This window comes from Streptomyces sp. SJL17-4 (assembly GCF_036826855.1).
Classification (GTDB): Bacteria; Actinomycetota; Actinomycetes; order Streptomycetales; family Streptomycetaceae; genus Streptomyces.
Genome location: NZ_CP104578.1, coordinates 3,385,654 through 3,838,895, shown reverse-complemented (window position 1 = coordinate 3,838,895; position 453,242 = coordinate 3,385,654). Strand labels below are relative to the sequence as shown.

426 protein-coding genes, 4 tRNA genes, 18 pseudogenes and 1 riboswitch (1 of these 449 running past the window's edge) are annotated in these 453,242 nt (G+C 71.5%); of the genes and pseudogenes, 273 read left to right on the top strand and 175 right to left on the bottom strand.

Annotation, left to right across the window (positions count from 1 at the left end; all coding sequences use genetic code 11):
• Positions 1–2: 2 nt before the first annotated feature.
• On the bottom strand, positions 3–992 hold the full coding sequence (locus N5875_RS17005) for an aldo/keto reductase (protein WP_338494580.1): 990 nt from the start codon (positions 990–992) through the stop codon (positions 3–5).
• A 169-nt stretch (positions 993–1,161) separates the two neighbouring features.
• Between N5875_RS17005 and N5875_RS17000 the strand changes: the two genes are divergently transcribed.
• The 7 genes and pseudogenes from N5875_RS17000 to N5875_RS16970 all read left to right on the top strand — a co-directional run.
• A complete protein-coding gene (locus tag N5875_RS17000; RefSeq protein ID WP_318212531.1) occupies positions 1,162–1,368 on the top strand; it encodes a hypothetical protein in 207 nt (68 codons plus the stop codon).
• The gene (locus N5875_RS16995) at positions 1,352–1,876 is read left to right on the top strand and encodes a DUF6879 family protein (RefSeq protein ID WP_338494578.1); all 525 of its coding nucleotides are present in this window, start codon (positions 1,352–1,354) and stop codon (positions 1,874–1,876) included. The genes N5875_RS17000 and N5875_RS16995 overlap by 17 nt, the downstream gene beginning before the upstream one ends.
• Positions 1,810–2,704: pseudogene (locus N5875_RS16990) on the top strand (helix-turn-helix transcriptional regulator). The gene N5875_RS16995 and the pseudogene N5875_RS16990 overlap by 67 nt, the downstream one beginning before the upstream one ends.
• A gap of 88 nt (positions 2,705–2,792) precedes the next feature.
• The gene (locus N5875_RS16985) at positions 2,793–2,996 is read left to right on the top strand and encodes a hypothetical protein (protein WP_318212528.1); all 204 of its coding nucleotides are present in this window, start codon (positions 2,793–2,795) and stop codon (positions 2,994–2,996) included.
• 23 nt (positions 2,997–3,019) lie between these two features.
• Complete coding sequence (locus N5875_RS16980) at positions 3,020–3,217, top strand: hypothetical protein (RefSeq protein ID WP_318212527.1); 198 nt, start codon at positions 3,020–3,022, stop codon at positions 3,215–3,217.
• 126 nt (positions 3,218–3,343) lie between these two features.
• The gene (locus N5875_RS16975; protein WP_318212526.1) at positions 3,344–3,652 is read left to right on the top strand and encodes a transposase; all 309 of its coding nucleotides are present in this window, start codon (positions 3,344–3,346) and stop codon (positions 3,650–3,652) included.
• Between the two features lie 76 nt (positions 3,653–3,728).
• Positions 3,729–3,839: pseudogene (locus N5875_RS16970) on the top strand (aldo/keto reductase); the annotation flags it as partial.
• Positions 3,840–3,862: 23 nt separating this feature from the next.
• Here the strand turns inward: N5875_RS16970 and N5875_RS16965 are convergent.
• On the bottom strand, positions 3,863–4,402 hold the full coding sequence (locus N5875_RS16965) for a MarR family winged helix-turn-helix transcriptional regulator (protein ID WP_318212525.1): 540 nt from the start codon (positions 4,400–4,402) through the stop codon (positions 3,863–3,865).
• A 47-nt stretch (positions 4,403–4,449) separates the two neighbouring features.
• Here N5875_RS16965 and N5875_RS16960 point away from each other — a divergent pair, with 47 nt between their 5' ends.
• The gene (locus N5875_RS16960) at positions 4,450–4,851 is read left to right on the top strand and encodes a carboxymuconolactone decarboxylase (RefSeq protein ID WP_318212607.1); all 402 of its coding nucleotides are present in this window, start codon (positions 4,450–4,452) and stop codon (positions 4,849–4,851) included.
• A 94-nt stretch (positions 4,852–4,945) separates the two neighbouring features.
• Here N5875_RS16960 and N5875_RS16955 read toward each other — a convergent pair whose 3' ends face one another.
• Positions 4,946–5,632, bottom strand: coding sequence for a GDSL-type esterase/lipase family protein (locus N5875_RS16955; protein ID WP_338494577.1), 687 nt, complete (start codon positions 5,630–5,632; stop codon positions 4,946–4,948).
• A 75-nt stretch (positions 5,633–5,707) separates the two neighbouring features.
• A complete protein-coding gene (locus N5875_RS16950; RefSeq protein WP_338494575.1) occupies positions 5,708–6,556 on the bottom strand; it encodes an alpha/beta hydrolase in 849 nt (282 codons plus the stop codon).
• Positions 6,557–6,651: 95 nt separating this feature from the next.
• On the opposite strand from N5875_RS16950, the gene N5875_RS16945 reads away from it, so the two are divergent.
• A complete protein-coding gene (locus N5875_RS16945; RefSeq protein WP_318212522.1) occupies positions 6,652–7,647 on the top strand; it encodes a WD40 repeat domain-containing protein in 996 nt (331 codons plus the stop codon).
• Positions 7,648–7,730: 83 nt separating this feature from the next.
• Positions 7,731–8,096, top strand: coding sequence for a hypothetical protein (locus tag N5875_RS16940; protein WP_318212521.1), 366 nt, complete (start codon positions 7,731–7,733; stop codon positions 8,094–8,096).
• Positions 8,097–8,177: 81 nt separating this feature from the next.
• Here N5875_RS16940 and serC read toward each other — a convergent pair whose 3' ends face one another.
• Positions 8,178–9,296 (bottom strand): phosphoserine transaminase, encoded by a 1,119-nt coding sequence (gene serC, locus N5875_RS16935; RefSeq protein WP_318212520.1) that lies wholly within the window; start codon positions 9,294–9,296, stop codon positions 8,178–8,180.
• Between the two features lie 51 nt (positions 9,297–9,347).
• Here serC and N5875_RS16930 point away from each other — a divergent pair, with 51 nt between their 5' ends.
• Entirely contained in the window at positions 9,348–12,146 is a 2,799-nt protein-coding gene (locus tag N5875_RS16930; RefSeq protein ID WP_338494573.1) for an FAD-binding and (Fe-S)-binding domain-containing protein, read from the top strand.
• A 56-nt stretch (positions 12,147–12,202) separates the two neighbouring features.
• On the opposite strand, the gene N5875_RS16925 is transcribed toward N5875_RS16930, so the two are convergent.
• Complete coding sequence (locus N5875_RS16925) at positions 12,203–13,060, bottom strand: LysR family transcriptional regulator (RefSeq protein ID WP_338494571.1); 858 nt, start codon at positions 13,058–13,060, stop codon at positions 12,203–12,205.
• Between the two features lie 148 nt (positions 13,061–13,208).
• Between N5875_RS16925 and N5875_RS16920 the strand changes: the two genes are divergently transcribed.
• The 11 genes from N5875_RS16920 to N5875_RS16870 all read left to right on the top strand — a co-directional run bounded on the left by N5875_RS16920 (position 13,209) and on the right by N5875_RS16870 (position 26,474).
• On the top strand, positions 13,209–14,210 hold the full coding sequence (locus N5875_RS16920) for an EamA family transporter (protein WP_318212517.1): 1,002 nt from the start codon (positions 13,209–13,211) through the stop codon (positions 14,208–14,210).
• Between the two features lie 50 nt (positions 14,211–14,260).
• Positions 14,261–14,638 carry a VOC family protein gene (locus N5875_RS16915; RefSeq protein ID WP_338494569.1) on the top strand — a complete coding sequence of 126 codons (378 nt, stop codon included), beginning with the start codon at positions 14,261–14,263 and terminating at the stop codon, positions 14,636–14,638.
• Between the two features lie 1,080 nt (positions 14,639–15,718).
• Complete coding sequence (locus tag N5875_RS16910; RefSeq protein WP_318212305.1) at positions 15,719–15,901, top strand: DUF1272 domain-containing protein; 183 nt, start codon at positions 15,719–15,721, stop codon at positions 15,899–15,901.
• 148 nt (positions 15,902–16,049) lie between these two features.
• Entirely contained in the window at positions 16,050–16,841 is a 792-nt protein-coding gene (locus N5875_RS16905) for a TIGR03084 family metal-binding protein (protein ID WP_318212306.1), read from the top strand.
• A complete protein-coding gene (locus N5875_RS16900) occupies positions 16,841–18,535 on the top strand; it encodes an acyclic terpene utilization AtuA family protein (RefSeq protein WP_318212307.1) in 1,695 nt (564 codons plus the stop codon). The genes N5875_RS16905 and N5875_RS16900 overlap by 1 nt, the downstream gene beginning before the upstream one ends.
• Positions 18,532–20,133: a carboxyl transferase domain-containing protein gene (locus tag N5875_RS16895; protein WP_318212308.1), complete on the top strand. Its 1,602-nt coding sequence runs from the start codon at positions 18,532–18,534 to the stop codon at positions 20,131–20,133. The genes N5875_RS16900 and N5875_RS16895 overlap by 4 nt, the downstream gene beginning before the upstream one ends.
• A gap of 56 nt (positions 20,134–20,189) precedes the next feature.
• Positions 20,190–22,184 (top strand): biotin carboxylase N-terminal domain-containing protein, encoded by a 1,995-nt coding sequence (locus N5875_RS16890; protein WP_338499180.1) that lies wholly within the window; start codon positions 20,190–20,192, stop codon positions 22,182–22,184.
• Complete coding sequence (locus N5875_RS16885) at positions 22,181–23,314, top strand: acyl-CoA dehydrogenase (protein WP_318212309.1); 1,134 nt, start codon at positions 22,181–22,183, stop codon at positions 23,312–23,314. Before N5875_RS16890 ends, N5875_RS16885 begins: the two co-directional genes overlap by 4 nt.
• A 216-nt stretch (positions 23,315–23,530) precedes the next feature.
• Complete coding sequence (locus N5875_RS16880) at positions 23,531–25,168, top strand: AMP-binding protein (RefSeq protein WP_338494567.1); 1,638 nt, start codon at positions 23,531–23,533, stop codon at positions 25,166–25,168.
• Positions 25,165–25,887, top strand: a complete 723-nt coding sequence (locus N5875_RS16875) for an enoyl-CoA hydratase family protein (RefSeq protein ID WP_338494565.1) — start codon at positions 25,165–25,167, stop codon at positions 25,885–25,887. The genes N5875_RS16880 and N5875_RS16875 overlap by 4 nt, the downstream gene beginning before the upstream one ends.
• Positions 25,875–26,474 (top strand): TetR/AcrR family transcriptional regulator, encoded by a 600-nt coding sequence (locus N5875_RS16870; protein ID WP_318212312.1) that lies wholly within the window; start codon positions 25,875–25,877, stop codon positions 26,472–26,474. Before N5875_RS16875 ends, N5875_RS16870 begins: the two co-directional genes overlap by 13 nt.
• A 40-nt stretch (positions 26,475–26,514) precedes the next feature.
• On the opposite strand, the gene N5875_RS16865 is transcribed toward N5875_RS16870, so the two are convergent.
• Positions 26,515–27,570: a M4 family metallopeptidase gene (locus N5875_RS16865; protein ID WP_338494563.1), complete on the bottom strand. Its 1,056-nt coding sequence runs from the start codon at positions 27,568–27,570 to the stop codon at positions 26,515–26,517.
• A 369-nt stretch (positions 27,571–27,939) separates the two neighbouring features.
• On the opposite strand from N5875_RS16865, the gene N5875_RS16860 reads away from it, so the two are divergent.
• Positions 27,940–28,983 (top strand): 2-oxoglutarate and iron-dependent oxygenase domain-containing protein, encoded by a 1,044-nt coding sequence (locus tag N5875_RS16860; RefSeq protein WP_338494562.1) that lies wholly within the window; start codon positions 27,940–27,942, stop codon positions 28,981–28,983.
• Positions 28,984–29,112: 129 nt separating this feature from the next.
• Here the strand turns inward: N5875_RS16860 and N5875_RS16855 are convergent, their stop codons facing one another.
• Positions 29,113–30,213 (bottom strand): citrate synthase 2, encoded by a 1,101-nt coding sequence (locus N5875_RS16855; RefSeq protein WP_318212315.1) that lies wholly within the window; start codon positions 30,211–30,213, stop codon positions 29,113–29,115.
• A gap of 236 nt (positions 30,214–30,449) precedes the next feature.
• On the opposite strand from N5875_RS16855, the gene pdxH reads away from it, so the two are divergent.
• Both pdxH and N5875_RS16845 read left to right on the top strand, forming a co-directional pair.
• Complete coding sequence (gene pdxH, locus N5875_RS16850) at positions 30,450–31,097, top strand: pyridoxamine 5'-phosphate oxidase (RefSeq protein ID WP_318212411.1); 648 nt, start codon at positions 30,450–30,452, stop codon at positions 31,095–31,097.
• 156 nt (positions 31,098–31,253) lie between these two features.
• Positions 31,254–32,588, top strand: coding sequence for a PAS domain-containing protein (locus N5875_RS16845; RefSeq protein ID WP_338494560.1), 1,335 nt, complete (start codon positions 31,254–31,256; stop codon positions 32,586–32,588).
• A 31-nt stretch (positions 32,589–32,619) separates the two neighbouring features.
• On the opposite strand, the gene N5875_RS16840 is transcribed toward N5875_RS16845, so the two are convergent.
• Positions 32,620–33,387, bottom strand: coding sequence for an SIS domain-containing protein (locus tag N5875_RS16840; protein ID WP_150161489.1), 768 nt, complete (start codon positions 33,385–33,387; stop codon positions 32,620–32,622).
• Positions 33,388–33,583: 196 nt separating this feature from the next.
• Here N5875_RS16840 and N5875_RS16835 point away from each other — a divergent pair, with 196 nt between their 5' ends.
• The 4 genes from N5875_RS16835 to N5875_RS16820 all read left to right on the top strand — a co-directional run bounded on the left by N5875_RS16835 (position 33,584) and on the right by N5875_RS16820 (position 37,705).
• The gene (locus tag N5875_RS16835; RefSeq protein WP_015035406.1) at positions 33,584–34,273 is read left to right on the top strand and encodes a metal-dependent transcriptional regulator; all 690 of its coding nucleotides are present in this window, start codon (positions 33,584–33,586) and stop codon (positions 34,271–34,273) included.
• Between the two features lie 669 nt (positions 34,274–34,942).
• The gene (locus tag N5875_RS16830) at positions 34,943–35,839 is read left to right on the top strand and encodes an alpha/beta hydrolase (protein WP_318212318.1); all 897 of its coding nucleotides are present in this window, start codon (positions 34,943–34,945) and stop codon (positions 35,837–35,839) included.
• Positions 35,840–35,965: 126 nt separating this feature from the next.
• Positions 35,966–37,186: an FG-GAP-like repeat-containing protein gene (locus N5875_RS16825; protein ID WP_338494553.1), complete on the top strand. Its 1,221-nt coding sequence runs from the start codon at positions 35,966–35,968 to the stop codon at positions 37,184–37,186.
• 198 nt (positions 37,187–37,384) lie between these two features.
• Positions 37,385–37,705, top strand: a complete 321-nt coding sequence (locus tag N5875_RS16820; protein ID WP_338494551.1) for a hypothetical protein — start codon at positions 37,385–37,387, stop codon at positions 37,703–37,705.
• A gap of 100 nt (positions 37,706–37,805) precedes the next feature.
• Here N5875_RS16820 and N5875_RS16815 read toward each other — a convergent pair whose 3' ends face one another.
• Both N5875_RS16815 and N5875_RS16810 read right to left on the bottom strand, forming a co-directional pair.
• Positions 37,806–38,948, bottom strand: coding sequence for a hypothetical protein (locus N5875_RS16815; RefSeq protein WP_338494549.1), 1,143 nt, complete (start codon positions 38,946–38,948; stop codon positions 37,806–37,808).
• Between the two features lie 167 nt (positions 38,949–39,115).
• Positions 39,116–39,580, bottom strand: a complete 465-nt coding sequence (locus N5875_RS16810) for a carboxymuconolactone decarboxylase family protein (protein WP_338499178.1) — start codon at positions 39,578–39,580, stop codon at positions 39,116–39,118.
• A gap of 164 nt (positions 39,581–39,744) precedes the next feature.
• On the opposite strand from N5875_RS16810, the gene N5875_RS16805 reads away from it, so the two are divergent.
• Positions 39,745–40,482 carry a class I SAM-dependent methyltransferase gene (locus N5875_RS16805; RefSeq protein ID WP_338494548.1) on the top strand — a complete coding sequence of 246 codons (738 nt, stop codon included), beginning with the start codon at positions 39,745–39,747 and terminating at the stop codon, positions 40,480–40,482.
• On the opposite strand, the gene N5875_RS16800 is transcribed toward N5875_RS16805, so the two are convergent.
• Positions 40,479–40,901: a MarR family transcriptional regulator gene (locus tag N5875_RS16800; protein ID WP_338494547.1), complete on the bottom strand. Its 423-nt coding sequence runs from the start codon at positions 40,899–40,901 to the stop codon at positions 40,479–40,481. The genes N5875_RS16805 and N5875_RS16800 overlap by 4 nt on opposite strands.
• Positions 40,902–41,070: 169 nt before the next feature.
• Between N5875_RS16800 and eno the strand changes: the two genes are divergently transcribed.
• Positions 41,071–42,375, top strand: coding sequence for a phosphopyruvate hydratase (eno, locus tag N5875_RS16795; protein WP_338494545.1), 1,305 nt, complete (start codon positions 41,071–41,073; stop codon positions 42,373–42,375).
• 71 nt (positions 42,376–42,446) lie between these two features.
• Here eno and N5875_RS16790 read toward each other — a convergent pair whose 3' ends face one another.
• Complete coding sequence (locus tag N5875_RS16790; protein ID WP_318212325.1) at positions 42,447–42,944, bottom strand: GNAT family N-acetyltransferase; 498 nt, start codon at positions 42,942–42,944, stop codon at positions 42,447–42,449.
• Between the two features lie 69 nt (positions 42,945–43,013).
• Positions 43,014–43,910, bottom strand: coding sequence for an NAD(P)-binding domain-containing protein (locus N5875_RS16785; RefSeq protein ID WP_318212326.1), 897 nt, complete (start codon positions 43,908–43,910; stop codon positions 43,014–43,016).
• Between the two features lie 94 nt (positions 43,911–44,004).
• Here N5875_RS16785 and N5875_RS16780 point away from each other — a divergent pair, with 94 nt between their 5' ends.
• A complete protein-coding gene (locus tag N5875_RS16780) occupies positions 44,005–44,601 on the top strand; it encodes a TetR/AcrR family transcriptional regulator (protein ID WP_338494543.1) in 597 nt (198 codons plus the stop codon).
• Between the two features lie 68 nt (positions 44,602–44,669).
• Here N5875_RS16780 and N5875_RS16775 read toward each other — a convergent pair whose 3' ends face one another.
• Positions 44,670–45,575, bottom strand: coding sequence for an NAD(P)-binding domain-containing protein (locus tag N5875_RS16775; protein ID WP_338494541.1), 906 nt, complete (start codon positions 45,573–45,575; stop codon positions 44,670–44,672).
• 122 nt (positions 45,576–45,697) lie between these two features.
• On the opposite strand from N5875_RS16775, the gene N5875_RS16770 reads away from it, so the two are divergent.
• From N5875_RS16770 to N5875_RS16760, 3 genes are all read left to right on the top strand, one after another.
• Positions 45,698–46,039: a helix-turn-helix domain-containing protein gene (locus N5875_RS16770; protein WP_338494540.1), complete on the top strand. Its 342-nt coding sequence runs from the start codon at positions 45,698–45,700 to the stop codon at positions 46,037–46,039.
• Between the two features lie 105 nt (positions 46,040–46,144).
• A complete protein-coding gene (locus N5875_RS16765; protein ID WP_318212330.1) occupies positions 46,145–46,618 on the top strand; it encodes a carboxymuconolactone decarboxylase family protein in 474 nt (157 codons plus the stop codon).
• A 133-nt stretch (positions 46,619–46,751) separates the two neighbouring features.
• Positions 46,752–47,435, top strand: a complete 684-nt coding sequence (locus tag N5875_RS16760) for a class I SAM-dependent methyltransferase (RefSeq protein ID WP_338494538.1) — start codon at positions 46,752–46,754, stop codon at positions 47,433–47,435.
• Between the two features lie 80 nt (positions 47,436–47,515).
• Here N5875_RS16760 and N5875_RS16755 read toward each other — a convergent pair whose 3' ends face one another.
• The 3 genes from N5875_RS16755 to N5875_RS16745 all read right to left on the bottom strand — a co-directional run bounded on the left by N5875_RS16755 (position 47,516) and on the right by N5875_RS16745 (position 50,875).
• Positions 47,516–49,180, bottom strand: coding sequence for a transporter (locus tag N5875_RS16755; RefSeq protein WP_338494537.1), 1,665 nt, complete (start codon positions 49,178–49,180; stop codon positions 47,516–47,518).
• Positions 49,180–50,079 carry an ABC transporter ATP-binding protein gene (locus N5875_RS16750; protein WP_338499176.1) on the bottom strand — a complete coding sequence of 300 codons (900 nt, stop codon included), beginning with the start codon at positions 50,077–50,079 and terminating at the stop codon, positions 49,180–49,182. The genes N5875_RS16755 and N5875_RS16750 overlap by 1 nt, the downstream gene beginning before the upstream one ends.
• A gap of 109 nt (positions 50,080–50,188) precedes the next feature.
• Positions 50,189–50,875, bottom strand: a complete 687-nt coding sequence (locus N5875_RS16745; RefSeq protein ID WP_318212333.1) for a bifunctional DNA primase/polymerase — start codon at positions 50,873–50,875, stop codon at positions 50,189–50,191.
• Positions 50,876–51,133: 258 nt separating this feature from the next.
• Between N5875_RS16745 and N5875_RS16740 the strand changes: the two genes are divergently transcribed.
• Both N5875_RS16740 and N5875_RS16735 read left to right on the top strand, forming a co-directional pair.
• Positions 51,134–52,516, top strand: a complete 1,383-nt coding sequence (locus tag N5875_RS16740; RefSeq protein WP_318212334.1) for a transcriptional regulator — start codon at positions 51,134–51,136, stop codon at positions 52,514–52,516.
• Between the two features lie 123 nt (positions 52,517–52,639).
• Positions 52,640–54,190, top strand: coding sequence for a hypothetical protein (locus N5875_RS16735; protein WP_338494535.1), 1,551 nt, complete (start codon positions 52,640–52,642; stop codon positions 54,188–54,190).
• A 54-nt stretch (positions 54,191–54,244) separates the two neighbouring features.
• Here the strand turns inward: N5875_RS16735 and N5875_RS16730 are convergent, their stop codons facing one another.
• On the bottom strand, positions 54,245–55,552 hold the full coding sequence (locus tag N5875_RS16730) for an ABC transporter substrate-binding protein (protein WP_318212336.1): 1,308 nt from the start codon (positions 55,550–55,552) through the stop codon (positions 54,245–54,247).
• A gap of 180 nt (positions 55,553–55,732) precedes the next feature.
• Here N5875_RS16730 and N5875_RS16725 point away from each other — a divergent pair, with 180 nt between their 5' ends.
• Together N5875_RS16725 and purU are read left to right on the top strand one after the other, a co-directional pair.
• On the top strand, positions 55,733–56,179 hold the full coding sequence (locus N5875_RS16725; RefSeq protein WP_318212337.1) for a hypothetical protein: 447 nt from the start codon (positions 55,733–55,735) through the stop codon (positions 56,177–56,179).
• Positions 56,180–56,225: 46 nt separating this feature from the next.
• The gene (gene purU / locus N5875_RS16720) at positions 56,226–57,077 is read left to right on the top strand and encodes a formyltetrahydrofolate deformylase (RefSeq protein WP_338494533.1); all 852 of its coding nucleotides are present in this window, start codon (positions 56,226–56,228) and stop codon (positions 57,075–57,077) included.
• Positions 57,078–57,126: 49 nt separating this feature from the next.
• Here the strand turns inward: purU and N5875_RS16715 are convergent, their stop codons facing one another.
• The 3 genes from N5875_RS16715 to N5875_RS16705 form a co-directional block, all read right to left on the bottom strand.
• Entirely contained in the window at positions 57,127–57,951 is an 825-nt protein-coding gene (locus N5875_RS16715; RefSeq protein WP_318212339.1) for a hypothetical protein, read from the bottom strand.
• A 259-nt stretch (positions 57,952–58,210) separates the two neighbouring features.
• Entirely contained in the window at positions 58,211–59,545 is a 1,335-nt protein-coding gene (locus tag N5875_RS16710; protein WP_338494532.1) for a maleylpyruvate isomerase N-terminal domain-containing protein, read from the bottom strand.
• Complete coding sequence (locus N5875_RS16705) at positions 59,542–60,123, bottom strand: sigma-70 family RNA polymerase sigma factor (RefSeq protein WP_318212341.1); 582 nt, start codon at positions 60,121–60,123, stop codon at positions 59,542–59,544. The genes N5875_RS16710 and N5875_RS16705 overlap by 4 nt, the downstream gene beginning before the upstream one ends.
• A 179-nt stretch (positions 60,124–60,302) precedes the next feature.
• On the opposite strand from N5875_RS16705, the gene N5875_RS16700 reads away from it, so the two are divergent.
• Positions 60,303–60,710 carry an STAS domain-containing protein gene (locus N5875_RS16700; RefSeq protein WP_318212342.1) on the top strand — a complete coding sequence of 136 codons (408 nt, stop codon included), beginning with the start codon at positions 60,303–60,305 and terminating at the stop codon, positions 60,708–60,710.
• Here N5875_RS16700 and N5875_RS16695 read toward each other — a convergent pair.
• Positions 60,688–62,196, bottom strand: a complete 1,509-nt coding sequence (locus N5875_RS16695) for an AMP-binding protein (protein WP_338494530.1) — start codon at positions 62,194–62,196, stop codon at positions 60,688–60,690. The genes N5875_RS16700 and N5875_RS16695 overlap by 23 nt on opposite strands.
• A gap of 133 nt (positions 62,197–62,329) precedes the next feature.
• Between N5875_RS16695 and N5875_RS16690 the strand changes: the two genes are divergently transcribed.
• The 4 genes from N5875_RS16690 (at position 62,330) to N5875_RS16675 (ending at position 66,405) form a co-directional block, all read left to right on the top strand.
• The gene (locus N5875_RS16690; protein WP_318212344.1) at positions 62,330–63,532 is read left to right on the top strand and encodes an amidohydrolase family protein; all 1,203 of its coding nucleotides are present in this window, start codon (positions 62,330–62,332) and stop codon (positions 63,530–63,532) included.
• Positions 63,532–64,665, top strand: a complete 1,134-nt coding sequence (locus N5875_RS16685) for an acyl-CoA dehydrogenase family protein (RefSeq protein WP_338494527.1) — start codon at positions 63,532–63,534, stop codon at positions 64,663–64,665. The genes N5875_RS16690 and N5875_RS16685 overlap by 1 nt, the downstream gene beginning before the upstream one ends.
• Before the next feature lie 8 nt (positions 64,666–64,673).
• Positions 64,674–65,546 carry an acyl-CoA dehydrogenase family protein gene (locus N5875_RS16680; protein WP_318212346.1) on the top strand — a complete coding sequence of 291 codons (873 nt, stop codon included), beginning with the start codon at positions 64,674–64,676 and terminating at the stop codon, positions 65,544–65,546.
• A gap of 412 nt (positions 65,547–65,958) precedes the next feature.
• Complete coding sequence (locus tag N5875_RS16675) at positions 65,959–66,405, top strand: ATP-binding protein (protein ID WP_318212347.1); 447 nt, start codon at positions 65,959–65,961, stop codon at positions 66,403–66,405.
• A gap of 78 nt (positions 66,406–66,483) precedes the next feature.
• On the opposite strand, the gene N5875_RS16670 is transcribed toward N5875_RS16675, so the two are convergent.
• Positions 66,484–67,410 carry a cyclase family protein gene (locus N5875_RS16670; protein WP_318212348.1) on the bottom strand — a complete coding sequence of 309 codons (927 nt, stop codon included), beginning with the start codon at positions 67,408–67,410 and terminating at the stop codon, positions 66,484–66,486.
• A 100-nt stretch (positions 67,411–67,510) separates the two neighbouring features.
• Here N5875_RS16670 and N5875_RS16665 point away from each other — a divergent pair, with 100 nt between their 5' ends.
• Together N5875_RS16665 and N5875_RS16660 are read left to right on the top strand one after the other, a co-directional pair.
• Positions 67,511–68,569 carry an SDR family NAD(P)-dependent oxidoreductase gene (locus tag N5875_RS16665; protein WP_338494525.1) on the top strand — a complete coding sequence of 353 codons (1,059 nt, stop codon included), beginning with the start codon at positions 67,511–67,513 and terminating at the stop codon, positions 68,567–68,569.
• Positions 68,566–69,615, top strand: coding sequence for a Zn-dependent alcohol dehydrogenase (locus N5875_RS16660; RefSeq protein ID WP_338494524.1), 1,050 nt, complete (start codon positions 68,566–68,568; stop codon positions 69,613–69,615). Before N5875_RS16665 ends, N5875_RS16660 begins: the two co-directional genes overlap by 4 nt.
• On the opposite strand, the gene N5875_RS16655 is transcribed toward N5875_RS16660, so the two are convergent.
• Positions 69,605–70,648, bottom strand: coding sequence for a helix-turn-helix domain-containing protein (locus tag N5875_RS16655; protein ID WP_318212350.1), 1,044 nt, complete (start codon positions 70,646–70,648; stop codon positions 69,605–69,607). The genes N5875_RS16660 and N5875_RS16655 overlap by 11 nt on opposite strands.
• A 190-nt stretch (positions 70,649–70,838) precedes the next feature.
• Here N5875_RS16655 and N5875_RS16650 point away from each other — a divergent pair, with 190 nt between their 5' ends.
• The 3 genes from N5875_RS16650 to N5875_RS16640 all read left to right on the top strand — a co-directional run bounded on the left by N5875_RS16650 (position 70,839) and on the right by N5875_RS16640 (position 74,024).
• Positions 70,839–72,047: an MFS transporter gene (locus N5875_RS16650; RefSeq protein ID WP_318212414.1), complete on the top strand. Its 1,209-nt coding sequence runs from the start codon at positions 70,839–70,841 to the stop codon at positions 72,045–72,047.
• 85 nt (positions 72,048–72,132) lie between these two features.
• Entirely contained in the window at positions 72,133–73,464 is a 1,332-nt protein-coding gene (locus N5875_RS16645; protein ID WP_318212351.1) for an MFS transporter, read from the top strand.
• A gap of 23 nt (positions 73,465–73,487) precedes the next feature.
• Positions 73,488–74,024, top strand: coding sequence for a hypothetical protein (locus N5875_RS16640; RefSeq protein WP_338494523.1), 537 nt, complete (start codon positions 73,488–73,490; stop codon positions 74,022–74,024).
• Positions 74,025–74,075: 51 nt separating this feature from the next.
• Here N5875_RS16640 and N5875_RS16635 read toward each other — a convergent pair whose 3' ends face one another.
• From N5875_RS16635 to N5875_RS16620, 4 genes are all read right to left on the bottom strand, one after another.
• Positions 74,076–74,693 (bottom strand): flavin reductase family protein, encoded by a 618-nt coding sequence (locus N5875_RS16635; protein WP_338494522.1) that lies wholly within the window; start codon positions 74,691–74,693, stop codon positions 74,076–74,078.
• A gap of 213 nt (positions 74,694–74,906) precedes the next feature.
• Positions 74,907–78,491, bottom strand: coding sequence for a hypothetical protein (locus N5875_RS16630; RefSeq protein WP_338494520.1), 3,585 nt, complete (start codon positions 78,489–78,491; stop codon positions 74,907–74,909).
• A gap of 270 nt (positions 78,492–78,761) precedes the next feature.
• Positions 78,762–79,547 carry an enoyl-CoA hydratase-related protein gene (locus N5875_RS16625; RefSeq protein WP_338494518.1) on the bottom strand — a complete coding sequence of 262 codons (786 nt, stop codon included), beginning with the start codon at positions 79,545–79,547 and terminating at the stop codon, positions 78,762–78,764.
• A 14-nt stretch (positions 79,548–79,561) separates the two neighbouring features.
• Positions 79,562–81,784 carry an acetate--CoA ligase family protein gene (locus N5875_RS16620; protein WP_318212356.1) on the bottom strand — a complete coding sequence of 741 codons (2,223 nt, stop codon included), beginning with the start codon at positions 81,782–81,784 and terminating at the stop codon, positions 79,562–79,564.
• Between the two features lie 245 nt (positions 81,785–82,029).
• Here N5875_RS16620 and N5875_RS16615 point away from each other — a divergent pair, with 245 nt between their 5' ends.
• Complete coding sequence (locus tag N5875_RS16615; RefSeq protein ID WP_338494515.1) at positions 82,030–83,718, top strand: FG-GAP-like repeat-containing protein; 1,689 nt, start codon at positions 82,030–82,032, stop codon at positions 83,716–83,718.
• 188 nt (positions 83,719–83,906) lie between these two features.
• Here N5875_RS16615 and N5875_RS16610 read toward each other — a convergent pair whose 3' ends face one another.
• Positions 83,907–85,070 (bottom strand): NAD(P)/FAD-dependent oxidoreductase, encoded by a 1,164-nt coding sequence (locus N5875_RS16610; protein WP_338494513.1) that lies wholly within the window; start codon positions 85,068–85,070, stop codon positions 83,907–83,909.
• Positions 85,071–85,252: 182 nt separating this feature from the next.
• Here N5875_RS16610 and N5875_RS16605 point away from each other — a divergent pair, with 182 nt between their 5' ends.
• Together N5875_RS16605 and N5875_RS16600 are read left to right on the top strand one after the other, a co-directional pair.
• The gene (locus tag N5875_RS16605; RefSeq protein WP_318212359.1) at positions 85,253–85,705 is read left to right on the top strand and encodes a DoxX family membrane protein; all 453 of its coding nucleotides are present in this window, start codon (positions 85,253–85,255) and stop codon (positions 85,703–85,705) included.
• Positions 85,702–86,133 carry a Zn-ribbon domain-containing OB-fold protein gene (locus tag N5875_RS16600; RefSeq protein WP_318212360.1) on the top strand — a complete coding sequence of 144 codons (432 nt, stop codon included), beginning with the start codon at positions 85,702–85,704 and terminating at the stop codon, positions 86,131–86,133. Before N5875_RS16605 ends, N5875_RS16600 begins: the two co-directional genes overlap by 4 nt.
• On the opposite strand, the gene N5875_RS16595 is transcribed toward N5875_RS16600, so the two are convergent.
• The 5 genes from N5875_RS16595 to N5875_RS16575 form a co-directional block, all read right to left on the bottom strand.
• The gene (locus tag N5875_RS16595; RefSeq protein WP_318212361.1) at positions 86,122–88,209 is read right to left on the bottom strand and encodes a protein kinase; all 2,088 of its coding nucleotides are present in this window, start codon (positions 88,207–88,209) and stop codon (positions 86,122–86,124) included. The two genes, N5875_RS16600 and N5875_RS16595, sit on opposite strands and share 12 nt — an antisense overlap.
• A 165-nt stretch (positions 88,210–88,374) precedes the next feature.
• Positions 88,375–88,779 carry a hypothetical protein gene (locus tag N5875_RS16590; protein ID WP_318212362.1) on the bottom strand — a complete coding sequence of 135 codons (405 nt, stop codon included), beginning with the start codon at positions 88,777–88,779 and terminating at the stop codon, positions 88,375–88,377.
• A gap of 203 nt (positions 88,780–88,982) precedes the next feature.
• On the bottom strand, positions 88,983–89,588 hold the full coding sequence (locus N5875_RS16585; RefSeq protein WP_338494508.1) for a DinB family protein: 606 nt from the start codon (positions 89,586–89,588) through the stop codon (positions 88,983–88,985).
• On the bottom strand, positions 89,585–90,235 hold the full coding sequence (locus N5875_RS16580) for an HAD-IA family hydrolase (RefSeq protein WP_338494506.1): 651 nt from the start codon (positions 90,233–90,235) through the stop codon (positions 89,585–89,587). Before N5875_RS16580 ends, N5875_RS16585 begins: the two co-directional genes overlap by 4 nt.
• Positions 90,236–90,762: 527 nt before the next feature.
• Positions 90,763–91,230, bottom strand: a complete 468-nt coding sequence (locus N5875_RS16575) for a hydrolase (protein WP_338494504.1) — start codon at positions 91,228–91,230, stop codon at positions 90,763–90,765.
• 69 nt (positions 91,231–91,299) lie between these two features.
• Here N5875_RS16575 and N5875_RS16570 point away from each other — a divergent pair, with 69 nt between their 5' ends.
• Entirely contained in the window at positions 91,300–91,698 is a 399-nt protein-coding gene (locus tag N5875_RS16570) for a hypothetical protein (protein WP_318212366.1), read from the top strand.
• 14 nt (positions 91,699–91,712) lie between these two features.
• Here N5875_RS16570 and N5875_RS16565 read toward each other — a convergent pair whose 3' ends face one another.
• From N5875_RS16565 to N5875_RS16555, 3 genes are all read right to left on the bottom strand, one after another.
• Positions 91,713–92,600 carry a PhzF family phenazine biosynthesis isomerase gene (locus N5875_RS16565; RefSeq protein ID WP_338494502.1) on the bottom strand — a complete coding sequence of 296 codons (888 nt, stop codon included), beginning with the start codon at positions 92,598–92,600 and terminating at the stop codon, positions 91,713–91,715.
• A 73-nt stretch (positions 92,601–92,673) separates the two neighbouring features.
• A complete protein-coding gene (locus tag N5875_RS16560) occupies positions 92,674–92,919 on the bottom strand; it encodes a DUF397 domain-containing protein (RefSeq protein WP_318212368.1) in 246 nt (81 codons plus the stop codon).
• Positions 92,916–93,779 carry a helix-turn-helix transcriptional regulator gene (locus N5875_RS16555; RefSeq protein WP_338494499.1) on the bottom strand — a complete coding sequence of 288 codons (864 nt, stop codon included), beginning with the start codon at positions 93,777–93,779 and terminating at the stop codon, positions 92,916–92,918. The genes N5875_RS16560 and N5875_RS16555 overlap by 4 nt, the downstream gene beginning before the upstream one ends.
• 91 nt (positions 93,780–93,870) lie before the next feature.
• On the opposite strand from N5875_RS16555, the gene N5875_RS16550 reads away from it, so the two are divergent.
• A complete protein-coding gene (locus N5875_RS16550) occupies positions 93,871–94,296 on the top strand; it encodes an ATP-binding protein (RefSeq protein ID WP_338494498.1) in 426 nt (141 codons plus the stop codon).
• A gap of 5 nt (positions 94,297–94,301) precedes the next feature.
• Here the strand turns inward: N5875_RS16550 and N5875_RS16545 are convergent, their stop codons facing one another.
• The 4 genes from N5875_RS16545 to N5875_RS16530 all read right to left on the bottom strand — a co-directional run bounded on the left by N5875_RS16545 (position 94,302) and on the right by N5875_RS16530 (position 99,951).
• Positions 94,302–96,551, bottom strand: coding sequence for a VCBS repeat-containing protein (locus N5875_RS16545; protein WP_338494496.1), 2,250 nt, complete (start codon positions 96,549–96,551; stop codon positions 94,302–94,304).
• A 129-nt stretch (positions 96,552–96,680) separates the two neighbouring features.
• The gene (locus N5875_RS16540) at positions 96,681–98,900 is read right to left on the bottom strand and encodes a VCBS repeat-containing protein (protein ID WP_338494495.1); all 2,220 of its coding nucleotides are present in this window, start codon (positions 98,898–98,900) and stop codon (positions 96,681–96,683) included.
• Positions 98,901–98,997: 97 nt separating this feature from the next.
• Positions 98,998–99,504 carry a DUF664 domain-containing protein gene (locus tag N5875_RS16535; protein WP_318212415.1) on the bottom strand — a complete coding sequence of 169 codons (507 nt, stop codon included), beginning with the start codon at positions 99,502–99,504 and terminating at the stop codon, positions 98,998–99,000.
• 48 nt (positions 99,505–99,552) lie between these two features.
• Complete coding sequence (locus N5875_RS16530; RefSeq protein ID WP_318212375.1) at positions 99,553–99,951, bottom strand: DUF1992 domain-containing protein; 399 nt, start codon at positions 99,949–99,951, stop codon at positions 99,553–99,555.
• Between the two features lie 152 nt (positions 99,952–100,103).
• Here N5875_RS16530 and N5875_RS16525 point away from each other — a divergent pair, with 152 nt between their 5' ends.
• The gene (locus N5875_RS16525; RefSeq protein ID WP_338494493.1) at positions 100,104–100,940 is read left to right on the top strand and encodes a M23 family metallopeptidase; all 837 of its coding nucleotides are present in this window, start codon (positions 100,104–100,106) and stop codon (positions 100,938–100,940) included.
• Positions 100,941–101,052: 112 nt separating this feature from the next.
• Here the strand turns inward: N5875_RS16525 and N5875_RS16520 are convergent, their stop codons facing one another.
• The gene (locus tag N5875_RS16520) at positions 101,053–101,259 is read right to left on the bottom strand and encodes a cold-shock protein (protein ID WP_318212377.1); all 207 of its coding nucleotides are present in this window, start codon (positions 101,257–101,259) and stop codon (positions 101,053–101,055) included.
• A 261-nt stretch (positions 101,260–101,520) separates the two neighbouring features.
• Here N5875_RS16520 and N5875_RS16515 point away from each other — a divergent pair, with 261 nt between their 5' ends.
• The 3 genes from N5875_RS16515 (at position 101,521) to N5875_RS16505 (ending at position 104,470) form a co-directional block, all read left to right on the top strand.
• On the top strand, positions 101,521–102,393 hold the full coding sequence (locus tag N5875_RS16515) for a menaquinone biosynthesis protein (protein ID WP_318212378.1): 873 nt from the start codon (positions 101,521–101,523) through the stop codon (positions 102,391–102,393).
• A 270-nt stretch (positions 102,394–102,663) separates the two neighbouring features.
• Positions 102,664–103,863: a cyclic dehypoxanthinyl futalosine synthase gene (gene mqnC / locus N5875_RS16510; RefSeq protein ID WP_318212379.1), complete on the top strand. Its 1,200-nt coding sequence runs from the start codon at positions 102,664–102,666 to the stop codon at positions 103,861–103,863.
• A 7-nt stretch (positions 103,864–103,870) separates the two neighbouring features.
• Positions 103,871–104,470: a hypothetical protein gene (locus N5875_RS16505; protein ID WP_318212380.1), complete on the top strand. Its 600-nt coding sequence runs from the start codon at positions 103,871–103,873 to the stop codon at positions 104,468–104,470.
• Here N5875_RS16505 and N5875_RS16500 read toward each other — a convergent pair.
• Together N5875_RS16500 and N5875_RS16495 are read right to left on the bottom strand one after the other, a co-directional pair.
• On the bottom strand, positions 104,455–105,288 hold the full coding sequence (locus N5875_RS16500) for a hypothetical protein (protein ID WP_318212381.1): 834 nt from the start codon (positions 105,286–105,288) through the stop codon (positions 104,455–104,457). The genes N5875_RS16505 and N5875_RS16500 overlap by 16 nt on opposite strands.
• Before the next feature lie 14 nt (positions 105,289–105,302).
• Positions 105,303–105,797 (bottom strand): SigE family RNA polymerase sigma factor, encoded by a 495-nt coding sequence (locus N5875_RS16495; protein WP_318212416.1) that lies wholly within the window; start codon positions 105,795–105,797, stop codon positions 105,303–105,305.
• 164 nt (positions 105,798–105,961) lie between these two features.
• Here N5875_RS16495 and N5875_RS16490 point away from each other — a divergent pair, with 164 nt between their 5' ends.
• Entirely contained in the window at positions 105,962–106,657 is a 696-nt protein-coding gene (locus tag N5875_RS16490; RefSeq protein ID WP_318212382.1) for a demethylmenaquinone methyltransferase, read from the top strand.
• Positions 106,658–106,668: 11 nt separating this feature from the next.
• Here the strand turns inward: N5875_RS16490 and N5875_RS16485 are convergent, their stop codons facing one another.
• Positions 106,669–107,640, bottom strand: coding sequence for a phosphodiester glycosidase family protein (locus N5875_RS16485; protein WP_338494491.1), 972 nt, complete (start codon positions 107,638–107,640; stop codon positions 106,669–106,671).
• A gap of 405 nt (positions 107,641–108,045) precedes the next feature.
• On the bottom strand, positions 108,046–108,783 hold the full coding sequence (locus N5875_RS16480) for a peptidase inhibitor family I36 protein (protein WP_338494489.1): 738 nt from the start codon (positions 108,781–108,783) through the stop codon (positions 108,046–108,048).
• On the opposite strand from N5875_RS16480, the gene N5875_RS16475 reads away from it, so the two are divergent.
• A complete protein-coding gene (locus N5875_RS16475; protein ID WP_338494488.1) occupies positions 108,761–110,248 on the top strand; it encodes a geranylgeranyl reductase family protein in 1,488 nt (495 codons plus the stop codon). The two genes, N5875_RS16480 and N5875_RS16475, sit on opposite strands and share 23 nt — an antisense overlap.
• On the opposite strand, the gene N5875_RS16470 is transcribed toward N5875_RS16475, so the two are convergent.
• Positions 110,214–111,209 (bottom strand): helix-turn-helix domain-containing protein, encoded by a 996-nt coding sequence (locus N5875_RS16470; protein ID WP_318212386.1) that lies wholly within the window; start codon positions 111,207–111,209, stop codon positions 110,214–110,216. The two genes, N5875_RS16475 and N5875_RS16470, sit on opposite strands and share 35 nt — an antisense overlap.
• A 96-nt stretch (positions 111,210–111,305) precedes the next feature.
• Between N5875_RS16470 and N5875_RS16465 the strand changes: the two genes are divergently transcribed.
• Positions 111,306–112,190 (top strand): NAD(P)-binding domain-containing protein, encoded by an 885-nt coding sequence (locus N5875_RS16465; RefSeq protein ID WP_318212387.1) that lies wholly within the window; start codon positions 111,306–111,308, stop codon positions 112,188–112,190.
• A gap of 129 nt (positions 112,191–112,319) precedes the next feature.
• Here N5875_RS16465 and N5875_RS16460 read toward each other — a convergent pair whose 3' ends face one another.
• Positions 112,320–113,207: a C40 family peptidase gene (locus N5875_RS16460; protein ID WP_318212388.1), complete on the bottom strand. Its 888-nt coding sequence runs from the start codon at positions 113,205–113,207 to the stop codon at positions 112,320–112,322.
• Between the two features lie 670 nt (positions 113,208–113,877).
• Between N5875_RS16460 and N5875_RS16455 the strand changes: the two genes are divergently transcribed.
• From N5875_RS16455 to nuoN, 14 genes are read left to right on the top strand one after another with little or no spacing between them, the layout of a single operon-like run.
• Entirely contained in the window at positions 113,878–114,237 is a 360-nt protein-coding gene (locus tag N5875_RS16455; RefSeq protein ID WP_019888619.1) for an NADH-quinone oxidoreductase subunit A, read from the top strand.
• A gap of 17 nt (positions 114,238–114,254) precedes the next feature.
• Positions 114,255–114,809, top strand: coding sequence for an NADH-quinone oxidoreductase subunit B (locus tag N5875_RS16450; RefSeq protein WP_024756031.1), 555 nt, complete (start codon positions 114,255–114,257; stop codon positions 114,807–114,809).
• On the top strand, positions 114,806–115,537 hold the full coding sequence (locus N5875_RS16445; protein WP_338494481.1) for an NADH-quinone oxidoreductase subunit C: 732 nt from the start codon (positions 114,806–114,808) through the stop codon (positions 115,535–115,537). The genes N5875_RS16450 and N5875_RS16445 overlap by 4 nt, the downstream gene beginning before the upstream one ends.
• Positions 115,534–116,856: an NADH-quinone oxidoreductase subunit D gene (locus N5875_RS16440; protein ID WP_318212390.1), complete on the top strand. Its 1,323-nt coding sequence runs from the start codon at positions 115,534–115,536 to the stop codon at positions 116,854–116,856. The genes N5875_RS16445 and N5875_RS16440 overlap by 4 nt, the downstream gene beginning before the upstream one ends.
• Positions 116,853–117,593 (top strand): NADH-quinone oxidoreductase subunit NuoE, encoded by a 741-nt coding sequence (gene nuoE / locus N5875_RS16435; RefSeq protein WP_338494479.1) that lies wholly within the window; start codon positions 116,853–116,855, stop codon positions 117,591–117,593. The genes N5875_RS16440 and nuoE overlap by 4 nt, the downstream gene beginning before the upstream one ends.
• Complete coding sequence (gene nuoF / locus N5875_RS16430) at positions 117,590–118,942, top strand: NADH-quinone oxidoreductase subunit NuoF (RefSeq protein WP_338494477.1); 1,353 nt, start codon at positions 117,590–117,592, stop codon at positions 118,940–118,942. The genes nuoE and nuoF overlap by 4 nt, the downstream gene beginning before the upstream one ends.
• The gene (locus tag N5875_RS16425) at positions 118,939–121,422 is read left to right on the top strand and encodes an NADH-quinone oxidoreductase subunit G (protein ID WP_338494475.1); all 2,484 of its coding nucleotides are present in this window, start codon (positions 118,939–118,941) and stop codon (positions 121,420–121,422) included. Before nuoF ends, N5875_RS16425 begins: the two co-directional genes overlap by 4 nt.
• Positions 121,419–122,783 (top strand): NADH-quinone oxidoreductase subunit NuoH, encoded by a 1,365-nt coding sequence (gene nuoH / locus N5875_RS16420; protein WP_318212394.1) that lies wholly within the window; start codon positions 121,419–121,421, stop codon positions 122,781–122,783. The genes N5875_RS16425 and nuoH overlap by 4 nt, the downstream gene beginning before the upstream one ends.
• The gene (nuoI, locus tag N5875_RS16415) at positions 122,758–123,354 is read left to right on the top strand and encodes an NADH-quinone oxidoreductase subunit NuoI (RefSeq protein WP_338494473.1); all 597 of its coding nucleotides are present in this window, start codon (positions 122,758–122,760) and stop codon (positions 123,352–123,354) included. Before nuoH ends, nuoI begins: the two co-directional genes overlap by 26 nt.
• On the top strand, positions 123,351–124,178 hold the full coding sequence (locus tag N5875_RS16410) for an NADH-quinone oxidoreductase subunit J (protein ID WP_318212396.1): 828 nt from the start codon (positions 123,351–123,353) through the stop codon (positions 124,176–124,178). Before nuoI ends, N5875_RS16410 begins: the two co-directional genes overlap by 4 nt.
• Positions 124,175–124,474, top strand: a complete 300-nt coding sequence (nuoK, locus tag N5875_RS16405) for an NADH-quinone oxidoreductase subunit NuoK (RefSeq protein WP_030693539.1) — start codon at positions 124,175–124,177, stop codon at positions 124,472–124,474. The genes N5875_RS16410 and nuoK (N5875_RS16405) overlap by 4 nt, the downstream gene beginning before the upstream one ends.
• 12 nt (positions 124,475–124,486) lie before the next feature.
• Entirely contained in the window at positions 124,487–126,379 is a 1,893-nt protein-coding gene (gene nuoL / locus N5875_RS16400) for an NADH-quinone oxidoreductase subunit L (RefSeq protein WP_318212397.1), read from the top strand.
• A gap of 5 nt (positions 126,380–126,384) precedes the next feature.
• On the top strand, positions 126,385–127,956 hold the full coding sequence (locus tag N5875_RS16395; RefSeq protein ID WP_318212398.1) for an NADH-quinone oxidoreductase subunit M: 1,572 nt from the start codon (positions 126,385–126,387) through the stop codon (positions 127,954–127,956).
• The gene (gene nuoN / locus N5875_RS16390; RefSeq protein ID WP_338494469.1) at positions 127,953–129,614 is read left to right on the top strand and encodes an NADH-quinone oxidoreductase subunit NuoN; all 1,662 of its coding nucleotides are present in this window, start codon (positions 127,953–127,955) and stop codon (positions 129,612–129,614) included. The genes N5875_RS16395 and nuoN overlap by 4 nt, the downstream gene beginning before the upstream one ends.
• An 81-nt stretch (positions 129,615–129,695) precedes the next feature.
• Here nuoN and N5875_RS16385 read toward each other — a convergent pair whose 3' ends face one another.
• Entirely contained in the window at positions 129,696–130,256 is a 561-nt protein-coding gene (locus N5875_RS16385; protein WP_318212400.1) for a hypothetical protein, read from the bottom strand.
• A gap of 196 nt (positions 130,257–130,452) precedes the next feature.
• On the opposite strand from N5875_RS16385, the gene N5875_RS16380 reads away from it, so the two are divergent.
• Both N5875_RS16380 and N5875_RS16375 read left to right on the top strand, forming a co-directional pair.
• Positions 130,453–131,382 carry an AraC family transcriptional regulator gene (locus tag N5875_RS16380; RefSeq protein ID WP_318212401.1) on the top strand — a complete coding sequence of 310 codons (930 nt, stop codon included), beginning with the start codon at positions 130,453–130,455 and terminating at the stop codon, positions 131,380–131,382.
• A 46-nt stretch (positions 131,383–131,428) separates the two neighbouring features.
• Positions 131,429–132,259 (top strand): carbohydrate-binding protein, encoded by an 831-nt coding sequence (locus N5875_RS16375; protein ID WP_338494467.1) that lies wholly within the window; start codon positions 131,429–131,431, stop codon positions 132,257–132,259.
• A gap of 15 nt (positions 132,260–132,274) precedes the next feature.
• Here N5875_RS16375 and fahA read toward each other — a convergent pair whose 3' ends face one another.
• Positions 132,275–133,501 carry a fumarylacetoacetase gene (gene fahA, locus N5875_RS16370; protein WP_318212403.1) on the bottom strand — a complete coding sequence of 409 codons (1,227 nt, stop codon included), beginning with the start codon at positions 133,499–133,501 and terminating at the stop codon, positions 132,275–132,277.
• A gap of 289 nt (positions 133,502–133,790) precedes the next feature.
• Between fahA and N5875_RS16365 the strand changes: the two genes are divergently transcribed.
• Positions 133,791–135,137 (top strand): hypothetical protein, encoded by a 1,347-nt coding sequence (locus N5875_RS16365; RefSeq protein WP_318212404.1) that lies wholly within the window; start codon positions 133,791–133,793, stop codon positions 135,135–135,137.
• Positions 135,138–135,193: 56 nt separating this feature from the next.
• Here the strand turns inward: N5875_RS16365 and N5875_RS16360 are convergent, their stop codons facing one another.
• On the bottom strand, positions 135,194–137,191 hold the full coding sequence (locus N5875_RS16360) for a CocE/NonD family hydrolase (RefSeq protein ID WP_338494465.1): 1,998 nt from the start codon (positions 137,189–137,191) through the stop codon (positions 135,194–135,196).
• A gap of 194 nt (positions 137,192–137,385) precedes the next feature.
• A pseudogene (locus N5875_RS16355) lies at positions 137,386–137,826 on the bottom strand (MFS transporter); the annotation flags it as partial.
• A 225-nt stretch (positions 137,827–138,051) separates the two neighbouring features.
• Here N5875_RS16355 and N5875_RS16350 point away from each other — a divergent pair.
• Together N5875_RS16350 and N5875_RS16345 are read left to right on the top strand one after the other, a co-directional pair.
• Positions 138,052–139,062: a polyprenyl synthetase family protein gene (locus tag N5875_RS16350; RefSeq protein WP_318212406.1), complete on the top strand. Its 1,011-nt coding sequence runs from the start codon at positions 138,052–138,054 to the stop codon at positions 139,060–139,062.
• 162 nt (positions 139,063–139,224) lie between these two features.
• Positions 139,225–140,421, top strand: coding sequence for a sigma-E factor regulatory protein RseB domain-containing protein (locus tag N5875_RS16345; protein WP_318212407.1), 1,197 nt, complete (start codon positions 139,225–139,227; stop codon positions 140,419–140,421).
• Between the two features lie 125 nt (positions 140,422–140,546).
• Here the strand turns inward: N5875_RS16345 and N5875_RS16340 are convergent, their stop codons facing one another.
• Positions 140,547–141,872 (bottom strand): M28 family metallopeptidase, encoded by a 1,326-nt coding sequence (locus N5875_RS16340; protein ID WP_338494464.1) that lies wholly within the window; start codon positions 141,870–141,872, stop codon positions 140,547–140,549.
• Positions 141,873–142,074: 202 nt separating this feature from the next.
• On the bottom strand, positions 142,075–142,767 hold the full coding sequence (locus N5875_RS16335) for a HEAT repeat domain-containing protein (protein ID WP_338494462.1): 693 nt from the start codon (positions 142,765–142,767) through the stop codon (positions 142,075–142,077).
• A 1,145-nt stretch (positions 142,768–143,912) separates the two neighbouring features.
• Between N5875_RS16335 and N5875_RS16330 the strand changes: the two genes are divergently transcribed.
• Positions 143,913–144,518, top strand: a complete 606-nt coding sequence (locus N5875_RS16330; RefSeq protein ID WP_318208626.1) for a GNAT family N-acetyltransferase — start codon at positions 143,913–143,915, stop codon at positions 144,516–144,518.
• A 94-nt stretch (positions 144,519–144,612) separates the two neighbouring features.
• Positions 144,613–144,969 carry an NAD(P)-binding domain-containing protein gene (locus N5875_RS16325; RefSeq protein WP_338494461.1) on the top strand — a complete coding sequence of 119 codons (357 nt, stop codon included), beginning with the start codon at positions 144,613–144,615 and terminating at the stop codon, positions 144,967–144,969.
• Here N5875_RS16325 and N5875_RS16320 read toward each other — a convergent pair.
• The 4 genes from N5875_RS16320 to N5875_RS16305 form a co-directional block, all read right to left on the bottom strand.
• The gene (locus tag N5875_RS16320; RefSeq protein ID WP_338494459.1) at positions 144,938–145,597 is read right to left on the bottom strand and encodes a DUF4291 domain-containing protein; all 660 of its coding nucleotides are present in this window, start codon (positions 145,595–145,597) and stop codon (positions 144,938–144,940) included. The genes N5875_RS16325 and N5875_RS16320 overlap by 32 nt on opposite strands.
• 85 nt (positions 145,598–145,682) lie before the next feature.
• A complete protein-coding gene (locus N5875_RS16315; RefSeq protein WP_318208628.1) occupies positions 145,683–146,123 on the bottom strand; it encodes a helix-turn-helix domain-containing protein in 441 nt (146 codons plus the stop codon).
• A gap of 271 nt (positions 146,124–146,394) precedes the next feature.
• Positions 146,395–147,429 (bottom strand): EamA family transporter RarD, encoded by a 1,035-nt coding sequence (gene rarD, locus N5875_RS16310; protein ID WP_318208629.1) that lies wholly within the window; start codon positions 147,427–147,429, stop codon positions 146,395–146,397.
• 116 nt (positions 147,430–147,545) lie between these two features.
• A complete protein-coding gene (locus N5875_RS16305; protein WP_318208630.1) occupies positions 147,546–148,412 on the bottom strand; it encodes an SDR family oxidoreductase in 867 nt (288 codons plus the stop codon).
• Between the two features lie 98 nt (positions 148,413–148,510).
• On the opposite strand from N5875_RS16305, the gene N5875_RS16300 reads away from it, so the two are divergent.
• From N5875_RS16300 to N5875_RS16285, 4 genes are all read left to right on the top strand, one after another.
• Positions 148,511–148,927 carry a helix-turn-helix domain-containing protein gene (locus N5875_RS16300; RefSeq protein ID WP_318208631.1) on the top strand — a complete coding sequence of 139 codons (417 nt, stop codon included), beginning with the start codon at positions 148,511–148,513 and terminating at the stop codon, positions 148,925–148,927.
• A gap of 92 nt (positions 148,928–149,019) precedes the next feature.
• Positions 149,020–149,874: a hypothetical protein gene (locus N5875_RS16295; RefSeq protein WP_338494457.1), complete on the top strand. Its 855-nt coding sequence runs from the start codon at positions 149,020–149,022 to the stop codon at positions 149,872–149,874.
• On the top strand, positions 149,871–152,204 hold the full coding sequence (locus N5875_RS16290) for a bifunctional serine/threonine-protein kinase/ABC transporter substrate-binding protein (protein ID WP_338494456.1): 2,334 nt from the start codon (positions 149,871–149,873) through the stop codon (positions 152,202–152,204). Before N5875_RS16295 ends, N5875_RS16290 begins: the two co-directional genes overlap by 4 nt.
• Position 152,205: 1 nt before the next feature.
• Positions 152,206–154,395, top strand: coding sequence for a bifunctional serine/threonine-protein kinase/ABC transporter substrate-binding protein (locus N5875_RS16285; protein WP_318208634.1), 2,190 nt, complete (start codon positions 152,206–152,208; stop codon positions 154,393–154,395).
• 56 nt (positions 154,396–154,451) lie between these two features.
• Here N5875_RS16285 and N5875_RS16280 read toward each other — a convergent pair whose 3' ends face one another.
• The 5 genes from N5875_RS16280 to N5875_RS16260 form a co-directional block, all read right to left on the bottom strand.
• Positions 154,452–155,504 (bottom strand): 2-oxoacid:ferredoxin oxidoreductase subunit beta, encoded by a 1,053-nt coding sequence (locus N5875_RS16280; protein ID WP_318208635.1) that lies wholly within the window; start codon positions 155,502–155,504, stop codon positions 154,452–154,454.
• Positions 155,497–157,434: a 2-oxoacid:acceptor oxidoreductase subunit alpha gene (locus N5875_RS16275; RefSeq protein ID WP_318208636.1), complete on the bottom strand. Its 1,938-nt coding sequence runs from the start codon at positions 157,432–157,434 to the stop codon at positions 155,497–155,499. Before N5875_RS16275 ends, N5875_RS16280 begins: the two co-directional genes overlap by 8 nt.
• Positions 157,435–157,756: 322 nt before the next feature.
• On the bottom strand, positions 157,757–158,416 hold the full coding sequence (locus N5875_RS16270) for a response regulator transcription factor (protein ID WP_318209215.1): 660 nt from the start codon (positions 158,414–158,416) through the stop codon (positions 157,757–157,759).
• Between the two features lie 203 nt (positions 158,417–158,619).
• On the bottom strand, positions 158,620–159,903 hold the full coding sequence (locus N5875_RS16265) for a sensor domain-containing protein (protein WP_338494454.1): 1,284 nt from the start codon (positions 159,901–159,903) through the stop codon (positions 158,620–158,622).
• Between the two features lie 334 nt (positions 159,904–160,237).
• Positions 160,238–161,464 carry a sensor domain-containing protein gene (locus N5875_RS16260; protein ID WP_338494452.1) on the bottom strand — a complete coding sequence of 409 codons (1,227 nt, stop codon included), beginning with the start codon at positions 161,462–161,464 and terminating at the stop codon, positions 160,238–160,240.
• A 393-nt stretch (positions 161,465–161,857) separates the two neighbouring features.
• On the opposite strand from N5875_RS16260, the gene N5875_RS16255 reads away from it, so the two are divergent.
• The 14 genes from N5875_RS16255 to N5875_RS16190 all read left to right on the top strand — a co-directional run bounded on the left by N5875_RS16255 (position 161,858) and on the right by N5875_RS16190 (position 174,823).
• Entirely contained in the window at positions 161,858–162,268 is a 411-nt protein-coding gene (locus N5875_RS16255) for an NADH-quinone oxidoreductase subunit A (protein WP_318208639.1), read from the top strand.
• Positions 162,259–162,855, top strand: coding sequence for an NADH-quinone oxidoreductase subunit B family protein (locus N5875_RS16250; protein WP_318208640.1), 597 nt, complete (start codon positions 162,259–162,261; stop codon positions 162,853–162,855). Before N5875_RS16255 ends, N5875_RS16250 begins: the two co-directional genes overlap by 10 nt.
• Positions 162,852–164,312, top strand: a complete 1,461-nt coding sequence (locus tag N5875_RS16245; protein ID WP_338494450.1) for an NADH-quinone oxidoreductase subunit C — start codon at positions 162,852–162,854, stop codon at positions 164,310–164,312. The genes N5875_RS16250 and N5875_RS16245 overlap by 4 nt, the downstream gene beginning before the upstream one ends.
• Positions 164,309–165,277, top strand: a complete 969-nt coding sequence (locus N5875_RS16240) for a complex I subunit 1 family protein (protein ID WP_318208642.1) — start codon at positions 164,309–164,311, stop codon at positions 165,275–165,277. Before N5875_RS16245 ends, N5875_RS16240 begins: the two co-directional genes overlap by 4 nt.
• The gene (locus tag N5875_RS16235) at positions 165,277–165,831 is read left to right on the top strand and encodes an NADH-quinone oxidoreductase subunit I (RefSeq protein ID WP_318208643.1); all 555 of its coding nucleotides are present in this window, start codon (positions 165,277–165,279) and stop codon (positions 165,829–165,831) included. Before N5875_RS16240 ends, N5875_RS16235 begins: the two co-directional genes overlap by 1 nt.
• Entirely contained in the window at positions 165,828–166,376 is a 549-nt protein-coding gene (locus tag N5875_RS16230; RefSeq protein WP_318208644.1) for an NADH-quinone oxidoreductase subunit J, read from the top strand. The genes N5875_RS16235 and N5875_RS16230 overlap by 4 nt, the downstream gene beginning before the upstream one ends.
• The gene (nuoK, locus tag N5875_RS16225) at positions 166,376–166,765 is read left to right on the top strand and encodes an NADH-quinone oxidoreductase subunit NuoK (RefSeq protein WP_318208645.1); all 390 of its coding nucleotides are present in this window, start codon (positions 166,376–166,378) and stop codon (positions 166,763–166,765) included. Before N5875_RS16230 ends, nuoK (N5875_RS16225) begins: the two co-directional genes overlap by 1 nt.
• Complete coding sequence (locus N5875_RS16220) at positions 166,762–168,741, top strand: NADH-quinone oxidoreductase subunit L (protein WP_338494447.1); 1,980 nt, start codon at positions 166,762–166,764, stop codon at positions 168,739–168,741. The genes nuoK (N5875_RS16225) and N5875_RS16220 overlap by 4 nt, the downstream gene beginning before the upstream one ends.
• 27 nt (positions 168,742–168,768) lie before the next feature.
• Positions 168,769–170,322 carry an NADH-quinone oxidoreductase subunit M gene (locus tag N5875_RS16215; RefSeq protein ID WP_318209216.1) on the top strand — a complete coding sequence of 518 codons (1,554 nt, stop codon included), beginning with the start codon at positions 168,769–168,771 and terminating at the stop codon, positions 170,320–170,322.
• Positions 170,319–171,842 (top strand): NADH-quinone oxidoreductase subunit N, encoded by a 1,524-nt coding sequence (locus N5875_RS16210; protein ID WP_338494446.1) that lies wholly within the window; start codon positions 170,319–170,321, stop codon positions 171,840–171,842. The genes N5875_RS16215 and N5875_RS16210 overlap by 4 nt, the downstream gene beginning before the upstream one ends.
• 37 nt (positions 171,843–171,879) lie before the next feature.
• Positions 171,880–172,335: a large conductance mechanosensitive channel protein MscL gene (mscL, locus tag N5875_RS16205; RefSeq protein WP_318208648.1), complete on the top strand. Its 456-nt coding sequence runs from the start codon at positions 171,880–171,882 to the stop codon at positions 172,333–172,335.
• Positions 172,336–172,546: 211 nt separating this feature from the next.
• Positions 172,547–173,410: a zinc metalloprotease HtpX gene (htpX, locus tag N5875_RS16200; protein WP_318208649.1), complete on the top strand. Its 864-nt coding sequence runs from the start codon at positions 172,547–172,549 to the stop codon at positions 173,408–173,410.
• Entirely contained in the window at positions 173,407–173,805 is a 399-nt protein-coding gene (locus N5875_RS16195) for a YccF domain-containing protein (protein WP_318208650.1), read from the top strand. Before htpX ends, N5875_RS16195 begins: the two co-directional genes overlap by 4 nt.
• 82 nt (positions 173,806–173,887) lie before the next feature.
• Positions 173,888–174,823, top strand: coding sequence for a hypothetical protein (locus N5875_RS16190; RefSeq protein WP_338494444.1), 936 nt, complete (start codon positions 173,888–173,890; stop codon positions 174,821–174,823).
• Here N5875_RS16190 and N5875_RS16185 read toward each other — a convergent pair.
• The 4 genes from N5875_RS16185 to N5875_RS16170 form a co-directional block, all read right to left on the bottom strand.
• Complete coding sequence (locus N5875_RS16185; protein WP_318208652.1) at positions 174,789–176,027, bottom strand: APC family permease; 1,239 nt, start codon at positions 176,025–176,027, stop codon at positions 174,789–174,791. The genes N5875_RS16190 and N5875_RS16185 overlap by 35 nt on opposite strands.
• A 10-nt stretch (positions 176,028–176,037) precedes the next feature.
• Positions 176,038–176,673, bottom strand: coding sequence for an alpha-ketoglutarate-dependent dioxygenase AlkB (locus N5875_RS16180; protein WP_318208653.1), 636 nt, complete (start codon positions 176,671–176,673; stop codon positions 176,038–176,040).
• The gene (locus N5875_RS16175; protein WP_318208654.1) at positions 176,670–177,176 is read right to left on the bottom strand and encodes a methylated-DNA--[protein]-cysteine S-methyltransferase; all 507 of its coding nucleotides are present in this window, start codon (positions 177,174–177,176) and stop codon (positions 176,670–176,672) included. Before N5875_RS16175 ends, N5875_RS16180 begins: the two co-directional genes overlap by 4 nt.
• A gap of 74 nt (positions 177,177–177,250) precedes the next feature.
• Positions 177,251–177,742: a YajQ family cyclic di-GMP-binding protein gene (locus tag N5875_RS16170; protein WP_015035522.1), complete on the bottom strand. Its 492-nt coding sequence runs from the start codon at positions 177,740–177,742 to the stop codon at positions 177,251–177,253.
• 170 nt (positions 177,743–177,912) lie between these two features.
• On the opposite strand from N5875_RS16170, the gene N5875_RS16165 reads away from it, so the two are divergent.
• Positions 177,913–177,994, top strand: a tRNA-Tyr gene (locus N5875_RS16165).
• Positions 177,995–178,076: 82 nt separating this feature from the next.
• On the opposite strand, the gene N5875_RS16160 is transcribed toward N5875_RS16165, so the two are convergent.
• Together N5875_RS16160 and N5875_RS16155 are read right to left on the bottom strand one after the other, a co-directional pair.
• Positions 178,077–178,733, bottom strand: coding sequence for an NAD(P)H-binding protein (locus N5875_RS16160; RefSeq protein ID WP_318208655.1), 657 nt, complete (start codon positions 178,731–178,733; stop codon positions 178,077–178,079).
• A 2-nt stretch (positions 178,734–178,735) separates the two neighbouring features.
• Positions 178,736–180,025 carry an amidohydrolase family protein gene (locus N5875_RS16155; RefSeq protein ID WP_338494441.1) on the bottom strand — a complete coding sequence of 430 codons (1,290 nt, stop codon included), beginning with the start codon at positions 180,023–180,025 and terminating at the stop codon, positions 178,736–178,738.
• A gap of 206 nt (positions 180,026–180,231) precedes the next feature.
• Here N5875_RS16155 and N5875_RS16150 point away from each other — a divergent pair.
• From N5875_RS16150 to N5875_RS16110, 9 genes are all read left to right on the top strand, one after another.
• Positions 180,232–180,304: transfer RNA gene (locus N5875_RS16150), tRNA-Thr, on the top strand.
• Positions 180,305–180,349: 45 nt separating this feature from the next.
• Positions 180,350–180,422 (top strand) — tRNA-Met (locus N5875_RS16145).
• An 86-nt stretch (positions 180,423–180,508) separates the two neighbouring features.
• Positions 180,509–180,673, top strand: a complete 165-nt coding sequence (rpmG, locus tag N5875_RS16140; protein WP_003956487.1) for a 50S ribosomal protein L33 — start codon at positions 180,509–180,511, stop codon at positions 180,671–180,673.
• An 82-nt stretch (positions 180,674–180,755) separates the two neighbouring features.
• Positions 180,756–181,208, top strand: a complete 453-nt coding sequence (locus tag N5875_RS16135) for a MaoC family dehydratase N-terminal domain-containing protein (RefSeq protein ID WP_318208657.1) — start codon at positions 180,756–180,758, stop codon at positions 181,206–181,208.
• Positions 181,209–181,210: 2 nt separating this feature from the next.
• Complete coding sequence (locus N5875_RS16130; protein WP_318208658.1) at positions 181,211–181,639, top strand: MaoC family dehydratase; 429 nt, start codon at positions 181,211–181,213, stop codon at positions 181,637–181,639.
• 98 nt (positions 181,640–181,737) lie between these two features.
• Positions 181,738–182,307 (top strand): TetR/AcrR family transcriptional regulator, encoded by a 570-nt coding sequence (locus tag N5875_RS16125; protein WP_318208659.1) that lies wholly within the window; start codon positions 181,738–181,740, stop codon positions 182,305–182,307.
• A gap of 111 nt (positions 182,308–182,418) precedes the next feature.
• Complete coding sequence (locus N5875_RS16120) at positions 182,419–183,867, top strand: MFS transporter (protein WP_318208660.1); 1,449 nt, start codon at positions 182,419–182,421, stop codon at positions 183,865–183,867.
• Positions 183,864–184,997: a UDP-N-acetylmuramate dehydrogenase gene (locus N5875_RS16115; protein WP_318208661.1), complete on the top strand. Its 1,134-nt coding sequence runs from the start codon at positions 183,864–183,866 to the stop codon at positions 184,995–184,997. The genes N5875_RS16120 and N5875_RS16115 overlap by 4 nt, the downstream gene beginning before the upstream one ends.
• A 41-nt stretch (positions 184,998–185,038) precedes the next feature.
• Positions 185,039–185,752 (top strand): hypothetical protein, encoded by a 714-nt coding sequence (locus N5875_RS16110; protein WP_338494437.1) that lies wholly within the window; start codon positions 185,039–185,041, stop codon positions 185,750–185,752.
• Here the strand turns inward: N5875_RS16110 and N5875_RS16105 are convergent.
• A complete protein-coding gene (locus N5875_RS16105; protein WP_338494436.1) occupies positions 185,697–186,728 on the bottom strand; it encodes an adenosine deaminase in 1,032 nt (343 codons plus the stop codon). The two genes, N5875_RS16110 and N5875_RS16105, sit on opposite strands and share 56 nt — an antisense overlap.
• 136 nt (positions 186,729–186,864) lie before the next feature.
• Positions 186,865–188,091, bottom strand: coding sequence for a pyridoxal phosphate-dependent aminotransferase (locus tag N5875_RS16100; RefSeq protein WP_318208664.1), 1,227 nt, complete (start codon positions 188,089–188,091; stop codon positions 186,865–186,867).
• A 207-nt stretch (positions 188,092–188,298) separates the two neighbouring features.
• On the opposite strand from N5875_RS16100, the gene N5875_RS16095 reads away from it, so the two are divergent.
• The 10 genes from N5875_RS16095 (at position 188,299) to N5875_RS16050 (ending at position 201,516) form a co-directional block, all read left to right on the top strand.
• Positions 188,299–188,371 (top strand) — tRNA-Trp (locus N5875_RS16095).
• A 103-nt stretch (positions 188,372–188,474) separates the two neighbouring features.
• Positions 188,475–188,762 carry a preprotein translocase subunit SecE gene (gene secE, locus N5875_RS16090; protein ID WP_030318724.1) on the top strand — a complete coding sequence of 96 codons (288 nt, stop codon included), beginning with the start codon at positions 188,475–188,477 and terminating at the stop codon, positions 188,760–188,762.
• Between the two features lie 44 nt (positions 188,763–188,806).
• Positions 188,807–189,724: a transcription termination/antitermination protein NusG gene (nusG, locus tag N5875_RS16085; protein WP_318208665.1), complete on the top strand. Its 918-nt coding sequence runs from the start codon at positions 188,807–188,809 to the stop codon at positions 189,722–189,724.
• Between the two features lie 158 nt (positions 189,725–189,882).
• Complete coding sequence (gene rplK / locus N5875_RS16080) at positions 189,883–190,317, top strand: 50S ribosomal protein L11 (protein WP_030318720.1); 435 nt, start codon at positions 189,883–189,885, stop codon at positions 190,315–190,317.
• A 78-nt stretch (positions 190,318–190,395) separates the two neighbouring features.
• Positions 190,396–191,124, top strand: coding sequence for a 50S ribosomal protein L1 (gene rplA / locus N5875_RS16075; RefSeq protein WP_189831654.1), 729 nt, complete (start codon positions 190,396–190,398; stop codon positions 191,122–191,124).
• Positions 191,125–191,238: 114 nt separating this feature from the next.
• Positions 191,239–192,159 carry a hypothetical protein gene (locus tag N5875_RS16070; RefSeq protein WP_338494432.1) on the top strand — a complete coding sequence of 307 codons (921 nt, stop codon included), beginning with the start codon at positions 191,239–191,241 and terminating at the stop codon, positions 192,157–192,159.
• Between the two features lie 283 nt (positions 192,160–192,442).
• Positions 192,443–192,973: a 50S ribosomal protein L10 gene (rplJ, locus tag N5875_RS16065; protein ID WP_030318714.1), complete on the top strand. Its 531-nt coding sequence runs from the start codon at positions 192,443–192,445 to the stop codon at positions 192,971–192,973.
• Between the two features lie 109 nt (positions 192,974–193,082).
• The gene (rplL, locus tag N5875_RS16060) at positions 193,083–193,463 is read left to right on the top strand and encodes a 50S ribosomal protein L7/L12 (protein WP_318208667.1); all 381 of its coding nucleotides are present in this window, start codon (positions 193,083–193,085) and stop codon (positions 193,461–193,463) included.
• A gap of 548 nt (positions 193,464–194,011) precedes the next feature.
• Positions 194,012–197,494: a DNA-directed RNA polymerase subunit beta gene (rpoB, locus tag N5875_RS16055; RefSeq protein ID WP_030318711.1), complete on the top strand. Its 3,483-nt coding sequence runs from the start codon at positions 194,012–194,014 to the stop codon at positions 197,492–197,494.
• Positions 197,495–197,601: 107 nt separating this feature from the next.
• Entirely contained in the window at positions 197,602–201,516 is a 3,915-nt protein-coding gene (locus tag N5875_RS16050) for a DNA-directed RNA polymerase subunit beta' (RefSeq protein WP_318208668.1), read from the top strand.
• A gap of 76 nt (positions 201,517–201,592) precedes the next feature.
• On the opposite strand, the gene N5875_RS16045 is transcribed toward N5875_RS16050, so the two are convergent.
• The 14 genes from N5875_RS16045 to N5875_RS15980 form a co-directional block, all read right to left on the bottom strand.
• Positions 201,593–201,856, bottom strand: coding sequence for a hypothetical protein (locus N5875_RS16045; RefSeq protein WP_073810241.1), 264 nt, complete (start codon positions 201,854–201,856; stop codon positions 201,593–201,595).
• Positions 201,843–202,082: a hypothetical protein gene (locus N5875_RS16040; protein WP_338494429.1), complete on the bottom strand. Its 240-nt coding sequence runs from the start codon at positions 202,080–202,082 to the stop codon at positions 201,843–201,845. The genes N5875_RS16045 and N5875_RS16040 overlap by 14 nt, the downstream gene beginning before the upstream one ends.
• Positions 202,083–202,122: 40 nt before the next feature.
• Positions 202,123–203,034 (bottom strand): peptidoglycan-binding protein, encoded by a 912-nt coding sequence (locus N5875_RS16035; protein WP_318208670.1) that lies wholly within the window; start codon positions 203,032–203,034, stop codon positions 202,123–202,125.
• Positions 203,035–203,170: 136 nt separating this feature from the next.
• The gene (locus N5875_RS16030) at positions 203,171–203,635 is read right to left on the bottom strand and encodes an ATP-binding protein (protein ID WP_318208671.1); all 465 of its coding nucleotides are present in this window, start codon (positions 203,633–203,635) and stop codon (positions 203,171–203,173) included.
• 33 nt (positions 203,636–203,668) lie between these two features.
• On the bottom strand, positions 203,669–204,310 hold the full coding sequence (locus N5875_RS16025; protein WP_338494428.1) for a hypothetical protein: 642 nt from the start codon (positions 204,308–204,310) through the stop codon (positions 203,669–203,671).
• A complete protein-coding gene (locus N5875_RS16020; protein WP_318208673.1) occupies positions 204,310–205,404 on the bottom strand; it encodes a hypothetical protein in 1,095 nt (364 codons plus the stop codon). The genes N5875_RS16025 and N5875_RS16020 overlap by 1 nt, the downstream gene beginning before the upstream one ends.
• 10 nt (positions 205,405–205,414) lie before the next feature.
• Positions 205,415–206,554, bottom strand: a complete 1,140-nt coding sequence (locus N5875_RS16015; protein WP_318208674.1) for a hypothetical protein — start codon at positions 206,552–206,554, stop codon at positions 205,415–205,417.
• A gap of 32 nt (positions 206,555–206,586) precedes the next feature.
• Complete coding sequence (locus tag N5875_RS16010; RefSeq protein WP_318208675.1) at positions 206,587–207,777, bottom strand: hypothetical protein; 1,191 nt, start codon at positions 207,775–207,777, stop codon at positions 206,587–206,589.
• Between the two features lie 34 nt (positions 207,778–207,811).
• Entirely contained in the window at positions 207,812–209,002 is a 1,191-nt protein-coding gene (locus tag N5875_RS16005; RefSeq protein WP_318208676.1) for a hypothetical protein, read from the bottom strand.
• Between the two features lie 103 nt (positions 209,003–209,105).
• Positions 209,106–210,029 (bottom strand): phage tail domain-containing protein, encoded by a 924-nt coding sequence (locus N5875_RS16000; protein WP_318208677.1) that lies wholly within the window; start codon positions 210,027–210,029, stop codon positions 209,106–209,108.
• A gap of 95 nt (positions 210,030–210,124) precedes the next feature.
• Positions 210,125–211,378 carry a tape-measure protein gene (locus N5875_RS15995; protein WP_338494427.1) on the bottom strand — a complete coding sequence of 418 codons (1,254 nt, stop codon included), beginning with the start codon at positions 211,376–211,378 and terminating at the stop codon, positions 210,125–210,127.
• Complete coding sequence (locus N5875_RS15990) at positions 211,375–212,589, bottom strand: phage tail protein (protein WP_338494426.1); 1,215 nt, start codon at positions 212,587–212,589, stop codon at positions 211,375–211,377. The genes N5875_RS15995 and N5875_RS15990 overlap by 4 nt, the downstream gene beginning before the upstream one ends.
• 50 nt (positions 212,590–212,639) lie before the next feature.
• Positions 212,640–213,407 (bottom strand): hypothetical protein, encoded by a 768-nt coding sequence (locus N5875_RS15985; RefSeq protein WP_318208680.1) that lies wholly within the window; start codon positions 213,405–213,407, stop codon positions 212,640–212,642.
• A 123-nt stretch (positions 213,408–213,530) separates the two neighbouring features.
• Complete coding sequence (locus tag N5875_RS15980; protein WP_318208681.1) at positions 213,531–213,725, bottom strand: hypothetical protein; 195 nt, start codon at positions 213,723–213,725, stop codon at positions 213,531–213,533.
• Positions 213,726–214,025: 300 nt separating this feature from the next.
• Here N5875_RS15980 and N5875_RS15975 point away from each other — a divergent pair, with 300 nt between their 5' ends.
• Positions 214,026–214,790 carry a hypothetical protein gene (locus N5875_RS15975; RefSeq protein ID WP_318208682.1) on the top strand — a complete coding sequence of 255 codons (765 nt, stop codon included), beginning with the start codon at positions 214,026–214,028 and terminating at the stop codon, positions 214,788–214,790.
• 27 nt (positions 214,791–214,817) lie between these two features.
• On the opposite strand, the gene N5875_RS15970 is transcribed toward N5875_RS15975, so the two are convergent.
• From N5875_RS15970 to N5875_RS15955, 4 genes are all read right to left on the bottom strand, one after another.
• On the bottom strand, positions 214,818–215,168 hold the full coding sequence (locus tag N5875_RS15970) for a hypothetical protein (RefSeq protein ID WP_318209217.1): 351 nt from the start codon (positions 215,166–215,168) through the stop codon (positions 214,818–214,820).
• A 113-nt stretch (positions 215,169–215,281) separates the two neighbouring features.
• Positions 215,282–215,572 carry a hypothetical protein gene (locus tag N5875_RS15965; RefSeq protein WP_318208683.1) on the bottom strand — a complete coding sequence of 97 codons (291 nt, stop codon included), beginning with the start codon at positions 215,570–215,572 and terminating at the stop codon, positions 215,282–215,284.
• A gap of 97 nt (positions 215,573–215,669) precedes the next feature.
• Positions 215,670–216,275 (bottom strand): phage tail protein, encoded by a 606-nt coding sequence (locus N5875_RS15960; RefSeq protein WP_318208684.1) that lies wholly within the window; start codon positions 216,273–216,275, stop codon positions 215,670–215,672.
• Positions 216,276–216,457: 182 nt separating this feature from the next.
• Positions 216,458–216,868, bottom strand: a complete 411-nt coding sequence (locus N5875_RS15955) for a hypothetical protein (protein WP_318208685.1) — start codon at positions 216,866–216,868, stop codon at positions 216,458–216,460.
• A 283-nt stretch (positions 216,869–217,151) separates the two neighbouring features.
• On the opposite strand from N5875_RS15955, the gene N5875_RS15950 reads away from it, so the two are divergent.
• Entirely contained in the window at positions 217,152–217,979 is an 828-nt protein-coding gene (locus tag N5875_RS15950) for a hypothetical protein (protein ID WP_318208686.1), read from the top strand.
• 107 nt (positions 217,980–218,086) lie between these two features.
• On the opposite strand, the gene N5875_RS15945 is transcribed toward N5875_RS15950, so the two are convergent.
• The 3 genes from N5875_RS15945 to N5875_RS15935 are packed head-to-tail and all read right to left on the bottom strand — an operon-like array spanning position 218,087 to position 219,319.
• Positions 218,087–218,290, bottom strand: a complete 204-nt coding sequence (locus N5875_RS15945; protein WP_318208687.1) for a hypothetical protein — start codon at positions 218,288–218,290, stop codon at positions 218,087–218,089.
• The gene (locus N5875_RS15940; protein WP_318208688.1) at positions 218,284–219,027 is read right to left on the bottom strand and encodes a hypothetical protein; all 744 of its coding nucleotides are present in this window, start codon (positions 219,025–219,027) and stop codon (positions 218,284–218,286) included. Before N5875_RS15940 ends, N5875_RS15945 begins: the two co-directional genes overlap by 7 nt.
• Complete coding sequence (locus tag N5875_RS15935; RefSeq protein WP_318208689.1) at positions 219,020–219,319, bottom strand: WhiB family transcriptional regulator; 300 nt, start codon at positions 219,317–219,319, stop codon at positions 219,020–219,022. The genes N5875_RS15940 and N5875_RS15935 overlap by 8 nt, the downstream gene beginning before the upstream one ends.
• A 234-nt stretch (positions 219,320–219,553) precedes the next feature.
• Here N5875_RS15935 and N5875_RS15930 point away from each other — a divergent pair, with 234 nt between their 5' ends.
• The 5 genes from N5875_RS15930 to tuf all read left to right on the top strand — a co-directional run bounded on the left by N5875_RS15930 (position 219,554) and on the right by tuf (position 224,679).
• Positions 219,554–220,006 carry a helix-turn-helix transcriptional regulator gene (locus tag N5875_RS15930; protein ID WP_318208690.1) on the top strand — a complete coding sequence of 151 codons (453 nt, stop codon included), beginning with the start codon at positions 219,554–219,556 and terminating at the stop codon, positions 220,004–220,006.
• A gap of 314 nt (positions 220,007–220,320) precedes the next feature.
• Positions 220,321–220,692 carry a 30S ribosomal protein S12 gene (gene rpsL, locus N5875_RS15925; protein ID WP_003948652.1) on the top strand — a complete coding sequence of 124 codons (372 nt, stop codon included), beginning with the start codon at positions 220,321–220,323 and terminating at the stop codon, positions 220,690–220,692.
• 2 nt (positions 220,693–220,694) lie between these two features.
• Positions 220,695–221,165, top strand: coding sequence for a 30S ribosomal protein S7 (gene rpsG / locus N5875_RS15920; protein ID WP_015035567.1), 471 nt, complete (start codon positions 220,695–220,697; stop codon positions 221,163–221,165).
• Between the two features lie 39 nt (positions 221,166–221,204).
• Entirely contained in the window at positions 221,205–223,334 is a 2,130-nt protein-coding gene (gene fusA, locus N5875_RS15915; RefSeq protein ID WP_189831628.1) for an elongation factor G, read from the top strand.
• Positions 223,335–223,485: 151 nt separating this feature from the next.
• The gene (gene tuf, locus N5875_RS15910; RefSeq protein ID WP_026058274.1) at positions 223,486–224,679 is read left to right on the top strand and encodes an elongation factor Tu; all 1,194 of its coding nucleotides are present in this window, start codon (positions 223,486–223,488) and stop codon (positions 224,677–224,679) included.
• A gap of 86 nt (positions 224,680–224,765) precedes the next feature.
• On the opposite strand, the gene N5875_RS15905 is transcribed toward tuf, so the two are convergent.
• The gene (locus N5875_RS15905; RefSeq protein ID WP_338494420.1) at positions 224,766–226,769 is read right to left on the bottom strand and encodes a PIG-L family deacetylase; all 2,004 of its coding nucleotides are present in this window, start codon (positions 226,767–226,769) and stop codon (positions 224,766–224,768) included.
• A 188-nt stretch (positions 226,770–226,957) separates the two neighbouring features.
• Between N5875_RS15905 and N5875_RS15900 the strand changes: the two genes are divergently transcribed.
• From N5875_RS15900 to truA, 33 genes are all read left to right on the top strand, one after another.
• Positions 226,958–227,320, top strand: a complete 363-nt coding sequence (locus N5875_RS15900) for a YciI family protein (RefSeq protein WP_266968361.1) — start codon at positions 226,958–226,960, stop codon at positions 227,318–227,320.
• A complete protein-coding gene (locus tag N5875_RS15895) occupies positions 227,317–228,558 on the top strand; it encodes a DUF6596 domain-containing protein (protein WP_338494417.1) in 1,242 nt (413 codons plus the stop codon). The genes N5875_RS15900 and N5875_RS15895 overlap by 4 nt, the downstream gene beginning before the upstream one ends.
• A gap of 445 nt (positions 228,559–229,003) precedes the next feature.
• Positions 229,004–229,312 carry a 30S ribosomal protein S10 gene (gene rpsJ, locus N5875_RS15890; RefSeq protein WP_003948644.1) on the top strand — a complete coding sequence of 103 codons (309 nt, stop codon included), beginning with the start codon at positions 229,004–229,006 and terminating at the stop codon, positions 229,310–229,312.
• An 11-nt stretch (positions 229,313–229,323) separates the two neighbouring features.
• A complete protein-coding gene (gene rplC, locus N5875_RS15885) occupies positions 229,324–229,968 on the top strand; it encodes a 50S ribosomal protein L3 (RefSeq protein ID WP_041664123.1) in 645 nt (214 codons plus the stop codon).
• Positions 229,969–229,975: 7 nt separating this feature from the next.
• Entirely contained in the window at positions 229,976–230,626 is a 651-nt protein-coding gene (rplD, locus tag N5875_RS15880) for a 50S ribosomal protein L4 (protein ID WP_318208693.1), read from the top strand.
• A complete protein-coding gene (rplW, locus tag N5875_RS15875) occupies positions 230,626–230,949 on the top strand; it encodes a 50S ribosomal protein L23 (protein WP_024755407.1) in 324 nt (107 codons plus the stop codon). The genes rplD and rplW overlap by 1 nt, the downstream gene beginning before the upstream one ends.
• Positions 230,950–230,989: 40 nt before the next feature.
• Positions 230,990–231,826, top strand: coding sequence for a 50S ribosomal protein L2 (rplB, locus tag N5875_RS15870; protein ID WP_030214008.1), 837 nt, complete (start codon positions 230,990–230,992; stop codon positions 231,824–231,826).
• Positions 231,827–231,838: 12 nt separating this feature from the next.
• Positions 231,839–232,120: a 30S ribosomal protein S19 gene (gene rpsS / locus N5875_RS15865; RefSeq protein ID WP_024755409.1), complete on the top strand. Its 282-nt coding sequence runs from the start codon at positions 231,839–231,841 to the stop codon at positions 232,118–232,120.
• 43 nt (positions 232,121–232,163) lie between these two features.
• Entirely contained in the window at positions 232,164–232,511 is a 348-nt protein-coding gene (rplV, locus tag N5875_RS15860; protein ID WP_004571827.1) for a 50S ribosomal protein L22, read from the top strand.
• Positions 232,511–233,359, top strand: coding sequence for a 30S ribosomal protein S3 (gene rpsC, locus N5875_RS15855; RefSeq protein WP_017239578.1), 849 nt, complete (start codon positions 232,511–232,513; stop codon positions 233,357–233,359). Before rplV ends, rpsC begins: the two co-directional genes overlap by 1 nt.
• Positions 233,360–233,364: 5 nt before the next feature.
• On the top strand, positions 233,365–233,784 hold the full coding sequence (gene rplP, locus N5875_RS15850; RefSeq protein WP_015035580.1) for a 50S ribosomal protein L16: 420 nt from the start codon (positions 233,365–233,367) through the stop codon (positions 233,782–233,784).
• On the top strand, positions 233,784–234,008 hold the full coding sequence (gene rpmC, locus N5875_RS15845; RefSeq protein WP_015035581.1) for a 50S ribosomal protein L29: 225 nt from the start codon (positions 233,784–233,786) through the stop codon (positions 234,006–234,008). The genes rplP and rpmC overlap by 1 nt, the downstream gene beginning before the upstream one ends.
• Positions 234,008–234,289 carry a 30S ribosomal protein S17 gene (gene rpsQ / locus N5875_RS15840; RefSeq protein WP_015035582.1) on the top strand — a complete coding sequence of 94 codons (282 nt, stop codon included), beginning with the start codon at positions 234,008–234,010 and terminating at the stop codon, positions 234,287–234,289. Before rpmC ends, rpsQ begins: the two co-directional genes overlap by 1 nt.
• Positions 234,290–234,389: 100 nt before the next feature.
• Positions 234,390–234,758, top strand: coding sequence for a 50S ribosomal protein L14 (gene rplN / locus N5875_RS15835; protein WP_003956455.1), 369 nt, complete (start codon positions 234,390–234,392; stop codon positions 234,756–234,758).
• A gap of 2 nt (positions 234,759–234,760) precedes the next feature.
• Complete coding sequence (gene rplX, locus N5875_RS15830) at positions 234,761–235,072, top strand: 50S ribosomal protein L24 (RefSeq protein ID WP_015035583.1); 312 nt, start codon at positions 234,761–234,763, stop codon at positions 235,070–235,072.
• The gene (gene rplE / locus N5875_RS15825; protein WP_106975815.1) at positions 235,069–235,626 is read left to right on the top strand and encodes a 50S ribosomal protein L5; all 558 of its coding nucleotides are present in this window, start codon (positions 235,069–235,071) and stop codon (positions 235,624–235,626) included. The genes rplX and rplE overlap by 4 nt, the downstream gene beginning before the upstream one ends.
• A 5-nt stretch (positions 235,627–235,631) precedes the next feature.
• The gene (locus N5875_RS15820) at positions 235,632–235,817 is read left to right on the top strand and encodes a type Z 30S ribosomal protein S14 (RefSeq protein WP_003948630.1); all 186 of its coding nucleotides are present in this window, start codon (positions 235,632–235,634) and stop codon (positions 235,815–235,817) included.
• 206 nt (positions 235,818–236,023) lie between these two features.
• Positions 236,024–236,422 carry a 30S ribosomal protein S8 gene (gene rpsH, locus N5875_RS15815; protein WP_015035585.1) on the top strand — a complete coding sequence of 133 codons (399 nt, stop codon included), beginning with the start codon at positions 236,024–236,026 and terminating at the stop codon, positions 236,420–236,422.
• Positions 236,423–236,443: 21 nt separating this feature from the next.
• Positions 236,444–236,983, top strand: a complete 540-nt coding sequence (rplF, locus tag N5875_RS15810) for a 50S ribosomal protein L6 (RefSeq protein ID WP_015035586.1) — start codon at positions 236,444–236,446, stop codon at positions 236,981–236,983.
• Between the two features lie 3 nt (positions 236,984–236,986).
• Positions 236,987–237,370 (top strand): 50S ribosomal protein L18, encoded by a 384-nt coding sequence (gene rplR, locus N5875_RS15805; protein WP_015035587.1) that lies wholly within the window; start codon positions 236,987–236,989, stop codon positions 237,368–237,370.
• Between the two features lie 46 nt (positions 237,371–237,416).
• Positions 237,417–238,019, top strand: coding sequence for a 30S ribosomal protein S5 (gene rpsE, locus N5875_RS15800; RefSeq protein WP_017239585.1), 603 nt, complete (start codon positions 237,417–237,419; stop codon positions 238,017–238,019).
• Positions 238,019–238,201: a 50S ribosomal protein L30 gene (gene rpmD / locus N5875_RS15795; RefSeq protein WP_015035589.1), complete on the top strand. Its 183-nt coding sequence runs from the start codon at positions 238,019–238,021 to the stop codon at positions 238,199–238,201. Before rpsE ends, rpmD begins: the two co-directional genes overlap by 1 nt.
• Before the next feature lies 1 nt (position 238,202).
• On the top strand, positions 238,203–238,658 hold the full coding sequence (gene rplO / locus N5875_RS15790; protein ID WP_030318646.1) for a 50S ribosomal protein L15: 456 nt from the start codon (positions 238,203–238,205) through the stop codon (positions 238,656–238,658).
• A 213-nt stretch (positions 238,659–238,871) separates the two neighbouring features.
• Positions 238,872–240,191, top strand: coding sequence for a preprotein translocase subunit SecY (gene secY / locus N5875_RS15785; protein ID WP_318208694.1), 1,320 nt, complete (start codon positions 238,872–238,874; stop codon positions 240,189–240,191).
• The gene (locus N5875_RS15780; protein ID WP_318208695.1) at positions 240,191–240,838 is read left to right on the top strand and encodes an adenylate kinase; all 648 of its coding nucleotides are present in this window, start codon (positions 240,191–240,193) and stop codon (positions 240,836–240,838) included. Before secY ends, N5875_RS15780 begins: the two co-directional genes overlap by 1 nt.
• Before the next feature lie 96 nt (positions 240,839–240,934).
• Positions 240,935–241,786 (top strand): type I methionyl aminopeptidase, encoded by an 852-nt coding sequence (map, locus tag N5875_RS15775; RefSeq protein ID WP_148005768.1) that lies wholly within the window; start codon positions 240,935–240,937, stop codon positions 241,784–241,786.
• A 320-nt stretch (positions 241,787–242,106) separates the two neighbouring features.
• A complete protein-coding gene (gene infA / locus N5875_RS15770; RefSeq protein WP_003956442.1) occupies positions 242,107–242,328 on the top strand; it encodes a translation initiation factor IF-1 in 222 nt (73 codons plus the stop codon).
• 62 nt (positions 242,329–242,390) lie between these two features.
• Positions 242,391–242,504, top strand: coding sequence for a 50S ribosomal protein L36 (gene rpmJ, locus N5875_RS15765; protein WP_003956441.1), 114 nt, complete (start codon positions 242,391–242,393; stop codon positions 242,502–242,504).
• Positions 242,505–242,695: 191 nt separating this feature from the next.
• Complete coding sequence (gene rpsM / locus N5875_RS15760) at positions 242,696–243,076, top strand: 30S ribosomal protein S13 (RefSeq protein ID WP_015035595.1); 381 nt, start codon at positions 242,696–242,698, stop codon at positions 243,074–243,076.
• A 66-nt stretch (positions 243,077–243,142) separates the two neighbouring features.
• Positions 243,143–243,547, top strand: a complete 405-nt coding sequence (rpsK, locus tag N5875_RS15755) for a 30S ribosomal protein S11 (RefSeq protein ID WP_006376016.1) — start codon at positions 243,143–243,145, stop codon at positions 243,545–243,547.
• A 126-nt stretch (positions 243,548–243,673) separates the two neighbouring features.
• Positions 243,674–244,696: a DNA-directed RNA polymerase subunit alpha gene (locus N5875_RS15750; protein ID WP_024755423.1), complete on the top strand. Its 1,023-nt coding sequence runs from the start codon at positions 243,674–243,676 to the stop codon at positions 244,694–244,696.
• Between the two features lie 163 nt (positions 244,697–244,859).
• Entirely contained in the window at positions 244,860–245,324 is a 465-nt protein-coding gene (gene rplQ, locus N5875_RS15745; RefSeq protein WP_015035596.1) for a 50S ribosomal protein L17, read from the top strand.
• A gap of 90 nt (positions 245,325–245,414) precedes the next feature.
• Positions 245,415–246,272, top strand: coding sequence for a tRNA pseudouridine(38-40) synthase TruA (truA, locus tag N5875_RS15740; RefSeq protein WP_231072447.1), 858 nt, complete (start codon positions 245,415–245,417; stop codon positions 246,270–246,272).
• Here truA and N5875_RS15735 read toward each other — a convergent pair.
• Positions 246,243–247,235: a hypothetical protein gene (locus tag N5875_RS15735; protein ID WP_318208696.1), complete on the bottom strand. Its 993-nt coding sequence runs from the start codon at positions 247,233–247,235 to the stop codon at positions 246,243–246,245. The two genes, truA and N5875_RS15735, sit on opposite strands and share 30 nt — an antisense overlap.
• A gap of 56 nt (positions 247,236–247,291) precedes the next feature.
• On the opposite strand from N5875_RS15735, the gene N5875_RS15730 reads away from it, so the two are divergent.
• From N5875_RS15730 to glmM, 4 genes are all read left to right on the top strand, one after another.
• The gene (locus N5875_RS15730) at positions 247,292–248,914 is read left to right on the top strand and encodes an ATP-binding cassette domain-containing protein (protein ID WP_318208697.1); all 1,623 of its coding nucleotides are present in this window, start codon (positions 247,292–247,294) and stop codon (positions 248,912–248,914) included.
• A gap of 261 nt (positions 248,915–249,175) precedes the next feature.
• Positions 249,176–249,619 carry a 50S ribosomal protein L13 gene (gene rplM, locus N5875_RS15725; protein ID WP_015035600.1) on the top strand — a complete coding sequence of 148 codons (444 nt, stop codon included), beginning with the start codon at positions 249,176–249,178 and terminating at the stop codon, positions 249,617–249,619.
• A gap of 44 nt (positions 249,620–249,663) precedes the next feature.
• The gene (gene rpsI / locus N5875_RS15720) at positions 249,664–250,176 is read left to right on the top strand and encodes a 30S ribosomal protein S9 (RefSeq protein WP_015035601.1); all 513 of its coding nucleotides are present in this window, start codon (positions 249,664–249,666) and stop codon (positions 250,174–250,176) included.
• Positions 250,177–250,297: 121 nt separating this feature from the next.
• On the top strand, positions 250,298–251,656 hold the full coding sequence (glmM, locus tag N5875_RS15715; RefSeq protein WP_318208698.1) for a phosphoglucosamine mutase: 1,359 nt from the start codon (positions 250,298–250,300) through the stop codon (positions 251,654–251,656).
• A 65-nt stretch (positions 251,657–251,721) separates the two neighbouring features.
• On the opposite strand, the gene N5875_RS15710 is transcribed toward glmM, so the two are convergent.
• Both N5875_RS15710 and coaA read right to left on the bottom strand, forming a co-directional pair.
• Entirely contained in the window at positions 251,722–252,669 is a 948-nt protein-coding gene (locus N5875_RS15710) for a DUF389 domain-containing protein (protein WP_318208699.1), read from the bottom strand.
• Between the two features lie 18 nt (positions 252,670–252,687).
• On the bottom strand, positions 252,688–253,656 hold the full coding sequence (gene coaA / locus N5875_RS15705) for a type I pantothenate kinase (protein ID WP_318208700.1): 969 nt from the start codon (positions 253,654–253,656) through the stop codon (positions 252,688–252,690).
• Positions 253,657–253,951: 295 nt separating this feature from the next.
• Between coaA and N5875_RS15700 the strand changes: the two genes are divergently transcribed.
• From N5875_RS15700 to N5875_RS15690, 3 genes are read left to right on the top strand one after another with little or no spacing between them, the layout of a single operon-like run.
• Positions 253,952–254,701: a hypothetical protein gene (locus tag N5875_RS15700; protein ID WP_318208701.1), complete on the top strand. Its 750-nt coding sequence runs from the start codon at positions 253,952–253,954 to the stop codon at positions 254,699–254,701.
• 39 nt (positions 254,702–254,740) lie between these two features.
• Positions 254,741–256,588, top strand: coding sequence for a glutamine--fructose-6-phosphate transaminase (isomerizing) (gene glmS / locus N5875_RS15695; protein WP_318208702.1), 1,848 nt, complete (start codon positions 254,741–254,743; stop codon positions 256,586–256,588).
• Positions 256,589–256,595: 7 nt separating this feature from the next.
• Complete coding sequence (locus N5875_RS15690; RefSeq protein ID WP_266895479.1) at positions 256,596–256,964, top strand: holo-ACP synthase; 369 nt, start codon at positions 256,596–256,598, stop codon at positions 256,962–256,964.
• 128 nt (positions 256,965–257,092) lie between these two features.
• Here the strand turns inward: N5875_RS15690 and N5875_RS15685 are convergent, their stop codons facing one another.
• Positions 257,093–258,613 carry a YncE family protein gene (locus N5875_RS15685; protein ID WP_338494394.1) on the bottom strand — a complete coding sequence of 507 codons (1,521 nt, stop codon included), beginning with the start codon at positions 258,611–258,613 and terminating at the stop codon, positions 257,093–257,095.
• The gene (locus N5875_RS15680; RefSeq protein ID WP_318208704.1) at positions 258,610–259,173 is read right to left on the bottom strand and encodes a hypothetical protein; all 564 of its coding nucleotides are present in this window, start codon (positions 259,171–259,173) and stop codon (positions 258,610–258,612) included. The genes N5875_RS15685 and N5875_RS15680 overlap by 4 nt, the downstream gene beginning before the upstream one ends.
• A 118-nt stretch (positions 259,174–259,291) precedes the next feature.
• Here N5875_RS15680 and N5875_RS15675 point away from each other — a divergent pair, with 118 nt between their 5' ends.
• The 6 genes from N5875_RS15675 to N5875_RS15650 all read left to right on the top strand — a co-directional run bounded on the left by N5875_RS15675 (position 259,292) and on the right by N5875_RS15650 (position 264,977).
• A complete protein-coding gene (locus tag N5875_RS15675) occupies positions 259,292–260,755 on the top strand; it encodes an NAD(P)H-hydrate dehydratase (protein ID WP_338494393.1) in 1,464 nt (487 codons plus the stop codon).
• Positions 260,756–260,930: 175 nt separating this feature from the next.
• Positions 260,931–261,770, top strand: coding sequence for a L,D-transpeptidase (locus tag N5875_RS15670; protein WP_338494392.1), 840 nt, complete (start codon positions 260,931–260,933; stop codon positions 261,768–261,770).
• Positions 261,771–261,790: 20 nt separating this feature from the next.
• Positions 261,791–262,939: an alanine racemase gene (gene alr / locus N5875_RS15665; RefSeq protein ID WP_318208707.1), complete on the top strand. Its 1,149-nt coding sequence runs from the start codon at positions 261,791–261,793 to the stop codon at positions 262,937–262,939.
• A 10-nt stretch (positions 262,940–262,949) separates the two neighbouring features.
• Positions 262,950–264,140 (top strand): alpha/beta hydrolase, encoded by a 1,191-nt coding sequence (locus tag N5875_RS15660; RefSeq protein WP_318208708.1) that lies wholly within the window; start codon positions 262,950–262,952, stop codon positions 264,138–264,140.
• Positions 264,141–264,150: 10 nt separating this feature from the next.
• Positions 264,151–264,651 (top strand): tRNA (adenosine(37)-N6)-threonylcarbamoyltransferase complex ATPase subunit type 1 TsaE, encoded by a 501-nt coding sequence (gene tsaE, locus N5875_RS15655; RefSeq protein WP_318208709.1) that lies wholly within the window; start codon positions 264,151–264,153, stop codon positions 264,649–264,651.
• A 134-nt stretch (positions 264,652–264,785) separates the two neighbouring features.
• Complete coding sequence (locus tag N5875_RS15650) at positions 264,786–264,977, top strand: hypothetical protein (protein ID WP_318208710.1); 192 nt, start codon at positions 264,786–264,788, stop codon at positions 264,975–264,977.
• A gap of 47 nt (positions 264,978–265,024) precedes the next feature.
• Here N5875_RS15650 and N5875_RS15645 read toward each other — a convergent pair whose 3' ends face one another.
• Positions 265,025–265,567, bottom strand: coding sequence for a L,D-transpeptidase (locus N5875_RS15645; RefSeq protein ID WP_318209218.1), 543 nt, complete (start codon positions 265,565–265,567; stop codon positions 265,025–265,027).
• A 120-nt stretch (positions 265,568–265,687) separates the two neighbouring features.
• On the opposite strand from N5875_RS15645, the gene tsaB reads away from it, so the two are divergent.
• From tsaB to N5875_RS15605, 8 genes are all read left to right on the top strand, one after another.
• The gene (gene tsaB / locus N5875_RS15640) at positions 265,688–266,344 is read left to right on the top strand and encodes a tRNA (adenosine(37)-N6)-threonylcarbamoyltransferase complex dimerization subunit type 1 TsaB (RefSeq protein ID WP_338494389.1); all 657 of its coding nucleotides are present in this window, start codon (positions 265,688–265,690) and stop codon (positions 266,342–266,344) included.
• Between the two features lie 23 nt (positions 266,345–266,367).
• Entirely contained in the window at positions 266,368–266,838 is a 471-nt protein-coding gene (gene rimI / locus N5875_RS15635) for a ribosomal protein S18-alanine N-acetyltransferase (protein WP_318209219.1), read from the top strand.
• Positions 266,828–267,943 (top strand): tRNA (adenosine(37)-N6)-threonylcarbamoyltransferase complex transferase subunit TsaD, encoded by a 1,116-nt coding sequence (tsaD, locus tag N5875_RS15630; RefSeq protein WP_318208712.1) that lies wholly within the window; start codon positions 266,828–266,830, stop codon positions 267,941–267,943. Before rimI ends, tsaD begins: the two co-directional genes overlap by 11 nt.
• Positions 267,940–268,194: a hypothetical protein gene (locus tag N5875_RS15625; protein ID WP_318208713.1), complete on the top strand. Its 255-nt coding sequence runs from the start codon at positions 267,940–267,942 to the stop codon at positions 268,192–268,194. The genes tsaD and N5875_RS15625 overlap by 4 nt, the downstream gene beginning before the upstream one ends.
• Positions 268,195–268,251: 57 nt before the next feature.
• Positions 268,252–269,097, top strand: a complete 846-nt coding sequence (locus N5875_RS15620) for a polysaccharide deacetylase family protein (RefSeq protein ID WP_318208714.1) — start codon at positions 268,252–268,254, stop codon at positions 269,095–269,097.
• Between the two features lie 126 nt (positions 269,098–269,223).
• Positions 269,224–269,589 (top strand): YciI family protein, encoded by a 366-nt coding sequence (locus N5875_RS15615; protein ID WP_318208715.1) that lies wholly within the window; start codon positions 269,224–269,226, stop codon positions 269,587–269,589.
• 99 nt (positions 269,590–269,688) lie between these two features.
• Positions 269,689–270,894 (top strand): RNA polymerase sigma factor, encoded by a 1,206-nt coding sequence (locus tag N5875_RS15610; protein WP_318209220.1) that lies wholly within the window; start codon positions 269,689–269,691, stop codon positions 270,892–270,894.
• Between the two features lie 21 nt (positions 270,895–270,915).
• Positions 270,916–271,575, top strand: coding sequence for a hypothetical protein (locus N5875_RS15605; RefSeq protein ID WP_318208716.1), 660 nt, complete (start codon positions 270,916–270,918; stop codon positions 271,573–271,575).
• A gap of 106 nt (positions 271,576–271,681) precedes the next feature.
• On the opposite strand, the gene N5875_RS15600 is transcribed toward N5875_RS15605, so the two are convergent.
• Positions 271,682–272,872: a methyltransferase domain-containing protein gene (locus N5875_RS15600; RefSeq protein ID WP_318208717.1), complete on the bottom strand. Its 1,191-nt coding sequence runs from the start codon at positions 272,870–272,872 to the stop codon at positions 271,682–271,684.
• Between the two features lie 129 nt (positions 272,873–273,001).
• Between N5875_RS15600 and N5875_RS15595 the strand changes: the two genes are divergently transcribed.
• The 4 genes from N5875_RS15595 to groL all read left to right on the top strand — a co-directional run bounded on the left by N5875_RS15595 (position 273,002) and on the right by groL (position 276,384).
• On the top strand, positions 273,002–273,928 hold the full coding sequence (locus N5875_RS15595; protein ID WP_318209221.1) for a polysaccharide deacetylase family protein: 927 nt from the start codon (positions 273,002–273,004) through the stop codon (positions 273,926–273,928).
• Positions 273,925–274,143: a hypothetical protein gene (locus N5875_RS15590; RefSeq protein ID WP_338494388.1), complete on the top strand. Its 219-nt coding sequence runs from the start codon at positions 273,925–273,927 to the stop codon at positions 274,141–274,143. The genes N5875_RS15595 and N5875_RS15590 overlap by 4 nt, the downstream gene beginning before the upstream one ends.
• A 193-nt stretch (positions 274,144–274,336) precedes the next feature.
• Positions 274,337–274,645, top strand: a complete 309-nt coding sequence (gene groES, locus N5875_RS15585; protein WP_017239619.1) for a co-chaperone GroES — start codon at positions 274,337–274,339, stop codon at positions 274,643–274,645.
• Between the two features lie 110 nt (positions 274,646–274,755).
• Positions 274,756–276,384, top strand: a complete 1,629-nt coding sequence (groL, locus tag N5875_RS15580) for a chaperonin GroEL (protein WP_338494386.1) — start codon at positions 274,756–274,758, stop codon at positions 276,382–276,384.
• A gap of 134 nt (positions 276,385–276,518) precedes the next feature.
• Here the strand turns inward: groL and N5875_RS15575 are convergent, their stop codons facing one another.
• Positions 276,519–277,217, bottom strand: coding sequence for an ester cyclase (locus N5875_RS15575; protein ID WP_318208720.1), 699 nt, complete (start codon positions 277,215–277,217; stop codon positions 276,519–276,521).
• 52 nt (positions 277,218–277,269) lie between these two features.
• Between N5875_RS15575 and N5875_RS15570 the strand changes: the two genes are divergently transcribed.
• Positions 277,270–280,734, top strand: coding sequence for a hypothetical protein (locus N5875_RS15570; RefSeq protein ID WP_338494385.1), 3,465 nt, complete (start codon positions 277,270–277,272; stop codon positions 280,732–280,734).
• Here N5875_RS15570 and N5875_RS15565 read toward each other — a convergent pair.
• From N5875_RS15565 to N5875_RS15545, 5 genes are all read right to left on the bottom strand, one after another.
• Positions 280,711–281,733, bottom strand: a complete 1,023-nt coding sequence (locus N5875_RS15565; RefSeq protein ID WP_338494384.1) for a hydroxyacid dehydrogenase — start codon at positions 281,731–281,733, stop codon at positions 280,711–280,713. The two genes, N5875_RS15570 and N5875_RS15565, sit on opposite strands and share 24 nt — an antisense overlap.
• Before the next feature lie 17 nt (positions 281,734–281,750).
• Positions 281,751–282,608 (bottom strand): carbohydrate ABC transporter permease, encoded by an 858-nt coding sequence (locus N5875_RS15560; RefSeq protein ID WP_318208723.1) that lies wholly within the window; start codon positions 282,606–282,608, stop codon positions 281,751–281,753.
• Positions 282,605–283,504 carry a sugar ABC transporter permease gene (locus tag N5875_RS15555; RefSeq protein WP_266968427.1) on the bottom strand — a complete coding sequence of 300 codons (900 nt, stop codon included), beginning with the start codon at positions 283,502–283,504 and terminating at the stop codon, positions 282,605–282,607. The genes N5875_RS15560 and N5875_RS15555 overlap by 4 nt, the downstream gene beginning before the upstream one ends.
• Positions 283,505–283,508: 4 nt before the next feature.
• Positions 283,509–284,837: a sugar ABC transporter substrate-binding protein gene (locus tag N5875_RS15550; protein WP_318208724.1), complete on the bottom strand. Its 1,329-nt coding sequence runs from the start codon at positions 284,835–284,837 to the stop codon at positions 283,509–283,511.
• Positions 284,838–284,982: 145 nt separating this feature from the next.
• Complete coding sequence (locus tag N5875_RS15545; protein WP_338494381.1) at positions 284,983–286,080, bottom strand: substrate-binding domain-containing protein; 1,098 nt, start codon at positions 286,078–286,080, stop codon at positions 284,983–284,985.
• A 216-nt stretch (positions 286,081–286,296) separates the two neighbouring features.
• Between N5875_RS15545 and N5875_RS15540 the strand changes: the two genes are divergently transcribed.
• Complete coding sequence (locus tag N5875_RS15540; RefSeq protein WP_318208726.1) at positions 286,297–288,111, top strand: DUF2264 domain-containing protein; 1,815 nt, start codon at positions 286,297–286,299, stop codon at positions 288,109–288,111.
• Positions 288,112–288,130: 19 nt separating this feature from the next.
• Here N5875_RS15540 and N5875_RS15535 read toward each other — a convergent pair whose 3' ends face one another.
• Entirely contained in the window at positions 288,131–288,904 is a 774-nt protein-coding gene (locus N5875_RS15535) for an SDR family oxidoreductase (RefSeq protein WP_187623396.1), read from the bottom strand.
• 107 nt (positions 288,905–289,011) lie between these two features.
• Positions 289,012–289,686, bottom strand: coding sequence for an MOSC domain-containing protein (locus tag N5875_RS15530; RefSeq protein WP_338494378.1), 675 nt, complete (start codon positions 289,684–289,686; stop codon positions 289,012–289,014).
• Between the two features lie 90 nt (positions 289,687–289,776).
• On the opposite strand from N5875_RS15530, the gene N5875_RS15525 reads away from it, so the two are divergent.
• Positions 289,777–290,694 (top strand): LysR family transcriptional regulator, encoded by a 918-nt coding sequence (locus N5875_RS15525; protein ID WP_318208728.1) that lies wholly within the window; start codon positions 289,777–289,779, stop codon positions 290,692–290,694.
• A 131-nt stretch (positions 290,695–290,825) separates the two neighbouring features.
• Here the strand turns inward: N5875_RS15525 and N5875_RS15520 are convergent, their stop codons facing one another.
• Positions 290,826–291,215: a WhiB family transcriptional regulator gene (locus tag N5875_RS15520; RefSeq protein WP_318208729.1), complete on the bottom strand. Its 390-nt coding sequence runs from the start codon at positions 291,213–291,215 to the stop codon at positions 290,826–290,828.
• A gap of 433 nt (positions 291,216–291,648) precedes the next feature.
• Here N5875_RS15520 and N5875_RS15515 point away from each other — a divergent pair, with 433 nt between their 5' ends.
• The 4 genes from N5875_RS15515 (at position 291,649) to N5875_RS15500 (ending at position 296,055) form a co-directional block, all read left to right on the top strand.
• Positions 291,649–292,260, top strand: a complete 612-nt coding sequence (locus N5875_RS15515; protein WP_003948568.1) for a response regulator transcription factor — start codon at positions 291,649–291,651, stop codon at positions 292,258–292,260.
• Between the two features lie 243 nt (positions 292,261–292,503).
• Positions 292,504–293,106 (top strand): sigma-70 family RNA polymerase sigma factor, encoded by a 603-nt coding sequence (locus N5875_RS15510; protein ID WP_318208730.1) that lies wholly within the window; start codon positions 292,504–292,506, stop codon positions 293,104–293,106.
• A 215-nt stretch (positions 293,107–293,321) separates the two neighbouring features.
• Entirely contained in the window at positions 293,322–294,824 is a 1,503-nt protein-coding gene (gene guaB, locus N5875_RS15505; RefSeq protein ID WP_318208731.1) for an IMP dehydrogenase, read from the top strand.
• A gap of 106 nt (positions 294,825–294,930) precedes the next feature.
• A complete protein-coding gene (locus N5875_RS15500; protein WP_318208732.1) occupies positions 294,931–296,055 on the top strand; it encodes a GuaB3 family IMP dehydrogenase-related protein in 1,125 nt (374 codons plus the stop codon).
• Positions 296,056–296,135: 80 nt separating this feature from the next.
• On the opposite strand, the gene N5875_RS15495 is transcribed toward N5875_RS15500, so the two are convergent.
• From N5875_RS15495 to N5875_RS15485, 3 genes and pseudogenes are all read right to left on the bottom strand, one after another.
• Complete coding sequence (locus N5875_RS15495; protein WP_318208733.1) at positions 296,136–296,453, bottom strand: type II toxin-antitoxin system PemK/MazF family toxin; 318 nt, start codon at positions 296,451–296,453, stop codon at positions 296,136–296,138.
• Positions 296,450–296,650: a hypothetical protein gene (locus N5875_RS15490; protein ID WP_318208734.1), complete on the bottom strand. Its 201-nt coding sequence runs from the start codon at positions 296,648–296,650 to the stop codon at positions 296,450–296,452. The genes N5875_RS15495 and N5875_RS15490 overlap by 4 nt, the downstream gene beginning before the upstream one ends.
• A gap of 68 nt (positions 296,651–296,718) precedes the next feature.
• A pseudogene (locus tag N5875_RS15485) lies at positions 296,719–297,958 on the bottom strand (nucleotide sugar dehydrogenase).
• Positions 297,959–298,228: 270 nt separating this feature from the next.
• Here N5875_RS15485 and N5875_RS15480 point away from each other — a divergent pair.
• The 6 genes and pseudogenes from N5875_RS15480 (at position 298,229) to N5875_RS15455 (ending at position 311,548) form a co-directional block, all read left to right on the top strand.
• A pseudogene (locus N5875_RS15480) lies at positions 298,229–299,931 on the top strand (glycerol-3-phosphate dehydrogenase/oxidase).
• A 220-nt stretch (positions 299,932–300,151) separates the two neighbouring features.
• Positions 300,152–302,614, top strand: a pseudogene (locus tag N5875_RS15475) (serine/threonine-protein kinase).
• Between the two features lie 158 nt (positions 302,615–302,772).
• On the top strand, positions 302,773–305,958 hold the full coding sequence (locus N5875_RS15470) for a protein kinase (protein ID WP_338494376.1): 3,186 nt from the start codon (positions 302,773–302,775) through the stop codon (positions 305,956–305,958).
• A gap of 135 nt (positions 305,959–306,093) precedes the next feature.
• A complete protein-coding gene (locus N5875_RS15465; protein WP_338494374.1) occupies positions 306,094–307,857 on the top strand; it encodes a serine/threonine-protein kinase in 1,764 nt (587 codons plus the stop codon).
• Between the two features lie 152 nt (positions 307,858–308,009).
• Positions 308,010–309,671, top strand: coding sequence for a succinic semialdehyde dehydrogenase (locus N5875_RS15460; RefSeq protein WP_318208740.1), 1,662 nt, complete (start codon positions 308,010–308,012; stop codon positions 309,669–309,671).
• A gap of 65 nt (positions 309,672–309,736) precedes the next feature.
• On the top strand, positions 309,737–311,548 hold the full coding sequence (locus N5875_RS15455) for a GMC family oxidoreductase (protein WP_318208741.1): 1,812 nt from the start codon (positions 309,737–309,739) through the stop codon (positions 311,546–311,548).
• A gap of 690 nt (positions 311,549–312,238) precedes the next feature.
• Here the strand turns inward: N5875_RS15455 and N5875_RS15450 are convergent.
• A complete protein-coding gene (locus N5875_RS15450) occupies positions 312,239–312,532 on the bottom strand; it encodes a chorismate mutase (protein ID WP_318208742.1) in 294 nt (97 codons plus the stop codon).
• Positions 312,533–312,853: 321 nt separating this feature from the next.
• On the opposite strand from N5875_RS15450, the gene guaA reads away from it, so the two are divergent.
• From guaA to N5875_RS15430, 4 genes and pseudogenes are all read left to right on the top strand, one after another.
• Positions 312,854–314,446: a glutamine-hydrolyzing GMP synthase gene (gene guaA, locus N5875_RS15445; RefSeq protein ID WP_318208743.1), complete on the top strand. Its 1,593-nt coding sequence runs from the start codon at positions 312,854–312,856 to the stop codon at positions 314,444–314,446.
• 133 nt (positions 314,447–314,579) lie between these two features.
• Positions 314,580–315,368: a class II aldolase/adducin family protein gene (locus N5875_RS15440; RefSeq protein WP_318208744.1), complete on the top strand. Its 789-nt coding sequence runs from the start codon at positions 314,580–314,582 to the stop codon at positions 315,366–315,368.
• A gap of 168 nt (positions 315,369–315,536) precedes the next feature.
• The gene (locus N5875_RS15435; protein ID WP_338494372.1) at positions 315,537–316,778 is read left to right on the top strand and encodes a hypothetical protein; all 1,242 of its coding nucleotides are present in this window, start codon (positions 315,537–315,539) and stop codon (positions 316,776–316,778) included.
• A 93-nt stretch (positions 316,779–316,871) separates the two neighbouring features.
• Positions 316,872–317,470: pseudogene (locus tag N5875_RS15430) on the top strand (DoxX family protein).
• A 156-nt stretch (positions 317,471–317,626) separates the two neighbouring features.
• Here N5875_RS15430 and N5875_RS15425 read toward each other — a convergent pair.
• Positions 317,627–318,972 (bottom strand): annotated as a pseudogene (locus N5875_RS15425) (PspC domain-containing protein).
• A gap of 156 nt (positions 318,973–319,128) precedes the next feature.
• Here N5875_RS15425 and N5875_RS15420 point away from each other — a divergent pair.
• A complete protein-coding gene (locus tag N5875_RS15420) occupies positions 319,129–320,391 on the top strand; it encodes a PspC domain-containing protein (RefSeq protein ID WP_318208748.1) in 1,263 nt (420 codons plus the stop codon).
• Positions 320,388–321,104, top strand: coding sequence for a response regulator transcription factor (locus N5875_RS15415; RefSeq protein WP_318208749.1), 717 nt, complete (start codon positions 320,388–320,390; stop codon positions 321,102–321,104). The genes N5875_RS15420 and N5875_RS15415 overlap by 4 nt, the downstream gene beginning before the upstream one ends.
• Positions 321,105–321,169: 65 nt before the next feature.
• On the opposite strand, the gene N5875_RS15410 is transcribed toward N5875_RS15415, so the two are convergent.
• Complete coding sequence (locus N5875_RS15410; RefSeq protein ID WP_338494369.1) at positions 321,170–322,288, bottom strand: NlpC/P60 family protein; 1,119 nt, start codon at positions 322,286–322,288, stop codon at positions 321,170–321,172.
• A gap of 341 nt (positions 322,289–322,629) precedes the next feature.
• Between N5875_RS15410 and N5875_RS15405 the strand changes: the two genes are divergently transcribed.
• Both N5875_RS15405 and pcrA read left to right on the top strand, forming a co-directional pair.
• Positions 322,630–322,983 (top strand): hypothetical protein, encoded by a 354-nt coding sequence (locus N5875_RS15405; RefSeq protein WP_338494367.1) that lies wholly within the window; start codon positions 322,630–322,632, stop codon positions 322,981–322,983.
• A gap of 113 nt (positions 322,984–323,096) precedes the next feature.
• Positions 323,097–325,547: a DNA helicase PcrA gene (pcrA, locus tag N5875_RS15400; protein WP_318208752.1), complete on the top strand. Its 2,451-nt coding sequence runs from the start codon at positions 323,097–323,099 to the stop codon at positions 325,545–325,547.
• 75 nt (positions 325,548–325,622) lie between these two features.
• Here pcrA and N5875_RS15395 read toward each other — a convergent pair.
• Positions 325,623–327,360: pseudogene (locus N5875_RS15395) on the bottom strand (M23 family metallopeptidase).
• Between the two features lie 220 nt (positions 327,361–327,580).
• Positions 327,581–328,378: an alpha/beta fold hydrolase gene (locus N5875_RS15390; protein WP_338494366.1), complete on the bottom strand. Its 798-nt coding sequence runs from the start codon at positions 328,376–328,378 to the stop codon at positions 327,581–327,583.
• A gap of 303 nt (positions 328,379–328,681) precedes the next feature.
• Between N5875_RS15390 and N5875_RS15385 the strand changes: the two genes are divergently transcribed.
• The gene (locus N5875_RS15385; protein WP_073910412.1) at positions 328,682–329,089 is read left to right on the top strand and encodes a cobalamin B12-binding domain-containing protein; all 408 of its coding nucleotides are present in this window, start codon (positions 328,682–328,684) and stop codon (positions 329,087–329,089) included.
• A gap of 104 nt (positions 329,090–329,193) precedes the next feature.
• Here the strand turns inward: N5875_RS15385 and N5875_RS15380 are convergent.
• Together N5875_RS15380 and N5875_RS15375 are read right to left on the bottom strand one after the other, a co-directional pair.
• Positions 329,194–330,910 (bottom strand): annotated as a pseudogene (locus tag N5875_RS15380) (DUF5691 domain-containing protein).
• A pseudogene (locus N5875_RS15375) lies at positions 330,907–332,253 on the bottom strand (SWIM zinc finger family protein). Before N5875_RS15375 ends, N5875_RS15380 begins: the two co-directional pseudogenes overlap by 4 nt.
• Before the next feature lie 151 nt (positions 332,254–332,404).
• Between N5875_RS15375 and N5875_RS15370 the strand changes: the two are divergent.
• The 6 genes and pseudogenes from N5875_RS15370 to sucD all read left to right on the top strand — a co-directional run bounded on the left by N5875_RS15370 (position 332,405) and on the right by sucD (position 340,261).
• Entirely contained in the window at positions 332,405–332,818 is a 414-nt protein-coding gene (locus tag N5875_RS15370) for a hypothetical protein (RefSeq protein ID WP_318208757.1), read from the top strand.
• Between the two features lie 159 nt (positions 332,819–332,977).
• Positions 332,978–334,135, top strand: a complete 1,158-nt coding sequence (locus N5875_RS15365; protein ID WP_338494362.1) for an AAA family ATPase — start codon at positions 332,978–332,980, stop codon at positions 334,133–334,135.
• 143 nt (positions 334,136–334,278) lie between these two features.
• Positions 334,279–336,512 (top strand): annotated as a pseudogene (locus N5875_RS15360) (DUF5682 family protein).
• Positions 336,509–337,722: pseudogene (locus N5875_RS15355) on the top strand (VWA domain-containing protein). Before N5875_RS15360 ends, N5875_RS15355 begins: the two co-directional pseudogenes overlap by 4 nt.
• A gap of 460 nt (positions 337,723–338,182) precedes the next feature.
• Positions 338,183–339,360, top strand: a pseudogene (gene sucC, locus N5875_RS15350) (ADP-forming succinate--CoA ligase subunit beta).
• A gap of 19 nt (positions 339,361–339,379) precedes the next feature.
• The gene (gene sucD / locus N5875_RS15345; protein WP_338494361.1) at positions 339,380–340,261 is read left to right on the top strand and encodes a succinate--CoA ligase subunit alpha; all 882 of its coding nucleotides are present in this window, start codon (positions 339,380–339,382) and stop codon (positions 340,259–340,261) included.
• A 181-nt stretch (positions 340,262–340,442) separates the two neighbouring features.
• Here the strand turns inward: sucD and N5875_RS15340 are convergent, their stop codons facing one another.
• On the bottom strand, positions 340,443–341,804 hold the full coding sequence (locus tag N5875_RS15340) for a helix-turn-helix domain-containing protein (protein WP_338494359.1): 1,362 nt from the start codon (positions 341,802–341,804) through the stop codon (positions 340,443–340,445).
• 119 nt (positions 341,805–341,923) lie between these two features.
• On the opposite strand from N5875_RS15340, the gene N5875_RS15335 reads away from it, so the two are divergent.
• The gene (locus N5875_RS15335; protein ID WP_338494357.1) at positions 341,924–343,510 is read left to right on the top strand and encodes a DUF6350 family protein; all 1,587 of its coding nucleotides are present in this window, start codon (positions 341,924–341,926) and stop codon (positions 343,508–343,510) included.
• Positions 343,511–343,554: 44 nt separating this feature from the next.
• Here the strand turns inward: N5875_RS15335 and N5875_RS15330 are convergent, their stop codons facing one another.
• Entirely contained in the window at positions 343,555–344,337 is a 783-nt protein-coding gene (locus tag N5875_RS15330) for a hypothetical protein (protein WP_318208766.1), read from the bottom strand.
• Between the two features lie 275 nt (positions 344,338–344,612).
• Here N5875_RS15330 and purN point away from each other — a divergent pair, with 275 nt between their 5' ends.
• Positions 344,613–345,242, top strand: a complete 630-nt coding sequence (gene purN / locus N5875_RS15325) for a phosphoribosylglycinamide formyltransferase (RefSeq protein WP_318208767.1) — start codon at positions 344,613–344,615, stop codon at positions 345,240–345,242.
• Positions 345,217–346,782 carry a bifunctional phosphoribosylaminoimidazolecarboxamide formyltransferase/IMP cyclohydrolase gene (purH, locus tag N5875_RS15320; protein WP_338494354.1) on the top strand — a complete coding sequence of 522 codons (1,566 nt, stop codon included), beginning with the start codon at positions 345,217–345,219 and terminating at the stop codon, positions 346,780–346,782. The genes purN and purH overlap by 26 nt, the downstream gene beginning before the upstream one ends.
• A 73-nt stretch (positions 346,783–346,855) precedes the next feature.
• On the opposite strand, the gene N5875_RS15315 is transcribed toward purH, so the two are convergent.
• The 5 genes from N5875_RS15315 to N5875_RS15295 form a co-directional block, all read right to left on the bottom strand.
• Entirely contained in the window at positions 346,856–347,326 is a 471-nt protein-coding gene (locus N5875_RS15315) for a hypothetical protein (protein WP_338494352.1), read from the bottom strand.
• A 44-nt stretch (positions 347,327–347,370) separates the two neighbouring features.
• Positions 347,371–348,261 carry a hypothetical protein gene (locus tag N5875_RS15310; protein ID WP_338494350.1) on the bottom strand — a complete coding sequence of 297 codons (891 nt, stop codon included), beginning with the start codon at positions 348,259–348,261 and terminating at the stop codon, positions 347,371–347,373.
• A gap of 110 nt (positions 348,262–348,371) precedes the next feature.
• Complete coding sequence (locus tag N5875_RS15305; RefSeq protein ID WP_338494349.1) at positions 348,372–349,331, bottom strand: peptidoglycan DD-metalloendopeptidase family protein; 960 nt, start codon at positions 349,329–349,331, stop codon at positions 348,372–348,374.
• A 112-nt stretch (positions 349,332–349,443) separates the two neighbouring features.
• Complete coding sequence (locus N5875_RS15300; RefSeq protein ID WP_338494348.1) at positions 349,444–350,886, bottom strand: protein kinase; 1,443 nt, start codon at positions 350,884–350,886, stop codon at positions 349,444–349,446.
• Positions 350,883–351,683, bottom strand: a complete 801-nt coding sequence (locus N5875_RS15295; protein WP_338494346.1) for an FHA domain-containing protein — start codon at positions 351,681–351,683, stop codon at positions 350,883–350,885. The genes N5875_RS15300 and N5875_RS15295 overlap by 4 nt, the downstream gene beginning before the upstream one ends.
• Before the next feature lie 197 nt (positions 351,684–351,880).
• Here N5875_RS15295 and N5875_RS15290 point away from each other — a divergent pair, with 197 nt between their 5' ends.
• The gene (locus tag N5875_RS15290) at positions 351,881–353,335 is read left to right on the top strand and encodes a DUF2079 domain-containing protein (RefSeq protein ID WP_318209222.1); all 1,455 of its coding nucleotides are present in this window, start codon (positions 351,881–351,883) and stop codon (positions 353,333–353,335) included.
• Positions 353,336–353,394: 59 nt separating this feature from the next.
• Here the strand turns inward: N5875_RS15290 and N5875_RS15285 are convergent, their stop codons facing one another.
• On the bottom strand, positions 353,395–353,994 hold the full coding sequence (locus N5875_RS15285) for a hypothetical protein (RefSeq protein WP_318208774.1): 600 nt from the start codon (positions 353,992–353,994) through the stop codon (positions 353,395–353,397).
• Between the two features lie 249 nt (positions 353,995–354,243).
• On the opposite strand from N5875_RS15285, the gene N5875_RS15280 reads away from it, so the two are divergent.
• From N5875_RS15280 to N5875_RS15260, 5 genes are all read left to right on the top strand, one after another.
• Positions 354,244–355,104 (top strand): bifunctional methylenetetrahydrofolate dehydrogenase/methenyltetrahydrofolate cyclohydrolase, encoded by an 861-nt coding sequence (locus N5875_RS15280; RefSeq protein ID WP_318208775.1) that lies wholly within the window; start codon positions 354,244–354,246, stop codon positions 355,102–355,104.
• 1 nt (position 355,105) lies between these two features.
• Entirely contained in the window at positions 355,106–355,723 is a 618-nt protein-coding gene (locus N5875_RS15275; protein WP_338494344.1) for a DUF3017 domain-containing protein, read from the top strand.
• 255 nt (positions 355,724–355,978) lie between these two features.
• Complete coding sequence (locus tag N5875_RS15270; RefSeq protein ID WP_338494342.1) at positions 355,979–357,091, top strand: DUF2690 domain-containing protein; 1,113 nt, start codon at positions 355,979–355,981, stop codon at positions 357,089–357,091.
• 300 nt (positions 357,092–357,391) lie between these two features.
• Positions 357,392–358,381: a malate dehydrogenase gene (locus N5875_RS15265; protein WP_318208778.1), complete on the top strand. Its 990-nt coding sequence runs from the start codon at positions 357,392–357,394 to the stop codon at positions 358,379–358,381.
• 185 nt (positions 358,382–358,566) lie between these two features.
• Positions 358,567–358,941 carry a hypothetical protein gene (locus tag N5875_RS15260; RefSeq protein ID WP_318209223.1) on the top strand — a complete coding sequence of 125 codons (375 nt, stop codon included), beginning with the start codon at positions 358,567–358,569 and terminating at the stop codon, positions 358,939–358,941.
• 112 nt (positions 358,942–359,053) lie between these two features.
• On the opposite strand, the gene N5875_RS15255 is transcribed toward N5875_RS15260, so the two are convergent.
• Positions 359,054–359,809, bottom strand: coding sequence for an isocitrate lyase/phosphoenolpyruvate mutase family protein (locus N5875_RS15255; protein ID WP_338494340.1), 756 nt, complete (start codon positions 359,807–359,809; stop codon positions 359,054–359,056).
• Positions 359,806–360,375 (bottom strand): carboxymuconolactone decarboxylase family protein, encoded by a 570-nt coding sequence (locus N5875_RS15250; protein WP_338494338.1) that lies wholly within the window; start codon positions 360,373–360,375, stop codon positions 359,806–359,808. The genes N5875_RS15255 and N5875_RS15250 overlap by 4 nt, the downstream gene beginning before the upstream one ends.
• Before the next feature lie 46 nt (positions 360,376–360,421).
• Between N5875_RS15250 and N5875_RS15245 the strand changes: the two genes are divergently transcribed.
• Entirely contained in the window at positions 360,422–361,927 is a 1,506-nt protein-coding gene (locus N5875_RS15245; RefSeq protein ID WP_318208781.1) for a PLP-dependent aminotransferase family protein, read from the top strand.
• Between the two features lie 200 nt (positions 361,928–362,127).
• Here the strand turns inward: N5875_RS15245 and N5875_RS15240 are convergent.
• Positions 362,128–362,931: pseudogene (locus N5875_RS15240) on the bottom strand (hypothetical protein); the annotation flags it as partial.
• A 90-nt stretch (positions 362,932–363,021) separates the two neighbouring features.
• On the opposite strand from N5875_RS15240, the gene N5875_RS15235 reads away from it, so the two are divergent.
• On the top strand, positions 363,022–363,312 hold the full coding sequence (locus N5875_RS15235) for a hypothetical protein (RefSeq protein WP_318208782.1): 291 nt from the start codon (positions 363,022–363,024) through the stop codon (positions 363,310–363,312).
• A gap of 14 nt (positions 363,313–363,326) precedes the next feature.
• Entirely contained in the window at positions 363,327–364,511 is a 1,185-nt protein-coding gene (locus tag N5875_RS15230; RefSeq protein ID WP_318208783.1) for a glutathionylspermidine synthase family protein, read from the top strand.
• Between the two features lie 23 nt (positions 364,512–364,534).
• Here the strand turns inward: N5875_RS15230 and N5875_RS15225 are convergent, their stop codons facing one another.
• From N5875_RS15225 to rocD, 3 genes are all read right to left on the bottom strand, one after another.
• Positions 364,535–364,927 (bottom strand): DNA-binding protein, encoded by a 393-nt coding sequence (locus N5875_RS15225; RefSeq protein WP_338494336.1) that lies wholly within the window; start codon positions 364,925–364,927, stop codon positions 364,535–364,537.
• Positions 364,927–365,187 (bottom strand): hypothetical protein, encoded by a 261-nt coding sequence (locus N5875_RS15220; RefSeq protein WP_318208785.1) that lies wholly within the window; start codon positions 365,185–365,187, stop codon positions 364,927–364,929. Before N5875_RS15220 ends, N5875_RS15225 begins: the two co-directional genes overlap by 1 nt.
• Before the next feature lie 78 nt (positions 365,188–365,265).
• A complete protein-coding gene (rocD, locus tag N5875_RS15215; RefSeq protein ID WP_338494335.1) occupies positions 365,266–366,471 on the bottom strand; it encodes an ornithine--oxo-acid transaminase in 1,206 nt (401 codons plus the stop codon).
• 174 nt (positions 366,472–366,645) lie between these two features.
• Positions 366,646–366,736: riboswitch (ZMP/ZTP riboswitch) on the top strand.
• Between the two features lie 73 nt (positions 366,737–366,809).
• Between rocD and glyA the strand changes: the two genes are divergently transcribed.
• Positions 366,810–368,087 (top strand): serine hydroxymethyltransferase, encoded by a 1,278-nt coding sequence (gene glyA, locus N5875_RS15210; RefSeq protein WP_318208787.1) that lies wholly within the window; start codon positions 366,810–366,812, stop codon positions 368,085–368,087.
• A gap of 172 nt (positions 368,088–368,259) precedes the next feature.
• Here the strand turns inward: glyA and N5875_RS15205 are convergent, their stop codons facing one another.
• Together N5875_RS15205 and N5875_RS15200 are read right to left on the bottom strand one after the other, a co-directional pair.
• On the bottom strand, positions 368,260–369,072 hold the full coding sequence (locus tag N5875_RS15205) for a hypothetical protein (RefSeq protein ID WP_338494333.1): 813 nt from the start codon (positions 369,070–369,072) through the stop codon (positions 368,260–368,262).
• Positions 369,065–369,682, bottom strand: coding sequence for an RNA polymerase sigma factor (locus tag N5875_RS15200; RefSeq protein WP_338494332.1), 618 nt, complete (start codon positions 369,680–369,682; stop codon positions 369,065–369,067). The genes N5875_RS15205 and N5875_RS15200 overlap by 8 nt, the downstream gene beginning before the upstream one ends.
• A 56-nt stretch (positions 369,683–369,738) precedes the next feature.
• On the opposite strand from N5875_RS15200, the gene trpS reads away from it, so the two are divergent.
• Both trpS and N5875_RS15190 read left to right on the top strand, forming a co-directional pair.
• Positions 369,739–370,752: a tryptophan--tRNA ligase gene (gene trpS / locus N5875_RS15195; RefSeq protein WP_318208790.1), complete on the top strand. Its 1,014-nt coding sequence runs from the start codon at positions 369,739–369,741 to the stop codon at positions 370,750–370,752.
• Between the two features lie 91 nt (positions 370,753–370,843).
• The gene (locus N5875_RS15190; RefSeq protein WP_266968540.1) at positions 370,844–371,434 is read left to right on the top strand and encodes a 2'-5' RNA ligase family protein; all 591 of its coding nucleotides are present in this window, start codon (positions 370,844–370,846) and stop codon (positions 371,432–371,434) included.
• A 73-nt stretch (positions 371,435–371,507) separates the two neighbouring features.
• Here the strand turns inward: N5875_RS15190 and N5875_RS15185 are convergent, their stop codons facing one another.
• Both N5875_RS15185 and N5875_RS15180 read right to left on the bottom strand, forming a co-directional pair.
• Complete coding sequence (locus tag N5875_RS15185) at positions 371,508–372,275, bottom strand: decaprenylphospho-beta-D-erythro-pentofuranosid-2-ulose 2-reductase (protein WP_338494329.1); 768 nt, start codon at positions 372,273–372,275, stop codon at positions 371,508–371,510.
• A gap of 8 nt (positions 372,276–372,283) precedes the next feature.
• Positions 372,284–373,660, bottom strand: coding sequence for an FAD-binding oxidoreductase (locus N5875_RS15180; protein WP_338494327.1), 1,377 nt, complete (start codon positions 373,658–373,660; stop codon positions 372,284–372,286).
• 312 nt (positions 373,661–373,972) lie between these two features.
• Here N5875_RS15180 and N5875_RS15175 point away from each other — a divergent pair, with 312 nt between their 5' ends.
• Positions 373,973–374,983: a YihY/virulence factor BrkB family protein gene (locus N5875_RS15175; protein WP_338494325.1), complete on the top strand. Its 1,011-nt coding sequence runs from the start codon at positions 373,973–373,975 to the stop codon at positions 374,981–374,983.
• On the opposite strand, the gene N5875_RS15170 is transcribed toward N5875_RS15175, so the two are convergent.
• Positions 374,871–376,175: a D-alanyl-D-alanine carboxypeptidase gene (locus tag N5875_RS15170; protein WP_338494324.1), complete on the bottom strand. Its 1,305-nt coding sequence runs from the start codon at positions 376,173–376,175 to the stop codon at positions 374,871–374,873. The two genes, N5875_RS15175 and N5875_RS15170, sit on opposite strands and share 113 nt — an antisense overlap.
• Before the next feature lie 228 nt (positions 376,176–376,403).
• Here N5875_RS15170 and N5875_RS15165 point away from each other — a divergent pair.
• From N5875_RS15165 to N5875_RS15155, 3 genes and pseudogenes are all read left to right on the top strand, one after another.
• Positions 376,404–376,652: pseudogene (locus tag N5875_RS15165) on the top strand (recombinase family protein); the annotation flags it as partial.
• A gap of 145 nt (positions 376,653–376,797) precedes the next feature.
• Positions 376,798–377,577, top strand: a complete 780-nt coding sequence (locus N5875_RS15160) for a recombinase family protein (RefSeq protein ID WP_338494322.1) — start codon at positions 376,798–376,800, stop codon at positions 377,575–377,577.
• Positions 377,574–377,885 (top strand): hypothetical protein, encoded by a 312-nt coding sequence (locus tag N5875_RS15155; protein WP_318209243.1) that lies wholly within the window; start codon positions 377,574–377,576, stop codon positions 377,883–377,885. The genes N5875_RS15160 and N5875_RS15155 overlap by 4 nt, the downstream gene beginning before the upstream one ends.
• 108 nt (positions 377,886–377,993) lie before the next feature.
• Here N5875_RS15155 and N5875_RS15150 read toward each other — a convergent pair.
• Together N5875_RS15150 and N5875_RS15145 are read right to left on the bottom strand one after the other, a co-directional pair.
• Positions 377,994–378,122: pseudogene (locus N5875_RS15150) on the bottom strand (XRE family transcriptional regulator); the annotation flags it as partial.
• 345 nt (positions 378,123–378,467) lie between these two features.
• Complete coding sequence (locus tag N5875_RS15145) at positions 378,468–378,707, bottom strand: hypothetical protein (protein WP_318208795.1); 240 nt, start codon at positions 378,705–378,707, stop codon at positions 378,468–378,470.
• A gap of 49 nt (positions 378,708–378,756) precedes the next feature.
• Here N5875_RS15145 and N5875_RS15140 point away from each other — a divergent pair.
• The 3 genes and pseudogenes from N5875_RS15140 to N5875_RS15130 all read left to right on the top strand — a co-directional run.
• Positions 378,757–378,945: pseudogene (locus N5875_RS15140) on the top strand (hypothetical protein); the annotation flags it as partial.
• Positions 378,921–380,198, top strand: coding sequence for a metallophosphoesterase (locus N5875_RS15135; protein WP_338494320.1), 1,278 nt, complete (start codon positions 378,921–378,923; stop codon positions 380,196–380,198). The pseudogene N5875_RS15140 and the gene N5875_RS15135, both read left to right, overlap by 25 nt.
• Positions 380,199–380,390: 192 nt before the next feature.
• The gene (locus tag N5875_RS15130) at positions 380,391–381,944 is read left to right on the top strand and encodes an ABC transporter substrate-binding protein (protein ID WP_338494318.1); all 1,554 of its coding nucleotides are present in this window, start codon (positions 380,391–380,393) and stop codon (positions 381,942–381,944) included.
• A gap of 18 nt (positions 381,945–381,962) precedes the next feature.
• Here the strand turns inward: N5875_RS15130 and N5875_RS15125 are convergent, their stop codons facing one another.
• The 3 genes from N5875_RS15125 to N5875_RS15115 are packed head-to-tail and all read right to left on the bottom strand — an operon-like array spanning position 381,963 to position 383,638.
• On the bottom strand, positions 381,963–382,730 hold the full coding sequence (locus N5875_RS15125) for a TetR family transcriptional regulator (protein ID WP_318208798.1): 768 nt from the start codon (positions 382,728–382,730) through the stop codon (positions 381,963–381,965).
• A 10-nt stretch (positions 382,731–382,740) separates the two neighbouring features.
• Positions 382,741–383,190, bottom strand: coding sequence for a DCC1-like thiol-disulfide oxidoreductase family protein (locus N5875_RS15120; RefSeq protein ID WP_338494316.1), 450 nt, complete (start codon positions 383,188–383,190; stop codon positions 382,741–382,743).
• A 13-nt stretch (positions 383,191–383,203) separates the two neighbouring features.
• Positions 383,204–383,638 carry a hypothetical protein gene (locus N5875_RS15115; RefSeq protein ID WP_318208800.1) on the bottom strand — a complete coding sequence of 145 codons (435 nt, stop codon included), beginning with the start codon at positions 383,636–383,638 and terminating at the stop codon, positions 383,204–383,206.
• 171 nt (positions 383,639–383,809) lie between these two features.
• On the opposite strand from N5875_RS15115, the gene N5875_RS15110 reads away from it, so the two are divergent.
• The gene (locus N5875_RS15110) at positions 383,810–384,577 is read left to right on the top strand and encodes an alpha/beta hydrolase (RefSeq protein WP_318208801.1); all 768 of its coding nucleotides are present in this window, start codon (positions 383,810–383,812) and stop codon (positions 384,575–384,577) included.
• Between the two features lie 83 nt (positions 384,578–384,660).
• Here the strand turns inward: N5875_RS15110 and N5875_RS15105 are convergent, their stop codons facing one another.
• A complete protein-coding gene (locus N5875_RS15105) occupies positions 384,661–385,878 on the bottom strand; it encodes an MFS transporter (protein WP_318208802.1) in 1,218 nt (405 codons plus the stop codon).
• Between the two features lie 85 nt (positions 385,879–385,963).
• Here N5875_RS15105 and N5875_RS15100 point away from each other — a divergent pair, with 85 nt between their 5' ends.
• Entirely contained in the window at positions 385,964–386,602 is a 639-nt protein-coding gene (locus N5875_RS15100) for a MarR family transcriptional regulator (RefSeq protein WP_338494313.1), read from the top strand.
• Between the two features lie 64 nt (positions 386,603–386,666).
• Here the strand turns inward: N5875_RS15100 and N5875_RS15095 are convergent, their stop codons facing one another.
• From N5875_RS15095 to N5875_RS15070, 6 genes are all read right to left on the bottom strand, one after another.
• On the bottom strand, positions 386,667–387,179 hold the full coding sequence (locus N5875_RS15095; RefSeq protein WP_318208803.1) for a hypothetical protein: 513 nt from the start codon (positions 387,177–387,179) through the stop codon (positions 386,667–386,669).
• Between the two features lie 111 nt (positions 387,180–387,290).
• The gene (locus N5875_RS15090; RefSeq protein WP_148005859.1) at positions 387,291–388,049 is read right to left on the bottom strand and encodes a succinate dehydrogenase iron-sulfur subunit; all 759 of its coding nucleotides are present in this window, start codon (positions 388,047–388,049) and stop codon (positions 387,291–387,293) included.
• Positions 388,049–389,803, bottom strand: a complete 1,755-nt coding sequence (sdhA, locus tag N5875_RS15085) for a succinate dehydrogenase flavoprotein subunit (protein ID WP_030318425.1) — start codon at positions 389,801–389,803, stop codon at positions 388,049–388,051. Before sdhA ends, N5875_RS15090 begins: the two co-directional genes overlap by 1 nt.
• A 25-nt stretch (positions 389,804–389,828) precedes the next feature.
• A complete protein-coding gene (locus N5875_RS15080; protein ID WP_073910267.1) occupies positions 389,829–390,308 on the bottom strand; it encodes a succinate dehydrogenase hydrophobic membrane anchor subunit in 480 nt (159 codons plus the stop codon).
• 8 nt (positions 390,309–390,316) lie between these two features.
• Positions 390,317–390,697: a succinate dehydrogenase, cytochrome b556 subunit gene (gene sdhC / locus N5875_RS15075; RefSeq protein WP_015035721.1), complete on the bottom strand. Its 381-nt coding sequence runs from the start codon at positions 390,695–390,697 to the stop codon at positions 390,317–390,319.
• Between the two features lie 192 nt (positions 390,698–390,889).
• The gene (locus tag N5875_RS15070) at positions 390,890–391,402 is read right to left on the bottom strand and encodes a 2-oxo-4-hydroxy-4-carboxy-5-ureidoimidazoline decarboxylase (protein WP_338499171.1); all 513 of its coding nucleotides are present in this window, start codon (positions 391,400–391,402) and stop codon (positions 390,890–390,892) included.
• A 285-nt stretch (positions 391,403–391,687) separates the two neighbouring features.
• On the opposite strand from N5875_RS15070, the gene N5875_RS15065 reads away from it, so the two are divergent.
• From N5875_RS15065 to N5875_RS15050, 4 genes are all read left to right on the top strand, one after another.
• Positions 391,688–393,316: a glycoside hydrolase family 20 protein gene (locus N5875_RS15065; protein ID WP_338494305.1), complete on the top strand. Its 1,629-nt coding sequence runs from the start codon at positions 391,688–391,690 to the stop codon at positions 393,314–393,316.
• 46 nt (positions 393,317–393,362) lie between these two features.
• The gene (locus tag N5875_RS15060; protein ID WP_318208805.1) at positions 393,363–393,593 is read left to right on the top strand and encodes an antitoxin; all 231 of its coding nucleotides are present in this window, start codon (positions 393,363–393,365) and stop codon (positions 393,591–393,593) included.
• A complete protein-coding gene (locus N5875_RS15055; protein ID WP_318208806.1) occupies positions 393,590–394,012 on the top strand; it encodes a type II toxin-antitoxin system VapC family toxin in 423 nt (140 codons plus the stop codon). The genes N5875_RS15060 and N5875_RS15055 overlap by 4 nt, the downstream gene beginning before the upstream one ends.
• Before the next feature lie 128 nt (positions 394,013–394,140).
• Positions 394,141–394,710, top strand: a complete 570-nt coding sequence (locus N5875_RS15050; RefSeq protein WP_318208807.1) for a hypothetical protein — start codon at positions 394,141–394,143, stop codon at positions 394,708–394,710.
• 4 nt (positions 394,711–394,714) lie between these two features.
• Here the strand turns inward: N5875_RS15050 and N5875_RS15045 are convergent, their stop codons facing one another.
• Positions 394,715–395,464, bottom strand: a complete 750-nt coding sequence (locus N5875_RS15045; protein WP_338494302.1) for a Clp protease N-terminal domain-containing protein — start codon at positions 395,462–395,464, stop codon at positions 394,715–394,717.
• A gap of 395 nt (positions 395,465–395,859) precedes the next feature.
• On the opposite strand from N5875_RS15045, the gene N5875_RS15040 reads away from it, so the two are divergent.
• Together N5875_RS15040 and N5875_RS15035 are read left to right on the top strand one after the other, a co-directional pair.
• Positions 395,860–396,549 carry an RNA polymerase sigma factor gene (locus N5875_RS15040; RefSeq protein ID WP_318208809.1) on the top strand — a complete coding sequence of 230 codons (690 nt, stop codon included), beginning with the start codon at positions 395,860–395,862 and terminating at the stop codon, positions 396,547–396,549.
• Positions 396,549–397,712 carry a hypothetical protein gene (locus N5875_RS15035; protein ID WP_318208810.1) on the top strand — a complete coding sequence of 388 codons (1,164 nt, stop codon included), beginning with the start codon at positions 396,549–396,551 and terminating at the stop codon, positions 397,710–397,712. Before N5875_RS15040 ends, N5875_RS15035 begins: the two co-directional genes overlap by 1 nt.
• A 156-nt stretch (positions 397,713–397,868) precedes the next feature.
• Here the strand turns inward: N5875_RS15035 and N5875_RS15030 are convergent, their stop codons facing one another.
• Positions 397,869–398,759, bottom strand: coding sequence for a peptidoglycan-binding protein (locus N5875_RS15030; protein WP_318208811.1), 891 nt, complete (start codon positions 398,757–398,759; stop codon positions 397,869–397,871).
• Between the two features lie 123 nt (positions 398,760–398,882).
• Here N5875_RS15030 and N5875_RS15025 point away from each other — a divergent pair, with 123 nt between their 5' ends.
• The 3 genes from N5875_RS15025 to N5875_RS15015 are packed head-to-tail and all read left to right on the top strand — an operon-like array spanning position 398,883 to position 402,038.
• Complete coding sequence (locus tag N5875_RS15025) at positions 398,883–400,463, top strand: methylmalonyl-CoA mutase family protein (protein ID WP_318208812.1); 1,581 nt, start codon at positions 398,883–398,885, stop codon at positions 400,461–400,463.
• A gap of 59 nt (positions 400,464–400,522) precedes the next feature.
• Positions 400,523–401,179, top strand: coding sequence for a leucine efflux protein LeuE (leuE, locus tag N5875_RS15020; RefSeq protein WP_318208813.1), 657 nt, complete (start codon positions 400,523–400,525; stop codon positions 401,177–401,179).
• Between the two features lie 37 nt (positions 401,180–401,216).
• Positions 401,217–402,038, top strand: coding sequence for a MerR family transcriptional regulator (locus N5875_RS15015; RefSeq protein ID WP_338494298.1), 822 nt, complete (start codon positions 401,217–401,219; stop codon positions 402,036–402,038).
• A 71-nt stretch (positions 402,039–402,109) separates the two neighbouring features.
• On the opposite strand, the gene N5875_RS15010 is transcribed toward N5875_RS15015, so the two are convergent.
• Positions 402,110–403,456 (bottom strand): alpha-2,8-polysialyltransferase family protein, encoded by a 1,347-nt coding sequence (locus tag N5875_RS15010; RefSeq protein WP_318208815.1) that lies wholly within the window; start codon positions 403,454–403,456, stop codon positions 402,110–402,112.
• The gene (locus N5875_RS15005; protein WP_338494296.1) at positions 403,453–404,511 is read right to left on the bottom strand and encodes a glycosyltransferase family 2 protein; all 1,059 of its coding nucleotides are present in this window, start codon (positions 404,509–404,511) and stop codon (positions 403,453–403,455) included. The genes N5875_RS15010 and N5875_RS15005 overlap by 4 nt, the downstream gene beginning before the upstream one ends.
• Before the next feature lie 219 nt (positions 404,512–404,730).
• Between N5875_RS15005 and N5875_RS15000 the strand changes: the two genes are divergently transcribed.
• The 12 genes from N5875_RS15000 (at position 404,731) to N5875_RS14945 (ending at position 418,695) form a co-directional block, all read left to right on the top strand.
• Positions 404,731–406,050, top strand: coding sequence for a DUF6716 putative glycosyltransferase (locus tag N5875_RS15000; RefSeq protein ID WP_338494294.1), 1,320 nt, complete (start codon positions 404,731–404,733; stop codon positions 406,048–406,050).
• Complete coding sequence (locus N5875_RS14995; RefSeq protein WP_338494292.1) at positions 406,050–407,234, top strand: acylneuraminate cytidylyltransferase; 1,185 nt, start codon at positions 406,050–406,052, stop codon at positions 407,232–407,234. The genes N5875_RS15000 and N5875_RS14995 overlap by 1 nt, the downstream gene beginning before the upstream one ends.
• An 11-nt stretch (positions 407,235–407,245) precedes the next feature.
• Entirely contained in the window at positions 407,246–408,139 is an 894-nt protein-coding gene (locus N5875_RS14990; protein WP_318208819.1) for an N-acetylneuraminate synthase family protein, read from the top strand.
• Positions 408,136–409,356 carry a hypothetical protein gene (locus N5875_RS14985; protein ID WP_338494290.1) on the top strand — a complete coding sequence of 407 codons (1,221 nt, stop codon included), beginning with the start codon at positions 408,136–408,138 and terminating at the stop codon, positions 409,354–409,356. Before N5875_RS14990 ends, N5875_RS14985 begins: the two co-directional genes overlap by 4 nt.
• Before the next feature lie 116 nt (positions 409,357–409,472).
• Positions 409,473–410,693 (top strand): amidohydrolase, encoded by a 1,221-nt coding sequence (locus N5875_RS14980; protein ID WP_318208821.1) that lies wholly within the window; start codon positions 409,473–409,475, stop codon positions 410,691–410,693.
• A 304-nt stretch (positions 410,694–410,997) separates the two neighbouring features.
• Positions 410,998–412,053, top strand: coding sequence for a BMP family ABC transporter substrate-binding protein (locus N5875_RS14975; RefSeq protein ID WP_318208822.1), 1,056 nt, complete (start codon positions 410,998–411,000; stop codon positions 412,051–412,053).
• Between the two features lie 105 nt (positions 412,054–412,158).
• Positions 412,159–413,871 carry an ABC transporter ATP-binding protein gene (locus tag N5875_RS14970; protein WP_338494287.1) on the top strand — a complete coding sequence of 571 codons (1,713 nt, stop codon included), beginning with the start codon at positions 412,159–412,161 and terminating at the stop codon, positions 413,869–413,871.
• Positions 413,868–414,986 (top strand): ABC transporter permease, encoded by a 1,119-nt coding sequence (locus N5875_RS14965; protein ID WP_318208824.1) that lies wholly within the window; start codon positions 413,868–413,870, stop codon positions 414,984–414,986. The genes N5875_RS14970 and N5875_RS14965 overlap by 4 nt, the downstream gene beginning before the upstream one ends.
• A complete protein-coding gene (locus tag N5875_RS14960; protein WP_318208825.1) occupies positions 414,983–416,245 on the top strand; it encodes an ABC transporter permease in 1,263 nt (420 codons plus the stop codon). The genes N5875_RS14965 and N5875_RS14960 overlap by 4 nt, the downstream gene beginning before the upstream one ends.
• The gene (locus tag N5875_RS14955) at positions 416,242–416,646 is read left to right on the top strand and encodes a cytidine deaminase (RefSeq protein WP_338494285.1); all 405 of its coding nucleotides are present in this window, start codon (positions 416,242–416,244) and stop codon (positions 416,644–416,646) included. The genes N5875_RS14960 and N5875_RS14955 overlap by 4 nt, the downstream gene beginning before the upstream one ends.
• Positions 416,647–416,726: 80 nt before the next feature.
• Complete coding sequence (locus tag N5875_RS14950; RefSeq protein WP_318208827.1) at positions 416,727–418,004, top strand: thymidine phosphorylase; 1,278 nt, start codon at positions 416,727–416,729, stop codon at positions 418,002–418,004.
• A gap of 100 nt (positions 418,005–418,104) precedes the next feature.
• Entirely contained in the window at positions 418,105–418,695 is a 591-nt protein-coding gene (locus tag N5875_RS14945; protein ID WP_338494282.1) for a Uma2 family endonuclease, read from the top strand.
• On the opposite strand, the gene N5875_RS14940 is transcribed toward N5875_RS14945, so the two are convergent.
• Positions 418,692–419,345: an HAD family hydrolase gene (locus tag N5875_RS14940; RefSeq protein ID WP_338494280.1), complete on the bottom strand. Its 654-nt coding sequence runs from the start codon at positions 419,343–419,345 to the stop codon at positions 418,692–418,694. The genes N5875_RS14945 and N5875_RS14940 overlap by 4 nt on opposite strands.
• A gap of 65 nt (positions 419,346–419,410) precedes the next feature.
• Here N5875_RS14940 and N5875_RS14935 point away from each other — a divergent pair, with 65 nt between their 5' ends.
• Positions 419,411–419,686: an STAS domain-containing protein gene (locus N5875_RS14935; protein ID WP_338494278.1), complete on the top strand. Its 276-nt coding sequence runs from the start codon at positions 419,411–419,413 to the stop codon at positions 419,684–419,686.
• A gap of 6 nt (positions 419,687–419,692) precedes the next feature.
• Here the strand turns inward: N5875_RS14935 and N5875_RS14930 are convergent, their stop codons facing one another.
• The 3 genes from N5875_RS14930 to N5875_RS14920 all read right to left on the bottom strand — a co-directional run bounded on the left by N5875_RS14930 (position 419,693) and on the right by N5875_RS14920 (position 422,817).
• Entirely contained in the window at positions 419,693–420,664 is a 972-nt protein-coding gene (locus tag N5875_RS14930; RefSeq protein ID WP_338494277.1) for a sigma-70 family RNA polymerase sigma factor, read from the bottom strand.
• Between the two features lie 84 nt (positions 420,665–420,748).
• Complete coding sequence (locus N5875_RS14925) at positions 420,749–421,456, bottom strand: L,D-transpeptidase family protein (protein ID WP_318208831.1); 708 nt, start codon at positions 421,454–421,456, stop codon at positions 420,749–420,751.
• A gap of 77 nt (positions 421,457–421,533) precedes the next feature.
• A complete protein-coding gene (locus tag N5875_RS14920) occupies positions 421,534–422,817 on the bottom strand; it encodes an MFS transporter (protein ID WP_318208832.1) in 1,284 nt (427 codons plus the stop codon).
• Positions 422,818–422,879: 62 nt separating this feature from the next.
• Here N5875_RS14920 and N5875_RS14915 point away from each other — a divergent pair, with 62 nt between their 5' ends.
• Positions 422,880–423,893, top strand: a complete 1,014-nt coding sequence (locus N5875_RS14915) for a LysR family transcriptional regulator (RefSeq protein WP_318208833.1) — start codon at positions 422,880–422,882, stop codon at positions 423,891–423,893.
• Positions 423,894–423,935: 42 nt separating this feature from the next.
• On the opposite strand, the gene N5875_RS14910 is transcribed toward N5875_RS14915, so the two are convergent.
• The 6 genes from N5875_RS14910 to N5875_RS14885 form a co-directional block, all read right to left on the bottom strand.
• Positions 423,936–424,712 (bottom strand): alpha/beta hydrolase, encoded by a 777-nt coding sequence (locus tag N5875_RS14910; RefSeq protein WP_318208834.1) that lies wholly within the window; start codon positions 424,710–424,712, stop codon positions 423,936–423,938.
• 93 nt (positions 424,713–424,805) lie between these two features.
• Positions 424,806–425,849, bottom strand: coding sequence for an LD-carboxypeptidase (locus N5875_RS14905; RefSeq protein ID WP_318208835.1), 1,044 nt, complete (start codon positions 425,847–425,849; stop codon positions 424,806–424,808).
• Between the two features lie 4 nt (positions 425,850–425,853).
• Positions 425,854–426,627: a GNAT family N-acetyltransferase gene (locus tag N5875_RS14900; protein WP_338494273.1), complete on the bottom strand. Its 774-nt coding sequence runs from the start codon at positions 426,625–426,627 to the stop codon at positions 425,854–425,856.
• A 16-nt stretch (positions 426,628–426,643) separates the two neighbouring features.
• Positions 426,644–427,804, bottom strand: coding sequence for an HTTM domain-containing protein (locus N5875_RS14895; RefSeq protein WP_338494271.1), 1,161 nt, complete (start codon positions 427,802–427,804; stop codon positions 426,644–426,646).
• A gap of 1 nt (position 427,805) precedes the next feature.
• A complete protein-coding gene (locus N5875_RS14890; protein ID WP_318208838.1) occupies positions 427,806–428,546 on the bottom strand; it encodes a DUF5819 family protein in 741 nt (246 codons plus the stop codon).
• A 49-nt stretch (positions 428,547–428,595) separates the two neighbouring features.
• The gene (locus tag N5875_RS14885) at positions 428,596–429,288 is read right to left on the bottom strand and encodes a hypothetical protein (protein ID WP_338494268.1); all 693 of its coding nucleotides are present in this window, start codon (positions 429,286–429,288) and stop codon (positions 428,596–428,598) included.
• 276 nt (positions 429,289–429,564) lie between these two features.
• On the opposite strand from N5875_RS14885, the gene N5875_RS14880 reads away from it, so the two are divergent.
• Positions 429,565–430,719 (top strand): adenosine deaminase, encoded by a 1,155-nt coding sequence (locus tag N5875_RS14880; RefSeq protein ID WP_338494266.1) that lies wholly within the window; start codon positions 429,565–429,567, stop codon positions 430,717–430,719.
• Between the two features lie 172 nt (positions 430,720–430,891).
• A complete protein-coding gene (locus tag N5875_RS14875) occupies positions 430,892–431,257 on the top strand; it encodes a hypothetical protein (RefSeq protein WP_338494264.1) in 366 nt (121 codons plus the stop codon).
• Between the two features lie 99 nt (positions 431,258–431,356).
• Here the strand turns inward: N5875_RS14875 and N5875_RS14870 are convergent, their stop codons facing one another.
• The 5 genes from N5875_RS14870 to afsQ1 all read right to left on the bottom strand — a co-directional run bounded on the left by N5875_RS14870 (position 431,357) and on the right by afsQ1 (position 435,211).
• Entirely contained in the window at positions 431,357–431,557 is a 201-nt protein-coding gene (locus tag N5875_RS14870) for a PspC domain-containing protein (protein ID WP_266968634.1), read from the bottom strand.
• 90 nt (positions 431,558–431,647) lie between these two features.
• Positions 431,648–432,229 carry a VanZ family protein gene (locus N5875_RS14865; protein ID WP_318208842.1) on the bottom strand — a complete coding sequence of 194 codons (582 nt, stop codon included), beginning with the start codon at positions 432,227–432,229 and terminating at the stop codon, positions 431,648–431,650.
• Between the two features lie 170 nt (positions 432,230–432,399).
• Positions 432,400–433,011: a hypothetical protein gene (locus N5875_RS14860; RefSeq protein WP_338494260.1), complete on the bottom strand. Its 612-nt coding sequence runs from the start codon at positions 433,009–433,011 to the stop codon at positions 432,400–432,402.
• On the bottom strand, positions 433,008–434,537 hold the full coding sequence (locus tag N5875_RS14855; RefSeq protein ID WP_318208844.1) for a HAMP domain-containing sensor histidine kinase: 1,530 nt from the start codon (positions 434,535–434,537) through the stop codon (positions 433,008–433,010). Before N5875_RS14855 ends, N5875_RS14860 begins: the two co-directional genes overlap by 4 nt.
• Complete coding sequence (gene afsQ1 / locus N5875_RS14850; RefSeq protein WP_017239746.1) at positions 434,534–435,211, bottom strand: two-component system response regulator AfsQ1; 678 nt, start codon at positions 435,209–435,211, stop codon at positions 434,534–434,536. Before afsQ1 ends, N5875_RS14855 begins: the two co-directional genes overlap by 4 nt.
• A gap of 170 nt (positions 435,212–435,381) precedes the next feature.
• On the opposite strand from afsQ1, the gene N5875_RS14845 reads away from it, so the two are divergent.
• Positions 435,382–436,101, top strand: a complete 720-nt coding sequence (locus N5875_RS14845; RefSeq protein ID WP_318208845.1) for a SigE family RNA polymerase sigma factor — start codon at positions 435,382–435,384, stop codon at positions 436,099–436,101.
• A gap of 143 nt (positions 436,102–436,244) precedes the next feature.
• Here N5875_RS14845 and N5875_RS14840 read toward each other — a convergent pair whose 3' ends face one another.
• Positions 436,245–436,940 carry an ATP-binding protein gene (locus N5875_RS14840; protein ID WP_318208846.1) on the bottom strand — a complete coding sequence of 232 codons (696 nt, stop codon included), beginning with the start codon at positions 436,938–436,940 and terminating at the stop codon, positions 436,245–436,247.
• 52 nt (positions 436,941–436,992) lie between these two features.
• Between N5875_RS14840 and N5875_RS14835 the strand changes: the two genes are divergently transcribed.
• Positions 436,993–437,394 (top strand): hypothetical protein, encoded by a 402-nt coding sequence (locus N5875_RS14835; protein WP_338494251.1) that lies wholly within the window; start codon positions 436,993–436,995, stop codon positions 437,392–437,394.
• Between the two features lie 14 nt (positions 437,395–437,408).
• Here the strand turns inward: N5875_RS14835 and N5875_RS14830 are convergent, their stop codons facing one another.
• The 4 genes from N5875_RS14830 to deoC all read right to left on the bottom strand — a co-directional run bounded on the left by N5875_RS14830 (position 437,409) and on the right by deoC (position 442,250).
• A complete protein-coding gene (locus N5875_RS14830) occupies positions 437,409–438,893 on the bottom strand; it encodes a TerD family protein (protein WP_338494250.1) in 1,485 nt (494 codons plus the stop codon).
• Between the two features lie 63 nt (positions 438,894–438,956).
• The gene (locus tag N5875_RS14825; protein WP_318208849.1) at positions 438,957–439,856 is read right to left on the bottom strand and encodes an aldehyde dehydrogenase family protein; all 900 of its coding nucleotides are present in this window, start codon (positions 439,854–439,856) and stop codon (positions 438,957–438,959) included.
• Positions 439,849–441,285 carry an aldehyde dehydrogenase family protein gene (locus tag N5875_RS14820; RefSeq protein ID WP_318208850.1) on the bottom strand — a complete coding sequence of 479 codons (1,437 nt, stop codon included), beginning with the start codon at positions 441,283–441,285 and terminating at the stop codon, positions 439,849–439,851. The genes N5875_RS14825 and N5875_RS14820 overlap by 8 nt, the downstream gene beginning before the upstream one ends.
• Before the next feature lie 5 nt (positions 441,286–441,290).
• Positions 441,291–442,250 (bottom strand): deoxyribose-phosphate aldolase, encoded by a 960-nt coding sequence (deoC, locus tag N5875_RS14815; protein ID WP_338494247.1) that lies wholly within the window; start codon positions 442,248–442,250, stop codon positions 441,291–441,293.
• 286 nt (positions 442,251–442,536) lie between these two features.
• Between deoC and N5875_RS14810 the strand changes: the two genes are divergently transcribed.
• From N5875_RS14810 to N5875_RS14770, 9 genes are all read left to right on the top strand, one after another.
• Positions 442,537–443,859, top strand: coding sequence for a hypothetical protein (locus N5875_RS14810; RefSeq protein WP_338494245.1), 1,323 nt, complete (start codon positions 442,537–442,539; stop codon positions 443,857–443,859).
• 186 nt (positions 443,860–444,045) lie between these two features.
• Positions 444,046–444,702 carry a class F sortase gene (locus N5875_RS14805; protein WP_338494243.1) on the top strand — a complete coding sequence of 219 codons (657 nt, stop codon included), beginning with the start codon at positions 444,046–444,048 and terminating at the stop codon, positions 444,700–444,702.
• Between the two features lie 33 nt (positions 444,703–444,735).
• Complete coding sequence (locus N5875_RS14800; RefSeq protein WP_318208853.1) at positions 444,736–445,437, top strand: PH domain-containing protein; 702 nt, start codon at positions 444,736–444,738, stop codon at positions 445,435–445,437.
• 261 nt (positions 445,438–445,698) lie between these two features.
• A complete protein-coding gene (locus N5875_RS14795) occupies positions 445,699–446,070 on the top strand; it encodes a hypothetical protein (protein WP_338494241.1) in 372 nt (123 codons plus the stop codon).
• Positions 446,071–446,148: 78 nt separating this feature from the next.
• Positions 446,149–447,204 (top strand): phosphate ABC transporter permease subunit PstC, encoded by a 1,056-nt coding sequence (pstC, locus tag N5875_RS14790; protein WP_338494239.1) that lies wholly within the window; start codon positions 446,149–446,151, stop codon positions 447,202–447,204.
• A gap of 50 nt (positions 447,205–447,254) precedes the next feature.
• Positions 447,255–448,541 carry a phosphate ABC transporter permease PstA gene (pstA, locus tag N5875_RS14785; protein WP_338494238.1) on the top strand — a complete coding sequence of 429 codons (1,287 nt, stop codon included), beginning with the start codon at positions 447,255–447,257 and terminating at the stop codon, positions 448,539–448,541.
• Positions 448,538–450,376, top strand: coding sequence for a phosphate ABC transporter substrate-binding protein PstS (pstS, locus tag N5875_RS14780; protein WP_338494236.1), 1,839 nt, complete (start codon positions 448,538–448,540; stop codon positions 450,374–450,376). Before pstA ends, pstS begins: the two co-directional genes overlap by 4 nt.
• Positions 450,373–452,943, top strand: coding sequence for a hypothetical protein (locus N5875_RS14775; RefSeq protein ID WP_338494234.1), 2,571 nt, complete (start codon positions 450,373–450,375; stop codon positions 452,941–452,943). Before pstS ends, N5875_RS14775 begins: the two co-directional genes overlap by 4 nt.
• A 131-nt stretch (positions 452,944–453,074) precedes the next feature.
• A protein-coding gene (locus N5875_RS14770) for a substrate-binding domain-containing protein (protein WP_318208859.1) crosses the window boundary here: on the top strand, positions 453,075–453,242 show its start. It continues 807 nt past the right edge of the window; only the first 168 of its 975 coding nucleotides appear in the window; it begins with the start codon at positions 453,075–453,077; the stop codon falls past the right edge of the window.

The following is a 453,242-nucleotide window of genomic DNA, read 5'->3' as shown; positions in this document are numbered from 1 at the left end:
GATCACCAGGCGAAGGCCTCCGGCGACGGGCCCGGGCCCGGGAAGATCTCGTCGAGTCCGGCGAGAACCTCCTCGCTCAGCTCCACTTCCAGGGCGCGGAGCGCGCTCGTCAGCTGCTCGGGCGTGCGGGGGCCGACGATCGGTCCGGTGACCCCGGGCCGGGTCAGCAGCCACGCGAGGGCCGCCTCGCCCGGCTCCAGGCCGTGCTTGTCGAGCAGGTCCTCGTAGGCCTGGAGCTGCGCGCGGGACGCCGGGTCGGCGAGGGTGGCCGCCGCGCGGCCCTCCGTACGCCGCTTGCCCTCGGTCTCCTTCTTCAGGACGCCGCCGAGCAGACCGCCGTGCAGCGGCGACCAGGGGATGACCCCGAGGCCGTACTCCTGCGCGGCCGGGATGACCTCCATCTCCGCGCGCCGCTCGAAGAGGTTGTAGAGGCACTGCTCGCTGACGAGACCGACCGAGCCCCGCCGGGCGGCGGTCTCGTTGGCCTGGGCGATCTTGTACCCGGGGAAGTTCGAGGAGCCCGCGTACAGCACCTTGCCCTGCTGGATCAGCACGTCGACGGCCTGCCAGATCTCCTCGAAGGGAGTCGCGCGGTCGACGTGATGGAACTGATAGACATCGATGTAGTCGGTCCCCAGCCGCTTGAGGCTGGCCTCCACGGCCCGGCGGATGTTGAGCGCCGAGAGCTTGTCGTGGTTGGGCCAGGCCTCACCGTCGGGGCCCATGTTCCCGTACACCTTCGTGGCGAGGACCGTACGGTCACGGCGGCCGTCGCCCTTGGCGAACCAGGAGCCGATGATCGACTCCGTCCGCCCCTTGTTCTCCGCCCACCCATAGACGTTGGCCGTGTCTACGAAGTTCAGACCTGCATCGAGGGCGGCATCCAGGATGCCGTGACTTGTCGGTTCGTCTGTCTGTGGACCGAAGTTCATCGTGCCGAGGACGAGTCGGCTGACCTTGAGTCCGGTGCGTCCGAGCTGCGTGTACTTCATGAGGCACAAGCCAACTGCTTCGAGCCCACTCGAAGCAAGAGCCGACCACTCAGGCGCCCTTTTATGCGACAACGCGCATGAGTCACGTCCGTGCATGGACGGCCGCGAGCGACCTCCGTACGGTCGTCCCAGGTGGCCCGAACGGGTCGACAAGTCAAGGGGGTTCCGCATGGCACGCGAAGAACTGACTCGGCTCACCGGCAACGGCAACGGCACATGTGGAGAGGACGACTGCCCGAACGTCTACCGCACCGCTTCCGGCGCCATCGTGGTTCAGGGCGACGTGTCCGACGCCTTCACGCCCCCGCAGGGGGAAGGGCTCGTGGAGATCCCCGAGAGCGTTCTTCGGGAGGCCGTTCGTGCTCTTGGATGGTGACGAGTGGCGGGCGATGCTCCGGGGCTTCCAGTCGGAAGCGTGGCGGTTGGAGACCCTGCCCCAGTACCTCGTGCCGCAGGAGGCGGAAGAGCTCGAAGCCTTCCGGGCAGGCAAGCGCGTCGACCCGCACGCCTACTCGTCCGCGTACACGGAAGACCTGAAGCGACTGCGCGGCGAGGGGAGGAGCAAGGGTCGCGTGCACGTCCTGACTCGACCGCTCTCCGAGTACCTGCGCTTCGAGTTCTCCCGGTACTACGCCCCGCACGTGCTCGCCGGGGAGGACATCCGCATCCTGGACGTGACCGAGCGAGAGAACCCGTTGCCGGATGTCGGGGACTTCTGGATGTTCGACCGCTCGACGGTCGTCCTGATGCACTACGCGGGCGACGGTACGCAGATCAGCCGGGAGCTGTACGAGGGCGACCCTGCGCCTTTCATCGAGTGGCAGCGCATCGCCGTTGCCGAGTCGGTTCCCTTCCTGGAGTACGCGGAGCGCGTGACGGAGTGACGTTCGAAGCTGAGCAGCTTGGTGGGTCTGGTATCGAACTCGCCTCCCTGCTCCGGGACCTGCGCAAGCGAGCCGGCCTCTCAGGGGACCGGCTCGCAGCGCGCTGCAACATGTCCCAGTCGAAGGTCTCTCGGATCGAGAACGGCCGGACACGGCCGTCCCTGGTCGACGTCGAGCAGATCTTGCGAGCGCTGGACGCTCCGCCGAGTCTGGTCGCCGAGGTCTCCGCCCTCGCCAGGATGGCGAACACCGAGTGGCGGAACCTCCGAGAACTTCGGCGCAAGGGGCTTGGTACGAGACAGGCCGAGCTGAAGGCACTCGAAGTGTCCTCCACGCAGATGCGTTACTTCCTGCTCTCGATGGTCACCGGGCTTCTCGCAACACCGGAGTACGTACGGGCGAGCCTGGCCCACTCAACGGCCGACACCAGCAAGGCGGTGGCGGGGAAGCTGGGACGGCAAGCCGTCCTCTAACGCCTCGAAGCGATTCACGTTCGTTCTGACCGAGCAGGCGGTTCGCTGGCCGGTCGTCTCCCCGCTGGCACTGGCCGAGCAGATGGACCGGCTGGGGTCCCTGTCCTACCTCCCGAACGTTCAGATCGGGGTCATCCCCGTAGGGGCGTCGACGCCCCGAATCCCTCTGAGCACGTTCACCATCTACGACGCCGCGTTGGTCACTATCGAGACGACGGCGGGAAGTCTCGTACTCCGCGACGGCCGAGACGTTCAGGCGTATCTGAACGAGTTCGCCGGGTACGAGGAACACGCCCTCTTCGGCGAAGACCTCCGGGCACGGCTCGCCGAGTGGTCCGCCGCTTGCCGAGCATGACTTCAGTCGACTACGCGACTGAAGCGCCATCTCGTGCGCACCCCGGGGGATCATCCTTCGGCAGGCGAACAGTCGGGAGGTCGCACGGATGAGCAAACCCAAGACGACGATGGCAGGGCCGGTGAACCTGACCCTTCCGGAGGGAGACCCGGCCCCCGTCGCGGGCTGTCGGCAGTGCCTCGGCGTCGCCGTGACCCGAGCCAACGCCCGATCGGTCGGCGACTACTCGAAGGCGACGGACGCGAACGTCGTGCTCCGCACGCACCTCCGGGAAGACCACGGGGCCGAGTGATGGCTCGCACGGTCCTACGGTTCGTGACGCACCGGATCACACGGCATCCGGATACGGACGTGACCTTCGAAGCGGAGTGCCTGCACTGCAAGTGGAAGGCGGAGCCTTCGCCGGACAGTGCGGCGGTCGATGTCGAGTGCATGAGCCATACCGGCCTGAGCAACCATCGCGGCTTCCGGCGGATCTGTACGTCGTTCGCCATGGTGGTGCGGGCTGAGTAAGGCAGTGTTGTACGTCCGCGTACGCCAACGGCCCCCGACGTAGCCGGGGCCTGCCTCAAACGTTTCCCCGAGATGCGGGGATGGGTGACAGAGGGGCAGATGGGTCTCATGAGAGGAGCTCAGACGATGCCTGCCCCGAGGAAGTATCCGCTGGAGTTGCGTGAGCGTGCGGTACGGATGTACCGGACCGCCGAGTCGAATCCCGTGATCCGTCGCATGGCCGAGGAACTCGGCGTGCATCACGAGGCCCTGCGCAACTGGATTCGGCAGGCCGAGGCTGACGCCGGCGAGCGAGGCGACATGCTCACCACCGCCGAGCGGGAGGAGCTTGCGGCCCTGCGCAAGGGGAACGTGCAGCTCAAGCGTGCGAATGAGGTCCTGCGGACGGCCTCGGCTTTTTTCGCGGCCCAGCTCGACCCGACCCGGCCCAGGTGACCGCGCTCCTCGCCGAGCACCCGCACCTGGGGGTCGAGCCCGTACTCCGGGAACTGAACATCCCCTCCTCCACCTGTTGACGAGCGCGCTGCGCGCCCTGGAGCTGGAGCTGAGCGAGGAGGTCCTGGCGGGTCTCGACGAGATCTTCCCGGGCCCGGGTCCGTCGCCGGAGGCCTTCGCCTGGTGACTCTTCCTGGCCGGTCGTACCGGTCAGGGAGCGCCCAGCCAGCTCGTGGCGTCCAGGCGGAACGCCGTCTCCGCGGGGACGACGTTCCGCAGGGCCGCCTCCAGTTCCCGTACGCGGTCCGAGCCGAGGGTCGCCGCCCACTCCGCCCGCAGGTCGTCGAAGATCGCGGCGGAGCGGGCGAGGGCCTCGTACCCCCGTGGGGTGAGGTGGACGAGTTTGCGGCGGGCGTCGGTGGGGTCGTCGGCGCGCTCGGCGTAGCCGAGGGCGAGGAGCCGGTCGACGGTCTTGCCGGCGGCCTGCTTGGAGACGCCGAGGCGCCGTCCGATCTCGCTGGCGGTGGCGCCCCGCGCGCCGATGGCCTGCATGGCGAAGCCGTGGGAGGGGCGCATGTCGGGGTGGCCCTCGGTGGCGAGGCGGGCGTGCAGGCGGTCGATGAGGGTGCGGAAGCCGCCGAAGAGGAGCAGGGGGAGTTCATAGCCCCGGCCCCCGCCCTCGGGTTCGCTTTCTCCCTTGCCATTATCGACAACCTGGTTTACGTTTTCCCTCGTCACATGGTCAACCATGTTGTCGATTCTACTCGCTCAAGCCTGGAGACGCTTTGTCCGTGGACATGTCCGCTCGTACCGCCAACGCCATCGCCCTCCTCAAGGAGTCGCCCGAGACCCTCGACGGCTTCCTGAAGCTCAGTCAGACCTTCGAGTCCACCACCCTCGACCCGCACTCCCGCGAGACGGTCATCCTGACCGTCGCCGAACGCAACCAGTGCCACCTCTGCGTCGACATGCACGAGGCCAAGATGGCCGCCCTCGGCCCCGCCCCCGACGCCGAACGCCTCGCCGCCGTCCGCCTGTTCACCCTCCGTGTCCTCGCCTGCTCGGGCGCGGTGAGCGACGAGGACCTGGCCGCCTTCGAGGCCGCGGGCTACACCCGCCGCAACGCCCTGGAGGTCGTCCTCGGCATCGGCGCGTACACGCTCTCGACCTTCGCGAACCGCCTCACCAGGGCCGCCTGAGCCGGACCGCCTGAGCCGGTCCGCCTGAGCCGGTCCGCCTGAGCCGGTCCGCCTGAGCCGGGCCGCCCGAGCAGGGCCGCCCGAGCCCCGGCCGCTATCCGGCGTACGGGCCGCCGAGCCCCCACGCCTGGTGCATCGCGTCCGCGAAGGCCGCCGCCAGCTTGTGCTCGCCCGAGGGGCCCGGGTGGGTGCCGTCGTAGGTGTCCGCGTCGAGGTCGTACGACTCCGATATCGCCGCCAGGAGGAGGGGGGAGGCCGCCGTGTCCAGGTCGGCGACCGCCTTCGCGAGCAGCTCGTTGAAGCGGGCGCATTCGAGGGCGAAGGGCGCGTCGTACCCGGCGCGCACGTTGGGGATGACCGGCAGGAGGACGGCCCGGACGCGCGGGTTCGCGGCGCGGGCCGCCGCGACGAACGCCCGGACGTTCTCCTCGGTCTGCTCGCTGTTGGTGTAGAAGCCGAGGTCGATCAGGCCGAGCGAGATCAGCAGCACGTCGGCGTCGGTCGCCCTGACCGTCTCGCCGATGACGGGCGCCATGTGCAGCCAGCCCTCGCCCCAGCCGGCCAGATGGCGCCGGGCGGGGACGGGGAAGGCGGGGTCGGCGTACGCCTCCGAGGCCGGGGCGTCGGCGGCTGGGTCGTACAGCGCGGTGCGGGGCCCGACGATCTCGTACGCGCCGGGGCCGGGCAGCGTGGACTCCAGATGCCGCCACATGCGGTATCGCCAGGTCCAGTCGCCGGCGCGCCCGATGGTCATGCTGTCGCCGACGAACAGAAAACGCATGGTCATATCATCGCGGACGGCGTCCCGGACCTGCGACGTGATCCGGGACACGGGCCCGAGGGGGCAACCCCACCCCTACCCCAGGAAGTCGCCGACCGCCCCCGCGAACCGCACCGCGTCGTCGTGCCACGGGAAGTGCCCCGCCCCGTCCAGGACGACGAACTCCGACTTCGGGAACAGCTCCGCGTACGCGGCCGCCGTCGGGACCGGGGTGTTCACGTCCCCCTCCCCGGCCACCACGAGCACCGGCCGCGCGAACTCCGCGAACACCGCGCGGGTCGCCTCCGGGTCGAAGGCCCCCTCGCTCGCGAAGACACCCGCGCCCTCACCGTTCCGCTGCTCCTCCCCGGCGGCGTGCCGCTCCCGCGCCGCCTCGTCCCAGGTCCCGTGGAAGAACGGCGCAACGGCCCGGAAGCTCTCGCCCGTCCCGCGCCCCGCCGTGACCTCCTCAAGTGCCGCGTACGCCGGAGCGAACCACGGCTCGTCCCGCCGCAGCCGCGCCGCCGCGAGCCGCTCCTCCGGCGCCGTGTCGAGCCCGACGGCCGCCGTGCCCGGGGTGACGAGCACGAGCCGGCCGACCCGCTCGGGGTACCGGGTCACGTACAGGGCGGCCAGGTTCGCGCCCGCCGAGTGCCCGAGGACGTCGACGGTGTCGAGCCCGAGGTGCGCGCGCAGCGCCTCCACATCGTCGACGAGCCGGTCGCAGCGGTACGAGGCCGGGTCCTCCGGCACGGCCGACGCGCCCGTACCCCTGAGGTCGAGCCGGATCAGCTGCCGGTGCGCGGCCAGGCCGCCGAGGTCGCCGAGATAGGCGGAGTCCTGGAGCGGACCGCCGGGGAGACAGAGAAGGGGGGCGCCGGTGCCGGACACATGGAAGGCGAGTGTCGTGCCGTCGGGCGCGGAGAAGGTCTGCGGGGTGGGCATGAGCGCGACCCTGACAGCAGCTCCGGGGCAGGTCAAGGAGGTTTCAGGGACATCGGTCGAAGCCCCCGCCGCCGCGTCGTGGCAGGCTGGGGGACATGCGATCTGCTCTGTGCGCCCTCGGCGCGGCGGCGGCCCTGGTGCTGCTCCCGGCCGGTCATGCCCGTGCCGAAGGGCAGGAGCCGGACCGGGACTTCACCATCGAGGACTCCCGCGTGACGGAGTCCAGCGGTCTCGCCGCGAGCCGGGCCCACCCCGGGATCTACTGGACGCACAACGACCAGGACGCACCCCTGATCTACGGCATCGACTCCCGTACGGGGAAGACGGTCGCGACCCTGACCATGCAGGGCGTCGGCACGCCCCGTGACATGGAGGCCATCGCGGTCGGGCCGGACGGCGACATCTACGTCGGCGACATCGGCGACAACCTCGACGGCTCCTGGGACCACGTCTGGGTCTACCGCTTCCCCGAGCCGAAGGTGCTCGAGGACCAGAAGGTGGCGGCGAAGCAGTACGTCGTGAAGTACGCCGACGGGGCGCGCAACGCCGAGGCGCTGATGGTTCATCCGAAGACCGGCCGGGTGTACATCGCGAGCAAGAACGAGGACGGCGGCGGCCTGTACGCGGGCCCCGAGCGGCTCTCCTCGTCCGGGACGAACGTCTTCCGGCGCATCGGCGACGTTCCGTGGGTCACCGACGGCGCCTTCTCGCCGGCCGGTGACCGCCTGGTCCTGCGCGGCTACCTGATGGCGCGCGAGTACGCGTGGCAGGACGGCCGGCTCGGCGACGAGGGCACCTCGATCGGGGCGCCGTTCCAGGGCCAGGCGGAATCCGTGACGTACACGAGGGACGGCTCGGCGTTCATGCTCGGCTCGGAGGGGCAGGACAGCCGGGTGGTGCGGCTGGACCGGCAGGACGCCGGACGCGCCCCGGAGAAGCCGGGCGGCTCCCCGGACGCCCCGGGCGCACCGCAGGCCCCGCAGTCCCCGGCGGCCGACGGCGAGAAGGGGAACGTCACCGTCGGCTTCCTGGTCCTTGCGGGCGCGTTCGTCCTCGTCTTCGGCGTCAAGCGCGTGCTGCGCCGGGGCTGACCTGCGACGTCGTCTCCGCCTCGACCCGGTGCGGCAGGGGGTCGAGACTGGAAGGAGACCGACCGAGGAGGCGTGGAGGAACCATGACGGGATTCACTCGTGAGGACACCCCGGTCGCCATGGAAGGCGGCGGTCTGGACTTCCGTACGCAGGAGGCCGGCGGCGACATGTCCGTCGCGTTCATCCACCTGCCTCAGGGCACCGACATGGCGCCGGCGCTGAAGGGACTTGAGGACGACCTGTGCCAGTGCCCCCACTGGGGCTATCTGCTCAAGGGCCGGATCAGGATGCGTACCTCCTCGGGCGAGGAGATCTACGAGGCCGGACAGGCCTACTACTGGGGGCCGGGCCACGCCCCGGAGGCCCTGGAGGATGTCGACGTCGTGGAGTTCTCGCCGACGGCCGAGTTCAACGCCGTCATCGACCATGTGAAGTCGCAGGCGGGCTGAACGGAGAAGCCCCGGCGGCGGAGATGTCCGCTGCCGGGGCTTCCGTGCCGTGCGACGAGCCGTTACAGCTGCTGTCTGCCGTTACAGCTTCTCGATCACGTAGTCGATGCAGGCCGTCAGGGCGCGCACGTCCGACGGGTCGATCGCCGGGAACATCGCGACCCGCAGCTGGTTGCGGCCCAGCTTGCGGTACGGCTCCGTGTCGACGATGCCGTTCGCGCGCAGCGCCTTCGCGACCGCCGCCGCGTCGATGTCGTCCGCGAAGTCGATCGTGCCGATGACCTGCGAGCGCTTCGCCGCGTCCGCGACGAACGGCGTGGCGTACTTGGACTCCTCGGCCCAGCCGTACAGCGCGTCCGAGGACTCCTTCGTCCGGGACACGGCCCAGTCGAGACCGCCCTGGCCGTTGATCCACTTCAGCTGCTCGTTGAGCAGGAAGAGGGTCGAGAGCGCCGGGGTGTTGTACGTCTGGTTCTTCAGCGAGTTGTCGATCGCCGTCGTCAGCGAGAAGAACTCCGGGATGTGCCGGCCGGAGTCGTGGATCGTCTGCGCCCGCTCCAGGGCGGCCGGGGAGAAGGCCGCCAGCCACAGGCCGCCCTCGGCGGCGAAGGACTTCTGCGGGGCGAAGTAGTAGACGTCCGTCTCGGTGATGTCGACCGGGAGGCCGCCCGCGCCGGAGGTCGCGTCCACGAGGACGAGCGCGCCCGGGTCGGCGCCGTCGACGCGCCGGATCGGGGCGGCGACACCGGTGGAGGTCTCGTTGTGCGTGTACGCGTAGACGTCGACGCCCGCCTCGGCCACCGGCTCCGGGTGGGTGCCCGGGTCGGAGGAGATCACGGTCGGCTCGGCAAGCCACGGGGCCAGCTTGGCGGCCTTCGCGAACTTGGAGGAGAACTCGCCGAAGGTGAGGTGCTGCGACTTGTGCTCGATGAGACCGTGGGTCGCGACGTCCCAGAAGGCGGTGGAGCCGCCGTTGCCCAGGATCACCTCGTAGCCCTCGGGGAGCGAGAAGAGGTCACGGATGCCGGTACGTACCTCGCCGACCAGGTTCTTGACCGGAGCCTGGCGGTGGGACGTGCCGAGGAGAGAGGTGCCGGTGGCGGCCAGGGCGTCCAGCGCCTCCGTACGCACCTTGGAGGGGCCCGCGCCGAAACGGCCGTCGGCGGGCTTGATGTCAGCGGGAATCTGGATATCAGCCACGAGGCGGAGAGTATCGGGTCGGGAAGGGGCCGGTCGCCGGATGTCCGCCCGATGAGACGAGCTCTGAGACATCCTGGGCTTGTGGGAACACACCAGGAACACGGGTCCGGACTCGCCGCCGACCTGCGCGCGGCGGTGCGCGGAGACGTCGACTTCTCCGTCACCGCCAGGGCGTTGGCGACCATGGACGCCTCCAACTACCGCCGCGTTCCGGCCGGTACGGTCGCGCCGCGCGACGCCGCCGACATCGCGGCCGTCCTGGAGGTGTGCCGGGCCCACGGCACCACCCCGGTCGTCGCGCGGGGCGCCGGGACCTCGATCGGCGGCCAGGCGACCGGCACCGGCGTCGTGCTCGACCTCACACGGCACATGGGCGGGATCGTCTCCCTGGACCCGGAGGCGCGGACGGCCGTGGTCGGGCCGGGGCTCGTCCTCGACCGGCTGCGGGAGGCGGCCCGCCCGTACGGCCTGACCTTCGGCCCCGATCCGTCGACGCACAGCCGCTGCACCCTCGGCGGCATGATCGGCAACAACGCGTGCGGGGCGCACTCGGTCGCGTGGGGGACCACGGCGGACAACGTGCGCTCGCTGGATGTGATGACGTACGGAGGTGCGTCGTTGACGCTGGGGCAGGACGGGCAGGGTGCGCCCGCCGGACTCCTCGATCTCGTCGACCGCCGGCTCGCCCTCCTGCGGACCGGCTACCCGGCCGGTCTGCCGCGCCGCATCTCCGGGTACGCACTGGACGCGCTGCTCCCCGAGCGGGGCGTGGACGTGGCCCGCTCCTTCTGCGGCAGCGAGGGGACGCTCGGGGTGGTGACGGAGGCGACGGTACGACTCGTCCCGCTGCCGGCCGAGCCCGTGCTCGTGGTGTTGGGGTACGTGGACGAGAGCGCGGCGGCGGACGCTGCGGCGGGGCTCCTGGCGTACGAGCCGCTGACCGTGGAGGGGATGGCGGCCGATCTCGTACGGGGTGCTTCGGGGCTGCCTCGCGGTGGGGCGTGGCTGTTCTGCGAGGTCGACGGGGAGGGCGCCGCCCGGGCGCTGGTCCGGGCGGCCGACGCGCTGGACGCGACGGTGGTGCGGGACCCGGCAGGGCAGCGGGCGCTGTGGCGGATCAGGGAGGACGCGGCGGGGACGGCGACACGGGCCCCCGGGGGCACCTCCCGGACGGGGTCCGGGGGAGGCGGAGAGGCCTGGCCGGGGTGGGAGGACTGCGCGGTGCCGCCGGCGAGGCTCGGCGCGTACCTCCGCGAATTCCGTTCGCTCCTTGCCGACTTCGGCCTCCGGGGAGTTCCGTACGGGCACTTCGGTGACGGCTGCGTCCACGTCCGGATCGACTTCGATCTGTGGACGGAGAAGGGAGTACGGGACTTCCGCCGGTTCTCGGAGGCGGTGGCCGACCTCGTGGTCGCGCACGGCGGCTCGCTCTCCGGGGAGCACGGCGACGGGCAGGCGCGGGCCGAGCTGCTGCCGAAGATGTACGGGGAGGAGCTCGTCGCCCTGTTCGGGGAGGTCAAGGACGTGTGGGACCCGGACGGCGGCCTCAACCCGGGGATGCTGGTGCGACCGCGCCCGCTCGACGAGGGGCTGCGGTTCGCGGGACTGCCGGTGGTGGGGGTGGGAAGGGCCGCCGCACGGTGCGTCGGGGTGGCCAAGTGCCGGGTGGAGGGGCCGAGTTCGGGTCCGGGGGTGATGTGTCCCTCGTACCGGGCGACGGGGGAGGAGAAGCACTCGACGCGGGGGCGGGCGCGGCTGCTCCACGAGATGGCGCTCGGCGAGGTGATCACGGACGGCTGGCGCTCGGAGGAGGTCCGGGAGGCGCTGGACCTGTGCCTGTCGTGCAAGGGGTGTCGCAGTGACTGCCCGGTGGGCGTCGACATGGCCGCGTACAAGGCGGAGTTCCTGGACCGGCATTACGCGGGACCGCTCGGCTTCCTGCGCAGGCCGCGCTCGCACTGGACGATGGGCAGGCTGCCGCACTGGCTGGACCTGTTCGGGCGGGGTCTGAACGCCGGGATGAGGCTGCCGTTCGCGGCGCGCCTCGCGGGGGTGACGCCGGAGCGGACGATGCCGAGGGTGGCGGGGAGGTCGTTCACGTCGTGGTTCGCCGAGCGGAGCTCGACCCGCACGGCGGCCCTCACACTGTGGCCGGACACCTTCATGAACCACCTGGCGCCGGAGGTGGGACAGGCGGCGGTCCGGGTCCTGGAGGACGCGGGCCTGGGGGTGGACCTGCCGCCCGGCCGGGTCTGCTGCGGCCTCACGTACGTGTCGACGGGGCAGTTGGGGGCGGCGCGGAGGGTGATGCGGAGGACGCTGGACGCGATGGAGGGGCGGGACGCCGGGGCCGGTGCGCCCGTCGTGGTCCTGGAACCCTCCTGCGCGGCGACCCTCCGCACCGACCTGCCGGAGCTGCTGCCGGACGACCCGAGGGCGGCCCGCCTGGCGGCGTCGGTACGGACGTTCGCGGAGGCGGTGGAGACGCTGGCGCCGGACTGGGAGCCGCCGCGCCTGGACGGCCCGGTCGTGGGCCAGACGCACTGCCACCAGCACGCGGTGCTGGGCGACGCGGCGGACCGCCGCCTGCGTGAACGCGCGGGGCTGACGGGGGCTCTGTCGGGCGGCTGCTGCGGCCTCGCGGGCAACTTCGGCTTCGAGCCGGGCCACTACGAGGTCTCGGTGACGTGCGCGGAGGACCAGCTGCTGCCGGCGCTGCGGGGCGCGGCCCCGGGGGCCGCGGTCCTGGCGGACGGCTTCTCGTGCAGGACACAGATCGCCGACCTGACGGGCACGAGGGCGAGACACCTGGCGGAGGTACTGGCGGAGGCGCTGGACGCGGGCCTCTGAGGCGCCCGTTCGCCCTTCGGGCGGCCACGATCCGAGGTCCGTCTCCCCCGTCACTCTCAGTCCCCGCTGACGATCTCCCGTGCCATCGCCAACAGCGCCTCCGTCGCCGGGTGCGGGAACGCGTCCCGCCAGGCCAGGACCACCGCGAGCGGCGGGGCGTCCGGCAGCGGGCGGTACGTGACTCCCGGGTGCGGGTGCAGCGCCGCCGTCGACGCGGACGAGACGCCGACGCCCCTGCCCGCTGCGATCGCCGTCAGCCAGTCGTCGGTGTTGGCCACCGTGACCGTCGCCGCCGGGCGCGCCGCCGTCGGCCAGAGCGTGAGGGTCGTCGTACCGGAGACCGTGTTGAGCACGACGGTTCCGCCCGCCAGGTCGTCCAGGCCGAGTCGCGGCTGTTCCGCGAGCGGGCTGTCGGCCGGTACGGCCGCGACGCGTTCCTCCGTCGTGAGCTCCTCCGTGGCGAGGCCCGGCGCGTCGACCGGCCCCCGCAGCAGCGCCGCGTCCACCTCCCCCCTGGTCAGGCCGGCCGTGCGGTCGTCGATGCGGAGGAGTTCGAGCGGGGTCTCGGGGTGTTCGCGCTGCCAGCGGCGGAGCAGGGGCGTGGTGTACGGGCCGAAGGCCGACCAGGCGTGTCCGAGCCGCAGCGGCCGGTGGCGGAGCCTCGCCGGGTCGACGGCCGCCTCGAACGCGGCGAGGGCGGCGGCGGCCCGGTCCTGGAAGGCGCGGCCCTCGGCCGTGAGGGCGAGGTGGTGCGTGGAGCGGTCGACGAGGCGGGCCCCGAGGTGCTGTTCCAGGGCGGCGAGCGTGCGGGAGACGGCGGGTTGGGTGAGGTGGAGCCGGGCGGCCGCCCTGGTGAGGCTGGATTCCTCGGCGATGGCGAGGAAGCAGCGGAGGTGGCGTAGCTCGATGCTCATGCGTCCGGAGCATAACCGCAGCGCAATCGGCATTTCCGGCGCCGCGCGGGGGCTCGTAGCGTGAGAGGGGAACTCCGGTGACAGCGGAACCGGTGGTGCATTATTCTGGACTGGAAGTTCAATGCAGTGAACACTTGAGGAGTGGTCGGTGGACATCAGTCCGGTCAAGGAGGCGGGCCCGGCGGGGACCGCGGTCGGCCCCGGCTCGCCGGCTGCCCCTGTCGACGGGGCGCGGGGCGGGGTTTCTCCGGGCCGGGACGGGCGCGGGCCGAAGGGGCTCGCGGGCCACCGTTTCGGGCCGGTCGCGCTCGTCGTCACGGGTGGACTCTCCGTGCAGTTCGGCTCGGCGCTCGCCGTCCTTCTCATGCCCCGGGCCGGCGCCCTCGGCGTCGTCACCCTCAGGCTCGTACTCGCCGCCGCAGTCCTGCTGATCGTCTGCCGCCCGAAGGTCCGCGGCTACGGCCGGGCGGACTGGGGCACGATCGTCGCCTTCGGCGCGGCGATGGCGGGGATGAACATCCTCTTCTACCAGGCGGCCGACCGGATCCCGCTGGGCGCCGCGGTGACCCTGGAGGTCCTCGGCCCGCTGATCCTCTCGGTGGTCGCCTCCCGCCGGCTGATGAACCTGCTCTGGGCGGGACTCGCCCTCGGGGGTGTCGTCCTGCTCAGCGGTGGCGGCTTCGACCGCCTCGACCCGTTGGGCGCGGCCTTCGCGCTCGCGGCGGGCGCGATGTGGGCCACGTACATCGTGTTCAGCGCCCGTACGGGCCGCCGCTTCCCGCAGGCGGACGGGCTCGCGCTCGCGATGGCCTTCGGTGCCGTGCTCAGCCTGCCGCTGGGCATCGCGGAGGCGGGGGAGAAGCTGCTCGTACCGTCGACGATCGGCCTGGGGCTCGCGGTCGCGCTGATGTCGTCCGTCCTGCCGTACACGCTGGAACTGCTCGCTCTGCGCCGCCTGCCCGCGCCCACGTTCGCGATCCTGATGAGCCTGGAACCGGCGATCGCGGCGACGGCAGGATTCCTCATCCTCAGCCAGGCGTTGTCGCTGACGGACGCGCTCGCGATCGCTCTGGTGATCGCGGCGAGCATGGGAGCGGTACGGACGCAGGTACGGGCGGCGGCGAGGGAGCGGGGTAGGGCGGAGGGGTAGGTCGGAGGGGCAGGTCGGAGGGGCAGGTCGGGCGTGCCTAGGATCCGCGCATGATCGCTGAACTGCAGTGCCTGGTCATCGACTGCCCGGCTCCCGCGGAACTCGCCGAGTTCTACCGCGCGGTGCTGGGTGGGGAGGTGGACCGGCCGGACGGCCGATGGTCGCTGGACGAGGACTGGTCCACCCTGCACACCCCGGGAGGGCTGGTCGTCTGCTTCCAGGGGGTCGCGGACTACCGCCCACCGACGTGGCCGACCGCCGAGCGGCCGCAGCAGTCGCACCTCGACTTCGAGGTACGGGACTTGGATGAGGCCGAGGCAGAGGTCCTGGCGCGGGGCGCGAGGCTCCTGGACGCGGGAGAGGGCGACCGAGGCTGGCGCGTCTATGCGGATCCGGCGGGGCATCCGTTTTGCTTGGTGCGGCACTGAGGGGGGTCTTGGGGTCCTTGGGGTGGGCCGACTTCCTTGGTGCGGGTGGGACCGCCCTCTTTCCGAGAGTCGCTCCTTCCGGCGGCGCGTCAAGGGCGCTCCTTCGTCGCGTCGCTGCGCGATGGCCTTCGGCCACCCTTGACCCACCACCTCCAGGAGCGAAAACACTCTCGGAGGGCGGTCCAGGGGGCGGGGTCACCGCCGGGCTTCGGGCAGCGGCCGCTCGCCGCGTGCGTGTGCCGGCCGGTGGGTGGGGGCTGGGTTCGTGACGGGGGTCCGGTGGGCGCGTTCCCGTCGGTCGGGGTGCGCGGTTGTTGAATGGGGCGGTTGGGCTCCGGCCTAGCGGCGGAATGCCGATCGGAGCGGGGCTTCAGGCCCCGCTGGTCACTCCTGGTGGGTGGGGCGTGAGTAACTCTGCATTTCTCGAAGTAACAGGCCCCGCCATACTCCCCAAAGGGTACGAATCGCCCCAATCGGACTGTGAAACTGCAAGAAACTCACGCCGACCGCTCCCACCACCCACGAACACGGACCAGCGGGGCCTGAATCCCAACCAACCGCCGGCCGCAACCCGCCAAGCCAAGCCGGGCCGCCCCATTCAACAACCGCGCACGCCGAACCGGCCGGACTTCACCCACCGGCCCGAGCTACGAACCAAGCCCCCACCCACCCAGGCACACAGCCAAATCACGCCCCACCGATGCCCGGCCTCGCCCCGCCCACCGGCCCGACCGGCGCCCTCGGCGCGCAACCACCCCCGTGGCCCCTGCGTGGCCCCGGCCCTCGGCCGCCCTCCGAGTGTGAAAAGGCGGCCTCCGCCGCCGGGTCAAGGGTGGGCGCAGCCCATCGCGCAGCGACGCGACCGAAGGGAGCGCCCTTGACGCGGTGGTGGAGGCCGCCACACTCGGAAAGAGGGCGGCCGCACCCGCACCCCCACAGTCGGCCCACCCCGGAGACCTCACCCCCTCCCCGTGACCCGATCCTGTTGATCATTGACCCCCGGGCTGTTTCCGGGGCTCTGGGATCGCCCTGACGATGGGGGCGTTGTGTTGTTCGACGTACGAGGAGGGGGAGTCGATCGTGGCTCTGGAGATGCGTGAGCTGTGTGAGCGGTGCGAGGTGGCCGTGCTGGTGGTGGACGGGCCCGCGCGGATCTGTTCGTACGAGTGCAGTTTCTGCGTGCCGTGCGCCGACGCGATGAGCGACGTCTGTCCGAACTGCGGGGGCGAACTCGTGCCCCGGCCCCGGCGGGTCGCCGCCTAGTCCCGCCGGCCGGCGGGCGGGGGTCGGCATCCAGACTTCCGACCCCCCGGCCTTCCCGAACTAAAGCAAGCACGCTTGATTGTTTCTTTCTCCGCTGCCATGCTCCTCGCGAAGGCCCGTGAACGCCCGTCCCCGAGGGGAGCGCACCGTGTCCGACCCCGTCGTCGTCCTCGACGACCTGCGCGACGAGAGTGACGAACTCGACCGCCTCGTCGGCGAGTTGACCGAGGCGCAGTGGGCCACCCCCACCCCCGCCCCCGGCTGGACCATCGCCCATCAGGTCGCGCACCTCGCCTGGACCGACCGTGCCGCGCTCCTCGCCGCCACCGACCCCGACGGCTTCGCCGCCGAGACCGCCAAGGCCCTCGCCGCCCCCGAGCGTTTCGTCGACGACGGTGCCGAGGAAGGGGCGAAACTGCCGCCCGCCGAGCTGCTCGCCCACTGGCGCGCGGGGCGCGAGCTGCTCCAGGCGGCCCTTCGGGCCGTTCCCGCCGGTGCGCGGTTCCCCTGGTACGGGCCGCCCATGAGCGCCCCCGCCATGGCCACCGCCCGGCTCATGGAGACCTGGGCGCACGGTCAGGACGTCGCCGATGCCCTCGGAGTCGTCCGCGCGCCGACCGACCGCATCCGGCACGTCGCCTGGATCGGTCACCGCGCCCGCGACTACGCCTACCTGGTCCGGGGCCTGCCCGTTCCCGCCGCGCCCATCCGCGTGGAACTCGTATCCCCGAGTGGTGAGTTGTGGGTCTACGGGCCCGAGGACGCCGACCAGACCGTGACCGGGTCCGCCCTCGAGTTCTGTCTCCTCGTCACCCAGCGCGTCCACCGGGACGACACCTCCCTCGTCGCCGTCGGCCCCGACGCCGCGCACTGGCTCACCATCGCCCAGGCCTTCGCCGGCCCGGCGGGTCCGGGCCGGCCCGCCGAAGGGGCCCGGTGATGGTGCTCCGTATCGGCAACGCCTCCGGTTTCTACGGCGACCGTTTCGACGCCGTCCGCGAGATGCTCACCGGCGGCGGGCCCGAGGGCCCCGTCGACGTCCTCACCGGCGACTACCTCGCCGAGCTCACCATGCTCATCCTCGGCCGCGACCAGCTCAAGGACCCGGCCTCCGGATACGCCAAGACCTTCCTGCGCCAGATGGAGGAGGGCCTCGGGCTCGCCCATGACCGGGGGGTCCGGATCGTCACCAACGCCGGCGGTCTCAACCCCGCCGGTCTCGCCGACGCCCTGCGCGTCCTCGCCGCCAAGCTCGGTCTGCCCACGCGTGTCGCGCACGTGGAGGGTGACCGGCTCCCGGCCGTCGACGGCGCGCTGGCCGCCAACGCCTATCTCGGCGGTGCGGGGATCGCCGCCTGCCTCGCCGCCGGCGCGGACGTCGTCGTCACCGGCCGGGTCACCGACGCCGCCCTCGTCACCGGGCCCGCGCAGTGGCACTTCGGCTGGGGGCCCGAGGAGTACGACAGGCTCGCGGGCGCGGTCGTCGCCGGGCACGTCCTCGAGTGCGGCACCCAGGCCACCGGCGGCAACTACGCCTTCTTCCGTGAGCACGACCCGGCGCTCTTCCGCCGCCCCGGCTTCCCGCTCGCCGAGCTCCACGAGGACGGCAGCGCCGTCATCACCAAGCACCCCGGCACCGGCGGCCTCGTCGACGTCGGTACGGTCACGGCCCAGCTGCTGTACGAGACGGCCGGCGCCCGCTACCCCGGGCCCGACGTCACCGCCCGCCTCGACACCGTCCGGCTCACCCAGGAGGGCCCCGACCGGGTCCGGATCGACGGTGTACGGGGCGAGGCGCCGCCCCCGACGCTCAAGGTCGGGCTCAGCCGGCTCGGTGGCTTCCGCAACGAGGTCGTGTTCGTCCTGACCGGCCTCGACATCGAGGAGAAGGCCGCACTGGTGCGGGGGCAGGTCGAGGACGCTCTCGCCGACAGCCGCCCCCGCGAGGTCCGTTGGGAGCTCGTCCGTACCGACCGGCCCGACGCCGACACCGAGGAGACCGCCAGCGCCCTCCTCCGGCTCGTCGTCCGCGATCCGGCCCCCGAGGCCGTCGGCCGCGCCCTCACCGGCGCCGCCATCGAACTCGCCCTCGCCAGCTACCCCGGCTTCCATGTCACCGCGCCGCCCGGGAAGGGCGCCCCCTACGGGGTCTTCGAGAGCGCCTACGTACCGGCCGCCGACGTTCCCCACACGGCCGTGCTCCCGGACGGGACCCGCGTCCCCGTCCCCGTACCGGCGGAGACCAGGGAACTGGAGCCGGTCCCCGAGCCGTCGCTCCCCGAGCCGCCGGCCGCGCGTGGCCGGGTCTTGAGGGCACCGCTCGGCCGTCTCGCCGGCGCCCGCAGCGGCGACAAGGGCGGCGACGCGAACATCGGCGTCTGGGTCCGGACGGACGAGGAGTGGCGGTGGCTCGCCCACACCCTCACCGTCGCCCGGCTCAAGGAACTCCTCCCGGAGACCGCCGGCCTGGACGTCACCCGGCACGTCCTGCCGAACCTCCGTGCCCTGAACTTCACCGTCGCCGGGATCCTCGGCGAGGGCGTCGCCTCCCAGGCCCGATTCGACCCCCAGGCCAAGGCCCTCGGCGAGTGGCTCCGCTCCCGCGCGACAGACATCCCGGAGGTACTCCTGTGACCGTCCTCGCCTCCGCCCTCGACACCGGCGGATCCGACTACCGGGCCCACCGCGCCGCCATGCTCGACAAGCTCACCGCCCTCGACGCCGAGCACGCCAAGGCCCTCGCGGGCGGCGGCGAGAAGTACGTCGCACGGCATCGCAAGCGGGGCAAGATGCTCGCCCGAGAGCGGATCGAGCTGCTCGTGGACCCGGACTCGCCCTTCCTGGAGCTGTCGCCGCTCGCCGCCTGGGGCAGCGACTACGCGGTCGGCGCCTCCCTGATCACCGGCATCGGGGTCGTCGAGGGCGTCGAGTGTCTGATCACCGCCAACGACCCGACCGTGCGCGGCGGCGCCTCCAACCCCTGGACGCTGAAGAAGGCCCTGCGGGCCAACGAGATCGCGTTCGCCAACCGTCTGCCCGTGATCTCGCTCGTCGAGTCCGGCGGTGCCGACCTCCCCTCGCAGAAGGAGATCTTCATCCCCGGCGGGGCGCTCTTCCGCGATCTCACCCGGCTCTCCGCCGCCGGCATCCCCACGGTCGCGGTCGTCTTCGGCAACTCGACGGCCGGTGGCGCGTACGTCCCCGGCATGTCCGACCACGCCGTGATGATCAAGGAGCGGTCGAAGGTGTTCCTCGGCGGTCCGCCGCTGGTGAAGATGGCGACGGGGGAGGAGAGCGACGACGAGTCCCTCGGCGGTGCCGAGATGCACGCGCGGACGTCCGGGCTCGCCGACCACTACGCCGTCGACGAGGCCGACGCGCTCCGTCAGGCCCGCCGGATCGTGGCCCGTCTGAACCACCGCAAGGCCCAGCCCGATCCGGTCACCGTCGCCGAGCCCCCGAAGTACGACGAGGACGAGCTGCTCGGGATCGTGCCCGGGGACCTCAAGACGCCGTTCGATCCGCGCGAGGTGATCGCCCGGATCGTCGACGGCTCGGACTTCGACGAGTTCAAGCCGCTGTACGGGCCGAGTCTGGTCACCGGCTGGGCGAGCCTGCACGGGTACCCGGTCGGCGTCCTCGCCAACGCGCAGGGTGTCCTCTTCGGCCCGGAGTCGCAGAAGGCGGCGCAGTTCATCCAGCTCGCCAACCAGCGCGACATCCCGCTTGTCTTCCTCCACAACACCACCGGCTACATGGTCGGCAAGGAGTACGAGCAGGGCGGCATCATCAAGCACGGCGCGATGATGATCAACGCCGTGTCGAACTCCCGAGTCCCCCATCTGTCCGTCCTCATGGGGGCGAGTTACGGCGCCGGGCACTACGGCATGTGCGGCCGGGCGTACGACCCGCGCTTCCTCTTCGCCTGGCCGAGCGCCAAGTCCGCGGTCATGGGTCCGCAGCAGCTCGCCGGTGTCCTCTCCATCGTGGCCCGGGCGAGCGCTGTCGCGAAGGGGCAGCCGTACGACGAGGAGGCCGACGCCGGTCTCCGGGCGCTCGTCGAGGCGCAGATCGAGTCCGAGTCGCTGCCGATGTTCCTCTCCGGCCGGCTCTACGACGACGGGGTCATCGACCCCCGCGACACCCGCACGGTCCTCGGGCTGTGCCTCTCCGCGATCCACACGGCACCGGTCGAGGGCGCGCGCGGCGGCTTCGGCGTCTTCCGAATGTGAGGCCCCTCCCGATGACCTCGACGACCCCGATGACCTCGACGACCCCGACGACCTCGTTGATCACCTCCGTGCTCGTCGCGAACCGGGGCGAGATCGCCTGCCGGGTCTTCCGCACCTGCCGTGAGCTGGGCATGTCCACCGTCGCCGTGTACTCCGACGCGGACGCCGACGCCCTGCACGTACGGGAGGCGGACACGGCGGTACGGCTGCCGGGGGCGGCGCCCTCGGAGACGTACCTGCGCGGCGACCTGGTGGTGAGGGCGGCGCTCGCCGCGGGCGCGGACGCCGTCCACCCCGGCTACGGCTTCCTCTCCGAGAACGCCGACTTCGCCCGGCAGGTGATCGACGCAGGGCTGGTCTGGATCGGTCCGCCGCCGGAGGCGATCGAGGCGATGGCCTCGAAGACCCGGGCGAAGGAACTCCTCGGCATCGCGCCCCTGACGGATGTGACCGAGGCCGACCTGCCCGTCCTGGTGAAGGCGGCGGCGGGCGGCGGCGGCCGGGGCATGCGGATCGTACGTGAACTCGACCAGCTTGCGGGGGAGTTGGCCGCCGCTTCGGCAGAGGCGCTCAGCTCCTTCGGCGACGGCGAGGTGTTCGTCGAGCCGTACGTCGAGAACGGGCGGCACGTCGAGGTCCAGCTCCTCTGCGACACCCACGGCACGGCCTGGGCGCTCGGCACCCGTGACTGTTCCCTCCAGCGGCGCCACCAGAAGGTCGTCGAGGAGGCGCCGGCGCCCGGTCTGCCCGCCGCGCTCGAAGCATCCCTCCTGGACACGGCCGTCCGGGCGGCGAAGGCCGTCGGCTACGTCGGCGCGGGCACGGTCGAGTTCCTGGTGGCGGACGTCCCCCAAGCTCTCGGCCTCGCTCGAGCAGGGGGGACCCCCAGGGCGCACTTCCTGGAGATGAACACCCGCCTCCAGGTCGAACACCCGGTGACGGAGGAGGTGTTCGGGGTCGATCTCGTCGCCCTCCAGCTCGCCGTCGCCGAGGGCCGCGCCCTGCCGCCGGAGCCCCCGGCCCCGCGCGGCCACGCGATCGAGGCGCGCCTGTACGCGGAGGAACCGGCGCGCGCGTGGGCTCCCCAGACGGGCGTCCTGCACCTCTTCGAGCTGCCCGGGGAGAGCCGGAGGGCCGGGGAGGGCCGGAGGGGCGGGCAGAGCCGGAGGCCCGGGGAGGGCCGGACCGTCCGCCTCGACACCGGGTACGTCTCCGGGGACGCGATCGGAGTCCACTACGACCCGATGCTCGCCAAGGTGATCGTCCACGCCCCCACCCGCGCGGAGGCGGTCCGCAAGCTCGCCCATGCCCTGGACCGGGCCCGGATCCACGGTCCGGTCACCAACCGGGACCTCCTGGTCGCCTCCCTCCGCCACCCGGAGTTCGGGGACCCGGGGCTGCTGGACACCGGCTTCTACGACCGGAACCTCGCCGCGCTGACGGGGCCCCGGGCCGGTGAGGCGTATGCGGCCGTCGCCGCCGCCCTCGCCGAGGCGGCCGCCAACAGGGGTCGTTTTGGGGGTGGTTGGCGGAACCTGCGCTCGCAGGACGAGACGCGGACGTACGGGGATCACGAGGTCCGGTACCGGCCGACGCGGGACGGCGGGTACGAGGTCACGGCCCCGGAGGGCGTCCGGGTCGTGTCGGCGGCAGCCGATCGCGTCAGGCTCGAAGTCGCCGGTGTCGTACGGGACTTCGACGTGGCGGCGTACGGGGACGGCTTCGTGCACGCCGGTCCGTACCGGCTCACCGTCCGCCCCCGCTTCACCGACCCCCGCGAGCAGACGGCCCCCGGCTCCCTGCTCGCGCCCATGCCCGGCACCGTCGTCCGGGTCGCCGACGGTCTCGCCGTCGGCGACCGCGTCACCGCCGGGCAGCCGCTCCTCTGGCTGGAGGCCATGAAGATGGAGCACCGCGTCATCGCCCCCGCCTCCGGCACGCTCACCGCGCTCCACGCCGCCCCCGGCCGCCAGGTCGAGGTAGGTGCCCTGCTCGCCGTCGTCTCCGACGACGCCACGACCGAAGCAGCACAGGAGGACCAGACCGCATGAGCACCATGATCGAAAGCGAAGAGCTCACCGCGCTCCGCGCCGCCGTCTCCGCGCTCGGCCACCGGCACGGTCCCGGCTTCGACCGGGCCGCCCTGTGGGCGGAGGCCGGCAAGCTCGGCTATCTGGGGGTGAACCTGCCCGAGGAGTACGGCGGCGGGGGCGGCGGCATGGCCGAGCTGTCCGTCGTCCTGGAGGAGGCCGGTGCGGCCGGTGCGCCGCTCCTGATGATGGTCGTCTCGCCCGCGATCTGCGGCACGGTCATCGCCCGCTTCGGTACGGAGGAGCAGAAGCGGGCCTGGCTGCCGGGTCTGGCGGACGGCTCGCGGACGATGGCGTTCGGCATCACGGAGCCCGACGCGGGCTCGAACTCGCACCGCATCACGACGACCGCGACCCGTACGGAGGAGGGCTGGGTCCTCAACGGGCGGAAGGTGTTCGTGTCGGGTGTCGACATCGCCGACGCGACCCTGATCGTGGGCCGTACGTCGGACGCCCGCACGGGCAGTCTCAAGCCTTGTCTCTTCATCGTCCCGCGCGACGCCCCCGGCTTCCAGCGGCGGCACATCGAGATGGAACTCGACGCGAACGAGAAGCAGTTCGAGCTGACGCTCGATGAGGTGCACCTGCCGGCCGACGCGCTCGTCGGTGACGAGGACGCGGGGCTGCTCCAGCTCTTCGCGGGGCTCAACCCGGAGCGGATCATGACGGCCGCGTTCGCGATCGGCATGGGCCGGTACGCGCTCGCGCAGGCCGTGAAGTACGCGAAGGAGCGGCAGGTCTGGAAGGCCCCGATCGGCGCCCACCAGGCCATCGCGCATCCGCTCGCCCAGGCGCACATCGAGCTGGAACTGGCCCGGCTGATGATGGCGAAGGCCGCGCACCTCTACGACGCGGGTGACGACATGGGTGCGGGCGAGGCCGCCAACATGGCGAAGTACGCGGCGGCGGAGGCCTGTGTGAAGGCCGTCGACCAGGCGGTCCACACCCTCGGCGGCAACGGCCTCACCAGGGAGTTCGGCCTGGCCCGGCTGATCACGGCGGCGCGGGTGGCGCGGATCGCCCCGGTCAGCCGGGAGATGATCCTCAACTACGTGTCGCACCAGACGCTGGGGCTGCCCAAGTCGTACTGACCGGCGCGGCGCGGTAGCCCGGCGGCGCGGTGAAGCGCCGGGCCCGCGGCTTGTTCTTCCTGGAGTCGTCCGGTGGGGCGTCGTCCTTCCCGAGAATCATGCATGCGTGCTTGATTGTTTCGCCGGAGTGCTGACAAGGTCTCCCCAAGTCGTACCCCCACGCGCGATCCTGGCGACCACCTTCCACCTCTTCTCCCACCTCTCCAGGGGGCTTGCATGGTGTTCCACAGCGAGTACGAGGCCGTTCCGACCGTCTCCCTGCCGATCCACGACGCGGTGCTCGGCCACGCGGCAGAGCGGGGCGACACCCCCGCACTGGTCGACGGGGCAGGGGAGTTCACCCTCACGTACGGGCAGATCGACGCCTTCCACCGGCGGGTGGCCGCCGGGCTCGCCGAGGCCGGGGTACGGAAGGGGGACGTGCTCGCCCTGCACAGCCCCAACACCGTGCTCTTCCCCGTCGCCTTCTACGCCGCCACGCGCGCGGGTGCCTCCGTCACCACCGTGCATCCGCTGTCCACCCCCGAGGAGTTCGCCAAGCAGCTCCGCGACTCCTCCGCCCGCTGGATCGTCACCGTCTCCCCGCTGCTCCCCTCCGCCCGCGCGGCGGCCGAACTCGCGGGCGGGGTGCGGGAGATATTCGTCTGCGACCAGGCGCCGCAAGGCCCCGAGGGGGAGGGTGTCCGGTCGCTGCAGGCCTTCCTCGGGTCCACCGGCGCCGTGCCCGAGATCGACATCGACCCCGACGAGGACGTCGCCGCGCTCCCGTACTCCTCCGGCACCACCGGCGTCCCCAAGGGCGTGATGCTCACCCACGCCTCGATCGCGACGAACCTCGCCCAGCTGGAGCCGGTCATGCCGATGGGCCCGGGTGACCGGATCCTGGCCATCCTGCCGTTCTTTCACATCTACGGCCTCACGGCTCTCATGAACGCGCCCCTCCGGCAGGGCGCCACCGTCGTCGTGCTGCCCCGCTTCGAGCTCGACACCTTCCTCGGCGCCATCCAGAAGCACCGCATCAACGGCCTCTACGTCGCCCCGCCGATCGTGCTCGCCCTCGCCAAGCACCCGGCCGTCGCCGACTACGACCTGTCCTCCCTGGAGTACATCGTCAGCGCCGCCGCCCCGCTCGACGCGGCCCTCGCCCAGGCCTGTTCGGCGCGGCTCGGGCTGCCGCCGGTCCTCCAGGCGTACGGCATGACGGAGCTGTCCCCGGGCACCCACGTCGTCCCGCTCGCCGCCGAGAACCCGCCGCCCGGCACCGTCGGCAGGCTGCTGCCCTCCACCGAGATGCGGATCCTGTCCCTCGACGACCCGTCGAAGGACGCGGCGCCCGGCGAGGAGGGTGAGGTCGCCATCCGGGGGCCGCAGGTCATGAAGGGCTACCTCGGGCGGCCCGACGCCACCGCCGCCATGATCGACGCCGAGGGCTGGGTGCACACCGGCGACATCGGCCGGGTCGACGACGACGGCTGGCTGTACGTCGTCGACCGCGTCAAGGAACTCATCAAGTACAAGGGCTTCCAGGTCGCCCCCGCCGAACTCGAGGCCCTGCTCCTCACCCACGAGGGCATCGCCGACGCCGCCGTCATCGGCGTCACCGACGCCGACGGCACCGAGATACCCAAGGCCTACGTCGTACGCCAGGCCGCCGCGCCCGACCTCACCGCCGAGGACGTCATGGCGCACGTCGCCGCCCGGGTCTCCCCGTACAAGAAGGTCCGTGACGTCGAGTTCATCGAGGCCGTGCCGCGGGCAGCGTCCGGGAAGATCCTCCGCCGAGAGCTCCGGGACCGGGACCGCGAGGTCCGGGAACGGGAGCTCCGTGAACGAGAGTCGAGGGACCGCACATGACCCTGGTCGCCGTCACCGAGGAGCGGGGGATCACCACCCTCGCCCTCGACTCCCCGGCCACCCGCAACGCGCTCTCCGCCGCGCTCGTCACCGAGCTCGCCGACGCGCTCACCGCCTGCGGCAAGGACCCCGCGGTCCGGGCGGTGGTGCTCACCCACACCGGCGGCACGTTCAGCGCGGGCGCCGACCTGAAGGCGCCGCCGAGCCCGTACGCCTTCGTGGACCTGCTCCGGCAGATCGTCGAGCTGCCGAAACCGGTCGTCGCGCACGCCACCGGGCACGTACGGGCCGGCGGCCTCGGGCTGCTCGGCGCCGGTGACATCGTGGTGGCCGGGGAGGCGGCGGACTTCGCGCTCACGGAGGTACGGATCGGGGTCGCGCCCGCCGTCATCTCCCTCACCCTCCTTCCGAAGCTGGAGCCGCGCGCGGCGGCCCGCCACTACCTGACGGGCGAGCGGTTCGGGGTGCCGGAGGCGATCGCGATGGGCCTCGTGACGGACCGGGACGACGCTCTGCCCGGCATCCTCGACTCCCTCCGCGCGGCCTCCCCGCAGGGCCTGCGCGAGGCGAAGCGGCTGGTCACCGCTAGAGTCCTGGAGACCTTCGAACGTGACGCGGAGGACCTGGTGCAGAGGTCGGCCACGCTCTTCGCCTCCGCCGAGGCGCGCGAGGGGATGACGGCCTTCCTCGAACGACGGGACCCCGCATGGCGGCTTTGACCGCACCCAAGCCGGACCGGAACCCCAAGCAGGACAGGAGCCGCGCCACCCGGCAGCGGCTCCTGGAGGCGGCCGTGTCCTGCCTGGCCGAACACGGCTGGGCGGGCTCCACGGTCGCCGTCGTCGCGGAACGGGCAGGCGTCTCCCGGGGCGCCGCCCAGCACCACTTCCCCACCCGCGAGGACCTGTTCACGGCCGCCGTCGAGTACGTGGCGGAGGAGCGGTCCCAGGCGCTGCGGACCCTCCCGTCCCGCGACCGCCACGAGGCCGTCGCCGCCCTCGTCGACCTGTTCACCGGGCCGCTCTTCCGGGCCGCGCTCCACCTGTGGGTCGCCGCGTCGGGCGAGGAGCAGCTCCGCACGCGCGTGACGGAGCTGGAGGCCCGGGTCGGCCGCGAGTCGCACCGCATCGCCGTCGAGGTGCTCGGCGCGGACGAGTCCCGCCCCGGCGTCCGCGAGACCGTCCAGGGCCTCCTGGACATGGCCCGCGGCCTGGGCCTGGCGACCCTCCTGACGGACGACCGCGCCCGCAGGGACCGTGTGGTCGCCCAGTGGGCCCGCCTGATCGACGAGGCACTGGACGCCTGACACGGCCCCCACCCGGCCAGGGGGCCGGGCCGGCACCCGGTCAGACGCCCGGGATCTCGCGGGCGCGGAAGGCGTCCCGTACGGCCGTCGCCGCGCCCGTCCCGTACATCTTCTCCGCGGTCGCGATCGTCGTCAGGGCGGCGTCCTGGAAGCTGGTGTCGGGGTCGAAGCCGAACTGGGCGTTCACGATGATCCGGTCGGCGGTCCGGGCGCCGAGCGAGGTGCGGATGTCGAGGAGCGCCCGGGACCAGATCTCGCCGTCGGCGTGGACCTCGCCCTCCCGGTCCGCGTACGTCTTCGTGCCGTCGATCCGGCGGAGGCAGTGCGGCGCCTCGCTGTAGCCGGTCGCGTCCCAGTCGGCGACGCAGGCCGCGTCGGCCTTGACCGGCCAGCCGTACTTCCCGGCCGCGTGCGTGCCGACCGCCACGGCCAGGTAGTCGCCGAAGGCCTCGCCGATCGCGCCGGACTCCGGAGTCGTGCCGAAGCCGGGCACCTGGGCGTGGTGCACGGCGTGCCCGTACTCGTGCACGATCACCTCGGCGTCCTCGGCGTCGTCCACCCCGCCCTTGCCGAAGCGGATCTCGGCCTTCTTGTCGGTGAAGTAGGAGTTGTCGGCGCCCCACTGGTTGAGCCGGACCGGCTGCACCCGGTCGTTGGCGCCGGGCAGTTCGGTGCCGAAGCCGAGCCCCTGGAGGTACTCCTGTGACTCGTTGACCCAGAAGTACGCCATGACCTGCTCGAACTCGTCGTCGGAGCGGTCGTACGCGGTGGCGCCCGCGACCGTGGCGGGCTTGCCGGTCTCGGACCGCACCGTGGCCCAGCGGCCGGACAGGCCGCCGCTCGTGTCGAGGTTCCGCAGCGCGACGGTGGCGTACGCGGAGGCGGGGACGTCGCTCGCCGCGTCCTTGTGGTCGGTGAGGGACTGGTCGCCCGTGGCCTGGACCGGGTTCACCATGAAGACGCGGGCCTGGGGGAGCGGGGCGGCGGCGGGCAGCGGGGAGGCCGTGGCGCCGGCGGCGGGGAGCAGCGCGGCGGTGGCGAGGGCCACGGCGGCGGTGGCCGTGGCGATCGGGCCGCGGGACGGGCGGCGACTCATGGACATCCTCCTGCGATGGGATGCTGCGACGGGAGCATTGGCATGCGCTTGACATGCGTGGCGGCGATCTTCGCGTACGGCCGCCCCTTTGAACACCCCCGCGTCACGGACACCGGAACGTGACGCGGGCCACAGTCGTTCCCCCCGCCCCGCAGTACTCTGGTCGCATGCCTACGCTCGTACGCCGTCGCCACGTGGACCTCCTCCGCGTCACGACCATGAGCTGTCGCCGCTCCGCCTGACCCTCACGGGGCACCACCAGCGCCCCCACCGGGTCCCTCGTTCAGAGCCCAAGCCGACCGGCACCCGTGGCCCCCGCCCCACCCTCGGCGGCCGCCCCGGGCACCCGTAGACCCCGCGGACGCATCCATGACTCGCAGCTCGTACTCCTCGCAGCTCCCCATCGTCGACCTCTCCGCCGCAGACCGTGACCCCCAGGCCCGGCGGCTGCTCCACGCCCAGCTCCACTCGGCCGCGCACGACGTCGGGTTCTTCCAGCTGATCGGGCACGGGGTGACCGAGGCCGAGACGCGGGCCCTGACCTCCGCGATGCACGCCTTCTTCGCGCTGCCCGAGGCCGACCGGCTCGCCCTCGACAACATCAACTCCCCGCACTTCCGCGGCTATACGCGCATCGGCGACGAGCGCACCGCCGGCGCGCGCGACTGGCGCGACCAGCTCGACATCGGCGCCGAGCGCCCCGCGCGGATCCCCGGCCCCTGGGAAGCCCCGTACTGGTGGCTCGAAGGCCCCAACCAGTGGCCCGAGGCCCTCCCCGAGCTGCGGACCGCCGCCCTGACCTGGGTCGAGCGGCTCAGCGGGGTCGCCGAACGGCTGCTGCACGAACTGCTCGCCTCGATCGGCGCGCCCGAGGACTTCTACGACGACATCTTCGGGCCGCGCGCCCACCCGCACCTCAAGCTGGTGCGCTACCCGGGCAGCAGCGGCGAGGGCGACGACCAGGGCGTCGGCGCGCACAAGGACTACGGCTTCCTCACCCTGCTCCTCCAGGACCAGGTGGGCGGGCTCCAAGTGCAGCGCGAGGACGGGAACTTCCACGATGTGCCGCCGCTGCCGGGTGCGTTCGTCGTGAACCTCGGCGAGCTGCTCGAAGTGGCGACCAACGGCTATCTGATCGCCACCAACCACCGGGTCGTCTCACCGCCCGGGGCGACGGAGCGCTACTCGGTGCCGTTCTTCTACAACCCGCGGCTCGACGCCCGGATCACCCCGCTGGCCTTCCCCTACGCGGAGCGCGCGCCGGGCGTCACGGCCGACCCGGAGAACCCGCTGTTCGCCGAGTACGGCCGCAACGAGCTGAAGGGCAAGCTGCGGGCCCACCCGCTGACGACGGCCCGCCACCACGCGGATCTGCTGCTGCACCCGGAGGCGCAGCCCGCTCTGTCGTCCTAGCCGGTACGAGGCCGTCGGCGAGACTCCGGCGACGGCCTGCGAGGTCCACAGCGGCGGCCTGGCGACGGCCACAGCGACGGCCCCGACTGTGCGGGTCGGGCCGTCGCCGTGGCGTCGCGGCAAGCGGGCTCAGCCCGCGATGTCCCCGTACCCCTCGATCTCGCGCGGGTCCCGCTGCCCCGGGCCCGTGTAGCGGGCGGACGGGCGGACCAGGCGGCCGGTGCGCTTCTGCTCCAGGATGTGCGCCGACCAGCCGGCCGTACGCGCGCACGTGAACATCGACGTGAACATGTGCGCCGGGACCTCGGCGAAGTCCAGGACGATGGCCGCCCAGAACTCGACGTTCGTCGCCAGGACGCGGTCGGGACGCCGGCTGTGCAGCTCCTCCAGGGCGGCCTTCTCCAGGGCGGCGGCCACCTCGTAACGCGGGGCGTCCAGCTCCTTGGCCGTACGGCGCAGCACGCGCGCGCGGGGGTCCTCGGCGCGGTAGACGCGGTGGCCGAAGCCCATGAGGCGCTCGCCCTTGTCGAGTGCCTGCTTCACGTAGGCGGTGGCGTCGCCGGTCCGCTCGATCTCCTCGATCATGCCGAGGACGCGGGAGGGCGCGCCGCCGTGCAGCGGGCCCGACATGGCGCCGACGGCGCCGGAGAGCGAGGCGGCCACGTCGGCGCCGGTGGAGGCGATGACACGCGCGGTGAACGTGGAGGCGTTCATGCCGTGCTCGGCGGCGGAGGTCCAGTAGGCGTCGACGGCCTTGACGTGCTTCGGGTCGGGCTCGCCGCGCCAGCGGATCATGAAGCGCTCGACGACGGACTCGGCCTTGTCGATCTCGCTCTGCGGGACCATGGGGAGGCCCTGGCCGCGGGCGGACTGGGCGACGTACGAGAGCGCCATGACGGCGGCGCGGGCGAGGTCGTCGCGGGCCTGCTCGGCGGAGATGTCGAGGAGCGGTTTGAGGCCCCACACGGGCGCGAGCATCGCGAGGGCGGACTGCACGTCGACGCGGATGTCGCCGGAGTGCACGGGGATGGGGAACGGCTCGGCGGCCGGCAGACCGGGGTTGAAGGCGCCGTCGACGAGCAGCCCCCAGACGTTGCCGAACGACACGTGACCGACCAGGTCCTCGATGTCGACGCCGCGGTAGCGGAGCGCGCCGCCTTCCTTGTCGGGTTCGGCGATCTCCGTCTCGAACGCGACGACTCCCTCGAGCCCGGGTACGAAGTCGGACATCAGGCGGCTCCTCTATCGATGATCGATCAATTGAGTGGTGGTCGATGGTGGGGATTCAACAGTCGTCCAGCCCAAGAGTCTGTACGGTTCCGATGATGCGGGGAAGCGTGACATCCGGCACACTGCGCCGATCCGGCGAGTAAGGATTGGCGGCACGCGGTGCCGGGCAAACTGAGGCGCTGCGGCAGGATGGCCCCGTGACCGATCCTGTGAACGACGCCCTGGATCCCGCGGACATGCGCGAGCAGTACCGCACCACCGAACTGTCGGCCGCCGACCTCGCGCCCGAACCGATCGCGCAGTTCACCCGCTGGTTCAAGGAGACCGCCGCGAATCCGGCGATCCACGAGCCGAACGCGATGATCGTCTCCACGGCGACCCCCGACGGCCGCCCGTCCTCGCGCACGGTGCTCCTGAAGCACTACGACCGGACCGGCTTCGTCTTCTTCACCAACTACGACTCCCGCAAGGGCAGGGAGCTGGCGGCCAACCCGTACGCCTCGCTGCTCTTCCCCTGGCACCCGCTGGCCCGCCAGGTGATCGTCACGGGCCGCGCGGAGCGCATCGGCCGCGACGAGACGGTCGCCTACTTCCGGACCCGCCCGCACGGATCCCAACTGGGCGCCTGGGCGAGCCCGCAGTCCTCGGTGATCGGCTCGCGCGCGGAACTCCTCGCCCGGTACGCGGAGCTCGCCGCCCGCCACCCCGCCGACGCGCAGGTGCCGGTCCCGCCGGAGTGGGGCGGCGTCCGGGTCGTCCCGGACGCGGTCGAGTTCTGGCAGGGACACGAGAACCGGCTCCACGACCGGCTGCGGTACGTCCGCGAGAGCGGCCCCGACGGCGCCGAGGGCGAGACCTGGCGCGTGGAGCGGCTGGCGCCCTGACCGGCGTGCCCGGTGCGCTGACCGGCGCACATGCCTGTGGCGTACCCACTCCCCGCACCCGTATCGGAATGCGTTCCGCGATGCAACGATTTCGGTGAAGGTGATGTGCTCTGCGTCACGTTCCAGTTGAATGGCGGCAGCATGGGGGGTGCCGGGATGAGTGCTTTCACGGGGTCCGCGAGCGCGACCGCTTCCGTTCCCGGGGCGGGGGCCGATCTGCTGGCCGCGCTGCTCGACGGGATGGACGCGGCGCTCTGCGCGTTCGACGCCGACGGGATGGTCACGCACTGGAACCGCGAGGCCGAGCGGATCCTCGGCTGGTCCGCCGCCGAGGCGGTCGGGCGGCGCGGGTTCGAGGGCTGGGCGGCGCGCAGCGCCGACGCCGAGGAGACCCTGCGGCGGCTGATGGGGGCCATGAAGGGCCCCGGCCGGCAGGTCCACGAGCTGGCGCTGCTCCGCAAGGACGGCGGCCGGGTGCTCGTACGCAGCCAGGCCGCCGGCGTACGGGGGGCGGACGGCAGCCCCGCGGGGGTGTACTGCGCGTTCAGCGAGGTCCACGTCCAGCTCGACCTGGAGCGGTCGGTGGCCCTCAGCGAGGCGCTGTTCGAGGACGCGTCCTGGGGTGTCGTCCTCGTGGACGCCGACCTGCGCCCCGCCATGGTCAACGGCCACGCCGCCCGCGCCTTCGGAACCGGACGTACGGCCCTGCTCGGGCGCCCGCTGGGCGATGTCGTCGTGCACGGCGCGGAGGAACTGGAGGCCGCGCTCCAGCACGTCCTGGCGGAGGGCACGCCGTCGGCGCCCGCCGAGGTGTGGGTGACGCTGCGGACGTCCACCGGGGAGCGGCGCCGGTGCTGGCGCAGCGGCTTCCTGTTGCTGTCCTCGCCGATGGCGGAGGAGCCGGTGCCGCTGGGTGTGGCCTGGCTGTTCCAGGACGTGACGGAGGAGCGGCTCGCGGCGCGCGAGGCGGACCGGCTGCGGTTCCGGTGGAGCCAGCTGCACCGGGCGGGCGCGGCGGCGGCGGAGTGCGAGGACCCGGCGGAGGCGGCGGCGGCGCTGCTCGACTTCGCGCTCGCCGGCTTCGCGGACCACGCCCTGGTCGACCGGGTGGCGGGCGAGCGGCGTCTGACCCGGGCCCTGGCGACCCCGGCGGGCGCCCCCGGCCCGGCGTCGCCGGTGGTGGGCGGCGGCATCCCGCTGCGGTACGGGCCGAGGCACCCGGCGCTGCAGGCCTGGGACCGGGTGGGCACGGTCCGCGCGAGCGCGGGCCGCACGGCCGAGGTGTGGGCGGAGGCCCACCAGTGGCCCGCCGACGCGGCCCACGCGGTCTGCGTGACGCTGCGCTCCCGGGGCCGCACGCTGGGCGTGGTGACGTTCCTGCGGGCCGCGTGCCGCCGGCCGTTCGAGCGCGAGGACGTGGTCTTCGCGGAGGCGGTGGCGTCGAGGGTGGCGATGGCGCTGGACCTGGGGGAGCGGACGAACACCCCATAGCCGCGGACGAACACCCCCTGGCCACCCCTGGCTAGTGCTTGTAGAAGATCCGGTCGCCGTACTCCGTCATCACGCGGCCGTTCCACTCGTGGCCGCCGTCGACGTTCCCGGAGCGCAGCAGCGGCGGCTCGATGCCGCGGCGGACCAGGTCCTCGGCGGCGGCGGCGAGCGTGGCCTGCATGAGGGCGCTGGTGACGACGGTGGAGGCGGGCGCGAAGGGGGCCTCGATGCCCTCGTGGGTGAGCTCGGCGTCGCCGACGGCGATCCGGGAGTCGAGGACGATGTCGCAGTGGTCCTTGAGGTACGTCCCCGACACGTGCCGGGACCTGGTCTCCGTCGCGTACGCCACCGAGGTGACGCCGATGACGGTGAGGCCGAGCGCGCGGGCGTTCATGGCCATCTCGACGGGCAGGGCGTTGCGCCCGGAGAGGGAGATGATGATCAGGACGTCCCCGGCGGTGGCGGGGGAGGAGTCCAGCACGGCTCCGGCGAGGCCGTCGACGCGTTCGAGGGCGGAGCCGAGGGTGGCCGGCATGACGTCGACGCCGACGACACCGGGGACGACGAGCAGGTTCATCAGGGCGAGGCCACCCGCCCGGTAGACGACGTCCTGGGCGGCGAGCGAGGAGTGGCCCGCGCCGAAGGCGAAGAGGCGGTTGCCGTTGGCGACGGCCTCGGCGATCGCGGCGCCGGCCGCGGCGATCTCGGCCGAGTCGCCGTCGCGCACCTGCTGGAGCAGGCCGATCGCGGCGTCGAAGAACTGTCCGGCCAGCTTGCTCTCGCCCGCGCTGTCGCCCATTCCAGAAGCTCCTTCTCGTCGCCGTCGCGTCGTCGCGTCATGTCGTGGTCGTGCCCTGGTCCTGCCCCGGTCGCCGATCACGGTGCGGTCTGGACCATTGCTCTGTCAATACCGCCTTGGGCCGGTGCGGCCCGGTTGTCGGCGCGATGCGTCAGAATTGGTGCAGGGCCAGCGCACGACTCATCGAGGGGCACGTATGTCCGGACTGATCGACACAACGGAGATGTATCTCCGCACCATCCTCGAGCTTGAGGAGGAAGGTGTGGTCCCCATGCGTGCCCGGATCGCCGAGCGGCTCGACCAGAGCGGCCCAACGGTGAGCCAGACGGTGGCCCGGATGGAGCGCGACGGCCTGGTGGCCGTCGCCAGCGACCGGCACCTGGAGCTGACCGACGAGGGCCGCCGCCTCGCCACCCGCGTCATGCGCAAGCACCGCCTCGCCGAGTGCCTGCTCGTCGACGTGATCGGCCTGGAGTGGGAGCAGGTGCACGCCGAGGCCTGCCGCTGGGAGCACGTGATGAGCGAGGCCGTGGAGCGGCGCGTCCTGGAGCTGCTGCGGCACCCGACGGAGTCGCCGTACGGGAACCCGATCCCGGGCCTCGAGGAGCTCGGCGAGAAGGCGGAGGCCGAGGCCTTCCTCGACGACTCGATGGTGTCGCTGGCGGAGCTGGACGCGAGCGAGGGCAAGACGGTGGTCGTCCGCCGGATCGGCGAGCCGATCCAGACGGACGCCCAGCTGATGTACACGCTGCGGCGCGCGGGCGTGCAGCCCGGCTCCGTGGTGTCGGTGACGGAGTCCGCGGGCGGCATCCTGGTCGGCAGCAGCGGCGAGGCGGCCGAGCTGGACGCGGAGGTCGCCTCCCATGTGTTCGTCGCGAAGCGCTGACGCGCTGACAGCGCCCCTCGGCTGACACCGCCTCTTCGCGGGAAGGGTGCCCCGCCGGTCGTCGTACTCGACGTCCGGCGGGGCACCCTTCGGCGTCTCCGCCGGTTCTGATCGCGCCGGAACAGGAACAGGAACAGGACACGTTCGGGTGTCGTTTCCGGGCCAACGGCCCTTGTGCGCCCCGGTTTACGCCGGAATGGCTACGCCCGCGCCCTCGCCGTGCCACGCTGGGGCGAAGTGGTGCGGTACCGGGGAGGGGTGGGGGTTGTGCAGCAAGCGGAAGCCGTACGTCGGATGCCGTCCGCCCCGGTGGCCCGCGCGCCCCGGGGCGAGGAGGACGCCCGCGCACCACGGATGGCAGTGGGCTCCCGCTCGGTCGGGACGGCAGCGGGCTCCCGCGCGCCCCGGACAGCAGAGGGCCCCGGCGCCTCGCGGCGCCGGGGCCTGTCCTCCCCTGTGCTGACCTGGAGCCCCGAGCTCTCAAGGTCAATCCCCTCGGACCGTTTTCCCCGAGCGGTCCGCCTCCCGTTCAAGATCTCCCCTCGGCAGCGGCCGTCAATCCTTGAGCCCTGTCACTCGAACGAGGGGTGTTGCGCGGCAGGAGCGCATTTTCGAATGCGAGTTCGATAGTCTGGCGTGGTTCGACGGCAAGAAGAGGGGGTGCCAGGGATGGCGCGACGACTCGACGTCATGGGGGCCGACGGCGTACGGCTGGCGGCCTGGGACTTCACGCCCGGGACCGCCCCGCGGTCCGGCCCCGGCGTCTTACTCCTCCACGGCCTGATGGGCCACGCGGCCCACTGGTCCCCGGCGATCAGCCGCCTCGCGGCAGCGGCGACCCGCCCCGACGCGGCTCCCCACGACCACCCCCACCATCACCCCCGCACCGTCGCCCTCGACCAGCGAGGCCACGGGCACAGCGACAAGCCCCCCGCCGCCTCCTTCACCCGCGAGGCGTACGTGGCGGACGCGGCCGCCGCCGTCGAGCAGCTCGGCCTCGGCCCGGTCACCCTCATCGGCCACTCCATGGGCGCCCTCACCGCCTGGCAGCTCGCCGCCGAGCGCCCCGACCTCGTCCACGCCCTCGTCATCTGCGACATGCGCGCCTCGGCGCTCGGCGCGGCCTCGCAGCGTGAGTGGCGGGACTGGTTCCGCCGCTGGCCGACCCCGTTCCCCTCGCTCGACGCCGCCCGCCGCTGGTTCGGCGAGGAGGACCCGTGGGTCGAGCGCCCCCACCCCGCCCGGGGCGCCTTCTTCGCCGAGGTGATGGCCGAGCACCCGGACGGCTGGCGTCCGGTCTTCGACCCGGAGCAGATGCTGACCTCCCGCGAGACCTGGGTGCACGACGCCCACTGGGAGTCGCTGGCCCAGGTCCGCTGCCCCACGCTGGTCGTCCGAGGACTGGACGGCGAGCTGGGCCGGGCCGAGGCGCAGGAGATGGTCCGGGTGCTGCCGCACGGCGCGTACGCGGAGATCCCCGACGCCGGCCACCTCCTCCACTACGAGCACCCGGACGCCTGGCGCGAGGCGGTCGGCCCCTTCCTGAACGGCGTCCTGACCTCGTAGGACAGGGGCTCGGCGGACCCCCGCGGCGAGAGGCCACCCTCCTGTCGGACGCGCGAGCACGACAAGGTACGTTCCCTGTCGCGGCGCGTCCGAGGCCTTCTCCGCGCCGTCTCAGGGAGGAAATGCATGCGCACTTCAATGCTGCGGCGCCTGGCCACGGTGGCCACGGCGCTGGGGCTCAGCTCGGCCGGGCTGCTCGGCGCGGGCGCGGCGCCCGCGCAGGCCGCGCTCAGCGACTGTCCGTCGGGCTACTTCTGTGCCTGGAAGACCGACGACGGCTCCGGCACGATGTACAAGACGAACGTGAACGTGACGACGCTCGGGACCTGGGACAACACGTTCCGGTCGGTCATGAACCGCACGAACAAGTTCGCCTGCCTGTACGACGACGCCAACCACGGCCTCGACGGCAACGTCGGCGTCATGGACCCGAACCCCTCGGGCAGCGAGTGGGGCGGTCCCGGCAGCAACTCCGTCAGCTCCGTGAAGCTCGTCCCCACCGAGCGCGAGTGCGCCATGGACGCGTACCCGGAGTGGTACGCGGCCCAGGCCCCCAAGGCCGGCGGCTTCGGCGACCTGAACGGCGACCGGAAGTCGGACGTCCTCGTCCGCGACAAGGCCGGCCGCCTCTGGTTCCTGGCCGGTGACGGTTCCGGCAAGCTGGTCGGTGCCGGCGGCTGGAACGTCATGAACGCCCTCACCCGGCACGGCGACTTCACCGGCGACGGTCGCGAGGACGTCATCGCCCGCGAGGCCTCCAGCGGCAAGCTGTGGCTGTACCCCGGCACCGGCACCGGCGCGCTCGGCGCCCGCAAGCTGATCGGCTCGGGCGGCTGGAACGTCATGAACGGCATCACCGCGTTCGGTGACCTGTCCGGTGACGGCCGCTCGGACCTGCTCGCGGTCGAGAAGTCCACGGGCAAGCTGTGGCTGTACCCGGGCACGTCGACGGGCACCCTCGGCGCGCGGAAGCTCATCGGCGCGGGCGGCTGGAACGTCATGAACACCCTGACGGCGCCGGGCGACATGAACGGCGACGGCAAGGCCGACCTGCTCGCCCGCGAGGCGTCCACGGGCAAGCTGTGGCTCTACCCGGGCAAGACGGGTGCCCTCGGCGCCCGCACGCTGGTGGGCAGCGGCTGGAACGTGATGGCCTCGTTCCTGGCCGTCGGTGACCACAACGGTGACGGCCACAACGACATGGCCGCGATCACGAACGCCGGCTACGTCTCTCCCGAGTTCCGTGGAGACGGCACGCTGGTCCTCTACTCGGGCACGGGTACGGGCAAGTTCGGAGCGGGCTCTCCGGAGACCGACACCTGGTGGAACCTGAACGGCGCGTTCTGATCCGCCGGTCCTGACGATCGACGAAGGCCCCCTCCCGGATAGCCCGGGGCGGGGGCCTTCTCCGTATGCGCGTACGGAGTGCGGAGGGGAGGTGAGGGCCACGTACAGGGCCGGGGAGAGGGATCCGTGCCGGTTGCCGCCGGCAAGCGATCCCTGGCACGGTGAGGAACGGGTGCGGCGGTGAGAGGAGTGGGACCAATGGCACGCAGGGCATGGGCCTGGAGCGTGGGTGGTGCGGCGCTGGTGCTGGTGGCGGGCGGGGCGTTCGCGCTGGGCGCGGCGTCGGAGGAGCTGCCGCCGGTGACGGTGCAGCCCGAGTCCGCCGCGCGGGACATGCCGCAGACGCGGGCCGAGGCGATCACCGCGTGGACGGCGGAGCTGAAGGAGGCCGGGAAGGTGAAGCCCGCGGGGTGGGAGAAGCTGACGACGGACGAGATCAAGGACCGCTATCTGTCGCAGCACTACATCAACGCCCCGGACGCGGCGGACATCGATCCGGGCATGGTCAAGCGGGACTGACGTCCACGGCGACCGCCTCGGTGACCGCCTCGGTGACGGCGAGAGGCCCGCAGCCTGGTGGCTGCGGGCCTCTCGTGCGCGGGATGTCTGACGCTCGTGGTCAGCTGTTGATCTCGTTGATCACGGCCACTGCCTGGTCACCGTGCTCGGAGCCGAAGAGGTCGTCGTTCTTGCGTGTGACGCCGTCTTCCTCGGCCTCGTAGTGGGAGTTCGCGCTGACGAGCTGCCCGTCGGTGGTGAGGATCGGGCCGCCGCTCGCGCCCTTGCCCATGTCGCAGTCGACCTTGACCCGGTCGTCCAGCGGGTTGAGGTCGAACGCGTCCTCGGCGTTCCCCGTGCAGTAGAAGTGCGTGAAGGCGTCCATGTCCGTGCGGTGGTAGCCCTCGCCCGGGAAGCCGGAGTCGATGACGTCGGAGAAGTCCGACCCGGCGCCGAACCGGTAGCCGACCGCGCCGACCGCAGCCGACAGCGACGTGTACCCGGCGGGTACGGTCACCTCGAACGCGGCCATGTCGGCGTCCTCGACGTCGCCGTCGGCGGTCCACTGCGTGGGCGCGACCTTCTTGGTGGCGACCCACTTGCCCCACGGCGCGTCGTACCCGTCCGGCACGGAGTCGTTCTTCCGGAACCCGGGCATGAACGTGATCTTGTCGTAGAACCCGTCCGCCCCGGTGCCGTCACCGGGGTGGATGCAGTGCCCCGCGGTCCACACCGTGTTGCCGGAGTTCGACACGATCGACGCACCGGAACAGCCGTGTTCCTCACCGGCCTTGTCGGTGAAAATGATCTTCCCGGAGACGACGAACGGAGCGTTCTGCGGGAACGGGACCTTCTGTGCCACCGGCATCTCCGGCACGTCCTCCGCCTCGGCCGCCGCCGTCGACATGGTCGACCTGCTGCCGGCGGGGAGGACCCGCGGGGCCTCGGCCGTCAGACCGAGATCGGCTGCCTGGGGCGCGGCTCCGGTCGCCGCCCCGGCCGCCCCGGCAGCTCTCGCGGCCCGGGTGGCCTTGGCCGCGAACGCGGCGTCGTCCTTCTCCGAGTTGGCCAGGGCGCGCTTGATGCGAGCGGGGGTCCAGAAGTCGCGTACGGACTTCGCGTCCTCGGACTGGACGCCGACCGTCACCGCCGGTGCGTCCGGGGCGGGGATGTCGGCCGCCGTGGCGGTCGTGAGGGTGGCGGGTATGAGCGCCATCGCCAGCAGAGCGGCCGTGGCCGCCCTGCGGGGTGTACGTATACGCACGGGTGTCGTGCCTTCCAGTTGATGACCTTGGGCCTGTCGCGCCGGAGCAGTAGACCACAGCTCACCTGCGGGTTTCTGTGAACTTCCTGTGCCCGTGCGGTGCTTGAGGCAGATTCCGGTCATCCTGGAGGGCGGGCGGGGCGGACGCGGCCCCGCTCAGCGCCGGGTCAGTCCCACTGCTCGTCCGCGAGGGAGTAGACCGGCTTCGGCTTGCCGATGACGGCCAGGGCGATGAAGAAGTTGATCTGGCCGATCGCGATGGTCAGCGTGGCCAGCGCCTTCTCGTCGTAGTGCTTCGCCACCTCGGCGTACAGCTCGTCCGTGACGCGCTCCCGGCCGTGCGGGGCGGGCTGGAGGGTGGCCTCCACCAGGGCGAGGGCGGCGCGCTCGGCGTCGGTGAAGTAGGGGGCGTCCTGCCAGGAGGAGACGGCGGTGATGCGCTCGTCGGACTCGCCGGCCTTGCGGAGGAAAGCGGTGTTCAGGATCGTCAGATAGGTGTTGCCGACGATCTGCCCGGCCCGGAGGTGGACGAGGCTCATCGTGGCACGCGGCACCGAGCGGTTGCCGGTGGCGCGGAAGAGGGCGGCGCTGATCTCGCTCAACTCGGGTACGAACTCACCCGGGTTGGGCATCCGGGAGATGGAGGCCGTGGGGGTGGTCGTGGAGTTGGTCGTGGTAGTGGTGGAGTTCGTGTTCGTCATGGCTGCTCTCCTTCGCTGCGCCCTGGTCGGCGTCTTCACAGCACTGACGGAGCGGCCCACGAAGTTGTGACAGGAGCCCGGAATCGATGTGCGGGATGAACGACTACGACAGCTTCGCCGAGGCGTACGCGGCGGAGAACGAGAACAATCTCGTGAACGCCCACTACGAGCGGCCCGCGATGCTGGCCCTCGCCGGAGACGTGGACGGGCGGCGGATCCTTGACGCCGGCTGTGGTTCGGGCTCCCTCTCCGCCGCGCTGCGCGAGCGCGGCGCGGCCGTCACCGGCGTCGACGCCAGCGCCGCGATGCTGGCGCTGGCCAGACGGCGGCTCGGGGACGACACGCCCCTGCACGTGGTCGACCTGCGGGACCCCCTGCCGTTCGCCGAGGGGGCGTTCGACGACGTGACCGCGTCGCTGGTGCTGCACTACCTGGAGGACTGGGGGCCGACGCTCGCCGAGCTGCGACGCGTGCTCAGGCCCGGCGGCCGGCTGATCGCCTCGGTGGACCACCCTTCCGTGGCCTACGCCTTCCAGGACCCCCGGCCCGACTATTTCGCGACCACCAGCTATGCCTTCGACTGGACGTTCAACGGGCGGTCCGTGCCCATGAGGTTCTGGCGCAGGTCGTTGCACGCGATGATCGACGCCTTCACCGGCGCCGGCTTCCGTCTCTCCGCCATCAGCGAGCCGCAGCCCGACCCGGCCGCCCGTGAGCTGTTCCCGGACGGCTTCCGCGCGCTCTCGACCACGCCGACGTTCATGTTCTTCGTCGTCGAGGTACCGCCGTCGGCCACCGGCTCGGACGGCCGGCAGTCGCGGACGTCGTCCTAGCGCGCGGCGAGCCGCTCCATCAGGGCGGCGCTGCGCGCCAGCACCTCGCGTTCCTCCCCCGTGAGCTCCAGCTCGATCGCCTGGGCGAGCCAGCCCACCCTGCGCCCGCGCTCCGCGTCGAGGGCGGCCCGGCCTGCGGGGGAGAGCTCCACCAGGGACTTGCGGCCGTCCGTGGGGTGCGCCCGGCGGACGACGAGCCCCTGTTCCATGAGCAGCCCGACCGAGCGGGCCATGGACTGGGGCCGTACGCGCTGGTCCGACGCCAGATCGCTGGTCGTCATGGCGCCGTCGCGATCCAGCGTGCCGAGCACGGAGACGTGGCCGAGCGGGATCTGGTCCTCGTGCTTCACGCGCCGCGTGAGCTTGCCCATCGCGGTACGCAGTTCGGTGGCGACGGTGGCGGGTTCCGGGGTGGGCATAGGCCACTTTAACCGGTGGTACGCCGCCGCGGTACGGCTCCGCAGCCGAACTGTACAGCTCAACTGAACAGCCAAACTGCACAGTATTGCTGTAGAGTCAGTGCTGCCGCGGCACGCGCCAGCGTTGTCGCAGCAGGGCCGCGGCGCGCATCCACACGAAGGACCTCCCATGGCTTCCACGGCAGTTGAGACCACCGTCATCACGTCCGTCACCGCCCGCAGGGTCATCGACAGCCGGGGCAACCCCACCGTCGAGGCCGATGTCCTCCTCGCCGACGGATCCCTCGGCCGCGCCGCCGTCCCCTCCGGCGCCTCCACCGGCGCACGGGAAGCCGTCGAACTGCGTGACGGGGACCCCGGGCGCTGGCACGGCAAGGGCGTCGACCGAGCCGTCGCCCACGTCAACGGCGACATCGCGGCGGCGGTGATCGGACGCGACGCCGCCGACCAGGCGGGCCTCGACGCCGCGCTCGTCGCGCTCGACGGCACCGCCGACAAGTCCCGGCTCGGCGCCAACGCCCTCCTCGGCGTCTCCCTCGCCGTCGCGAAGGCCGCCGCCGCTGCCCACCGCCGGCCGCTCTACCGCTACCTCGGCGGCGACGACGCCCACCTTCTCCCGCTTCCGATGATGAACATCGTCAACGGCGGTGCCCACGCCGACAACCCGCTGGACTTCCAGGAGTTCATGATCGCTCCGATCGGCGCGGAGACCTTCGCGGAAGCCGTACGCATGGGCTCCGAGGTCTTCCACACCCTCCGCCGCGACCTGCTGTCCGCCGGGCACGCCACCGGCGTCGGCGACGAGGGCGGCTTCGCGCCGGCGCTCCGTACGGCCGAGGAGGCGCTCGACTTCGTCATGGCGGCCGTCGAGCGCACCGGATACCGGCCCGGCACGGACATCGGCCTGGTCATGGACCCGGCCTCGTCCGAGTTCTTCCGGGACGGCGCGTACGTGTACGAGGGCGAGGGCGTGCGCCGTACGCCCACCGAGCACGCCGACTACCTGGCCAAGCTGATCGACGCGTACCCGATCGTCTCCATCGAGGACCCGATGGCCGAGAACGACCTGGACGGCTGGCGGGAGCTCACCGCCCGCGTCGGCGACCGCTGCCAGCTCACCGGCGACGACGTGTTCTGCACCGACGAGAACCTGCTGCGCGAGGGCATCCGCACCGGTGTCGGCAACTCGGTCCTGGTCAAGGTCAACCAGATCGGCACCCTGACCGAGGCCCTCGCCACGGTCGCCACCGCGCACCGCGCGGGCTGGACCGTCGTCATGTCGCACCGCTCCGGCGAGACGGAGGACACCACCATCGCGGACCTGGCGGTGGCGACCGGCTGCGGCCAGATCAAGACCGGCTCGCTGTCCCGGTCCGACCGCACGGCGAAGTACAACCAGCTCATCAGGATCGAGGAGGAGCTGGGCGCCGCCGCGCGGTACGCGGGCGGTGCGGTACTGAACCGCCGCTCCTGACGCGGCATCCGGCGGCCGGGGGCCCGGAGGCCGGCGCCCCGGACCCCGGGGCCGGTCACCGGATCACCGCCTCACCGGATCACCGCGTCACCGGTCACCGGCTGCCACACATAGCGGATGTCCGGCTCGCCCTCCTCGTTGCGCTGTCCGTCGGTTCGTTCCGCCTCGACGAAGCCGTGCCGCTCGTAGAACCTCCGGGCCGGAGCGTTGACCTGGAACGTCCACAGCTCCAGGCCCTCCGGCCGCCGCCGCTTGGCCAGTTCCACGAAGCGGTCGCCCAGGCCCCGGCCGCGCCACGACGGGTCGAGGTAGAGCTGCTCCAGGCCCCCGTCGTCGAGCACGAGCAGCCCCACCACACCGGCCTCCCGGGCGACCGCCACCCAGGTCTCGTACCGCGGCACGACGACATGGGCGAACCAGCCCCGTACCGCGTCGTCGTCGTGCGCGCGGCGTACGGTCGGCAGCGCGGCGGCGAAGGAGCGCAGCCACACATCGGCTGCCGCGGTCGCGTCGGAGTCGCCGGCGCGCCGAATGTCGAGGCCGTCAAGGTCTACGTCAGCAAGGTCCACGTCATCAAGGTCCACAAGGCGTGAGGGTCGCAGACGACGGGGTTCCGCGCACCCGAGAAATGAGGGCGGTCAGCGGCCGAACACCTCGAACAGCCGGGTCAGGCTGTCGTCCTGGTAGCCCTCCGCCGCCGCCCGCCGGAACGCTTCGAGGACGGCGCTCGGCAGCGCCGGATCCACACCCGAGTCCCGCGTCGTGTGGACGACATGGTCGAGGCTCGCCACGGCCATCGAGATCCGGTCGACGTCGCCGCCGTGGTCCCCCGCCTCGATCCGCGGCGTGTAGAAGTCGAGGAACTGGCCCATCCCCGTCAGCGTCGCGGTCGCGAGCGGCTTGAGCTCGGAGAGGCTGATGCCGTTCGCGTCCGCCAGCGCGGCGGTGTGCAGCCAGGCGGTCAGGGTGGTCCAGAAGAGGTCCATCTGGAGCTGGTAGTAGAGCGCGGCGAGCCCCGGGTCCTCGCCGCGGTAGTCCGTGTCCGTCAGTACCTTCAGGAGGCCCTCGTACTCCTCGAAGAGGTCGCGGGGGCCGCTGTAGAAGGTGCCGAACTCCTGCGTGCCGATGCCGGACGGCGGTGTCTGGACCCCGCCGGTGAGGTGCCGCGCCCCGTGCTTCTCCGCCCAGGCGGCGCCCTTGCGGGCCTGCTCGGGGGTGTCGGAGCTGAGGTTGACCAGGACGCGGCCGTCGAGCGCGGAGACGGCGGGATCGAGGATCGCGTACATGGCGGAGTAGTCGGTGAGGCTCAGCACCACCGCCTCGTTGGCCCGCAGCGCCTCTTCGACGGTGGCGGCGAGGACGGCGCCCCTGGCGACCAGGTCGTCGGCGCGGCTCGCGGTGCGGTTCCAGACGGTGACGCGGTAGCCGGCGTCGAGGTAGGCGCCGGCCATGGCGCGACCCATGGGACCGAGCCCGATGACGGTCACGGAGGACGGGTTGTTCACAGCAGACGTGCTCACAGCAGAGGTACTCACGGAGTTCTCCCCGAATCACTAGAACGAACGCTCTATCTAGAGAAGAACGTAGCACAGGGCTAGAGCGATCGCTCTAGTTCGGTATTCTGGAGGTGTGAAGACCAAGGCCCCGCAGGATCCCGAGACCGCCGGAACCCGTGAGCGGATCGTCCGTACGACCTCACGCCTCATGCAACGCCAGGGCTACGAAGGCACCGGCATCAAGCAGATCTCCGTAGAGGCCGGGGCCACCCTCGGCTCCGTGTACCACTTCTTCCCCGGCGGCAAGCAGGAGCTCGGCACGGCCGCGGTGCGGCTCGGCGACGAGGAGTTCGCCGAGTTCCTCGCCGAGGCGCTGGACGCGGAGCCGGACCCCGGGAAGGCCCTCGTCGCGCTCACCGTCTCCCTCGCCGAAGGGCTGCGCGACTCCGACTGGCTCGACGGCTGCCCGGTCACGTCCACGGTCGTCGGTACGGCGAAAAGCGCGCCCGGCGTCCAGGCGGCGGCGGCGGACGCGTTCGCCCGGTGGCGGGCGGTGGTCGCCCGGAAGCTGGCCGCGGCGGGCTTCACGGAGACGGACGCGGAGGAGCTGGCGCACACGGTGATCGCCACGCTGGAAGGCGCCGAACTGGCGGCCCAGGTCGCCCGCAGCACCACACCCCTGGAGGCCGCGGGCCGACATCTGGCCCGGCTGGTCACCTCGTACCGGTGAGGGGGCGACGCGGGCGACGGGGGTGACGCGTCCGACGGGGGTGACGCGTCCGACGGGGTGACGCGGCCTCACGACGAGCGCCCGGCTCCCCGGGAGGCCGTTCCCCTGAGCACTTCGGTCAGGGCCGAGATGCTGTGGTCGCCGTGGCCCGCCGCGACCGCACGCCGCAGCAGGTCGTTCAGCGGGTCGATCCAGGTCGTGTCGACGTTCGTCTCCTCGCCCAGGGCCTTGTCGTGGGCCGCACCCGCGAGGAACAGGTCCACGGAGGAGGCCGCGTCCGAGTAGTCGCCGGTGTCGATCTCCTGGGCGTAGACCGGCAGCAGGGACTTGATCATGTCCAGCCACTTGCCGGCGAACCGCACCATGCTGTCCGCCGCGAGGCCCCGGGCCTGGATCGCGGCGGCGCCCTGGAAGAACCCGACGAGCGCGGGCAGCAGCATCGCGCCCACCGCCATCTCGTACAGGGCGGCGAGGTCGGCCTCGGTTCCGAGGTGGACGGTGTCGCCGCCCAGCACCCTCAGTGTCGCCTCGTACTCGTCGAAGACCGACCTGTCGCCGCTGTAGTACAGCAGCGTGTCCGGCGCTCCCACGGCCGCCGGTACGTTCTTGACCGCCCCCGCCAGGAACCTGGCTCCATGGCCGGCGGCCCAGGCCGCCGTCGCGCGGGCGTCGGCGGGCGAGCCGCTGTTCAGCGTGACCAGGGCCCGCCCGGACAGCGCCGTCCCGGCCGGTTCCAGTGCGGAACGGGTGTCGTCGAAGGTGGTCAGGCAGGTCACGACCAGCGGACTCGCCGCCACCGCGGCCCGCACCGACTCGGCGTGGACGGCGCCCTTGGCGACGAGCGGGGCGGCCTTGGCGGGCGTACGGTTCCACACCGTCGTCGGGTGCCCGGCGCCGAGGAACGCCTCGGCCAGCGCCCGGCCCATCGAGCCGAGTCCGATCACGGTCACAGGTGTGGCCTGGTCATCAGTCATGAGTCACTCCAGTCAACAGGCGTATCTGTCGCGGCACTTCACTCATCCTGGGGTGGCACACACATTCCGACAAGTACCTACAATTCTGTTCGGTACCCACACTTCTGTAAGGGTGATTGCTGATGGCCAAGCGGACGTACAGCTGCGGACTCGACGCTGCCATCGCCGTCATGGGCGGCAAATGGAAGGGCCTGATCCTCTTCTCGCTCGGTGAGGGACCGCTGCGCTTCGGGGAGTTGAGGAGGGCGGTGGCCGGCATCAGCGAGCGGATGCTGATCCTCCAGCTGCGGGAGATGGAAGCCAGTGGCCTGGTGCACCGCGAGGTCCACCAGCAGGTCCCGCCCAAGGTGGAGTACTCCCTCACCGAGTTCGGCGGCTCCCTCAACACGGCGATGGGGCCGCTCGGCGCATGGGGCGAGGAGCACCTGGAGCGCATCGAGGCGATCCCGCGGGACCCGGCCTAGCGGAAGCGCGTCGGGGAGACGTACGTCACCGTCCGCGATGTCACGTCCCGCCGCGCTCGTTACGTCCAGGAGGTGTAGCCACCGACCACGACGGAGGAGCTCGTCATGAGCGCACGCCTGAACATGTACGACAGCCCGGTCGCCATCAAGGCCTGGAAGCACATCATCGCGGCGAACAAGGCGATCGCCGAGGACTCGTCGCTGCCCACCGCCACCCAGGAGCTCGTCAGGATCCGCGCCAGCCAGATCAACGGCTGCGGCGCCTGCCTCGACATGCACACCAAGGACGCCGCCGCCGCCGGGGAGACCTCGCTACGGCTCCACATGGTCGCCGCCTGGCGCGAGGCCACCGTCTTCACCGACGCCGAGCGCGCCGCGCTGGAACTGACGGAACAGGGCACCCGACTCGCCGACGGGTCCGGGGTCACGGACGAGGTCTGGGCCGAGGCCGTGAAGCACTTCGACGACGACCAGCTCGCCGCCCTGGTGTCCCAGATCGCGATCATCAACGCCTTCAACCGCGGCAACGCCATCACCCGGCAGCCCGCCGGCGACTACCGGCCCGGCCAGTACGCGTAGCGGGTGCGAGCCGCCTCGGTGCCGACGTCCTCAGCGGCCGACCGGGTCCGACGCCCGGCCGGCCGTCCCGCATGCCTCGGAAGGCGGCCCCTCGTCTCCCCGCCCTAGGCTGGGCCCCGACGAAAGGGAAGCGATGAGCAGCGATGCGGACCGAGACGGAGACGCCCGCCCCGGACCGGGGCGTGCCCAGCGTGACCACTGGGAGCGGACCTACGGCGCCCACCCCGGCATGTACGGCGACGAGCCCTCCGCACCGGCCGTCCGTGCCGCCGAGGTCTTTCTGGCCCTGGGCGCCCGCAACGTCCTCGAACTGGGCGCCGGGCACGGCCGCGACGCGCTGTTCTTCGCCCGCTCCGGGCTCACCGTGACCGCCGCGGACTTCAGCCCCGCCGGCCTCGACCAGCTCGGTGCGCGGGCCACCGCCGACGGCCTCTCCGACCGGGTGACCACCGCCGTCGTCGACGTACGCGACCCGCTGCCGTTCGCCGACGCCTCCGTGGACGCGGTCTTCGCCCACATGCTGCTGTGCATGGCCCTTTCCACCGAGGAGATCCACTCCCTCGTCGCCGAGGTGCGCCGCGTCCTGCGGCCCGGCGGGACCTTCGTCTACACCGTCCGGCACACCGGCGACGCCCACTACGGCGCCGGGACCGGTCACGGCGACGACATCTGGGAGCACGGCGGCTTCGCGGTGCACTTCTTCTCCCGCGCCCTCGTCGACGCTCTCGTCGAGGGCTGGACCCTCGACGAGGTGATCGCCTTCGAGGAGGGTGACCTGCCCCGCCGGCTGTGGCGCGTCACCCAGACCCGGCGCTGAGGAGACGCTGCCGATACGCCGACGGCCCGCCCGGGTGAACCGGGCGGGCCGTCGGCGTATCCGTCGGGGGCGACCGGTGACTACCCCTTGCTGACCGCCGCCAGGATCTCCGGCAGCCGCCTCGCCGTCCGCGGCGCCGCCACCTTGAGGCCCGCCCAGATCAGGAGCGCGCCGTAGAGCGTGCCGGCCGGGAGCAGCAGCCAGAGCAGGGACTGCTGGTCGGAGACGTGGAGGTAGACCGTCGCGCCGATCAGCGGCGCGCACAGCAGCGGGGCCGTGAGCATGCCGCCGAGGATCGAGATCCACGCCAGGGCGCCCTGCCCCGGAGCGACGTTCTTGTAGCCGCTGTCCTGCGGGATCGAGTACGGGAAGGCGGCCGAGGCCACCGAGCCCGTCGCCAGCATCGCGCCGAGCAGGCCGAGCGCCAGGCCGACGGCGTCCGGGAGCCGGGCCCAGTCGCCGAGGACGCCGACCGTGAGGACGGTGACGAAGACCGCGTACGGGAGGGTGATCATGAGCAGGGCCAGGGCCCGCGCCCGGAGTTCGGCGTACGCGTCGGCCGTCGTCGAGATGGTCTGGGCGACCATCCAGAACGCCGAGGTGTCCTGCCCGAACTGGTTGTACATCAGCATGCCGAGCATGCCGGAGGCGAAGCACGCCCAGTAGATCGAGCCCGTGCCCTGGAGCGCGTTGACGAGCGGGACGATCAGGCCGAGGGCGAGCGAGGTCACGGCCCCGGCCTTCGTCTTCGGGTCGCGCCACAGGTAGCGCAGGCTGCGCTCCATCACCGCGCCCGTGCGCCCGCCCGGCAGGATCCGGGCCAGCCGCCCCGTACCGTCGGCCTTGTCACGGACGCCCGCGTCGGAGGCCGCGCCGATCGTGGAGCCGTCGGGCTCGACCATCAGCCGTACGAGGCTCCGCTGCCACCAGTACACGAGCGCCGCGAGCGCGGCCGCCGTCAGCAGCAGCCGGACCGCCGCCACGACGTAGTCGCCCCGGCCGGCGGAGTCGACCGCGGCGATCGCTGCGGCCGGCGGCAGCCAGCCGACGACGGCCGTCGCCGGTTCGAGCGACTCGAGGCCGCCGGCCTGGCCCAGTCGCTGGGCGCCGAAGTTCACGAGCTGCATGCCGACGGCGATGATCAGACCGCTGAGCAGCGCCAGGTCCCGGCCCTTGCGGGAGGTGAGGAGCCGGATGTTGGCTGCGGCCACGGCCCGGGAGAGCGCCACGCACGTCACGGCCGTCAGCGGTACGGCGAGGACGGCGAGGACGGTAGCGGCCGCGCCGTGCGCGACGGACAGCGCGGCGCCCAGGGCCAGGACGAAGGTGAGGACGGGGCCGACACCCACGAGGGAGGCCACGAGCAGTGCCCGGACCAGCGGCCGCGGCCGCAGTGGCAGCATGACGAGCCGCGACGGGTCGAGGGTCTCGTCACCGCTCGGGATGAACAGCGGCATCACCGTCCAGGAGAGCGCGAGCGCTCCCATGAGGAGGATCGCGACGCTGTCGGCGTCGGCGTTGCCCCGCATGAGGACGAAGGCCAGCACGAGGGCCGCGGCGAAGACCGCTCCGAAGACGATGGACAGGATGTACGCGGCCGTCCGTCCGCCCGACTGCCGCAGCCCGTTGCGCAGCAGGCTCAGCTTGAGCCGTACGAAGACGGAGGTGAGGGAGGGGACGGAGGGGACGGAGCCGGTCGGGGTCGTGGCCCCGGTGGTGGCGGTCGTGGTCGGGAAGGCACTCATCACTGCGCCCCACCCGAAGCACCAGCGCCACCAGCCGCACCAGCACTACCGGCGCCACCGGCCACACCAGCGCCACCGGCCCCACCGGCAGCTCCCGCCCCGCCGCCCAGCCAGTCCAGCGAGTCGCCGGCCGCCGCGCGGCCGTTCGCGCCGACCAGCTCCAGGAACGCGGCCTGCAGCGAGGGCGCGTCGCCCCGTACCTCCGCGAGCGTGCCCTGGGCGCGGATCCGGCCCGCCGCCATCACGGCGACCCAGTCGCAGAGGGACTCGACGAGCTCCATGACGTGGCTGGAGAAGACGACGGTGGCGCCGGAGGCGGTGTACCGCTCCAGGACGCCGCGGATGGTCTGCGCGGAGACCGGGTCGACGCCCTCGAAGGGCTCGTCGAGGAAGAGCACCTCGGGGTTGTGGAGGAGCGCCGCCGCGAGCCCGATCTTCTTCCGCATACCGGTCGAGTAGTCGACGACCAGCTTGTTCTGGGAGCCGGTGAGGTCGAGGACGTCGAGGAGCTGCGCGGCCCTCTTGTCGACCTCGGTGCCCGGCAGCCCCCGCAGCCGGCCGCTGTAGGCGAGCAGCTCGCGGCCGGAGAGCCGCTCGAAGAGCCGCAGGCCCTCGGGCAGGATGCCGATCCGGGCCTTGACCTGGGCGACCGACTCGGGGTCGGCCCATACGTCGTGCCCGGCGACCTGGATGCGTCCCTGGTCGGGACGGAGCAGGCCGGTGATCATCGAGAGGGTGGTGGTCTTGCCGGCGCCGTTGGGCCCCACGAGCCCGATGAACTTGCCGGCGGGCAGCACCAGATCGATGCCGTTCACCGCGATCTGCCGGCCGAATCGCTTCCACAGGCCCTCGATACGCACGGCGGGCGCCGCACCGTCCCCCGGTGCGGCGCCCGCCATGTCGAACGCTCCGTCAAATGCCTGGTCAGGCATGGTCTGTCTGCCCCTCGTTCGTCCCCGTGTGTCTTACGGGGCCCACCCTAAGGGCGGGCCCCGCGGGGACCCAGGGTCACGACGTGCGGCTCCTCGCCTCCGCCGCTTCCCGGCCACACGCGTACGCGAGGGCGCTGATCAGTTCCTCGGCGTCGGGGAGCCAGCGGTTCGCCGGGGTGGGGCGCCGGGCCCACTGGACCGCGCCGCTGCCGCCGATACGGGTGGGCGGGGCCGCCACGTAGTGGCCCTCGCCGCGGGTGGTGAGGTCGATGGAGGCCGGGACCCAGCCGAGCTTGCGGACGAGGTCCGGCACCTTGGTCGCGGCGCCGGGCAGGACGAAGAAGTACATCCGGCGGTCCGGGGTGCAGGTGACCGGGCCGAGCGTCAGCTCCATCCGCTCCATCCGGGCGAGCGCCAGGAACCCGGCCGACTCGGGCACCTCGATCGCGTCGAACGTACGGCCCGTCGGCAGCAGGATCGAGGACTTCGGCTGCTTCGACCACATCCTCCGGGCCCCGACCCCGCTGCCGGTCGCCTGGGTCGACCAGTCGGGCCTGACCGCGTGGGCGCCGGGCAGCGCGCACGCGTCCGCCCCGCAGGAGCAGCGCTCCCGGCCCTCGACGGCCTCCAACCAGGTCCCGGGAAACACGTCCCAGTGCCGCTCTTCCGCGTACCGCACGGCACTGTCCAGCAGCTGCTCACCGCGCTGCTTGGGGATCTGTGCGGCTTCCGTGACTCCGATGGTCTCTTCCACGTGGAACACAACTTCCCCCGCCACCTGGGGTTACGGCCAGGGCGTGGAGCGGTGTGAGGCATCGATCCTGCACGCGGGGCGCATCGGTGCACGAGCGGGGGCGCGCGGGGGGCCGGGGAGCTGGGGTGGGTACGGACAGGTGGGGGCGCCGGTGGCGAAGCCGCAACCGACGTGTCCGGTTTCGCGTGTTCACATCGGCATTGACCGGATATCCACCGGGCAGTGATCCCTTCTCCGGTGATCACCGCACGGCCTCAGGGGGTACTCATGGCAGCCAGGCCACTCGTTCCGCGACAGCTCAACGAACGGCTCCAGGCGCTCATTCAGGAGGCGGGCTGTTCCAACGCCGGCCTCGCCCGCAGGGTCAACATGGTCGGCGCGGAGCGCGGCCTCGACCTGCGGTACGACAAGACGTCGGTGGCGCGCTGGCTGCGCGGGCAGCAGCCGCGCGGGCGCGCGCCGGGGATCATCGCCGAGGCCCTCGGCCGCAAGCTGGGCCGTACGGTCACGATCGACGAGGTCGGCATGGCCAACGGCCGCAACCTCGCGGCCGGGGTGGGGCTCCAGTTCGCGCCGACCGTGCCCGGGGCGATCGAGCAGGTCTGCGAGCTGTGGCGCAGCGACGTGGGCCGCCGCGACTTCCTCTCCGGCTCCACGGTCGCGGCCTCCGCGCTCGTAGAGCCCAGCCGGGACTGGCTGATCACGGGCCCGGACGCGCACGTGGCCCGGATGGCGGGGGCGCGCGTCGGGGTCGCGGACGTCGCGGCCGTACGGGAGATGACGGCGGCGCTCGTCGACCTCGACCGGCGGTTCGGCAGCGGGCACGTGCGCCCGGTGGTCGTCCACTACCTCAACAGCGTGGTGTCGGGGATGCTGTCCGGCTCGTACCGGGAGGCGGTCGGCCGGCAGCTGTTCGCGGCGGTCGCCCGACTGACCGAACTCGCCGGGTACATGGCGGTGGACACGGGCGAACCGGGCCTGGCCCAGCGGTACTACATCCAGGCGCTGCGGCTCGCGCAGGCCGCCGGCGACCGGGGCTACGGCGGCTACGTCCTCGCCGCCTCCATGAGCCACCTCGCCGCCCAGCTCGGGAACCCGCGGGAGATCGCCCAGTTGGCGCGCGCCGCGCAGGAGGGCGCGCGCGGGAAGGTGCCGCCGCGCGCGGAGGCGATGTTCCACGCGGCGGAGGCGCGCGGGCACGCGCTGCTCGGGGACCTCAGCGCCTTCGAGACGGCGGCGGGCCGTGCCGTACGGGCCCTGGAGCGGGCCGACCCGGAGTCGGGCGACGACCCGGCGTGGATCGCCCACTTCGACCAGGCGTATCTGGCGGACGAACTGGCGCACTGCTACCGGGACCTGGGGCAGGCGGAGGCCGCCGCGCGGGCGGCGGAGGAGTCGATCGCCGGACACCCGGAGACGCGGGCGCGGCGCCGGGCGATCGGGCTGGCCCTGCTCGCCTCGGCGCAGGTCCAGCAGCGCGAGGTCGAGCAGGCCTGCCGCACGGGCACGCGCGCGCTCGAACTGCTCGGCACGCTGCGGTCGTCGAGGGGCGCGGAGTACCTGGACGACCTGAGGGATCGCCTGGAGCCGTATGCCGGGGAGGCGGTGGTACGGGAGTTCGGGGCGCGCATGGAGCTCTATGCGGCGTAGTCCCTGATGGGAGCGGTGCCGTTCAAGAAGGTCGTGTAACCGGGCTCACACGTGTGTGCGGAGCCCCGGGCGCACCCGGTAGCGTGAGCCGACGATTCCGTAGGTCCATCAGTAGGAGTCCCGGTGACGCAGAACGGACAGGGTCCGGAGCCGCAGTACCCGGCGGTGCCCCCCGCGCAGAATGCCCAAGGGGGAGCACAGCCGTACGGTGGCGCCTGGGGTCCCGCCGGCGCGGCGCCGGGCGGACAGCCGCTGCCGCCCGCGCAGCCCCTGCCTCCGGAGGCCGCGCCGGGCGGCGCCGCCGACATGCAGTCCACCCAGTACCTGGCGCCGATCCCGCCGCAGGGCGCGCCGCCGCAGCCCGGCTACGGCTACCCGGGGCCGGGCGCCCCGGGTGGCGCCGACATGCAGGCGACCCAGCACATAGCCCCGGTCCCGGGCGGGATGCCGCCGGTGTCGCCGGTCCAGGGCGGGATGCCCCCCGCGCAGGGCGGGATGCCGCAGGCGCCGGGGCACCAGCCGGGTCCGCAGCCGGGCTACGGGTACCCGCAGCAGGCGCCCGGCGGGATGCCGCAGGCCCAGGCCGGGATGCCGCCGGCCGGGCCCCGGCCCGGGTACGGCTATCCGCCGCCGGCCGGGGACATGCAGGCCACCCAGCACATCGCCCCCGTGCCGCCGCAGCAGGGCGGGGGCGCCCAGACCCAGTTCCTGGGCACCGGGCCGCTCCAGGCGCAGGGCCCCGGGCCCGCGGGCGCCTCCGACGCGACCCAGTACATCGCCCCCGTACCGGCGCAGGAGCCCGGTGAGCGGCAGCCGCCCGCCGAGTTCGACAACCTCTTCCGTACGGAGGCCCCGCGGGCGCCGCAGGCTCCGCAGCAGCCGCACGCGCAGGCGTACCAGCAGCCCGCCCCGGCCCCGTACCAGCAGCATCAGCCGCCGCAGCACCACCAGCAGCCGCCGGCGCCCCCTCAGCAGTACGCGTACCAGGGTGCCTACTACGACGACGGCGCCGACCCCGAGCCCCCGCGCCGCAAGTCCCCGGTCGCGCTGATCGCCGCCGTCGTCGTCGGCTGCGCCGTCGTCGGCCTGGGCGCCGGTGCGCTGCTCAGCGGCGGCGACGAGGGCAAGGACCCCGAGAAGGGCCCCCAGACCGTGGCGGAGAGCTCCGCCGTCCCGTCCGGCGAGGCGACGACCGCGCCCCCCGAGAAGCCTGCCGACCCGGCGGAGCCGCAGGCGAAGGAGCTGAGCAAGCTCCTCGCGACCAGCAGCAACAGCCGTGACACGGTGATCAGCTCGGTCGAGTCCATCAAGCAGTGCAAGAACCTGGACAAGGCCGCGAGCGACCTGCGGGGCGCCGCCCAGCAGCGCCGGAGCCTGGTCACCAAGCTCCAGTCGCTGTCGGTCGACAAGATCCCGAACAACCCGGCGCTGACGGCCTCGCTCACCAAGGCCTGGCAGGCCTCGGCGGCCGCGGACGACCACTACGCGGCCTGGGCCGACCAGATGAAGGCCAAGAAGGCCTGCAAGGGCGGCAAGGCCCGCTCGACCAACCAGCTGCAGGCGGCGAACAACAAGAGCGGCGAGGCCACCGCGGCCAAGAAGCAGGCGGCCTCGCTGTGGAACCCGACCGCTACGAAGTACGGCCTGCCGAAGCGGACGTACACCCAGCTGTAGCGGTAGCTGTAGCTGTAGCTACGGCTACAGCTACGGCCGGGGCGGGGGAAGGGCTCAGGGGGCGGTCAGCACGGTCTCGCCGACGTCGACGAAGCCGGGCCGCTGCGCCACCAGCTGCCCCTTGCGGACCACCTGGAACGTCACCTCGTGGTTGACGATCCGGGGGAAGCCCGGGGCGCCGAGCAGGTCCTCGTACTTCCAGCGCAGGGTCGGGGTCAGGCCGCCGGTGTCGATCCGCGCGCCCCGGTCGAGGGCGTACGCGATCCGGGTGGCCGTGATCTTGTCGGCGTCGAGCGACTCGACGACCTCCTTGAGGACCGTGTAGGCGATCCAGGTGGTCTGGACGCCCGCGTCGGCCGGGTCGACCCGGTTGTCGGCGAAGGCGTGCTCCCGGATGACCTTCCGCATCGGCGCCCAGCTCTGGTCGGACGCCTCCGGGTACCAGCCGGTGACGAACGCGCCCTCGAAGGGGCTGTGGGCGCCGCCGGTGCGGTCGATCACGGGCTGGCCGACGCTGCCGAGGACGGAGGAGATCCGGACGCCGTCCTTCTCGCCCTTCCCGTCGTCGCCGTTCCCTCCGGCGCCGTCGCTCTCCCGCTCCGGGAGGCGGCGGAAGGAGTCGAAGAAGGTCTGGGTGCGCTCGCCGAGCACGGCGGTGACGCAGCCGTCCTCGTCGCCGGCCTTCTCGCGGGCCTGGGTGGCGGACTCGGTGTACTCGGCGGCGTCCTCGACGGCGGGGATGTCGATGGCGCTGCGGTGGCTCGCCTTGCGGAGGCCCGAGTTGAGGAGGTCGGGGAGCTTGTCGCCGGCGAGGGTGTCGGGCCGGACGAGGGAGACCTTGCGGCAGGCCTCGGCGAGCTGCATGCCGTGACCGGCGACGAGGGACGCCTGGCCGCCGTTGACGGGGTAGGAGAGCGGGCTGGTGAACTCGTCCTCGGATATGCCGTAGCCGCCGATGTACGGGATGCCCGCGGCCTCCAGGGGGGCCATGAAGGCGCGCCCGTTCTGGCTGTACGAGCCGACGACGGCGACCGCCTTCTCGCGGACGGCGCGGCGGGCGCAGGCGGCGGCGCCGGCGGTGGTGTTGTGCTCGTTGCAGGTGAGGATGCGCAGCTCGTGGCCGTCGATGCCGCCCTGGGAGTTGACCCAGCGCGCGAAGGTCTGCGCCATGGCGGGCATTCCGGGCATATTGGTGGCGCGGGTCTGGTCGGGAGCCCACGTCATGACGGTGACGGGCTCCCTGGAACCCCCCGTGGTTCCAGGGAGCACGCCACAACCGGTGAGCAACGAAGCTCCGGCCGTCGCGGTCGTGACGTACGCGAGGAGTGAGGTCAGTCGCCTTCCGGTCATGGACACGCACATTTCCGCCTCATGGGTAACGCGGGAGTGAGCACGGCTCAACGGGGGGTGACGCGAAGGTGAATTACGGGGGCTGCGAGGGGGCGACTCCGGTTACCGGACAGGGGAACGTACGATCGAAACGTGTCCAGTCCAGTCTCCGGTTCGGTTAACTCTTCCCGTCGCGGCCGTCGCTCCTCCACCATGGGCGGCATGCCGCTCAACGACATGCCGTGGTGGCGCTGGCGCAGCAACGTGCGCTCGGCGCTGCACATGCTCTCCGACCCAGGGTTCCACGAGACCACCTGGCTGGCCGGCCTCGACGGGTACGGCGACGTCACCGACGCCGTCTACCGCCTGGTCGAGGACACCTGGCTCGACAACTGGTCCGCCGAGAAGTACGTCGGCGCGATCTTCCGCGACACCGGCGAGGCCGCCCTCGTCGACGTCGCCGTCCTCCGGGTGCTGCGCATCATGCACCAGGTGGGCCCCGACGCCCCCGTCTCCGCCTATCTCCAGCACCCCGGGTGGCCGGAGGCCGTACGGGCCGCCCGCGAGGCCCACGTACGCCTCGCGCAGGCGGACGGGGAGGACCCGGACACGCCGCCGCGCTCCCTCGACGTGCTGCACATCATGACGGGGTCCGTCTGACGGACGGCGGGTCACCGCGCACCTCCGGATATGGCAGGCTGACGGGATGACCGACCAGTACGTCCTCACCCTCTCGTGCCCCGACAAGCAGGGCATCGTGCACGCCGTGTCGAGCTACCTCTTCATCACCGGGTGCAACATCGAGGACAGTCAGCAGTTCGGAGACCGCGACACCGGGCTCTTCTTCATGCGCGTCCACTTCTCGGCCGAGGCCCCCGTGAACGTCGACAAGCTGCGCGCCAGCTTCGCCGCCGTCGGCGACTCCTTCGCGATGGACTGGCAGATCAACCGCGCCGACCAGCGGATGCGGATCGTCCTCATGGTGTCGAAGTTCGGCCACTGTCTGAACGATCTGCTGTTCCGCTCGCGGATCGGCGCGCTGCCGGTCGAGATCGTCGCCGTCGTCTCCAACCACACCGACTTCGAGGAACTCGTCGGCTCGTACGGGCTGCCCTTCCGGCACATCCCCGTCACCAAGGACACCAAGGCGGCGGCCGAGGCCGAGCTCCTGGACCTGGTCCGCGAGGAGAACGTCGAGCTGGTCGTCCTCGCCCGCTACATGCAGGTCCTCTCCGACGAGCTCTGCAAGCAGCTCTCCGGGCGGATCATCAACATCCACCACTCCTTCCTCCCCAGCTTCAAGGGCGCCAAGCCCTACCACCAGGCGCACGAGCGCGGCGTGAAGCTGATCGGCGCGACCGCCCACTACGTGACGGCCGACCTCGACGAGGGCCCGATCATCGAGCAGGAGGTCGAGCGCGTCGCCCACGACGTGACCCCGGACCAGCTGGTCGCGATTGGCCGCGACGTGGAGTGCCAGGCGCTGGCCCGCGCGGTGAAGTGGCACGCGGAACACCGCATCCTCCTGAACGGCCGCCGCACAGTCGTCTTCGCGTGACCCACCGGCTGACCCACCGGCTGACCCGCCGGCGTGGCGCGGCCGGCGGTCAGCCGAGGAGCGAGCCGTCCGACCGGACGGCTTCCCCGGCGGTGGGGACGGTGACCTTCACTGGCCTGCCCAGCTCGGTGAGCGTGAGCGTGTTGACGGAGATCGGCATGCCGCCCCCGACGTTCAGCGAGAGACGCACCTTCACGACCCGCTTCCGTCCGTCGACCCACACGTCGGCGGACGCGGGGACCGGGCCACCCAGGAGCTCGCGCATCTTGTCCACCAACGCCCGCCGGTCCTCGGCCATCTGCAGGACGAGGGCCGCGTGCGGGAGGTGGCCGCGGTAGTGCGTGACCGGGGCGCCGTTCAGTTTCTCCTCGCCGACCCGCGCGAACCGCTCGCCCATGGCGGCCTGTCGCAGGGTGTACTCGGGGTCGTTGCCGGGTGCCCTGAGGGCGTGCCGGGCCTGGACGTCGGCGCGGTCGACGTACGACCACGGCATCGTGTCGTCACCGGCGGCGCCGCGCAGGTAGATCCGCTTCGCGGTGAGGACCTCTTCGAACCGGGCCACCGTTCCCAGACCCGTACGGAGGGTGCCGCGGTCGCGCGCGAAGTCGTGGGCGCCGTCGGTGGTGATGACCATCGGAGCCGACGCCGTACCCATTTCCGACCGGTACGAGAACCGGGCGGTGGTCCGGCCGGTCTCCGCGACGGCGGCGCGGACCGCGTGCGTGTGGTCGGCGGGGGTCGTCGCGACGGCGCTCGGGGCCGCCTTCGTGGTCCCGGCCTTGGTACCGGCGGCGCCGGGTCCCGGTTCCGCGGTCGCGCAGCCGGCGGTCAGGAGCGCGGCGCAGAGAAGGGCGGGCAGAAGCGCACGGCGCATGAGGGGGGAACTCCATGTCACGGGGGCGGGGTCGTGCCCCCCGGCGATGTGACACGACTCATGTGCTGATCAGCCTATAGGGGCGGTTCCCGCCGTTCACACGGAGGGCGTCGGCAGCCTGCGACGGCGGCGACGCGCTGTCCACGACGGGGGCGACGCGGCATTTACGACCGAGGCGACGCGCCGTTCACGACCGAGGTGACACGCTCTTCACGACGGGGGGCGACGCGCCATTCGCGACCGAGGCCGTGAGCGCGACCTACAGTCGGCTCAGGGACGCCGCTGCCGACAGGACGTCCCTGATCGCCTCCCGGTCACCGTCCTGCCCCGCCGCCGCCTCCTCCGGGGAGATGTGACCCGCCACCAGCTGGCAGAACTCGACCCCGTCCATCGCCACCTGCGCCACCGCCCGGTCCGGCGAGCCGAGCGCCGCCGGGGAGTCCAGCGCGATGTACCAGTGGCCGCCGCCCGCGCCCTCCACCTCCAGATGGAGCGAGCGGCCCGGCGCGCCCGCCGCGACCAGATGGCGGGCCGGCGACGCGAGGCCCGTGCGGCGGCGGTTCGCCAGGGCGCCCGGAAGCAGCCGCGCCGCCAGGTCGATCATGCTGTGCAGATGCGCCCCGCTCGGCGCGGCGTACGGGTACGCCACCGCGTTCGCGATGTCGTCCGCGTGCACCCAGCACTCGAAGGCCCGCTCGAGGAGCGAGTCCCGCAGCGGCAGCGCGAAGTCCTTGTATGTGACCGTCAGGTCCGCCACGCCCCGCCCCGCGAACGACACCGTCCGGATCAGTGTGTGGCTCTGGTCCCGCCAGGGGCCGCGGATCGAGCGGTTCGGCGGCCGGTCCAGGCCCGACCAGTACGCTTCCGTCCGCTCCGACGGCGACAGCTCCGGGGTCCCCGCGCCCAGCGGGTCCTCCAGGCCGAGCGCCGCCGACACGAGCCCGTCCACCGCGAGGAGATGGCCGATGACGCCGGCGACCGTCGCCTTCCGGCGTACGATCCGGCCCTCCTCGTACCACTTCAGCCGGACCGGCGCGTGCCACTCCGACTCGCCGATGTCCCGGAGCAGGGCGTCGAGCCGCGCGGTCTCCGCGTCGTACGGCGTGGCCCACTCCGGCACCGGGATGCGGGCCGGCCGCCGGCCCAGGCAGTTCTCCAGGACCCGGGACCGCAGGAGCGGGTCGAGGTCCAGGTCGCGGTCCTCGTGCAGCAGCGCCACCGCGTCCCGCAGCCGCAACGCCTCGTCCGCGCACGGCGCGCAGGCCGTCAGGTGGTCCTCGACGGCCTGCGTCTCCCCGGGCGAGCACGCCGAAAGCGCCCATGCCCCGAGCAGGGACTTGAGCACGCCGTGCGTCAGGACGGGCACGTCGGGCTCGGACTCCACGCGCTCGGACTCCACGCGCTCGGGCTCCACGGGCTCGGGCTGCACATGCTCGGGCTCCACGCGCTCGGGCTCCACCCCGGGCTTCTCCCCTTCCGGCACGTCACTCGGGTCGGCCGTCAGGTCCGCATGGTCGTCCGCCGCCCGACGCGGCCCCGGTATCCACGGGGCGCGTGCGACGTCGTCCCCGTCGTCGCCGTTCGCCCGGGTCACCGCGCCCGTCCGTAGCCGGGCGGACCGCCGCCCTCGGAGAAGGGCCGGTTCGCCGAGGACAGCAGCTGGAGCCCGAGGCGCAGGCGCCGCCGCGCCTCGTCCTCGGTGACGCCGAGGTCGGCGGCGGTCTGCCGGTAGTCCCGCCGCTGGAAGTACGCCAGTTCGAGCGCGGCCCGGAGCGGGGTCGGCATGGACGTCACGATGTAGTCGGCGCGGGCCGCGACCGACGCCCGCCGCACCTTCTGCTCCAGCTCCTCCGCGGAACCCCGGCCCGTCTCCGCGTACGCCGTCGTCTCGGCCTGCCGCAGCCGGTGGACGGCCTGCCGCTGCGTCAGCTTGGCCACCCACGAGCGCAGGTTCCCCTGCTTCGGGTCGTACGCGTCCGGGTTCTCCCAGATGTAGCCGAAGACCTCACGGGTGATCTGGTCGGCCGCGTCGTCGTCGTCGAGGACCCGGTGGGCGAGGCTGTGCACCAGGGAGGCGAACCGGTCGTACAGCTCGCCGAGCGCGGCCGCCTCGCCGCGCGCCAGGCGCTGCTGCATCCTGCGGTCCCAGCGCGGTGGTGTGTCCATCGCCATCCGACCCTCGCCCCTCCCGGCTCCGGCGGCTCTCCGTCTCCGCTCCAACGTAGTGGGCCACCCCGACAACGCACGCATGTTTGCCGCAAGTGCGCCCTTGACGCGGGCCCGGATGGTAAGGAAAGCGTCATCCCGGCGGCCGGGGGTTTCGGAGCGTGCCGGTGGGGCAGGCGGCGACCGTGACGACGATCGAGGTCGACGAGAACGAGTACGGCTCCTGGACGGTGTTCCGTGTGCGGGGCGAGATGGACCTGGTCACCTCCCCCCGGATACGCCGCCGCGTGCACGACGCCGTGGCGGGCGGCCGCCACGACCTGGTGATCGACCTGTCCGCGGTGCGGTTCTGCGACTCCAGCGGGGTGGGGGTGCTGATCGCGGCCCGCCGGTTGCTCCGTTCCTGCGGCGGCCGGCTGCGCCTGATCCTCCCCGAGGACCGGGACGGTCACGTCGGCCGGGTTCTCACCGCGCTCGGCGTCCGGCGCCTCTTCGAGGTGTACGAGGACGTGCCGGGGGCGCTGACGGGGGCGGCGGCCCTCGCCGACCTGACCCTCCCCGAACAGCGGGTCACCGACCGAATCGCTCCCTGAGCTGGTACTTCAGCACCTTCCGCAGCGTGTCGTTGCGGGGGAGCGCGTCCACCACCTCCAGCTGCTCCGGAAGCTTGTGCACCGACAGGCCCGCCTCCCGCAGGAAGGCCGTCACCACCGGGAGGGTCAGCGGGCCGGCCCCCGGGGGCTGTTCGACGACGGCGCAGACCCGCTCGCCGCGCTCGGCGTCCGGGAGGCCGATGACGGCGGCGTCGCCGACGTCCGGGTGCCGGTGGAGGAGGTCCTCGATCTCCTTGGCCGAGATGTTCTCTCCCTTTCGGATGATGATGTCCTTGATGCGGCCGGTCAGGACGAGGTGGCCGCTCGGGGTGAGGTGGCCGACGTCGCCGGTGATGAGGAAGCCGTCCTCGTCGAAGGCGGCCGCCGTCTGCGCCGGGTCCAGATAGCCCCGGCAGACGGCCTCGCCGCGGAGCCGCACCTCGCCGGAGCCGGTGATCCGGATCTCCATGCCGGCCGGTGGGCGGCCCTCGGTGGTGGCGAGGTTCTCGGCGGTGTCGTCGGGCGCGCCCATGGTGATCATGGGGACCTCGGTCATGCCGTACCCGTGGGTGAGCTGGCAGCCCAGCTCCTTCCGCACGGCGTGGTAGATCTCCGGCGGCTTCGGGGCCCCGCCGCCCGCGAGCAGCCGCAGGGTGGGGATGACCGGCTCGCCGGGCTGTCTGCGCTGCTCGGCGAGGAACATCGAGTAGAAGGCGGTGGAGCCGCCGGCGACCGTCACTCCGTGCCGCCGGTACTCGTCGAGGGCGTCGGGCAGCGCGAACTGTTCGAACATGACGGCCGGGAAGCCGTACAGCAGCAGCATCACCGTGTAGTCGGGCCCGGCGATGTGCGCGTACGGGAAGGCCATCGAGCCGACGTCGGACGCGGTGAGCTTCAGCGCGTGGGCGAGGCAGGAGCCGCCCGCGAGGAGCGAGCGGTCGGTGTGCAGGACGCCCTTGGGGTCGGAGGTCGTGCCCGAGGTCCAGTAGATCCAGCGGACGTCGGTCCCGGAGGCGGGTGGCGGGGGCAGGACCGCCGGGTCTCCGTCGGGCAGGGAATCGGGGCCGTACGCCTCGAAGACGCCGTGCGCGCCGAGCCGCCGGGCCATCTCCGTATGGTCGAATCCACGCCAGATTCCGGGGACGGCGAAGAACTCGGCCTTGGACTCGCGCAGCGCGAAGCCGACCTCCTTGTCCCGGTAGAAGGGGATCACGGGGGTCTGTACGGCTCCGATGCGGGCGAGCGCGAAGGAGAGCACCGCGGTCTCGATGCGGGTCGGCAGCTGCCAGGCGACGACCGTGCCCGGCCGCACCCCCATGGCGTGGAGCCCCGCGGCGCAGCGCTCGGCGCGCTCGCGCAGGCCGCCGAAGGTGAGGACCCGGTCGCCCTGGAGGAGGACGGGCCGGTCGGGGGTGAGGGCGGCGCGGCGCTCGACGAGCTCCCAGAGCGTGCGGGAATCGCCCAGGGCGTGTGCGGTCTGATCCATGACCGGACTCCTCTTGGCTGACGTTCCGTCAGATCGTGCGGCGAGCGTAGAGGCCGGGCGCTTGTCGGTCCAGGGGTGCGGGGCTAGCCTGATGCCGTCAGATCTGACGGTCCATCAGAAACATGGAGGGGTCATGACGGAACTGCCCCGCATCATCAGCGTCGACGACCACGTGATCGAGCCCGCCCACCTCTTCGAGACCTGGCTCCCGAAGAAGTACCGCGACCGCGGGCCCCAGCCCCTCACGGCCGGCATCGGCGAGCTCGCCTACGTCGCCGGCAAGTACCAGATCACGATGGACCCGGACGGCCCGCCGACCGACTGGTGGATCTACGAGGACCTCACGTTCCCGTACAAGCGCAACATCGCCGCCGTCGGCTTCGACCGCGACGACATGACCCTGGAGGGGATCACCCGCGCCGAGATGCGGCGCGGCTGCTGGGACCCCAAGGCCCGCCTCGCCGACATGGACCTCAACCACGTCGAGGCCTCCCTCTGCTTCCCCACCTTCCCCCGCTTCTGCGGCCAGACCTTCGCCGAGGCCCACGACAAGGAGGTCGCCCTCGCCTGCGTCCGCGCCTACAACGACTGGATGGTCGAGGAATGGTGCGGCGACAGCGGCGGCCGGCTCATCCCGCTCTGCATCATCCCGCTCTGGGACATCGACCTCGCCGTCGCCGAGATCCGGCGCAACGCCGCCCGCGGCGTCAAGGCCGTCACCTTCTCCGAGATCCCCACCCACCTCGGCCTGCCGTCGATCCACTCCGGCTACTGGGACCCCTTCTTCGCCGTCTGCCAGGAGACCGGCACGGTGGTCAACATGCACATCGGCTCCAGCAGCCAGATGCCCGCCGCCTCGCCCGACGCCCCGCCCGCCGTCCAGGCCTCGCTCAGCTTCAACAACGCGATGGCCTCGATGATGGACTTCCTCTTCAGCGGCGTCCTCGTGAAGTTCCCCCGGCTCAAGCTCGCCTACAGCGAGGGCCAGATGGGCTGGATCCCGTACGCCCTGGAGCGCGCCGACGACGTGTGGGAGGAGCACCGCGCCTGGGGCGGCGTCCGCGACCTCATCCCCGAGCCGCCGTCCACGTACTACTACCGGCAGATCTTCTGCTGCTTCTTCCGCGACAAGCACGGGATCGCCTCCCTGGACGTGGTGGGGAGGGACAACGCCACCTTCGAGACCGACTACCCGCACGTCGACTCGACCTTCCCGCACACCAAGGAGGTCGCCCTCGACCACGTCCAGGGCCTCGACGACGAGACGATCTACAAACTCATGCGGGGCAACGCCATCCGCATGCTCGACCTCGACTTCGACCGGGGCACTGTGTGATGGACCTGGCCTACAGCGCCGAGGAGGAGGACTTCCGCGTCCGGCTGCGGGAGTGGCTGGCCGCGGCGCTGCCCACCCTCCCGGCGAGACCCGACCCGCTCGACTGGCCGGCCCGGCGGGCGTACGACTGCGGCTGGCAGCGCCGGCTGTACGACGCCGGGTACGCCGACGTGCACTGGGACGCCTCCCCGACGCAGCGGCTCATCTTCCTGGAGGAGACCGAACTCGCCGGAGCCCCTTACGTGGGCGCCAACTTCGTCGGTCTCCTCCACGCCGGCCCCACGATCGCCGCCGAGGGCACGGCCGAACAGCGCGCCCGCTGGCTGCCGCCGGTCCTGCGCGGCGACGAGGTCTGGTGCCAGGGCTTCAGCGAGCCCGACGCGGGGTCGGACCTCGCCTCCCTGCGGACCAGGGTCGTACGGGACGGGGACGCGTACGTCGTCTCCGGCTCCAAGATCTGGACCTCGCACGCCGAGGTCGCCGACTGGTGCGAGCTGCTCGTCCGTACGGATCCGGGGGCGGCCAAGCACCGCGGCATCAGCTGGCTCGCCATGCCCATGGACGCGCCCGGCGTCACCGTACGGCCGCTGCGGACGCTGGCCGGGTCGACCGAGTTCGCCGAGGTGTTCCTCGACGAGGTGCGGGTGCCGGTGGCGAACCGGGTGGGGGAGGAGAACGACGGGTGGCGGGTCACGATGGTGACCCTGTCGTTCGAGCGCGGCACCGCGTTCGTCGGCGAGGTCGTCGCCTGCCGCCGCCTCCTCGGCGAACTCGCCCGCACGGCCCGGGAGAACGGCACCTGGGACGACCCCGTCCTGCGGCGGCGGCTCGGCAGGCTCTCCGCCGAGTTCCGGGCGCTGTGGCGGCTCACCCAGGCGAACGTCAGCGAGGCGCAGGCGACGGGGGGCGTGCCGGGGGCCGGCGGGTCCGTCTTCAAGCTGCACTACTCGCACGCCCGGCAGGAGCTCTACGAGGCGGCCGCCGGCGTGCTCGGACCCGACGCGCTCGACCTCGGGCGGGAGTGGACCCTGGACCGGCTGTCCTCGCTCTCGTACACGATCGCCGCCGGCACCTCCCAGATCCAGCGCGACATCGTCGCCGAGCGCATCCTCGGCCTGCCGAAAGGACGGTGACCCCTGCCATGGACTTCCGACTCGGCGAGGACCAGCGGGCGCTGCGGAAGGGGGTACGGGAGCTGCTCGGGCGGCTCTTCGATCGGGAGGCCCTGCGGGCCGCCGTCGATTCCCCCGCCGTGGACCGGGGGTTGTGGAGGGAGCTCGGCGCGGCGGGATTCTTCGCGCTGCGGCTCCCGGAGGAGGAGGGGGGTGTGGGACTCGGGCTCCCGGAGGCGGTGCTCGTGTTCGAGGAGGCGGGCCGGGTGCTGCTGCCGGGGCCGCTGGTGGCCACGCACCTGGCGGCCGGGTCCGTGCCGGGGGCGGCGGAGGGGGACGTCGTGGTGACCGAGGTGGGCGAGGGCCTCGTCCCTTGGCTGGACGAGGCCGACGTGGTGCTGGGCTCGGCCGAGGGCGCCGTACCGATGCGGTCGGTGGATCCGCTGACGCCGCTTCATCGAGTGCCCGGGGCACCCGCGGCGGTGAGCACCACGGAGGGATGGGAAGCCGTCCTGCTCACCGCTGCCGAGCAGGTGGGAAGCGCGGAGGCCACCACCGGGAAGGCGGTCTCCTACGCGCGCGAGCGGGAGCAGTTCGGGCAGGTCATCGGAGGGTTCCAGGCCGTCAAGCATCTCTGTGCCGGGATGCTCGTCCGTACCGAACTCGCCCGCGCCGCCGTCCGCGCCGCCTCCCTCACCGTCGACCCCGTCGAGATCGCCGGCGCCAAGCTCCTCGCCGACGAGGCCGCGACCGCCAACGCCCGGGACTGCCTCCAGGTCCACGGCGGCATGGGCTTCACCTGGGAGGCCGATGTCCATCTGCACCTCAAGCGCGCCTGGGTGCGGGCCGAGCTGCTGCTGCCCGCCGCGCGCGCCGAGGAGACGGTGGCCGCCGGACTGTGACTCCCGGCATCGCTCTGTGCGCCCGCCGGGTCACGGAATGTTGATATCTGGTTGTGTCCTTCGGCGGGGCCGTCACGGCCCGGAGTCGGCCTCCGCCTCCGGTACGCTCCGTGGGATGCGAGTGCTCGTTGGCCCGGATCGTCCCGGTGTCGCCCCTGAGGTGACTCCGGGCCCGGGAATGCGCGCCGCTCGCGCCCCGAGGACGCGCCCTGCGCGCTCCTGTTCGACTCCCCGCAGCGTGCGTCGCACAGTATGGACTACGCGTACTCCTTCGCGCTGGAATATGCCCGAAGCGCTTGTTGCGGTGACTGTACGTCAACCATGCTGTCTCACAAGGGAATCACGTTCCGTAAGGGCGTCGATGGCTGTGAGGCGCGAGGCGATGTGTCCGCCGGTTCGGATGGTGTGAGCGGTGCAGGTGCTTCAGGTTCAGTTGAAGGTCGGGCCGGACCCGGCGGAGGTGGGGCGAGCCCGGAGGTGGGCCCGGTCACGGCTCGCCGGCTCGGGCATAGGCGATGACGAGCCGCTGGCGGAGACGCTGGTGCTGCTCATCTCCGAGCTCGTGACCAACGCGGTGGTGCACACCGGCTGTCCGGCCGTGCTGCGGATGCTGTTCGCGGCGGAGGGCGGGGTGCGGGTCGAGGTGGCGGACGCGAGCGACCGCCCGCCGCGGCCCCGTCACGCGGAGGGCGACGACACCAACGGGCGCGGCCTGGAGCTGGTCGACGGCCTCGCGGACCGGTGGGGCTGGCAGCCCGAGGGTGCGGGCAAGAGCATCTGGTGCGAGGTGGACCCGGCTCCGGCCGCGCCTTCGCCGGGTCCGGGGGCGTCGGTGGCGCCCGGTCGGGTGCGCTGCTGACGGTTCGCTGCCGGGTGGCGGCCGGCGGCGGCCGAGCCGCGCGCTGCCGCCCGTCGCCGCCCGTCGCCGTACCGGCGCTCAGAGGATGGCGACCGGTGCCACCGGTGTGCCCGTACCGCCCACGAAGGGCTCGGGCATCGCGGAGAGCAGGAAGGCGTGGCGCCGCTCTTGTGCACAGGCTGTGGACAGAGCTTCCAGATTCCAGTTCTGCCCCTGGAGCATGCCCATCTCGACCAGGTCGAGGGCGTGCACGGGCAGCCACAGGTCCTCGATCTCCGGCGGGAAGATCTCGAAGGTGAGGGTGTCGTTGGCGACGGCCGCGACGTCCCGGGCGTGGAACCACTCCGGCGTACGGATCGAGAGCCCGGGTGACGGGAAGGCGTATCCGTGCCGGTCGCCGGCCAGGTACGACTGCATCTGACCCGTCCGTACGAGCACGATGTCGCCGGACCGTACGGTCACCCCGCCGAAGTCGGCGGCCTCGTCCAGGTCCTCGGGCGTGACGGCGTGGTCGCCCGGCAGCCGGTCCAGGCCCTTGGCGGCGGCCACGTCGAGCAGCACCCCCCGGCTCACCAGGTGGCGGGCCGTGTGGATGCCGCTGAACTCGGAGCGGCCGTGCGGGGTGATGGTGGCGGCGGGGCGGCCGTTGTAGAGGTGGCCCGAGTGGGAGACATGGGTCAGGGCGTCCCAGTGGGTGCCGGCCTGGAGGCCGAGGGTCACGGCGTCGTCGCTGGTGGCGACCGTGCCGGGGCCGAAGAGCTCCTGGTTGATCTGGACCATGACATGGAGCGGGTTGACCCGGCCGGGGATCATGCCGGTCTGGACGCCGTCCTGCTTGAGGTCGACGGCGAGCGGGACGCGATGGCCGGTGCGGACGGTGGCGACGGCCTCGCGCACGACCTCGTCCGTGACCAGGTTGAGGGTGCCGATCTCGTCGTCCTGGCCCCAACGGCCCCAGTTGTTGACGCGCTTGGCGATCTCGTGGAATGCGGCGGGCAGAGACATCGGGGCCTCCGGGGTCTTGTTTTCCGGTATCTGACGGACCGTAGAATCCTGACGACGAATGAATCTAACGGACCGTCAGAAACTGCGGGAGGGGCCGGACGTGGGGAACTTCTTGGCTGGCAAGGTCGTCGCCGTGACGGGCGCGGGACGGGGCATCGGCCGCGCCGTTGCCCTCGCGTGCGCGGCGGAGGGCGCGAAGGTCGTCGTCAACGACTACGGGGTGTCGATCGAGGGCGGCGAACCGACGTCGGAGGTCGCGCTGTCGGTGGTGAAGGAGATCGAGGCGGGCGGTGGGACGGCGGTCGCGGTCGCCGACGACATCTCGACGATGGCGGGCGGGCAGCGGGTCGTCGACGTCGCCCTCACGGAGTACGGGCGCCTGGACGGGGTCGTGTGCGTGGCGGGCATCCTGCGCGAGCGGATGCTCTTCAACATGTCCGAGGAGGAGTGGGACCCGGTCGTCGCGACGCATCTGAAGGGCACGTTCACGGTCTTCCGGGCGGCCTCGGCGATCATGCGGCGCCAGGGGGCCGGGACCCTGATCGGGTTCACCAGCGGCAACCACCAGGGCTCGGTGGCGCAGGCCAACTACTCGGCCGCCAAGGGCGGGATCATCTCCCTCGTACGGTCGGCGGCGCTCGGCCTCCACAAGTACGGGGTGACGGCGAACGCGGTGGCGCCGGTGGCACGGACCCGGATGTCGGCGAACGTCCCGATGGAACTGAAGGAGATCGGGGAGCCGGAGGACGTCGCGGCCCTCGTCGTCTACCTGCTCTCCGAGCGGGCCCGCGAGGAGAGGATCACCGGCCAGGTCTACACGATCGCGGGCCCGAAGATCGCGGTCTGGGCGCAGCCCAGGGAGCTGCGGGCGGGGTACGCGGAGGGCGGCGCCTGGACGCCGGAACGGATCGCGGACTTCCTGCCGGGGACGGTGGGGGTGGACCCGATGCCGATGCTGGCGCGCCTGGAGGAGATGGCCCGGGCGGCGGCGTCGGGCGACCGCCCGAACGCGGGCGCGGGCCCGGGTGCGGGCGCCCGTAGCGGTGCGGGCGCGGGCCCTGACGCGGGCCCCGGTGCGGGTACGGGCTCCAATGCAGGCGCGGGCGCCCGTACCGAGGCGAGCGCCCGTACCGACGCGAGCAAGGAGAACGGCTCATGAGGGGTGTGGTGTTCGACGGGAAGCAGGTCCAGGTCGTCGACGACCTGGAGGTACGGGACCCCGGGCCCGGTGAGGTGCTGGTGGGGATCGCGGCGGCCGGACTGTGCCACAGCGATCTGTCGGTCGTCGACGGGACCATCCCCTTCCCCCCTCCCGTCGTGCTCGGGCACGAGGGTGCCGGGGTCGTCGAGGCGGTCGGACCGGGCGTCACACACGTCGTCCCGGGCGACCACGTGGCCCTGTCGACCCTCGCGAACTGCGGGGCCTGCGCGGACTGCGACCGGGGGCGGCCCACCATGTGCCGGAAGGCCATCGGGATGCCGGGTCAGCCGTTCTCGCGGGGCGGGCGGCCGCTCTACCAGTTCGCCTCGAACTCCTCGTTCGCCGAGCGGACCGTCGTCAAGGCGGTCCAGGCGGTGAAGATCCCGCAGGACATCCCGCTGACCTCGGCGGCGCTGATGGGCTGCGGCGTCCTCACCGGCGTAGGGGCCGTCCTGAACCGGGCGAAGGTCGGGCGGGGCGAGACGGTCGTCGTCATCGGCACGGGCGGGATCGGGCTCAACGTCCTCCAGGGCGCGCGGATCGCGGGCGCGCTGACGATCGTGGCCGTGGACACGAACCCGGCGAAGGAGGCGGTGGCCCGGCAGTTCGGGGCGTGTCACTTCCTGACCTCCACCGACGGCGTACGGGAGCTCCTCCCCACCGGCGCCGACCACGTCTTCGAGTGCGTCGGGCACACCGGGCTCGTCCGGACCGCGATCGACCTCCTCGACCGGCACGGACAGGCGATCCTCCTCGGCATGACCGCGCCGAAGGCGGAGGCGAGCTTCCTGCCCGCCGCGATGTTCCTGGACAAGTCGATCCTGGGCTGCCGGTACGGCTCCTCCCGCCCGCAGCGCGACATCCCGCTCTACGCCGAGCTGTACCGCTCGGGCCGCCTCCTCCTCGACGAACTCGTCACCGCCACGTACCCGGTGGAGGAGTTCGCGAGAGCGGTGGAGGACGCGGAGGCGGGCAAGGTGGCCCGGGGGGTCCTCACGTTCTGAGACGGGGCGGCGAGAACGGGGCGGGCGCGGACCCGCCCGCGCCCGTGCCCGCGCCCGTGCGGAACGTCCGCCGGTAGGACGTCGGCGTCACCCCGATCGCGCTCATCAGGTGCACCCGCAGCGACTGCGCCGTGCCGAATCCGGCGTCCTGCGCGACCCGGTCGACGGGCAGGCCGGTGGACTCCAGGAGGTGCCGGGCGCGCTCGACCCGCTGCTGGGTGAGCCACTGGCCGGGGCTGATGCCCACCTCGTCGCGGAAGCGCCGGGTGAACGTCCGTACGCTCATCGCCTCCTTCTCGGCCAGGTCACGCAGCTGGATCGGCTCGTGGAGGTGGGCGAGCGCCCATGCCCGCGCGGTGGTCGTGGTGTGGGTGCCGGCCTCCGGCAGGGGCCGCTCGATGTACTGGGCCTGGCCGCCGTCCCGGTGCGGCGGTACGACGGTCCTGCGGGCCACGTCGTTGGCGACGGCCGTGCCGTGGTCGCGACGCACGATGTGCAGGCACAGGTCGATCCCGGCGGCCACGCCCGCCGAGGTGAGGACGTCGCCGTCGTCGACGAACAGCACGTCCGCGTCGACCCGTACGCGCGGGAAGAGCCGCTGGAAGTGCTCGGCCGAGGACCAGTGGGTGGTGGCCGGGCGCCCGTCGAGGTACCCGGCGGCGGCGAGCACGTACCCGCCGGTGCAGATGGATACCAGCCGGGTGCCCGGCCGGATGTGGGCGAGCGCGGCGGCCAGTTCGCCGGTGAGCCGGCCCTCGTCGTAGACCGGACCGAGCTCGTACGAGGCCGGTACGACGACGGTGTCGGCGGTGGCGAGGGCCTCCGGGCCGTGCTCGACGTGGATCGAGAAGTCCGCGTCCGTCGGCACCGGGCCCGCGGCCGTCGCACAGGTGACGATCTCGTACAGCGGGCGGCCCGTGATGTCCTTCGCACGGCCGAAGATGCGGTGCGGAATGCCCAGTTCGAAGGGGAGGAGGCCGGGCAGTGCGAGCACGGCGACGCGGTGCGGGGGCGGTTCGGACGACGGCGGCACGGGCGGTGCTCCCTCCGGTGATCGGTGATCGGTGACTGGTCACTGGTCACTGGTCACTGGTGATTGGTGATTCGTGAGCGGTGAGCGGTGATCGGTGATCGGTCGAAATTCAGTGGTGGTGTAGACCACCCGGTGATAGGTCTACCTCTCCGTGACGGACAACACGTACAAGTCTGAGGCCGCCGAGCGGATTCCCGCCCCGGCCGAGCCGCCCGCACTGTGGAACCGTAACTTCCGGCTCTTCTTCGTCGCCCGGGGCGTCGCCGTCTTCGGCGAGGGCATGGTCCCGGTCGCCTTCGCCGCCGGACTCCTCGGCGCGGGCCACTCCGGCGCCACCGTCGGCTACGCCCTCGGCGGCTGGACCGCCGCCTTCGCGCTCTTCGTCCTCTTCGGCGGTGTCCTCGCCGACCGCTTCACCGCCCGCCGCATGATGATCCTCGCGGATCTGCTGCGACTGCCCGGAGCGGCCGTCCTCGCCGTCGCCTTCACGCTCGGCGGCCCGCCCCTCTGGGCGGTCTACACCCTCTCCGTCCTCAGCGGCGTCGGCGCCGCCCTGTTCCAGCCGGGCGTCGCCTCCACCATCCCGCGCATCGCCCCGGACGTGCAGCGCGCCAACGCCGTCCTCCGGGTCGTCGAGGCACTCATGGTCATGGCGGGCCCGGCGGCGGCGGGTGTGCTCGTCGCCGTGTGGAACGCGGGCGCCGCCTTCGCCGTCAACGGCGCGACGTTCGCGGTCAGTGCCCTCTGCCTCACCCTGATGCGCATCGCCCCGATCCCGTCCGACTCCCTGCGGCGCGCTTCCCTCGGCGCCGAACTCGTCGGCGGGTGGAGGGAGTTCAGGGCGCGGAACTGGCTCTGGGGCGTCATTGCCATCTGGACCGTGTACGGGCTCACCGTGGCCGGCCCCATGGTGCCGCTCACCGCGAGCCTGGTCACCGAGGACCACGGCTCGGCCACGTACGGCGTGCTCATGGCGGTCAACGGAGCGGGCAGCGCCGTCGGCGGCCTGCTCGCCCTCCGGCTGCGCCCGCGCGCCCCCCTCGCGGCGGGCGCGGTCGCCCTCCTCGGCCTCCCCGTGAACCTCGCGCTGCTCGGCCTGGGCGCGCCCGTGGCGCTGCTCGGCACGGGCCAGTTCATCGGTGGCGCGGCCTTCGCCTTCTGGCTGGTGATGTGGTCGACGGCCGTCCAGACGCACGTACCGCAGGAGGCCCTGAACCGGATGCACGCGTACGACGTGGCCGGTTCGCTCCTGATGATGGGCGTCGGGCGGACCCTGTCGGGGCCGGTGGCGGCGGCGGTCGGCACGGAGGAGGTGCTGCTCGTGGGGGCGGGGATCGCGGTGCTCGTGGTGGGCGCGCTGCTCGCGGTGCGCCCGATCAGGACGCTGCCGAGGGTGTGAGTGGCGGCCTGGTCTTCAGTCGTGTGTCCCGATCCGTTCGAAAGCTGTCGTTCGGGCCAATGGCCGGAGGCGGGGGCGGGCCGGGATGCTCGGTGGCATGGCCCAGACAACCGGCAGCCCCGCCCGCACCCCCGACCGGCCCCCCGTCCGGCCCCCGGTCCGCACGCCCCGCGTCCACCGGGCGTGGTTCGTCGCGGCGGTCACCTTCGTCACGATCATCGGCGCGGCGGCGTTCGCGTCGCTCCCGGGCCTGCTGATCGAGCCGCTGCACGAGGAGTTCGACTGGTCGCGGGGCACGATCGGCTTCGCCGTCTCGGTGAATCTCGCCCTCTACGGCCTGACGGCCCCCTTCGCCGCCGCCCTCATGGACCGCTTCGGCATCCGCCGGATCGTGGCGGTGGCGCTGTCGGTCATCGCGCTGGGATCGGTGCTCACGGTGTGGATGACGACGGCCTGGCAGCTCGTCCTCTTCTGGGGTGTGCTCGTCGGGCTCGGCAGCGGCTCGATGGCCCTCGCGTTCGCGGCGACCGTCACCAACCGCTGGTTCACGGCCCGCCGGGGCCTGGTGACGGGCATCCTCACGGCGGCCGGCGCGTCCGGGCAGCTGGTGTTCCTGCCGCTGCTGTCCTGGCTGGTCGAGCACCACGGCTGGCGCCCGGCGGCCGTGACCGTGTCGCTCGCCGCCCTCGCGGTGGTCCCGTTCGTATGGCTGCTGCTCCGGGACCATCCGGCGGACGTCGGGCTTGCCCCGTACGGCGGGGAGTACGCCGAGAAGCCGGCGCCCGTGACGGGCGCGGCCCGCCGGGCGGTCACGGTGCTGTTCAAGGCGGCCCGCACGGGGCCGTTCTGGCTCCTGGCGGGCACGTTCGCGATCTGTGGGGCGTCGACGAACGGCCTGGTGAAGACCCACTTCGTGCCGGCGGCCCACGACCACGGGATGCCGGTGACGACGGCGGCCGGGCTGCTCGCGGTGATCGGCGTGTTCGACGTCGTCGGCACGATCGCCTCGGGCTGGTTCACCGACCGCTTCGAGGCCCGCCGGCTCCTCGCGGTCTACTACGCGCTCCGTGGTGTCTCGCTGCTCTTCCTGCCGCTGCTCCTCGCACCGGCCGTGCACCCGCCGATGCTGTTCTTCATCGTCTTCTACGGCCTGGACTGGGTCGCCACGGTCCCGCCGACGATCGCCCTGTGCCGCGAGCACTACGGCGAGGACTCGGCGATCGTCTTCGGCTGGGTCCTCGCCTCCCACCAGGTGGGCGCGGCGGTCGTCGCCTTCGCCGGTGGTGTGGCACGGGACGTCTTCGGCCGGTACGACGTCGTCTGGTACGCCTCGGGCGCGCTGTGCGCGGCGGCGGCCCTGATGGCCCTGGTGATCCGCCGACCCCGGACGGAGACGGTGTCCCTGGCAGGAGCATGATGGCCGGCAGGGGGTGATCGCGCATGGGCGAGCGTGAGGTGCGCGAGCGGGGCTCGAACGAGTGCGGCGAGGGGCGTACGTACGGCCGGATGCTCTGGGCCTCGGTGCTCGCGCTGGCCCTGGAGGGGGCCATCGCCCTGATCCTGCTCGTGCTGTTCGGGGACGCCGGGCAGCCGGAGCCGGGCGAGGAGCGTCTCAGCGCGCTGACCCTGCTCGCGCTTCCGTTCCTCGCGGTGGTCGGGCTGCTCCCGGCGTTCGCGGTCTCCGTCGCGCTCGTGCTGCCGATCGTGCTTCTCGGCGAGGCCCTGACACGCCGGTGGGGCGGGCGTCCGACCGGCTGGCAGCTGCTCCTGTCGACCGCTGCCGGGGCCCTGCTGTGGCCGCTCGCGGGCGGGCCGGGCTGGCTGGTGGCCGCGGTGTGCCTGGCCGTGGCGGTGCTCGTCACGCGTCACGCGCGGCGGGGGTACTTCGTGGCGCTGCTGGTGTGGGGGACGGCCGCGGTGCTGACCGTGTTCCTGCTCGGCGGCGCGGGCCTGCACGCGGGCGTGATCGACGCCTGAGACCGGGCCCCGGCCCCGGCCCCGGGATCGGGATCGGCCCCGGGATCGGGACTACGAGCTCAGCCGCCCGAACTTCCCCCGGTGGAACAGCAACGGCGACGGATCACCGTCCTCCTCCTCGGCCCCCAGCGACTCCACCCGCCCCACCACGATCAGATGGTCGCCCCCGGTGTGCACGGCGGTGATCGCGCAGTCGATCCAGGCGGGCGCGTCGGCGAGTCGGGGGGAGCCCGTGACCGGGGCCGGGGTCCAGTCGACGCCCGCGAACTTGTCCGCCCCGCTGACCGCGAACGACCGGCACAGCGGGCCCTGGTCGGCCCCGAGGATGTTGACGCAGAAGGTGCCCGCGCCCGCGATCCGGGGCCAGGTCGTCGACGTACGGGCGACCATGAAGGCGACCAGGGGCGGGTCGAGGGAGAGGGAGGCGAAGGACTGGCAGGCGAACCCGGCCGGCCCTTCCGCGTCGAGCGCGGTCACGATCGTGACCCCGCTCGCGAAGTGACCGAGGACGCGGCGGAATTCGGCCGGGTCGACGGGTGGTCGCTCGTCCTCCCGTACCGCGCGCAGTACCGGCCGGGGCAGTGGTTCCACGGCCGTCGGCGAACCGGCCGCTCTCAGGTGTCGGACGACGGTGGCCGCCATCCCCGCGTGTCCCATCACACCGCCCATTGAAGCTGACGGTTCGTCAGATAGGAACCCCCGGGAGCCCCGCACACGGAAGCCCCGCACACGGAGCCCCCGCACACGGAAGCCCCGCACACGGAGCCCCGCACACGGAAGCCCCGCACACGGAGCCCCCGCACACGGCGGCCCCCGCACGCGAGAGCCCCCGGGGCGACGGACCGACCGCCGCCCCGGGGGCTCCTTCGTACCGCGAGGGGATCAGCCGGCGACGGCCGCCGTCGCCCGGGTCCAGGCGACACCCGAGGCGTGCCCGGTCCGGTGGGCGGTCACCTTGACGGTGATCCGGGTCCCCCGCTGGGCCGCGGTCAGCGTGAACGTCGTCTTCGTCGCCCCGGTGATGGCCCGCCCGTTCGCGTACCACTGGTACGCGTACGAGGTCGGCGCCGGAGTCCACGTGCCCCGGTTCAGGCTGAGCGTCCGCCCGACCCTGACCGTGCCGGTGGTGTAGGGCGCCGTGGTCGCCTTCGGCGCGTACCCGTACGCGGAGGTGTACCCGACGGTCGTGTACGCCCCGCTCAGGTGCCCGGTGCGGTGGGCCGTCACGGTCACCGAGAGCTTCTTCCCGGCGACGGCGCCGCCGATGACGTACGTCGACCCGGTCGCGCCGGAGATCGCCACGCCGTTCGCCCGCCACTGGTAGGCGTACGAGGTCGGCGCGGGCGACCAGGTGCCGACCACGGCCGTCATCCTGTTGCCCACGCGCGTGGAGCCGGAGACGTACGGCAGCTTGGTGGGCTTGGGTGCGACGCCCTTGACGACCAGGGCGGAACTCGTCGCCGTGACCAGCGGATGACCGGCCTTCCGGGCCGTCACCGCCAGGGAGAGCTGCTTGCCCTGGAGCGTGGCGGGGATCGTGTACGTGGAGGCCGTGGCCCCAGCGATCGCGACCCCGTTGGCCCGCCACTGGTACGCGTACGACTCGGCCGTCGGCGTCCAGGTCCCGGCCTTCGCCGTCACCTTGCCGCCGACGACGACGGTGCCGGTGATGCCGGGGGCGGCGGTGGCGCGGATGGGGGCGACGACGGTGACCCTGCCGCGCGCGTACGTGTAGCCGTCGTGGGTGACCACGTTCAGGTTCAGCGCGGTGCGCGGCGCGCTCGTCAGGTCCAGAGCGACGCTCATGCTCCGCCGGTCGGGAGCGACGGAGACCGTCGTCGACCGGGCGCGGAAGCTGCCACCGGACACCTCGACGACGTCCTTCTCGTGCAGCGCCGCACCGGTGACCGTCATCGTGATCCTCCCGGCGCCGACGGTGCCGGGGCTCACGGCGGTGACGGTCCGGGTCACGGTGCCGCAGGTGGGCGAGCAGACCGCCGAGGCACGCACCTCGGTGGGCGCCTGCGGGGGAACCGACGGCAGCCCGATCAGGAGGGTGGTCGGCCGGGCCACGTACTCGTAGCTCTCGCCGGGCACCTGGCAGTCGTAGTACCCGCGCCAGCTCCCGTAGCAGAGATCCGAGCGGGCCGCGCCGTACAGCCGGGGCGTGGGCGACTTGCGGAGCTCCTGCACGGGGGCGAACGAGAGCTTCAGTACGTCGTTCGTCGCGGTCGGCAGCACCGCGCAGAGCGTGGACCTCTGCTCGGACAGCGTGCCGACGAGCGGCCCGAAGCCGTACGTGACGTCCGGGATCCGTACGCACTCCGGCGCGGGCCCGGTGGCCGTGCCGATGCGGACGGCGTCGAGGCGGTAGGCGGGGGTGGTGGCGCCACCGGACCCGACCTCGACGATCGCCTGGTAGCCCGTGGAGCCGGAGACGGCGCAGCCGGCGCCGAAGTCCTCACACGCGGCTCTGCCCTGCGCGTCGTAGACCCCGTGTCCGGTCGCGTGCCCCGCCGTCGTGTACCGGGCGTCGAGGTGCAGGGTGTCCCGCGCGTCCGTCGTGGTCACCCGGTGGCACACGAGGGTGCCGTCCTCGGCCAGGGCGCCGGAGACCGACGGGGCGCCGACCTTCGCGGCCGGGGTGGCGACACAGCCGCGCGCGGTGGCGGTGACGTCCCGGCGGACCAGCGTGTGCTCGACGGGTGTGCCGCCGAGGCTGCCGGAGACGAGGACCGTGTGCGAGAGTCCGGGCGCCAGAGCGCAGTCCTCCTGGTTGGCGCCGCAGACCCTCCTGCCGGTCTCGTCGAGCACGCTGAAGCCGAGGGAGTGGAGGCTCTCGACCCTGATCAGCTCGCGAGTGGAGTGGTCGGCCGCCGGAATCGTCAGACAGTCGCCGAAGACGCCGTCGCCGGTCCGCACGGTGACCCGGGCCGGATGCGCGGTGAAGTCGCCCGCCGGGAAGGTGCGGCAGTCGCTGGCCACGTCCGTGCGGTGGACGGTGAGACCGTAGCCGCCGGTGGCCTCGCCCTGGTGTCCGCTCTTCACCAGAGCGCTGTAGGGGGCGGTGCCGTTGAGGGCGCAGGTGCCCGAGGACAGCGACTCCTCGGTCCAGCAGAGCAGGGCGCCGGTGGCGTCGATCACCGAGATGTCGGGCTTCACGCCGTTTTCCTCGGGGGCCGTCAGGATGGCCACCCGGGAGCCCTGAGGCGCCGGCAGGTTCACGCAGTCGACCTCGGCGGGCGCGCCGATCCCGGCCCGGTGGGGCTGCCCGAGCGGTACGTTCTCGCAGCCCTCGGCGGCGGACCTCCAGTCGAGGATCCGCACGGCCTGGTCGGTGATCAGGGTGTACGTGATGCCCGCGACGAGCTGGCAGGAGGTCACGTACTCGCAGATACGGCCGCCGGGCGCGTACACCGTGAGCGAGCCGCTGACGCCGGACGGCTGGATCGCCCGTACCTCGTACCGGCCGGTCGTGGCCGGAGTGAACGTCTTGCACTCGGTCGGCGGCGAGACCTGCGTCGGCGCCGTGCCGTAGGCGTTCACGCCCACGGTCGCGCAGCCCACGGGGTGGGAGACCTGCCGGACCTTCAGGGTGTACGGGACGGGGTAGGAGCCGGCCGAGGGGTTGAGGTGCGCGAGGACGCGGTATTCGCCGGTCCCCGCGGGCAGCACGCAGTCGTAGCCGACACTGCAGAGCCGCTTGCCCGTGCCGTCGGTGACCCACGCGTCGACGTTGGCGGGCGAGCCCGCCTGGGGCCGGAGCTCCGTGGTGATCAGCTCGCCCGGCGCGGAGGTGAAGGAGTGGCAGAGCAGGCCGACTTCGTTGGCGGTGCCGGTCGTCGGGGCCGTACCGAAGCCGCTGTCGGCGGGGTCCGGGCAGCCGGGGCCCGCCATCAGCGGGACGACGGCGAGCCGGGTGTCGGAGAGGCGGTAGCCGGAGGTGGCGAGGCCGAGCGTGTATGTGCCGGCGGCCAGCTCGCAGGGGCTCATGTCCAGCGAAAAACAGGCGACCCGCGTTCCGCCGGAGGAGAACGAGAGGGAGGGGACACCACCGGCCACGAGCACCCGGTGCAGCCCCGGCTTCTCCACGGTGACCGTGAAGCAGAGGGTGCTGTTCGGCTCCATCGTGACCCGTCGCATCGCGTCGCCCGGGTCGCCCAGCGGGGCGAGCGGCAGGACGGGGCAGGGGTCGGCGGTGGGCTCCGTGCTGGGCGTCGGCTCGACGGTGGGTTCCGTGGAATCCGTCGGGTTCGGCGTCGGCTCGGCGGTCGGTTCCGTGGAATCCGTCGGGTTCGGCGTCGGCTCGGCGGTCGGTTCCGCGGGTTCCGTCGGGTTCGGCGACGGATCGACGGTCGGCGTCGGCGTCGGCTCGGGCGGCGGGTCCGTCGTCGCGGACGGCTCGGGCGCGGGTTCCGTCGGGTCCGGCTGCGGTGTCGCCGGGTCCTGGGCCGGAGCCGCGCTCACCGGAGCCGTCGGCACCGGCGTCGCCGCCAGGGCCGTGCCCGCAGGGAGCAGCGGGCTCAGGAGCGCCGTCAGCAGCGCCGGGACGAGCAGAAGTGACGTACGGGATCTTCCAGATCTATCGGATCTACCAGATCTACGGGATCTACCGGATCTTCCAGATCCTTCGGATCCATCGCGCGAGCGCGCGGAGTTGGGCATTCCGTTCCCCCCGGAGCGGCAGTGTGTGGCATATGCGCGACACACGATAGGGCTCCGGTACGACAGCCTCCGCTACCGCCCCCCGTACCGCGCCTCCCGCCGCTCCACGAAGCTCGCCACCCCCTCCTTCGCGTCCCTCGTCGTCATGTTGATCTCCTGCGCCGCCGCCTCCGCCGCGAAGGCGGCGCCACGGTCCCCATCCAGCGACGCGTTCACCAGCTGCTTCGTCAGCGCCAGGGCCCGCGTCGGGCCCTGGGCCAGGCGTTCCGCCCACTCCCGGGCCGTCTTCGGCAGCTCCTCCGCCGGGACCACCCGGTTCACCAGGCCCAGCTCACGCGCCTCCGCCGCCGACACCGCGTCCCCGAAGAACATCAGCTCCTTCGCCCGCTGCGGCCCGATCAGCCGGGGGAGGAGATACGCCCCGCCGCCGTCCGGAACCAGGCCCCGCCGTACGAACACCTCGATGAAGCGCGCCGAGTCCGCCGCGAGCACCAGGTCGCAGGCGAAGGCGAGGTGCGCGCCGATCCCCGCCGCCGTCCCGTTCACCGCCGCGATCACCGGCTTCTCGCAGTCCAGTACGGCTCCGATGAAGCGCTGCGCCCCGCGCCGGATCGTGCGCGCCACGTCCCCGGGGACGGTCTCCGGGACGGCCGGCGCGCCCCGCAGGTCCGCCCCCGCGCAGAAGCCCCGGCCCGTCGCCGTCACCACCACCGCCCGGACGTCCGGGTCCGCGGAGGCCTCGTCGAGCAGGGCCATGATGCGTTCCCGCTGGTCCCAGGTGACCGCGTTCATCGCCTCGGGGCGGTTGAGGGTGATCCACGAGACGCCGTTCTCGACGGCGTGCAGCACATCGGACATGAAGCCTGATCTCCTCAGCGGCAGACCGCGAGCGCGTCCAGGGCCACGGCCCCTTGCCCGCGCGGCAGCACCATCAGCGGGTTGATGTCGAGCTCGGCGAGGTCGCCGTCGAGTTCCAGGGCCATCCGCTGGACCCGCAGCACCACCTCGACGAGCGCGTCCACGTCGGCCGGCGGAGCCCCCCGTACCCCGTCGAGCAGGGCCCGGCCGCGCAGTTCGGCGAGCATCGACCGCGCCTCGTACTCCCCGAAGGGCGGGACCCGTACGGCCGTGTCGTCGAGGACCTCCACCAGGACCCCGCCGAGCCCGACCGTCACCGTCGGGCCGAACAGCTCGTCGCGGGTCACGCCCACCACCATCTCGACGCCGCGCCCGACCATCTGGCAGACGAGGATCCCGTCGAGGTCGATCGACTCGAAGCGGGCGATGTCGGTGAGTTCGCGGTAGGCGTCCCTGACCTGGCTCGCGGAGGTCAGCCCGACCTTCACGAGGCCCAGTTCGGTCTTGTGGGCGAGCTGCGCGCCCGAGGCCTTCATGACGACCGGGTAGCCGACGAGCCCGGCGGCCCGGACGGCCGCCGCCGCGCTGGTGACGAGCTGCTCGCGCGGCACCCGTATCCCGTAGGCCCGCAGGAGCTGCTTCGCCGCGTGCTCGCTGAGCCGCCGGCCGGGCCGCATGAGGGCCTGGGCCTTGCGGAGGGAGGGGGAGGGGGTGCGGGGGGCCTCGTCGAAGGGGGAGCGGTAGGCGGTGGTGAAGCGGTGGTGGTCGAGGTAGGCCTTCACGGCCCCGATGCAGTTGGCGAACGTACGGAAGGTGGCGACGCGCGAGGAGCCGAGCAGGGTCGTGCGGTAGGCGTCCTCCGTACCGACCGGGGACCCCCACACCACGCACACCAGCTTGTCCGTAGCCTCCGCCGCGTCGACCAGGTCCTGGGCGAGCTTGTCGCTCATGGGCGGGAACGGCCCGGTGATCGGACAGATCAGCACGCCCACCGACGGGTCGGCGAGGATCGCGTCGATGATCTTCCGGCCGCGCCAGTCGCCCACCGGGTGACCACCGTTGTCGACGGGGTTGGCGACGCTCAGGTACTCCGGGATCCACTGGTGGAGTTCGTCCTGCCTGGCCTGCGGCAGGGTGGGCAGCCGGAGGCCCGCCTCGGTGGCCAGGTCGGCGAAGTGGGCGCCCGTACCGCCGGAGATGGAGTAGACGACGACGCCGTCGGCCTGCGGGCGGCGGGCGCGGGCGAGCAGGGTCGCGGTGTCCTGGAGCTGGTCGAGCCCGTCGACCCGGATCACCCCGAACTGGCGCATGGCCGCGTCGACGACCTGGTCGGCGCCGGTGAGCTTGCCGGTGTGGGAGGCGGCCGTACGGGCCCCGGTCTCGGTGCGGCCGACCTTCACGGCGACGACGGGGACGCCGTGGCGGGCGGCCCGGTCGGCGGCGAGGAGGAAGGAACGGCCGTCCTTGAGGCCCTCGACGTAACAGGCGATCGCGCCGACCTCGGGCCGTCCGGCGAAGTACGAGATGAAGTCGGAGGTCTCCAGGTCGGCCTCGTTGCCGGTGGGCGCCCAGTGGGAGAGGCGGACGCCGAGCTCCTGGAGGGTGAAGACGGGCCGCCCCTGGTGGCCGGACTGGGTGATGAGGGCGACGGCGGGGCCTTCGAGGTCCTCGCGGAAGCGCTCGAAGGCGTTGAGGTTGGTGTTGGGGCCGAGGAGGCGGAGTCCGGAGCGGCGTACGGCGGTGGCGAGACGTTCCTGCGCGGCGGCCCCGGCCTCGCCGGTCTCGGCGAAGCCGGAGGCGAAGGCGACCGCGAACTTCACCTTGGTCCGGGCGAGTTCCTCGATGACGGGGAGCGGGTCGGCGACGAGGAGGACGGCCAGGTCGACGGGTTCGGTGAGCGCGCCGACGGAGGGCACGCAGTCGATCCCGAAGACGGTCCTACGGGTCGGGTGCACGGGCACGAGCCGGGCGCCGACCCGCTCGGACCAGGCGAGCAGCTGCCGGGTGATCCCGGTGTTGGGCCGGCCCTCGGCGTCGGAGGCACCGACGACGGCGACGGACTCGGGCCGGAAGAACCGGTCGAGGTCGGGCACGGCGGCGTGCAGCGGGCGCCCGCTGACGTCCTGGTCGCCGGGGGCGGCGGCGACGCCGTGCACGGCGGTGCGGGGCGACTCCCCGCAGGCGACCACGCGGGCGCGGAGATCGGTGGTGAAGGTGCCGTGAGTCGATCCAAGCATGTGTTCCGCCCGCCCTTCACCCATCCGTATACAGCTGACGCCCAGTCAGATTACAGAACTGACGGCCAGTCAGGAATAGGTGTGAGGGTGCGGCTGTGCGGCGGTGGGTGTGCGAGAGGGGCGGCTGTGCGGCCGGCAGAACGGATACCGCGACGGCGTACAACCCTTCGACAGGGCGGACCGTCGTACTCCCGGACGACGTGACCGACCGCGTCCGACGACATCCGTTCGTTCTGGGGGACCACTTGACCCGTTCCACCCGCATCCGGGGGCGCCGCCGCGCCCTCGGATCCGCCCTGGCCGTCCTCGCCTCCTCCGCCGCGCTCACCGCGGTCACGACGGCACCGGCCCAGGCCGCCGGGAGTGCGCCGAAGCCCCGCGTGGTCTTCACCGAGTACAAGGACGTCGACGGCGTCCGCCACAGCACCATCGTCACGGTCAACGCCGACGGCACCGACCGGCGCACACTCGTACCCAGCGGCCCGGGCCTGACGAGGGCCCAGATCAGCGGCGTCACCTACTCGCCCGACGGCCTGCGCATCGCCTTCATCAACAACGACGGCTACGGCGACATCTGGGTCGCCGACGCCGACGGCCGCAACGCGCGCCCCGTCCGCATGGACATCGATGAGCCGGACGGCTGGCTCACCGGCCTCGACTGGACCCCTGACGGCAAACAGCTCTACCTGAGCTTCGGTGTCAAGCCGGGCCACGACCGCCTGCGCATCATGCGGGTCAACCTCGACGGCACCGGCCTCGGCTACGTCTTCGCCTCCCCCGAGCGGACCTGGGACGGTCAGGTCGACGTGGCCTGGGACGGGCGCATCACCTTCCTGCGCGGCAGCACCGTCCAGATCTGGGACCCGCGTGTGGGCGGCGCCCCGAAGCTCGTCACCTACGGCCTGCACCCGACGTTCTCGCCGAACGCCGAGCGGATCACCTTCGCGGCCTATGTCGACGGCGCGGTGGACGTCCGCGCCCGCGTCCTGAGCAGCGGCAGCGAGTACTCCCTCTCCAAGGGGAAGAACGTCATGTTCCCCGAGTGGTCCCCGGACGGCTCCCAGGTCGCGTACATCTCCGGGGGCACGGAGCAGCAGGCGACCGTCAGCAGCGCCACCGCTCCCGGCAGCACCCCCAAGATCCTCTCGGCCCCCGACACCACCGCCTCCGACCTCTCCTGGGTCACCCCGCGCGGCTGGAACCCCCACGGCACCTTCCGCCGCGACTACACCGGCGACGGCCGCGCCGACGTCCTGGCCCTGGACGGCGAGGGCGTCCTCTGGCGCTACGACGGCAACGGAACGGGCGCCCTCAAGCCCCGGGTGAAGATCGGCTGGGGCTGGAAGGGCTACCGCCTCACCGCCGCCGGAGACCTCAACGCCGACGGCCGCCCCGACGCCCTCGCACAGGACGCCGCCGGCGTCCTCTGGCGGCTCGACGGGACAGCGGACGGCCGTTTCGCGGCGAAGGTGAAGATCGGCACCGGCTGGAAGGATCTCAGGCTCACCGGAGTGGGCGACCTGACGGGCGACGGCTTCCCGGACGTCCTGGCCACCGACCCCTCGGGCGCCCTCTGGCAGTACGCGGGCAACGGCCGCGGCGGCCTGCAGACCCGCCAGAAGACCGGCCACGGCTACACCGGCTACCGCCTGACGGGCGTCGGCGCGGTCACGGCGGGCGGCTACCAGAGCTACCTCGGGCAGACCCCGGCCGGGGACCTCTACCGCTACGAGCGGGGCGCCCGATCCAAGATCGGCCAGGGCTGGAAGACCCTGCACCTGACGGGTGCGGGCGACCTGACGGGCGACGGCGTGCCCGACACCATCGCCACCGACACCGCCGGCGCCCTGTGGCGCTACGACGGCGACGGCAAGGGCGGCCTGAAGTCCCGGGTGCAGATCGGCCGGGGCTGGAAGGGCATCACCACGTTCTGATCCCGTCCCCGGGACCAGTGGGGGGCCGCCGCCGGTGTGTCTGGGTGAGGTCACGGCGCGATCCGGCGGGCGATCTGGCGCACGATCCCCGTCGGGTCACCGCGCGATCTGGCGGGCGATCTGGCGCACGATTCCCGTCGGGTCACCGCGCGATCCGGCGGGCGATCAGCCGCACGATCCCCGTCGGGTCACCGCGCCTTCCGCCGAGAGATCCGCCGGGCGATCTTCTCCGCGTCGATCGCCAGCTCGCGGAACATCCCGCTGATCGGGTTCGTGAACCCCGTGAAGTACAGCCCCGGCGCCCCGGACGGGCAGCGCGCCCCGTGCACCACCGGATGCCCGCGCCCGTCGAGCACGTCCAGATGCCCGACGAGCGACTCCAGGGCGCGCCGGTAGCCGGTCGCCGCGATCACCGCGTCCGGGGTGATCCGGGTGCCGTCCGCGAGGAGCACCTCGCCGTCCTCGAAGGCCTCCACGGCCGCGACGACCTCGACCTTCCCCGCCCGCACCGCGTCGACCAGGCCCACGTCCTGCACCGGAATCGCACCCTCGCGCTGGCGTGTGGCGAGGCCCTTGTCGGGCCGGGGGAGCCCGTACGCCGAGAGGTCCGGCGTCCCGACCCGGGCCGCGAGGGCGCCCAGCCGGTCGACGAGACCGGTCGGCAGGCGGCGGACCAGGATGCCGGAGCGCTGCGCGGGCCAGCCGGCGGTGGTGCGCTTCACGATGTGCGGGACGGTCCGCACGGCGAGCCGCACCCGGCCGGCTCCGCCGTCGGCGAGGTCGGCGGCGATCTCGGCACCGGTGTTGCCGATGCCGACGACGAGGACGTCCTTCCCGGCGTACGGCTCCGGGTTGCGGTAGGTCCGGGCGTGGTCGAGCCGGCCCTTGTACGCGTCGCGGCCGGGCCAGTCGGGCAGGCGCGGGGTGTGGTTGTAGCCGGTGGCCACGACGACCGCCCGCCCGGTGAGCCGGCGCCCGCCGGTCGCGTGCAGGACCCAGTCGGCCCCGGCCCGGTCGATACGGAAGACCTCGACGCCCGTCACGATCTCCAGCTCGTGCTTCTCCGCGTATTTCTCCAGGTAGCGCACCACGTCCGCGCGGGCGACCCAGCGTCCGAAGGAGCGGGGTATCGCGAGTCCGGGGAGGGCGGAGAGCCGCCGGGTGGTGTGCAGCCGCAGCCGGTCGTAGTGGGCGCGCCATGAGGCGCCGACGGCGTCGGACTTCTCCAGGACGACCGCCCGGACGCCCCGCGCGCGCAGGGCGGCGGCGACGGCGAGCCCGCCGGGGCCCGCGCCGATGACGTACACGGGGTGGTCAGCCTGTGAAGAGAGTGCAAGGGGGGTGGTGGCCATGAAGGCTGAGCGTAATGACGTGTACACGCTGTGGGTCTCGGTCAAGAGGGATTTCGGTTGCGAATCGGTCACGCCGACCGGCGCCCTGGATCGAGGAGGGCCCGCCCCTTGCGCGAGAGGCGGGGCTGCGCTGAACTGACGTACCGTCAGATCCAGTGTGTCCCGGGAGAGGGAGCGCGCGCATGCAGACCGTCTGGCTCACCGGCGCCGAATGGCTCGCCGTCCTCCGCATCGGCCTCGGCCTGTGGTGGCTGGAGAGCTGGCGCCACAAGGACAGGAAGGGCTGGTTCGAGCGCGGCACGGGCATCGCCTGGGCCGCCGACGTGGCGGGCAAGCACAAGTGGCCGCCGGTCAGGAAGGGCTTCGAGACGGTCGTCGCACCGCGCCCCAAGCTCATGGCGTACGTCGTCGTCTACGCCGAACTGGCCCTCGGGCTCGGCCTGGTGGTCGGCTTCCTGACCCCGGTCGCCCTGATCGGCGGCCTGCTCCTCAACCTTCTCTACCTCGTCCTCATGATCCACGACTGGGCCGAGCAGGGGCAGAACGCGATGATGGCGCTCATCTCCCTCGTCGCCCTCCTCGCCATGTCCTGGCAGACCTGGTCCCTCGACGCGGCGATCGGACTGTTCCTGTGACGGCCGCCGACCCCGACATCGACGTCTTCACCCGCCCGTACTGGGACGCGGCGAGCGAAGGCCGCCTCCTTCTGCGCCGCTGCGCGGCCTGCGACCGCGTCCACCACTACCCGCGCGAGTTCTGCCCGCACTGCTGGAGCGAGGACGTGACCTGGGAGCGGGCGAGCGGCCGGGCCACCCTCTACACCTGGTCGGTCGTCCACCGGAACGACCTCCCGCCCTTCGGCGAGCGCGTCCCGTACGTGGCGGCGGTCGTGGACCTGGCGGAGGGGCCGCGCATGATGACGGAGGTCGTGGGAGTGCCGGAGGGCGACCTCCGGATCGGGATGGAGCTGGAGGTCGCTTTCCGGAGGGAGGGCGACGGGGGCGGGGGCGGGGGCGGGGGCGTCACCGTCCCCGTGTTCGGGGTGCCGCGTTCAGCGGGCTGAGATGTTCCGCCAGAGGTGCGCGCGGTCCCCCGGGTTGCAGGTGTACGTCATCGTGAACGGCGGTCCGGGGATCAGGCACCAGCCGTTCTCCACGTTCTGGATGGTCCGCCCGGCGGACGTCGAAGTGCCGACCTTCCAGGACTGGGCAGCGGTTCCGTCGCAGGCGGCGACGGCGACGGTGGAGCTCGACCGGGCCAGGCACTTCCCGGAGACCTTGGCGATGAGGCGGAAGGTGCCGTTCGCACCGGGGGAGTAGGTCCAGGAGTAGGCGAGGTAGCCGCCGTTCGTGGGCTTGGAGCCGCACTCGTACGTGTCGACCAGGAGGGCGTAGCCCGCGTCGTTCTCCGCCAGGCACTCGCCGCTGGAGACGTTCTGCAGGGAGTACGTCCCCGAGGTCGACGAGCCGCCGCCGGTGGACGGCGGGGGCGCCGGCTTCGTGGTCGTGGGGCGGGGGGCGGGACGGGTCGTGGTGCCGCCACCGGAGGGGGTGGTGGGGTTGGAGCCGCCGCCGTCACCGTCGCCGCCGCCGGACGGGTCTGATGTGGACCCGCCGCCGGAGCCGGAGCCGGAACCACTGCCGGAGCCGGAGCCGCTGCCCCCGGGCTGGGTGCCGGTGCCGCCCACGTCGCCACCGGCACCGCCGTTGGCGGACGGGGGCGGTGCGCCGGGTGAGGTGCCGCCCGGCGGCTTGGACGACGGCGGCTTGGAGCCGGGCGGGGTCTTGCCGGACGGAGAGCCGGGAGTGGTCGACCCCGGCGGTACGTTCGCCGGCTGCGAGGCCACGCCGGACGGTGCCGAGGAGGAGGGGCCCGGGGAGGCGCCGAGGCGGCCGATCTCGTACGGGCCAAGGGCGACGGTCAGGGTGGTGCCGGTGGCCACGACGACCGGCACGGCGAGCATGACGAAGCGGTTGCGCCGCTTCTCGCGCGGGCCACGGACGGCGGAGCCGGTGACGGCGAGGGGATCGGGCGAGGCGGTCGCGGGCTCCTTCGAGCCCGCCTGCGGGGTGAGGGAGGCGGTGGCGACGTCCTTGGCGGACTTGGCGTCCTCGGCGTCCTCGGCGGCTTCGGCGGATTCGGCGGACTCGGCCTTCGCGAGCTCCGCCAGATGCTCGGCGGTGGGCGGCTCGGCGGCGAAGGCGGCCCGCTCGGCTATGCGTTCACCGACGGCGGAGGGCCAGAGGGCGGCGCCTGCGGCGTGGTCGTCGGCGGGGTCATGGGCGCGCTCGGCGGCCTGCGCGGCGGCGCGCTCGGCGGTGCGCTGGGCGATGTGCTCGGTTGCGCGCTCGACGAGCTCGGCGGCCGTGGGGCGGTCCCCCGGGGCCTTGGCGAGACAGGTCCGGATGAGGTCGGCGAGCTCGGGCTCCGTCTCGGTGAGCCGGCCGAACTCGGGCTCGGCGTGGACGACGCGGTAGAGCAGGTCGGGGCCGGAGCCGTCGCCGAAGGGAGGGCGTCCGTTCGCCGCGTAGAGGAGGAGGCTGCCGAGGGCGAAGACATCGGCGGCGCCGGTGAGTTGGCGGTCGGCGACGGCCTGCTCGGGGGCCATGTAGGCGGGGGTGCCGATGACCATGCCGGTCTTGGTGAGACGGCTCTGGTCGGCGGCGCGGGCGACGCCGAAGTCGATGAGGGAGAGGCCGGAGGAGGTGAGCATGACGTTGGAGGGCTTGAGGTCGCGGTGCACCATGTCGGCGCCGTGGACGACCCCGAGCCCGGCGGCGGCCTCGCGGAGGAGCCGCCAGAGGGCGGGGCCGGGGAGGGGGCCGCCGTGCAGCCGGATGGCCTCGTTGAGGGTGATGCCCGGGATGTACTCGGTGGCGAACCACGGCGGCTTGGCCGTGCGGTCGCTGGCGAGCAACTTGGTGTTGGCACCGGCGGGGAGCCGGGAGAGGTTGTCGAGCTCGTGGCCGAAGTGGCTGAGGAAGTCGGCGTCTTCGGCGAGCACGGGAAGAACCCGCTTCACTGCGGCGAACTTCCCCGGCACGGCACCGAGATAGACCCGCCCCATCCCACCGGACCCGAGGACCCCGAGCAGCCTGAACGCGCCGATCTGCCGGGGATCACCCGGTTCCAGCGGCATGGCCCCACTGCCGTCCAGACTGTCCGACTTTGAGTTGTTTTCCAGTTCCCCCTGCATGAGCCACACAGTAGCCGAGCACTTCTGAGATCTGAATGTTTCTCAGGTTACGTGAGGGAGACGCCAGTTGGGCGTCCAGAGGGGTCGCCCGGCCGCGCGGTGGCGGGGTCAGTTCGCCGGTCTGATCAGGATGCAGTGGGGGTGATCGTGGTCCGGATCGCCGACGGCGGCCCAGAGCTTCAGTTCACTGCGTGTCCTTATGAGGGCGAAGGAATCGGGCTCCCGCTCTCCCGTTTCGGGGTGCGCGGTGTCGAAGGTGATGGTGAGGAAGCTCTGCTTCTTGTAGGTGCTCTGTTCCCAGGTGCCTTTTCCGGACTGGGTCAGATCCTCTTCCCAGCCGAAGGCGATGCAGACGTTGTCGGCGACGAACGTCCCGTCCTGCTTCAGCGTGAGGGTGCCGTCCTGGAAATCGGTCCACGTGGTCGCGAGTTCGGCCCGCTTCAGTTCGAGCGGTTCGCCTTCGGGCGGCGGCAGGTCGTAAAGCCTGCCGCAGGCCGTGAGGGCGAGGGCCATGGCGAGCAGGACCAGCGCGGTAGGACGGTAACGCAACACACTCCACCCCTAGCGGGTTCCGGGGGTCGCGTGCGTCGCGACCTGTGGACTCTGGACTCTGGACTCAGGAACCCACGTCGTACCCTGGCACGGAGTTTGAACATGTTCAAGTCGCGCCCTTCTGTGCAGCTTCCGGGCCGGCGCCCCGGGGGCGCCCCCGGGGCTCACAGTCCGACCGCTCCGTCGATCCGTTCGCGGATCAGGTCGGCGTGGCCGTTGTGACGGGCGTACTCCTCGATCATGTGGATGAGCACCCAGCGCAGGGAGACCGCCCCCCGCCACGCGTCGTGCCCCTCGACATCGAGGTGCGGAGCCTCGGCGGCGAAGGATTCCGCGAAGGCGACTTCGGCGTCCCAGGCGGCCCAGGACTCCGCGACGGTCTCGGGGTCGGGGGCGGAGCCGTCGAAGTCGCCCTCGGGCGCCTCGGCGGAGGAGAAGCGCAGCTCGACGTCGTGCCCGGCGAGCACCGCCCGGAACCAGCGGCGTTCCACGTCGGCGAGGTGCCGGACGAGGCCGAGCAGGGAAAGGGACGACGGGGGCACGGACCGAACGGCCAACTCCGCCTCTAGGCCGGAGCACTTCAGCTGCAAGGTGGCCCGCTGGGCGGCCAGTATGGCCACCAGCATGGTCTTCTCGTCGCCGGTCGCGGGGCTGCTGAACCGGCTCGCGCTGTCGGTGCCGGGGGTGGTGCGGGTGCCGGTGCCGGAGGCGGAGGCGGTGCTGGAGGCGGAGGCGGTGAACAGTTCGATTCGTCGGTCGGGAATCTTCATGCCCGCATCATGGGCTCCGGGTGACCGGCGCCGGAACCCAGGATGTGGGGCGCGGCCTCCGCCAGGGACCGGAAGTGTCGGTGGGCCTCGGGGTGCGGGGTCTCGGTGTTGACCGTCCAGACCGTCATCCCGGCCGCCAGGCCGGAACGGACCCCGGACGGCGCGTCCTCGATCACCAGGCAGTCCCCCGGGTCCGCGCCGAGCTTCTCGGCGGCGAGCAGGTACGGGGCCGGTGACGGCTTCCCCTCGGTCACCGAGGCCGCGTCCACGATCAGCCCCGGCATCGGAAGGCCGGTCCGCTCGAACCGTCCCCGCACCCGGTGCTCGTAGTTCGACGTCACCAGCGCCCACCGGTCCGCCGGCAGCGCGTTCAGCAGCTCGGCGGCTCCGTCGAAGGCCGCGTAGGAGCCGGTACGGACGTCCTCGTCCTCCAGCTCGTGGAGCAGGGCGAGGCACTCGCCCGGGTCCTGCCCCGGGACCACGGCGGCGAACGTCTCGACCGGCCGCGTCCGGAGCGCGACGGCGTACACCTCGTCCCCGTCGAGCCCGTACCGCGCGGCCCACTCGTGCCAGACGCGACGCTGGTTGGCGACGGCGTCCATAAGAGTGCCGTCGACATCGAAGAGAACGAACTTTTCGCTGGTCACGGGGGAGATGGTACGGGCGGGGTAGTGGGGTGCGGGTGCGGGTGTGGGTGTGGGTGTGGGTGAGGTTTCTGGGGCGGGGGTTTCGGATGGAGTGCGGGTGCGGCCGCCCTCTTTCCGAGTGTGGCGGCCTCCACCACCGCGTCAAGGGCGCTCCTTCGTCGCGTCGCTGCGCGATGGGCTTCGCCCACCCTTGACCCGGCGGCGGAGGCCGCCTTTTCACACTCGGAGGGCGGCCGAGGGCCGAGGCCTACGCCTGAGCCTCGGGCAGTGGCCGGGGCGGCGCGGCGTGTGCCGGCCGGTGGGTGGGGGCTTTGTTCGCGGCGGGTGGGTGGGCTCCCGTCGGCCGGTTCGGGGTGCGCGGTTGTTGAATGGGGCGGCCCGGCTCCGGCTTGGCGGCCGACCGCGGGCCTTTGGGCGGGGCTTCCGGCCCCGCTGGTCCGCCTGGGTGGGTGGTGGGGTGCGGTCGAGGGGAGGTTTCTCGCGGTAACTCGGCCCTGAGGGGTCAATTCGACCCTCGTGGAGGTTCTTTACTCCGAGTAATGCGGAGTTTCACTCGCGCCCCGGGCTGCCCTCGGGCGGGGCAGGACCCTCTTGGCGCCGAGTCGGACGGCGTAGCGCTCTCGTGCGGCGAAGTCCGCCGCCGTCCACACCGCTGGGCGGCCGAGCTCCGCGCAGAGGTGGAGGATCGCGTCGTCCCCGACGTGGACGCCGACGTGAGCCCCGTACGCGCTGGGCGTGGAGTTGAACAGGACCAGGTCGAGGGGCTGCGCGACCGGCACGTGGACCGTGGCCTCCGTGTCGGTCCAGAGTTCGGAGGAGCGCAGGTCCGGGGGCGTCAGGCCGAAGTGTCTGAGCACCTCGTACGCGAACAACTGGCAGTTGGCGCCCCCTGTGAGGCCGGGGCGGGCGGCCACGGCGGCGGAGCCCGGGAAGCGCGAGCCCTCGTACCGGACGGTCCAGAACTCCGCCGGGAGAACGGTCGTGATCGACTCCATCGCCTTGTCCTTGCCTTGGGCCCGGCAGCGTTACTGTCAGATTGACGATAATGGGGTAAGGTCCGGCGCATGACGGAATCGCGAGAAGACGCGGAACTGGCCCTCAAGGCCGCCGAATTGGTGACCCGGTGGGTTTCGGCGAGCAAGCCCCTGACGGAGGCGCAGGGGTGGGTTCTGGTTGGCCTTCAGCACGCGGGCTCCGGCAATTTGGAGATGCGCATATGGGAAAACGTGGATGACTGGGAGCGCCGGCTGGTCGAAGTCCTCGCCGCCGACGATGGGAGCGAGGACAGTCGCCGGCGCAGCGAAGCCGCGCAGCGGGCGGCCGTCTCCGAGATGCGCGACATGCTTCTTGACGGAATCCCGAGGGGGGAGTCGGCGAACCGGATCTGGCGCAAGGGCCAGGGCCCCGACCCGCGAGACGAGCTGCGCCAGTTCGTCGAATCCGAGTCGGGGAAGACGGCCTAGGCCTGTCGTTCGGGTCAGGCCGGGATGCGGGTCCCTGCGCCGCCGACCCTGATCCGCCGGTCGCCCGCCCGCAGTTCCACCGTCAGGACGCCGGGGCGTCCCATGTCCTCCCCCTGGTGGAGGGTGAGAACCGTCGCCTCGGGCACGAGTCCGAGTTCACGGGCGTACGCGCCGAAGGCGGCGGCCGCCGCCCCGGTCGCCGGGTCCTCGACCACACCGCCCACCGGGAACGGGGCGCGGACGTGGAAGACGTCCGCAGAGGCGCGCCAGACCAGCTGCAGCGTCGTCAGGTCGAGCCGGTGCATCAGGGCCTCCAGCCGGGCGAAGTCGTACGCCAGGCGGGCCAGGCGCTCTCGGCTCGCGGCGGCGATGACCAGATGGCGGGCGCCCGCGAAGGCGATGCGGGGAGGCAGGGCGGGATCGAGGTCGTCGGCCGGCCAGTCGAGCGCGGCGAGTGCCTCTGCCAGGTCGTCGGCCGCGATCTCCTCGATGTGCGGCTCGACGCTCGTGAGCGTGGCCCGCAGCACCCCGCCCTCGCGCGTCACGGTGACCGGCACGGTCCCGGCCTGCGTGGTGAACACCAGGTCGCCGGGGCCGACGCGCTCGCCGAGGGCCACGGCCGTCGCGACGGTGGCGTGACCGCAGAAGGGCACCTCCGCCTTGGGGCTGAAGTAGCGGATCGTGTACGCGCGCCCGGACTCCGACGCGCCGGAGTCCGCCCCCTCGGGCGGCGCCGTCAGGAACGCGCTCTCGCTGTAGCCGACTTCGGCGGCGATCGCCAGCATCTCCTCGCCGCTGAGGCCCGTGGCGTCGAGAACGATTCCGGCGGGATTGCCTCCCTCGGGATCGTCGGAGAAGGCGGTGTATCGCAGGACGTCGGGGTTCTTCTGAATGGAGTTCATGCCGGGGCAACGGTGAAGATCACTGGGTTGGTTCCCCAGCCTCGGCTTCTGTGCTCATGGCATACGCCGCTGGTCACGCCCCCGATGCCGTACCCACGAACGCGGCCCAGGCCGCCGGGGCGACGGCGAGCTGCGGGCCGTCGGGGTTCTTGGAGTCGCGGATGTGGATGGCGGTGGCGTGAGCGGCGACCTCGACGCACTCGCCGCCTTCGCCGCCGCTGTAGCTGGACTTGCGCCAGTCGTACGCGACTTCGATGCAGTTGCCGCCTTCGCCGCCGCTGTAGCTGCTCTTGAACCAGGCCAGATCTGCGGTGCTCATAGCTCTCCCAGCATCTTCTCGATCAACTCCAGGGACTCTTGGGGCGTGAGTGCCTGCGCCCGGATGATCCCATAGCGCTCGGTGTACATGCGGACCTCCTCCGGGTCGGTGATCAGACGGGCGTGCCGGTAGCTCTCGATGTACGCGACCTCTCGCCGCCCCTTGGGAGTGAGAAGGGTGAATGCCCCTTCCAGCGCGGGGTGTTCCTCGCGGTCGGTCGGCATGATCTGGAAGTGCACGGTCCGCATGCGGGCCGCTTTGCCGATGTGTCGCAGCTGCTCCCGGAACGCCTCCCGGCCGCCCAGCGGGCGGCGCAGCACCGACTCCTCCACGACGAAGCTCATCGTCGGCGCAGGCCACTTGTCGAAGATCGCCTGGCGCGCCAGGCGGTCCGCCAGGCGCTTCTCGATCGTCGACTCGTCGTACAGCGGGCGACGGTGGCGGAAGACGGACTCGGCGTAGGCGGGGGTCTGCAGGATTCCCGGCACCGCCTGCACCTCGTAGTAGTGCAGCGCCACCGCCTCGGCCTCCGCCTTCGCGAAGTCCTGGAACCAGTCCGGGTGCCGTACGCGCGCCCGCGTCAGCACCTCCCGTACGTCCTCCACCGCCGCCACCAGCACCCCGCCCGCCCGTACTGCCGGGTCGGCCCGATGCAGGAAGTCCGGCTGTGGCGTCCGGACGCCCCGCTCGATCGAGGACACCAAGTCCTCGCTGCAATGCGTGATCTCCGCCAGTTCCGCCTGGCTCAGGCCCGCGTTCCGCCGCAGCACCTTGATGATCTTCCCGAGCGCACGGAACAAGTGCGCCGTACCGTCCACCTCGGAGGGCCGTTCCGGCCGCTCCTCCTTGTTCCCCGACATCCGTACCGCCCTCTTGGCGCACCCGTACAGTGACTCAGCGTCGTCGCGTCGCTGCTGTTCAGGGTAGGGCGCGACCGCCAGGCTCTGGGGCATGAAGTCTGAAACCTCCACCCCAACCGGTGAGTTCACGCTCCGGCTCTCGGCCACGCGCCGGGGCGCGCGGCTGGCCCGGCTGTTCGCCGTGCACCAGCTCCACGACTGGGGCGTGACCGGGCTCGGCGCCGAGGCCGCCGAGGTGGTCGTCGCCGAGCTCGCCGGCAATGCCGCCTTGCACGGCCGCGTGCCGGGGCGGGACTTCGAGGTCCGGATGTGGCTCGGCGATGACCACGTACGGATCGAGGTGTCCGACGCGCGGGGCGAGCGCCGCCCGCAGCCGGGCGGGAAGTCCGACGAGGGCGGCTACGGGCTGATGCTCGTGGCCGCCCTCGCCACCACGTGGGGCGTCAAGGACCGCTGCGTCGGCAAGACGGTCTGGGCGACCGTCCCGCTGTCGCCTCAGAACACGGTGGTGGAGTAACTGAGTCAGACGAACAGGGTGAAGTGCGGATCGTCGAGCCAGCTGAGGGCGTTGACCCCCCGCGCGGGCCCGAACGGCTGCCTCCAGGCCCCCGTGCCCTTGTAGAGCGACAAGCTGTGGCCGTCGGGCGTGGCAGAGGTGTACAGGTCCGGTCGGCCGTCCCTGTTCGCGTCGCCGATGCCGAGGAGGTGCTGGTACGAGCTCCAGCCCGCGCCGATCCTCGTACGGGCGGCGAAGGTGCCGTCGCCCTTGCCGAGGTACAGCCACAGGACACCGGCCCGGTCGCGGGCGACGAGGTCTCCGGCGGCCCCGCCGGCGAGGTTGCCGGTGGCGGTGAGCTGGTTGTAGCCGCCCCACCCGCCGCCGATCCTCTTGCGCGCGGCGAACGGGGCGGTGCGCGAGCCCGTGCCCTTGTACAGCCACAGGACGCCGGCCCTGTCGGTGGCGACCAGGTCCGAGCGGCCGTCGCCGGTCAGGTCGCTTCCGCCGGTGAGCTGGGTGTACGTGCTCCAGCCGTCGCCGATCCTGACCCGGGTGGCGAGCGGCGCCTTGGCGTTCCCGGTGCCCTGGTACAGCCAGAGCACACCCGCCCGGTCCCGGGCCACGACGTCGCTCACGGCGGAGCCGGCGAGGTTCCCGGCCGCCTCGATCCGGTCGTACGTGTTCCACCCGGGGCCGACGAGCAGGCCGGGGTGCTGATCGAGCTGGTCCCAGTAGAGCGAGGGGAACGTCTCGGCCATCCACAGCCGGCCGGTGGAGTCCCGCAGGAACACGTCCGGCGAGCCGTCGGCGTCGTAGTCGTGCAGACCGGGCTTGCGGGTCACCGTGAACGACCCGGACGTCTTCAGCTCCGGGCCGATGCCGTTGAGCGGCTTCGCCGTGATCTGCCAGGTGTACGGCCCGGCGGACGCGCCGGTCCACGGGTCGGCGGAGCCGTTCCAGCCGAGTTCACCCTGCCAGGTGAAGCGCATCGGGGGCTCGTCCTCGCCGAGGGTGGACGGCAGGACGCTGTCCGTACGGGACTCCCCGGTACGGGTGTTGCGGATGGTGACGGACATCGACACGTTGTTCCGGTTCAGCCGCCACGCCATGGCGAGCCGGCCGCCGTTGCGGTCGAGGTCCACCACCGCCGGGACGTTGTGACCGAGCAGCGCGACCTTGGTCTGTCCGCCCGTCGCGGCGAGCAGTGTGGCGACGGGTACGCCGCCGGTCCCCGGGCTGATCCGGTAGAGGCCCTCGCCGCCTGCCACCGTGCCACCGACGAAGCCGATCGCGTCACCGGGTGCGTCGATGGCCGACACCGTGTGGTCGAGGAGCTTGCGGGTGGTGCCGTCGGTCAGATTGCGGGCCGTCAGGGCGTGCAGGGGGCTCGCCGGGTGGTCGAGCAGACCGCCGGGGCGCGAGTACGTGACCCACGTGCCGACCAGGCCGACGGCGACGTTGCCCGCCTCGGCCATCGGGAAGCGCTGGAGCCTGCCGCCCGCCGCCCGCTCCAGGACGTGCACGGTCGCGACACCGTTCGCGTTGTACTCGGTCCAGGCGACGTGCGTGGCGGAGACGGCGGGACGGCTGCTCCGGCCCGCGATGGTGCGCTTGCTGGTGACGGCGGCGGTCTTCAGGTCCAGGAGCGCCCAGTGGTGGCGGTCCGGGGTCTCGTACGAGAGGAGGACGGTGTCGCCCGCCACGGCTTGGGCGAACACCCGCGTGACGTCCGCCGGAAGACCGGTCACCGTCCGCTTCGTCGGCGTCCCCGCTCCGGGCTCGTAGAGGTGGAGGGCCCTGCCCCCGCCGTCGACGGTCGACACGAACAGGGTCGAGCGGACCGCCCCGGCGTACTGCCCGGCGAGGCCGGCACCGGCCGGGTCGACCGCGAGCAGCTCCTTGCCGTCCGCGGCCATGTCCCGGAGCGTGCTGACGCCCTGCGATTCGTCGACCACGATGTCCGAGTCGAGGGAGCCGAACAGAGTGTGCCCGTACGGGAACGCCGTCGCCTTCCCGTCGGCGAAGCGGGTCCAGCGGGCGATGTTCGGATCGGAGGCGTCCCAGCTCAGGAAGCCGGTCCGGCCCAGGCCCCAGAGGCTGTCACCCGGCCCGTACGGCACCGCGACGTCGGTTGCCGCTGCCACGCCCGCCACCGGGCTCGTGTCCGGCGCGGCCGTCGCCACGGTGGGCGCGGCCAGTGTGCCCACGGTCAGCGTGAGTACGGCCGTGACGGCGGCGGCGAGATGTCGCCGGGGCGTGTGTGCGTGGTTCACAGCGGATTCCCCCCAGGGATACGGGCACGTTGGTGATCCAACGTGCCCGTACCAGACTCACGAGAAGCCCGAACGGTTGTACGCCCGCTGTTCGTTCGGCGTACCCCCGGTGTTGCTCACTCGTCCGGGTCAGGCGACCGAGTTGAACTTCGTCCCCTCGCCCGCGTACAGGTTCGTCGTCATGCGGACGAACGGGGCCGTCACCGACCCCGTCGAGCGGTACACGTACGTCCCGCCCGCCCCGTACGCGATCAGGTCCGGCCGTCCGTCGTTCGTCACGTCGCCCGCGCCCACCAGCTGGGAGAAGCCGCCCCAGCCGCTGCCGATCCGCACGCGGGTGGCGAAGTTGCCCGCGCCGTTGCCCTGGTAGAGCCAGAGGACACCGGTGGTGTCCCGGGCGACCAGGTCGCCCGCGGCCGAGCCGGCGATGTTGCCGACGGCGGTGAGCTGGTTGTACGCGCCCCAGCCGCCGCCGACCTTCACGCGCCCGGCGAACGGGGCCGTGGTGCTGCCGGTGCCCTTGTAGAACCAGAGGGAGCCGGCGCCGTCCGTGGCGAGGAGGTCGGAACGGCCGTCGCCGTTGAGGTCGGAGCCGCCGGTGAGCCTGGTGTAGCCGCCCCAGCCGGAGCCGATCCGCACGCGGGTGGCGAAGCCGCCGTCGCCCTTGCCCTGGTAGTGCCAGAGCACGCCCGTGCTGTCGAGGGCGACCAGGTCGCCGGTCGCGCTGCCCGCGATGTTGCCGACGGCCTCGATCTGCTTGTACGTCCCCCACCCCGGGCCGACCTTCGTCCGCTGGGCGGTGCGGACCTGGGTGCCGGTCGGCCAGTCGAGGAGGTCGTCGCGCCACAGCACGCCCGAGGCGTCGCGGGCGAGGACGTCGGTCGAGCCGTTGTCGTTGAAGTCGTGCGGGTTCGCCGCGCGCCTCACGTCGAAGTACGCGCCCGTGGAGGTGTGGCCGAAGCCGTTGAGCGACGTCACGTCCGCGTTCACGGCATAGCTGCCGTTGGGCGCGCTGACACCGCCGATGAGCCCGTTCCAGGTGTAGCTGAAGCGGTTGCCGGAGGTCGGCGCGGAGATGCGCTGGGTGAACTTCTTGCCCGTGTATATGTGGGTGAAGGTGAGGTCGATGGAGGCGTTGGGGCGGGACAGGGTCCACGCCAGCGTCACCGTGCCGCTGTTCTTGTCGAGCTGCGCCACATCGGGGACGGACGTCTCGACGACCTGGATGCCGACGGGCCGGTCCGTGCCCGCGACCTTCGTGACGACCGGGGTGCCACCGGAGTCGGAGATCCGGAACAGGCCGTCGCCCTCCTCCACCGAGCCGCCGCGCACGAGCAGGCTGCCGTCCGGCGCGACGGTCGTCGAGGTGAAGTAGTCGAGGAGGTGGTACGCCGCACCGGAGACGGAGCGCCCGATCAGGGCGTCCTTTCCGTCCGGCTGGGTCGCGGTGAGGCCGCCCCGCTCGCCGTACACCACCGAGTCGCCGACGATGCCGGCGATCACGGTGGACTGGCCGGCGACCTGGCTGAGCCGCCGCACGCCGGCGCTGGGGTTCTCGCGGTCGTACCACTTGATGTCGGTGGAGCTGCCCGGGTGTTCGGTCCACGCCATGTACTTCGGGGTGATTCCGGCGGTCGCGCCCGGCCCGGAGTAGCCCGCGTAGTCGATTCTGGTCTGCCACTGGTCGTTGGCGTCGAGCCTGGCCAGGAAGCGGTGGTACGTGATGTGGTCGCCCAGGCCCCTGTGGGCGAGACCGAACGCGTCCGCGCCGGAGTGGGCGAGGACCCGGTAGGACTTCTCGCCCGTGTAGTTCGTCACCATCCGGTTGACGAGGACGCCGTTCAGGCGGGTGATGCGGTGCAGCTCCGGGTCGCCGCGGCCGTCGGGCTTCGTCGCCCAGATCGTGGTCCCGGTCAGGCCGGCGAACGTGTAGTCGGTGGTGCCGAGGACCTGGACGAGGTTGATCGACCAGGCGGAGTAGCTGGGCGCGGCCATGTCGCGGAAGGAGAACTGGGCGCCGTCCCGCACCACGACGACGTCGGAGTTGCTGCTCAGCGCCTCCGTGCCGGGGATGACCTCCACCGGGCTGCCGTCGAACTTCCGCCATTCCAGGACGGTTTCGCCGGACACGTCCTTCCGGGACGTGAGGAAGCCCTGGGTGCCGGTGCTCACGATCTCGGCGTCGGCCGGGATCGTGAGCACCACGTCCTGCGCGTCCTGCGCCCCCGCGGCGACGGCTGCGGGCGCGGCCATGGCCGGGGCCGTGACGAGGGTGCCGGTGACCGCGGTCACGGTGGAGAGGGTGAGGACCGCGGCGGCGAGCCGGCGGCCGGATATGCGGTGCTTCATAGCGGTGGATTCCCCCCAAGAACAACCGGATGCGGCAGTCGCCGCACCCGGTTGGACTCATGATCGCCACCGGTGGTTGTACGGGTGGGTCAGGGACTCACCGCCGCTCCACCACACCCCGTACGTACGCCGCCTGCCCCGCGTGCTGGAGGTCCTCCGCGATCACCGACACCAGGCGCACGCCGAGGGTGACCGGCGGGTCCCAGGCGGGGTCGACGACCCGGTCGAGGTCCGTGTTCGTCACCGCCCGCACCAGGTCGAGGGTCCGCGCGTGCACCGCGTCGTGGTAGCCGAGCAGCAGGTCCGCCGGGGCGCGGACCTTGCCCACCTGCGCGCTCGTCTGGCCGTAACCGGTGGCCCGCTTCCCGAAGGGCAGCCCGAAGCGGTCCCGCCAGCCGTCCGTGTCCCACAGCTGGTCCGTGTCGAAGGCGCCCGCGAGGTGATCGTCCTGGATCCGGGTGAGGTGCCAGACGAGCCAGGCGATCGAGTTGGCTTCCGGATCGATCCGGGCGGCGAGCTCGTCCTCCGTGAGGCCCTCCACGGCCTCGTGGACGGCCTCCTGGACCCGGCCGAACGAGTCGAGCAGCAGACCGGCGCTGTTCATGTGGGACATGAGGGGCTCCTTCCGGCGACCTGCGAGGCGACGCAGAGGTCAGGAACGCTCCGCCCGCCACCGTTCGACCGTCGCCTCGACGTCGAAGGGCTTGAGGTTCAGCGGCGGCCCGGCCGGCGGGCGGAGCAGCGCCTCGGCGATCCTGGTGTTGATCTCCCCGAGGATCCGGCGGACCTGGCTCTCCGAGACGGCTGCGGCCACCTCCGCCTCCGTGTCCTCCGCGGCCTTGCGCAGGGCCAGCGAGGGCGGGAGTACGGACGCGCCCTCGCGGTGCATCTTCCCCTTGATCCACCACAGCTCGTCGTACGGGGCCGAGTCGTCGGGGAGCGGCTTTCCGAACCCCGACAGGCTGCTGAACTCGCCACGCTCCGACGCCTCGCGGATCTGCTTGTCCACGAAGGACTCGAAGCTGACTCCGGGCGGCTTGCGTTCGGTCATGTGTCCAGACTACGTAAGCCTCGCGGTACGGGTGTGGTCTTCGCCGTCTACTGCGAGACGCGATCTTCCGGCACGCTGTGGTCCGTTCCCTCTGAGTCAACGCGCGTCGACCCCTGTCCCCAGGCCCTCAACCCCCACGTACCGGAGGACGCATGCGTGCCCGGATCACTCCCCTCGGCACCCTGCTCGCGCTCGTCGCGGGCCTGCTCACCGCGCTCGTCACCACCACCCCCGCCCAGGCCGCGCCGCTCTTCAAGGCGCCCTTCCCCTGCGGCCAGACCTGGACGTACAGCCACCATTCGGCCGAGGTCCGGCAGGCCCTCGACTTCATCCGCTCCGACGGCGGTACGACCGCCGGAGCCCCGGTCCTGGCCTCCGCGTCCGGGACCGCGTACCGCTACTCCCAGCCGACCGGCGCGGGCAACTACATCGTGGTCGACCACGGCGGCGGCTGGAAGACGTACTACTTCCACCTGAACGCCTACTCGGTGGCGAACGGCGCCGCGGTCTCCCAGGGCCAGCAGATCGGCACCACCGGCAGCACCGGGAACAGCTCCGGCGCCCACATCCACTACGAGCAGCTCTACAACGGCGTCGGCCAGTCGATCGTGATCAACGGCTCCTCCCTCGCCCCCTACCCCGGCTCGTACGGCTCCAAGTCCCTGACCAGCGACAACGGCTGCTCGGGCGGGGGAGGCGGGAAGTACTGGGTCGACACCTTCGCCAACGCCATCGGCTACGCCCAGGCCAACACCACCGCCCCCCAGGGCGTCCTGAACCAGGGCACGAACTACGTGTACTGCAAGGTCTGGGGGCAGGAGATCCGGGACGCCGCCGGGAACTACAACCACTGGTGGCTGAAGACCGACCTCGACACCGTGTACGCCGGGAAGAACGGCCGCGGGGCGTACGTCTCCGCGTACTACCTGTCCCGCTGGGGCAACGACGAGGCCCGCGACAACAACGGAACCGTGATTCCGAACTGCTGAGGCGCCCGAAGGGCCCGTAAAAGGGCAGGAGCCCCGCTCGTGCCCGAGGGCACGGAGCGGGGCTCCTTGGGTACTGCTCTAGAGGTGCGACGCGCTCGCCGACCCAGGCAACTTAGTTGGCCGGGGAGACGTTCTCCGCCTGCGGGCCCTTCGGGCCCTGCGTGACGTCGAACGTCACCATCTGGTTCTCCTCGAGCGAACGGAAGCCGTTCGCGTTGATCGCGGAGTAGTGGACGAAGACATCCGGGCCGCCGCCGTCCTGGGCGATGAAGCCGAAGCCCTTTTCAGCGTTGAACCACTTCACGGTTCCGGTAGCCATGAGCCCTCCTATGGGCCAAAGGGTCGCCCTGCTCCAGAACCTGCAAACAAGTCTGAAAACTACAAAAGCCTGCGGGTCACATGCTCCGCAGGCTCTGTACTGCAAGGGAAACCAAACTGCAACTTGCGTTGAGCGTAGCACGCAGGTCGCCCGGGACGGTAGAGGGAAAGATCACGTCACTCGCATGTTTGATCTCGCTCCGTGTGCTGACGCGCGTGCCCCGGCGATGCCCACGGTACGAGACGGGTCTAGCCTCACGATGTGGACAATGCAACCGACGAGCAGCAGCGCAGCCGGCCCCGCGTCGGGCACATCCAGTTCCTGAACTGTCTCCCCCTCTACTGGGGCCTGGCCAGGACCGGGACGCTCCTCGACCTCGAGCTGACCAAGGACACCCCCGAGAAGCTCAGCGAGCGGCTCGTCCGGGGCGATCTGGACATCGGCCCCATCACCCTCGTCGAGTACCTCCGCAACGCGTCGGACCTGGTCGCGCTCCCCGACATCGCCGTCGGCTGCGACGGGCCCGTCATGTCCTGCGTGATCGTCTCGCAGCGGCCCCTGGAGGAGCTGGACGGGGCGCGCGTCGCGCTCGGCTCCACCTCCCGTACCTCCGTACGCCTCGCCCAGCTGCTCCTCGCCGAGCGGTACGGGGTGGCGCCGGACTACTACACCTGCCCCCCTGACCTGGGCCTGATGATGCAGGAGGCCGAGGCGGCCGTCCTCATCGGCGACGCCGCGCTCCGGGCCTCGCTGCACGACGCGCCCCGGCTCGGCCTCCAGGTCCACGACCTCGGCCTCATGTGGAAGGACTGGACGGGCCTCCCGTTCGTCTTCGCCGTGTGGGCGGCGCGCAAGGACTACCTGGCGCGTGAGCCGGAGACCGTCCACGAGGTGCACCAGGCGTTCCTCGCCTCCCGGGACCTCTCCCTCGAGGAGGTCGCCAAGGTCGCCGAGCAGGCCGCCCGCTGGGAGACCTTCGACGCCGAACTCCTGGAGCGGTACTTCCGTACGCTCGACTTCCGCTTCGGCCCCGAGCAGCTCGCCGGGGTCCGCGAGTTCGCCCGTCGCACCGGCCCCACGACCGGCTTCCCGGCGGACGTCACCGTCGAACTGCTTCCCCCGGCGCGGGATTAGCGGGACCGCGCGGGGCCGCGCGCGATTGGCGGGACCGTGCGGGATTGGCGGGACCGCGCGTTCCCGGTTCCCCATTCGGCCTTCCGGGCCGGCCTTCCGTCGGCTTCCCGGAATTCGCCGTCGCGTCTCCGTTCGGTAATTCACCCCTTTATCCGGGTCCGGACCGTCCGCATTACCGCCACGCCCCCGGGCGCCACCCGCCGGAAGCCCTGAGGAGCGCTGGCGTAGGCTGGTTCGGTCGACAGAACCCCTCCGAAAGGGACACACCCGGTGACCGAGAAGGCCGAACTCCAGTCCGTTCTCGACCGCGCTGCCGCGGGTGGCCGGATCACCCCCGAGGAGGCGCTCGACCTCTACCGCTCGGCGCCCCTGCACGCCCTCGGCTCCGCCGCCGACGCCGTGCGCCGCCGCCGGTACGCGGGGACCGAGCACATCGCGACGTACATCATCGAGCGGAACATCAACTACACGAACGTCTGCGTGACGGCGTGCAAGTTCTGCGCCTTCTACGCCGCTCCCAAGGACACGAAGAAGGGCTGGACCCGCGACCTCGACGACATCCTGCGCCGCTGCGCGGAGACCGTGGAGCTCGGCGGCACCCAGATCATGTTCCAGGGCGGCCACCACCCGGACTACGGCGTCGAGTACTACGAGAAGCACTTCGCCGCCATCAAGGCCGAGTTCCCGCAGCTGGTCATCCACTCCCTCGGCGCGTCCGAGGTCGAGCACATGGCCCGGATCAGCGGGGTCTCCGTCGAGGAGGCCATCACCCGCATCCACACGGCGGGCCTCGACTCCTTCGCGGGCGCCGGCGCCGAACTCCTGCCGGAGCGGCCGCGCAAGGCCATCGCCCCGCTCAAGGAGAGCGGCGAGCGCTGGCTGGAGATCATGGAGATCGCGCACGGCCTCGGGGTCGAGTCGACGTCCACCATGCTGATGGGCACCGGCGAGACCAACGCCGAGCGGATCGAGCACCTGCGGATGATCCGTGACGTGCAGGACCGGACGGGTGGCTTCCGGGCCTTCATCCCGTACACGTACCAGCCCGAGAACAACCACCTCAAGGGCCGTACGCAGGCCACGCTCCTCGAGTATCTGCGCATGATCGCCATCGGCAGGCTGTTCCTCGACAACGTCGCCCACATCCAGGGCTCGTGGCTCACCACGGGCAAGGAGATCGGCCAGCTCACCCTGCACTACGGCGCCGACGACCTCGGCTCGATCATGCTGGAGGAGAACGTCGTCTCCTCCGCCGGCGCCAAGCACCGCTCCAACCTGCGCGAGATGATCGACATGATCCGCACCGCGGACCGGGTGCCGGCGCAGCGCACCACCACGTACGAGCACATCGTCGTCCACGACGACCCGGCGAACGACCCGGTCGACGAGCGCGTCGCCTCCCACATCTCGTCCACGGCGATCGAGGGCGGCACGGCACACCCCGAGCTGAAGCTCCTCGACGCGAACTGACGGCGCCATGCTGACGATCCACGTCGCCGAGGCGACCCCCGAGACGGCCGTCCTGGTCGACGGCGACCGCATCGCCGCCGTCGGCCCGTACGACGACCTGGTCGCCGTACGGCCCGAGGCGCGGGTCCGGCGGTGGCCGGGCATCCTCACCCCCGGGCTGCTCAACCCGTTCGCGCCCGAACTGCTCGAAGGCATGTACCACCCGGACCCCCGGGAGGCCGCCGGGTTCGGCACCGAGCCGATCGGCGGGGAGCGGGCGCAGCGGATCTTCCGCATGGACGCCTCGCGGCGCGGCGCCTCCGCCCGTCGTGGTGTGCAGCGGCTCCTCGCCCACGGGACGGTCGCCGTCGCCGGCGAACTGCGCGACCGGGCCGCCGCGGACGCGGTGCGCCGGGCCGGTCTCGCCGTCGGCCGCCGCCCGGAGAAGCTCCCCGGCGGGCCGTCGTTCTCGCCGGTGCCGCTGATCCTGCTGCCCGGCCTGGCGCCGGGCGGCCCGGCCCGGTTCGCCGTCTTCGACGTCCCCGACCGGGCCGCTCTGGTCCGCCTCGGCGCGTCGACCTGTGTCGCCACGGTCATCGACGGCCGGCTGGTCTACCGCGCGCGCTGACCTTCCCCGGAGGCCGTTCCGGCAGGCCCTCCCCGGGAAGCGAGGGCCTCGGCGAGCGTGGGCTCCTTCGCCTCCATCGGACGCGCGTCCGCTTCCTTCACCAGCTCCAGGAAGCGCGGGTCCCTGGCGACGGCGAACAGGTGGTTCGCCCTCACCGGCACCTCCACCTTCCCGGCGTACACGGCGATGTGGACCCAGCTCCGGCGGTACCAGTACTGCGTGGTCACTTTGATGGTCGGCATGTCGCTGATCCCCCCGGTCCTCAGCTGCGTGTCCTCCTCACAGGCGGGGCGATCCTCTGGCAGGTTCTCGCAGTACCGGGGGAATCCGTTGGCGTCCGGCCGCACCGACACGACCATGCGGAAGGTCTCGCCGTCCGCCGTGATCCGGTACTCGGCGGGCCGGTCCTGCACGGGGCTGATGCCGGTGATCTTCGCGGGCAGCGTCTCGTCCAGCAGCGCCGCCACCCTCTGCTGGTGCCGCGCGCGGCGCTCCCGCTCGGCCTCGGACAGCTTCGCGGGGTCGTCCCGCGGCGGGAGACCCGGCGCGTCCGGCACGACCACCGGGGGATAGCTCGCGTTCGAGCCCCCGTCGGCGGGCGTCGACACCCCCGGGACGTTCGTCCCCGGCAGCAGCGTGAGGCCGAGGGCCCCCGCCGTGACCACGCCGAACGCGGTCGTCGCGACGGCGATACGGGCCCGGGCCCTCCGCCGCCGCCCCTCGCGCACGGCGAGCGGGGCGAGGTCGGGCAGCGGGGGAAGACCGTCCGTCGTACGGTCCATGGCGTCGCGGAGCAGAACGGTGTCATCGGTGTCCACAGCGGACCCCTTCCTCAGATCGAGAGCCCGGCGTCGGCCAGGCGCAGGCGGAGTCGGGCGAGCGAGCGCGAGCACTGGCTCTTGACGGTGGCCTCGCTGCACCGGAGCAGCGACGCCACGGAGGCCACGCTCTGGTCGTCCCAGTAGCGCAGCACGACCATCGCCCGGGCCCGCGGCGGCAGCTCGGCGAGCGCCGCGAGCAGGGTGACGCGCAGATCGGTGTGGTCGGCGGCGGGCTCCGGCACCGTGCCTCCCACCCGGGTGAGGACGAGCAGATCCCGCAGCCGCCGGCGCCGCTCCGCCAGGAACGTCCTGGTCAGCACCGTCTTGGCGTAGGCGTGCGGATGGTCGGCCGCCCCCGCCCGCTGCCAGTGCTGGTACAGCTTGGCCAGCGTGGTCTGGGTCAGGTCCCGCGCGGTGTCGGCGTCCCCGCAGAGCAGGTACGCCGTCCGGTACAGCCGCTGTTGCGCGGACCGCGCGAACTCCTCGAATCCGGCGGCCGGCTCCATGCCCACCTCCCCCGCCGTCCCGGGTCTCACTTCGGTCGACAGTGCCATCGCACTCCTGCTCTCCTCGCCGTCGCGTGCTGTTCTCGACCGTCCTTGAGTGCGCCCGGGCCCGAAAGGTTGAAGCGGTACGAGAGGAGATTCCGGCGGCTGCTTGAATGGGGACCGTGACCCGAGCCAACCTGGACAAACAGCCGCACGAAGTCGCCTCGATGTTCGACGACGTGGCGGCGAACTACGACCTCACCAACGACGTGCTCTCCCTCGGCCAGGACCGGCGCTGGCGCAAGGAGGTCGCCAAGGCGGTCGACGCCCGCCCCGCGCAGAAGATCCTCGACCTCGCGGCGGGTACGGCCACCTCCTCGCAGCCCTTCGCCCGCGCGGGCGCGTACGTCGTGCCCTGCGACTTCTCGATCGGGATGCTCCAGGTCGGCAAGAAGCGCCACCCGTGGATGCCGTTCACGGCCGGCGACGGGACGAAGCTGCCGTTCCGTGACGACGTCTTCGACGCCGTCACCATCTCCTTCGGGCTGCGGAACATCCAGGACACCGAGGCGGCGCTGCGCGAGCTGTACCGGGTGACGAAGCCCGGCGGCCGGGTCGTCATCTCCGAGTTCTCGCATCCCACCTGGGCGCCGTTCCGCACGGTGTACGAGGAGTACCTGATGCGCGCGCTGCCGCCGGTGGCCCGCGCCGTCTCCTCGAACCCCGACGCGTACGTGTACCTGGCGGAGTCCATCCAGTCCTGGCCGGACCAGCCGACCCTGGCGGGACTGCTCCAGAAGGCCGGCTGGTCGAAGGTGGCCTGGCGGAACCTGACCGGTGGGATCGTCGCCCTCCACCGGGGGTTCAAGCCCGCCTGACGCAGGGGCTCCTACTTCACGTAGAGCCCGTAGCCGCCGACGCCGGTGTACACCGCGTCCGCCACGTCCCGGTGCACGAGCGTGCCGTTCACCAGGTCCGTCGGCGGGGTGTGCACCTGCGTGCCCGTCTGCAGGGTCGTGGAGCCGCCGCCGTCCAGGTTCAGGGCGTCGATGATCCCGAGCTCGGGGGAGTCCAGGAGCGCGGCGAAGCTCCGCAGGTAGTCGCCGTCCTCGTTGTCCTGCCCGGTGAGGGTGACGAGGACCGGCCGGCCGCGGGAGTTGGTGCCGAGGGCCGTGCGCGAGTCGGTGCAGATCAGGGTCGTGCCGTCGGCTCCCTTCTCCGTACCGCTGCACGAGTCGGGCAGCTCGACGGGGACGTCACCGGAGCGCAGCAGGTGGTGGAAGGAGCTGACGACGTCGACCGAGTCGTCCAGCGGGATGTCCCGGTCCGTGGTCACGTCGTGGAGCTTCTGGTCGACCGTCACCGTGTCGTCGCGGACGAGCCGCGCGCGGAGCCACTGGGCTCCGGTGCCGATGCCCTGGATGACGCGGCCGCCCGCGGGGACGACGGTGCCGCCGCGCCCTTCGCGGGCCTCGGTGACGACCCCGTGGGCGTCGACGACGACCTCGAAGCCGGGGTCGGCGGTGGCGGCGACTCCCGGGTCGGTGCCGGGCTTGGGGACGGGAGCGCCGTAGTCGTCGGTGAAGACGACGATCTCGTCCGGGTCGGTGTAGACCGGCGGGCTGGTGCTGACCTGGACGTCCTCGGCGTCGCGTGCGCAGTGCGGGGCGCGGCCGGGGGCCCGGTTGATGTCGTCGATCCGTACGGTCTCGCCGGTGGGCGCGATCAGCTTCATGTCGGTACGGAGCTTGGTGATGTGCGGAATGCCGTACTGGATCACCGCGCCGGTGCTGCCCTTGCCCGCGCTCCAGCAGCTGGAGCTGTGCAGGGTGCCGTCGGTGGCGGAGACACCGGTGTGCACGATCGTCTTCTCGGCACCCGTGCCCGCGGGCTCGCGCTGGAACAGGCCGCCGTTGACGCCCGCGTAGGGGTGGCGGGTCGGGACCGTGGTGACCCGGGCGAGCTGCTCGGGGAGCGTCTCGGCGGTGGAGTCGTCGATGCCGAGGGTGGTCTCCAGGGTGACCGCCCCGGCGAGGGGGTCGATCTCGACGATCTGGAGGGACGCGGGCCTTGGTGCGGTTGTCGAGGGTCGTCTCGGTCCAGGTGGTGCGGGTGACGCCGGGCGTGACCGTGACGGGGGTGCCGGCGGTCCAGCGGGCGGCGAGGGGGCTCGGGGCGGGCTCGTCGGCGCCGGAGGCGGGCGAGGTGAGGGCGAGGGCGGCGCCGAGGGCGGCGGCCGCGGCCATCCAGGGGCGGTGGTTCCGGGTCACTGGCAGTCCGCCGTTCCGTTGACGAGCTCGTGCGAGCGGAAGGTGCCGGCGAACGGCGCCGGGACGGTGGTGCTGTCGCTGCGCAGGACGACGTACGCGCCGAACCGCTTCTGGCCTGAGGCGTCGGCCGGGTCGGCCCAGCTGCCGGTGAACGTGGGCTCGGGGTAGAAGCAGACGTGCTTCTGCGTGCGGTTCCAGGCCGACTTGGGGGCGGCCTCGGTGCCGTAGACGGTGCCGTAGTTCTTGGTGGCGGCGTCGGTGGAGGGGAGGTGGGCGGTCATCGCGCCCCGGCCGTTCGGTTCGGTGAAGGTGCAGACCCGGTTGTCGGGGCAGCGCTCGTAGCCGGTGAAGCAGAGCGCGCGGGTCGGGACCAGCTTGTGGGAGCGGACGGCGCCGGGCGCGTACACGTCCTTGTTGCCCGGCTTGACGGTCTCCAGGAGGCCGCCGTAGGCGGGGGCGCCGTAGACGCAGGCCCACAGGGCGGTGTTGTTCTTCGCCGAGAGGCTCTTGCCGTCCCAGGTCGCGTCGTAGCTCTCCAGGGCCTGCCGGTCGGTGAAGTCCCGTCGCTCGCCGGTCCCGTCGGCCCCGGAGTAGAGGCAGAAGGTGGCGGGCGGGCAGTCGTCGTAGGGGGCGGGGTCGGCGCTCGCGGGCAGTACGAGGAACACCGAACAGAGGAGGGCGAGGGCGGCCGTGATCAGCGCGCCCCGCCGTATGTCGATACGAAGGGTGGTCACGACCGGCGATCATGACATCGTCGTACGGATGTGCGAACTCCGGTTCCGTTTCATCTCGCCGGACGGACCTCCGTACGGTCCTTCGGGTGGCCCTCCGGACGGTGGCCGACCCTCCCCCATAGACTGCCCCGGTACGCCCGTACCGCCCCCTACCGTCGAGTCTTCGGGAGAATCCGCCGTGACCGAGCAGCCCCTCTCCGAGCACAGCGCGGACGTCATCGTCGTCGGGGCCGGCCCGGCCGGATCCACCACCGCGTACTACCTCGCCAAGGCCGGACTGGACGTCCTCCTCCTGGAGAAGACCGCGTTCCCCCGCGAGAAGGTCTGCGGCGACGGCCTCACCCCCCGTGCCACCAAGCAGCTCGTCTCCATGGGCATCGACATCTCCGAAGAGGCCGGCTGGCTGCGGAACAAGGGCCTGCGGATCATCGGCGGCGGCGTCCGCCTGGAGCTCGACTGGCCGGAGCTCGCCTCCTACCCGGACTACGGACTCGTCCGCAAGCGCGACGACTTCGACGAGCAGCTCGCCCGCCAGGCCCAGAAGGCCGGAGCCCGCCTGTACGAGCGCTGCAACGTCGGCGCCCCGATCATCGACGACCGTACGGGCCGGATCACCGGCGTCCACGCCAAGCTCGGCGAGGAGAAGCGCGAGGTCACCTTCCACGCCCCGCTCGTCGTCGCCGCCGACGGCAACTCCACCCGGATCTCCCTGGCGATGGGCCTGCACCGGCGTGAGGACCGCCCGATGGGCGTCGCCGTCCGCACGTACTTCACCTCGCCCCGGCACGACGACGACTACCTGGAGTCCTGGCTGGAGCTGTGGGACCGCCGCGGCCCGCAGGACCGGCTCCTGCCCGGCTACGGCTGGATCTTCGGCATGGGTGACGGCACGTCCAACGTCGGCCTCGGCATCCTCAACTCCTCGAAGGCCTTCCGCGAGCTGGACTGGCGCGAGGTCCTCAAGGCCTGGTGCGCCTCGATGCCAGAGGACTGGGGCTTCACCCCGGACAACATGACGATGCCGATCCGCGGCGCCGCCCTCCCGATGGCCTTCAACCGCCAGCCGCACTACACCAAGGGCCTGCTGCTCGTCGGTGACGCCGGCGGCCTCGTCAACCCGTTCAACGGCGAGGGCATCGCGTACGCCATGGAGTCCGGCCAGATCGCGGCCGACGTCATCGTCCAGGCACACGCCCGCGCGACCCCCGCCCAGCGCGAACTCGCCCTGCGGAACTACCCGCAGGTCCTCAAGGACACCTACGGCGGCTACTACACGCTCGGCCGCGCCTTCGTGAAGCTCATCGGCAACCCGAAGGTCATGAAGATCGCGACCCAGCGCGGCCTGACCCACCCGATGCTCATGAAGTTCACGCTGAAGATGCTGGCGAACCTGACCGACCCGTCGGGCGGCGATGCCATGGACCGCATCATCAACGGACTCTCGAAGGTCGCTCCGAAGGCCTGAACGTCCGCCGGTACCCGGACGGGGACACCCCGACCGTACGGATGAAGTGGCGGCGCAGATTGGCCGCCGAGCCAAGACCGCTGTGGTCGCCGACCAGCTCCACGGGCAGGTCGGTGGACTCGAGCAGCGTCTGGGCGCGGGCCACCCGCTGCTGGAGCAGCCACTGCAGCGGGGTGGTGCCGTGCTCCTCGCGCAGCCGCCGGTGGAAGGTGCGCGGGCTCATCCGGGCCCGCCGGGCCAGCTCCTCCACGGTCAGCGGCTCGGACAGGTGCTCGGTCGCCCACTGCAGTACGGGCCCCAGGGAGTCGTCGTCGCTCGGCGGGAGCGGCGCCTCGATGAACTGGGCCTGGCCGCCCGGACGGTGGGCCGGGACGACGAGACGGCGGGCGAGCTGCCCGGCGACGGTCGCCCCGAGGTCGGTGCGCACCAGGTGCAGGCAGAGGTCGAGCGCGGCGGTGGCCCCGGCACTGGTCAGGACGGACCCCTCGTCCGTGTAGAGGACCGAGTCGTCCACGATCACCTCGGGATGGCGGGCGGCCAGTTGGGCGCTGTGCTGCCAGTGCGCGGTGGCCCGACGGCCGTCGAGGAGTCCGGCGGCGGCGAGCGCGAAGGCGCCGGTGCACAGGGACACCATCCGGGCGCCGGATGCGGCGGCCGCGCGCAGCGCCTCGACCAGCTCGGCCGGCACCTCCTCGCCGTCGTCCACGACCGCCTCGGGCACGGACGGCACGATGACGGTGTCCGCGCCCACGAGTCCGTCGAGACCGTGGTCGGTCCGCACCGAGAAGATCCCGCCCTCGCCGGAGTCCCCGCACAGCCGGAGCTCGTACCAGGGGTCGGCGAGATCCGGATGCGGGATGCCGAAGACCCCGCACGCCAGGGAGAGTTCGTAGAGCTCCCACATCGACGTCCCGATCCGCCGGTCCGGTACGACGGCGATGGCCACCACTCCTGCGCTCATGCCCCCGACCGTACGCCAGGGGTGCGGCAGGAATCGTGCGGTCGCCGTCGGTCCTGCCACTGTCGTCCGGATTCCGCCGCTGCGAGCGTGGATTCCATGAACGCACAGGTGGATTCAACGCACGTACGGAGCATCACGGTCATCGGTCTCGGCCAGATGGGCTCCGCCCTCGCCGGCGCCTTCCTCGCCGCCGGCCATCGCACCACCGTCTGGAACCGCACCCCCGGGAAGGCCGACGCCCTCGTCGCCCGGGGCGCCGTCCGCGCCGCCTCCCTCGCCGAGGCCGTCGAGGCGGGCGAACTCGTCGTGGTCTGCGTCCTCGACCACCCGGCCGTACGCGAACTCCTCGCCCCCGTGACCGAATCGCTGCGGGGCCGGGTCCTGGTCAACCTCACCTCGGGTTCCCCCGAGCAGGCCCGCGCGGAGGCGGAGTGGGCCGCCGAGCACGGCATCGGCCACCTCGACGGCGCCGTCATGACGACCCCGCCGGGGGTCGGCGACAGCGCCAACATGATCCTCTACTCGGGCTCGCCCGAGCTGCTCGCCGCGCACCGCGCGACGCTCGCCGTCCTCGGCGACCCGGTGGACCTCGGCCCGGACGCGGGGCTCGCCTCGCTCTACGACGCGGGGCTGCTCGGCCTCATGTGGTCCGTCTTCGGCGGCTGGCTGCACGCCACCGCCCTCGCGGGCGCGGACGGGGTACCGGCCCGGGACTTCACGGCGGTGGCCACCCGCTGGCTGAAGACGGTCTCCTGGTTCATGACCGGGTACGCCGAGCAGATCGACGAGGGGACGTACCCGGGCGACGACGCCACGATCGACGTCCAGGTGACGACGATCGGGCATCTGCTGCACGCGGGGGAGGCGCGCGGCATCGACAACCGGCTGCCGGAGCTGCACCTGGACCTGATGCGCGCGGCAGTCGCGGCGGGTCACGGAGGGGACAGTTACGCCCGGATCATCGAAAACTTCCGCAAGTAGGACGTCCGGGGCAGATCAGTACTGAAACGGGAAAAGCCGTCACTCCCCCGAGGAGTGACGGCTTTCCGTGTGCGCTTCACGTGTGCGTTTTACGTGTGCGCTTCTCGTGTGCCGCGAGGCGCGGGTCGGTCAGAGGAGACGGACCGCGCCGGAGGGCATGTCCCAGTCCAGCGAGCGCTCGACGACACCGGTCGACGAGTTCTGCGCGCCGACGTAGTTGCCGCCGCCCACGTAGATCGCGACGTGGTACGAGCCGCTGCGGCTGCCCCAGTACAGGATGTCGCCCGGCTGGAGGTTGCTCAGCGAGACGGAGGTGCCCATGCTCGACTGGTCGTACGAGATGCGGGGCAGGTCGATGCCGGCCTGGCGGTAGGCGGCCTGGACGAGGCCGGAGCAGTCCCAGGAGTTGGGGCCGGTGCCGCCGGTGACGTACGAGTCGCCGACCTGGGCGCGGGCGAAGGCCACGATCGCGGCGGCGGAGCCGGAGGGGGCCTGCGTCTGGCTCTCGTCGGAACCGGCCGAGGAGCCGGAGTCCGAGGAGCCGCTGTCGCTCGCGGACGTGGCGGCCAGCTGGGTGCGCTCACTGGCGCGGGAGGCGCGCTCCTGGGCCTCCTTGCGCTCCTGCTCGGCCTTGGCCTCGGCCTCGGCCTTGAGGCGGGCCTTCTCGGCCTTCTCGGCGGCGGCCTTGCGGTCGGCCTCGGCCTTGGCCTTCTTGGCCTCCTTGGCGGCCTTCTGCAGCGCCAGGTTCTCCTGCGTCTGGAGGCTCTGGTCGAGTGCCTCCTGCTGGGAGGCCTCGGCGGAGGCGGCGACGGCGGAGGCGAGACCGGTGCCGGCCTCGAGCGAGCCCAGGGTGGGCATTTCGATGGTCTCGGTCACCGGCTCGGCATTCGCCGGCCCGGCAGCACCGGCCACCGCGATGGTGCCGAGGACGCCACCGGCAACTCCGGCTCGCAGCGCGAGCTTCGAGGCGCTGCGGCGCGGCTTCCGGTGGCTGGGTATGTGAGCGGTGTGGGACATGAGGACAACCGCTATCAGGGCTTCACGGTTCCCTTCAAGAAACGTGGGTTGCGCCACAGTTACGTTCGGAATCTCCTAATCCGCTTCTGTGGCGCCCTTATTGACGCCGTAACGGGCAAATCGGGCACGGCCCATCTGGCCCTTGATCATGGGTTTTCAATGAAACGCCCGAATTGCCCGACGCTTACCACCTCTTGACGCGCATGGCCAAGCCCCATGTTTTTGGAGCCCTCGTGGCGTGACGCAGGTCACACTTCCGTCTCACGAATGCTCGTGAACGGGCGCACACGTCCACCGCCGTACGCCGGACCCCCCGACCGGGCGACGGACGCTTCCTTTATCACCCGGATGCGTCCATCGCCAATTTGCCTGTAGTGACCATCACTTGATAGTGCGACACCCCCTCCGATCAGCGATTTCCGGTCCGGATGTCACATCTGGTGATCACCTGGGCGCTTCGCGCAACAAGATCACCGCTCATCCGACTTCATGATCCTTCGTCAGGTGGTGGAGATCACAAAGTCGTTGCCGTACCCCGTGTCGCAGATCACAGAGGGGCGGGCATAGGATGCGGGGCAGCCGGGCTTGTGAACTGCCTCACATGGGGGCGATCTTTCACGGTCCGGCCGTGCGATCCAACGGTCAAGGACGACTGGAAGGAGCGAGGAGCGTGAATGCGTACGCGCCCGTCCTCGTGCTCGGTGCCCTGGGTGCGGGGTTTGCGATCTTCTCCGTGGTCATGGCCACGCTTATCGGGCCAAAGCGGTACAACAGGGCAAAGCTTGAGGCGTACGAGTGCGGCATCGAGCCGACACCCACTCCCGCCGGAGGCGGCCGCTTCCCGATCAAGTACTACCTGACGGCGATGCTCTTCATCGTCTTCGACATCGAGATCGTCTTCCTCTACCCCTGGGCGGTCACCTTCGACGCCCTGGGGCTTTTCGGGCTCGTGGAGATGCTGCTCTTCGTGCTCACCGTCTTCGTCGCCTACGCGTATGTGTGGCGTCGCGGCGGCCTGGAATGGGACTGAGGGGCTGAGGGGCACCTATGGGACTCGAAGAGAAACTCCCGAGCGGCTTTCTGCTGACGACGGTCGAACAGGCCGCGGGCTGGGTGCGCAAGGCGTCCGTGTTCCCCGCGACCTTCGGCCTCGCCTGCTGCGCCATCGAGATGATGACCACCGGAGCCGGCCGGTACGACCTGGCCCGCTTCGGCATGGAGGTCTTCCGCGGCTCACCGCGCCAGGCCGACCTGATGATCGTGGCCGGCCGGGTCAGCCAGAAGATGGCGCCGGTCCTGAGGCAGGTCTACGACCAGATGCCCAACCCCAAGTGGGTCATCTCCATGGGCGTCTGCGCCTCCTCGGGCGGCATGTTCAACAACTACGCGATCGTCCAGGGCGTCGACCACATCGTGCCGGTCGACATCTACCTGCCCGGCTGCCCGCCGCGCCCGGAGATGCTGCTCGACGCGATCCTCAAGCTCCACCAGAAGATCCAGACCTCCAAGCTCGGCGTGAACGCCGAGGAGGCGGCCCGGGAGGCGGAGGAAGCGGCGCTCAAGGCGCTGCCGACGATCGAACTGAAGGGTCTGCTCCGGTGAGCGACGAAACCCCGAACCCCGAGAAGGACCTCAGCGCGCAGAACCTGCCGGGGCAGCGCGGGGAGCACGGCGAGGAGGTCCGCGTCCAGCGCGGCATGTTCGGCGCCAACAACGGCGGCGACACCTCCGGCTACGGCGGACTCGTCCGCTCGATCCGGCTCCCCGGACCGGCCACCCGCCCCTACGGCGGCTGGTTCGACGAGGTCGCCGACGAACTCGAAGGCGCCCTTGAGGAGCAGGGCCTGCTCCCCGAGAACGCCATCGAGAGGACGGTCGTCGACCGCGACGAGCTCACCTTCCACGTCGAGCGTGAGCACCTCGTCCGCGTCGCCCGGACCCTCCGCGACGACCCGGCGCTCCGCTTCGAGCTCTGCACCGGCGTCTCCGGCGTCCACTACCTGGGGGACAAGGGCCGCGAGCTGCACGCCGTCTACCACCTGCGCTCGCTCACCCACGGCCGGCTGATCCGCCTGGAGACGTCCGCCCCGGACGCCGACCCGCACATCCCGTCGCTCGTCGCGGTCTACCCGACGAACGACTGGCACGAGCGCGAGACGTACGACTTCTTCGGCATCGTCTTCGACGGCCACCCCGCCCTCACCCGGATCATGATGCCGGACGACTGGCAGGGCCACCCGCAGCGCAAGGACTACCCCCTCGGTGGCATCGCCATCGAGTACAAGGGCGCCCAGATCCCGGCTCCGGACCAGCGGAGGTCGTACTCGTGACCACTCCCCACGCGTCTCCCCGCGAGACGACAGAAGGCGCCGTCTACACGGTGACCGGCGGCGACTGGGAAGAGGTCGTCCAGTCCGCCGCGAAGGCCGACGACGAGCGCATCATCGTCAACATGGGCCCCCAGCACCCCTCCACCCACGGCGTGCTCCGGCTCATCCTGGAGATCGACGGCGAGACCGTCACCGAGGCCCGCTGCGGCATCGGCTACCTCCACACCGGCATCGAGAAGAACCTCGAATACCGGACCTGGACGCAGGGCACCACCTTCGTCACGCGCATGGACTACCTCACCTCGTTCTACAACGAGACGGCGTACTGCCTCGGCGTGGAGAAGCTGCTCGGCATCACCGACCAGATCCCGGACCGGGCCAGCATCATCCGCGTCCTGCTGATGGAGCTCAACCGGCTCTCCTCCCACCTGGTGTGCATCGCCACCGGCGGCATGGAGCTCGGCGCCACCACGATCATGATCTACGGCTTCCGGGACCGCGAGATGATCCTGGACCTGTACGAGCTGATCACCGGCCTGCGCATGAACCACGCGTTCATCCGCCCCGGCGGCCTCGCCCAGGACCTGCCGCCCGGCGCCGTCGACGCCGTACGCGAGTTCGTGAAGACCATGAAGAAGAACCTGCCGGAGTACGACAAGCTCGCCACCGGCAACCCCATCTTCAAGGCACGCATGCAGGACGTCGGCTACCTCGACCTCACCGGCTGCATGGCGCTCGGCGCCACCGGACCGATCCTGCGCTCGGCGGGCCTCCCGCACGACCTGCGCAAGACCGACCCGTACTGCGGCTACGAAAACTACGACTTCGAGGTGCCGACCGCCGACACCTGCGACTCCTACGGGCGCTTCCTCGTCCGCCTGGAGGAGATGCGGCAGTCCCTCCGGATCGTCGAGCAGTGCCTCGACCGGCTGGAGCCGGGCGACGTCATGGTCGGCGACAAGAAGATCGCCTGGCCCGCGCAGCTCGCGCTCGGCGTCGACGGCCTCGGCAACTCGATGGACCACATCAAGAAGATCATGGGCACCTCCATGGAGGCCCTGATCCACCACTTCAAGCTGGTCACCGAGGGCTTCCGGGTCCCGGCCGGGCAGGCCTACGCGGCCGTCGAGTCGCCCAAGGGCGAGCTCGGCGTGCACGTCGTCTCCGACGGCGGCACCCGCCCCTTCCGGGTCCACTTCCGCGACCCGTCCTTCACCAACCTCCAGGCCATGGCCGCGATGTGCGAGGGCGGCCAGGTCGCCGACGTCATCGTCGCCGTCGCCTCCATCGACCCCGTGATGGGAGGCGTCGACCGATGACCGACCAGATCAGTCTGGGCATGCCCCAGCTCCCCGCCCCCGCGTACCCGGCCGAGGTCCACGCCCGCCTGACGGAGGACGCGCGGACGATCATCGACCGCTACCCGGACTCCCGCTCGGCGCTCCTGCCGATGCTGCACCTCGTGCAGTCGGAGGAGGGCCATGTCACCCGTACCGGCATGGCGTTCTGTGCCGAGACCCTCGGCCTGACCACCGCCGAGGTCACCGCCGTCGCCACCTTCTACACGATGTACCGGCGCAAGCCCTCCGGTGACTACCAGGTCGGCGTCTGCACGAACACGCTCTGCGCGGTCATGGGCGGCGACGCCATCTTCGAGGAGCTCAAGCAGCACCTCGCCGTCGGCAACAACGAGACGACCGAAGACGGCAAGATCACGCTCGAGCACATCGAGTGCAACGCGGCCTGCGACTTCGCCCCCGTGGTGATGGTCAACTGGGAGTTCTTCGACAACCAGACCCCCGAGTCCGCCAAGCGCATGGTCGACGACCTGCGGGCCGGCCGGACCGTCGAACCCACCCGCGGCGCCCCGATCTGCACCTTCAAGGAGACCGCCCGCATCCTCGCCGGCTTCCCCGACGAGCGCCCCGGCGCCGTCGAGGCCACCGGCGGCGCGGGCCCCGCCTCGCTCGTGGGACTCCGCCTCGCCAAGGGCGAGCAGCCGCACCACCGAATCGTCCACCCGCGCGGTGAGACCTCCGGTCAGGAGGGGGAGTGATGACCTTGGCCGCCGAGATCAACAACAGCAGCCCCGAGAAGCTCCTGTCGCCCGTCCTCTCCGCCTTCTGGGACCAGCCCGACTCCTGGACCCTGGAGACCTACGAGCGGCACGAGGGATACCAGGGGCTCAGGCGGGCCCTCGCGATGAGCCCCGACGCCCTCATCGCGTACGTCAAGGAATCCGGCCTCCGCGGACGCGGCGGCGCCGGCTTCCCCACCGGCATGAAGTGGCAGTTCATCCCGCAGGGCGACGGCAAGCCGCACTACCTCGTCGTCAACGCCGACGAGTCCGAGCCCGGCACCTGCAAGGACATCCCCCTCCTCTTCGCCAACCCGCACTCCCTCATCGAGGGAATGATCATCGCCTGCTACGCGATCCGCTCCGAGCACGCGTTCATCTACCTGCGCGGCGAGGTCGTCCCCGTCCTGCGCCGCCTCCACGAGGCGGTGCGCGAGGCGTACGCCGCCGGCTACCTCGGCCGGGACATCCTCGGCAGCGGACTGAACCTGGACATCACCGTGCACGCCGGCGCCGGCGCGTACATCTGCGGTGAGGAGACCGCGCTGCTCGACTCGCTCGAAGGGCGCCGCGGCCAGCCCCGGCTTCGCCCGCCCTTCCCCGCGGTCGCCGGTCTGTACGCCTGCCCCACTGTGGTGAACAACGTCGAGTCCATCGCGTCCGTTCCCGCGATCCTCAACCGGGGCAAGGAATGGTTCACCTCGATGGGCAGCGAGAAGTCCCCGGGCTTCACGCTGTACTCGCTCTCCGGGCACGTCACCTCGCCCGGCCAGTACGAGGCCCCCCTCGGCATCACCCTGCGCCAGCTCCTCGACATGAGCGGCGGCATGCGCCCCGGCCACCGCCTCAAGTTCTGGACACCCGGCGGCTCCTCCACGCCGATGTTCACCGACGAGCACCTCGACGTGCCCCTCGACTACGAGGGCGTCGGCGCCGCCGGATCGATGCTCGGCACCAAGGCGCTCCAGTGCTTCGACGAGACCACCTGCGTCGTCCGGGCCGTCACCCGCTGGACCGAGTTCTACGCCCACGAGTCCTGCGGCAAGTGCACGCCCTGCCGCGAAGGCACCTACTGGCTCGTCCAGTTGCTCCGCGACATCGAGGCAGGCAGGGGCAAGCTGTCCGACCTCGACAAGCTCAACGACATCGCCGACAACATCAACGGCAAGTCGTTCTGCGCCCTCGGCGACGGCGCCGCCTCGCCGATCTTCTCCTCGCTCAAGTACTTCCGCGAGGAGTACGAGCAGCACATCACCGGCCGCGGCTGCCCCTTCGACCCGGCCAAGTCGACCGCCTGGGCGGACAACCACAAGGAGGTGACCGCATGACCGTCACCACGCCCCAGCCCGCCGGCGGCGGCAGCCCGGCCGCACCACGGGAAGACCTCGTCTCGCTGACGATCGACGGCATCGAGATCTCCGTCCCCAAGGGGACCCTGGTCATCCGCGCCGCCGAACAGCTCGGCATCGAGATCCCGCGCTTCTGCGACCACCCGCTCCTCGACCCCGCCGGCGCCTGCCGCCAGTGCATCGTCGAGGTCGAGGGCCAGCGCAAGCCGATGGCCTCCTGCACCATCACCTGCACCGACGGCATGGTGGTGAAGTCCCAGCTGACCAGCCCCGTCGCCGAGAAGGCCCAGCACGGGGTGATGGAGCTGCTGCTCGTCAACCACCCGCTGGACTGCCCCGTCTGCGACAAGGGCGGCGAGTGCCCCCTGCAGAACCAGGCCATGTCCCACGGGCAGTCCGAGTCCCGCTTCGAGGGCGTCAAGCGCACCTACGCGAAGCCGATCCCGATCTCCACCCAGGTGCTGCTCGACCGCGAGCGCTGCGTCCTGTGCGCCCGCTGCACCCGCTTCTCCAACCAGGTCGCCGGCGACCCGATGATCGAACTCATCGAGCGCGGCGCCCTCCAGCAGGTCGGCACCGGCGAGGGCGACCCCTTCGAGTCGTACTTCTCCGGCAACACCATCCAGATCTGCCCGGTCGGCGCCCTCACCTCGGCCGCCTACCGCTTCCGCTCCCGCCCCTTCGACCTCGTCTCCTCGCCGTCCGTGTGCGAGCAGTGCGCCGGCGGCTGCGCCACCCGCACCGACCACCGGCGCGGCAAGGTCATGCGGCGGCTCGCCGCCGAGGACCCGGAGGTCAACGAGGAGTGGATCTGCGACAAGGGCCGCTTCGGCTTCCGGTACGCCCAGCAGCGCGACCGGCTCACCACACCGCTCGTCCGGAACCCCGAGAACGGTGAACTGGAGCCCGCGTCCTGGCCGGAGGCCCTGGAGGCGGCCGCCCGCGGTCTCGTCCGCGGCCGGACCGGCGTCCTCACCGGCGGAAGGCTGACCGTCGAGGACTCCTACGCGTACGCCAAGTTCGCCCGGGTCGCCCTCTACACCAACGACATCGACTTCCGGGCCCGGATCCACTCCGGCGAGGAGGCCGACTTCCTGGCCTCCGCCGTCGCCGGCCGCGGCCGCGACCTGGACGGCACCGGTGTCACGTACACCTCGCTCGAAGCCGCCCCGGCCGTCCTCCTCGTCGGTCTGGAGTCCGAGGAGGAGGCCCCCGGCGTCTTCCTGCGGCTCCGCAAGGCCTGGCGCAAGCACGGCCAGAAGACCTTCGCGGTCGCCTCGTTCGCCACCCGCGGCCTGGAGAAGGCGGGCGGCACCCTGCTGCCCGCCGCCCCCGGCACCGAGACCGAGTGGCTCGACGCGCTCACCTCCCGGGTCGGCCTCGAAGGCGACGGACTCGCCGCCGCCGAGGCCCTCCGCCAGGACGGCGCGGTCCTGGCCGTCGGCGAGCGCCTCGCCGGCGTCCCCGGCGCCCTGACCGCCGCCCTCCGCGCAGCCGCCGCCACCGGCGCCCGGCTCGTGTGGATCCCGCGCCGCTCCGGCGAACGCGGAGCCGTCGAGGCCGGAGCGCTCCCCGCGCTGCTGCCCGGCGGCCGGCCCGCCACGAACCCGCGCGCGCGTGAGGAGGTCGCCGCCGCCTGGGGCGTCCGCGAACTCCCACACGGCTACGGCCGCGACACCGGCCAGATCGTGGAGGCCGCCGCCACCGGCGAACTCGCCGCCCTGCTCGTCGGCGCCGTCGAGGTCTCCGACCTCCCGGACCCGGCACGCGCGCGGGAAGCCCTCGACGCGGCCTTCGTCGTCTCCCTGGAGCTGCGGCCCAGCGAGGTCACCGCACGGGCCGACGTCGTCCTCCCGGTCGCCGCCGTCGCCGAGAAGCCCGGCACCTTCCTCAACTGGGAGGGCAGGGCCCGGATGTTCGAGGCCGCGCTCAAGCCCGAGCAGATGACCCGGCCGCTGGCCCCGGCGGACGCGCGCGTGCTCCACATGCTCGCCGACGCCCTCGACGCCCACCTGGCGCTGCCCGACCTCAGGGCCGTACGCCGGGAACTCGACCGGCTCGGCGGCTGGACGGAGGAGCGGGCCTCCGAGCCCGTCGAACCCGGCCAGGCCGCACCCCGGCCGGGCGACGGCGAAGCCGTCCTCGCCGGACACCGGATGCTGCTCGACCTCGGCCGGCTCCAGGAGGGCGACACCGCCCTCGCGGGCACCCGGCACGCGGCCGTCGCCAGGCTCTCCGCCACCACCGCCGCCGACACCGGCGTCAAGGACGGCGACACCCTCGAAGTCACCGGCCCCGCGGGCTCCGTCGCCTTCCCGCTCCAGGTCACCGAGATGCCCGACCGCGTCGTCTGGCTCCCGCTGAACTCGGCCGGCCGCGGCGTCCTCTCCGACACCGGCGCGCACCCCGGCGACCTGGTCCGCATCGGCCCGGCGACCCCGCGGGAGGTGGAGGCATGAACCCGAACGTCCTGGCCGCCGAAGACCTGTCCATGTTCGGTACGGACCCCTGGTGGCTCGTCCTGATCAAGGCCGTCTTCTGCTTCGCCTTCCTGATGATCACCGTGCTCTTCTCCATCGTGTGGGAGCGCAAGGTCGTCGCCTGGATGCAACTGCGCATCGGCCCCAACCGGCACGGCCCCTGGGGCCTCCTCCAGTCCCTCGCGGACGGCGTCAAGCTGATGCTCAAGGAGGACGTGATCGTCAAGAAGGCCGACAAGGTCGTCTACGTCCTCGCCCCGATCATCGCCGCCATCCCGGCGTTCATGGCGATCGCCGTGATCCCCTTCGGCCCGGCCGGCAACGAGGTCTCGATCTTCGGCCACCGCACCTCGATGCAGCTCACCGACCTGCCGATCGCGATGCTGTACGTCCTCGCGGTCGCCTCCGTCGGCATCTACGGCATCGTCCTCGCCGGCTGGTCCTCCGGGTCCACGTACCCGCTCCTCGGCGGTCTGCGGTCCTGCGCGCAGATGATCTCGTACGAGATCGCCATGGGCGCGGCCTTCGCCTCCGTCTTCCTCTACTCCGGGTCGATGTCGACCTCGGCGATCGTCGAGGCGCAGGCGGACCGCTGGTTCGTGATCCTGCTGCCGGTCTCGTTCATCATCTACATCGTCACGATGGTCGGCGAGACGAACCGCGCCCCCTTCGACATGCCGGAGTCCGAGGGCGACCTCGTCGGCGGCTTCAACACCGAGTACTCGTCCATCAAGTTCGCGCTGTTCATGCTCGCCGAGTACGTGAACATGGTGACGGTCTCGGCCGTGTCGGTGACGCTCTTCCTGGGCGGCTGGCGGGCCCCGTACCCGGTCTCCACCTTCTGGGAGGGCGCGAACCACGGCTGGTGGCCGATGCTCTGGTTCGTCCTCAAGGTGCAGCTGCTGCTGTTCTTCTTCATCTGGCTCCGCGGCACCCTGCCCCGCGTCCGCTACGACCAGCTGATGAAGCTCGGCTGGAAGGTCCTCATCCCGGTCTCCGTGGTCTGGCTGATGCTGGTCGCCACCGTCCGGGCGCTGCGGAACGAGAACATCGCCTTCGGCAACATCGTCCTGTACGTCGCCGGAGCCGTCCTCGGACTGCTGTTGCTCTCCTTCGTGGTCGACGTGTTCCGCGACCGCAAGGCGAAGGCCGCGGCGCCCGCGCCCGAGGACACCCGCTCCTTCGACCCGATGGCCGGAGGGTTCCCCGTACCGCCCAAGCCCGGACAGTCCCTGCCACCCGTGCCCCGGCGCAGGCCGCGGCACGACCGGGACCTCGTTGTCAGTGGCGCCTCCGATACTGCTACTGCGAGTGATGGAAAGGAGACGGACGGTGTCTGATTTCCAGAATCCGGTGGCCGGTTTCGGCGTGACCTTCAAGGCCATGTTCAAGAAGCGGCTGACCGAGCAGTACCCGGAGCAGCAGAAGACGACGGCGCCCCGCTTCCACGGCCGGCACCAGCTCAACCGTCACCCCGACGGTCTGGAGAAGTGCATCGGCTGCGAGTTGTGCGCCTGGGCCTGTCCCGCCGACGCCATCTACGTCGAGGGCGCGGACAACACGGACGAGGAGCGCTACTCCCCGGGCGAGCGGTACGGCCGCGTCTACCAGATCAACTACGCCCGCTGCATCCTCTGCGGACTCTGCATCGAGGCCTGCCCCACCCGGGCGCTGACGATGACCAACGAGTTCGAACTGGCCGACTCCTCCCGCGAGAACCTGATCTACACCAAGGAGCAGCTCCTCGCGGGTCTCGAGGAGACCATGGTCGACAGCCCGCACGCGATCTTCCCGGGCATGACCGAGCAGGACTACTACCTGGGCCTCGTCGAAGGGGCCGCACCGGGGACCGTCCGCCAGGTCGCCGTGTCCAAGGGGGAGAAGGACGAGCCGGAGGGGGCGGACGCATGAGCGCGAACCTCGCGGCCTACGCGACGTCCTCGGGCGAGGCCTTCCAGTTCTGGGTCCTCGGCACCGTCGCCGTCGTCGGCGCCCTCGCCACGATCCTGATGAAGAGGGCCGTGCACTCGGCGCTCTCCCTCGCCGGAACCATGATCATCCTGGCGGTCTTCTACCTGGCCAACGGGGCGTACTTCCTCGGCATCGTCCAGATCGTCGTCTACACCGGCGCGATCATGATGCTCTTCCTCTTCGTCGTCATGCTGGTCGGTGTCACGGCCGCGGACTCGCTGAAGGAGACCATCAAGGGCCAGCGCTGGTGGGCCGTCGCCTGCGGCCTCGGCTTCGGCATCCTGCTCGCCGCCGGCATCGGCAACGCCTCGCTGAAGGAGTTCGCCGGACTCGGCGCCGCCAACAGCGCCCACGGCGGAAACGTCGAGGGCCTCGCCGCCCTCATCTTCACCAAGTACGTCTTCGCCTTCGAGATCACCGGCGCGCTGCTCATCACCGCCGCCGTCGGCGCGATGGTGCTCACCCACCGCGAGCGCACCGAGCGGGCCGCCACCCAGCGCGAACTCTCCGAGCAGCGCGTACGCGAGGGCACGCACGTGCCGCCGCTGCCCGCGCCCGGCGTCTACGCCCGGCACAACGCCGTGGACATCGCCGGTCTGCTGCCCGACGGCACCCCCGCGGAGCTCACCGTCATGCAGACCCTGCGCAAGCGGGGCCAGATCCGGGACGTGTCCACCGAGGCCCTCGCCGACCTCAAGGCGCTGGAGCAGCGCTCCGAGGAGCGGCTCGGCCGGGACCGGGACGAAGAGGAGGCCACCCGGTGAATCCCGTCAACTACCTGTACCTCTCCGCTCTGCTGTTCACCATCGGTGCGGCCGGGGTCCTGATCCGGCGCAACGCGATCGTGGTCTTCATGTGCGTCGAGCTCATGCTCAACGCCTGCAACCTCGCGTTCGTCACCTTCTCCCGCATGCACGGAAACCTCGACGGCCAGATCATCGCCTTCTTCACGATGGTCGTCGCCGCCGCGGAAGTCGTCGTCGGGCTCGCGATCATCGTGTCCGTCTTCCGTGCCCGCCACTCGGCCTCGGTCGACGACGCCAGCCTGATGAAGCTGTAAGGGGCCGGAACTGTGGACAATCTGATTGCGCTGCTCATCGCGGCGCCTCTGCTGGGAGCGGTCGTCCTGCTCTGCGGCGGGCGGCGGCTCGACAAGGTCGGGCACTGGATCGGCACGCTCCTCGCGGCCGTCTCCTTCGTCATCGGCCTGGCGCTCTTCGCCGACATGCTCGGCAAGAGCGCCGACGACCGGGCCCTGCACCAGCGGCTCTTCTCCTGGATCCCCGTCGAGGGCTTCCAGGCGGACATCGCCTTCCAGCTCGACCAGCTGTCGATGACCTTCGTCCTGCTGATCAGCGGCGTCGGCACCCTCATCCACGTGTACTCCATCGGGTACATGGAGCACGACGAGCGCCGCCGCCGCTTCTTCGGCTACCTCAACCTGTTCGTCGCGGCGATGCTGCTGCTCGTCCTCGCCGACAACTACCTGCTCCTGTACTTCGGCTGGGAGGGCGTCGGCCTCGCCTCGTACCTCCTGATCGGTTTCTGGCAGCACAAGCCCACCGCGGCCACCGCCGCGAAGAAGGCCTTCCTGGTCAACCGGGTCGGCGACATGGGCCTGTCGATCGCCATCATGATCATGTTCACCACCTTCGGGACCTTCGCCTTCGGGCCGGTCCTGGCGTCGACGGGGGAGACCTCGGAGGGCACGCTGACCGCGATCGGTCTGATGCTGCTCCTCGCCGCCTGCGGCAAGTCGGCCCAGGTGCCGCTGCAGTCCTGGCTCGGGGACGCGATGGAGGGCCCGACCCCGGTCTCGGCCCTCATCCACGCGGCCACCATGGTGACCGCCGGTGTCTATCTGATCGTCCGCTCCGCGAACATCTTCAACGCCGCGCCCGACGCGCAGCTCGTCGTCACCGTGGTCGGCGCCGTCACGCTCCTCTTCGGTGCGATCGTCGGTTGCGCGAAGGACGACATCAAGAAGGCGCTCGCCGGCTCGACGATGTCGCAGATCGGCTACATGATCCTGGCCGCCGGCCTCGGCCCCATCGGCTACGTCTTCGCGATCATGCACCTGGTGACCCACGGCTTCTTCAAGGCCGGGCTGTTCCTCGGCGCCGGTTCGGTCATGCACGGCATGAACGACGAGGTCGACATGCGGAAGTACGGCGGCCTGCGGAAGTACATGCCGGTCACCTTCGTCACCTTCGGCCTCGGCTACCTCGCGATCATCGGCTTCCCCGGCCTGTCCGGCTTCTTCTCCAAGGACAAGATCATCGAGGCGGCCTTCGCCAAGGGCGGCACCGAGGGCTGGATCCTCGGCGCGGTCACCCTGCTCGGCGCGGCCATCACCGCGTACTACATGACCCGCGTGATGCTGATGACCTTCTTCGGCGAGAAGCGCTGGCAGAACGACGAGAACGGCAACCCGCCGCACCCGCACGAGTCGCCCAAGTCCATGGTCATCCCCATGGTCCTGCTCGCCGTCGGCTCCGTCGCCGCAGGCGCGTTCTTCGAGTTCGCCGGCTTCGTCGAATGGCTGGAGCCGGTCACCGGCTACGCCCACGGCCACCCGCCGATCAGCGCCGCCGCCGTCACCACCGCCACCGTCGCCGTCATGGTGATCGGTGTCGGCCTCGCGTACCTCCAGTACGGGCGCAAGCCCGTCCCGGTCGTCGCCCCGCGCGGCTCGCTCCTCACCCGGGCCGCCCGCCGCGACCTCCTCCAGGACGACCTCAACCACGCCGTCTTCGTCCGCGGCGGCACCCACCTGACCCGCTCGCTCGTCTACGTCGACCACACCCTGGTCGACGGCGTGGTCAACGGCACCGCGGCCTCCGTCGGCGGACTCTCCGGCCGGTTGCGCAAGCTCCAGAACGGCTACGCCCGCTCGTACGCGGTCTCCATGTTCGGAGGTACGGCGGTGCTGATCGCCGCGACCCTGCTGATGAGGGCGGTGTAACTCTCATGTCCTTCCCGCTCCTTACGCTGACGGCAGCGGTTCCGGCGGTCGGTGCGATCCTCACCGCCGCCGTCCCCGCCGCCCGCCGCACCGCCGCCAAGTGGCTGGCGCTGCTGGTCTCGCTCGCCACGCTCGTGCTCGCCGCCGTCGTCTTCGTACGGTTCGAGCCCGGCGGCGAGCGGTACCAGCTGACCGAATCGCACGCCTGGATCAAGGACTTCGGCGTCCGCTACGAGCTCGGGGTCGACGGCATCGGGGTGGCGCTCATCGCGCTCACCGCGCTGCTCATCCCCTTCGTGATCCTTGCGGGCTGGCACGACGCCGACCCCCTGGAGACCAGCTCGAAGCGGTGGCGGCCCACCCAGGGCTTCTTCGCGCTGATCCTCATGGTCGAGGCGATGGTGATCCTCTCCTTCGAGGCCACCGACGTCTTCCTCTTCTACATCCTGTTCGAAGCCATGCTCATCCCGATGTACTTCCTCATCGGCGGCTTCGGCGACCGCGCCCACGCGGGCACCGACGAGAACGCGGCGGCCCAGCGCTCGTACGCGGCCGTCAAGTTCCTCCTCTACAACCTCGTCGGCGGCCTCATCATGCTGGCCGCCGTCATCGGGCTCTACGTGGTCGCGGGGAACTTCTCGCTCACCGAGATCGCCGAGGCCCGCGCCAACGGCTCGCTGGAGATGGCGACCAGCACGGAGCGCTGGCTGTTCCTCGGCTTCTTCTTCGCCTTCGCGGTGAAGGCCCCGCTCTGGCCGCTGCACACCTGGCTGCCGAACGCGATGGGGGAGGCGACCGCCCCGGTCGCCGTCCTCATCACCGCCGTCGTCGACAAGGTCGGCACCTTCGCGATGCTCCGCTTCTGCCTGGGGCTCTTCCCCGAGGCGAGCAAGTGGGCCACCCCGGCGATCGTCGTCCTGGCGCTGATCAGCATCGTCTACGGCGCTCTGCTCGCCGTCGGCCAGCGGGACATCAAGCGCCTGGTCGCCTACGCGTCGATCTCGCACTTCGGCTTCATCATCCTGGGCATCTTCGCGATGACCACCCAGGGCCAGTCCGGTGCCACGCTCTACATGGTCAACCACGGCATCTCGACGGCCGCCCTGATGCTCGTCGCCGGCTTCCTGATCTCCCGGCGCGGCTCCCGGCTCATCGCCGACTACGGCGGTGTGCAGAAGGTCGCCCCGGTGCTCGCCGGCACCTTCCTCATCGGCGGTCTGGCGACCCTGTCGCTGCCCGGACTCGCGCCGTTCGTCAGCGAGTTCCTCGTCCTGGTCGGCACGTACGCCCGCTACCCGGTGGCCGGCGTCATCGCCACCACCGGCATCGTCCTCGCCGCGCTCTACACCCTCGTCCTGTACCAGCGGACGATGACCGGGCCGGTGAAGGAGGAGGTACGGACGATGCCCGACCTGCGGGTGCGTGAACTCGCGGTGGTCGTCCCGCTGATCGCGCTCCTGATCTTCCTCGGGGTCTTCCCGAAGCCGCTGACGGACGTCGTCAACCCGGCCGTGCAGCACACCATGTCCGACGTCCAGCAGAAGGACCCCACCCCCGAAGTGGAGGCGGCCAAGTGAGCACATCCGCCGTCGCATCCTCTGTCCACAGCCTGTGGACGACCGCTGCCGAACCGCAGGACAAGATCCCGGCGCCCCACATCGAGTACGTCCAGCTCTCGCCCGTCCTCATCGTGGTCGGCGCGGCGATCGTCGGCGTCCTCGTCGAGGCCTTCGTGCCCCGCAAGGCCCGCTACCACAGCCAGCTCTTCCTCAGCGTCCTCGCACTCGTCGCCGCCTTCGCCGCCATCGTCGGCCTGGCGGCGGGCGGTTACGGTTCCACCAAGGCCCACATCGCGGCCATGGGCGCCATCGCCGTCGACGGACCCGCCCTCTTCCTCCAGGGCACCATTCTCCTCGCCTCCGTCGTCGCGATCTTCACCTTCGCCGAGCGCAGGCTCGACCCGGCCGACCACGGCCACAAGGTCGACTCCTTCGCCGCCGAGGCCGCCGCCGTCCCCGGCAGCGACCACGAGAAGGCCGCCGTCAAGGCCGGGTTCACCACCACCGAGGTGTTCCCGCTCGCCCTCTTCGCCGTCGCCGGCATGCTCGTCTTCCCGGCGGCCAACGACCTCCTGACGCTCTTCATCGCCCTGGAGGTCTTCTCCCTCCCGCTGTACCTGCTCTGCGCCGTGGCCCGCCGTAAGCGGCTGATGTCACAGGAGGCAGCCGTCAAGTACTTCCTGCTGGGCGCCTTCTCCTCGGCCTTCCTGCTCTTCGGGATCGCCCTCCTCTACGGCTACGCGGGCTCCGTCTCGTACGCCACCATCGCCCAGGTCGTCGACGGCTCCATCGCCACCGTGAACCCGGCGCTCGCCGGCACCATGGGCAACGACGCGCTGCTGCTCATCGGCTTCGCCATGGTGCTCACCGGGCTCCTCTTCAAGGTCGGCGCCGTGCCGTTCCACATGTGGACCCCGGACGTCTACCAGGGCGCCCCGACCCCGGTCACCGGCTTCATGGCCGCCGCGACCAAGGTCGCCGCGTTCGGCGCGCTGCTCCGCCTGCTGTACGTGGTGCTGCCGGGCCTCACCTGGGACTGGCGGCCGGTCATGTGGGGCGTCGCCATCGTCACCATGCTGGGCGGCGCGATCGTCGCCATCACCCAGACCGACATCAAGCGGCTCCTCGCGTACTCGTCGATCGCGCACGCGGGCTTCCTGCTCGCCGGTGTCATCGCGGCCACCCCGAGCGGAATCTCGTCCGTCCTCTTCTACCTGGGCGCCTACTCCTTCGTGACCATCGGCGCGTTCGCCGTCGTCACGCTGGTCAGGGACGCGGGCGGCGAGGCGACGCACCTCTCCAAGTGGGCCGGTCTCGGGCGCCGTTCGCCGCTCGTCGCGGCGGTCTTCGCGGTCTTCCTGCTCGCCTTCGCCGGTATCCCGCTGACCTCCGGCTTCTCCGGGAAGTTCGCGGTCTTCAAGGCGGCGGCGGACGGCGGCGCGGGCGCGCTCGTCGTGGTCGGTGTGATCTCCTCGGCGATCGCCGCGTTCTTCTACATCCGGGTCATCGTGCTCATGTTCTTCAGCGAGCCGAAGGCGGACGGCCCCACGGTCGCCGTGCCCTCGGCCCTGACGACGGTCACGATCACGGCGGGTGTGGCGGTCACGCTGGTGCTCGGCCTCGCACCGCAGTACTTCCTGGATCTCGCGAACCAGGCGAGCGTGTTCGTCCGGTAGCTCCGGTCGTACGCGTGAAGGGCCCGGCTCGGGGGCGAGCCGGGCCCTTCGTCGTACGCGGGGACCCGCGTGTGCGCGTGGCTACGGGTGCGGGGCTACGGGTGCGGGGGGCGAGGCCACCGGGCACTTCACCTTCGGGTTGTAGCGGGCGAAGAGACCGGACGGGGTCTTCTTGTAGAGCCAGACGTGCCGGTCGTAGGTGCTGCCGAGGCCGGGGATGACGTTCGGGCCGTCGAACTTCCGGTCGAACATCACGGGGGCGGGTCGGCCCACATCCAGGACCACCCACTCGGCGGCGACGAGGTGCCGCTTGCCGTCCTCGCCGTCCTCGTAGAGCACGGCGGCCGGACGGGACGGGTCGGTGGAGCCGATGTTGGCCGGGTTGACGTAGTGGTAGCCCATGCCGCCCAGGACGGGATCGGACATGCACATGTCGGTCTTCATGAAGCCGGCCTTGACGGCCAGCGGTTCGTGCGCGAACTTCGCCGTCGCCGCGTGCGCCTTCGCCAGGTCACGGGCGACGGACGCGTCGTCGGCCTGGGCCGGTCCTGCCGCGAGCGCCGTGGAGGCGAGGGCGGTGAGGCCGAGACCCGCTATCAGCAGACGGCGGGCACGGCAGGTACGGCGGGGTCGTGCGGACATGAACTGCTCCTCGGAAGAGGGAACGCCCCCGCCCACGGAGGCGTCGGTGTCGGACGGCTCCTCCCCTGAGCCCACGTGAGGAGCATGGTCGCCCGACGGGGGTGCCGCACGCGGGGGTGACCCATTGGAGGTGTCCGTGCCATCGTGAGAACCGCCCCCAGTGGTCTGTACCAGTAGAGGAGAGGGGAGCCGCGCCATGAGCGGCACGACCGCCTTACCAGGGACCCCCTGCAGCACCCCCAGAGCCGGCGACCCGCCCATGCACCGCCTGGAGGTCAGGCTCCCCGACCAGGTGCCCTTCGCCGCCGGAACCTTCGACACGATCGGCGCCATGTCCCGGGCCGACTTCCCCCACCGGCACACCTTCTTCGAGATCGTCCACGTCACCGCCGGGACCGGCACCCACGTCGTGGACCTCGCCCGCTGGGAGCTCCACCCGCCCCACCTGGGCCTCATCCTGCCCGGGCAACTGCACCACTGGGAGGACGCCCGGGGCCTGGACGGCAGCGTCGTCCTCTTCACCGAGGACTTCCTCCTCGACCACCCCGGCGACCGGGACCTCCTGCGCCGCCTCGGCGAGCGGCCCTGGCTCACCCTCGACGGACCCACGCACACGCGTACCGGCCGTCTGATGGCCGAACTCATCGAGGAGTACGGGCACGGCGCCGACGGCTTCGCGACCGTCCTGCGCTCCCTGCTGCACGTCCTCCTGGTCCGTACGGCGAGACTGCGCGGCCCCGGCACCCCCGCGCCCCCGCCCGGCAGACCCGCGGCCGTGGCCGAGGAGTTCGCCCGCCTGCTCGCCCGTACCGGCACGGAAGGCCGGACCGTACGGGAGTGCGCCGAGCTGATCGGCGTCACCCCGGGCTACCTCGCCGAGGCCGTCCGCACCGCCACCGGCCGCACCCCCGGCGCGCTGCTCCGCGAGGCGCGGTCCCGTGAGGCCCAACGCCTGCTCGTCGGCACGAGATTGTCGATCCGTCAGATCGCGGCCCGGGTCGGCTTCGACGACCCCGCCTACTTCTGCCGCTTCTTCCGGCGCGAGACGGGACTCAGCCCGGGGGACTTCCGAAAACACCACGACCGCCGTGATCCGTCCATCGAAGGCGGCGCCCGGCCCGCCTAGGTTCATTGCCGACCCCCCTCAGCCCCCACGCGAGGAGCAGGCAGGCATGGACAACGAGACCAGCACCGGGCACGTGACCCGTAAGGCGGTGCTGCGGGCCGCGCTCGCGGCCGGCATCGCGGCGCCCACGGTCCTCATGGGCGTACCGGCGCTCGCCCGTACCCTCACCGCGGGCGAGGCGCCGCCCCAGCTCACCCCGGAGTGCGACGACGGCGACGACCCCACCCCGCCGCAGACCGAGGGCCCCTACTTCAAGCCCAACTCGCCCTTGCGGACCAGCCTGTTGGAGTCGGGCACGGTCGGCGTCCGGCTGACGGTGAGCGGCTACGTCTTCGGGCTCGCCTGCCGACCCATAGCCGGCGCCCTGCTCGACTTCTGGCAGGCCGACACCAACGGCGCCTACGACAACACCGGCTTCCGGTTCCGCGGCCACCAATTCACCGACGCGCAGGGCGCCTTCCGGCTGACCACGATCGTGCCCGGCCTCTATCCGGGCCGCACCCGGCACCTCCACGTCAAGGTGCAGGCGCCCGGACGCCCGGTCCTCACCTCGCAGCTGTACTTCCCGGGCGAGCCCCGCAACAACACCGACAGCATCTTCGACGCCCGGCTCCTGATGAGCGTGCGGGACGCGGGCGCGGGCAAGGAGGCGGCCTTCGACTTCGTCCTGAACGTGCCGCAGAACCCCGGCCCGACCCCGACCCCGACCGCCACCACGACCACCCAGCCGCCCGGCGGGAGCTGGGCCGCCGGGACCGCCTACCGGGCGGGGGACCGGGTCACGTACGGCGGCCCGGCCTATGTGTGCCTGCAGGCACACACGGCCCAGGCCGGCTGGGAGCCGCCGAACGTCCCCGCGCTCTGGCGGCTCGCCTAGGACCCGCCCCTCGGGTCAGGCCGAGGGGACGATCCGGCCCCGGACCTCGCCCAGTCCCACCCGGGTGCCGTCCGGGCCCGGCGCCCAGGCCGTCATGACGACCTCGTCGCCGTCCTCAAGGAACGTCCGCTTGCCACCCGCGAGTTCGATCGCGTCCCGGCCGTTCCAGGTGAGTTCGAGCAGCGAACCGCGCTGGTTCACCTCGGGCCCGGACACCGTCCCGGAGCCGTACAGGTCGCCCGTGCGCAGGGAGGCGCCGTTCACCGTCATGTGGGCGAGCTGCTGCGCGGCCGTCCAGTACATGGTGGAGAACGGCGGCTCGGCCACCACCTCGCCGTTGATCTCCACCGTGATCCGCACGTCGAAGCCGCCCGGCTCCTCCTCACCCGCGTCGTCCAGGTACGGAAGGAGCGGGAAGTCCCGCGCGGGCGGGGCGGTCCGGGCGGCGTCCAGCGCCTCCAGGGGCGTCACCCACGCCGCCACCGAGGTCTGGAACGACTTGCCCAGGAACGGGCCCAGCGGCACGTACTCCCAGGCCTGCACGTCCCGCGCCGACCAGTCGTTGAGCAGCGTCAGACCGAAGACGTGCTCCCGGAAGTCGGCCAGCGCGACCGGCGTCCCCAGCTCCGACGGCGTGCCGACCAGGAAGCCGACCTCCGCCTCGATGTCCAGCTTGACCGAGGGGCCGAAGACCGGAGCCGGGTCCGACGGCGCCTTGCGCTGCCCCGAAGGGCGTACGACATCGGTGCCGGAGACCACGACCGTGCCCGCGCGACCGTGGTAACCGATCGGCAGGTGCTTCCAGTTGGGGGTGAGCGCGTCGCCGTCGGGGCGGAAGATCCGGCCCACGTTCGTCGCGTGGTGCTCGCTCGCGTAGAAGTCGACGTAGTCCGCGACCTCGTACGGCAGATGCAGCGTCACCTCGTCCAGCGGGTGCAGCAGCGGCTCGATGTCCGCCCGGTGGGCGGGCACCGTCACCCAGGCGGTGAGCGCCCGGCGGACGTCACGCCAGGCGGTCCGCCCGGCCGCGAGGAGAGGGTTGAGGCTCGGTCGGTCGAGGAGCGCCGCGTACGGGGAGCCGAGCGCGTGCGCCGCGGCACCCGCGTCCAGCACGTGCCCGCCGATCCGGACGCCGAGCCGGCGCCGGTCGGGCTCGTCGGCGGTCGAGAAGACGCCGTACGGGAGGTTGTGCGGGCCGAAGGGATCGCCCTCGGCCAGGTCGAGCGGGCTGTGCTCGGGCATCGGTGCGTGCCTCGCTTTCCACGTGTGTGGGAGACACGTTACGGGGCGGGCTGTCGGGCGTGGATGACATGGATCACACAGAAAGCGAGGCCTCCGTGAGCAACTGTCCGGCTTCGCGCGCTTTGGGTGTCAGGAAGCCGCGCAGCCCCGCTCCGAGCTGCGGAAACAGGTCTCCCGGACGGCCGTTCCTGCCCATACGATCACGGTGGTATCGCGCCGCGTGAAGCTGCCGCAGGCGCGCGCCCCGCATTTCTCTTACTTCTCCCTGACCAGGAAAAAGGTCCCGCTTGTGAAGATTCGCCGCATCCTTGCGACCGCCGTGGCCGCCGCCGTGACCACCCCGGTCGTGTTCCTCAGCGCCGCGCCCGCCTTCGCCGACACGAAGCCGACGCCCGCGTCGACGCAGAAGCCCGCGACGGACGAGGAGGACGAGAAGCCGTCCGTCGAGGAGCTGGAGAAGGCCGTCGCCGCGGCGAAGGCCAAGATCGCCGCGCTTGAGGCCGAGCGCGACGGCTACGAGAAGAAGATCGACGCCAAGGACGTCGGCGAGGCCGTGGCGACCGAGCTGGCCGAGGCGACGAAGGCCCTTGACGCCGCCAAGGCCGCCAAGACCGCCGCCGACGAGAAGCTCGCCAAGGCCGAAGAGGCGCTGGCGAAGCTCCTGGAGACCCCCGCCGAGGGCGTGGAGCCGCCCACCGACCAGCAGAAGGCGGACGCCGAGAAGGCCGTCGCCGACGCGAAGAAGGACGTCGAGGCCGCCGACGGCGCCAAGGCCGCCGCGCTGCTCCGGCACGACGCTGCCGACGAGGCCTACGACGACGCGATGGTGGAGCTCTTCCGTCAGCTCTCGCGCATCGACACGCAGCTGAGGGCCGCCAAGCAGGAGCTCGCCGACGCGCAGGACGCCCTCGAAGGCCTCGAGGAGCTTCCCGAGGACTGCAAGGAGGACGACTCCATCAAGGTCGCCCTCAGCGGCCCGAAGACGGTCACCGCCGGCAAGAGCGCCTACTTCTCGCTGCGCGTGAGCAACACCTCCACGCAGACCCTGGAGGGCGTCGAGGCCTACGTCGACGCCGTCCGGCTCCCCGCGCCCGGCGAGCTCATCGACGACGAGACGGACTTCGCCAAGCGGATCATCCCCGTCGAGTGGTCCTCCGCCGACAACCTGGAGTGGACCTCGTTCACCGAGGAGTTCCCCTCCATCGAGGTCGGCAAGCTCGTCAAGGGCGGGCACTACGACGTGAAGCTCCGCCTCACGGTCGCCGCCGACGCCCCCGCGGGCAAGGGCGTGGCCTTCAGCGTCGGCGAGTACGACAACAACAACGGTGAATGCGGCATCGGCGAGCAGTTCGCGCAGACCGACTTCGACATCCTCGCGGCCAAGAGCGACAAGCCGCAGCCGAAGCCGACCCCGTCGGAGACCACCGCCACGCCCACCCCGGCGCCCACCGACGGTGGCAACAGCAACACCACCCAGCAGGGCGGTTCCTCGAACACCCCGGTGAAGGGCAACCTCGCCGCGACCGGTGCGAACGAGAACCTCACCCAGCTCGGCCTCGCGGCCGCCGCGACCGTCGCCCTCGGCGCCGGCGCCCTGGTGATCGCCCGCCGTCGCAAGGCCGCCACGAACGCGTAACCGGCACGAACGCGTAACCGGTCGCAGCTTTTCCCGATCCCCCGTACGGCGTGCGTTCAGCCCGCCGTACGGGGGATCGTCTTCTCCCACGTCCGGTGGAAGACGACCTCCCCGCCCTCCTTGCACACCACCTCGTTCACCGTGAAGAACGCGTCCGCGTCGCAGGTGATCTCCGAGCGGGTGTCGACCGTGACGTCCCAGGCCAGCTCCGGCCGGTGCAGTCTGAGCGTCCACTCCGAGTTCGTACGGGCGGACAGGGGGCCGCTCTCGTCGATCGTGTAGGTCTCCACCGCGTCCTCCGTGAACTCCAGGCCGTCCGGGTACACGCGCGTGCCGCCGTACTTCGGGTCGACCTCCAGGGTCCATTCGCCCTTCGCCACGTCCCTGACCACCAGCCGCTCCGGGCGCGGTTCCTCCAGGGTCCGCGGGTAGACCACGCCGAGCGGCTCCGACTGCTCCGGCTCCTCCCAGGTGACGGCGTCCTGGGTGGGGCGGCGGACCGGCAGGGTCAGGGAGGAGCCCGCCGGGTCGAGGGTGAAGCCCGCCGCGTCCGGCTGCGGCCAGATCCACGGCCAGTACGTGGACGAGACCGCGAGCCGCACCCGGTGGCCGGGGGCGAAGGCATGGCCGATGCCGTTCAGCTCGAAGACGAAGCTCTCCGTCTCGCCGATCTGCGCCTCCACGGCCCGGTCGCGGCCGTAGCGCGCGGAGAAGTTCAGGACACCCCGGGTGACCAGGGTGGAGGAGCCGTCGGGGGCGATGTCGCAGAGCCGGGCGATGACCTGCCCGGTCGGGGCGGCCGTGCGCAGGGCGAGGCTCACCGACGGGCGGCCGAGGATCTCGACGGGGCCGCCGTCCTCCGGGACGGGGAAGTCGAAGCAGGCCGAGTGGGCGTCCTCGTCGCGCTGGTCGGGCGGCAGGTCGGCGTCGTTGCCGAAGGGGAAGAAACGGCCCGCGTCGAGCCCGGTCTGCTGCGGCGAGTCGACCACGACCGGCACGCCCTGGAAGGCGTACGTCACGGGGGTGACGTTCGGGGAGGGCCAGGCGGGGTCGGTGACCCAGCGCCCCGGCAGCTCGTCGTACACCGTCGCCGGCGGGTGCGAGTCGCTGATCCAGGACCGGAGCAGCGGCTCGGCCATCACGTCGTTGTCGGCGTCCTTGAGGTGGTGGTCCCACCAGCGCAGGGTCTCCTGGAGGAAGCCGATGGCCGGGCCGGGGGGCAGGCCGCGGTCCGGGTACTGGTGCGACCAGGGGCCGATGATGCCGCGCACCCGGTCCTGGGGGAGGTGCTGGGCGAGCCGCAGGACGGTGTCGCGGTACGGGTCGTGCCAGCCGCCGACGGCGAGGACGGCGGCCCGGATGGCGCCGTAGTCCTCGCAGACGCTGCCGTGCCGCCAGTACGCGTCGCGGGTCTGGTGGGAGAGCCAGGTGTGCAGGAACGGTTCCACGGCCTCCAGGCGCTTCAGCCACATCGCGCGCCACTCCTCGCCCACGTGCTGCGGGTCGGGCGGGCGGCAGACGAAGGCGAGCATGGTGGCGGCCCAGGCGTGCATGTCGACGGCGAGGACGGAGCCGCCCATGTAGTGGACGTCGTTGTCGTAGCGGTCGTCGGTGGAGCAGACGGTGACGATCGCCTTGAGGGGCTCGGGGGCGAGGGCGGCGATCTGGAGCGAGTTGAAGCCGCCCCACGAGATGCCGAACATGCCGACCTTGCCGGTGCACCAGGGCTGCTCGGCGAGCCAGTTCACGACGGCGACACCGTCGGCGAGCTCGACCGGGTCGTACTCGTCGCCGGGGAGTCCCTCGCTGTTGCCGTGGCCGCGGACGTCGACCCGTACGGAGGCGTAGCCGTGGCCCGCGTACCAGGGATGGCGCTGCCAGTCACGGGGCGCGGTCCAGTCGGTGAGCCGGTACGGCAGGTACTCCAGGAGCGCCGGTACGGGTTCGTCGGTGAGCGGCCGCCACACGCGCGCGTACAGCTTCGTCCCGTCGGGCAGCGGGATGCGGATGTCCTCGTGCAGGGTCTCGTACGGGAAGTCGGTACGGATCTTCATCGCGGATACCTCGTGGCTCCCTGGTGGACGGGGTGCATGGTGCGGCGCTGCCAGGGCGCCAGGCGATGACGACGAGGCCGACGGCGACGGCCACGGCGCCTCTCGCTCGCCCTCGCCGACGGCATCCAGGTCTTGTACGTGTCGTCGGCGTGCCCGGAGGTCGGCAGGACCAACAGGAGGAACGACAGACCGCCGAGGATCACGCCGAAGGCGATCAGCCGGACCGCCCGCCGCATGGCTGCGGGGGCCAGGGCGAATTCGGCCGAGTGCTTGCGTCCGGCCAGGTGACGGCGGCCCGCCACGTACTGGATCAGGCCGAGCGTCATGCCGAGCGCGGCGGCCGAGAAGCCCCAGTGGTAGCCCTTGCGGTCCGCGAGCCGGCCGCCGGCCACCGACACCAGGTAGACGAGCGTGCCGTACGCCGCCGATACCGAGGCGGTGGTGCCCGCCGCCATGCCGAGACCGCCGTCGGAGACGGCCGCGGCGAAGTGGAGGACGAGGATCGCCTGTATGCCGAGGAACGAGAACCGCTCCCAGACCTCCAGGCCGGAGAGGCTCAGCAGACCCCGGGGATGCCCGAAGAAGGCGCGGTCGTCCTCGGGGGGAGGCTGCACGCCGTTCGTATCGGTGTCGATCGTTGTTCGGGACAAAAAGAGCACTCCTGGTCGTATGAGCTGATCCCGAACATACCGGGGGTGACGGGAAGGCGCCCACGGTGATCGAAAGGTGACCGGATACGCTGGCTTGAGTGAATCGAGCGACACATCGACAATCCATGTGATCGTCAGCGTGATCGCCCGCAATCCGTGTGAACGATTCGTGGGAACATCAGCAGGCGTCAGCAGACAGGAGACCCCCTCGTGACCGTCGTCGGGCCGTTCGGTCTTAGCGTGCGGGACCAGGCTCTTGAGGCCGATGTCCAGACCGGGTTGGCGGCAGTGGAGGCGGGCCTCCTCGACGCCACCAAGAGCGATGTCCCCTTCATCACGGAGGCCGCGCAGCACCTCGTCCTGGCCGGTGGCAAGCGGTTCCGCCCCCTGCTCGTGATGCTCGCCGCCCAGTTCGGCGACCCCTACGCGCCCGGCGTCGTGCCCTCCGCCGTCGTCGTCGAACTCACCCATCTGGCCACGCTCTACCACGACGACGTCATGGACGAGGCCGACGTCCGGCGCGGCGTCGACAGCGCCAACACCCGCTGGGGCAACTCGATCGCCGTCCTCACGGGTGACTTCCTCTTCGCCCGCGCCTCGCACACGCTCGCGGACCTCGGCCCCGAGGCCGTACGCATCCAGGCCGAGGCGTTCGAACGGCTCGTCACCGGCCAGATCCTGGAGACCGCCGGTCCGCAGGAGGGCCGCGACCCCGTCGACCACTACCTCGACGTCCTCGGCGGCAAGACCGGCTCCCTCGTCGCCGTCTCCTGCCGCTTCGGCGCCATGATGGCCGGCGCCGACGAGAGCGTCGTCGACATCCTCACCCAGTACGGCGAACGGCTCGGCGTCGCCTTCCAGCTCGCCGACGACGTCCTCGACATCGCCTCCGACTCCCACGAGTCCGGCAAGACCCCCGGCACCGACCTCCGCGAGGGCATCCCGACCCTGCCCGTCCTGCGCCTCCGGGCCGCGGCCGCCGCGCACGGGCGCCCCGAGGACCTGGAGCTCGTCGAGCTCGTCGACGGCGACCTGACCGACGACGCCCGGCACGCCGAGGTCCTGCGCCGGCTGCGCGCCCACCCGGCCCTGGAGCAGGCCCGCCGGGACACCGTGCGGTACGCGGAGGAGGCGCGCGCGATGCTCGCCCCGCTGCCGGACGGATACGCGAAGGCGGCCCTCGCGGAGATGTGCGACGCGGTGGTGCACCGGGCGGGCTGAGGCCCTCCGGGTCCCCCGTACGGCGTGGTCCGTCTCAGGGTCGGGTCATCCCGTAGCAGTACGCGAGGTTGATCCCCCGGGCTGACGCTTCCGCCCTTCCCTTTTGGTGAGATGGAGACATCGACCACGAGGGCCCGCGAGGGCACGGAGGTAGGGGAGACCATGGCACAGACCCGTAAGGCGAGCCGGTACATCGTCCCGGTCGCGGTGGCAGGAGTTGCCGCGGCGACCATCGGCCTTGTCCCGGCGCTGGCGGCGTCCGGCGACCCCGATCTGCCGGAGATCACCGCCCAGCAGCTCATCGAGAAGATCGCCGCCTCGGACACCCAGACGCTGTCCGGCACGTTCCGGATCTCCACCGACCTGGGGCTGCCCCTGGACGGACTGACCTCCGCCCTGGGCGGCATCGGCGGCGGCGGGCCCTCCTCGGCGGACCCCTCGGAGCGGCTGACCCAGCTCGTCTCCGGCAGCCACACCCTGCGGGTGGCGGCGGACGGCCCCGAGCGCCAGAAGCTGACCCTGCTCGACGGCTCCGACGAGTACAGCCTGATCCACAACGGCGACGACGTCTGGGCGTACGACAGCAAGTCCAACGAGGTCTTCCACGAGAAGGCCCCGGCGGGCGCGGACGCCCACGCCCCGGAGGAGAAGGAGCTCCCGGGCACGCCCAAGCAGCTCGCGGACGAGGTCCTGAAGGCCGCGGGCGACACCACGTCGATCACCGTCGACGGTACGGCGAAGGTGGCCGGCCGGGACGCGTACCAGCTGCTGATCAAGCCGAAGCAGTCCGGTTCGACGGTCGAGTCGGTGAAGATCGCGGTGGACGCGGCGAACGGCACCCCGCTGAAGTTCACCCTCGCCTCCGTCGAGGGCGGCAAGCCCGTCGTCGACGCGGGCTTCACGAAGGTCGACTTTTCGAAGCCGGCGGCCTCCGACTTCACCTTCAAGGCGCCGGAGGGCGCGAAGGTGACCGAGGGCGGGGCGGAGAAGGCGGCCGAGGAGGCGGCCGGCGAGAAGGGCGACCCGTTCGGCGGTCAGCTGCCGGGGGGCCTTGAGGACGCGTTCGGCGGCTTCGGTCCGGGCGCCGGCTCCGGCAAGGGCGGCGTGAACGTCATCGGCGAGGGCTGGACGACGATCGCGAAGATCGACAGCGGTGCGCCGGCGCCGAAGACGGACGAGGCGCCGAAGGAGTTCCAGGGGCTCCTGGATTCCTTCGGTGACAAGGTCACCGGCAAATTCGGCTCGGGCACCGTCTTCAAGACGAAGATCGTGAACGCGCTCCTCACCGACGACGGCAAGGTCTATGTCGGCGCGGTGACGAAGGACGCGCTGATGGACGCGGCGAACGCCGGCAAGTAGGGCCGCTCCGGCCGGAGGTGGGACCCCGGGCGGGTCGGGTGCGATGTTCACCGACCCGCCCGGGCGTTCGTGTGTTTCCGTTGCTACGGCCTTACGGGGCCTTACGGCCTTACGGCCTTACGGCCTTACGGGAACGTCAGCTTGAAGCTGTTGATGTAGCCGGTGTCGACCGAGGCCGTGTCCTGGACGCGGAGCTTCCAGGCACCGTTGGCGACCTCGGAGGAGGCGTTCACGGTGAAGGTCTGGACGATGTTGTCGGCGCTGCCGCCGGACCGGTTGGACAGGCTGTAGGCCGAGCCGTCCGGGGCGACGAGGTCGACGACGAGGTCACCGCGGTAGGTGTGGACGATGTTGACGTCCACCTTGAGGGTGGAGGGCGCGTTGCCCGTGATGCCGGTGACGTTGACCGTGGAGGTCACCGCGGCGCCGTTGTCCGGGATGGAGACGTCCGCGGTGTTCTCGAAGACCTTGCCGGGGGGCGGCGTGGTCGTACCGGCGGACAGCGTCCAGATCGCGTGCGCGATCGCGTCGCTGTTGCGGTCGAGGGCGGTGTCGTTGATGTTCGACGTCGTGTCGCAGGACGAGTGGTAGCAGCGGTCGAAGGCCGTGGCCGTACCGCCCCACTTCTGCACCTGCGCACTGGACTTGACCCGGCTGGCGCCCGTGAAGAGACCACCGACGGGGATGCCGACGTTCTTGAAGGAGGCGTGGTCGGAGCGGCCGTCGCCCTCCGTCTCGATCTCCGTCGGGACGCCGAGACCGGCGAAGTAGTTCTTGAAGGTCGTCTCGATCGTCGGGTCGTCGTCGTAGACGAAGTAACCCGGGTTCGGCGAGCCGATCATGTCGAAGTTGAGGTAGCCGGAGAGCTTGGCGCGCTCGGTGGAGGGCAGCTGGGCCACGTAGTACTTCGAGCCGACGAGACCGAGCTCCTCGGCGCCCCACCAGCCGAAACGCAGGTGCTTGGTGGGCTGGTAGCCGGAGCGGGCGACGGCGAGGGCGGTCTCCAGGACCGCCGCGGAGCCGGAACCGTTGTCGTTGATGCCGGGACCCGAGGAGACCGAGTCGAGGTGCGAACCGGCCATCAGGACCTGGTTCGGGTCGCCGCCGGGCCAGTCGGCTATCAGGTTGTAGCCGGTGGCTCCGCTGGACGTGAACTGCTGGACGGTGGTGGTGTATCCGGCGGCGTCCAGCTTGGCCTTCACGAAGTCGATCGACGCCTTGTAGCCGGTACGGCCGTGGGCGCGGTTGCCGCCGTTGGCGGTGGCGATCGACTGGAGGTCCGTCAAGTGCTGCTTGACGTTGGCCAGCGGGATGTCGGGCGCGGCGGCGGCCGCGGCCGGGTTGGCCGAGGCGGTGGTGCCGGTGAGACCGGTGAGACCGGTGAGTGCGAGCGCCGCGAGAGCGGCGACCGCGGTGGCTTGGGTGACACGTCTGGGCACGGAGATGTTCATCTGTGGGGGCTCCGGATTCCGAACGGGGATGGGACGGAACGTGCGAGACGCCTCGGGCTTGGGTGCCACGAGGCGCTGGAGCTGTGCGAGTGCGTGTGCGGTGTTCAGTTGTCTGGGTGTTCAGATGTTCTGTTGTGCGTGCTGAATGTTCAGCGAGATTTTGACTCCGCGTCAAGAGCGGAAACCGGTCAGGTACGTTCGCTCACCGAACAAGCGCCTCCGCGACGGTCTCCCGCACGCCGGGATCTGAGTCGCGCTCCAACTCCCGTAGGAGCGCGTCGACTCCGGGTGTGGACCAGTACGCCACGGCGTCGACGAGGGCGATCCGTACGGCCGGGTCGGCATGCCGGGCAAGGCGAGCGAGGCGGGCCAGGGGCCCGCGTCGCCGCATCCCGTACCAGCGGAGGGCCTCGCACAGCGCCGCCGTGTCGTCCCGCGCGTCGGCCGCCTCGATCCGGGCGAGCAGCACGCGGGGGGCGGGCGGCGGCCCGTCGAGCGGATGGGGCCGCCGCTCGCCGAGCCGGCGGGTGCCGTAGCCGCCGCGGTCCCGGCACCCGTGACAGAGGCAGGGCGGTGTGCCGTGGGCATCGGGCCGGTAGCGCCACCCGTTGACCTGCCGTACGGGCCGGATGTGCCGGACCTCGCGGCGTGAGACGGGGCGGGGCAGGAACACCTCCCAGCCCCGGGAGTCGGCGGCCGCGGAAACCCGCTGCACGGCCTCGGCGGCCGACACCCGGGCGGGCTCCCGATCGCTGTACCGCCCGACGGTCACGGGCTCGCCGTCGGGCAGCCGTATGTGCACGGCGACGAGCCCACGCGGCCCGGGGCGACGGGACAGCTTGCGCAGCCATTGGTGGGTGAGCGTGATCGTAGGAGGCTGGGTTGCGGCGTTCACCGGGTTTACGCGGAGGGGGCGCCGTCACCCCGATAAGGCTCAGGGGGTGGGCCGACTGTGAGGGTGCGGGTGCGGCCGCCCTCTTTCCGAGTGTGGCGTCCTCCACCACCGCGTCAAGGGCGCTCCTTCGTCGCGTCGGCTTCGCCGATTCCGCTTCGCTCCACCCTTGACCCGGCGGCGGAGGCCGCCTTTTCACACTCGGAGGGCGGCCGAGGGCCGGGGCCACGCGGGGGCCTCGGGGGTGGTTGCGCGTCGTGGGCGGCGTGGGGCTTGTGGGTGGGGTGCGAGGCCGGGCATCGGTTGCGGTGGGTTTGGCTGTGCCGGTGAGCGGGTGGGGCTTGGTTCGTTGCTCGGGCCGGTGGGTGAAGTCCGGTGGGTTGGGGGTGCGCGGTTGTTGAATGGGGCGGCCCGGCTTGGCTTGGCGGGTTGCGGCCGGCGGTTGGTTGGGATTCAGGCCCCGCTGGTCCGTGTTCGTGGGTGGTGGGAGCGGTCGGCGTGAGTTTCTTGCAGTTTCACAGTCCGATTGGTGCGATTCGCCCCCCTTGGGGGATCTGGCGGGGCCTGTTACTCGGAGAAATGCAGAGTTACTCACGCCCCACCCACCAGGAGTGACCAGCGGGGCCTGAAGCCCCGCTCCGATCGGCATTCCGCCGCTGAGCCGAGCCCAACCGCCCCATCCAACAACCGCGCACCCGAACCGGCCGGCGGAAGCCCATCCCCCTCGGCCGCGAACCAAGCCCCCACCCACCGGCCGGCACACGCACGCGGCGAGCGGCCGCTGCCCGGGCCCTACGCGTGACCCCGCCCCCTGGACCGCCCTCCGAGAGTGTTTTCGCTCCTGGAGGTGGTGGGTCAAGGGTGGCCGAAGGCCATCGCGCAGCGACGCGACGAAGGAGCGCCCTTGACGCACCACCGGAAGGAGCGACTCTCGGAAAGAGGGCGGTCCCACCCGCACCAAGGAAGTCGGCCCACCCTAGGACCCCAAGGCTCCCGCCACCCGCCGGGTGCCCCTCGTCGGGCCATCCTCCGGCCCGTCGCGTCTCAACCCGCCCGTTCTCAGGGCGTGATGACCGAGATCGTACGCACTCCCATCCCGTCCTCCCGCACCGCCCCCGCCGATCCGTGAAGATCATCCGGTGTGCAGAATGACCCGTATGCCTACCTCGAACACGCCGAAAGCGGCAATAATCGACGACGCCCCCATGGTCAGCGGCGTTCTGGCGCGCGCCTTCGGCGACGACCCGATGATGCGCTGGTTCTTCCCCGACGACGCCTCGCGTGAGGCCGGGCTCGGGCGGTACTTCACCACCCTCTTCACCCGGCAGTACGGTCTGCACGGCGTCTGCGAGCGCACCGACTCGGCCGCCGCCTTCTGGGTGGCGCCCGAAGGGCAGGACAAGGCCGTTCCCGACGCCGCCACCGTCCAGGAGCTCCAGGAGATCCTCGGCGACCGCGCCGACCTCTTCCGTCAGGCCGTCGAGGCGGCCGCCGAGCACACGCCCCCCGAGCCCCACTGGTACCTCGCCGTCATCGGCGCCGACCCGGCCTCCCGCGGCCAGGGTCACGGGTCCGCCCTGCTGCGTTCCGGTCTCGCCCAGGCCGACGCCGCCGGCATGCCCGTCTACCTGGAGTCCTCCAAGCCGGACAACCTCCCCGTCTACGAGCACTTCGGCTTCGTCGTCCTCGGTGAGGCGAGCCTGCCGGGCGGCGGCCCGACCCTGTGGGCCATGCGGCGCGCGCCTCGCGGCTGAGCCTCCCCGGAGGGAGGCGGCGGGCGGCGGCCGCGTGCCGTCCGGCATAGGGCCGGCATCCCGGCCGCCGTCTCTCTCCGACGGAGCGCACCTCATGAAGATCGCCGTACTCGGCACCGGCGAAGTCGGCCGCCGACTCGCCACCAAGCTCGTCTCCCTCGGGCACGAGGTCGCCATGGGCTCCCGTACCGCCGACAACGCCGAGCAGCTCCAGCACGCCTTCCCGGAGGCCCGCGTGGTCAAGTCGCTCAACACCATGACCAACACGGTCATGGTCGAGCCCGGCCGCGTCCCCGGGCACCACAACGTCATCCTCGACCTCGGTGACCTGACGAGCGCCCGCGCCGTCGAGCAGCTCGTACAGCTGGGGCTGTGGCTCTACGGGATGTTCGGCACCGGAGACTTCAACTTCTCGGTCGTCACGGCTCCGGCACCGGCTCCGGCCGGCTGAGCTCCGGTCCCTGACCGCGCCGCAGGTGGTCGAGCAGGCCCGCGGGCTCCGGGTACGGCTCCTCACGCGGGAGCAGGAGCCGGGCCGCCGCCAGGTCACCCGAGCGGACCAGCCCGTGGATCCGGTGTGCGAGCGGGGTCACGTCGCGTACGGACACCGTCCACTCGTCCGCGTACCGGCGGGACGCCTCGCCCGACAGTCCGAGCTGGAGCGAGCGGTACGGGAGTGCCTGGAGGTGCGGATCGCGCTCCGGGTCCCACTGGACGCGCGCCGGCGCCTGCCTCAACTGCCGCTTCCAGGCGGCCTGGTCGGGGTGGAACCCGCGCTCGTAGTGGGAGAGGCAGGCGTTCCGCAGGGCCCACTCGAAGCCCTCGCGGGTGATCTCCACGGCGAGGACGGTCTCCTGGCCCTCCTTCGTCCCCCAGCCCGAGCGGTACATCATCCAGAGGAACGACGGCTTGATCCAGGTCATCCGGTCCCGCTTCCAGGTGGCCGGAAAGCGTCCCTCGCGGGCCGCGGGCAGGCCGATCTCGGGCCGGTACGCCTGGTAGACGGTGACCGTACGGTCGGTGTGGAGCGCGCGGATGCGGTACTTCGGCTCATCGATGGCCGACTTCGTTTCTTCCATGGTCATGAGGATGGGTGAAGTCCGGGGCCGAGGCCACCGGTTATCCGCGTCCGCGTCCCCGTCCCCGCCGCCGTGGAGGGGCCCTTCAGGCCACCGTCGCCGCCTCCCGTGCGTCGTACTCCTCCCGTGCCACCGCGATCTCGTTCTGGTGCTGCTCGGTCCACGTGACGAGGGAACGGATCGTGGTGTGCAACGTGCCGCCCAGCGGCGTCAGCTCGTACTCGACGCGAGGCGGGACGACCGGGTGGACCGTGCGCTTCACCAGGCCGTCGCGCTCCAGCTGGCGCAGGGTCACGGTCAGCATGCGCTGGCTGACGCCGTCGATCTCGCGCTTGAGCTCCGTGAAGCGCAGCACCCGGCGGTCGAGGAGGGCGATGACGAGGAGCGACCACTTGTCGGCGACCCGGTCGAGGATCTGCCGTACCTCGCAGTCCTCCCGGGTGTCCCACTGGAAGGGGTCGGGATCTCCGTCGTCCCCGTAGGTTCCCGCGCAGTGACTCGGTGACTTCAGAATGCCTTCTCCCATGGCACCCGATGCTCCCGCAGGACGGGGGCGGTTACAAGAGGGAACCACCCCCCCCGGTCGGTAACCGGCCACGGCGGCGCCCCTGCGACCAAGGTCACGGTCTGGGTGTCCCCGTACGCCCCTGATGTGGAGGGACGAACGATTCGCCGCCCGGCTGGCCGAGGTCGACTGGGCCGAGCCCGTCGGTCATGACGTCGCGACCCTGCGCTGACGGCGGTCTGCTGGCTGATCCGCGAGCACGGCCTGCTGGACGGGTGACCGTCGGCCGCTGTCAGAGTGCTTGGCGGGCGGCGGCCGGTGCGGGGGGCGTGCCCTCCGTAGCTGCCTGCGGCGCTTCCGCTGTCTCCGTCGCCTCCGCTGCCGCCGCAGCCTCGGCCGCCTCCACTGCCGCCGTCGTCTTCGCCGCCTCCACCGCCGCCCTGCTCCGGCGCGCCGTGCGCAGGGCGTCCCACGTGAGGACCGTCAGGGCCAGCCACACGAGGGAGAAGCCCGCCCAGCGCTCCGGCGGCATCTCCTCGTGGAAGTAGAGGACCCCGAGGAGGAACTGGAAGGTCGGCGCCAGGTACTGGAGGAGGCCGAGCGTCGACAGCGGTACGCGGATCGCGGCCGCCCCGAAGCAGACGAGCGGCACCGCCGTGACGATGCCGGTGGCGGCGAGCAGGGCCGTGTGGCCCGCGCCGTGGGAGCCGAAGGCGAGGGTGCCCTGGGTGCCGAGCCAGACGAGGTAGCCGAGGGCCGGCAGGAACTGGACGGCGGTCTCGGCGGCGAGCGACTCCAGGCCGCCGATGTTGACCTTCTTCTTCACCAGGCCGTAGACGGCGAAGGAGAAGGCCAGGGTCAGGGAGATCCAGGGCGGCTGCCCGTAGCCGATCGCCAGGACGAGGACGGCGGCGAAGCCGATGCCGACCGCGGCCCACTGTGCGGGGCGCAGTCGTTCCTGGAGGACCAGGACGCCGAGGGCGATGGTGACGAGCGGGTTGATGAAGTAGCCGAGGGAGGCCTCGACGACATGGCCCGTGTTGACGGACCAGATGTAGAGGCCCCAGTTCACCGTGATGACGGCGGCGGCGACGGTGATCAGGCCGAGCTTGCGCGGGCTGCGGACGAGTTCGCGGATCCACCCCCAGCGGCGTACCGCGAGGAGCGCGATGCCGACGAAGGCCAGGGACCACACCATCCGGTGGGCGAGGATCTCGACCGAACCGGCGGGCTTGAGGAGGGGCCAGAAGAGCGGGACCAGACCCCACATGCCGTAGGCGCCGATCCCGTAGAGCAATCCTGCTCGTTCCTCGTTGTCGGTCTTCACCGGACCTCCCGCCCTGTGCCGCGCTGTCCTGTCGAAGGTAGCGCCGCACGGGGCGGCTTGTCATGCCCGTACCGCGATACGGTCATGACGGGGCGAGGGTGCTGCTCAGGAGGCGGTCAGGAGGCGTTCAGGGCTTCCTTGATCGTCACCGCGATCGGGGTGGTCGGGCGCCCGATCAGGCGGGCCAGGTCGCCCGTCCGCCCGGCGAGCGCGCCGCGCTCGACGGCCCGGTCGACGTCGACCAGGATCTCGGCGAAGACCTGCGGGACCCCGGCGCCGGTGAGGATCGCGAGGTGCGCCTCGGCGGGCACGTTGCTGTACGTGATCTCCCGGCCGGACTGGGCGGCGACCTCGGCCGCGTACTCGGCGAGGGACCAGGCGGTGTCGCCGCTCAGCTCGTACGCCGTGTTCAGGTGCTCCTCGGCGGGGCCGGCCAGGACGGCGGCCGCGGCGGCGGCGTAGTCGGCGCGGGCGGCGGAGGCGATCCGGCCCTCGCCGGCGTTGGCGACGACGGCGCCGTGGGCGAGGACGGGGCCGAGGTTCGCGGTGTAGTTCTCGGTGTACCAGCCGTTACGGAGGAAGGTGTACGGCAGTCCGGACTCGATGATCAGCCGCTCGGTGACCTTGTGCTCGGCGGCCAGGTCGAAGTCGGCCTCGTCACCGCCGAGGACGCCGGTGTACGCGAGCTGGGCCACGTCCGCGGCCTTGGCGGCGTCGATCACGGCGGTGTGCTGGGCGACGCGCTGCCCGACCTCGCTGCCCGAGATGAGGAGCACCCGGTCGCCGGCCTCGAAGGCTCCGGCCAGGGTCTCCGGCCTGCTGTAGTCCGCGATCCGCAGCTCGACGCCGCGCTCGGCGAGGTCGGCGGCCTTCTCCTTGTCGCGGACGACGGCGACGACGGACTCGGCGGGTACTCGGCCCAGCAGCTCGTCGATGACGAGACGGCCGAGCTGTCCGGTGGCTCCGGTGACGACGATGCTCATGAGCGGTTCCTTGTCCCGTGGGGTGCGGTGGGCGATGCACTCACCGTACGAGAGGCGCTAACCTTTCGAAAGTACCCACTTTGAAGTAAGGTACTGACATGGGAGTAAGTGAGAAGCAGGAGATCCGGAGCCTGCCGGCCGACGTCGACGGCGCCATGTGCCCGTCGCGGCTCGTCCTGGAGCACGTCACCAGCCGGTGGGGCGTCCTGATCCTGATCGCGCTGCGGGAGCGTTCGTACCGCTTCAGCGAGCTGCGCCGCAGGGTCGGCGGGGTCAGCGAGAAGATGCTGACGCAGACGCTCCAGACCCTGGAGCGCGACGGCTTCGTCCACCGTGACGCCAAGCCTGTCATCCCGCCCCGCGTCGACTACAGCCTCACCGAACTCGGTGCCGGGGCCGCCCAACAGGTCTCTGAGCTGGCCCGCTGGTCCGAGCGCCAGATCGCCGCCGTCGAGGAGGCCCGCGAACGGTACGACGAGGCGCGTCGCGAGAGCGCTACCGCTTCGTCCCAATGATGTTGTAGCCAGGGCGAGTTGCCCCACCAAGTCGTACGATCTGCTCACTGTCCGGGGGAAGCCGTGAGGGACCGAGGGACCGTGGGGGAACTGTGGGGAACGGGGACCGGAGACTGCTGCGCGCCTGTTGCGCCGCGCTGGTGGGCGGGCTGATCCTGACGGGCTGTTCCGACGGTGGGGACGCCGACGGGAAGAGACCCGACGGCAAGGGGGGCAAGGGGAGTACGAGCGCGTCGGCCGCCCCGACGACACCGGCCCCCACCCCCACCCCCACGCCGACCGCGCTCGACTTCGTCCCCGACCCGAAGCGCCTGCCGAAGACCGAGGCCGACGCCAGGCGGCTCGCCCTCGCCGTCGTCGCGGGGCCCGATGTCTGGGGCCCGGACTACGTGAAGCGCACCCCGTACCTCAGTGACCCGGACTACTGGCCCGTCCTCGGCGCCAACTGCTCCTGGGAGACGGGTGTCCGGCCGTCCACCGTGCTCTACAGCGTCACCGCCTACAGCGAGATCCCCGCCGAGGGTGCCCTGGGGACCCTCCGCGTCGCCTCCACCGTCACCGTGCACCGCACGGAGGCCGACGCCGACTGGGAGATGGCCGGGACCCTGGAGGAGGCGCTCCGCTGCCCCGACCAGAAACTGCGCGACGGCGAACGCATCTCCGGCCTCGTCTCCCTCGGCAACACCTTCGGCATCGGCGGCAACTTCACCGCGACCGACTCCCTGGGCGAGCGCGGGGCCTACGTCAGCGACGGGGTGAAGGGCGAGCAGTTCTACGGCTGGTACCAGTCGCAGATCGGCCAGATCACCGTCGCCACCGTCGTCAAGGGAGCGCCCGGCTACAGCGAGGCGCAGACCGACACCACGGTCGGCACCGTCACCAGCCAGGTCCAAGCCCTCGTCACCATGATCGAACGCGCCAAGGACGAGCTGGAGGTCCAGCCATGAGCCCCGTGACCCCCCAGCCCGAGCAGCGGCCGGACCAGCCCGAGCAGCGCCCCGACCAGCCCACCCGGCGCCCCGAGCGGTCGCCCGGCCGGCCCGACCTCCAGCCCGAGCCGCCCCGCTTCCGGCCCGAGCCCGGCGCGCTCCAGCCGCTCCTTCCCTCCGACCCTTCCCTGATCGCCGGCTACCGCCTGCTCGGTCGCCTCGGTGCCGGCGGTATGGGTGTCGTCTACCTGGGCCGTACGGAGAACGGCGAGCTCGCCGCCGTCAAGGTCACCCACGCCGACCAGGCCGAACAGCCCGATTTCCGGGCCCGGTTCCGCCGCGAGGTCGAGGCCGCGCGCCGGGTCGTCAGCCCGTGGGCCGTCCCCGTCACCGGAGCCGACCCGGACGCCCCCGAGCCCTGGATGGCCACGGCCTTCGTCCCCGGACCCTCCCTCGGCGAGGCCGTCACCGCGCACGGGGCGCTGCCCGAGCGGAGCGTCCGCGTGCTCGGCGGGGCCGTCGCCCGTGCCCTCGCCGCCGTGCACGCGGCCGGGCTCGTCCACCGCGACGTCAAGCCGGGCAACGTCCTGCTCGCCGTCGACGGACCGAGGCTCATCGACTTCGGCATCGCCCGGGCGACCGGCGAGACCGCCCTCACCGCCACCGACATGGTCGTCGGCACCCCCGGTTTCCTCGCCCCCGAGCAGGCCGAGGCCCGCGTCGACGCCATCGGTCCGCCCGCCGACGTCTTCGCGCTCGGCTGCCTCCTCGCGTACGCGGCGACCGGGCGCCCGCCCTTCGGCACCGGCGCCGTGGACGCCCTGATGTACCGGACCGTCCACGACGAGCCCGACCTCGGCGGCGTACCGGACGGCCTGCTCGACGTGCTGCGCGCCTGTCTCGCCAAGGACCCGGCCGCCCGGCCGACCGCCGAGGAGGTCGCCGTCCGGCTCGTCGAGGACGCCCCGGGAAACGCCGCCGACTGGCTGCCCGCCCCCGTCGTCCGGACCATCGCCGAGCGCTCCGCCCGGATGCTGGCCCTCCCCGACATCGACGCCACCGAGGCGGGCACGGCACCGGCGGAGCCGCCACGGCGCAGCAGACGCGGTTTCCTGCTGCTCGCCTCCGGTGCCGCCGCCCTCGCCGTCGGCGGAGGATCCGTCGCCGCGTGGTCGGCCCTGAAGGACGACGACACCGACGGCAAGGGGAGCGGCGGGAAGCCCGCGCCCTCCCGCAACACCTGGAAGGTCGGTGTGCTCGCCGACCTGTCCGGACCCGCCAAGGAGATCGGGCTCGCCCAGGAGCGCGGTGCGCATCTCGCCGTCGAGCGGTTCAACGCCCGCAAGGACAAACCGTTCACGATCGAACTCAAGGTCTCCGACGACCGGGGCGACCGGAACACGGCTCTCGCCTCCGCCCGCGAACTCACCGCCGATCCGGGCGTTCTCGTCGTCCTCGGACCCACCTCCGACGACACCGGGCAGGCCGCGCTCCCCGCCTTCGAGGAGTCCGGCCTCCCACTGATCACGGTCTCCGCCGGGTACAACCTGCTCACCGTCCGGGACACGGACAGCCCGCAGAACTCCACGGTGCTGCGGGCGATCCCGCACCACCTCTACGCCGGGATGCACCTCGCCTGGTCCGTCACGCTGCTGTCGGCCATCCGCCGCCCCGGAGTCCTCCAGGAGCGCACCGACGACCAGTACAGCTGGCAGCTCGTCCGGGGTTCCCAGTTCGGCTTCGGGCAGGCCGGTCTCACGCCCCACTTCCGGGTGGTCCCGGCTCGGGCGCGGGACTACCGCACGATCCTCGGCGAGATGATCGACGCGGGCATGGACGCGTACGTCCACTGCGGAGTCCGCAGCACCGCGGTCCTCGCCGCCCGTGCACTGAACGAACTCCGCTTCACCGGGCCCCGGTTCGCCGGCCAGCATGCCTTCGGGGCGGCGTTCCTGAAGGAGGCCGGTGCCGACGCCGAGGGCTGGTTCTTCGGCGCGCCCGTGCTCGACGCCGTCTCCCGCAAGGAGGCGGCCGGCTTCGTCGCGGCGTACCGGAAGCGGTTCGGCGCGCCTCCCGCGTACTACACGGGCGAGTCGTACGACGTCGTCACCATGGCGGTCGAGCAGCTCGCGCGGAACGCGAAGGCGGGCCGGACACCGGCCCGCAAGGGGCTATGGGACGCGCTGCGGAAGCAGAAGTACACCGGCGTCATGGGCGGTTACACCTTCAACGAGGCAGGTGACCTCACCAACGGCGGGACCTTCGTGCACGCGGTGCAGAACGGCGCCTACAAGGTGATCGGCCCCGCACCCGTCGCCCCCGCGAACAAGGCGAAGCAGAAGGCCTGACATGCGACCACTGGGCAAGGCCGACCCGTCGGCCATCGCCGGATACCGGCTGCTCGGCCGCCTCGGCGCCGGAGGGATGGGCGTGGTCTACCTCGCCCGCTCCGGCGGCGGGGCGCTCGCCGCGCTCAAGCTCATCCGGGCCGAGCACGCCGCCGACCCCGGTTTCCGGGAGCGGTTCCGGCGCGAGGCGGCGGCCGCCGAGCGGATCACCGGCCGCTGGGTGGTGCGCGTCCTCGGCGCGGACCCGGAGGCCCGCGAGCCGTGGCTGGCGACCGAGTTCGTGCCGGGGCCCTCGCTCGCCGAGGCCGTCGCCCTGCACGGCGCCCTGCCCGAGTCGACCGTACGGGCCCTGGGCGCCCGGCTGGCGTCCGCGCTCGCCGACATGCACGCGGCCGGGCTCGTCCACCGGGACGTCAAACCGGGGAACGTCCTCCTCGCCCTCGACGGCCCGCGGCTCATCGACTTCGGCATCGCCCGGTCCGCCGGGGCCACCGCCCTGACGGCCACCGACGCGATGATCGGCACCCCCGGCTTCCTCGCCCCCGAGCAGGCCAGGGCCGCCGGGGCGGGTGAGGTCGGCCCGGCCAGCGACGTCTTCTCGCTCGGCTGCGTCCTGGCGTACGCCCTGACGGGGGAGCGGCCCTTCGGTACGGGTGGGGTGGCGGCGGTCGTCTACCGGACGGTCCACGAGGAGCCCGACCTCGACGGCGTACCGGGCACGGTTCTTCCGCTGGTCAGGGCCTGTCTGGCGAAGGATCCGGCCGGCCGGCCCACGGCCCTTGAGGTGCGGGCCGCGCTGGGGGAGGCAGACGGGCCGGCGGGGGACTGGCTGCCGGCGGGCCTGCCCGCGCTGATCGCCGAGCGCTCCTCGCGGGTCCTGGACCTGCCGGTCCCCGAGCCGACGATGCTGGTCGACTCCGAGCCCCCGCGCGGGACGTCACGGCGTACGTTCCTGGTGGGGGGATCGGCGGTGGCCGTCGCGGGCGCGGGCGGCCTGACCGCCTGGCTCCTGAGCCGTACGCCGGCGGGTACGGGTACGGGGACCGGCACGGGCACGGGCGGTCCGCTCTCCACGTACACGCTGGGGGTCGTCACCGACCTCAGCGGCCCCTCCAAGGCGGACGGGCGGGCCCTGGAGCGAGGGGCCCAGGTGGCCGTGGAGATGTTCAACGCCCTCGGGAACCGCCCCTTCGACCTCGCGCTGACTGTCCTGGACGACGGCGGCTCTCCCCAGCGGGCCAGGACCGCCACCCGGACCCTGCTCGAGAACGAGAAGCTGGTCGGCGTCCTCGGGCCGACGACGACCCCGACCGTCCTCGCCACGACGGGCGAACTCGTCGAACGGTCGGTTCCGTTGGTGAGCGTCCTCGCCACGGCCCCCAACGACGGCTCGATGAAGGGCCAGACGATCAAGCGGACGTACTTCGAGTCGAGGCCCGGCGCCGACGTGATGATCGTGCCCTACGTCCGCTACCTGTCCGAGCGCGGTGTCCTGCGGACCGCCCTGGTGGAGGACCGCGCCGCCGGACGGTACAGCTGGTTCGCCGTCAGGAGCATCAAGGGCACTCCGCCCGCGCAGGACCGGGGCGGGGTGGCGACCTCGCACCCCGTGGAGGCCGACAGCGAGGACTTCGGGCCCGCCGTACGGGCCGCCCTCGCGACCGACCCGCAGGGCGTCGTGTATCTGGGCGACTCGGCGCGGCGGGCGGCCCTGTGCGCCAAGGCCCTGCGGGAGCAGGGGTACGAGGGCTATCGGGGGAGCGTCGAGTACGCCCTCCAGCCGGAGTTCTTGGCCCTGGCTGGGCCGGCGGCCGAGGGCTGGTACTTCGGCACGAGTTACGTCGACCCCGACGCCTACCCGGCGGCGGCCGCGTTCACCGCCGCGTACCGCAAGCGCTGGAAGGTGGCCCGGACGACTCCCGTGGAGCGGTACGCCACCGAGGCGTACGAGGCCGTCAGCTGGATGATCCAGGCGCTGCGTACGACGGTCGGGAACCACGCCGAGTCGGAGGCGTCCGGCGTCGCGAACAGCCTTGTGTCGAGCACCTTCAAGGGGTTCGGCAAGACGTACTCGGCCCAGGGCAAGGAGAGCAGCTCCGCTCAGCTCGTCGGGCTCTACCTCTGGCAGGTGAAGGGCGGAGTGCCCCGCTTCCTCGGTGAGTTCGAGAAGGCGGCGATCAAGGGAGCGTGAGGAAGGCCCGGGCCGGGGTGCGGCTCGGGCCTCTTCCACGTATTCACGCAGGCGTGCTACCCGACGACCGTCCATGTGTCGTTCCCGGCCAGCAGCTGGCTCAGGTCGCCCTTGCCGTGCCGTTCCAGGGCCGTCTCCAGCTGGTCCGCCATCAGGGTGTCGTACACCGGTCGTTCGACCGACCGGAACACCCCGATGGGGGTCTGGTGGAGGGTGTCCGGGTCCGCCAGGCGGGAGAGCGCGAAGGCCGTGGTGGGGGTGGTCGCGTGGGCGTCGTGGATCAGGATCCGCGACTCGTTCTCCGGGGTGACCGTGACGACCTGGAGGTCGCCGGTGGCCGGGTCGCGGACGACGCCCTTCTCGTTCTCGGCGCCGAAGCGGATCGGCTGCCCGTGTTCGAGGCGGATGACCGCCTCCTTGGCCTGGTCCTTGTCCTTGAGGACCTCGAAGGCGCCGTCGTTGAAGATGTTGCAGTTCTGGTAGATCTCGACGAGCGCCGTGCCGTTGTGGTCGGCGGCCTGCCGCAGGACCTCGGTGAGGTGCTTGCGGTCGGAGTCGACCGTACGGGCCACGAAGGAGGCCTCCGCGCCGAGGGCGAGCGACACCGGGTTGAAGGGCGAGTCCAGGGAGCCCATCGGCGTCGACTTGGTGATCTTGCCGACCTCGGAGGTGGGGCTGTACTGGCCCTTGGTCAGCCCGTAGATCCGGTTGTTGAAGAGCAGGATCTTCAGGTTGACGTTGCGCCGGAGGGCGTGGATGAGGTGGTTGCCGCCGATGGAGAGCGCGTCGCCGTCGCCCGTGACGACCCAGACGGACAGGTCGCGGCGGGAGGTGGCGAGGCCGGTGGCGATGGCCGGGGCGCGGCCGTGGATCGAGTGCATCCCGTAGGTGTTCATGTAGTACGGGAAGCGGGAGGAGCAGCCGATGCCGGAGACGAAGACGATGTTCTCCTTCGCCAGGCCCAGCTCGGGCATGAAGCCCTGGACGGCGGCCAGGACGGCGTAATCACCGCAGCCGGGGCACCACCGCACCTCCTGGTCGGACTTGAAGTCCTTCATGGACTGCTGCGCCTCGGCCCTGGGGACCAGGTGGAGGAGGGGCTCACTCATCGATGGCCTCCTTGAGAGCGGCGGCGAGCTGCTCGGCCTTGAACGGCATGCCGTTGACCTGGGTGTGGCTGCGGGCGTCGACGAGGTACTTCGCCCGGACGAGGGTGGCGAGCTGGCCGAGGTTCATCTCGGGCACGACGACCTTCTCGTACCGCTTCAGGACCTCGCCGAGGTTCTTCGGGAAGGGGTTGAGGTGCCGCAGATGGGCCTGGGCGATGTGGCCGTCCTCCCGGCGGATGCGGCGGACGGCCGCCGTGATCGGCCCGTAGGTGGAGCCCCAGCCGAGGACCAGGGTCCGCGCGCCGTCCGGGTCGTCCACCTCGATGTCGGGGACGTCGATGCCGTCGACCTTGGCCTGCCGGGTGCGGACCATGAACTCGTGGTTGGCGGGGTCGTACGAGATGTTTCCGGTGCCGTCCTGCTTCTCGATGCCGCCGATGCGGTGCTCGAGACCGGGGGTGCCGGGCACGGCCCAGGGGCGGGCGAGGGTCTCCGGGTCGCGCTTGTACGGCCAGAAGACCTCGGTGCCGTCGGCCAGCTCGTGGTTCGGGCCGGTGGCGAACTGTGTCCGCAGGTCGGGGAGTTCGTCGACCTCCGGGATGCGCCAGGGCTCGGAGCCGTTGGCGAGGTAGCCGTCGGAGAGCAGGAAGACCGGCGTGCGGTACATGAGGGCGATCCGGGCCGCCTCGATCGCCGCGTCGAAGCAGTCGGCGGGCGTCTTCGGGGCGACGATCGGGACCGGCGCCTCGCCGTTGCGCCCGTACATCGCCTGGAGGAGGTCGGCCTGCTCGGTCTTGGTGGGCAGACCGGTGGACGGGCCGCCGCGCTGGATGTCGACGATCAGCAGCGGAAGCTCCAGGGAGACCGCGAGACCGATCGTCTCCGACTTGAGCGCCACACCGGGGCCGGACGTGGTCGTCACGCCGAGCGCGCCGCCGAAGGCGGCCCCCAGGGCGGCGCCGATGCCGGCGATCTCGTCCTCGGCCTGGAAGGTGCGGACACCGAAGTTCTTGTGCTTGCTGAGCTCGTGGAGGATGTCCGAGGCCGGGGTGATGGGGTACGAGCCCAGGTACAGCGGCAGGTCCGCCTGGCGTGAGGCGGCGACCAGGCCGTACGAGAGGGCCAGGTTCCCCGAGATGTTCCGGTAGGTGCCGGTGGGGAAGGCCCGGGTCGCGGGGGCGACCTTGTACGAGACGGCGAAGTCCTCGGTGGTCTCGCCGAAGTTCCATCCGGCCCGGAAGGCGGCGACGTTGGCCTCGGCGATCTGCGGCTTCTTCGCGAACTTCTGCCGCAGGAAGGTCTCGGTGCCCTCGGTCGGCCGGTGGTACATCCAGGAGAGCAGCCCGAGCGCGAACATGTTCTTGGAGCGCTCGGCCTCCTTCCGGGACAGGCCGAACTCCTTGAGCGCCTCGACGGTCAGCGTGGTCAGCGGCACCGGGTGGACCCGGTAGCCGTCCAGCGAACCGTCTTCAAGGGGCGAGGTCGCGTAGCCGACCTTGGCCATGGCGCGCTTGGCGAATTCGTCGGTGTTCACGATGATCTCGCCACCGCGCGGCACGTCCCCGATGTTGGCCCTGAGGGCGGCGGGGTTCATCGCGACCAGCACGTTCGGGGCGTCGCCCGGGGTCAGGATGTCGTGGTCGGCGAAGTGCAGCTGGAAGGACGAGACGCCCGGCAGGGTTCCGGCGGGTGCCCGGATCTCGGCCGGGAAGTTCGGCAGCGTGGAGAGGTCGTTCCCGAAGGACGCCGTCTCCGAGGTGAAGCGGTCACCTGTCAGCTGCATACCGTCACCGGAGTCACCCGCGAAGCGGATGATCACCCGATCGAGACGGCGCACTTCCTTCTCGGTGCCGTGGTGCGGCTTCGCCGGGGCGCTGCGCTGCTCCCCGAGCAGGGCCTCACCGGCCTCGCTACTGACCTGGCTGGTCACTGAACTGGACCTCCCTCGCGGCAAGGGGACTCTCCGCCGGAGGCGGGAGAAGGCTCGGGATGCGGTCGGCCGATCACCGTCCGTCCCGAAGCCCACCCTACGACGGTAAGGAGGGCCTTCCCGGGACTTCTCACATCATGGACCTCTTTTTGAGATGCCCTCTTGCCCTGAATTGTCACGTTCTGTCGCCACCCGGAGTGTTCCGGAAAGCCGGATTCCGCCTCATTCATTGGACCTAGGGCCCCTGGGGGCCGCCATCGGCCGCCCGCCGGGTCGCGACTCCGGCCGGCGGCCCCACGTCATCTGACAGGGTGTCAGATGATCAGGATTTCAGATACGTCAACACCGCCAGTACCCGTCGATGATCGCCGTCACTCGGCGAGAGCCCCAGCTTCAGGAAGATGTTGCTGATGTGCTTCTCCACCGCGCCGTCGCTCACGACCAGCGCCTTCGCGATCGCCGAGTTCGTCCGCCCCTCCGCCATCAGACCGAGGACCTCCCGCTCGCGCGGCGTCAGATTCGCCAGTACGTCCTGCTGACGGCTCCGGCCCAGCAGCTGCTGCACGACCTCCGGGTCGAGCGCCGTACCGCCGCCGGCGACCCGCACCACGGCGTCCACGAACTCCCGGACCTCGGCGACCCGGTCCTTCAGCAGATAGCCGACACCGCGACTGGAGCCGGCCAGAAGTTCGGTGGCGTACTGCTCCTCCACGTACTGCGACAGCACGAGCACGCCGAGTCCCGGATGCTCCTTGCGCAGCCGCACGGCCGCGCGGACCCCCTCGTCCGTGTGCGTCGGCGGCATCCGCACGTCGGCGACGACGACGTCGGGCAACGCACCCTGCGCGGCGAGCCCGGCCACGGTCTCGACGAGCGCGTCACCGTCCCCCACGCCGGCGACCACGTCATGCCCGAGATCGGTGAGCAGCCGGGTCAGCCCCTCCCGCAGCAACACGGAATCCTCGGCGATGACCACCCGCACGCGCCCGCCCTCTTGATCCACAGCCACGCCCAACAGCCCCCATGCCTTCTTGCCCGAGTACTTCCTACGACTCGGCCAGCATCGCAGGGTCGCCTCGCGTCGTGCTCATTCGCGGGAGGAGGACTGTCACATGCGAAGGACTGTCACATGCGGAGGACTGTCACATGAGGAGGATTGCCACCTCCGGCGCGCCCAGCGCAGCGTCACGCCCGCCAGGGCAGCTCCACCGTCACCGTCGTGGGCCCGCCCTCCGGCGAGTCCACCGCGAGCACCCCGTCCACCGCCCCCACCCGGTCGGAGAGCGAGGACAGACTCCGCCCGGTCACGACATGCGCCCCGCCCACCCCGTCGTCCCGCACCTGAAGCATCAGCCGGTCGCCCGTACGCCACACCTCCACCCAGGCCCGCCGCGCCCGCGCATGCGCCGTGACGTTCCGCAGCAGCTCCGAGACGGTGAAGTACGCGATGCCCTCGATGGCCGCGACCGGCCGCGCCGGCAGGTCGACGTCCACCGACACCGGAACCGCGCACCGCGAGGCCACCGCCGACAGCGCCGCGTCCAGACCCCGGTCGGTGAGGACCGCGGGGTGGATGCCCCGCGCCAGATCCCGCAGCTCCTGGAGCGCGAGCTTCACCTCGCCGTGCGCCTCGTCGACGAGCACCGCCGCCGCCTGCGGATCCTCCGCGAGCTTCTCCTTCGCGAGCCCGAGATCCAAGGCGAGCGCGGCGAGCCGGGCCTGCGCCCCGTCGTGCAGATCGCGTTCGATGCGCCGCAGGTCCGCCGCGGCGGTGTCGACGACCACGCCCCGGTCCGACTCCAGCTCGGTGACCCGCGAGGCGAGCCGGGAGGGCCCGAGGAGCCCGGAGACGAGGAACCGGTCGACGGCGACGAACCCGCGCAGGAGCCAGGGCCCGGCCATCACGAAGAGCAGCCCGACGAGGCTGGTGACGGCGACCTCGAAGGGGGAGTCGAGGTAGAAGTTGTGGGTTCCGTCGCCGTACAGCTGAATGCCGTCCTGCCCGACGTACGCGGGGAAGACCCACTTCCACAGCGGATACGTGAAGAGGCCCCAGCCCCAGGTCCAGAAGGCCACGGTCACCGAGAACGAGAAGACCGCCCACGGCATGTGCACGACCGCGTACAGCAGGTGCCGCCAGGACGCCCCGCTCTTCAACATGGCACCCATCCAGGAGAAGGCTCCGCCGGTCCGACCCCGTACCGGCTCCGGCGCGCGCACGTCGGCATCGAGCAGGGCACGCGCCCGGGCCCGCTCGACGGCGCCGAAGCCCCGGCACATGGCGAGGGCCCCGGCGAGGATCGGCACGCCGAGGAAGGTGATGAGCAGCCCGGCGCCGGCCGAGACGAAGGCGATGGAGAGCGCGAACCAGCAGACGCTCAGCGGCAGCCCGATCAGCACGTAGAGCAGCGCACGCCACGTGCGGCCCTCGAACGGCGCGCGGATCGCGGCGGGGAGGTGGGAGGCCATCGCGGGGGTCCTTCTCTGCTCAGGGAGGGGCGGGCGGTACGTATCCCAGGGTTCCGCGTCGGGCCCCGCCGGACCATGAGGCGGGTGGGCGTCTGGGGGCGGGGGTTTTCCCTACCTAGCGGGGGTTTTCCCTGCCTGGGGGGACGGCGGGCGCGCGGGGCGGCGCGCCGGCGGTGCTCTGGGGGCTGGTGCCGGGCACGGCGGCTCAGCGGCACGGAGGCGCAGCGGCGCAACGGCACGGCGGCACAACGGCGCAGCGGGCCGACGGGGGAACGAGCGTCGTTCGCTCCCCCGTCGGCCCGCGCACTCGGCTACCGGTGTTCGAGTCCCCCACCTACGCGCCCGCGCCGGCGGCGGCCCGCGCCGTCACGCCCCCCGGGCGCGACCGCCACGGCAGTTCCGCCGTCACCGTCGTCGGGCCGCCCTCCGGTGAGTCCAGGACGAGCAGGCCGTCCACCGCTCCGAGCCGTTCCGCGAGGCCCGCGAGGCCCGTGCCGCCGTCGAAGCGGGCACCGCCCGCCCCGTCGTCCCGTACCTGGAGCAGCAGCCGGTCCTTCGCCCGCCACACCTCCACGGACGCCGACCGCGCCCGCGCGTGCTTCGAGACGTTCTGGAGCAGCTCCGACACCGTGAAGTACGCGATGCCCTCGATCGCCTCCGCCGGCCGCTCCGACAGATCCACCGTCACCTTCACCGGCACCGTGCAGCGCGCCGACACCGAGGACAGCGCGGCGCTCAGCCCGCGGTCGGTGAGCACGGCCGGGTGGATGCCCCGGGCGAGGTCCCGCAGTTCCTGGAGCGCGAGCTTCACCTCGCCGTGCGCCTCGTCGACCATCGCGGCGGCCGTCTCGGGGTCGTCGAGGAGCTTCTCCTTCGCGAGGCCGAGCCCCATCGCGAGCGCGACGAGCCGGGCCTGCGCCCCGTCGTGCAGGTCCCGCTCGATGCGCCGCAGGTCCGCCGCCGCGGTGTCGACGACGACACCCCGGTCCGACTCCAGCTCGGCGATCCGCCGCTCCAGCTCGTCGGAGGGGGAGAGGAGGCCACGGACCATGCCCCGGTCGGCGTTGGCCATGCCCCGGGACAGGAAGGGCAGTACGGGCCAGAGAACGATGAGCGAGACGAGCGCGATCGTGAACGTCACGATCCCCCAGGGCAGCCGGATCAGCCCGTACAGCTGCGTCCGCCAGGCCACCGGGTCCTTCAACGTGCTCCACAGCCAGCCGAAGAAGCCGCCGCGCGGCGGCAGCGGGGACGGTTCGGCGACCTCGACCCCGAGCAGCCCCCGGGCGCGAGCCCGCTCCGACCGGCCGATGAGGCGCGCGCCGCGCAGGCCGAGGGCGAGCAGCGGGAGCCCGATGACGGTGACGGACAGGCCGACGCCGAGGAGCACGCTCACGACCGCGTAGACGAAGCCGACCAGCGCGGTGAAGAGATTGGAGAGGAGGAAGGCGATCTCCTTCCAGGTCTCCTTCCCGTAGGCGGTGCGCTTGGGCGGCCGCGTGCGCGGGGACGAGGTGGCGGCGGCCCCGGAGGACTCGGCGGGATCAAGATCGGCGGTCATGGTCTCCAGCCTGCCGGTCGAGGACGGCGCGACGCCATGGGGGAGGTGGGTGAGCGGCAGGGGGGATATCCCCACCAGGCTCGCAAGGGGACTGGCACCGGGTCGTACGAGGACCGGCCCAGGGCCCGGATGAGGACGGCACCGGGCCCGCGCCGGGCCCGGAACGAGGCCCGCACCGGGCCCGGAACGAGGCCCGCACCAGGCCCGGGCCGAGGCCTGCACCGGGCCCGGAACGAGGCCCGCACCAGGCTCGTACGAGGGCCGCACCGGGCTCGTACGAGGAGCGCGCGAGGACGGTGTTCACGCGACTGCTTACGGTCTCTTTAGCAGGGCCTAGACTCGCGTGCGTACAGAAGTGACTCATGAGACACCGAGACCGAGGGGCGGACGGACGTGCGCGAACCGACCGTTGTCGCGGCCGACGCGGTGGGCGCGGCGGACTACTTCCAGACGTACTCCGTCGTCGGCCTGCTCGCCGTCGTCGGAGTGCTCTTCGTCGCCGTTGCGTTCGGCGCGGGCCGACTGCTGAGGCCTGTCGTGCCGACGCCCGAGAAGCTCCTCACGTACGAGTGCGGTGTCGACCCCGTGGGGGAGGGCTGGGCGCACACCCAGGTCCGCTACTACGTGTACGCCTTCCTCTACGTCATCTTCGCCGTCGACTCGATCTTCCTCTTCCCCTGGGCGACGGTCTTCGCCGCGCCCGGCTACGGCGCCACGACCCTGGTCGAGATGTTCGTCTTCCTCGGCTTCCTGGCCGTGGGGCTGCTCTACGCGTACAAGAAGGGCGTCCTGGCATGGACGTAACACCCCTGCCCACACCCCTGCCCGCTCCGAAGCTGGGGCCGCTCGCCCGCCTGGCCCCCGAGCCGATGAAGGTGGTCCTGAACTGGGGCCGCCGCTACAGCCTGTGGGTCTTCAACTTCGGTCTCGCGTGCTGCGCGATCGAGTTCATCGCCGCGTCGATGGCCCGGCACGACTTCATCCGGCTCGGCGTGATCCCGTTCGCGCCCGGCCCGCGCCAGGCCGACCTGATGATCGTCTCGGGCACGGTGACGGACAAGATGGCGCCGGCGGTGAAGCGGCTGTACGAGCAGATGCCGGAACCGAAGTACGTCATCTCCTTCGGCGCCTGCTCCAACTGCGGCGGCCCCTACTGGGACTCGTACTCGGTCACCAAGGGCGTCGACCAGATCATCCCGGTCGACGTGTACGTGCCGGGCTGCCCGCCGCGCCCCGAGGCGCTGCTCCAGGGCATCCTCAAGCTCCAGGAGAAGATCGCGCGGGAGAGCCTGGCCGAGCGGTACGCGACCACCGGCGGCGCGTCGGTCGCGCAGCTGACGAGCCCGCTGGTGGAACGACCGTCGGCGGAGCGACCGGGAGCCCAGGCATGACGGCGTACGACTCCCTCCCCGGCTCCGTGACGGAGATCTTCGGCGAGGAGGCGACGGCGGAGCAGGCGTACGACCTGCTGACGGTCGACGTCCCGCCGGAGTCCTGGATCACGGCCCTGGAGACGGCCCGGGACACGCTCGGGTGCACCTACTTCGACTGGCTGAGCGCGGTCGACGAGCCGGGCACGGGCTTCCGGGTCTGCGCGCACGTGGCGGCGGTGGGGGAGGGGCGTCCGCGCCGCCTCCTGCTCCGCACGACGGTCCCGCACGCCGCCCCCGTCCTGCCCACGGCGCTCGGTGTGTACGCGGGCGCGGGCTGGCACGAACGCGAGACCCACGAGATGTTCGGCGTGGACTTCACGGGCCACCCGCACCTGGTGCCGCTGCTCCTCCCGGAGAACTTCGAGGGCCACCCGCTGCGCAAGGACTTCGTCCTCGCGGCCCGGGTCGCGAAGGCGTGGCCGGGCGCGAAGGAACCGGGCGAGTCGCACGAGGGCGGCCCGAAGCGCCGCCAGATGCTTCCGCCGGGCGTCCCGGACCCCAACGAATGGGGCCCCCTGAAGGGCCAGCTGCCGCCTGCCCCGGCGCGCCCGGCCCGAGCGGCGGCAGGCGACCGCCCGGTCCGCCGGGCCCGCTCGGTGACGGAGGGCTCGGCGACCCAGCCGGAACCCGGGACGACCCCCCCGACGGACACCACCCGCCCGCCGCGCCGGACGCGCTCGGCGTCGGAGGGCTCGGCGAGCCAGGCACCTGCGGGGCCCGCGCCAACCGACACCCCGCCTGCCGCAGGCACCACGCCGCGTCGTTCGCGCTCGGCGTCGGAGGGCTCGGCGAGCCAGGTGGCCGCGAGTCCGGAGTCGTCGGCCGGCGAGACGGAGGCCCAGCCTCCGGCGGCGCGCCCGCCGCGCCGGACCCGCTCGGCCGCCGATGGTTCGGCGAGCCAGTCGGCCCCGGCGGACGGCCCCGCGTCGCGTGCGGAGGCCGCGCCTTCGCGTACCCGCAGCTCGGACGCCCCCTGGCACCACGCCCGCCCTGCCTTCGACGAGGAACCGACCACCCCGGCGGAGCCGGAGGCGGCGGACGCGGCGGAAGCGCCCGCGCCGGACACCCCGGCGGCGGCGCCCAAGGCGGCGCCTGAAGCCGAGGCCGCGCCCAAGGCCGAGCCTGAAGCCGAGGCCGCGCCTGAGGCTGAGGCCGAGCCCAAGGCCGGGCCCGCGCCCAAGCCCGAGCCCGCGCCCGCGCCGGAGACCCCGGCGGAGCCCGAGACCCTGCCGCAGCCGGAGCCCCGGCGCGAGCTGGCGCCCGAGTCCGGCGGCCCGCCCAAGAGCGACCCCACCGGCCCTGCGGACCCCGACGGCCCTGCCGACGGCCCCACAGGCCCCGCCAGTCCCGCCAGCCCCACTGACCCCGCCAGCCCCACTGGCCCCACCACCCCCGCCGGAGGCGATCCCGCGTGAACGACGTACTCGACGTCGCCCTCCGGCTGCTCGTCGTCTTCGCCGTCTTCCTCGTCCTGCCGCTCGTCGTCGGCCAGACCGAGCACAAGGTCATGGCCCATATGCAGGGCCGCCTCGGCCCCATGTACGCCGGTGGTTTCCACGGCTGGGCGCAGCTCGTCGCCGACGGGGTGAAGTTCGCGCAGAAGGAGGACGTCGTCCCCAAGGACGCCGACCGGCGGGTCTTCCAGCTCGCGCCGGCCGTCGCCCTCCTCCCGTATCTCCTCGTTCTCGTCGCGATCCCGATCGGTCCGAGCGAGGGCGCCGTCGGGCAGGTCGTCGACGCCGGCATCTTCTTCGTGCTGGCCGTGATGGGCGTCGGCGTCCTCGGCAGTCTGATGGCCGGCTGGGCGTCCGCGAACAAGTTCTCGCTGCTCGGCGGGCTCCGTACCGCCGCCCAGCTCCTGGCGTACGAGCTCCCCATGCTGCTCGCCGCCGCCTCCGTCGCGATGGCCGCCGGCACCGTCTCCCTCCCCGGCATCCTCAACGCCTTCGAGTGGTGGTGGCTGCCCTGGCAGATCGTCGGCGCGCTCGTCTTCTTCGTGGCGGGCCTCGCCGAACTCCAGCGGCCGCCGTTCGACATGCCCGTCGCCGACTCGGAGATCATCTTCGGCGCGTACACCGAGTACACCGGCCTCCGTTTCGCGTTGTTCCTGCTCGCCGAGTACGCCGGCATCGTCGTCCTGTGCGGCCTCACCACCGTCCTGTTCCTCGGCGGCTGGCACGGCCCCTTCGGCGGCGACGGTCTCGGCTGGGTGTGGACCCTGCTCAAGACCGCCGTCCTCGCGTTCATCGTGATCTGGCTGCGGGTCAGCTACCCGCGCCTGCGTGAGGACCAGCTCCAGAAGCTGGCCTGGACGACGCTCGTCCCGCTCGCCCTCGCGCAGATCGCGCTCACCGGCATCGTGAAGGTGGCGATTCAGTAATGCCTCCGATCCCCGGCTCAGGCCTCGCCAAGGGCCTCGCCGTCACTCTCCGCACGATGACGAAGAAGACCGTCACCGCGCAGTACCCGGACGTCCAGCCCGAGCTGCCGCCCCGCACCCGCGGGGTCATCGGGCTGTTCGAGGAGAACTGCACGGTCTGCATGCTCTGCGCCCGTGAGTGCCCCGACTGGTGCATCTACATCGACTCCCACAAGGAGACGGTGCCGGCGGCCGCCCCCGGTGGCCGCGAGCGCAGCCGGAACGTCCTCGACCGCTTCGCCATCGACTTCTCCCTCTGCATGTACTGCGGTATCTGCATCGAGGTGTGCCCGTTCGACGCGCTGTTCTGGTCGCCCGAGTTCGAGTACGCGGAGACCGACATCCACGAGCTGACCCACGAGCGCGACAAGCTCCGCGAGTGGATGTGGACGGTTCCCGAACCGCCCGCGCTCGACCCGTGCGCGGAGGAGCCGAAGGAGATCGCGGCCGCCCGCAAGGCAGCCGAGAAGGCCGCCGCCGCCGCGGCGGCCCAGGCCGAGGGGGACCAGCAGTGAATCTCGCCGCAGCCTCACCCGGCTTCCTCTCGCCCACCGGCGTCGAGATCGCCTTCCTCCTCGTCGGCCTCGTCACCCTCGGCGCCGCTCTCGTCACCGTCACCACCCGCCAGCTCGTCCACGCCGCGCTCTGGCTGGTTGTGGCGCTCGGGGGCCTCGCGGTCGAGTACCTGCTCCTGACGGCAGAGTTCATCGCCTGGGTCCAGGTCCTGATCTACGTCGGTTCCGTCGTCGTCCTCCTTCTCTTCGGGCTCATGCTCACCAAGGCCCCCATCGGCCACTCCCCGGACGCCGACTCCCGCAACAAACCGGTCGCCGCGGCCGTCGCGCTCGCCGCCGCGGTCGCGCTCGTCTGGGTGGTCGTCGACGCGTTCCGTACGACCTGGATCGACCTCGACGGAGCCGTACAGGGGTCCACCGAGGTGTCCGGCGAGATCCTCTTCCGGCACTGGGTGCTGCCGTTCGAGGCGCTGTCCGTCCTCCTCCTGGCCGCCCTGGTCGGCGCCATCGTGCTCTCCCGCAGGAAGAAGGAGGAGCAGCGCTGATGCACCTCGCCTACCCGGCCGTCCTCGCCGCCCTCCTCTTCGCCATCGGCGTGTACGGCGTCCTCGCCCGCCGCAACGCGATCCTGGTCCTGATGTCCGTCGAGCTGATGCTCAACGCCGTCAACCTCAACCTGGTCGCCTTCGACGTCTGGCTCCGCGACACCCTCCACGCCGGCCAGGCCCTCACCCTCTTCACCATCGCCATCGCCGCCGCGGAGATCGGCATCGGTCTCGCGATCGTCCTGATGGTCCACCGCAACAAGGGCACCTCGGACATCGACCGGCTCCGTGACACGGCGGAGCCGCCGCAGCCCTGGGGCACCGCGCCCGAGGACGGCGCGACCACCGACGAACCGCCCACCGGCGAGAAGGCCGAGGCCACCGCGTGACCACCACGACCCTCGCCGTCCTCGTCCCCCTCCTCCCGTTCCTCGGCTCCGTCGCCGGACTCCTGCTCGGCCGCACCGCCCCCGGCTACGTCCGTCCGCTGGCCGTGCTGCCCACCCTCGCGGCCGCGGTCCTGGCCGTCCTCGTCGCCGTACGGCAGGGCGGCGGGAAGGCGATCGACGCCGCCACCCAGCTCACCCCCACCGGCTCGGTCCCCATCGACCTGGCCCTGTACGTCGACGGCTTCGCCGCCCTCGTCGCCGTCCTCGTCGGCGTCGTCGCCACCTGCGTGCAGATCTACTCGACCGGCTACCTCCGCGAGGACCCGCGCTACCCCTCGTACGCCGCGCTCGTCTCCCTCTTCACCTCCGCGATGCTGCTCGTCGTCTACTCCGGCGACCTGATGGTGCTCCTGGTCGGCTGGGAGATCATGGGCATCTGCTCGTACTTCCTCGTCGGCCACTACTGGGAGACTCCCGAGGCGCGGGCCGCCTCCCTGAAGGCCTTCCTCGTCACCAAGCTCGGTGACGTCCCCTTCCTCATCGGTCTCTTCGCGCTCGCCGCCGACGCGGGCACCTTCCGGATCACCGGTGTCCTCGGCGCCGTCGCGAGTGGCGGTCTCGACCACCCCACCCTGATCGCGCTGCTGCTGCTCGCCGGTGTGGCGGGCAAGTCGGCCCAGTTCCCGCTGCACACCTGGCTCCCGGACGCCATGGCCGGCCCCACCCCCGTCTCCGCGCTCATCCACGCGGCGACGATGGTCGCCGCCGGTATCTACTTCACGGCCCGGCTGCTGCCCGTCTTCGCCGCGTCCGCCGCCGCGATGACGGTGCTCGCCGTGATGGCCGCGATCACGATGGTCGGCTCGGCGCTCGCCGCGCTCGCCCAGGACGACATCAAGCGGGTCCTCGCCTACTCGACGATCGGTCAGCTCGGCTACATGGCCGGCGCCCTGGCCGTCGGCGACCGCGGGTCCGCCGTCTTCCACCTCCTCTCGCACGCCGCCTTCAAGGCCCTGCTCTTCCTCGCCGCCGGCACCGTCATCCACGCCGCCGGTACGAACTCGCTGACCGCCATGTCCCGCATGAGCGGTCTCGCGAAGCGCATCCCGGACGCGTACTGGACGATGACCGTCGCCCTGCTCGCGCTCGCCGCGATCCCGCCCTTCGCCGGCTTCTTCTCCAAGGAGGCCGTCCTGGTGGCCGCCGAGCACACCGCGCTCGGGGACCGCACGGTCGCCCCCGCCGGCGCCGGCTGGACCGTCCTCGTCGCCGGGCTGCTGACCGCCCTCCTCACCGCCGCGTACGCGCTCCGCCTCTGGCTGCGGACCTTCCGCGGCCGCGGCGCCGAGGCCCCGGACCACGGGCGCCAGCCGATCGCCATGACGTCCGTCCTCTGGGTGCTCGCCATCCCCTCCCTGGGCTTCGGTCTGACCGTCACGTACCTGGACGACTGGTTCGACGGGAACGCCCTCACCCCGACCGTCGTCACGGCCGTCCTGGGCACGGGCCTCGCCGCTGCGGGAGCCGCCGTCACCTACGCCGTCTGGCGCACCCTCGCCGCCAGGACCCCGGTCTCCGCGCCCGTCCCACACGTCGCCCACCCCGACGCCGAAGCGGGTCTCGTCGAGGCCGAGGCACTGCACCTGCCGCACCCCGCCGAGGACCCGGCCGACCCCGGCCGCGCCCTCCTCGGCCCGCTGCACGGTCCCGCCGCCGACGGCTTCCACCTGGACGCCGCCTACCGGACGGCGTTCGTCCGCCCCGTCCTCGCCGCCGCCTCCCTGGTCCGCTTCCTGGACCGCGAGGTCGTCGACACCTACGTCCGCGCCGCGGGCACCTCCGCCAAGGGGCTCGGCTGGTTCGTCCGCCGCGCCCAGACCGGCAACGTGCAGACCTACCTCAGCGCCCTGCTCGCCGGCTCCGTCGTCCTGGCGATCGTCGCCGTCGCCCTCGCCAACGCCGTCGCCGGAGCGTGAGCCGTGATCGATATCAGCGAATCCGTGATGCAGTTCCTTCTGGCGTTGATCGTCGCCGGACCGCTCCTCGGCGCGGCCGCCGCCCTTCTCCCCGCCCCGCCGGGGCTGAAGGGGAAGTCCCCGGACCAGGCCGTGCTCCGCCACGGAGTCACCGTCACCGGTGTGATCCTGCTGGCCGCGATCGTCCTCGCGCTCGGCTTCGACCACGACCAGCCGTCGAGGATGCAGGCCACGACGGACATCAGCTGGATCCACGCACTCGACGTGCGGATCCACCTCGGTGTCGACGGCATTTCCCTCCCCCTTCTGGTCCTGACCGCGCTCCTGAGCTTCCTCTGCGCGCTGTACTCCTACTTCAAAATGCCTTCCGGCCCTTCCCCCAAGGGCTTCGTCGCGCTGCTCCTCGTCCTGGAGTCCGGCACCCTCGCCACCTTCGCCGTCCTCGACCTGGTCCTGTTCTTCCTGGCCTTCGAGATGGTCCTCATCCCGATGTACTTCCTCATCGCCCGCTGGGGCGGCGAGGGCAAGCAGGCCGCGGCCTGGAAGTTCATCCTCTACACGCTGCTCGGCTCCGTCGTGATGCTGCTCGGCCTGCTCCTCATCGGTGTGAAGGCGGGCACATTCGACATGGTGGCACTGGCCACTGACAACGGCCGTGGACTGACCACATCCGTGCAGGTCATCGCCGTTCTCGCGATCGGCATCGGGCTCGCGGTGAAGACCCCGATGTGGCCGCTCCACAGTTGGCTCCCGGACGCCCACACCGCCGCCCCGACGGTCGGCTCGGTCCTCCTCGCCGGCGTCCTGCTCAAGATGGGTACGTACGGGTTCGTCCGGATCGTCCTGCCGATCGCCCCCGACGGCATGCGGATCTTCGCCCCCTACCTCGCCGCCTTCGCCGTCGCCGGGATCATCTACGGATCGCTCGCCTGCCTCGCCCTCGCGCGGCCCGGCAACAAGGGCGACCTCAAGCGCCTCATCGCGTACTCCTCCGTCGGCCACATGGGCTTCGTGCTCCTCGGCATCGCCACCATGACCCCCACCGGGGTCAACGGCGCACTCTTCGCCAACGTCGCCCACGGACTCGTCACCGGCCTGCTCTTCTTCCTGGTCGGCGCGGTCAAGGACCGGTACGGCACCGCCGACCTCGACACCCTCGCCGGAGCCACCGGCGCCGCCCTCTACGGCCGCGCCCCGCGCCTCGGCGCCCTCCTCGCCTTCGCCGCCGTCGCCTCCCTCGGCCTGCCCGGTCTGGCCGGCTTCTGGGGCGAGATGCTCGCCCTGTTCGGGGCCTTCGAGCCCGCCGAGGGCCTCAGCCGCCCCGCCTTCCTCACCTTCATGGCGATCGGCGCCTTCGGCACCCTCCTCACCGCCGCGTACCTCCTGCTCGTCGTCCGCCGCGTCTGCATGGGCGGCCCCCGCCCCGCCGGGGAGACGCCGATCGCCGACGTCCAGGGGTACGAGTTCGCCGCCTGGACCCCGCTCGTCGCCCTCACCGTCCTCGCCGGACTCTGGCCCGCGGTCCTCCTCGGCCTCACCGACCCGGCCGTCCAGAAACTCCTCGCCGGAGGCATCCGATGACCCCAGTGACGGCGCTCGCCGGCGAGTCGCTCGTCCAGTCCGTCGACTGGCTCGCGATCGCGCCCCCCACCCTCACGGCCGTGGTCGCCCTCGTCGTGCTCGTCGCCGACCTGTTCGTCCCCGAGGAGCGCAAGCGGCTCCTCGGCTGGACGGCGATCGCCGGCCTCGTCGCCGCCCTCGCCCTCCTCGTCCCGCTGCGGGCCGGCGACCGCTCCACCTTCTGCCTCACCGCGGACACCCAGGTCCGCGCGTGCAGCTACACGGCCGACCAGTTCACCCTCGTCATCCAGCTGCTCGTCCTCGGCGGTGCGCTCCTGACGGCGCTGCTCTCGATCACCGAGACCCGCGAGAAGCTCCCGGCCGGCGAGTTCTGGTTCCTGCTGCTGTCCTCGGCCGCCGGGGCCGCCCTGCTGCCCGCCTCCCGCGACCTGGCGACCCTGGTCGTCGCCCTCGAGGTGGCCTCGCTGCCCGCCTTCGCGCTCGTCGGCCTCAAGCGCGGCGACCGCATGTCCGGCGAGGCCGCGCTCAAGTTCTTCCTGTCCTCCGTGACCGCGACCGCCGTCACCCTGCTCGGCGTCAGCTTCGTGTACGCGGCGACCGGCACCCTCCACCTCACGGAGCTCGCCCAGCGCCTCGACGACGTGCCCGGCCAGCTCCAGACGCTCGCCGAGGCGGGCGTGGCCCTCACCCTCGTCGGCTTCGCCTTCAAGACGGCCGCCGTCCCCTTCCACTTCTGGGTGCCCGACACCTACGTCGGCGCCCCCCTGCCCGTCGCCGCCTACCTGTCGGTCGTCGGCAAGGCCGTCGGTTTCACCGGGCTGATCCTGGTGACGGTCGTCGCCTTCCCCTCGTACGCCGATGTGTGGGGACCGGCGCTCGCCGCCCTCGCCGCGCTCACCATGACCGTCGGCAACGTCGCCGCCCTCCGGCAGCTGTCCGCGCGCGCGTGGAGCGCGGTCCGGCTGCTCGCCTGGTCCTCCGTCGCCCAGGCCGGCTACCTGCTCGTGCCGATCGCGGCCGCCGCGTACTCCAGCGACGACCAGATCGGCGCCACCGTCGCGTACGCCCTGATGTACGCCGTCGTGAACCTCGGCGCGTTCGCGGTCGTCGCGCTGGTGGCCCGCCGCCATCCCGAGAACCGGATCGCGGACTACCGGGGGCTGTACGCGGTGAGCCCCGCCGCCGCCCTCGCGCTCGCCTTCTTCCTCCTGAATCTGGCCGGTTTGCCCCCGGGTATCATCGGCCTCTTCGCCAAGGTGACCGTCTTCTCGGCGGCCGTCGACGCGGGGCTCGGCTGGCTGGCCGTGATCATGGGCGTCAACGTCGTGATCGGGCTGTACTACTACCTCCGCTGGACGGCCCTGCTGTTCCGCACGCCGGACGGTGCGCCGGTGCAGAGGGCGCCCCACACGGTCCCCGCGCCGATCACCCTGGCGATCGTGCTGACCGCCGCAGCCGGAGTCGTCCTGTCGGGCTACCCGCAGATCGCGCTCCGCTTCGCGGCGAACAGCCTGTTCTGACCCCCCCACAAACGAGAGCCAGGGAGCGAGCACCACCGTGCTGAACGGATTCAAGGACTTCATACTTCGCGGGAACGTCATCTCGATGGCCATCGGTCTGGCCGTCGGAACGGCGTTCACGGCCGTCGTCACGGGCTTCAGCAAGGCCTTCATCACCCCGCTCATCGGTCTCGCGACCGGATCCGTCGGCAACTTCGACGACGCGCAGTTCCACGTCGGCAAGACCGTCTTCCCCTATGGCCTCGCCATCTCCGCCGCCATCGCCTTCGTCATCACCGCCGCGGTCCTCTACTTCCTCATCGTCGCCCCGCTGGCGAAGGTCCAGGAAAGGTTCGCCAAGGAGGAGGCCGCCGACCCGAAGTCCGAGAAGCGCGACTGCCCCCGCTGCTTCACCGAGATCCCGGCCATCGCCTCCCGCTGCGCCCACTGCACCAGCGAGGTCGAGCCGATCGCCACGACCCTGGAGAAGCTCGGCGTCCCGGCGCCCCGCTGACCGCCTCCGGCTGATCCTCCCCCCCTGATCACCCGAACGGCCCACACCCGGCCACCGGCGCCCCCGGTGCGGCCGGGGGAACCCGAACCCCCCGCCTGGCGTTGACCAGTACGGAAGGGTCCACTGGAGGTGGGGTCCTTCCGGACGAAGTCCGGGGGAGGACGACCACGAAGCAAAGGGTTCCCCTGCCGCACCACTTGGAGGGCGTACCGTGCACCGCCGGCACAACGGGCTGAGGACCGCCGTACTTCTCGGAGGGCTCTCCGCCCTCATCATCGTCATCGGCAGCTTCTTCGGACGTACGGGGCTGATCGTCGCGCTGTTGGTGGCGCTCGGCACCAACGCGTACGCGTACTGGAACAGCGACAAGCTGGCGCTGCGTGCCATGCGCGCCCGTCCGGTCAGCGAGTTCGAGGCTCCCGCGCTCTACAAGATGGTGCGGGAGCTCTCCACACAGGCGCGTCAGCCCATGCCCCGGCTCTACATCTCGCCGACCCAGGCGCCCAACGCCTTCGCGACCGGCCGCAACCCGCGGAACGCCGCGGTGTGCTGCACCGAGGGCATCCTCGCGATCCTCGACGAGCGCGAGCTGCGCGGAGTCATCGGCCACGAGCTGAGCCACGTCTACAACCGGGACATCCTCATCTCCTCGGTCGCCGGAGCACTCGCCTCCGTGATCATGTTCCTGGTGAACTTCGCCTGGCTGATCCCGGTCGGCCGCTCCAACGACGACGACGGGCCGGGCATCCTCGGCTACCTCCTGATCCTCATCCTCGGCCCGGTGGCCGCCTCGATCATCCAGCTGGCCATCTCCCGCTCCCGCGAGTACGAGGCCGACGCCTCCGGAGCCCAGCTCACCGGCGACCCGCTGGCCCTGGCCAGCGCCCTGCGGAAGCTGGACGCGGGCACCAAGCAGCTGCCCCTGCCCGCCGAGCCCCGGATCGAGACCGCGAGCCACATGATGATCGCGAACCCGTTCGGGCCCGGAAAGGGCGTGTCCAAGATGTTCTCCACCCACCCGCCGATGGCCGAGCGGATCGCTCGCCTCGAACAGATGGCAGGTCGACGCCCGTGAAGACGATCCTCAACGTCATTTGGCTGGTGCTCTGCGGATTCTGGATGTTCCTCGGCTACATGCTGGCGGGCGTCCTGCTCTGCATCACGATCATCGGCATCCCCTTCGGACTCGCCGCGTTCCGCATCGGGATCTACGCCCTGTGGCCCTTCGGGCACACGGTCGTGGACCGCCGCGACGCGGGCGCGCCCTCCTGCGTGGGCAACGTCCTGTGGCTGATCCTCGCCGGCTGGTGGCTCGCCCTCGGCCACATCACCACCGGCATCGCCCTCTGCATCACGATCATCGGCATCCCGCTCGGCATCGCGAACTTCAAGCTGATCCCGGTGTCGCTGCTGCCCCTCGGCAAGGAGATCGTCCCCACGGACCAGGCGTACGGATACGCGGGCAGCTGAGTGCAGAACCCCCGATACGCGCTCCTCTCCGGCTCGTACGCCGTCGCCCTCTGCAAGGACGTCGACGGCGTACGGGGAGCCCGTGCCGGCGCCGCCCGTGCGCTACGAGCTCCGCGGCTGCGAGCCGCGCGGGGAGCTGGCCCGGGCCGTCACCGAGGCGCTCGTGGAGGGCTCGGCGCCGCTCGGCGTACTGGACGTGGAGGTTCCCGACGGCCTGTGGCGCCTCGAAGGGGTCCGCGTCCTCGGCGCGCGCGGGGACGCCGTGACCGTCGAGACGACGGGCGGCCCCCGTCGCCGGCCCCACGGCACCCGCCCGGCCCGCTGCGCCAACCTGATACGGATCTCGCCCGAGCCGCCGACGGAGGTCACCCACACCGAGGTCACCTTCCTCGGCTGCTCGCCGCGCGGGGCGCTTCGCGACGCGCTCGCCGCGGGGGCGGAGGAGTTCGACGCGGTCGACTACCGGGTGCTGGCCTGGGTCGGTGATCTGCACCACGGGGGCGAGGCGGGCCGCGTCACCGGCTGGGACACCTCCGCCGACCACCGCGGCCTGGTCGACCTGACCGTGGCCTTCCCCCGCGCGCGGCTCGTGCCGCCGCAGACCCGCGAGGTGTGGGACCTGTTCTTCGGCGGCAGACCGGCCGAGCCCGGCACCTGGCGGCGGTTCACCGGTGCGGCGCGCGGCGAGTGGCTGAGGCAGGCCGCCCGCCGCCCGCACGGCGCCCCGGAGATCGTCCCGGGAGCCACGTACGACCTCGACGGGACGGACGTCGTCGACGAGGTCTCCTTCCTGTGCGCCCTGGGGGAGGCCGTGTACGGCCCGGCCTGCGGGCCGGGGCCCGATGCCGGGGCCGGGGTGTTCGGAGAGGACTGGGCGGGCATCACGCTCGTCTGGCACCGGGCCGACGTGGCCCGTGTCTGCCTGGGGGTCCAGCCCTGGCGCGGACACCGTCCCGCGACGTTCCAGGAGCTGGCCGACGGCCTCAGGAAGGCGGGGGTACGGCTCGTCCTCGGCTGATCGCCCACGTCACCACGCCCGCGGCGACCACCCCGGACCCCGCGAGGACCGCGCCGAGCGGCAGCGCGAAGGCGAGCGCCGCGCACCCGGCGAGCCCGAGCGCGGCGAGCGGCCGGTGCGCGGGCCCCAGGGTCCAGGCGGAGGCGTTCGCGATGCCGTAGTAGACGAGTACCCCGAAGGACGAGAAGCCGATCGCGCCCCGCACGTCCGCCGTCGCCGCGACCACGGCCACCACCGCGCCCACCGCGAGCTCGGCCCGGTGCGGCACCTGGAAGCGGGGGTGGACGGCCGCGAGCGCGGTCGGCAGATAGGCGTCCCGGGCCATCGCCAGGGTCGTACGGGACACCCCGAGGATCAGTGACAGCAGCGAGCCGAGCGCGGCGACGGCCGCCCCCACGGCGACCACCGGCACCAGCCAGGAGGCGCCCGCGGCCCGGGCGGCGTCCGTCAGCGGGGCGGGGGAGTCGGCGAGGGCCCCGGGGCCGAGGACGGTGAGCACGCTCACCGCGACGAGCGTGTAGACGACGAGCGCGATGCCGAGCGCGATCGGTACGGCCCGGGGGATCGTGCGGGCCGGGTCGCGGACCTCCTCGCCGAGCGTGGCGATGCGCGCGTACCCCGCGAATGCGAAGAAGAGCAAACCCGCGGCCTGGAGAACCCCGCCGACGGTGAGCTCCCCGCCGGGCGCGAGCGGTGACGCGTCGCCGCCCCCGAAGGACGCCACGACGACAGCGGCGAGCACCGCGAGGACGAGCGCCACGACCACCCGGGTGAGCAGCGCGGACTTCTGAACTCCCCGGTAGTTGACGGCTGTCAGGGCCACCACGGCGGCCACCGCCACCGCGTGCGCCTGCCCCGGCCACACGTACGCGCCGACGGTCAGCGCCATCGCCGCGCAGGAGGCCGTCTTGCCGACCACGAACGCCCAGCCGGCGAGGTACCCCCAGAACGATCCGAGGCATTCGCGACCGTACACATAGGTGCCGCCCGAACTGGGGTACCGGGCGGCGAGCCGTGCCGAGGCCATGGCATTGCAGTACGCGACGACGGCGGCGATCCCCAGCGCGAGGAGCAGCCCGCCCCCGGACCCGGCCGCCCCGGCGGCGGGCCCGAGCGCGACGAAGATCCCGGCCCCGATCATGGCGCCGAGCCCGATCACGACCGCGTCGAAGACACCGAGGGACCGGCGCAGCTCAGCACTCATGCCGCGCAGCCTAGGGGGTGCCCGCGAGCCCGGTCTCCCGCAAGGTGATGTTGAGTCGCCCGGCAAGCCCGAGCGAGGGTTCGGCCGTCCCCGGCCAGACCTTCGGCACCCCGTGATGGACCCAGCGCGAAGCCCCGCCGAAGACGAACAGATCGCCGGAGGCCAGCTCGACGTCCTGGTACGGCCGCCCCCGGCTCTCCTCGTTGCCGAAGCGGAACACGCACCGGTCCCCGAGGCTCAGCGACACCACCGGCGCGCTCGAACGCTCCTCGCGGTCCTGGTGCATCCCCATCCGCGCCCCCGGCGCGTAGAAGTTCACCAGCGCGGTGTCGGGAGCGAACCCGCCGTCGTCCCCGTACGCCTCGACGAGCGCCTCCCGGCCCAGGCCGACGAGCCACTCGGGCAGCGGAACCCCGACGGAGTCGAGATAGCGATACGGCACCCACTGCCGGCCCAGACACAGCGACCGCACCGACATGACCCCGCCACCGGGCAGCACGGTCTGCCGGTACGGCACCGGACCGCGCCCCCACTCCCGGCAGACGTCCACCAACTCCCGCTGCCGCGCGAGCGGGAGCCACGCGGGCACGTGCACCGCGCCGGGCGCGATCGTGGCGCGCTCGCGGGGAAACAGTCCCTCGGTCACACGGGGGCCCCTTCGAGCCCGAGGAGCCGCTCCTTGCGGTCGAGCCCGGCGGCGTAGCCGCGAAGGCTCCCGTCGGCGCCGATCACCCGGTGGCAGGGCCGCACCACGAGCAGCGGATTGCGCCCGATCGCGGTCCCCACGGCCCGTACACCGGCGCCCGAGGAGCCGACCCGCCGGGCGATCTCCCCGTACGAGACGGTCGTGCCGTACGGGATCTCCTCCAGGGCCCGCCAGACGCGCCGCTGGAATTCGGTCCCGGCGTCGCCGTCGAGCGGCAGGTCGAACCGGTCGCGCCGCCCGGCGAAGTACTCACCGAGCTGCCCGGCGACCTCGGCGAAGGCCGCGGGTGCCAGGGTCCACCCGTCCCCGACCTCGACGGCGCCCTTCTGCCCCGGCAGGGACAGCGAGCGCAGCACGGCACGGCCCCCTTCGGCGAGCCGCCCGACCAGCAGCATCTCGCCCAGGGGGCCGTCGACGTACGCGTACACGGTGGTGTCGTTCATGACTCCAGTGTGCGATCCCCGCCGAGCCTCGGGCTGGCGGTATTCGGACACGGGCCTCACGACCCGCTACGAGGTCAGCGGTAGTTCACGAACTGGATCGCGAAGTCGAAGTCCTTGCCCTTGAGCAGCGCCTGCACGGCCTGCAGGTCGTCCCGGCTCTTCGAGCTGACCCGCAGCTCGTCACCCTGGACCTGCGCCTTGACGCCCTTGGGGCCCTCGTCGCGGATGGCCTTCGCGACCTTCTTGGCGTTCTCCTGGGAGATGCCCTCGGTGACCGACGCGAAGAGCTTGTACTCCTTGCCGGACAGCTGCGGCTCACCCTCGACGTCCAGCGACTTCAGCGAGATCCCCCGCTTGATCAGCTTGGTCTGGAAGATGTCGAGGATCGCCATGACGCGCTCCTCGCCGTTGGCCTGCATGAGGATCTTCTCGCCCGACCACGAGATCGAGGCGTTGGTTCCCTTGAAGTCGTAGCGCTGCGAGATCTCCTTCACGGCCTGGTTGAGGGCGTTGTCGACCTCCTGCCGCTCGACCTTGGACACGATGTCGAAACTGGAGTCGGCCATGACTAGTGGCTCCTTGCTCGGATGTTTGGGGTACAGCCCAAAGCCTAGGGGGTGAGTCACGGCCCGAACCGCTGATCAATCCGGTGGCGAACCACCCCCGGGGATCAGGTATTGTTTACGTCGTTGCCACGGAACACCGCCGAAAAGCGGCTCCACGGCAGCGATCTCATGGCGATGTGCCCGAGTGGCCAATGGGAGCGGACTGTAAATCCGTCGGCTTAGCCTACCCAGGTTCGAATCCTGGCGTCGCCACGCGAAACGGAAGGTCCCCGGTGCTTGCACCGGGGGCCTTCCTTCGTTTCCGGGAGTGATGCCGGGAGTGATGCCGGAGCGGTCAGTTTCCGGCCACGTCCTTCACCGCGACCGACAGCGGGGTCGAGCCCGAGGTCAGTTCCAGGGTCAGGCCGGCCGTCGCCGGGGTGTCCAGGAGCTCGGCGATCGTCGCCGCCACGTCGTCGCGGGGGACCGGGCCGCGGCCCGTGCGGGCCTCCAGGCGGACCAGGCCGGTGCCCGCGTCGTCCGTGAGGCTGCCGGGGCGCAGGACCGTCCAGTCCAGGGCCGTACGGGAGCGGACGTCGTCGTCGGCCGCCCCCTTGGCGCGCAGGTAGGCGTCGAAGACCCCGTCACCCGCGTGCGTGGCGTCGGCGCCCATCGACGAGACGACGATGTACCGGCGTACGCCCGCGCGTTCGGCCGCGTCGGCGAAGAGAACCGCCGCCGCGCGGTCCACCGAGTCCTTGCGGTCCACGCCGCTGCCCGGGCCCGCACCGGCCGCGAAGACGGCCGCGTCGGCGCCCTGGAGCACGGCGGCGACCATCTCGACCGACGCCGTCTCCAGGTCCAGGACGACGGGCTCGGCCCCCGCGTCCCGCAGGTCTCCGCCCTGTTCCGGTCTGCGGATGATTCCCGCGACCTCGTGCCCGCCCGCCGAGAGCAGCCTCTCCAGGCGCCGGGCGATCTGTCCGTGTCCTCCAGCGATGACGATGCGCATACTCACGACCGTACGACGGGACCGGCCGGAGGGCTTCCCGGCTCGGGCGGCCGCTCCGGCCGCTCCGGGCGCGCCTGGCGCGGCAGGTCGAGCGCCGCCGCCGAGTCGCAGTACTCGCGCACCGCGCTCGTCCGGGCCACCACCCGCCCCCGGTGCACCACGATCCGGCTGTACGCGAGGGACAGCACGCCCGACAGGCGCTCGCCGCGCACCGCGAGCAGATCCGCCGGGAAACCGGCCTCGACCCGGACCTCCGGCAGCCCCATCACCGCCCGCGCCTCCGCGCTCACCACCGCGTACGCCTCCTCGGCCGGCAGCCCGCCGAGCGAGGCGAGGAGGTACGCCGCCTCCAGCGGATCGCCGCGTCCGACCGGGTTGGCCACGTCCCGCATCGCCCCGCTGCCCGCCGCGACCCGCACCCCGGCCGCCCGCAGCAGCCGTACCGGCGCCGCGCCGCGCGGCTCCGTACCCCCGCAGCCGCCCTGCGGCAGGCAGACCACGGTCACCCCGGCCGCCGCGAGCCCGTCCGCCGCCCGCCGCGCCACGTCGGAGGGGAGCCGGCCGAGGCCCGCGCACGGGCCGATCGTGACCCCGGGCCGCAGCCCGCCGGCCATCGCCGCGAGCCGGGCGAGCCGGGCGGGGTCGTCCCCGTCCGTGTGCAGGTCGACCGGTACGCCGTGCTCGGCCGCGACCTCCAGGACCGCCTCCACGTACCCCGCCGGGTCAGGGTCGACGTCCGGGCAGCCGCCCACCACCCCGGCGCCCATCTTCACCGCGTCCCGCAGCATCGCGAGCCCGTCCGCGCCCGCCACCCCGGTGAGCAGCCGGGGCACCGCGACCGTGGTCAGGTCCACGAGTCCGCGCAGGGAGCGCCGGGCCTGGAGGACGGCTTCGAGCGGGCCGAGTCCGTGCACGTCGCCGATCCGTACGTGCGCGCGGAGCGCGGTCGCGCCGTGGCCGAGCTGGAGCAGCGCGGCCTCGGTGGCCCGGCGCTGCACCTCCTCGGGGGCGTACGAGACGGGCCCGGGGGAGTCGGCGGAGAGCGCGGTGTCGGAGTGGGCGTGGGGTTCGGCGGCGGCGGGCAGCAGCAGATAGCCGGCGAGGTCCACGCGGGCGCCCACGGCGGTGAGGCTGCCGGCCGTGCCGACCGCCTCGATCCGGCCGCCGACGAGCCGTACGTCCACGGTCCGCCCGTCGGTGAGCCGTGCGTGGGAGAGCAGGAGCGAGGTCGAGTCGGCCGTGGTGGCGGCCCCGTCCTCGGGCGGCTGGGGCTGCTTGCTGTCGGCTGACATCGGTCTCCTCAAGGCTCCTCAGGATCAAGATCACGAAGGGTGGGGCAGAGCCTAGGGGCGCTCGGAGCGAGCTTCGAGGAGGAGCGCAATAGTCGTACCGATGAGGCCACGAGTGGCGTACGTGACGCCTGGTGAGGGCCGTCGGGAGGGCGCTGCGAAACGGATTTGGGTGATGGGCCGGAGACCGTGTAATGTCTTCCTCGCTCGCCCCAATAGCTCAGTCGGTAGAGCGTCTCCATGGTAAGGAGAAGGTCTACGGTTCGATTCCGTATTGGGGCTCTGGTGAGAAGGACCCCCGCCTTCGGGCGGGATCCGGATCATCAAAGCGGTGTAGCTCAGTCGGTAGAGCAAGCGGCTCATAATCGCTGTGTCACCGGTTCAAGTCCGGTCACCGCTACACACGGTAGCCGATTGTGGGGTCGGTCCTTCGATCGGCTACTCTTTTATGCGTTCATCCGTCCCATCCGTCCAAGGAGCACTCACGTGGCTGCCACCGACGTCCGCCCGAAGATCACGCTGGCCTGCGTGGAGTGCAAGGAGCGGAACTACATCACCAAGAAGAACCGGCGTAACAACCCGGACCGTCTTGAGATGAAGAAGCACTGCCCCCGCTGCAACTCGCACACTGCACACCGCGAGACGCGCTAATCAGGCTCGTACACGAGGCCGTCCCCACTCGGGGGCGGCCTCGTGTCGTTTGTCGGCAACAAATCCAGGAGGTATCGAGTCCATGGCGCTCGACCAGTCCTTCGTGGGCCGGACCTATCCGCCCACCCCTGCCTACGAGGTCGGCCGCGAGAAGATCCGCGAGTTCGCCGAGGCGATCGGGGACGCGAATCCCGCGTACGTCGACCAGGAAGCGGCCAAGGAGCTCGGGCATCCCGATGTGATCGCTCCGCCGACTTTTGTGTTCGCCATCACGTTCAAGGCGGCCGGCGCGGTCATCGAGGACCCCCAGCTGGGTCTCGACTACAGCCGGGTCGTCCACGGCGACCAGAAGTTCGTCTACACCCGGCCCGTGCGCGCCGGGGACCGACTCTCGGTCACCTCCACCATCGAGGCGATCAAGTCCCTCGCCGGCAACGACATCCTGGACATCCGCGGCGAGGTCCACGACGAGTCCGGCGAGCACGTCGTGACCGCCTGGACGAAGCTCGTCTCCCGCGCACCCGAGGGGGCCTGACCATGACCGCGAAGATCGCCTACGACGAGGTCGAGGTCGGCACCGAGCTGCCCGCGCAGACCTTCCCTGTGAGTCGCGCCACGCTCGTCCGGTACGCCGGCGCCTCCGGGGACTTCAACCCCATCCACTGGAACGAGAAGTTCGCGGTGGAGGTCGGCCTCCCCGACGTCATCGCCCACGGCATGTTCACCATGGCCGAGGCGATCCGCGTCGTCACCGACTGGGCCGGCGACCCCGCGGCCGTCGTCGAGTACGGCGTCCGCTTCACCAAGCCCGTCGTCGTCCCCAACGACGAGGCCGGTGCGCTGATCGAGGTCAGCGCCAAGGTCGCCGCCAAGCTGGACGACCAGCAGGTGCGGGTCGACCTCACCGCGATGTGCGCGGGCCAGAAGGTTCTGGGCATGTCCCGGGCCGTGGTCCGGCTCGCGTAGTCGCACCGATCGATCGCCGATCAGGGGCGGGCGGCCGCGGAGAGCGGCCGCCGTTCCTTCCCCTTGCCAAGTTAGTGATTGAGTACTAACTTGGTCTCATGGTCAGGATGAGTGCGGAGGAGCGGCGCGAGAGCGTCATTCGCGCGGCGATGAGCGAGTTCAGCCGCGGCGGCTACTACGGCACGTCCACCGAGGCGATCGCCAAGCGCGTGGGTGTCTCGCAGCCGTACCTCTTCCGGCTCTTCCCGGGCAAGAAGGCCATCTTCCTGGCCGCCTCCGAGCGCTGCATCCGCGACACGATCCGTGTCTTCGAGGAGGCCTCGGAGGGGCTGTCCGGCGAGGAGGCCCTCCGCTCCATGGCCAACGCGTACACGCGGATCATCGCCGAGGACCCCGACCGGCTCCTCATGCAGATGCAGGTGTACGTGACCGTCGCCGCCGCCGAGGCGGCCGGCGACCACGAGTTCGGCGAGGCCGTTCGGGCCGGCTGGATGCGGCTCTGGGAGACCGTCCACCTCGCGCTCGGCGCCGATGTCGACGAGACCACGACCTTCCTGGCGTACGGGATGCTCATCAACACCCTCGTCGCCATGGGCTTTCCGCCCGAGCATCGGGTCTGGGAGGGGTTCTACCCCGCCGCCCGCAGCCTCGGCCGTCTGGAGAAGTAGCGCCGCCGCCCGCCCTCGTATGTCCCGGCTCCTTCGCCGGCTCTGTCACCGGCTCTTTCATGGGCGCGAAAGTTAGTCAGCAATAACTAACCTGAGATCTGAGGGGCAGTCATGCAACAGCCAGCAGCAGCCCGCCGCGGTTCCGCAGCCTGGGCACTCGTCATCACCAGCGTCGCCGGCTTCATGGCGGCCCTCGACAACCTCGTCGTCACCACCGCCCTCCCCTCGATCCGCGAGGACCTCGGAGGAGCGCTGCACGACCTCGAATGGACGGTGAGCGCCTACACCCTCACGTTCGCCGTCCTGCTCATGTTCGGCGCGGCCCTCGGCGACCGCTTCGGCCGCCGCCGGCTCTTCATGGTCGGACTCACCGTCTTCACCGGCGCCTCCGCCGCGGCCGCCCTCGCCCCCGGCATCGACGCCCTGATCGCCGCCCGCGCCGTCCAGGGCGTCGGCGCCGCGATCATGATGCCGCTCACACTCACCCTGCTCACCGCCGCCGTCCCGGCCGCCAAGCGCGGCACGGCCTTCGGCATCTGGGGCGCCGTCCAGGGACTCGCCGTCGCCTCCGGCCCGCTCATCGGCGGCACCCTCACCGAGCACCTCTCCTGGCAGTGGATCTTCTGGCTGAACGTCCCGCTCGGCCTCGCCCTGCTCCCGCTCGCCCGGCTGCGCCTGGCCGAGTCGCACGGCACCGGCGCCCGCCTCGACATCGCCGGCACACTCCTCGCCAGCGGCGGCCTGTTCGGCATCGTGTACGGGCTGATCCGCGGCCCGATCGACGGCTGGACCTCCCTGACCGTCCTCACCGGACTGATCGCCGGCACGGCGCTCATCGGCGGATTCATCCACCACGGCATCCGCGCCAAGGCCCCGATGCTGCCCATGCGGCTCTTCCGCAACCGCGCCTTCTCCGGGATCAACGCCGCCAGCCTGCTGATGTTCCTCGGCATGTTCGGCTCGATCTTCCTGCTCAGCCAGTACATGCAGGGCGTACTCGGCTACTCGCCCACCGAGGCCGGACTGCGGATGCTGCCCTGGACCGGCATGCCGATGATCGTCGCGCCGCTCGCGGGCGCCCTCTCCGACCGGATCGGCGGCCGCCCGGTCGTCGCCGCGGGCCTCGCCCTCCAGGCGATCGGCCTCGCCTGGTTCGCGCTCGTCCTGACCCCCGACGCCTCGTACGCCGCCCAGCTCCCCGCCCTCGTCGTGAGCGGCGTCGGCATGGCGCTGTACTTCGCACCGGCGGCCAACCTCGTGATGTCCAGCGTCCGCCCCTCCGAGCAGGGCATCGCGTCCGGCGCCAACAACGCGCTGCGCGAGGTCGGCGGCGCGCTCGGCGTCGCCGTGATGGCCTCGATCTTCGCCGCCCAGGGCGGCTACCAGACCGGCCAGAGCTTCGTCGACGGGCTGCTGCCCGCGCTGTGGGTCGGCGCGGCGGCGGTGGCGCTCGGCGCGGTGGCGGTGCTGTTCGCGCCGTCGCGGCGCCAGGAGGCCCGACGGAAGGCGGAGGGGGCGGCCGAGGCGGAGGCCGGGGAGAAGGACCTGATCGCCGCGTGACCGGATCCCGGGCCGTCCCGGCCGGAAGACGAAACGTCTTCCGGCCGGGACGGCCCCGTACTCTTGAGCCCGTGCAGCCTCTTCTCGACGCCCCCCTCGCGCCCCTGACCACCTTCCGGCTCGGCGGTCCCGCGGCCCGGCTCGTCACCGCCACCACGGACGACGAGGTGGTCGCGGCCGTTCGCGAGGCCGACGCCACGGGGACGCCGCTGCTGATCATCGGCGGCGGATCCAACCTCGTCATCGGCGACAAGGGCTTCGACGGCACCGCTCTGCGGATCGCCACCCAGGGCTTCGCGCTCGACGGGACGAGGCTGGAGCTCGCCGCCGGCGAGGTCTGGACGGACGCCGTCGCCCGCACCGTCGAGGCCGGACTCGCCGGGATCGAGTGCCTGGCAGGCATCCCGGGCTCGGCCGGCGCGACCCCGATCCAGAACGTCGGCGCCTACGGGCAGGACGTCTCCGCCACCGTCACCGAGGTCCTCGCCTACGACCGGCGCGCCGAGGAGACCGTCACCCTCACCAACGCCGAGTGCGCCTTCTCGTACCGCCACAGCCTCTTCAAGGAGCACCCCGAGCGGTACGTGGTGCTCCGGGTCCGGTTCGAGCTGGAGGACGCGGACGGTCTGTCCGCCCCGATCAAGTACCCCGAGACCGCCCGCGCCCTCGGCGTCGAGGCGGGCGACCGGGTACCGCTCGCGCAGGCCCGCGAGACCGTCCTGCGGCTGCGGGCCGGCAAGGGCATGGTCCTGGACCCGGCGGACCACGACACCTGGTCGGCCGGCTCCTTCTTCACCAACCCGATCCTCACGGCGGGGGAGTACGAGACCTTCCTCACGCGCGTGGCCGGGCGCCTCGGCGCGGACGTCACCCCGCCGGCCTTCCCCGCGGGCGGGGACGGCGCGGTGAAGACCTCCGCCGCCTGGCTGATCGACAGGGCCGGATTCACCAAGGGATACGGCTCCGGACCGGCGCGGATCTCGACCAAGCACACGCTCGCCCTGACCAACCGGGGCGAGGCGACCACCGAGGACCTGCTCGCGCTGGCCCGAGAGGTCGTCGCCGGGGTCCACGAGGCGTTCGGGATCACCCTGGTCAACGAGCCCGTGACGGTCGGCGTCAGCCTCTAAAACGTTTGTGCGGGACCCGCGCGGGGCCGCAGGCTGTCGGGATGCGTCTCAAGGCCCGGGAGTACCGGATCCGCGCGGGGGAGCGCGAGCACCGCGTCGTCCGGCCGTGGCCCCCGCTGCGGCACACCACGGTCAACTCGCCCGTCCACGACCGCTGGGGCTATCTCGTCGGCGACCACGACGGCCTCGCCCGGCTCGCCGCGCTCTTCTCCTTCGCCGCGTTCTCCCGGCACACCCTCGTCCACGTCCCCCTGCGCGACAGCCTGCCGCGCGCCTACGCGCCGGGCACCCCCGTCGACCTCGTCCTCGCCCACCGGGACACCGGCGGCCTGCGCCCCTCCGCCTGGCCCGCGCTGCGCGGCCGGCTCCGCGACGGGCGGCCGCTGACCCTCCGTACCGACGAGCGGCGCACCGCCGACCGCGCCGCCGCCTGGGAGGCGGCCCCCGAGCGGATCGCCGGACGGCTCCGGCCCGCCGTGCACGCCCGCACGCTCTTCCTCTTCGGCGACCGGGACGTGCTCTGCGCCGCCGCCGGGGAGCTCGCCGTCGCGGCCGGACACGGGCCGCTGCACGAGCGGGCTCCACACGGCCACGACGTCCTGCTCGCCTCGCTGACCCCGTTCCTGGAACAACCCGCGTCCGGGTGGGACCGCACCGAGGTGGACATCGGCTTCCAGGCCCGGCCCCCGCTGCACCGCTTCACCCCACCGGGACGGCCAGCCAGTCGTCGATCCCGGCCAGCAGCTTCTCCCTGATGTCCTCCGGCGCCGCCGAGCCCCGTACCGACTGCCGGGCCAGCTCCGCCAGTTCCGGGTCCGTGAAGCCGTGGTGCCTGCGGGCGATCTCGTACTGCGCCGCCAGACGGGAGCCGAAGAGCAGGGGGTCGTCCGCGCCGAGTGCCATCGGCACCCCCGCCTCGAAGAGCGTCCGCAGCGGTACGTCCTCGTGCTTCTCGTACACCCCGAGGGCCACATTGGACGCCGGGCAGACCTCGCAGGTCACCCCCCGCTCCGCGAGCTTGCGCAGCAGCCGCGGGTCCTCCGCCGACCGGACCCCGTGGCCGACCCGGGACGCCCGCAGATCGTCCAGACAGTCCCGTACGGACGCCGGACCCGTCAGCTCGCCGCCGTGCGGGGCCGCGAGCAGGCCGCCCTCGCGCGCGATGGCGAAGGCCCGGTCGAAGTCGCGCGCCAGGCCGCGCCGCTCGTCGTTGGAGAGCCCGAAGCCGACCACGCCCCGGTCCGCGAACCGCACCGCGAGCCGGGCGAGCGTCCGCGCCTCCAGCGGATGCTTCATCCGGTTCGCCGCGACGAGCACCCGCATCCCGAGCCCGGTCTCCCGCGAGGCCGCGTCGACCGCGTCGAGGATGATCTCCAGGGCGGGGATGAGTCCGCCCAGGTGCGGGGCGTACGAGGTGGGGTCGACCTGGATCTCCAGCCAGCCCGAGCCGTCCCGGACGTCCTCCTGGGCCGCCTCGCGGACGAGCCGCTGGATGTCCTCGGGGGAGCGCAGACAGGACCGGGCGATGTCGTACAGCCGCTGGAAGCGGAACCAGCCGCGCTCGTCGGTCGCCCGCAGCTTCGGCGGCGTCCCGCTGCTCAGCGCCTCGGGGAGGTGCACCCCGTACTTGTCGGCCAGCTCGATGAGGGTGGTGGGCCGCATCGATCCGGTGAAGTGCAGGTGCAGATGGGCCTTGGGCAGCTGGGTGAGATCGCGGTGAACGTGCTCCATTGGCCGATCCTGCCGCACCCGAACGGACGAAGGCACCCCGTTTCCCCGATCGGGACCTTGCTAGAACGCAAAAACGGGCCCCCGGCTCCGAAGAACCGGGGGCCCGATGACCTGGTGACGCCGCTGGGCGGTCCGCTCAGTCCGTCGCCTCGGCGAGGAGCTTCTGGAGGCGGGACACGCCCTCCACCAGGTCGTCGTCACCCAGCGCGTACGACAGACGCAGGTATCCCGGCGTGCCGAAGGCCTCGCCCGGGACGACCGCGACCTCGGCCTCGTCCAGGATCAGGGCGGCCAGCTCGACCGAGGTCTGCGGGCGCTTGCCGCGGATCTCCTTGCCGAGCAGCCCCTTCACCGAGGGGTACACGTAGAACGCGCCCTCGGGCGTCGGGCAGAGGACACCGTCGATCTCGTTGAGCATCCGCACGATCGTCTGGCGGCGACGGTCGAAGGCGCGCCCCATCTCCGCGACGGCGTCCAGGTTGCCGGAGACGGCGGCGAGGGCGGCGATCTGCGCGACGTTGCTCACGTTGGACGTGGCGTGCGACTGGAGGTTCGTCGCGGCCTTCACGACGTCCTTCGGGCCGATGATCCAGCCCACGCGCCAGCCCGTCATCGCGTACGTCTTGGCGACACCGTTGACGACGATGCACTTGTCGCGCAGCTCCGGCATGACCGCCGGGAGGGAGACCGCGGAGGCGCCGCCGTAGACGAGGTGTTCGTAGATCTCGTCCGTGAGGACCCACAGACCGTGCTCGACGGCCCAGCGGCCGATCGCCTCGGTCTCGGCCTCGCTGTAGACGGCGCCGGTCGGGTTCGACGGCGACACGAAGAGGACGACCTTGGTCCGCTCCGTACGGGCCGCCTCCAGCTGCTCCACCGAGACCCGGTAGCCGGTGGTCTCGTCGGCCACGACCTCCACCGGGACACCGCCCGCGAGGCGGATCGACTCCGGGTACGTCGTCCAGTACGGCGCCGGGACGATGACCTCGTCGCCCGGGTCGAGGATCGCGGCGAACGCCTCGTAGATGGCCTGCTTGCCGCCGTTGGTCACCAGGACCTGGGAGGCGTCGACCTCGTAGCCGGAGTCGCGCAGCGTCTTGGCGGCGATGGCGGCCTTCAGCTCCGGCAGACCGCCGGCCGGCGTGTAGCGGTGGTACTTCGGGTTCTTGCAGGCCTCGACGGCCGCGTCGACGATGTAGTCCGGGGTCGGGAAGTCGGGCTCACCCGCGCCGAAACCGATCACCGGGCGCCCGGCGGCCTTGAGGGCCTTGGCCTTGGCGTCGACGGCGAGGGTGGCGGACTCGGAGATCGCACCGATCCGGGCGGAGACCCGACGCTCGGTGGGAGGGGTAGCAGCGCTCATACGGCCCATCGTCCCAGACCTCTTCAAGGCCCGGCACACAGGTTTCACGGACCGGACAGGAACGGTCATTCCCGGTCGTACGCGCGTCCGACGGCAGGTCGGTCGTGGTTTCTGTTCGACGCGGGGGCCCCTGACCACGTATGCTCACTCCTCGTTGGCCCGCACCGACCACATCTCACGATGCGGTACGTTGAGGGGCACCAGCAAAGGGTCGTAGCTCAATTGGTAGAGCACCGGTCTCCAAAACCGGCGGTTGGGGGTTCAAGTCCCTCCGGCCCTGCTACACACACCGCCAGGTGTTGTGCGCATGTACGTACTTCATTGCACCGCCGTGCGGCTCCACCCGGGCGCGGCACGGCCGACCCGGAATCAGGTGAGAGATCGTGACGGACGCCGTAGGCTCCATCGACATGCCTGATGCCGATGACGAGGCCTCCGAGTCGAAGAAGAAGTCCCGCAAGGGCGGCAAGCGCGGCAAGAAGGGCCCCCTGGGCCGTCTCGCGCTCTTCTACCGTCAGATCGTCGCGGAGCTCCGCAAGGTCGTCTGGCCCACGCGCAGCCAGCTTTCGACGTACACCACCGTGGTGATTGTCTTCGTCGTCATCATGATCGGCCTTGTCACCGTGATTGACTATGGCTTCCAGGAAGCAGTCAAGTACGTCTTCGGCTGACTTTTTGTTCCACCCCATCTGTATCGCAGGAAGAAGCAGCCACCGTGTCTGACGCGAACCTGAACGACGCCTTCGAGTCCGAGTCCGTCGAGGACGAGCTGGACATCGTCGAGGCCGCCGACGAGGACCAGGCCGACGCTGCTGACGACGTTGCCGGCGAGGCCGCCGAGGAAGCCGCTCTCCAGGTCGAGGACGAGGACCAGGACGACGACGAGGCCGAGGCGGAGACCGACGAGGACACCGACGCCGAGGGTGACGAGGACGACGAGACCGTCGACGCCGTCGCCGACGAGGTCGAGGACGCCGAGGAAGAGACCGACGAGGAGGCCGAGCCGGCCGCCCCGGTCGACCCGGTCGCCGCGCTCCGCGAGGAGCTGCGCACCCTGCCCGGCGAGTGGTACGTCATCCACACCTACGCGGGCTACGAGAAGCGCGTGAAGGCCAACCTCGAGCAGCGTGCCGTCTCGCTCAACGTCGAGGACTTCATCTACCAGGCCGAGGTCCCCGAGGAAGAGATCGTCCAGATCAAGGGCGGCGAGCGGAAGAACGTCAAGCAGAACAAGCTTCCCGGCTACGTTCTCGTCCGCATGGACCTGACGAACGAGTCCTGGGGCGTCGTCCGCAACACCCCCGGCGTCACCGGCTTCGTGGGCAACGCCTACGACCCGTACCCGCTGACCCTGGACGAGATCGTCAAGATGCTCGCCCCGGAGGCCGAGGAGAAGGCCGCCCGTGAGGCCGCCGAGGCCGAGGGCAAGCCGGCTCCGGCCCGCAAGCTCGAGGTCCAGGTGCTGGACTTCGAGGTCGGCGACTCGGTCACCGTCACCGACGGCCCCTTCGCCACCCTCCAGGCGACCATCAACGAGATCAACCCCGACTCGAAGAAGGTCAAGGGCCTCGTCGAGATCTTCGGTCGCGAGACCCCGGTCGAGCTCAGCTTCGACCAGATCCAGAAGAACTGATCTCACAAGTTTCCGACCAGGTCAGAGTGGCTCTCACAGCCGCTCTGACCTGCTCGGTTTTTGGCCGCGCGTCTATACCCGTTATCGTTGTGCGGTATGCCTCCATCCGGATGACCGGATGGCGGGCTGAACACTCTCACTAGGACCCGGAGAGAGCAATGCCTCCCAAGAAGAAGAAGGTCACGGGGCTTATCAAGCTCCAGATCAACGCTGGTGCGGCCAACCCGGCCCCGCCGGTCGGTCCCGCGCTGGGCCAGCACGGCGTCAACATCATGGAGTTCTGCAAGGCCTACAACGCCGCGACCGAGTCGCAGCGTGGCATGGTCGTGCCGGTGGAGATCACGGTCTACGAAGACCGTTCCTTCACCTTCATCACCAAGACTCCGCCGGCCGCCAAGCTGATCCTCAAGGCCGCTGGTGTGGACAAGGGCTCCGGCGAGCCGCACAAGACCAAGGTCGCCAAGCTCACGGCTGCCCAGGTCCGCGAGATCGCCACGGTCAAGCTCCCCGACCTGAACGCCAACGACCTGGACGCCGCGTCCAAGATCATCGCTGGCACCGCCCGTTCCATGGGCATCACGGTCGAGGGCTGATCAGCCCCCTCGTGACCTAGTGGTAGGGCCAGCGCCGGCCCGCACCACGACTCCACACCTGAACAAACAGGAGAAGCAGTGAAGCGCAGCAAGACCCTCCGCGCAGCGGACGCCAAGATCGACAGCGAGAAGCTCTACGCTCCTCTCGAGGCCGTCCGTCTCGCCAAGGACACCTCCAGCACGAAGTTCGACGGCACCGTCGAGGTCGCCTTCCGCCTGGGCGTCGACCCGCGCAAGGCCGACCAGATGGTCCGTGGCACCGTGAACCTTCCGCACGGCACCGGCAAGACCGCCCGGGTCCTGGTCTTCGCGACCGGTGACCGTGCCGAGGCCGCGATCGCCGCGGGCGCCGACATCGTCGGCTCCGACGAGCTCATCGACGAGATCTCCAAGGGCAACCGCCTGAACGAGTTCGACGCCGTTGTCGCCACCCCGGACCTCATGGGCAAGGTCGGCCGCCTCGGCCGCGTCCTCGGCCCGCGTGGTCTCATGCCGAACCCCAAGGTCGGCACCGTCACCCCCGATGTCGCCAAGGCTGTCAACGACATCAAGGGCGGCAAGATCGAGTTCCGCGTCGACAAGCACTCGAACCTGCACTTCATCATCGGCAAGGTCTCTTTCGATGACACGAAGCTGGTCGAGAACTACGCCGCGGCGCTCGAGGAGATCCTCCGTCTGAAGCCGTCCGCCGCCAAGGGTCGCTACATCAAGAAGGCGACCATCACGACGACGATGGGCCCCGGCATCCCGCTGGACTCCAACCGCACCCGCAACCTCCTCGTCGAGGAGGACCCGGCCGCGGTCTGAACCCCAAGGGTTCACTGAGTGGTCAGCCGGCCCCGCGCCTCTTCGGAGGAGCGGGGCCGGCTTTTTGTTACGGTGCGAGGGACCGTACGACGCTGCTCGAGGGTGGGGGAACAGATGAACGTGTCCGTATGGAAGCGCGCCGGTGTCGCCGTGGCGGCCGCGGCCGTCGTCACCGGAGTCGCGGGGTGCCAGGACGGCGACGGGAAGGCCGCGGGCGCCGACAAGGCGCAGACGCAGAGCCTCGGCGACATCACGAAGGTCATCAGGACCGCGTACGAGAAGACCTCGGCCGCCAAGTCCGCGAAGATCCGGATGACGATGGAGCTGCCGACCGGTCTCGAGGGCGGCGGCACCATGGAGATGACCGGAGTCCAGGGCTGGGATCCGACGGTCATGGACATCACCGTCAAGGGCTCGATGCTGGGCGCGGCCGGCGCCGGGGGCGCCGACTCGATGCGCATGATCACCCTCGGTGACGTCATGTACATGGACATGGGTGCCAAGCAGGCCGCCGAGATGGACGGCAAGCGCTGGCTGAAGCTCGACATGCAGGCGGCCTCGGAGGCCTCCGGCGACAAGGTTCTGTCGAAGACGATGGCCGGCGGCCTGGAGAACATGAACCAGGACCCGGCCAAGCAGCTCGCCCTGCTCCTCGACTCGCCCAACCTCAAGCACCTCGGTGCCGAGAAGGTCGACGGCGTCGAGGCCCAGCACTACAAGGGCACGCTGACCCTGGAGCAGATGGTCGCCGCCAACAAGTCCCTGGACGTGCTGTCCGAGAAGGACCGCGCGGAGCTGGTCGAGGGCGTCAAGAAGGCCGGCATCACGGCGTACGACACCGAGGTCTGGGTCCGCGAGGACGGCTACCCGGCCCGGATGGACCTCGGGATGAAGTCGGCGCAGGGCACCGTGAAGATGGGGATGCACTTCTCCGACTACGGCGCCAAGGCCACCGTCCAGGCCCCGCCGGCCGAGGAGACCGTCGACTTCTTCGAGATGCTGAAGGGCCTCGGCGCCGAGGGCGGTCAGGCCTGAGGTGAGCCGGGCGTCCGGGGGTGGTCAGGCCTGATTTGCCCCCGGGCGCGTCGGTCGCGTACTCTTCCGAGGAAGCCAAAGACCGCTGGTCGTCACTGTGCCGTCAAGGTGCGGTGGCCGAAGGATTCGCTGCGACGCGAACGACCCGCGCAGGTGATTGTGGATGAGTTCCCGGATCTTCGTGATGCGGTTGAGCTGAGCCCCGAGCGCCTGCGCCCGGGGCGTTTTGTTTTGTCAGTGCCTTCTGAGCGGTCCTCATCACCCGGAAGGAGGCCGACGCTCTATGGCAAGGCCCGACAAGGCTGCCGCGGTAGCCGAGCTTGAGGACAAGTTCCGCAGCTCGAACGCCGTCGTGCTGACCTCGTACACGGGGCTCACCGTGGCGCAGCTGAAGACGCTGCGTCGTTCGCTCGGTGAGAACGCCCAGTACGCCGTGGTGAAGAACACGCTGACCAAGATTGCGGCCAACCAGGCCGGCATCTCCGCGCTGGACGACCAGCTTGCTGGTTCGACCGCGGCCGCCTTCGTCACCGGTGACCCGGTGGAGTCGGCGAAGGCTCTGCGTGACTTCGCCAAGGAGAACCCGAACCTCGTCATCAAGGGCGGTGTCCTTGATGGCAAGGCGCTGTCCGCCGACGAGTTCAAGAAGCTCGCGGACCTCGAGTCCCGCGAGGTTCTGCTCAGCAAGCTGGCCGGCGCGTTCAAGGGCAAGCAGTCCCAGACTGCCTCGCTCCTGCAGGCGCTGCCGTCGAAGTTCGTCCGCACCGCGGAGGCGCTTCGCGTCAAGCTCGCCGAGCAGGGCGGTGCCGAGTAATTCGGCTCGCGTCATGATCTGTGCCGCCTAGGCACAGGTCGTAGCGGGCCGTAACGCCCGCCTCTCTATACATCCGGCACCTGCCGAATTAGTGGAAGGATCGCCCATCATGGCGAAGCTCTCTCAGGACGACCTCCTCGCCCAGTTCGAGGAGATGACCCTCATCGAGCTCTCCGAGTTCGTGAAGGCCTTCGAGGAGAAGTTCGACGTCACCGCCGCCGCGGCCGTCGCCGTTGCCGGCCCGGGCGCCCCGGTTGCCGCCGAAGAGGCTGCCGAGCAGGACGAGTTCGACGTCATCCTCGAGGGTGCCGGCGACAAGAAGATCCAGGTCATCAAGGTCGTGCGTGAGCTCACCTCCCTGGGCCTCAAGGAGGCCAAGGACCTCGTCGACGGCACCCCGAAGCCGGTCCTCGAGAAGGTCGCGAAGGACGTTGCCGAGAAGGCCGCCGAGTCCCTCAAGGCCGCCGGTGCCTCCGTCACGGTCAAGTAAGACCGTTTCGGCTCGCTGAGCTGACTCCTGCCCCCGTGTAACGCGGAGGCACCGAAAGGCGATCACCCTTGTGGGTGGTCGCCTTTCGGCGTTCCCCGGGAAGGGCGTGGCGGAGGACCCGAGGGCCGCCGGGAGCGGAGTATGGTGATCTTCGCCGTGCGCCCCGCAGACCGGGGGGCCTTGACGAACCGCACGCAGCGCGCAATTCTCAGGACGCGTCGTCACAACGATCCGTTTCCGAGGCATGGATCGACGGCTGAACGGGCAGTATCGAGGTGCGCCGCACGGCGCGAGGTACCGCGGAGTTGAGAGCAACGAGGGTCGCGAATTATTCGCCCTGGACATCAGTGAGCCGAGTGGCTACACTGACCCTTTGCGCTGCCTGTTAGCTGCCCCCTGCCCGTCACCAGGGGCATACCTTCGCATCCGCTTCGTGGACCGACCCTGTCTGAGCTGGCCTTTTGGTCGTATCAGGAAAAGTCTGCCGTGAAGCGATGCAGGGGACCGGTACGCGCGTAGTGAGTCCGAGCCCTCGGAAGGACCCCCTCTTGGCCGCCTCGCGCAACGCCTCGACCAATACGAACAACGGCGCAAGCACCGCCCCGCTGCGCATCTCCTTTGCAAAGATCAAGGAGCCCCTCGAGGTTCCGAACCTCCTCGCGCTGCAGACCGAGAGCTTTGACTGGCTGCTCGGTAACGCCGCCTGGAAGGCTCGCGTCGAGGCTGCCCTTGAGTCGGGACAGGACGTCCCCAGGAAGTCCGGTCTGGAGGAGATCTTCGAGGAGATCTCTCCGATCGAGGACTTCTCCGGGTCGATGTCGCTGACCTTCCGCGACCACCGCTTCGAGCCGCCGAAGAACTCGATCGACGAGTGCAAGGACCGTGACTTCACGTACGGTGCCCCGCTCTTCGTCACCGCAGAGTTCACCAACAACGAGACCGGCGAGATCAAGTCCCAGACGGTCTTCATGGGCGACTTCCCGCTCATGACGAACAAGGGCACCTTCGTCATCAACGGCACCGAGCGTGTCGTGGTGTCGCAGCTGGTCCGTTCGCCGGGTGTCTACTTCGACTCCTCCATCGACAAGACGTCCGACAAGGACATCTTCTCGGCCAAGATCATCCCGTCCCGGGGTGCCTGGCTGGAGATGGAGATCGACAAGCGCGACCTGGTCGGTGTCCGCATCGACCGCAAGCGCAAGCAGTCCGTCACCGTCCTCCTCAAGGCTCTCGGCTGGACCACCGAGCAGATCCTGCAGGAGTTCGGCGAGTACGAGTCCATGCGCGCCACCCTGGAGAAGGACCACACCCAGGGCCAGGACGACGCGCTGCTCGACATCTACCGCAAGCTGCGTCCGGGCGAGCCGCCGACCCGTGAGGCCGCTCAGACGCTGCTCGAGAACCTCTACTTCAACCCGAAGCGCTACGACCTCGCCAAGGTCGGCCGCTACAAGGTGAACAAGAAGCTCGGCGCCGACGAGCCGCTGGACGCCGGCGTGCTCACCACCGATGACGTCATCGCCACGATCAAGTACCTGGTCAAGCTCCACGCGGGCGAGACCGAGACGATCGGCGAGAACGGCAACGAGATCGTCGTCGAGACCGACGACATCGACCACTTCGGCAACCGTCGTCTGCGCAACGTCGGCGAGCTCATCCAGAACCAGGTCCGCACGGGTCTGGCTCGTATGGAGCGCGTCGTGCGTGAGCGCATGACCACCCAGGACGTCGAGGCGATCACGCCGCAGACCCTGATCAACATCCGGCCGGTCGTCGCCTCCATCAAGGAGTTCTTCGGCACCAGCCAGCTGTCGCAGTTCATGGACCAGAACAACCCGCTGTCGGGTCTGACGCACAAGCGTCGTCTCTCGGCGCTGGGCCCTGGTGGTCTGTCCCGTGAGCGGGCCGGCTTCGAGGTCCGAGACGTGCACCCGTCCCACTACGGACGCATGTGCCCGATCGAGACCCCCGAAGGCCCGAACATCGGTCTGATCGGTTCGCTCGCCTCGTACGGCCGCGTCAACGCGTTCGGCTTCATCGAGACGCCGTACCGCAAGGTCGTCGACGGCCAGGTCACCGACGAGGTCGACTACGTCACCGCCGACGAGGAGGACCGCTTCGTCATCGCGCAGGCCAACGCCGCGCTCAACGACGACCTGCAGTTCACCGAGCCCCGTGTCCTGGTGCGTAAGCGTGGCGGCGAGGTCGACTACGTCGAGCCGTCGGACGTGGACTACATGGACGTCTCGCCGCGCCAGATGGTGTCGGTCGCGACCGCCATGATCCCGTTCCTCGAGCACGACGACGCCAACCGTGCCCTCATGGGCGCGAACATGATGCGCCAGGCGGTGCCGCTGATCAAGTCGGAGGCCCCGCTCGTCGGCACCGGCATGGAGTACCGCTGTGCCACCGACGCCGGCGACGTGCTCAAGGCCGAGAAGGACGGTGTCGTCCAGGAGCTCTCCGCGGACTACGTCACCGTCGCCAACGACGACGGCACGTACATCACGTACCGCCTGCACAAGTTCTCGCGCTCGAACCAGGGCACCTCGGTCAACCAGAAGGTCGTCGTCGACGAGGGCGACCGCGTGATCGAGGGCCAGGTCCTCGCCGACGGTCCCGCCACCGAAGACGGCGAGATGGCGCTCGGCAAGAACCTGCTCGTGGCGTTCATGCCGTGGGAGGGTCACAACTACGAGGACGCGATCATCCTGTCGCAGCGCCTCGTGCAGGACGACGTCCTCTCCTCGATCCACATCGAGGAGCACGAGGTCGACGCCCGTGACACCAAGCTCGGCCCGGAGGAGATCACCCGGGACATCCCGAACGTCTCCGAGGAGGTCCTCGCGGACCTCGACGAGCGCGGCATCATCCGTATCGGTGCCGAGGTCGTCGCCGGCGACATCCTGGTCGGCAAGGTCACGCCCAAGGGTGAGACCGAGCTGACCCCGGAGGAGCGCCTGCTCCGCGCGATCTTCGGTGAGAAGGCCCGTGAGGTCCGTGACACCTCGCTGAAGGTGCCGCACGGCGAGATCGGCAAGATCATCGGCGTCCGCGTCTTCGACCGCGAGGAGGGCGACGAGCTTCCCCCGGGCGTGAACCAGCTGGTCCGCGTCTACGTCGCCCAGAAGCGCAAGATCACCGACGGTGACAAGCTCGCCGGCCGTCACGGCAACAAGGGCGTCATCTCGAAGATCCTGCCGATCGAGGACATGCCGTTCCTGGAGGACGGCACCCCGGTCGACATCATCCTCAACCCGCTGGGTGTCCCGTCCCGAATGAACCCGGGACAGGTCCTGGAGATCCACCTCGGCTGGCTCGCCAGCCGCGGCTGGGACGTCTCCGGTCTCGCGGACGAGTGGGCGCAGCGCCTCCAGGTGATCGGCGCCGACAAGGTCGCCCCCGGCACCAACGTCGCCACCCCGGTCTTCGACGGTGCGCGTGAGGACGAGCTCGCGGGTCTGCTGAACCACACCATCCCGAACCGCGACGGCGAGCGCATGGTGCTCCCGACCGGTAAGGCGAGGCTGTTCGACGGCCGCTCCGGCGAGCCGTTCCCGGACCCGATCTCCGTCGGGTACATGTACATCCTCAAGCTCCACCACCTGGTCGACGACAAGCTCCACGCCCGGTCGACCGGCCCGTACTCGATGATCACCCAGCAGCCGCTGGGTGGTAAGGCCCAGTTCGGTGGCCAGCGCTTCGGTGAGATGGAGGTGTGGGCGCTGGAGGCGTACGGCGCCGCTTACGCCCTCCAGGAGCTGCTGACGATCAAGTCCGACGACGTGACCGGCCGCGTGAAGGTCTACGAGGCCATCGTCAAGGGCGAGAACATCCCTGAGCCCGGCATCCCCGAGTCCTTCAAGGTGCTCATCAAGGAGATGCAGTCCCTGTGCCTCAACGTGGAGGTGCTGTCCTCGGACGGCATGTCCATCGAGATGCGCGACACCGACGAGGACGTCTTCCGCGCAGCGGAGGAGCTCGGCATCGACCTGTCCCGGCGCGAGCCGAGCAGCGTCGAAGAGGTCTGACGGGAGTTCGGTCGGGGGCTCGGCGTTTCACCGCTGAGTCCCCGGCCGGCCCCAGGACCCCCGTATCAGACCCCAAGCCTTACAACCCTGAGAGGGATTGACGCATAGTGCTCGACGTCAACTTCTTCGACGAGCTCCGGATCGGTCTGGCCACCGCTGACGACATCCGTCAGTGGAGCCACGGCGAGGTCAAGAAGCCGGAGACCATCAACTACCGCACGCTCAAGCCCGAGAAGGACGGACTCTTCTGCGAGAAGATCTTCGGTCCGACCCGGGACTGGGAGTGCTACTGCGGCAAGTACAAGCGTGTCCGCTTCAAGGGCATCATCTGTGAGCGGTGTGGCGTCGAGGTCACCCGCGCGAAGGTGCGCCGTGAGCGGATGGGCCACATCGAGCTCGCCGCTCCCGTCACCCACATCTGGTACTTCAAGGGCGTTCCGTCGCGTCTTGGCTACCTGCTCGACCTCGCCCCGAAGGACCTCGAGAAGGTCATCTACTTCGCGGCGTACATGATCACGTACGTCGACGACGAGCGTCGTACGCGTGACCTGCCCTCGCTGGAGGCGCACGTCTCCGTCGAGCGTCAGCAGATCGAGAACCGTCGCGACTCCGACCTGGAGGCCCGCGCCAAGAAGCTCGAGAACGACCTCGGCGAGCTGGAGGCCGAGGGCGCCAAGGCCGACGTGCGCCGCAAGGTGCGCGAGGGTGCCGAGCGTGAGATGAAGCAGCTGCGCGACCGTGCGCAGCGCGAGATCGACCGTCTGGACGAGGTCTGGTCGCGCTTCAAGAACCTCAAGGTCCAGGACCTGGAGGGCGACGAGCTCCTCTACCGCGAGCTGCGTGACCGCTTCGGCACGTACTTCGACGGTTCGATGGGTGCGGCTGCTCTGCAGAAGCGCCTGGAGTCGTTCGACCTCGAGGAGGAGGCCGAGCGCCTCCGCGAGATCATCCGTACCGGCAAGGGCCAGAAGAAGACCCGTGCGCTCAAGCGCCTCAAGGTCGTCTCCGCGTTCCTGCAGACCGCGAACAGCCCCAAGGGCATGGTTCTCGACTGCGTGCCGGTGATCCCGCCGGACCTGCGTCCGATGGTGCAGCTGGACGGTGGCCGCTTCGCGACCTCCGACCTGAACGACCTGTACCGCCGCGTGATCAACCGCAACAACCGTCTGAAGCGACTTCTCGACCTCGGCGCGCCCGAGATCATCGTGAACAACGAGAAGCGCATGCTTCAGGAGGCCGTGGACGCCCTCTTCGACAACGGTCGTCGTGGTCGTCCGGTGACCGGTCCCGGTAACCGTCCCCTGAAGTCCCTCAGCGACATGCTGAAGGGCAAGCAGGGTCGTTTCCGTCAGAACCTGCTCGGTAAGCGTGTGGACTACTCCGCGCGTTCCGTCATCGTCGTCGGTCCGCAGCTGAAGCTGCACCAGTGTGGTCTGCCCAAGGCCATGGCGCTGGAGCTCTTCAAGCCGTTCGTGATGAAGCGCCTGGTCGACCTGAACCACGCGCAGAACATCAAGAGCGCCAAGCGGATGGTCGAGCGCGGCCGCACGGTCGTGTACGACGTCCTCGAAGAGGTCATCGCCGAGCACCCGGTTCTGCTGAACCGTGCGCCCACGCTGCACCGCCTCGGCATCCAGGCCTTCGAGCCCCAGCTGGTCGAGGGCAAGGCCATCCAGATCCACCCGCTCGTCTGCACCGCGTTCAACGCGGACTTCGACGGTGACCAGATGGCCGTGCACCTGCCGCTCTCCGCGGAGGCGCAGGCCGAGGCCCGCATCCTGATGCTGTCCTCGAACAACATCCTGAAGCCGGCCGACGGCCGTCCGGTCACGATGCCGACCCAGGACATGGTCCTCGGTCTGTTCTTCCTGACCACCGACGGTGAGCTCCGTGACACCAAGGGCGAGGGCCGCGCGTTCGGCTCCACGGCCGAGGCGATCATGGCGTTCGACGCCGGCGAGCTCGCGCTGCAGTCGCAGATCGACATCCGTTTCCCGGTCGGCACCGTCGCTCCGCGCGGCTGGGTTCCCCCGGTCGCCGAAGAGGGCGACGACCAGGTCGGTGCGGCCGAGTGGCAGCAGGGTGACTCGTTCCGTCTGCGGACGTCGCTGGGCCGCGCGCTCTTCAACGAGCTGCTGCCCGAGGACTACCCGTTCGTCGACTACTCCGTCGGCAAGAAGCAGCTCTCCGAGATCGTCAACGACCTCGCCGAGCGCTACCCCAAGGTCATCGTGGCGGCGACGCTCGACAACCTGAAGGCGGCGGGCTTCTACTGGGCGACCCGTTCCGGCGTCACCGTGGCCATCTCCGACGTCGTCGTGCCCGAGGCCAAGAAGGCCATCGTCAAGGGCTACGAGGAGCAGGACGAGAAGGTCCAGAAGCAGTACGAGCGCGGTCTCATCACGAAGGAAGAGCGCACTCAGGAGCTCATCGCGATCTGGACCAAGGCGACCAACGAGGTTGCCGAGGCGATGAACGCGAACTTCCCGAAGACGAACCCCATCTTCATGATGGTTGACTCGGGTGCCCGAGGAAACATGATGCAGATGCGTCAGATCGCCGGTATGCGTGGTCTGGTGTCGAACGCCAAGAACGAGACGATTCCGCGTCCCATCAAGGCGTCCTTCCGTGAGGGCCTCACCGTTCTGGAGTACTTCATCTCCACGCACGGTGCCCGTAAGGGTCTGGCGGACACCGCCCTGCGTACCGCCGACTCGGGTTACCTGACCCGTCGTCTGGTGGACGTCTCGCAGGACGTGATCATCCGCGAGGAGGACTGTGGCACCGAGCGCGGTCTGAAGCTGCGGATCGCCGAGCGCGGCGCCGACGGTGTCCTGCGCAAGACGGACGACGTCGAGACCTCCGTGTACGCGCGGATGCTCGCCGAGGACGTCGTCGTCGACGGCAAGGTCATCGCGCCGGCCAACGTCGACCTGGGTGACGTGCTCATCGACGCCCTCGTGGGCGCCGGTGTCGAGGAGGTCAAGACCCGCTCGGTCCTGACCTGTGAGTCCGCCGTCGGTACCTGTGCGTTCTGCTACGGCCGTTCGCTCGCCACCGGCAAGCTGGTCGACATCGGTGAGGCGGTCGGCATCATCGCCGCCCAGTCCATCGGTGAGCCCGGTACCCAGCTGACGATGCGTACCTTCCACACCGGTGGTGTGGCCGGTGACGACATCACCCAGGGTCTGCCCCGTGTCGTCGAGCTCTTCGAGGCTCGTCAGCCCAAGGGTGTCGCCCCGATCTCGGAGGCGGCCGGCCGCGTCCGTATCGAGGAGACCGAGAAGACCAAGAAGATCGTCGTCACCCCGGACGACGGCACCGACGAGACGGCGTTCCCGATCTCGAAGCGTGCCCGTCTGCTCGTGGGCGAGGGCGACCACGTCGAGGTGGGCCAGAAGCTCACCGTGGGTGCCACCAACCCGCACGACGTGCTGCGCATCCTGGGGCAGCGTGCGGTCCAGGTCCACCTGGTCGCCGAGGTCCAGAAGGTCTACAACTCGCAGGGCGTGTCGATCCACGACAAGCACATCGAGATCATCATCCGGCAGATGCTGCGCCGTGTGACGATCATCGAGTCCGGCGACGCGGAGCTGCTGCCGGGCGAGCTCGTCGAGCGCTCGAAGTTCGAGACCGAGAACCGTCGTGTGGTCACCGAGGGCGGTCACCCCGCCTCCGGCCGTCCGCAGCTGATGGGTATCACCAAGGCCTCGCTGGCGACGGAATCCTGGCTGTCGGCCGCCTCCTTCCAGGAGACGACCCGAGTCCTGACGGATGCGGCGATCAACGCCAAGTCCGACAGCCTCATCGGCCTCAAGGAGAACGTCATCATCGGTAAGCTCATCCCGGCCGGTACGGGTCTGTCCCGCTACCGCAACATCCGGGTCGAGCCGACCGAGGAGGCCAAGGCCGCGATGTACTCGGCCGTCGGCTACGACGACATCGACTACTCGCCGTTCGGCTCGGGCTCCGGCCAGGCCGTTCCGCTGGAGGACTACGACTACGGTCCGTACAACCAGTAAGCGAGTCGCTTGAACCGAAGGGCGGTCACCCCGGAAACGGGGTGGCCGCCCTTCGGCGTGCGCTCCCCCGAAGGGGTTACCTGGCGGCCAGCTCCCACACCGCGACGAGCGCTCCGGCGCTCGCGGCGAGCGCGAGGATGCTGGTCAGCGGCCAGCGGGCGCGTTCGAGACCGTCGAGGCGGGCCTCGTGGTCGGCGAGCTGCCGGTCGGTCTGGTCGCTGCGCTGGACGAGGAGCGCGAGCGCGCCGTCGACGCGGGCGAAGCCGGCCTCCAGGGTGCCGCGGAGCCGTTCCAGTTCGAGGGCGACGGCCACGGGGTCGTTCGGATCAGGCTCGGTCATCGGCACCGCCCCGGGCCGGGGTGCTGCGGAGCCAGGACGGGAGCAGGTTCTGCACCGCGTCCAGTGCCATCACCCGGGTGAGTCCGCCGGCGACGGCCAGCGCGCCGGCGACCCAGGGGAGGGTCGCGGGGATGCCGGAGGCGTCGACGATCGCGGGGAGCACGACGGCGATGCCGACGGCGGTCTGGAGGACGGTACGGGCCGTGCGCTGGGCGGCATCGGACATCGGGGTCTCCTCTGGTGCGGTGGTTACTCGTGTGCGGTGGTTACTTCGTGTACGGGACCTTCAGCGCGTTCCAGGACGCGGCGCCGGGGATGCCGTCGGCGTCGGAGCCGCGGAAGCCGAGCTTGCGCTGCCACTTCGCGTAGCTGAGCCGGTCGGCCTCGCTCCAGCGGGGGCCGGGGCCGACGGTGTACGCGGCGCAGCCCTCGGCGACGAGACGGCGTCCCATGGCCGTGATGACCGGGGAGCTCGTCTCCTTGCGGAAGAACGAGGTGCCCGGGAACGGCTGGAGGCGGGGGGTGGCGGGCTTGCCGCTGCCGGGGGTGGGCCTGGCGGGGGCCTTGGCGAGCCGGGTCTGGACGCGCTGCCGGAGGGTCGGCATGCCGAAGCCCTTGGGGTCGCTCTTCCAGTCGGACCACTCCAGGTGGCCGATGACGGACTTGGCGCCCCAGCCGTGGGCCCGGCAGAGGGCGGCGGAGACCCGTTCGATGGCGTCGAGCTGGGCGGCCGGCCAGGGATCGGTGCCGTTGCCGAGGTTGACGCACTCGAAGCCGTAGAAGCGGGAGTTGCCGTCGACGGCGCTGTGGCTGCCCTGGTGTTCGCGCGGGGCCGGCGGCCGGTCCCCGTACGTCTCGGTGATCACGGCCTGGAGGACGGACGGGTCGCCGCCGCCGGCGTGGTTGGCGCGTCCGTCGGCAACGAGGTGGACGGTGCCGTCCTTGGCGATGACGCCGTGGCAGAGCGGTCCGGGCAGGCCTTCGTAGCCGTTGAAGCACATCTCGACGGTGGACCTGGTGCCGGAGCTGACGGTGTGGTGGATCATCACGCCGGTGACCGGGCCCCAGGCGCCGGTGTGGTTGCGGTTGTGGGAGCGCCAGCCGGGGTGTTCGACGACGGTGACGCCTTCGGCGCGGAGTGCGGCGAGGAGCCGGTCCGCGGGGAGGGGAGTGGCCATCTGGTGTCCTCCGGACATGAAAAAGGCCCGCGCGGTGGGCGGGCGGGCATACGGGGTGGGGCGGGGCGTACGGGTGGGGCGGACGTACGGGGTGGGGCGGGCCTACGGGGTGTGGTGCGGGAGTCGGCCGCGGTGGTTACGGCTCCGGGGTCGGCTCGGGTGTCGGTTCCGGAGTCGGTTCCGGAGTCGGGCCCGGAGTCGGTTCCGGAGTCGGCTCGGGTTCCGGGTCCGGTGCCGGGGCGGGCGGGGTCCAGGTGGCGCACAGTGCGGCGTAGGCGAGGCGGCGGGTCTCGAAGTCGGCGAGCGAGGCCTCGACGGCGCGTTGGACGGCGGTCGGGTCGGGCACGGCCGGGTTGCCGTTCGCCGGGTTGACCGTGACGACGCCGTAGCCGCGCAGGAAGGCGCCGCTCTCGCCGGTCTCGCCGATCTGCGCGGTGACGTACACGGCCGGATACTCGCCGGTCATCGGGTCGCGTTCCAGCGGGCCGCCGAGGGTGTTGTCGTACAGGCGGACGCCGATCGTGTGGCCGTTCTCGGTGAGGGTGCCGCGGCCCGCGTAGTCGATGGCCAGGCCCCAGGGGTGGAGCGGGTCGGGGATCATGGTGGCTCCTCTCGGGGAGGGGGGTGGGGTGGGTCAGGTCTGGCGGCCGTGCATCAGGATCGGCTTGGCGTAGACCGTGCCGGAGGCGCTGGTGACGATGCCGTGGATCTCCACCGTCAGGTCCTTGCCGAAGTTGGCCTGCATGTCCGCGGTGGCCAGGTCGGTGTGGTCGAAGATGGTGCCGGCGGCGACGGTCGTGCCGAACTGGACGCCGTTGACCATCACCCGGATCTGGCCGGTCGCCCCGCTGGAGACCCGGGTGGCCATGCGCAGGCGCAGCTTGGGCTGCCAGATCGGGTTCTGCGAGTGGGCGATCGTGGTCCAGGTGGTGGCGCTGGTGGCCGGCCAGTTCGCGGAGGCCCAGTCCTGCGGCGGGAGCATCGGCAGCCAGGGCCGGGCGAGGCCGCCGGTGAGGATGTCGTCGGAGAGGATCTCGTGGCCGTAGGCGTCGCTCACCCGCAGGACCGGCTTGGAGGCGCCGGGGCCGCTGCTGTTGATCTGGGCGAGCGTGACGGAGGTCGTCGGGTCGGCGGGGTCGGGCTGGCGGCGCACGGTGAGCGAGCCGTTGACGACCTCGGTGATCGGCGGGCGGGTGTTCACGGCGGTGGACAGGGCCTGGATCCGGCGTTCCATCTGGATGAGCCGGTCGATGATGTCCTCGGGCAGCTGGGCCATCAGGCCTCCTCAAGGCTGAGCTCGGCGGTGTCGGGCCGGCCGCGCTCCGGCGGCCGGAACTTGACGCCGACGATCCGGTAGCGGGCGTCGAGCCCCTGGGGGTGCCACTCGTCGGTGATCCGGATCCTGGCCGTACGGCCGAGGAGCGCGGGCGGGACGATGCCGCCGAGGCGGATGCTGATCTCGGGGATCAGCACGGAGCCGCTCGCCGCCTTGAGCTGCGCCGTGGCCAGCGAGTCGAGGGTGGCGACGTCGCTGATCTCGTTGTGGTCGGACGAGAGGTCGACCCGCGGCCATTCGCCGAGGTCGGGGCTGAGCATCTCCTCGGAGACGGTCGGCCGGGACTCGGCGGCCGCGTTGCTGTTGGTGGAGGCGCCGCGGGCCAGGGCGGTGGTGCCGCCGCGGGTCGCGTCGTCGGGGAACGAGTAGCTGAGGATGGCGCCGGGCCGGTCGAAGACCATGTCGGTCGCGCCGGTACGGATCTTGGGCCAGCCGAGCCGCAGCTGGCGCAGCCGCCGCCCGTCGACCGGGTCGCGGTAGACGAGGATCTGGTACTCGAAGCCGTTCTCCTGGGCGCCGAGCTGGTCGAGCGCCTCCTGGTAGACGGTCTCGTCGCCGAGCCGCCAGGACGCCGTGCGCAGCACCTCGGAGGTCTCCTTGCCGGCTTCGACGGCGCTCTTGCCCAGGCCGGCCGAGAGGTCCGCCCAGAGCGTGCGGGCGATGTCGAGCTGGTCGGTCGGCTGGGTGAACGTGATCGGCCTGCGGATCCGGCGCCGGGTCGCGTACGAGTCGAAGGTGGCGGCCTGGATGCCCAGGGTCATCACCCCGCGGTCGCTGCTCTGCAGGTTGGTCGTCCAGACGATGCCGCCCCACCACAGGTCGCCGCCGCGCTCCAGGTAGACCGCGGTGCGGCCCGCCCGGACCTTGTGGGCCCGTTCGGCGATGGTCCGGTCCGGGAGGGGGATGGTGCCGGACAGGGAGCCGGCCCGGCCGATGTAGTCGTCGCACTGGACGTCCCGCAGCGGCAGGATGTCCAGGGTCGTGTCGGTCAGCAGGTCGCAGAAGATCGCCCGGTAGGGCGTGTCGAGTGTCATCGGGGGGACCTCACAGCACGTAGGTGGCGGAGACGCGGACGTTTCGGCCGGCCACGAGGGCCCCGTTCGGCGACCAGGTGCGCAGCACCACCTGTCCGTTGGGGGAGAAGTAGGCGCCTCCGGACGCGAAGCCGTCGCCCGCGGCCGCCTCCAGGTCGAGCGGGGAGCGCCAGCCGGTGGGCAGCGTGAGCAGCGGTTCGTCGGTGATGTTGCCCGCGCTGTTGGCGTAGATGTCGGCGCCGTTGCGGGTGACGGTGGCGGTGACGGTGGCGATGCCGCGGGTGCGCCGGGCGTTGAACGCGATCAGGGTCCAGCCGGTGAGCGCGGTGGCGCCCGTCGTGAGGGTCTCCACCTCCACGGGCGGCTGGTAGTTCGCCCAGGCGCTGCCGTTCCAGCGCTGGAGCACGCCCGCGTTGTCCCGGAACTGGCCGGCGTAACTCCCGGTCGTGAGGGTCGTCCCGGTGGGGACGATGCCGCCGATCTCCTTGGGGTAGGCGACCCAGGAGGTGCCGTCCCAGCGCTGGAGGAAGTGGGAGTTGTCGTTGTCCTGGTACTGACCCGGGTAGGAGCCCGGCACACCGGAGTTGTTGTAGACGGGCAGGATGCCGCCGACGCCGACGAGGGTGGTCCGCAGGTCGGTGAGGGCGCCGCCCGCCCAGTCGATGCCGCCGGTGCCGGCGGAGGCGCCGGTCTTCACCCTCACCAGGAAGAGGGGGAGGGACAGCGGGGGCGTGGCGGGGGCGACCGGCGTCGCCCCCGGTTCGCCCCGTACGACCTCCAGGACGGCTTCGTTCCTGGTCAGGGTGTCGAACTCGTCGTCGTACACGCGCAGGACGACCAGGTCGAGGCGGGGGTTGAGCGGGTCGCCGTCGCCGAAGGTGACGACGGTGTCCTCGTCGAGGGTGATGGGGTAGGCGCCCTGGTTGTGCGCTCCCTGGACGACCGCGCGCCCGTGGTGGACGGTCGCGGTCATCGGGCCGTTGGAGCTCATCGAGAGACCGCCGACCCGGTACTTGCCGTCGACCGAGCCGGGCAGGATGCCGGAGCGCGAGACGACGGGGTTGACGGGTGTGGTCGCGCCGAGCGCGGTGAGACGGGTGGTGACACGGGTCTGCCCGGTCGGCGGGAGCCAGCCGCTGCGGAGTGCCATGGTTTTCTCCTGTCGGGTGGGTGGGGGCCGGGCTACGGCAGTGGGTCGACCTTGATGAAGGTGTTGTCGAAGCCCGCCTTGAGCGCGGGGGTGTCGGCGACGACGCGGAAGTACGCCGTGAGGGTGTAGGTGGCGCCCGGGGTGAGTCCCGACAGACGGCGGGTGGTGGAGGCCGAGATCAGGTGCTTGCTGGCGGCGAGCGTCGCGTACTCGTCGTCGAGGTCGTTGACGACCGTGGAGCCCTGGGTGAGCTTGAGGGCCATGAACGCGTAGTGGTCGGGGCTGGTCGACTTCATGCGGCAGCCGAAGCTGACGACGATCGCCTTCGACGGCGGGGCGACGAAGCTGAGCGCGAGCGGGTTGGTGGCTCGGGCCTGGAGCGTCGGGGTGTAGGTGGTGGACGTGGTGTCGCCGTAGTCGCCGTTGTCGACGAAGTACGGGCCCGGCACGACCGGGACCCAGACGGAGCCGTTCCAGCGCTGGAGCCGGCCGTCCGCCGAGTCGCGGTACTGGCCGGTGTAGCTGGCGGGGGTGGTGGAGGCGGAGTTCGGGACGATGCCGCCGAGCACGGACGGGTACGACACCCAGGCGCCGCCGTCCCAGCGCTGGAGCGCGCCGCCGGCGTCCTGGTACTGCCCCGGGTAGGCGCCCGGCAGGACGGGGCCCTCGACGGGGAGGATGCCGCCGAGCGAGACGACCGGGGTGCGCAGGTCCTTGAGCGCGGAGTTCCACGGGATGCCGCCGTTGCCCGCGCTGACGCCGGCCGGGACGGTGACCTCGTACAGCGGGAGGCTGCGCGGCGGGACCGCCGGGGCCTGCGGGGTCTGCCCCGGGATGCCCTGGATGATCTCGATCTTCACCTCGTTGCGGTTCGAGGAGTCGTAGAGGTTGTCGTAGACCTTCACGACGAGCAGGTCGATCCGGCCGTACTGGGCGTCGCCCGGCGCGAAGGTGATCGCCTCGGACGTCGGCAGGGTCACCGGGTAGACGCCCTGGGAGATCTCGCCCTGGATGACGGCCCGGCCCTCGGAGACGGTCGCGGTCATCGCCGAGGAGCCGTAGGTCCAGAAGCCGGCCAGCCGGTGCAGGCCCTCGTACGAGCCGGGCAGGACGCCGGAGCGGACCTGGACGGGGTTGGTCAGGGTGGTCACGCCGGTCTGGGTGAGGCGGGTGTCCTCGCGGGTCTGGCCGGTCTCGGCGACCCAGCTGCTGCGCAGGTTCATGGGGTTTCTCCGATCGGAAGGGAGGGGGTGGGGGTCAGGACTTGATCCACTCGGCGGAGAGGTTGCCGGCGTAGCCGGAGCCGCCGAGGGTCTTCACCGCCACGCTGTGGGTCTGGTACGCGGCGACCTGGAGGGTGCTGCCCGCGGTGAGCTTGATCAGGCCCTGGCCGCCGACCACGACGGCGCCGTCACCGGCCGGCGTCAGCCAGGTGCAGCGCGGTACGCCGACGCTGTCGACCAGCAGCCGGGCACCGCGCATGCCGGCCGAGGAGTCGCCGGACCAGACGACGTGGGCGGAGACGCGCCACCAGCCGGTCCGCGGGACGCGGTAGGAGGAGAGGCCGGACCAGCCGGCGGCGTCGTCGACGTCGACGGACTGGAAGGGGAGCGTGTACCAGGTGTTGGGCGGGACGGTCGACTGTGCCGTCTGCGAGACGCTGAACAGGATCGACGACCTGCCCTCGACGAACTGCCAGGCCGAGCCGTCCCAGCGCTGGAGCAGGCCGGCGTTGTCCCGGTACTGACCGGTGTAACTCCCGGTGCTCACCGTGCCGTTGGGGGCGATGCCGCCGAGGGGCTTCGGGTACGACACCCAGGTCGTGCCGTCCCAGCGCTGGAGGAGGCCCGCGGCGTCGCGGTACTGGCCGACGTACGCGCCCTTGAAGCCGCTGGTCGGCAGGATGCCGCCGAGGGCGACCACCGGCCAGTGCATGGTGGTGACGTCGGGGGTGGTCCACTGGACGCCGCCGGTGCCGGCGGACGTGCCCTTGCGCACCAGGACCGTGTACAGCGGGATGGCGCTGCCGGGGCCGCTCGCCGGGGCGGTGGGGGAGGCCGCGGGGGTGCCCCTGACCAGCCGGACGACCGCCTCGGTGGCGCCCGTACGGTCGTAGGCGTCGTCCACCACGGCCAGCTCGATCAGGTCGATCCGGTCGTACTGCGGGTCGCCGTCCGCGAGGGTGAGGACCTCCGGCGCGGTGACGGCGACGAGGTAGGCGCCCTGGGAGGTGTCCTTGCCCTGGACGATCGCGCGACCGGTGCCGATCGTGCACTGCATGGGCGTCGAGCCGGCGAGGACGAAGCCGCCGGGCACGATGCCCGGCCGCGACCGCAGCGGGGTCTCCTCGGGGCTCTGCCCGCTGGGGGTGAGCAGGGTGGCGAGGGTCAGACGGGTGTCCTCGCGGGTCTGTCCGGTGGGCTGGAGCCAAGCGGCGCGTACGGTCATGGGGTCACCTCTCCGAGAAGGGGGTCGTGACGGCGGGGGAAGGAACGGTTCGGCGACCGGTCACCGCGCGGTGACCGGCCGCCGGCGGGTCACCGGGCACCGGTCACCATTCGGCGCTGCGCCAGCGCACCGTCATCAGCGCGTCCGCGGTCGCCTCGTCGGGCCGGAAGGACAGCTCCGTACGGCCGGGGTCGAGCACGAACAGCTCCTCCGGGCTGGAGTCGGCCATCGCGGTGTGCAGCCGGGAGGCGGAGTTGTTCAGCAGGACCGTGCCCGCGCGCGTGTCGATGACGAGTTCGTCGCCCGCGGCCAGGTCGATCGCGTACCGCAGCCGGCGTCGGCTGGTCCGCTCGGTGACGCTCGGCATGGAGCAGGGGCCGCGGAAGACGATCACCGGGTGCGCCGGGGCGGAACCGATGTTCTCGGCGACGACGTCACCCGTGCTCTTCGCCTCGCCCCAGGAGAGCGGCCAGGTCAGCGGCCAGGTGAGGCCCGACTCCGGCTGCGGCGGGTTGGCGGTGGCGAGCTGCTCGTTGACGACGTACCGGCGCGGGTCGGAGGCCAGCCACTGGATCGACATGCGCGAGCTGCCCTGGGTGGCGAAACCCTGGTCGGCGGGGACGACGCGCTGAGCGATCCGGGCGCGCACGGTGAGCATCTCGCCGTGCAGCCGGACGGTCAGCCACCGTTCCTCGTCGAGCAGGGCGAGCGACTGGCGCAGCGCGCGGACGGCCTCGGTGGCCTGGTTCCACTCCGGCATCAGCACGATGGTGCCGCCGACCTTGCGCGGCTTGGCGTACCGGGAGCCCGGCCAGGCGCCGTGGGAGGTCGGCCGGTCGGCGTCGGAGGTGTCGTACTCGGGCAGGTCCTCCCAGCCCGACAGGCCGGACTTGTCGACGGCGAACGGCGTGCCGGGCCCGATGAGGAGCCCGGCCCACTGCATCTGCCCGTCCTGGGTGATGAGTGAGCCGGGCGCGAGGTCGGCGGTGAAGTTGCTTCCGGCGTAGGGGGTCGTGGTCTCGGCCATGGGGGCCGTCACCTCACTTCGGATGGGGCGCACGCTTCGGATGGGGCGCGCGCTTCGGACGGGCTGCCAGGAGCGGCGCGGGCGGGTGGTCCCGGTCAGGCATGGGCGGTCGCGAGGAAGAGCAGGTCCTCGGCGGTCGACCGGGGGCCGGCGCCGGGCTCCTCGTGGAAGTCCCGGACGCGGTGCGGCGGCCGGGGCGTCTCGGTGAGCGCCGGGACGCGGCGGTTCTCCAGCTGCGCGAGCGAGTCGATGCGGTAGTCGTCCGCGGAGCCGGGGGAGACGATGCCGCCGTCGGCGAGCATCGGGATCTTGTCGAGTTCGACGCCGAACTTCTTGCCGGTGAGGGGGATGTCGAAGCTGAGCTTGTTGAGCCCGTCGATGATCCAGTTGGCGAAGGCGATCAGGCCGTTGATCGGCCCCTTGACGACACCGATGACGGCGCTGAGGCCGCCCTTGACCAGGTCTCCGATGCCCCGCAGGGCCTTGCTCACGGCGTCCTTGGCGGTACGGAAGAAGCCGGGCACCTTGTCGGTGACCCAGGTGACGACCGGCCGGACGGCGCTCTTGACGCCGCCGATCGTGCGCGAGGCGATGCCGCGCAGCGCGTTCGTGGCGGAGGAGACGGCGGCGCGGACCCTGGAGATCCCGCCGACGGCCGCGCCGACGATCTTCAGCGCGGTCTTGAACAGCGTCAGATAGGCCTTGAAGTAGGTGCCCACGGCCTCGCCGAGGAGCTTCATGATCGGCTGGAGGAACTTCCAGATCGCCTGGAAGCCCTTCAGCGCCTGCTGCATGGCCTGCTTGATGAACCGCTGACCGGTCTCGGAGTTGATCGCGAGCTCGATCAGATACGCCGCGATGGGCACGATCAGGCCGACGAGGAAGCCGAGCGGGTTGGCCCGCATGGCGACGTTGATGGCTGTCATGGCGATGGAGGCGATGGTCATGACCGTGCCGAAGGTGCCCATGAGACCGGTGATGAGGTCGGTGATGGGCAGCAGCGGCAGGAGGAGGCCGAGGATCGCGGCGCCGCCGGTGCCGATCTTCGCGGCGGCGGACCCGGCCCTGGACGCCCTGCCGCCGAAGCCGCGGACTCCGGCGTCCGCGCGGGACCGGCCGAGCTTCGCGGCCGCGGTGGCGGCGGCACCGGCGTTCGCGCCGAAGGCGCGGACGGGCGCGGCGGCCGTCCGGGCCATGGTGCCGAGCCGTTCGGCGCCGCCGGCCGCCTTGACGACGGCTTGTTTGACCCGGCGGACGGTGTCGGCCGCCCCGCCGGCGCTCAGCGCGAGGCCGGAGAAGGCCGACGCACTCCCCGCGAGGGGGTGCAGCGGCATCGCGGCGGCACTCATGCCCGGGCTCCGCGCGCCTTCACGAGGTACATCAGCGCGTCGGCGGTGGCGTGCGGGTCGCTGTTCCGGGCCGCGTGGTAGTGCTCGATGTGCAGCCCGCCGCCGGCGCCGGTGCCCATGGCCCGGGCGCCCTGGGCCGCGCGGGCGCGGCGGGCGGTCTGGGCGAGCAGCCGGTCCAGCTTGGAGAGCGGGAGGACGGCCTCGGCCTCGCCGGCCTCGGCGAGGATCGCCGGGACACCTCCGTGGCGGGGCATGACGACACCGCCGGTGGCGAGCATCGGGATGGTCGGGATGTTGACGCCGAAGGTCTTGCCGCCGACGACCGGGACCCAGCCGGGGACGCTGACCTTGACCCTGTTCAGGCTGCCGATCATGCCGTTGATCAAGCTGATGACGGCGTTGATCGGGGACTTCACGCTGTCCTTGATGCCGTTGAACGCCCGGGACGCGATGTCCTTGAGGCCGTTCCAGATGGACGACATCTTGTCCTTGACGGCGCTGAAGGCCTTCGGGATCGCGGACTTGATCCAGTTCACCACCGGGGTGATGACGGCCTTGATGCCGTTCCAGACCGTGCTGATCACGGTCTTGATCGCCTTCATGACCGTGGTGATGACCGTCTTCCAGATCTTCACGTAGGTCTTGATGACGGTCGCGACGGCCTTGACGACGGTGGAGATGGCCTTCTTGATGCCGTTCCAGACCGTCTTGATCAGCGATCCGGCCTTCTTCATGATCGGCCCGACGGCCTTCATGACGGAGCTGATCACCGACTTGATGGCGCTGAACGCCTTCTTCAGGACGTTCTGCATCGTCTTCGAGCGGGAGGCCATCTCGACGATCGTCTCGATGAGCGGCATGAAGAGTTCGAGCAGCCGGACCAGGAAGTTGCCCTTCATGGACTTGTTGAGCTTGTCCTGGCCCTTCGCCGCCTTGCCGGCGCCGGACTCGTACCTGCCGAGCTTGGTGCCCGCGGACTGCGCGGTCCGGCCGGCCTTGGCCATGGAGCGCTCGGCCTGGTCGCTCGCGGTCTTGAGGCCCTTGAGCTCCTTGGCGGAGCCTTGCGCCGCGCCCTTGATTCCACTGATGCCGCGGCCCGCCGACGAGGCGCGCTGACCGAGGGTCGACGCGGCGCGCTGGGCGGTGTCCGAAGCGGACTTGAACTGCCTGAGGGCTCCTGAGGAGCTGTTCAGAGAACGTACGAGGGACATGCTCGTCCACCTCTGCTGACTGGATTCGGGTAGGACATGGCGAGCGGCTGTCAGGCCAGTGCGGCCCTCAGCAGGTCGACCTCGGCACGGAGTTTCGTGATCCGGTTGGTGCTGTTGGTGACGGAGGAGTCGTTGGGGATGTTCTGCACGGCCTGGCGGACGTTCCTGTCCCGGCTTTCGAGTGCCCGGATCCGGTCGCGCGCGTTCCTGAGGAGGGGCGTCATCCGCCGGATCCGCGTCTCGATGAGCTCGTCCCGGCTTTCGAGCGCCCGGATCCTGTTGCGCGCGTTCCTGAGGAGCGGGACCATCCGCTTGATCCGGGTCTCGATGTTCTGGATCCGGGTGTCGAGGAGCTTGGCCTCGTGGTTGGCCTTGTCCAGCGGCGTCATGATCTCGCGCTTGGCGATCCTGCTGACGAGGTGCTTGTAGACCGGGCGGCGCACGTAGTTGGCGACCTGCTCGCTGAAATCGAACATGGCGACATCGACCTTGACGAGCGTCATGCCGATCATCGCGGCGGTGAGACCGGTGACGAACCCCATGAACTCGGGGGTCTTGTACCACTCCTTCTGGGGCTCCCAGGTCATCTCCCCAGCGGTTTCGATCTCCTGCTTGACGTAGGCCTTGAGGCCCTCGTCGTAGGTCTTGAAGGTGCTCTTGGTCTTGCCCTGTTCGTCCTTCTCCTTGAGGACGAAGTCCAGGGACTGCGCATCCAGCTTCGCCTTGATCTGCTCGACGAGGCCGTTGTCCGCCTTGACCATGTCGCCGCGGAGGGTGGCGATCATCTGCTGGGGAGTCTGCTCCGGCTGGTCGCTCACGTTGTCTCCCTTTCTCGGAGGGCTTCGCGTTCCGCCGGACACCCCGCGCACGGCGAAGGCCCCTGCCGGAGAGGGGCCGGCGGGGGCCTTCGTGCGGGGAGCGGAGTGTGCGGACGGAAGGGGTTACGAGGCGCGGCGGAGTTCGACGAGGGCGTCGTTCCAGCCGGCCTTGTACGCGTGGATCTCGCGAGCCGCGACCTCGGCGTCGAGGGTGGCGAGCAGTGCGCGCTTGTCGAGGGGACCGGGGCGGTGCAGCAAGGCGTCGACGCGATCGTGGAGCGTGTTCGGTATGCGGCTTCCCCCGGTCTGGGACGTCATGGTGCCCTGCCTTCCGATTGCTTGCCGTCGTGGGGCCGGTGATGGGCTGGGCCCGTGGTCGACTCCCCGGCTGGATCGAACTGGTGTGCGATGCATTGTCGAACACGGGTTCGAGGTTTGTCGAGCCGGAAACATCTGACGGCGTGTCTTCCTGCGTGTTTCCCGAACGGGTTGGCGACTGAAGGGCTCTTGCGTTCGACCGGGTAACCTGGAAGGCGCTCTCCGGACCGGACCACCTCGGGGCGCCGGGGGCGCGAGGGGCGCGCGGGGACCCCAGGGGGCTGGAAGGCAGTACTGCGCATGGACACGGAGCCGGGTGCCAACCGGCGGGAGCGAGTCGTCGACTGGCTCGCGGCCCACCCCGATCTGCCCCATCTCTTCGCACGCCTCTCCGAGCTCGTCCTGGTCCACGGATACGCCACCGAGGACCTCGTCGTGATCCCCCGGGCCGAGGTCGACCGCCGGGAGACGGCCGCGTTCACCGCGGGCTGGGCCGAGGCTGTGTCGGACGAACTCCCGCGCATACGACGGGAGTACGAGAAGCGCGTCGCCGACGCCTACACCCAGGGTCAGGGCGACGCGCGGGGCATCCGCCGGCCCGAGCGGCGGATCGACGGCGGACAGGACGGCGCCCGGGTCATCGCACTGCCCTTCGCCCGGCTCCTCGAACCGCCCGCCGTCGTGGTCGAGGCCGAGGAACGCGTCCGCAGGGAACGCGAACTGTTCGAACAGCGGCCCGAACCGGAACCCGAACACGCCTCGGGCCCCGAACCGGGCGCGGACCCCGACGTCCTGCCGACCGCCCAGGAGCGCCGGACCCGCAGAGGCGGCCAGCCGGTGCGTAAGGTCGTACGCGGCAAGGGCGGACGCCCGATCGTGCCACCGCTCGCCGGGGTCCCCGTACAGAACGGCCCGAACGCCGACCGGCGCGAGCACGAGGCCACCGAGGCCGACACGCGTCCGGGGAAGGGGCGCCGGGGCTCCCTGTCCGAGCGGGCCAAGGCCCTGGAGAAGGAGCTCTCCGCCGAGCGAGCACGGGAAGCGCCCCCGGAATCCGCTCCCTGACGGGAACGGCCTCCGGGGGCCGCGGGGTCACCCGAAGAAACGGGCGAGGGCGTGGGGAGACACCGCCGCGCTCTCCTCGGCAGGCGTGCTCCCCCCGTGTCCGTCGGTGTCCGCGCCGCCTGCCCCGGCCACCCTGTCGAAGGCGGAGGCGGAGGCGTCGGCGTCCCGGTCCGGGACGGCCGGCCGGGGAACGGGCGCCGGCGGATCGGGCTGGTCGCCGTCCTCGCCGCTGTTGACGCACATGAACATCCAGTTGGCGACGGCCAGATGGTCCACCGTGGCCGCCAGCAGATGATCGCTGACCGACCACTCGGCGGACTCGCCGTGGATCTCCCGCTGGACGGCGCTGTCCCGCGGCAGATGCTTGATCAGCGCCAGGACCCGGCGGCTGGAGAGCGTGCCGCGGTGCCAGTCGAGGAGATCGGTGGAGTAGTAGCGGAGGAAGTCCGCCTCAAGGGCCTCGGCGTGTTCGTCGACGAACTCGACGAGGCTCAGTCTTCCCCCAGGCCGAGCCCGGTCTCCTTGCCGTAGGCCTCCAGGACGGCGGCGATGTCCTGCATGGTGATGTCGTGCTGCTCGAAGCGGGCGAACTGCTCCTCACCCATGAGGAGTCCGAGCAGCCCGTCCACGTCGTTGTCGTCGAGCTTGCGCAGCGCCTTGGCCGTCGCACGGCTCAGTTCGGTCGGAAGGGTGTAGCTCTCGCCGTCCAGCTCGAAGGACCAGGCGCGGCCGTGGGCCTCCTGTCGCTGGGCGCGGGCGGCGTTGACGTCGAAACGGGCCATGGTGACGCGTACTCCTTGTTTCGGGTGAAAGAAGGGGAGATCGGAGAGGGAGCGGGGCGGGACGGCGGTGGGCCGTCCCGCCCCGGGTGGAGCTGGATCAGACCGCCGCGCCGTACTGGCTGTCCTTCATGAGGAAGGTCGCCAGCGGCTTGCCGTCCGCGCTCGACATGGCGCTGAAGGTGATGCCCAGGGTGGACGCCGCCTTGCGGGCCAGCTTGATGTCGTCGGACGCGGTGACCTGGCCGCGCGGGATGATGAAGCGGTACGTGACCGCGTTGGTGGTGCCGGCCTTGACGTCGGTGAACTCCAGGCCGAGGGCGCGGGCGTCCGCGTACGGACGCTCGGCGATCTCGTACTTGAAGGTCTCCGTCGACGCGGCCGGGTCGGCCTCGACCTTCCCGCCGCCCATGAAGAACGGCAGCGTGTTCTCGTTGAACTGGAGCATGGAGAACTTCAGCGAGAGGTCACGGGCCGAGTAGATGTAGTGGATCGGGGAGACCGACTGCCACGAGTCGATGGGCTCCAGCTTGTCCTTCTTGGAGAAGGTGACACCGTCGCCGGTGGTGAAGCCGAGGTCCGTCCAGCCCGTCCAGTCGGCGGAGGGCTCGCCGGTGCCGAAGGCGGGGGCGTTGGTGCCGACATCGGCCACGTAGAGCTTGCCGGTACCGGCGACGCGGATCTCGGACGAGTTGTTTCCTGCCATGGTGGGTTTCTCCTTGGTGAGAGGGCTGCCGCCCCGGACGTCGGTCCGGGTACGGCAAAGGCCCCGCCGGACGGCGAGGCCTGGTCTGTGGGGCGAGCGCCCGGGGGCCGCTCGGTGCGGGCCCGGGAGGCACGGCGAGCGGCTGGAACACGCTCGGCGAGCGGCTGGGCCGTGTCTCAGGTCTAGAAGACGCTCAGGGAGAGGCGGATGACGCACAGGTAGCGGTTGGCGCCCCGGTAGAGGTAGTCGGGCAGCCAGCGCGGCCCGTCCTGCTCCTCGACGTCGTGGACGACGTTGTCGGCGCCGATCTGCTTGCCGATGGTGGCGAGCAGGGCCCGGCGGGCGCCGTTGGCGAGGACGTGGGCGGCGTTCTTGGTCGGCCCGTACACCTCGAACTCGATCAGCGGCATGTCGACGTGCAGGTCGCCGATCCAGGCACCGCCGCGGCGGTTCACCAGGACGGCGAGCTGGGTGCCGTCGAAGCCGGCCGGCGCGTGGACCGCGATGGTCGCGCCGGCCAGCGCCGGATCGGCCTTGAGGACGTCGACGACCAGCTTCTCGACGTCCGGGAACGCACTCGGGGGAGTGGTCATGACGGTTTCTCCTCGGGTGAGGGGTGCGGGACGGGGCCGCCCGGGACGCTCCGGCGGGAGGGGGCGGGGCGCGGCAGCGCGCCCGGACGGCCAACGGCGAAGCCGCCGCCCGTTGTTCGGGCGCAGCTCCGCCGCTGCACCAACTGTGACAGAGAGCGTGCGCGCACGCAACTAGTTCGGTGCGGTCGACGGCCCGGCGTGCGCGCACCCCTCCGTACGTCCTTCCGTACGGGCCCGCGCGGACGGCCGATAGGTTGGCGGCCACCGACCGAGGAGCCGCCCCGTGCCCGCCGCCCGCCCCCGCCTGCTGTACGTCACCGACCTCGCCTACCCGGCCCGCGGACGGCGCTACTGCGACGAGGACATCCACCTCACCGCCCGGCTCCGCGCCTCCTTCGACCTGGCGCTCTGTCACCCGCTCGACGCCGCCGCCCTCATGAACGGCTTCGACGCCGTCGTCGTACGCAACAGCGGCCCGGTCATCGGCTACCAGAAGGAGTACGACGCCTTCCGCGAGCGCGCCCTGGCCGAGGGCACCCGCGTCTACAACCCGCTCCACGGCCGCGGCGACATGGCCGGCAAGCAGTACCTGCTCGACCTGACCGCCGCCGGGTACCCGGTCATCCCCACCGTCGACCGGCCCGAGGACCTCCACCGGCTCCCCGAAGCCGCCGAGTACGCGGTCAAGCCCAAGGCCGGGGCCGACTCGATAGGCCTGCGCTTCCTGGCGTACGAGGAGCTCGCCGGCCTCGCGTACGACGACCTCCTCGTCCAGCCGCGCGTCGACTTCCGGTACGAGGTCTCCTTCTACTTCGTCGACGACCTCTTCCAGTACGCCCTCCACGCCCCCGACCCCGGGCGCCGCTGGGTCCTGGAGCCGTACGAGCCCACCGAGGACGACCTCGCGTTCGCCCGCCGCTTCGTCGACTGGAACACCCTCGACCACGGCATCCAGCGCGTGGACGCCTGCCGCGCCCCGGGCGGCGAGCTGCTCCTCGTCGAGCTGGAGGACCTCAACCCCTATCTCTCCCTCGACCGTGTCCCCGAGGAGACCCGCGACCGCTTCGTCGCCGCCCTCACCGCCTCGCTCGACCGCTTCCTGAGGGCATGAGAAAGCGCCCCCCGTCCTGCACGGACGGGGGGTGCTTCTCGCACGGGGGCGCTTCTCGTACGAGAGGTGCGCGGGGGTACGAGGGGTACGAGGGGTACGAGGGGCGGTCAGGCGGTACGGGGACGGCGGCGGGCCACGCGCTCGGCGGCGAACACGTCCTCCAGGCGGAAGAGCTGCGCCCGGCCCGCCTTCCCCGCGGCCCGCAGATGGCCGAGCTGGACCCACTTGCGGATGGTCGCGGGGGCGACGCCGGCCTCCTCGGCGGCGAGCGGTCCGGGGATCAGGGCCGGCAGCACGGGCGAGCTCAGCATGAGGTCTCCTTCGGGTCGTCCATCGCCGCCTCGATCTCCTCGGTGCGGGAACCGGAGGCGGCCGCGAGGTCCGCCCACTCCCGCTCCGGCCACACGTGCCGGTAGGCGGGGTCGTCCTGACAGCCGCACGCCTCGTCCACGCACACACAGGCGGGGTTCACGCAGAGCACCGCGCGCCGGTCGGGGAAGGCCCGCAACGACACCGAGTCGCACCAGGGACAGCGGCCCGATACCCGTACGACCGTCTCCGAGTCGCCGAGCGTCCGGGCGCAGCGCCGGGCCATCCGGCGGATCTCGTCCCGTACGTGCCGGGCGAGGTCGGGGTCGGCGGCGATCGTGTCGAGCAGCCCCACGATCCGGCGGAGCCGGTCGATCACCCCGGCGCGGGGCGGCCGGGGCAGCGCGAGCCGGGCGCACACGGCCTCCTCCAGCTCCACCACCCCGTCGGTGATGTCGCGGATCGCGTCGGAGACGTGCAGCCGGATCGGGGCGGCGCCGTGGCCGGGGACGGAGAGACCGTGCCGCTGCTGGAGGAGCAACGCCTCGCGGCGCTCCTCGCGGATCTGCTCGTCACGGCCCGCGGGCGAGGGGGCGGGGGCGGTCCCGGCGGGGCCGCGGCGGCCGGGCGCGAGCTCTTCGGCGAGCTCGGGGAACTGGCGTACGAGGGAAGCGGTCCAGAGCGCGATGTCGCGCAGCACGAGCTCGACGGAGGCGGCGGGGGACGTGCGGTCAGCCACGGCGTCCGCCCCGCGTGAGCGTCGGGGTGAGGGCGACCGCCTTCGCCACGCGGGCCGCGTCCGCCGGGCGGCCGTTGCGCCAGAGGCGGCCCGCGCAGACGCCGTCGAAGTAGCTCTCGGCAGGGGCCACCGCCGTCTCGCACTCGCGGCGGACGGCGCAGCCGGCGCAGGCGCGCAGCGCCGGGGCCGCCTCCTTGGCGCGGCGGGCGAAGACGACGGACGGGGAGAGGTCGGCGCACGCGGCGGCGGCCTGCCAAGGGGTGGGGTCGGGCTGGAGCAAGAGGTTCTCCACGGTCCGGGGCTCCCCGAACTCCATGGGACCGATGGGGCCGTTGGGGCTCGGGGGGCCGACGAGTGCGGCGGCGAGCCAGACTTACATGTTGCGTGCGGGCGCGCAACAACTTTGTTGGGCGCTCCTGGAGTGGCCTTCATCGTTTCGACACGTTGCGTACCCGAAACCAAGTAATTCTGTGCGCGCAAGCACGCTAGAGTTGGGCGCCTGGAGGAGTGGAGTGAGGAGCTGTACATGACCACTCGTGGGCTGGACGAGTTCGCAGGCTGGGTCGAAGGCCTGATGCGACAGCGCGGCTACGACATCGACAGCCCGCGCGGCGGCGGCAAGTCCCGGATCGCGGACGAGGCCGGGGTGCACCGGGCCGCCGTGACGCGCCTGCTGCAGCGGCAGAGCATGCCCGACCTGGAGACCATGCGCAGGATCGCCCCGCTCCTTGGGGTCTCGGTCCGCGACATGCTGATCCGGTCCGGCCGGGTGAGCCCGGAGGAGCTCCCGATGGCGGCGGATCTGCTGCCGCCGAGCGACTGGCAGCCGTCCATGGAGGACTTCGCGCGCTGGCTGGGGGTCCCCGACGAGCGCATGGGCGTCTTCGTCAAGGTCGTGAACCAGTTCCTGGAGCCCGACGATACGGAGGCGGTGGGGTCCGCAGAGGCCCCCGAACCCCGCCGCACGGCCCGGGACTGACCCGGAACGGCCCGGGGCCGGCCCCGGGCCGATGCGATCTTGCCTGGTCCCGGCCTTCCCCGGCCGGGACCACGTGCGCGCGGGCATTTGTTTTGACCGGAGTCCATGCGATAGGTACGCTCAAGCCTTGTGCCTGGGGTGTGCCTGGGCTCGCGTGCGTGTCCTCAACCGCAAGGCGAGTCATATATCGGCCACCGTGATCCGCGCCTTTTCCGCCTGGCGGAGAGGTCCGCGAGATTCGACACACCCGACCGCGTGGGTCGGCGAATGTTCCAGGTTAGTTTCACCGACGGCACACAGAAACCGGAGAAGTAGTGCCTACGATCCAGCAGCTGGTCCGGAAGGGCCGGCAGGACAAGGTCGAGAAGAACAAGACGCCCGCACTCGAGGGTTCCCCTCAGCGTCGCGGCGTCTGCACGCGTGTGTTCACGACCACCCCGAAGAAGCCGAACTCGGCCCTCCGTAAGGTCGCGCGTGTGCGTCTGACCTCCGGCATCGAGGTCACGGCCTACATCCCGGGTGAGGGTCACAACCTGCAGGAGCACTCCATCGTGCTCGTGCGCGGTGGCCGTGTGAAGGACCTGCCGGGTGTTCGCTACAAGATCATCCGCGGTTCCCTCGACACGCAGGGCGTCAAGAACCGTAAGCAGGCTCGCAGCCGCTACGGCGCCAAGAAGGAGAAGTAAGAATGCCTCGTAAGGGCCCCGCCCCGAAGCGCCCGGTCATCATCGACCCGGTCTACAGCTCTCCTCTTGTCACCTCGCTGATCAACAAGATCCTGCTGGACGGCAAGCGTTCCACCGCCGAGCGCATCGTGTACGGCGCCATGGAGGGTCTTCGTGAGAAGACCGGCCAGGACCCCGTCATCACGCTGAAGCGCGCTCTCGAGAACGTCAAGCCGGCCCTCGAGGTCAAGTCCCGCCGTGTCGGTGGCGCCACCTACCAGGTGCCGATCGAGGTCAAGCCGGGCCGCGCGTCCACGCTGGCCCTCCGCTGGCTCGTCGGTTACTCCCGCGCCCGTCGCGAGAAGACCATGACCGAGCGCCTCATGAACGAGCTCCTCGACGCCTCGAACGGCCTCGGTGCGGCCGTCAAGAAGCGTGAGGACACGCACAAGATGGCCGAGTCCAACAAGGCCTTCGCGCACTACCGCTGGTAGTCGCAACCCACATCGAGACCGAGAGAAGACTGAGCCGATATGGCTACCACTTCGCTTGACCTTGCCAAGGTGCGCAACATCGGCATCATGGCTCACATCGACGCGGGCAAGACGACCACCACCGAGCGGATCCTGTTCTACACCGGCGTTTCGTACAAGATCGGTGAAGTCCACGACGGCGCTGCCACGATGGACTGGATGGAGCAGGAGCAGGAGCGCGGCATCACGATCACGTCTGCCGCGACGACCTGTCACTGGCCGCTCGAGAATGTCGATCACACGATCAACATCATCGACACGCCGGGTCACGTCGACTTCACCGTCGAGGTGGAGCGTTCGCTGCGCGTGCTCGACGGTGCTGTCACCGTGTTCGACGGTGTGGCCGGCGTCGAGCCCCAGTCCGAGACTGTCTGGCGTCAGGCGGACCGCTACGGCGTGCCGCGTATCTGCTTCGTCAACAAGCTCGACCGTACGGGCGCCGAGTTCCTGCGTTGCGTCGACATGATCGTGGACCGCCTCGGCGCCGTCCCGATCGTCATGCAGCTCCCCATCGGTTCCGAGATGGACTTCCAGGGTGTTGTCGACCTCGTCCGCATGAAGGCTCTCGTCTGGTCCGCCGAGGCCAGCAAGGGCGAGATGTACGACGTCGTCGACATCCCGGCCTCGCACACCGAGCTCGCCGAGGAATGGCGCGCCAAGCTGGTCGAGACCGTCGCGGAGAACGACGAGGAGCTCATGGAGCTCTTCCTCGAGGGCGTCGAGCCCACCGAGGAGCAGCTGTACGCGGCTGTCCGTCGTATCACCATCGCTTCCGGCAAGGGCAACGGCGAGAAGACGGTCACCCCCGTCTTCTGTGGCACCGCGTTCAAGAACAAGGGCGTTCAGCCCCTGCTCGACGCTGTCGTCCGTTACCTGCCGTCGCCCCTGGACGTCGAGGCCATCGAGGGCCACGACGTTCGGGACGCCGAGGTCGTCGTCAAGCGCAAGCCGTCCGACGACGAGCCGCTGTCGGCCCTCGCGTTCAAGATCGCGAGCGACCCGCACCTCGGCAAGCTCACCTTCGTCCGGATCTACTCCGGTCGCCTGGAGGCCGGCACCGCGGTGCTGAACTCCGTCAAGGGCAAGAAGGAGCGCATCGGCAAGATCTACCGCATGCACGCGAACAAGCGTGAGGAGATCGACTCGGTGGGCGCCGGCGACATCGTCGCCGTCATGGGCCTGAAGCAGACCACCACCGGTGAGACGCTGTGTGACGACAAGAACCCGGTTGTCCTGGAGTCCATGGACTTCCCGGCGCCGGTCATTCAGGTCGCCATCGAGCCCAAGTCCAAGGGTGACCAGGAGAAGCTGGGTGTCGCCATCCAGCGTCTCGCGGAGGAGGACCCCTCCTTCCAGGTGCACTCGGACGAGGAGACCGGCCAGACCATCATCGGTGGTATGGGCGAGCTTCACCTCGACATCCTCGTCGACCGTATGCGTCGCGAGTTCAAGGTCGAGGCGAACGTCGGCAAGCCGCAGGTCGCGTACCGCGAGACGATCCGCAAGGCCGTCGAGCGCGTGGACTACACCCACAAGAAGCAGACCGGTGGTACCGGTCAGTTCGCCAAGGTGCAGATCGCGATCGAGCCCATCGAGGGTGGCGACGCCTCCTACGAGTTCGTGAACAAGGTCACCGGTGGCCGCATCCCGAAGGAGTACATCCCTTCGGTCGACGCGGGTGCGCAGGAGGCCATGCAGTTCGGCATCCTGGCCGGCTACGAGATGACTGGCGTCCGCGTCATCCTTCTCGACGGTGGCTACCACGAGGTCGACTCCTCCGAGCTCGCGTTCAAGATCGCCGGTTCGCAGGCCTTCAAGGAGGCCGCGCGGAAGGCTTCGCCGGTCATCCTCGAGCCCATGATGTCCGTCGAGGTCACCACGCCCGAGGACTACATGGGTGAGGTCATCGGCGACATCAACTCCCGCCGTGGTCAGATTCAGGCCATGGAGGAGCGCAGCGGCGCTCGCGTCGTGAAGGGCCTCGTGCCCCTTTCGGAGATGTTCGGCTACGTCGGCGACCTCCGCAGCAAGACCTCGGGTCGCGCAAGCTACTCGATGCAGTTCGACTCCTACGCCGAGGTTCCGCGGAACGTCGCCGAGGAGATCATCGCGAAGGCCAAGGGCGAGTAACTCTCCCGAGTTGACGCTTTAGGCTTGACACCAGTCGTCGGGGCTCAGCCCCCGAAACCCGAGGAACGGGCCCCGGCCGACTGGCATCCCAGCAAAGATCACCTGGCGCCGATGAAGCAAGGCGTACAGAACCACTCCACAGGAGGACCCAGTGGCGAAGGCGAAGTTCGAGCGGACTAAGCCGCACGTCAACATCGGCACCATCGGTCACATTGACCACGGTAAGACGACCCTCACGGCCGCCATTACCAAGGTGCTGCACGACGCGTACCCGGACCTGAACGAGGCCTCGGCCTTCGACCAGATCGACAAGGCTCCCGAGGAGCGCCAGCGCGGTATCACGATCTCGATCGCGCACGTCGAGTACCAGACGGAGTCGCGTCACTACGCGCACGTCGACTGCCCGGGTCACGCTGACTACATCAAGAACATGATCACGGGTGCCGCGCAGATGGACGGCGCGATCCTCGTGGTTGCCGCCACCGACGGCCCGATGCCGCAGACCAAGGAGCACGTGCTCCTGGCCCGCCAGGTCGGCGTTCCGTACATCGTCGTCGCCCTGAACAAGGCCGACATGGTGGACGACGAGGAGATCCTGGAGCTCGTCGAGCTCGAGGTCCGTGAGCTCCTCTCCGAGTACGAGTTCCCGGGCGACGACCTTCCGGTCGTCCGTGTCTCGGCGCTCAAGGCGCTCGAGGGTGACAAGGAGTGGGGCGAGAAGCTTCTCGGCCTCATGCACGCGGTGGACGAGTCCATCCCGCAGCCCGAGCGTGACGTCGACAAGCCGTTCCTGATGCCGATCGAGGACGTCTTCACGATCACCGGTCGTGGCACCGTCGTCACCGGTCGTATCGAGCGCGGTATCCTCAAGGTCAACGAGACCGTCGACATCATCGGTATCAAGACCGAGAAGACCACCACCACGGTCACCGGTATCGAGATGTTCCGCAAGCTGCTCGACGAGGGCCAGGCCGGTGAGAACGTCGGTCTGCTCCTCCGTGGCATCAAGCGTGAGGACGTCGAGCGCGGCCAGGTCATCATCAAGCCGGGCTCGGTCACGCCGCACACCAACTTCGAGGCCCAGGCCTACATCCTGTCGAAGGACGAGGGTGGCCGTCACACCCCGTTCTTCAACAACTACCGCCCGCAGTTCTACTTCCGTACCACGGACGTGACCGGCGTCGTGACCCTCCCCGAGGGCACCGAGATGGTCATGCCGGGCGACAACACCGCCATGAGCGTTGAGCTGATCCAGCCCATCGCCATGGAGGAGGGCCTCAAGTTCGCCATCCGTGAGGGTGGCCGGACCGTCGGCGCCGGCCAGGTCGTCAAGATCACTGCCTGATCTTGAAGTGACCCGGTAGCTCCACGAGCTGCAAGCAGAAGGCCCCGCACCTTTCGGTGCGGGGCCTTCTCGCATGCCGGGAGGCGTTACGGCCGCCAGCTCCAGGGGTGCCCGTCCGCGCCGAGGCCCACCACGGTCGCCCCGTCCGCGCGCAGGTGCAGGGCCGCCGACACCGCCGGCACCCCCGTCGTACGGGTCCGCACCCGGTCCCCGGACCGCACCCGCACCCGGCCGTCCGGATCCGTGCCCAGGAGCACGGTCCCCAGCGCCGCGGACCGCGCGGCGACCACACCCCCGTACCCGTCCAGACCCGCGTCGCCCCCGGGCCCGAGGAGCTCCCCGGCCGCCGGGCGCCGGTAGTAGAGGTCGCCGCCGGCCGACGCCACCGTGGACCCGGAGAGCGGCAGCTGCTCCGGCTGCGCGACCCCGTCCACCCAGTGCCGTACGGACTCCCGTCCCGCCGCGTGGAGGTGCACCCGGCCCCTCGCGTCGAGGGACACGGCGAGTCCGTCCTGGACCTCCGCCGCCCCGGGGAGCGTCCGCCACGGGCTCCAGGAGCCGTCCGCCGCCCGCACCCGGGTCGAGACGTTCCTGTCCGCGTTCCGTACGAAGAGATGGACCCGGCCGTCGGGGGCCGCGACGGCCACCGGCGCACCGACCCGGCGCCCCCGGTCGTCCGTGCGCTCCGGACTCCCGAGTCCGCGCCAGGCGAGGAACGGGCCGCCGGGGGAGCGCTGCTCCAGGAGCACCAGCTCGCGCCGGTTCCGTCCGCCGTGGCCGTCGATCGCGGAGAACCGCACCCCGAAGAGCAGCACCCGGCCGTCGCCGAGCACCGCCGAGCCGAGCGCGGGAGCGAGCGGGCCGCCGCCGAGATCCGTCGGCTCGCCCCAGACCCCGGGAGCCGTCTCCCGCCAGCGGACCGCGCGCAGACCCAGCACCCCGTACGCGGCGAGGCGGCCGTCCGGCTGCTCGGCGAGCGCGGGGCCGGCGGTGGGCCAGCGGTGGTGGGTGGAGCGGACCCAGCCCTTGCGGTTGGTGAGCGGCCGTTCGCCGCCGACGCCGTAGTCGCCGCAGCCCGAGGGGTTGCCGCACTCCCAGGAGGGGTCGCCGCCGTACGGGACGAGGCGGGCGGCCTTCGCCTCGAGCACCTGGGGCGGGAGGTTCTTGGGCCAGTGCCGGTTGTAGTAGCCGCGGAAGGCCGTGGTCGTGAACGCCGGTATCGGTTCGCCGTCCCGGACCGCGTCCGAGACCCAGCGGCTCAGCGCGGCCCAGGTGAAGGACGCGACGGCCGTGTGGTCGCCGTGGTCCGAGTAGCCGGGCTGCTCCGAGTCACGCTTGCGGGTGGCCTCGTCGCTGAGCTGGATGTCCGGGTCGGGGTCCAGGGTGTGCACGACGGTGGGCCGGTAGCGGCCGAGCAGTCCGACGAGGACGCCGACCAGTCGGTCGTAGTCGTAGGTGTCCGAGCGGGTCACGGGCGAACCGGTCGACAGATGGGTCCGCAGCTCCAGGGCACGGTCGTGCCAGAGGGCCGGCAGGGCCATGTAGCGCCGGTTGGTGTGCATCGGCAGATTGAGGAAGACCAGCTCGATCCGGTTCCTGCCGTGGACGAGGGTGTCGATCTCCGCCCGCCGGCCACCGGGGAGCGTGAGCACCTCGCGCCGCCAGGGCGTGAACATCGGCAGGCCGAGCGCCGCCGCGTACGACTGGCGCAGGCCCTGGTGGCGCGCCGAGGAGTAGGCGGCGCGGTCCGGGGGAGTCTCCGGCATCCCCTTGATCCGGTTCCGGCCGGTGTGCTCGCCGGCGGTCACGTACACGGAGACGAGCGGGACCCCGGCGTCGAGGAGGCGCTGGGTGTCGGGGTTCATGAAGTACAGGTCGTCGTCCGGGTGCGCGGCGACCTGGAGGAGCAGCGCCCGCCGGGTCCGCGCGGAGGCGATCGGCTTGCCGGGCGCGGGGTCGGCGGTCGGCGCGGTCCTGCGCGGCTCCGGCACGGAACACCCGGCGACGGCCGAGGTGACGGCGAGGGCCGCGGCGAGAACCGCCCGTCGGCGGGGTGCTGTGGTCACGTACACGGTCCGTCCCCTGGGCATTGCGGTCCTCTGCAAGACGGATATCCGGTTCCCGGGGTTGTGTGCGGACGGCCCCCCGCCTGGCAGGATTCGGCCACCGGAAAGAGATCTTCGAAGATCTCCGCCGATCATGTCGAGGACCGGCCACCGGCTCCGACCGAGGGGTGACAGCACGCCGCAGGGGCGCGCGGGACGGGGAGGAACACCACGTGAAGTACGTCGCGATGATCTACGGCAACCAGGCCAAGTGGGACGCGTTCCCGGCCGAGGCCTGGCCCGAGGCGATCGCCCGCCAGGAGGCCTTCAACAGGAAGTACCGCGAGAGCGGCGAGCTGATCGGCGCGTACGGACTCGCCGACGCGGCCGCCGCCCAGCTCGTACGGCGAGAGGGCGGCGCCCCCGCGGTCACCGACGGCCCGTACCTGGAGACCAAGGAGTACCTGGCCAGCTTCTACCTGCTCGACTGCGACAGCCAGGAGCGGGCCCAGGAGATCGCCGCGGACATGCCCTTCGCGGACACCGATCCCGTCGAGCTGTGGCCGGTCCTGCACGAGTCCGCGGCGGACGTGTGAGCGGCTCCGCCGAGGTCGAGGGCCTGCTGCGCACCTACGCGCCGCAGGTCCTCGGCGCGCTCGTCCGCCGCTACGGCACCTTCGACCTCTGCGAGGACGCCGTCCAGGAGGCCCTGATCGCCGCGGCCCAGCAGTGGCCCGCGGACGGCGTCCCCGACAACCCGCGCGGCTGGCTGGTCACCGTCGCCACCCGCAGGTTCGTCGACCTGGTGCGCAGCGAGGCCGCCCGCAGGCGCCGCGAGGACGCCGTGGCCCTGGCCACCCCGGACGCGGAGCTCCTCGCCGGTGCCGCGGACGAGGTTCCCGGCGGCGACCGGGACGACTCGCTCTCCCTGCTGTTCCTCTGTTGTCACCCGGAGCTGTCCCCGCCCAGCCGGATCGCGCTCACCCTGCGCGCCGTCGGCGGTCTCACCACCGCGCAGATCGCCGCAGCCTTCCTGGTGCCCGAGTCGACGATGGCGCAGCGCATCAGCCGGGCCAAGCAGACGATCAGGGCCGCGGGCGGCTCGTTCGCGCTCCCGCCGGGGGAGGACCGTACGGCCCGGCTCGCCGAGGTCCGGCACGTGCTCTACCTGATCTTCAACGAGGGCTATACGGCGAGCGGCGGCGAGGAGCTGACCGCGCCCGAGCTGTCCACGGAGGCGATCCGGCTCGCGCGGCTGCTCCACCGGTTGCTGCCCGAGGACACCGAGGCGGCGGGTCTGCTCGCCCTGATGCTGCTCACCGACGCCCGCAGACCGGCGCGCACCGGCCCGCACGGCGAACTGGTGCCGCTCGCGGAGCAGGACCGGGGGCGGTGGGACGGCCGGCTCGTCGCGGAGGGCGTCGAGCTGATCAGCCGCACCCTGCCGCGGGGCCAGGTCGGCCCGTACCAGCTGCAGGCGGCGATCGCGGCCGTGCACGACGAGGCGGAGACCGCGGGGGCCACCGACTGGCCGCAGATCCTGGCGCTCTACGAGCTCCTGGAGCGGACCGGGCCGAATCCGATGGTCACCCTCAACCGCGCGGTGGCCGTCGCGATGGTCGAGGGGCCCGCGGCCGGGCTCGCGCTCCTGGACGAACTCGCGCGGGACAAGCGGCTGGCCCGGCACCACCGGCTGCTCGCCACCCGGGCCCATCTGCTGGAGCTTCTCGGCGAGAAGGGGACCGCGGCGGAGGCCTACCGGGAGGCGGCCCGCCGTACGACCAGCGCGCCGGAACGCCGTCATCTCACCGAGCGGGCACGGCGCTTGGGGTGAGGCGGAGGGGGCGGTCGAGCCCGGCGCGTGCGCCCCGGCGCATGCCCGTACGTGACGTGGGGTACAGTCTTCGCTCCCGATTGGCGGCCGGATGGCCCCGTGTGGCAGACTGTCGGGGTTGCTCGGTTGAGTGCCGATGCTGCGCGCCTCCCGTCGGGAGGACCGGAAGCGAGTCCCACAGTACTCGTCGCTCCTTCTCAGGAGCGGACGTACGGGAATCTTCTGGGAAGCGTCAGCGGGGTGCCGACCAGGCGCCCGGTGGGTGTTTTGCCCCCGGCCTGCGGTCATGGCGACCGTGCCCCCTTGGTTGGGAAATCCTCAGGGATTTCTGCGTAGAGGGAGTGCGACACGCCCGACCGCGTGGGTCGGAGACACGACAACGCTTTTCAGTAAGCGAAGCCGATCGGGTTCCAGAGCGTTACGAGACAAAGGACTACTAGTAGCCATGGCGGGACAGAAGATCCGCATCCGGCTCAAGGCCTACGACCACGAGGTCATCGACTCCTCGGCGAAGAAGATCGTCGAGACGGTGACCCGCACTGGTGCGTCGGTCGCAGGCCCGGTGCCGCTGCCCACTGAGAAGAACGTGTACTGCGTCATCAAGTCGCCGCACAAGTACAAGGACTCGCGCGAGCACTTCGAGATGCGCACGCACAAGCGCCTCATCGACATCCTCGACCCCACGCCGAAGACGGTTGACTCGCTCATGCGTCTCGACCTCCCGGCGGGCGTTGACATCGAGATCAAGCTCTGAGGGCGCGCGAGATGGCTAAGAACATCAAGGGCATCCTGGGCGAGAAGCTCGGCATGACGCAGGTCTGGGACGAGAACAACCGGGTTGTCCCGGTCACCGTCGTCAAGGCCGGCCCCAATGTCGTGACCCAGGTCCGCACGAACGACATCGACGGCTACGAGTCGGTCCAGATCGCCTTCGGCGAGATCGACCCTCGCAAGGTGAACAAGCCCCTCAAGGGTCACTTCGCCAAGGCCGACGTCACCCCGCGCCGCCACCTGGTGGAGCTCCGCACCGCTGACGCCTCCGAGTACACGCTCGGCCAGGAGATCACCGCCGAGGTCTTCGAGGCCGGCGTGAAGGTCGACGTCACCGGTAAGAGCAAGGGCAAGGGCTTCGCCGGTGTCATGAAGCGCCACAACTTCCGTGGTGGCAAGGCGTCGCACGGTGCCCACCGCGTGCACCGCAAGCCCGGTTCCATCGGTGGCTGCGCCACCCCGGGCCGTGTCTTCAAGGGCATGCGCATGGCGGGTCGCATGGGCAACGAGCGTGTGACCACCCAGAACCTGACCGTCCACGCCGTTGACGCCGAGAAGGGTCTGCTGCTCATCAAGGGCGCCGTCCCCGGCCCCAACGGTGGCCTCGTCCTGGTCCGCACCGCGGCCAAGGGGGTTTGAGGAACCGATGAGCACCATTGACATCCTTTCGCCGGCAGGCGACAAGACCGGGACCGTCGAGCTCCCCGAGGAGATCTTCGGCGCCAAGGTCAGCGTTCCGCTGATCCACCAGGTCGTCGTCGCGCAGCTGGCCGCGGCCCGTCAGGGCACGCACAAGACCAAGCGCCGTGGCGAAGTCCGTGGTGGTGGCAAGAAGCCTTACCGCCAGAAGGGCACCGGCCGCGCCCGTCAGGGTTCGACCCGCGCCCCGCAGTTCGCCGGCGGTGGTGTCGTCCACGGCCCGCAGCCGCGTGACTACTCGCAGCGGACCCCCAAGAAGATGAAGGTCGCCGCCCTCCGCGGTGCCCTCTCGGACCGGGCCACCCACTCCCGCATCCACGTCGTCACCGGCGTGGTCGAGGGTGACATCTCCACCAAGGCCGCGAAGACGCTGTTCGGCAAGATCTCGGAGCGCAAGAACCTGCTCCTGGTCGTCGAGCGCTCCGACGAGGCCGCGTGGCTGTCCGCTCGTAACCTGCCCCAGGTGCACATCCTGGAGCCGGGCCAGCTCAACACGTACGACGTGATCGTCTCCGACGACGTGGTCTTCACCAAGGCCGCCCTCGAGTCCTTCGTGTCTGGCCCCCAGACCGACGAGACCGAAGGGAGCGACGCCTGATGACTGAGGCCGTCGTCACCAGCAAGACCTTCTCGGACCCGCGCGACATTCTCGTCAAGCCGGTTGTCTCGGAGAAGAGCTACGCACTGCTGGACGAGAACAAGTACACGTTCATCGTCGCGCCTGGCTCCAACAAGACCCAGATCAAGCAGGCCGTCGAGGCGGTCTTCTCGGTCAAGGTCACCGGGGTCAACACGATCAACCGCCAGGGCAAGCGCAAGCGCACCAAGGCCGGTTTCGGCAAGCGCAAGGACACCAAGCGCGCCATCGTGACCCTTGCTGAGGGCAACCGTATCGACATCTTCGGCGGTCCGACCGCCTAACGGCGGTCTGGATCGTCCGGAATCGGACGAGGACTGAGAAATGGGAATCCGCAAGTACAAGCCGACTACGCCGGGCCGTCGTGGCTCCTCCGTAGCCGACTTCGTCGAGATCACGCGGTCCACGCCGGAGAAGTCGCTGGTTCGCCCCCTGCACAGCAAGGGCGGCCGTAACAACACCGGTCGGATCACCGTTCGCCACCAGGGTGGTGGACACAAGCGCGCCTACCGTGTGATCGACTTCCGTCGTCACGACAAGGACGGCGTGCCGGCCAAGGTCGCTCACATCGAGTACGACCCCAACCGCACCGCGCGCATCGCGCTGCTCCACTACGTGGACGGCGAGAAGCGCTACATCATCGCCCCCAAGGGTCTGACGCAGGGTGACCGCGTCGAGAACGGCCCCGGCGCTGACATCAAGCCCGGCAACAACCTGGCGCTCCGCAACATCCCGGTCGGTACCACGATCCACGCGATCGAGATCCGTCCCGGTGGCGGCGCCAAGTTCGCGCGCTCCGCTGGTGCCTCCGTGCAGCTGCTGGCGAAGGAGGGCACGATGGCCCACCTTCGTATGCCGTCCGGTGAGATCCGTCTCGTCGACGCCCGCTGCCGCGCCACGATCGGCGAGGTCGGCAACGCCGAGCAGTCGAACATCAACTGGGGCAAGGCCGGCCGTAAGCGCTGGCTGGGCGTCCGCCCGACCGTTCGCGGTGTGGCGATGAACCCGGTTGACCACCCGCACGGTGGTGGTGAGGGTAAGACCTCCGGTGGTCGCCACCCGGTCTCCCCGTGGGGTCAGAAGGAGGGTCGTACTCGCTCGCCGAAGAAGGCTTCGAGCAAGTACATCGTCCGCCGCCGCAAGACGAACAAGAAGCGCTAGGAGCGGGTTTAGATGCCGCGCAGTCTCAAGAAGGGACCCTTCGTCGACGGACACCTCGTAAAGAAGGTGGACGTACAGAACGAAGCCGGTACCAAGAACGTCATCAAGACCTGGTCCCGTCGCTCGATGATCATCCCGGCCATGCTCGGCCACACGATCGCGGTGCACAACGGCAAGACCCACATCCCGGTGTTTGTCACCGAGTCGATGGTCGGCCACAAGCTCGGCGAGTTCTCGCCGACGCGCACCTTCCGGGGTCACGTGAAGGACGACCGGAAGTCGAAGCGCCGCTAGTAGCGGGGTGGAATCGACCATGACAGACACTGGAAGGACAACCATGGAAGCCAGGGCCCAGGCGCGGTACATCCGCGTCACGCCCATGAAGGCCCGCCGAGTGGTGGACCTTATCCGTGGCATGGACGCCACGGAGGCTCAGGCGGTCCTGCGTTTCGCCCCGCAGGCCGCGAGCGTGCCGGTTGGCAAGGTGCTGGACAGCGCCATCGCCAACGCTGCACACAACTACGACCACACGGACGCCTCTTCGCTGGTCATCAGCGAGGCGTACGTGGATGAGGGCCCGACCCTGAAGCGGTTCCGTCCGCGTGCTCAGGGCCGTGCCTACCGGATCCGTAAGCGGACCAGCCACATCACCGTGGTCGTCAGCAGCAAGGAAGGAACCCGGTAATGGGCCAGAAGGTTAACCCGCATGGGTTCCGGCTCGGCATCACCACGGACTTCAAGTCCCGCTGGTACGCCGACAAGCTGTACAAGGACTACGTCAAGGAAGACGTCGCCATCCGTCGGATGATGACGTCCGGCATGGAGCGCGCCGGCATCTCGAAGGTTGAGATCGAGCGCACCCGTGACCGCGTGCGGGTGGACATCCACACCGCGCGTCCCGGCATCGTCATCGGCCGCCGTGGCGCCGAGGCCGACCGCATCCGCGGCGACCTCGAGAAGCTCACGGGCAAGCAGGTCCAGCTGAACATCCTCGAGGTCAAGAACCCCGAGATGGACGCTCAGCTGGTTGCTCAGGCCGTTGCCGAGCAGCTCTCCTCCCGCGTCTCCTTCCGTCGCGCCATGCGTAAGAGCATGCAGGGCACGATGAAGGCCGGCGCCAAGGGCATCAAGATCCAGTGTGGCGGTCGTCTCGGCGGCGCCGAGATGTCCCGCTCGGAGTTCTACCGCGAGGGCCGCGTGCCCCTGCACACGCTCCGCGCGAACGTCGACTACGGCTTCTTCGAGGCCAAGACGACCTTCGGCCGCATCGGCGTGAAGGTCTGGATCTACAAGGGCGACGTCAAGAACATCGCCGAGGTCCGCGCCGAGAACGCTGCGGCCCGTGCGGGTAACCGCCCGGCCCGTGGTGCCGGCGCTGGCGACCGCCCGGCCGGCCGTGGTGGCCGCGGTGGCGAGCGTGGCGGCCGCGGCCGCAAGCCGCAGCAGCAGTCCGCGCCGGCTGCCGAGGCCCCCAAGGCCGACGCTCCCGCCGCCGCTGCCGCTCCGGCTGAGAGCACCGGAACGGAGGCCTGACCGAAATGCTGATCCCCCGTAGGGTCAAGCACCGCAAGCAGCACCACCCCAAGCGCTCGGGTATGAGCAAGGGTGGTACGCAGGTTGCGTTCGGCGAGTACGGCATTCAGGCCCTCACGCCGGCGTACGTGACCAACCGCCAGATCGAGGCGGCTCGTATCGCGATGACCCGCCACATCAAGCGTGGCGGCAAGGTCTGGATCAACATCTACCCGGACCGCCCGCTGACGAAGAAGCCCGCCGAAACCCGCATGGGTTCCGGTAAGGGTTCTCCGGAGTGGTGGATCGCGAACGTCAAGCCGGGTCGGGTGATGTTCGAACTGTCCTACCCGAACGAGAAGATCGCGCGCGAGGCCCTGACCCGTGCGGCCCACAAGCTGCCGATGAAGTGCAAGATCGTTAAGCGCGAAGCAGGTGAGCTGTGATGTCGGCCGGTACCAAGGCGTCCGAGCTGCGCGAGCTGGGCAACGAGGAGCTTCTCAACAAGCTCCGCGAGGCCAAGGAAGAGCTGTTCAACCTCCGCTTCCAGGCGGCGACCGGTCAGCTCGAGAACCACGGGCGGCTCAAGTCCGTCCGCAAGGACATCGCGCGGATCTACACCCTGATGCGTGAGCGCGAGCTGGGCATCGAGACGGTGGAGAGCGCCTGATGAGCGAGAGCAACGTGACTGAGAAGACCGAGCGCAACGCCCGCAAGGTCCGTGAGGGCCTGGTCGTCAGCGACAAGATGGACAAGACCGTCGTCGTCGCCGTCGAGGACCGCGTCAAGCACGCGCTGTACGGCAAGGTCATCCGCCGTACGAACAAGCTCAAGGCTCATGACGAGCAGAACGCTGCCGGCATCGGCGACCGCGTCCTCCTGATGGAGACCCGGAAGCTGTCCGCCACGAAGCACTGGCGCGTCATCGAGATCCTCGAGAAGGCCAAGTAATTCTTGAAGGGGTAACCCTTCGAGTTCGTTCCGCCAGGCTCGGCCGGGGCTTCCTCGTGAAGCCCCGGCCGGGAACCGGCAGACAAATCAGGAGATAGACGTGATCCAGCAGGAGTCGCGACTGCGTGTCGCCGACAACACTGGTGCCAAGGAGATCCTTTGCATCCGTGTTCTCGGTGGCTCGGGTCGCCGCTACGCGGGCATCGGTGACGTCATCGTCGCCACCGTCAAGGACGCGATCCCCGGTGGCAACGTGAAGAAGGGTGACGTCGTCAAGGCGGTCATCGTTCGCACCGTCAAGGAGCGCCGCCGCCAGGACGGCTCGTACATCCGCTTCGACGAGAACGCCGCTGTCATTCTCAAGAACGACGGCGACCCTCGTGGCACCCGTATCTTCGGCCCGGTGGGCCGTGAGCTGCGCGAGAAGAAGTTCATGAAGATCATCTCGCTCGCGCCGGAGGTGCTGTAAGCATGAAGATCAAGAAGGGCGACCTGGTCCAGGTCATCACCGGTAAGGACAAGGGCAAGCAGGGCAAGGTCATCACGGCCTTCCCCCGTGAGAACCGCGTCCTCGTCGAGGGTGTCAACCGGGTCAAGAAGCACACCAAGGCCGGCCCGTCGCAGGCCGGTGGCATCGTCACGACCGAGGCTCCGGTCCACGTCTCCAACGTCCAGCTGGTCGTGGAGAAGGACGGCAAGAAGGTCGTCACGCGTGTCGGCTACCGCTTCGACGACGAGGGCAACAAGATCCGCGTTGCCAAGCGGACGGGTGAGGACATCTGATGGCTACCACCACTCCGCGTCTCAAGACGAAGTACCGCGAGGAGATCGCGGGCAAGCTGCGTGAGGAGTTCTCCTACGAGAACGTCATGCAGGTTCCCGGCCTCGTGAAGATCGTGGTCAACATGGGTGTCGGCGACGCCGCCCGTGACTCGAAGCTCATGGACGGTGCCGTCCGTGACCTGACCACGATCACCGGTCAGAAGCCGGCCGTCACCAAGGCTCGCAAGTCCATCGCGCAGTTCAAGCTGCGTGAGGGTCAGCCGATCGGTGCGCACGTCACCCTCCGTGGCGACCGCATGTGGGAGTTCCTGGACCGCACCCTGTCGCTCGCGCTTCCGCGCATCCGCGACTTCCGTGGTCTGTCCCCCAAGCAGTTCGACGGGCGTGGCAACTACACCTTCGGTCTCACGGAGCAGGTCATGTTCCACGAGATCGACCAGGACAAGATCGACCGTGTCCGGGGTATGGACATCACCGTGGTGACCACGGCGACCAACGACGACGAGGGCCGTGCCCTTCTGCGTCACCTCGGCTTCCCGTTCAAGGAGGCGTAAGCGAGATGGCGAAGAAGGCTCTCATCGCGAAGGCTGCCCGCAAGCCCAAGTTCGGCGTGCGTGGCTACACGCGCTGCCAGCGTTGTGGTCGACCCCACTCCGTGTACCGCAAGTTCGGCCTGTGCCGCGTGTGCCTTCGTGAGATGGCTCACCGTGGCGAGCTGCCGGGCGTGACCAAGAGCTCCTGGTAATCCCTTACTTGGGATGACCGGAGTCTCTCGGTAAGCACTGGGTTGGCGGACGCCCAGGCCTCCATGGCTTAGGCTAGGAGGGTTGGGCGTCCGCCGCCCGTACGACTTACTACGCCGTAGGTCCCCGCGCCGCACCCGTCCCGCCCCTGTGTGGGGAGAGGGATGGCGCACTGGAAACCCCGGCGAGAGAGGCCGAAGGCCAATTCATGACCATGACTGATCCGATCGCGGACATGCTGACTCGTCTGCGTAACGCGAACTCGGCATACCACGACTCCGTGACGATGCCGCACAGCAAGATCAAGTCTCACATCGCGGAAATCCTCCAGCAGGAGGGCTTCATCACGGGCTGGAAGGTCGAGGACGCCGAGGTCGGCAAGAACCTCGTCCTCGAGCTCAAGTTCGGTCCGAACCGTGAGCGCTCCATCGCGGGCATCAAGCGGATCTCGAAGCCCGGTCTCCGGGTTTACGCGAAGTCCACCAACCTGCCGAAGGTCCTCGGCGGCCTGGGCGTGGCGATCATCTCCACGTCCCACGGTCTCCTGACCGGCCAGCAGGCAGGCAAGAAGGGCGTAGGTGGGGAAGTCCTCGCCTACGTCTGGTAGTCGGGAAAGGAAGGAAAGCTCATGTCGCGTATTGGCAAGCTGCCTATCCAGGTTCCCGCCGGCGTGGACGTCACCATCGAGGGCCGCACGGTCACGGTCAAGGGTTCCAAGGGCACCCTGACCCACACCGTCGCCGCGCCGATCGACATCGTTAAGGGCGAGGAGGGCGTGCTCAACGTCCTGCGTCCGAACGACGAGCGTCAGAACAAGGCCCTTCACGGCCTGTCCCGCACGCTGGTGGCCAACATGATCACCGGCGTGACCCAGGGTTACGTGAAGGCGCTCGAGATCAGCGGTGTCGGTTACCGCGTCGCCGCGAAGGGCTCCAACCTGGAGTTCCAGCTCGGCTACAGCCACCCGATCCTGGTCGAGGCGCCCGAGGGCATCTCGTTCAAGGTCGAGTCGCCGACCAAGTTCTCGGTCGAGGGCATCGACAAGCAGAAGGTCGGCGAGGTCGCGGCGAACATCCGCAAGCTGCGGAAGCCCGACCCGTACAAGGCCAAGGGCGTCAAGTACGCCGGCGAGGTCATCCGCCGCAAGGTCGGAAAGGCTGGTAAGTAAGCCATGGCATACGGTGTGAAGATCGCCAAGGGCGACGCTTACAAGCGTGCCGCCAAGGCGCGCCGCCACATCCGCATCCGCAAGAACGTGTCGGGTACGGCGGAGCGTCCGCGCCTCGTCGTGACGCGTTCGAACCGCGGTATCACCGCTCAGGTCATCGACGACCTCAAGGGTCACACCCTTGCGTCCGCGTCGAACCTGGACGCGTCGATCCGTGGTGGCGAGGGTGACAAGTCCGCGCAGGCCAAGCAGGTCGGAGCTCTCGTCGCCGAGCGCGCCAAGGCCGCTGGTGTCGAGGCTGTCGTGTTCGACCGTGGTGGCAACAGGTACGCCGGGCGCATTGCCGCTCTGGCTGACGCCGCCCGCGAAGCCGGGCTGAAGTTCTAAGCCCCGGTTCCGGGACTAACGGACGTAACAGAGAGAGGTAAATCCAATGGCTGGACCCCAGCGCCGCGGAAGCGGTGCCGGTGGCGGCGAGCGGCGGGACCGGAAGGGCCGCGACGGTGGCGCTGCCGCCGAGAAGACCGCGTACGTTGAGCGCGTTGTCGCGATCAACCGCGTCGCCAAGGTTGTCAAGGGTGGTCGCCGCTTCAGCTTCACCGCGCTGGTCGTGGTGGGCGACGGTGACGGCACCGTAGGTGTCGGTTACGGCAAGGCCAAGGAAGTTCCCGCGGCCATCGCCAAGGGTGTCGAGGAAGCCAAGAAGAACTTCTTCAAGGTTCCGCGCATCCAGGGCACCATCCCTCACCCGATCCAGGGCGAGAAGGCCGCGGGCGTCGTCCTGCTCAAGCCGGCTTCCCCCGGTACCGGTGTTATCGCCGGTGGCCCGGTGCGTGCCGTGCTCGAGTGCGCCGGCGTTCACGACATCCTGTCGAAGTCGCTCGGCTCCGACAACGCGATCAACATCGTGCACGCGACCGTGGCGGCCCTCAAGGGCCTGCAGCGTCCCGAGGAGATCGCGGCTCGCCGTGGTCTGCCCCTCGAGGACGTCGCTCCCGCGGCTCTGCTCCGTGCGCGTGCTGGGGCGGGTGCGTAATGGCTCGCCTCAAGGTCACGCAGACGAAGTCGTACATCGGCAGCAAGCAGAACCACCGCGACACCCTGCGTTCGCTTGGCCTCAAGAAGGTCAACGACGTGGTTGTCAAGGAGGACCGCCCCGAGTTCCGCGGAATGGTGCACACCGTCCGCCACCTCGTGACGGTCGAGGAGGTTGACTGACATGGCGGAGACCAACCCGCTGAAGGCCCACAACCTCCGTCCCGCCCCCGGTGCCAAGACCGCGAAGACCCGTGTCGGTCGTGGTGAGGCGTCGAAGGGTAAGACGGCCGGTCGTGGTACCAAGGGCACGAAGGCCCGTTACCAGGTTCCGCAGCGCTTCGAGGGTGGGCAGATGCCCCTCCACATGCGTCTGCCGAAGCTCAAGGGCTTCAAGAACCCGTTCCGCACCGAGTACCAGGTCGTGAACCTGGACAAGCTGACCGCGCTCTACCCGCAGGGTGGCGAGGTCACGGTGGCCGATCTGGTCGCCAAGGGTGCGGTTCGCAAGAACCAGCTCGTCAAGGTGCTCGGCACCGGCGAGATCACCGTGGCGCTGCAGGTGACGGTCGACGCCGTCTCCGGCTCCGCCAAGGAGAAGATCGCCGCCGCCGGCGGCACCGTCACCGAGCTCGTCTGAGACGACTCGATGGCTTGAACATCCGATCGGGGATGCCTCCCAAAAGGGGCATCCCCGATTGGTCGTTCCTAGGGGGGCATGGTCGCCGGTAAGGTGGCGTGCACTGTCTAGGCTCCGTGCGGTATGCCCGCACGGGATTGATGACCGATACCCAATCGTCGAACCTCAAGACCGTCACCCTTGACGCATAGCGCGGGGGTCGCAGGAGGCACCGTGCTCACCGCGTTCGCCCGGGCGTTCAAGACGCCCGACCTGCGCAAGAAGCTGCTCTTCACGCTCGCCATCATCGTGCTGTACCGCCTCGGGGCCCACATCCCGGTCCCTGGCGTCAAGTACGAGGCCGTCCAGCAGTGTGTCAAGCAGGCCAGCGAGGGCAACAACAGCCTGTTCGGCCTGGTCAACATGTTCAGTGGCGGGGCGCTGCTCCAGATCACCATCTTCGCGCTCGGCATCATGCCGTACATCACGGCGAGCATCATCCTGCAGCTGCTGACCGTCGTGATCCCGCGCCTCGAAGCCCTCAAGAAGGAGGGCCAGTCGGGTACTGCCAAGATCACGCAGTACACGCGGTACCTGACGGTCGCCCTCGCCGTGCTGCAGGGCACCGGTCTCGTGGCCACCGCCAAGAGCGGTGCGCTGTTCAGTGGCTGCTCCGTGGCCAACCAGGTCGTACCCGACCCGTCCGTCTTCACCATCGCCGTCATGGTCCTCACCATGACCGCCGGTACCTGTGTCGTCATGTGGCTCGGTGAGCTCATCACCGACCGCGGCATCGGCAACGGCATGTCGATCCTGATGTTCATCTCGATCGCCGCCGGCTTCCCGGGCGCCCTGTGGGCCATCAAGGAGAGCGGCAAGCTCGCCAAGGGCTGGATCGAGTTCGGCACCGTCATCCTCATCGGCTTCGTGATGGTGGCCCTCGTGGTCTTCGTCGAGCAGGCCCAGCGCCGCATCCCGGTGCAGTACGCGAAGCGCATGATCGGCCGGCGCTCCTACGGCGGTACGTCCACGTACATCCCGCTGAAGGTGAACCAGGCGGGTGTGATTCCTGTCATCTTCGCGTCGTCGCTGCTCTACATCCCGGCCTTGATCGCGCAGTTCTCGAACTCCACCGCAGGGTGGAAGACCTGGATCGAAGCCCACTTCGTCAAGGGTGACCACCCCTACTACATCGCGACGTACTTCCTCCTGATCGTGTTCTTCGCCTTCTTCTACGTGGCGATCTCGTTCAACCCCGAGGAAGTCGCGGACAACATGAAGAAGTATGGTGGCTTCATCCCGGGTATCCGGGCTGGTCGACCTACTGCCGAGTATCTGAGCTACGTGCTCAACCGGATCACTTGGCCGGGCTCGCTGTACTTGGGTCTGATCGCTCTTGTGCCGACGATGGCGTTGGCAGGCTTCGGTGGCGCCAATGCCAACTTCCCCTTCGGTGGGACGAGCATCCTCATCATCGTGGGTGTGGGGCTGGAGACCGTGAAGCAGATCGAGAGCCAGCTCCAGCAGCGCAATTACGAAGGGTTCCTCCGCTGATGCGAATCGTCCTCGTCGGACCGCCCGGTGCGGGCAAGGGCACGCAGGCCGCGTACCTTGCCAAGAACCTGGAAATCCCGCACATCTCCACGGGTGACCTGTTCCGTGCCAACATCTCGCAGGGCACGGCGCTCGGGCTCGAGGCGCAGTCGTACATGAAGGCCGGCCAGCTCGTGCCGGACTCCGTGACGATCGGGATGGCCAAGGACCGTATGGAGCAGCCGGACGCCGTCAACGGCTTCCTGCTCGACGGGTTCCCGCGCAACGTGGCCCAGGCCGAGGCTCTCGACGAGATCCTCAAGGCGGGACACGTCCAGCTGGACGCGGTCCTGGACCTGGAGGTCCCCGAGGACGAGGTCGTGAAGCGGATCGCGGGTCGCCGCATCTGCCGCAACGACAGTGCGCACGTCTTCCACGTGACGTACAACGCTCCGAAGACCGCGGGCGTCTGCGACGCCTGCGGTGGCGAGCTCTACCAGCGCGACGACGACTCCGAGGAGACCGTCCGCCGGCGCCTGGAGGTCTACCACACGGAGACCGAGCCGATCATCGACTACTACCGGTCGCAGAACCTGGTGGAGACGATCTCGGCGCTCGGCAAGGTGGACGAGGTCACCGCGAAGGCGATGGCCGCGCTCAAGAAGTAGCCCTGGTTCGTCCGATACGGCCGCGGTGCCCCTCAGGGGCGCCGCGGCCGTATCGTTGTTCTGTTCCCCGTACTCGATGGAAAGGCCGCGGCCACGATGGTGCAGATCAAGACCCCCGAGCAGATCGCGAAGATGCGCGAGGCGGGGCTGGTCGTCGCCGCCATTCACGCGGCGACCCGTGAGGCGGCCGTGCCGGGCGCCACGACCCGCGATCTCGACGAGGTCGCGCGGAAGGTCATCGCCGACCACGGGGCGAAGTCGAACTTCCTCGGGTACGGCGGGTTCCCCGCGACGATCTGCACCTCGGTGAACGAGGTCGTCGTCCACGGCATCCCCGACGACAAGACCGTCCTCAAGGACGGCGACATCATCTCCATCGACGCGGGCGCGATCGTGGACGGCTGGCACGGTGACGCGGCCTACACGGCCTTCGTGGGCACCGGGCACGCGCCCGAGCTCGTCGAGCTCTCCCGTGTCACGGAGGAGTCGATGTGGGCCGGCATCGCGGCCATGAGGCTCGGCAACCGTCTGGTCGACATCTCGAAGGCGATCGAGACGTACATCAAGCGCCAGCCGCGTCCCGCCGTGGGCGACCACAGCCTGGGCCGGTACGGGATCATCGAGGACTACGGCGGCCACGGCATCGGCACCGAGATGCACATGGACCCGCACCTGCTGAACTACGTCTCCCGCAAGCGCGGCAAGGGCCCGAAGCTGGTCCCCGGCCTGTGCCTGGCGATCGAGCCGATGGTCTCCCTGGGCACCCCGCAGACGGAGGTCCTGAAGGACGACTGGACCGTCATCACCACGGACGGCACCTGGTCCTCCCACTGGGAGCACTCGATCGCCCTGACCGAGGAGGGCCCCCTGGTCCTGACCGCGGTCGACGGGGGCAAGGCGAAGCTGGCGGAGCTGGGCGTGACGGCGGCGCCGGACCCGCTGGCGTAGCGAGCGGGCCGCTCCCGGTTCGTCGGTCGGAGGCCGGCGCAGCTCCTCGAAGCTTGTGAGGCGCCCCCGGGCGCCGAGCCCGCGAGAGGGGCGTCGGGATTGGGTCCCGTTGGCGTAGTGGGCGCGTCTGCGCTCGCGCAGGAGTAGCTTTGAGTTTTCTACGGTGTGGTGCCTTGCGTAAGGATCAGTTCGGGTGGGCAGACTTCCCGATTCGTCTTTTCCTGGGGCCTGACGTAGACTGATGCGTCGGCTCTCGTGTACCCGTGTGTCCGCATGCGGCGGCGAGAGTCGATCAAGGTAGCCGATTCGAAAGGCGAAGCGTGGCCAAGAAGCAAGGTGCCATCGAAATCGAGGGCACCGTGATCGAGTCCCTCCCGAACGCCATGTTCAAGGTGGAGCTCCAGAACGGTCACAAGGTCCTCGCGCACATCTCCGGCAAGATGCGGATGCACTACATCCGAATCCTTCCGGACGACCGGGTCGTCGTGGAGCTTTCTCCGTACGACCTGACGCGTGGCCGGATCGTCTACCGGTACAAGTAGATCTTGCCCGCACCCCGCCTTCACGCGCGGGTGATGGCACTGACCCGGAGAACCTCACACCCATGAAGGTCAAGCCGAGCGTCAAGAAGATCTGCGACAAGTGCAAGGTGATCCGCCGTCACGGCCGGGTCATGGTCATCTGCGACAACCTGCGCCACAAGCAGCGCCAGGGCTGACGCACGCCGACCGACCTGCAACTTCGCAGTTCTTCGCGCGACGCATAGCAATACGTACATACGCAGAGCCCGTCGGGCCGTGTTCGCACGGTTGACGGCACCTCCGGCGGGGGCCGGGGACCCGACCTGTACCTCATACGGCAGCCGGGAACGGTTCTGCAGCAGACCCCCGAGAACACAGGAGCCATTGAATGGCACGCGTTTCCGGTGTTGACATCCCGCGCGAAAAGCGTGTGGTGGTCGCACTCACCTACGTCTTCGGCATCGGGCGTACCCGGTCCGAGGAGATCCTCGCCGCGACCGGCGTGAACCCGTCCACCCGTGTCCGCGACCTTGCCGAGGAAGACCTCGTCAAGATCCGCGAGTACGTGGACGCCAACCTCCAGACCGAGGGTGACCTCCGCCGCGAGATCGCCGCCGACATCCGCCGCAAGGTCGAGATCGGCTGCTACCAGGGCCTGCGCCACCGTCGTGGCCTGCCCGTCCGCGGCCAGCGCACCAGCACGAACGCTCGTACCCGCAAGGGCCCGCGTCGCGCCATCGCCGGCAAGAAGAAGCCGGGCAAGAAGTAGTCCTCAGCGGACGCTTGACCAAGCGGTCTTCGCTGTAGGACCGACCACCTCCCGTAGGAGTTATAGATGCCCCCCAAGGGTCGTCAGGGCGCTGCCAAGAAGGTGCGCCGCAAGGAAAAGAAGAACGTCGCTCACGGCCACGCGCACATCAAGAGCACGTTCAACAACACGATCGTCTCGATCACGGACCCCGCGGGCAACGTGATCTCCTGGGCCTCCGCCGGCCACGTCGGCTTCAAGGGCTCGCGCAAGTCGACTCCGTTCGCCGCGCAGATGGCCGCCGAGTCGGCCGCTCGCCGCGCGCAGGAGCACGGCATGCGCAAGGTTGACGTCTTCGTCAAGGGTCCGGGCTCCGGCCGCGAGACCGCGATCCGCTCCCTCCAGGCCACGGGCCTCGAGGTCGGTTCGATCCAGGACGTCACCCCCACGCCGCACAACGGCTGCCGTCCCCCCAAGCGCCGCCGCGTCTGACGCACGGCTGCTTGATCAGGACTTCGGGCGGTACGGCTCTTCGGACCGTGCCGCCCGTACCCTTGCAGTACGCAGCATTCCGTCGGGCGTCAAATAGTGGGCGTCCACGACTGAAGGATTGAACACATGCTTATCGCTCAGCGTCCTTCGCTGACCGAAGAGGTCGTCGACGAGTTCCGCTCCCGGTTCGTGATCGAGCCGCTGGAGCCGGGCTTCGGCTACACCCTCGGCAACTCCCTCCGCCGTACCCTCCTGTCCTCGATCCCGGGTGCCGCTGTCACCAGCATCCGCATCGACGGTGTCCTGCACGAGTTCACCACCGTGCCGGGCGTCAAGGAGGACGTGACCGACCTCATCCTCAACATCAAGCAGCTGGTCGTCTCCTCGGAGCACGACGAGCCGGTCGTGATGTACCTGCGCAAGCAGGGCCCGGGTCTGGTCACCGCCGCCGACATCGCGCCCCCGGCCGGTGTCGAGGTGCACAACCCCGACCTCGTCCTCGCCACGCTCAACGGCAAGGGCAAGCTGGAGATGGAGCTGACCGTCGAGCGCGGTCGCGGCTACGTCTCCGCCGTGCAGAACAAGCAGGCGGGCCAGGAGATCGGCCGTATCCCGGTCGACTCCATCTACTCCCCGGTGCTCAAGGTCACGTACAAGGTCGAGGCGACCCGTGTCGAGCAGCGCACCGACTTCGACAAGCTGATCGTCGACGTCGAGACCAAGCAGGCCATGCGCCCGCGTGACGCCATGGCGTCCGCCGGTAAGACCCTGGTCGAGCTGTTCGGTCTGGCGCGCGAGCTCAACATCGACGCCGAGGGCATCGACATGGGCCCGTCCCCCACGGACGCCGCCCTCGCCGCCGACCTCGCGCTGCCGATCGAGGAGCTCGAGCTCACCGTTCGTTCGTACAACTGCCTCAAGCGTGAGGGCATCCACTCCGTGGGTGAGCTCGTGGCGCGCTCCGAGGCGGACCTGCTCGACATCCGCAACTTCGGTGCGAAGTCGATCGACGAGGTCAAGGCGAAGCTGGCCGGTATGGGCCTCGCGCTGAAGGACTCGCCGCCCGGATTCGACCCGACCGCCGCCGCGGACGCGTTTGGCGCGGACGATGACGCGGATGCCGGGTTCGTCGAGACCGAGCAGTACTAAGAGCTCGGGACCGACGGTCCAGATTTGGCTGCGGGCCGGCTGTGGCTGGTCGCGCAGTTCCCCGCGCCCCTGAGGGGGCGCGGGGTCTCCGACGGGTGACCGCCCGCTCGGACACTGACATCGGTACCTCATACGGCCGGTGCAGATCACAAGGAGAAACACCATGCCGCGTCCCGCGAAGGGTGCCCGCCTCGGCGGTTCCGCCGCGCACGAGAAGCTGCTCCTCGCCAACCTGGCGAAGTCGCTCTTCGAGCACGGCCGCATCACCACCACCGAGGCCAAGGCCCGTCGCCTGCGTCCGGTCGCCGAGCGCCTGATCACCAAGGCGAAGAAGGGCGACATCCACAACCGTCGCCTGGTGCTGCAGACGATCACCGACAAGGGCATCGTCCACACCCTCTTCACCGAGATCGCCCCGCGCTACTCCGAGCGCCCGGGTGGCTACACCCGTATCACCAAGATCGGCAACCGTCGTGGCGACAACGCCCCGATGGCCGTGATCGAGCTGGTCGAGGGCGAGATCGCCAAGAAGGCGACCGTCGCCGAGGCCGAGGCCGCCACCGTGCGCGCCGTCAAGGAGGCCGACGCGGCCGCCGAGGCTCCGGCCGAGGAGTCGAAGGACGCGTAAGCGTTCCGACCGACTGTTCCCGTGTGCGGGCCCGTACCCCTTGGGGTGCGGGCCCGTTCCCGTGCTTGATGGTTTCGAGAGGATTGACGCGTGAGCGATGACGTGCAGGACGGGTTCGTACGGGTTCGGCTTGACCTGTCGTACGACGGCAAGGACTTCTCCGGCTGGGCCAAGCAGTCCCAGGGGCAGCGGACCGTGCAGGGGGACATCGAGGCCGCGCTGCGGACCGTGACCCGGTCGACGGAGACGTACGAGCTGACCGTGGCCGGCCGGACCGACTCCGGGGTGCACGCGCGCGGCCAGGTCGCGCATGTCGACCTGCCCGTCGAGCTGTGGGCCGAGCACCGCGACAAGCTGCTCAGGCGGCTCGCGGGGCGCCTCTCGCACGACGTGCGGGTCTGGTCCCTGACCGAGGCCCCCAGCGGCTTCAACGCGCGTTTCTCCGCGATCTGGCGCCGTTACGCGTACCGCGTCACCGACAATCCCGGCGGGGTCGACCCGCTTCAGCGCGGGCACGTCCTGTGGCACGACTGGGCCCTCGACATGGACGCCATGAACGAGGCCGCCGCCGCGCTCGTCGGCGAGCACGACTTCGCCGCGTACTGCAAGCGGCGCGAGGGTGCCACCACCATCCGCACCCTCCAGGAGCTGCGGTGGGAGCGGCGGCCCGACGGTGTGATGGAAGCCACCGTGAAGGCCGACGCCTTCTGCCACAACATGGTCCGCTCGCTGGTCGGCGCCCTGCTCTTCGTCGGCGACGGGCACCGGCCCGTGGACTGGCCGGGCAAGGTGCTCGCGGCCGGTGTGCGGGACTCGGCCGTGCACGTCGTACGGCCGCACGGCCTCACCCTCGAAGAGGTCGGCTACCCGGCCGACGAGCTCCTGGCCGCCCGCAATCTGGAGGCCAGGAACAAGCGGTCACTCCCCGGGAGCGCCGGCTGCTGCTGAGGCCTGGGCCTTGCCGCGGGCGTAGATCTGGTTGAAGGCGAAGGTGCCCAGGTCGTCGCTGGCCTGGAAGATCGGCTTGTCGGCCTTGGTGACCTTCTTGCCGTTGGAGAAGCCGGCCTGGGTGAAGTAGGCGTAGCGGCCGATCGAGTTCGAGCGGCGCAGACAGACCGTGGCGTGGCAGAAGTCACGTACGCCCGCGCCGGCCAGCGGGGCGATACCGCCGGTGGCCTGGTTCTTCGCCTTCAGGGCCGCGGCCTCCGAGGGGAACACGGCGACGCCGACGGTGATCGCCACGCCGTCCTTCACATAGGTGGCGCGGAGCACCCGCTGGCAGCCGTTCTTCTTCAGGACGGCACCGAGGCCGCCCTGGGTGACGGCCGCGCAGTCGGTCGTCGCCGAGGTCGCGCCCTTGGTGTACGGGCGCTTGTTCATCGTCAGCTTCTTGCCCGGGAAGAGGCCCTCCGCGGAGAGCGGAGCCTTGTCCTTCTTCGGGTCCGAGATGTAGTCCTTCGGGTTCGGCGGGGGCGGCGGTGCCACCGAGGAGAAGGTCGGCTCCGGGGTCGGCGCCGCGGTGGGGGAGACCGTGCCGGTGGGCACCCCGCCGTTCTTGGCCTCGTCGTTCTTCTTGCCGGAGGCCACCACGGCGGTGGCGACGATCGCGCCGACGACCAGGGCGGCCACCGCGCCGCCGCCGATGATCAGCCAGCGCTTGCGGCGGTTACGGGAGGCCGAGGCGTCGGCCAGGGCGCCCCAGTCGGGGGTCGCCCCGCCGCCCTGGGCGCCCGGGAAGGGGTCGGGTGCCGGTGCCTGCCCCTGGCCGGGCTGCTGCCCGTATCCCTGCTGCCCGTACCCCTGAGGCTGCCCGTAGCCCTGCTGCCCGTACCCCTGCTGCGGCTGCTGTCCGTGCCCCTGCTGCCCGCCCTGCTGCGGCTCTTGCGGCCACTGCGGTCCCCCAAAGCTCATGCCGCGCATCCTAAACCGGTTGGGCCCCGGCGACGCGGGCGGTGACAATGCACCTCATGGGACATGTCGAGGCCGCGCATCTTGAGTACTACCTGCCCGACGGGAGGATCCTGCTCGGGGACGCCTCCTTCCGGGTCGGGGAGGGCGCCGTCGTCGCCCTCGTCGGGGCCAACGGCGCCGGCAAGACCACACTGCTCCGGCTGATCTCCGGGGAGCTCCAGCCGCACGGCGGCACCGTCAGGGTCAGCGGCGGGCTCGGTGTGATGCCGCAGTTCGTCGGCTCGGTGCGCGACGCGTCCACCGTGCGCGACCTGCTGGTCTCGGTGGCGCAGCCCCGGATCCGGGAGGCCGCGAAGGCCGTCGACGAGGCCGAGCACCTGATCATGACCGTCGACGACGAGGCCGCGCAGATGAAGTACGCGCAGGCGCTCAGCGACTGGGCCGAGGTGCAGGGGTACGAGGCCGAGACCCTCTGGGACATGTGCACGATGGCCGCGCTCGGCGTCCCGTACGAGAAGGCGCAGTTCCGGGAGGTCAGGACGCTCTCCGGCGGTGAGCAGAAGCGGCTCGTCCTGGAGTCGCTGCTGCGCGGTACCGACGAGGTGCTGCTCCTCGACGAGCCGGACAACTACCTCGACGTCCCCGGCAAGCGGTGGCTGGAGGAGCGGCTGCGGGAGACCCGTAAGACCGTGTTGTTCATCTCTCACGACCGGGAGCTGCTGTCCCGGGGCGCGCAGAAGATCGTCGCGGTCGAGCCCGGCCCGGCCGGCTCGGACGTGTGGGTGCACGGCGGAGGGTTCGACACCTTCCACGAGGCGCGCCGGGAGCGGTTCGCGCGCTTCGAGGAGCTGAAGCGGCGCTGGGAGGAGAAGCACGCCCAGCTGAAGAAGCTCGTCGTCAACCTGCGGCAGGCGGCCGCGGTCAGCCACGACATGGCCTCGCGGTACGCGGCGGCGCAGACCCGGCTGCGGAAGTTCGAGGAGGCGGGACCGCCGCCGGAGCCGCCGCGCGAGCAGGACATCAAGATGCGGCTGCGCGGCGGCCGCACCGGTGTACGTGCTGTGACCTGCGAGAACCTTGAGCTGACCGGGCTGATGAAGCCCTTCTCCCTGGAGATCTTCTACGGCGAGCGGGTCGGCGTCCTCGGCTCGAACGGGTCGGGTAAGTCGCACTTCCTGCGGCTGCTCGCGGGGGACCCGTCCGTCGCCCACACGGGTGCGTGGAAGCTGGGCGCTCGGGTGGTGCCGGGGCACTTCGCCCAGACCCACGCGCATCCGGAGCTGACCGGGCGGCCGCTCGTCGACATCCTGTGGACGGAGCACGCCAAGGACCGGGGCGGGGCGATGTCGATGCTGCGGCGGTACGAGCTGGAGCGGCAGGGCGACCAGCCGTTCGACAAGCTCTCGGGCGGGCAGCAGGCGCGGTTCCAGATCCTGCTCATGGAGCTGGCGGGCACGACGGCGCTGCTCCTCGACGAGCCGACGGACAACCTGGACCTGGAGTCGGCGGAGGCCCTGCAGGACGGGCTGGAGTCGTACGACGGGACGGTGCTGGCCGTGACCCACGACCGGTGGTTCGCGAAGTCGTTCGACCGGTTCCTGGTCTTCGGGTCGGACGGGGTCGTACGGGAGACGACGGAGCCGGTGTGGGACGAGCGGCGGGTCGAGCGTGCGCGGTGACCTCGGGTGGTCGGCGGGTGGAGCGGGCGCGGTGAGGCGCGGCCTCGCGGCGTTTTGACCCGTCCGGGGTGGCGCGGGTAGTGTTGCGGTTTGTTATGCGTATTGGCTTCGTCGTTTTCACGCGAAGGGCCCTTACGCAGGTTCCCTGGAGCAGTTACCAGTGGCTCGCATACGGGCAGTGCCCCGGCAGTGCAGGCCCCAGCTGCATGATCGCTTCAGGTGTGTCTGGACTCCATCCACTGAAGAAGCGAAGGCTACGAAGTGCGTACGTACAGCCCCAAGCCCGGCGATGTCACTCGCCAGTGGCACATCATCGACGCGCAGGACGTTGTCCTGGGCCGTCTGGCGACCACGGCTGCGAACCTCCTGCGAGGCAAGCACAAGCCGGTCTACGCCCCCCACATGGACATGGGCGACTTCGTCATCATCATCAATGCTGACAAGGTCCACCTGTCCGGTAACAAGAAGACCCAGAAGCTGGCGTACCGCCACTCCGGCTTCCCGGGTGGTCTGCGCTCCGTCCGTTACGACGAGCTGCTGGACAAGAACCCCGAGAAGGCCGTCGAGAAGGCCATCAAGGGCATGATCCCCAAGAACACCCTGGGCCGCCAGATGCTCTCGAAGCTGAAGGTCTACGCGGGCGAGAACCACCCGCACGCTGCGCAGCAGCCGGTCCCGTTCGAGATCACCCAGGTCGCGCAGTAGTTCCGGCCACACCCCCTAAGAACGAAAGAAATCTGAGGAGCATCGTGGCCGAGACCACCCCCGAGACCCCCGTCGACGAGTTCGAGGGCGTCGAGGAGTACACCACCGAGACCGAGCTCGTCGAGGGTGAGTACACCTCCGAGTCGCTCGCGTCCCGCTTCGGCGACCCGCAGCCGGCCGCCGGCCTGGGCCGTCGCAAGAACGCCATCGCCCGCGTCCGGATCGTTCCGGGCACCGGCAAGTGGAAGATCAACGGGCGTACGCTCGAGGACTACTTCCCGAACAAGGTTCACCAGCAGGAAGTCAACGAGCCCTTCAAGGTGCTCGAGCTGGACAACCGCTACGACGTCATCGCCCGCATCGCGGGTGGCGGTGTCTCCGGCCAGGCCGGCGCCCTGCGCCTCGGCGTGGCCCGTGCGCTGAACGAGGCGGACGTCGAGAACAACCGCCCGGCGCTGAAGAAGGCCGGCTTCCTCTCCCGCGACGACCGTGCGGTCGAGCGCAAGAAGGCCGGTCTCAAGAAGGCCCGTAAGGCTCCGCAGTACAGCAAGCGTTAATCGCCTGCTCGGTCTGCTTTCGTACGCCCCGGCGGCACTGCCCGTGCCGTCGGGGCGTACGTTTTTTCATAACCTTTTGCACCTTTCATCAGCTTGGGCACGTATTTCTCGGAGGACAGCTGTGGGACGACTCTTCGGCACGGACGGCGTGCGCGGTGTGGCCAACGCGGACCTGACGGCGGAGCTCGCGCTCGGTCTGTCGGTCGCGGCGGCACACGTGCTCGCCGAGGCGGGCACCTTCGAGGGCCATCGGCCGACCGCGGTGGTCGGACGTGACCCCCGCGCGTCCGGAGAGTTCCTCGAAGCCGCCGTCGTGGCCGGGCTCGCCAGCGCCGGCGTCGACGTGCTGCGCGTCGGCGTGCTGCCCACCCCGGCCGTGGCCCACCTCACCGGCGTCCTCGGCGCCGACCTCGGCGTGATGCTCTCCGCCAGCCACAACGCCATGCCCGACAACGGCATCAAGTTCTTCGCGCGCGGCGGCCACAAGCTCGCCGACGACCTCGAGGACAAGATCGAGGCCGTGTACGAGGAGCACCGCACCGGCGCCCCCTGGGAGCGCCCGACCGGTGCCGGCGTCGGCCGGGTCCGTGACTACGACGAGGGCTTCGACACGTACGTCGCCCACCTCATCGCCGTCCTCCCGAACCGTCTCGACGGCCTGAAGGTCGTCCTCGACGAGGCCCACGGCGCCGCCGCCCGCGTCTCGCCCGAGGCCTTCGCCCGCGCCGGTGCCGAGGTCGTCACCATCGGTGCCGAGCCGGACGGCCTCAACATCAACGACGGCTGCGGCTCCACCCACCTGGACCTGCTGAAGGCCGCCGTCGTCGAGCACGGCGCCGACCTGGGCATCGCGCACGACGGCGACGCCGACCGCTGCCTCGCCGTGGACGCCGCGGGCAACGAGGTCGACGGCGACCAGATCCTCGCCGTGCTCGCCCTCGCCATGCGCGAGGCCGGGGCGCTGCGCGGTGACACCGTCGTCGCGACCGTCATGTCGAACCTGGGCTTCAAGCTCGCCATGGAGCGCGAGGGCCTGACCCTCGTCCAGACCGCGGTCGGCGACCGTTACGTCCTGGAGTCCATGAAGGAGCACGGCTTCGCGCTCGGCGGCGAGCAGTCCGGGCACGTCATCGTGCTCGACCACGCCACCACCGGCGACGGAACCCTCACCGGCCTCATGCTGGCCGCCCGGGTCGCCGCCACCGGCAAGTCCCTCGCCGACCTGGCCGGGGTGATGGAGCGGCTGCCGCAGATCCTCATCAACGTGAAGGACGTCGACAAGTCGCGGGTGACCACCTCCGGCGAGCTCGCCGCGGCCGTCACCGAGGCCGAGCGCGAGCTGGGCTCCACCGGCCGTGTCCTGCTCCGCTCCTCCGGCACCGAGCCGCTGGTCCGCGTCATGGTCGAGGCCGCGGACATCGAGCAGGCCCGCGCGGTGGCGCAGCGGCTCGCGGACGTCGTGAAGTCGGCGCTGGGCTAAGCTCTTCTGAGGCATCGTCATGCAGTTGAGGGCCCCCACCGGTGTGGTGGGGGCCCTTGTCTGTTTCAGGCCTTCGGCGCGCGGCGCCAGTGGCCGCGCTGGGTGCGCCAGAGGAGTTTCTGCCCGTACAGGGTCAGGACACCGGCCAGCATGATGCCGAACAGGTTCAGCAGCAGCTGTTCGATCGAGCCCCACATCTGGCCGAGTTCGCCGTAGCTCAGCGCCACCGCCGCGTTCGCGCCCGCCGGGACCGTCGTCACCGAGATGGCCACGCCCACCAGGGCGCCGGACTTCGAGGACGTCAGGGAGAGGGTGCCGGCCACGCCCGCGAGCAGCGCCACGACGAAGGAGAACGGGTCCGGCTGCCAGATGAAGCTGGTGTTCGGTCGGGGCGCGTCCAACTGGTCCTTGCTGAACAGGTCCAGCGCGTCCATCCCCAGGCTGAACACCGTCGTCGCCACGATCGCCGCGGCGAAACCGACGAGCAGCGCGATCAGCGAGCGCGCCGCCAGCCTCGGCGCGCGCCGCACCACCGCCGTACAGACGCCGGCGAGCGGGCCGAACTCCGGGCCCACCGCCATGGCGCCCACGATCAGGATCGCGTTGTCCAGGACGACACCGCAGGCCGCGATCATCGTCGCCAGGATCATGAACGCGCTGTACGTGATCGAGAGCGTCGACTCCTCGTGCGTCGCGCCCGTCAGCTGCTCCCAGATGACCGCGTCCGCCGGCTCTCCCGGGGCCTCCTTCTCGGCGCGGTCCGCGCGCGTGGAGAGGGAGAGATCGATGTTCCCGACCGCGATGGAGCCGTCCTGATCGATCCTCAGCCCGCGGAGCCCCTTGAGGAGTTCGTCGCCGGCCTCGCGGGCCACGTCGCACATGACCACGTCGCCCGAGGGGTCGCGGGCCGCGCCGGGCAGCACGACCAGATGGGTGGTGCCGACCGTGGACTCGATGACCTCGACCGCGGCCGGGGTGCGGTCGGGCGGGACGATCAACCGGAGATGAAGCATGGGGAGAGCGTACGGAGGTCAGAGCTTCCGGAGGCTCAGCCGCTGCACCTTGTGATCGGGGCCCTTGCGGACGACGAGCGTCGCCCGGCCGCGCGTCGGGGCCACGTTCTCCAGGAGGTTCACCTTGTTGATGGTCCGCCACATGGTGCGGGCGTAGTCGAGGGCCTCGTCCTCGGAGACCTGGGTGTAGCGCTGGAAGTACGAGTCGGGGTCCTGGAAGGCGGTGTCACGCAGCTTGCGGAAGCGGTTGAGGTACCAGCGCTCGATGTCCTCCGGGCGGGCGTCCACGTACACCGAGAAGTCGAAGTAGTCGGCGAGGCCGACCCGGGTACGGCCGTCCTTGCCGGGCAGGGCCGGCTGGAGGACGTTGAGGCCCTCGACGATGAGGATGTCCGGGCGGCGGACGACGAGGCGCTCGCCGGGGACGCGGTCGTAGATGAGGTGCGAGTAGACCGGGGCCGTGACCTCGTCCTTGCCCGCCTTGATGTCCGCGACGAACCGGGTCAGGGCCCGGCGGTCGTACGACTCGGGGAAGCCCTTGCGGGACATCAGGCCGCGGGACCTCAGCTCCTCCATCGGGTAGAGGAAGGCGTCCGTGGTGACCAGCTCCACGCGCGGGTGCTCCGGCCAGCGGGCGAGGAGGGCCTGGAGGAGACGGGAGACCGTCGACTTGCCGACGGCGACCGAACCGGCCACTCCTATGACGAAGGGGGTGCCGCGCTGCTCGGCGCTCTCACCGAGGAAGGTGTTGAGGGCGCCGCGCAGTCCGCTGGTGGCCTGTACGTACAGGTTGAGCAGCCGGGACAGCGGGAGGTAGATGTCCCGCACCTCGTCGAGGTCGATGACGTCCCCGAAGCCGCGGAGCCGCTCGACCTCGTCGGCGGTGAGGGGGAGCGGGGTCTTGTCGCGCAGGGCGCTCCACTCGGCGCGGGTGAGGTCGACGTAGGGCGTCGTGCCGTTGGCGCTTCGTGGCGGCGAAGTGATCACCCCGCCATTGTCGGGGGTCGCACGGCTCCGTGGGCCGTGGGGTGGCCGTGGGGTGGGTCACGCGACAAAGGTGGGCGTGGCGTGGGTCACGCGACAAACGTGGCCGTGGGGTGGGTCACGCGACAAACGTGGCCCGGGGTGGGTCACGCGACAAAAGCGGTTGTCGTACCGCTGCCCTAGGGTGATCCTGCTTGACGCCGCGTGGGCTGCTGTTCTTCACGCGGGGGGAGCCGCCCCAGCGGGCGGCACGATGATCACGAAGAGAAGCAGAGAGCCACCACCCATGCGTACGTCCATGAGAAGTGCCGCCGTCGCCGCCACCGCCGTCTCCTTCGCCCTGCTCGTCACCGCGTGCGGCGGCGGGGAGAAGAGCGACGACAAGGGCAAGGCCTCCGGTGCCCCCAGCGCCTCCGCCACGAGCGCGCCCGCGGCGAAGGCGTTGTCCGCCGCCGAGCTGGAGAAGCTGATCGTCGCGACCGCCGACGTCAAGGGCCACCAGGTGACGAAGGCCGACACCGGGGACGTCGTGCCGGCGGCCCAGGTCACCGCCGACAAGGCCGCCTGCGCGCCGATCGCCCACGCCATGTCCTTCATCTCGCCCGGCTCGCCCGCCGCGTCGACGCAGCGCAAGGTGCTCGAAGAGCCGAAGAAGGACGCGTCGGCCTCTCCGGAGGACGCGCTCCTCGGCGGGCTCGGTGTCCGGATGACGGCCGTCACTCTCGGTTCGTACGACGGACAGGGTGCCCAGGAGGCCTTCGCCTCGGTGAAGAAGGCCGGCGCGGAGTGCGCGGGCGGCTTCACCGTCGTCCACCTCAAGGAGAAGACCAAGGTCGGCAAGGTCGCCCCGGAGACCGTCACCGCCGGTGAGGAGGCCGTCGCCTTCACCGTCACCTCCGAGATGGAGGGCGAGCCGTTCGTCAGCAAGCTGGTCGTCCTGCGCCAGGGCAACACGCTGGCCTCGTTCTCCACCATCAGCCTCGCTCCCGGCGGGGTCAAGGCGCTGCCGCAGGCCGTCATCGACGCGCAGGCCGCCAAGCTGTCCTGACTCCGGCCCTTCGGGCGCCCGCGGCCGTAGGCTGCCGTCATGTGCGGAATCGTGGGATACGTCGGCGGGCAGTCGGCGCTTGATGTGGTGGTCGCGGGCCTCAAGAGGCTCGAATACCGGGGCTACGACTCGGCCGGTGTCGCGGTGCTCTCCGACGGAGGGCTGGCCGCGGCCAAGAAGGCGGGCAAGCTCGTCAATCTGGAGAAGGAGCTCGTGGACCGGCCGCTCGCCGGCGGGTCCGTGGGCATCGGACACACCCGCTGGGCCACCCACGGCGGGCCGACCGACGCCAACGCGCACCCGCATCTGGACAACGCCGGGCGCGTCGCCGTCGTCCACAACGGCATCATCGAGAACTTCGCCGCCCTCCGGGACGAGCTGGCCGAGCGCGGCCACGACCTGCTGTCCGAGACGGACACCGAGGTCGTGGCCCACCTCCTCGCCGAGGAGTTCTCCTCCGCCGGGGACCTCGCGGAGGCCATGCGGCTGGTGTGCCGGCGGCTCGACGGGGCCTTCACCCTGGTCGCCGTGCACGCCGACCAGCCGGACGTGGTCGTCGGCGCCCGCCGGAACTCGCCGCTCGTCGTCGGCGTCGGCGAGGGCGAGAACTTCCTCGCCTCCGACGTGTCCGCGTTCATCGCCCACACCCGCTCGGCCATCGAACTCGGCCAGGACCAGGTCGTCGAGCTGACCAGGGACGGCGTCACCGTCACCGACTTCGACGGGGTCCCCGCCGACGTCCGCGCCTTCCATGTGGACTGGGACGCCTCCGCCGCCGAGAAGGGCGGCTACGACTACTTCATGCTCAAGGAGATCGCCGAGCAGCCCAAGGCGGTCGCCGACACCCTCCTCGGCCGGATCGACGGCGCCGGCCGGCTCACCCTCGACGAGGTGCGCATCCCCGACGCCGTGCTCCGCGAGGCAGACAAGATCGTCATCATCGCGTGCGGCACCGCCTTCCACGCCGGTCTCATCGCCAAGTACGCCATCGAGCACTGGACCCGCATCCCCTGCGAGGTCGAGCTCGCCAGCGAGTTCCGCTACCGCGACCCGATCCTCGGCCAGCGCACCCTCGTCATCGCCATCTCCCAGTCGGGCGAGACGATGGACACGCTGATGGCGCTGCGGCACGCGCGCGAGCAGGGCGCCAAGGTGCTCGCCGTCTGCAACACGAACGGTTCGACGATCCCGCGCGAGTCCGACGCCGTGCTGTACACCCACGCCGGGCCCGAGGTCGCCGTCGCCTCCACCAAGGCCTTCCTCACCCAGCTCGTCGCCTGCTACCTCCTCGCGCTCTACCTCGGTCAGGTGCGCGGCACCAAGTGGGGCGACGAGATCCACGCCGTCGTCCGCGAGCTCGCCCGGATCGGCGACGAGGTGGAGCGGGTCCTGGAGACCATGGAGCCCGTCCGGGCCCTCGCCCGCTCCCTCGCGCACAAGGACACCGTCCTCTTCCTCGGCCGGCACGTCGGCTACCCCGTCGCGCTCGAAGGCGCCCTGAAGCTCAAGGAACTGGCGTACATGCACGCCGAGGGCTTCGCCGCCGGAGAGCTCAAGCACGGGCCGATCGCGCTCATCGAGGAGGACCTGCCGGTCGTCGTGGTCGTGCCCTCGCCCAAGGGCCGCTCCGTCCTCCACGACAAGATCGTCTCCAACATCCAGGAGATCCGGGCACGAGGCGCCCGCACCATCGTGATCGCCGAGGAGGGCGACGAGGCCGTCGTCCCGTACGCCGACCACCTCGTCCGCATCCCGGCCACGCCTACGCTGCTCCAGCCGCTGGTCTCCACGGTGCCGCTCCAGGTCTTCGCCTGTGAGCTCGCCACCGCGCGGGGCAACGAGGTCGACCAGCCGCGCAACCTGGCGAAGTCCGTGACCGTGGAGTGAGTGGGAAATGATCATTGGGGTGGGGATCGACGTGGCCGAGATCGACCGGTTCGCCGCGTCGATCGAACGGACACCGGGGCTGCTCCAGCGCCTCTTCGTCGAACGGGAGCTGCTGCTCCCCAGCGGCGAGCGGCGCGGGCCCGCGTCCCTCGCGGTGCGGTTCGCCGCGAAGGAGGCCCTCGCGAAGGCGCTCGGCGCGCCGGGCGGGCTGCACTGGACGGACGCCGAGGTGTACGTCGAGGGCACCGGGCAGCCACGGCTGCGGGTGAGCGGGACGGTGGCGGCGCGGGCCGCGGAGCTGGGCGTGAAGCACTGGCACGTGTCGCTGAGCCATGACGCGGGGGTGGCGTCCGCGGTGGTGATCGCGGAGGCGTAGGCGTGGGCGTGGGCATGGGCGTGGGATGTACGGACCAGGGGCCCGGCCGTCGGGAAGGAAACGGTCGGGCCCCTGGCCGTGTGCGCGCGGCTGCCAGGGCCGGCGTCGGGTGTGAGTGCCGCGCGCGTCTAGGGGGTGGTGGCCGTACCTTCCGTCCCTTCCGTCCCTACCGTCCCTTCCTGTGCCGCTCGGCGGCGGGTCAGGATCAGGGCCGTGCCGCCGAGGGCGGCGAGGCTCGCCGCGGTGAGGGCGATGGGGAGGGTGCGGCTGCCGGTGGCGGCGAGGCCGCGGGTGCCTTGGCCGGTGCCTTGGGCAGTGCCTTGGGCGGTGCCTTCATTGATGCCGCCGGTGGTGCCTCCCGTGGTGGCGGCCGGGGAGGGTGAGTCCGTCGGGGGCGGCGTCTGTCCGGGGCTCGGGGCGGTCGTCGTCGGTGAGACGGACGTCGAGGTGGGTGCGGGTGTGGGTGGGGCTGCGGACGTGGCTGTGGACGTGGGCGTCGGCGAGGCGCCTGTCGGGCTCGGGGCCGGGTGCGTCGTGGGGTCCGTCGGCGTCGGGTCCGTCGGCTCCTGGGTCGGTGTCGGTTCCGGGGGCGTCGGGGCCCTCCGTACCGTCTGGGTCACCGCGCCGCCCGCCACCGTGTAGAGCGTGTGCTCCGCCGGGTCCAGGGCGAGGGCCGCCGGGCGTTCGCCCGTGGTGATCGTTTCCGTCACCGTGCCCGCCTTCGGGTCGACGACCGCCACGGACGAGGCCCCGGTGCGGGCCGCGTACAGGGTGGTCGTCCCCGGGTCGTACGCGAGGGCCTTCGGGTTGCCGTCGACGGTGAGGCTGCCGGTGACCTCCAGTGCGGCCAGGTCGACGACCGAGACCGTACCGGCGGCGAGGTTGGCCACGTATCCCGTGCGGCCGGTCGGGTCGACGGTGACGCCCATGCTGCCGAGGGCGGTCGTGCCCAGGCTGACGGCGCCGGTGAGGCGGCCGGTGGTGCCGTCGACGGCGTTGAGGATGTTCCGGTAGACGACGGAGCCGTTCTCGACGGCGCCGCCGACATAGGTCGCGTACCCCGTGTGGCTCGTGGTGTCCACGGCGAGTCCGGCCGGGTGGAAGGGCAGGACGACGGGCGTGCCGACGACCGTGCCGGTCCCGGTGTCGTGGACGGTGACGGATCTGGCGGCCTGGTTGCCGACGTACAGCCGTCCCTGCCCCGGGTCGGCGGCGAGGAGGCTCACGCTGCCCTCGACCGGCAGCCGGTGGTCGGTGACGGTGCGGCTCGCGGTGTCGTAGACGGCGATACGGGTGGACAGGCCGAGGTAGAGGGTGCCGGGCGCGCCGAGGGCCATCACCGTGGCGGGGGCCGGGAGTTCGACCGGGTCTCCGACGGGGGCGCCGGTGGCCGTGTCGTACACCGTGAGGCGGTGGGCCGAGCCGTCGCTGCTGCTGACGTACAGCCGGTCGGCGGCCGGGTCGACCTCGGCGTCGAGGGCCGCGCCCAGGGGCGGGGTGAGGGTGCGGAGGTTCTCGTGGAGCGGGGCGGGGGCCGCTGCCGGGGTGGTGGCCGGCCCTACCGTGGCCGGCCCTACCGTGGCCGGCCCGACCGCCGCCGTGCCCGTGAGGGCGAGCACGGCGGCGGTCGTGAGGAGGGCGGTTCTCACTGGAAGGTCACCGGCACGTAGACGTCGTACTTCCGGTCGGAGCTGTCGAAGTGGTCCGCGCGGGTGACGATCGCGCAGGTCACACCCGACTGGCCGCAGGTGACGGTGTCGGAGAGCTTGGCCTTGACGTGGATCTGGACGGAGAAGGAGCCGAGGCCGCCGGACTCCGTGAACGGGGAGGAGTTGGACGGGGACATCCAGTACCAGTCGCTGTTCACCCAGTGGGAGGCGCCGGTCGTGCCGGTCTCGTCCTGGCCGCCGAGGCAGGGGGTGGGCTTGTTGTTCCAGGTGCTGGGGTCGGCGGTGTTCACCCCCGCGGGTATCGCGCAGAGGCCCACGTAGACGCCCTGGTCGGGGTTGTAGCCGGAGCCGGTCACGGTGACGTTGGTGCCGGCGGCGGAGGCGGTGTTCGGGGCGGTGAGCGAGAGGTTGTAGGTGCGGGTGCCGTCGGTGACGGTGCGGTTCGTGGTGGCGGCGGAGGCGGTGGAGGCGAGGCCGAGGGTGAGGGCGGCGGCGGAGGCGAGGGTGAGGGCGGAGCGGGTGAGGGTGCGGGTGCGCATGGCGAAGCCGGCCTTCCGGGAGCTGGTTATTTAGGTAAGGCAAACCTAAGTTGATCGATGAGGGGGCGTCAACCCACGCCTCCGAGCGGGGGCTTGAGGACTGCGGCAGACTGCGACCATGCGTACCGCTTACCGCGTGGAGACCGTACGAGCCGCCGAAGCCGCCCTCATGGCCCGACTCCCCGAAGGCGCGCTCATGCAACGAGCCGCCGCCGGACTCGCAGCCGCCTGCTGCTCCCTCCTCGGAAAGGGGCGGGTGTACGGGGCGAGAGTCGTCCTCCTCGTCGGCAGCGGCGACAACGGCGGCGACGCCCTCTACGCCGGCGCCAGGCTCGCCCGGCGCGGCGCCGGAGTCACCGCCGTCCTCCTCGGCGACCGCGCCCACGAGGGCGGGCTCGCGGCGCTGCGGGCGGCGGGTGGCCGGGTCGTGGACAGCGCCCACGACGATCCGTTCGAACCGCTCGCCGCCGCCGATCTCGTCCTCGACGGCATCACCGGCATCGGCGGGCAGGGCGGGCTCCGGCCCGACGCCGTGCCCGTCGCCCGCGCCGCGCGCGGCTCCGATGCCGTCGTCGTCGCCGTCGACCTGCCGAGCGGCGTCGACGCGGATACGGGGGAGGTGGCGGGGGAGGCGCTGCGGGCGGACGTGACGGTGACCTTCGGGACGTACAAGCCGGGCCTGCTCGTCGATCCGGCGCGGTCCTACGCGGGCGCGCTGCGGCTCGTCGACATCGGGCTCGGCGGCGAACTGCCGGGCGTGGCCGACCTGGAGGCGCTCCAGCACCAGGACGTGGCGCGGCTGCTGCCCCTACCGGGCGCCGAGAGCGACAAGTACCGGCGCGGGGTGCTCGGCGTCGTCGCCGGGTCCGCGCGCTACCCCGGGGCGGCGGTGCTCGCCGTCGAGGGGGCGCTGCGGGGCGGTGCGGGGGCGGTGCGGTACGTCGGGCCAGCGGCGGACGCGGTGATCGCGGCGCACCCGGAGACCCTGGTCCACCCGGGGCCGCCGGACCGTGCCGGGCGGGTGCAGGCGTGGGTGGTCGGGCCGGGGCTCGGCGACGGGCCGGGGGTCGCGGAGGTCCTCGCCTCGGACGTGCCGGTGCTCGTGGACGCGGACGGGCTGCGGGGGCTCGACCCTTCGCTCGTACGGGCCCGCAGCGCGCCGACCGTGCTCACCCCGCACGCGGGGGAGGCGGCGGCGCTGCTCGGCGTGACCCGGGAGGACGTGGAGAGGGGGCGGCTCGCGGCGGTACGGGAACTGGCGGCGCGGTTCGGGGCGACGGTGCTGCTCAAGGGGTCGACGACGCTGGTGTGCGGGGCGGGGACGTCGGCCGCCGTGGGTGGCGCGGTGCGGGTGAACCCGACCGGGACGGGGTGGCTGGCGACGGCGGGAAGCGGGGACGTCCTGTCGGGCCTCGCGGGGTCGCTGCTCGCGGCGGGGATGCGGCCGGTGGACGCGGCGTCGTGCGCGGCGTACCTGCACGGCCTGGCGGCCCGGCGGGCGTCGGGGGGCGGGCCGGTGACGGCGGGGGAGGTGGCGGGGGCGCTGGGGGGTGCGTGGCGGGATGTGACGGCGGGGGGGTAGGGGGAAGTCTGTTGTCCCGGGGGCTGCGCCCCCGGCGCCCCCCTCGGGGCTGCGCCCCGCCCCCTCGCCCCGCCCCCCACTCGGCCGAACCCGTTGCCCCGGGCGCCTCTCCCGGCGCGCTCTTCGGGGTTCCCGGGGATTGGGTGGGTGGGTGATCAGATCGAGAAGTCGTGCCGTGTCGTTGTTCGTTCTTCTTGGCGTCCTGCTCGTGCCCGCGGCCGGGGGCGGGGCCCTTGCCGATGTTCCCGAGCCCGAGCCCGTCGACGTGCTGGTGCCCGGGGTGGTCGGGGGTGGGCGGGCCGAGTATCCGATGGATACGCCCGATCAGGTGCTGCCGCCCCTGCAGCCCGAGGGCGAGGTGCCCGTGCCCGCGCCCGAGGGGGACGTCGACGAGTTGGTCGAGTACATGCCCCGAAGTGCCGTGGGGGCCTCCTGCACCGCCACCACCGGGACCCATCAGCGGCAGGTCGAGCGGCTGCTCGGCCTCAAGGCCGACGGGAAGCAGTCCGCCGCCGACTGCCGGGCCATCCGCGCCTTCCAGGTCAAGGAGAAGATCAAGCCCGCCAACGGCTACGCCGGCCCCGTCACCTGGGCCCGCGCCGAACTGCTCGCCGCCCGGAAGAACCTGGACCCGGGGCGGCGCTGTCCCGTGAAGAAGTACGCCGTCGCCTGTGTCGATCTCGATCGGCAGCTCATGTGGGTGCGGAAGGACAAGAAGGTGACCTTCCCCGTCGTCAACATGCGGAGCGGGCGCCCGGGGTACGCCACCCGGACCGGCTGGCACTCCGTCTACTGGCGTCACAAGGACCACTGGTCCTCCATCTACAACACCCCCATGCCCTACTCCCAGTTCTTCAGCGGCGGTCAGGCCTTCCACGCCGTCTACGGGCAGCTCGCCACGCCCACCGGCAGCCGCGGCTGCGTCAATCTCAGCTACGGCCACGCCCAGAAACTCTGGGACGTGCTGCGCAAGGGTGACCGGGTCTACATCTGGGGAAAGCGGCCCGGTGGCTGACACCTGAGAGACTGGGCGCGATGACTGAGACACCGCCGCCCCGCAGAGCCCGCGCCGAGATCGACCTCGGTGCGCTGCGTGCGAACGTCCGCACGCTGCGCGCCCGTGTCGCCCCCCACGTCCGGATCATGGCCGTGGTCAAGGCCGACGCGTACGGACACGGCGCGGTGCGCTGTGCCCGCGCCGCCCTGGACGCGGGCGCGGACTGGCTCGGCACGGCCACCCCGCACGAGGCGCTCGCGCTGCGCGCCGCCGGGATCACCGACGTCCCCGTCATGTGCTGGCTCTGGACCCCCGGCGACCCCTGGGACCAGGGCATCGAGGCCGGTCTCGACATGTCCGTGAGCGGGATGTGGGCCCTGGAGGAGGTCGTCGAGGCGGCCAGGAGGACCGGCGGCACCGCTCGTGTGCAGCTCAAGGCCGACACCGGGCTCGGGCGCAACGGGTGTCAGCCCGCCGACTGGCCCGAGCTGGTCGGGGCCGCCCTCAAGGCCGAGGCCGACGGGCTCGTCAAGGTCACCGGGCTCTGGTCGCACTTCGCCTGCGCCGACGAGCCGCACCACCCCTCCATCGCCGGCCAGCTCGACGTCTTCCGTTCGATGCTCGACTACGCCGAGAAGGCCGGCGTCGAGCCCGAGGTCCGGCACATCGCCAACTCGCCGGCCACCCTCACGCTCCCCGAGGCCCACTTCGACCTGGTCCGTCCCGGTATCGCCATGTACGGCGTGTCGCCGAGTCCGGAGCTGGGCACCTCCGCCGAGCTGGGGCTGCGGCCGGTGATGTCGCTCAAGGCGAGCGTCGCCCTCGTCAAGCAGGTCCCGGCCGGCCACGGCGTCAGCTACGGCCACCACTACGTCACCGACACGGAGACGACCCTCGGCCTCGTCCCGCTCGGCTACGCGGACGGCGTCCCCCGGCACGCCTCCGGCCGCGGCCCCGTCCTCGTCGACGGCACCGTCCGTACCGTCGCCGGACGTGTCGCCATGGACCAGTTCGTCGTCGACCTGGGCGGCGACGTCCCCGCGCCGGGCACCGAGGCCGTGCTGTTCGGACCCGGCGACCGGGGCGAACCGACCGCCGAGGACTGGGCGGTGGCCGCCGACACCATCGCGTACGAGATCGTCACCCGGATCGGCGCGCGCGTCCCGCGCGTGTACCTGGGCGAATAGAGGGGGGCCCATGGGCGAGTCCAGCAGCACCGGTACCTGGCGCCGCGCCGGATTCGCCGGTGCGGCGATAGGCGTGCTCGCGGCGGGAGCGGCCGCCGGGGTGGCCGTCGAGCGGCTCACCGTCGGCCGGTCCGTACGGCAGAAGGCGCGGCTCGCCCTCGACTCCACCGGCCCGTACGGCGGCCTGCGCGGGACCCCCGGCCGGGCCCTCGCCGACGACTCGACCGTCCTGTACTACGAGGTCGACGAGGTGGAGGCGGACACCCCGCCCGCCCGTCGCCGGCGGCTCTTCGGGCGCAAGGAGCCCGCCCCGGTCACCGTCGTCTTCAGCCACGGCTACTGCCTCAACCAGGACTCCTGGCACTTCCAGCGGGCCGCGCTGCGCGGTCTCGTCCGTACCGTCCACTGGGACCAGCGCAGCCACGGCCGCTCGGGTCAGGGTGTCGCCCAGTCCGGCGCCGACGGCGTGCCCGTCACCATCGACCAGCTGGGCCGCGACCTCAAGGCCGTCCTCGACGTCGCCGCGCCCGAGGGCCCGCTCGTCCTGGTCGGGCACTCCATGGGCGGCATGACGATCATGGCGCTCGCGGACCGGTACCCGGAGTTCGTCCGCGAGCGGGTCGTCGGCGTCGCCTTCGTCGGTACGTCCGCGGGGAAGCTCGCGGAGGTCTCGTACGGCCTTCCGATCGCCGGCGTCAACGCCGTCCGGCGGGTCCTGCCCGGTGTGCTGCGCGCGCTCGGCTCCCAGGCCGAGTTGGTCGAGCGGGGCCGGCGGGCGACCGCGGACCTGTTCGCCGGGCTCATCAAGAAGTACTCGTTCGCCTCGAAGGACGTGGACCCCGCCGTCGCCCGCTTCGCCGAGCGGATGATCGAGTCCACCCCCATCGACGTCGTCGCCGCCTTCTACCCGGCCTTCGCCGAGCACGACAAGGCCGCCGCGCTGTCCGTCCTCAGCGACGTGCCGGTGCTCGCGCTCGCCGGGGACAACGACCTGGTGACCCCCAGCTCGCACACCGAGGTCATCGCCGGTCTGCTCCCGGACGCGGAACTGGTCATCGTCCCGGACGGCGGCCATCTGGTGATGCTGGAGCACCCCGAGGCGGTCACCGACCGGCTCGCCGACCTGCTCGTCCGGGCGGGAGCCGTCCCGGAGACGGCGGCGGGGGCCGTCACGGTGAGGCCGGAGACCCGTAACAGCTAAGTTGTCGGGTATGGAAGCAGCGCACCAGCCCGTCTCCGGCGCCACCCTCGCGATCGACTCCCCCCAGCAGATGCAGGAGCTCGGCCGCCGCCTCGCGAAGATCCTCCGCCCCGGCGACCTCGTCATGCTCACCGGTGAACTCGGTGCCGGGAAGACCACCCTCACCCGCGGTCTCGGCGAGGGCCTCGGCGTGCGCGGCGCCGTCACCTCCCCGACCTTCGTCATCGCCCGCGTCCACCCGTCCCTGGTCGGCGGTCCCGCTCTGGTGCACGTCGACGCGTACCGCCTCGGCGGCGGTCTCGACGAGATGGAGGACCTCGACCTGGACGTCTCGCTGCCCGAGTCGGTCGTGGTCGTCGAGTGGGGTGACGGGAAGGTCGAGGAGCTGACGGACGACCGGCTGCACCTGCTGATCCACCGGGTGACCGGCGACACCGACGACGACCGGCGCACGGTCGTCCTGCGCGGGGTCGGCCCGCGCTGGGCCGGGGAGGACCTGGGCGTGCTCTGAGCGGCCGTACCGGGAGCCCCACGGTCGTACGTAGTTTCCGACAACGTGTCGGGAAGGTGTTGCGTCGTTCGTACGTGCCGTGGTGACATGGATGCACAAGCTGGTTAGGTGAACCTAACCTACGGGAGGCATGCATGGCGACGCCGAAGCGCGTGGAACCCGTCCGGGACCACGTCTCGATGAGTGAGCTGCTGGCATCCTGCGCGGCCGCCCGCGCCGTGTCGACCCCGCCGAGCGGGCGCCCCGACCGGGCGGACGAGGAGCGCGGGGCGAGGGCCGGGCAGGTCGAGCGGATCACGAGGGTCGTGCGCGGCAGAGCGGCGTAGCCGCGTCGTAGCCCGGGGCGGGCCCCGCCGCCCACAACGGGGTGGGGCTACGCGACGACGACGACCTTCGCGCCGATCACCGCGAACGTCCACAGCGCGTCCCCGTCGGCCCGCTTCATGCGGATGCCGCCGGTCTTCTTCGTCGGGTCCGGGCTCGGCGTCGAGCCGTCGACCGCCGCGCTGAAGCCGATCGCCACGTCCTGGGCCGTCGCGAACCGCACCACGTGCTCGATCTGCACGCCGTCCGAGCCGCGGACCGAGCCCGAGCGGGACGTCACGCTGTACGCGCCCGGCGTCGGGTGCACCGTGCTCGGCATCACCGTGAACGTCCGGGTGGCCTTGCCCTTCGTGTCGACCAGCCACACCCGGCGGTCGGCGAGGGAGTACACGACGCGCTCGCCGCTGCCGGAGGCCGCCGGTACGGCCAAGGGGTCCTTGGGCGGCTGCTTCGGCCCGCCGCTCGGCGAGATCGACGGGACGGAGGTGCCGGGGCTCCGGGGCTTGGCCGCCAGATCCGCGGGGACGTTCGCCGAGGCCTGGTACGCCAGGAAGCAGACCGCGGCGACGGCCGCCGCCGTGAGCCCGGCCACGAATCCCGAGCTGCTCCGTGCCACCGTGCCCACCTCTCGTACGAACGTATCGAAGGGTGACGGTAGCAGCCGGGGGAGCGAGGGGCGGGGCACCGGGCCCGGGAGCCGTAGGCTGTTCGCGTGCTGTTGCTCGCCATGGATACCGCCACCCCCGCCGTCACCGTCGCCCTCCACGACGGCGAGGCCGTCGTCGCCTCGTCGAGTCAGGTCGACGCCCGCCGCCACGGGGAGCTGCTGCTGCCCGCCGTCGACCGGGTCCTCAAGGAGGCCGGGCTGAAGCTCGACGCGGTCACCGGGATCGTCGTCGGCGTCGGCCCCGGGCCGTACACCGGCCTCCGGGTCGGTCTCGTCACGGCCGCGGCCTTCTCGTCCGCGCTCGGCGTCCCGGTGCACGGTCTGTGCACCCTCGACGGCCTCGCGTACGCCTCCGGGATCGACGAGCCGTTCGCCGTCGCCACGGACGCGCGGCGCAAGGAGGTCTACTGGGCGCGGTACGACGACTCCCGTACGCGCGTGACCGACGCGGCCGTCGACCGGCCCGCCGAGATCGCCGAGCGGCTCGCCGGCCTCCCCGTCGTCGGCGCGGGCGCCCGGCTCTACCCCGAGGCCTTCCCCGACGCCCGCGACCCCGAGCACCAGTCGGCTGCCGCGCTCGCCGCGCTCGCCGCGGAGAAGCTGGCGGCCGGCGACGGCGGGTTCCTGGACCCGCTGCCGATGTATCTGCGCCGGCCCGACGCGCAGGTGCCGAAGAACTACAAGGTGGTCACCCCCACGTGACCGGCGCCGTGGAACTGCGCGAGATGCGCTGGTGGGACATCGCACCGGTGCTGGCCCTCGAGGACGAGCTGTTCCCCGAGGACGCCTGGTCGGCGGGGATGTTCTGGTCGGAGCTCGCGCACGCGCGCGGGCCGCGGGCCACCCGCCGCTACATCGTGGCGGAGGACCCGGACGGGCGGCTCGTCGGATACGCGGGACTCGCCGCCGCCGGCGGGCTCGGTGACGTCCAGACGATCGCCGTCTCCCGCGACCAATGGGGTACGGGGCTCGGCGCCCGGCTCCTCACCGACCTGCTCCACCACGCCACCGCCTTCGAGTGCGAAGAGGTGCTCCTCGAAGTGCGCGTGGACAACACCCGGGCCCAGAAGCTCTACGAGCGCTTCGGCTTCGAGCCCATCGGTTTCCGGCGCGGCTACTACCAGCCCGGAAACGTGGACGCGCTCGTGATGCGACTGACCGTTCAAGGAACAGAGACTGATTCTGATGGCTGCTGACGAACCGCTCGTGCTCGGCATCGAGACCTCCTGCGACGAGACCGGTGTCGGCATCGTCCACGGGACCACGCTGCTCGCGGACGCCGTCGCGTCCAGCGTCGACACCCACGCGCGCTTCGGCGGCGTCGTGCCCGAGATCGCCTCCCGCGCCCATCTGGAGGCGATGGTCCCGACGATCGAGCGCGCCCTGAAGACGGCCGGGATCTCCGCGAAGGACCTCGACGGCATCGCCGTCACCGCAGGCCCCGGCCTCGCGGGCGCCCTGCTCGTCGGCGTCTCGGCGGCCAAGGCCTACGCGTACGCCCTCGGCAAGCCCCTCTACGGCGTCAACCACCTCGCCTCGCACATCTGCGTCGACCAGCTGGAGCACGGCAAGCTGCCCGAGCCGACGATGGCGCTGCTCGTCTCCGGCGGCCACTCCTCGCTGCTGCTCTCCGCCGACATCACCTCCGACGTGCGGCCGCTGGGCGCGACCATCGACGACGCGGCCGGCGAGGCCTTCGACAAGATCGCCCGCGTGCTCGACCTCGGCTTCCCCGGCGGACCGGTCATCGACCGGCTCGCCAGGGAGGGCGACCCGGCCGCCATCGCGTTCCCGCGCGGCCTGAGCGGCTCGCGGGACCCCGCGTACGACTTCTCCTTCTCCGGGCTCAAGACCGCCGTGGCCCGCTGGATCGAGGCCAAGCGGGCGGCCGGCGAGGACGTGCCGGTACGGGACGTCGCCGCGTCCTTCCAGGAGGCGGTCGTGGACGTCCTCACCCGCAAGGCCGTCCGGGCCTGCAAGGACGAGGGCGTCGACCACCTGATGATCGGCGGCGGCGTCGCCGCCAACTCGCGGCTCCGGGCCCTCGCCCAGGAGCGCTGCGAGCGGGCCGGCATCCGGCTGCGGGTGCCCCGGCCCGGACTGTGCACCGACAACGGCGCGATGGTCGCGGCCCTCGGCTCCGAGATGGTCGCCCGCAACCGGTCCGCCTCCGACCTGGAACTGTCGGCGGACTCCTCGCTGCCGGTGACGGACCCGCACGTGCCGGGCGCGCACGCGCACGGCCACTCCCACGACCACGATCATGTGCACGAGGTCAGCAAGGAGAACCTGTACTCATGAGGCTCACCCTCATGTGGGAGGCGCGGGCCGCCCAGGACCGGGGCGCCGAACTCCTGGAATGGGCCCGGGCACAGGTCCTCGCCCGTGAGCCGGTCCGCCGGGAGGTCTTCCGGGCCCCGCAGGACCGGGTCCTCGTCCTCACCTGGTGGGACGCGGAGACCTTCGACGCCGAGCTGCCCGAGCTGCCGGAGCCGGACGCGGAACTGATCACCCGTCCGGTCCACCGCTGGCGCTTCGAATCGGTCGAATAGGCGACACCGGGCCGAAAACAGAGCAACCTTTCGATCGGATCGGGCATCCCACAGCCCGTGAAGAAGACGATCGCGCTGTGGGCGGCGCTGACCGCCGCCACCCTCCTGGTGACCGGCTGCGCGGCGGAGGAGCCCCGGGCCGCCGCCCCGGCGAGGACGACCGCACCCGCGGCCGAGCCGTCCTCCGCCGGGCACAAGGCGCCCGAGGCCCCCGGCGGCGCCGCCGCCGCGTACCGGAAGTGGGGGCTCAAGCCCTTCGCGGCGCCACCCGCCCCGCCGGCCGTCAAGCCGGTGATCCGGAAGCCGGGCGGCCCCGTCCCCGTCATCAGCGACATCCCCACCACCGAGAAGATCGTCTTCATCACGATCGACGACGGCGCGGAGAAGGACCCCGCGTTCGTGCGGATGATGAAGGACCTCAAGGTCCCGGTCACGATGTTCCTCACCGACTCGGTCGTCCGCTCCGACTACGGGTACTTCACGCCGCTCGTCGCCCAGGGCCACGGCCTCGCGAACCACACCCTCACCCACCCCAACCTGCGCACCCTCTCCGCGGAGGCCCAGCGCCGGGAGATCTGCGGCCAGCAGGCGAAGCTGGCGAAGCGGTACGGCACGACCCCGCGCCTCTTCCGCCCGCCCTACGGCAACTGGAACGAGGCCACGCGCACGGCGGCGGGCACGTGCGGCGTTGACGCGATCGTGCTGTGGCGCGAGTCCATGCAGATCAAGAACATGCAGTACCAGCGCGGCGACAGGAAGCTGCACCCCGGCGACATCATCCTGGCCCACTTCCGGGGCCCGTCCGAGCTCAAGGGCCGGACGATGACCGAGATGACGGCGACGATGCTGCGCCGCATCCAGGAGCAGGGCTTCACGGTGGCGCGCCTGGAGGACTACGTCTAGAAGAAACCTCGTGGAAGAAACCTCGTGGAAGAAACCTCTCGCGAGTCGTCGATGCGGGCTCCTCCCGTTCGACGTATGTGTGGAAGGCGGGGAACGGCCCCGCCACCGCACCACCGAGGAGTCGTCATGCCCCGCTTCCTGTCCCTCGTCCGCATCGAGGAGAACACCATCGACATGGAGAGCGCCGACCCCGGCTTCGAGGAGCGGATGGGCGCGCTCTTCGAGGAGATCACCAAGGCCGGCGCCATGGTCGACACCGCCGGACTGAAGCCGACCTCCGAGTCCACCCGGATCACCTGGTCGGACGGGAAGCTGTCGTTCACCGACGGCCCGTTCACCGAGACCAAGGAGGTCGTCGGCGGCTACGCGATGCTCCAGTGCAAGGACATGGCCGAGGCCGTCGAGTGGGGGAAGCGCTTCCTGGCTGTCCACCCGCCGCACTGGAAGGTCGGCCTGGAGGTCCGCGAGGTCGAGGAGATGCCGGAGGGCTGACCGGTTCCGGAGCCGTTCCTGTGCTGTGGCCGTTCCTGTGCTGTCATGTGAGACGTGACGGCACAGACGGTCGAGGAGACGCTGGAGACGGTCTTCCGGATGGAGTCGGCGCGGATCATCGCCACGGTGGCGCGGATCGTCCGCGACGTCGGCATCGCCGAGGAGATCGCCCAGGACGCCCTCGTCGCCGCCCTCGAGCAGTGGCCGCGGACAGGAGTCCCGGAGCGGCCCGGAGCCTGGCTGACGTCCGCCGCCAAGCACCGGGCCGTCGACCTCGTGCGGCGGCGCGAGACGTACGCGCGCAAGCTCGCCGAGGTGGGCCGGACGCTCACGGAGGAGTCGTACGACCCGGAGCCCTCCGGCCCCGGGGACATCGACGACGACGTGCTGCGGCTGATCTTCACCGCCTGCCACCCGGTGCTCTCCGCCGAGGCACGCGCCGCCCTCACCCTGCGGCTCGTCGGCGGGCTCCGTACGGACGAGATCGCCCGCGCCTTCCTCGTACCGGAGGCGACCGTCGCGGCGCGGATCACCCGCGCCAAGCGGGCGCTCGCGAAGGCGGGCGTGGAGTTCGAGGTGCCGTACGGGGAGGACCGGGCGGCCCGGCTCGGCTCCGTCCTGGAGGTCGTCTACCTGATCTTCAACGAGGGGTACGCGGCGACCGCCGGCGACGACCTGCTGCGGCCGGGCCTCTGCGAGGACGCGCTGCGGCTCGCCCGCGTCCTCGCCGCGCTCGTCCCGCGGGAGGGCGAGGCACAGGGGCTCGTCGCCCTGCTGGAGCTCCAGGCCTCCCGGACGGCGGCGAGGACGGGGCCCGACGGGCGGCCGGTGCTGCTCGCCGCGCAGGACCGGCGGCGCTGGAACCGGCTGCTCATCCGGCGCGGATACGCCGCGCTCGAACGGGCCGGGGACGGCCGCTCGTACGGGCCGTACGCCCTCCAGGCCGCGATCGCCGCCCTCCACGCGCGGGCCGCCTCGTACGAGGAGACGGACTGGGCGACGATCGCCGCGCTGTACGGGAAGCTGGGCGCGCTGGCCCCTTCGCCGGTCGTCGAGCTGAACCGCGCGGTCGCCGTGTCGATGGCCGAGGGTCCCGCGGCGGCCCTTCCGATCGTCGACGCCCTCGCCGCCGAACCGGACCTGGCCCGCTACCACTTGCTGCCGAGCGTCCGCGGCGACCTGCTGGCCCGGCTCGGACGGGCGGAGGAGGCGCGGGCGGAGTTCGAGCGGGCGGCGGACCTCACCCGCAACGAGAGCGAACGGGCGCTGCTGCGGGGGAAGGTGCGGGAGTTGGACGCGCCGTGACGCGCCCTTAGGGTGCTTGGCATGTCCCCGCGTAACCCGTTGCCCCCGCCGCCCCCGCCCGCCGAACTCCGGAGCTGGCCCGACCGGGAGGCGCGGCTCGCCGACCGGGCGCTGGCGCTGGACGAACTCGGCAGGCGGCTGCTCGGCGGCGGACGGCTCGTGACGTTCCTGCTCTGGTTCTTCCTGCTGCAACTGGGCTGGGGGCTGATCGGCGTCCTGGTCATCTCGATCGGGCAGCCGGTTTTCGACGTGGTCATGATGGTGACCGGGCTCGTCACGGCGGTCCTCGGCATCGGGGTCTTCGTTCCGGCCGTGTGGCTGACGATCCGCAGCCTGCGGCAGGACCGGACGGTCCGCGAGCGCCTGGTGCAGTGGGCGGTCCTGGACCGGCACGGACCGACGGACGCCAGGCTGCGCGCCCCCGTCCTCAGCGTCGCCTGGCTGCTGCTGTCGTTCGTGATGGCCGGGTTCGGGCTCTGGATGGGCTTCGCCGTCCCGGCGGGCGTGAGCCGCGACGACGGCTACGGCCTGGTCGTCTACGGGATGGGCGTCGCCATGATCCTCTGGGTCACCGGCCTGACGGGTCTGGTGAAGGCCGTCGGCCACTACCGCTTCGCGGTACGGCTGACGGGCCGGGGGCCGTCGGCCGAGACGGGCCACGGGTCGCCGACCGCGTCCTGAGCGGGCCGCCGCCTGGGCGGGCTCCCCGCCGGGTCGCTCCGGGGGCTCCCCGCCGCGTCCTGAGCGGGCGCCGCTTCGGCGGCTCCCGCGCGCGTCCTGAAAAGGGTCAGCGGCCGCCGCCCGCCGGGCGGCCGATCAGCATCGTCGGGGCTCCCGCGACGCGGGTGAGCAGGACCGTCGCCGCGTTCGGGCCCTTCGGCTTCACCCTGCGGCGGATCTCCTCGGGCTCGACCGCCGAGCCGCGCTTCTTCACCGTCAGGGTGCCGACCTCGCGTTCCCTCAGCAGGGCCTTCAACTTCTTCAGGTTGAAGGGGAGTTCGTCGGTGATCTCGTACGCGGCGGCGTACGGCGTCGGGATCAGCTCGTCCGCCGTGATGTACGCGATCGTCTCGTCGATCAGTCCACCGGCCAGGTCCTCCGCCACCTCGGCGACGAGGTGCGCGCGGATGACCGCGCCGTCCGGCTCGTAGAGGTAGCGGCCGACCGGGCGGACCGCCGGGTCGGGCAGGCCGCGGCCGGTGAGGCCCGCGCCCGAGGGCAGCAGGGTGGCGCGGCGGGCGCCCGGTTCCGTACCGAACCAGAGGACCGCCTCCTTGACGTCCCCGCCGTCCGAGATCCACTCGGCCTCGGCCTCCTCGGGCACCGCCTCGTGCGGGATGCCCGGAGCCACCTTGAGCGCCGCGTGCGGGGCCTTGCGGGCCGCCTCGACCGCCCAGGAGAGCGGCGGGGAGTACGCCTCGGGGTCGAAGATCCTGCCCCGGCCGCCGCGCCGCGCCGGGTCGACGAAGACCGCGTCGTACGGGGCGGTGTCGATGTCGGTGACGTCCGCGCACCGCACCTCGATGAGCTCCGCGAGGCCGAGCGCCTCGGCGTTGGCGCGGGCGACCTCGGCCGTCAGCGGGTCGCGGTCCACGGCCAGGACCGAGATCCCGGCGCGCGCCAGCGCGATCGCGTCGCCGCCGATCCCGGAGCAGAGGTCCGCGACGCTCCGGACCCCGAGCGCCTTCATCCGGCCGGCCCGGTACGTGCCGACCGAGGCGCGCGTCGACTGCTCGACGCCGTTCGGCGTGAAGTACATCCGGTACGCGTCCTCCGCGCCGAACTTCGCCACCGCCCGCTGCCGCAGCCGTGCCTGCCCGAGGGCCGCGGTGACCAGCTCGGCGGGGTGGTCACGGCGCAGCCGGGAGGCGACCGCCAGCTCCTGGGCGGGGTCGTAGTCGCGCAGGGCGGCGAGGAGCGCCCGCCCCTCGGGGGCGAGCAGCGGGGCGAAGGAGGCGAGGTCGGTCACCCGTCCCATTGTGGGCCCTGTGATGCTGTGGGCCGGCCGGGGGACCGAGGGCGTGTACGGCGGTGTCGTACCCCGCGCGGGGCCCCCGCGCTGACAGGATGCGGCGCCATACGACTCGTACGACAAAAGGAATAAATGATGGCAAAAGGTGTGCACGGTTCCTCCCGGGCGCTCGGGGCGGTGCTCGTCGTCGCCGCCCTCGCCTCCGCCGCCACCGGCTGCGCCGACGACGCCGGGCCGGACCGCGGCGCGCCCGCCCCCGCCGCCGGGCAGCAGGCGCGGGCCCAGGGGCAGGGTGCGGCCGGCGCGCTCAACGCGTACGTCGAGAAGGTCCGCGCGCAGCGCGCCGCCCGGGTGCTCGCCGCCAAGAAGTGGGGACTCGCCAAGCCCCCGCTCGAAGCCCCGGCCCCGCCCGCCGTCAAGCCGAAGATCACCACCCGCAAGGGCTTCGAGACGGACGGCGAAGGGCTGCCGCCCGTCTTCACCACCGTGCCGACCAAGCAGAAGGTCGTCTTCCTGACGATCGACGACGGCGCGGAGAAGGATCCCGAGCTGCTGCGGATGATGAAGGAGCTGCGGATCCCCTACAGCGCCTTCCTCAGCGACTACGTCGTAAAGGACGACTACGGCTACTTCGCCCGGATGCAGAAGTCGCAGGAGGCGGGGGTGTCCCTGCACAACCACACCCTCAACCACCGCTACCTGCCCGGACTCTCGTACAAGCAGCAGAAGCGCGAGATCTGCGGCATGCAGGACGTCATCGAGAAACGATTCGGCAAGCGGCCCCCGCTCTTCCGTCCGCCGTACGGCAACTACAACGAGGACACCCTGCGCGCCGCCAAGACCTGCGGCGTCAAGGCCGTCCCGCTGTGGGCGTCGGAGGCCTTCCCCGACCACATGGAGTGGCGCGAGTGGGACCGGGACCTGCACCCCGGCGACATCGTCCTCACCCACTTCCGCGGCAAGGAGGACTGGAAGGGCACGATGCCGGACATGATCCGCCGGGTGATGAACGTGATCACGGCCAAGGGGTACGCGGTCGCCAAGCTCGAGGACTACGTGTGAGCGGACGCCGGGCGCTGCCTCTGCTGGCCGCCGTACTCGTGCTGGGTCTGACCGGCTGCGCCTCGACCGTGGACTCGATCGAGCGGCTCGGCCGGAAGGCCGTCGAACGGGTCGGCACCGGCGGGACGAAGCCGCCTGCCGCGGCCGTCGGGGCGCTCCCGGTGCCGGCGGCCGCCGCCGTCGGGGCGCTCCCGCTGCCGGGATCGCACCGGTAATCGCACCGCCACGAGTGAGGAATTGGCACTCCGCTTGACCGAGTGCTAATCGCGGTCATAGTCTCGGCTCTGGCACTCACCACTGGAGAGTGCCAACAGAGCGACGGGCAGGTCCGGCACCCGCGACGACGGATCCACCTGGTCGCCACCTCAGACAGTTAACCCCGAGATCTCCGAAGGGGGAGGTCGGATCGTGACGACCACCAGCTCCAAGGTTGCCATCAAGCCGCTCGAGGACCGCATTGTGGTCCAGCCGCTCGACGCCGAGCAGACCACCGCCTCTGGCCTGGTCATTCCGGACACCGCCAAGGAGAAGCCCCAGGAGGGCGTCGTCCTGGCCGTGGGCCCGGGTCGCTTCGAGAACGGCGAGCGTCTGCCGCTCGACGTCAAGACCGGCGACATCGTGCTGTACAGCAAGTACGGCGGCACCGAGGTGAAGTACAACGGCGAGGAGTACCTCGTCCTCTCGGCTCGCGACGTGCTCGCGATCGTCGAGAAGTAATTCGCCGAAGTATCAGAAGCAGATGCTTTGAGCTGCGCCCCTTGACCCCGCACAGGGCGTCCGGGGGCGCAGTTCGTTCCACCCCATTCCGAGAGGGCTGAACCGCTCCCATGGCGAAGATCCTGAAGTTCGACGAGGACGCCCGTCGCGCCCTTGAGCGCGGCGTCAACAAGCTTGCCGACACGGTGAAGGTGACGATCGGCCCCAAGGGCCGCAACGTCGTCATCGACAAGAAGTTCGGCGCCCCCACCATCACCAACGACGGTGTCACGATCGCCCGTGAGGTCGAGATCGAGGACCCGTACGAGAACCTCGGCGCCCAGCTGGTGAAGGAGGTGGCGACCAAGACCAACGACATCGCGGGTGACGGCACCACCACCGCCACCGTGCTCGCCCAGGCCCTGGTCCGCGAGGGTCTGCGCAACGTCGCCGCGGGTGCCTCCCCGGCCGCCCTGAAGAAGGGCATCGACGCCGCCGTCAAGGCCGTCTCCGACGAGCTGCTCGCCACCGCGCGCCCGATCGAGGACAAGTCCGACATCGCCGCCGTCGCCGCGCTCTCCGCGCAGGACCAGCAGGTCGGCGAGCTCATCGCCGAGGCGATGGACAAGGTCGGCAAGGACGGTGTCATCACCGTCGAGGAGTCCAACACCTTCGGCCTGGAGCTCGACTTCACCGAGGGCATGGCCTTCGACAAGGGCTACCTGTCCCCGTACATGGTGACCGACCAGGAGCGCATGGAGGCCGTCCTCGACGACCCGTACATCCTGATCAACCAGGGCAAGATCTCCTCGATCCAGGACCTGCTGCCCATCCTGGAGAAGGTCATCCAGGCCGGCGCCGGCAAGCCGCTCCTGATCATCGCCGAGGACGTCGAGGGCGAGGCCCTGTCGACCCTGGTCGTGAACAAGATCCGTGGCACCTTCAACGCCGTGGCCGTCAAGGCCCCCGGCTTCGGTGACCGCCGCAAGGCCATGCTCGGCGACATCGCCACCCTCACCGGTGCGACCGTCATCGCCGAGGAGGTCGGCCTCAAGCTCGACCAGGCCGGCCTGGACGTGCTCGGCACCGCCCGCCGCGTCACCATCACCAAGGACGACACCACCATCGTCGACGGTGGCGGCGACTCGTCCGAGGTGCAGGGCCGCGTCAACCAGATCAAGGCCGAGATCGAGTCCACGGACTCCGACTGGGACCGCGAGAAGCTCCAGGAGCGCCTCGCGAAGCTGGCCGGCGGCGTGTGCGTGATCAAGGTCGGCGCCGCCACCGAGGTGGAGCTGAAGGAGAAGAAGCACCGTCTCGAGGACGCCATCTCGGCGACCCGCGCCGCGGTCGAGGAGGGCATCGTCTCCGGCGGTGGCTCCGCGCTCGTCCACGCCGTCAAGGTCCTCGAGGGCAACCTCGGCAAGACCGGCGACGAGGCCACCGGTGTCGCGGTCGTCCGCCGCGCCGCCGTCGAGCCGCTGCGCTGGATCGCCGAGAACGCCGGCCTCGAGGGCTACGTCATCACCTCGAAGGTGGCGGAGCTCGACAAGGGCCAGGGCTTCAACGCCGCGACCGGCGAGTACGGCGACCTGGTCAAGGCCGGCGTCATCGACCCGGTGAAGGTGACGCGCTCCGCGCTGGAGAACGCCGCCTCGATCGCCTCCCTCCTCCTCACCACCGAGACCCTCGTGGTGGAGAAGAAGGAAGAGGAGCCGGCGGACCACGGTCACGGCCACGGTCACGGCCACTCGCACTGACGCGTGCCGTAACTGATCACTGAGGCCCGGTGCCCCCGTCGCGGGGGCACCGGGCCTCGGCGTTTCCTGCTCAGCCCTGCTCAGCCCTGTTCAGCACCGCTCAGCCCTGCTCAGCCCTCCACGCTCAGCCCTGCTCAGCCCTCCACGGCGCCGAGCTGGGCCATCAGCCCGAGCAGGTCGTACTGCCACCACCCCTCGGCCATCTTCCCGTCGTCCCGGAAGCGGTGGATGACCGTCCCGGTCATCGTCACGTCCATGCCGGTGGGCTGGAGCCCCATGAAGTCGCCGGTGTGGCTTCCCTTCCAGGTCCAGCGGGTGCAGACCCGGTCGCCCTCGGCGATCTGGTCGTCGACGGTGAAGGCGAAGTCGAAGCCGCCCCGCCACATCTCCACCTCGCGCCGGACCGCGTCCATGCCGATGACGTCCTGCTCGTTGGTCGGATCATGGTCGTGGTACCCCTCGGCCAGCACCTCGTCGAGCAGCGCGAGCTCCGGCTCGGCGGCGATCATCTCAAGGAGCCGCCGCGCGTTGGCCTTGTACATCGCCTCGTCCCGGACCACGTCCAGGTCGGTGAAGGTCGGCATCTCGTCACAGAGCGCGACCATCTCCCGGAAGATCCGATCGGTCTCGGGGAGCTGCGAGTTCCGCATGGCCACGTCGTAGGAGGGGAACTCGACGATCTCCACGAGATGCGTGGAATCGGCCCGGTCCTTGCCCAGAACGCTGTGCGTGGCGGTCCGCTTGCCCTTGGTCTGCTCGATCCAACGGTCCATGAGCCGGCTCATGTCGTCGATCCGGCTGGTCTTGAAGTCGATGATCTGCGTGAACGTCATGACGCCTCCCGATCCCGACCCAGGTGGGACCCTTCCAGTCTAGGTTGGGCGCATGGAGCGGGCAGGGGGAGACCGGTCGGTCACGGTCGACAACGGCGAGGGAATCGTGGTGGTCGGCAGCCACAACCGGATCACGGTCGGGGCCGGGGAGGCGGTCCGCTCGGCCCACCGGGAACAGGTCCGCCGGATGGCCCCTCCGGAACTCATCGGCCGAAAGCGGGAGTTGGCCGAGCTGGCGGATTTCTGCCGGGCCGACTCCGGCCCGGCGTACGCGTATTGGCGTGCCGAGGCGTGGGCCGGGAAGACGGCGCTGATGGCGTGCTTCGCCCTCGACCCGCCGCAGGGCGTACGGATCGTCTCCTTCTTCGTCACCGCCCGCCTCGGCTCGCAGAACGACGTCGTCGCCTACACGGACGTCGTCCTGGAACAGCTCGCGGAACTGGCGGGCGAGGGCCTGCCGGCGTTGCTGACGGCCGCGACGCGAGAGGCCCACCTGTTCCGTCTGTACGCCTCCGCCGCCGCGGCGTGCACGGCGAGGGGCGAGCGACTGGTCCTCCTCGTCGACGGCCTGGACGAGGACCGGGGTATGACGGTGGGAGCGGACGCCCACTCGATCGCGAGCCTTCTGCCGTACGACCTCCGGGTGATCGTTGCCGGCCGCCCGAACCCGCCGCTCCCGGCCGACGTCCCCGAGGACCATCCGCTCCGGGACCCCGCGATCGTCCGGCTCCTCACCCCGTCCCCGTCCGCGCGGGCGATCCGCGTCGAGGCCGAGCGCGAGCTGAAGCGCCTCCTGGACACGGGCGGCCTCCCGTACGAGCTGCTCGCCCTGGTCACGGCGGCGGGCGGCGGTCTGACGGCCGATGACCTGACGGAGCTGACGGGCGCGGTGCCGTACCGGGTGAAGGACGTCCTGCGCACGGGCCCGGGCCGGACCTTCGCGGTACGGGGCGAAACGTACCTGCTCGCGCACGAGGAACTGGTCGCCGGAGCGCGGGAGATGCTGGGGGAGCGGGAGCTCGGCCGGTGGCGGTCGGTGCTGCACGCGTGGGCCGACGGCTGGCGGGAGCGCGGCTGGCCGGAGGGGACCCCGGACTACCTGCTGCACGGGTACGTGCCGATGCTGCGGGCGGAGGGGGACGTCGAGCGGCTGGTGGCCTGCGCCGGGGACGGGCGGCGCCATGAACGGCTGCTGGCCGCGACCGGGGGCGACGCGGCGGCGCTGGCCGAGATCGGGGCGGCGAAGGACGCGGTCCTGGGCCAGGCGGAGCGCGAGGACGCGGTGGTGTCCGCGCTGCGGCTCGCGACGGCCCGGGAGACGCTGCTGCGGGACAGCGGAAGCGTGCCGCTCGCCCTGCTCGCGGGCTGGGTGGCCATCGGACAGCCGGACCGTGCCGTGGCGCTCGCCCGGAGCATGGAGGGGCCCCGCGTCGTCGCAGGACTCTGCATGGTGGCGGAGAAGCTGCTGGACGCGGGGGCGCGGGAGCGTGCGGAGGAGCTCGCCGATGAGGCGGAGCCGCTGACGACGGGCTTTTCGGACCTCGTTCCTCCCGTCACGGGGGACGCCCTCCCCCTGCTGCTCATCCGGCTCGGCGCGCACGAGCGGGCCGAACGGCTGGTGAGGACGACCCACGCCCGCTCGGTCCTGCGCTCCCGCCGGGTACTGGTGGACCTCCTGCTCGCGGCGCGGGAGTACCGACGGGCCGTCGCCCTCGTGGAGCAGGAGTCGGACCCGAGCAGGCGTCCCGCCCTGCGGGCCGCGTTCGTGGAGGCCCTGGTCCGGGACGGTCGCGTCGACGAGGCGGTACGGGAGGCGTGGGCGCCGGAGAAGGAACTGGCCGTACGGGCGGTGGTGCTGCTCCGGGCCGCGGCCGCCCTGCGCGAAGCCGGCTACGAGGACGAGGCGGAGGGCGCTCAATGGGGGGCGGCGCTGGACAGGATGGGCATGGGGAGCAGCCGGACCGTCATATTCGGTGGGGAGCTGCTCGACGCCCTCCTCGCCGCCGGGCAGACCGAGGAGGCGCGCGCGGCCGGCGTCGGCGGAGAGGCCTTCTCGTACGCCACCGCACTGGTGAAGCACGGCCGGTTGGACGAGGCTCTGGAGGTCGCCGGGACCCTGGACGCCTACGGCAAGGACTTCGTGCACGGGCAGATCGCCCGCGAGCTGGCCCGGGCCGGTGACGTCGAGCGGGCCATGGCCCTGGCCCTGACCTCGGACACGCGCTCGTACGCGGACGATCCCTGGCCCGCCCTCGCCGAGGCCCTGCTGGCGCGTGGAGACCTGGACGCCGTCGCCGCGCTGTGCGGAAGGCTCGTGGAGAGCCCCGACGCGTCATCGAGATGGACCGGTCAGAGCGCCGGTGGCCTCCGGGTGCTCGGAGCCTTCCTGCGCCGGCTGCTCGCGGAGGGAGCGGTGGACCGGGCCCGCGCGGTGGTCAGGGGGATCGGGGAGAACACGGAGGCCCTCGCCGTATTCGCGGAGGCGCTGTACGAGGCGGGCCACGTCGCCGAGGCCCGGCGCCTGCTCGCGGCGGAGGAGCGGAGGGTGCGCGTGCCCGCGCGCCCGGCCCTGGTCGGGGATCTGGTGGCGCTCGCCCGGGCCCTGGCGGAGGCCGGGCGGCGCGACGAGGCGGTGGACCTGCTCCGGGCCGTGGAGAGCGAGCCGGGTCTGGTGCCGCGCGACGTCGCCTTCGCGGCGCTCGCGGCGGGGCGGCTGGAGTGGGCGGAGACGTTCGCCCGGGTGAACCCGTGGGCCGAGCACGAGCTGTGCTCCCGCCTCGTCGGGGTCTACGCGGCCGAGGGGGATTTCGACCGCACCCTGCGACTGGTCGAACATCCGGGCGCGATGGGGAGTCTTGCCCAGGAGGCGGCCGTGGCCTTCGCGGGCGTCGGTGCCCGGGAGCGGGCGGAGGAGCTGATGTCGCGCTCGCCCGAGGCGCCGAACGCCGCGGAGGTGTACGCGCGGATGGTGGTGGCCTGCGTACGGAAGGGGCGCCGCGAGGACGCCGAGCACTTCATGGCCGCCGCCCGCGCCAGGAAGCTCGACGGGCCCGCGGCGCTGGGTCTCCTGCGCGCCGGGTGCGCCCTGGAACCGCAGAACGCGGCTGCCTTGGGCGCCGAGAGTTTCGCCCGGTTCCCGTGGCAGAGGGACTCGCCCGTCGCGCTCGTCGTCATCGGCTCCCACGACGAGGTACTGGCTCGCTTCCGGGAGCGTCCGCACAGCTATCCGGGACGATGGTCCGTCACTGTGGTCACCGAGCTGCTGAGGTACTCCCGGTACGACCACGCCGCCGCGCTCCTCGACGGCATGCACCATGTCGGTCCGCCCTGCGGGGAGGCGTACGCGCTCCTGGCCCGCGCCGAGCCCGATCCCGTACGGGCCCGGCGCTGGGCCGTTCTCGCTCTGCGCCTGGGGGAGCGGCGGGTCGTGCTGCCGGCCGTGCTCACCGTGGCGCCCGAGGTGATTCCGCTCGTCCTCGACGAGGCCGACCGCCTACGCCGAGCGCTGGAGGTCTGAGGCCCGTACCTCCTCCGCGAACGGTTCCCCCCTCCCGTACCGCTCCACCTCCTCCAGCGCCCGGTCCGTCATCCGGTGCAGTTCGTTGCCGAGGGAGCCCGCCACATGCGGGGTGAGGAGGACGTTCGGGAGGGTGTAGAGCGGGGAGTCCGGGGGTGGGATCTCCGGGTCCGTGACGTCCAGGGTCGCGTGGAGGCGGCCCGAGGTCAGGTGGGGGAGGAGGGCCCGTTCGTCGATGAGGGAGCCCCGGGACGTGTTGATCAGGGTCGTTCCGTCGCGCATCGCCGCCAGCTGGGGCGCGCCGATCATATGGGCCGTGGACGGGAGTTGCGGCGCGTGGACCGAGACGACCGTGCTGCGGGCGCACAGTTCGTCGAGGTCGGTCACCAGTTCCACGCCGGGCGGCGGGACGTCGACGTACGGGTCGTAGAGGAGGATCTCGATGTCGAAGGGGCGCAGGAGCTCGATCACCCGGCGGCCGATGCGGGACGCGCCCACGATGCCTGCCGTGCGGCGGTAGTTGCCCCAGGTGGCGGACTCGGTGAGCCAGTCGTGGTCGGCGCGGAGTTCGGCGTACCGCTGGGCCGAGCCGAGGACCCGTTTCCCGGCGAAGAGGATCGCGGCGAGCGTGTACTCCGCGACCGGCAGCGCGTTGGCCGCGGCGGCCGAGGTGACGCGCAGGCCGCGGTCCCAGCAGGCCTCGGTGATGTGGTGCTTGACGGAGCCGGCCGCGTGGACCACCGCCCGCAGCCGGGGCGCCCGGTCCAGGACGTCGGCGGTCAGCGGGGTCGCTCCCCAGCAGGTGAGGAGGATCTCGGCCTCGGCGAGGGCGGTGGTGATCCGCGGGTCCCGGGACGTCAGGTCATGGGCGACCAGGTGCGGGTCCGTGCGGGTGAGCCTCGCGAGGCGGGTGCGGTGGGCTTCCGTGAGGAGGCGTTCGGCCACCCCCTCGCCCATCGCGAGCAGCAGCGCGGGGCGGTTGTCAGTGGTCGGGTGCATCGTTGTACCTGAGCTCCTCACTTGACGCTGCCGGCCGTCAGACCGGCCTTCCAGTGGCGCTGGAGGGAGACGAAGGCGACGACGAGGGGGACGACGGCGAGCAGGGATCCGGTGACGACGAGGGGGTAGAAGTCGGGTTCGGCGTGGGCGTTGCTGTTCCACGCGTACAGGCCGAGGCTCAGCGGGTAGAGCTTCTGGTCCGAGAGCATCACCAGGGGGAGGAAGAAGTTGTTCCAGACGGCGGTGAACTGGAAGAGGAAGACGGTCACGAAGCCGGGCATCACCATGCGCAGACCGATGGACCAGAAGACGCGCAGCTCGCCCGCCCCGTCGATACGGGCTGCCTCCAGGGCCTCGTCGGGGATGTAGCCGGCGCAGAAGACCCGGGACAGGTAGACGCCGAAGGGGTTGACGAGGACGGGGATGAGGACGGCCCAGTAGGTGTTGACGACGCCGACCTCGCTGGCGAGGAGGTACATCGGCAGGGCGAGTGCCGTGGTGGGGACGAGCACGCCCAGGAGCACGAGGCCGAAGAGCTTCTCCTTGCCCGGGAAGTCGTAGACGTGGAAGGCGTATCCGGCGGCGACGCTGACGAACGAGCAGGCGAGGGCGCCGAGTCCGGCGTAGAGCAGGCTGTTGGCGTACCAGTGGAAGTAGATGCCGTCGTTGTACTCGGCCAGCCGGGTGAGGTTGCCGCCCAGGTCGAAGCCCTCGAAGGAGAAGGCGTTTCCGGCGAGGAGGCCGCCGGCGTCCTTGGTGGCGGCGGTCAGCAGCCAGACCAGCGGGAAGAGCATGTAGACGACGGCGAGGACGAGGGCGCCGTTGACGGCCGCCTGGGAGAGCCAGACGGTGCCGGTGCGGGGTCGGCCGGTCATGCCGTGCGCTCCTTCCCGGCCTTGCGGCGGCCCGTCATCCGCGTCACCGCGAACGACAGCAGTGCCGCCGTCAGGGCGAGGAGTACGGACGCCGCCGCGGCGAGGCCGTAGTCGTTGCGGTCGAAGGCCGCGGTGTAGGCGTACATGTTCGGCGTCCAGGTGGAGGTGACGGCGGAGCCCGTGCCCTTGTTGAGGATCAGCGGCTCGGTGAAGAGCTGGAGGGAGCCGATGATCGTGAAGAGGGCGACCATGGCGAGCGAGGCCTTGACGAGCGGGACCTTGACGGAGAAGGCGATGCGCCAGGCGCCGGCCCCGTCGACGGTGGCCGCTTCGAGGACGGAGCGGTCGATGGCCTGGAGGGCCGCGTAGAAGATGACCATGTTGTAGCCGAGCCACTCCCACAGCGCGATGTTGACGACGGAGGGCAGGGCGCCCTCGGGGGAGAAGAAGTCGAAGCCGATGCCTCCGGCCTCCATGGCCTGGACGACCGGACTGAGCTGGGGCGTGTAGAGGTAGACCCAGATCAGCGCGGCGATGATGCCGGGGACGGCGTGCGGCAGGAAGAGCGCGAGCTGGAAGAAGCGGCGGGCGCGGGCGAGCGCCGAGTCGAGCAGGAGGGCGAGGCCGAGGGCCCCGGCGAGCAGCAGCGGGATGTAGAGCAGGCAGTAACCGAGCAGGACGCCGAAGCCCTCGCGGAAGGCCCGGTCACCCAGCGCCGCGGTGTAGTTGTCGAGGCCGGTGAAGACGGTCTCGGTGCCGCCGAAGCCCAGTCCGGACTGCTTCTCGGTGAAGAGGCTGAGCCAGACCGCGTAGCCGATCGGCACCACCATCACCGCGGTGAACAGCAGGAAGAAGGGGGTCAGCAGGATCGTGGCGGCGCGGGTGCGGGCCTTCATCCGTTCAGCCCTCGACCTTCAGGCCGCGCTTGGTGAGTTCGGCGACGGTGGCGTCGTGACCCGCCTTGACGGCGTCGGCGATGCCGGGGCCGCCCTGGGTGATCTTGCCGAAGTGGTCCTTGATGGTGGTGTTGGTGGTGCCGGTGGTGGGGCCCCAGGCCCAGTTCGGGCTGATGGAGGCACCCGCGGCCTCGAAGAGGGCGTAGATGTCCTGGCCGCCGTAGTAGCTCGCGTCGAAGGCCTTCTTGGCGACGGGCCGCAGCGCGGTGGCGGCAGGGAAGGCGGAGGAGGTGCCGGAGGCGATGCGGGCCTTGACTCCGGCCTCGGTGGTGGACATCCATTCGGCGAAGGTGACGGCCGCGGCCTTCTGCCTGCTGTCCTTGGTCACGGCGAAGGAGGTGCCGCCGAGCATGCCGCTGGCGGGCTTGCCGTCCCAGCTGGGCATCGGGGCGACGCCCCACTTGCCGTCCTGCTCGGGCAGGGTGCCCTTGAGGACGCCCGCGCCCCAGGAGGCGCCGAGGTAGCCGATGGTGGTGCCGTTCTTGAGTGAGCCGGTCCACTCGGGGCTGAAGGAGGCGTTCTTGTGGACGAGCCCGGCGTCGAGGAGGCCCTGCCAGTAGCCGGCGACCTTGGTGGTGGCCGCGTCGGTGGTGTCGATCTTCCAGGTGTCGTTCTCGGCCTTGAACCACTGGGCCCCGGCCTGCCAGGCCATCGCCTCGAAGGTGGTCGGGTCGTCGGGGAAGAACGTGCCGATACGGGCCTTGGCGTCGGCCTTCTTGACCTGCTCGGCGGCCTTCTTGAACTCGTCCCAGGTGGTGGGGACCTGGACCTTGTACTTGGCGAAGAGGTCCTTGCGGTAGAAGAAGGCCTGCGGGGCGGCGTCGAAGGGGACGGCCCAGGACTTGCCGCCGAGGGTGGTGAGTTCGACGGTCTGCGGGAGCAGCTTGGCGCGGTCGGCCTCGGTGAACTCGCCGCCGATGTCCTGGAGGGCGCCGGAGCTCACGAACTCGGGGAGCGAGGAGTACTCGATGGAGACGAGGTCGGGGGCGTTGCCTGCCTTCACGGCGTTGGAGATCTTGGCGTAGCCGCCGGCGGTGCCGGAGGGGATCTCCTCGAACTTCACCTGGATGTCGGTGTGGGAGGCGTTGAAGGCGTCGACGACGTCCTTGGAGCCCTTGGCCCAGCCCCAGAAGGTGATGGTCACGGGCCCGTTCGGCTTGTTCGCCGTACTGTTCGCTGTGTCGTCACCGCTGCCGCCGCAGGCCGTGAGAACGGCGAGGGCGGTGGCGGTGCCGGCTATGACACGGGACGTTCTGCTCCAACTACGGGTCACGGCACGACTCCTGAAGGGCGGCGGCGGGGAGGTTGTGGCCGTGATCCTGTGACCGTTCATGACCGAAGTCAAGAGCGAAAGATTGATTGATCGAAAAAAGATCAGATGTAGGTCGTTCGGAGCTCAGTCGTAACTCCGCCGGAACTCAGACCGAGGACGTCGTGCGCGCCCCGCACGAGTCCCGGACCCGCAGCCTCGGCAGCAGCCCCAGATGACGCCGGGCCGCGTCCTCGTCCGCGCCCTCCGTCAGCCGCTCCACCAGGAGTTCGGTGGCGTGCCGCCCCACCTGCCGCTTCGGCGGCGCGACCGCCGTCAGCGGGGTGTCGGCGAGCGCGGCGACCTCGTCGTCGTACGCGATCAGGGCCAGGTCCTGCGGCACCCGTACGCCCAGCTCGGCGAGGCGCTGCACGATCTCGATCGCGTCCACGTCGTTGTGCACCAGGGCCGCGCCCGCCAGGCCGGACGTGACCGCGTCGTGCAGCGCCCGTACCGCCCGCTCGAAGCCCTCCGGATCCGCCTCCGCCGGTACGGAGTCGATGACCGGGCGCGGCTCCGCCAGGCCCAGGGTGCCCAGCGCCTCGGCGTATCCGGCGCGCACCGCGAGCGCGGTCGGCGAGTCCCGGCGCGCCACGAGCAGCGGGGTCGCGTGGCCGAGGGCGAGCAGATGGCGCAGGGCGAGCAGGACGCCGTGGCCGTGGTCGGAGGCGACCCGGTCGAGTCCGTCCAGCGGGCTGCCGGGTTCGGCCCGGCGCTCCAGGAGCACGGTCGGCACGGGGAGTTCGGCCAGCCAGTCCCCGTAGGCGCGCCGGTCCTCGGGACCCCGCCAGCCGGGTGCGACGAGGACGCCCTCGGCGCCGGCCGCGAGCAGTCCCTCGGTGCGGGCCCGGTCCTCCTCCGGCCGGTAGTCCGAGACGCGCAGGACGAGCCGGGCGCCGGCGCGGGCGGCCGCCTCGTGCGCACCACGGATGACCTCGGCGAAGTAGTACGTGGCGGAGGGGGCGAGCAGGCCGAGGACCAGGCCCTCGCCGGTCCGGCCGCCGCCCGGGGCGCCCCGCCGCTCGGGCCAGGACACCTGGCCGTGCACCCGGTCGAGCAGGCCCCGGCCGGCCAGGAGTTCGACGTCCCGGCGGGCGGTGACGGGGGAGACCCCGAGCCGCTCGGCCAGTTCGGCGACGCGGGCGGTGCCGCGCTCGCGCACCAGGGCCAGCAGTCGGTCGTGTCGTTCGGCAGCACTCTCGCGCACGGCGCAGTTCCCCCTCGCGGTGGTGGTGGTCCCCAGACCTTAGATCACACACGGCCCCCGAATGATCGAACGGAAGAAATTTCGATCATTCGCTCCGATTCCCTTGACGTTCGATCGGAGCCTGTTCAGGATTCCCGGCGACAGCGGTCGTCACCGCAGGGACCCGGTGAGCGACAGCGAACGACAGGGAAGCCCCAGGGAGCCACAGGGAGCATCATGCCCACGCCGCCCGAGAATCGTGAGCTCAGCCCGTACACCGGCTGGACCCGTGCCCACTGGGAGGCCACGGCCGACCGACTCCTCCTGGCGGTACGCCCGTACGCCTCCCCGCTGCACGGACTGATCGACCTGCCCGGCCCCCGCCCCAGCTGGTCCGGAGCCCGCTCCGACGGCCTGGAGGGCTGGGCCCGCACCTTCCTCCTCGCCGCGCTCCGGGTCGCGGGCGCGCGGGGCGAGGACCCGCACGGGCATCTCGACCGGTACGCGGCGGGGCTCGCCGCCGGAACCGCGAAGCCGGGACGGGGCGACCGCGAGTCCTGGCCCGCGATGGCCGACACCCGCCAGGCGATCGTCGAGGCCGCCTCGGTCGCCCTCGGCCTCCGCCTCACCCGCCCCTGGCTCTGGGACCGGCTCGACGACCGCACCCGCGAACAGCTCGTCGACTGGCTCCGCCCCGCCCTCGCCCCGTCCCCCGTCGACAACAACTGGTGGCTCTTCGGCCTCACCGTCGCCGGCTTCCTCCAGGACGCCGGCGTCGACACCGACCGGGCCGCCGCCACCGTCGACCGCTCCCTCGCCCGCATCGAGGACTGGTACCTCGGCGACGGCTGGTACAGCGACGGCGACAACCGCGCCTTCGACCACTACAACGCCTGGGCCCTGCACTTCTACCCGGTCCTCCACGCCCACCTCGCCGGCGACCGGGAGCTCCTCGACCGGTACGGGCCCCGCCTGCGCGCCCATCTCGACGACTACGTCCACCTGTTCGACGCCAACGGCGCCCCGCTCCCGTACGGGCGCTCCCTGATCTACCGCTTCGCCGCGGCCGCCGCCCCCTGGCTCGGCACCCTCACCGGCCACACCCCGCTCACCCCGGGCGCCACCCGCCGCCTCGCCTCCGGCACCCTGCGGTACTTCCTCGACCGCGGCGCCACCGACCCGAACGGGCTCCTCACGCTCGGCTGGCACGGCCCGTACCCGCCCCTGGTCCAGGAGTACTCGGGCCCCGGCTCCCCCTACTGGGCGTCCAAGGGCTTCCTCGGCCTCCTCCTGCCCGCCGGTCATCCCGCCTGGACCGACCCCGAGGAACCCCTGCCGGCCGAACGGGCCGACACCGTCCGCCCCTTCGCCCCGGCCGGGCTGCTCGTCCAGACCACCGCCGCCGACGGACTCGTACGCCTCCACAACCACGGCAGCAACCATGTGCACAGCGCCGAGGCGGGCGAGGACGACCCCGGTTACGCCCGCCACGCGTACGCGACCCGTACGGGACCCACCACCGGGCCGGCCCCCGCCGACAACCACTTCGCGCTGCTCGTCGAAGGGAGGCCGACCACCCGGGGCCCCGCCGCACCCGCCGGCACCGGCCCCGGCTGGGCCGCCTCCCGGCACACCCCGTACCCCGGCGTCCGGGTCGTCTCCGCGACCCTCGCCCACGGCCGCGCCGAGGTCCGTGCCCACCTGGTCCTCGGCGCCCCGGAGGGGACACCCGTACGGCAGACCGGCTGGGCCACCACTCCTGGGGGGCCGCACGCCCAGCTCCACCCGGTCCACGGCTACCCGGCGGACCGCGAAGCCGTCGAACTCCCCACCGGGGAAACCCTTCAGGGCCCCGACAGCCGCACCCTCGCCCTGCACGGCGCCACGAACGGCCCGGCCACCCTCTTCGTCGCGCTCGCCTCACTCACCGCCGAGCCCGCCCCGGCCCCCGTCGCGGACCTCGCGACCGTCCGGACCACCGGCCACGCGCTCCACGTCACCTGGCAGGACGGCACCACCACGCGACTGGACCTCGACGCACGGGACGGGTGAGCGGGCCGGGGTGAACGTCCTACTTCGGCCCGTACTTCCTGCCCGCCTTGGAGGAGACCCCGCCGAGCAGCCCGCGCGGCGCCAGCTTCACCACACCCATGAGGGCCTTGTAGCGGGGATCGGGGATCGACAGCGACTTCCCCCGGTCCAGGTCCGCGAGCGCCGCCGTCACCAGCTTGTCCGCGTCGAGCCACATCCAGCCCGGGATGTTGTCCGTCCCCATCCCGGCCCGCTCGTGGAACTCGGTCCGTACGAAGCCGGGGCAGAGCGCCATCAGCCGTACGCCGCTGCCCGCCAGGTCCCGCGCCGCGCCCTGGGTGAACTGCACGACCCAGGCCTTCGACGCCCCGTACGTGCCGCGGGGCACGAAGGCCGCCACCGAGGCGACGTTGACCACGGAGCCCCGCCGGCGCTCCTTCATCGAGGCGGCGGCCGCCGAGGTCAGCCGCAGCACCGCCTCGCAGTGCACCGTGAGCATCTTCAGCTCGTCGGCCATGGACACCTCGAGGAAGCGGCCCTTGTTGCCGAAGCCGGCGTTGTTCACGAGCATGTCCACCGGCTGCTTCGGGTCCGAGAGCCGGGCCTCGACGGCGGCGATGCCCTTCTCCTCGGCGAGGTCCGCCGCGAGCACCTCGGCCTCGATGCCGTGGCGGTCGTGCAGCTCCGTCGCCTGCTCCCGGAGCCGCTTCATGTCCCGGGCCACGAGCACGACATCGTGGCCGTCCGCCGCGAGCCTCCGTGCGAAAGCGGCCCCGATGCCCGCGGTGGCGCCCGTAATCAGTGCAGTCGTCATACGGGCACGGTAATGCCCGTGGGCGGACGTTCTTGTCCGCGTACCGCCGACCCACGCCCCGGCCCACGCCCCGACCAGGCGCCGACCAGGCGCCGGCCGGGAGCCGACTACGCGCGCGCGTACTTCTCCGCGTACTGGCGTGCGAGCGCGAGGAGTCCGGACTCCATCCATTCGGCGGCGACCAACGTGCGGGGGAGCAGGGTGCGTTCGGTGGTCGCGGCGCGGTGGAGCAGCGCGACGGTGATGTCGTGGTCGGGCCGGTGGACGACCGTGATCGGGTCGCCGGCGCGGATCTCGCCCGGCACGATCACCCGCAGCAGCGCGCCCGGACCGGCCTCGGACTGCGTGAACCGCCTGACCCAGCCCTTCTCCTCCAGGAAGCCGGCGAACGTACGGCAGGGGATGCGGCCGCCGGTGACCTCCAGGACGACCTCCTCGCCGATCCGCCAGCGCTCGCCGATCAGGGCGCCGTTCACGTCGAGGCCGTCGGTCGTGAGGTTCTCGCCGAAGGATCCGTTGGCGAGCGGGCGGCCGAGCTCCCGCTCCCAACGGTCCAGGTCCTCGCGCGCGAAGGCGTACGCGGCCCGGTCGTTGCCGCCGTGGAAGCGCAGGTCGCAGACGGTGTCCCCGGCGAGCCCGCTCCTGCCGACGCCGGGCGCCCCGGGCGCCTCGATCCGGACCGGGCCCTCCACGGGGCGCTTGTCGATGGCGGTCAGGCCGGCCGCGGCCTCGGTGTAGTCCACGGCCTTGGCACGGCCCACATTCACACTCAGCAAGGTCATGTGGGCACTTTACGGGCACCCATCCTCTCCACCTCAAAGCTGAAGGATGGAAAGCGGCGCTTCACCCAAGATTCGCTTATGCTGGAGCGCATGATCGAGGCTCGTCATCTCCGCGTCCTGCGCGCCGTCGCCGCCACCGGCTCCTTCTCGGCCGCCGCGCGCGAACTGGGCTGCACCCAGCCCGCCGTCAGCCAGCAGATGAAGGCCCTCGAAGGCTCCGCCGGCACGCCGCTGCTGATCCGTACGGGCCGCGAGATGCGCCTCACCGAGGCCGGTGAGGTCCTGGTCCGCCACGCCTCCGGCATCCTCGCCGGGCTCACCGCCGCCGAGGAGGAGGTCGCCGCGATCGCCGGGCTCCGCGCCGGCCGGGTCCGGCTGGTCTCTTTCCCGAGCGGCAGCTCCACGCTCGTCCCCACCGCGCTCGCCGCGCTGCGGGCCGCGCACCCCGGCACCCGCGTCTCGCTCGTCGAGGCCGAACCGCCGCGCTCGATCGAGATGCTCCGCGAGGGCGACTGCGACGTGGCCCTCGCCTTCCGGTACGGCGCCGGTACGGCCGGCCGGCAGCCCGACGGGCAGGCGGAGTGGGACGACCTGGTCGTGCGCCCGATCCTGGCCGACCGTCTGGTGGGCCTGGTCCCCGAAGGGCACCGGCTCGCCGGGGCCGGGTCCGTGGGCATGGCCGAACTGGCCGAGGAGTCCTGGATCGCGGGCTGCCCGCGCTGCCGCCGTCAGCTCGTGGACGTGTGCGAGGAAGCGGGCTTCACCCCCCGTATCGACTTCGCCACCGACGACTATCCGGCCGTGGTGGGCCTGGTCGGCGCCGGGCTCGGCGTGGCCGTCCTGCCGGAGCTGGCCATCGAGTCCGTACGGCCCAGGGGGGCGCGGACCGTGGCCGTGGAGCCCGCAGTGGAGCGGGAGATCGTGGCCCTGACGCTGCCCGACCTGGCGCAGGTCCCGGCCGTCGCCGCCACGCTCGACGAGCTGACTCGGGCCGCCACGCGCGCGTAGGACGCCGCCATGCGTGCGTAGGACGCCACCTCGCGCGCGTAGGGCACCGCCTCGCGCGCGTGGGCGCGGCTCCGGTTGTCAGGTGCTCAGTTCGGTGACCAGTTCGGGTGCTTAACTGAGGAAACGTTCCTTCACATGCGCTCCACAATCGGCCGGCCTGCTGCCGACGCCGATGTCGTCATGGATGTCACGGAAGCCGTGGACGCGACCGACGCCGCCGTCGGCGCCGCTGTGATCAGGCGATTGCGCGCGCGTCCCATGAGCTCTTCGCGTTCGTCCTCGGTGAGGCCGCCCCATACGCCATAGGGCTCCCGCACGGCGAGTGCGTGTGCCGCGCACTCCGCGCGTACCGGGCACCGCATGCAGACCTCTTTCGCCGAGTTCTCACGCGCACTCCGTGCCGCGCCGCGCTCTCCCTCGGGGTGGAAGAACAGGGAGCTGTCGACGCCGCGGCAGGCCGCGAGCAGTTGCCAGTCCCACAGATCGGCGTTGGGTCCGGGAAGGCGGGAGAAATCTGCCATTGCGCTAGTCCCCTTGAAACCGTGTCGAACGGATAGGTGGGCGGGTGGATGGCTGATGGCCGGGGCTCCTGGGGCCCCGTCGGTCCGGGTCGGTACACCTACTGTCTAAGTAGATGTAAATATGACTCATTGCGAATCTAGCCACAGACACTGCGAAAAGGGAAGAAAACCCGCTAAATGGGGCAAGAGCTTTCGATGATGGGCAGATGGGCCGCGTCGCTCTCCTCCGCGCACGGCCCCTCACGTAGAGTGCCGAAGCGTGCCGTCCGACCCGTAACTCTTTCGAGTGACCGTCGTTGAGAGTGCGGAGGCGGTTGAAGGAACAAGCGATCGGGCAGGTGTCCGAGAGCGTCAATCGCACAGGTGACGATTACGTACAGCCCTGGAGGCTCAAGGTGACGCGCTACAGCTGCGAGAGCCACGGAGGTCAGGCATGACATCCGTTCTCGTCTGCGACGACTCCCCGCTTGCCCGAGAGGCGCTCCGCCGCGCGGTCGCGACCGTGCCCGGCGTCGAGCGCGTGACCACCGCGGCCAACGGCGAGGAAGTCCTCCGCCGCTGGGGCGCGGACCGCTCGGACCTGATTCTGATGGACGTACGCATGCCTGGTCTGGGCGGCGTGGAGACCGTCCGCCGGCTGCTCTCCGCGGACCCCGGCGCCCGCATCATCATGCTCACGGTCGCCGAGGACCTCGACGGCGTCGCCCTCGCGGTCGCCGCCGGCGCCCGCGGCTATCTGCACAAGGACGCCTCGCGCGCCGAACTGCGGGCCACCGTCACCCAGGCGCTGGCCGACCCGACCTGGCGGCTCGCCCCGCGCCGGCTCCGTTCGGCCGAGATGGGCGCCGCGCCCACCCTCACCGCGCGCGAGATCCAGGTGCTCGAGGGAATGAGCCACGGCCGGTCCAACGCGGAGATCGGGCGCGAGCTCTTCCTCTCCGAGGACACCGTCAAGACCCACGCCCGGCGTCTCTTCAAGAAGCTGGGCGCCTCCGACCGGGCGCACGCGGTCGCCCTCGGATTCCGTTGGGGCCTGGTCCGCTGAATCGCAGGTCACCGGCCATTTCCCCGTCCTCGCCCGCGTCCGTCGCGGGGTGGACGGGGCGGGCTTGTGTCACTTACCCGCGCGATGCCGCATCCTTGAGTTGTGGAGTTCCTCGGGGACGAGTCGATCGAGCGGGAGGGGAGGGCGCGGGAGATGAGTTCCGGCGCACCTGCTCATAACGCTTCGGTGCACAACTATGGACGCGGTGCCACGAACGCCGAGGCGTCGGGGCACCATGGAGCGATGCGCGACGACGAGACCGTGGGTTCCCCCATGCCTGCCGGGCAGGGGGAGATCGGCGCGCTCGTGCACCGCGCGGTCGACGGCGACGCCCAGGCGACGCACGACCTGCTCGCGAGGGTGCACCCGCTCGCTCTGCGGTACTGCCGCACCCGTCTCAGCCGTCTGCCGGGCGACGCCCGGCACTTCGTCGAGGACCTGGCCCAGGAGGTCTGCGTCGCCGTCCTGATGGCGCTGCCGCGCTACAAGGACACGGGCAGGCCGTTCGAGGCCTTCGTCTTCGCCATCGCCGGACACAAGGTCGCCGACCTCCAGCGGGCCGCCATGCGGCACCCGGGGTCCACGGCCGTCCCCTCCGACGAGATGCCCGAGCGGCCCGACGACTCCCTCGGCCCGGAGGAGCGCGCGCTCCTCAGCGACGACGCCGAGTGGGCCAAGAAGCTGCTCGCCAACCTCCCGGAGAACCAGCGCGAACTGCTCGTGCTCCGTGTCGCGGTCGGACTGACCGCCGAGGAGACCGGGCAGATGCTCGGCATGTCCCCCGGGGCCGTCCGGGTCGCGCAGCACCGTGCGCTCAGTCGGCTCAGGGCGCTTGCGGAGCAGTAGTCGGAGCAGTAGTCGGAGCAATGACCGGAGTAGTAGCCGGATCAGCAGTCAGGTGGCGGCAGTGGCCGGGCTGTAAGAGTCTCCGGGGGCTGTCGTCCCTTTCGTACACGTACGAATGTCCAAAGCTCGTGGCTGATCTTGATCGTGGAATGAGACACCGCTCCAGCCCGTTAGCATGGACATCCGCACCGATCAAGGCCATTGGGGAAGGTGTCATGACTGCAAACGTCGACGGAGTGCCCGAGAAATTCGCGACACTCGGGCTGACCTACGACGACGTGCTGTTGCTGCCGGGCGCGTCCGAGGTCCTCCCGAACGCGGTCGACACCTCGTCCCGCATCTCCCGCAACGTCCGCGTGAACATCCCGCTGCTCTCGGCGGCGATGGACAAGGTCACCGAGTCCCGCATGGCCATCGCCATGGCGCGGCAGGGCGGCGTGGGCGTGCTGCACCGCAACCTGTCCATCGAGGACCAGGTCAACCAGGTCGACCTCGTGAAGCGCTCCGAGTCCGGCATGGTGACCGACCCGATCACCGTGCACCCGGACGCGTCGCTGGCCGAGGCCGACGCGCTCTGCGCCAAGTTCCGCATCAGCGGCGTCCCCGTGACCGACCCGGCCGGCAAGCTCCTCGGCATCGTCACCAACCGCGACATGGCGTTCGAGTCGGACCGCAGCCGCCAGGTGCGCGAGGTCATGACCCCGATGCCGCTGGTCACCGGCAAGGTCGGCATCTCCGGCGTGGACGCCATGGAGCTGCTCCGCCGCCACAAGATCGAGAAGCTGCCGCTGGTCGACGAAGCGGGCATCCTCAAGGGCCTCATCACGGTCAAGGACTTCGTCAAGGCGGAGAAGTACCCGCACGCCGCGAAGGACAAGGAAGGCCGCCTGCTCGTCGGCGCGGCCGTCGGCGCCAGCCCCGAGGCGCTGGAGCGCGCCCAGGGCCTCGCCGAGGCCGGTGTCGACTTCCTGATCGTCGACACCTCCCACGGTCACAACAGCAACGCCCTCAACTGGATGGCGAAGATCAAGTCCAGCGTGGGCGTCGACGTCATCGGCGGCAACGTCGCGACGCGTGACGGCGCGCAGGCCCTGATCGACGCCGGTGTCGACGGCGTCAAGGTCGGCGTCGGCCCCGGCTCCATCTGCACCACGCGTGTGGTCGCCGGCATCGGTGTCCCGCAGGTCACCGCCATCTACGAGGCGGCGCTCGCCGCCCGCGCGGCCGGCGTCCCGGTCATCGGCGACGGCGGTCTGCAGTACTCCGGAGACATCGGCAAGGCGCTCGCCGCCGGTGCCGACACCGTCATGCTGGGCAGCCTGCTCGCCGGGTGCGAGGAGTCCCCGGGCGAGCTGCAGTTCATCAACGGCAAGCAGTTCAAGTCGTACCGCGGCATGGGCTCGCTCGGCGCGATGCAGTCCCGCGGCCAGGGCCGGTCCTACTCCAAGGACCGCTACTTCCAGGCCGAGGTCGCCTCGGACGACAAGCTCGTCCCCGAGGGCATCGAGGGCCAGGTGCCCTACCGCGGCCCCCTGGCCAACGTCCTGCACCAGCTCGTCGGCGGCCTGCGCCAGACCATGGGCTACGTGGGCGCGGCCACCATCGAGGAGATGGAGTCGAAGGGCCGCTTCGTCCGGATCACGTCCGCGGGCCTCAAGGAGAGCCACCCGCACGACATCCAGATGACGGTCGAGGCACCGAACTACAGCAGGAAGTAACACAGCGCGACGCGTGGGGGCGGTTCCGGCATGTGGCCGGAGCCGCCCCTCACGCTTGTGTCGGGGATACTGGTAGGCGCAGACGTAGAGGGAAAGGCCACACATCGTGACTGAGATCGAGATCGGGCGCGGCAAGCGCGGCCGCAGGGCGTACGCGTTCGACGACATCGCCGTCGTTCCGAGCCGGCGCACCCGGGACCCGAAGGAGGTCTCGATCGCCTGGCAGATCGACGCCTACCGCTTCGAGCTCCCCTTCCTGGCCGCCCCCATGGACTCGGTCGTGTCGCCGCAGACCGCCATCCGCATCGGTGAGCTGGGCGGGCTGGGCGTCCTGAACCTGGAGGGTCTCTGGACCCGGTACGAGGACCCGCAGCCGCTGCTCGACGAGATCGCCGAGCTGGACGAGGCGGCCGCGACCCGCCGTCTGCAGGAGATCTACGCGGCCCCGATCAAGGAAGAGCTGATCGGGCAGCGCATCAAGGAGGTGCGCGACTCCGGTGTCGTCACCGCCGCCGCGCTCTCCCCGCAGCGGACCGCGCAGTTCTCCAAGGCCGTCGTCGACGCCGGCGTGGACATCTTCGTCATCCGCGGCACCACGGTCTCGGCCGAGCACGTCTCGGGCGCGTCCGAGCCGCTGAACCTGAAGCAGTTCATCTACGAGCTCGACGTCCCGGTCATCGTCGGCGGCTGCGCCACGTACACCGCGGCCCTGCACCTGATGCGCACCGGCGCCGCGGGTGTCCTCGTCGGCTTCGGCGGCGGCGCGGCGCACACCACGCGCAACGTGCTCGGCATCCAGGTCCCGATGGCGACCGCGGTCGCCGACGTGGCCGCGGCCCGCCGCGACTACATGGACGAGTCCGGCGGCCGGTACGTGCACGTCATCGCCGACGGCGGTGTCGGCTGGTCCGGCGACCTGCCGAAGGCGATCGCCTGCGGCGCCGACGCGGTCATGATCGGCTCCCCGCTGGCCCGCGCCACGGACGCGCCCGGCAAGGGGCACCACTGGGGCATGGAGGCCGTCCACGAGGACGTGCCGCGCGGCAAGCTGGTCGACCTGGGCATCGTCGGCACCACCGAGGAGATCCTCGCGGGCCCGTCGCACACCCCGGACGGCTCGATGAACTTCTTCGGCGCCCTGCGCCGCGCGATGGCCACCACGGGCTACAGCGAGCTCAAGGAGTTCCAGCGCGTCGAGGTCACGGTCGCGGACTCCCAGCACAAGCGCTGACGTCTGTTCCGTCCGTACGAGGAGGGGCCCCGCACCACCCGGTGCGGGGCCCCTCCTCGTACCCGGGGGGCGCTGTCGTGTCACAGACCGAGGTACTGGCTCACGGCGTGCTCCACGACGGCGAGTTCGCTGTAGTCCAGGAAGTGCACCGGATCGCCGTGGATGAACCGGACGTCGATCGTGCGGATCTGGTCCACGAGAAGCCGGGTCGGCGTCCCCGCGATGTCGACCTCGGGCCGGAAGACGGATGGCTGGGCGCTCGTGGACGTGGGGACGATCGTGGCCACGCTCCACGGCATGGAGCTGGGGCTCAGGACGAGGCCGTATCGCTTGCCGCACTGCTCGTGCCCGCGTTTCGCGTCTCCGAGGTCGACTCGGTAGACAGCACCTCGGATCACCAGGCGTCCTCTTCCGAGGCCAGGTCCTCGTCCGCGAGGTGCTCGGCGTCCGCACGCGCCTGCGTGAGCCAGGCCTCGCGCTCCAGGAGGCGCAGGGCGCGGCGGATCACGTCGCTGGTGCCTTCGCCCTCGCGCATCGCGGTTCTGATGATGCGGTCGTCCTCTTCGGTGGGCCGGAACCCTATGGTCGTCGCCATACAACGAGGCTATCGCCGTGTTGCACATCCGTCCAACAAATGTTGCACAAGCCCGATGGGCGGCTCCGTCACAACCGGTGGGCCGTGCCCGTGGGGGTGGCGCCTCGGGTGTCGAGGAGGAGTTGGGCCTTCACCGCGAGCCCTTGGAGGTCGTACGTGCGGTGGTGCTGGAGGAGCACCGTCAGGTCGGCGTGGGCGGCGGCCTCGTAGAGGGAGTCCGCGCGGGGGACGGGGAGTTCGCGGACGCGCCAGTCGGGGACGTGCGGGTCGTGGTAGCTGACGGCCGCGCCCAGGTCCATCAGGCGTCGGGCGATCTCGTCGGCGGGGAGCCCTGGCGGTCCGGGAGGTCGGGCTTGTAGGTGATGCCGAGCAGCAGGATCCGGGCGCCGCGGGCCGACTTGCCGTGCTCGTTGAGGAGGGTGGCGGCGCGCTGGACGACGTACTGCGGCATGCGCTCGTTGACCTGGCCGGCGAGTTCGACGAGGCGGAGCGGGCGGTGGGCGCCGACGGTGTCGACGGGGACGCCGTGGCCGCCGACCCCGGGTCCCGGGCGGAAGGCCTGGAAGCCGAAGGGCTTGGTCTCGGCGCAGCGGATGACGTCCCAGAGGTCGACGCCGAGTTCGTGGCAGAGCACCGCCATCTCGTTGACCAGGGCGATGTTGACGTGCCGGAAGTTGGTCTCCAGGAGCTTGACCGTCTCCGCCTCGCGGGGGCCACGCGCGCGTACCACCTTGTCGGTGAGCCGGCCGTAGAAGGCGGCTGCCGCCTCGGTGCAGGCCGGGGTGAGGCCGCCGATGACCTTGGGGGTGCCGGCGAAGCCGTGCGTACGGCTGCCGGGGTCGAGGCGGCCGGGGGAGTACGCGAGGTGGAAGTCGCGTCCGGCGCGCAGGCCGGAGCCCGCTTCGAGGAGGTCGCGGAGCAGGCCCTCGGTGGTGCCCGGCGGGACCGGGGATTCGAGGAGCACGGTGGTGTGCGGGCGCAGCCGGGCGGCGAGCGCGCGGGCCGCGTCGGTGACGGCGGTGAGGTCGAGGGCGTGGTCGGGGCCCAGGGGGGTCGGCGCGCAGAGGACGGCGGTGCGGACCCGGCCGAGTTCGGCGGGGTTGGCGGTCGGCCGGAAGCCCCCGAGAGCATCCGGCGGATCTCCGGGACGGTGAGGGAGCCGTCGACCGGGGAGCGGCCGGCGGCGAGTTCGGCGACGGAGCGGGGATCGGTGTCGTAGCCGATGGTGTCGATGCCGGCGGCGGCGGCGGCCTGGGCCAGGGGGAGTCCGTGGTGGCCGAGGCCGATGACGGCGAGATCAGCGGGCATGGGGGTGGGCCGTCCTTCCCGATAGCCGGAGGGAACGCGACGCGCAAGCCCTGTGGACAGAACGGGTCGAGCGCAATGTCAGACTAGGCGTAAATATGACCGATATGCGGCATTGTGGGGTCGAAGGTCGCCGAGTGTTATCCACAGGTCGGTGGCGAGGCGGTGGCTGAAGTCGCCGGGGAGGGCCAGAATCGAGCTGTGAGCCGGACCACATGGCCCGGTTCGCGTGCTGGAACGACGGGGAACGACGGGGACGACGGGAGGCAAGCCGTGAGGACAGCGACACTGGGACCCGCCGAGCGCGCCGAGGCGCTCGCGGCCATGGCCGAGCGCGAGCTGGACGTGCTGGTGGTCGGCGCCGGAGTGGTCGGCGCCGGGACGGCCCTCGACGCCGTCACGAGAGGCCTCTCCACCGGCATCGTCGAGGCCCGCGACTGGGCCTCCGGCACCTCCAGCCGGTCCAGCAAGCTCATCCACGGCGGCCTGCGATACCTGGAGATGCTGGACTTCGCCCTGGTCCGGGAGGCACTCAAGGAGCGCGGACTGCTCCTGGAGCGGCTCGCACCCCACCTGGTGAAGCCGGTCCCCTTCCTCTACCCGCTCCAGCACCAGGGCTGGGAGCGGTTCTACGCGGGCTCCGGCGTCGCGCTGTACGACGCGATGTCCCCTCTCCCGGGCACGGCCGCGGCCTCCCCGTCCACCGGCACCTCTCCCGGCGGGGCGCACTGCGGGTCGCCCCCTGCCTCAAGAAGGACGCGCTCGTCGGCGCCCTCCAGTACTACGACGCCCAGATGGACGACGCCCGCTTCGTCACCACCCTCGTGCGCACCGCCGCGTCCTACGGCGCCCTGGCCGCGAGCCGGGCCCGCGTCATCGGCTTCCTGCGCGAGGGCGCGCGGGTCGTCGGCGCCCGCGTCCAGGACGTCGAGGCGGGCGTGGAGTACGAGATCCGGGCGAAGCAGATCGTCAACGCCACCGGGGTGTGGACCGACGACACCCAGGCCCTCATCGGCGAGCGCGGCCAGTTCCACGTCCGCGCCTCCAAGGGCATCCACCTCGTCGTCCCCAAGGACCGCATCCACTCGTCCACCGGGCTCATCCTGCGCACCGAGAAGTCCGTGCTGTTCGTGATCCCCTGGGGCCGGCACTGGATCGTCGGTACCACGGACACCGAATGGGACCTGGACAAGGCCCATCCCGCCGCGTCCAGCGCCGACATCGACTATCTGCTCGAACACGTGAACACCGTGCTCGCCGTCCCGCTCACCCGCGACGACGTCGAGGGCGTCTACGCGGGCCTGCGCCCCCTGCTCGCCGGCGAGTCGGACGCCACGAGCAAGCTCTCCCGCGAGCACACCGTCGCCCACCCGGTGCCCGGCTTGGTCGTGGTGGCCGGCGGCAAGTACACGACGTACCGCGTCATGGCCAAGGACGCCGTCGACGCGGCGGTGCACGGACTCGACCAGCGGGTCGCCCCCTGCGTCACCGAGGACATCCCGCTGCTCGGCGCCGAGGGCTATCGGGCCCTGTGGAACGCGCGGGCGAGGATCGCCGCGCGCACGGGCCTCCACGTCGTCCGGGTCGAGCATCTCCTCAACCGGTACGGCTCCCTGACGGAGCAGATCCTCGACCTCATCGCCGCGGACCCCACCCTCGCCGAACCGCTGCCGGCCGCCGACGACTACCTGCGCGCCGAGATCGTCTACGCCGCCTCCCACGAGGGCGCCCGGCATCTCGACGACGTCCTCACCCGCCGCACCAGAATCTCCATCGAGACCTTCGACCGGGGCACGCGAAGCGCCCGTGAGTGCGCGGAACTGATGGCGCCGGTCCTCGGCTGGGACGAGCACCAGATCGAGAAGGAGAAGCACTACGAGAAGCGGGTCGAGGCCGAGCGCGAGTCGCAGCGGCAGCCCGACGACCTGACGGCGGACGCCGCCCGGCTCGGGGCGCCGGACATCGTGCCGATCTGACAGGACGTCCGGTACGCGCGGGCCCCGCGGAAGAACTACCGGGTCGCCCACGGCGGGTGGGAACCTGGGGGGTGTGCTGCGGCGTCGTCATCCCGGAGTACGGACCCGGGGGCGCCACCCGTCCTGAGGTGAGGGACAATGGCCTCTCTTCCAGGGCGGGTTACCGCATCGCGCGGGAAGCGGCAGACGCGGCGAAGATCAGGGATCGCAGAGGGGACGCATGTCGGAGGCGGAGCAGTCGCGGGACACGGCGAAGGACCCCGGGCGGGACGCCGCCGCGGGGGCCGCGACCGACGGCGACCGAGGAGTGGTCCCGGCCGCGCGTGAGCCGGAGCGGGACGACGCGAAGGGCACACCGGACGTGAAGAACGCGCAGGTCGAGCGGGGTGCGGAGGAAGCCGCAGCACCGGCCGCGCCCTCCGTGACGCCCGCGGACTCCGCGGTTCCGGCGGACCAGGCGGACCCGGTGGACCTGGTGAAGCCCACGAGGGCGGCGGGTCCGGTGGATGCCGCGGGCCCGAAGGGCTCGGGTGTCCCGGACGTGAAGGACGTTCAGGACACCCCGGGCGGTCCGGACGTGAAGGACGTTCAGGACGCGTCCGCCGGGCGGCTGCGGGGGACCGAGCCGTCGACCGGGCGGGCCGGGTTCGGCGCGGGCGACGGTGACGGCGAGAGCGACCGTCCCCCGGCGCGTGCCGCCGCGCGCGGCACCGGTGGCGACCGGGGGCGCAAGGCCCCGGTCAACGAGGGCCGGCTGCTCGCCGGCCGCTACCGGCTCGGCGGGATCCTCGGCCGCGGCGGCATGGGCACGGTGTGGCGTGCGGTCGACGAGACCCTCGGCCGTACCGTCGCCGTCAAGGAACTCCGTTTCCCCACCAGCATCGACGACGACGAGAAGCGCCGCTCATCACCCGGACCCTGCGCGAGGCGAAGGCCATCGCCCGGATCCGCAACAACGGCGCCGTGACCGTCTACGACGTCGTCGACGAGGACGACCGTCCGTGGATCGTCATGGAGCTCATCGAGGGCAAGTCCCTCGCGGACGCCGTCCGCGAGGACGGCACGCTCACGCCCCGGCGCGCCGCCGAGGTGGGCCTCGCCATCCTCGACGTGCTGCGCTCCGCGCACCGCGAGGGCATCCTGCACCGCGACGTGAAGCCGTCCAACGTGCTGATCGCCGAGGACGGCCGCGTCGTCCTCACCGACTTCGGCATCGCCCAGGTCGAGGGCGACCCCTCGATCACCTCCACCGGCATGCTCGTCGGCGCCCCTTCGTACATCTCGCCGGAGCGCGCCCGCGGCCACAAGCCCGGACCCGCCGCCGACATGTGGTCGCTCGGTGGACTCCTGTACGCGGCCGTCGAGGGGAGCCCGCCGTACGACAAGGGCTCCGCCATCGCCACGCTCACGGCGGTGATGACCGAGCCCGTCGACCCGCCGAAGAACGCGGGACCCGAGCTGGAGAAGGTCATCTACGGCCTGCTCGCCAAGGACCCGGCCCAGCGGCTCGACGACGCCCGCGCGCGGGTCCTGCTCCGCGCCGTGCTCGACGCGCCCGAACCGGCGCCCCAGGTCTCGCCCGAGGTCACCAGGGTCGTACCGCTTCCGCCGCCGCCCCCCGGCCGGCCCCCGGTGCCCCCCGCGGTCGACCGGGGCAAGACGCCCGACGCGTCCGCCGACCGGATGCGGGGTGCCCTGAAGTCCGTACGGAACGCGGCGGCGTCCGTGAAGGCCGAGCCGAAGGCCTCGTCGACGCCGACCGCCGGGACGGCGGGGGGCCGCCGCCGCGAGACGGCAGGGCGGCGGTAGACCGACTCCGGCCCGCGCGTCGCTGACCGACGTCGTACCGCGCCGCACGCTGGTGATCATCGCCGCGGTCGCCGTACTCGCCCTGCTCGGGACGATCCTCGCGGTCTCCCTCAAGGGCGGCGACGCGGGCAACCAGGGCAAGGACAGCGGGGGCACCACGGCCTCGGCCGGCGCCTCCGCCGGCGGTGACGGCTCCAGTGGCTCCGGCGGATCGGACGGCGGCAAGGGTCAGTCGACCGGCGGCGCCGGCCAGCAGGGCGGCGCGCAGCCCGGCGACACCGGTTCCAACGGGTCGACGGGCGGTGACGACGCGACGGGCTCCACGGGTGCCACGGGCTCCACAGAGGGGTCCGGCGGTTCGAACGGCACCGGCACCACGCCGACCGGCAAGCCCGGCGGCGGCACGGGCACCCAGCTGCCCGCCGGGTACACCCTCGTCACCAACGACCGCTTCCACTTCTCGATGGCGATGCCCGCCACCTTCAAGCTCCGCTCGATACCGGGCTACAGCGGTGGCGGGATATTCAGCGAGAGCGGCGGCTTCCCGCGTATCCAGGTCGACTTCAACTCCAGCCCGAAGGACAACGCGGCGGCCGCGTGGGAGCTCGGCAAGATCGGTGTGGCCGCCACCAGCAAGAACTACAAGCACTTCGGCATCAGGACGGTCTCCTACAAGGGCTACCCGACCGTCGCGGACTGGGAGTTCGAGCGCACCCAGCAGGGCATGCGCGTCCATGTGCTCAACCGCGGCTTCAAGGTGGACGCCCAGCACGGCTACTCCATCATGATCAGCTGCAAGGCGGAGGAGTGGAACGGCGCGGAGTGCAGGACCCTGCGCGAGACGGCGTTCGCCACGTTCAGCCCCAAGGACTGACCGGCGGCACGTATCGTGAGAGTTCGAGGACCGTACGCAGCCGAACAGAGCCGATAACTGCACGCTGCCGGACCGGAATTGTCGGACTCGCGTGATCCCGCCCGATCCCGGGGATCCGCGGGTCGACGGGGGACAGCGTGCGCGCGTGGGGAGGCGTCGTGGACGACTACGCGGGAAGGGTGCTCGCGGACCGCTACCGCCTGCCGCTGCCGCCGGCGGACGCGGAGACGGACGCGTACGACCCGGCCGAGACGCGCGCCTTCGACACGTTCAGCGGGCAGGAGGTCCTGGTCCGCCAGGTGCCGCTGCCGGAGTTCGTCGACGCCGAGGTGCTCGACGGCGAGGGCGGCCCGGCCGGTCCCTACGGCGCCGCGGGCCGGGCGACCCGCCGCCCGGCCGAGCCCGTCGTACGCCGGGCGATCGAGGCGGCCCAGGCGGCCGCGCAGATCCCCGACCATCCCCTGCTCGACCAGGTCTTCGACGTCTTCGCGGAGGCAGGTTCGCTCTGGATAGTGAGCGAACGCATCGCGGCCCGACCGCTGGCCGCGCTCCTCGCGGAGCGGCCGCTCAACCCCTACCGCGCGGCCGAGATCGGCGCCGACGTCCTCACCGCCCTGCGCGCGCTCCACGCCCACGGTTGGGTGCACCGGAACATCACGGCCCGGACCGTGCTCGTCTGCGACGACGGCCGGGTGGTCCTCACGGGCCTCGCGGTGGGCGCCGCGGAGGAGGCCCTCTGCGGGTACGCGCCGCCCGTACCGGAGTCGGAGCCGGACGCGACGGCGTGGCAGGCGCCGGGGGAGGAGCACGGAGGCGGGGGGTACGGCTCCGAGGAGTACGGCGCGGAGGAGCGGGGCGCGGAGGAGTACGGCTCCGAGGTCTACGGCTCCGAGCTGTACGAGGCTGAGGTCTACGAGGAGGGCGACGGGCACGTCCCGTACGGGACGGACGACGTCGAGGGACCCGTCGGGGAACTGGTCGATGACCTCGTCGATGACCTCCTTGATGAACGCGACGACGACCTGGTCGACGAGTCGGCAGAGGCGTCGGCCGCCGATCCGGTAGAGGCGTCGGCCGAAGGCGCGGCCTGGCAGCCGGAGCCGGAGCCGGAGTCGATGCCGGACTACGGCTATGGATACGGCCATGGACATCGCTACGGCGACGAGGTGCACGTCCCCGAACCCGCCCCGTACGCCACCGAACCCGCCCCGGAAGACCCCGACCACCCCACCCCGCCCCCCTACGGAACCGCCCCCGGCGGCTACGGCACCGACCCCTACGGCCGGGCGCTGCCGGCGGCGCCCGCCGCCGAGACCCAGCCCGCGCCCGTGCCGCCCACCGCCGATGTACGGGCCGCCCGCGCCGGGGCCATCGCCGCCTACCGCGCCGGTGCGCGTGCCGCGGCCAAGCTCGGCGAGACCGGCGCCCTGCCCGTACAGCGCCCCGCGCCGGCGGACCCGCCCGAGCCGCCCCCGGCGCCGACCGCGCAGGCGGCGGGTGCGCCCGAGCCGCAGTGGTGGGCGCGGGTGGCGGACGACGACGAGGACGACGAGGACGACGGCGACGAGCCGTACGGCGCGGGTCCGCAGGCGGGTCCGCCGCCGCGCGTGATGCTGGCCGGCAATTGGAGCGACGGCCCGCACGCCTCGCGGGACAGCTCCCCGCCGATCCCGGCCGGTGGCGGTTCGGGTCCCGCCCGGGGCCCCGTGCTGCCCGGTTCGGGCCGCCCGGCCCTGCCCGCCGGCTACACGGCCGCGACCCCGGACCCCGCCCGGCTCCCGGTTCCCACCGGCGCCCGGGAGGAGGCCCTGGAGCCGGCCAGGATCCCGGCCCAGGCCCAGGCCCAGGCCCAGTCGGACCGAGGCCCCACCACCCGGCTCGCCGCCGAGCGGGCCCGGCAGACCCGGATCGCGGTCGTCGGTGCCGTCACCGAGCGCTGGGCACCCGAACAGGCAGGCCCCGTCCACGAGAACTGGCGCCTCGCCCCTCCGATCGGCCCCGCCACCGACCTGTGGGCACTCGGCGCACTCCTCTACCGGGCTGTCCAGGGCCACGCCCCCTACCCCGAGGACAGCGCCGCCGAACTCGTCCAGCTGGTCTGCGCGGAGCCGCCCGCCTTCGCCGAGGAGTGCGGCCCGCTGCGTCCGGTCGTGGAGTCCCTGCTGCGCCAGGACCCCACCGAACGCCCCGACTTCGAGGAGCTGCGCGGCTGGCTGCGCTCGCTCGTGCGCTCGGCTCCGGAGCCCGAGGCGGGCATCGGAGTCGTACCGCTGCCGTCCTTCGACGAGAAGCGGCTGCCGATCGTGCGCCGGCGCGGTGAGCTCGTGCGCCGTCGGCGCGGCGGAGCGGGCGCGGGCCGTCACCGCCACAAGCGCGGCAAGGACCCGCGCCCCCCGGCCCAGGGCCCCGTGCGGGCCGATGCCCGGGAGGACGTCCGCGAGGACTTCCAGGAGTACCGCGAGGACTACCAGGAGTCGTTCCACGAGGAGATCCCCCAGCGCGCGTCCAGAGAACCCAGAACACCCAGAGAACCCAGAACACCCAGAACACCCAGGACGCCCAGAGCTCCCCGCGCGACCAAGGCGCCCCGCGGTGGCCGGCCGTCGTCCTCTCGGCCTCCCGGCTCCCCGCAGGCCCTCGGCCGTACGCTCCTGGTCCTGGTCTTCCTGCTCCTCGGCGGGGCCGTCGCGTACGCCGTCCTCTTCATGCCCGGCGACGGGGAGCAGCCCACCGCGCCGACCACTCCCACGGCCGGCCAGACCCCGCGTACGACCGCATCCGCGAACCCTCCGTCCGCGACGACGGCGCCGACCACGGCACCGCCGACCTCCGCACCGCCGGCCACCCCGCGCACCACTCCGCCCGCCGCGGATCCCTCGGCTCCGGCCCTCGCCGCCGGGTACACGGTGCGGCAGGACCCCGAGGGGTTCCGGATCGGGGTGCCGAACGGATGGCGGCGCAGTCCGATCAACGACGCCGGGCAAGTGCGCTACACCAGCGGCGACTTCACGATGATCGTCGTCCCCGGCCGCGACAGCGTCGCCGACAACGGCTCCGACCCGCTGGAGTACCAGAACTCCAAGGAGCGCGAGCTTGAGCCGTTCCGGGGGTCGAGCTGGTCGCGGTCGGACGAGACACGCCGGGTCGACATCGGTACGACGGCGACGGCCACGGGCAGTTACTGGTGGCTGGACAGTACGGGCCGTCAGGTGTTCGTCCGCAACCTCGCCCTGATCGACGCCGGCCGGTACCACGTCGTCCAGGTCATCGGCCCGGAAGACCGGACCAAGAAGGTCACCGAGATCTTCGACGAGGCCACGAAGGCGTTCCGTCCGGGCCGCTGAGCGGGACCGTGTGGGGAGGGGGTGCCCGGAATGCCCATCGGCCCCTGGTCACAGTGCTGTTCCTATGGGCGCCCCGAGGTTCCGCCACCCGTACCCCCTCCGTAACCTGTCATCCGAAGGAACGGGCGGGGGCAAGTGGAACATTCTCAGAGCACGGGCACGGGGCTGTTGCTCGCCGGTCGCTACCGGCTGGGCGAGTCCATCGGACGCGGCGGCATGGGCAAGGTCTGGCGGGCACACGACGAGGTGCTGCACCGCGTCGTGGCGGTGAAGGAGTTGACGGCCGGCCGGTTCGTGGCGGAGGCCGACCGCCTCGTGCTGCACGCCCGTACGCAGAAGGAGGCGCGGGCCGCCGCGCGGATCACGCACCCGGGTGTGGTGACCGTCCACGACGTCCTGGAGCACGACGACCGGCCGTGGATCGTGATGCAGTACGTCGACGGTCCCTCGCTCGCCGACGCCGCCAAGGAGAAGGGCCCGATCGACCCGCACGAGGCGGCCAGGATCGGTCTGCACGTCCTCGGTGCGCTGCGCGCCGCGCACGCGGCCGGGGTCCTGCACCGGGACGTCAAGCCGGGCAACGTCCTGCTCGCCCGTGACGGGAGCGTCCTGATCACCGACTTCGGGATCGCGGCGATCGAGGGTGACGCGACGATCACCCGGACCGGCGAACTCGTCGGTTCCATCGACTATCTGGCGCCCGAGCGGGTGCGGGGCGGCGACCCCGGTCCCGCCTCCGACCTCTGGTCGCTCGGCGCCACCCTGTACACGGCGGTGGAGGGCACCTCGCCGTTCCGCCGTACCTCCCCGATCAGCACCATGCAGGCCGTGGTGGCCGAGGAGCCGCCGTACCCGGAGAAGGCCGGGCCGCTGGCCCCCGTCATCGTGGCCCTGCTGCGCAAGGACCCGGCGCAGCGGCCGCAGGCCGACGAGGCCGGGCGGATGCTGCTCGACGCCATGGAGGGGCGTACGCCGGCGGCGGCGCAGGCGTACGTTCCGACCCAGCGGGTGGTGCGGGAGGAGCTGGACCCGACCGGGGACGGCTCGGTCTCCGGCCACGACCTCGTCACGCTGGGGGAGGAGCCCGACGGCCCGGGGCCGACGGGCACGGCGCGCGCTTCGGCGCCGTCCGGTTCCGCCCAGTGGCCCCAGGGGCAGTCCTCCCCGCCCACCGTCGTGCCGCACACCGTCGTGCCGCCGTCCGCCGGCCCCGCCGCCTCCGGCTGGGGCTCCGGCTCGGGCTCCGGGTCCGGATCGGGCTCCGGCTCCGGCCGTGGCCGGAGCTGGCGCACCGCCGTCCTGGCCGCGCTGCTCGCCGGCCTCGTCGCGGGCGGCGCCGTCTTCGCCGCCATGAACTACGCGGGTGGCGACCGCGGCGGCGACGGCGGACGCACCACGGCCACCGGCCCCGCCCCCACCACCGCCACCCAGGGCACCCGGAGCGACATCCCGGACGGCTGGCACCGCGTCGAGGACCCGGAGGGCTTCAGCCTCGTCGTGCCGAAGGGCTGGAAGCGGCAGACGGAGGGCGACAACATCGACTACACCCCGGACAACGGCCGCCACCGCATCCGGATCAACGTCGACCCGAACCCCGACTTCGAGAACCCGTACATGCACGCGCTCGACCTGGAGCGCATCGTCGCGAAGCGGATGGAGTACACCCGGGTCAAGCTCGGCCAGACCACCTATCGCGACCAGGTCCGCTCCAGCCTGTGGGAGTTCACCTGGACGGAGAAGCGGGACTTCCCCGGGCCGCGGCACGCGATCGACCTCATGTACTACACCGATGACGGCACGGAGTACGCGATCTACATGTCGTCTCCCGAGTCGAGCTGGGCGACCACCCGCGAGCAGTTCGACGTCGTTCTCCAGCACTGGCGGGCGCCGGGCGACTGACCCGGTGAGAATCTCCGGCTCGGGCCTCCTCACAGCCATGAGCCGCTGATCAGGGCTTATGTGCCAGTGATCGCTGGCGTGATGTGTGCACCCGGTGAAATCGCGTTACCGACGGGTACCCAAAGGGCGGAACGACGCCTACCCTCGGCCTCATGACGGACTCGCAGGCCCCCGCCGCCCTCTCGGTTCCCGACGCCCCCGCCGCGCAGGCCGGAGCCGCGCCCGCCGGGGCGACCAACCCGGTCGCGCCCGCGCCCGCCGGTGCCCGCACGGCCGCCGACGTCGTGACGCCCGAGGTGGTCGCCCGGCTCACGCGCGGTGTCGTCGGCTCCGGCCGGACCGCGAACCACACCCCGTTCACCGGGGCGAAGCTGGCGGACCTGCCCGAGTCCACGCCCGAGGACGTCGCCGAGGCCTTCACGCGCGCGCGTGGCGCGCAGGCCGCCTGGGCCGCCACCCCGGTCAGGGCCCGCGCCGCCGTGCTCCTGCGCTTCCACGACCTCGTCCTCCAGCGCCAGGCCGAGGTCCTCGACCTCATCCAGCTGGAGACCGGCAAGGCGCGCCTGCACGCCCACGAGGAGGTGCAGGCGGTCGCCGTCGCCGCCCGCCACTACGGCCGCAAGGCCTCCTCGTACCTGAAGCCCCGCCGTCACACCGGCGTCGTGCCGACCCTCACCAAGGTCACCGAGCTGCGCCAGCCGCGCGGTGTCGTCGGCCAGATCGCCCCCTGGAACTACCCGCTCGAACTCTCCGTCGGCGACGCGCTCCCCGCGTTCGTCTCGGGCAACGCCGTCGTCATGAAGCCCGACACGGAGACCGCTCTCACCGCGCTGTGGGCCCGTGACCTGCTCATCGAGGCCGGGCTGCCCGCCGAGGTCTTCCAGGTCGTCCTCGGCGACGGCCCGGTCGTCGGCCCCGAGGTCGTCAAGCACGCCGACTACGTCTCGTTCACCGGCTCCACCCGTACCGGCCGCGAGGTCGCCCAGGGCGCCGCCGCCCGGCTCGTCGGCGTCTCCCTCGAACTCGGCGGCAAGAACGCCATGCTCGTCCTGAAGGACGCCGACATCGAGAAGGCCGCCGCCGGAGCCGTCCGCGCCTGTTTCTCCTCCGCCGGCCAGCTCTGCATCTCCATCGAGCGCCTGTACGTCCACGAGTCGATCGCCGACGTCTTCCTCGACCGCTTCGCCGCCCGCACCAAGGCCATGCGGCTCGGCAACTCCCTCGCGTACGGCGCCGACATGGGCTCGCTCGTCGGCGAGCGCCAGCTGGAGACCGTCACGAAGCACGTCGAGGAGGCCGTCGCCAAGGGCGCCACGCTCGTCGCCGGCGGCGTCGCCCGCCCCGACATCGGCCCCCTCTTCTTCGAGCCGACCATCCTCGACGGCGTCGAGGCCCCGATGGCGGTCTGCGGCGAGGAGACGTTCGGCCCGGTCGTCTCGATCTACCGCTTCCGCGACGAGGACGAGGTCGTCGACCTCGCCAACGCCACCCCGTACGGCCTGAACTCCTCCGTCTGGACGAAGGACTCGCGCCGCGGCCACGCGGTCGCCGCCCGGCTGCGCACCGGCACCGTCAACATCAACGAGGGGTACGCCCCCGCCTACGGCAGCGTGCAGTCCCCGATGGGCGGCATGAAGGACTCCGGGCTCGGCCGGCGCCACGGCTCCGAGGGCATCCTCAAGTACACCGAGGCCCAGACCGTCGCCCAGCAGCGGCTGATCCCGCTCGCGCCCTCCTTCGGGATGGACGACGAGAAGTACGCCGCGTTCATGAGCGTGTCCCTGAAGGCGATGAAGGCCCTGCGTCTGCGCTGAGCAGCGCGCTGAGCAGGCTCTGCGCCTCCCCCTCCCGACTGTCCCCTTTTCGTACGAGGAGAGCCATGACCGCGGTACCCCCTACCCAAAATCAGGAGCCGGCGGAGGACGAGGCGTACGACTACGACGTCCTCGTCGTCGGTTCGGGCTTCGGCGGCTCGGTCACCGCGCTCCGCCTCACCGAGAAGGGCTACCGGGTCGGCGTCCTGGAGGCCGGCCGCCGCTTCACCCGCGAGACGCTGCCGAAGAACTCCTGGGACGTGAAGAACTTCCTGTGGGCCCCCGCCCTCGGCCTCTACGGCATCCAGCGCATCCACCTGCTGGGCAACGTGATGGTGCTCGCGGGCGCGGGTGTCGGCGGCGGCTCCCTGAACTACGCCAACACCCTCTACGAGCCGCTCGCGCCGTTCTTCGACGACCCGCAGTGGAAGGACATCACGGACTGGCGCGAGGAGCTGAGCCCGTACTACGACCAGGCCAAGCGGATGCTCGGTGTCCGGATCAACCCGACCATGACCCCGTCGGACGTCCACCTCAAGGCGACCGCGCAGAGCATGGGCATCGGTGACACCTTCCACATGGCGCCCGTCGGGGTGTTCTTCGGGGACGGGCAGGACGGCGACGGTACGGCGAAGGCGAAGCCGGGCGGCGAGGTGCCCGACCCGTTCTTCGGCGGCGCCGGACCCTCCCGCAAGGCCTGCACCGAGTGCGGCGAGTGCATGACCGGCTGCCGGCACGGCGCCAAGAACACCCTCAACGAGAACTACCTCCACCTGGCCGAGAAGGCGGGCGCGATCGTCCACCCCATGACCTCGGTCGTCGCGGTCACCGAGGACTCGCGGGGCGGCTACGCCGTCAGGACCCTCCCCTCCGACAACCGGAGGAAGGGCAAGGGCCGTACCTTCACGGCCCGCAAGGTCGTCATCGCCGCCGGCACGTACGGCACCCAGACCCTGCTGCACCGGATGAAGGACACCGGCCTGCTCCCCCGGATCTCGGCCCGGCTCGGCGAGCTGACCCGTACCAACTCCGAGGGCCTCGTCGGCTCGCAGACCACCGACCGGCGCTACCGGAAGAAGCACGGCAAGGAGAAGGTCGACTTCACCCGGGGAGTCGCCATCACCTCTTCGATCCACCCCGACGAGAACACCCACATCGAGCCCGTCCGGTACGGCAAGGGCTCGAACTCGATGGGCGCGCTGACGGTCCTCCAGGTGCCGTACGGCGCGCACCGGGTCCGCAGGTGGCTGCTCGACATCGTCAAGCACCCCGCACTCGCGGCCCGCTCGCTGTCCAACCGGCGCTGGTCGGAGCGGACCATCATCGGCCTCGTCATGCAGTCCCTGGACAACTCGCTGACCACCTACCGCAAGCCGGGCGGCATCGGGAAGGGCCTGCTCACCGCCCGCCAGGGCCACGGGGCCCCCAATCCGACGCAGATCGAGGCGGCGACCCGGGCCGCGAGCCTCCTGGCCGAGGAGATCAACGGTTTCGCCGGCTCCAACGTCGGCGAGCTGATGGGCACCCCGCTGACCGCCCATTTCCTCGGCGGCTGCCCGATCGGCGCGGACGCGGAGTCCGGCGTCATCGACCCGTACCACCGGCTCTTCGGCCACCCGGGGATCTCCGTCGTGGACGGGGCGGCCGTCTCCGCGAACCTGGGCGTGAACCCGTCGCTGACGATCACCGCGCAGGCGGAGCGGGCGATGTCCTTCTGGCCGAACAAGGGCGAGGAGGACCCGCGGCCGCGGCAGGGCGAGTCGTACGTACGGATCGCGGCGGTCGAGCCCAAGGCCCCCGCGGTCCCGGCCGAGGCCTTCGGCGCGCTGCGGCTGCCGTTCCTGGGGATGCCGGTGGTCCCGCCGAAGGCGTCCTGAACGGACACAGGTAAGGGGCGCTGCACCCCCTCCGAGTGCAGCGCCCCTACCAGCTTTGGTGTTGCTGCATAGATGACCCGCGACCGGCGGGGATGGTTGTAGCGGTTGCACGAGATCTTCATGTGACGCGCGTCACATCGAAGGGGATGCGTATGGGCAGGGCCCCGTGGCGCGATTCCGGTCGCGGCACGGGGCCCTTGGGGGTCGGCACCGGTGTCAGGGCAGCGGCGGTGCCGAGCGGGGCGGCGCCGGGGGTTGCGCCGCGTGGGAGAGGGTCGGAGGGGACGGAGGGGGACGGAGCCAGTGGTCGCGGTCGCGACCGGGAGAGCCGGTTGCGGCCGGCCCCGAGCGTCCCCGGGGCCGACCGCTCCTTCTGGGTGACCGGGCTGCTGTCCCCTGCTGTCCGGTCACAAGCGCTGGTGCGAGGTCCCACGACGTACCTGGGGTACGCCACACGCCCCAGCGAAGCCACGCGTGGTTTCTTACGGGCCCGCCCCTGGCTGGCACGGACACCCGGACCAACGAAGCCGGGCCGGAGCCGGTCACGCGCCGTACGGGTGAGAGCGGGCCCGAACTCAGATGCGGGGACACACCCGGATACGCGAGCGCACGCTCGGCTGCGGGGACGGGCCCGGTCGCGCAGAGCACCCGCTCCGCCGCGGGGACGCACCCGCTCACGCGAGCGCGCGCTCAGATGCGGCCCCGGCACAGCTCCAGCATCGTCATCGCCAGCGCCGTACCCGGCTTGCCGAGGGCGTCCCTGTAGTGGCCGAGGACCTCCATCTCGCGGGCCAGGTTCACCCGACGGCCGCCGGAGGAGATCCGCGCCTCCTGGATGACGGCCGAGACGGCCATCCGTTCCTGGATGAGACCGATGATCCGGTCGTCGAGCGCGTCGATGCGCTCACGGGAGTCACCGATCAGCGCTGCCGCCTCGTCGGTGCGGGCGCCGGTCTTCTCGGGGGTGGCGGTGTTCGTCGTCATGGTGGGGCTCCTGGGGTGTCGGATGCCCCGGGGCGAACCGGCCCGGGAACGACAGAACGCCCCGGGCTGTCAGCCCGGGGCGCCTGGGAAGTCGCTTGTCAGTTGCTCAAGCAGCACGACCATGGCAGCCGGTGGGCCGGTTGCCATAGGTAAAGACGAAGGTCGTGAGCTTGCGCATGGCGACAGTATGGACCCCCGCGACGGACCGGAGCCAACCCGGGTTCGGATGGTGAGACGAAAAGCGACACCGGCGCGCCGGTAGAATCGACAAATAGCACCCCCTTCGGGGGACCCTCCTCCTACCGCCGGAAGGCCGCCGTAGTGTCATCAGCGACCCCCGCTGCCGCGCCCGACGTCACCAACCCGGACGTAGTCCTCGTTGTCGACTTCGGCGCCCAGTACGCCCAGCTCATCGCCCGCCGCGTCCGTGAGGCCCGGGTCTACAGCGAGATCGTCCCGTCCACCATGCCGGTGGCCGAGATGCTGGCCAAGAACCCGAAGGCGATCATCCTCTCCGGCGGCCCGTCCTCCGTGTACGCCGAGGGCGCCCCGCGCCTCGACCGTGCGATCTTCGAGGCGGGTGTCCCCGTCTTCGGTATGTGCTACGGCTTCCAGCTGATGGCGACGACCCTCGGTGGCACCGTCGACAACACCGGCGCCCGCGAGTACGGCCGTACGGGGCTGCACGTCTCCAAGGCCGGCTCCACCCTCTTCGAGGGCACCCCGGTCGAGCAGTCCGTGTGGATGTCGCACGGCGACGCCTGCTCCGCCGCCCCCGAGGGCTTCGCCGTCACCGCGTCCACGGACGTCGTGCCGGTCGCCGCCTTCGAGAACGACGAGAAGAAGCTCTACGGCGTCCAGTACCACCCCGAGGTGCTGCACTCCACGCACGGCCAGCAGATCCTGGAGCACTTCCTCTACCGCGGCGCCGGCATCGAGCCCAGCTGGACCACGGGCAACGTGATCGAGGAGCAGGTCGCGGCCATCCGCGCCCAGGTCGGCGACAAGCGCGCCGTCTGCGGCCTCTCCGGCGGCGTCGACTCCGCCGTGGCCGCCGCGCTCGTGCAGAAGGCCATCGGCTCGCAGCTCACCTGCGTGTACGTCGACCACGGCCTCATGCGCAAGGGCGAGACCGAGCAGGTCGAGAAGGACTTCGTCGCCTCCACCGGCGTCAACCTCAAGGTCGTCGACGCGCAGGAGCGATTCCTCACCGCCCTCGCCGGCGTCTCCGACCCCGAGACCAAGCGGAAGATCATCGGCCGCGAGTTCATCCGGGTCTTCGAGCAGGCGCAGCTGGAGATCCTCCAGGAGGAGGGCCCCGAGGTCGCGTTCCTCGTCCAGGGCACGCTCTACCCGGACATCGTCGAGTCCGGCGGTGGCACCGGCACCGCCAACATCAAGTCCCACCACAACGTGGGCGGCCTCCCCGACGACATCGAGTTCGAGCTTGTCGAGCCGCTGCGCCAGCTCTTCAAGGACGAGGTCCGCATGGTCGGCCAGGAGCTCGGCCTGCCCGAGGAGATCGTCCAGCGCCAGCCGTTCCCCGGCCCCGGCCTCGGCATCCGCATCGTCGGCGAGGTCACCAAGGAGCGCCTGGACCTGCTGCGCGAGGCCGACGCGATCGCCCGCGAGGAGCTCACCGCGGCCGGTCTCGACCGCGAGATCTGGCAGTGCCCGGTCGTCCTGCTCGCCGACGTCCGCTCCGTGGGTGTCCAGGGCGACGGCCGCACCTACGGTCACCCGATCGTGCTGCGTCCCGTCTCCTCCGAGGACGCCATGACGGCCGACTGGTCGCGCCTGCCGTACGACGTGCTCGCCAAGATCTCGACCCGCATCACCAACGAGGTCGCGGACGTCAACCGAGTCGTCCTCGACGTCACCAGCAAGCCGCCGGGCACCATCGAGTGGGAGTAATCCCTCCCGCAGGTGTATGAGGCCGCCGCCCCGGTGTTCGGGGGCGGCGGCTTCGTCGTGTCCGGCCCCTTCGCCCGCTTCCATGGCGTCCGGGCTCTGGTGACTTGACCGGCCGGGCATTACCTTCCGGCGCATGAGCGTGATACCCGACCCCGTTCCCGTCGACCGGCTCCACTTCGCCATGCCGCCCGTCCACGCGACGGCCGACGAGGAACGCACCCATCGCAAACAGCGGCTCGCCGGCGCGCTCCGGGTCTTCGGGCGGTTCGGATACGAGGAGGGCGTCTCGGGCCACATCAGCGCCCGCGACCCCGAACTCCCCGACTGCTACTGGGTGAACCCCTTCGGGGCGCCGTTCGAGGAGATCGCCGCGAGCGACCTCATCCTGGTCAACGGCGACGGGCAGGTCGTACGGGGCGGGCAGCACGTCAACCAGGCCGCGTTCACCGTCCACGCCCAGGTCCACCGGGCCCGGCCCGACGCCGTGGCCGTCGCCCACACCCACTCCCTGCACGGCCGGGCCCTCGCCTCGCTCGGCGAACTCCTCGACCCGATCACCCAGGAGGCCTGCGCCTTCTACCAGGACCACGCCCTCTACGACGCCTACACCGGCGTCACCGTGGACCCCGAGGAGGGACGCCGGATCGCCCTCGCGCTCGGCACGTTCAAGGCGATCGTGCTCCGCAACCACGGGCTGCTCACCGTCGGCACCTCCGTCGACGCGGCCGCCTGGTGGTTCATCGCCCTGGAGCGCTGCGCCCAGGTACAGCTGGCCGCGCGGGCGGCCGGGAAACCGGTCCTGATCGACCACCGCGAGGCCGTCGCCACCCGTGAGCAGCTCGGCAGCGACCTCGTCGCATGGATCAACTACCAGCCCCTCTGGCGCAGGATCAGCCGCACGGAGCCCGAACTCCTGTCGTAACACCATCGCTTCACCCTTCTGTACGTCAATGCGATGGCGCGGCAATCACCCTCCGGCGGGGCGCACGCGGCAGGCGCGGGAGCCGCCGGTGCGACACAATTCCGTGGAACCAACGGCTGGTTGACCCTTCGGGACGCACCGGTACGTGTCGTGAAGTGAGCTCGGGAAGTGAGCACCGTGGCGGTTCAAGAGGCGAGACAGTACGGCGAGCACGCGACGGCCTGCGCGGGCTGCGCCCACTGCGGACAGACCGGCCACCGGCGTGCCGTCGCCGCCTTCCTCGCACGGCGCGACGAACTCGCCGCCGGGCACGGCGTCCCCGCGGCCGTCGCCCACTCACCGGTCGCCGCCCGCCAGTGGGTCTCCGACGAGCTCGCCCAGTCCGCCCGCGCGGTGGCCGTGCACGGCCGGGAGGCCGGCGTGGCCTGGCTCGACCGGGTACGGCGCGGCGGACTCGCCGCGGTCTGGGGCGCCGTCGTCGCCCTGCTCCTCGGCCAGGCCCTCACCGCCGTGGGCGGCGGCTGGAGCTCCGCCCGGACGGCCGGTCTCTGCACCGCCCTCGTCCTCGCCGTCCTGCTCAGCGCCGCCGCCCACGCCCACCGCGCGCGCGGCGGTCTGCTCGCCCCGCTGATCGGCGAGGACAACCGGCTCTCCACCACCCGCGCCGTCGCCGCCGGCTGGCTTCTGTTCCTCGGCTTCACCCTCCTCTTCCTGGCCTTCCTGTCGCCCGCCGTGAGCGCCTTCTCGCTCGCCCGCGGCGCCGGTCTGCTGACCGTCCTCGCCCTGGTGTCGGCCGTCACCGTGACCGCCCGGCTCGTCGTCGCGGCGGGGATCGCGTCCCGCCGTCTCCAGAAGGTGCGCGCCGACCGTCCGCGCGCCGCCGATCTGCTCTGCGACGACAGCGGCCGGGCCGCCCTCGCCGACGTCCAGTACGTCCTCGTCTCCGGCTCCGTCCTGGTGCTTGCGGCCGTCGCCCTCGCCCACGACCCGGCCGGGCTCCCCGGGGTGCCCTGGTCCCTGGTGCTCCTCGTCGGCGTCTCGGCGGCCTGGCACCTCGCCGCGAAGTACACCGAGGGCGTCCGCCCCACGATCCACTCCGTGGTCCGGTCCCGAGAGGCCGGCGACCTCGACGCCCCCATCCGCACGGGCGACGACATCGAGATCCGCGGCTGCGGTTTCGTCCCGCCCGGGGCCGGCGCCCCCGACCCGCTGACCCGTCTGGTCGTCCGGATCGGCCCGGTCCACGCCCATGTGCCGCTGGTCCCGGTCCCGGGCGGCTTCGCCAACCCCACCGACGCGGCCCTCACCGTCCCCCTCCCGGCGGACGTGGAACCGGGCCGGGTGGAGGTCTCGGTCGTGACGGCGGCGGGCGTCGAGACCAACCGGGTCACGATCGACGTCGTGGATTGATCCCTCCGGCCGTCCTTCCCGTATCCCTTCACAGGCTGGGCGAGGAGAATCGTTCCGCGAACAGTCGTACGGGGCGAGGAGAGGTGACCGACGATGACGGCACACGCGGACCGGGCGGGCGGCACGGCCGGCGGGACCGGCGGCGCGGGCGGTACGAGCGGCCCGGACGGCACCCGCGGCGCGGGCGATACGAGTGGTGCGGGCCGCGCCGGTGACGCCGGCCGGCTCGACCGGTGGAAGGCACTCGGCTCCCGCTACGCCCTCCTTCCGCTCCGGATCTTCCTCGGGGTCACGTTCATCTACGCCGCGTTCGACAAGCTCACCGACTCCGCCTTCTTCGCCGACTCCGGCACGGGCTCCATCGGCGAGATGATGACCGGTGTCCGTGACAGCTCGGCCATCCCCGCCCTGGTCGACCTCGCCCTCAAGAACCCCCCGGCTTCGGCTACGCCATCGCCTTCGGGGAGCTCGCCGTCGGGATCGGGACCCTCGTGGGTCTCTTCGCCCGCGTGGCGGCCCTCGGTGGCGCCCTCATCTCCCTGAGCCTCTGGCTGACCGTGAGCTGGCAGGTGAACCCGTACTACCTCGGCAACGACCTCGCCTATCTGATGGCCTGGCTGCCGCTGCTGCTGGCCGGGGCGTCGGTGCTGTCGCTCGACCGGCTTCTCGCCGAGCGACGCCGGACGCGGTAGACGATCCAGGTCACGAGGCCGGCCGTGCCCAGGCCGCCGAAGAGGACCGGGAACACGACGTACCACGGGGTCGTCCAGGCCCCGGTGGCGTCGCCCGCGTAGAGCCCGGCCAGCGTGAGGGCGGTGAGCCCGGCGATCATCCTGCCGGGGCGGAACTCATGAAGCAGCACGGGTGACCTCCACCTGTCCGATGCTGACCTTGAGAGAGAGGTCCAGGGCGCCCGCCGGGGTGGTCCCGGCCGGCGGGTTCAGGGTCCGGGTCACATCGCGGTCCGGCGAGATGTCGATGTCGTTCGCCGGCTCGCCGGGTAGCTGCAGATCGCCGAGTCCCACCTGGGCGTGGAGCTTCACGACCGCGTCCTTGGGGACGATCACCTTGAGCCGGCCGGCGCCCACCTCGATGTCCGACGACACGGTCGTGCCCGCCGGGACCGCCAGCGTCGACAGATCGAGCGTGCCGACCCCGGTGCCCAGCTCGTAGCGCGGCTGCACGGCGGCGACCGATGCCGGTCTCCACGTCTCGCGTATCCACTCCGTGGTGATCTGGCCGGGCACCGCCGTGGTCAGGGACAGCAGGCCCGCCGTGACCACGGTGAGGAAGATCGTGCCGAACCCGGTCCTGCCGAGGAAGCTGCTGACGACCAGACCGAGGCCGAACACCGCGAGGGCGGCGACCAGACCGGTCTGCAGGCTGGTGCCCAGCGGCTCGCTCTCCCAGGTCAGGGAGGTGCCGATCACCGCCGCGACCATGGCGAGCAGATAGACGAGACCGCCGATGGAGAACGGGCTCCGCCGGATCGAGGGCTTCGGGCGCCCGGGAGCGGCAGGGCCGGCGTTCCACTGGCCGCCCGGCTTCGGCACCTCGCCGTTCACCAGGCCGTCCCGGTCGACGATGCCGTGCGGCCCCCACAGGTAGCCGATGGCCACCTTGCCCGTCGAGCCGTCCTTCACGATCGGGTCCCGCCACCAGGAAGGGAACTCGACGAGCGGCGGGGCCTTGGTCTCGGGCGGGGCCTCCGCGACCGGCCGGGAGGCGGTCGCCGTGTCCGCCCGTCCCTCCGCCTCCACCACACCGGCCTGCCGGTGCCGCGACCAGATCGCCGCCGACGAGAGAGCGAACGCGACCAGCAGGGCGGAGCCCAGCATCGTCCCGCTGTGCAGCATGGACAGGAAGACCCCGGAGCCCACCAGCGCCATCAGTATGGCGGCCAGCGTGCCCCCGGAGACGCGGCCCGTCAGCAGTCTGCGGCCCTCGTTCTCCTCCTCGCCGTCGAGGGGGATCAGCAGCCACGCGAAGCCGTAGAAGATCAGCCCGAGGCCCCCGGCACGGAGAGCACCCCGATCACGACTCGGAAGATCACCGGGTCCAGGTCGAAGTACCGGCCGAGGCCACCGCAGACACCGCCCACGACCTTGCTGCCGCGCGAGCGCCGCAGCGGCGGGGCGGAGACGGCCTCCGCCGGCGGCGGGGCCTCGGCTTGCGAAGGCATCGAACTCGTCATGCGTCCATGGTGACGGCCCGTGACGCCGAGCGGCACCGGGGCCGACCCTGGCCCGACCCTGATATTCGGCGCCCCGCCGTCCCCGAGGCCGTACCAGGGACGATCTCAGGGCCGACCCTGATGTCCCGGGCGGGCCGAACGTGTGACGATCGGTGCATGTCCGCAGCCGCTCGTGTCACCGAGACCGACGAACCGCCCGTGCGCAAGCTCTACCGGAGCGCCGACGGGCGATGGCTCGGCGGTGTCGCACGCGGCCTCGCCGGCCACCTCGGGCTGCCGGTCGTCTGGGTCCGCATGGCCTTCGTGGTCATGTGCTTCCTGGACGGCCTCGGTCTCCTGATCTACGCGGCCTTCTGGATCGTCGTCCCCCTCGGCGTCGGCGGCCGGACCGCCCCCCGCCCCGTCTTCGAGACCACCCCCGACGGGCGCCGAAGACTGCGCAAGCCAGACAGGGGGCAGCTCTTCGCCCTCCTCGTGCTCGCGATCGGCGGCGCGCTCCTCATCGGGAACATAAGCGTCGACGGCGAGTCCGGACGGTACGTCTGGCCCCTGCTCCTCGTCGGCGTCGGTGTCGCCCTGGTCTGGCGCCAGGCGGACAACGCCCGTCGGGCCAGCTGGACCGACCCCGGCCGCCGCACACGCGCCTTCCAGCTCGCCCGCGGCCTCGTCGGCGTCGCCCTGGTCGGCACCGGCCTCGCCGTCTTCGTGGTGGTCCGCGGCTCCGTCGCCCAGCTCGGCACCGCGCTCACCGCAGCCGTCGCCGTCCTCACCGGCATAGCCCTGCTGGCCGGCCCCTGGCTGGTCCGGATGTCGCAGGACCTCACGGAGGAGCGGACCATGCGCATCCGCGCCCAGGAGCGTGCCGAGGTCGCCGCCCACGTCCATGACTCCGTGCTGCACACCCTCACCCTGATCCAGCGCAACGCCGAGGACGCGGGCGAGGTCCGCAGGCTCGCCCGCGCCCAGGAGCGGGAGCTGCGGAACTGGCTCTACAAGCCCGAGGGCACCGGCAGGGACGAGGAGCCCGAGACTCTCGCGGAGGCGGTGAAGAAGGCGGCTGCCGAGGTCGAGGACAAGCACGGGGTCCCGATCGAGGTGGTCGTCGTCGGCGACTGCCCGCTCGACGACGGACTGGTCGCACAGATGCAGGCCGCGCGCGAGGCGATGGTCAATGCCGCGAAGTACGGTGGCGAGGGTGGGGCCGTGCAGGTGTACGCGGAGGTCGAGGGCCGCACGGTCTTCGTCTCGGTCCGGGACCGGGGGCCGGGATTCGATCTGGACGCGGTCCCCGAGGACAGGATGGGCGTACGAGAATCGATCATCGGCCGGATGCAGCGCAACGGCGGCACGGCCCGGCTGCGGTCCGTGCCGGGCGGGGGCACCGAAGTGGAGCTTGAGATGGAGAGGGCGGACGGATGAGCGACGAGACCGGGGACACGACCGGAACCGAGGCGGGGGCGGCGGGCACCGAGCGCCGGGTGCGGGTGGTGCTCGTCGACGACCACCGGATGTTCCGTACGGGAGTGCAGGCCGAGATCGGGCGTACCGAGGTCACCGGCGTCGAGGTGGTCGGCGAGGCCGCCGACGTCGACCAGGCGGTCACCGTCATCACGGCGACCCGCCCCGAGGTCGTCCTCCTCGACGTGCACCTCCCGGGCGGCGGCGGGGTCGAGGTGCTGCGGCGCTGCGCGAGTCTGATGAGCGCGGCGGAGGACCCGGTGCGCTTCCTCGCTCTCTCCGTCTCGGACGCGGCCGAGGACGTCATCGGGGTGATCCGGGGCGGTGCCCGGGGCTATGTCACCAAGACGATCACCGGTACCGACCTGGTCGACTCGATCTTCCGGGTCCAGGAGGGCGACGCCGTCTTCTCGCCCCGGCTCGCCGGATTCGTCCTGGACGCCTTCGCGTCGACGGACGCGCCGCCGGTGGACGAGGACATGGACCGGCTGACCCAGCGGGAGCGGGAGGTGCTGCGACTGATCGCCCGGGGATACGCCTACAAGGAGATCGCCAAGCAGCTCTACATCTCGGTGAAGACGGTCGAGTCGCACGTCTCGGCGGTCCTGCGCAAGCTCCAGCTCTCCAACCGCCACGAACTGACCCGCTGGGCCACCGCCCGCCGCCTGGTCTGAGCCGCCTGCCGCCTGGTCCGAGCCGCCCGCCGGAGACCGTCGGCCGGAGACGTCAGCCCGAGACGTCAGCCCACCCGGGTCGCTCCCGCGAAGGGCATCTCGTCGATGGGGGCGACCCGTACCGGTGCGCCGGGGCGGGGGGCGTGGATCATCTGGCCGCCGCCGATGTAGAGCCCGACGTGGCTGATCCCGGAGTAGAAGAAGATCAGGTCACCGGGGGCGAGCTGGGAGCGGGAGACGCGTCGGCCCGCGTTGATCTGGGTGTACGTGGTGCGCGGCAGCGAGACGCCGGCCGCGCGCCAGGCCGCCTGGGTGAGGCCCGAGCAGTCGTACGCCGAGGGGCCCGTCGCCCCCCACACGTACGGCTTGCCGAGCTGGGCGTGGGCGAAGGAGACGGCCTGGGCGGCCCGGCCGTTCGGCGCGGTCACCGGCCCGCGATCGCCGCCCGAGGAGCGGTCGGCCCGCACGGTGGTGGTGCCGGTGGCGGGGGTGCTGCCGGTGTCCCTGCCGTCGTTCCCCGCAGAGGCGCCGGAGCCGTCGCGGCCCGCCTCGGCGGCCTCGTACCGGGCGCGTTCCTCCGCGGTCAGCCGGGCGAGCAGGGTCCGTGCCGCCCGGAGCTTGCCGAGGACGGCCGTCTTCTGCCGTCGCAGCTCCGTCTCGTGCTCGCGCAGCGCGTCCAGGTGTCCCGTCGACTCGCCGCGCAGCTGCCGTACGGCGGCGAGCTCGCGTCGTACGGCGCTGACGGCGGCCGCCTGGCGGTCCCCGGCCTTCTCGGCGAGCGCGGCCCGCTCCAGGTACTGGTCGGGGTTGGAGGTGAGGGCGAGCTGGACGGCGGGGTCGAGGCCGCCGGACCGGTACTGGGCGGCGGCCATGGCGCCGAGCCCGTCCCGCGCGGTGTTGAGCCGCTGGGTCCTGCGGGCGGCCTCGTCGCGCAGCCGCTCGAACGCGGCGCGGGCCTCGTCCGCCTTCTCCTTCGCCCCGTTGTACCGCTCGGTCGCGACCTCGGCCTCCTCGTAGAGCCGGTCGACCTTCTCCTTGACCTGGGCGGTGGTGGGACGGGGCTCGGCGTGCCCGGACCCCTCGAAGAGCGTCGCGGTCGCGGCGGAGGCGAGGGCGAGTGTGGCGGCGGTGCGGCCCGCCTGTCCACCGAGGGGCGACTGCTTGGGTTTTCGGTGTGCTGCCACGAGGGCGGGTCACATCCTCTGCCTGGGGGAAACGGGCCCGCCGGGCCGACGGCGGGCCGCACAGGGGAGACGGACCGCCGCCGGGTTTTCTCGGCGGGGGTGACCGACAACCGCCGGATCGCCGGCGGTGGTGGGGAGCCGGCCACCTGGTGAAGGACGCTAAACCTGGGGTCACACCCGGGCGGGGAGATGACCGCTATTGGCGACACTTGGCGGTCGGCGACCGATGTCGTTCGTCCCCGGCGCCGGGCCGAGGGGCATTCCGGCGCCCGTCCGACCGAAGCGAGGGTGGGTGGACCCGGCCGGAAGACGGTGCTAGGGCCCCCGTTAGGCTCCGGCCCATGGACGTACTCATCAATGTCTTCGTCGCCCTGCACATCATCGGTATCGCCTCCCTGCTGGGCGGATTCCTCACCCAGATGAAGGCGATGGGGGCCGGTACGGCCCGCTTCAGCCCCGCGATGCTGCACGGCGCGCTGACCATGCTCGTCACCGGCGTCGCGCTGGTCGGCCTGAACCAGGCGGACGACCAGACCGTCAACAACCTCAAGATCGGCATCAAGCTCGGGATCCTCGTCGTGATCCTCGCCCTCGTCTATGTCAAGCGCGACGAGGAGCGGATCGACAAGGGCCTCTTCGCCGCCGTCGGCGGTCTGACCACGGCGAACATCTTCATCGCGACCCTCTGGACCTGAGCCGTTCCACGGGGCGGTAGCACCGGGGTGTGACCGGTTCCGCAGGCCGGTGACGAAGGCGGCTCCCGAAGGCGGGCCCGGATGTCGGTGGGGCGTCCTAGACTCGTGAGGCGATGAGCAGCCTCTTTGACGACAGCTTCCTGGCCGGCCTCCAGAACCACTCCTCGGAGGAGCCCCCGCCCCACCCCGAGGACCACGAGCACGGCTCCCCGGCCGGGGAGGACGTCCCGCACGACCTCTTCGGGGAGCACTTCGACGTGCCCCCGCCCGCACGGGACACCCACTACCGCGACGGCGCCCCCCGCCCCGTCGTGGACACCGCCGCGCTCCTGGACGGGCTGAACGAGCAGCAGCGCGCCGCCGTCGTCCACACCGACACCCCGCTGCTCATCGTCGCCGGCGCCGGCTCCGGCAAGACCCGGGTGCTCACCCACCGCATCGCCCACCTGCTGGGCACGCGGCACGTGCACCCCGGCCAGATACTGGCGATCACCTTCACCAACAAGGCCGCCGGCGAGATGAAGGAGCGCGTCGAGCAGCTCGTCGGACCGCGCGCCAACGCCATGTGGGTCATGACGTTCCACAGCGCCTGCGTCCGCATCCTGCGCCGCGAGTCGAAGAAGCTCGGCTTCACCTCCTCCTTCTCGATCTACGACGCCGCCGACTCCAAGCGCCTGATGTCCCTGGTCTGCCGGGACCTGGACCTCGACCCGAAGAAGTTCCCGCCGAAGTCCTTCAGCGCCAAGATCTCGAACCTCAAGAACGAGCTGATCGACGAGGAGACCTTCGCCGACCAGGCCGTCGACGGTTTCGAGAAGACGCTCGCCGAGGCGTACCGGATGTACCAGGCGCGGCTGCGCGAGGCCAACGCCCTGGACTTCGACGACATCATCATGACGACGGTCCATCTGCTCCAGGCGTTCCCCGACGTCGCCGAGCACTACCGCCGCCGCTTCCGGCACGTCCTCGTCGACGAGTACCAGGACACCAACCACGCCCAGTACACCCTCGTGCGCGAGCTCGTCGGTACCGGCTACGAGGACCTCGGCCCGGCCGAGCTGTGCGTCGTCGGTGACGCCGACCAGTCGATCTACGCCTTCCGCGGCGCCACCATCCGCAACATCCTCCAGTTCGAGGAGGACTACCCGGACGCGACGACGATCCTCCTGGAGCAGAACTACCGCTCCACGCAGACGATCCTCTCCGCCGCCAACGCCGTCATCGAGCGCAACGAGTCCCGCCGCCCCAAGAACCTCTGGACGAACGCCGGCGCGGGCGCGCAGATCACCGGCTACGTCGCCGACACCGAGCACGACGAGGCCCAGTTCGTCGCCGACGAGATCGACCGGCTCACCGACGCGGGCGAGGCCAAGGCCGGGGACGTCGCCGTCTTCTACCGGACCAACGCCCAGTCCCGTGTCTTCGAAGAGATCTTCATCCGCGTCGGACTGCCCTACAAGGTCGTCGGCGGCGTGCGCTTCTACGAGCGCAAGGAGGTCCGGGACGTCCTCGCCTACCTGCGCGTCCTCGCCAACCCCGAGGACAACGTCCCGCTGCGCCGCATCCTCAACGTCCCCAAGCGGGGCATCGGCGAGCGCGCCGAGGCGATGATCGACGCGCTGTCGCTGCGCGAGAAGATCACCTTCCCGCAGGCCCTCAAGCGGGTCGACGAGGCGTACGGCATGGCGGCCCGCTCGGCGAACGCCGTCAAGCGGTTCAACGCGCTGATGGACGAGCTGCGCACCGTCGTCGAGTCCGGCGCCGGCCCCGCCGTCGTCCTGGAGGCCGTCCTGGAGCGCACGGGCTATCTCGCCGAGCTCCAGGCCTCGACCGACCCGCAGGACGAGACCCGGATCGAGAACCTCCAGGAACTCGCCGCCGTGGCCCTGGAGTTCGAGCAGGAGCGCGGCGAGGAGCCCGCGACCCTCGCCGAGTTCCTGGAGAAGGTCGCGCTCGTCGCCGACTCCGACCAGATCCCGGACGAGGACGAGGAGGGCCGGGGCGTCATCACGCTGATGACGCTGCACACCGCCAAGGGCCTTGAGTTCCCCGTGGTGTTCCTGACGGGCATGGAGGACGGCGTCTTCCCGCACATGCGCGCCCTCGGCCAGGCGAAGGAGCTGGAGGAGGAGCGGCGCCTCGCCTATGTGGGCATCACGCGCGCGCGGGAGCGGCTCTACCTCACGCGCTCGTCGATGCGCAGCGCCTGGGGCCAGCCTTCGTACAACCCGGCCTCGCGGTTCCTGGAGGAGATCCCGCCCGCGTATCTGGAGTGGAAGCGGACCGGTCCGATGGTGAAGCCCGCCGGGCCGACCTCGGGGATCACCTCCTCGCTCTCCTCCTCCCGCTCGCGCTCCGGCCCTTCGGGCTTCGCGACCCGGCGGGCCGGGGAGAAGCCGGTGATCTCCCTCCAGGTCGGCGACCGGGTCACGCACGACCAGTTCGGCCTCGGCACGGTCATGACGGTGACGGGTGCGGGCGCGGACGCCCAGGCGACGATCGACTTCGGTGACGAGAAGCCGAAGCGGCTGCTGCTGCGGTACGCCCCGGTCGAGAAGCTGTAGCCCCGACGGCCGCGTACGCGCGAACGGGCCCCGGCTTCGGCCGGGGCCCGCTCACGTACGGAAGGGTGGGTGAGGTCAGCTGGTCGGGTCGAGACCGTGGCTGCGCAGCCAGGCCAGCGGGTCGATCGCGTAGCCGCCGCCCGGCCGGACCTCGAAGTGCAGGTGCGGGCCGGTGGAGTTGCCGGTGTCACCGGAGTACGCGATGACGTCGCCGGCCTTCACCTGGCCGTAGCGGATCTTGGCGCTGCTGAGGTGGCAGTACCAGGTCTCGGTGCCGTCCGGGGCGGTCACGATCACCATGTTGCCGTAGGCGCTGTTGATCTGGGTGCGGACGGTGCCGTCCGTCGCGGCCATCACGGGGGTGCCGGTCTGCACGGGGAAGTCGATGCCGGTGTGCACGGACATCCAGTTGACGCCGGACTGGCCGAAGCGCGCGCTGAGCCGGTGGAGTTCCACCGGCAGCATGAACTTGGGACGCAGCGCCTCCTTGCGGGCCGCCTCCTCCTCGCGCTTCTTCTTGTCGGCCGCCTGCCGGGCCTTGAGGTCGATGCGCTCCTGGGTGCGGCTGGCGCGGTCGCCGAAGTCGCGGGCGTCGGCGCTGAGCGCGGCGAGCTGCGTGTCGAGGGCGTTGTTCGCGGCGACCTGCTTGACGGACGCCGGGTCGGCGGCGGCGAGCGCGGTCGTGTCTTCCTTCTTCCCGCTCTCGGCTCCCGCGCCGGTGAGCCCGCCGACGGAGGCGGCGGCGATGCCGGCGACGCCCATGACGCAGGCGGAGGGAACGGCGACGGTCAGCAGCGCGGACCGCTTGGCGGGGGTACGGCGCCGGCCGCGGCTGCCGTTGGAGGAGCGGCGCACGGGGCGGCCGGCGAGGGGGAGTCCGTACGGACCTCGACGGCGGGCTGGTCGTCGAGGTCGGCGTCGTGGGCCTCATGGCCCCACGGGCCTCATGGGTCTCGTGGCGGTTGCCGTGGCCGTGGTCGTCCTCGCCGTCGTCGAGTGCGACCCGGTCGTGGGCGGGCTCGAGGTCGTCGATGTCCGCGTGGGCCTCGGCGGTGCCCGCCGCGGTCTCGGGGACGTACTCGAACGCGAACTCCGCGGTGCGCTCGGGACCCGGCGTGTACTGCTGGGGCACGACCGGTTCGGCCTCCGGGGCCGCCTGGTTCCACGCGGTCGCGTCGTAGGCGCCGGTGTCGGTCGCGAAGGTGGGGGCGGCCCACTGGCCGGTCGCGTCGTAGGACTCATGGCCGTACACGCCCTGGGCGGCGTAGGCGCCCGCGTGGAGGGTCTCGTACTGGCCGGTGTGCTGCGCCTCGGTCCAGGCGGAGGCGTCCCATTGACCGGTGGTGTCGTACGCGGCGGTGGCGGCGTGCTGTGCGGCCGTCGTGTCGTACTGCCCGGTCGTCGTCTCGTACTGACCGGTCGAGGTCTCGTACGTGCCGGTGGTGTCGTAGGCGCCCGTGGTGTTCCACTGCCCGGTGGCGTCCCACTGCCCTGTGGTGTCCCACTGGCCGGTCGTGTCGTACGTGCCGGTGGCCTCGTACTGCCCGGTGGTGGTGGCGTACTGCTGCCCCGTCGTGTCGTACGTGCCGGTCGTGTCGTACTGCGTGGCGTCGTACTGGCCGGTCGTCGTCGTGCCGTACTGCTCCGTCGTCCCGTACGTGCCGGTGACGTCGTATCCGCCGAGGTTCCACTGTCCGCTCTGGTCCGCCCCGCCGTCGCCGTAGGCGCCGAAGAGAGGGTCGGTGGCGAAACTACCGGTGGAGTGGGCGCCGTCTCCGACGTACCCGGCGTGGGGGTGCTGGTCGTTCACCAACGTCTCTCTCGCCTCGGCAGCAGGACCAGTCCGGGGCGGGCCCGACGAGGGGTGTCCCGGGGGTAAGCAGTGGCGCGACTGTACCCGGCGGTATGCGCGGCCGACAATCTTCGGCGGGGTTTGAGTCCGTAGGAAACGGGCAATCGGCTGTGTTTCGCCAGCTCATGGAGAGAGCTTTGGCCTTGTGTTCGAGGAACGTTCGAAGAACGGTCTCGGAGTGTCACGCCACGGACGTGGCGCCCGGTCCCTCCCCGCGCGCCGCCGGGGCCTCCCAGCCGTCCGCGTCGAGGGCCTCCCGGACCCCGGCGGCCACCGTCGGATGCACCGGCAGCGCGAGATGGCCGATCCCGCTGACCCGCACGTTGTGCACGAGCAGGTCGGGGTGGTCGAGCCGCGCCGTCTCCACCGGCACCATGATCTGGTCCAGATCGCTCCAGAAACTCACGAACCGGGTCCGGCAGCCGGCCGACGGCCCGGCGAGCTCCCGCAGCACCTCCGAACCCGGCCGCATCTGCCGCACCAGCGGATGCGCGTCGGCGAGCGGGGCCACGGTCGTGCCCGAGTGCGGGGTGCCGAGCATGGCCAGGGTGCGCACCCGGCTGTCACCACCGAGCCGCTGTACGTAATAGCGGGCGATGAGCCCGCCCAGACTGTGCCCGACGATGTCGACCTCGGCGTGTCCCGTACGGGCGCGGATCTCGTCCACCCGGCGGCCGAGCAGCTCGGCGGCGGCCCGCAGGTCGCAGGTGAGCGGTGAGTAGTTGAGTGACTCGACACAGTCACGGCCGCCGTTCCGCGTGAGGGAGCGGCGCAGGACGACGAAGACCGAGCGGTTGTCCACGAAACCGTGCAGCAGCACGACCGGGCGCCGGCCCGTGCTCGGGGTGACCGACGGGGGAGCGGTGGGCGCGAGGCGCTCGGCCACGATCCCGGAGGGGTAGAGGACGAGATGCCCGGTGAGGATCGCGAGCTCGAGGGCGGTGGCTTTCATCAGGGCGGTGACCTTGGTGAGCTCCATGGCCGACCTCCCGAACGGCACGCGGGGCCGAACGGTACGCCGGTACGCCGCGCCCCCGCGCCGCACGGACGGCGGCACGGAGGCGCGGCGACCTCGTCGCGGCTCCCTTCGCGACCGTGCCCCGCTTGCGGCTGGTGGGCCCAGGAGGAGGGCCCGAAAGCGGGGTACGGCGCAGAGCGAACATGTCCCACGTGTGATTTCCCCCTCGCTCGCCGCCGCGAAACAGCCGGGTGCGAGATGCTGGGGATAACGTTCGTTCACCTCCCCGGCAAAGACGCGCGGGGGTCGCATGTGGAGGCAGTGATGGGTGTGACCGGTCCGATCCGCGTGGTGGTTGCCAAGCCGGGTCTCGACGGCCACGATCGCGGGGCCAAGGTGATCGCGCGGGCACTCCGCGACGCCGGTATGGAGGTCATCTACACCGGACTCCACCAGACGCCCGAGCAGATCGTCGACACCGCGATCCAGGAGGACGCCGACGCGATCGGCCTCTCGATCCTCTCGGGCGCGCACAACACGCTGTTCGTGAAGGTCCTGGAGCTTCTCAAGGACCGTGACGCCGAGGACATCAAGGTCTTCGGCGGCGGCATCATCCCCGACGGGGACATCGCGCCGCTGAAGGAGAAGGGTGTGGCGGAGATCTTCACGCCGGGCGCGACGACCGCGTCCATCGTCGACTGGGTGAACGCGAACGTCCGCGTGGCCGCGTAATCCGTTTCGGCGATACGCGCCCCAGGCCTTGAAGGGCCCTTCCGTACGGGAGGGCCCTTCGGCATGCCGGGGCGGTGCCGTACCGCCCCCGCGCCGGGTCCGTACTAGGGAGCCGGTTCCGTGAGTTCGGCTCTCATCGCCTCGCGCAGCCGCAGCGTGGAGACCAGGCGCTGGAACGCCTCGGACCAATAGCCGCCCGCGCCGGGGGAGATGTCCTCCGCCTCCTCGGGCCGGGCCGTCAGGGACTCCAGCTGCTGGGCCGCCTCGGGGGCGAGGCAGCGCTCCGCGAGCCCCATCACCCCGCTGAAGCTCCACGGGTAACTGCCCGCCTCCCGCGCGATGTCGAGCGCGTCGACCACCGCCGCGCCGAGCGGCTCCGCCCACGGCACCTCGCAGACGCCGAGCAGCTGGAAAACGCCTCCGAGAGGCCGTGGGCCGCGATGAACGACCCGACCCAGCGCGCCCGTTCCGCCGGCGGCAGTGTCGACAGGAGCTGGGCCCGCTCGGCCAGCGACGACGTGCCGGGGCCCGTCGCGGGCGGGGTCGCCGGAGAGCCGAGCAGCGCCCGCGACCAGGCCGCGTCCCGCTGACGTACGGCCGCCCGGCACCAGGCCGCGTGCAGCTCGCTCTGCCAGTCGTCGGCGACCGGAAGCGCCACGATCTCCTCCGGGCCGCGCCCCCGAACCTCGGCGGCCAGCAGGACAACGGCGCGGCCTCGACGAGCTGGCCCAGCCACCAGGACCGCTCGCCCCGGCCGGCGGGCGGTGTCGCCGCGAGGCCGTCCCGCTGCATGGCCGAGTCGCACTCGTGCGGGGCCTCCACGGTGATCGTGGGCACCTCCGCCGTCCGGTCGAGACCGACGCAGGTGACCGCCCGGCCCGCCATCCGGCCCGCGAGCGCCGAGGCCGGCAGGGCGGAGAGCAGCTCGGCGGCGGTGGCACGGACATTGCGGCTGCGGTCGCCGAGGGCCTCCTCCAGGAACTCCTCGTCCGCGCCGGACAGGCCGGTCCGCAGCGAGTCGAGGAACATCAGCCGGTCCTCCGCCCGTTCGGCGGACCAGGTGGACGCGAGGAGGGCGAGACCGGCCGCCGGGTCATGTGTCCGTACGGCGCCGAGCAGGGCGACCCGCTCGGCGAACAGGCCCTCGTCCCACAGGCCGCGCACACCCTCCTGGTCCCCGGGGTCCGGGAGGGAGCTGCCCGCGCCCGCGCCGCGCAGGGCGAACCGCCACTCGGGGTTGAGCCGGGCCAGCCACAGGCCGCGCGGCCCGGCCAGCTGAAGGGCCTGGGGCCGCAGATCGGTGCGCGCCCTGGCCGCGTCGAGGAGGGCGGGCAGGGTGGCGGCCGGCGCCCTGTAACCCCGCTCGTTGGCGAGGGCGAGCCACTGCGGGAGCAGTTCGGCCAGGTCGGGCGCGGCCCCGCGCCGCCCGGTGGGCGACGGCGCGGCCCGGCCGGCGAGCAACTGGTCGAGCCGCCGCCGCGCCGCCCCCGGCAGCGGCCCGCGATGGTCCTCGGGCGCGGGCTCCGGCGGTGGCGCGGCGGGCCCGGGTCGCAGTCCCGCCCTGCGTCGTACGGTGTGCAGCGCGGCGGCGTCGAGCAGGGCACCCGGCAGGTCACCGCGCGGCAGACCGGCGAGCCGGGCGGGCGCCCGGCGGTCCGTACCGAGCAGGGCCGAGGTGGCGAGCTCCTCCCAGACGCCGTCCTCCGTGGTTTCGGCCGTCCGGGCTCCGTCCTCCCGGAGAAGCGCGGCGGTCGTCGGGGTCGTCGTGTCCGTCTCCATCGGGGTCCTCCGGTCGGACGGTGTTCCGTGGGCGGGGGTCATATGAGAGGGACCGTTTCTCCCGGGGTCTCCGGGGACCAGGCGGCGAGGGGGTGAACCCCCGGTGCCCGCACTCCCCGAAGACCGTCACCGGGGCCCCGCCGGGGACAGGGCGACCAGGCGCCAGAGTCCGGGACGGGACTGGGCGGCGGGGGTCAGCGGCAGCGCCTCGCGGCCGTCCGCGTCGGCGAGCTGCCAGCCGTACTCCGCGCGCGCGGGAACGACCCCGGTCAGCGTCACGGGCCAGGAGTCCAGCCACGGGTCCTCGCGCAGCGCGCGGCCGTACGCGTCGAGGGCCGCGCCCACCGGTCCGCCCGGCGGCGGGGCGGCGGGGCCCTCGACCGGGACGAACTGCTCGCCGGGCTCCGCGCGCAGTTGACCGGAGCCCGCGTGCGGGGTCACCTCGCCGTCGAGCACCGCGCCCACGGGGAGCGACAGTCCGGGAGCTCTCCCCGCCGCGCCGAAGGACAGCAGGAGCGCCGTGCGCCCGCTCGCCGTGCCGTGCAGCCATACGCGCCGGGTGGTCAGCCGGGCGTCGGCCGCGTCGTACTGCGCGAGCACCAGCCAGTGGTCGCGCACCGGGACGCCGTCGACCGGGGCGGTGAGGCCGACCCGGGTCCGTACGGTCGTCGCGAAGGGCGCCGGCAGCCGGTCCGCGCTGAGCCAGGCGCGGTCGAGGAGGTGGGTCAGCGCGCACTCCTCCAGGAGCCGCAGCGGCCAGCCGGGTCCCGAGCCCGGTATCGACCCCAACTCCCTGACCCGGCCCGCGAGTCCCGGCGCCTGCGCGTCGACCATCCGGGCCGCAGTCTCCTCCCACAGCCCGTACCCCCGCTGCTCGGCCGCCGCCAGGCCGCCGCGCAGCAGGTCGGCGAGCCGCTGCTCCAACTCCTCGGCGCCCGAGGTGATCCGGGCGGCTCTCCGCTCGGCCCTGCGGCGCGCCGCCTCGGGATCCGTCGGGCCCCCGGGACCACCGCCCTCGCTCTGCCGGGCCGCGCTCCCGGCCCGCGCGCGGCGCGCCGCGAGCCACCGTCCGGCCCAGTCGGGCGCGGCGGTCTCCTCGCTCTCCGTCCCGTCCGAGGCCTGGAGCAGGAGCAGACCGAGCGCGTGCTTGCACGGGACTTACGGCTGGGGCACTCGCACAGGTACGCGGGCCCCGTCGTGTCGACGACCGTCCGGTACGGCACGCGGCCGCTGCCCTTGCACAGGCCCCAGACCGCACCCTCGCCGCTGCCTCTGCCCGACCACGGTCCGGCCGTGCCGAGCTTGCTCCCCGCTCTGCGCGACGCGTCGTCAGGAGCCAGTGCCAGCACCTGCTCAGCCGTCCAGCGCACCCCCATGGCATTCATGTCCTCGACGGTAGAGGCCGCCACTGACAACGCCTGCGGCCTGGGATTCCGGGCTCGGAGGGAGGCCGGGGCAAGAGAGCGCTTTACTCTTCCTTTACGATTCTTCGCGCGGGTTCAACCGACTCGCACGAACCGTCCAGGGGGAACCCGTATGAAGCGCACCGCCCGCACCGCCGTCTCGGCCCTCGCCGTCGCCGGCCTCGCCCTAGGCCTCGGCGCCTGCTCCGAGGCCGCCGAGAAGGCCGTCGACCAGGTCGACAAGTCCGTGAACGAGACCTACGAGGTCACGTACGAGGTCACCGGCAAGGGCATCGAGTCCATCGGCTACCACGCGGGCGACGGCACCGCGATGGAGCCGAAGGTCGAGTCGGAGAAGAACCCGACCACGCCGTGGAAGAAGACCGTGAAGCTGAAGGGCATCATGCCGCCGGCCGTCATGCCGGTCTCGCTCACCCCCACCGACCTCACCTGCAAGGTCATCTACCAGGGCAAGGTCATCAAGGAGGCCAAGGCCGAGGAGGCCGTCGCCGGCGGCTGCGTCGCCGTCTCCCCGGTCGTGGGCTGAGCCACGGGGGCGGGCTTCGGCGCCGCCTCGCCGACCTTCGAGGGGGACCTGACCCGTCCTCACCCCTCCAACAGCCCCTGACCAGCGGTGACATCCGATTGTCAGTGGCATGGTGCACGGTGGATCCCACAGCAGATCGAACGATCTGGAGGGGGATCCATGCCCGTGCCCGAAACCATCGCGCAGCCCCGTTCCGGTGTCGAGACGGACACCGGACCGGGGGAGCCGCAGACCGTGACCGAGGTCCTGCGGCCGCACGCGGAGCACGCCTTCGCCGACGAACTCGCCGCGCTCGCCGCCGCCGACGACCGGCCCCGACCCGCCCGCTGGCGCCTCTCGCCGTGGGCCGTCGCCACCTATCTCCTCGGCGGCACCCTCCCCGACGGGACGGTGATCACGCCCAAGTACGTGGGACCGCGCCGCATCGTCGAGGTCGCCGTCACCACCCTCGTCACCGACCGGGCACTGCTCCTGCTCGGCGTGCCCGGCACCGCCAAGACCTGGGTCTCCGAGCACCTCGCCGCCGCCGTCAGCGGCGACTCGACCCTCCTCGTCCAGGGCACCGCCGGCACCCCCGAGGAGGCCGTCCGGTACGGCTGGAACTACGCCCAGTTGCTCGCTCACGGCCCCAGCCGGGACGCCCTCGTGCCGAGCCCCGTGATGCGGGCGATGGCGCAGGGCATGACCGCGCGCGTCGAGGAGCTCACCCGTATCCCGGCCGACGTGCAGGACACGCTCATCACCATCCTGTCCGAGAAGACCCTCCCCCTCCCCGAGCTGGGCCAGGAGGTGCAGGCCGTCCCCGGCTTCAACCTGATCGCCACGGCCAACGACCGGGACCGGGGCGTCAACGAACTCTCCAGCGCGCTGCGCCGCCGCTTCAACACGGTGGTCCTGCCGCTGCCCGCGACCCCCGAGGCCGAGGTCGACATCGTCGCCCGCCGCGTCGAGCAGCTCGGCCGCTCCCTCGCCCTGCCGGCCGTCCCGGCCGGCGTCGACGAGATCCGTCGGGTCGTCACCGTCTTCCGCGAACTGCGGGACGGGGTCACCACCGACGGCCGGACGCGGGTCAAGTCCCCCTCGGGGACGCTGTCCACGGCCGAGGCGATCTCCGTCGTCACCGGCGGCCTCGCGCTCGCCGCCCACTTCGGCGACGGGGTCCTGCGTCCGGCGGACATCGCGGCGGGCATCCTCGGCGCGGTCGTCCGTGACCCGGCGGCCGACCGGGTCGTCTGGCAGGAGTACCTGGAGACGGTGGTCAGGGAGCGGGACGGCTGGAAGGACTTCTACCGCGCCTGCCGCGAGGTGAGCGGATGACGTCCACGTCCACGCCCACGATGACGGCCGGGGCCACTTCCACGGCCGGGGCCGCCTCCACGGCCGAGGGCGCCTGCACGGCTGCCTCCGCCTCCGCCTCCACGTCCGGCCGTGGCCTCCCCCGTGGGCCGCTCGTGCTCGGGGTGCGGCACCACGGGCCCGGCTCCGCGCGGGGTGTGCGGGCCGCGCTCGACGCGGCCGAGCCCGCCGTCGTGCTCATCGAAGGCCCCGCCGAGGCCGACGCGCTCGTGGCGCTCGCCGGGGACCCCGACATGCGGCCACCGGTCGCGCTGCTCGCCCATGCCGTGGACGACCCCGGGCGGGCCGCGTTCTGGCCGATGGCCGCGTTCTCGCCCGAGTGGGTCGCGATCCGCTGGTCCCTCGACCGGGGCGCCGCCGTGCGGTTCATCGACCTGCCCGCCGCCCACACCCTGGCCGCCGCCGACCCCACCTGGGACGACGGGGAGGACGAGGTCGCCGGGGGCGGCCTGCGGATCGACCCGGTCGCCGAACTCGCCGGGGCCGCCGGGTACGAGGACGCCGAGCGCTGGTGGGAGGACGTCGTCGAACTGCGCGGCGACGACGACCCCACCGCCCCCTTCGAGGCCCTCGCCGAGGCGATGGGCGCGCTCCGTGAGGCGTACGGGCACGGCGGGCATCCCCGCGACCTGGTCCGCGAGGCCCATATGCGGATCCGGCTGCGCGCCGCCCGCAAGGAGTTCGGCGACGACGCCGTCGCCGTCGTCTGTGGCGCCTGGCACGTCCCCGCCCTCCGCCGGAAGACCACCGTCGCCGCCGACCGGGCCCTGCTCAAGGGCCTGCCCAAGGTGAAGACCGAGATGACCTGGGTCCCCTGGACCCACCGCAGGCTCGCCCGCCGCTCGGGGTACGGCGCCGGGATCGAGGCGCCCGGCTGGTACGCGCACCTCTTCGCCGCCCCCGACCGGCCCGTCGAGCGGTGGATGACCAAGGTCGCCGGACTCCTCAGGGCCGAGGACCACCTGGTCTCCTCCGCCCATGTCATCGAGGCCGTCCGGCTCGCCCAGACCCTCGCCGCCCTGCGCGGCCGCCCGCTCCCCGGCCTCGACGAGACGACCGACGCCGTCCGCGCCGTGCTCTGCGAGGGCTCCGACGTTCCGCTGGACCTCGTCCGGGACCGCCTCGTCGTCGGCGACGTCCTCGGCGAGGTCCCGGCCGGCGCCCCCGCCGTACCCCTCCAGCGCGATCTGGCCCGCCGTCAGCGCACCCTGCGCCTCAAGCCCGAGGCCACCGAGCGCGACCTCGATCTCGACCTCCGCAAGGACATGGACGGGGAGCGCAGCCGACTGCTGCACCGGCTGCGGCTCCTCGGCGTCGGCTGGGGCGAACCGGCCTCCGGCCGCTCCGGCACCGGCACCTTCCGGGAGACGTGGCGGCTGCGCTGGGAGCCGGAGCTGCACGTCCAGGTCGCCGAGGCCGGTGTCTGGGGCACCACCGTCGAGGCCGCCGCCACCGCCCGGGCCGGCTCCCGGGCCCTGGCGGCGAAGGCCCTCGCCGACGTCACCGCCCTCGCCGAGCAGTGCCTCCTCGCCGGGCTCACCGACGCGCTCCCCGTCGTCATGCGGGCGCTCGCCGACCGGGCCGCGCTCGACACCGACGTCGGCCATCTCGCCCAGGCCCTGCCCGCCCTCGCCCGCTCCCTGCGCTACGGCGACGTCCGGGGCACCGAGACGGCGGCCCTCGCCGAGGTCGCCGCCGGTCTCGCCGAACGGATCTGCGTCGGCCTGCCGCCCGCCTGTGCGGGGCTCGACACCGACGCGGCCGCCGCCATGCGCGAGCGGATCGACGAGGTGCACCAGGCCCTCGCCCTGCTGCCCGGAGCGGACGGGCTGACCGACCGCTGGGCCGGCGTCCTGCACCGCTCGCCGACCGCGACCGGATCCCGGGCGTCCTCAGGGGCCGCGCCGCCCGGCTCCTCCTGGACGAGGGCCGGATCGCCACCGCCGAGGCCGCCCTCCTCATGAGCCGCGCCCTCTCGCCCGGCACCCCGCCGTCCGACGCCGCCGCCTGGATCGACGGCTTCGCCGGCGGGGCCTCGGGCGGCGGGCTGCTCCTGGTCCACGACGAGCGGCTCCTCGGACTGGTCGACGACTGGCTGACGGGCGTCCCGCCGGAGGCCTTCACCGATGTCCTGCCGCTGCTGCGGCGCACCTTCTCCGGATACGAGCCGGGCGTACGCCGCACCCTCGGCGAGCTGGTCGCCCGTGGCCCGCAGGCCGGCGGCCCCGGGCACACCCTCCCGGGCGCCCCCGGTTTCGCGCCCGCCCCCGACCGGGACCGGGCGGACGCCGTGCTGCCCCTCCTCCATCTCGTCCTCGGCAAGGAGGCCCTCGTATGAGCACCGGCACGACCACCGGCACGACCACCGCCACGACCACGGGCACCACCACGCGCACGGGGGCGGTGACGGACGACGAGCGGCTGCGCCGCTGGCGGCTCGTCCTCGGCGGCGGGGAGGCCGACGGAACCGGCCGTGCGCTCACCGGCACCGACGCCGCCATGGACGGAGCCCTCACCGCGCTCTACGGCCGCACGAGCCAGGGCGGCGACCGCACCGGACGGGACCGCTCGGCCGGACTCGGGGCCTCGGCGCCCTCCGTCGCCCGCTGGCTCGGCGACATCCGCACGTACTTCCCCAGCTCCGTCGTCCAGGTCATGCAGCGCGACGCGATCGACCGCCTCGGTCTCGCCACGCTGCTCCTGGAGCCGGAGATGCTGGAGGCCGTCGAGGCGGACGTCCATCTCGTCGGCACCCTGCTCTCCCTCCACAAGGCCATGCCCGAGACGACCAGGGAGACCGCGCGGGCCGTCGTCCGGAAGGTCGTCGACGACCTGGAGAAGCGCCTCGCCACCCGCCCGCGCGACCCTCACCGGCGCCCTCGACCGCTCCGCCCGCATCAGCCGCCCCCGCCACCGGGACATCGACTGGGACCGGACCATCCGCGCCAACCTCAAGAACTATCTGCCCGAGCACCGCACGGTCGTCCCCGAGCGGCTGATCGGCCACGGGCGGGCCTCGCAGGCGATACGGAAGGAGGTCGTGCTCTGCGTCGACCAGTCCGGCTCCATGGCCGCCTCCATCGTCCACGCCTCCGTCTTCGGCGCCGTACTCGCCTCCATGCGGTCGATCGCCACCCGGCTCGTCGTCTTCGACACCGCCGTCGTGGACCTGACCGACCGGCTCGACGACCCCGTCGACGTCCTCTTCGGCACCCAGCTCGGCGGCGGCACCGACATCAACCGCGCCCTCGCCCACTGCCAGTCGAAGATCACCCGCCCCGCCGACACCGTGGTCGTCCTCATCAGCGATCTGTACGAGGGAGGCATCCGCGACGAGATGCTGAAGCGGGTCGGCGATGAAGGCCTCCGGCGTCCAGTTCATCGCGCTGCTCGCCCTCTCCGACGAGGGCGCCCCGGCGTACGACCGCGACCACGCGGCGGCGCTCGCCGCGCTCGGCGCCCCCGCCTTCGCCTGTACCCCCGACCTGTTCCCGGAGATCATGGCCGCCGCCCTGGAGAAGCGCCCGCTGCCGATACCCACGGCCTGACCGATACCCACAGCCTGACCGATACCCACGGTCTGACCGATACCCACGGCCTGACCGACCCGACGCGAGTACGGAATTCGTCGTCGCGGCACCACCCGCACGGGTGTCCAGGGCCTCACTGAGTCCCATATCACACACGCCTCCGAACGGCCCTCACCCGCATCCCCGGCGCGTCGTGAGGGGCCGGGAGGCCAAGCCCCGCCTGCCGCGAACGCCGCACGTCGCCACCTCGCAACCCGTACGGACGACCCCGTGGCCCCTACATCCTGTGACCCGTATCACCGCTCTGTTGTGATCTGCGATTTAGGGACCTACGGCCCTCGGCGATAACCTGCGAGACGGACATGCCGCGTCCACGGACACCGTGTACGCCTCCCTTGTGACAGTGCAGTCACGTTGCCCTTCGCGGCACGCCCACGCAGACAACGAACCGCGATCATCAGAAAAGGGACGGACGCGCGTGGACCTGTTCGAGTACCAGGCGAGGGACCTCTTCGCCAAGCACGGTGTACCGGTGCTGGCCGGTGAAGTGATCGACACGCCTGAGGCGGCGCGCGAGGCCACCGAGCGTCTTGGCGGCAAGTCCGTCGTCAAGGCGCAGGTGAAGGTCGGTGGCCGAGGCAAGGCCGGCGGCGTCAAGCTGGCGGGCGACGCCGACGAGGCGGTCGCTCGCGCGACCGACATCCTCGGCATGGACATCAAGGGCCACACGGTCCACAAGGTGATGATCGCCGAGCTGTCCCCGGAGATCGAGGCGGAGTACTACGTCTCGTACCTCCTCGACCGCACCAACCGCACCTTCCTCGCCATGGCGTCGGTGCAGGGCGGCATGGACATCGAGGAGGTCGCGGAGAAGACCCCGAGGCCCTCGCGAAGGTCCCGGTCAACGCCGTCGAAGGCGTGAACATCGAGAAGGCCCGCGAGATCGTGGCCCTGGCGAAGTTCCCGGCCGATGTGGCCGAGGGCGTCGCCGAGGCGATGGTGACCCTGTGGGACACCTTCGTCGCCGAGGACGCGCTCCTCGTCGAGGTCAACCCGCTCGTGAAGACCAAGGACGGTCGCATCCTGGCGCTGGACGGCAAGGTGTCTCTCGACGAGAACGCCGACTTCCGTCAGCCCGAGCACGAGGCGCTCGAGGACAAGGCCGCAGCCAACCCGCTCGAGGCTGCCGCCAAGGCCAAGAACCTCAACTACGTCAAGCTCGAGGGCGAGGTCGGCATCATCGGTAACGGTGCCGGTCTGGTCATGTCGACCCTGGACGTCGTCGCGTACGCCGGTGAGAACCACGGCGGCGTGAAGCCGGCCAACTTCCTCGACATCGGTGGCGGCGCCTCCGCCGAGGTCATGGCGAACGGCCTGGAGATCATCCTGGGCGACCCGGACGTCAAGTCCGTGTTCGTCAACGTCTTCGGTGGCATCACCGCCTGTGACGAGGTCGCCAACGGCATCGTCCAGGCCCTGGAGCTCCTCGCCTCCAAGGGCGAAGAGGTCACCAAGCCGCTGGTCGTGCGCCTCGACGGCAACAACGCGGAGCTGGGTCGCAAGATCCTGTCGGACGCGAACCACCCGCTCGTGCAGCGTGTGGACACCATGGACGGCGCGGCCGACAAGGCCGCCGAGCTCGCGGCTGCGAAGTAAGGGACGAGGTCAGAACACCATGGCTATCTTCCTGACCAAGGACAGCAAGGTCATCGTCCAGGGCATGACCGGTGCCACGGGCATGAAGCACACCAAGCTCATGCTGGGTGACGGCACCAACATCGTCGGTGGCGTGAACCCGCGCAAGGCCGGCACGACCGTCGACTTCGACGGCACCGAGGTCCCGGTCTTCGGCTCCGTCGCCGAGGCGATGAAGGAGACCGGCGCCAACGTCTCGGTCCTCTTCGTCCCGCCGGCGTTCGCGAAGGCCGCCGTGATCGAGGCGATCGACGCCGAGATCCCGCTGGCCGTCGTCATCACCGAGGGCATCGCCGTCCACGACTCCGCCGCCTTCTGGGCGTACGCGCAGGCGAAGGGCAACAAGACCCGCATCATCGGCCCGAACTGCCCCGGTCTCATCACCCCGGGCCAGTCCAACGCCGGCATCATCCCGGGCGACATCACGAAGCCGGGCCGCATCGGCCTGGTCTCGAAGTCCGGCACGCTGACGTACCAGATGATGTACGAGCTCCGTGACATCGGCTTCTCGTCCGCCGTCGGCATCGGTGGCGACCCGGTCATCGGCACCACGCACATCGACGCCCTCGCGGCGTTCGAGGCGGACCCCGACACCGACCTGATCGTCATGATCGGTGAGATCGGCGGCGACGCCGAGGAGCGTGCGGCCGACTTCATCAAGGCCAACGTCACCAAGCCGGTCGTCGGCTACGTCGCCGGCTTCACCGCGCCCGAGGGCAAGACCATGGGCCACGCCGGCGCCATCGTCTCCGGCTCCTCCGGCACCGCCCAGGCGAAGGAGGCCCTCGAGGCCGCCGGCGTCAAGGTCGGCAAGACGCCGACCGAGACGGCCAAGCTGGCGCGCGCCATCCTCGCGGGCTGAAGCAGCCGGTAGCCGCGGGGTTCCGCGGCCGCCGTACGAGAGGGCCCCGCCCCCGCCCGGTCACCCGGGCGAGGGCGGGGCCCTCTCGTTGTGCGGGGCCGGTGCCCCGGCGGTGGTCAGCCGGCGGCGCTGCCCCGGCGGTGGTCACTCGGCGGGGCACCGCCGGGGCACGCCCCGGTGGTCACTCGGCGGCCGGGATCAGTCGCTCCGGGCCCGGGTTCGGTTCGGAGCGCAGCTGGTCGCGGAGTTGCAGGTCCTCCGGGCGGAGCTTCTGCGGGCCGCCGCGGACCGGGACGCCGTTGACGGTCTCCCCGGGGGCGTTCGCCGGGATGTAGTGGGTCGGCGCGGTCGCCGCCGTGAAGCCCGTGATGCCGATGAGGACCGCCGTCACCCCCAGCACCGCGCGGGTCCACGTCCGTGTCCGGCGCTCGCTGCCGGTCCGGACCGTACGGGCCGCCGGGAGGGTGGCCGTCGGCGCCTCCGTGACCAGCGCGCTGAGCCGCCGGTGCAGGGCGTCGGGATCGGCGAGTTCGGGGACCCGCTTCGCGAGGACCGTACGGGCGTGCAGCAGCCGGTTGGCCGCGGCGGGGGTGCTCGCCTCGGTCTCGGCGGCCGTCTCGGGCAGGTCGAGCCCGAGCCCGTCGTAGAGCAGGACGGTACGCCGGTACGGCGCCGGCAGGTCGAGGAGCGCGGTGAGCAGCGCCCGCCGGCTCGCCTCGGTGGGCGGGGCGTCGGGGTACTTGTGGGTACGGCGCAGCCGGTGCCAGGGGGAGAGGGCGTACTCGTACGCCGTCGCCCGCACCCAGCCCACCGGGTCCGCGTCTACGGCGACCTCGGGCCAGTGCTCCCAGGCGTGGTGGAAGGCGTACTCGACGGCCTCGCGGGAGAGCCGCCGCCGGCCGGTCAGCAGATACGTCTGGTGGACGAGACCGGGCGCCGCGTGCGCGTACAGCGCGTCGAACGCCTCCTCGGGGGTGAGTCCCGGTACGGCGGGGGGCCCGGCGGGCCTCTCCTCCGCGGCCTGCGGGGCGGCGGCCGCGACCGGTTTCAGCCGCTCCTGCGGCTTCGGGGTGCCTTTGCGGGCGGGCCCCGCGGTGATGACCGGGGGCGGGGAGGGGGCCTTCGGCGGCTTGGCGGCCCGCTTGGCCGCGGCCTTGGGCCGGACGTTCGCCGCGTTCGCCGCGGGAGCGGGAGCGGGCGCTTGTGCCTGCGCCTGTGTCTGCGTTCTTGCCGGGGCCTGCGGCCGTACGGGTGACGGTGGCCCGGACTGCGGCTCCGCGGCCCTCTCGGAGGAGTTCGACGACTCCGGTGAGGTCGGCGCGTCGTCCGGCCCGTACGTTCCGAGCAGGCTCGCGTACGCCTCGCGCTTGCGGCCCCGGGGTGATGAACGCCCGGTCTCCCATGACCTGACCGTGGCCTTCGTGACGCCCATGGCCTCGGCGACCTGCTCCTCGCTCAGAGCGAGGGCCTCACGCAACCTGCGCCGCTCCTTCGGGGTCGGCAGGGTGACGGAGGATGCGGAATCCGCGGTGCTCCGGCTCATCGGCGTCGACCTCCCGCAGAGCTGCTGTGGGCGGAAAAGTACATAAACGTATCTTGAGCGACACAACGGAGGTTTGCCTGTTACGAGGCAAAAGCGCGTGTCGTTGGCAGCATGACCCCGTGACCCATGTGACCGAGCACCCCCTGGTCCAGGGCGGCCGTTCCGCCGCGCTCGCCACCGCCTGCGTCCGGGGCGGGGTCGCCGCCGGACTGGGAATCGGCGCCCTCGCGGTCCTCGTGACCGCCGGCTGGATCAGCTCCCCGTACCCCGACAGCGGCCCCGGCGGCGCCCTGCACCTGGCCGCCGGGCTCTGGCTGCTCGCCCACGGCGTCGACCTCGTCCGTACGGACACCCTGTCCGGACTGCCCGCTCCCCTCGGCGTCGTGCCGATGCTCCTGGCCGCCCTGCCCGTCTGGCTCGTCCACCGGGCCGCCCGCGACACCCTCGACGCGCCCGGCGACGACGGCGACCGGCGGCGGCCCTCCGCGAGCGGCGCGGTCGGTGCCGTGGCCGGCGGATACCTGCTGGTCGCCGCCGTGATCGTGGTCCACAGCGAGAGCGGCCCGCTGCCCGCCGACCTGCTCAGCGCCGGGCTCTGGCTGCCCGCCGTCGTGGTGGCCGCGGCCGGGGCGGGCGCCTGGACGGCCTGCGGGCGCCCGCTGCCCGAACAGCGGCAGGCCGCCGTCGCCCTGCGGGCGGCCGGGCTCGGGCTGGTCACGCTGTTCGGCGGCGGCGCGGTCGTCGCGGCGGTCTCGCTCGCCTGGCACGCGGGCGAGGCGCAGGCCGCGTACGCGGGTCTCGCGGGGGAGTGGTCGGGGCGGGTGGCGGTGCTGCTGCTGGTCCTCGCACTGCTGCCGAACATGGCCGTCTGGGGAGCCGCGTACGGGCTCGGGCCGGGCTTCGCCCTCGGCACGGGCGCGCTCGCGACCCCGCTGGGTCTCGTCGGCGATCCGGCCGCGCCACCCTTCCCGCTGCTCGCCGCGCTGCCCGACGACGGACGCGGCGGCTGGATCCACTGGGCTGCCGTGGCGGTCCCGCTGGCCGCCGTGGTGCTCCAGGGCGGCCGGGTGGGCCGCTCGGCGCGGGCCTGGACGGCCCGGGACACGGCGCTGACGGCGCTGGGAACGGCCTGGGGCTGCGGGGCGGTGGTCGCCGTGGTCTCGGCCGCGGCGGGCGGGCCGCTCGGCAGCGCCCGGCTGTCGGCGTTCGGCCCGGTGTGGTGGCAGACGGGCGCGGCGACGGTCCTGTGGGGTGCGTGCGTCGGGGTGCCGGTGGCCCTGGGGGTACGCGCCTGGGGCCGGCGTGCCCTGCGCCCGAAGCCGCTGCCGGTGGAGGCGGCGGCGGTGCAGGGGGTGGCGTCCCAGGCAGCGGCGGCCACGTCCACGGCGCCCGCGCCCGGCCCCGTACCCGCGCCGGGCCCCGTACCCGCGCCGGGCCCCGTACCCGCGCCCGGCCTCGTATCCCCGGCCACGCCGTCCACCCCGGACGGGCCGGAAGCCGGCAAGGGGCAACCGGAAACGCCCCCGACGCCCCCCGCGGGGAAGGCGGCCGGGGCGAAGGCGGCCGGTCCCGGCCCCGGCCTCGACGACGACCTGCCGTACGACACCTACGACCCGTACGGCGACTCCGCCTTCGAGCCGTACGACTACCTCCCGGCGGCCTGGGAACCCGCCGCGCCCCCGCCACCGGCGCGGCCCGCCGACTAGGCCCTGCCTTTTGGATCGGGCCGGAGCAGGGGCTGTCCGCCGTCCTACTCCCGGACCCCGAAGCCCGCGCGCAGCGGCTTCGGCAGGAGGTCGTTGCAGGCGAGCTGGCCGGCGTGGGTGAGGGCGTCGTCACGGCACTCGTAGAAGTCGCTGTAGACGAGCTGCATGGTGAAGCCCACCGCGACGATCATGAGGGCCACGCTCGCCGCGACCAGGCCGCTGATCGCGGCCGTCCGCATCGAGCGGAGCGGGGCCGCCGTGGCGCCCTGCCCCGAAGGTCGGCCCACGGGCTGCCCCGCCGCCTGTCCCGAGGGCTGGGACGCGGGCCCGCCCGCCGACTGTGATGTCGGCGACAGCTCGTCCGCCGGCTTCGGCTTGGCGCGCAGCGAGCTGATCGCCCAGTAGACGCCCAGGGCGCCGAGCAGCAGCGCCAGTTCCGGGATCTCGAAGATGGCGAAGAAGAAGGCCCACATGCCGGCGAGGATCGCGTACCGCGCGCGGCGCTGTGCCGGGTCCGTCGGGTCCCAGCGGAGCCCGCGTCCTCCGCTGCCGCCCTGGCCGGGCCCACCCTTTCCGGGCCCGCCCTCCGGTCCTCCCTGGCCGCCGCCCTGGCGCTCGGGCCCCCGGCCGAAGCCGTCGTTCGAGCGGCCCGGCTGGCGCGGGCTCCAGCGGCCGTCCGACGGCCCCGACGACCCGGAGCCCCCGGACGATTCGTCGTCCGGGCTGTCGGGGCCGTCCGGTCGCCGTGGCTGCCACGGCTGATCCGGCCGGCCCTCGGGCGGCGGCGCGAACGGGTTGTTGTCGTCCGTGGACTGGCGTTCCGGCATCTGCTGAACGTCTTCCCTCTGTCGTCGCGACCACGGCCGCACCCGTGGTCTCCGCTGCTGTCTCGTGTGCCGCCGTTCGTGTCTTCGACCGGTGCTGGTCGGGTGCGCGTCCGGCGTCGGACCTTGACGCTACCGCCCTGCTCCGCCCCCGTCCCGTGGGGGCCGTCCGGTGTGCCGGTATCGTTGCTGACGGTCGAGCCATTCGTAGGGTTCCCCGTATCGAGCGGCACGATTCGTTCGTACGACCGTACAAACACCACGGAAAGAGTGACCCAGTGGCTGCCGCCCGCCTCGTCGTCCTGGTCTCCGGTTCCGGTACCAATCTGCAGGCCCTCCTCGACGGCATCGCCGCGGACCCCGAGGGCTACGGCGCGGAGATCGTCGCCGTCGGCGCCGACCGCGACGCCATCGCCGGTCTGGAGCGCGCCGAGCGCGCCGGACTGCCGACCTTCGTCTGCCGGGTCAAGGACCACGCCACCCGCGAGGAGTGGGACCGCGCCCTCACCGAGGCCACCGCCGCGTACGAGCCGGATCTCGTCGTCTCGGCCGGCTTCATGAAGATCGTCGGCAAGGAGTTCCTCGCCCGCTTCGGCGGCCGGGTCGTCAACACCCACCCGGCTCTGCTGCCCAGTTTTCCCGGTGCCCACGGGGTGCGTGACGCCCTCGCCTACGGCGCGAAGGTCACCGGGTGCACCGTCCACTTCGTCGACGACGGTGTCGACACCGGCCCGATCATCGCCCAGGGCGTGGTCGAGGTGCGGGACGAGGACGATGAAGCCGCTCTGCACGAGCGCATCAAGGAAGTCGAGCGCTCACTGCTCGTCGACGTCGTGGGGCGCCTCGCCCGGCACGGCTATCGCATTGAGGGACGAAAGGTTCATGTCGGTGAACACGGACACCGTTAAGCCCATCCGCCGCGCGCTGGTCAGCGTCTACGACAAGACGGGGCTCGAAGAGCTGGCCCGCGGTCTGCACGAGGCCGGTGTCGAGCTCGTCTCCACCGGCTCCACGGCCGGGAAGATCGCCGCCGCCGGTGTGCCGGTCACCAAGGTCGAGGAGCTGACCGGCTTCCCCGAGTGCCTGGACGGCCGGGTCAAGACCCTCCACCCGCGCGTGCACGCCGGCATCCTCGCCGACCTGCGCCTGGAGTCGCACCGTGAGCAGCTCGCCGAGCTGGGCGTGGAGCCCTTCGACCTGGTCGTCGTGAACCTGTACCCGTTCAAGGAGACCGTCGCGTCCGGCGCCACCCCGGACGAGTGCGTCGAGCAGATCGACATCGGCGGCCCGTCCATGGTCCGCGCCGCGGCCAAGAACCACCCGTCCGTGGCGATCGTCACCAGCCCCGAGCGGTACGCCGACGTCCTCGCGGCCGTCCAGGCCGGCGGCTTCGACCTGACCGCCCGCAAGCGGCTCGCGGCCGAGGCCTTCCGGCACACCGCGGCCTACGACGTGGCCGTCGCCTCCTGGTTCGCCGACGACTACGCGGCGGCCGACACCTCGGGCTTCCCCGACTTCCTGGGCGCCACCTACGAGCGGAACAACGTCCTGCGCTACGGCGAGAACCCCCACCAGGGTGCCGCGCTGTACGTCGACGGCACGGGCGGCCTCGCCGAGGCCGAGCAGCTGCACGGCAAGGAGATGTCCTACAACAACTACACGGACACCGACGCCGCGCGCCGGGCCGCGTACGACCACACCGAGCCCTGCGTCGCGATCATCAAGCACGCCAACCCGTGCGGCATCGCGATCGGCGCCGACGTCGCAGAGGCCCACCGCAAGGCCCACGCCTGCGACCCGCTGTCCGCGTTCGGCGGCGTCATCGCCGTCAACCGCCCCGTCTCGGTCGCCATGGCCGAGCAGGTCGCGGAGATCTTCACCGAGGTCATCGTCGCCCCGGCGTACGAGGACGGGGCCGTCGAGGTCCTCGCCAAGAAGAAGAACATCCGGGTGCTCAGGGCCGAGGGCGCCCCGAGCAACCCGGTCGAGGTCAAGCCGATCGACGGCGGCGCGCTGCTCCAGGTCACCGACCGCCTCCAGGCCGAGGGCGACGACCCGGCGAACTGGACCCTGGCGACGGGTGAGGCCCTGTCCGCGGAGGAGCTCGCCGAGCTCGCCTTCGCCTGGAAGGCCTGCCGCGCGGTCAAGTCCAACGCGATCCTGCTCTCCAAGGACGGCGCCTCGGTCGGCGTCGGCATGGGCCAGGTCAACCGCGTCGACTCCGCGAAGCTCGCGGTCGAGCGGGCGGGCGAGGAGCGGGCGCGCGGCGCGTACGCCGCGTCGGACGCCTTCTTCCCCTTCCCGGACGGCCTGGAGATCCTCACCGAGGCCGGCGTGAAGGCGGTCGTGCAGCCGGGCGGATCGATGCGGGACGAGCTGGTGGTCGAGGCCGCGAAGAAGGCGGGCGTGACGATGTACTTCACGGGGACGCGCCACTTCTTCCACTGAGCGGTGGCAGCGACGGGCGGCCCGCCGACACCCTTTCGGGGTGCCGGGGGGCCGCCCGTCGGCGTTTCCGGGGTCAGTCCACCCACCAGGAGCAGCTGGACACCCAGTTGTGCGAGCTGATGCTGTTGGCGGCGGGGCCGCCGTCGCTCAGCTTGTTGTCCCAGAGGTTGTCGGCGTACTTGCCCGCGTGGGTCTCGTTGGGCGAGAGGCAGCCGTAGCCGTTGGGCACGTTGTAGGCCGTGTAGTCGTAGAACCGGACGATGTGGTACGTACTGCCCTTCCCCTTGTTCAGTACGGACTCGGCGTTGTTGGTGGCCCGCCCCTTCATCTCGCCGACGGAGTCGCCCCAGTCGTACTCGTCGCCGTCGTCGTGGCCGAGCTCATCCGTACAGCTCCGCAGGTTGAAGGCGTACATGTAGCCCGACTTCGCCTTGTAGTTGAAGAAGTCGTCGCAGGCCTCCGAGGCCTGGGCGGGCGTGCTGATCAGCAGCGATCCGGCCGCCAGGCCGAGCACCGCCGCCGCGCTCGCGAGGGAACGCTTCATGGTGTCTCCTTCGTCGTCAACCCGCGGCCCTGCGCCGCGGGAGTTCAGGTGAGGGCACGGGCGCGGTCGAGCGCCCTGTGCTCCAGGTGTGCGTACGCGTCGAGTTCGGCCCCGTACGCGTCCCGCAGGCCGTCCACGGCGCGGCGTACCAGGGCGCTGCCCGTGCGGGCGAACCCCGACGACCGCGCGCACTCCGCCTCCGCTGTGGCGAACCGGACCTCCGTCGCGAACGCCGCGGCCTCCGGTTCGCCCGCGGTCAGTTCCGGGAGGGCACCCCTGAGCGCGTCGGGAGTCGGGTAGTCGAGACCGGCGGCCCGCAGGCACGTGGCCCAGGCGCGCTGCGCGCCGGTGAACTCCGGGGTGCGGCTCAGCTTCGCCACGTACAGCGGGGTCAGGTTCGTCGCGATCTTGCTGACCCGGAACCAGGTCGCGGGGTCGCCGTACAGCTGGACCTGCGCGGACTCCTCGCAGCCGCCGAGCGAGCGGCTGATGGTTCCGCCGCTCGGTACCCGGACCGAGAGGTGCCGGGTCTTCGGGCCGCCGCCCAGTGCCGTGAGGTACGCGTCCATACGGGCGGGCGGAAGGGCGTCCTGGTAGCGCTGGTTCGGGTCGTCCTTCCGGGCCTCCAGAACCTTCGCCTTGATCCGGCTGCCGTACCCGTGTTTCCGCGCCCAGCCGACGTCCGACAGCAGATAGCCGACCGTGAAGCTCTCCTCTGGAGTCGGGCGCGGTCCCGCCCAGTACGAGAAGCCCCGATCCGTCATGCAGCGCTCGACGAGCACTTGTTCCGTATGGCGGAGCAACGCGCGGTCGGTATCGGTGACTTCGACCGTCACCGGCCGCGCCTCCGGGGCGGAACGGTCTGCGCAGCCGGTCGCGGTGGCCGCGACGACCAGGCCGACGGCACAGGCGGAGCGCGCGAACGTGGACGTCATGGTGCCGGGCCCTCCCGGGTGGTGAGCGGTCCGCACGGTCCGTGCGGCGTGGTCTCACCTTCTCGGCGGGGCGCCCTCGGAGGTACCTCGTACCTCCGAGGGCCGACGGGTCACCTGACCGCCGGGCACTCACCGCCCCAGGTCACGGACTTGATCGTGCGGCCGCCGGACGCGAAGTCGCCGCGGCCCTCCCACCAGCCGTGGTGGAGGCAGAGCGGCGTGCCGCCCTCCTCGAGGGCGACGTACGCGTGGTCCGCGCCGGGCTCCGGGTTGCCGTTGTTGAAGTAGGACCCGCGCAGACCGCAGGGGCTCGCCGACACGTTCCCGTCGGTCTTGCAGACCGCGCCCTTGCCGCCCGGCTGCGCGTAGAAGCAGACGAAGCCGTTGGGGCAGTTCCACGGCTCGTACGGCGCCGTCTGCGGCTGTGCGCAGTTGCCGCTGGTGACGCTTGCCCATTGGCGGCCGGCGCCGCTGTACTCGACTCCGCCGAAGTGGACCGGCTTGCGGTGGCTCTCGTCGGTGTACGTGCCGGAGGCCAGATAGCGCTGCTCGTAGTGGAGGTGCGCCCAGTTCCCGGCCGCGCCGGACTTCCCGACCCGGCCGATCTGGGTCGCGCCGGTCACCTGACGGCCCACCTTCACGTACGCGTCCGGGGCCTCCTGGAGGTGGTAGTAGGCGGTGAACCAGCCGTTGCCGTGGCTGATCTGGAGGGTGTTGCCGGAGCCGCCGTCCCAGTAGGCGGCCGTGACGGTGCCGGGGGCGGAGGCGTAGACGGGCAGGCCGTCGGAGCCCGGGTTGCCCTCCTTGACGATGTCGAGCGCCGGGTTGTGGCCCCAGGTGTCGAGCTGCCACTTCGTGCCGCACGCGAAGGGCAGCTGGAAGGCGGGCTTGCCGGCGGGCGGGGCGGCGGCGGTGGTGGTTCCGGAGGACGTGGCGCCTGCGGACCTGGCTCCGGCCGCGGCGGCTCCGGCCGTCGTGGCGCCGAGTCCGAGGACGAGGGCAAGGGCCGTCAGGAACGCCAGGAGTGCGGCGCGCGGTGGTGTGGACGACACGTGTACGTTCACGGTCACGTTCGTGTTCCCTTCTCGCGATCACGTGGCTCCACGGTCCCGGGGTTCGGTGCCGGGCCCGTACTCGGACATCCGAGGGTCCTCGGCAGGGCTCGGCAGACCTCAGCGGTCCTCAGCAGTCCTTCGCCCAGATGTGCGAGGCGATCGGCCGGTCGAGGGCGAGATCGCGGCGCTCTCCCCTCCGTACGCAGCCCAGGTCGTCCTTCCAGTCCTTGTCCGCGAAGTACGCGACGTCGACGTACCCGGCCGGGTCGGCGCCGCCGTTGTTGAACACCGAGCGCGGGGTCCTCGTCAGTGCCCAGTCGCACCCCGTGCCCGTGTCGGACCAATCGGGCTGGTCGTGCTCCCACTCGCACATCTCGCCGCCGCCGTCCGCCCCGGAGAAGAAGCAGACGGAGCGGGCCGTGCACCGCTCGTATCCGGCGGCGGTGCCGGTCTCCGGCCGGTCCGGCCCGTTCAGCAGGGTGTTCAGGCCCAGGCCCGCCGCCGTGAGCGCGGCGAGCGAGGCGGCGATCAGCGGCAGGCGCAGTCCGCCGGGCAGTCCGCCTCGCAGTCCGCCGGCCAGTACGCCGGGCGCCCGGTGGCGCGGCACCCGTCCCGCCGCGGCCTCCCCGACCCGGCGCAGCAGCGACGTCGCGTGATGGGCGGCCCGTTCCTCGTGCGTACGGCTCAGGCAGTCCGTGACGATCTCCCGCCAGGGCTGCGGGAGATCGGGGGAGAGCCGTAACTCCTCCTCCCCGCGCGCGTACCGCACGGCCGCGTCCCGGCGTGCCGTCGGCGTGCCGCCGGGGAGGGGCAGGGAGCCCGCGAGAACGAGGTGGGCGAGGACGCCGAAGGCCCAGACGTCGGCGCTGGGGCGGATCCGGGTGCCGCGGGCGCCGACCTCGGACCAGAGCAGCTCGGGCGGGGTGTAGTCGGGTGTGGCGAAGCCGGGGGAGTAGGCGTGCGTCCCCTCCAGCTCGCTCGCCGTGCTGAAGTCGCCGAGCCGGACGCTGCCGTCCTTCATCAGCAGGACGTTGCCGGGCTTGAGGTCGCCGTGCACCCAGCCCGCCGTGTGCAGCTGGTGCAGGCCCTCGCAGATCTGGAGGAGCAGTGCGGGCCCGGACGGCGGGGGCGGGCCGGTGTCCGGGAGCAGCGACTGGAGGGGGCGCTCAGCCTCCTCCAGTACGAGCACGGTGGCGCCGTCGAGTTCCGGGTGCGCCGGGTCGTCGACCGTCAGCGTCTCGTACAGCCGGATCAGCCGAGGCGACCGCAGCCGTCTCAGTAACTCCACCTCGCGTTCCGCCAGTTCGCGCAGGTGGTGGAGTTGGCGAGGGGTGCGGGTGCCGGTGGGCAGGAACTTGAGCGCGGCCCGGGAGGGGAGGGCGTCGGGGCGGTCCGTGCTGGCGGGGCCGTCTGCGGGGCCGGGGCCGTCCGCAGGGTCGGTGCCACCCGCGTTGTCGCGGTCCCGTCGTGCCGCGTACACGCTGGCGAACGCCCCTGCCCCCAGTGGGCGCTCGACCGTCCAGACGCCGACCCGGTAGCCGGCCGGCACGGCCAGCGGGAAGCCGGTCACCGCGGCCGGGCCGGGGCCGTCGCGGCCGCCGGAGCCGTCGGGGCAGCCCGGTCCACCGGGGCCGACAGCGCCCCCAGGTCCTCCTCCCGTACGAGGTCGAAGCGGAGCGCCAGGGAGATCAGGGACTCCTTCTTGCCGTTGAGGCGCGGGCCCGCGTCCGCGGTGTCCGGGCCCGGCTTCAGGCGGAGCTTCACGGCCAGGTAGTCGATGTTCCACTGCACGGCGGCCCGGTTCGCCGCGGGCCACAGCGGGCGGAGGCGGTCCACGATCGTGTCCGCGGTCGGCAGCGGCGCGTGCGGTTCGCCGCGCAGCCGGGGCTCGCAGAGCGCGGCGAGCACGAGGAAGTACCGCTTGGAGCGGTCGAGGGGGAAGGCGAGCGCGGTCGGCTCGCCGTCCTCGGCGCCGTGCGCGTGCGTCACGTAGTCGTGGCGGGGCGCCCACACACAGAAGTCGACCAGGTCGTTTCCGGCGGGCAGCACGACCCGGGAGAACTCGAACGGCACGGGCGCGTCGACCCGGCCCGGTGCGATCTTGATGTGCTCCCCGGCCCCCTCCGGGTTCTCCACGACGTACGTCGAGGCCGTGCTGAAGTTGCTCAGCGTCCAGTGGTTGCCGGTGGCTCCGACCTCTCCGGCGGTCCGCGACACCCCGGGGTGCGGGATGTCCAGGTGGCGCCGTTCGCCGGCCGTGCCCGCGCGGGGGGAGACGCGGCCGAAGTGGAGTCGTTCGGCGGGCGCCAGCCTGACCTGGTCTCCGGAGGCAGCGGTCGCTGCGGGCACCACGATGATGCTGTACATGACGCTTCCTTTCCCCGAGGTCTGCGCCGTCAGGCTAGGAAGGGCCGATAAACGAATGCAGAACGTCACCCGGGGTCTCCGGAGGGCCACGGAAGGCCGAGGAGGCCCGGAAGGCCGTTGCGGCGACAGATCCGTCGATCGGGTGGACTCTGGTCTAATGGGTTGCTCTTTTGTCGACCACTGGTAGTGGGGGCGTGGTGTTGGACGTACAGAACAGGTCCGCCGAGGAGGCCGACACCGGCACTCCGGGCGCCACCGGCACCGAGTCGCCGGACGGCCTCGCACCGGCCCCGCTCCGCCCGTACCTGATCCTCGCGGGCGTCCTGTGCGGCCTGTACTTCCTCTACTCCTGGGTGCAGTACGCGCACTTCCGCACCCCGTCCTGGGACCTCGGGATCTTCGGGCAGTCGGTCAGGGCGTACGCCGAGTTCCGGGCCCCGGTCGTCGACATCAAGGGCCCCGGCTTCCATATACTCGGCGACCACTTCAGCCCCGTCACTGCGCTCCTCGCGCCGCTGTACTGGGTCTGGTCCTCGCCGGTCTCGCTGCTCTTCGCCCAGGCCGCCCTCTTCGCCTCCGGCGCCGTCGTCGTCGGCCGCACCGCCCAGCAGATCCTCGGCAGCCGGGCCGCCGGCATCGGACTCGCGCTCGCGTACGGCCTCTCCTGGGGCCTCCAGGAAGCCGTCAAGTCCGACTTCCACGAGATCGCCTTCGCCGTCCCGATGCTCGCCCTGACCTGCCGGGCCCTGCTCCTCGGGCGCTGGACCGCGGCCGCCGCCTGGGCCGCCCCGCTCGTCCTCGTCAAGGAGGACATGGGTCTGACCGTCTCGATGGTCGGCGTGGTCCTCTTCCTGAAGGGGCAGAAGCAGCTCGGCGCGGCCCTGGCCGGCTTCGGCGCGGCGGCGTTCGCGCTGACCGTCCTCGTGCTGATCCCGGCGGCGAGCCGGGTCGGCGAGTACGACTACTGGTCGAAGATCGAGAAGACCGGGCAGGGCACCGAGACCTCCTTCGGGCAGGTCATCGCCGACGCCCTCAGCTCGGGCGAGCGCTGGGAGATGGTGATCTTCCTGCTCGCGATCAGCGGCTTCCTCGCGCTGCGCTCGCCGCTGATCCTGCTCGTGCTGCCGACGCTCGGCTGGCGCTTCCTCTCGCAGGACCCCAACCACTGGGGCATGCACTGGCACTACAGCGCCATCCTCATGCCGGTGGTCTTCCTGGCCCTGGTGGACGGCGTCCGTTCCGTGCGCACCTCCCCGCGCGCGTGGCTCGCCTCGTACGGGAAGGTCGTCGTTCCGGTGGCGACGGCGGTCGCGCTGGTGCTCGCCGCGAACCTGCCGCTGCGGGAGCTGACGAAGCCGGAGACGTACCGGACGGACACCCGGACCGAGCAGGCGCGGGCGGCGGTCGACGCGGTGCCGGAGGGGGTGAGCGTGGAGGCGGACGTCTCGCTCCTCGCCCACCTCACGGCGGACCACCGGGTCTACTGGGTCGGCACCTCGAAGGGCGCCACCCCGGACTATCTCGCCTTCGACCTGCGCGGCTGGTCGCAGCAGGTCTCGGACCCCGAGCAGCTGGCTTCGCAACTGCATCCGGAGGCGCGGTACGCGATCACCCACCGCTCGGAGGGCTTCGCGGTCCTCAAGCGGGTCTGACGCGGGGGACACGACGGGGGCCCGGTTCCGTACGGAACCGGGCCCCCGTCATGTGTGGATCAGTACTGCTGCTTGTTGCGGTTGAACCAGGCCGAGCCGTCCGACTTCGCCACGAAGACGATGATCAGGACACCGAGGGCGAGGCTCACGATGCCGAGCGGCAGCGAGAAGAGGCTGAACACCACGGCGAACGCGGCCCAGACGATGGCGCCGATGCGGACGCCGTTGCCGCCGGACTTGAACTTGGCGGCGAGCACCATGCCGAGCACGGCGAAGATGAGCGACACGATGCCCGCGCCGATCAGGATGCCCTGGCCCAGGTCGGCGAAGGCCTCGGCGTCGGCGGACGAGGCGCCCGACTTCTCGAGCTCGCTGTCGACGGCGAAGGAGAGACCGATCGCCGCGATGCCGCCGAGCACGTTGAACGCGCCGAGGATCCACAGCATCACGCGCGCGGACTTCACACCACCGGGCATCTCCATGGCCATGCCCGGGTAGCCGCCCCCGCCGTACGGGGAGACCGGCGGAGCCGCCGGGTAGCCGTAGCCCTGCTGCGGCGGCACGCCCTGGGGGGCCTGCTGCGGGTAGCCGTAACCGGGCTGCTGCTGGCCCTGGCCCTGCTGCTGGCCGTACGGGTTGTTCGGGTCACCGAAGCTCATCGCGGTTTCCTCCGTGAATTTCTCTGTGCGGGGACGACGCGGCCCGCGCGGAGGACTCTTCACGGGATGTGAGCGGATTCCCCCCGGCACTTTCCGCGGTACTTCGCCGATCATCGTGGTCGCAACGTCGACTTTTTGTCCAGTCGATACGCATCGGAGTTGTGCAAGTGCAACCCGTCGCTCCGTGTGACCGGACGCCCGGCACGAGCGAATTGGAACAAGGCGGGGGTCATCCGGGAGGATGTCTCCATGAGCGCCCAGATTCTCGATGGCAAGGCCACCGCAGCCGCGATCAAGTCCGATCTGACCGTCCGTGTGGCGGCCCTCAAGGAGCGGGGCATCACGCCCGGACTCGGTACCGTCCTGGTCGGCGACGACCCGGCGAGCCAGAAGTACGTGGCCGGCAAGCACCGCGACTGCGCGCAGGTCGGCCTCGCCTCGATCCAGCGCACGCTGCCCGCCACCGCCACCCAGGAGGAGATCGAGGCGGTCGTACGGGAGCTCAACGAGGACCCGGCCTGCACGGGTTACATCGTGCAGCTCCCGCTCCCCAAGGGCATCGACGAGAACCGCATCCTGGAGCTGATGGACCCGGCCAAGGACGCCGACGGTCTGCACCCGACCAACCTCGGCCGGCTCGTCCTCAACGAGCCCGCCCCGCTGCCCTGCACGCCGAACGGCATCATCACGCTGCTCCGCGCGCACGGCGTGGAGATCAACGGCGCGGAGGTCGTGGTCGTCGGTCGTGGTGTCACCATCGGCCGCCCGATGCCGCTCATCCTCACCCGCCGTTCCGAGAACGCGACCGTGACCCAGTGCCACACGGGCACCCGGGACCTGTCGGCGCACCTGCGCAACGCCGACATCATCGTCGCGGCGGCCGGTGTGCCGCACCTGATCAAGCCCGAGGACGTGAAGCCGGGCGCGGCCGTCCTCGACGTCGGCGTCTCCCGCAACGGCGAGGGCAAGATCGTCGGCGATGTGGACCCGGGCGTCGCCGAGGTGGCCGCCTGGATCTCCCCGAACCCCGGCGGTGTCGGCCCGATGACCCGCGCCCAGCTCCTCGTCAACGTCGTCGAGGCCGCCGAGCGCGCGGCCGCGGCGCTCTGACGTGACCCCCGGGACCCCGGGCACAGCCGGGACCCCGGACGGGGCGGCCGACGGCCCGTCGAAGAACGGGAGCGCGGTGCCTTCGGGCTCACGCGCCTCGGCCGGGGGTGCCCAGGCCGGTGGTGCTCAGGCCGGGGGTGCTCAGGCCGGTGGTGCTCAGGCCGGGGGCGCACAGGCCGGTCGTGCTCAGGCCGGGGGAGCCCAGGCCGGGGGCGCACAGGCCTGGAAGCGGCCCGCGCCCAGCCTCACCACCGACACCGCGCGGCCCGAGGGCGGCGGCCGGGCGGCTCCCCGTGACGCCCCGGCGCCCGCGCGCCAGTGGCCGCTGCTCACCGTGCTCGGTCTCGCCGGGATCGGTCTGCTCGTCGTCGGGACGGATGCCTTCTGGCAGTCCTTCCGGATCGGCACGATGCTGGTCGGCGCGGCGCTCCTCGTGGGGGCCGTGCTGCGCCGGGTGCTGCCCTCGGTGGGCATGCTCGCCGTACGGTCCCGCTTCACGGACATGATCACGTACGGGGTCATGGGTGGCCTGATCGTGCTGCTCGCGCTCATGGTGCAGCCGAGGCCCTGGCTGAAGATCCCGTTCCTGGAGGACGTCCTCCATCTGACGGTCACCTGAGGCTCACCCGACGCCCGGACGACCCGGACGGTACGTGACGCGGCGCCCGCCCTCTCCCCCGTGGGAGGGCGGGCGCCGCTGTGATCAAGGGTCATGTACGTGCCAAGGTTGATTCAAGGTTCGACCGGGCCCTGTGGCACGGAAGTGACCATTCCGGTACCTCGGCTGCGCATCCGGGGCGCGCATCGCCCCCGGACCTGCCATCCTTCGGTGGAGCAGGGGAGACGCGGGAGGCACGGGACAAGGGGGACCGCCATGCCTGGCTGGAAGGCGCTGCCGGAGGAACTCGATCCGGATGTCCGCGCGTTCACGGAACGGCTCCGCCGCCTCATCGACCGCAGCGGCCTCGGCGTCACGGCCGTCGCCGAGCGCACCGGGCACGAACGGTCCGCCTGGGACACGTATCTGAACGCCCGTCAGCCGGCGCCCCGGGGTGCGGTCGTGGCGCTCGCCGAGGTGACCGGAAGCGACCCGGCGGGCCTCGCGACCGACTGGGAGCGCGCGGAGCGCGCCTGGGCGCGCGCCGCCACGCCGATCCGTGAAGGGAACGCGGGCGGGGGCCGCGGCGGTGAGCGCGAGCCCGAGGACGGCGACGGCGGCTACCGCCAAGGTCCCGTCGGTGAGGACCGCACCATGGAGATCCGCCGCCTCGACCGGCCCCGCCCGGCGGCCCCCTCGGCCTCCGCCCCCGGCGCCCCAGCCCCCGGTGTTCCAACCCCCGGCCCCCCAGCCCCTGGCGCCTCCGCCCCCTCGGCCTCCGCCCCCGGCGCCGCCGTGCCCCCGCCCCGTACCCCCGTCCCCACCCCCGCCGCGCCTCCCTCGCGAACCCCCGACTCCCGTCGCCGCAAGGTCCTGCTCTCCGCCACCGGCGCCATCGGCGCGCTGCTCGTCGTCACCGCCGCCCTGCTCCTCGTCGATCTCGGCGGTTCCGAGGGGCCGGGCGAGGGCGACAAGGCGGCCGCCCCGCCCACCACCACCGCCCCGCCCACCACCCAGCCCACCAGCCTCCCGCCGGGGGTTCAGTGCGCGGGTCCCGACTGCACGGGTCAGGACCCGGAGGCCATGGGGTGCGGCGGCCCCCTCGCCACCACCGTCGCCCGCGCCGTCGTCGGCGCCGCGCAGGTCGAGGTCCGCTACAGCGAGACCTGCGGGGCGGCCTGGGCCCGGCTCACCGGCGGCGCGCCCCGGGACACGGTGACGATCCGCGCCGGGGACGCCGAGCGGCGCGCGACCGTCGCCGCCGGCACCGACACGGCGGCGACGGAGACCGACGCGTACACGCCGATGGTCGCCGTCGGCTCCGGCGCGGCCGCACGGGCCTGCGGACAGCTCGCCGACGGCGGCGAAGGCTGCACCACGAGCCCGTGACGCGCCGACGAGCCCGTGAAGCGCCCACGGGGACGGGTGACCGCGGCCGCGCGGACGGGTGACCGCGCCCGCGCGGGCGGGTGACCGCGGACGGGTGACCGCGCCAACGCAGGCGGGTGACCGCGCCCACGTGGACGGGCGGCAGTGAGCCGGACCACAAGGGGGTGGGGATTCACCGGGGCCCGGGTCGGATAGCCTGACCGCTGGATATCTCTTCATGTCGAGACACCGATCGATCAAGAGAGCTATCCCGCACCAGGGGCAGGGACCCCCACCGCCAGCTGTCTTACGGAGATCGCCATGACCCGCACTCCCGTGAATGTCACCGTGACCGGCGCGGCCGGCCAGATCGGCTACGCGCTGCTCTTCCGCATCGCCTCCGGCCACCTGCTCGGCGCGGACGTGCCGGTCAAGCTGCGCCTCCTCGAGATCCCGCAGGGCGTGAAGGCCGCCGAGGGCACCGCCATGGAGCTCGACGACTGCGCCTTCCCGCTGCTCAAGGGCATCGACATCTTCGACGACCCGAACAAGGGCTTCGAGGGTGCCAACGTCGCGCTGCTCGTCGGCGCCCGCCCGCGTACCAAGGGCATGGAGCGCGGCGACCTGCTCGCCGCCAACGGCGGCATCTTCAAGCCGCAGGGCAAGGCCATCAACGACCACGCCGCGGACGACATCAAGGTCCTCGTCGTCGGCAACCCGGCCAACACCAACGCCCTGATCGCCCAGGCCGCCGCCCCGGACGTGCCGGCCGAGCGCTTCACCGCCATGACCCGCCTGGACCACAACCGCGCGCTCTCGCAGCTCGCGGCCAAGACCGGCGCGTCCGTCGAGGAGATCAAGCGCCTCACCATCTGGGGCAACCACTCGGCGACCCAGTACCCGGACATCTTCCACGCGGAGATCGCCGGCAAGAACGCCGCCGAGGTCGTCGCCGACGAGGCGTGGCTGGCCGACACCTTCATCCCGACCGTCGCCAAGCGCGGCGCCGCGATCATCGAGGCCCGTGGCGCGTCCTCCGCCGCCTCGGCCGCGAACGCCGCCATCGACCACGTCCACACCTGGGTCAACGGCACCGCCGCGGGCGACTGGACCTCCATGGGCATCCCGTCGGACGGCTCGTACGGCGTCCCGGAGGGTCTCATCTCCTCCTTCCCCGTCACCTGCACGAACGGCACGTACGAGATCGTCCAGGGCCTGGAGATCAACGACTTCTCGCGCGCCCGCATCGACGCCTCGGTGGCGGAGCTCGCCGAGGAGCGCGACGCGGTCCGCGAGCTCGGCCTCATCTGAGTCCCCGCTCCACGCGCCCGGCGCCCCCGAACCGTACGACCGACCGTACGGCTCGGGGGCGCCGTTTTTCATGCTCCGAAACGGGGCCCAAGTCGGCCGTAGGCTTTGATGGTTGAGCACCCATGGTTGAGCACCCATGGTTGAGCACCAGAGACATCGGCGGCAACGGCGGCATCGGAGGAATCGTGACCGGGACCGGGCACAGCGCGGGCGGCATCCACGTCACCAACACCGGGGGCAACGTCACCATCGGCGACCACAACACCGTCACCAGTACGGGTCACGGGGCCCCGGCGGCCCGTGACCCGCAGCAGGAGGAGCTGCTCCAGGCCATCCGCCGCCTCCGGGCCGACCTCGGCGGGGTCGTCCCCACGGAGCAGACGGCCGTCCTGGACGGCGAACTCTGCGCCGCCGAGGAGGAGATCGAGAGCACGGGCCGCGCGGACGTGGGCCGGCTCACCCGGGTGCGCCTCGCCCTCACGGACGCGGGCACGGTGACCGGGATCCTCGCCTCGGGCGTGGCCGTCGGACAGGCGGCCGGCGCGCTGCTCGGCGGCTGAGAGCAGCGGTGCGCCGGGTGGGGCACCGCGTGGGCTGCCGCCCGGGGTGCCGGGTGGCGTGCTGCCTGGGGAGGACGCCTGACGTGCCGCCCGGCGTGTCGCCCGGCGTGCCTCAACCCGCCGCGTGCTCGCGGAGCTTCGTCGCCAGCGCGGCCAGGTCCTCCCGTGCGCGCAGGAGCAGCCCGCCGCCGAACGTGATCCGGGTCGCGCCGAGCCGGCCGAGTTCGGCGAACGGCGGGCCGCCGTCCGGCGCTGCCAGCGTGTTGAGCGGGACATCGCCGAGGGCGGCGCGCAGGGCCGGGAGGTCGGCGGGCGGGGCCGCGATCGGGTAGACGCAGTCCGCGCCGGCCTCCGCGTAGAGCCGGGCTCGGGCGATCGCCGCCGCCAGCGGTTCGGGTGTCCCGCGGATGTACGTGTCCACGCGCGCGTTGACGAAGAGTTCGGGTCCCGCCGCGGCCCGTACCTCCGCCAGCCACTCGGCGTGCGCCCGCGGGTCCTTGAGCCCGCCGTCCGGCCCGGTGTCCTCCAGGTTCACACCGACGGCGCCCGACTTCCGTACGCGTTCCACCAGTTCGGGCACCGGCAGCCCGTATCCGCCCTCCACGTCCGCCGTGACGGGCACGGAGACGGCGCGGACGATCCGGGTCACGGCGGCGAACATCTCCGCCGCCGGGGTCGCCCCGTCCTCGTACCCGAGGGAGGCGGCGATCCCGGCGCTCGGCGTCGCGAGCGCCGGGAACCCGGCCGCCTCGAAGGAGCGGGCGCTCACCGCGTCCCACGGGCCGGGCAGCACCAGCGGATCGCCGGCTCCCCGGTCCCGGTGGAGGTCGCGCAGGACCTGGGCCGTCGAAGCCCCGGTCCCGCTCATGCGCTGCGCGGGGTGTAGTGGCCCGGCGTCATCCGGGTGGTGACGCCGATCCGGTTCCACGCGTTGATGACGACGATCGCGCCGATGACGCGGGCGAGCTCGGTCTCGTCGAAGTGCCGCGCGGCGCGCGCGTACACCTCGTCGGGGACGAAGCCGTCGGTGAGGACCGTGACGGACTCGGTCAGCGCGAGGGCGGCGAGCTCCCGCTCGGTGTAGAAGTGCCGCGACTCCTCCCAGGCGGAGAGCTGCACGATCCGCTCGACGGTCTCGCCCTCGGCCAGCGCGTCCTTGGAGTGCATGTCGACGCAGAAGGCGCAGTGGTTGATCTGCGAGGCCCGGATCTTGATCAGGTGGTACAGGGTCGGGTCGATGTCCTTCGCCGCCGCCGTCTCCAGGCGCAGCATCGCCCGGTAGAACTCGGGGACGCTCTCGGCGAAGGGGAGGCGTGGGGCGTGCTCGTGGGCGTACTCGGTCGGCGCGGTGGAGCCGAGGGCGCCGGTGGTGCCGAGGGCGTCGGCGGTGTGGGTGGGGTCGGTGGCGTGGGTGGTGTCGACGTGCGTGGTCATGTCTTCACCGTACGAGCCAGGTGGCTCAGGAGTATGGTCCATTCGTATGGCGAACGAGTGGGCCACTTTCGGGGCCGATCTCCATCTGGAACTGCGCGGTCCGCGGCTGCGGGCCGGGCTCATGGACGCGCTCCGCGAGGCGGTACGCAGCGGGCGCCTGGAGGCGGGTACCCGGCTGCCGTCCTCCCGGTCGCTCGCCGCCGACCTCGGCATGGCCCGTAACACCGTCGCCGACGCCTACGCCGAACTCGTCGCCGAGGGCTGGCTCACGGCCCGGCAGGGCTCCGGCACCCGGGTCGCCCGCCGCGCCGAGCCCCGCCGCCCCGAACCCCGCCGTGCGGAACCCCGCCGTTCCGTTCCCCTCCGCGCCGAGCCCCGCCGCCCCGGGCCGCGACCAGGGCTCGGACCCGCCGCCGGCTCTCCCGCGCGCGCCCTGCCCCGGCCCTCCACGCCCGCGCACAACCTGAAGGCCGGCACCCCCGACCTGGCGTCCTTCCCGCGCGCCGAGTGGCTCAAGGCGTACCGGCGGGCGCTCCTCGCCGCCCCGAACGAGGCCTTCGGGTACGGCGATCCGCGCGGCCGGATCGAACTGCGCACCGTCCTCGCCGAGTACCTGGCCCGCGCGCGGGGCGTGTACGCCCGGCCCGAACGGATCGTCGTCTGCGCGGGCTTCGTGCACGGTCTGATGCTGATCGGCCAGGTGCTGCGGAGCCGGGGCGTCCGCGACGTCGCCATCGAGTCGTACGGGCTCGGCCTCCACGCGGGTCTCCTCACCGGCGCGGGCCTCGGCACCCCGGTCCTGCCCTTCGACGAACACGGCACCCGGGTCGAGGAGTCCGGGCCCCTCGGCTCGGCCGGGGCCGTCCTGATGACGGCCGCCCACCAGTTCCCGCTGGGCGGCGCCCTGCCCCCGGACCGGCGCGCGGAGGTCGTCGACTGGGCGCGGGCCTCGGGCGGTTTCGTCCTGGAGGACGACTACGACGGGGAGTTCCGCTACGACCGGCAGCCGGTAGGTGCCCTCCAGGGCCTCGATCCCGAGCGGGTCGTCTACCTCGGCACCGCGAGCAAGTCCCTCGCCCCGGGGCTGCGGCTCGCGTGGATGGTGCTGCCGGAGAGCCTGGTCGGCGAGGTGGTCGCGGCGAAGGGGGCGGTGGACTCGGTGTCCGGCGCGCCCGACCAGCTGGCGTTCGCGGAGTTCCTGGGCTCGGGCGCGTACGACCGGCATGTACGGGCGATGCGGCTGCGCTACCGGCGGCGCCGCGACCAGCTGGTGGCGGCGGTGGCCGCGCACTCGCCGGAGACGAGGGTCAGCGGGATCGCGGCCGGCCTGCACGCCGTCCTGGCCCTGCCGCCCGGCACGGAGCAGGACGTGCTGCGGGCCGCCGCCTGGAACGGCCTCGCGGTCCAGGGCGTCAACCAGTTCCGCCGCCCCACGGTCCCGGCGACCCTGGACGGACTGGTCGTCGGCTACGCGACACCCCCGGACAGCGCCTGGCAGAGCGCGCTCCAGGCCCTGTGCCGGGTGCTGCCCCAGGCGCCGGGGGGCGCCTAGGGAGGGCCCTGGTCCGAGCCGGGGCCCCTGCGCGAGCCGGAGCCCTGGCCCGGGCCGCCAAGGCTCCTGCGTGAGCCGGAGCCCCGGCTCGGGCCGCCAAGGCCCCTGCCCGGGCCGGAGTCCGGTCCTGAGGCCCCGCCCACCCCCGATCCCGCCGCCCCCGCCGCCCCCGTCTCCACCGTCCGCCCGGTCCCGCCCACCTCCGGGGGTTCGCCGAAGCGGGCCAGGGTCAGGGAGCCCGTCACCGCGATCGCGAAGCCGGTGACGGCGAGCCAGCCGAGGCCCTCCCGGGTGGTGTCGCCGAGCCAGACCACCCCGATGATCGCCGGGCCGACCGTCTCGCCGAGCACCGCGCCCGCCGTCGCCGTGGTCACCGAGCCGCGCTGGAGCGCCGAGGTCAGCAGCACGAACGCGGCCCCGCCGCCCACCAGGAGCGCGTAACAGACCGGATCGGCGAAGTCGACGCCGTCGAACAGCCGGACCGCGACCTCCACCACCCCGAAGCCGAAGCCCGCCCCGAGGCCGAGGACCAGGGCGCGGGGCTTCGACGGCAGCCGCCCGCCCATGACGCCGAGCAACAGCACCCCGAAAGCGCTCACGAGCAGCGCCCAGGGCAGCCACTCGGGGCCGCCCTGGTGGCCCTCCTTCCCGGAGGCTAGGGCCAGCAGCGCGAGCCCCGCGCAGACCACGCCCACCGCCGTCCACTCCACCCGGCTGAGCCGCACCCGCAGCAACCGGGAGGCGATCGCCGCAGTGGCCGCCAGACTCGCGGCGAGGGCCGCGCCGACCACGTAGATGGGCAGGGTCCGCAGCGCCACGATCTGCAGGACGAAACCGAGGCCGTCGAAGCCGAGGCCGGCGATGTACCGCCACTGCCGCAGCGCCCGCCACATCAGCGCGATGTCGACTCCGCCACCGGTCCCCGGGGTCGCAGCGCGGGCTCCCATCGCCTGGAGAACCGAGGCCGCGCCGAAGCAGACGGACGAAGCGAGCGCACAAATCATCCCGAGTAGCACGAAATGACTCTAGGTGCTGCGGCTGGAATTGACCGGCCTACACTGTGCGGTCGCGACTGCGAAGGGGAGGCCCAGGACATGCGGAAACTGAGGTCGAGCACGGTGGTGCTCGGCGGGATGGGAGTGCTCGCGGCGACGATCACCGCGTGCGGCTCCGACCCGGACAAGCGGTGCGTCGACCCGGTGACCCGGGAGACGCTGCCCAGTTACGAGTGCGAGAGCGGCGGCAGCGACGACGACGGCACCACCCACCGGGGCTCGTACTACTACGGCGGCTCCATACGTGACAACAAGGTGAGCGGCGGCAGCTTCGACATGAAGGCCGTCGACACCGGCGGCTTCGGCTGCTCCGGTTCCGGCGGCGGCTGAGAGAGGCCCGGCACATGCGACGGCACACGATCGAACCCCGGCCCGGCTGGCAGGAGACGGTGGAGGAGCAGGGGCTCGTCTACCCGCTGACCCGCTACCCGGACGGTTCGCTGCGCCCGTACTGGGACGAGAGCGCGTACTACTCCTTCAGCCTGCCCGAGGTCGAGGCCCTGGAGGAGGTCGTCGAGGAGCTGCACACGATGTGCCTGGCGGCGGCCGCGCACATCGTCGAGCGGGACCGGTTCGCCGAGCTGGGGATCACCGATCCGAAGCTTGCGTCGCTGGTCGCCGAGTCCTGGCGGCGGCGCGCCGAACTCCCCTCCCTCTACGGGCGGTTCGACCTGCGCTACGACGGTACGGGACCGGCCAAGATGCTGGAGTACAACGCCGACACCCCCACCTCGCTCGTGGAGGCCGCGAGCCCGCAGTGGTTCTGGATGGAGGAGCGGTTCCCCGGCGCCGACCAGTGGAACTCCCTCCACGAGCGGCTCGTCGACGCCTGGAAGAAGCAGGCTCCTCTGCTGCCGCCCGGCCCCCTCCACTTCGTGCACTCGGACGGCGACGAACTCGGCGAGGACCTGATGACGGTCGCGTATCTGCGCGAGACCGCCCAGCAGGCCGGGCTCGAGACCGAGGCGCTCTCCGTCGAACGGATCGGCTGGGACCGGCTCTCGCGCCGCTTCGTGGACGACCGGCTCCGGTTCATCCGCAGCTGCTTCAAGCTCTACCCGTGGGAGTGGCTCACCACCGACCGCTTCGGCCGGCACGTCCTGGACACCCTCGACAACGGCGGCGGCACCGGCACGACCTGCTGGATCGAGCCCGCCTGGAAGATGCTGCTCTCCAACAAGGCGCTTCTCGCGATCCTGTGGGAGCTGTATCCGGGCCACCCGAACCTGCTGCCCGCCTACCTCGACGGACCGCGCGAACTCGCCACCACCACCGGCTGGGTGGCCAAGCCACTGCTCGGCCGCGAGGGCGCGGGCGTCACCCTGCACGAGGCCGGGGCGGAGCCGTTCGTACGGGACGGGGAGCCCTGCTGCTACCAGGAGCTGGCCCCGCTGCCCGACTTCGACGGCAACCGGGTGGTGCTCGGCGCGTGGGTCGTCGAGGACGAGGCGGCGGGGCTCGGCATCCGGGAGTCGACGGGCCTCGTCACCGACGAGTACGCCCGCTTCCTCCCGCACGTGATTCTGTAGAGCGGCCTGTCTTCGGCCCGACGTCAGATCTTCACGACGGTGACGGACGGGCCGCAGAGCAGTGTCAGATCCTCCGGATCCGAGGTCAGGACGGTGACCGGGCCCGCCGCACGGCGTGCGATCGCCGCCAAGACGGCGTCGATCGCGTACTTGTGGCCGTGCAGGCCGTGCTCTCGCAGGAGTACGGCCGCCTCGTCGCTCACGGAGCGGGTGACGTCGTGCACGTCGATGCGGGACAGGACCCAGTTGATGCGCGCCGGGTGAACGCGTTCGTAATCGGCCTCCAGGCGGGTCATCGCGGTGGTGGCCACCTGAATGCCTGTTTCCGTCGCAACCTGGACGCGTACCACGATACGCCGGTCCTTGAGGTAGAGCTTCGAGAGCCCTTCGCTGTCCAGCAGAAGCGTCCCCGCCATCAGGCGGCAGCCTCGCGGGCGTCGTCCGCGCCTGACGCGTGATGGCGCAGCTCGTCACGGGCGGCCTTGAGCTCCTCCTCGGTCAGCGGGTCGTTGTCGATCTCGAAGTCGGCCACAATCTCCCGGAGCCGCTCCATGGCGAGCCGATGTTCCAGAGCCTCTGCCACGTATGCGGAGAAGCCACCCGACCCGACTCGGCTCCGCACACTCTCCGCGAGATCCTCGGGCAGGCTGATCGAGTACTTCTTGCTACCGCTCATGTATCTGATCCTACTGTCGATGCCCCCCTTGCGGGCGGTTTTCGGCCGCACCGCCAGGGGAGTCCAGGGCTCTCGCCCTCAGGCCGACAGCACGCCCCGCAGCTGCTCCAGACCCCAGTCCAGGTCCTCCTTCGAGATGACCAGCGGCGGCGCGATCCGGATCGTCGAGCCGTGGGTGTCCTTCACCAGGACCCCCCGCTCCATCAGCTTCTCCGAGATCTCCCGGCCCGTGCCGTGCGAGGGCGCCACGTCCACCCCCGCCCACAGCCCACGGCCGCGCACCGCCTCCACCGCACCTCCGCCCACGAGCAGCCCCAGCTCCGCGTGCAGGTGCTCGCCCAGCTCCGCCGCCCGCTCCTGGTACTCGCCCGTCCGCAGCATCGCGATCACCTCCAGGGCCACCGCGCAGGCCAGCGGATTCCCGCCGAACGTCGACCCGTGCTCACCCGGCCTGAACACCCCGAGCACATCCCGGTCGGCGACCACCGCCGACACCGGCACTACCCCGCCGCCCAGCGCCTTCCCCAGGATGTACACGTCCGGCACCACGCCCTCGTGCTCGCACGCGAACGTCCGGCCCGTCCGGCCCAGACCCGACTGGATCTCGTCCGCCATGAACAGCACGTTCCGCCGACGGGTCAGCTCCCGCACCCCCGCCAGATAGCCGGCCGGCGGGACCAGGACCCCCGCCTCGCCCTGGATCGGTTCGAGCAGCACCGCCACCGTGTTCTCGGTGACCGCCGCCTCCATCGCCGTCAGGTCCCCGTACGGCACGATCTCGAACCCCGGCGTGTACGGACCGAAGTGGTCCCGCGCCTCGTGGTCCGTGGAGAAGCTGACGATCGTCGTCGTCCTGCCGTGGAAGTTGTTCGCCGCCACCACGATCTTCGCGTGCCCGTCCGGCACGCCCTTCACCTCGTACCCCCACTTCCGGGCGGTCTTCACGGCCGTCTCGATGGCCTCCGCGCCGGTGTTCATCGGCAGTACCGCCTCCTTCCCGCACAGCTCGGCGAGCCGGGAGCAGAACTCGGCGAACCGGTCGTGGTGGAAGGCGCGCGACGTCAGCGTCACCCGCTCCAGCTGGGCCTTGGCCGCGTCGATCAGACGCCGGTTGCCGTGCCCGAAGTTGAGCGCCGAGTAGCCGGCGAGCATGTCGAGATAGCGGCGCCCCTCGACATCGGTCATCCAGGCGCCGTCCGCCGAAGCGACGACGACCGGCAGGGGGTGGTAGTTGTGAGCGCTGTGCGCCTCCGCCGAAGCGATCGCGTCTTGTGTGCTCGACACGGGATCTCCGTTCGTCCTGCGGCTCGGGTGTGACCCGACGAGGGGGTGTGGCCCCTGTTTCTATCGTCGCTCGGATGCCGGACCGGGAAACCTCGCGCGCGCCGCGCCGTCCGCGGGTGTCCTGTCGGTCAGGCCGGGCTCGCGCCTGGCCTATAAGACACCCGCTACTCTGAGAACACGCACGGCGACTGGCGCGCGGGGAAGCGACCCCGGGGGAGCCGTGCGCGGCAGACCACACGAGACGCCGCCCGCCTGGGCGTCACGGGACCGAAGTCCCGCGTGGCGCCGCGCCTCTCACGCAGTGCCCCGGGATCCGCCGACGCCCGGAGGACACCACCATGACCACTCCGCAGCACCAGTACCAGCACCCCGCGCTCGCCGCCGCCGACCCCGAGCTCGCCGCCCTCGTCGTCGCCGAGGAACGACTCCAGGCCGAGACCCTGCGCCTCATCCCCAGCGAGAACTACGTCTCCGCCGCCGTCCTCGAAGCCTCCGGCACCGTCCTCCAGAACAAGTACAGCGAGGGCTACCCCGGCCGCCGCTACTACGAGGGCCAGCAGAACATCGACCAGGTCGAGACCCTCGCCGTCGAGCGCGCCAAGGCCGTCTTCGGCGTCGACCACGCCAACGTCCAGCCCTACTCCGGCTCCCCGGCCAACCTCGCCGTCTACCTCGCCTTCGCCGAGCCCGGCGACACCGTCATGGGCATGGCCCTGCCCATGGGCGGCCACCTCACCCACGGCTGGGGCGTCTCCGCCACCGGCAAGTGGTTCCGCGGCGTCCAGTACGGCGTCCGCCACGACACGGGCCTCATCGACTTCGACCAGGTCCGCGAGCTCGCCCTCAAGGAGCGCCCCAAGGTGATCTTCTGCGGTGGCACCGCGCTGCCCCGCACGATCGACTTCGCCGCCTTCGGCGAGATCGCCCGCGAGGCCGGTGCCGTGCTCGTCGCCGACGTCGCCCACATCGCCGGCCTGATCGCGGGCGGCGCGCACCCGTCCCCGGTCCCGCACGTGGACGTCATCTCCACGACGACCCACAAGACCCTGCGCGGCCCGCGCGGCGCCATGCTGATGTCCCGCGAGGAGCACGCCAAGGCCCTCGACAAGGCCGTCTTCCCCGGTCTCCAGGGCGGCCCGCACAACCAGACCACCGCCGCCATCGCCGTCGCCCTCCGCGAGGCGTCCCTGCCCTCCTTCCGCGACTACGCCCACGCCGTCGTCGCCAACGCCAAGGCCCTCGCCGAGGCGCTCCTCGCCCGTGGCTTCGACCTCGTCTCCGGCGGCACCGACAACCACCTGATCCTGATGGACCTCACCCCCAAGCAGGTCCCCGGCAAGATCGCGGCGAAGGCCCTCGACCGGGCGGGCATCGTCGTCAACTACAACACCGTCCCCTACGACTCCCGGAAGCCGTTCGACCCCTCGGGCATCCGCATCGGCACCCCCTCCCTCACCTCCCGCGGCCTCACCACGGAGCACATGGACCTGGTCGCCGACTGGATCGACCGCGGTGTCACGGCCGCCGGCACGGGCGACGAGCAGACCCTCGCCGCGGTCCGCGCGGAGGTCGCCGACCTGATGTCCGCCTTCCCGGCCCCGGGGCTCCCGGTCTGACCCCCGCGGGGCGGTGCCCCGGGCGGCCTTCTCCGTGACGGACCACGAAGGAGCCCGTCCGGCCCCGCCCCGGCCCCCGGCCGACCGGTTCCGCCGTCCGGCCCCGGCCGCTGGCAGTCCGGCCCCGGCCGCTGGCCGTCCGGTTCCGCCGTCCGTCGGCCCGCCCCGCCCGTCAGCCGCCGACCGACTCCGCCGTCCGTCGGGCCTCCTCCCGGTCCGGTATCCCCTCCAGCCGGAAGGTGAGCGCGCCCCCGTTCCTCGTCCAGAGGAGCGTGGGGCCCGCCGTGCGGACCTCATGGGTCCAGGCCGCGCCCGTCCCGTCCGTCATCGGGAACGTCAGCAGATGCGGGGCCGCGAACCAGTAGCCCTGCGCGCCGTCCGGGAGATCGACCCACTCCGGCTGCGTCCGCACCTGCTTGGCGAAACCGATGTCCAGCCGGGCCGGGAACTCGTCCAGCCGGACCGTCCGCTCCCCGTCGCGCCAGCACAGACTGATCACCGCCCGGCCCCGCTCGGCCGACCCCGTCACCGCCACCGCGTCCGGCGCGCCGAGCGCCGCCGGTATCAGCGGCTCGAAGCCCGCGAGCCGCCCCGCCTCCCCGAGGGGCACCGGCTCCGGGCACCCCGGGACCGCGCCACCGGCCCCCGGGACAGGCCTGCCGTCCGGGTCGATCCGCACGGCGACCCCACCGAACCCGAACCACTCCGCCACCGTCGCCCGCACCGGCGGCGTGAGCACCAGCACGATCAGCACCCCGGTCAGGCCCGCCACCAGGGCCCGCCACCGCGCCCGCACCCATTCCCGTACCGACGCGGACGCCGAGGTCCACCACCGAGGGCGGGCCGAGTCCGGCACCGGCGTCGGCACCTGCTCGGCGAGGAGCTGGGCGAGCACCCGCTCGGCCATCGACTCCCCGTCCACGTCCGGCACCCGCAGCCGCCGTCCCAGCTCCCTCAGCTCGTCCGGCAGACCCTCGTCAGCCACGCCCCTCACCTCCCTCCGGTCCTTCCGGTCCTTCCGTCAGGTTTTCCCCGAGCACCAGCCCCAGCTTCTTCAGCGCCCGGCTCAGCCGGGACTTCACCGTCCCCCTCGGCCAGCCGAGCGCCTGGGCCGTCTCCGTCTCGTCCAGCTCGAGCAGATAGCGGTGGATCACCACCTGCCGGTGGTCCTCGCTCAGTCCGTCGAGCGCGTCGAGGAGCCGTCTGCTCCGCTCCCGCTCCACCGCCGCGACCGCCGGGTCGGCCGACTCCGGTATCCGCGGCTCGCCCCCGAGGAGGTCCGCCTCCCGATCGGCGACGGCCCGCTGCCGACCCGCCGACCGCACTGTGTTCCTGGTCTCATTGACGACGATCCGCAGCAGCCACGGCCGGAACGCCGAACCCTCCCGGAAACGCCCGAGCGAGCGGTACGCCTTGAAGAAGGCCTGCTGCACCACGTCCTCGGCCTCCGCGCCCGCGCCGCACGCCACCGCAGCTCTCAGCGCGACCGCCGTGTACGCGCGGACCAGCGCCGCGTACGCCTCCGGCTCTCCGGCGCGTACCCGTGCGATCACCGCGGCCTCGTCGTCGACCAGGCCCCCCTCCCGCGTCCTCACACTCTTGATACACCGGCAGTCGGGGATCGGTTCCCACACCTGAGAGAATGAGTGCCATGGCCTCTGACAGTCCCCGCGCGCTCTCCGGAATCCAGCCCACGGCAGGCTCGTTCCACCTCGGCAACTACCTCGGTGCGATCCGTCAGTACGTCGCGCTGCAGGAGACCCACGACGCCTTCTACATGGTCGTCGACCTGCACGCCATCACGGTGCCGCAGGACCCCGCCGAGCTGCGCGCCAACACCCGGCTCGCCGCCGCCCAGCTGCTCGCCGCCGGTCTCGACCCGGAGCGCTGCACCCTCTTCATCCAGAGCCACGTCCCCGAGCACGCCCAGCTCGGCTGGGTCATGAACTGCCTCACCGGCTTCGGCGAGGCCTCCCGCATGACCCAGTTCAAGGACAAGTCCGCGAAGCAGGGCGCCGACCGCGCCACCGTCGGCCTCTTCACCTACCCGATCCTCCAGGTCGCGGACATCCTGCTCTACCAGGCCAACGAGGTCCCGGTCGGCGAGGACCAGCGCCAGCACATCGAGCTGACCCGTGACCTCGCGGAGCGGTTCAACGGACGCTTCGGCGACACCTTCACGATCCCCAAGCCGCACATCGTCAAGGAGGTCGGGAAGATCTACGACCTCCAGGACCCGACGATCAAGATGAGCAAGTCGTCGTCGACGCCGAAGGGCCTCATCAACCTCCTGGACGACCCGAAGGTCACCGCGAAGAAGGTCAAGAGCGCGGTCACCGACACGGACACCGTGATCCGTTTCGACCCGGAGAACAAGGCGGGCGTCTCCAACCTGCTGACGATCATGTCCACGCTCACCTCCACCTCCGTCGAGGACCTGGAGAAGAGCTACGAGGGCAAGATGTACGGCGCGCTGAAGACGGATCTCGCCGAGGTCATGGTGGAGTTCGTCACGCCGTTCCGGACCCGCACCCAGGAATACCTGGACGACCCGGAGACGCTGGACTCGGTCCTGGCCAAGGGAGCGGAGAAGGCCCGCGCGGTCGCCGCCGAGACGCTGGCGCAGACGTACGAGCGCATCGGCTTCCTGCCGGCCAAGCACTGAGACCAAGGACCCTGGCCCAAAGGGTGGTGCAGGCCGCACACTGGCGGCTGCACCACCCGACACAAGTCGACCGACGACGGAGGAGAACGACGTGGGGACCGTAACGCTCGGCGTTTCGATCGCGGTCCCGGAGCCCTACGGCAGCCTGCTCCAGGAGCGGCGCGCCGGCTTCGGGGACCCTGCCGCGTACGGCATCCCCACGCACGTCACCCTGGTCCCGCCGACGGAGGTCGCCGAGGAGCGGCTGCCGGAGATCGAGGCGCACCTCGCGGGTGTCGCCGCCGACCACCAGCCGTTCCCCGTGCGCCTCAAGGGCACCGGGACCTTCCGCCCGCTCTCCCCGGTCGTCTTCGTGAAGCTGAAGGAGGGCGTGCCCCTCTGCAACCGGCTCCAGCACCGGATCCGGGACGAGGCGGGCCCCCTCGCGCGCGAGCTCCAGTTCCCGTACCACCCGCACGTCACCGTGGCGCACGGCATCTCCGAGGAGGGGATGGACCGGGCGTTCGAGGAGCTCGCCGGGTACGAGGCGGCCTGGACCTGCCGCTCGTTCGCGCTGTACGAACAGGGCCCGGACGGGGTCTGGCGGAAGCTGTACGACTACGAGTTCGGCAGCGGCCGCCCCATCTCGGCGGTCCCCGCGCAGGGCGGCAGCCCGGTGGACACGCCGACGCCCACCGCCTAGAGCAGCACGTCACGACGTCACGACGTCACGACGTCACGACGTCACGACGTCAGCACCCCAGCACCTCAGCACGTCACACCGGCAGTCGCCGGAACAGCGGCCTCGGCACGTGTCGTACCGCCGTCATCACCATCCGCAGCGCCCCCGGCACCCACACCGTCTCCGAGCGCCGCCGCAGCCCCAGCTCGATCGCGGCCGCGACCGCCTCCGGCGTGGTCGCGAGCGGCTCCTCCGCGCGGCCTGCCGTCATCTTCGAGCGGACGAACCCCGGCCGTACGACCATGACGTGCACCCCGGTGCCGTGCAGCGCGTCCCCGAGGCCCTGGGCGAAGACGTCGAGCCCCGCCTTCGACGAGCCGTAGATGAAGTCGGCGCGGCGGGCCCGCTCGCCCGCCGCCGACGAGAGCACCACCAGCGAGCCGTGCCCCTGCGCCTGGAGCGCGCCCGCGCACACCAGACCGGCCGAGACCGCGCCCGTGTAGTTGGTCTGCGCGACGCGGACGGCGGCGAGCGGGTCGGACTCGTCGCGCGCCTGGTCGCCGAGGACCCCGAAGGCGAGCAGCACCATGTCGACATCTCCCGCAGGGCCGCCCTCGGTGAAGATCTTGCCGAGCCGCTCCTCGTGCGACGCGGTGTCGAGGGCGTCGAAGGGGACGGTGTACACGTCCGCGCCCAGCGCCCGCAATGAGTCCGCGGCGGCGGTGAGCGCGGGGGAGGGGCGCCCGGCCAGCCAGACGGTACGGGTACGGCGGGCGATCAGCCGGCGGGCGGTGGCGAGCCCGATCTCGGAGGTGCCGCCGAGGACGAGCAGGGACTGCGGGGCACCGAAGGCGTCCTTCATGGGGGCTCCTAGAGGTCGAGGCGGCGGGAGAGGTCCGAGGTGAGGGCGGACCGGGGGTCGAGCGCGGCGCGCAGCGCCCGGAACTCGTCGAGCCGCGGGTACATGGCGGCCAGCGTCTCCGGCCGTACGCGGGAGTCCCTGGCGAGGTAGACCCGGCCGCCCGCCCCCGCGACCTCCTCGTCGAGCGAGTCGAGGAAGGCGCCGAGACCGGGCAGGCCGGTGGGCAGGTCGAGGGCGAGCGTCCAGCCGGGCAGGGGGAAGGACAGCAGGCCCGGGTCGCCCGCCCCGAAGCGCTGGAGGACGGCGGGGAAGGCGGGGCAGCGGCGGTCCGCGAGCCGCCGGACCACCCTCCGCAGGGCCTCCTCCTGCCCGTACGGGACGACGAACTGGTACGGGACGGACCCCGCGCGCCCGTAGATCCGGTTCCGGTGCGGGATGCCGTCGAGCGGGTGGAGGAACGCGGCGAGCGACTGGATGGCGCCGGTACGCGCGCGGGGTGCCCCGCGGTACCGGAGCTCGTTGAGGAGCCCGACGGTGGTACGGCCGACGAGCCCGCCGGGCAGGTACGGCGGCGGGGCGGGCAGCCGTCCGGGGCGGAAGGCGAGAGGTGCCCGGCGGGCCCGGTGGCGGCGGGGCAGTGCGTCGTACGGGGTGTGGTCGCCGCGCGTGAGGACGGCGCGGCCGGTGGCGGCGCCCCGGGCGAGCAGGTCGATCCGGGCGACGGAGTAGCGGTACCGGTGGTCGGTGGCGGAGAGCCGGGCCATCGTCTCGTCGAGGTCGGGGGCGCGCTCGGTGTCCACGGTCATGAGCGTGGTCTCGACGGGCAGCAGCCGCAGGGTGGCGGAGAGGACGACACCGGTCAGGCCCATGCCGCCGGTGGTGGCGTCGAAGAGCGGGGTGCCGGGCAGCACGGTCCTGATCTCGCCGTCGGCGGTGAGGAGTTCGAGCGCGGTCACGTGCCGGCCGAAGGAGCCGGAGACCCGGTGGTTCGTGCCGTGGACGTCGGCGCCGATCGCGCCGCCGACGGTCACGTACCGGGTGCCGGGGGTGACCGGGACGAACCAGCCGAGCGGGAGCAGCGCTTCCATGAGCCGGTGCAGGCTGACGCCCGCCTCGCAGACGACGAGCCCGGCGGTGGCGTCGACGGCGAGGATCCGGTCGAGGCCGGTCATGTCGAGGACGGTGCCGCCGGCGTTCTGCGCGGCGTCGCCGTGGGCGCGGCCGAGACCGCGGGCGATGGCGCCGCGGGCCCCGGACGAGCGGACGGCGTCGGCGACCTCGGCGTGACCGCGGGGCCGCCGCACGCGCGCGAGGGTCGGTGCGGTGCGTCCCCAGCCGGTGATCGCCTCGCAGTCGTCGTCCAGGACGTGGGTCTCGACAGCCATGAGGGTGACCGTATAGCCGCCTCTGTCGCTTATGACGGTATTGCGGAGCGGTTCGTCGATATGGGTGATGAAAAGAGTGTCGGGAAAGAATCCCCGAAGCCCCCGGCGGACGACGGGGTACGGGAGATCGCTCACGGCGTGTGTCGCTGCCGGCCTCCGGGAAGTCGCTCGCGGCGTCCGGTGTATCGCTGCCGGCCTCCGGGAGGCCGCTCGCGGCGCGCGGGATGTCGTTCGCGGGCGTGCGCGCCCCGGCAGGGGATTCTCGTACCGCGCTCTCCGCGCACCGAACGGATCGAGGGGCAGACGTACGACATGGACTGGCTGACCAAGCTCCCCGTCATCGGCCCATGGGTCACCCGACTCATGCGGACCCACGCCTGGCGCTCGTACGAGACCCTCGACGCCGCCCACTGGACCCGGCTCGCCGCCGCGATCACCTTCCTGTCCTTCCTGGCGCTCTTCCCGCTGATCACGGTCGCCGCGGCGGTCGGGGCGGCGCTCCTCAGCAAGGAGCAGCTCGACAGGATCGAGGAGAAGATCAGCGACCAGGTGCCCGGCATCTCCGACCAGCTCAACATCGGCGGGCTGGTCGACAACGCCGGCACCGTCGGGCTCGTCGCCGGCGCGATCCTGCTGGTCACCGGCGTCAGCTGGATCGGCGCCATGCGGGAGTGCCTGCGCGCCGTATGGGGGCTCGACGACATCGAGGGCAACCCGATCCTGCTCAAGGGCAAGGACGCGCTCATCCTGATCGGCCTCGGCGGCGTGGCCCTCGCCTCGCTCGCCGCGTCCTGGCTCGGCTCCACCGCCGTCGGCTGGAGCGCCGACCGGATCGGGATCTCCAGCGAGGGGGCGGGCGGCTTCTTCCTCCAGGTGGCCGCCGTCCTCGTCGCCGTCGTCGCCGCCTTCCTGGTCCTGCTGTACGTCCTGACGCTGCTGCCCGGCGTGCACCCCCCGCGCCGTCGGCTCGTCGTGGCGGCACTGATGGGCGCGGTCGGCTTCGAGCTGCTCAAGCTGCTGCTCGGCGGCTACATGAGGGGCGTCGCGGCGAAGTCGATGTACGGGGCGTTCGGCGTCCCGGTCGCCCTGCTGCTCTGGATCAACTTCACCGCGAAGCTGCTGCTGTACTGCGCCGCGTGGACGGCCACGGGTTCCCGTCAGGAGTCCGCGGCCGACGACCGGTCCGAGTCCGAGTCCGAGTCCGGGTCCGCTACGGATTCACGTCCGGGTTCACGTCCGGGTTCACGTCCGGGTTCACGTCCGGGTTCCGGCGGGAACGGCGACGACGTCCCCCCGCCCCGGCCAGCGGCCAGCGGCGGTTGACCAGGAAGACGGCACCGGCGAGGAGGACGAGGACCCCGCCGGCCACGCCGAGCGCGATCCCGATGCCGCCGGACCGCTCCTCGGCGGCCGCCTGGACCGTGCCCTGCGAGGCGTTCTTGCCGGGCGCCGGGGCCGAGCCGTCGTCCGGTGCGGTCGTTTCGGTACGGGCGGACCGCGGCGGCACCAGCTCGCCGACCGGGGTCACCTTCCCGGAGGCGGCGAAGCCCCAGTCGAGCAGCCGGGCGGTCTCGCGGTAGACCGCGTGCTGCTCCTTCGAGGAGGGGTTCATCACGGTGACGAGCAGGACCTTGCCGTTGCGCTCCGCGACACCCGTGAAGGTGGCACCCGCGTGCGTGGTGTTGCCGTTCTTGACGCCCGCGATGCCCTGGTACGGGGCGACGCCGAGGTCACCGGTGAGCAGCCGGTTGGTGTTCTGGATCTCGAAGGTCTCGCGCTTCTTGCCCGGCTTCTGCTCGCCGGGGAAGGCGGCGCGGGGCGTGGCGGCGTACTCGCGGAAGGCCGGCTTCTGCATGCCGCTGCGGGCGATGAGTGTCAGGTCGTACGCGGAGGAGACCTGGCCCGGGGCGTCGTAACCGTCCGGGGAGACCACGTTCGTGTCGAGCGCCTGGAGCTCGGCCGCGCGGTCGTTCATGTCCTTCACGGTCTGGCGCAGACCGTTGTTCATGCTGGTCAGGACGTGCACGGCATCGTTGCCCGAGCGGAGGAAGACGCCGAGCCACAGGTCGTGGACGGTGTAGGTCTGCTTCTCCTTGATGCCGACCAGGCTGGAGCCCGCTCCTATCCCGGCCAGGTCGGTGTTGGTGACGAGGTGCTTGCGCTTGGCGTCGGAGAACTTCGGCAGCAGGGCGTCGGCGAAGAGCATCTTGAGCGTGGAGGCGGGGGCGAGCGGCCAGTGCGCGTTGTGCGCGGCGAGGATCTGGCCGTTCTCGGCGTCCGCGACGATCCAGGACCGTCCGGACAGCTCCTTCGGCAGCACCGGGGCACCGGGCCCCAGCTTCACCTGGGTACCGGGGTTGCCGAGCAGCGGCCCGCCGAGCGAGGACATCGCGTTCGGGGGCTTGGGCTGCTTGTCCTTCTCGTCCTTCGTGTCCGCATGGGCGGGCACGGCGACGACGAGCGGCAGGAACACGGCAGCAGCGACCGCCCAAGCGGTCTTCTTCGAAGCAGACACGGTCGTGAACGTACAGGTACGGAACAAGGATCCGAACCCCGGCTGGCGGTTCGGCCGGACTCGTCCACCCGTCCGCGGGGCCAGTGGGACGGACGCTGATACGGGGGTCATGAAGTTCAGCCGCCGCGTCTCCTGGTTCCTGCTCGCGTTCGGGGTGGGGAGCTGGTTCATCTGGATCACTTTCCATACGTAGCTAACCTGTAGAGCCTCGATGACGGAGAAGATCAGGTGAGAGCCTTGGCCCCTTTCGTTTCGCCCGTGGGAGCCGAGCGGCTGGACACCGTGCGGGTGGCCGTCTACGCCCGACAGTCCAAGGCGCGCCCCGACTCGTCCGAGGCGTCTCCGGAAGCGCAGGTGGCAGCCGGTGAGGCGCTGGCGGCGAGCCGTGGTTGGGAGGTCGTTCACACGTTCAAAGACGTGGGTAGGTCGGGTTGGGATCCACATGTGATCCGTCCGTCATTCGAAGACCTCATGTCCGCCGTGCGCGCGGGCGAGGTCGACGTGGTGGTGGTCGACGAACTCTCCCGGCGACATCGAGGCGGAGCGTCTGCGCGGGGCCAAGGACGAGATCAAGGCGGTCGGCGGCCGACACTCCAGCTCCGCCCCGTACGGCATGCGGGCCGTGCGCGAGAAGATCGGCAATCTCGTCGTCTCCGTCCTCGAACCGGACGAGGACAACCCGGATCACGTGGCGATCGTCGAACGCATGGTGGAGATGTCGTTCGCCGGAGTCTCCGACAACAAGATCGCGACGACGCTGGACGCGGAGGATGTACCCGCGCCGGGTGAGGCCGCGCGACGCGCCACCGAGAGGCGGATGGAGTCCGTCAAGAAGCGACGCGTGGCGGAGGACGACAGCCCCATCCGGTGGCGTGCGCAGACGGTGCGTTGGATCCTCTCCCGTCCCGCCATCGGCGGCTTCGCGAGCGAACGCGTCAAGCGGGGCAAGGCGTATGTGAACGTGATCGCCCGGAACGAGGCGGGGACACCTCTGACACCTCACCGGGGAGTGGTCCCAGGAGCCCGGTGGCTGGAGCTCCAGGAGAAGCGGAGCAAGCGTGCCAGGACCGACAGGCAGCCCGGCGGAGAGGCCACACCCACGCTCCTGAGCGGGTGGCGCTTCGCCACCTGCGGAATCTGCACGGGATCCATGGGGCAGAGCAAGAACAACGGCGGACAGGACTACTACATGTGCTCCAACCCCAAGGGGCACGGCGGGCTGAGCATCAAGCGCAAGGACGCCGACGACTGCGTCGCCGGACGGGTGTGGCACGTCTCGCCGGCGCGGACATGGACGACGACAAGGACAGGGAGTGGTGGCCGAGGCAGCACTCCGCTTCGCGGTGCAGCGGGATCTGTCCGGAGTCCAGGAAGAAAGGCGCGAGACGGCGGCGCACCTTGAGCACGTCCGGAACTCCATCGCCGAACCAACAGGTCGGCGAAGCTCTCGCGGCGGGAATCGAGGCGACGTCCGCCCAGGCGGCGCCGGTCGTCGACTCCCTCTCCGCGCTCTACGCCGAGACGTTCGAGCGTGCCGACGACGCCGAGCTGCGACGGTGGCTCGTCCGCCGTCTGGAGGCCGGTGCAGACCCGCGGGCGGAGCGCTACTGGCAGCTTCTGTCGACCGTCAACGGCTGGCCGGTACCGCCTACTCTCGCGCCGGTCTTCAGTTGGTTCATCACCGCTCTGCGCTCGCAGCTGAGCCGATAGCACGCCGCGCAGCCCCGGACATATCTGCCGCAGGGATGCCGGACCGCAGAGCAAGTGGGAAGAGAATAGGACGCCTCATGGAGGAAGACGGCGGCATGGACAAGCACGTCGCCTGGGAATGCGCCCCGGATTCACCCATCGCTCAACGCTCTTCGGGTCAACTCCTATTGCTTTGGCGAGAGTTGCGAAGGTCCATTCACCGCCCGCCATGGTGAGGCGTAGTCGCTCGTTTCTCATAGGGACGTTTTGCCCGCCGTAGGACGTCCCGAAGTGGGGAACGTACGAGGTTCCTACGTCCCGGCGACCGGGGCACCGTGGAGCGGCAGTCCGGGCCGCCCGTCGTCGTGTACCGGCACCCCCATGTGCGCCGAGCCGTACAGGCGTGACCGGTGAGCCGCGCCGTCTACCTGTACGTCGAGCACTCCAGCCGCACACCCAGGTTTCCCATCCCTTCCGTGATCGCGGCGGTGCGAGACGGCAGGGGCGGGAGGACAGGCCCCGTCCCGGGCGCTTCGCCGCAGGAAGGGCAGGCGGCCGGGACGGGCAGCGAGACAGCGCGGGGCCTTCTTCGGGCTCTGCTTTCTACTTGCCCGTGTTCGCTCGCACGCCCCTCAGGCCGATCACGCCGACCGCTGTCCCTAGGATGAACGACGTCACGGCAAGGGCGAGATGCACCCAGAAGTAGGCGGTCGGGTCGCCCGCGTCGTCGAAGGCAAGTCCGCTCGCGTCCTTGTACAGGTTCCGAGCGAAGGTGATCCAGATCATCCAAGACCAGGCACCGAACGCGAGCAGGAACCAGGACGTGCGACGGCTGAGCTTCACGGGATGCCCTTCCGGGGGTAGGCGGGTCGGTCATGCCAGTATCCGGCACGACGCCGGCGACCCGACGGCCTACTTCTGGGTTCGTCTGCTGCTTGCCGTCACGTCCTTTGTCCTGGGGACGGTGCTCGGAGTGCTCGGGTTGCGTGGGGTGCGCGCCGCGCGCCGCGAAAACGGTCAGGGCCGCGCGAGCGGTAGAAGAGGGGGTTTCCGGGCGTGGTCGTCTTCCTGCTGGTTCTGATCGTGGTGCTCGCACTGCTCGGTGCGGTGCACTGGTACGTGTGGCGGCGCCTCGTGCGTGATGTCACGACGCGCGGGAGCCTGCCGCGCCGACTGGGCACCGTCGCCGTCGTGGTGCTGCCGCTGCTGTCGTTCGCGGCCCTCGGCTCGGCCCGTGCCGGAGCGCCGTTCGTGCTCCAGCAGGTGGTCGCCTGGCCCGGCTTCCTGTGGCTCGCGCTGCTCCTGTACGTGACCCTCGCCCTGGCCGTCGGCGAGGCGGTCAGACCCCTGCTGCGCCGTTGGCTCGACCGCCGTGCGCAGGCCGAGGCGCCCACGGCGGCGCCGGTGGCGGCGCCCGTACCCGTGCCGGTGCCGGAACACGTGCCGGCCGCCCCCGGGGAGCCGGCCGAAGCGGCCCCGTCGTCAGTCGCCACGACGCCCGCCGAGGTCTCCCGGCGGCTCTTCGTCTCCCGGGTCGTCGGCGGCGCCGCGGCCGCCGCCGCCGTCGGGACCGTCGGCTACGGCACGTACGGCGTGCTGCGCGGCCCCCGGGTCAAGCGGGTCACCGTCCCGCTCGCCAAGGTCCCCCGCGCGGCCCACGGCTACCGGATCGCCGTCGTCTCCGACATCCACCTCGGGCCGATCCTCGGCCGCGCCCACACCCAGCGCATCGTGGACACGATCAACTCCACCCAGCCCGACCTGATCGCGATCGTCGGCGACCTCGTCGACGGAACCGTCGAGAACCTCGGCTCCGCCGCCGAGCCCCTCGCGCGGCTCCGCGCCCGGCACGGCTCCTTCTTCGTGACCGGAAACCACGAGTACTTCTCGGGCGCCGACGCCTGGGTCGACCACGTCCGTGAGCTCGGGCTGCGCCCGCTGCGCAACGAGCGCGTGGAGATAGGAGCCGGCTTCGACCTCGCCGGCGTCGACGACATCGCGGGGGAGAGCGAGGGCCAGGGCCCCGACTTCGGACGGGCGCTCGGCGACCGCGACCGGGCCCGCGCCGCGGTGCTCCTCGCGCACCAGCCGATCGTCGTCCACGACGCCGTACGCCACGGCGTGGACCTCCAGCTCTCCGGTCACACCCACGGCGGCCAGCTCTGGCCCGGCAACTACCTCGCCGAACTGGCCAATCCGACCGTCGCCGGGCTGGAACGGTACGGAGACACCCAGCTGTACGTCTCGCGCGGCGCGGGCGCCTGGGGACCGCCGGTCCGGGTCGGGGCGCCCTCGGACATCACCCTCGTCGAACTCGCCTCGAAGCAGGCGTGACCGGGACGATGTCACTCCCCGCACCGAGCCCGATACGTGCTGGTCATCAACTTAAATTCGCATTTCCCGGACATATGCCTGTGGTGTGAAGGTTTTCCCTTCCGCTTGCGAAATTCGTGTGATGGGATGACGCCATCGCGGCGTATTCGGGGGCCGTCGCAGCTGGGGTGGACGAAAAAAGGAAGCACGGCAATGCGGTCGACGGTCCGTCTGCGGATCCTCATCACTTGTGGAGTACTGGTGGCCGCCGGAGTGGGGGGCTGGCAACTCCTGCCCTCCGACGGCGGTCGGACCGATCCGATCAGCGTCGGCACAACCGACGAGGTCACTTCACTGGACCCGGCCGGCGCGTACGACGCCGGTTCCTGGGCCATGTACAGCAACGTCTTCCAGTCGTTGCTGACGTTCAAGCCGGGGTTCACGACCCCCGTCCCGGACGCGGCGGAGAGCTGCAAGTTCCAGGGCTCGAAGCTCACGGTCTATCAGTGCACGCTCCGCGACGACCTCTCGTTCGCGAACGGGCGCAAGATCACGGCCGAGGACGTCAAGTACTCGTTCGAGCGGATGCTGCGCATCAAGACGGACGTCGGTCCGCAGCCCCTCTTCCCGACCCTGAAGAGCGTCTCGGCCGAGGGCCGTGAGGTCACCTTCCGGCTGAGCAGCCGGGACGCCACGTTCCCGCTGAAGCTCGCCACGGGCGCGGGTTCGATCGTCGACAAGGACCACTACCCGGCGAACAAGCTGCGGACGGACCCGGCGGTCGACGGCTCGGGGCCGTACGTCCTCAAGGAGTACAAGGCGGGCGAGTCCGCGCTCCTGGAGCCGAACCCGAAGTACCGCGGCGCCATCACCAAGGTCGGCGGCCCGGTCCGCGTGAAGTACTACGGCCAGTCCGCGGACCTCGCCGACGCCTGGAAGGCGAAGGCGGTCGAGGTGACGCACCGGCAGCTGCCGCCGGAGTTCATCTCGACCCTGGAGCCCCAGGACGCGATCCGGGTCACCGAGGCGGAGAGCGCCGAGATCCGCAACCTCAACTTCAACGTGCGGCCCGGCTCGCCGATGGCCGACAAGGCCGTACGGCAGGCCGTCGCCGCGGTCCTCGACCGCCCGGCGATCACCACCGGCGCCTACAAGGGCACGGTCGAGCCGCTGTACTCGCTCATCCCGCAGGGCTTCCTCGGGCACAGCACCGCGTTCTACGACGTCAACCCGGAGCCGGACGCCAAGAAGGCGAAGCAGCTCCTGAAGGACGCCGGCATCAAGACGCCGGTGAAGTTCACCTTCGGCTACCGCGCGGACGCCACCTACGGCGCCGAGACCGCCGAGATCAAGCGGCAGTTGGAGAAGACCGGCCTCTTCCGGGTCGAGACCGTCGAGGTCAAGTGGGCGGAGTTCCAGAAGGCGTACGCGAAGGGCACCTACGACGCGTACACGGTCGGCTGGCTGCCCGACTTCCCCGACTCCGACAGCTTCACCGCGCCGCTCGTCGGCACCCGGAACACCCTGCACAACGGGTTCTCCAGCAAGCGGATCGACGAGCTGATCTCCTCGACGCAGCAGTTCGGCGACCGCTCCCGGGCGACGTCCGACTTCAAGGAGATCCAGAGCGAGGTCGCGTCCGAGGTGCCGCTCGTCCCGCTGTGGCAGAAGAAGGACTACGTCCTCGCCACCGAGGCGGTCGCCGGCTCCCAGTACCTGACGGACGGTACGGGCATCTGGCGCCTGTGGGAGCTCAGCTGGATCTAGGCCCCGGGGCTCCGGGGTCTACGACTCCGGGGTCCCGTCCGGCTTCGGCGGCTTCGGGTTCGCCCTCTTCTTGGGCTTGCCCGAGGCCGCCATTCCCGCGGCCGTCGGCATGAAGTCGGAGAGCAGCTCGTGCGTCTCCTTGACCAGCGGGCGCAGGATGCGGAAGCGGGAGAGCGAGATCGCGCGGGCGGTGACCGGCGCGAGCCGCTCGACCAGCCGGCGGCTGTTGGCCGCGCCCTCCGAGCGGTCGTACACCCAGAAGAGGACCAGGCCCATCTGCTGGAGCCACAGCAACTGCGGGAGGGCTTCCCTGAGTTCCGGGTCCACCTTCACGGAGGCACCGGAGATGACCCGCCGGTGGACCTCGATCGCCGCCTCGCGCGGACCCTCCGACTCGGGAGAGAAGGGGCTGAGCGGGCTGTCCGGGTCGGCGGCGTTCTTGAAGAACTGCGACGCGAACTCGTGGTACGGCTCCGCGATGTCGAGCCAGCCGAGGTAGACCCCCCGGATCCGGGCCGTGAGGTCCTTCTCGCCGCCGGCCAGGATGGGCTCGACGGCCGCCTGGTGTTCCTCGGCGATCCGGTCGTAGAAGCCCTGGACGAGGTGTTCCTTGGACGAGAAGTAGTAGTACGCGTTCCCCACGGAGACCCCGGCCTCCTGGGCGATGGCCCGCATCGTCGTCTTGTCGTAACCGCGCTCCTTGAACAGCCGGAGCGCGGTTTCGAGGATGAGCGTGCGGGTCTGCTCGCTCTTCGGGGCCTTCTTGTCTTCCTTCACGTCCGTCACACGGACGAGCCTAGCCGGGCGGGACGGGGGCCTCGCAGCGCCCGTCCCCGCAGTGCCCGGCCTCGGAGTGCCCGGCCTCGCCGTGCCCGGCGCCGTCCTCCGGCCCCTTGAGGGCCTCGCGCCACTTCGCCGCCGCCAGGACGGTCACCCGGGCGAAGGGCTGCCCGGCCGGGGTGGCCAGCCAGTGGGCCTTGGCCCGGTGGTCGGCGAGCGCCCAGAGACAGACGATCCAGGCGGAGGTCTCCCGGTAGACCTGGCCCCGGTCCCCGACCACGGTGATCTCCCGCAGGGTCGCGGTGTGGTCGAGCTCCGGGAAGCGTCGCCGGGCCTCCTGCGACCCGGCCGGCACGAGGTCGAGCGGGACGAGCTGCCGCTGGCGGAGCAGCCAGTGCCTGAGGTGCACACAGAGCGGGCAGTCGGCGTCGTACAGCACGGTCAGACGTCCCACGGGGGTCGGCACGGGGCTTGCCCCCTCAGCCCTGGGGCGCGGGCGGGGCCCAGGGGCCGCCCTTGGGGGTCGCGGTCCAGCCCTGCGGGCCGACCGGCGGCACCTGTTCGCGCTCCATGACCCCGCGGCGCCGGATCTTGTTGAGCACGTAGACGTTCCCCAGGTGCATGACGCCGAGGACGAGCAGGACGACCCCGAGCTTCACGGAGAGCGCCTCGAAGAGCGCGCGGGCGTCGAGGACGGCTTCGTCCTGGCTCAGATAGAGGGCGACGAAGCCGAAGTTGACGAGGTAGAAGCCGACCACCAGGAGGTGGTTGACCGCGTCGGCGAGCTTCTCGTTCCCGTGCAGGACGTCGGAGAGGAAGATCCTTCCGTTGCGGCTGAGTGTGCGTGCGACCCAGATGGTCAGGGCCACGCTGATCAGCAGATAGACGATGTACGCGACGACAGTGAGGTCCATGCCCCACCCTCCCTTGAACGCGTTCAAAAGCTGTTGGTCATGACTGTAGACCTCTCTTTGAACGTGTTCAAGTCACATGCGGGCGCGGTGGGGCGACCGGCGGACGGCAGGCGGGCACCCCGCTCCGGAAACCCCTGGTCACCAGCGGTCCCGCCGCCTAGGGTTGGCTGAATGACGCTCTCTCATGACCTGGTCGGCCAGGGCCCTTCGACCGTTCTCCTGCTGCACTCCGGGGTCTGCGACCGCCGGATGTGGGACGGGCAGTTCCACGCCCTCGCCGAGGCCGGACACCGTGTCGTCCGCTGCGACCTCCGCGGCTTCGGGGACACCCCCGTCGACGCCGCGCACACCCACGCCGACGACGTACGCGACCTCCTCGACCACCTCGGCGTCGAGCGGGCGGCCGTCGTCGGCTCCTCCTTCGGCGGCAAGGTCGCCCTGGAACTCGCCGTCCGCCACCCCGGCCACGTCTCCGCCCTCGCCCTGCTCGCCTCCGGCATCCCCGGGTTCGCGCCCAGCGACGAACTGCGCGCCTGGGGCGGCCGCGAGGACGAACTCCTCGAAGCGGGCGACCTCGACGGCGCCGTCGAGCTCAACGTCGAGGCCTGGCTCGGCCCCGAGGCCGGCCCCGAGGCCCGCGCGCTCGTCCGGGAGATGCAGCGGCACGCCTTCGAGGTCCAGCTCGCCGTCCCCGAGGAGTTCTACCCCGTGACCCCCGAGGTCACCGCCGACGACCTCGCCGGGATCAAGGTCCCCGCCCTCGTCGCGGTGGGCGCACACGACCTCCCCGACTTCCGGGCGGTCGCCGACGACCTCACCCGCCTCCTGCCCGGCGCCCGCCGCGTCGACCTCGACTGGGCCGGACATCTCCCCGCCCTGGAGCGCCCGGACGAGACGGCCCGGCTGCTCACCGACTTCCTGGCAGAGGCGGGCCGGTAGGCACCTGAGCCGCCGCCGACACCGCGTCCCGGCACCGCCGCCGACACCGCGTCCGGCACCGCCGCCACCGCCCCCCGCGCGACTCAGCGGAAGCGCCGCACCCCCGGCACGAGCGCCGTCGCGGCGCAGCAGCCGCCCACGGCGACGGCCGCGGCCAGCAGGGGCACCTCCGGCCCCCAGGCCGAGGCCGCGAGCGGCGCCAGCGCGTATCCCAGGGGCATGGCGGCCAGCGAGAGCAGCCAGTCGTACGAGGTGACCCGGGCCAGTGCGTGGGCGGGCACCGCCCGTTGGACGGCGGTGGCCCAGACGGGGGAGAGGAACCCGAGGCCCGCCTGCGCGAGCCCGTAGGCCGCGATCGTCAGCGGCGCGGGCGCGGCGACCGCGAGCAGGACCAGCGGCAGCGCGTACGTGGCGAGCCCGAGGTTCGCCGTGAGGATCGGGCGCCGGGGTGTGACGCGGTCGGCGAGCAGCGCCCCGAGGAGGAAGCCGACGGCGCCGACCTGGAGCAGGACGACCCAGGTGGTGCCGCCGCCGAGCCGCTGCACGGCGACGGCGGGTCCGAGGGTCATCAGGACGGCCGCGGCGCCGTTCCAGGCGCTGTGGCCGATCAGGCTGGTCCAGTACCAGTCCCGGGAGCGGACCTCCTGCCAGCCCTCCGCCAGATCGGCGCGGATCGAGCGGCGCGGGATCGGCACCCGCTTGACCTTCACCGCCGTCAGGATGAGCGCGCTGGCGGCGAAGGTCGCCGCGTCGAGGACGAACGCCCAGCCCGGCCCGACGGTCAGGACGAGGGTGCCGGCGAGCGCCGGGCCGCCGAGCCGGGTGGCGCTCCGGGCGACGCTCATCGCGGCGTTGGCCCGGTGCAGCGACTCGGCCGCCACCGTCCCCTTCACCAGCGGCGAGTCGGTCGGCATGGCGAAGGCCCCGGCCGCGCCGCCGAGCGCCTCGGCGACCGCGAGGACGGCCAGGCTGGGCGTACCGCCGAGGAGTTGGAGCCCGACGACCAGCTGGGTGCCGCAGCGTACGAGATCCGTGGTGAGCGCGACCGTACGGGCGTCGAACCGGTCGCCGACCACGCCGCCGAGCGGCAGCAGGAGCAGCTTGGGGACCATCGCGCAGCCGAGGACCAGGGCGAGCGCCGAGGTGGAGCCGGTGGCCTCCAGGACGGCGAGGGCGAGGGCGGCGGGGATGGCGGCGTCGCCCAGGAGGGAGAGGGCGCGGCCGGTGAAGAGCAGCCGGAAGGAACGGGTACGGAGGGGGTGCGGGGCGGGCGGGGGCGCTGTGGTGGTGGCAGCGTTCATGACCCGCAGGATATTTCGGTGCCGAATAATTCGTCAACGAAATACTTCCCGGGTGGTTCTCCGCCCGCCGACGTACGATCACCCCATGGCGCAACCCGAGGAACCGCGTACGCCGAGCGAAGCACGTACGCCGAGCGAACCGCGTACGCCAAGCGAAGCACGTACGCCGAGCGAAGCACGTACGCCGAGCGAAGCACGTACACCGAGCGAAGCGCGTGCCGCGCGCGACTGGACCGACGAGCACGTCGCCCGTTGGCAGCCCGTCCTGCCCGACCTCGACCCCGTCGTGGAAGGCGCCGTCACCCGGATGAAGAAGCTCTCCGTCCACTTCCGCCGGGTCAGGGAACAGTCGCTCGTCGACTTCGACCTGGAACGCCACGAGTTCGACACCCTGCACAAGATCGCCGGCCGGGGCGGCAGCGCCGCGCCCTCCGAGCTCGCCGAGGACCTCGACCTCGCCCCCGCCTCCGTCTCCGGCCGCCTCGACGCCCTGGAGAAGCGCGGCTTCATCCGCCGTACCCAGTCCACCACCGACCGGCGCCGGGTCGTCGTCGAGCTCACCGCCGCCGGCCGCGAGACCTGGCACGGCGCGATGGCAGTCCTCGGCCACGAGGAGTACCGCCTGCTCGGCGTCCTCTCCCCGGAGGAGCGCGTCCTCCTCAACGGCATGCTGCGGCGCGTCATGGTCGAGGCGGAGTCCACGGAGCCGACCCGCCACTGGTAGGGCCCGCGGTCCGGGAGACGACGGAGGGGGCGCCCTCGGGCGCCCCCTCGTCGATGACCGACGCTCACATGCTGAGCGACCGCGCGTAGTTGAGCTGACCCATCACCCAGTTGAAGGTGTCCGGGCCGCGCGCCGGGATCATCGTGGAGTGGTGACGGCCGCCGCTGGTCACCGTGACCTGGATGAAGCCGGTGGTCGTCTTCTCCTTCATCAGCAGGAACAGCAGGCCGAGCAGGCAGAAGATGAAGAAGATGACCGCGAGCACGATCGCGACCGTGGGCATCTTCTCCTCGGTCCGCGACATGTCCATCGCGTTCCACACCGCGCCCTTGAGCGGCATCGGGCCGGCCGGCGTCATGATCTGGTCGCCCACCACGGTGATGTCACCGAGGCTCAGCAGCGGCGCGCCGCCGCCCTGCGGCACACCGGGCACCTGCTGCGGCGGCACCGGCACCCCGGCCGGCAGGGTCGGCTGGTACGCCGGAGGGTGCGGGTACCCGTAGGCGGGCTGGCCCGGCTGCTGCTGCCCGGGTCCCCACTCGTACTCCTCCGACCGGTAAGGATTCGGCTCGCTCATCAGTCCCCGTCCTTCACAAAGAAAAAGCCCGCTCCTGCACGCCGCAGCGTACAGAAGCGGGCCGAAACACCGAACCAGGAGCCGGGAACCCGGCTCCTGGAACGCCAGTGATCAGAAGCGACGCGTGATCAGCGCGCGCTTGACTTCCTGGATCGCCTTGGTGACCTCGATGCCACGCGGGCAGGCGTCCGTGCAGTTGAACGTCGTGCGGCAACGCCACACGCCGTCCTTGTCGTTCAGGATCTCCAGGCGCTGCTCGCCGGCCTCGTCACGCGAGTCGAAGATGAAGCGGTGCGCGTTGACGATCGCGGCCGGACCGAAGTACTGGCCGTCGTTCCAGAAGACCGGGCAGGACGACGTGCACGCGGCGCACAGGATGCACTTGGTGGTGTCGTCGAAGCGCTCGCGGTCCTCGGCGGACTGCAGACGCTCGCGCGTCGGCTCGTTGCCCTTGGTGACCAGGAACGGCATGACGTCCCGGTACGCCTGGAAGAAGGGCTCCATGTCGACCACGAGGTCCTTGAGGACCGTGAGGCCCTTGATGGCCTCGACCGTGATCGGCTTCTCGGGGTTGATGTCCTTGATCAGCGTCTTGCAGGCGAGCCTGTTCTTGCCGTTGATCCGCATCGCGTCCGAGCCGCAGATGCCGTGCGCGCACGAGCGACGGAAGGTCAGCGTGCCGTCGACGTCCCACTTGATCTTGTGGAGGGCGTCGAGCACACGCTCCTTCGGGTCGATCTCGATCTGGAAGTCCTCCCAGACCGACGCGTCCGACACCTCGGGGTTGAAGCGGCGGATCCGCATCGTGACCGTGATGTAGGGGGAGGCGGCGGAGTCCGCCTCGACCTTGTCCAGTACGGGGGTAGCCATCAGTACTTACGCTCCATCGGCTGGTAGCGGGTCTGGACGACCGGCTTGTAGTCGAGACGGACGGTCTCGGAGCCGTCCTCGCCGACCTCGCGGTACGCCATGGTGTGGCGCATGAAGTTGACGTCGTCGCGGTTCGGGTAGTCCTCGCGGTAGTGACCGCCGCGGGACTCCTTGCGCGCCAGGGCCGAGACGGCCATGACCTCGGCCAGTTCGAGCAGGTTGCCCAGCTCGATGGCCTCCAGGAGGTCCGTGTTGAAGCGCTTGCCCTTGTCCTGGATGGACACGTTCTCGTAGCGCTCGCGCAGCTCGGCGATCTTCTCGACGGCCGTCTTGATGGTCTGCTCCGTACGGAACACCATCACGTTGGCGTCCATCGTCTCCTGGAGCTCACGACGGATGTCGGCCACCCGCTCGTTGCCCGTGGAGTTGCGCAGCTTCTCGATCTGCGCGACGACCAGGGACTCAGGGTTCTCCGGCAGCTCGACGAAGTCGTGCTTGGCGGAGTACTCGGCGGCGGCGATGCCGGACCGCTTGCCGAAGACGTTGATGTCGAGCAGCGAGTTGGTGCCCAGACGGTTGGCGCCGTGCACGGAGACACAGGCGACCTCGCCGGCCGCGTACAGGCCCGGGACGACGGTGGTGTTGTCCGCCAGGACCTCACCCTCGACGTTGGTCGGGATGCCGCCCATGGCGTAGTGCGCGGTGGGCTGGATCGGGATCGGGTCCGTGTACGGCTCGATGCCGAGGTACGTACGGGCGAACTCGGTGATGTCCGGGAGCTTGGCGTCGAGCTGCTCCGGCGGGAGGTGCGTCAGGTCCAGGTAGACGTGGTCGCCCTCGGGACCGCAGCCGCGGCCCTCGCGGATCTCCGTGTAGATGGAGCGCGAGACGACGTCACGGGACGCGAGGTCCTTCATGACCGGCGCGTACTTCTCCATGAAGCGCTCGCCGTCCTTGTTGCGGAGGATGCCGCCCTCACCACGGGCGCCCTCCGTCAGCAGGATGCCCATGCGCCAGATGCCCGTCGGGTGGAACTGGAAGAACTCCATGTCCTCCAGCGGCAGACCGCGGCGGTAGCAGGCCGCCTGGCCGTCACCCGTGAGGGTGTGCGCGTTGGAGGTCACCTTGAAGAACTTGCCCGTGCCGCCGGAGGCGTAGATCACGGCCTTGGCCTGGAAGATGTGGATCTCGCCGGTGGCCAGCTCGTACGCGACCACGCCGGCGGACTTCTTGACGCCGTCGACCTCGGTGATCAGCTGGTCCAGGACGTAGAACTCGTTGAAGAACTCCACGCCCTCCTTGACGCAGTTCTGGTACAGCGTCTGGAGGATCATGTGACCGGTGCGGTCCGCGGCGTAGCAGGACCGGCGGACCGGCGCCTCGCCGTGGTTGCGGGAGTGGCCGCCGAAGCGGCGCTGGTCGATGGTGCCGTTCGGGGTCCGGTTGAACGGCAGGCCCATCTTCTCCAGGTCGAGGACGGCGTCGATGGCCTCCTTCGCCAGGATCTCGGCGGCGTCCTGGTCGACCAGGTAGTCACCGCCCTTGACCGTGTCGAAGGTGTGCCACTCCCAGTTGTCCTCCTCCACGTTGGCGAGCGCGGCGGCCATGCCGCCCTGCGCGGCGCCCGTGTGGGACCGGGTGGGGTAGAGCTTCGTCAGCACGGCGGTGCGGCTGCGCTTCGTCGACTCGATGGCGGCGCGCATGCCGGCGCCACCGGCGCCGACGATGACGGTGTCGTACTTGTGGATCTTCATGACGTGGATTACCTCAGCCCCGTGCCTAGCGGATGTTCGGGTCGAAGGTGAAGATCACCAGCGTGCCCAGAAGGATGGTGAACACCGTGGCGGTGTACAGCAGGCCCTTGAGCCACAGGCGCGTGTTGGCCCGCTCCGCGTAGTCGTTGATGACGGTACGGAGGCCGTTGGCGCCGTGCAGCATGGCGAGCCAGAGCATCAGCAGGTCCCAGACCTGCCAGAACGGGGACGCCCAGCGGCCGGCCACGAAGGCGAAGCCGATCTTGGAGACGCCGCCGTCCAGGAAGAGCTGGATCAGCAGGTGACCGAGGACCAGGACGACGAGGACCACGCCCGAGAGGCGCATGAAGAGCCACGCGGCCATCTCGAAGTTGCCGCGGGTCGCGCGCGGGGTCTTGCCGGTGCGCTTGCGGGGGGCCTCGATGTACGGCGCGGGGTTGTCCACGTCGTAGTGGGCGCCGCCCTCGACGGGACCGATCGTGGTGGAGGTGGTGTCAGCAGACATATCTGGCGTCAGCTCCCGAACAGTTCACGTGCGGCGTGGCCGAGGACGGGGTACAGCGAGCCCGCCATCAGCACGACCCAGATGCCCACGACGGTCCAGAGCATCTGCTTCTGGTAGCGCGGGCCCTTGGACCAGAAGTCCACGGCGATGACCCGGAGGCCGTTCAGCGCGTGGAAGAGGATGGCTGCGACGAGGCCGTACTCCAGAAGAGCGACGATCGGCGTCTTGTAGGTCGCGACGACCTCGTCGTACGCCTCGGGGGAGACGCGGACGAGAGCGGTGTCCAGCACGTGTACGAACAGGAAGAAGAAGATGAGGACGCCGGTGACTCGATGAGCCACCCAGCTCCACATTCCTTCCCGGCCGCGGTACAGCGTTCCAGCCGGCACGGAAAAACCCTCCGGGAGCGGGGATCAGGGTCGGCCGGCTTCTCTGTCGGTCTGACCCGGCCGGGTACGGTCCACCGGCCCCGGTCATCGTAGCGACGACTTGTCGGTTCGCTCGCGCGGGGTCCATCGGTGTGATCAAACAGGCACGGACGGACTATCGCACAGGGCGGAATCGCCGTATTCCGGACGGATTCACGGCCCGGAGTGTCGCGGTGTGAGGACCTCCGTGAGGCGGAACGCCAGCCGTGCGCGGGCGAGCCGCCTCAGTTCCTCGGCGGCGATCACGCGTTCCTCCTCCGGTTCGTTGCCGAGACGTGACCGAATGCCTGCCAATACCTGGTCGAGACGCTCCCCGGGCCGCACTCCGTCGAGGCTGATCACGAACGCGTGTCCGAAGCTGCTCTCGTACGCGGCGTGGGCGGCCCGCAGGGCGGTCCGCGCGGCCGGCGGCGCGTCGGGGTGCGGCAGCGCCGAGGACTCGGCGGCCAGGGCCTCGTCGAGGTCGGCGCGGGGCAGGTCGTACCCGGCCTCGTCGGCGGCGGCGAGCAGCGCGTCGACGGTGGGGTACGGACGGTGCGCCGCCACCCGTTCGGCCCAGCGGAGGCTGTGGCAGCACGACAGGAGCAGGGCCTCGGCCTCGACGGGCGAGGCGGCGTTGAAGCCCGCGAGGCCGCGGACGGAGGGGCCCTGGTTCTGGGCGGGTATGGCGGGGGTGTCCGTGGAGCCCGGCTTGCGGCAGGGGACATGGGTGTCGCTGGTCAGCGTGGGCTCCGGTACTCCGGGACGGGTGGGGCGAACCGCGCGCGGGACGGGCGCGATGGGGTGGGTGTGACGCAACGTTACCGACGGGACGAGGGAAGTGTCCGACGGATGCGCGAATTTCACCCGGAAGGGAGAGTTTCGGAACAGGTGATGGACGAATGTGTTCCGGTCGAGGCTCCGTCGTGTCCCCCGATTGGCCCGACCGTCCGCCGTACGGGAGGATTCCGAATGATGCGGTACTCCATACGAGGGCCCCACAAGGGCCCCGCACTTCTGGCGACGGCGGTGGCACTGGCCACCGTGGCGGCCTGCTCCAACGGATCACCGTCCGGCTCGGGCACGTCCGCCGCCTCCGGCACGACCTCCGGTACGTCCGCGAGCGCGGTGCCCACCAGCGCCCCGCCCAGCCCGACGCCCACGCCGACCGGGACCTACCCGCTCTCGACCGCGCCCCGCACCATCCCCGCGGTCCGCGACCACGAGGCCGCCCGAGGCCCCGGCTGGAAGCCCGCGGCCCCCGCCGGAGTCGTCGTCGCGGCGAACAGCGCGGGCCTCGCCGACGAGGGCAGGCTGCTCGCCGGGGAGCTCGGCATCCCGTACCGCGGGACCGTCGCCGCCGGGCCCGGGGACGTCGAGCTGGCGCTCGGCGGGACCGGCGCCCGCGAGTCGTACACCCTGACCGTCCGCGACAACCGGGTCCGGATCACCGGCCCCGACGAGGCCGGGGTCTTCTACGGCACCCGCACCCTCAAGCAGTCGGTGAAGGGCACCGGCGCGATGCCCGAGGGCGTCGTCACCGACGCGCCCGCGAAGCCCCAGCGCGGACTGAACGTCGACATCGCCCGCAAGTACTTCACCGCGGGCTGGATCGAGGACCGGCTCCGCGAGATGGCCGACCTCAAGCTGAACCAGTTCGGTCTGCACTTCTCCGACGACCAGGGCTTCCGGATCGCCTCGGACTCCCACCCCGAGATCGTCTCCGCCCAGCACCTCAGCAAGGCCGAGGTCCGCCGGATCCTCGCCCTCGCGCAGAGCCTGCACATCACCGTCGTGCCCGAGATCGACTCGCCCGGACACCTCGGCGCCGTCCTGCGCGCCCACCCGGACCTCCAGCTGCGCAACGTCCAGGGGGTCCCACGGCAGGGCGCCATCGACATCTCGAAGCCGGCCTCGGCGCAGATCGTCGACGATCTGCTGCGCGAGTACTCCGCGCTCTTCCCCGGCGGCTGGTTCCACGTCGGCGCCGACGAGTACCAGGCGCTGACCGTCCGCAGCCCCTCCACCTCGTACCCGCAGCTGGCCACGGCCGCCCGGCAGAGGTACGGGCCCCAGGCCGGTGTCCAGGACCTCGCGGAGGGCTGGCTGAACGACCGCGCCGCCGTCGTGCGCGCGGCCGGGAAGACGGCCAAGGCCTGGAACGACGGCTTCTTCCGCGGCGGCGTCGTCACCGCCGACCAGCGCATCGAGGTCGAGTACTGGACGGGCAAGGAGATCGGCGCGCGGCCGCCCGCGGAGTACCTGGCCGAGGGCCGCAGGGTCGTGAACCTCAACGACGAGTACCTGTACTACGTCCTCGGCGAGCCGAACCAGTTCACGTACCCCACGGGCCGCCGCATCTACGAGCAGTGGACCCCGCTGGTCCTGCGCGGCACGACACCGGTGGCCGCGCGGTACGACCCGCAGATCCTGGGTGCCCGGTTCGCGGTCTGGTGCGACCTGTCGGCCGCCCAGACGCAGGCGCAGGTGGCGAACGGCATCCGGATGCCCCTGACGGCCCTCGCCCAGAAGGTCTGGGACGCGCGGACCCCGACGCTGACCTGGAACCAGTTCAGCGCGCTGGCGACGCAGGTGCGCTGACCCGGAGGTGCTAGCAGAGTGCTAGCAATGCGGCTAGTCTTGTCGCATGGCCACTCTCTATGTGCGCGACCTGTCCGAAGAGGCGCTGACCGAGCTGAAGATACGGGCCGCCCGCAACCGGCAGTCCCTGCAGGCGTATGCGCGGACGCTGCTGGAGCAGGAGGCTGCGACGCCGTCGCTGGAGGACGTGGTCGACCGGATCCAGGACCGGGTCACGGCGCGGCTCTCCACGAAGGACGTGCTCGACGACCTCGACCGGGGGAGGCGGCGCGAGTGATCGTCGTGGACGCCGGTGCGCTGGTGATGCTGCTCTCCGACGCGGGGCCGGTCGGCACGGCGCTGAGGCGACGGGTGAAGGGCGAGCGGCTGCTGGCCCCGTATCTGGTGGACGTCGAGGTGATGTCCGCGCTCCTGGGAAGGCATCGCGGCGGCAAGCTGACCGACCGGGAACTGGAAGACGCCTGCAAGGCGTTCGCGGAACTCCCGCTGCGCAGGTCGGAGCACCTGTTTCTGCTGCCGCGGGTGCGTGAGCTGTACGCGAACCTCACCGCGTACGACGCCGTGTACGTCGCGCTCGCCGAGGGATACGACGTGCCGCTGGTGACGAGTGACGGCCGGATCAAGGACGGCGCGCGGGCCACTCGGGCCAAGTGCCCGGTCGAGGTGTTCAACGACAACACCCACGGGGTGCCGTAGAGCGCTGCCCGACCTCTATGCAGCACACCGAAGCCACTGGCATGATTCCGGCCGCGCAGTGACGAAAAAGCGCCCCCCGGCGCAGTAGTGGAAGTACTGCGTCCGCATCGGGTGGCAAGGAGGCGTCCATGACGTCGGCGACGGGCCGGAGCCTGCTGGAACTGATCGACGGGGCCGACGAGCGGGGCCTGGCCGCGGCCGGTCTCGCCTGCCTCGACCGCTGCCTCCCGCTGCTCGTCGGCGACCGGGGCGACACCCTGCGCCCCGTGTGGGCCGCCGTCGCGCGCGGCGACGGCGAGGCCTGGGGCGAGGCCGTCGCCAAGGCCCGGGTCGAACTGGACGGGGAACTGGGCGCCGACGGCCCGGACGCCGGAGCCGTACGCGGCATGCTGGCGTACGCCCCGGCGGCCTGGACGGCCGAGGCCCTGCGCGCCTGGGCCGACGCGTGCTCCGTCACCGCCCTCGCGCTGCACGGCCGGTACGACGCCGCCGAGCTGCCCGACGGTCTCGTCGAGCGCTGCCGGGCCGGCGACGCGGACGGCGCGGGCCCGCTGCTCGCGGGAGAACTCCGCCGTCAGCAGGCCGTCCTCGACTCGGTCGCCCACGGCCCGACCGGTCTGCGCCGGGCCCGTGAACTCTCCGTCGAGGGCGGCCGGGTGCTGCGCGCGGTCGTCTCCCGCCGGGCCCGCACCTCCTGAGGCCTCAGGCCTGTTCCTCCGGGGCGGGGGCCGGGATCGCCACCGAGGCGATCGTCTCGGAGATCTCCCGCTCCGCCGTCGCCTTGTCGAGGCCGAGGCCGGTCAGGACACCCGTACCGTCCTCGTACTCCAGGAGCGCGAGCAGGATGTGCTCGGTGCCGACGTAGTTGTGCCCGAGGCGCAGCGCCTCGCGGAACGTCAGCTCCAGGATCTTCTTCGCCGCCGCGTCGTACGGGACGAGGGTGGGCGGATCGTCGACGGCCGGCGGCAGGGTCGCGGCGGCGGCCTCGCGGACCTGGTCGAGGGTCACGCCCTTCGTCTGGATCCAGAACGCCGCGAGCCCCTCGGGCTCGGCGAGCAGGCCGAGTACCAGGTGGCCGGTGGTGATCTCGCCGTTGCCGACGGCCGTGGCCTCGTTCTGGGAGGCCATCACCACGTTCCGGGCGCGGGGGGTGAAGCGGTTGAACCCGGCGCTCGGGACCATCTTCTCCGCGTCCGGGTCCTTGGGCACGAACCGCTTCTGGGCCGCCTGGCGGGTGACGCCCATGCTGCGGCCGATGTCGGTCCAGGAGGCGCCGGAGCGCCGGGCCTGGTCCACGAAGTGGCCGATGAGGTGGTCGGCGACATCGCCGAGGTGGTCCGCCGCCATGACGGCATCGGAGAGCTGTTCCAGGGCGTCCGTGTGGACCTTCTTGATCGCGTCGATGAGTTCGTCGAGACGGACAGGGATGTTCGGGCCGACTGGATTCGTCATGAGGCAACCGTAGGTTGACGCCTCTTCACTGTCAACTGTCGGTTGACACCTGGGGTGAGGGTGGGGGACGGAGAGGGGAAAGGGGAGGGAAAAAGGGAGACGGCCGGGGTCGCCACCCCCCACAGGAGAGACCCCGGCCGTCGTCCACGGAGCCGCAGCACGGCTCCGTACTCCATTCAGCGCCGGGAGCGCGCTTTGTGTCACACCGCGGGCGCGCCGGAGGCATCCCGCTCACCGCCGCCCGAAGGTTGCAAGTTGCACAAAGACCCCGGACCGCGTGGACGCGGAACCGCGACACGACGTAGCGTGCAGATGCGCGAGGCGGCGTGGCGGTGGTGACCGGCCGCGATGAAGCGACGACGCGACCGACGCGACCGACGAACAGGGTTTGGGGAGTGCTGGGGGACGACGCGGAGCTGACGGCCGCGGTGCTCGCTGCGCAGGACGGGGACGAGAACGCGTTCCGTACTGTGTATCGCGCCGTGCATCCACGGTTGCTCGGTTACATACGCACACTGGTCGGCGACACCGAGGCGGAGGACGTCGCCTCGGAGGCCTGGCTCCAGATAGCCCGCGACCTCGACCGTTTCGACGGCGACGCGGACCGCTTCCGCGGCTGGGCGGCCCGGATCGCCCGCAACCGCGCCCTCGACCACATCCGCATGCGCGGCAGGCGCCCCGCAGTCGGCGCCGACGAGACCGAACTCACCGACAAGCCCGCCGCGTCCGACACCGCGGGCGAAGCCCTGGAGGCGCTGGCCACCGGCCACACCATGCAGTTGATCGCCCAGCTCCCGCAGGACCAGGCCGAGGCGGTCGTCCTGCGCGTCGTCGTCGGCCTCGACGCCAAGACCGCCGCCGACACCCTGGGGAAACGCCCCGGAGCCGTCCGCACCGCGGCCCACCGCGGCCTCAAGAAGCTTGCCGAACTCCTCGGGGTCGACGGCGAGACGGCCGGGGCCGACGGCGCAGGTGAGGCCGTCGTCCCGCTGGACGGTGTGCCTCCGCAACGCGGGCGCGTGCCGGGGCCGGTGGCCCCCGGCGGTGTGACGCAATCGCGTCCGCGTACGCAGAAGGACATGTGATGGCCGACGAGCGGTACCAGTGGCTCGACCAGGAGGCCGCGGAGCGGCTGCTCCGCGGCGAGCCGGTCGACGCCCTCGACGACCATGCGCGTTCCCGGGCCGAGCGCCTGGCCGGAGCCCTCGACGCGGCCCGTACCCCGGTCGTCCCGCCCGCCGCGCGCACCGAACTCCCGGGCGAGGCCGCCGCGCTCGCCGCCTTCCGCGAGGCCCACGCCGCGCGCGCCGCCGCGGTCGCCGCCGGCCGCACCGAACACGCCGAACTCGGCCGGGTGCGCCTCGCCCCCGTGCCCGCCCGGCGCCCCCGCTGGGGACGCTCCGTCCGGTACGGACTCGCCGCCGCGGTCGCCGCCGTCACCGTAGGAGGGGTCGCCGTCGCCGCGGGAACGGGTGTGCTGCCCATGGTGGGTCCCGCGCCCGCCAGCTCCGTCACGGCGGGCGAGAACGCCGACCCGCTCGTCTCGGAGGACCCCGGCATACGCAAGGACCCCGAGGCGCCCTCGACGGAACCGGGCGACGGCGGTGACCGCACGCCCGGCGCGTCCCCCTCGGCCGGCACCGGCACCACCCCGCCGTCCACCGGAACCCCCGACGGGCACGGCACCGACACCTGGGGGACGGGCACCCCGCGGCCGGACGGGAGCACCTCGGGCACCGGCACGGACCCGGCCGGACCGGGCCAGGAGTCCGGCGGCACGGACGGCGGCACGGACGGCGGTACGGACAGCGGCACGAGCGCCGGCACGAGCGGCGGCACAGGCGGTGACGCGAGCGGCACCGCGTCACGCGAGAAGGCCCTCAAGGCCTGCCGGGACTTCCGCTCGGGGAAGCTCGACGCCGCCGGTCGCAAGGGGCTCACGAGCGCCCTGCGCGACGGCGAGACCCTGCGCCGCTACTGCGACCGGATCCTCGGCGGCGGCACGGCCGCGCCCGAGGACGGCGGCGGCAAGGACGGCGCGAACGACGGCTCGAACGACGACTCGGACACGGACCCCAAGGGCGACGGGAACGACGACGGGCGCAACGGCGGCCGCGACGGCGGGGGCGGCGACAGCGCGGTGGACCGCCGCGACACGGTCCGGTCCTCGGCCCCCGATGTCGCCGGACTCACCGCCGTACTGCCCCTCGGAATCGGCGTCGACGCACGCGTTCCGCTCCCGGTGTAACACTTCTGGACCCGTCGGCGCAGTACTGAATGTGCCGACTGGTCATCGGCCGCGCAGTGAGCCGGGGTTCCCCCCGTACCTACGGCTCCGCGCACATGGCGCGGGTGGGACACGTTCCCCCGGTCCCACCCGCGCCCTCTCTCTTCCCCTCCTGGATCACCAGTGGACGACGACCTTGTCGCCGACCTTCACCTGGTCGAAGAGGGTCGTGAGCTTGGCCCGGTCCCGGACGTTGACGCAGCCGTGCGAGGCCCCGTTGTAGCCGCGGGCCGCGAAGTCCGACGAGTAGTGCACCGCCTGGCCGCGGCTGAAGTACATCGAGAGCGGCATCGGCGTGTGGTACAGCCGCGACCAGTCCTGCCGGACCTTGCGCTCGACGGTGAACGTGCCCTCGCGGGTCGGGGTGTTCTCCGAGCCGAAGCGGACGTCCATCGACGAGACGACCTTGCCGTCGATCATCCAGGCGAGGGTCCGGCTCTCCTTGCTGATGCACAGCACCCGGCCCGTCATGCACCGCGCGTCGGGGGTGTCCAGCTCGTTGGTCGTCGACGGCTTCAGCTCGTCCGCGGTCGGCTTCCGGCTCGCGCCGAGCAGCCGCTGCCAGGTCGTCTCGTCGACCGAACCCGTCCGCGGCAGACCCTGCTTCTTCTGGAAGGCCTTGACCGATCCGGCCGTCATCGTCCCGTAGAAGCCGGTGGGCGCCCGGTCGAAGTACCCGAGCTGCCGCAGCCGTGCCTGGAGCTCACGGACCTGCTCGCTCTCGTCCCCGTCGCCCATCAGGGCCTTGGGCCCCGGCGTCTCGGAAGGGGTTCCGGACGGCGTCTCCGTGGGCGCGTCGGTGGGCGTCGCGGTGCTCGCCGAGGGGGACGGGGGCTTGCCGTCCTCGGTGGGGGCGTCGGTCGGTACGGGGGCCGCGGTCGTCGGCGCGTTCGTCGGGCTCCCGGAGCCGCCTCCGGAGCCGGCCGCCTGGGCCGTACAGCCCGCGGCGAGGGCCACCGAGGCCGCTGCCAGGACCGCTCTGCGTATGACGGAAGAAGACCGCTTCATTGTTGCCCCCCGGGATGATTCGTCTGTACCTAGGGATGCTTCCCGCGCGTGTGTGGTTGCGCGCCCAGGTCACGATCCGCGCATGCTGTGGGGAAGGGCCCATCGCATCGGGAGGCACAGCCAATGGCGCGCGAGTCGGAGTCGGGACTGCCCATCGAGCCGGTCTACGGACCGGAGGCGCTGGAGGGCTGGGATCCGGTGGAGAAGCTGGGCGAGCCGGGCGCGTACCCCTTCACGCGCGGGGTGTACCCGTCGATGTACACCGGCCGGCCGTGGACGATGCGCCAGTACGCGGGCTTCGGCACCGCGGTGGAGTCCAACGCCCGGTACAAGCAGCTGATCGCCAACGGCACCATGGGCCTCTCCGTCGCCTTCGACCTGCCGACACAGATGGGCCACGACTCGGACGCGCCGATCGCCTCGGGCGAGGTCGGCAAGGTGGGGGTGGCGATCGACTCGGTCGAGGACATGCGGATCCTGTTCGACGGCATCCCGCTGGACAAGGTCTCCACGTCGATGACGATCAACGCCCCCGCCGCCCTCCTCCTACTGATGTACCAGCTGGTCGGCGAGGAGCAGGGGGTCCCGGCGGACCGGCTGACCGGCACGATCCAGAACGACGTGCTGAAGGAGTACATCGCCCGCGGCACCTACATCTTTCCGCCCAAGCCCTCCCTCCGGCTGATCGCGGACATCTTCAAGTACTGCCGGGCCGAGATCCCGAGGTGGAACACCATCTCGATCTCCGGGTACCACATGGCGGAGGCGGGAGCCTCGCCCGCGCAGGAGATCGCGTTCACCCTGGCCGACGGCATCGCGTACGTGCGGACCGCCGTCGCCGCGGGGATGGACGTCGACGACTTCGCACCCCGGCTCTCCTTCTTCTTCGTGGCCCGTACGACGATCCTGGAGGAGGTCGCGAAGTTCCGGGCGGCCCGCAGGATCTGGGCCCGGGTCATGAAGGACGAGTTCGGCGCGGAGAACCCCAAGTCGCTGATGCTCCGCTTCCACACCCAGACCGCGGGGGTGCAGCTGACCGCCCAGCAGCCCGAGGTCAACCTCGTCCGCGTCGCCGTCCAGGGGCTCGCCGCCGTGCTCGGCGGGACGCAGTCGCTGCACACCAACTCCTTCGACGAGGCGATCGCCCTGCCGACGGACACGTCCGCCCGCCTGGCCCTGCGCACCCAGCAGGTCCTGGCGTACGAGACGGACGTGACCGCGACCGTGGACCCGTTCGCCGGCTCGTACGTCGTGGAGAGGATGACCGACGACGTCGAGGCGGCCGCCCTGGAGCTGATGGGCCGGGTCGAGGAGATGGGCGGCGCGGTCAGCGCCATCGAGCGCGGCTTCCAGAAGGGCGAGATCGAGCGCTCGGCGTACCGGATCGCGCAGGAGACCGACAGCGGCGAACGGGTCGTCGTCGGCGTCAACCGCTACACGATCGACGTCGAGGAGCCGTACGAGCCGCTGCGCGTCGACCCGGCGATCGAGGCCCAGCAGGCCGAGCGGCTCGCCGCCCTGCGGGCCGGGCGCGACGCGGCGGCGGTGGACGCGGCCCTCGCGGAGCTGAGGAAGGCGGCCGCGGGAACCGACAACGTCCTCTACCCGATGAAGGACGCCCTCAAGGCCCGCGCCACCGTCGGAGAGGTCTGCGACGCGCTGCGCGAGGTCTGGGGCACATACGTCCCCACCGACGCGTTCTGATCTTCCGCGATACGAAACACGCAGGCGGAGCGTCGTACTGACATGCGACACTCCGCTTCATGCTGGGTGTCACCGATCTTCCGACCTATCTCGTGGGCCTCGTCCTCATCATTCTCCTGCCGGGGCCGAACTCCCTGTACGTGCTGTCCGTCGCCGCCCGCAAGGGCACCCGGACCGGGTACAAGGCCGCCGCCGGAGTCTTCACCGGCGACGCCGTCCTGATGACGCTGGCCGCGCTCGGCGCGGCCTCCCTCCTCCAGACCACCCCCCTGCTCTTCATGATCGTGAAGTACGCGGGCGCGGGCTATCTGGCCTGGATGGCGTACGGGATGCTGCGCTCGGCCCGGGAGATGTGGCGCTCGCGCGGGGAGACGCCGACCGAGGAGACCGAACAGGCACAGGCGGCCGCGGGGGAGAACCCGTACCGCAGGGCGCTCGTCATCAGTCTGTTCAACCCGAAGGCGATCCTCTTCCTGATCTCCTTCTTCGTGCAGTTCGTGGACCCGGCGTACGCCTACCCGGCCCTCTCCTTCCTGGTCCTCGGCACGCTCCTGGAGATCGGCAGCTTCCTCTACCTCACGATGCTGATATTCGGCGGCACCCGCCTCGCCGCCGCGTTCCGCCGCCGCCGACGCCTCTCGGCGGGCGCCACCTCCGCCGCCGGCGCCCTCTTCCTCGGCTTCGCCGCGAAACTCTCCCTCAGCAGCGCAGCTTGACCCTCACACCGTGTGAGGCCGTGTCGTAGGAGTCGTCATGTTCACCATCGGAGACTTCGCGCGGCACGGGCGGGTGTCGGTCCGGATGCTGCGTCACTACGACGCCATCGGGCTGTTGCGCCCGGCCCGGGTCGACCCGCACTCGGGCTACCGCTTCTACACGGCGGACCAGCTCGCCCTGCTCAACCGCGTCATCGCGCTCAAGGACCTCGGCTTCACCCTCGAACAGGTGGGGGCGATCCTCGACGAGACGATCGACGCGGACGAGCTGCGGGGCATGCTGCGGCTCCGTCAGGCCGAGCTGGAAGCGGCCCTGACGGAGGCGCGGGCACGGCTCGCCCAGGTCGGCGCGCGGCTCCGAGCCATCGAGAGCGAGGGACGCATGTCCACCCAGGACGTCGTCGTCAAGAACATCCCCGCCGTCCGGATCGCGGAGCTGAGCGCGGTCGCCGCGAGCTTCGGCCCGCACGACATCGGCCCGGTCATCGGGCCCCTGTACGACGAGCTGTGCGGCCGTCTGGAGGCCGCCGGGCTCACCGGATTCGGCCCGGGGATCGCGTACTACGAGGACGCGGGCAGGGGCGACGGCTCGGTCCTCGTGCACGCCGGCATGACCGTCCCGGAGGGGACGGCCGTGGAGGGCGTCGAGGTGCACGTGCTGCCCGGCATCGAGGAGGCGGCGACCGTCGTCCACCGGGGCTCGATGGACACCATCCTGCCGACCGCGCAGACGCTGGCCCGCTGGATCGAGGCCAACGGGTACGAGACGCGGTACTACGCGCGCGAGCTGTACCTGGAATGCCCCGAGGACCGCTCGCAGTGGGTGACGGAGATCCAGGAGGCCATCGTCCGCGCCTGACACCTGACACGCCTGCGGGCCCGGGTCCCCCGCACGGGGCCCGGGCCCGCCGTTCGTGGCGCGGCGTACCGCTATCGCTTCAGCGCCTTGCGCAGCCGCAGTGCGCGCCGCGCCAGGCGGCGGACCCTGGGGTGCCGGGGGAGCGGGATGCCGCCGGGCAGGTCGAGGACGGTGAGGCGGCGGCGGGTGAAGTGGTGCCGGGTGCGCTCGGCGAACGGCCCGGACAGGTGCCGTACCGCCGGCTCCCGCAGGTCCGGCCGGATCTTCGGCTGCATCGCGAAGCCGACCGCCGCGACCAGGTCGTTCAGCTGGGCGGTGCCGATCGCGCCGCCGTCCTCCGCGCCGGCCCCCGCCCCGGCCTCCGCCCCGTCCTCCAGGGGTGGCACGACCGCGTCCACGACGGTGAGCGGGATGCGGTTGCTGTTCTGGAAGGGGGTGAGCCGCTCCAGCAGGTTCCGGGTGCCGACCCGGGCGACCGGCAGTCCGTAGAAGGTCCGCGCGGTGAGCAGCGCCGTGGAGAAGCAGCCGACGACGAGGGCGGGCCGCAGCTCGCGGTAGAGCACCTCGGCGAGTACCGGCCGGTCCTCGACGGTCAGTTCGGCGCCGAGCGCTGCCGCCTCCTGCACCAGCGCCTTCGACCAGGTGTCGGGTGCCGTCGGGTGCGGCTTGAAGACGAGCCGCCGGTGGCCCCGGGCGACCGCGCCCCGGACCATCTGCAGGTGCAGCCCCTCCTCCTCGGCGACGGTCAGCAGGTTGAGCGCCGCGAGGTACTGGCCGAGGAGCAGTACGGGCCCGTCCTCGGAGGCGGCCGTGGCGGCGGGCCCGGCCAGCTCGTCGACGCACTTGGTGAACGCCTCCGTCGGTACGGCCTCCGGTACGGCCTGGAACTCGGCGAGCAGCAGCGGGGCGAGACCGGGGACGAGGTCCAGGTGGAGGAGCCGGCCGACGCGGCCGCCGATCAGCGGGTCGATCTTGTTGCGGGTCGGCCCGTAGCTCATCAGGCCGTCGGCGTACACGGTGATGGGCGCGTCGGGCAGCAGCTGGGCGATGGCGAGCGCGGGCGTGACCTGGATCGATTCCAGGGCGAGTTCGACGCGGTCGTCGCCGAGGTCCCAGACCTTGCGCAGATGGCGCTGGAGGAGCGGCAGGTCGCTCGCCCGGGGGGTCCAGCCGCCCGGGTGGAGCGGGGAGATCGTCTCGTTCCACGACAGGACGGAGTCGAAGCGGCCGCGCAGCCGCTCGAAGCCCTCGGCCTGGTCGAGGGGCGGGGTGGTCTCCGGCACGGCCGCGTTGTTGGTGACGAGGAGGATCCGGCGGTCGGCGGGGCCGAAGCTGCCGCTGTCCAGGGCGGCGGCGATCGTCACCGCGCCGTAGAGGGTGGAGGCGCAGAAGATCTGGGTGGTGCGGCGGGTGCTCACGCGGCCACCTCCGCGGAGGCCGAGCCGGTGCCGGTGCCGGTGCCGGTGCCGGGACCGGTGGCCGGGCCCGTGCCCGTGCCCGGTGTCGGCGGTGGTGCCGGGCGGCGGCGCCGCAGTTTCCGCAGCATCGTCGCGCGGTCCCCGCCCATCGCCGTGAGGGCCTCGTCGAGGACGTCCTGCGGCATGCGCCGCAGCGCGCCCGCGCTCATCGCCTTCAACTGGCGGGCGACGTCCGGCTCGAAGCGTTCGATCGAGCCGATGTGATGGGAAATCACCGCGCAATAGGTGCGGACGGCCTTCGGAAGAAGAAGGTCGGCGTCCTTGTCCTTCGCGGTCTCCTCGATCACCTGGTCGAATGCGCGGATGAAATCCAATTGCCGTATGTCGCCGATCTGAGTGAGGGAGGTCGCCACTCCGCGCCGGTAGAAGACGCCGAGTTCTCCGATCGCGGCGAACGATTTCGCCTCGCGGTGCAGTCGCCAGATCCAGGGCCGGTCCTCGGCGGTCCGCAGTCCGTGCGTGAAGTGCAGCAGACCGCGGTCGAGGAGCCGCCGGTGGTAGATCCCCGCCCAGGCGTACGGGTAGTCGACCGAGGTCGTCCGGTGCGCCGGCAGGATCGCGTCCCGCGGGTTCAGCACCTCGCCGCGCCGGGGGACCGGCGCGCGGCGGATGCCGCGGTTCCTGCCGGTGACGGAGACGTGGTCGGTGCGCAGGAAGTCGCAGCCGAGGTCCTCGGCGGCGGCGACCAGGCGGGAGTAGTAGCCAGGGGCGAGCCAGTCGTCCCCGTCGAGGAAGGTGAGGTACTCGCCGCGAGCGGCGTCGAGGCCGGTGTTCCGGGCGGTGGCGAGGCCCCCGTTGTGCTCGTGCCTGATCAGGACGGCACCCGGGATCTCGCGCGCGGCCCGTTCGAGGATCTCCGGAGTCCCGTCCGACGAGCAGTCGTCGACGAGCAGGAACTCGAAGTCCTCCCGGGCGTTGGCCCGCAGGCTGGTGAGGGTGTCGGGGGCGTATGTCTGCACGTTGAAGAACGGCACGACGACGGAGAGCTTGACCACGCGGTTGACGCTAGGTGCCGTCCCGGCATTCCCACCGACCGTCGGGCATCTCTTTGGTGAACACGAAGCGGCGGGCCGATTAACCGCCTTTCCCGGCAGGGAAAATCAGCCCCGATACGTCCGGTTCACGACCCACTTCAACAGGAGGAGAGGCTCTGTTCACCGTTTGTTGTGTCTCAGTTGGGCCGAAAAGCGGAATGCCCTTCTAGCGTCCTCGACGTGCCAGCAAGTACCAGAGAAGCGGTACGGGTCGCCGTACTCGCCGACTCCGACACCCGGTGGAAATGGGGCGCCCTCACGGCGCGCCGCATCACCACGGCAACCGCCGAACCCACCGGATTCGTCCTGCGCGGACGGGCAACCCCCACCGAACGCCAGCTCGCCGAGACCGGGGTGTCCACCACCACCCCGCGCGAGGTGACGGGGGCTGAATTCCTGCGCGCGGTACGGGACGCGGAGACGCGCGGCGAGGGATACGACGTCGTCGTCCTCGCTCTCGTCGGAGGCACCGTACGGGCCGTCCTCCAGGGTCTCGCCGATCTGGGCCTCGAACGGCGCCCCGTGGTCGTCACCGGCTATGTCGGCGTCGTCTACGAGAAGCTGACCGACGGTCTGCTGCTGCGTCACGGCGCCGACGTCGTCCTCGCCAACTCCCGTCACGACGCGGAGCGTTTCCGCGCCGTGTACGAGGGAGTGGGCGCCGGGGCCGACTCGGTCGTCGAGGCGGCACTGCCCTTCCTGGGCGGCGCCCCACACACCCCGGAAGCAGGCCGCGACACCCTGGTCTTCGCCGCCCAGCCGTCCGTGCCGGTCACCCGGGCCGAACGCGCCTACGTGCTGCGGCGCCTGATCGAGCACGCCCGGCTCCACCCGGGCCGCGAGGTGCTCCTCAAGCTCCGCTCCAAGCCGGGCGAACACACCACGCACCTGGAGGAGTACCCGTTCCAGAAGCTGGTCCGCGAGCTCGACCCGCCGGCCAACTTCAGGCTCGCGTACGGGCACATGGGCGAGGTCCTCGACCGTACCGACCTGCTGGTGACCGTCTCCTCGACGGCGGCCCTCGAAGCCCTCCACCGGCGCATCCCCACCGCGATCCTCACCGACCTCGGGGTCCGCGAGGTGCTCGGCAACCACCACTTCGTCGGTTCCGGTCTGCTCACCTCCTTCGACCGGCTCGACAAGGGGCTCGCCCCGACGCCCGACGAGACCTGGCTCGCCCGGCAGGGCGTGGCCGCTGGGGGTCCCCCCACTCCGTCAGGCGTAGGGGGAGGCTCGTACGAGGGCGCCTTCGACGCGGCCCGCGACCGGGTCACCGAGCTTCTGGCGCTTCCCGCGCTCCCCCCGATCACCCCCTACTACACAACGGAGACGGCGCCCGGCTACCTGCCCGGGATCCTCGCCCGCCACCGCCTGGACGTCACCGCGCCGGAGCCCCGCGAAAGCGGCCTGCGCAAGGTCGTCCGGGAGGCCGCGCGGGGCGCGTACCGCCACGGCGTGCAACGCGTCGCCCCCGTCATCCGCCGTCTGGGAGAACTCTGATGACCACCACCGTGCTCGCCGTGATCCCCGCGAGGGGCGGTTCGAAGGGCGTGCCCGCCAAGAACCTCGCCCCGGTGGCCGGAGTCCCCCTGGTCGCCCGCGCCGTCCGGGCCTGCCTGGGCGCCCGCGCCGTCACCCACGTCGTGGTCTCCACCGACGACGCCGGCATCGCGGCCGCCGCCCGCACCGCGGGGGCCGAGGCAGTACAGCGTCCCGCCGAGATCGCCGGCGACACCGCCACCAGCGAGGCCGCGGTCCTGCACGCCATGGACGCCTTCGAGGCCACCCACGGCCGCCCGGCCGACGTGGTCCTCCTCGTCCAGTGCACCAGCCCCTTCCTCAGCTCCGCCGAGGTCGCCGAGACCGTCGAGCGCATCACCTCCGGTGCCGCCGACACGGCCTTCACCGCGGCCCCGTCGCACGGCTTCCTCTGGCGCGAGACGGTCGAGGACGGCGCGACCGGCGTCAACCACGACAAGGCGCACCGCCCCCGCCGCCAGGACCGGGAGCCCGAGTACCTGGAGACCGGCGCCGTCTACGCGATGGACGCGGTCGGCTTCCGCACCCACAAGCACCGCTTCTTCGGCCGTACGGCGCTCGTCGTCACCGACCCCGCCCGGGTCCTGGAGATCGACGACCCGCACGACCTGGCCCGCGCCCGCGCCCTCGCGCCGCTCCTCGACACCCCGGCCACCCCCGGCTTCGCGGACGTCGACGCCGTCGTCCTCGACTTCGACGGCACGCAGACCGACGACCGGGTCCACCTGGACGCCGAGGGACGCGAGTTCGTCTCCGCGCACCGCGGCGACGGCCTCGGCATCGCCGCCCTGCGCCGCGCCGGACTGCCCGTCCTCATCCTCTCCACCGAGCAGAACGCCGTCGTCGCCGCCCGCGCCCGCAAGCTCAAGATCCCCGTCCTGCACGGCATCGACCGCAAGGACCGGGCTCTCAAGGAGTGGTGCGAGGCCGAGGGCATCGACCCGCAGCGCGTGCTCTACGCCGGAAACGACGTCAACGACCTTCCCTGCTTCCACCTCGTCGGCTGGCCCATCGCGGTGAGCAGCGCGCACGACTCCGTACGGGCCGCGGCCCGCGCGGTCACCGTCACCCCGGGTGGCTCGGGGGCGATCCGCGAGATCGCCGCCTGGCTCCTCGGACCCGAGCTCAACACCCCCAACTCCTAAGGATCAGCACCATGAACACCCGTATCCGCACCCTCGGCGACAAGACCGCAGGCCCGGGCCACTCCGTCTACATCACCGGCGAGATCGGCATCAACCACAACGGTGACCTCGACAACGCGTTCGCGCTGATCGACGTGGCCGCCGAGGCCGGCTGCGACGCCGTCAAGTTCCAGAAGCGCACCCCCGAGATCTGCACCCCGCGCGACCAGTGGGACATCGAGCGGGACACCCCCTGGGGCCGGATGACGTACATCGACTACCGTCACCGCGTCGAGTTCGACGAGACCCAGTACCGCGCCATCGACGAGCACTGCAAGAAGCGCGGCATCGACTGGTTCGCCTCCCCGTGGGACACCGAGGCCGTCGCCTTCCTGGAGAAGTTCGACGTCCCGGCCCACAAGGTCGCCTCGGCCTCCCTCACCGACGACGAGCTGCTGCGCTCGCTGCGCGCCACCGGCCGCACGGTCATCCTCTCCACCGGCATGTCGACGCCGGAGCAGATCCGTCACGCCGTCGAGGTCCTCGGAAGCGCGAACATCCTGCTCTGCCACGCCACCTCGACGTACCCGGCCAAGGCCGAGGAGCTCAACCTGCGCGTCATCCAGACGCTGCAGGAGGAGTACCCCAACGTCCCGATCGGCTACTCCGGCCACGAGACCGGCCTCCAGACCACGCTGGCCGCCGTCGCCCTCGGCGCCACCTTCGTCGAGCGTCACATCACCCTCGACCGCGCCATGTGGGGCTCCGACCAGGCCGCCTCCGTCGAGCCCCAGGGCCTGCAGCGCCTGGTCCGCGACATCCGCACCATCGAGACCGCCCTCGGTGACGGCGTCAAGAAGGTCTACGAGTCGGAGCTCGGCCCGATGAAGAAGCTCCGCCGGGTCCAGGGCCTCGTCGCCGCATGACCAGGCAGCTGGCGTTCGTCGAGAGCCCGGTCCAGCTCCTCAACGTCCTGGAGTGGGCGCACACCCAGGCTCCCGCCTCGGCTGCGCCCACCGCGGCACCCGCCGGCACGCACGGCTCGGCGGACGCCGTGCCCGCCGGCGCGGTCACCGCGGCGCCCGACTCCACGGACGCCGGTGCGTCCGTGCGGGCGCCCCGCTCGACGGACGCCACCCAGGGTGCGGCAAAGCCCGCACCCGCCCTGACGGTCGTCGTCCTCTCGCCGACCGACCCCATGTCGCGGGGCCAGCTGCGCCGAATGGCCCAGCTGGCCCGCGACGAGGGCCTCACCGTCCACTGGCAGGAGGCCCGTGGCGGCCGGGGCGCGCTCGTCCGTACTCTGCGGGAGCTCGCCCGGCCGCTGCGCTCGGCGGAGCGGGTGATCATCGGGGACCCGTTCTCCCGGTACGTCCAGCTCCTCCTCACCCTTTTCGGCCCCCGGCATCTGACGGTGGTCGACGACGGCACCGCCACCATGGAGTACGCCGCCCAGGTCGGCCGCGGCGAGCGCCTGGTGCGCTGGCACCGCAGGAGCAGCGGTCTCGACCCGCGCGAGCTGGTGCTCGCCCCGGTGACCCTGCTCGCCAAGAAGCGCCTCGCCCCGACCTCCGGCCGTACGGTCGAGATCTTCACCTCGCTGCCCGTCGAGGTCCCCGAGGGCATCACGGTCACCGAGAACTCCTACGCCTGGACCCGGGCCCGCTTCGGCCCGCCGCTGCTCACCGGCGGCGCGGACCTGGTGGGGACCTCGCTGGTGGAGACGGGGGTGGTCGACGCCGACCACTACGACCGGGTGGTGGCGGAGCTCGCCCGCACCCACGGGGCCACCCGCTACTTCGCGCACCGCAGGGAGAGCGCCGAGAAGCTGCACCGGATCGCGGTCGAGACGGGCCTCCAGGTGGTCCGCCCGGAGCTGCCGCTGGAGCTGATCGCCCGCCGCGGCCCCATCGGCCGTACGGTCGTCAGTTTTCCGTCCACGGTGGTGCACACCCTGCCGCTGGCCCTCGCCGGCACCGGGGTGAAGGTCGCGGTCTGCGAGATCTCGCCCGAGTGGCTGCGGGCCACCGCCTCCCCGCGCGCCCAGGGCTTCCTGTCCGGTGTGACGGGCACGGCGGCCCACGAGGTCGACCGGCTCACCTCACGGACGGCGACCCAGACCGATCGGCTCGAATTCGGCTGAGCGTACCCATATGGAACGGGCTTCATGCCTGCCGTACCGAGATTCTTTCCCCTAACGGGCTGAACTTTTCGTGATCAACGGGCAGTTGACCTCTCTGGAGGCCTACCCTTCAAAGGGTGAACCAGTTGAAGTCCCGTGAGCCAGGCTCCGTCACCCTGCCCGGAACGCTGTCCGAACCCCTGCGCGTCGAACTGATCGCCTTCCGCAGGGACTTGCACATGCACCCGGAGCTCGGGAACCAGGAGTTCCGTACGACCGCCGCGCTCAAGGCCCGCCTGGAGGCGGCCGGCCTCGCGCCGAAGGTCCTGCCGGGCGGCACCGGGCTCATCTGTGACATCGGCACCCCGGACCCCGAGCGGCCGATGCTCGCGATCCGCGCCGACCTCGACGCGCTGCCCATCCCCGACGTCAAGACCGTCGCCTACCACTCCACCGTGGCCAACCGCGCCCACGCCTGCGGACACGACGTCCACACCACCACCGTCCTCGGCGCCGGACTCGTCCTCGCCGAGCTCGACCGGCAGGGCCTCCTCCCCGCCCCCGTGCGGCTGCTCTTCCAGCCCGCCGAGGAGGTCCTCCCCGGCGGCGCCGCCGACGTCGTCGAGGCCGGCGTCCTGGACGGGGTCGGCCGGATCATCGCCGTCCACTGCGACCCCCGGGTGGACGCCGGGAAGATCGGGCTCCGCCCCGGCCCCATCACCTCCGCCTGCGACCGTCTCGAGGTCACCCTCGACGGGCCCGGCGGCCACACCGCCCGCCCGCACCTCACCACCGACCTCGTCACCGCCGCCGCCCGGGTCGCCGTCGACGTCCCCGCCGTCCTGTCCCGCCGCGTCGACGCCCGCTCCGGGCTCTCGGTCACCTGGGGCCGTATCGAGTCCGGCCACGCCTGCAACGTCATCCCGCAGCACGCCGAGCTCTCCGGCACCGTCCGCTGCCTCGACCTGCCCACCTGGCGGGAGGCGCCCGATCTGGTGCACGCGGCCATCGACGAGATCGCGACCCTGCACCGGGCCAAGTCGACCGTCACCTACGTGCGCGGTGTCCCGCCGGTCGTCAACGACCCGGCCGTCACCGAACTGCTCCAGGCCGCGATGACCGCCCGCCGCGGACCGCACGCGATCGAGGACACCGAGCAGAGCCTCGGCGGCGAGGACTTCTCCTGGTACCTGGAGCACGTCCCCGGCGCCATGGCCCGCCTGGGTGTCCGTACCCCCGGCGACTCCCGCGTCCGTGACCTCCACGCCGGCGACTTCGACGTGGACGAGCGCTGCATCGAGGCCGGGGTGGAGCTCTTCACGGCCGCGGCGCTGCTCGACGCGGCACCAAAGCGCTGATTTCACGCCAAACGGCGGTTCTGATTCCGGCCGGACGGACCCCTCATCCGTCCGGTCGACCGGCGTCCCCCCTTCGGTCCAACGGCCCGGCGTGGCGCCCCCGGCCCCCCTCCCCGGCGCCCGGACCCGGAGATATAACCGGCGGTACCGGGCCGAACGCCCCCGGTCGCCTCGACTGGCCGGTTCGCGACGATCCGATAACGACTCATGAACGGGTCTTTAACTGACATCTACGCGCGTTACGATCGCCGCGAAACCAGCGCCGGAAGAGGCGCTTTCGGTCAGTCTTGAAGGGACCCTCCTCTTGCGCCGGATCACCAGGATCACGACCGTGGGCATCGCCTCCGCGGCGCTCGCCCTCTCTGCCACCGCGTGTGGCAAGTCCTCGACGGACTCCGGCTCCTCGAGCACGGACTCCAAGGCGACCAAGGCCGCCATCGCGTACGACATCGGTGGCCGCGGCGACCAGTCGTTCAACGACGCCGCCTACGCGGGCCTCAAGAAGGCCGAGGACGAGCTCGGTGTCAAGGGCTCCGAGGCCGAGCCCTCCGAGGGTGAGGGCGACGCCGACAAGGTGCAGCGCCTCACCGCTCTCGCCCGCGCCGGGAACAACCCGGTCATCGGCGTCGGCTTCGCCTACGCCCCGGCCATCGAGAAGGTCGCCAAGGCCTACCCGAAGACCACCTTCGGTCTCATCGACGACACGTCGAAGACCGGCCCGAACATCGCCAACCTCGTCTTCAACGAGGAGCAGGGCTCCTACCTGGCCGGCGTCGCCGCCGCCAAGGCGTCCAAGTCCGGCACGGTCGGCTTCATCGGCGGTGTCGAGGTTCCGCTGATCAAGAAGTTCGAGGCGGGCTTCGCGCAGGGCGTCAAGGACACCAACCCCAAGGCGAAGGTGCTCGTCCAGTACCTGACCCAGCCGCCGAACTTCGACGGCTTCTCGAAGCCCGACCTCGGCAAGGCCGCCGCGGAGGGCCAGCTCGACAAGGGCGCCGACGTGATCTACGCCGCCGCCGGTCTGGCCGGTTCCGGCTCGATCGAGGCCGCCTCGGCCGCCAAGAAGTGGGCGATCGGCGTCGACTCCGACCAGTACAACCAGCCGGGTCTGGCCTCGTACAAGGCCAGCATCCTGACCTCGGTCACCAAGGACGTCTCGGACTCCGTCTTCAACCTGATCAAGTCGGTCAAGGACGGCAAGCCGCAGACCGGTGAGGTCCGCTACGGCCTCGCCACGGACGGCGTCGCCCTCGCCGACTCCAACCCGGAGTACAAGAAGATGACGGACCTCATCGCCGCGGTGGACAAGGCGAAGAAGGACATCATCGACGGCAAGATCACGGTCAAGACCGCTCCGTAAGGACAGCAGGTCACTGACCCAGGGCCCGGCAACGGTGGGACCCCCACCGGGGCCGGGCCCCATTCCCGTACGGGTTTTCATTTTTCGGCAGCGCTACGCGTGTAGATGTCTCCCTGGCACGATAACTTCACCCCGCCCTGCCCTCCCGCTCCCACTCCTTCCGGCCAAGGAGAGTGCGTCATCAACGCGTCCAGCCCCCCTGCCGTAGAACTGCACGGCATCACCAAGCGATTCCCCGGCGTCGTCGCCAACAAGGACATCGCGATCACGGTCCGCAAGGGCACCGTGCACGCCCTCATCGGCGAGAACGGTGCCGGCAAGTCGACCCTCATGAAGATCCTCTACGGCATGCAGAAGCCGGACGAGGGCACCATCGCGGTCGACGGCCAGCAGGTCACCTTCTCCAGCCCCGGTGACGCCATCGCGCGCGGCATCGGCATGGTGCACCAGCACTTCATGCTCGCCGACAACCTCACCGTCCTGGAGAACGTCGTCCTCGGCGGCGAGAAGCTCTACGGCATCGGCGCCAAGGCGCGGAAGAAGATCCGGGAGATCTCCGACGCGTACGGCCTCGGGGTCCGCCCCGACGCCCTCGTCGAGGACCTCGGCGTCGCCGACCGGCAGCGTGTGGAGATCCTCAAGGTCCTCTACCGCGGCGCCAAGATCCTCATCCTCGACGAGCCGACCGCCGTGCTCGTCCCGCAGGAGGTCGACGCGCTCTTCGACAACCTGCGCGAGCTCAAGTCCGAGGGCCTGACCGTCATCTTCATCTCGCACAAGCTGGGCGAGGTCCTGAAGGTCGCCGACGACATCACCGTCATCCGCCGGGGCACCACCGTCGGCACCGCCGACCCGAAGACCGCCACCACCAAGCAGCTCGCCGAGCTGATGGTCGGCAGCGAGCTGCCCTCGCCCGAGACCCGCGAGTCGACGGTCACCACCGTCCCGATGCTCCAGGTCCGGAACCTGACGCTGACCGAGGCCGGTGCCGCGGCCGCCGCCCCGCTGACCAGCGCCGCACCGCCGGACCCGGCCAGGGCCGTCGTCGTGCTGGAGGAGACGGCCGCGGGCCGCAAGCTCCTCGACGACATCTCCCTCACGATCCACAAGGGCGAGATCCTCGGCATCGCCGGTGTCGAGGGCAACGGCCAGACCGAGCTCATCGAGACCCTCATGGGCATGGCCACCCCCGACGCGGGCGTCATCACCCTCGACGGCCGGGACATCTCCAAGGTCTCGGTGCGCAAGCGCCGCGAGGGCGGCATCGGCTACATCCCCGAGGACCGCCACCGCCACGGCCTGCTCCTCGAAGCCCCCCTCTGGGAGAACCGCATCCTCGGCCACGTCACCGAGGAGCCCAACTCCAAGCGCGGCATCCTCGACCCGAAGGCCGCCCGCAAGGACACCGAGCGGATCGTGCGCGAGTACGACGTGCGCACCCCCGGCATCGACGTCACCGCGGCCTCCCTCTCCGGCGGCAACCAGCAGAAGCTGATCGTCGGCCGCGAGATGAGCCACGCGCCCAAGTTCCTGATCGCCGCCCACCCCACCCGCGGTGTGGACGTCGGCGCGCAGGCGCAGATCTGGGACGCGATCCGGGACGCCCGCCGCGAGGGTCTCGCGGTGCTGCTGATCTCCGCCGACCTGGACGAGCTGATCGGCCTCTCCGACACCCTCCGGGTCATGTACCGCGGCAAGCTCGTCGCGGACGCCGCCCCCGCCACCATCACGCCCGAGGAGCTGGGCTCCGCCATGACCGGCGCGGCCAGCGGTCACCTCGAAGGCAACGAAGAGCCCGAAGACGGTGACGCCCGATGATGAAATTCGACAAGGACAAGCTGATCCTGGGCGCGGCCGGACCGGTCCTCGCCCTGGTCTCCTCGTTCGTGCTCACCGTGCTGGTGCTGCTCGCGACGGGCCTCGACCCGATCGAGCCGATCACGCTGATGATCGACAACGCCGGGTTCGCGGACATCCAGGTCCTGATCGTCAACCAGACGGGGATCTACTACCTGGCAGCCCTGGCCGTGGCCATCGGCTTCCGGATGAACCTCTTCAACATCGGTGTCGACGGCCAGTACCGGCTCGCGGCGATGGTCTCGGCCCTCGTCGGCGCCTCGATCGAGCTGCCCGGCCCGCTGCACATCCTGCTCATCGTGCTCGTCGCGATGCTGACCGGCGCCTTCTGGGCCGGCATCGCCGGCATCCTGAAGACCACCCGCGGTGTCTCCGAGGTCGTCTCGACGATCATGCTGAACGCCATCGCGACCTCGCTGGTGGCCTGGCTGATCCTGCCGAAGAACTTCGGCGTCCAGCCGGAGGGATCGAACAACCTCACCACCGGCGAGATCTCCGAGTCCGGCTGGTTCCCCGGCATCGACATGGGCGAGGGCAACGGAGTCATCTACGGCTTCACCTTCGTCGCGCTCGCCCTCGGCGTCGTCTACTGGTTCGTCCTCAACCGCACCCGGTTCGGCTTCGACCTGCGCGCCACCGGCGCCAGCGAGTCCGCCGCCCAGGCCAGCGGCGTCGACGCCAAGAGGATGATCCTCACCTCGATGCTGCTCTCGGGTGCGCTGGCAGGCCTCGCCGGCATGCCGACGCTGCTCGGCGAGTCCCACACGTACAGCCTCGACTTCCCCGTCGGTGTCGGCTTCACCGCCATCACCATCGCGCTGCTCGGCCGGAACCACCCGGTCGGCATCTTCTTCGCGGCCCTGCTCTTCGCGTTCCTCGACAAGGCCTCCTCGTCGCTGGACACCGAGGGCTACCCGAAGGAGATCACCAAGATCATGCAGGGCATCATCGTGATCGCGGTCGTCGTCTCGTACGAGCTCGTCCGCCGTTACGGCCTCCGTCGCCAGCAGCAGAAGGTCGGCGAGGAACTCGCCGCCGGCGGCGCCATCAAGACCGACAAGGAGGTCTCGGCATGAGCACCGGCACTGTCACCAAGCCGAGCGCCGCGCCCAAGGGCGGCGGACGCCGCAAGCTCACCCTGCCGTGGATCATGCTGATCGTCGCGGCCGGTCTCCTGCTCTTCTCCTTCGTCCGGGCCGTCTCCGGGGCCAACGACCTCACCTCGGTGGGTCAGGTCTCGGGTGCGCTCAAGCTCGCCGTGCCGATCGGTCTCGCCGGTCTCGGCGGTCTGTGGGCCGAGCGCGCGGGCGTCGTCAACATCGGCCTCGAAGGCATGATGGTGCTCGGCACCTGGTTCGGCGCCTGGGCCGGATACCAGTGGGGCCCCTGGACGGGTGTCCTCGTCGGTCTCCTCGGCGGTGCGCTCGGCGGTCTGCTGCACGCGATCATCACCGTCACGTTCAACGTGAACCACATCGTCTCCGGTGTGGCGATCAACATCCTCGCGGTCGGCTTCACCCAGTACCTGTCGAACTTCACGTTCGCCGAGGCCGAGGGCGGCTCCTCCAAGCAGTCCCCCCGCATCGACCAGATCTACGAGATCACGGTGCCGGGCCTTTCGGACTGGCTGACCGATGTCCAGGGCAAGCACTGGTTCTTCGTCTCCGACCTGGCCGGCATCCTCGGCGGCCTGGTGACGAACCTGTCGCTGCTGACGATCGTCGCCCTGCTGCTGATCCCGGCCACCTGGTGGCTGCTCTGGCGCACCGCCTTCGGCCTGCGCCTGCGCTCCTGCGGTGAGAACCCGGTCGCCGCCGAGTCCCTCGGCGTGAACGTCTACAAGTACAAGTACATCGCCGTCACCGTCTCCGGCGCCCTCGCGGGTCTCGGCGGCGCGTTCCTCGCGATCGTCTCCACCGGCATCTACCAGGAGGGCCAGACCGGCGGCCGCGGCTACATCGGTCTCGCCGCGATGATCTTCGGCAACTGGATGCCCGGCGGCATGGCGCTCGGCGCGGGCCTCTTCGGCTTCACCGACAGCCTCAAGCTCCGCGGCGGCGCCGAGAACGTCCACGCGCTGCTGCTGCTCGTCGCCGTGCTCCTGCTGGTCGCCGCCCTGTGGCAGCTGTACAAGAAGAAGTACGTGGTCGGCGTGATCTCCGCGGCCTTCTCCGGCGGCTTCTTCCTCTGGTACGCGCTGACCGACGAGGTCCCGAGCCAGTTCGTCGACGCGGCCCCGTACGTCACCACCCTGCTCGTGCTCGCCCTGTCGGCGCAGCGCCTGCGCATGCCGAAGGCGGACGGCCTGCCCTACCGCAAGGGCCAGGGCAAGTGACGACCGCCCTCTCCGAGGCCGACTGGGAGGCCCTGCGGGTCACGGCGCGCGAGGCCATGTCCCGCGCGTACGCCCCGTACTCGGGCTTCCCCGTCGGCGCGGCGGCCCGTGTCGAGGACGGGCGGACGGTCTCCGGCTGCAACGTGGAGAACGCCTCGTACGGCCTCGGCCTGTGCGCCGAGTGCGGGCTCGTCTCGGCGCTCCAGGCGACCGGCGGCGGGCGTCTCACGCACTTCGTGTGCGTCGACGGCCACGGCGAGTCCCTGGTGCCGTGCGGCCGCTGCCGGCAGCTGCTGTACGAGTTCGGGGGCCCCGAGCTCGTCCTGGAGACGCCCGCCGGGTTCGTGACGCTCGCCGACATGCTGCCGCAGGCATTCGGCCCGGACCACCTCGCGAAGTAAACCTCGGAGCGGCCCTTCCGGCACGATGGGAAGGGCCGCTCCTCCTTTCCCCCTCTATGCGCGTAGAAAGAGGCACCACCATGGACGTCATCTCCGTCATCCGCACGAAGCGGGACAAGGGCGAGCTGAGCCCGGAGCAGATCGACTGGGTCATCGACGCGTACACCCGCGGTGCGGTCGCCGACGAGCAGATGTCCGCCCTGGCCATGGCCATCCTGCTGAACGGCATGAACCGCGCGGAGATCGCCCGCTGGACGGCCGCGATGATCGCGAGCGGCGAGCGCATGAACTTCGACTCCCTCTCCCGCCCGACCGCCGACAAGCACTCCACCGGCGGCGTCGGCGACAAGATCACCCTCCCGCTCGCCCCGCTCGTCGCCGCGTGCGGCGCGGCCGTCCCGCAGCTCTCCGGCCGCGGCCTCGGCCACACCGGTGGCACGCTCGACAAGCTGGAGTCCATCCCGGGCTGGCGCGCGCTGCTCTCCAACGAGGAGATGCTGCACGTCCTCGACACCACCGGTGCGGTCATCTGCGCGGCGGGCGACGGCCTGGCCCCCGCCGACAAGAAGCTGTACGCGCTCCGCGACGTCACGGGCACGGTCGAGGCGATCCCCCTCATCGCCTCCTCGATCATGTCGAAGAAGATCGCCGAGGGCACCGGCTCCCTGGTCCTCGACGTCAAGGTCGGCACCGGCGCGTTCATGAAGAACATCGAGGACGCCCGTGAGCTGGCCTCCACGATGGTCGGCCTCGGCACCGACAGCGGCGTGAAGACGGTCGCGCTGCTCACCGACATGTCCACCCCGCTCGGCCTCACCGCGGGCAACGCCCTCGAGGTCCGCGAGTCGGTCGAGGTCCTCGCGGGCGGTGGCCCGGCGGACGTCGTCGAGCTGACCATCGCGCTGGCCCGCGAGATGCTCGAAGCGGCCGGCATCAAGGACGCGGACCCGGCGAAGGCGCTGGCCGACGGCTCGGCGATGGACCACTGGCGCCGGATGATCGCGGCCCAGGGCGGCGACCCGGACGCGGCGCTCCCGGTCGCGCGCGAGCAGCACGTCGTCACGGCCCCGTCGACCGGCGTCCTCACCCGCCTGGACGCCTACGACATCGGCATCGCCGCCTGGCGCCTGGGCGCGGGCCGCGCCCGCAAGGAGGACCCGGTGCAGGCGGGCGCGGGCGTCGAGCTCCACGCGAAGCCGGGCGACACGGTGACGGCGGGCCAGCCGCTGCTGACCCTGCACACGGACACCCCGGAGAAGTTCGACTACGCCCTGAAGTCCCTGGACGCGGCCTGGGACATCGCGGCCCCGGGCACGGAGTTCACCCCGAACCCGATCGTCCTGGACCGCATCGCCTGAGGCATATGCGTCTGACACGTTCGGGTGAACGGGACCGGTGGACCATCACCGGTCCCGTTCGGCATGCTGGGATCGGTGTCACACCGAAAAGGAGACCGCCATGAGTGCACTCCCCGTCGATCCCGCTCCGGGCCCGCACTGGGACGAGCTTGTCCGCTTCTGGGAGGAGTCGGACTGGCCCGAGGGCAGCAAGGTGGAGATCATCGATGGGATCATTGTTGTGACACCACCGCCCGCCGCGCCGCACAACCGTATCGCCGAGAAGGTCCACCGCAGGCTGTACACGGTGGTCCCCGACGACTGGGGGGTCTACCAAACGCTGGGAGTCTCCCACCCGTCGCGTGGCCGCCTCTATGTCCCGGATCTCGTCGTCATGCCGGAAAGCGCCGTGGCCGAGCTGGAAGGGAGCGAGTCCGCGCCCCTCACGGCGGCTGAACTGATTGTAGAGATCACGTCGCTCTCCAATGCGAGCTACGACAGGATGAACAAAGCGGCTGCCTATGCGGAGGCCCAGGTGCCGCTCTATCTCCTCATTGACCGCTTCGCTCCCGCCGGTCCGACCGTCACGCTCTACGGGGAACCCAAGGGTGACGTCTACCAGGAGCTCCAGAGGGGCAAGTTTGGCGAGGAGATCCACATCCCCGTCCCCTTCGACCTCACGATCGACACCAGCAACTTCCCTTTCGGTTAGTTGCGCCCGAGCAGCCCCACCAGCTCCCGCATGTCGTCGAAGACCACCGTGTGCGGGCCCATCAGCCGGTCGGCGCGCGTCAGCCCGCCGCAGTAGCCGAAAGCGCGCATGCCGGCCGCGCGGGCCGCCTGCACGCCGTACGGGCTGTCCTCCACCACCGCGCAGCGCTCCGGCGGGACGCCCATCGTGGCCGCGGCGTGCAGGAAGAGGTCCGGAGCCGGCTTGCCCCGGGCGACGTCATGGGCGCTGAACATCCGGCCCTCGAAGCGGTCGAGCAGACCCGTCCGCCCCAGGTTCTTCCGTATCCCGGCGTGGCTGCTGTTGGAGGCGAGGCAGTACGGGACCTTCAGGGCGTCCAGGACGTCCGTGACGCCCTCCACCGCCGTCAGCTCCGCGTCGAGCACGTCGTCGTACCGCTGCCTGAAGGGCGCCTGCCAGCCGGGCTCCAGCGGGCGGCCACGGCGCTCCTCCACGATCGCGGTGAGCATCTCGTGGGACGAGCCGACGAAGTACTCGACCACCTCCGCCTCGGTGAACTCCGCCCCGAGGGACGCGAACACCTCCCGGTCCACGCGGCAGTAGAGCCGCTCGCTGTCCACCAGAACACCGTCACAGTCGAAGATCACCAGTTCGACAGGCTCGTGAGTCATGATCCAGAGCCTATGCGGTGGCCGGGCACCGATGAGTTCCGGTCCCTCCGCCGGTCACCAGGCATGTGGACACCAGTCAACCGCTCGTCGTGACCCTGACCGCCCGCCCCACCGGGGACGAGGTGGCGCAACTCTGTGCCGAGATCCGGGCCGCCCCGCCGGGGGAGGTGGTCTGCGAGGTCGGCGCGCTCGCGCCCGCCGACCTCGCCGCCGTCGACGCCCTCGCCCGGCTGAAACTCGCCGCCGGGCGGCGGGGGCATCGGATCCGCTTCCACGGAGCGGGACCCGACCTCCGGGCCCTGCTCCTGCTCACCGGCCTCGACGGGACGCTCGGGCTCTAGAGGTGTTTAGACCTCCAGCCGGGCCGGCAGGTCGAAGAGCGGGAACCAGCGCTCGGTGTCCAGGAAGAAGTCCATCCCGGCGACCTTGCCGTCGCGCAGCTCCAGGACGATCAGCGCCCACGGGCTGAAGCCGCCCGACGGGTCCGGGTGGTACTGCGCGAACGCCGGGGAGCCGTTCGCCACGGTCGGCACCAGCTTCGAGCCGGCGCACACCTCGCCGACGCCCAGCATCCAGCCGACGATGTCGTCGTGCCCCTGGAGCCAGAGGTCGTACGGCGGCATGGACATGGTCGCGTCCTCGTGGAGGAGCGCGGTCAGCGCCTTCATGTCGTAGCCCTCGAACGCGGCGACGTACCGCTCGAGGAGCGCCTTCTGCTCCTCGTCGAGCGGGTTGGCCGTGTCGGAGGCGGCCGGCGCCTGCTCGGCCAGCGTCGCGCGGGCCCGCTGGAGGGCGCTGTTGACCGAGGCGACGGAGGTGTCGAGGAGCTCGGCGACCTCGCTCGCCTTCCAGGCGAGCACCTCCCGCAGGATGAGCACCGCCCGCTGCTTCGGCGGCAGATGCTGGAGCGCGGCCACGAACGCGAGCCGTACGGTCTCCCGGGAGACGGCCGTCTCCGCCGGGTCGGCGACCGAGGGCAGTACCCGCCCGTCGGGAATCGGCTCCAGCCAGGTGATCTCCGGCTGCTTGACGAGCTGCGCCTGCGCGACCGGCGTCGGAGCGGTCAGGTCCATCGGCCGTGCCCTCCGGTTGCCCGCGTTCAGCGCGTCCAGACAGACGTTGGTGGCGATCCGGTAGAGCCAGGACCGCAGTGAGGAGCGCCCCTCGAAGGAGTCGATGGCCTTCCAGGCCCGCACCATCGTGTCCTGCACCGCGTCCTCGGCCTCGAAGGAGGACCCGAGCATCCGGTAGCAGTAACCGGTCAGCTCCCGGCGGTACGTGTCGAGTTGGTCGGTCGTCGCGGTCGCGGCGTCGCTCATCGGGTCCACACCCCACTCACCCCTCACCGGCACCCGTTCGGTGCCGGTGAGAGGGAAGCTACCGCAGCCGACTGACAGTCGGGGTCAGGTTCCCGGCTTGCGTCCGTAGATGAAGACGTCGTCGCCGTTCCTGAGCAGGTTCCAGTACGCCTTGGCGTCCGCCGAGCGCATGTTGACGCAGCCGCCGGAACCCGGCGGGTTCCACATGGACTTGGTCGTCGAGTGGAAGGCCTGCCCGCCGTCGAAGAACTGCGAGTACGGCATGGAGACGTGGTAGATCGTCGACCAGTGGTTGATGTTCCGCCAGTAGATCTTCTTCGACCCGGTCCGGGTCTCGGTGCCGTCCTTGCCCGTACGGACCGGCACGGGCCCGTACTTGAGGCGCGAGCCGTCCTGGATCCAGCTCAGCTGGCGGGTGAGGTCGACGCACGCGATCCGGCCCCGGTTGGTCGGACACTTGCGGTCCTTGTTGGGGTTGGACCCCGCCGCCTTCTGCTGGATCATCGTGTTCATCGTGCGCCAGGTGATCGTCCCGGCGTACCCCGCGGTCGGGGTGATGCCGTGCTTCCGCTGGAAGGCCTGGATGGCCTGGCAGTCGGCGAGCGACTGGCGGCCGTCGACGGTCCGCCCGAGGAACTTCTCCACCTGCTTCTGGTACGGGCCCGTCGTCACGTTGCAGGACGCCGCCTGCGCCGGAGCCGCACCGAGCGCGATCGTCATCGGCACCACCAGTGAGGTGAGGCCGGCCGCGATTCCCGCTCTCTTCCCTATTCGACCCGCGATTCTCTTCATGATCGTCAACTCCCCCTTGAGTCCTATCAGTCAGGACGTCAGGGGGAGCGACTCAGTTGCAGCGGAATCCGCCGGAATCAGCAGGATGTGACGAGCTGGACCCGCCGCGCCTCCACGCGCGCGCTGTGGCTGCCGTACAGCGTCACCGAGACGACGCCGAGGACCGCGACGAGGCCGATCAGGACCGTGCCGGCCCACCCGCCCGCGTGGAACGCGATCGCGCCGAGCGTGCCGCCCGCGCTGCTGCCGATGTAGTACGCCGACTGGTAGAGCGCCGAGGCCTGCGCGCGGCCCGTCGTGGCCGTACGGCTCACCGAGGAGGAGGCGACCGCGTGGCCCGCGAAGAAGCCGGCGGTGATCAGGACGAGGCCCGCGAGGACCGCGGGCAGCGCGTCGGAGAGCGAGAGCAGCAGGCCCGCGGCGGTGGTCGAGACCGCCAGGTAGAGCGCCCCGCGCCGGCCGAGCCGGCCGACGAGCCGGCCCGCGGCCGCGGAGGAGACCGTACCGACCAGGTAGATCAGGAAGATCGAGCCGATCACGCCCTGCGGCAGCGAGAACGGGGCCTCGACCAGGCGGTAGCCGATGACGGTGTACACCGCGCCGAACACCGTCATGAACAGGGCGCCGATCACGTAGAGCCGCATGAGCAGCGGGTCCGCGAGGTGCGTCCGCACGGTCCGGGCGAGCGCCTTCGGGTCGAGCGTGCCGGGCGTGAAGTGCCGTGCCTTCGGCAGCAGCGCCCGGAAGGCCAGCGCGCACAGCAGGGACGTCAGACCGACCGCGGCCAGACCCGCCCGCCAGCCCCACATCTGGGCCACCCAGCCCGTCACCAGACGGCCGCTCATGCCGCCGATCGAGTTGCCCGCCACGAACAGACCGATCGCGGCGATCAGCGCCTTGGGGCGGACCTCCTCGGCGAGGAAGGCCATCGCGGAGGCCGGCAGCCCGGCGAGCGCGGCGCCCTGGATCGAGCGGAGGGCGATCAGGGACTCCAGGTTCGGGGCGAGCGGCACGAGGAGGGCGATGCCGACCGCGACGGACAGGGAGGCGATCATCATCGCGCGTCGCCCGAAGCGCTCGGAGAGGGCGCTGAGCGGCAGCACACACAGGGCGAGGGCGCCGGTCGCGGCCGAGACCGTCCAGGAGGCGGCGGAGGCGGTGGCGCCGAACTCGGCCGAGATGGCCGGGAGGAGGGCCTGTGTGGAGTAGAGGAGCGCGAAGGCGGCGAGGCCGGCGGCGAAGAACGCGAGGCTCATGCGGCGGTAACCGGCGGCGCCGGGGGCGAGGCGGGTGTCGGCAGGGGCGAGGCGGGTGTCGGCGGACGCGTGGGTGGCGGCCGCCTTGGTACTGGCGGAAGGCATGTCACGAACGTAGGACGCCCCGCTTCATGCGTCCAATGCACGGAACTGCTGTAATCGTTCCCATGGTGCATGAGTACAGGTCACAGCATCGCCTGTCACCGAACAGTAACGAAGAAGACATGGGACTGCTGCTCGCGCCGCGGCTCGCGTACTTCGCCGCCGTCGCCCGGCACGAGCATGTGACCAGGGCCGCGGCCGAGATGGGCGTCCCGCAGTCCACGCTCTCCCGGGCGATGGTCCGGCTCGAACAGGACCTCGGCGTCACCCTCTTCGCCCGCCGCGGCCGCACCGTCTCCCTCACCCCCGCCGGGCGCCGCTTCCTCACCGCCGCCGAACGGGCGCTCGCCGAGGTGGAGCGGGCCGCCGACACCGTACGGGCCGACGCCGACCCCACCGCGGGCCGCGTCGCCTTCGGCTTCCTCCACACCATGGGCTCCGAGACCGTCCCCGGTCTCATCCGCGCCTTCCGCGTCGACCACCCGAAGATCCGCTTCACCCTCGTCCAGAACTACGGCGAGGCCATGATCGAGCGTCTCCGGGCCGGTGACCTCGACCTCTGCCTGACCTCGCCGGTGCCGGACGCCCCCGACCTGGTCGCCCGGCGCCTCGACGAGCAGCGGCTCCGGCTCGTCGTCCCCGACGACCACCGGCTCGCGGGCCGCAAGCGCGTCCGCCTCGCCGAGGCCGCCGACGAGACCTTCGTGACCCTGGAACCGGGGTACGGGCTCCGCCGCATCACCGACGACCTGTGCGCGGACGCCGGCTTCAAGCCCCGGGTCGCCTTCGAGGGCGAGGAGACCGAGACCCTCCGCGGCCTGGTCGCCGCCGGCCTCGGCGTCGCCCTGCTGCCGCCCCCGGCCGTGCCGCGCCCCGGCGTCGTCGAACTCACCGTCACCGCGCCGCGCGCGGTCCGCGAGATCGGCGTCGCCTGGCTGGACGGCCACCCGGACACGGCCCCGGTGGCCGCCTTCAAGAAGTTCCTGCTGAGCAAGCGCGGCCATCTGCTCCCGAAGGAGCCCGCGGCGCCGCTGCTCCCGGCCGAGGCCGACGCGCGGGAGCCCTCACCTCCGGAGTGAGCCCTCACCTCCGGAGTGAGCCCTCACCTCCAGCGTGAGCCCTCACCTCCGGAGCGAGCCCCCGAAACCCGCCGCGAGCGGCATCCGCAGGCCGAGCGGCGGGGGAGCGGCCATCGCGTCGGTCACCGGCCGGGCGACCGGCCGGGCGAAGAGCGCCCCGAGGACGAAGTCGGCGGCGAGCGCCCGCACCTCGTCCGCGTACTGCCGCAGCGCGTGTCCGTCCGAGTGCACCTCGAACCGGCAGGTGTCGCGGTTCGCCTTCTTCGCCCGCGCGGCGTACCGGAACGACAACTCCGGGTCCGTACGGGCGTCGTTCGTGCCGTGCACGAGCAGCACCCGGCGCCCCACCAGCTGCCGTACGGCCTCCGGCTCCGCCGCCATGTCGTCCTCCGGAAGCCACGGGGCGAGCGCGAGGACCGCGCCGACCGCGCCGTGCCCGGCGGCCCGCAGCGCCGCCCTGCCGCCGAGGCCGTGGCCGACGAGACAGACCGGGACGTCGCCGTAGCGCCGTACGGCCTCGGCGACGGCCCAGGAGGCGTCCGCCGCGAGGTTCGCGTCGGCGCCGTTCCAGCCGCGCCCCCGGTAGCGCACCACATGGGCGACGAGCCCCTCGGAGCGGCCCGCCCGGACCAGTCCGCGCCCGAGCGGCAGCATCGCCGCGTGCGCCAGCGTGGAGGCGCGCCGCCCCGATGTCGGCTCGCCGTCCGGAAGGAGCAGCACCACGCCGCCCACCGCCGCCGACGTGCGGGAACCTCCAACAGGCCGACCGAGCCGGGGTCTCCGGGCGTCGGGCGGCCCCACGAGTGCGAAGTGCGCCATGACAGAACAGTCTCAGAAGGAGAGGTGTACGCCAGTCGTACGCGCGGTCTCTGTTACGTATCGCCCGGCGGGGCACCGCCGTTCGGCCGGAGTTCAGTACGTGACGGTGATACGCCGCGCGGGGCCGTCGACGCGGATCGGGCCACCGCACGGGAGCACCAGCTGCGGGTCGGTGTGCCCGAAGTCGACGTCGAAGACCGCCATGGTCCCGGGTGCGTATTCGCCCAACGCCCGCAGCACCGCCTCGCGTTGGGCCTTCCGGTACGCGGTCCGGGCCGGCGGCTCCAGCGGCTGCTCGAAGCTCCAGCTCTTGGCCCGGGCCATCAGGAGGGCGGGGAACTGCCGCAGCAGCCCGCGCTCTCCCATGTTCCGCAGGATCCGGTACACCTCGTCGGCGCTCGGCATCTCCTCGGAGGTCTCCAGGAAGAGCACCTGCCCCGCGTACTCCTCGACCGGCCGGATCTCCCGGTCGGCCATCAGCATCCAGGCCAGGATCTCCAGGCAGCCGCCCCAGCCGATGCCGGTGACCACCCGGTCGGCGTGGTGCCAGAACCAGCCCTCGCCCGGCTCCATCGCAGGTTCCCGCGCGAAGGTCTCCGGCGCGCCCCAATGCCCGTTGACGTCGCCGACGTCCGCCGACGGCGTCAGCTCGTACGGGCCGGAGCCGAGCAGCGCGGCCCGCAGGGAGTCCACCGTCCGCGGGTGGAGCGCCCCGGGCCGGCCGAGCTCCACCATCACCAAACCGCCGTGATAGCTCACGACGCCGAGGTTGCGTAGGAGGAGCAGGAGGTTGGTGTTGTCGCTGTACCCGAAGAACGGCTTGGGGTGGGCGCGGATCAGCTCCCGGTCCAGATGGGGGAGCACGGTGATCTGGTCCTCGCCGCCGATGCTCGCGATGACGGCCTTGATCTCCGGGTCGGCGAACGCGGCGTTCAGGTCGGCGGCGCGCTCCCGGGGCGTCGAGCCCCAGGTGCGGGTGGTCGGGTACTCGACCGGGATCAGGCCGAACTCCTTCCGTAACCGGTCGAGCCCGAGCGTGTAGGGCTGCGGGAAGACCCCGGGCAGACCGCCCGACGGGGAGACGATCGCGACCTTGTCGCCGGGGCGGGGCTTGGGCGGATGTATGGGCGTCGGCATGCGGCTACGCCCTCTCGAAGTAGTGGATGGTGTCGACGACCGTGAAGCCCCTCCGCCCGTACCAGCGGTGCGGCCACTTCGCCTCGTTCGCGCTCAGGAAGCGGAGATCGCAGCCGGCCTCGGCCGCGAGGTGCAGCGCCGTGTCGAGGACCCGTCCGGCGTGGCCCTGCCCGAGGTGTGCCTCGGCGGTGACCAGGTCCTCGACGCGGGCGATCCCGGCCGACGGGTCGAGGAACAGGTCGGCCCACGACGCCACCTCGCCGTCCTCGGTGTACGCGGCGAGGAACCGTGCGTCCTCGGCGGCCCCGAGCCGGGCCGTCCGCCGCTCCACCAGGTGGTGGACCTCCTCGTCGGACACCCCGGGCACGAACCGGCGCCAGGCCGCCGCGACGGGCGCGCGCAGCTCCTCGAGACCCACCCTCCGGGCCCCGCCGTGCGCCGGGACCGGCCCGGTGTGCCGCATGAGGAACGTGGTTCCATGGGCGTAACCGGCCCGCTCCAGCGGGCCCCGGCAGGCGGCCGCGACCTCCTCGTCGACGACGTACACGAGCCGGTACGGAAGATGGCCGAGCAACTCCTCGGCCCGCGCGGGCAGCGCCTCGGGGTCGGTCGCGCCGTCGACCAGCACGTGGTTGTTGCCCCGGGAGTACGTGTACCGGTCGTCGAGCGCGGCGAAGCCACCGGGGAAGTCGACGACCCGGTCCGCCTGACGACGGTGGAAGCCGGACAGGAAGCCGTGGATGCGCGGCAGTTCGACGTCGGTCGGTCGATAGGTCATGCCGGCAGCCTAGGAGTCACCCCGTCGACGCGACAGTCCGCACCGTCTGCGCGGACAGGCTGCGCAGACGCTCGGCGAGGCGCCCGCAGCGTGCTCCGAGTGCGATCAGGAAGGCCGTGGGGAGGAACACCGCGTCGCAGACGACCATGGCCAGCGACAGGAAGGGGATGCCCAGGACGACGGCGATTCCCAGGTGTTCGGCGATCATCACGGCCAGCAGGGCGTTCTTCACCCTGCGGTTGGCCAGGGTGAAGGGGAAGGCCACCTGCGCCATGACGGTGAGGTAGGTGAGGGCCAGGACCAGCAGCGTGCTGCCGGCCAGGAACGCGGAGAGCGCGGGCCACGGTGCGAAGTAGTCGAGGTGGAGGGCGTAGTAGAGGGCGCTGCCCTCCTGCCACCGGCTCCCCTGGATCTTGTACCAGCCGGCGGTCGCGTAGATGAGGCAGACCTGGGCCGCGATGGCGAGCATCGCACAGTTGTGGAGCATCGAGGCCGCCGCGTCGAGCACGGCACGCGCCTCGTGCCGGGGGAACCGGAAGTCCGCCGCGTACCAGAGGCCCTGGACGGCCCACAGGGTCCAGAAGACCAGGGCCCAGCCGCGGGTGGGGTGCGAGGACAGCGGGATGAGCACCGCCCCGGCCACCGCCCACAGGAGCAGGCCGGCCCGGTCGTGGCCCGGCAGTCCCGCCCGGCGGCGCGCGCGGCGGGCGTCGAGCGACCACACCTGGGCGCAGCGGGTGAAGACCAGGTAGATGACCATGATCCGGACGACGTTGTCGCCACCGTCCCCGACGAGGGTGTTGCGGTTGATGATCGACAGAACGCCGCCCATGAGCAGGACGGAGGTGCCGCGGGTCCGCCAGCCCAGCAGGACGGCGAGCGCGGCGGCGATCGTCACGGCGTAGACGGTCTCGAACCAGAGGCCGTCGTCTCCCCACGCCAGCACGGTGAAGGTGCCCTCTTCGCGGATCAGGACCTGGGCCAGGTCGAAGGAGAGCGCGCTCCGGTTGCCGTACAGGACATGGCGGTTAGGCCACTCCCGCACGAGGAAGGCCAGAACGACGGCGGAGAGTCCGATCCTGAGGAAGGCGGCCTGGTAGGGGGCCCTGACGGTGGTGATCGTGGTCAGGAGCCGCGAGAGGCGCTCGGTGGGCCGCGCGGCCGTGGCGATGGTCATGTCACAGGCTCCTGTGGTCCTGATCGGTCACCGTCCACCAGGGAAGCAGCCGGTACTCGGTGGTGTCGGAGGGCTGTTCGGAGCTCCACGCGGGCGGGTCCACCATCGTGAACCGGCCGCCGACCTGGAGCGACACGATGCGCTCGCCCTGCCAGGTACGGCCGAGGCGTTGGAGCACCACGCGCTTGAGGTAGTCGCGGGCCATCGTCCCGCGCGCGCCCTTGGGGCGGTCGTCCGTCACGCTGTGCGTGGCGATGTACGTGTCCCAGGCGCGGCGCAGCATGTTCTGGTCGACGTGGCTGGGGGCCGGGTTGCCGCGGATCGTCTCGATGTCCCGGTCCGTGAGGTTGATCCACTCGCTCGCGCGGGGGCGGCCGTTCGCGGCCAGGGTGTTCACCCGGGCCCCTACGGCTTCGTTGCGCTGCATCGGGTTCGGCGCGAACAGCTTCCAGTCCTGGCCGAACTCCGGCTGGACGTAGGCGTCGACGGTGTCGTGGTGTTCCACGGTCAGGGCGTTGGGCGGGGCGACGCTCAGGAAGAGCATGCCCAGGTGCGTCACCAGGGCGCAGGCCAGCAGTGCGGCGGTGGTGGTCAGGGCGGCGACCGAGACGCGGGACCACCGGGGGGCCTCGTCCCGCGCGGGGGGCACCGGTTCGCCGTCGTCCGGGCCCGGCGGAGGCGGGGACTGCGGCGGGACCGCACTGATCGGACGTACGGCGGTGGCGTCGCTGGAGGTTTCCATCGGGTTCCTTCGGGGCGGCGGCCCGACGCGCGGGCCGCCGCTGCTTCGATCAGTTCAGCGGGCAGCTGTTCTGGACGCGTACGCCCTGGTAGTTGATGTCGGGGTGGGCGTCGCTCAGCAGGTCGGCGACCGCGTTGGTGTCGTCACCGCCGAACCACTGGGGGTTGTCGACGACATCGTGCAGGGTCGGGTTGTCCGGGGCCTGGTCTTCTCCCAGGGGGGTCAGCGTGGGCTCACGGCCGAATGCGGACTCGAAGCTGTCGTTGGGGCTGTACCCGGTGGCCACCCACGAGTCCAGGTGCTGCTCCGTCCGCCAGTAGCCGGGCGAGCACCACTGGGCGGGCGGCGGCGGCGTGGTCGTGCCGTTGGTGCCGGTCGTGCCGGTGGTTCCGGTGGTTCCGGTCGTACCGTTCGTGCCGGTGGTTCCGGTGGTTCCGGTGGTTCCGGTGGTGCCGATCAGGCCGATGAGCCCGGTCGTGCCGGTGAGCGCGACGTCTCCCAGGATCTTCGGAGCGAAGTTCACCTTCTGCGTGCAGTAGCCGAACGTGCCCTTGCAGCTGTGGCTGAGGTTGTGCTTCGACTTGTCGACGACGACGTGGTCGCCGCCCTTGTCGTGGTCTTCTCCACCGCGTACGGAGGCCACTGTCGGAACGCCGCCGCCGAGGGCCTGCGAAGCGCCGACCATACCGAGAGTCAGGGCGCCTGCCGAGACTGCGACGAGCAGTCCGCGGATGTATCGCATGCCACGTCCTTCCTTGGTGTCGGCGGGATTCGGCTCCCGCCGTAAGCCGCCCACGAAACCCCGAGCCGACGGGGACCGGGGCGCATGGCGAAGGCGTTGTCGTCTCAACGGCCCAATAAGTCGTATGCGCGGAGGTCCGAACGCCGGTCCCCGTTAACCCCTGCGCGGTTGACGGGGCACGAGACGATCCGTGCGGAGTCCCCCGCGCCTTTCCCCCGCCGCGACCACGGCGTCGGAAACCGCGCGCTCTACGCGCGTAGGGGCTAGAGTGCGGAAATGACGAGCCAGATCCCCAGCGTCCCCGCCGCGGACCAGATCCGCCGTGCCCCGAAGGTGCTGCTCCACGACCACCTCGACGGCGGACTGCGCCCCGGCACGATCATCGAACTCGCCCGGGAGCAGGGCTATCAGCAGCTCCCCGAGACGGAGCCCGACAAGCTCGGCATCTGGTTCCGCGAAGCCGCCGACTCCGGGTCCCTGGAGCGGTACCTGGAGACCTTCGCGCACACCTGCGCCGTCATGCAGACCCGTGACGCCCTCTTCCGCGTCGCCGCCGAGTGCGCCGTCGACCTCGCCGAGGACGGTGTCGTGTACGCGGAGGTGCGCTACGCCCCCGAGCAGCACCTGGAGGCCGGCCTCACCCTGGAGGAGGTCGTCGAGGCCGTCAACGAGGGCTTCCGCGAGGGCGAGCGGCAGGCCAGGGCCAACGGGCACCGCATCCGGGTCGGCGCCCTGCTCACCGCGATGCGGCACGCCGCCCGCGCCCTGGAGATCGCCGAGCTCGCCAACCGCTACCGCGACACCGGCGTCGTCGGCTTCGACATCGCGGGCGCCGAGGCCGGCTACCCGCCCACCCGCCACCTCGACGCCTTCGAGTACCTCAAGCGCGAGAACAACCACTTCACGATCCACGCGGGCGAGGCCTTCGGGCTGCCCTCCATCTGGCAGGCGCTCCAGTGGTGCGGCGCCGACCGGCTCGGGCACGGCGTCCGGATCATCGACGACATCGAGGTCGCCGACGACGGCTCGGTGACCCTCGGCCGGCTCGCCGCCTACGTCCGCGACAAGCGGATCCCGCTGGAGATGTGCCCCTCCTCCAACCTCCAGACCGGCGCCGCGGCCTCGTTCGCCGAGCACCCCATCCGTCTGCTGCGCAGGCTGCACTTCCGGGCCACGGTCAACACCGACAACCGGCTCATGAGCGGGACCAGCATGAGCCGTGAATTCGAGCTGCTGACCGAGGCATTCGATTACACGCTCGACGACATGCAGTGGTTCACGGTCAATGCGATGAAATCAGCGTTCATTCCTTTCGATGAACGCCTGGCCATGATCAACGAGGTCATCAAGCCGGGTTACGCCGAACTGAAGTCCGAATGGCTGTTCCAGCAGACCGCCACGACCAGCGAGTCTTCCCGTACGGCGGGCTGAAAACCGCCCCGTCAAGGGGAACCGAGCGGCCGGGAAAGCACGACACCCGGCCGCTTTCCGGTGTTTGCGGAGGGGTCGTTCGCTGGTTAGGTTGCAGAGCCGCTCTGCATTCCCAGGATTTCCCCGCCCGGCTTTCCCGGAAGCCCCCGGATTCCCCAAGGAAGATTTTCAGATGAAGCAGTCTGCCGCCAAGAAGCTCGGTGTCGCCGCTCTCGGTGCCGCTTTCGCCGCTGCCGCCGCCGGCACGGCCTCCGCCGCCCCGGTCGCGCCCGCCGCCCCCGACGCCCTCGGCCTGGTGACCCAGACCGTGCCGCTGGGTGACGGCCTCACCGAGCTCCCCGACGGCGCCGCCGAGTCCCTCGGCGCCGGCCAGGGCGCCCTCGGCCAGGGCCTCGACCAGGGTGTGAAGACCCTTCCGGCCGCCGCCGGCCAGGCCACCCAGAACCTCCCGCTCGACGCCGCCGCCGGTGGCCTCGGCGCCACCCCGCTGGGCGGCCTCCTCGGCGGCCTGCCGCTGCAGGGCCTGCCGCTCGGCTGACCCCGGGGCCGTACACGGCTCGTACACGGCTCTCCGTACGCCGAAGGGGCGCGCACCCGGTTTCCCGGGCACGCGCCCCTTCGGCGTGGCGTGGGTACGTCACCAGGCCGTGGTGGCCTTCCGCTCGTCCGGCAGGAAGATCCACAGGCCGAGGTAGATCAGGAACTGCGGGCCGGGCAGCAGGCAGGAGACGAGGAAGATCAGACGCATCGTGTTCGCGGAGATGCCGAAGCGCCGGGCCAGGCCCGCGCACACTCCGCCGATCACGCGTCCGTCACGAGGGCGGGTCAGTGCGGCCATGGTGGGCTCCTTCGGAGTCGGTCCGGGAGCCGCTCCGTCGGGCTCCCGATGACTCCATGGTGCCGCCGGAAGGCCGTCCGGGGCGTCGGTCTACCGGGCGATCGGGACCCTGGGAATCGTCGGGGTCGCACCCTGAGACCCCTCGTTCCGCAGCAGGGCGGAACCCCGGCCCGGACCGCTCCCTGAGGAGGAGTCCGCCCGTCCCGCGTCCGACCTGCGGCGCAGCCAGGTGCGGCCGGCCGGGACGAAGAGGAGATGCGCGAGCGCCACCCCGGCGGTGTTCAGGAGGATCGAGTCCACGTCCACGACCTGACCGGGCACGGCGGTCTGCAGAAGCTCCACGGCGAGGGACACCAGCGCGCCGGCGGCGGTCGTACGGGCGAGGGAGGCCCAGCCGGAGACCCGGAGCCGTCCGTCGGCCATCGGGAGCAGGATCCCGAGCGGGGCGAGGAGCAGCAGCCCCTCGCCGATCAGCCGGACGGCCTCGGCGGTACCGAGGGCGAGGTCGGCCCGGAGGCCGTCGAGGGGGACGATGTTCGGCGCGGTCACCCAGGCCACGTCCCGTGGGCGCAGGCTGACCCAGGCGACGAGCAGCAGATGCGCGAGGAGGAGGGCGAACCCCGCCACGCGGACGACCACGGCGGCACTGCCGCCCGAACCTTGACGCTGCACGCCCCCCAAGACGTCCCCAACAGCGGAATCGGTTCCGCCGAACCTGCACCCGGCCCCGCGCGCCCGCCACCCCCGGCCCGTTCGGGCCGCGCCCGCCGCCACCTCCGTGTGGGCAATCGTCCCGCGGGGCGGTGGGTCTGGGGCGGCGGTGCCGGGTCGGGGCTGCTGATTCAGGTTGTGGTGGGGGCCGTGGGTGGGGTGGACTCCGGGCGTTCGCGGAGTTCCGTCGTGCACCGGTAGCGCTTCGGGGCGTACGCGCCCGGCCCCCCGAGCACGACCGTCTCCCCGCCCGCCCCCGCCGAGCTCGCCGCGAACGTGCAGACCAGCTGCGACAGGGCCGTCGGCGCCAGGTCCTCCGGCTGGCGGCTCAGCCGCAGCGTGCCCGCCGGGTCGCCCTGGTGGCCGCCGCTCACCGTCAGCGGGCCGCGCACCGCCGTCGTGAACCCGGCCCGCTGCTCGCTCTCCGAGGGCTCGGCGAGCAGCTGCGCGAGCAGCCCCGACGCCGTGCGGACCGGGTCGCCGCCCGCCGTCTTCTCCTCCGGCAGCGCGCGCCGGTCCACCGCCTCCAGCTGCGAGCCGCAGACCAGGAACACCCGGACCGGCACGTCCTGCACGGCCGTGCCCGTCGTCGCCTCCTGGGTCACGCTGCACGGGACCCGGGACGGGGCCGCGCCCGCGTCCACCGGGACCGAGGTGGTCCTGATCCCGCAGCCGGTGGCCAGCGCGGTGAGCGCGACGAGCCCGGCCGTCACGGCCGTACGCCCGATGGTGCGGCGTCTCACGCTTCCTCCACCTCACCCTGGCTGCTGCGGGTCTGCACCTCACGGGTGATCCCCGAGGCGTCGAGCGGCAGCCGCAGCACGAACACCGCGCCGTCGACCGCCCCGTCCTCGCCGACCGAGTTCGCGGCGGTGATCGAACCGCCGTGGATCAGTGCGTTCTCCATGGCGATCGACAGGCCGAGCCCGCTGCCGTCGGACCGCGGCCGGGACGCGCTCGCCTTGTAGAAGCGGTCGAAGACATGCGGCAGCACCTCTTCGGGGATGCCGGGGCCGTGGTCCCGTACCGCGATGACCAGCTCGTCGTCCTCCGTACGCACCGAGACCCGCACCGGCGAGCCGCCGTGCTTCAGCGCGTTCCCGATCAGGTTCGCGAGGATCACGTCGAGCCGGCGCGGATCGAGCGGCGCCACGATGCCGCGCTCGGCGTCCAGGTCGACGGCGTCGAGCCACGCGCGCGCGTCGATGCACGCGGTGATCTGGTCGGCGATGTCCACCTCGTCGAGGACGAGCCGGGCGGTGCCCGCGTCGAAGCGGGTCACCTCCATCAGGTTCTCCACCAGGTCGTTGAGCCGCCGCGTCTCGCTGACGACCAGCGCGACCGCCGGGGCGATCATCGGGTCGAGGGAGTCCTGCTCGTCCTCCAGGACCTCCGTGACGGCCGTGAGCGCGGTCAGCGGGGTCCGCAGCTCGTGCGACATGTCGGCGACGAACCGCCGGGAGGACTCCTCCCGGGCGCTCATGTCCGCGACCTTCTTCTGCAGGGACTCGGCCGCGCTGTTGAACGTCCGGGTGAGATCGGCCAGTTCGTCGGCTCCGGTGACCCGGAGCCGGGTGTCGAGCTTGCCCTCGCCGAGCTGCTTGGCCGCCTCGCCGAGCCGGTGCACCGGCCGCAGCACGGTCGTCGCCGCGACCTGCGCGAGCAGCACGGAGCCGGCCACCGCGAGCGCCGTCGCGATCCCCAGCGACCAGGCGAGCGAGTTCAGGTCGGCCTTCTCCGCGGCCAGCGACTTGAACATGTAGCCGGCGGGTCCGCCGCCGTCGATCCGCGTCCCGCCGACCAGGTACGGCGTCCCGTTCCGCTCCGTACGCTGCCAGAACAGGTGGTACGGGTACGGGTTGGCCTCCGTCACCGGACGCTCGGTGTCCACGGCCTCGCGCAGCGAGCGCGGCACGTCGGCCAGGGTGAAGTCGTCCGGGTCCGAGGCGCCGACGATCGGCTTGCCCGCGTCCCGCTCGCCGAGCAGCAGCACCTGGTAGTTGGCGCTGCCGGTCGCCATCAGCTCCGCGGTCCGCCGCAGATCCTCCTGCGTGGGCCGCAGCGGCAGCGTCGCCGCCCGGTTCTGCATCTCCTGCCGGAAGTCGTTGAGCGCCCCGTCCTGGGTACGCGTCAGCACCGCCTCGCGATTCAGCCAGTACGCGATGCCGGAGGCGGCGACGGCCGCGGTGAGCGCGACCAGGGCGAAGACGACGACAAGACGCAGCCGCAGGCTGGAGAGACGCAGCCGCGTGACGATCCCCTTGCTCACGCAGGAACGTCCAGCCGGTAGCCGACCCCGCGCACGGTACGGATGAGCGTCGGCGAGGACGGCACGTCCTCCACCTTGGCGCGCAGCCGCTGCACACAGGCGTCGACGAGCCGCGAGTCGCCCAGGTAGTCGTGCTCCCACACCAGACGCAGCAACTGCTGCCGGGAGAGCGCCTGTCCGGGCCGGCGGCTCAGCTCCAGGAGCAGCCGCAGCTCGGTCGGGGTGAGCTGGAGGTCCTCGCCGTTCTTGGTGACCGTCATCGCGGAGCGGTCGATCACCAGCGAGCCGTAGGTCGCCGAGTCCGTCGACTCCCGTTCCCCGCGCCGCAGTACGGCCCGGATCCGGGCGTCGAGGACGCGGCCCTGGACCGGCTTGACGACGTAGTCGTCGGCTCCGGACTCCAGGCCCACGACCACGTCGATGTCGTCGCTGCGCGCGGTCAGCAGGATGATCGGCAACTGGTCCGTGCGGCGGATGCGCCGGCAGACCTCGAAGCCGTCGATGCCGGGCAGCATGACGTCGAGCACGACCAGGTCCGGCCGCTGCTCGCGCAGCAGCTGGAGGCCGTCCTCACCGGTCGCGGCGGTGGCCACCCGGTGGCCCTGCCGTGACAGGGAGAGTTCGAGGGCCGTGCGGATGGCGTCGTCGTCCTCGATCAGCAACAGAAAAGGCACGGGCGACATTCTGTCGCATTGGGCCGTCCGAGTTCGACCGCTGGGAGGCGCGCTTCTGGCCGGGCCCCTGTGACACGCCTGTGACAGTCGGCGGACAACGCCATGAAGTCCGATGGGCAAGCTTCATTGCACACAGACCGAAACACACTCCAACCGACGGGGGGCGCACGATGAACGCACTGCACAGCACCACCTCAAGCGCAGTAGTCACGCGTCTCCACGACGTCGTGCGGAGCACCGAGAAGTCCGGCGGTGTGAACGGGCGGGGGTGCGTTCGCAGTGTCGGGCGTCAGCGCAAGGCGCCGTACATGGTGGCCATCGCTGACGGGGGAGCGGCGTACGGGGAGGTCACGGGGGAGCGCAACTGCTCGGAGGCCGAGTTCACGGCCTACGTGCAGGAGCGTCGTGCCTCCCTGTACGCCACCGCCTACCACCTCACCGGTGACCGGTTCGAGGCCGAGGACCTGCTCCAGAGCGCGCTGTTCTCCACGTACCGCGCCTGGGAGCGGATCAGCGACAAGGCCGCGGTCGGCGGATACCTCCGCCGCACCATGACCAATCTGCACATCAGCGCCTGGCGCCGGCGCAAGCTCAACGAGTACCCGACCGAGGAGCTCCCGGAGACGGTGGGCGAGACGGACGCGATGCGCGGCACGGAGCTGCGCGCGGTGCTGTGGCAGGCCCTCGCCCGGCTGCCCGAGCTCCAGCGGACGATGCTGGTGCTGCGCTACTACGAGGGCCGTACCGATCCGGAGATCGCGGAGATCCTGGACATCAGTGTCGGCACGGTGAAGTCGAGCATCTGGCGGTCGCTGCGGCGACTGCGCGAGGACGAGGTGCTCAGCTTCGGCCGTGACGAGGAGGAGTCCTTCGGCGAGCTGGTGGCCTGAAGGCTGGGGGAAAGACCCACGGGGGCTACGGGGGAAACGGAGCCGTCGGGGGAGCACGGGGGAACCGTACGGGGGTACGGGGAACGGCGACGCGGGTCGTACGGGCTGGGGGGCTCGTACGGCCCGCGTCGTGTTGTCGGCTCTCAGCTCGCCGCGGGCGTGCGGTGGCGGCCCGCCGCCGCGGCTGCCAGGCGGCCCAGGGCTTCCGGCTTGGCGCAGGGGTGGGCGCCCAGTTCCGACTGGCGGGCGACGATCGCCCGCTCCGCGCGCATCAGACGCCAGCCGCGGCGCAGCAGGAACGGCACCGACTTGCGGCCCTCGCGCAGGTCGCGGGCGAGCCGGCGGCGGAAGGTCGTCGAGGGACGGCCGCGCAGGCAGAGCGCGTCGGCGAGGACGTCGAGCTCACGGCAGCGGGCCACGATCTCGGCCGCGAAGATCCCCTCCGCCACGAACAGCGGCGTCCGACCGATGTCCAGCCGCTCGTGGTCCACCCGGGAGCTGCTGGCGAGGTCGTACACGGGGACGTCGGTCCGTCCCGTACGGCACAGTTCGACGATGGCGGCGACGGCCGCGTCCGCGTCCCAGGACCCCGGGGCGTCCCAGTCGATGTCCGCGCTGCCCTCGACAAGAGGGAGGGTCGGGTCGTCGGCCTCCTTGTAGAAGTCGTCGAGGCGCAGGACCGGGAGACCGGTGACGGCGGCGAGGGACGACTTGCCGGAGCCTGAGGGGCCCGCGAGCAGGACGACACGGGTCGGGATCGATTGGGAACTCACGGGACACCAGTGTGAACCATTCCCCCGTGCGGTGGACCCCCGAGGAAGGCCGTTGGTATCGAGCATCACACCTCAACTACTGTCGGTGTCCGCTCGATCACCTTTCGGAAGGATCACCATGGCGCGTCACGCAGATACCCGGACCCCCCGCCGCAGCGCCCTGCTCAAGGCAGGGCTCACCGTCACGGCGGCGGGTGCCGCGGTGCTCGGCGCGGGCGCGGCGGCCCAGGCGGTCGCCCCGGTGCCGCTGCCCGTCGACTCGCTGACGAGGACGGACGCGGGCGCGGCCGGGGCGGGCGCCCTGACGGGCGTCACCCACGGCCTGGGCCCGCTGACCCACCTCCAGTTGGACCCGCTGGCCAACACGGGCGTCGACCCGCTCGACAACGGCCTCGGCACCCAGGTCGCCGACTTCAAGCCGGTCGGCACCAACCTCGTCACCGACCACGTCACGAAGGGCGGTGCGGTCGCCGACCTGCCGGTCGCCGGCCCGCTGACCCAGGGGCTGCTTCCCGGCTGACCGGCCGCGGGGGCTCAGTGCCGCCCGCGCCGCAGCCAGCTCAGCACCTTGCGGGGTTCGAGCAGCTTCTCGACGCCGACGCCACCGTCGTCGTACGACTCTTCGCCGTACGCCCCCGGATTCTTCAGGCGCACGCTCCACGGACCGTCCGACGACGGCAGGCGGAGGACGAGCGGGCCCGCGGGCAGGGGCACCGTCTCCTTCCGCCGGCCGATCTCGTTGACGGCGACCGTTCCGCGCTCCGGGAGGCGGGACCGGTCGTGCTGCTCGGCCAGCTCGAAGAGGTGGACGATGAAGTTGCCGTCGCCCTCGTAGTCGAAGACGACGTCGACCGGTCCTCCGGTGTACCGCAGGACGTCGGGGCCGTTGGACTTCAGCGGCTTCCCCTTCAGCCGCGGGGCGGTCGAGAGCGGCGCGACCCGCAGCCGCCACTCCCCCTCCGTATTCAGTTTCAGCCGCAGCCGCCCGTCCTCGGGGACGGTGGCGGTGACGCGGCCCCGGAAGTCGTCGATGGTGCTGTTGACCAGGTAGCGCATCGTCTGGTTGTTGCTGTCGAGGGGCCACATCCCGGTGTATCCCCGGCCGGTGACGTCGAGTTCGACCAGGACCACGCCGGGCGGGAGCCCCTCCAGGGTGATCACGTCGTTCTCGCGGCCGCGCAGCTTGCGCGGCGAGAAGTCGGAGCCGTGCCTCCACTCGCCGGTGTGAGGGTGGGGAGGCTGGGCGGGGGCTGCCGACGGGGCCGGGGCGTCGGGGGCCTCCTGGGCCGACGCCCGGGCTTCCATGGCCAGGGCCCGGATCTGGTCCGGGGTCATGTCCAGGAGCTCTTCCCGGGTCGGACGCCGAATCGGTGCCGGTGCCGGTGCCGGTGCCGGTGCGTGGGGCTGGGGCTGGGGCTGGATCTCGGGCTCGCCCTGCGCCGTCGCCAGTGCCTTGGCCTGGGCCGCGACCGGGGCGTTCGACGTGACCGGGGCGGGGGCCTGGGCCGGTGTCTCCCGCGGGTCCTCGCTCACGTCCACCCCGTGGTCCCTCGCCAGGCCCGTCAGCCCGTCGACGTACCCCTGGCCCACCGCGCGGAACTTCCAGCCGCCCGACCGGCGGTACAACTCCGCCAGGACCATCGCCGTCTCGTCGCCCGCGTCGGTCACCTCGTACGTCACGACCGTCGAGCCGTCGGGGCCGAGGACCTCCACCGAGAGGCCGTGCGCGTCCCGCAGGGCGCCCTCCTCCGTCGACGCCACGAGGAGGACGCGGGTGATCGTCTCCTCGGCGCTCGTGAGGTCGGTGTCGAGCCACACCGTCCCGTCCTCGGTCCCGGTGAGCCGTACCGCGCCCGACGTGTGCGCGGGAGCACCGTCGAACACGATGTCGGAGTCCCCCCGGACCCTGCCGTGCTCCGTCACGAGCAGCGCCGCGACGTCCACTCCGCTCCGGACGGCGACGCGCAGCGCCGCCGTCGGGACGAAGGCGTTGTTCCCCTTGATCAGTCCCCTCATCATGAACGGATCTTGCGCGCGAACGGCCCCGGGTGTCCACACCCGGGGCCGTCCGTGGGGTCCGTCCTAGTACGAGGAGCCGCTCGCGCCCAGCGAACCCGTGGGGTGCCAGACCGTCTTCGTCTCCAGGAAGGCGGTCATGCGGTCCGTGCCCGGGGACTCCGCGAAGTCCTCGGTACGGGGGCGCAGGACGCGCTTCAGGTTGTCCGCCGCCGCGATCTCCAGGTCGCGGGCGAGGTCGCCCTCGGTCGCGCCCGTCAGGTCGATCGCGTTGACGTCCTGGTGGGCCGCCAGGTGCGGGGCCATCTCGGCGGCCTTGCCCGAGAGGATGTTCACCACGCCGCCCGGCAGGTCGGAGGTGGCGAGCACCTCGCCCAGGGAGAGGGCGGGCAGCGGGGACTTCTCCGAGGCGATGACGACCGCCGTGTTGCCCGTGGCGATCACCGGGGCGATCACCGAGACCAGGCCCAGGAAGGACGAGTCCTGGGGAGCGACGACGGTGACGACGCCGGTCGGCTCGGGGGTGGAGAGGTTGAAGTACGGGCCCGCGACGGGGTTCGCGCCGCCCACGACCTGGGCGATCTTGTCCGTCCAGCCCGCGTACCAGACCCAGCGGTCGATCGCCGCGTCGACGACCACGGCGGCCTTCGACTTCGACAGGCCCTCCGCCTCCGCGACCTCGCGGACGAACTGGTCCCGGCGGCCCTCCAGCATCTCGGCGACGCGGTAGAGGACCTGACCGCGGTTGTACGCGGTCGCGCCCGCCCAGCCACCGAACGCCTTGCGCGCGGCGACGACCGCGTCACGGGCGTCCTTGCGGGAGGAGAGGGGAGCGTTGGCCAGCCACTTGCCCTTGCTGTCCTGCACTTCGTACACCCGGCCGCTCTCGGAGCGGGGGAACTTGCCCCCGACGTACAGCTTGTAGGTCTTGAAGACGTTCAGACGCGTCGTAGCAGACTCAGACATCGAGGTACGCCTCCAGGCCGTGGCGACCGCCCTCGCGGCCGAAGCCCGACTCCTTGTAGCCGCCGAAGGGCGAGGTCGGGTCGAACTTGTTGAACGTGTTGGCCCAGACGACACCGGCGCGGAGCTTGTTGGCGACCGCGAGGATGCGGGAGCCCTTCTCCGACCAGATGCCGGCGGACAGGCCGTACTGGCTGTTGTTGGCCTTCGCGACGGCCTCGTCGGGCGTACGGAAGGTCAGCACGGACAGGACAGGGCCGAAGATCTCGTCGCGGGCGACCGTGTGCGCCTGCGTGACGTTCGTGAAGAGCGTCGGGGCGAACCAGTAACCGGCCTCGGGGATGTCGCAGGCGGCGGTCCAGCGCTCGGCGCCCTCCGCCTCGCCCTGCTCCACCAGCGAGGTGATCCGCGCCAGCTGCTCCGAGGAGTTGATGGCGCCGATGTCGGTGTTCTTGTCCAGCGGGTCGCCGAGGCGGAGGGTGCTCAGGCGGCGCTTGAGGCTGTCGAGCAGCTCGTCCTGGATCGACTCCTGGACGAGGAGGCGCGAGCCCGCGCAGCAGACCTGGCCCTGGTTGAAGAAGATGCCGTTGACGATGCCCTCGACGGCCTGGTCGATGGGAGCGTCGTCGAAGACGATGTTCGCGCCCTTGCCGCCCAGCTCCAGGGTGACCTTCTTGTCCGTACCGGCGACGGACCGGGCGATGGCCTTGCCGACGGCGGTCGAACCGGTGAAGGCGACCTTGTTCACGTCCGGGTGCGCGACCAGCGCGGCGCCCGTCTCCCCGTACCCGGGAAGGATGTTGACGACGCCCTTCGGCAGCCCGGCCTGGCGGCAGATGTCCGCGAAGAACAGGGCGGTCAGCGGGGTCGTCTCGGCCGGCTTCAGGACGACCGTGTTGCCGGTCGCCAGCGCCGGGGCGATCTTCCACGCCAGCATCAGGAGGGGGAAGTTCCACGGGATGACCTGGCCCGCCACGCCCAGCGGGCGCGGGTTCGCCCCGTAGCCCGCGTGGTCGAGCTTGTCGGCCCAGCCCGCGTAGTAGAAGAAGTGCGCGGCGACCAGCGGGAGGTCCGCGTCGCGGGTCTCCTTGATCGGCTTGCCGTTGTCCAGGGTCTCCAGGACGGCCAGCTCGCGGCTGCGCTCCTGGATGATCCGGGCGATACGGAAGAGGTACTTGGCGCGCTCGGAGCCGGGCAGCGCCGACCACTTCTCGAAGGCCCTACGGGCCGCCTTCACCGCGCGGTCGACGTCCTCGGTGCCCGCCTGGGCGATCTCGGAGAGGACCTCCTCGGTGGCCGGGGAGACGGTCTTGAAGACCTTGCCGTCGGCGGCCTCGACGAACTCGCCGTCGATGAAGAGGCCGTAGTTGGGGGCGATGTCGACGACGGACCGGGACTCGGGCGCCGGTGCGTACTCGAATGCAGATGCCATGTTGATCAGTCCACCGTCACGTAATCGGGGCCGGAGTAACGGCCGGTCGCCAGCTTCTGGCGCTGCATCAGCAGGTCGTTGAGCAGGCTGGAGGCGCCGAAGCGGAACCAGTGGTTGTCCAGCCAGTCCTCACCCACGGTCTCGTTGACGAGAACCAGGAACTTGATCGCTTCCTTGGTGTTGCGGATGCCGCCGGCCGGCTTCACGCCGATCTGCACGCCGGTCTGCGCGCGGAAGTCGCGCACGGCCTCCAGCATGAGCAGGGTGTTGGCCGGGGTGGCGTTGATCGCGACCTTGCCGGTCGAGGTCTTGATGAAGTCCGCGCCGGCCATCATGCCGAGCCAGGAGGCACGCCGGATGTTGTCGTACGTGGACAGCTCGCCGGTCTCGAAGATCACCTTGAGACGGGCGCGGTCGCCGCACTCCGCCTTGATCGCGGCGATCTGCTCGAAGACCTGGAGGTAGTGGCCGGCGAGGAAGGCGCCACGGTCGATGACCATGTCGATCTCGTCGGCGCCCGCGGCGATCGCGTCCGCCGTGTCGGCGAGCTTCACGGGGAGCGCGGCCCGGCCGGCCGGGAAGGCGGTGGCGACCGAGGCGACCTTCACACCGGAGCCCGCGAGGGCGGCCTTGGCGGTGGCCACCATGTCCGGATAGACACAGACGGCGGCGGTCGTCGGGGTCGTGCGGTCGGTCGGATCGGGGCGGACGGCCTTGGCGGCGAGCGCCCGGACCTTGCCCGGGGTGTCCGCGCCTTCGAGCGTCGTCAGGTCGATCATGGAAATGGCCAGGTCGATGGCGTACGCCTTGGACGTGGTCTTGATCGAGCGGGTGCCGAGGGACGCGGCGCGCGCCTCCAGGCCGACGGCGTCGACGCCGGGCAGCCCGTGGAGGAAGCGGCGCAGCGCACCGTCGGACGCGGTCACGTCGGCGAATGCGGATGCTGCGGATGCAGTGGTGGGCATGGTCACCAGTCGAGCATATCTACGCGCGTAGCGACCTGTACAGGGGACGGGCTTCGCAGAGCGCGAGGTCACAGGTGGGGGGTCGCCGCGGTTCGGCGTGTTGGCGTGCGTCGGGAGGGTGGAGTGAGTCCTGTCACAGGCTCGTGACATGGAGTGGACGAGTCCTGAATACAAGATCATTAGATTTTTCCTCAGCAGCCGGCCAGACCTCGCCGAACCCCCGAACGGACTGAGAAAAAGCGGCATGCGACTCACTCATCCACCTGCCTGATCTCCAGGAGTCGTTATGCGCACCGCCCTTCGCACCGCGATCACCACCGCCCTCGTCGCGGGCGTCGCCCTCACCCCCGCCGTGGCGGCGGGCACCGCCTTCGCCGCCGGCGGACCGGTCACCGCCGCCCCGACGGCCACCTCGTCGGCCTCGCCCGGCGTGAGGTCCGCCGACGTCAAGCCGTCCGACGAGGTTCCGGCCGAGGCCGGCCCGGACGCCTCGGACGCGGTGGAGTCCGCGGACACGGCGGACACGGCGGATACGGCGGACACCGCGAAGGGCACCCTCGTCCGTACCGAGACCCTCATGACCGGCACCGTCGCCAAGATCTACAAGGTCAAGGAGCAGAACCACCGCGCCGAGCTCTTCCGCGAGGGCCACCCGGTCGGCGCCCTGGAGGCGATCACCCGCTCCGTCGCGGGCCAGGACAACGGCGAGTTCTTCGTCCTGAACCCGGACGGCACCACCCACAACTGGGCCGGCAACGTCGCCGGCCCGAAGCCCGGCACCTACCGGCTCGCCGACGGGACCGTCGTCCAGCTCGACAAGAAGGACGGCCGCTTCGGCCTCCAGCTGATCGAGAACGGCAAGGGGCGTGGCTACACCTACGTGACCGGCGTCCGCTCCGTGTGGACCTTCGGCAGGGCCGTCGTGGTCCTGGAGCAGGACGGCCGGTTCGCCGCGTACATCCCCGGTTCGTCGAAGCAGGGCGCCCCGCAGCCGGTCGCCGCGGGCGGCGCGTCGCAGGCCAAGCCGTCGACCGAGCCCACCACCGGGGGCGTCGTCGTCCTCGGCAAGTGCACGGTCAGCCGGACGGTCAGCATCGGCGCGGGCACCAAGGCCGAGCTGTTCATGACCCGGCAGGGTCCGCTGGCCGAGTTCAGCACCCCCGACGACAACGGCCGGGACCAGGTCTTCGCGATGGTCGACCGGGCGCACCCGTCGCTGCCGAAGAGCGTCGGCTTCGTCGGCCGGATCATCGACCCGAAGAGCGCCACGCCGTCGCTCTACACCCAGGTCGAGGGCGGCGTGGGCGCCAAGGGTGCCACGCACGCCTTCCCGAAGCTCCCGAAGGGCTGCACGTTCGAGACGGTTCCGGGTAACACCTCGAACGGCGCGACCGGGACGGGGACCGGCACCACCGGCACCACGGGCGTCACCACCAACACCGGCCAGACCTCCGTCATCCCCAAGGGCGGGGTCGCCGCAGGTGCCGAGCTCGGCACCGGGGGCGACGACACCGCCCTGCTCGCGGCCGGCGCCGGGGCCTCGATCGCCGCGGCCGGTCTGGGCTTCGTGGTCCTGCGCCGCCGGTCCGCCGCCGCTGCCCGCGTCTGACCCGCACCCGGCACCACCCGCCTCGCGCCACCCACACCCCGCACCACCCGCACCACCCCGACTCCCTGCCCCTTGACCCGAGCGGGAGCAACACCCCACCCCCGGCCGGTCGCCGCGTCCCGCGCGGCGGCCGGCCGGACCCCGTCCGGCGTTTGCCGTCCGCCGAATCCCGCCCGGAGCCCGCCCGTGAACCGCCGCCGTCACCCCGCCCGTATCGCCCCCGTCGTCCTCGTGGCCGCTCTCGCCGCCCTCGCCGCGCTCACCGGTTGCTCGGCCGGGGGCGGGCAGCAGGCCGCCACCCCGCCCGCGCGGATCTCCGAGGCCACCGCCGCCCCCACGCCGACCGTGAGCCCCGCTCCCGTCCGCCCGCTGGCCCGCTCCCTGCCCGTGCGGGTACGGGTCCCCGCCGCCGGGGTCGACACCGGCCCGACCGGGCCCGTCCTGGAGCTCGGACTGGCCGCCGACGGCACCGTCGAGGTGCCCTCGGTCGCGGACGCCGACCGGATCGGCTGGTACGACAAGGGCGTCACGCCCGGCCAGCCCGGCCCCGCCGTCCTCATCGGGCACTTCGACACCGCCCGCGGCCCCGCCGTACTGAAGAACGTCTCCAAGGTCGGGGTCGGCGACGAGATCACCGTGACCCGGGCCGACGGCACCACCGCGGTCTTCCGGGTCAGGGAGCTGGAGCAGGTCGACAAGGACACCTTCCCGACGGCCAAGGTGTACGGCGACACCGACCGCCCCGAGCTGCGCCTCATCACCTGCGGCGGCGAGCTGGTCGACGGCCACCGCCCCGACAACATCATTCTGTACGCGGATCTCGTGGCCACGCGGGCCGCCTGAGCCCCCACCGGCCCCCTGAGGCAGAATCGGCCCATGACGACCCCCGAGCCGACCCCCGAGCCCAGCCACGAGCCGAGCCGCGAGTCGACCCCCGAGCAGCCGTCCGCGGGGCAGCAGCCCGCGGGCGGGGAGTTCCCCGACCGCGTCTTCCGGTCGCCCCTCGGGATCGCGAGCGGGGTGTTCCTGCTGGTCCTCGCGGCTCTGTTCGCCGGTGACGTGCTGTTCCGCGGCGAGGGCCGGTCGCCCTGGCTCGCGCTCGCGGGCCTCCTCCTCGCCGCGCCGCTGATCGTCGCCTTCACGATCCGGCCCGCCGTGTACGCCAACGACGACCGGCTCCGGATCCGCAACCCGTTCCGGTCGATCACGCTGCCCTGGTCGACGGTCGCCGACGTCCGCGCCGGCTACTCCAGCGAGGTCTTCACCCAGGACGGCGCCAAGTACCAGCTGTGGGCCATCCCCGTCTCCCTGCGCAAGCGCAAGAACGCGGCCCGCCGCGCCTCCCGCGCCTCCCAGGACGATCCGCACGGCCGTACCCCGGTCACCGCCGACGTACGGGACAGCGCGTCGCGCACCGCGCCCACCGACCGGACCATCGCCGATCTGCGGGAACTCGCCGAGCGCCGCGCCGGCACCCCGGGCGCGCGGGGCGAGGCCCGGGTGCGCTGGGCGTACGAGATCGTCGGCCCCGCGGCGGCCGGGCTGCTGCTCCTGGTGATCCTGCTCGCGACGGGCTGACCCTGCTCGCGACGGGCTGACCTTGCTCGCGACGGGCTGACCTTGCTCGCGACGGGCTGACCCTTCGCAGAATCGACACGTCCACCGCCGGCGCGGGGCGCTGATCTGGTCAGACTGTCCTGTTCCCGATGGGTCGTCCGCGCTGCCGGTGTCCAAGGGGCAACCTCCGGGTGAAGCGTGCAACCCCGCAATTGGTTTAGCACCCAACAGTCACCCCGGTCTCAATAGATTGCGCTTGCCGAGACTGTGGGGGTGGGGGCGATGACCAAGGACACCGGTGTGTCCGGGACGCGTTGTCTGGTCGACATGGGGCCCGACGGACGCTACGGATGGCGGCTCGTCACGCAGAACGGGAGGGTCGTCGCGCGGTCGGGGGTCTGCTACGACGACCACGCCGGGTGCCGGGAGGCCTTCACGGCCCTCTGCGTCGGACACGCGGACATGGCCGGCGGCGTGCAGCACACCGCCGGCGGCAACGGCTGGGTGTGGCTGCTGCGCGACGCCGAGGGACGGACAGCCGCCCTCTCCGGCCGCTCCTACGAGCGCCATTCCACCTGCCGCACCGCCTATGCGCGGTTCCGTTCGCTGCTTGCCGCGGAGGGCCCCAGATGGGCCCCAACTGCCTTACCGTGAACGGAAGTTGCCCCGCGCACGCCCCTCGTTCACGTCGAGTGGAACACATGTCCACCGGGCGGGACTTACGTCCTTCCCGTGACGACCGAGACCCTTGACCCGCCGCCCGGACCGCCGTCCGGCAGACCACCGGCAGGCGCGCCGGCGGACACCCCGCCCGATGCGCCGAGACGGCTCCACGCCGACCCCGGCCTTCCCGACCGGGTGTTCCGAGCCGTCGCCCGCACCGGCGGCGGCTTCGTCCTCGCGGTCATGCTTCTCGTCGGCGGCTTCCTGCTCCTCCGCGCCTGGCAGGCCCTCGACCGCGCCGGATTCTCCTTCCTCACCACCGAGAACTGGGAGCCCGACGCCGGCCGGTTCGGCATCGCGTCCGTCCTCCTCGGCACCGTCCTGATCGCCCTCGTCGCGATCGTCGTGGCCGTGCCGCTCGCCACCGGAGCCGCGCTCTACATCTCCGAGTACGCGGCGCCCCGGCTGCGCCGCACCCTGATCTCCACCGTCGACCTGATGGCCGCCGTGCCCTCGGTCGTCTACGGCCTGTGGGGCGTCTTCTGGCTGGAGGAGTCGATCCTCCCGATCGCCCGCTGGATCGCCACGTACTTCGGCTGGATCCCGTTCCTCCGCGTCGACGGCGCCGACCCCGACGATCCGCTGGCCCCGCCCACCGTCTACACCTCGTCGACCTTCGTCGCCGGTCTCGTCGTCGCGATGATGGTCGCGCCGATCATCTGCTCGATCATGCGCGAGGTCTTCTCCCAGGCCCCCGCGGGCGAACGCGAGGGCGCGTACGCGCTCGGCGCCACCCGCTGGGGCATGATCCGCAGCGTCGTCCTGCCCTTCGGCAAGGGCGGCATGATCGGCGGCACCATGCTCGGCCTCGGCCGCGCCCTCGGCGAGACCATCGCCGTCTACATGGTCATCTCGCAGGTCTTCACCATCCAGTGGCACGTCCTGCAGACCGGCACCAGCTCGGTGTCCTCACTCATCGCCCTGCGCTACGGCGAAGCCACGCCCTTCGGCATGTCCGCCCTGATGGCGGCCGGCTTCGCCCTCTTCGTCATGACCCTGATCGTCAACTTCGCCGCCTCGTCCATCGTCGCGCGCAGTCGCTCCGGCGCCACCAGCGACGCCTGAGGGCCTGTCTGGCAACAGCCCATGCTCTCCTCAAGGGGGACCCGAACCCGATGACCATCGCCCCGGAGCGGCCGACGCTGCGACCGCCCACCGAGAAGGCCCCGCCGCCCCCCGGACCCGAACGCCGCCGCACCACCGGCACCACCCGCGCCTCCGACGTGTACGCGCTGCTCGGCGCCGCGGCCGCCTCGCTCGCCCTCACCTGGCTCCTCTTCGCCCGCCTGCTGCCCTTCAGCGGCGCCGTCGGCTTCGTGATCGTCGCGTACGTCCTCTTCGTCGGGCTGTACGCGCTGCTCGTCTCCTTCGACGAGGACGGGCCCGCCGTGTGGGACCGGATCGCCGGCGTCGTCGTCCGCAGCCTCGGTCTGCTGCTCCTCGCCGTCCTCGTCTTCGTCGTCGCCTTCACGCTCTGGGAGGGCCGCAAGGCCCTCGTCCACCTCAACTTCTTCACCGAGGACATGAGCCTGGCGGGACCCCTGGAACCGCTCGACGTCGGCGGCATCCTGCACGCCGTCGTCGGCACCCTCGAACAGGTCGGCATCGCGCTCGCGATCACCGTTCCCACCGGCATCGTCTGCGCCATCTTCCTCACCGAGGTGCCCGGCCCCTTCGCGCGTCTGGTCCGCACGATCGTCGAGGCCATGACGGCGCTGCCCTCGATCGTCGCGGGACTCTTCATCTACGCGACCGTCATCCTGGCCCTGGGCACCGAGCGCTCCGGCCTCGCCGCCTCGCTCGCCCTCTCCGTGATGATGCTCCCGATCATCATCCGCGCCTCCGACGTCGTCATCCGGCTCGTCCCGGGCACGCTGCGGGAGGCCTCGTACGCCATGGGGTCCTCGCGCTGGCGCACGGTCTGGCACGTCGTCCTGCCGACCGCCCGCTCGGGGCTGACCACGGCCGTGATCCTCGGCACCGCGCGCGGGGTGGGGGAGACCTCGCCCGTGCTGCTGACCGCCGGGTTCACCGCCGAACTGAACGCCCTGCCGACCTCCGGCGCGCAGGTCTCCCTGCCGCTCGCCACCTTCGAGCTCGTCAAGTCGCCCGAACCGAACATGATCGCCCGCGGTTTCGGCACCGCCGCCGTCCTCATGCTGCTCGTCCTGCTCCTCTTCGTCCTCGCGCGGATCGCGGGCGGACGCGGACCCGGGCAGCTGGCGAAGCGCCAGGAGCGGCGCAGGGCCCTCGCGTCCCGGCAGGACGCGGCCCGGTGGGTCTCCTCCGCGGCTTCCGCCTCCCCGACCGGAGGCACGTCCGCCGGGGCCTCCGCCGGGGCCTCCGCCGGGCCCTCCGCCGAGCCCGCCGCCCGATCCGTACCTCCGAGGAGTACGCCGTGAGATCCGCCGCCCCGCTCGCCCGCACCGCCCTGGGGCTCGCCGCAGCCCTGTGCGCGGTGCTCGCCCTGCTCGTCCATCCGCCTGCCGCAGAGGCCGCCGGATACACCAAGATCACCGGCTCCGGATCCACCTGGAGCTCCAACGCCGTCGAGCAGTGGCGCCGAAACATCGGCGCCAACGTCGGCCTCACGGTCAACTTCAACGCCAACGGCTCCTCGCAGGGCCGCGAGCAGTTCAAGAACGGCACCGTCGACTTCGCCGTCTCCGAGATCCCGTACGGCCTCAACGACGGCGGCGCCACCGACGTGCCGCCGCGCCGCGGCTACGCATACATGCCGATCGTCGCCGGCGGCACCGCCTTCATGTACAACCTGCGGATCGGCGGCCGCCAGGTCACCAACCTGCGTCTCTCCGGGCCCGTCCTCGCGAAGATCTTCACCGGGCAGCTGACCATGTGGAACGCGCCGGAGATCAAGGCCGACAACCCCGGCCTGAACCTCCCCGCCCGCCGTATCGTCCCCGTGGTCCGCTCCGACGGCTCGGGCACGACGGCCCAGTTCACCACCTGGCTCGCCAAGGAGAACGGCTCCGTCTGGGACGACTACTGCCGTCGCGCCGGCCGTTCGACCCCCTGCGGCATGACCTCGTACTTCCCGGTCGTGCCCGGCACCACCACCGTCGCCAAGTCCGGCTCGCTCGGCGTCTCCGCGCACGTCCGCCAGCCGCAGGGCGAGGGCGCCATCACGTACGTCGAGTACTCGTACGCGATCAACGCGCACTTCCCGGTCGTCAAGGTGCTCAACCGCTCCGGCTACTACGTCGAGCCGACCGCCCAGGCCGTCGCCGTCGCCCTGCTCAAGGCCCGGATCAACCCCGACCGGAACTCGACGAACTACCTGACCCAGATCCTCGACGACGTCTACCGCTCCGACGACAACCGCAGCTATCCGCTGTCCAGCTACAGCTACATGGTCGTCCCCACCAGCGAGACCGCCCCGCACACCAAGGACAAGGGCCGCTCGCTCGGCACCTTCGCCCGCTACTTCCTCTGCGAGGGCCAGCAGCAGGCCGAGGAGCTCGGCTACTCGCCGCTCCCCAGGAACCTCGTGCAGGCGGGCTTCGACCAGGTCCGCCGGATACCCGGCGCGCCGACCGGAGCGGTCGACCTGTCCGACTGCCGCAACCCCACCTTCTCGGCGGACGGCACCAACACCCTCGCCAAGAACGCGCCGCGGCCGAAGGCCTGCGACAAGCGCGGTCCGACGCAGTGCGGTGACGGCACGGGCGGCGCCAAGGGCACGAACACGCAGGTGAACAACGGCGGTTCGACCGGCTCCGGCTCCTCCACGGGCGGCTCGACCGGCGGCAGCGGGAACGGCTCGGGCTCGGGCGGCACCGGCGGCTCGACCGGCTCCGGCTCCAACGGATCGGGCGCCACCGGCGGTTCGGGCAGCGGTGGTACGGGCGGGGCCACCGGCTCCGGCACCACCTCCGGCACCGGCAACGGCGGTTCCACCACCGGCGGCACGGGCGGCGGTACGGGCTCCGGCGGCGGCGCGGCCACCGGCGGAGCCACGGGCGGCGGAGCAGTCGACCCCGACACCGGCGAGGTCATCGGCGACGGCGGTACGGGCGGCGGCACCGGCGGCGGCCAGGACTCCGGCGGCAACCAGATCGTCGGCACCCCGGTCACCCTCGCCGCCGACACGGGCGGCGGTCTGCGCGGCATCCTCATGGCCCTCTCCGCCTTCCTGCTCCTCGCCACCGTCATCGCGCCGCCCCTCGTCGGCCGCGCGCTCGCGGCCCGCGCCGAACGACACGGAGGGGCGCGATGAGGCCGACGTTCACCCGGAGGGCCGGACTCGGGGCGCTCCTCGCCGCCGTGCTGCTCGCCCTCGTCCCGCTGCCGCAGGACACGCCCGCGGTGGCGGCGACCGACCCGTCCGAGAGCTCGGCGCTGACGAAGCGCGGCACCAAGGGGCCGTACGACGACTTCTCGAAGCTGGAGGTGACGGTCCACCAGACGAAGAACCTCCGGGGGCAGGGGGTGCGCGTCACATGGAAGGGCGGGAAGCAGACGTACAGCAAGAAGACCGACTTCCTCCAGATCATGCAGTGCTGGGGTGACGACCCGGCAGGCCCGAAGCGGGAGCAGTGCCAGTTCGGTGCCGCGCCCGCCGCTCTCGACTTCGGGCAGTTCGTCCTGCAGCGGGTGATCGCGGTCGGCTCGGACCCGCAGGAGAAGGAGTACGACGAGCTGATTCCGGCCCCGGGGCTTCCGGGGCAGACGACCTCCCCGTTCGTCCCCTTCACCCCGGTCTCGGGCCCACCGACGAAGACGTCCACCGACTGGACCTACTTCAGCAACAACGACACCAACGAGGAGTCCTTCGCCGTCACCCAGCCCGACGGGACGGGTGAGGTGGGCTTCAACCTGCAGTCGACCCGGGAGGCTCCGCACCTCGGCTGCGGCGATCCGATCGGTACGGGTGCGGACGTACGAGGCCGGAAGTGCTGGCTCGTCGTGGTGCCCCGCGGCTCCCGCGACCCGGACGGAACCGCCAACAACGGCAGCCTGCAGTCCTCACCGCTCACCACCACCAACTGGAACCAGCGCATCACCTTCCCCCTCGAATTCCTGCCCGTCGGCGACCCCTGCCCCACGGACAAGGCCGAGCGCCGGATGACCGGCTCCGAGCTGGTCACGGAAGCCGTCACCTCCTGGCAGGCGGCCCTGTGCGCGAGCGGCTCCACCCGCTTCACCTTCTCCCAGCGGGGAGAGGAGCTGGCCCGGTCGAGCCTGCTCTCCCCGACCGCCACCTCGCCCGGCCTCGGTTTCACCGTCGAACCCGTGGAAGGCGGGGAGAAGGCCGGCTTCGTCCACGCACCCGTGGCCGTCAGCGCGCTGACCGTCGGCTTCTTCTGGGAGGCCGACGGCATCGGACTCGTGAAGGACCTGCGGCTGAACCCACGGCTCCTCGCGAAGCTGCTCACGCTGTCCTACCCCTATGACGTCCGGGTGGGCACGTGGGGCATCGACCCCCTGGAGCACCTGAAGGGCAATCCGGTCTCCATCGTCCGCGATCCGGAGTTCCTGAAGCTGAATCCGCAATTCGAGGAGTTCCGGCCGGCGGAACTGAGCTACCCCGGTGGAATTCTCCTTTCCGCCGAACGGGCCGACACCGCGAAGGTCGTCTGGGACTATCTGCGGAGCAACGCGGACGCGCGTTCCTTCCTCGAAGGGAAACCGGACCCCTGGGGAATGAAGATGAATCCCCACTACAAGAGTCTTGGAATAGTCGAATCCGGTCTCTACGAGTTCCCGAAGGCCGACCCGACGGAGACGGAACTCCTGCTGTCGGGGAAGTCCATCACCTACGGGGTGATCGACCGCTCGCCGTACGCCGGCGATTTCCACGACGCCGCCCGGTGGACCCGCAGGGGCACCAACAACACCAAGTACGAGGTCGCCGAGGACACCGCGACGGGCGGGCTCAAGCTCGTCGCCCCGCCGGTCCTTCCGGGCAGCCGGCGCGCCTACGGCATCATCGACTCCTCCTCGGCGACCCGCTATCAGCTCCAGACGGCGGCCCTGGCCGACGCCGACGGCACCTACGTCCGGCCCACCACCCCGTCCCTGCTCAAGGCGGTGGAACAGTTCAAGGACTCGTCCGTCCCGGGGGTCCTCGTCCCCGACCCGGCGCGCGCCAGGAACGGCGCCTATCCGCTGACGGTGGTCACCTATGCCGCCGCCTCCACCAGCCTCCCCGCGGACGTCCGCAAGGACTACGCGCGCGTGCTGCGGTACGCGGCGGGCCCGGGGCAGAAACAGGGCACCGCCCCCGGTGAGCTGCCCCTCGGCTACGCACCCATGCCCGCGAAGCTGAAGGACCGGGCCGCCGCGGCGGCCGACCGTCTGGAGCGCGGGGCGCCGACCGGACCGGGTTCCACCACCGGCGGCACGACCGGCGGTGCGGGCGGTGCGAGCGGAGGCTCGGACTCCGGCGGCGGCCAGGGGGTGAGCGGCACGACAGGGGCCGTGGGCTCCGGCTCCGGCGGCTCCGGCGCCTCCGGTTCCGCCGGCCAGGGCCCGGGCGGCAGCGGGTCCGCGAGCGGCGGAACGGACACCGGCGGATCGTCGGGGGCGCCGTCCTCCGCCGCGCCGCCGCCGGCCTCCGGCGGCGCCACGAACGGCTCCGGCGGCGCACCGGGGGAGAAGCTCGCCGACACCGGCAGCACCCCCTCCCAGGTGCTCGGCGTCATCCGCTGGGTTCTTCTCTCGGTCCTGGTCGTCGGCGGCATCGCCGGTATCGCGGGACCCGCGATCCTGGCCGCCGCCGGCCGCCGCCGGATTCCCTCGGATTCACCTAGGACAGGAATTCGTAACCTGAAGAGCGGCTGAACGTGGTGGCCGCCCGCGCCGCCCGTACGGAATTGTTGTTCCCGGCCGCTCGACGGACCGGCCGGTTGAAGAATCCGGATTTTGCTTGTGCGTCCATTCCATGACATCCGTTTCCACGGAGGAGATCAGAAGTGAACGTCAAGTCCCGCGCTCGTATCGGTGCCGCCCTCGGTGTGGCCGCCCTCGGCCTCGGTGTCGCCCTCGCCCCCGCCGCGCAGGCCGACCCCAGCCCCGTCACCCAGTACCGCACCCTCGCCGGCACCGGCTCGGACACGACCCAGGACGTCATGAACGGCCTC

Coding starts and splice junctions, on each gene's coding strand:
- N5875_RS14820 (WP_318208850.1), bottom strand. CDS start 441,285: ATGGCATCTGCATTCGAGTACGCACCGGCGCCCGAGTCCCGGTCCGTC.
- N5875_RS16965 (WP_318212525.1), bottom strand. CDS start 4,402: ATGGTTGACCATGTGACGAGGGAAAACGTAAACCAGGTTGTCGATAAT.
- N5875_RS16290 (WP_338494456.1), top strand. CDS start 149,871: ATGAGCCCCGTGACCCCCCAGCCCGAGCAGCGGCCGGACCAGCCCGAG.
- N5875_RS16345 (WP_318212407.1), top strand. CDS start 139,225: ATGGCACAGACCCGTAAGGCGAGCCGGTACATCGTCCCGGTCGCGGTG.
- N5875_RS16495 (WP_318212416.1), bottom strand. CDS start 105,797: ATGGAGCCGGCCGCCGGATTCGAGGAGTTCGCGCGGTCCGCGCAACAG.
- N5875_RS16155 (WP_338494441.1), bottom strand. CDS start 180,025: ATGTCAGCCGACAGCAAGCAGCCCCAGCCGCCCGAGGACGGGGCCGCC.
- N5875_RS15780 (WP_318208695.1), top strand. CDS start 240,191: ATGCGAATCGTCCTCGTCGGACCGCCCGGTGCGGGCAAGGGCACGCAG.
- N5875_RS16760 (WP_338494538.1), top strand. CDS start 46,752: ATGAGCAGCGATGCGGACCGAGACGGAGACGCCCGCCCCGGACCGGGG.
- rpmC (WP_015035581.1), top strand. CDS start 233,784: ATGTCGGCCGGTACCAAGGCGTCCGAGCTGCGCGAGCTGGGCAACGAG.
- N5875_RS16520 (WP_318212377.1), bottom strand. CDS start 101,259: ATGGCTACCGGAACCGTGAAGTGGTTCAACGCTGAAAAGGGCTTCGGC.
- N5875_RS16765 (WP_318212330.1), top strand. CDS start 46,145: ATGAGCGCACGCCTGAACATGTACGACAGCCCGGTCGCCATCAAGGCC.
- rplJ (WP_030318714.1), top strand. CDS start 192,443: ATGGCAAGGCCCGACAAGGCTGCCGCGGTAGCCGAGCTTGAGGACAAG.
- N5875_RS15310 (WP_338494350.1), bottom strand. CDS start 348,261: ATGACGTCCACGTTCGCGCGCTCCGCCTGTGCCGTCGGCCTGGTCGTC.
- N5875_RS16395 (WP_318212398.1), top strand. CDS start 126,385: ATGTCCTTCCCGCTCCTTACGCTGACGGCAGCGGTTCCGGCGGTCGGT.
- N5875_RS15575 (WP_318208720.1), bottom strand. CDS start 277,217: ATGACGTTCACGCAGATCATCGACTTCAAGACCAGCCGGATCGACGAC.
- N5875_RS16005 (WP_318208676.1), bottom strand. CDS start 209,002: ATGACCGTACGCGCCGCTTGGCTCCAGCCCACCGGACAGACCCGCGAG.
- map (WP_148005768.1), top strand. CDS start 240,935: ATGGTGCAGATCAAGACCCCCGAGCAGATCGCGAAGATGCGCGAGGCG.
- N5875_RS16535 (WP_318212415.1), bottom strand. CDS start 99,504: ATGAACAGCGCCGGTCTGCTGCTCGACTCGTTCGGCCGGGTCCAGGAG.
- N5875_RS16375 (WP_338494467.1), top strand. CDS start 131,429: ATGGACAACGAGACCAGCACCGGGCACGTGACCCGTAAGGCGGTGCTG.
- N5875_RS16285 (WP_318208634.1), top strand. CDS start 152,206: ATGCGACCACTGGGCAAGGCCGACCCGTCGGCCATCGCCGGATACCGG.
- rpsC (WP_017239578.1), top strand. CDS start 232,511: ATGGGCCAGAAGGTTAACCCGCATGGGTTCCGGCTCGGCATCACCACG.
- N5875_RS16235 (WP_318208643.1), top strand. CDS start 165,277: ATGCCTCCGATCCCCGGCTCAGGCCTCGCCAAGGGCCTCGCCGTCACT.
- rplF (WP_015035586.1), top strand. CDS start 236,444: ATGTCGCGTATTGGCAAGCTGCCTATCCAGGTTCCCGCCGGCGTGGAC.
- N5875_RS15730 (WP_318208697.1), top strand. CDS start 247,292: ATGGGACATGTCGAGGCCGCGCATCTTGAGTACTACCTGCCCGACGGG.
- N5875_RS16215 (WP_318209216.1), top strand. CDS start 168,769: ATGCAGTTCCTTCTGGCGTTGATCGTCGCCGGACCGCTCCTCGGCGCG.
- N5875_RS14910 (WP_318208834.1), bottom strand. CDS start 424,712: ATGGCGCACTTCGCACTCGTGGGGCCGCCCGACGCCCGGAGACCCCGG.
- N5875_RS14895 (WP_338494271.1), bottom strand. CDS start 427,804: ATGACCATCGCCACGGCCGCGCGGCCCACCGAGCGCCTCTCGCGGCTC.
- N5875_RS15340 (WP_338494359.1), bottom strand. CDS start 341,804: ATGAGCCGGAGCACCGCGGATTCCGCATCCTCCGTCACCCTGCCGACC.
- N5875_RS16690 (WP_318212344.1), top strand. CDS start 62,330: ATGACGGAACTGCCCCGCATCATCAGCGTCGACGACCACGTGATCGAG.
- N5875_RS16975 (WP_318212526.1), top strand. CDS start 3,344: ATGCCTGCCCCGAGGAAGTATCCGCTGGAGTTGCGTGAGCGTGCGGTA.
- rpsM (WP_015035595.1), top strand. CDS start 242,696: ATGGCACGCGTTTCCGGTGTTGACATCCCGCGCGAAAAGCGTGTGGTG.
- rpmD (WP_015035589.1), top strand. CDS start 238,019: ATGGCTCGCCTCAAGGTCACGCAGACGAAGTCGTACATCGGCAGCAAG.
- pcrA (WP_318208752.1), top strand. CDS start 323,097: ATGAGCAGCCTCTTTGACGACAGCTTCCTGGCCGGCCTCCAGAACCAC.
- N5875_RS14945 (WP_338494282.1), top strand. CDS start 418,105: ATGAGTGCACTCCCCGTCGATCCCGCTCCGGGCCCGCACTGGGACGAG.
- N5875_RS14885 (WP_338494268.1), bottom strand. CDS start 429,288: ATGCGATACATCCGCGGACTGCTCGTCGCAGTCTCGGCAGGCGCCCTG.
- groL (WP_338494386.1), top strand. CDS start 274,756: ATGGCGAAGATCCTGAAGTTCGACGAGGACGCCCGTCGCGCCCTTGAG.
- N5875_RS16300 (WP_318208631.1), top strand. CDS start 148,511: ATGGGAGTAAGTGAGAAGCAGGAGATCCGGAGCCTGCCGGCCGACGTC.
- nuoK (WP_318208645.1), top strand. CDS start 166,376: ATGCACCTCGCCTACCCGGCCGTCCTCGCCGCCCTCCTCTTCGCCATC.
- N5875_RS14995 (WP_338494292.1), top strand. CDS start 406,050: ATGACCACCACCGTGCTCGCCGTGATCCCCGCGAGGGGCGGTTCGAAG.
- N5875_RS15615 (WP_318208715.1), top strand. CDS start 269,224: ATGCCCCGCTTCCTGTCCCTCGTCCGCATCGAGGAGAACACCATCGAC.
- purU (WP_338494533.1), top strand. CDS start 56,226: ATGACCGACCAGTACGTCCTCACCCTCTCGTGCCCCGACAAGCAGGGC.
- N5875_RS15065 (WP_338494305.1), top strand. CDS start 391,688: ATGATGCGGTACTCCATACGAGGGCCCCACAAGGGCCCCGCACTTCTG.
- N5875_RS16775 (WP_338494541.1), bottom strand. CDS start 45,575: ATGACTGATGACCAGGCCACACCTGTGACCGTGATCGGACTCGGCTCG.
- rpsE (WP_017239585.1), top strand. CDS start 237,417: ATGGCTGGACCCCAGCGCCGCGGAAGCGGTGCCGGTGGCGGCGAGCGG.
- N5875_RS15025 (WP_318208812.1), top strand. CDS start 398,883: ATGGCGCGCGAGTCGGAGTCGGGACTGCCCATCGAGCCGGTCTACGGA.
- eno (WP_338494545.1), top strand. CDS start 41,071: ATGGCTTCCACGGCAGTTGAGACCACCGTCATCACGTCCGTCACCGCC.
- rplQ (WP_015035596.1), top strand. CDS start 244,860: ATGCCGCGTCCCGCGAAGGGTGCCCGCCTCGGCGGTTCCGCCGCGCAC.
- N5875_RS16280 (WP_318208635.1), bottom strand. CDS start 155,504: ATGAGTGAGCCCCTCCTCCACCTGGTCCCCAGGGCCGAGGCGCAGCAG.
- rplX (WP_015035583.1), top strand. CDS start 234,761: ATGAAGATCAAGAAGGGCGACCTGGTCCAGGTCATCACCGGTAAGGAC.
- N5875_RS16035 (WP_318208670.1), bottom strand. CDS start 203,034: ATGGCCACTCCCCTCCCCGCGGACCGGCTCCTCGCCGCACTCCGCGCC.
- deoC (WP_338494247.1), bottom strand. CDS start 442,250: ATGCCCACCACTGCATCCGCAGCATCCGCATTCGCCGACGTGACCGCG.
- N5875_RS15960 (WP_318208684.1), bottom strand. CDS start 216,275: ATGGCAGGAAACAACTCGTCCGAGATCCGCGTCGCCGGTACCGGCAAG.
- N5875_RS16570 (WP_318212366.1), top strand. CDS start 91,300: ATGACGGAATCGCGAGAAGACGCGGAACTGGCCCTCAAGGCCGCCGAA.
- N5875_RS16705 (WP_318212341.1), bottom strand. CDS start 60,123: ATGGCGATGGACACACCACCGCGCTGGGACCGCAGGATGCAGCAGCGC.
- N5875_RS16825 (WP_338494553.1), top strand. CDS start 35,966: ATGCGCACTTCAATGCTGCGGCGCCTGGCCACGGTGGCCACGGCGCTG.
- N5875_RS15100 (WP_338494313.1), top strand. CDS start 385,964: ATGGCGCAACCCGAGGAACCGCGTACGCCGAGCGAAGCACGTACGCCG.
- N5875_RS16045 (WP_073810241.1), bottom strand. CDS start 201,856: ATGACCGAGCCTGATCCGAACGACCCCGTGGCCGTCGCCCTCGAACTG.
- N5875_RS16330 (WP_318208626.1), top strand. CDS start 143,913: ATGACCCGTATGCCTACCTCGAACACGCCGAAAGCGGCAATAATCGAC.
- N5875_RS16130 (WP_318208658.1), top strand. CDS start 181,211: ATGACCGCGAAGATCGCCTACGACGAGGTCGAGGTCGGCACCGAGCTG.
- N5875_RS16015 (WP_318208674.1), bottom strand. CDS start 206,554: ATGGCACTCCGCAGCGGCTGGCTCCCGCCGACCGGGCAGACCCGTGTC.
- N5875_RS16950 (WP_338494575.1), bottom strand. CDS start 6,556: ATGCCCACCCCGCAGACCTTCTCCGCGCCCGACGGCACGACACTCGCC.
- N5875_RS15905 (WP_338494420.1), bottom strand. CDS start 226,769: ATGCCCAGGGGACGGACCGTGTACGTGACCACAGCACCCCGCCGACGG.
- N5875_RS15710 (WP_318208699.1), bottom strand. CDS start 252,669: ATGCTTCATCTCCGGTTGATCGTCCCGCCCGACCGCACCCCGGCCGCG.
- N5875_RS16870 (WP_318212312.1), top strand. CDS start 25,875: ATGGCGGCTTTGACCGCACCCAAGCCGGACCGGAACCCCAAGCAGGAC.
- N5875_RS16685 (WP_338494527.1), top strand. CDS start 63,532: ATGGACCTGGCCTACAGCGCCGAGGAGGAGGACTTCCGCGTCCGGCTG.
- N5875_RS15455 (WP_318208741.1), top strand. CDS start 309,737: ATGACCGCGGTACCCCCTACCCAAAATCAGGAGCCGGCGGAGGACGAG.
- N5875_RS16680 (WP_318212346.1), top strand. CDS start 64,674: ATGGACTTCCGACTCGGCGAGGACCAGCGGGCGCTGCGGAAGGGGGTA.
- N5875_RS15600 (WP_318208717.1), bottom strand. CDS start 272,872: ATGGGACGGGTGACCGACCTCGCCTCCTTCGCCCCGCTGCTCGCCCCC.
- N5875_RS15515 (WP_003948568.1), top strand. CDS start 291,649: ATGACATCCGTTCTCGTCTGCGACGACTCCCCGCTTGCCCGAGAGGCG.
- rplB (WP_030214008.1), top strand. CDS start 230,990: ATGGGAATCCGCAAGTACAAGCCGACTACGCCGGGCCGTCGTGGCTCC.
- N5875_RS16930 (WP_338494573.1), top strand. CDS start 9,348: ATGAGACGAGCTCTGAGACATCCTGGGCTTGTGGGAACACACCAGGAA.
- N5875_RS16740 (WP_318212334.1), top strand. CDS start 51,134: ATGGCAGCCAGGCCACTCGTTCCGCGACAGCTCAACGAACGGCTCCAG.
- N5875_RS16830 (WP_318212318.1), top strand. CDS start 34,943: ATGGCGCGACGACTCGACGTCATGGGGGCCGACGGCGTACGGCTGGCG.
- N5875_RS16955 (WP_338494577.1), bottom strand. CDS start 5,632: ATGCGTTTTCTGTTCGTCGGCGACAGCATGACCATCGGGCGCGCCGGC.
- N5875_RS15225 (WP_338494336.1), bottom strand. CDS start 364,927: ATGGCGGGGACGCTTCTGCTGGACAGCGAAGGGCTCTCGAAGCTCTAC.
- N5875_RS16810 (WP_338499178.1), bottom strand. CDS start 39,580: ATGCCCAACCCGGGTGAGTTCGTACCCGAGTTGAGCGAGATCAGCGCC.
- N5875_RS14990 (WP_318208819.1), top strand. CDS start 407,246: ATGAACACCCGTATCCGCACCCTCGGCGACAAGACCGCAGGCCCGGGC.
- N5875_RS14840 (WP_318208846.1), bottom strand. CDS start 436,940: ATGCTCGATACCAACGGCCTTCCTCGGGGGTCCACCGCACGGGGGAAT.
- alr (WP_318208707.1), top strand. CDS start 261,791: ATGACTGAGACACCGCCGCCCCGCAGAGCCCGCGCCGAGATCGACCTC.
- N5875_RS15405 (WP_338494367.1), top strand. CDS start 322,630: ATGGACGTACTCATCAATGTCTTCGTCGCCCTGCACATCATCGGTATC.
- N5875_RS14880 (WP_338494266.1), top strand. CDS start 429,565: ATGACGAGCCAGATCCCCAGCGTCCCCGCCGCGGACCAGATCCGCCGT.
- N5875_RS16125 (WP_318208659.1), top strand. CDS start 181,738: ATGGTCAGGATGAGTGCGGAGGAGCGGCGCGAGAGCGTCATTCGCGCG.
- N5875_RS15955 (WP_318208685.1), bottom strand. CDS start 216,868: ATGACCACTCCCCCGAGTGCGTTCCCGGACGTCGAGAAGCTGGTCGTC.
- purH (WP_338494354.1), top strand. CDS start 345,217: ATGTCGGTGAACACGGACACCGTTAAGCCCATCCGCCGCGCGCTGGTC.
- N5875_RS16475 (WP_338494488.1), top strand. CDS start 108,761: ATGTCGATACGAAGGGTGGTCACGACCGGCGATCATGACATCGTCGTA.
- N5875_RS16730 (WP_318212336.1), bottom strand. CDS start 55,552: ATGTGCGTGTCCATGACCGGAAGGCGACTGACCTCACTCCTCGCGTAC.
- N5875_RS15565 (WP_338494384.1), bottom strand. CDS start 281,733: ATGCACCCGACCACTGACAACCGCCCCGCGCTGCTGCTCGCGATGGGC.
- rplL (WP_318208667.1), top strand. CDS start 193,083: ATGGCGAAGCTCTCTCAGGACGACCTCCTCGCCCAGTTCGAGGAGATG.
- N5875_RS16770 (WP_338494540.1), top strand. CDS start 45,698: ATGGCCAAGCGGACGTACAGCTGCGGACTCGACGCTGCCATCGCCGTC.
- N5875_RS14845 (WP_318208845.1), top strand. CDS start 435,382: ATGAACGCACTGCACAGCACCACCTCAAGCGCAGTAGTCACGCGTCTC.
- N5875_RS16840 (WP_150161489.1), bottom strand. CDS start 33,387: ATGGGCGACAGCGCGGGCGAGAGCAAGCTGGCCGGACAGTTCTTCGAC.
- rpmJ (WP_003956441.1), top strand. CDS start 242,391: ATGAAGGTCAAGCCGAGCGTCAAGAAGATCTGCGACAAGTGCAAGGTG.
- rpsH (WP_015035585.1), top strand. CDS start 236,024: ATGACCATGACTGATCCGATCGCGGACATGCTGACTCGTCTGCGTAAC.
- N5875_RS15330 (WP_318208766.1), bottom strand. CDS start 344,337: ATGCCGGAACGCCAGTCCACGGACGACAACAACCCGTTCGCGCCGCCG.
- N5875_RS15530 (WP_338494378.1), bottom strand. CDS start 289,686: ATGACCTTGCTGAGTGTGAATGTGGGCCGTGCCAAGGCCGTGGACTAC.
- N5875_RS16900 (WP_318212307.1), top strand. CDS start 16,841: ATGGTGCTCCGTATCGGCAACGCCTCCGGTTTCTACGGCGACCGTTTC.
- N5875_RS15255 (WP_338494340.1), bottom strand. CDS start 359,809: ATGAGCGGGACCGGGGCTTCGACGGCCCAGGTCCTGCGCGACCTCCAC.
- N5875_RS15535 (WP_187623396.1), bottom strand. CDS start 288,904: ATGACGACTGCACTGATTACGGGCGCCACCGCGGGCATCGGGGCCGCT.
- N5875_RS16030 (WP_318208671.1), bottom strand. CDS start 203,635: ATGATCCCCGACCCGCTCCACCCCTGGGGCCTGGCCATCGACTACGCG.
- N5875_RS16525 (WP_338494493.1), top strand. CDS start 100,104: ATGCGTGCCCGGATCACTCCCCTCGGCACCCTGCTCGCGCTCGTCGCG.
- N5875_RS16660 (WP_338494524.1), top strand. CDS start 68,566: ATGAGGGGTGTGGTGTTCGACGGGAAGCAGGTCCAGGTCGTCGACGAC.
- N5875_RS15450 (WP_318208742.1), bottom strand. CDS start 312,532: ATGACGACGAACACCGCCACCCCCGAGAAGACCGGCGCCCGCACCGAC.
- N5875_RS14905 (WP_318208835.1), bottom strand. CDS start 425,849: ATGCCGACGCCCATACATCCGCCCAAGCCCCGCCCCGGCGACAAGGTC.
- N5875_RS16555 (WP_338494499.1), bottom strand. CDS start 93,779: ATGTCGGGGAACAAGGAGGAGCGGCCGGAACGGCCCTCCGAGGTGGAC.
- N5875_RS14810 (WP_338494245.1), top strand. CDS start 442,537: ATGCGCACCGCCCTTCGCACCGCGATCACCACCGCCCTCGTCGCGGGC.
- N5875_RS15650 (WP_318208710.1), top strand. CDS start 264,786: ATGGCGACGCCGAAGCGCGTGGAACCCGTCCGGGACCACGTCTCGATG.
- N5875_RS14775 (WP_338494234.1), top strand. CDS start 450,373: ATGAGGCCGACGTTCACCCGGAGGGCCGGACTCGGGGCGCTCCTCGCC.
- N5875_RS14830 (WP_338494250.1), bottom strand. CDS start 438,893: ATGATGAGGGGACTGATCAAGGGGAACAACGCCTTCGTCCCGACGGCG.
- N5875_RS16805 (WP_338494548.1), top strand. CDS start 39,745: ATGAACGACTACGACAGCTTCGCCGAGGCGTACGCGGCGGAGAACGAG.
- N5875_RS15315 (WP_338494352.1), bottom strand. CDS start 347,326: ATGAAGCGTTCCCTCGCGAGCGCGGCGGCGGTGCTCGGCCTGGCGGCC.
- N5875_RS16640 (WP_338494523.1), top strand. CDS start 73,488: ATGGGCGAGCGTGAGGTGCGCGAGCGGGGCTCGAACGAGTGCGGCGAG.
- N5875_RS15015 (WP_338494298.1), top strand. CDS start 401,217: ATGTTCACCATCGGAGACTTCGCGCGGCACGGGCGGGTGTCGGTCCGG.
- N5875_RS15390 (WP_338494366.1), bottom strand. CDS start 328,378: ATGGAGCTCACCAAGGTCACCGCCCTGATGAAAGCCACCGCCCTCGAG.
- N5875_RS15370 (WP_318208757.1), top strand. CDS start 332,405: ATGAAGCGCACCGCCCGCACCGCCGTCTCGGCCCTCGCCGTCGCCGGC.
- rpsK (WP_006376016.1), top strand. CDS start 243,143: ATGCCCCCCAAGGGTCGTCAGGGCGCTGCCAAGAAGGTGCGCCGCAAG.
- N5875_RS15365 (WP_338494362.1), top strand. CDS start 332,978: ATGCCCGTGCCCGAAACCATCGCGCAGCCCCGTTCCGGTGTCGAGACG.
- N5875_RS16625 (WP_338494518.1), bottom strand. CDS start 79,547: ATGTCCGATGTGCTGCACGCCGTCGAGAACGGCGTCTCGTGGATCACC.
- N5875_RS15050 (WP_318208807.1), top strand. CDS start 394,141: ATGACGTCGGCGACGGGCCGGAGCCTGCTGGAACTGATCGACGGGGCC.
- N5875_RS15180 (WP_338494327.1), bottom strand. CDS start 373,660: ATGGCTGTCGAGACCCACGTCCTGGACGACGACTGCGAGGCGATCACC.
- N5875_RS16750 (WP_338499176.1), bottom strand. CDS start 50,079: ATGGCGGGCGCCGCACCGGGGGACGGTGCGGCGCCCGCCGTGCGTATC.
- N5875_RS14920 (WP_318208832.1), bottom strand. CDS start 422,817: ATGCCTTCCGCCAGTACCAAGGCGGCCGCCACCCACGCGTCCGCCGAC.
- N5875_RS15110 (WP_318208801.1), top strand. CDS start 383,810: ATGACGCTCTCTCATGACCTGGTCGGCCAGGGCCCTTCGACCGTTCTC.
- N5875_RS15090 (WP_148005859.1), bottom strand. CDS start 388,049: ATGGCTACCCCCGTACTGGACAAGGTCGAGGCGGACTCCGCCGCCTCC.
- N5875_RS16185 (WP_318208652.1), bottom strand. CDS start 176,027: ATGAGTGCTGAGCTGCGCCGGTCCCTCGGTGTCTTCGACGCGGTCGTG.
- N5875_RS16595 (WP_318212361.1), bottom strand. CDS start 88,209: ATGCCGCTGGAACCGGGTGATCCCCGGCAGATCGGCGCGTTCAGGCTG.
- sucD (WP_338494361.1), top strand. CDS start 339,380: ATGGCTATCTTCCTGACCAAGGACAGCAAGGTCATCGTCCAGGGCATG.
- N5875_RS16860 (WP_338494562.1), top strand. CDS start 27,940: ATGACTCGCAGCTCGTACTCCTCGCAGCTCCCCATCGTCGACCTCTCC.
- N5875_RS15460 (WP_318208740.1), top strand. CDS start 308,010: ATGACGGACTCGCAGGCCCCCGCCGCCCTCTCGGTTCCCGACGCCCCC.
- N5875_RS16160 (WP_318208655.1), bottom strand. CDS start 178,733: ATGCGCATCGTCATCGCTGGAGGACACGGACAGATCGCCCGGCGCCTG.
- sdhA (WP_030318425.1), bottom strand. CDS start 389,803: ATGAAGATCCACAAGTACGACACCGTCATCGTCGGCGCCGGTGGCGCC.
- N5875_RS16245 (WP_338494450.1), top strand. CDS start 162,852: ATGACGGCGTACGACTCCCTCCCCGGCTCCGTGACGGAGATCTTCGGC.
- N5875_RS15385 (WP_073910412.1), top strand. CDS start 328,682: ATGGGTGTGACCGGTCCGATCCGCGTGGTGGTTGCCAAGCCGGGTCTC.
- N5875_RS14925 (WP_318208831.1), bottom strand. CDS start 421,456: ATGAAGAGAATCGCGGGTCGAATAGGGAAGAGAGCGGGAATCGCGGCC.
- N5875_RS14890 (WP_318208838.1), bottom strand. CDS start 428,546: ATGGAAACCTCCAGCGACGCCACCGCCGTACGTCCGATCAGTGCGGTC.
- N5875_RS16865 (WP_338494563.1), bottom strand. CDS start 27,570: ATGAGTCGCCGCCCGTCCCGCGGCCCGATCGCCACGGCCACCGCCGCC.
- N5875_RS15265 (WP_318208778.1), top strand. CDS start 357,392: ATGACCCGCACTCCCGTGAATGTCACCGTGACCGGCGCGGCCGGCCAG.
- N5875_RS15690 (WP_266895479.1), top strand. CDS start 256,596: ATGATCATTGGGGTGGGGATCGACGTGGCCGAGATCGACCGGTTCGCC.
- N5875_RS15185 (WP_338494329.1), bottom strand. CDS start 372,275: ATGAAGGACGCCTTCGGTGCCCCGCAGTCCCTGCTCGTCCTCGGCGGC.
- rplP (WP_015035580.1), top strand. CDS start 233,365: ATGCTGATCCCCCGTAGGGTCAAGCACCGCAAGCAGCACCACCCCAAG.
- N5875_RS15820 (WP_003948630.1), top strand. CDS start 235,632: ATGGCGAAGAAGGCTCTCATCGCGAAGGCTGCCCGCAAGCCCAAGTTC.
- N5875_RS16070 (WP_338494432.1), top strand. CDS start 191,239: ATGAACGTGTCCGTATGGAAGCGCGCCGGTGTCGCCGTGGCGGCCGCG.
- N5875_RS16945 (WP_318212522.1), top strand. CDS start 6,652: ATGCGATCTGCTCTGTGCGCCCTCGGCGCGGCGGCGGCCCTGGTGCTG.
- N5875_RS16610 (WP_338494513.1), bottom strand. CDS start 85,070: ATGGCCACCACCCCCCTTGCACTCTCTTCACAGGCTGACCACCCCGTG.
- N5875_RS16010 (WP_318208675.1), bottom strand. CDS start 207,777: ATGAACCTGCGCAGCAGCTGGGTCGCCGAGACCGGCCAGACCCGCGAG.
- N5875_RS15540 (WP_318208726.1), top strand. CDS start 286,297: ATGCCCACGCCGCCCGAGAATCGTGAGCTCAGCCCGTACACCGGCTGG.
- N5875_RS14800 (WP_318208853.1), top strand. CDS start 444,736: ATGACGACCCCCGAGCCGACCCCCGAGCCCAGCCACGAGCCGAGCCGC.
- N5875_RS14960 (WP_318208825.1), top strand. CDS start 414,983: ATGAGCACCGGCACTGTCACCAAGCCGAGCGCCGCGCCCAAGGGCGGC.
- N5875_RS16670 (WP_318212348.1), bottom strand. CDS start 67,410: ATGTCTCTGCCCGCCGCATTCCACGAGATCGCCAAGCGCGTCAACAAC.
- N5875_RS15095 (WP_318208803.1), bottom strand. CDS start 387,179: ATGAGCGAGCCGAATCCTTACCGGTCGGAGGAGTACGAGTGGGGACCC.
- N5875_RS16620 (WP_318212356.1), bottom strand. CDS start 81,784: ATGCTTGGATCGACTCACGGCACCTTCACCACCGATCTCCGCGCCCGC.
- N5875_RS16000 (WP_318208677.1), bottom strand. CDS start 210,029: ATGGCCGAGACCACGACCCCCTACGCCGGAAGCAACTTCACCGCCGAC.
- N5875_RS16460 (WP_318212388.1), bottom strand. CDS start 113,207: ATGTCCCACACCGCTCACATACCCAGCCACCGGAAGCCGCGCCGCAGC.
- N5875_RS16590 (WP_318212362.1), bottom strand. CDS start 88,779: ATGGCCCTCGCCCTCACGGCCTGCGGCAGGCTTTACGACCTGCCGCCG.
- N5875_RS14985 (WP_338494290.1), top strand. CDS start 408,136: ATGACCAGGCAGCTGGCGTTCGTCGAGAGCCCGGTCCAGCTCCTCAAC.
- N5875_RS16135 (WP_318208657.1), top strand. CDS start 180,756: ATGGCGCTCGACCAGTCCTTCGTGGGCCGGACCTATCCGCCCACCCCT.
- rplV (WP_004571827.1), top strand. CDS start 232,164: ATGGAAGCCAGGGCCCAGGCGCGGTACATCCGCGTCACGCCCATGAAG.
- N5875_RS15675 (WP_338494393.1), top strand. CDS start 259,292: ATGCGTACCGCTTACCGCGTGGAGACCGTACGAGCCGCCGAAGCCGCC.
- N5875_RS16985 (WP_318212528.1), top strand. CDS start 2,793: ATGAGCAAACCCAAGACGACGATGGCAGGGCCGGTGAACCTGACCCTT.
- N5875_RS15420 (WP_318208748.1), top strand. CDS start 319,129: ATGTCCGCAGCCGCTCGTGTCACCGAGACCGACGAACCGCCCGTGCGC.
- rplW (WP_024755407.1), top strand. CDS start 230,626: ATGACTGAGGCCGTCGTCACCAGCAAGACCTTCTCGGACCCGCGCGAC.
- rpsG (WP_015035567.1), top strand. CDS start 220,695: ATGCCTCGTAAGGGCCCCGCCCCGAAGCGCCCGGTCATCATCGACCCG.
- N5875_RS16560 (WP_318212368.1), bottom strand. CDS start 92,919: ATGAGCACCGCAGATCTGGCCTGGTTCAAGAGCAGCTACAGCGGCGGC.
- N5875_RS17005 (WP_338494580.1), bottom strand. CDS start 992: ATGAAGTACACGCAGCTCGGACGCACCGGACTCAAGGTCAGCCGACTC.
- N5875_RS15030 (WP_318208811.1), bottom strand. CDS start 398,759: ATGAAGCGGTCTTCTTCCGTCATACGCAGAGCGGTCCTGGCAGCGGCC.
- N5875_RS15060 (WP_318208805.1), top strand. CDS start 393,363: ATGGCCACTCTCTATGTGCGCGACCTGTCCGAAGAGGCGCTGACCGAG.
- N5875_RS16605 (WP_318212359.1), top strand. CDS start 85,253: ATGCAGACCGTCTGGCTCACCGGCGCCGAATGGCTCGCCGTCCTCCGC.
- N5875_RS16340 (WP_338494464.1), bottom strand. CDS start 141,872: ATGAACATCTCCGTGCCCAGACGTGTCACCCAAGCCACCGCGGTCGCC.
- trpS (WP_318208790.1), top strand. CDS start 369,739: ATGGCCTCTGACAGTCCCCGCGCGCTCTCCGGAATCCAGCCCACGGCA.
- N5875_RS16875 (WP_338494565.1), top strand. CDS start 25,165: ATGACCCTGGTCGCCGTCACCGAGGAGCGGGGGATCACCACCCTCGCC.
- N5875_RS16265 (WP_338494454.1), bottom strand. CDS start 159,903: ATGGCCTCCCACCTCCCCGCCGCGATCCGCGCGCCGTTCGAGGGCCGC.
- N5875_RS16855 (WP_318212315.1), bottom strand. CDS start 30,213: ATGTCCGACTTCGTACCCGGGCTCGAGGGAGTCGTCGCGTTCGAGACG.
- N5875_RS15945 (WP_318208687.1), bottom strand. CDS start 218,290: ATGCTGAGCTCGCCCGTGCTGCCGGCCCTGATCCCCGGACCGCTCGCC.
- N5875_RS16715 (WP_318212339.1), bottom strand. CDS start 57,951: ATGCGCCGTGCGCTTCTGCCCGCCCTTCTCTGCGCCGCGCTCCTGACC.
- N5875_RS16550 (WP_338494498.1), top strand. CDS start 93,871: ATGAAGTCTGAAACCTCCACCCCAACCGGTGAGTTCACGCTCCGGCTC.
- N5875_RS15270 (WP_338494342.1), top strand. CDS start 355,979: ATGCCTGGCTGGAAGGCGCTGCCGGAGGAACTCGATCCGGATGTCCGC.
- N5875_RS15525 (WP_318208728.1), top strand. CDS start 289,777: ATGATCGAGGCTCGTCATCTCCGCGTCCTGCGCGCCGTCGCCGCCACC.
- N5875_RS16385 (WP_318212400.1), bottom strand. CDS start 130,256: ATGTCCGCACGACCCCGCCGTACCTGCCGTGCCCGCCGTCTGCTGATA.
- rpsS (WP_024755409.1), top strand. CDS start 231,839: ATGCCGCGCAGTCTCAAGAAGGGACCCTTCGTCGACGGACACCTCGTA.
- N5875_RS16465 (WP_318212387.1), top strand. CDS start 111,306: ATGAACGCACAGGTGGATTCAACGCACGTACGGAGCATCACGGTCATC.
- N5875_RS15680 (WP_318208704.1), bottom strand. CDS start 259,173: ATGCGCACCCGCACCCTCACCCGCTCCGCCCTCACCCTCGCCTCCGCC.
- N5875_RS15105 (WP_318208802.1), bottom strand. CDS start 385,878: ATGAACGCTGCCACCACCACAGCGCCCCCGCCCGCCCCGCACCCCCTC.
- rpsJ (WP_003948644.1), top strand. CDS start 229,004: ATGGCGGGACAGAAGATCCGCATCCGGCTCAAGGCCTACGACCACGAG.
- N5875_RS16915 (WP_338494569.1), top strand. CDS start 14,261: ATGATCGCTGAACTGCAGTGCCTGGTCATCGACTGCCCGGCTCCCGCG.
- N5875_RS15965 (WP_318208683.1), bottom strand. CDS start 215,572: ATGGCCCGTTTCGACGTCAACGCCGCCCGCGCCCAGCGACAGGAGGCC.
- N5875_RS15245 (WP_318208781.1), top strand. CDS start 360,422: ATGGCGAACGAGTGGGCCACTTTCGGGGCCGATCTCCATCTGGAACTG.
- rimI (WP_318209219.1), top strand. CDS start 266,368: ATGCGCTGGTGGGACATCGCACCGGTGCTGGCCCTCGAGGACGAGCTG.
- N5875_RS16925 (WP_338494571.1), bottom strand. CDS start 13,060: ATGAGCATCGAGCTACGCCACCTCCGCTGCTTCCTCGCCATCGCCGAG.
- nuoH (WP_318212394.1), top strand. CDS start 121,419: ATGAACCCGAACGTCCTGGCCGCCGAAGACCTGTCCATGTTCGGTACG.
- N5875_RS16565 (WP_338494502.1), bottom strand. CDS start 92,600: ATGAACTCCATTCAGAAGAACCCCGACGTCCTGCGATACACCGCCTTC.
- N5875_RS14835 (WP_338494251.1), top strand. CDS start 436,993: ATGGCGCGTCACGCAGATACCCGGACCCCCCGCCGCAGCGCCCTGCTC.
- N5875_RS16470 (WP_318212386.1), bottom strand. CDS start 111,209: ATGAGCGCAGGAGTGGTGGCCATCGCCGTCGTACCGGACCGGCGGATC.
- N5875_RS14940 (WP_338494280.1), bottom strand. CDS start 419,345: ATGACTCACGAGCCTGTCGAACTGGTGATCTTCGACTGTGACGGTGTT.
- N5875_RS14915 (WP_318208833.1), top strand. CDS start 422,880: ATGGTGCATGAGTACAGGTCACAGCATCGCCTGTCACCGAACAGTAAC.
- N5875_RS16325 (WP_338494461.1), top strand. CDS start 144,613: ATGAAGATCGCCGTACTCGGCACCGGCGAAGTCGGCCGCCGACTCGCC.
- N5875_RS15995 (WP_338494427.1), bottom strand. CDS start 211,378: ATGAGTGCCGCCGCGATGCCGCTGCACCCCCTCGCGGGGAGTGCGTCG.
- N5875_RS15555 (WP_266968427.1), bottom strand. CDS start 283,504: ATGAAGGCCCGCACCCGCGCCGCCACGATCCTGCTGACCCCCTTCTTC.
- pdxH (WP_318212411.1), top strand. CDS start 30,450: ATGCGCGAGCAGTACCGCACCACCGAACTGTCGGCCGCCGACCTCGCG.
- N5875_RS15130 (WP_338494318.1), top strand. CDS start 380,391: ATGCGGTCGACGGTCCGTCTGCGGATCCTCATCACTTGTGGAGTACTG.
- N5875_RS16725 (WP_318212337.1), top strand. CDS start 55,733: ATGGGCGGCATGCCGCTCAACGACATGCCGTGGTGGCGCTGGCGCAGC.
- rplC (WP_041664123.1), top strand. CDS start 229,324: ATGGCTAAGAACATCAAGGGCATCCTGGGCGAGAAGCTCGGCATGACG.
- N5875_RS15560 (WP_318208723.1), bottom strand. CDS start 282,608: ATGACCGGCCGACCCCGCACCGGCACCGTCTGGCTCTCCCAGGCGGCC.
- N5875_RS16940 (WP_318212521.1), top strand. CDS start 7,731: ATGACGGGATTCACTCGTGAGGACACCCCGGTCGCCATGGAAGGCGGC.
- N5875_RS16885 (WP_318212309.1), top strand. CDS start 22,181: ATGAGCACCATGATCGAAAGCGAAGAGCTCACCGCGCTCCGCGCCGCC.
- N5875_RS14875 (WP_338494264.1), top strand. CDS start 430,892: ATGAAGCAGTCTGCCGCCAAGAAGCTCGGTGTCGCCGCTCTCGGTGCC.
- N5875_RS16845 (WP_338494560.1), top strand. CDS start 31,254: ATGAGTGCTTTCACGGGGTCCGCGAGCGCGACCGCTTCCGTTCCCGGG.
- N5875_RS16040 (WP_338494429.1), bottom strand. CDS start 202,082: ATGTCCGATGCCGCCCAGCGCACGGCCCGTACCGTCCTCCAGACCGCC.
- N5875_RS14825 (WP_318208849.1), bottom strand. CDS start 439,856: ATGTCTGAGTCTGCTACGACGCGTCTGAACGTCTTCAAGACCTACAAG.
- N5875_RS16025 (WP_338494428.1), bottom strand. CDS start 204,310: ATGGCCCAGCTGCCCGAGGACATCATCGACCGGCTCATCCAGATGGAA.
- N5875_RS15035 (WP_318208810.1), top strand. CDS start 396,549: ATGGCCGACGAGCGGTACCAGTGGCTCGACCAGGAGGCCGCGGAGCGG.
- N5875_RS17000 (WP_318212531.1), top strand. CDS start 1,162: ATGGCACGCGAAGAACTGACTCGGCTCACCGGCAACGGCAACGGCACA.
- N5875_RS15625 (WP_318208713.1), top strand. CDS start 267,940: ATGAGGCTCACCCTCATGTGGGAGGCGCGGGCCGCCCAGGACCGGGGC.
- N5875_RS15660 (WP_318208708.1), top strand. CDS start 262,950: ATGGGCGAGTCCAGCAGCACCGGTACCTGGCGCCGCGCCGGATTCGCC.
- N5875_RS16585 (WP_338494508.1), bottom strand. CDS start 89,588: ATGAAGATTCCCGACCGACGAATCGAACTGTTCACCGCCTCCGCCTCC.
- N5875_RS15595 (WP_318209221.1), top strand. CDS start 273,002: ATGGCAAAAGGTGTGCACGGTTCCTCCCGGGCGCTCGGGGCGGTGCTC.
- N5875_RS16380 (WP_318212401.1), top strand. CDS start 130,453: ATGAGCGGCACGACCGCCTTACCAGGGACCCCCTGCAGCACCCCCAGA.
- N5875_RS15045 (WP_338494302.1), bottom strand. CDS start 395,464: ATGACGAATCCAGTCGGCCCGAACATCCCTGTCCGTCTCGACGAACTC.
- N5875_RS16645 (WP_318212351.1), top strand. CDS start 72,133: ATGCTCGGTGGCATGGCCCAGACAACCGGCAGCCCCGCCCGCACCCCC.
- tsaD (WP_318208712.1), top strand. CDS start 266,828: ATGGCTGCTGACGAACCGCTCGTGCTCGGCATCGAGACCTCCTGCGAC.
- N5875_RS16315 (WP_318208628.1), bottom strand. CDS start 146,123: ATGGGAGAAGGCATTCTGAAGTCACCGAGTCACTGCGCGGGAACCTAC.
- N5875_RS14870 (WP_266968634.1), bottom strand. CDS start 431,557: ATGGCCGCACTGACCCGCCCTCGTGACGGACGCGTGATCGGCGGAGTG.
- N5875_RS14950 (WP_318208827.1), top strand. CDS start 416,727: ATGGACGTCATCTCCGTCATCCGCACGAAGCGGGACAAGGGCGAGCTG.
- N5875_RS15220 (WP_318208785.1), bottom strand. CDS start 365,187: ATGAGCGGTAGCAAGAAGTACTCGATCAGCCTGCCCGAGGATCTCGCG.
- N5875_RS16105 (WP_338494436.1), bottom strand. CDS start 186,728: ATGGAGCACGTTCACCGCGATCTCACCCAGCTGCCCAAGGCCCATCTG.
- N5875_RS15735 (WP_318208696.1), bottom strand. CDS start 247,235: ATGAGCTTTGGGGGACCGCAGTGGCCGCAAGAGCCGCAGCAGGGCGGG.
- N5875_RS15285 (WP_318208774.1), bottom strand. CDS start 353,994: ATGAGCTTCGGTGACCCGAACAACCCGTACGGCCAGCAGCAGGGCCAG.
- N5875_RS14965 (WP_318208824.1), top strand. CDS start 413,868: ATGATGAAATTCGACAAGGACAAGCTGATCCTGGGCGCGGCCGGACCG.
- N5875_RS16540 (WP_338494495.1), bottom strand. CDS start 98,900: ATGAAGCACCGCATATCCGGCCGCCGGCTCGCCGCCGCGGTCCTCACC.
- N5875_RS15175 (WP_338494325.1), top strand. CDS start 373,973: ATGGACTGGCTGACCAAGCTCCCCGTCATCGGCCCATGGGTCACCCGA.
- N5875_RS15520 (WP_318208729.1), bottom strand. CDS start 291,215: ATGGCAGATTTCTCCCGCCTTCCCGGACCCAACGCCGATCTGTGGGAC.
- N5875_RS16425 (WP_338494475.1), top strand. CDS start 118,939: ATGACCGTCACCACGCCCCAGCCCGCCGGCGGCGGCAGCCCGGCCGCA.
- N5875_RS16820 (WP_338494551.1), top strand. CDS start 37,385: ATGGCACGCAGGGCATGGGCCTGGAGCGTGGGTGGTGCGGCGCTGGTG.
- rplD (WP_318208693.1), top strand. CDS start 229,976: ATGAGCACCATTGACATCCTTTCGCCGGCAGGCGACAAGACCGGGACC.
- rplK (WP_030318720.1), top strand. CDS start 189,883: ATGCCTCCCAAGAAGAAGAAGGTCACGGGGCTTATCAAGCTCCAGATC.
- fusA (WP_189831628.1), top strand. CDS start 221,205: ATGGCTACCACTTCGCTTGACCTTGCCAAGGTGCGCAACATCGGCATC.
- N5875_RS16100 (WP_318208664.1), bottom strand. CDS start 188,091: ATGAGCGCTGCTACCCCTCCCACCGAGCGTCGGGTCTCCGCCCGGATC.
- N5875_RS15990 (WP_338494426.1), bottom strand. CDS start 212,589: ATGTCCCTCGTACGTTCTCTGAACAGCTCCTCAGGAGCCCTCAGGCAG.
- N5875_RS16505 (WP_318212380.1), top strand. CDS start 103,871: ATGCTGACGATCCACGTCGCCGAGGCGACCCCCGAGACGGCCGTCCTG.
- N5875_RS15750 (WP_024755423.1), top strand. CDS start 243,674: ATGCTTATCGCTCAGCGTCCTTCGCTGACCGAAGAGGTCGTCGACGAG.
- N5875_RS15930 (WP_318208690.1), top strand. CDS start 219,554: ATGACCACTCGTGGGCTGGACGAGTTCGCAGGCTGGGTCGAAGGCCTG.
- N5875_RS16410 (WP_318212396.1), top strand. CDS start 123,351: ATGAGCGCGAACCTCGCGGCCTACGCGACGTCCTCGGGCGAGGCCTTC.
- N5875_RS16450 (WP_024756031.1), top strand. CDS start 114,255: ATGGGACTCGAAGAGAAACTCCCGAGCGGCTTTCTGCTGACGACGGTC.
- N5875_RS16800 (WP_338494547.1), bottom strand. CDS start 40,901: ATGCCCACCCCGGAACCCGCCACCGTCGCCACCGAACTGCGTACCGCG.
- N5875_RS14900 (WP_338494273.1), bottom strand. CDS start 426,627: ATGACCTATCGACCGACCGACGTCGAACTGCCGCGCATCCACGGCTTC.
- N5875_RS16110 (WP_338494437.1), top strand. CDS start 185,039: ATGCGTCTCAAGGCCCGGGAGTACCGGATCCGCGCGGGGGAGCGCGAG.
- N5875_RS15295 (WP_338494346.1), bottom strand. CDS start 351,683: ATGTACAGCATCATCGTGGTGCCCGCAGCGACCGCTGCCTCCGGAGAC.
- rplR (WP_015035587.1), top strand. CDS start 236,987: ATGGCATACGGTGTGAAGATCGCCAAGGGCGACGCTTACAAGCGTGCC.
- N5875_RS15490 (WP_318208734.1), bottom strand. CDS start 296,650: ATGGCGACGACCATAGGGTTCCGGCCCACCGAAGAGGACGACCGCATC.
- rplO (WP_030318646.1), top strand. CDS start 238,203: ATGGCGGAGACCAACCCGCTGAAGGCCCACAACCTCCGTCCCGCCCCC.
- N5875_RS16175 (WP_318208654.1), bottom strand. CDS start 177,176: ATGAACGACACCACCGTGTACGCGTACGTCGACGGCCCCCTGGGCGAG.
- N5875_RS15510 (WP_318208730.1), top strand. CDS start 292,504: ATGCGCGACGACGAGACCGTGGGTTCCCCCATGCCTGCCGGGCAGGGG.
- N5875_RS16575 (WP_338494504.1), bottom strand. CDS start 91,230: ATGGAGTCGATCACGACCGTTCTCCCGGCGGAGTTCTGGACCGTCCGG.
- N5875_RS16880 (WP_338494567.1), top strand. CDS start 23,531: ATGGTGTTCCACAGCGAGTACGAGGCCGTTCCGACCGTCTCCCTGCCG.
- nuoI (WP_338494473.1), top strand. CDS start 122,758: ATGGAAAGGAGACGGACGGTGTCTGATTTCCAGAATCCGGTGGCCGGT.
- N5875_RS16250 (WP_318208640.1), top strand. CDS start 162,259: ATGGACGTAACACCCCTGCCCACACCCCTGCCCGCTCCGAAGCTGGGG.
- N5875_RS14795 (WP_338494241.1), top strand. CDS start 445,699: ATGACCAAGGACACCGGTGTGTCCGGGACGCGTTGTCTGGTCGACATG.
- N5875_RS16320 (WP_338494459.1), bottom strand. CDS start 145,597: ATGGAAGAAACGAAGTCGGCCATCGATGAGCCGAAGTACCGCATCCGC.
- N5875_RS16360 (WP_338494465.1), bottom strand. CDS start 137,191: ATGAAGATCCGTACCGACTTCCCGTACGAGACCCTGCACGAGGACATC.
- N5875_RS15605 (WP_318208716.1), top strand. CDS start 270,916: ATGTCCCCGCGTAACCCGTTGCCCCCGCCGCCCCCGCCCGCCGAACTC.
- N5875_RS16635 (WP_338494522.1), bottom strand. CDS start 74,693: ATGGGCGGTGTGATGGGACACGCGGGGATGGCGGCCACCGTCGTCCGA.
- rpsQ (WP_015035582.1), top strand. CDS start 234,008: ATGAGCGAGAGCAACGTGACTGAGAAGACCGAGCGCAACGCCCGCAAG.
- N5875_RS15700 (WP_318208701.1), top strand. CDS start 253,952: ATGAGAAGTGCCGCCGTCGCCGCCACCGCCGTCTCCTTCGCCCTGCTC.
- pstA (WP_338494238.1), top strand. CDS start 447,255: ATGACCATCGCCCCGGAGCGGCCGACGCTGCGACCGCCCACCGAGAAG.
- N5875_RS15980 (WP_318208681.1), bottom strand. CDS start 213,725: ATGACGTCCCAGACCGGGGGAAGCCGCATACCGAACACGCTCCACGAT.
- N5875_RS15610 (WP_318209220.1), top strand. CDS start 269,689: ATGGAGTCGGCGCGGATCATCGCCACGGTGGCGCGGATCGTCCGCGAC.
- N5875_RS16260 (WP_338494452.1), bottom strand. CDS start 161,464: ATGACCGCCGATCTTGATCCCGCCGAGTCCTCCGGGGCCGCCGCCACC.
- glmS (WP_318208702.1), top strand. CDS start 254,741: ATGTGCGGAATCGTGGGATACGTCGGCGGGCAGTCGGCGCTTGATGTG.
- N5875_RS14970 (WP_338494287.1), top strand. CDS start 412,159: ATGTCTCCCTGGCACGATAACTTCACCCCGCCCTGCCCTCCCGCTCCC.
- glyA (WP_318208787.1), top strand. CDS start 366,810: ATGACCACTCCGCAGCACCAGTACCAGCACCCCGCGCTCGCCGCCGCC.
- N5875_RS16530 (WP_318212375.1), bottom strand. CDS start 99,951: ATGACCGAACGCAAGCCGCCCGGAGTCAGCTTCGAGTCCTTCGTGGAC.
- N5875_RS15975 (WP_318208682.1), top strand. CDS start 214,026: ATGGACACGGAGCCGGGTGCCAACCGGCGGGAGCGAGTCGTCGACTGG.
- tsaE (WP_318208709.1), top strand. CDS start 264,151: ATGGAAGCAGCGCACCAGCCCGTCTCCGGCGCCACCCTCGCGATCGAC.
- N5875_RS16305 (WP_318208630.1), bottom strand. CDS start 148,412: ATGAGCATCGTCGTCACCGGAGCCACCGGACAGCTCGGCCGTCTCGTC.
- N5875_RS16960 (WP_318212607.1), top strand. CDS start 4,450: ATGTCCGCTCGTACCGCCAACGCCATCGCCCTCCTCAAGGAGTCGCCC.
- N5875_RS15080 (WP_073910267.1), bottom strand. CDS start 390,308: ATGTCTGCTGACACCACCTCCACCACGATCGGTCCCGTCGAGGGCGGC.
- N5875_RS15235 (WP_318208782.1), top strand. CDS start 363,022: ATGCGGAAACTGAGGTCGAGCACGGTGGTGCTCGGCGGGATGGGAGTG.
- N5875_RS15280 (WP_318208775.1), top strand. CDS start 354,244: ATGAGCGCCCAGATTCTCGATGGCAAGGCCACCGCAGCCGCGATCAAG.
- leuE (WP_318208813.1), top strand. CDS start 400,523: ATGCTGGGTGTCACCGATCTTCCGACCTATCTCGTGGGCCTCGTCCTC.
- nuoE (WP_338494479.1), top strand. CDS start 116,853: ATGACCGACCAGATCAGTCTGGGCATGCCCCAGCTCCCCGCCCCCGCG.
- fahA (WP_318212403.1), bottom strand. CDS start 133,501: ATGCCCGAGCACAGCCCGCTCGACCTGGCCGAGGGCGATCCCTTCGGC.
- guaB (WP_318208731.1), top strand. CDS start 293,322: ATGACTGCAAACGTCGACGGAGTGCCCGAGAAATTCGCGACACTCGGG.
- N5875_RS16020 (WP_318208673.1), bottom strand. CDS start 205,404: ATGACACTCGACACGCCCTACCGGGCGATCTTCTGCGACCTGCTGACC.
- N5875_RS16755 (WP_338494537.1), bottom strand. CDS start 49,180: ATGAGTGCCTTCCCGACCACGACCGCCACCACCGGGGCCACGACCCCG.
- N5875_RS16170 (WP_015035522.1), bottom strand. CDS start 177,742: ATGGCCGACTCCAGTTTCGACATCGTGTCCAAGGTCGAGCGGCAGGAG.
- N5875_RS16695 (WP_338494530.1), bottom strand. CDS start 62,196: ATGGATCAGACCGCACACGCCCTGGGCGATTCCCGCACGCTCTGGGAG.
- N5875_RS15570 (WP_338494385.1), top strand. CDS start 277,270: ATGGAGCGGGCAGGGGGAGACCGGTCGGTCACGGTCGACAACGGCGAG.
- N5875_RS16835 (WP_015035406.1), top strand. CDS start 33,584: ATGTCCGGACTGATCGACACAACGGAGATGTATCTCCGCACCATCCTC.
- N5875_RS16120 (WP_318208660.1), top strand. CDS start 182,419: ATGCAACAGCCAGCAGCAGCCCGCCGCGGTTCCGCAGCCTGGGCACTC.
- N5875_RS14930 (WP_338494277.1), bottom strand. CDS start 420,664: ATGAGCGACGCCGCGACCGCGACGACCGACCAACTCGACACGTACCGC.
- N5875_RS16210 (WP_338494446.1), top strand. CDS start 170,319: ATGACCCCAGTGACGGCGCTCGCCGGCGAGTCGCTCGTCCAGTCCGTC.
- N5875_RS15440 (WP_318208744.1), top strand. CDS start 314,580: ATGAGCGTGATACCCGACCCCGTTCCCGTCGACCGGCTCCACTTCGCC.
- N5875_RS15230 (WP_318208783.1), top strand. CDS start 363,327: ATGCGACGGCACACGATCGAACCCCGGCCCGGCTGGCAGGAGACGGTG.
- N5875_RS15250 (WP_338494338.1), bottom strand. CDS start 360,375: ATGACCACGCACGTCGACACCACCCACGCCACCGACCCCACCCACACC.
- N5875_RS15415 (WP_318208749.1), top strand. CDS start 320,388: ATGAGCGACGAGACCGGGGACACGACCGGAACCGAGGCGGGGGCGGCG.
- N5875_RS15115 (WP_318208800.1), bottom strand. CDS start 383,638: ATGGACCTCACTGTCGTCGCGTACATCGTCTATCTGCTGATCAGCGTG.